The 445,788-nt window shown below is 59.8% G+C and carries 435 protein-coding genes, 2 tRNA genes, 1 other RNA gene and 3 pseudogenes (2 of these 441 only partly in view); 231 read left to right on the forward strand and 210 right to left on the reverse strand.

Annotation, left to right across the window (positions count from 1 at the left end; translation table 11 throughout):
• The 11 genes from FHX15_RS00790 to ureG all read left to right on the forward strand — a co-directional run.
• Positions 1-143, forward strand: the 3' portion of a protein-coding gene (locus FHX15_RS00790; protein WP_184392816.1) for an urease subunit gamma. 160 nt of this gene lie to the left of the window's left edge; the window shows 143 of its 303 coding nt (coding positions 161-303); the start codon falls outside the window, past its left edge; it ends in the stop codon at positions 141-143.
• Between the two features lie 12 nt (positions 144-155).
• Complete coding sequence (locus tag FHX15_RS00795) at positions 156-419, forward strand: DUF1272 domain-containing protein (RefSeq protein ID WP_184392818.1); 264 nt, start codon at positions 156-158, stop codon at positions 417-419.
• Entirely contained in the window at positions 416-721 is a 306-nt protein-coding gene (locus tag FHX15_RS00800) for an urease subunit beta (protein ID WP_184392819.1), read from the forward strand. The genes FHX15_RS00795 and FHX15_RS00800 overlap by 4 nt, the downstream gene beginning before the upstream one ends.
• A 27-nt stretch (positions 722-748) precedes the next feature.
• Positions 749-1,159: a lysozyme inhibitor LprI family protein gene (locus FHX15_RS00805; RefSeq protein ID WP_184392820.1), complete on the forward strand. Its 411-nt coding sequence runs from the start codon at positions 749-751 to the stop codon at positions 1,157-1,159.
• Between the two features lie 16 nt (positions 1,160-1,175).
• Positions 1,176-1,799, forward strand: coding sequence for a Urease operon accessory protein (locus FHX15_RS00810; RefSeq protein ID WP_184392821.1), 624 nt, complete (start codon positions 1,176-1,178; stop codon positions 1,797-1,799).
• A 3-nt stretch (positions 1,800-1,802) separates the two neighbouring features.
• The gene (gene ureC, locus FHX15_RS00815) at positions 1,803-3,515 is read left to right on the forward strand and encodes an urease subunit alpha (protein ID WP_184392822.1); all 1,713 of its coding nucleotides are present in this window, start codon (positions 1,803-1,805) and stop codon (positions 3,513-3,515) included.
• Positions 3,516-3,537: 22 nt separating this feature from the next.
• The gene (locus FHX15_RS00820) at positions 3,538-4,212 is read left to right on the forward strand and encodes a TIGR02117 family protein (protein WP_184393970.1); all 675 of its coding nucleotides are present in this window, start codon (positions 3,538-3,540) and stop codon (positions 4,210-4,212) included.
• 407 nt (positions 4,213-4,619) lie between these two features.
• On the forward strand, positions 4,620-5,483 hold the full coding sequence (locus tag FHX15_RS00825) for a GGDEF domain-containing protein (protein WP_184392823.1): 864 nt from the start codon (positions 4,620-4,622) through the stop codon (positions 5,481-5,483).
• An 85-nt stretch (positions 5,484-5,568) separates the two neighbouring features.
• A complete protein-coding gene (gene ureE, locus FHX15_RS00830) occupies positions 5,569-6,144 on the forward strand; it encodes an urease accessory protein UreE (RefSeq protein WP_184392824.1) in 576 nt (191 codons plus the stop codon).
• Between the two features lie 6 nt (positions 6,145-6,150).
• On the forward strand, positions 6,151-6,822 hold the full coding sequence (locus tag FHX15_RS00835) for an urease accessory protein UreF (protein ID WP_184392825.1): 672 nt from the start codon (positions 6,151-6,153) through the stop codon (positions 6,820-6,822).
• Positions 6,823-6,909: 87 nt separating this feature from the next.
• Positions 6,910-7,521, forward strand: coding sequence for an urease accessory protein UreG (gene ureG, locus FHX15_RS00840; protein WP_184392827.1), 612 nt, complete (start codon positions 6,910-6,912; stop codon positions 7,519-7,521).
• A gap of 3 nt (positions 7,522-7,524) precedes the next feature.
• Here ureG and FHX15_RS00845 read toward each other — a convergent pair whose 3' ends face one another.
• The gene (locus FHX15_RS00845) at positions 7,525-8,211 is read right to left on the reverse strand and encodes a Crp/Fnr family transcriptional regulator (RefSeq protein WP_184392829.1); all 687 of its coding nucleotides are present in this window, start codon (positions 8,209-8,211) and stop codon (positions 7,525-7,527) included.
• A gap of 115 nt (positions 8,212-8,326) precedes the next feature.
• Positions 8,327-8,521 (reverse strand): hypothetical protein, encoded by a 195-nt coding sequence (locus tag FHX15_RS00850; RefSeq protein ID WP_184392831.1) that lies wholly within the window; start codon positions 8,519-8,521, stop codon positions 8,327-8,329.
• A 153-nt stretch (positions 8,522-8,674) separates the two neighbouring features.
• Between FHX15_RS00850 and FHX15_RS00855 the strand changes: the two genes are divergently transcribed.
• Positions 8,675-9,736: a LacI family DNA-binding transcriptional regulator gene (locus FHX15_RS00855; RefSeq protein WP_184392833.1), complete on the forward strand. Its 1,062-nt coding sequence runs from the start codon at positions 8,675-8,677 to the stop codon at positions 9,734-9,736.
• Between the two features lie 55 nt (positions 9,737-9,791).
• Here the strand turns inward: FHX15_RS00855 and FHX15_RS00860 are convergent, their stop codons facing one another.
• The 7 genes from FHX15_RS00860 to FHX15_RS00890 form a co-directional block, all read right to left on the reverse strand.
• Positions 9,792-13,112, reverse strand: coding sequence for an efflux RND transporter permease subunit (locus tag FHX15_RS00860; protein WP_184392835.1), 3,321 nt, complete (start codon positions 13,110-13,112; stop codon positions 9,792-9,794).
• Between the two features lie 12 nt (positions 13,113-13,124).
• Complete coding sequence (locus FHX15_RS00865) at positions 13,125-14,351, reverse strand: efflux RND transporter periplasmic adaptor subunit (RefSeq protein ID WP_184392837.1); 1,227 nt, start codon at positions 14,349-14,351, stop codon at positions 13,125-13,127.
• 407 nt (positions 14,352-14,758) lie between these two features.
• Positions 14,759-15,730, reverse strand: coding sequence for an ABC transporter substrate-binding protein (locus FHX15_RS00870; RefSeq protein WP_184392839.1), 972 nt, complete (start codon positions 15,728-15,730; stop codon positions 14,759-14,761).
• Positions 15,731-15,783: 53 nt separating this feature from the next.
• Entirely contained in the window at positions 15,784-16,911 is a 1,128-nt protein-coding gene (locus FHX15_RS00875) for an ABC transporter permease (protein WP_184392841.1), read from the reverse strand.
• Positions 16,908-17,792 (reverse strand): ABC transporter permease, encoded by an 885-nt coding sequence (locus tag FHX15_RS00880; protein ID WP_184392843.1) that lies wholly within the window; start codon positions 17,790-17,792, stop codon positions 16,908-16,910. The genes FHX15_RS00875 and FHX15_RS00880 overlap by 4 nt, the downstream gene beginning before the upstream one ends.
• Entirely contained in the window at positions 17,789-18,166 is a 378-nt protein-coding gene (locus tag FHX15_RS00885) for an endonuclease domain-containing protein (RefSeq protein WP_184392844.1), read from the reverse strand. The genes FHX15_RS00880 and FHX15_RS00885 overlap by 4 nt, the downstream gene beginning before the upstream one ends.
• Positions 18,167-18,380: 214 nt before the next feature.
• Entirely contained in the window at positions 18,381-19,163 is a 783-nt protein-coding gene (locus FHX15_RS00890) for an ABC transporter ATP-binding protein (protein ID WP_184392846.1), read from the reverse strand.
• Between the two features lie 94 nt (positions 19,164-19,257).
• On the opposite strand from FHX15_RS00890, the gene FHX15_RS00895 reads away from it, so the two are divergent.
• A complete protein-coding gene (locus tag FHX15_RS00895; RefSeq protein WP_184392848.1) occupies positions 19,258-19,671 on the forward strand; it encodes a cupin domain-containing protein in 414 nt (137 codons plus the stop codon).
• Positions 19,672-19,673: 2 nt separating this feature from the next.
• Here FHX15_RS00895 and FHX15_RS00900 read toward each other — a convergent pair whose 3' ends face one another.
• From FHX15_RS00900 to FHX15_RS00915, 4 genes are read right to left on the reverse strand one after another with little or no spacing between them, the layout of a single operon-like run.
• The gene (locus FHX15_RS00900; protein ID WP_184392850.1) at positions 19,674-20,066 is read right to left on the reverse strand and encodes a hypothetical protein; all 393 of its coding nucleotides are present in this window, start codon (positions 20,064-20,066) and stop codon (positions 19,674-19,676) included.
• Positions 20,067-20,071: 5 nt separating this feature from the next.
• A complete protein-coding gene (gene hydA / locus FHX15_RS00905) occupies positions 20,072-21,526 on the reverse strand; it encodes a dihydropyrimidinase (RefSeq protein WP_184392852.1) in 1,455 nt (484 codons plus the stop codon).
• 16 nt (positions 21,527-21,542) lie between these two features.
• Positions 21,543-22,112, reverse strand: a complete 570-nt coding sequence (locus tag FHX15_RS00910; protein ID WP_184392854.1) for an endonuclease domain-containing protein — start codon at positions 22,110-22,112, stop codon at positions 21,543-21,545.
• Positions 22,112-23,365, reverse strand: coding sequence for a Zn-dependent hydrolase (locus FHX15_RS00915; protein ID WP_184392856.1), 1,254 nt, complete (start codon positions 23,363-23,365; stop codon positions 22,112-22,114). Before FHX15_RS00915 ends, FHX15_RS00910 begins: the two co-directional genes overlap by 1 nt.
• 312 nt (positions 23,366-23,677) lie before the next feature.
• Between FHX15_RS00915 and FHX15_RS00920 the strand changes: the two genes are divergently transcribed.
• Positions 23,678-24,328 carry a TetR family transcriptional regulator C-terminal domain-containing protein gene (locus FHX15_RS00920; protein ID WP_184392858.1) on the forward strand — a complete coding sequence of 217 codons (651 nt, stop codon included), beginning with the start codon at positions 23,678-23,680 and terminating at the stop codon, positions 24,326-24,328.
• A 21-nt stretch (positions 24,329-24,349) separates the two neighbouring features.
• Here FHX15_RS00920 and FHX15_RS00925 read toward each other — a convergent pair whose 3' ends face one another.
• Complete coding sequence (locus tag FHX15_RS00925; protein WP_184392860.1) at positions 24,350-25,249, reverse strand: LysR family transcriptional regulator; 900 nt, start codon at positions 25,247-25,249, stop codon at positions 24,350-24,352.
• Positions 25,250-25,351: 102 nt separating this feature from the next.
• On the opposite strand from FHX15_RS00925, the gene FHX15_RS00930 reads away from it, so the two are divergent.
• Positions 25,352-26,374 carry an NAD(P)-dependent alcohol dehydrogenase gene (locus FHX15_RS00930; protein ID WP_184392862.1) on the forward strand — a complete coding sequence of 341 codons (1,023 nt, stop codon included), beginning with the start codon at positions 25,352-25,354 and terminating at the stop codon, positions 26,372-26,374.
• A gap of 42 nt (positions 26,375-26,416) precedes the next feature.
• On the opposite strand, the gene FHX15_RS00935 is transcribed toward FHX15_RS00930, so the two are convergent.
• Positions 26,417-26,827 (reverse strand): rhodanese-like domain-containing protein, encoded by a 411-nt coding sequence (locus FHX15_RS00935; RefSeq protein WP_184392864.1) that lies wholly within the window; start codon positions 26,825-26,827, stop codon positions 26,417-26,419.
• A gap of 70 nt (positions 26,828-26,897) precedes the next feature.
• On the opposite strand from FHX15_RS00935, the gene ftrA reads away from it, so the two are divergent.
• On the forward strand, positions 26,898-27,899 hold the full coding sequence (ftrA, locus tag FHX15_RS00940; protein WP_184392866.1) for a transcriptional regulator FtrA: 1,002 nt from the start codon (positions 26,898-26,900) through the stop codon (positions 27,897-27,899).
• A 59-nt stretch (positions 27,900-27,958) separates the two neighbouring features.
• Here the strand turns inward: ftrA and preA are convergent, their stop codons facing one another.
• The 4 genes from preA to FHX15_RS00960 form a co-directional block, all read right to left on the reverse strand.
• Complete coding sequence (preA, locus tag FHX15_RS00945) at positions 27,959-29,272, reverse strand: NAD-dependent dihydropyrimidine dehydrogenase subunit PreA (protein WP_184392868.1); 1,314 nt, start codon at positions 29,270-29,272, stop codon at positions 27,959-27,961.
• 15 nt (positions 29,273-29,287) lie between these two features.
• The gene (locus FHX15_RS00950; RefSeq protein ID WP_184392869.1) at positions 29,288-30,649 is read right to left on the reverse strand and encodes an NAD(P)-dependent oxidoreductase; all 1,362 of its coding nucleotides are present in this window, start codon (positions 30,647-30,649) and stop codon (positions 29,288-29,290) included.
• A gap of 451 nt (positions 30,650-31,100) precedes the next feature.
• Positions 31,101-32,096, reverse strand: a complete 996-nt coding sequence (locus FHX15_RS00955) for a sensor histidine kinase (RefSeq protein WP_184393972.1) — start codon at positions 32,094-32,096, stop codon at positions 31,101-31,103.
• A gap of 192 nt (positions 32,097-32,288) precedes the next feature.
• The gene (locus tag FHX15_RS00960) at positions 32,289-33,083 is read right to left on the reverse strand and encodes a response regulator (RefSeq protein ID WP_184392871.1); all 795 of its coding nucleotides are present in this window, start codon (positions 33,081-33,083) and stop codon (positions 32,289-32,291) included.
• A gap of 278 nt (positions 33,084-33,361) precedes the next feature.
• Here FHX15_RS00960 and FHX15_RS00965 point away from each other — a divergent pair, with 278 nt between their 5' ends.
• Entirely contained in the window at positions 33,362-33,568 is a 207-nt protein-coding gene (locus FHX15_RS00965) for a NepR family anti-sigma factor (protein WP_184392872.1), read from the forward strand.
• Positions 33,569-33,578: 10 nt separating this feature from the next.
• The gene (locus tag FHX15_RS00970; RefSeq protein ID WP_184392873.1) at positions 33,579-34,133 is read left to right on the forward strand and encodes an RNA polymerase sigma factor; all 555 of its coding nucleotides are present in this window, start codon (positions 33,579-33,581) and stop codon (positions 34,131-34,133) included.
• 138 nt (positions 34,134-34,271) lie between these two features.
• On the opposite strand, the gene FHX15_RS00975 is transcribed toward FHX15_RS00970, so the two are convergent.
• The 7 genes from FHX15_RS00975 to hemP form a co-directional block, all read right to left on the reverse strand.
• Complete coding sequence (locus tag FHX15_RS00975) at positions 34,272-34,673, reverse strand: hypothetical protein (protein ID WP_184392874.1); 402 nt, start codon at positions 34,671-34,673, stop codon at positions 34,272-34,274.
• A gap of 106 nt (positions 34,674-34,779) precedes the next feature.
• The gene (locus FHX15_RS00980; RefSeq protein WP_184392875.1) at positions 34,780-35,121 is read right to left on the reverse strand and encodes a DUF883 family protein; all 342 of its coding nucleotides are present in this window, start codon (positions 35,119-35,121) and stop codon (positions 34,780-34,782) included.
• 131 nt (positions 35,122-35,252) lie between these two features.
• A complete protein-coding gene (locus FHX15_RS00985) occupies positions 35,253-36,047 on the reverse strand; it encodes a heme ABC transporter ATP-binding protein (protein ID WP_184392876.1) in 795 nt (264 codons plus the stop codon).
• A gap of 10 nt (positions 36,048-36,057) precedes the next feature.
• Positions 36,058-37,167, reverse strand: a complete 1,110-nt coding sequence (locus FHX15_RS00990; protein WP_184392877.1) for a FecCD family ABC transporter permease — start codon at positions 37,165-37,167, stop codon at positions 36,058-36,060.
• A 2-nt stretch (positions 37,168-37,169) separates the two neighbouring features.
• A complete protein-coding gene (locus FHX15_RS00995) occupies positions 37,170-38,099 on the reverse strand; it encodes a hemin ABC transporter substrate-binding protein (RefSeq protein ID WP_184392878.1) in 930 nt (309 codons plus the stop codon).
• Between the two features lie 11 nt (positions 38,100-38,110).
• The gene (locus tag FHX15_RS01000) at positions 38,111-39,160 is read right to left on the reverse strand and encodes a hemin-degrading factor (RefSeq protein ID WP_184392879.1); all 1,050 of its coding nucleotides are present in this window, start codon (positions 39,158-39,160) and stop codon (positions 38,111-38,113) included.
• 20 nt (positions 39,161-39,180) lie between these two features.
• Complete coding sequence (hemP, locus tag FHX15_RS01005) at positions 39,181-39,366, reverse strand: hemin uptake protein HemP (protein ID WP_184392880.1); 186 nt, start codon at positions 39,364-39,366, stop codon at positions 39,181-39,183.
• Between the two features lie 181 nt (positions 39,367-39,547).
• Here hemP and FHX15_RS01010 point away from each other — a divergent pair, with 181 nt between their 5' ends.
• The 5 genes from FHX15_RS01010 (at position 39,548) to FHX15_RS01030 (ending at position 42,538) form a co-directional block, all read left to right on the forward strand.
• A complete protein-coding gene (locus FHX15_RS01010) occupies positions 39,548-39,979 on the forward strand; it encodes a hypothetical protein (protein WP_184392882.1) in 432 nt (143 codons plus the stop codon).
• Between the two features lie 71 nt (positions 39,980-40,050).
• The gene (locus FHX15_RS01015) at positions 40,051-41,412 is read left to right on the forward strand and encodes a cell envelope integrity protein TolA (protein WP_184392884.1); all 1,362 of its coding nucleotides are present in this window, start codon (positions 40,051-40,053) and stop codon (positions 41,410-41,412) included.
• A gap of 108 nt (positions 41,413-41,520) precedes the next feature.
• Positions 41,521-41,928, forward strand: coding sequence for a DUF2325 domain-containing protein (locus FHX15_RS01020; RefSeq protein ID WP_184392886.1), 408 nt, complete (start codon positions 41,521-41,523; stop codon positions 41,926-41,928).
• A gap of 14 nt (positions 41,929-41,942) precedes the next feature.
• On the forward strand, positions 41,943-42,215 hold the full coding sequence (locus FHX15_RS01025; protein ID WP_184393974.1) for a hypothetical protein: 273 nt from the start codon (positions 41,943-41,945) through the stop codon (positions 42,213-42,215).
• An 8-nt stretch (positions 42,216-42,223) separates the two neighbouring features.
• Positions 42,224-42,538: an antibiotic biosynthesis monooxygenase family protein gene (locus FHX15_RS01030; RefSeq protein ID WP_184393976.1), complete on the forward strand. Its 315-nt coding sequence runs from the start codon at positions 42,224-42,226 to the stop codon at positions 42,536-42,538.
• Between the two features lie 62 nt (positions 42,539-42,600).
• Here the strand turns inward: FHX15_RS01030 and FHX15_RS01035 are convergent, their stop codons facing one another.
• Both FHX15_RS01035 and FHX15_RS01040 read right to left on the reverse strand, forming a co-directional pair.
• Positions 42,601-42,972 (reverse strand): DUF423 domain-containing protein, encoded by a 372-nt coding sequence (locus FHX15_RS01035; protein WP_184392888.1) that lies wholly within the window; start codon positions 42,970-42,972, stop codon positions 42,601-42,603.
• Between the two features lie 2 nt (positions 42,973-42,974).
• On the reverse strand, positions 42,975-43,376 hold the full coding sequence (locus FHX15_RS01040) for a group II truncated hemoglobin (protein WP_184392890.1): 402 nt from the start codon (positions 43,374-43,376) through the stop codon (positions 42,975-42,977).
• 199 nt (positions 43,377-43,575) lie between these two features.
• Between FHX15_RS01040 and FHX15_RS01045 the strand changes: the two genes are divergently transcribed.
• The 5 genes from FHX15_RS01045 to FHX15_RS01065 all read left to right on the forward strand — a co-directional run bounded on the left by FHX15_RS01045 (position 43,576) and on the right by FHX15_RS01065 (position 47,755).
• Positions 43,576-44,139: a TetR/AcrR family transcriptional regulator gene (locus FHX15_RS01045; RefSeq protein WP_184392892.1), complete on the forward strand. Its 564-nt coding sequence runs from the start codon at positions 43,576-43,578 to the stop codon at positions 44,137-44,139.
• 130 nt (positions 44,140-44,269) lie between these two features.
• Positions 44,270-44,611 (forward strand): DMT family transporter, encoded by a 342-nt coding sequence (locus FHX15_RS01050; protein WP_184392894.1) that lies wholly within the window; start codon positions 44,270-44,272, stop codon positions 44,609-44,611.
• 182 nt (positions 44,612-44,793) lie between these two features.
• Complete coding sequence (locus FHX15_RS01055; RefSeq protein WP_184392896.1) at positions 44,794-45,579, forward strand: ThuA domain-containing protein; 786 nt, start codon at positions 44,794-44,796, stop codon at positions 45,577-45,579.
• Between the two features lie 9 nt (positions 45,580-45,588).
• Positions 45,589-46,632 carry a Gfo/Idh/MocA family protein gene (locus tag FHX15_RS01060; protein WP_184392898.1) on the forward strand — a complete coding sequence of 348 codons (1,044 nt, stop codon included), beginning with the start codon at positions 45,589-45,591 and terminating at the stop codon, positions 46,630-46,632.
• 283 nt (positions 46,633-46,915) lie between these two features.
• Positions 46,916-47,755, forward strand: coding sequence for an aspartyl/asparaginyl beta-hydroxylase domain-containing protein (locus tag FHX15_RS01065; RefSeq protein ID WP_184392900.1), 840 nt, complete (start codon positions 46,916-46,918; stop codon positions 47,753-47,755).
• A 191-nt stretch (positions 47,756-47,946) separates the two neighbouring features.
• Here the strand turns inward: FHX15_RS01065 and FHX15_RS01070 are convergent, their stop codons facing one another.
• From FHX15_RS01070 to FHX15_RS01095, 6 genes are all read right to left on the reverse strand, one after another.
• Entirely contained in the window at positions 47,947-48,342 is a 396-nt protein-coding gene (locus FHX15_RS01070; protein WP_184392902.1) for a DUF1236 domain-containing protein, read from the reverse strand.
• A 209-nt stretch (positions 48,343-48,551) separates the two neighbouring features.
• Positions 48,552-49,664: an ABC transporter permease gene (locus FHX15_RS01075; RefSeq protein WP_184392904.1), complete on the reverse strand. Its 1,113-nt coding sequence runs from the start codon at positions 49,662-49,664 to the stop codon at positions 48,552-48,554.
• 1 nt (position 49,665) lies between these two features.
• A complete protein-coding gene (locus FHX15_RS01080) occupies positions 49,666-50,790 on the reverse strand; it encodes an ABC transporter permease (protein WP_184392906.1) in 1,125 nt (374 codons plus the stop codon).
• Positions 50,787-52,526, reverse strand: a complete 1,740-nt coding sequence (locus FHX15_RS01085) for an ATP-binding cassette domain-containing protein (protein WP_184392908.1) — start codon at positions 52,524-52,526, stop codon at positions 50,787-50,789. The genes FHX15_RS01080 and FHX15_RS01085 overlap by 4 nt, the downstream gene beginning before the upstream one ends.
• Positions 52,523-53,530, reverse strand: coding sequence for a secretion protein HlyD (gene hlyD, locus FHX15_RS01090; protein WP_184392910.1), 1,008 nt, complete (start codon positions 53,528-53,530; stop codon positions 52,523-52,525). Before hlyD ends, FHX15_RS01085 begins: the two co-directional genes overlap by 4 nt.
• Entirely contained in the window at positions 53,527-54,216 is a 690-nt protein-coding gene (locus FHX15_RS01095) for a CerR family C-terminal domain-containing protein (RefSeq protein WP_184392912.1), read from the reverse strand. Before FHX15_RS01095 ends, hlyD begins: the two co-directional genes overlap by 4 nt.
• Before the next feature lie 131 nt (positions 54,217-54,347).
• On the opposite strand from FHX15_RS01095, the gene FHX15_RS01100 reads away from it, so the two are divergent.
• Positions 54,348-54,632 (forward strand): hypothetical protein, encoded by a 285-nt coding sequence (locus tag FHX15_RS01100; protein WP_184392914.1) that lies wholly within the window; start codon positions 54,348-54,350, stop codon positions 54,630-54,632.
• A gap of 24 nt (positions 54,633-54,656) precedes the next feature.
• Here FHX15_RS01100 and FHX15_RS01105 read toward each other — a convergent pair whose 3' ends face one another.
• The 6 genes from FHX15_RS01105 to FHX15_RS01125 all read right to left on the reverse strand — a co-directional run bounded on the left by FHX15_RS01105 (position 54,657) and on the right by FHX15_RS01125 (position 58,878).
• Positions 54,657-55,490 carry an SDR family NAD(P)-dependent oxidoreductase gene (locus tag FHX15_RS01105; protein ID WP_184392916.1) on the reverse strand — a complete coding sequence of 278 codons (834 nt, stop codon included), beginning with the start codon at positions 55,488-55,490 and terminating at the stop codon, positions 54,657-54,659.
• Positions 55,487-56,272, reverse strand: coding sequence for a hypothetical protein (locus FHX15_RS01110; protein ID WP_184392918.1), 786 nt, complete (start codon positions 56,270-56,272; stop codon positions 55,487-55,489). The genes FHX15_RS01105 and FHX15_RS01110 overlap by 4 nt, the downstream gene beginning before the upstream one ends.
• A gap of 216 nt (positions 56,273-56,488) precedes the next feature.
• Positions 56,489-57,076, reverse strand: a complete 588-nt coding sequence (locus FHX15_RS01115) for a protein-S-isoprenylcysteine O-methyltransferase (protein WP_184393978.1) — start codon at positions 57,074-57,076, stop codon at positions 56,489-56,491.
• 60 nt (positions 57,077-57,136) lie between these two features.
• The gene (locus tag FHX15_RS01120; RefSeq protein WP_184392920.1) at positions 57,137-57,745 is read right to left on the reverse strand and encodes a hypothetical protein; all 609 of its coding nucleotides are present in this window, start codon (positions 57,743-57,745) and stop codon (positions 57,137-57,139) included.
• 156 nt (positions 57,746-57,901) lie between these two features.
• A complete protein-coding gene (locus FHX15_RS30840; protein WP_007815309.1) occupies positions 57,902-58,024 on the reverse strand; it encodes a hypothetical protein in 123 nt (40 codons plus the stop codon).
• 161 nt (positions 58,025-58,185) lie between these two features.
• On the reverse strand, positions 58,186-58,878 hold the full coding sequence (locus FHX15_RS01125) for a L,D-transpeptidase (protein WP_409526995.1): 693 nt from the start codon (positions 58,876-58,878) through the stop codon (positions 58,186-58,188).
• A gap of 177 nt (positions 58,879-59,055) precedes the next feature.
• Here FHX15_RS01125 and FHX15_RS01130 point away from each other — a divergent pair, with 177 nt between their 5' ends.
• Complete coding sequence (locus FHX15_RS01130; RefSeq protein WP_184393980.1) at positions 59,056-59,811, forward strand: SDR family NAD(P)-dependent oxidoreductase; 756 nt, start codon at positions 59,056-59,058, stop codon at positions 59,809-59,811.
• A 7-nt stretch (positions 59,812-59,818) separates the two neighbouring features.
• Here the strand turns inward: FHX15_RS01130 and FHX15_RS01135 are convergent, their stop codons facing one another.
• From FHX15_RS01135 to FHX15_RS01145, 3 genes are all read right to left on the reverse strand, one after another.
• Entirely contained in the window at positions 59,819-60,628 is an 810-nt protein-coding gene (locus FHX15_RS01135) for a class I SAM-dependent methyltransferase (protein ID WP_184392924.1), read from the reverse strand.
• A gap of 147 nt (positions 60,629-60,775) precedes the next feature.
• The gene (locus tag FHX15_RS01140) at positions 60,776-61,072 is read right to left on the reverse strand and encodes a hypothetical protein (RefSeq protein WP_184392926.1); all 297 of its coding nucleotides are present in this window, start codon (positions 61,070-61,072) and stop codon (positions 60,776-60,778) included.
• 9 nt (positions 61,073-61,081) lie between these two features.
• On the reverse strand, positions 61,082-61,438 hold the full coding sequence (locus FHX15_RS01145) for a hypothetical protein (RefSeq protein WP_184392928.1): 357 nt from the start codon (positions 61,436-61,438) through the stop codon (positions 61,082-61,084).
• A 244-nt stretch (positions 61,439-61,682) separates the two neighbouring features.
• Between FHX15_RS01145 and FHX15_RS01150 the strand changes: the two genes are divergently transcribed.
• Entirely contained in the window at positions 61,683-62,156 is a 474-nt protein-coding gene (locus FHX15_RS01150) for an Hsp20 family protein (RefSeq protein WP_184392929.1), read from the forward strand.
• 58 nt (positions 62,157-62,214) lie between these two features.
• Entirely contained in the window at positions 62,215-62,463 is a 249-nt protein-coding gene (locus tag FHX15_RS01155; protein ID WP_184392931.1) for a hypothetical protein, read from the forward strand.
• A 33-nt stretch (positions 62,464-62,496) separates the two neighbouring features.
• Here the strand turns inward: FHX15_RS01155 and FHX15_RS01160 are convergent, their stop codons facing one another.
• Both FHX15_RS01160 and FHX15_RS01165 read right to left on the reverse strand, forming a co-directional pair.
• The gene (locus FHX15_RS01160; protein ID WP_184392932.1) at positions 62,497-63,180 is read right to left on the reverse strand and encodes a hypothetical protein; all 684 of its coding nucleotides are present in this window, start codon (positions 63,178-63,180) and stop codon (positions 62,497-62,499) included.
• A 209-nt stretch (positions 63,181-63,389) separates the two neighbouring features.
• A complete protein-coding gene (locus FHX15_RS01165; RefSeq protein ID WP_184392934.1) occupies positions 63,390-63,542 on the reverse strand; it encodes a hypothetical protein in 153 nt (50 codons plus the stop codon).
• 301 nt (positions 63,543-63,843) lie between these two features.
• On the opposite strand from FHX15_RS01165, the gene FHX15_RS01170 reads away from it, so the two are divergent.
• A complete protein-coding gene (locus tag FHX15_RS01170; RefSeq protein WP_184392936.1) occupies positions 63,844-65,331 on the forward strand; it encodes a virulence-associated E family protein in 1,488 nt (495 codons plus the stop codon).
• Positions 65,332-65,783: 452 nt separating this feature from the next.
• On the opposite strand, the gene FHX15_RS01175 is transcribed toward FHX15_RS01170, so the two are convergent.
• Positions 65,784-66,047: a DUF982 domain-containing protein gene (locus FHX15_RS01175; RefSeq protein ID WP_184392938.1), complete on the reverse strand. Its 264-nt coding sequence runs from the start codon at positions 66,045-66,047 to the stop codon at positions 65,784-65,786.
• A gap of 203 nt (positions 66,048-66,250) precedes the next feature.
• Between FHX15_RS01175 and FHX15_RS01180 the strand changes: the two genes are divergently transcribed.
• From FHX15_RS01180 to FHX15_RS01195, 6 genes and pseudogenes are all read left to right on the forward strand, one after another.
• Positions 66,251-68,014 carry an adenylate/guanylate cyclase domain-containing protein gene (locus FHX15_RS01180; RefSeq protein ID WP_184392940.1) on the forward strand — a complete coding sequence of 588 codons (1,764 nt, stop codon included), beginning with the start codon at positions 66,251-66,253 and terminating at the stop codon, positions 68,012-68,014.
• A 715-nt stretch (positions 68,015-68,729) separates the two neighbouring features.
• Positions 68,730-69,695: a sterol desaturase family protein gene (locus FHX15_RS01185; RefSeq protein ID WP_184392941.1), complete on the forward strand. Its 966-nt coding sequence runs from the start codon at positions 68,730-68,732 to the stop codon at positions 69,693-69,695.
• A 1,903-nt stretch (positions 69,696-71,598) separates the two neighbouring features.
• Positions 71,599-73,530 (forward strand): annotated as a pseudogene (locus FHX15_RS31410) (type ISP restriction/modification enzyme); the annotation flags it as partial.
• A gap of 149 nt (positions 73,531-73,679) precedes the next feature.
• Positions 73,680-73,856, forward strand: a pseudogene (locus tag FHX15_RS31415) (type ISP restriction/modification enzyme); the annotation flags it as partial.
• Between the two features lie 51 nt (positions 73,857-73,907).
• Positions 73,908-74,066 carry a hypothetical protein gene (locus FHX15_RS30845; protein ID WP_246778843.1) on the forward strand — a complete coding sequence of 53 codons (159 nt, stop codon included), beginning with the start codon at positions 73,908-73,910 and terminating at the stop codon, positions 74,064-74,066.
• Positions 74,063-74,329, forward strand: coding sequence for a hypothetical protein (locus tag FHX15_RS01195; protein ID WP_184392943.1), 267 nt, complete (start codon positions 74,063-74,065; stop codon positions 74,327-74,329). Before FHX15_RS30845 ends, FHX15_RS01195 begins: the two co-directional genes overlap by 4 nt.
• An 87-nt stretch (positions 74,330-74,416) precedes the next feature.
• On the opposite strand, the gene FHX15_RS01200 is transcribed toward FHX15_RS01195, so the two are convergent.
• The 4 genes from FHX15_RS01200 to xylF form a co-directional block, all read right to left on the reverse strand.
• Positions 74,417-74,493, reverse strand: a tRNA-Arg gene (locus FHX15_RS01200).
• Positions 74,494-74,683: 190 nt separating this feature from the next.
• Positions 74,684-75,466: an ATP-binding cassette domain-containing protein gene (locus FHX15_RS01205; protein ID WP_184392945.1), complete on the reverse strand. Its 783-nt coding sequence runs from the start codon at positions 75,464-75,466 to the stop codon at positions 74,684-74,686.
• Between the two features lie 14 nt (positions 75,467-75,480).
• On the reverse strand, positions 75,481-76,791 hold the full coding sequence (locus FHX15_RS01210) for a sugar ABC transporter permease (RefSeq protein WP_184392947.1): 1,311 nt from the start codon (positions 76,789-76,791) through the stop codon (positions 75,481-75,483).
• A 253-nt stretch (positions 76,792-77,044) separates the two neighbouring features.
• Positions 77,045-78,085, reverse strand: coding sequence for a D-xylose ABC transporter substrate-binding protein (xylF, locus tag FHX15_RS01215; RefSeq protein WP_184392948.1), 1,041 nt, complete (start codon positions 78,083-78,085; stop codon positions 77,045-77,047).
• A gap of 228 nt (positions 78,086-78,313) precedes the next feature.
• On the opposite strand from xylF, the gene FHX15_RS01220 reads away from it, so the two are divergent.
• Positions 78,314-79,537: an ROK family transcriptional regulator gene (locus FHX15_RS01220; RefSeq protein WP_184392950.1), complete on the forward strand. Its 1,224-nt coding sequence runs from the start codon at positions 78,314-78,316 to the stop codon at positions 79,535-79,537.
• Between the two features lie 265 nt (positions 79,538-79,802).
• Here the strand turns inward: FHX15_RS01220 and iolG are convergent, their stop codons facing one another.
• Positions 79,803-80,795 (reverse strand): inositol 2-dehydrogenase, encoded by a 993-nt coding sequence (gene iolG, locus FHX15_RS01225; RefSeq protein WP_184392952.1) that lies wholly within the window; start codon positions 80,793-80,795, stop codon positions 79,803-79,805.
• 182 nt (positions 80,796-80,977) lie between these two features.
• Between iolG and FHX15_RS01230 the strand changes: the two genes are divergently transcribed.
• Positions 80,978-81,250: a hypothetical protein gene (locus FHX15_RS01230; protein WP_184392954.1), complete on the forward strand. Its 273-nt coding sequence runs from the start codon at positions 80,978-80,980 to the stop codon at positions 81,248-81,250.
• Here the strand turns inward: FHX15_RS01230 and FHX15_RS01235 are convergent, their stop codons facing one another.
• Positions 81,251-81,730 (reverse strand): hypothetical protein, encoded by a 480-nt coding sequence (locus FHX15_RS01235; protein WP_184392956.1) that lies wholly within the window; start codon positions 81,728-81,730, stop codon positions 81,251-81,253.
• A gap of 133 nt (positions 81,731-81,863) precedes the next feature.
• On the opposite strand from FHX15_RS01235, the gene FHX15_RS01240 reads away from it, so the two are divergent.
• Positions 81,864-82,418 (forward strand): putative glycolipid-binding domain-containing protein, encoded by a 555-nt coding sequence (locus FHX15_RS01240; protein ID WP_184392958.1) that lies wholly within the window; start codon positions 81,864-81,866, stop codon positions 82,416-82,418.
• 37 nt (positions 82,419-82,455) lie between these two features.
• Here the strand turns inward: FHX15_RS01240 and FHX15_RS01245 are convergent, their stop codons facing one another.
• Positions 82,456-83,466, reverse strand: coding sequence for a LysR family transcriptional regulator (locus FHX15_RS01245; RefSeq protein WP_184392960.1), 1,011 nt, complete (start codon positions 83,464-83,466; stop codon positions 82,456-82,458).
• A gap of 271 nt (positions 83,467-83,737) precedes the next feature.
• On the opposite strand from FHX15_RS01245, the gene chvE reads away from it, so the two are divergent.
• The 6 genes from chvE (at position 83,738) to araD (ending at position 92,045) form a co-directional block, all read left to right on the forward strand.
• Positions 83,738-84,802: a multiple monosaccharide ABC transporter substrate-binding protein gene (chvE, locus tag FHX15_RS01250; RefSeq protein ID WP_184392961.1), complete on the forward strand. Its 1,065-nt coding sequence runs from the start codon at positions 83,738-83,740 to the stop codon at positions 84,800-84,802.
• Positions 84,803-84,898: 96 nt separating this feature from the next.
• A complete protein-coding gene (gene mmsA, locus FHX15_RS01255; protein WP_184392963.1) occupies positions 84,899-86,437 on the forward strand; it encodes a multiple monosaccharide ABC transporter ATP-binding protein in 1,539 nt (512 codons plus the stop codon).
• Positions 86,434-87,645, forward strand: a complete 1,212-nt coding sequence (gene mmsB, locus FHX15_RS01260) for a multiple monosaccharide ABC transporter permease (RefSeq protein WP_184392965.1) — start codon at positions 86,434-86,436, stop codon at positions 87,643-87,645. The genes mmsA and mmsB overlap by 4 nt, the downstream gene beginning before the upstream one ends.
• Positions 87,646-87,751: 106 nt before the next feature.
• A complete protein-coding gene (araD1, locus tag FHX15_RS01265) occupies positions 87,752-88,747 on the forward strand; it encodes an AraD1 family protein (RefSeq protein ID WP_184392967.1) in 996 nt (331 codons plus the stop codon).
• A gap of 62 nt (positions 88,748-88,809) precedes the next feature.
• The gene (locus FHX15_RS01270) at positions 88,810-90,243 is read left to right on the forward strand and encodes an aldehyde dehydrogenase family protein (protein ID WP_184392969.1); all 1,434 of its coding nucleotides are present in this window, start codon (positions 88,810-88,812) and stop codon (positions 90,241-90,243) included.
• A 62-nt stretch (positions 90,244-90,305) separates the two neighbouring features.
• Entirely contained in the window at positions 90,306-92,045 is a 1,740-nt protein-coding gene (gene araD, locus FHX15_RS01275; protein ID WP_184392971.1) for an L-arabinonate dehydratase, read from the forward strand.
• Positions 92,046-92,213: 168 nt separating this feature from the next.
• On the opposite strand, the gene FHX15_RS01280 is transcribed toward araD, so the two are convergent.
• A complete protein-coding gene (locus FHX15_RS01280; protein WP_184392973.1) occupies positions 92,214-92,699 on the reverse strand; it encodes an NUDIX domain-containing protein in 486 nt (161 codons plus the stop codon).
• Positions 92,700-92,728: 29 nt separating this feature from the next.
• Positions 92,729-92,932, reverse strand: a complete 204-nt coding sequence (locus tag FHX15_RS01285; RefSeq protein WP_184392975.1) for a hypothetical protein — start codon at positions 92,930-92,932, stop codon at positions 92,729-92,731.
• Positions 92,933-93,220: 288 nt separating this feature from the next.
• On the opposite strand from FHX15_RS01285, the gene FHX15_RS01290 reads away from it, so the two are divergent.
• Entirely contained in the window at positions 93,221-93,466 is a 246-nt protein-coding gene (locus tag FHX15_RS01290) for a hypothetical protein (protein ID WP_184392977.1), read from the forward strand.
• A 59-nt stretch (positions 93,467-93,525) separates the two neighbouring features.
• On the opposite strand, the gene FHX15_RS01295 is transcribed toward FHX15_RS01290, so the two are convergent.
• The 5 genes from FHX15_RS01295 to FHX15_RS01315 form a co-directional block, all read right to left on the reverse strand.
• Entirely contained in the window at positions 93,526-94,350 is an 825-nt protein-coding gene (locus tag FHX15_RS01295) for a transglutaminase domain-containing protein (RefSeq protein WP_184392979.1), read from the reverse strand.
• A 12-nt stretch (positions 94,351-94,362) separates the two neighbouring features.
• Entirely contained in the window at positions 94,363-95,304 is a 942-nt protein-coding gene (locus FHX15_RS01300) for an alpha-E domain-containing protein (RefSeq protein WP_184392981.1), read from the reverse strand.
• The gene (locus FHX15_RS01305; protein WP_184392982.1) at positions 95,304-96,713 is read right to left on the reverse strand and encodes a circularly permuted type 2 ATP-grasp protein; all 1,410 of its coding nucleotides are present in this window, start codon (positions 96,711-96,713) and stop codon (positions 95,304-95,306) included. The genes FHX15_RS01300 and FHX15_RS01305 overlap by 1 nt, the downstream gene beginning before the upstream one ends.
• Positions 96,714-97,010: 297 nt before the next feature.
• Positions 97,011-98,753 (reverse strand): DEAD/DEAH box helicase, encoded by a 1,743-nt coding sequence (locus FHX15_RS01310; protein ID WP_184393982.1) that lies wholly within the window; start codon positions 98,751-98,753, stop codon positions 97,011-97,013.
• A gap of 291 nt (positions 98,754-99,044) precedes the next feature.
• Positions 99,045-99,356, reverse strand: a complete 312-nt coding sequence (locus FHX15_RS01315) for a hypothetical protein (protein WP_184392984.1) — start codon at positions 99,354-99,356, stop codon at positions 99,045-99,047.
• Positions 99,357-99,660: 304 nt separating this feature from the next.
• Between FHX15_RS01315 and FHX15_RS01320 the strand changes: the two genes are divergently transcribed.
• On the forward strand, positions 99,661-103,089 hold the full coding sequence (locus FHX15_RS01320) for a response regulator (protein ID WP_184392986.1): 3,429 nt from the start codon (positions 99,661-99,663) through the stop codon (positions 103,087-103,089).
• Here the strand turns inward: FHX15_RS01320 and mnmD are convergent.
• Positions 103,083-103,805 (reverse strand): tRNA (5-methylaminomethyl-2-thiouridine)(34)-methyltransferase MnmD, encoded by a 723-nt coding sequence (gene mnmD, locus FHX15_RS01325; protein WP_184392988.1) that lies wholly within the window; start codon positions 103,803-103,805, stop codon positions 103,083-103,085. The two genes, FHX15_RS01320 and mnmD, sit on opposite strands and share 7 nt — an antisense overlap.
• Between mnmD and FHX15_RS01330 the strand changes: the two genes are divergently transcribed.
• From FHX15_RS01330 to FHX15_RS01375, 10 genes are all read left to right on the forward strand, one after another.
• On the forward strand, positions 103,804-104,982 hold the full coding sequence (locus FHX15_RS01330; RefSeq protein ID WP_184392990.1) for an NAD(P)/FAD-dependent oxidoreductase: 1,179 nt from the start codon (positions 103,804-103,806) through the stop codon (positions 104,980-104,982). The two genes, mnmD and FHX15_RS01330, sit on opposite strands and share 2 nt — an antisense overlap.
• 115 nt (positions 104,983-105,097) lie before the next feature.
• A complete protein-coding gene (locus FHX15_RS01335) occupies positions 105,098-105,805 on the forward strand; it encodes a DUF1045 domain-containing protein (RefSeq protein WP_184392992.1) in 708 nt (235 codons plus the stop codon).
• Positions 105,806-105,904: 99 nt separating this feature from the next.
• Entirely contained in the window at positions 105,905-106,828 is a 924-nt protein-coding gene (gene puuE, locus FHX15_RS01340; protein WP_184392994.1) for an allantoinase PuuE, read from the forward strand.
• Entirely contained in the window at positions 106,828-107,325 is a 498-nt protein-coding gene (gene uraD, locus FHX15_RS01345) for a 2-oxo-4-hydroxy-4-carboxy-5-ureidoimidazoline decarboxylase (RefSeq protein WP_184392996.1), read from the forward strand. Before puuE ends, uraD begins: the two co-directional genes overlap by 1 nt.
• A complete protein-coding gene (gene alc / locus FHX15_RS01350; RefSeq protein WP_184392998.1) occupies positions 107,326-108,348 on the forward strand; it encodes an allantoicase in 1,023 nt (340 codons plus the stop codon). It abuts the gene before it with no gap.
• Between the two features lie 57 nt (positions 108,349-108,405).
• Positions 108,406-108,699, forward strand: coding sequence for a nucleotidyltransferase family protein (locus FHX15_RS01355; protein WP_184392999.1), 294 nt, complete (start codon positions 108,406-108,408; stop codon positions 108,697-108,699).
• Positions 108,696-109,058 (forward strand): DUF86 domain-containing protein, encoded by a 363-nt coding sequence (locus FHX15_RS01360; protein ID WP_184393001.1) that lies wholly within the window; start codon positions 108,696-108,698, stop codon positions 109,056-109,058. The genes FHX15_RS01355 and FHX15_RS01360 overlap by 4 nt, the downstream gene beginning before the upstream one ends.
• A 6-nt stretch (positions 109,059-109,064) precedes the next feature.
• A complete protein-coding gene (locus tag FHX15_RS01365; protein WP_184393003.1) occupies positions 109,065-109,565 on the forward strand; it encodes an ureidoglycolate lyase in 501 nt (166 codons plus the stop codon).
• Positions 109,562-109,918: a hydroxyisourate hydrolase gene (uraH, locus tag FHX15_RS01370; protein WP_184393005.1), complete on the forward strand. Its 357-nt coding sequence runs from the start codon at positions 109,562-109,564 to the stop codon at positions 109,916-109,918. Before FHX15_RS01365 ends, uraH begins: the two co-directional genes overlap by 4 nt.
• A gap of 1 nt (position 109,919) precedes the next feature.
• A complete protein-coding gene (locus FHX15_RS01375) occupies positions 109,920-110,669 on the forward strand; it encodes a metallophosphoesterase family protein (protein WP_184393007.1) in 750 nt (249 codons plus the stop codon).
• Here FHX15_RS01375 and FHX15_RS01380 read toward each other — a convergent pair.
• The 3 genes from FHX15_RS01380 to FHX15_RS01390 form a co-directional block, all read right to left on the reverse strand.
• Positions 110,663-111,805: an alpha-hydroxy acid oxidase gene (locus tag FHX15_RS01380; protein ID WP_184393009.1), complete on the reverse strand. Its 1,143-nt coding sequence runs from the start codon at positions 111,803-111,805 to the stop codon at positions 110,663-110,665. The genes FHX15_RS01375 and FHX15_RS01380 overlap by 7 nt on opposite strands.
• Before the next feature lie 84 nt (positions 111,806-111,889).
• Complete coding sequence (gene guaD, locus FHX15_RS01385) at positions 111,890-113,212, reverse strand: guanine deaminase (RefSeq protein WP_184393011.1); 1,323 nt, start codon at positions 113,210-113,212, stop codon at positions 111,890-111,892.
• The gene (locus tag FHX15_RS01390) at positions 113,209-114,447 is read right to left on the reverse strand and encodes a urate hydroxylase PuuD (RefSeq protein ID WP_184393013.1); all 1,239 of its coding nucleotides are present in this window, start codon (positions 114,445-114,447) and stop codon (positions 113,209-113,211) included. Before FHX15_RS01390 ends, guaD begins: the two co-directional genes overlap by 4 nt.
• A 167-nt stretch (positions 114,448-114,614) precedes the next feature.
• Here FHX15_RS01390 and FHX15_RS01395 point away from each other — a divergent pair, with 167 nt between their 5' ends.
• The 10 genes and pseudogenes from FHX15_RS01395 to FHX15_RS01440 all read left to right on the forward strand — a co-directional run bounded on the left by FHX15_RS01395 (position 114,615) and on the right by FHX15_RS01440 (position 123,213).
• Positions 114,615-114,812 (forward strand): hypothetical protein, encoded by a 198-nt coding sequence (locus FHX15_RS01395; RefSeq protein WP_112568825.1) that lies wholly within the window; start codon positions 114,615-114,617, stop codon positions 114,810-114,812.
• A gap of 22 nt (positions 114,813-114,834) precedes the next feature.
• A pseudogene (locus tag FHX15_RS01400) lies at positions 114,835-114,933 on the forward strand (IS481 family transposase); the annotation flags it as partial.
• A gap of 76 nt (positions 114,934-115,009) precedes the next feature.
• The gene (locus FHX15_RS01405) at positions 115,010-116,008 is read left to right on the forward strand and encodes a LacI family DNA-binding transcriptional regulator (RefSeq protein ID WP_184393015.1); all 999 of its coding nucleotides are present in this window, start codon (positions 115,010-115,012) and stop codon (positions 116,006-116,008) included.
• Positions 116,009-116,043: 35 nt separating this feature from the next.
• Positions 116,044-117,339: an ABC transporter substrate-binding protein gene (locus FHX15_RS01410; protein WP_184393017.1), complete on the forward strand. Its 1,296-nt coding sequence runs from the start codon at positions 116,044-116,046 to the stop codon at positions 117,337-117,339.
• A 74-nt stretch (positions 117,340-117,413) separates the two neighbouring features.
• Positions 117,414-118,346, forward strand: coding sequence for a carbohydrate ABC transporter permease (locus FHX15_RS01415; RefSeq protein WP_184393019.1), 933 nt, complete (start codon positions 117,414-117,416; stop codon positions 118,344-118,346).
• Positions 118,339-119,223 carry a carbohydrate ABC transporter permease gene (locus FHX15_RS01420; protein WP_184393021.1) on the forward strand — a complete coding sequence of 295 codons (885 nt, stop codon included), beginning with the start codon at positions 118,339-118,341 and terminating at the stop codon, positions 119,221-119,223. Before FHX15_RS01415 ends, FHX15_RS01420 begins: the two co-directional genes overlap by 8 nt.
• Positions 119,224-119,226: 3 nt before the next feature.
• The gene (locus FHX15_RS01425; protein ID WP_184393023.1) at positions 119,227-120,939 is read left to right on the forward strand and encodes a GH32 C-terminal domain-containing protein; all 1,713 of its coding nucleotides are present in this window, start codon (positions 119,227-119,229) and stop codon (positions 120,937-120,939) included.
• 18 nt (positions 120,940-120,957) lie between these two features.
• Positions 120,958-122,010 carry an ABC transporter ATP-binding protein gene (locus FHX15_RS01430; protein WP_184393025.1) on the forward strand — a complete coding sequence of 351 codons (1,053 nt, stop codon included), beginning with the start codon at positions 120,958-120,960 and terminating at the stop codon, positions 122,008-122,010.
• Positions 122,011-122,253: 243 nt separating this feature from the next.
• Positions 122,254-122,448, forward strand: coding sequence for a hypothetical protein (locus tag FHX15_RS01435; RefSeq protein ID WP_184393027.1), 195 nt, complete (start codon positions 122,254-122,256; stop codon positions 122,446-122,448).
• A 432-nt stretch (positions 122,449-122,880) separates the two neighbouring features.
• Complete coding sequence (locus tag FHX15_RS01440) at positions 122,881-123,213, forward strand: hypothetical protein (protein ID WP_184393029.1); 333 nt, start codon at positions 122,881-122,883, stop codon at positions 123,211-123,213.
• 35 nt (positions 123,214-123,248) lie between these two features.
• Here FHX15_RS01440 and FHX15_RS01445 read toward each other — a convergent pair whose 3' ends face one another.
• Positions 123,249-124,145, reverse strand: coding sequence for a LysR substrate-binding domain-containing protein (locus tag FHX15_RS01445; RefSeq protein WP_246778844.1), 897 nt, complete (start codon positions 124,143-124,145; stop codon positions 123,249-123,251).
• 100 nt (positions 124,146-124,245) lie between these two features.
• Between FHX15_RS01445 and FHX15_RS30850 the strand changes: the two genes are divergently transcribed.
• A complete protein-coding gene (locus tag FHX15_RS30850; RefSeq protein WP_246778845.1) occupies positions 124,246-124,440 on the forward strand; it encodes a hypothetical protein in 195 nt (64 codons plus the stop codon).
• On the opposite strand, the gene xdhC is transcribed toward FHX15_RS30850, so the two are convergent.
• From xdhC to FHX15_RS01465, 4 genes are all read right to left on the reverse strand, one after another.
• Positions 124,416-125,267, reverse strand: coding sequence for a xanthine dehydrogenase accessory protein XdhC (gene xdhC, locus FHX15_RS01450; RefSeq protein ID WP_184393033.1), 852 nt, complete (start codon positions 125,265-125,267; stop codon positions 124,416-124,418). The genes FHX15_RS30850 and xdhC overlap by 25 nt on opposite strands.
• A 2-nt stretch (positions 125,268-125,269) precedes the next feature.
• The gene (gene xdhB, locus FHX15_RS01455; protein ID WP_184393035.1) at positions 125,270-127,606 is read right to left on the reverse strand and encodes a xanthine dehydrogenase molybdopterin binding subunit; all 2,337 of its coding nucleotides are present in this window, start codon (positions 127,604-127,606) and stop codon (positions 125,270-125,272) included.
• A gap of 181 nt (positions 127,607-127,787) precedes the next feature.
• Positions 127,788-129,251, reverse strand: a complete 1,464-nt coding sequence (gene xdhA / locus FHX15_RS01460; RefSeq protein ID WP_184393037.1) for a xanthine dehydrogenase small subunit — start codon at positions 129,249-129,251, stop codon at positions 127,788-127,790.
• Positions 129,252-129,280: 29 nt separating this feature from the next.
• Complete coding sequence (locus FHX15_RS01465; protein ID WP_184393039.1) at positions 129,281-130,057, reverse strand: 3-hydroxybutyrate dehydrogenase; 777 nt, start codon at positions 130,055-130,057, stop codon at positions 129,281-129,283.
• Positions 130,058-130,237: 180 nt separating this feature from the next.
• Between FHX15_RS01465 and glpK the strand changes: the two genes are divergently transcribed.
• From glpK to greA (FHX15_RS01495), 6 genes are all read left to right on the forward strand, one after another.
• Entirely contained in the window at positions 130,238-131,734 is a 1,497-nt protein-coding gene (glpK, locus tag FHX15_RS01470) for a glycerol kinase GlpK (RefSeq protein ID WP_184393041.1), read from the forward strand.
• A gap of 177 nt (positions 131,735-131,911) precedes the next feature.
• Complete coding sequence (locus FHX15_RS01475; RefSeq protein WP_132653561.1) at positions 131,912-132,286, forward strand: YciI family protein; 375 nt, start codon at positions 131,912-131,914, stop codon at positions 132,284-132,286.
• Entirely contained in the window at positions 132,283-133,542 is a 1,260-nt protein-coding gene (locus FHX15_RS01480; RefSeq protein WP_184393043.1) for an RNA polymerase sigma factor, read from the forward strand. Before FHX15_RS01475 ends, FHX15_RS01480 begins: the two co-directional genes overlap by 4 nt.
• A 179-nt stretch (positions 133,543-133,721) precedes the next feature.
• The gene (locus FHX15_RS01485; protein ID WP_184393044.1) at positions 133,722-134,783 is read left to right on the forward strand and encodes an LLM class flavin-dependent oxidoreductase; all 1,062 of its coding nucleotides are present in this window, start codon (positions 133,722-133,724) and stop codon (positions 134,781-134,783) included.
• A gap of 39 nt (positions 134,784-134,822) precedes the next feature.
• On the forward strand, positions 134,823-135,572 hold the full coding sequence (map, locus tag FHX15_RS01490) for a type I methionyl aminopeptidase (protein ID WP_184393046.1): 750 nt from the start codon (positions 134,823-134,825) through the stop codon (positions 135,570-135,572).
• A gap of 28 nt (positions 135,573-135,600) precedes the next feature.
• Positions 135,601-136,083: a transcription elongation factor GreA gene (gene greA, locus FHX15_RS01495; protein WP_184393048.1), complete on the forward strand. Its 483-nt coding sequence runs from the start codon at positions 135,601-135,603 to the stop codon at positions 136,081-136,083.
• A 52-nt stretch (positions 136,084-136,135) separates the two neighbouring features.
• Here the strand turns inward: greA (FHX15_RS01495) and FHX15_RS01500 are convergent, their stop codons facing one another.
• A complete protein-coding gene (locus FHX15_RS01500) occupies positions 136,136-136,534 on the reverse strand; it encodes a RidA family protein (RefSeq protein WP_184393050.1) in 399 nt (132 codons plus the stop codon).
• Between the two features lie 190 nt (positions 136,535-136,724).
• Here FHX15_RS01500 and FHX15_RS01505 point away from each other — a divergent pair, with 190 nt between their 5' ends.
• Positions 136,725-137,315: a TetR/AcrR family transcriptional regulator gene (locus FHX15_RS01505; protein WP_184393052.1), complete on the forward strand. Its 591-nt coding sequence runs from the start codon at positions 136,725-136,727 to the stop codon at positions 137,313-137,315.
• Positions 137,316-137,359: 44 nt separating this feature from the next.
• On the opposite strand, the gene FHX15_RS01510 is transcribed toward FHX15_RS01505, so the two are convergent.
• Positions 137,360-137,980: a PadR family transcriptional regulator gene (locus FHX15_RS01510; protein ID WP_184393054.1), complete on the reverse strand. Its 621-nt coding sequence runs from the start codon at positions 137,978-137,980 to the stop codon at positions 137,360-137,362.
• Between the two features lie 137 nt (positions 137,981-138,117).
• Here FHX15_RS01510 and FHX15_RS01515 point away from each other — a divergent pair, with 137 nt between their 5' ends.
• The gene (locus FHX15_RS01515) at positions 138,118-139,323 is read left to right on the forward strand and encodes an MFS transporter (RefSeq protein ID WP_409526990.1); all 1,206 of its coding nucleotides are present in this window, start codon (positions 138,118-138,120) and stop codon (positions 139,321-139,323) included.
• 123 nt (positions 139,324-139,446) lie between these two features.
• Entirely contained in the window at positions 139,447-140,712 is a 1,266-nt protein-coding gene (sbmA, locus tag FHX15_RS01520; RefSeq protein WP_184393056.1) for a peptide antibiotic transporter SbmA, read from the forward strand.
• 56 nt (positions 140,713-140,768) lie between these two features.
• Here sbmA and FHX15_RS01525 read toward each other — a convergent pair whose 3' ends face one another.
• Together FHX15_RS01525 and FHX15_RS01530 are read right to left on the reverse strand one after the other, a co-directional pair.
• Positions 140,769-141,299: a PAS domain-containing protein gene (locus tag FHX15_RS01525; protein WP_184393058.1), complete on the reverse strand. Its 531-nt coding sequence runs from the start codon at positions 141,297-141,299 to the stop codon at positions 140,769-140,771.
• Positions 141,300-141,412: 113 nt separating this feature from the next.
• Positions 141,413-142,402, reverse strand: coding sequence for a polysaccharide deacetylase (locus tag FHX15_RS01530; RefSeq protein ID WP_184393985.1), 990 nt, complete (start codon positions 142,400-142,402; stop codon positions 141,413-141,415).
• A gap of 121 nt (positions 142,403-142,523) precedes the next feature.
• Here FHX15_RS01530 and FHX15_RS01535 point away from each other — a divergent pair, with 121 nt between their 5' ends.
• From FHX15_RS01535 to der, 3 genes are all read left to right on the forward strand, one after another.
• Entirely contained in the window at positions 142,524-143,117 is a 594-nt protein-coding gene (locus FHX15_RS01535; protein ID WP_184393060.1) for an NnrU family protein, read from the forward strand.
• Between the two features lie 102 nt (positions 143,118-143,219).
• Complete coding sequence (locus FHX15_RS01540) at positions 143,220-143,903, forward strand: tetratricopeptide repeat protein (protein ID WP_184393062.1); 684 nt, start codon at positions 143,220-143,222, stop codon at positions 143,901-143,903.
• Between the two features lie 15 nt (positions 143,904-143,918).
• Positions 143,919-145,343, forward strand: coding sequence for a ribosome biogenesis GTPase Der (gene der, locus FHX15_RS01545; protein ID WP_184393064.1), 1,425 nt, complete (start codon positions 143,919-143,921; stop codon positions 145,341-145,343).
• Here der and FHX15_RS01550 read toward each other — a convergent pair.
• Positions 145,340-145,783, reverse strand: coding sequence for a MarR family winged helix-turn-helix transcriptional regulator (locus FHX15_RS01550; protein WP_184393067.1), 444 nt, complete (start codon positions 145,781-145,783; stop codon positions 145,340-145,342). The genes der and FHX15_RS01550 overlap by 4 nt on opposite strands.
• 164 nt (positions 145,784-145,947) lie before the next feature.
• Between FHX15_RS01550 and FHX15_RS01555 the strand changes: the two genes are divergently transcribed.
• Complete coding sequence (locus tag FHX15_RS01555) at positions 145,948-146,961, forward strand: alpha/beta hydrolase (protein ID WP_184393069.1); 1,014 nt, start codon at positions 145,948-145,950, stop codon at positions 146,959-146,961.
• A gap of 2 nt (positions 146,962-146,963) precedes the next feature.
• Here the strand turns inward: FHX15_RS01555 and FHX15_RS01560 are convergent, their stop codons facing one another.
• Positions 146,964-148,148: a glycosyltransferase family 1 protein gene (locus tag FHX15_RS01560; protein WP_184393071.1), complete on the reverse strand. Its 1,185-nt coding sequence runs from the start codon at positions 148,146-148,148 to the stop codon at positions 146,964-146,966.
• Between the two features lie 243 nt (positions 148,149-148,391).
• Positions 148,392-149,432 carry a glutamine synthetase beta-grasp domain-containing protein gene (locus tag FHX15_RS01565; protein ID WP_184393073.1) on the reverse strand — a complete coding sequence of 347 codons (1,041 nt, stop codon included), beginning with the start codon at positions 149,430-149,432 and terminating at the stop codon, positions 148,392-148,394.
• Positions 149,433-149,859: 427 nt separating this feature from the next.
• Between FHX15_RS01565 and FHX15_RS01570 the strand changes: the two genes are divergently transcribed.
• Complete coding sequence (locus FHX15_RS01570) at positions 149,860-150,048, forward strand: DUF2735 domain-containing protein (protein ID WP_184393075.1); 189 nt, start codon at positions 149,860-149,862, stop codon at positions 150,046-150,048.
• Between the two features lie 81 nt (positions 150,049-150,129).
• On the opposite strand, the gene FHX15_RS01575 is transcribed toward FHX15_RS01570, so the two are convergent.
• The 6 genes from FHX15_RS01575 to FHX15_RS01600 form a co-directional block, all read right to left on the reverse strand.
• On the reverse strand, positions 150,130-151,041 hold the full coding sequence (locus FHX15_RS01575) for a sugar kinase (protein WP_184393077.1): 912 nt from the start codon (positions 151,039-151,041) through the stop codon (positions 150,130-150,132).
• Between the two features lie 114 nt (positions 151,042-151,155).
• Positions 151,156-152,142: an ABC transporter ATP-binding protein gene (locus FHX15_RS01580; RefSeq protein WP_184393079.1), complete on the reverse strand. Its 987-nt coding sequence runs from the start codon at positions 152,140-152,142 to the stop codon at positions 151,156-151,158.
• Complete coding sequence (locus FHX15_RS01585) at positions 152,135-153,142, reverse strand: ABC transporter ATP-binding protein (protein WP_184393081.1); 1,008 nt, start codon at positions 153,140-153,142, stop codon at positions 152,135-152,137. The genes FHX15_RS01580 and FHX15_RS01585 overlap by 8 nt, the downstream gene beginning before the upstream one ends.
• Positions 153,143-154,060 carry an ABC transporter permease gene (locus FHX15_RS01590; RefSeq protein WP_184393083.1) on the reverse strand — a complete coding sequence of 306 codons (918 nt, stop codon included), beginning with the start codon at positions 154,058-154,060 and terminating at the stop codon, positions 153,143-153,145.
• On the reverse strand, positions 154,057-154,980 hold the full coding sequence (locus FHX15_RS01595; RefSeq protein WP_184393085.1) for an ABC transporter permease subunit: 924 nt from the start codon (positions 154,978-154,980) through the stop codon (positions 154,057-154,059). The genes FHX15_RS01590 and FHX15_RS01595 overlap by 4 nt, the downstream gene beginning before the upstream one ends.
• Before the next feature lie 48 nt (positions 154,981-155,028).
• Complete coding sequence (locus FHX15_RS01600) at positions 155,029-156,609, reverse strand: peptide ABC transporter substrate-binding protein (RefSeq protein WP_184393087.1); 1,581 nt, start codon at positions 156,607-156,609, stop codon at positions 155,029-155,031.
• A gap of 276 nt (positions 156,610-156,885) precedes the next feature.
• On the opposite strand from FHX15_RS01600, the gene FHX15_RS01605 reads away from it, so the two are divergent.
• Positions 156,886-158,535, forward strand: a complete 1,650-nt coding sequence (locus tag FHX15_RS01605) for an alpha-glucosidase family protein (RefSeq protein WP_184393089.1) — start codon at positions 156,886-156,888, stop codon at positions 158,533-158,535.
• 3 nt (positions 158,536-158,538) lie between these two features.
• Here the strand turns inward: FHX15_RS01605 and ade are convergent, their stop codons facing one another.
• The 9 genes from ade to FHX15_RS01650 form a co-directional block, all read right to left on the reverse strand.
• The gene (gene ade / locus FHX15_RS01610; protein ID WP_184393091.1) at positions 158,539-160,236 is read right to left on the reverse strand and encodes an adenine deaminase; all 1,698 of its coding nucleotides are present in this window, start codon (positions 160,234-160,236) and stop codon (positions 158,539-158,541) included.
• Positions 160,237-160,352: 116 nt separating this feature from the next.
• Positions 160,353-161,456 (reverse strand): branched-chain amino acid ABC transporter substrate-binding protein, encoded by a 1,104-nt coding sequence (locus tag FHX15_RS01615; RefSeq protein ID WP_184393093.1) that lies wholly within the window; start codon positions 161,454-161,456, stop codon positions 160,353-160,355.
• Between the two features lie 391 nt (positions 161,457-161,847).
• Positions 161,848-162,906 carry an alpha/beta fold hydrolase gene (locus FHX15_RS01620; protein WP_184393095.1) on the reverse strand — a complete coding sequence of 353 codons (1,059 nt, stop codon included), beginning with the start codon at positions 162,904-162,906 and terminating at the stop codon, positions 161,848-161,850.
• Positions 162,907-163,061: 155 nt separating this feature from the next.
• Complete coding sequence (locus FHX15_RS01625; protein ID WP_184393097.1) at positions 163,062-164,390, reverse strand: aspartate aminotransferase family protein; 1,329 nt, start codon at positions 164,388-164,390, stop codon at positions 163,062-163,064.
• A gap of 643 nt (positions 164,391-165,033) precedes the next feature.
• A complete protein-coding gene (locus FHX15_RS01630; protein ID WP_184393099.1) occupies positions 165,034-165,351 on the reverse strand; it encodes a helix-turn-helix transcriptional regulator in 318 nt (105 codons plus the stop codon).
• Positions 165,352-165,467: 116 nt separating this feature from the next.
• The gene (locus FHX15_RS01635; RefSeq protein WP_184393987.1) at positions 165,468-166,217 is read right to left on the reverse strand and encodes a HugZ family protein; all 750 of its coding nucleotides are present in this window, start codon (positions 166,215-166,217) and stop codon (positions 165,468-165,470) included.
• 136 nt (positions 166,218-166,353) lie between these two features.
• Positions 166,354-167,400 (reverse strand): choline ABC transporter ATP-binding protein, encoded by a 1,047-nt coding sequence (gene choV / locus FHX15_RS01640; protein WP_184393101.1) that lies wholly within the window; start codon positions 167,398-167,400, stop codon positions 166,354-166,356.
• Entirely contained in the window at positions 167,397-168,242 is an 846-nt protein-coding gene (gene choW, locus FHX15_RS01645) for a choline ABC transporter permease subunit (protein ID WP_184393103.1), read from the reverse strand. The genes choV and choW overlap by 4 nt, the downstream gene beginning before the upstream one ends.
• A 74-nt stretch (positions 168,243-168,316) precedes the next feature.
• On the reverse strand, positions 168,317-169,273 hold the full coding sequence (locus tag FHX15_RS01650; RefSeq protein WP_184393104.1) for a choline ABC transporter substrate-binding protein: 957 nt from the start codon (positions 169,271-169,273) through the stop codon (positions 168,317-168,319).
• Between the two features lie 232 nt (positions 169,274-169,505).
• On the opposite strand from FHX15_RS01650, the gene FHX15_RS01655 reads away from it, so the two are divergent.
• The 3 genes from FHX15_RS01655 (at position 169,506) to FHX15_RS01665 (ending at position 172,526) form a co-directional block, all read left to right on the forward strand.
• Complete coding sequence (locus tag FHX15_RS01655) at positions 169,506-170,108, forward strand: thymidine kinase (RefSeq protein WP_184393105.1); 603 nt, start codon at positions 169,506-169,508, stop codon at positions 170,106-170,108.
• Between the two features lie 72 nt (positions 170,109-170,180).
• Complete coding sequence (locus FHX15_RS01660) at positions 170,181-171,254, forward strand: hypothetical protein (protein ID WP_184393106.1); 1,074 nt, start codon at positions 170,181-170,183, stop codon at positions 171,252-171,254.
• A gap of 150 nt (positions 171,255-171,404) precedes the next feature.
• Entirely contained in the window at positions 171,405-172,526 is a 1,122-nt protein-coding gene (locus tag FHX15_RS01665; protein WP_184393107.1) for a DUF2333 family protein, read from the forward strand.
• A gap of 12 nt (positions 172,527-172,538) precedes the next feature.
• On the opposite strand, the gene FHX15_RS01670 is transcribed toward FHX15_RS01665, so the two are convergent.
• The 3 genes from FHX15_RS01670 to FHX15_RS01680 all read right to left on the reverse strand — a co-directional run bounded on the left by FHX15_RS01670 (position 172,539) and on the right by FHX15_RS01680 (position 174,379).
• Positions 172,539-173,000, reverse strand: coding sequence for a diguanylate cyclase (locus tag FHX15_RS01670; RefSeq protein ID WP_184393108.1), 462 nt, complete (start codon positions 172,998-173,000; stop codon positions 172,539-172,541).
• 46 nt (positions 173,001-173,046) lie between these two features.
• A complete protein-coding gene (locus FHX15_RS01675) occupies positions 173,047-173,772 on the reverse strand; it encodes a LuxR family transcriptional regulator (protein WP_184393110.1) in 726 nt (241 codons plus the stop codon).
• 145 nt (positions 173,773-173,917) lie between these two features.
• Complete coding sequence (locus tag FHX15_RS01680) at positions 173,918-174,379, reverse strand: Lrp/AsnC ligand binding domain-containing protein (protein ID WP_184393112.1); 462 nt, start codon at positions 174,377-174,379, stop codon at positions 173,918-173,920.
• 112 nt (positions 174,380-174,491) lie between these two features.
• Here FHX15_RS01680 and putA point away from each other — a divergent pair, with 112 nt between their 5' ends.
• Both putA and FHX15_RS01690 read left to right on the forward strand, forming a co-directional pair.
• Positions 174,492-177,608, forward strand: a complete 3,117-nt coding sequence (gene putA / locus FHX15_RS01685) for a bifunctional proline dehydrogenase/L-glutamate gamma-semialdehyde dehydrogenase PutA (RefSeq protein ID WP_184393114.1) — start codon at positions 174,492-174,494, stop codon at positions 177,606-177,608.
• Between the two features lie 92 nt (positions 177,609-177,700).
• Complete coding sequence (locus FHX15_RS01690) at positions 177,701-179,371, forward strand: hypothetical protein (RefSeq protein WP_184393115.1); 1,671 nt, start codon at positions 177,701-177,703, stop codon at positions 179,369-179,371.
• A gap of 66 nt (positions 179,372-179,437) precedes the next feature.
• Here the strand turns inward: FHX15_RS01690 and FHX15_RS01695 are convergent, their stop codons facing one another.
• Positions 179,438-179,965 (reverse strand): TIGR00645 family protein, encoded by a 528-nt coding sequence (locus FHX15_RS01695; RefSeq protein WP_184393117.1) that lies wholly within the window; start codon positions 179,963-179,965, stop codon positions 179,438-179,440.
• A 155-nt stretch (positions 179,966-180,120) separates the two neighbouring features.
• Here FHX15_RS01695 and FHX15_RS01700 point away from each other — a divergent pair, with 155 nt between their 5' ends.
• On the forward strand, positions 180,121-181,800 hold the full coding sequence (locus tag FHX15_RS01700; protein ID WP_184393119.1) for a formate--tetrahydrofolate ligase: 1,680 nt from the start codon (positions 180,121-180,123) through the stop codon (positions 181,798-181,800).
• 83 nt (positions 181,801-181,883) lie between these two features.
• Here FHX15_RS01700 and FHX15_RS01705 read toward each other — a convergent pair whose 3' ends face one another.
• Positions 181,884-182,819, reverse strand: a complete 936-nt coding sequence (locus FHX15_RS01705) for an extensin family protein (RefSeq protein ID WP_184393121.1) — start codon at positions 182,817-182,819, stop codon at positions 181,884-181,886.
• 263 nt (positions 182,820-183,082) lie between these two features.
• On the opposite strand from FHX15_RS01705, the gene FHX15_RS01710 reads away from it, so the two are divergent.
• Positions 183,083-185,320, forward strand: coding sequence for a TonB-dependent hemoglobin/transferrin/lactoferrin family receptor (locus FHX15_RS01710; RefSeq protein ID WP_184393123.1), 2,238 nt, complete (start codon positions 183,083-183,085; stop codon positions 185,318-185,320).
• A gap of 265 nt (positions 185,321-185,585) precedes the next feature.
• A complete protein-coding gene (locus FHX15_RS01715; RefSeq protein WP_184393125.1) occupies positions 185,586-187,775 on the forward strand; it encodes an anthranilate synthase in 2,190 nt (729 codons plus the stop codon).
• Positions 187,776-187,843: 68 nt separating this feature from the next.
• Here FHX15_RS01715 and FHX15_RS01720 read toward each other — a convergent pair whose 3' ends face one another.
• The 4 genes from FHX15_RS01720 to FHX15_RS01735 form a co-directional block, all read right to left on the reverse strand.
• A complete protein-coding gene (locus tag FHX15_RS01720; RefSeq protein ID WP_007824505.1) occupies positions 187,844-188,008 on the reverse strand; it encodes a DUF1328 domain-containing protein in 165 nt (54 codons plus the stop codon).
• 100 nt (positions 188,009-188,108) lie between these two features.
• Positions 188,109-188,633 carry a hypothetical protein gene (locus FHX15_RS01725; protein ID WP_184393127.1) on the reverse strand — a complete coding sequence of 175 codons (525 nt, stop codon included), beginning with the start codon at positions 188,631-188,633 and terminating at the stop codon, positions 188,109-188,111.
• Between the two features lie 106 nt (positions 188,634-188,739).
• Complete coding sequence (locus tag FHX15_RS01730; protein WP_184393129.1) at positions 188,740-189,420, reverse strand: GNAT family N-acetyltransferase; 681 nt, start codon at positions 189,418-189,420, stop codon at positions 188,740-188,742.
• Entirely contained in the window at positions 189,417-189,911 is a 495-nt protein-coding gene (locus FHX15_RS01735) for a MarR family winged helix-turn-helix transcriptional regulator (RefSeq protein ID WP_184393131.1), read from the reverse strand. Before FHX15_RS01735 ends, FHX15_RS01730 begins: the two co-directional genes overlap by 4 nt.
• A gap of 251 nt (positions 189,912-190,162) precedes the next feature.
• On the opposite strand from FHX15_RS01735, the gene emfA reads away from it, so the two are divergent.
• Positions 190,163-191,077: a CDF family cation efflux transporter EmfA gene (gene emfA / locus FHX15_RS01740; RefSeq protein ID WP_184393133.1), complete on the forward strand. Its 915-nt coding sequence runs from the start codon at positions 190,163-190,165 to the stop codon at positions 191,075-191,077.
• Positions 191,077-191,541 carry a preQ(1) synthase gene (gene queF / locus FHX15_RS01745; RefSeq protein WP_184393135.1) on the forward strand — a complete coding sequence of 155 codons (465 nt, stop codon included), beginning with the start codon at positions 191,077-191,079 and terminating at the stop codon, positions 191,539-191,541. Before emfA ends, queF begins: the two co-directional genes overlap by 1 nt.
• Before the next feature lie 121 nt (positions 191,542-191,662).
• On the opposite strand, the gene FHX15_RS01750 is transcribed toward queF, so the two are convergent.
• Both FHX15_RS01750 and FHX15_RS01755 read right to left on the reverse strand, forming a co-directional pair.
• Positions 191,663-192,418: a DUF2076 domain-containing protein gene (locus FHX15_RS01750; RefSeq protein WP_184393137.1), complete on the reverse strand. Its 756-nt coding sequence runs from the start codon at positions 192,416-192,418 to the stop codon at positions 191,663-191,665.
• 99 nt (positions 192,419-192,517) lie between these two features.
• Positions 192,518-193,228: a hypothetical protein gene (locus FHX15_RS01755; protein WP_184393139.1), complete on the reverse strand. Its 711-nt coding sequence runs from the start codon at positions 193,226-193,228 to the stop codon at positions 192,518-192,520.
• 157 nt (positions 193,229-193,385) lie between these two features.
• Between FHX15_RS01755 and FHX15_RS01760 the strand changes: the two genes are divergently transcribed.
• From FHX15_RS01760 to leuA, 4 genes are all read left to right on the forward strand, one after another.
• A complete protein-coding gene (locus FHX15_RS01760; protein WP_184393141.1) occupies positions 193,386-193,973 on the forward strand; it encodes an ATP-dependent Clp protease proteolytic subunit in 588 nt (195 codons plus the stop codon).
• Positions 193,974-194,144: 171 nt separating this feature from the next.
• Positions 194,145-195,359 (forward strand): benzoate/H(+) symporter BenE family transporter, encoded by a 1,215-nt coding sequence (locus FHX15_RS01765; RefSeq protein ID WP_184393143.1) that lies wholly within the window; start codon positions 194,145-194,147, stop codon positions 195,357-195,359.
• Between the two features lie 44 nt (positions 195,360-195,403).
• Positions 195,404-195,529 (forward strand): hypothetical protein, encoded by a 126-nt coding sequence (locus FHX15_RS31420; protein WP_281413788.1) that lies wholly within the window; start codon positions 195,404-195,406, stop codon positions 195,527-195,529.
• A gap of 157 nt (positions 195,530-195,686) precedes the next feature.
• Positions 195,687-197,411, forward strand: coding sequence for a 2-isopropylmalate synthase (gene leuA, locus FHX15_RS01770; RefSeq protein WP_246778846.1), 1,725 nt, complete (start codon positions 195,687-195,689; stop codon positions 197,409-197,411).
• Positions 197,412-197,505: 94 nt separating this feature from the next.
• Here leuA and FHX15_RS01775 read toward each other — a convergent pair whose 3' ends face one another.
• From FHX15_RS01775 to FHX15_RS01790, 4 genes are all read right to left on the reverse strand, one after another.
• Positions 197,506-198,342 carry an anti-sigma factor gene (locus tag FHX15_RS01775; protein WP_184393145.1) on the reverse strand — a complete coding sequence of 279 codons (837 nt, stop codon included), beginning with the start codon at positions 198,340-198,342 and terminating at the stop codon, positions 197,506-197,508.
• A gap of 5 nt (positions 198,343-198,347) precedes the next feature.
• On the reverse strand, positions 198,348-198,863 hold the full coding sequence (locus FHX15_RS01780) for an RNA polymerase sigma factor (RefSeq protein ID WP_184393147.1): 516 nt from the start codon (positions 198,861-198,863) through the stop codon (positions 198,348-198,350).
• Between the two features lie 220 nt (positions 198,864-199,083).
• Complete coding sequence (locus FHX15_RS01785) at positions 199,084-199,644, reverse strand: M48 family metallopeptidase (RefSeq protein WP_184393149.1); 561 nt, start codon at positions 199,642-199,644, stop codon at positions 199,084-199,086.
• 159 nt (positions 199,645-199,803) lie between these two features.
• On the reverse strand, positions 199,804-200,712 hold the full coding sequence (locus FHX15_RS01790; RefSeq protein WP_184393150.1) for a metallophosphoesterase: 909 nt from the start codon (positions 200,710-200,712) through the stop codon (positions 199,804-199,806).
• Positions 200,713-200,780: 68 nt separating this feature from the next.
• On the opposite strand from FHX15_RS01790, the gene FHX15_RS01795 reads away from it, so the two are divergent.
• Complete coding sequence (locus FHX15_RS01795) at positions 200,781-201,260, forward strand: NUDIX domain-containing protein (protein ID WP_184393151.1); 480 nt, start codon at positions 200,781-200,783, stop codon at positions 201,258-201,260.
• Positions 201,261-201,263: 3 nt separating this feature from the next.
• On the opposite strand, the gene FHX15_RS01800 is transcribed toward FHX15_RS01795, so the two are convergent.
• Positions 201,264-202,253 (reverse strand): glutathione S-transferase family protein, encoded by a 990-nt coding sequence (locus tag FHX15_RS01800; RefSeq protein WP_184393152.1) that lies wholly within the window; start codon positions 202,251-202,253, stop codon positions 201,264-201,266.
• 231 nt (positions 202,254-202,484) lie between these two features.
• Between FHX15_RS01800 and FHX15_RS01805 the strand changes: the two genes are divergently transcribed.
• Positions 202,485-203,036, forward strand: a complete 552-nt coding sequence (locus FHX15_RS01805) for an N-acetyltransferase (protein WP_312861450.1) — start codon at positions 202,485-202,487, stop codon at positions 203,034-203,036.
• A gap of 96 nt (positions 203,037-203,132) precedes the next feature.
• Here the strand turns inward: FHX15_RS01805 and FHX15_RS01810 are convergent, their stop codons facing one another.
• Genes FHX15_RS01810 through FHX15_RS01830 form a run of 5 tightly spaced genes read right to left on the reverse strand, consistent with a single transcriptional unit; the run spans position 203,133 to position 210,389 of the window.
• Positions 203,133-203,549: an N-acetyltransferase gene (locus tag FHX15_RS01810; RefSeq protein WP_184393153.1), complete on the reverse strand. Its 417-nt coding sequence runs from the start codon at positions 203,547-203,549 to the stop codon at positions 203,133-203,135.
• 2 nt (positions 203,550-203,551) lie between these two features.
• The gene (locus FHX15_RS01815; protein ID WP_184393154.1) at positions 203,552-205,624 is read right to left on the reverse strand and encodes a hypothetical protein; all 2,073 of its coding nucleotides are present in this window, start codon (positions 205,622-205,624) and stop codon (positions 203,552-203,554) included.
• A gap of 1 nt (position 205,625) precedes the next feature.
• Complete coding sequence (locus FHX15_RS01820; protein WP_184393155.1) at positions 205,626-208,448, reverse strand: DUF4159 domain-containing protein; 2,823 nt, start codon at positions 208,446-208,448, stop codon at positions 205,626-205,628.
• Positions 208,445-209,365, reverse strand: coding sequence for a DUF58 domain-containing protein (locus tag FHX15_RS01825; protein ID WP_184393156.1), 921 nt, complete (start codon positions 209,363-209,365; stop codon positions 208,445-208,447). The genes FHX15_RS01820 and FHX15_RS01825 overlap by 4 nt, the downstream gene beginning before the upstream one ends.
• A 13-nt stretch (positions 209,366-209,378) precedes the next feature.
• Positions 209,379-210,389, reverse strand: coding sequence for a MoxR family ATPase (locus FHX15_RS01830; RefSeq protein ID WP_184393157.1), 1,011 nt, complete (start codon positions 210,387-210,389; stop codon positions 209,379-209,381).
• A 160-nt stretch (positions 210,390-210,549) separates the two neighbouring features.
• Here FHX15_RS01830 and FHX15_RS01835 point away from each other — a divergent pair, with 160 nt between their 5' ends.
• The 3 genes from FHX15_RS01835 to FHX15_RS01845 are packed head-to-tail and all read left to right on the forward strand — an operon-like array spanning position 210,550 to position 213,073.
• Positions 210,550-211,173, forward strand: a complete 624-nt coding sequence (locus FHX15_RS01835; protein WP_184393158.1) for a DUF1285 domain-containing protein — start codon at positions 210,550-210,552, stop codon at positions 211,171-211,173.
• The gene (locus FHX15_RS01840; RefSeq protein ID WP_184393159.1) at positions 211,170-211,820 is read left to right on the forward strand and encodes a CoA pyrophosphatase; all 651 of its coding nucleotides are present in this window, start codon (positions 211,170-211,172) and stop codon (positions 211,818-211,820) included. Before FHX15_RS01835 ends, FHX15_RS01840 begins: the two co-directional genes overlap by 4 nt.
• Positions 211,817-213,073 (forward strand): CCA tRNA nucleotidyltransferase, encoded by a 1,257-nt coding sequence (locus FHX15_RS01845; RefSeq protein WP_184393160.1) that lies wholly within the window; start codon positions 211,817-211,819, stop codon positions 213,071-213,073. Before FHX15_RS01840 ends, FHX15_RS01845 begins: the two co-directional genes overlap by 4 nt.
• A gap of 2 nt (positions 213,074-213,075) precedes the next feature.
• Here FHX15_RS01845 and FHX15_RS01850 read toward each other — a convergent pair whose 3' ends face one another.
• The 3 genes from FHX15_RS01850 to hemF all read right to left on the reverse strand — a co-directional run bounded on the left by FHX15_RS01850 (position 213,076) and on the right by hemF (position 214,693).
• Complete coding sequence (locus FHX15_RS01850; protein ID WP_184393161.1) at positions 213,076-213,261, reverse strand: DUF1059 domain-containing protein; 186 nt, start codon at positions 213,259-213,261, stop codon at positions 213,076-213,078.
• A 125-nt stretch (positions 213,262-213,386) separates the two neighbouring features.
• On the reverse strand, positions 213,387-213,662 hold the full coding sequence (locus tag FHX15_RS01855; RefSeq protein WP_184393162.1) for a hypothetical protein: 276 nt from the start codon (positions 213,660-213,662) through the stop codon (positions 213,387-213,389).
• Between the two features lie 119 nt (positions 213,663-213,781).
• On the reverse strand, positions 213,782-214,693 hold the full coding sequence (gene hemF, locus FHX15_RS01860; RefSeq protein WP_184393163.1) for an oxygen-dependent coproporphyrinogen oxidase: 912 nt from the start codon (positions 214,691-214,693) through the stop codon (positions 213,782-213,784).
• A gap of 146 nt (positions 214,694-214,839) precedes the next feature.
• Between hemF and FHX15_RS01865 the strand changes: the two genes are divergently transcribed.
• Positions 214,840-215,100, forward strand: coding sequence for a hypothetical protein (locus tag FHX15_RS01865; protein ID WP_184393164.1), 261 nt, complete (start codon positions 214,840-214,842; stop codon positions 215,098-215,100).
• A 2-nt stretch (positions 215,101-215,102) separates the two neighbouring features.
• On the opposite strand, the gene FHX15_RS01870 is transcribed toward FHX15_RS01865, so the two are convergent.
• Complete coding sequence (locus tag FHX15_RS01870) at positions 215,103-216,749, reverse strand: Na/Pi cotransporter family protein (RefSeq protein WP_184393165.1); 1,647 nt, start codon at positions 216,747-216,749, stop codon at positions 215,103-215,105.
• 184 nt (positions 216,750-216,933) lie between these two features.
• Positions 216,934-217,395, reverse strand: a complete 462-nt coding sequence (locus FHX15_RS01875) for a tRNA (cytidine(34)-2'-O)-methyltransferase (protein WP_184393166.1) — start codon at positions 217,393-217,395, stop codon at positions 216,934-216,936.
• Between the two features lie 381 nt (positions 217,396-217,776).
• On the opposite strand from FHX15_RS01875, the gene FHX15_RS01880 reads away from it, so the two are divergent.
• Positions 217,777-219,633 (forward strand): ABC transporter ATP-binding protein, encoded by a 1,857-nt coding sequence (locus FHX15_RS01880; protein ID WP_184393167.1) that lies wholly within the window; start codon positions 217,777-217,779, stop codon positions 219,631-219,633.
• A gap of 68 nt (positions 219,634-219,701) precedes the next feature.
• Here the strand turns inward: FHX15_RS01880 and FHX15_RS01885 are convergent, their stop codons facing one another.
• Complete coding sequence (locus FHX15_RS01885) at positions 219,702-219,953, reverse strand: CopG family ribbon-helix-helix protein (RefSeq protein WP_184393169.1); 252 nt, start codon at positions 219,951-219,953, stop codon at positions 219,702-219,704.
• 162 nt (positions 219,954-220,115) lie between these two features.
• Here FHX15_RS01885 and FHX15_RS01890 point away from each other — a divergent pair, with 162 nt between their 5' ends.
• The gene (locus FHX15_RS01890) at positions 220,116-222,014 is read left to right on the forward strand and encodes an ABC transporter ATP-binding protein (RefSeq protein ID WP_184393993.1); all 1,899 of its coding nucleotides are present in this window, start codon (positions 220,116-220,118) and stop codon (positions 222,012-222,014) included.
• On the opposite strand, the gene FHX15_RS01895 is transcribed toward FHX15_RS01890, so the two are convergent.
• Entirely contained in the window at positions 221,988-222,914 is a 927-nt protein-coding gene (locus FHX15_RS01895; protein ID WP_184393171.1) for an endonuclease/exonuclease/phosphatase family protein, read from the reverse strand. The two genes, FHX15_RS01890 and FHX15_RS01895, sit on opposite strands and share 27 nt — an antisense overlap.
• A 285-nt stretch (positions 222,915-223,199) precedes the next feature.
• Here FHX15_RS01895 and petA point away from each other — a divergent pair, with 285 nt between their 5' ends.
• The 4 genes from petA (at position 223,200) to FHX15_RS01915 (ending at position 226,681) form a co-directional block, all read left to right on the forward strand.
• A complete protein-coding gene (gene petA / locus FHX15_RS01900; protein ID WP_184393174.1) occupies positions 223,200-223,775 on the forward strand; it encodes a ubiquinol-cytochrome c reductase iron-sulfur subunit in 576 nt (191 codons plus the stop codon).
• A 14-nt stretch (positions 223,776-223,789) separates the two neighbouring features.
• Positions 223,790-225,070 (forward strand): cytochrome b N-terminal domain-containing protein, encoded by a 1,281-nt coding sequence (locus tag FHX15_RS01905; RefSeq protein WP_184393176.1) that lies wholly within the window; start codon positions 223,790-223,792, stop codon positions 225,068-225,070.
• 24 nt (positions 225,071-225,094) lie between these two features.
• Positions 225,095-225,964 carry a cytochrome c1 gene (locus FHX15_RS01910; protein WP_184393178.1) on the forward strand — a complete coding sequence of 290 codons (870 nt, stop codon included), beginning with the start codon at positions 225,095-225,097 and terminating at the stop codon, positions 225,962-225,964.
• A gap of 174 nt (positions 225,965-226,138) precedes the next feature.
• Complete coding sequence (locus FHX15_RS01915) at positions 226,139-226,681, forward strand: adenine phosphoribosyltransferase (protein ID WP_184393180.1); 543 nt, start codon at positions 226,139-226,141, stop codon at positions 226,679-226,681.
• 55 nt (positions 226,682-226,736) lie between these two features.
• Here FHX15_RS01915 and FHX15_RS01920 read toward each other — a convergent pair whose 3' ends face one another.
• Positions 226,737-227,204, reverse strand: a complete 468-nt coding sequence (locus tag FHX15_RS01920) for a MaoC/PaaZ C-terminal domain-containing protein (protein ID WP_184393182.1) — start codon at positions 227,202-227,204, stop codon at positions 226,737-226,739.
• A complete protein-coding gene (locus tag FHX15_RS01925; protein WP_184393183.1) occupies positions 227,201-227,671 on the reverse strand; it encodes a MaoC family dehydratase in 471 nt (156 codons plus the stop codon). Before FHX15_RS01925 ends, FHX15_RS01920 begins: the two co-directional genes overlap by 4 nt.
• An 80-nt stretch (positions 227,672-227,751) precedes the next feature.
• Here FHX15_RS01925 and FHX15_RS01930 point away from each other — a divergent pair, with 80 nt between their 5' ends.
• Complete coding sequence (locus tag FHX15_RS01930) at positions 227,752-228,822, forward strand: hypothetical protein (RefSeq protein WP_184393186.1); 1,071 nt, start codon at positions 227,752-227,754, stop codon at positions 228,820-228,822.
• A gap of 81 nt (positions 228,823-228,903) precedes the next feature.
• On the opposite strand, the gene ychF is transcribed toward FHX15_RS01930, so the two are convergent.
• Positions 228,904-230,007, reverse strand: coding sequence for a redox-regulated ATPase YchF (ychF, locus tag FHX15_RS01935; RefSeq protein WP_184393188.1), 1,104 nt, complete (start codon positions 230,005-230,007; stop codon positions 228,904-228,906).
• A 227-nt stretch (positions 230,008-230,234) separates the two neighbouring features.
• On the opposite strand from ychF, the gene clpS reads away from it, so the two are divergent.
• Positions 230,235-230,546, forward strand: a complete 312-nt coding sequence (gene clpS, locus FHX15_RS01940) for an ATP-dependent Clp protease adapter ClpS (protein WP_132653646.1) — start codon at positions 230,235-230,237, stop codon at positions 230,544-230,546.
• Between the two features lie 22 nt (positions 230,547-230,568).
• On the opposite strand, the gene FHX15_RS01945 is transcribed toward clpS, so the two are convergent.
• The 5 genes from FHX15_RS01945 to FHX15_RS01965 all read right to left on the reverse strand — a co-directional run bounded on the left by FHX15_RS01945 (position 230,569) and on the right by FHX15_RS01965 (position 235,730).
• Positions 230,569-231,033 carry an N-acetyltransferase family protein gene (locus FHX15_RS01945; protein WP_409526991.1) on the reverse strand — a complete coding sequence of 155 codons (465 nt, stop codon included), beginning with the start codon at positions 231,031-231,033 and terminating at the stop codon, positions 230,569-230,571.
• A complete protein-coding gene (gene pth, locus FHX15_RS01950) occupies positions 231,030-231,746 on the reverse strand; it encodes an aminoacyl-tRNA hydrolase (protein ID WP_184393192.1) in 717 nt (238 codons plus the stop codon). Before pth ends, FHX15_RS01945 begins: the two co-directional genes overlap by 4 nt.
• An 80-nt stretch (positions 231,747-231,826) precedes the next feature.
• The gene (locus FHX15_RS01955; RefSeq protein WP_184393194.1) at positions 231,827-232,549 is read right to left on the reverse strand and encodes a substrate-binding periplasmic protein; all 723 of its coding nucleotides are present in this window, start codon (positions 232,547-232,549) and stop codon (positions 231,827-231,829) included.
• 26 nt (positions 232,550-232,575) lie between these two features.
• Entirely contained in the window at positions 232,576-234,933 is a 2,358-nt protein-coding gene (locus tag FHX15_RS01960) for an EAL domain-containing protein (protein WP_184393196.1), read from the reverse strand.
• Between the two features lie 185 nt (positions 234,934-235,118).
• A complete protein-coding gene (locus FHX15_RS01965) occupies positions 235,119-235,730 on the reverse strand; it encodes a 50S ribosomal protein L25/general stress protein Ctc (protein ID WP_184393197.1) in 612 nt (203 codons plus the stop codon).
• A 393-nt stretch (positions 235,731-236,123) separates the two neighbouring features.
• Here FHX15_RS01965 and FHX15_RS01970 point away from each other — a divergent pair, with 393 nt between their 5' ends.
• A complete protein-coding gene (locus FHX15_RS01970) occupies positions 236,124-238,913 on the forward strand; it encodes an EAL domain-containing protein (RefSeq protein ID WP_184393199.1) in 2,790 nt (929 codons plus the stop codon).
• A 135-nt stretch (positions 238,914-239,048) separates the two neighbouring features.
• Complete coding sequence (locus tag FHX15_RS01975; RefSeq protein ID WP_184393201.1) at positions 239,049-240,584, forward strand: hypothetical protein; 1,536 nt, start codon at positions 239,049-239,051, stop codon at positions 240,582-240,584.
• A 245-nt stretch (positions 240,585-240,829) separates the two neighbouring features.
• Here FHX15_RS01975 and FHX15_RS01980 read toward each other — a convergent pair whose 3' ends face one another.
• The 6 genes from FHX15_RS01980 to lgt all read right to left on the reverse strand — a co-directional run bounded on the left by FHX15_RS01980 (position 240,830) and on the right by lgt (position 246,846).
• Complete coding sequence (locus FHX15_RS01980) at positions 240,830-241,762, reverse strand: ribose-phosphate pyrophosphokinase (RefSeq protein ID WP_184393203.1); 933 nt, start codon at positions 241,760-241,762, stop codon at positions 240,830-240,832.
• Between the two features lie 105 nt (positions 241,763-241,867).
• Positions 241,868-242,719 (reverse strand): hypothetical protein, encoded by an 852-nt coding sequence (locus tag FHX15_RS01985; RefSeq protein ID WP_184393205.1) that lies wholly within the window; start codon positions 242,717-242,719, stop codon positions 241,868-241,870.
• Between the two features lie 102 nt (positions 242,720-242,821).
• Positions 242,822-243,973 (reverse strand): Xaa-Pro peptidase family protein, encoded by a 1,152-nt coding sequence (locus tag FHX15_RS01990; protein WP_184393207.1) that lies wholly within the window; start codon positions 243,971-243,973, stop codon positions 242,822-242,824.
• A gap of 5 nt (positions 243,974-243,978) precedes the next feature.
• On the reverse strand, positions 243,979-244,773 hold the full coding sequence (gene pgeF / locus FHX15_RS01995; RefSeq protein ID WP_184393209.1) for a peptidoglycan editing factor PgeF: 795 nt from the start codon (positions 244,771-244,773) through the stop codon (positions 243,979-243,981).
• A 102-nt stretch (positions 244,774-244,875) separates the two neighbouring features.
• Positions 244,876-245,976, reverse strand: a complete 1,101-nt coding sequence (locus FHX15_RS02000; protein ID WP_184393210.1) for a class I SAM-dependent methyltransferase — start codon at positions 245,974-245,976, stop codon at positions 244,876-244,878.
• A gap of 18 nt (positions 245,977-245,994) precedes the next feature.
• Positions 245,995-246,846: a prolipoprotein diacylglyceryl transferase gene (lgt, locus tag FHX15_RS02005; protein WP_184393212.1), complete on the reverse strand. Its 852-nt coding sequence runs from the start codon at positions 246,844-246,846 to the stop codon at positions 245,995-245,997.
• 191 nt (positions 246,847-247,037) lie between these two features.
• Here lgt and FHX15_RS02010 point away from each other — a divergent pair, with 191 nt between their 5' ends.
• The 4 genes from FHX15_RS02010 (at position 247,038) to FHX15_RS02025 (ending at position 249,381) form a co-directional block, all read left to right on the forward strand.
• Entirely contained in the window at positions 247,038-247,298 is a 261-nt protein-coding gene (locus FHX15_RS02010) for an accessory factor UbiK family protein (protein ID WP_184393214.1), read from the forward strand.
• Positions 247,299-247,700: 402 nt separating this feature from the next.
• Positions 247,701-248,201, forward strand: a complete 501-nt coding sequence (locus tag FHX15_RS02015) for a YbjN domain-containing protein (RefSeq protein WP_184393216.1) — start codon at positions 247,701-247,703, stop codon at positions 248,199-248,201.
• Position 248,202: 1 nt separating this feature from the next.
• Positions 248,203-249,030 (forward strand): pyrroline-5-carboxylate reductase, encoded by an 828-nt coding sequence (gene proC, locus FHX15_RS02020; RefSeq protein ID WP_184393218.1) that lies wholly within the window; start codon positions 248,203-248,205, stop codon positions 249,028-249,030.
• Between the two features lie 9 nt (positions 249,031-249,039).
• On the forward strand, positions 249,040-249,381 hold the full coding sequence (locus tag FHX15_RS02025; RefSeq protein WP_184393220.1) for a tRNA-binding protein: 342 nt from the start codon (positions 249,040-249,042) through the stop codon (positions 249,379-249,381).
• Between the two features lie 42 nt (positions 249,382-249,423).
• Here the strand turns inward: FHX15_RS02025 and FHX15_RS02030 are convergent, their stop codons facing one another.
• Together FHX15_RS02030 and FHX15_RS02035 are read right to left on the reverse strand one after the other, a co-directional pair.
• The gene (locus FHX15_RS02030; protein WP_184393221.1) at positions 249,424-249,993 is read right to left on the reverse strand and encodes a DUF1349 domain-containing protein; all 570 of its coding nucleotides are present in this window, start codon (positions 249,991-249,993) and stop codon (positions 249,424-249,426) included.
• A gap of 2 nt (positions 249,994-249,995) precedes the next feature.
• Positions 249,996-250,640, reverse strand: coding sequence for an MBL fold metallo-hydrolase (locus FHX15_RS02035; RefSeq protein WP_184393224.1), 645 nt, complete (start codon positions 250,638-250,640; stop codon positions 249,996-249,998).
• Between the two features lie 276 nt (positions 250,641-250,916).
• Between FHX15_RS02035 and FHX15_RS02040 the strand changes: the two genes are divergently transcribed.
• The 5 genes from FHX15_RS02040 to FHX15_RS02060 all read left to right on the forward strand — a co-directional run bounded on the left by FHX15_RS02040 (position 250,917) and on the right by FHX15_RS02060 (position 255,076).
• The gene (locus FHX15_RS02040; protein WP_184393226.1) at positions 250,917-251,534 is read left to right on the forward strand and encodes a DUF1236 domain-containing protein; all 618 of its coding nucleotides are present in this window, start codon (positions 250,917-250,919) and stop codon (positions 251,532-251,534) included.
• A gap of 165 nt (positions 251,535-251,699) precedes the next feature.
• Complete coding sequence (locus FHX15_RS02045; protein WP_112543582.1) at positions 251,700-251,966, forward strand: hypothetical protein; 267 nt, start codon at positions 251,700-251,702, stop codon at positions 251,964-251,966.
• 514 nt (positions 251,967-252,480) lie between these two features.
• Positions 252,481-252,972, forward strand: coding sequence for a MarR family winged helix-turn-helix transcriptional regulator (locus FHX15_RS02050; protein ID WP_184393228.1), 492 nt, complete (start codon positions 252,481-252,483; stop codon positions 252,970-252,972).
• Complete coding sequence (locus FHX15_RS02055; protein ID WP_184393230.1) at positions 252,973-253,674, forward strand: response regulator; 702 nt, start codon at positions 252,973-252,975, stop codon at positions 253,672-253,674.
• A 25-nt stretch (positions 253,675-253,699) separates the two neighbouring features.
• A complete protein-coding gene (locus tag FHX15_RS02060) occupies positions 253,700-255,076 on the forward strand; it encodes an ATP-binding protein (protein ID WP_184393232.1) in 1,377 nt (458 codons plus the stop codon).
• 90 nt (positions 255,077-255,166) lie between these two features.
• On the opposite strand, the gene FHX15_RS02065 is transcribed toward FHX15_RS02060, so the two are convergent.
• Positions 255,167-255,550, reverse strand: coding sequence for a winged helix-turn-helix transcriptional regulator (locus tag FHX15_RS02065; RefSeq protein ID WP_246778868.1), 384 nt, complete (start codon positions 255,548-255,550; stop codon positions 255,167-255,169).
• A gap of 95 nt (positions 255,551-255,645) precedes the next feature.
• On the opposite strand from FHX15_RS02065, the gene FHX15_RS02070 reads away from it, so the two are divergent.
• Positions 255,646-256,500, forward strand: a complete 855-nt coding sequence (locus FHX15_RS02070) for an oxidoreductase (protein ID WP_184393235.1) — start codon at positions 255,646-255,648, stop codon at positions 256,498-256,500.
• An 84-nt stretch (positions 256,501-256,584) separates the two neighbouring features.
• Here the strand turns inward: FHX15_RS02070 and FHX15_RS02075 are convergent, their stop codons facing one another.
• The 3 genes from FHX15_RS02075 to FHX15_RS02085 form a co-directional block, all read right to left on the reverse strand.
• Positions 256,585-257,061 (reverse strand): BA14K family protein, encoded by a 477-nt coding sequence (locus tag FHX15_RS02075; protein WP_184393237.1) that lies wholly within the window; start codon positions 257,059-257,061, stop codon positions 256,585-256,587.
• A gap of 143 nt (positions 257,062-257,204) precedes the next feature.
• Positions 257,205-257,420, reverse strand: a complete 216-nt coding sequence (locus tag FHX15_RS02080) for a cold-shock protein (protein WP_007824341.1) — start codon at positions 257,418-257,420, stop codon at positions 257,205-257,207.
• A 489-nt stretch (positions 257,421-257,909) separates the two neighbouring features.
• Positions 257,910-258,800, reverse strand: coding sequence for a DMT family transporter (locus FHX15_RS02085; RefSeq protein WP_184393239.1), 891 nt, complete (start codon positions 258,798-258,800; stop codon positions 257,910-257,912).
• A gap of 115 nt (positions 258,801-258,915) precedes the next feature.
• Between FHX15_RS02085 and FHX15_RS02090 the strand changes: the two genes are divergently transcribed.
• Positions 258,916-259,338: a hypothetical protein gene (locus FHX15_RS02090; protein WP_184393241.1), complete on the forward strand. Its 423-nt coding sequence runs from the start codon at positions 258,916-258,918 to the stop codon at positions 259,336-259,338.
• Here FHX15_RS02090 and FHX15_RS02095 read toward each other — a convergent pair.
• The 3 genes from FHX15_RS02095 to FHX15_RS02105 all read right to left on the reverse strand — a co-directional run bounded on the left by FHX15_RS02095 (position 259,335) and on the right by FHX15_RS02105 (position 261,219).
• Positions 259,335-260,489, reverse strand: a complete 1,155-nt coding sequence (locus FHX15_RS02095; protein WP_184393996.1) for a PQQ-dependent sugar dehydrogenase — start codon at positions 260,487-260,489, stop codon at positions 259,335-259,337. The genes FHX15_RS02090 and FHX15_RS02095 overlap by 4 nt on opposite strands.
• A gap of 108 nt (positions 260,490-260,597) precedes the next feature.
• A complete protein-coding gene (locus tag FHX15_RS02100; protein ID WP_184393242.1) occupies positions 260,598-260,930 on the reverse strand; it encodes a sortase in 333 nt (110 codons plus the stop codon).
• The gene (locus FHX15_RS02105; RefSeq protein WP_184393244.1) at positions 260,920-261,219 is read right to left on the reverse strand and encodes a hypothetical protein; all 300 of its coding nucleotides are present in this window, start codon (positions 261,217-261,219) and stop codon (positions 260,920-260,922) included. The genes FHX15_RS02100 and FHX15_RS02105 overlap by 11 nt, the downstream gene beginning before the upstream one ends.
• A 384-nt stretch (positions 261,220-261,603) precedes the next feature.
• On the opposite strand from FHX15_RS02105, the gene FHX15_RS02110 reads away from it, so the two are divergent.
• Positions 261,604-262,806: a pyridoxal phosphate-dependent aminotransferase gene (locus FHX15_RS02110; protein ID WP_007824321.1), complete on the forward strand. Its 1,203-nt coding sequence runs from the start codon at positions 261,604-261,606 to the stop codon at positions 262,804-262,806.
• 122 nt (positions 262,807-262,928) lie between these two features.
• Here FHX15_RS02110 and FHX15_RS02115 read toward each other — a convergent pair whose 3' ends face one another.
• Positions 262,929-264,023: a calcium:proton antiporter gene (locus FHX15_RS02115; RefSeq protein ID WP_184393246.1), complete on the reverse strand. Its 1,095-nt coding sequence runs from the start codon at positions 264,021-264,023 to the stop codon at positions 262,929-262,931.
• 238 nt (positions 264,024-264,261) lie between these two features.
• On the opposite strand from FHX15_RS02115, the gene FHX15_RS02120 reads away from it, so the two are divergent.
• The gene (locus FHX15_RS02120) at positions 264,262-264,543 is read left to right on the forward strand and encodes a DUF2188 domain-containing protein (RefSeq protein ID WP_184393248.1); all 282 of its coding nucleotides are present in this window, start codon (positions 264,262-264,264) and stop codon (positions 264,541-264,543) included.
• 35 nt (positions 264,544-264,578) lie between these two features.
• Here FHX15_RS02120 and FHX15_RS02125 read toward each other — a convergent pair whose 3' ends face one another.
• A complete protein-coding gene (locus FHX15_RS02125) occupies positions 264,579-265,487 on the reverse strand; it encodes a LysR family transcriptional regulator (RefSeq protein WP_184393250.1) in 909 nt (302 codons plus the stop codon).
• An 89-nt stretch (positions 265,488-265,576) separates the two neighbouring features.
• Here FHX15_RS02125 and FHX15_RS02130 point away from each other — a divergent pair, with 89 nt between their 5' ends.
• Positions 265,577-266,584, forward strand: a complete 1,008-nt coding sequence (locus FHX15_RS02130; RefSeq protein WP_184393252.1) for an NAD(P)H-binding protein — start codon at positions 265,577-265,579, stop codon at positions 266,582-266,584.
• A gap of 7 nt (positions 266,585-266,591) precedes the next feature.
• On the opposite strand, the gene FHX15_RS02135 is transcribed toward FHX15_RS02130, so the two are convergent.
• The 6 genes from FHX15_RS02135 to trxB form a co-directional block, all read right to left on the reverse strand.
• A complete protein-coding gene (locus tag FHX15_RS02135) occupies positions 266,592-267,389 on the reverse strand; it encodes an aminoglycoside phosphotransferase family protein (protein WP_184393254.1) in 798 nt (265 codons plus the stop codon).
• Positions 267,390-267,462: 73 nt separating this feature from the next.
• Positions 267,463-268,584 (reverse strand): alkene reductase, encoded by a 1,122-nt coding sequence (locus FHX15_RS02140; RefSeq protein WP_184393256.1) that lies wholly within the window; start codon positions 268,582-268,584, stop codon positions 267,463-267,465.
• A 24-nt stretch (positions 268,585-268,608) separates the two neighbouring features.
• A complete protein-coding gene (locus FHX15_RS02145; RefSeq protein WP_184393258.1) occupies positions 268,609-269,775 on the reverse strand; it encodes an MFS transporter in 1,167 nt (388 codons plus the stop codon).
• A gap of 3 nt (positions 269,776-269,778) precedes the next feature.
• Entirely contained in the window at positions 269,779-270,072 is a 294-nt protein-coding gene (locus FHX15_RS02150) for an ArsR/SmtB family transcription factor (protein WP_184393260.1), read from the reverse strand.
• A 558-nt stretch (positions 270,073-270,630) separates the two neighbouring features.
• Entirely contained in the window at positions 270,631-271,527 is an 897-nt protein-coding gene (locus FHX15_RS02155) for a LysR family transcriptional regulator VtlR (protein WP_132653687.1), read from the reverse strand.
• Between the two features lie 22 nt (positions 271,528-271,549).
• On the reverse strand, positions 271,550-272,524 hold the full coding sequence (trxB, locus tag FHX15_RS02160; RefSeq protein WP_184393262.1) for a thioredoxin-disulfide reductase: 975 nt from the start codon (positions 272,522-272,524) through the stop codon (positions 271,550-271,552).
• 229 nt (positions 272,525-272,753) lie between these two features.
• Here trxB and FHX15_RS02165 point away from each other — a divergent pair, with 229 nt between their 5' ends.
• Positions 272,754-273,221, forward strand: a complete 468-nt coding sequence (locus FHX15_RS02165; protein ID WP_112564538.1) for an Lrp/AsnC family transcriptional regulator — start codon at positions 272,754-272,756, stop codon at positions 273,219-273,221.
• A 34-nt stretch (positions 273,222-273,255) separates the two neighbouring features.
• Here FHX15_RS02165 and FHX15_RS02170 read toward each other — a convergent pair whose 3' ends face one another.
• Genes FHX15_RS02170 through greA (FHX15_RS02180) form a run of 3 tightly spaced genes read right to left on the reverse strand, consistent with a single transcriptional unit; the run spans position 273,256 to position 275,660 of the window.
• Positions 273,256-274,050: a hypothetical protein gene (locus tag FHX15_RS02170; protein ID WP_184393264.1), complete on the reverse strand. Its 795-nt coding sequence runs from the start codon at positions 274,048-274,050 to the stop codon at positions 273,256-273,258.
• Between the two features lie 52 nt (positions 274,051-274,102).
• The gene (locus FHX15_RS02175; protein WP_184393266.1) at positions 274,103-275,152 is read right to left on the reverse strand and encodes a glycosyltransferase family 4 protein; all 1,050 of its coding nucleotides are present in this window, start codon (positions 275,150-275,152) and stop codon (positions 274,103-274,105) included.
• Positions 275,153-275,183: 31 nt separating this feature from the next.
• Positions 275,184-275,660, reverse strand: coding sequence for a transcription elongation factor GreA (gene greA / locus FHX15_RS02180; protein ID WP_184393268.1), 477 nt, complete (start codon positions 275,658-275,660; stop codon positions 275,184-275,186).
• 249 nt (positions 275,661-275,909) lie between these two features.
• Here greA (FHX15_RS02180) and FHX15_RS02185 point away from each other — a divergent pair, with 249 nt between their 5' ends.
• Both FHX15_RS02185 and FHX15_RS02190 read left to right on the forward strand, forming a co-directional pair.
• Positions 275,910-277,142 carry a putative DNA modification/repair radical SAM protein gene (locus FHX15_RS02185; protein ID WP_184393270.1) on the forward strand — a complete coding sequence of 411 codons (1,233 nt, stop codon included), beginning with the start codon at positions 275,910-275,912 and terminating at the stop codon, positions 277,140-277,142.
• Positions 277,142-278,587, forward strand: a complete 1,446-nt coding sequence (locus FHX15_RS02190) for a UdgX family uracil-DNA binding protein (RefSeq protein ID WP_184393998.1) — start codon at positions 277,142-277,144, stop codon at positions 278,585-278,587. The genes FHX15_RS02185 and FHX15_RS02190 overlap by 1 nt, the downstream gene beginning before the upstream one ends.
• A 22-nt stretch (positions 278,588-278,609) precedes the next feature.
• On the opposite strand, the gene FHX15_RS02195 is transcribed toward FHX15_RS02190, so the two are convergent.
• From FHX15_RS02195 to FHX15_RS02205, 3 genes are all read right to left on the reverse strand, one after another.
• The gene (locus FHX15_RS02195) at positions 278,610-279,800 is read right to left on the reverse strand and encodes a DUF2235 domain-containing protein (protein WP_184393272.1); all 1,191 of its coding nucleotides are present in this window, start codon (positions 279,798-279,800) and stop codon (positions 278,610-278,612) included.
• 120 nt (positions 279,801-279,920) lie between these two features.
• Entirely contained in the window at positions 279,921-283,406 is a 3,486-nt protein-coding gene (carB, locus tag FHX15_RS02200; RefSeq protein WP_184393274.1) for a carbamoyl-phosphate synthase large subunit, read from the reverse strand.
• Between the two features lie 172 nt (positions 283,407-283,578).
• Positions 283,579-284,607 (reverse strand): zinc-dependent alcohol dehydrogenase family protein, encoded by a 1,029-nt coding sequence (locus FHX15_RS02205; RefSeq protein ID WP_184393276.1) that lies wholly within the window; start codon positions 284,605-284,607, stop codon positions 283,579-283,581.
• Between the two features lie 512 nt (positions 284,608-285,119).
• Between FHX15_RS02205 and FHX15_RS02210 the strand changes: the two genes are divergently transcribed.
• Both FHX15_RS02210 and FHX15_RS02215 read left to right on the forward strand, forming a co-directional pair.
• A complete protein-coding gene (locus FHX15_RS02210) occupies positions 285,120-286,253 on the forward strand; it encodes an NRAMP family divalent metal transporter (RefSeq protein ID WP_246778847.1) in 1,134 nt (377 codons plus the stop codon).
• 151 nt (positions 286,254-286,404) lie between these two features.
• Complete coding sequence (locus tag FHX15_RS02215; protein WP_184393281.1) at positions 286,405-287,337, forward strand: neutral zinc metallopeptidase; 933 nt, start codon at positions 286,405-286,407, stop codon at positions 287,335-287,337.
• 53 nt (positions 287,338-287,390) lie between these two features.
• Here FHX15_RS02215 and FHX15_RS02220 read toward each other — a convergent pair whose 3' ends face one another.
• Positions 287,391-288,383 (reverse strand): aldo/keto reductase, encoded by a 993-nt coding sequence (locus FHX15_RS02220; protein ID WP_184393284.1) that lies wholly within the window; start codon positions 288,381-288,383, stop codon positions 287,391-287,393.
• Between the two features lie 111 nt (positions 288,384-288,494).
• On the opposite strand from FHX15_RS02220, the gene FHX15_RS02225 reads away from it, so the two are divergent.
• From FHX15_RS02225 to FHX15_RS02235, 3 genes are all read left to right on the forward strand, one after another.
• Complete coding sequence (locus FHX15_RS02225) at positions 288,495-289,400, forward strand: LysR family transcriptional regulator (protein WP_184393286.1); 906 nt, start codon at positions 288,495-288,497, stop codon at positions 289,398-289,400.
• Positions 289,401-289,534: 134 nt separating this feature from the next.
• Positions 289,535-290,782 (forward strand): TCR/Tet family MFS transporter, encoded by a 1,248-nt coding sequence (locus tag FHX15_RS02230; RefSeq protein WP_184393288.1) that lies wholly within the window; start codon positions 289,535-289,537, stop codon positions 290,780-290,782.
• Between the two features lie 139 nt (positions 290,783-290,921).
• Complete coding sequence (locus FHX15_RS02235) at positions 290,922-292,325, forward strand: MATE family efflux transporter (protein WP_184393290.1); 1,404 nt, start codon at positions 290,922-290,924, stop codon at positions 292,323-292,325.
• A gap of 24 nt (positions 292,326-292,349) precedes the next feature.
• Here FHX15_RS02235 and FHX15_RS02240 read toward each other — a convergent pair whose 3' ends face one another.
• Together FHX15_RS02240 and carA are read right to left on the reverse strand one after the other, a co-directional pair.
• Positions 292,350-292,670, reverse strand: a complete 321-nt coding sequence (locus FHX15_RS02240) for an antibiotic biosynthesis monooxygenase (protein ID WP_184393292.1) — start codon at positions 292,668-292,670, stop codon at positions 292,350-292,352.
• A 118-nt stretch (positions 292,671-292,788) separates the two neighbouring features.
• Complete coding sequence (gene carA, locus FHX15_RS02245) at positions 292,789-293,994, reverse strand: glutamine-hydrolyzing carbamoyl-phosphate synthase small subunit (RefSeq protein ID WP_184394000.1); 1,206 nt, start codon at positions 293,992-293,994, stop codon at positions 292,789-292,791.
• Between the two features lie 271 nt (positions 293,995-294,265).
• Between carA and FHX15_RS02250 the strand changes: the two genes are divergently transcribed.
• Positions 294,266-294,718, forward strand: a complete 453-nt coding sequence (locus FHX15_RS02250) for a GatB/YqeY domain-containing protein (RefSeq protein WP_184393294.1) — start codon at positions 294,266-294,268, stop codon at positions 294,716-294,718.
• Here the strand turns inward: FHX15_RS02250 and FHX15_RS02255 are convergent.
• Entirely contained in the window at positions 294,699-295,595 is an 897-nt protein-coding gene (locus FHX15_RS02255; protein WP_184393297.1) for a hypothetical protein, read from the reverse strand. The genes FHX15_RS02250 and FHX15_RS02255 overlap by 20 nt on opposite strands.
• 745 nt (positions 295,596-296,340) lie before the next feature.
• Between FHX15_RS02255 and dnaG the strand changes: the two genes are divergently transcribed.
• The 13 genes from dnaG to FHX15_RS02320 all read left to right on the forward strand — a co-directional run bounded on the left by dnaG (position 296,341) and on the right by FHX15_RS02320 (position 310,765).
• The gene (dnaG, locus tag FHX15_RS02260; protein WP_184393300.1) at positions 296,341-298,317 is read left to right on the forward strand and encodes a DNA primase; all 1,977 of its coding nucleotides are present in this window, start codon (positions 296,341-296,343) and stop codon (positions 298,315-298,317) included.
• Positions 298,317-300,182 (forward strand): DNA helicase RecQ, encoded by a 1,866-nt coding sequence (gene recQ, locus FHX15_RS02265; protein WP_184393302.1) that lies wholly within the window; start codon positions 298,317-298,319, stop codon positions 300,180-300,182. The genes dnaG and recQ overlap by 1 nt, the downstream gene beginning before the upstream one ends.
• A 217-nt stretch (positions 300,183-300,399) precedes the next feature.
• Complete coding sequence (locus FHX15_RS02270) at positions 300,400-301,587, forward strand: glycine C-acetyltransferase (RefSeq protein ID WP_184393303.1); 1,188 nt, start codon at positions 300,400-300,402, stop codon at positions 301,585-301,587.
• A gap of 21 nt (positions 301,588-301,608) precedes the next feature.
• A complete protein-coding gene (gene tdh / locus FHX15_RS02275; protein ID WP_184393304.1) occupies positions 301,609-302,646 on the forward strand; it encodes an L-threonine 3-dehydrogenase in 1,038 nt (345 codons plus the stop codon).
• A gap of 32 nt (positions 302,647-302,678) precedes the next feature.
• On the forward strand, positions 302,679-303,023 hold the full coding sequence (locus FHX15_RS02280) for a hypothetical protein (protein ID WP_184393305.1): 345 nt from the start codon (positions 302,679-302,681) through the stop codon (positions 303,021-303,023).
• 216 nt (positions 303,024-303,239) lie between these two features.
• Positions 303,240-305,294, forward strand: coding sequence for an RNA polymerase sigma factor RpoD (gene rpoD, locus FHX15_RS02285; RefSeq protein WP_184393306.1), 2,055 nt, complete (start codon positions 303,240-303,242; stop codon positions 305,292-305,294).
• 268 nt (positions 305,295-305,562) lie between these two features.
• Positions 305,563-305,856, forward strand: coding sequence for a GYD domain-containing protein (locus FHX15_RS02290; protein WP_113185697.1), 294 nt, complete (start codon positions 305,563-305,565; stop codon positions 305,854-305,856).
• A gap of 108 nt (positions 305,857-305,964) precedes the next feature.
• Entirely contained in the window at positions 305,965-306,705 is a 741-nt protein-coding gene (locus FHX15_RS02295; RefSeq protein ID WP_184394002.1) for a DUF930 domain-containing protein, read from the forward strand.
• A gap of 48 nt (positions 306,706-306,753) precedes the next feature.
• Positions 306,754-307,833, forward strand: a complete 1,080-nt coding sequence (locus FHX15_RS02300) for a DUF930 domain-containing protein (protein WP_184393307.1) — start codon at positions 306,754-306,756, stop codon at positions 307,831-307,833.
• A 101-nt stretch (positions 307,834-307,934) separates the two neighbouring features.
• The gene (locus tag FHX15_RS02305) at positions 307,935-308,096 is read left to right on the forward strand and encodes a hypothetical protein (RefSeq protein ID WP_184393309.1); all 162 of its coding nucleotides are present in this window, start codon (positions 307,935-307,937) and stop codon (positions 308,094-308,096) included.
• A 47-nt stretch (positions 308,097-308,143) separates the two neighbouring features.
• A complete protein-coding gene (locus tag FHX15_RS02310; RefSeq protein WP_184393311.1) occupies positions 308,144-308,941 on the forward strand; it encodes an APH(3') family aminoglycoside O-phosphotransferase in 798 nt (265 codons plus the stop codon).
• A 51-nt stretch (positions 308,942-308,992) separates the two neighbouring features.
• Positions 308,993-309,793, forward strand: a complete 801-nt coding sequence (locus FHX15_RS02315; protein WP_184393313.1) for an AraC family transcriptional regulator — start codon at positions 308,993-308,995, stop codon at positions 309,791-309,793.
• Between the two features lie 84 nt (positions 309,794-309,877).
• The gene (locus FHX15_RS02320; protein WP_184393315.1) at positions 309,878-310,765 is read left to right on the forward strand and encodes a DMT family transporter; all 888 of its coding nucleotides are present in this window, start codon (positions 309,878-309,880) and stop codon (positions 310,763-310,765) included.
• Here the strand turns inward: FHX15_RS02320 and FHX15_RS02325 are convergent.
• Positions 310,762-311,625, reverse strand: a complete 864-nt coding sequence (locus FHX15_RS02325) for a helix-turn-helix domain-containing protein (RefSeq protein ID WP_184393318.1) — start codon at positions 311,623-311,625, stop codon at positions 310,762-310,764. The genes FHX15_RS02320 and FHX15_RS02325 overlap by 4 nt on opposite strands.
• Positions 311,626-311,760: 135 nt before the next feature.
• Here FHX15_RS02325 and FHX15_RS02330 point away from each other — a divergent pair, with 135 nt between their 5' ends.
• The 8 genes from FHX15_RS02330 to FHX15_RS02365 all read left to right on the forward strand — a co-directional run bounded on the left by FHX15_RS02330 (position 311,761) and on the right by FHX15_RS02365 (position 317,411).
• Positions 311,761-312,696: a phytanoyl-CoA dioxygenase family protein gene (locus FHX15_RS02330; RefSeq protein ID WP_184393320.1), complete on the forward strand. Its 936-nt coding sequence runs from the start codon at positions 311,761-311,763 to the stop codon at positions 312,694-312,696.
• A gap of 204 nt (positions 312,697-312,900) precedes the next feature.
• Positions 312,901-313,299 carry a DUF427 domain-containing protein gene (locus FHX15_RS02335; RefSeq protein ID WP_184393322.1) on the forward strand — a complete coding sequence of 133 codons (399 nt, stop codon included), beginning with the start codon at positions 312,901-312,903 and terminating at the stop codon, positions 313,297-313,299.
• A gap of 128 nt (positions 313,300-313,427) precedes the next feature.
• On the forward strand, positions 313,428-314,084 hold the full coding sequence (locus FHX15_RS02340; protein WP_184393324.1) for a hypothetical protein: 657 nt from the start codon (positions 313,428-313,430) through the stop codon (positions 314,082-314,084).
• A gap of 123 nt (positions 314,085-314,207) precedes the next feature.
• Positions 314,208-315,431: an MFS transporter gene (locus tag FHX15_RS02345; RefSeq protein ID WP_184393326.1), complete on the forward strand. Its 1,224-nt coding sequence runs from the start codon at positions 314,208-314,210 to the stop codon at positions 315,429-315,431.
• Between the two features lie 108 nt (positions 315,432-315,539).
• Positions 315,540-315,893 carry a DUF1428 domain-containing protein gene (locus tag FHX15_RS02350; RefSeq protein WP_184393328.1) on the forward strand — a complete coding sequence of 118 codons (354 nt, stop codon included), beginning with the start codon at positions 315,540-315,542 and terminating at the stop codon, positions 315,891-315,893.
• A 70-nt stretch (positions 315,894-315,963) separates the two neighbouring features.
• A complete protein-coding gene (locus FHX15_RS02355) occupies positions 315,964-316,386 on the forward strand; it encodes a secondary thiamine-phosphate synthase enzyme YjbQ (RefSeq protein ID WP_184393330.1) in 423 nt (140 codons plus the stop codon).
• A 182-nt stretch (positions 316,387-316,568) separates the two neighbouring features.
• Complete coding sequence (locus tag FHX15_RS02360) at positions 316,569-316,877, forward strand: hypothetical protein (RefSeq protein ID WP_184393331.1); 309 nt, start codon at positions 316,569-316,571, stop codon at positions 316,875-316,877.
• Between the two features lie 150 nt (positions 316,878-317,027).
• Complete coding sequence (locus FHX15_RS02365; RefSeq protein WP_184393333.1) at positions 317,028-317,411, forward strand: hypothetical protein; 384 nt, start codon at positions 317,028-317,030, stop codon at positions 317,409-317,411.
• 106 nt (positions 317,412-317,517) lie between these two features.
• Here the strand turns inward: FHX15_RS02365 and FHX15_RS02370 are convergent, their stop codons facing one another.
• Positions 317,518-318,261 (reverse strand): SIMPL domain-containing protein, encoded by a 744-nt coding sequence (locus FHX15_RS02370; protein WP_184393335.1) that lies wholly within the window; start codon positions 318,259-318,261, stop codon positions 317,518-317,520.
• A gap of 137 nt (positions 318,262-318,398) precedes the next feature.
• Here FHX15_RS02370 and FHX15_RS02375 point away from each other — a divergent pair, with 137 nt between their 5' ends.
• The 5 genes from FHX15_RS02375 (at position 318,399) to ligD (ending at position 324,518) form a co-directional block, all read left to right on the forward strand.
• Positions 318,399-319,229, forward strand: coding sequence for a glycosyltransferase family 25 protein (locus tag FHX15_RS02375; protein WP_246778848.1), 831 nt, complete (start codon positions 318,399-318,401; stop codon positions 319,227-319,229).
• The gene (locus FHX15_RS02380; protein WP_184393337.1) at positions 319,223-320,566 is read left to right on the forward strand and encodes an O-antigen ligase; all 1,344 of its coding nucleotides are present in this window, start codon (positions 319,223-319,225) and stop codon (positions 320,564-320,566) included. The genes FHX15_RS02375 and FHX15_RS02380 overlap by 7 nt, the downstream gene beginning before the upstream one ends.
• Positions 320,567-321,037: 471 nt before the next feature.
• Entirely contained in the window at positions 321,038-321,721 is a 684-nt protein-coding gene (locus FHX15_RS02385) for a hypothetical protein (protein WP_246778849.1), read from the forward strand.
• Positions 321,722-322,235: 514 nt separating this feature from the next.
• Entirely contained in the window at positions 322,236-322,844 is a 609-nt protein-coding gene (locus tag FHX15_RS02390) for a DNA adenine methylase (protein WP_409526992.1), read from the forward strand.
• Between the two features lie 615 nt (positions 322,845-323,459).
• Positions 323,460-324,518: a non-homologous end-joining DNA ligase gene (ligD, locus tag FHX15_RS02395; protein WP_184393340.1), complete on the forward strand. Its 1,059-nt coding sequence runs from the start codon at positions 323,460-323,462 to the stop codon at positions 324,516-324,518.
• A 747-nt stretch (positions 324,519-325,265) separates the two neighbouring features.
• Here ligD and FHX15_RS02400 read toward each other — a convergent pair.
• A tRNA-Ile gene (locus tag FHX15_RS02400) sits at positions 325,266-325,341 on the reverse strand.
• A 190-nt stretch (positions 325,342-325,531) separates the two neighbouring features.
• On the opposite strand from FHX15_RS02400, the gene FHX15_RS02405 reads away from it, so the two are divergent.
• Entirely contained in the window at positions 325,532-325,900 is a 369-nt protein-coding gene (locus tag FHX15_RS02405) for a response regulator (RefSeq protein ID WP_184393342.1), read from the forward strand.
• Positions 325,901-325,911: 11 nt separating this feature from the next.
• Here FHX15_RS02405 and FHX15_RS02410 read toward each other — a convergent pair whose 3' ends face one another.
• From FHX15_RS02410 to FHX15_RS02425, 4 genes are all read right to left on the reverse strand, one after another.
• Positions 325,912-326,142 (reverse strand): DUF2934 domain-containing protein, encoded by a 231-nt coding sequence (locus FHX15_RS02410; RefSeq protein ID WP_184393344.1) that lies wholly within the window; start codon positions 326,140-326,142, stop codon positions 325,912-325,914.
• A gap of 140 nt (positions 326,143-326,282) precedes the next feature.
• Positions 326,283-326,474 (reverse strand): hypothetical protein, encoded by a 192-nt coding sequence (locus tag FHX15_RS02415; RefSeq protein WP_132653733.1) that lies wholly within the window; start codon positions 326,472-326,474, stop codon positions 326,283-326,285.
• Complete coding sequence (locus FHX15_RS02420; RefSeq protein ID WP_184393346.1) at positions 326,471-327,136, reverse strand: acyl-homoserine-lactone synthase; 666 nt, start codon at positions 327,134-327,136, stop codon at positions 326,471-326,473. Before FHX15_RS02420 ends, FHX15_RS02415 begins: the two co-directional genes overlap by 4 nt.
• A gap of 216 nt (positions 327,137-327,352) precedes the next feature.
• Positions 327,353-328,078, reverse strand: a complete 726-nt coding sequence (locus tag FHX15_RS02425) for a LuxR family transcriptional regulator (protein WP_184393348.1) — start codon at positions 328,076-328,078, stop codon at positions 327,353-327,355.
• A 126-nt stretch (positions 328,079-328,204) separates the two neighbouring features.
• On the opposite strand from FHX15_RS02425, the gene FHX15_RS02430 reads away from it, so the two are divergent.
• Complete coding sequence (locus tag FHX15_RS02430) at positions 328,205-328,390, forward strand: hypothetical protein (RefSeq protein ID WP_184393350.1); 186 nt, start codon at positions 328,205-328,207, stop codon at positions 328,388-328,390.
• A 606-nt stretch (positions 328,391-328,996) separates the two neighbouring features.
• Positions 328,997-330,925 carry a DUF5054 domain-containing protein gene (locus tag FHX15_RS02435; RefSeq protein ID WP_184393352.1) on the forward strand — a complete coding sequence of 643 codons (1,929 nt, stop codon included), beginning with the start codon at positions 328,997-328,999 and terminating at the stop codon, positions 330,923-330,925.
• 8 nt (positions 330,926-330,933) lie between these two features.
• Here FHX15_RS02435 and FHX15_RS02440 read toward each other — a convergent pair whose 3' ends face one another.
• The 3 genes from FHX15_RS02440 to FHX15_RS02450 form a co-directional block, all read right to left on the reverse strand.
• Positions 330,934-331,182: a DUF2934 domain-containing protein gene (locus FHX15_RS02440; RefSeq protein ID WP_184393354.1), complete on the reverse strand. Its 249-nt coding sequence runs from the start codon at positions 331,180-331,182 to the stop codon at positions 330,934-330,936.
• Positions 331,183-331,399: 217 nt separating this feature from the next.
• Complete coding sequence (locus tag FHX15_RS02445) at positions 331,400-331,615, reverse strand: hypothetical protein (protein ID WP_312861499.1); 216 nt, start codon at positions 331,613-331,615, stop codon at positions 331,400-331,402.
• A 9-nt stretch (positions 331,616-331,624) separates the two neighbouring features.
• The gene (locus FHX15_RS02450) at positions 331,625-331,831 is read right to left on the reverse strand and encodes a hypothetical protein (protein WP_184393356.1); all 207 of its coding nucleotides are present in this window, start codon (positions 331,829-331,831) and stop codon (positions 331,625-331,627) included.
• A gap of 317 nt (positions 331,832-332,148) precedes the next feature.
• Here FHX15_RS02450 and FHX15_RS02455 point away from each other — a divergent pair, with 317 nt between their 5' ends.
• Together FHX15_RS02455 and FHX15_RS02460 are read left to right on the forward strand one after the other, a co-directional pair.
• Positions 332,149-332,532, forward strand: coding sequence for a hypothetical protein (locus tag FHX15_RS02455; protein WP_184393359.1), 384 nt, complete (start codon positions 332,149-332,151; stop codon positions 332,530-332,532).
• Positions 332,533-332,627: 95 nt separating this feature from the next.
• Complete coding sequence (locus FHX15_RS02460; protein WP_184393361.1) at positions 332,628-333,035, forward strand: DUF4174 domain-containing protein; 408 nt, start codon at positions 332,628-332,630, stop codon at positions 333,033-333,035.
• Here the strand turns inward: FHX15_RS02460 and FHX15_RS02465 are convergent.
• The gene (locus FHX15_RS02465; protein ID WP_184393363.1) at positions 333,032-333,742 is read right to left on the reverse strand and encodes a GntR family transcriptional regulator; all 711 of its coding nucleotides are present in this window, start codon (positions 333,740-333,742) and stop codon (positions 333,032-333,034) included. The two genes, FHX15_RS02460 and FHX15_RS02465, sit on opposite strands and share 4 nt — an antisense overlap.
• A 265-nt stretch (positions 333,743-334,007) precedes the next feature.
• Between FHX15_RS02465 and FHX15_RS02470 the strand changes: the two genes are divergently transcribed.
• The 7 genes from FHX15_RS02470 (at position 334,008) to FHX15_RS02500 (ending at position 340,404) form a co-directional block, all read left to right on the forward strand.
• A complete protein-coding gene (locus FHX15_RS02470) occupies positions 334,008-335,096 on the forward strand; it encodes an ABC transporter ATP-binding protein (RefSeq protein ID WP_184393365.1) in 1,089 nt (362 codons plus the stop codon).
• A 30-nt stretch (positions 335,097-335,126) separates the two neighbouring features.
• Positions 335,127-336,425, forward strand: coding sequence for a PotD/PotF family extracellular solute-binding protein (locus FHX15_RS02475; protein WP_184393367.1), 1,299 nt, complete (start codon positions 335,127-335,129; stop codon positions 336,423-336,425).
• Between the two features lie 153 nt (positions 336,426-336,578).
• On the forward strand, positions 336,579-337,490 hold the full coding sequence (locus tag FHX15_RS02480; RefSeq protein WP_184393368.1) for an ABC transporter permease: 912 nt from the start codon (positions 336,579-336,581) through the stop codon (positions 337,488-337,490).
• Between the two features lies 1 nt (position 337,491).
• Positions 337,492-338,313, forward strand: coding sequence for an ABC transporter permease (locus FHX15_RS02485; protein WP_184393370.1), 822 nt, complete (start codon positions 337,492-337,494; stop codon positions 338,311-338,313).
• Position 338,314: 1 nt separating this feature from the next.
• Entirely contained in the window at positions 338,315-339,058 is a 744-nt protein-coding gene (locus FHX15_RS02490; protein ID WP_184393372.1) for an aspartate/glutamate racemase family protein, read from the forward strand.
• A 109-nt stretch (positions 339,059-339,167) separates the two neighbouring features.
• A complete protein-coding gene (locus tag FHX15_RS02495; protein ID WP_184393374.1) occupies positions 339,168-339,656 on the forward strand; it encodes a heme-degrading domain-containing protein in 489 nt (162 codons plus the stop codon).
• A gap of 124 nt (positions 339,657-339,780) precedes the next feature.
• Entirely contained in the window at positions 339,781-340,404 is a 624-nt protein-coding gene (locus tag FHX15_RS02500; protein ID WP_184393377.1) for a DUF2799 domain-containing protein, read from the forward strand.
• 10 nt (positions 340,405-340,414) lie between these two features.
• Here FHX15_RS02500 and FHX15_RS02505 read toward each other — a convergent pair whose 3' ends face one another.
• Complete coding sequence (locus FHX15_RS02505; RefSeq protein ID WP_184393379.1) at positions 340,415-341,659, reverse strand: AGE family epimerase/isomerase; 1,245 nt, start codon at positions 341,657-341,659, stop codon at positions 340,415-340,417.
• A gap of 174 nt (positions 341,660-341,833) precedes the next feature.
• Here FHX15_RS02505 and metH point away from each other — a divergent pair, with 174 nt between their 5' ends.
• The gene (gene metH / locus FHX15_RS02510) at positions 341,834-345,607 is read left to right on the forward strand and encodes a methionine synthase (RefSeq protein ID WP_184393381.1); all 3,774 of its coding nucleotides are present in this window, start codon (positions 341,834-341,836) and stop codon (positions 345,605-345,607) included.
• Between the two features lie 113 nt (positions 345,608-345,720).
• Here the strand turns inward: metH and FHX15_RS02515 are convergent, their stop codons facing one another.
• Together FHX15_RS02515 and FHX15_RS02520 are read right to left on the reverse strand one after the other, a co-directional pair.
• Complete coding sequence (locus tag FHX15_RS02515) at positions 345,721-346,485, reverse strand: GntR family transcriptional regulator (RefSeq protein WP_184393383.1); 765 nt, start codon at positions 346,483-346,485, stop codon at positions 345,721-345,723.
• The gene (locus tag FHX15_RS02520) at positions 346,482-347,366 is read right to left on the reverse strand and encodes a BadF/BadG/BcrA/BcrD ATPase family protein (protein ID WP_184393385.1); all 885 of its coding nucleotides are present in this window, start codon (positions 347,364-347,366) and stop codon (positions 346,482-346,484) included. The genes FHX15_RS02515 and FHX15_RS02520 overlap by 4 nt, the downstream gene beginning before the upstream one ends.
• A 533-nt stretch (positions 347,367-347,899) precedes the next feature.
• Between FHX15_RS02520 and FHX15_RS02525 the strand changes: the two genes are divergently transcribed.
• From FHX15_RS02525 to FHX15_RS02545, 5 genes are all read left to right on the forward strand, one after another.
• Entirely contained in the window at positions 347,900-349,159 is a 1,260-nt protein-coding gene (locus FHX15_RS02525) for an ABC transporter substrate-binding protein (protein WP_184393388.1), read from the forward strand.
• 221 nt (positions 349,160-349,380) lie between these two features.
• A complete protein-coding gene (locus tag FHX15_RS02530) occupies positions 349,381-350,328 on the forward strand; it encodes a carbohydrate ABC transporter permease (protein ID WP_184393390.1) in 948 nt (315 codons plus the stop codon).
• Between the two features lie 13 nt (positions 350,329-350,341).
• Complete coding sequence (locus tag FHX15_RS02535; RefSeq protein ID WP_184393392.1) at positions 350,342-351,184, forward strand: carbohydrate ABC transporter permease; 843 nt, start codon at positions 350,342-350,344, stop codon at positions 351,182-351,184.
• The gene (locus tag FHX15_RS02540; protein ID WP_184393394.1) at positions 351,181-352,248 is read left to right on the forward strand and encodes a Gfo/Idh/MocA family protein; all 1,068 of its coding nucleotides are present in this window, start codon (positions 351,181-351,183) and stop codon (positions 352,246-352,248) included. The genes FHX15_RS02535 and FHX15_RS02540 overlap by 4 nt, the downstream gene beginning before the upstream one ends.
• A 10-nt stretch (positions 352,249-352,258) precedes the next feature.
• A complete protein-coding gene (locus tag FHX15_RS02545; protein ID WP_184393395.1) occupies positions 352,259-353,260 on the forward strand; it encodes an ATP-binding cassette domain-containing protein in 1,002 nt (333 codons plus the stop codon).
• A 140-nt stretch (positions 353,261-353,400) separates the two neighbouring features.
• On the opposite strand, the gene FHX15_RS02550 is transcribed toward FHX15_RS02545, so the two are convergent.
• The 7 genes from FHX15_RS02550 to FHX15_RS02580 form a co-directional block, all read right to left on the reverse strand.
• Positions 353,401-354,006, reverse strand: a complete 606-nt coding sequence (locus FHX15_RS02550) for a nucleotidyltransferase family protein (protein ID WP_184393396.1) — start codon at positions 354,004-354,006, stop codon at positions 353,401-353,403.
• A 263-nt stretch (positions 354,007-354,269) separates the two neighbouring features.
• On the reverse strand, positions 354,270-355,613 hold the full coding sequence (locus tag FHX15_RS02555) for an MFS transporter (protein WP_184393397.1): 1,344 nt from the start codon (positions 355,611-355,613) through the stop codon (positions 354,270-354,272).
• Positions 355,614-355,775: 162 nt separating this feature from the next.
• Positions 355,776-356,837 (reverse strand): ABC transporter ATP-binding protein, encoded by a 1,062-nt coding sequence (locus tag FHX15_RS02560; RefSeq protein WP_184393398.1) that lies wholly within the window; start codon positions 356,835-356,837, stop codon positions 355,776-355,778.
• A gap of 12 nt (positions 356,838-356,849) precedes the next feature.
• The gene (locus FHX15_RS02565) at positions 356,850-357,638 is read right to left on the reverse strand and encodes an ABC transporter permease (RefSeq protein ID WP_184393399.1); all 789 of its coding nucleotides are present in this window, start codon (positions 357,636-357,638) and stop codon (positions 356,850-356,852) included.
• Complete coding sequence (locus FHX15_RS02570) at positions 357,635-358,528, reverse strand: ABC transporter permease subunit (protein WP_184393400.1); 894 nt, start codon at positions 358,526-358,528, stop codon at positions 357,635-357,637. The genes FHX15_RS02565 and FHX15_RS02570 overlap by 4 nt, the downstream gene beginning before the upstream one ends.
• Positions 358,529-358,600: 72 nt before the next feature.
• The gene (locus FHX15_RS02575; RefSeq protein WP_184393402.1) at positions 358,601-359,704 is read right to left on the reverse strand and encodes an ABC transporter substrate-binding protein; all 1,104 of its coding nucleotides are present in this window, start codon (positions 359,702-359,704) and stop codon (positions 358,601-358,603) included.
• Between the two features lie 185 nt (positions 359,705-359,889).
• Positions 359,890-360,762, reverse strand: coding sequence for a MurR/RpiR family transcriptional regulator (locus tag FHX15_RS02580; protein WP_184393404.1), 873 nt, complete (start codon positions 360,760-360,762; stop codon positions 359,890-359,892).
• Between the two features lie 178 nt (positions 360,763-360,940).
• Here FHX15_RS02580 and FHX15_RS02585 point away from each other — a divergent pair, with 178 nt between their 5' ends.
• From FHX15_RS02585 to FHX15_RS02610, 6 genes are all read left to right on the forward strand, one after another.
• A complete protein-coding gene (locus tag FHX15_RS02585) occupies positions 360,941-361,711 on the forward strand; it encodes an N-formylglutamate amidohydrolase (protein ID WP_184393406.1) in 771 nt (256 codons plus the stop codon).
• Between the two features lie 120 nt (positions 361,712-361,831).
• Positions 361,832-363,424, forward strand: a complete 1,593-nt coding sequence (locus FHX15_RS02590; RefSeq protein WP_184393408.1) for an amino acid permease — start codon at positions 361,832-361,834, stop codon at positions 363,422-363,424.
• A 142-nt stretch (positions 363,425-363,566) separates the two neighbouring features.
• Positions 363,567-364,931, forward strand: coding sequence for a glutamine synthetase family protein (locus tag FHX15_RS02595; protein WP_184393410.1), 1,365 nt, complete (start codon positions 363,567-363,569; stop codon positions 364,929-364,931).
• Between the two features lie 98 nt (positions 364,932-365,029).
• Positions 365,030-366,415, forward strand: coding sequence for an aldehyde dehydrogenase family protein (locus FHX15_RS02600; protein WP_184393413.1), 1,386 nt, complete (start codon positions 365,030-365,032; stop codon positions 366,413-366,415).
• Entirely contained in the window at positions 366,412-367,566 is a 1,155-nt protein-coding gene (locus FHX15_RS02605) for an iron-containing alcohol dehydrogenase (RefSeq protein WP_184393415.1), read from the forward strand. The genes FHX15_RS02600 and FHX15_RS02605 overlap by 4 nt, the downstream gene beginning before the upstream one ends.
• Before the next feature lie 235 nt (positions 367,567-367,801).
• Positions 367,802-368,512: a ParA family protein gene (locus FHX15_RS02610; RefSeq protein ID WP_184393417.1), complete on the forward strand. Its 711-nt coding sequence runs from the start codon at positions 367,802-367,804 to the stop codon at positions 368,510-368,512.
• A gap of 114 nt (positions 368,513-368,626) precedes the next feature.
• Here the strand turns inward: FHX15_RS02610 and FHX15_RS02615 are convergent, their stop codons facing one another.
• Positions 368,627-370,015, reverse strand: coding sequence for a L,D-transpeptidase (locus tag FHX15_RS02615; RefSeq protein ID WP_184393418.1), 1,389 nt, complete (start codon positions 370,013-370,015; stop codon positions 368,627-368,629).
• A gap of 255 nt (positions 370,016-370,270) precedes the next feature.
• Here FHX15_RS02615 and FHX15_RS02620 point away from each other — a divergent pair, with 255 nt between their 5' ends.
• The 3 genes from FHX15_RS02620 to FHX15_RS02630 all read left to right on the forward strand — a co-directional run bounded on the left by FHX15_RS02620 (position 370,271) and on the right by FHX15_RS02630 (position 371,968).
• Positions 370,271-371,107: a DUF4432 family protein gene (locus FHX15_RS02620; RefSeq protein WP_184393419.1), complete on the forward strand. Its 837-nt coding sequence runs from the start codon at positions 370,271-370,273 to the stop codon at positions 371,105-371,107.
• Positions 371,108-371,209: 102 nt separating this feature from the next.
• A complete protein-coding gene (locus tag FHX15_RS02625; RefSeq protein WP_184393420.1) occupies positions 371,210-371,548 on the forward strand; it encodes a TIGR01244 family sulfur transferase in 339 nt (112 codons plus the stop codon).
• A gap of 75 nt (positions 371,549-371,623) precedes the next feature.
• The gene (locus FHX15_RS02630) at positions 371,624-371,968 is read left to right on the forward strand and encodes a RidA family protein (protein WP_184393421.1); all 345 of its coding nucleotides are present in this window, start codon (positions 371,624-371,626) and stop codon (positions 371,966-371,968) included.
• 41 nt (positions 371,969-372,009) lie between these two features.
• Here FHX15_RS02630 and FHX15_RS02635 read toward each other — a convergent pair whose 3' ends face one another.
• Genes FHX15_RS02635 through FHX15_RS02650 form a run of 4 tightly spaced genes read right to left on the reverse strand, consistent with a single transcriptional unit; the run spans position 372,010 to position 376,829 of the window.
• Positions 372,010-373,668, reverse strand: a complete 1,659-nt coding sequence (locus FHX15_RS02635) for a thiamine pyrophosphate-binding protein (RefSeq protein WP_184393422.1) — start codon at positions 373,666-373,668, stop codon at positions 372,010-372,012.
• Between the two features lie 13 nt (positions 373,669-373,681).
• The gene (locus FHX15_RS02640) at positions 373,682-374,881 is read right to left on the reverse strand and encodes a CaiB/BaiF CoA-transferase family protein (protein WP_184393423.1); all 1,200 of its coding nucleotides are present in this window, start codon (positions 374,879-374,881) and stop codon (positions 373,682-373,684) included.
• A 45-nt stretch (positions 374,882-374,926) separates the two neighbouring features.
• Positions 374,927-375,883, reverse strand: coding sequence for a DMT family transporter (locus FHX15_RS02645; RefSeq protein ID WP_184393425.1), 957 nt, complete (start codon positions 375,881-375,883; stop codon positions 374,927-374,929).
• A gap of 1 nt (position 375,884) precedes the next feature.
• The gene (locus tag FHX15_RS02650) at positions 375,885-376,829 is read right to left on the reverse strand and encodes an alpha/beta fold hydrolase (RefSeq protein WP_184393427.1); all 945 of its coding nucleotides are present in this window, start codon (positions 376,827-376,829) and stop codon (positions 375,885-375,887) included.
• Positions 376,830-376,987: 158 nt separating this feature from the next.
• On the opposite strand from FHX15_RS02650, the gene FHX15_RS02655 reads away from it, so the two are divergent.
• The 4 genes from FHX15_RS02655 to metF all read left to right on the forward strand — a co-directional run bounded on the left by FHX15_RS02655 (position 376,988) and on the right by metF (position 381,568).
• Complete coding sequence (locus FHX15_RS02655) at positions 376,988-377,725, forward strand: ribonuclease T2 family protein (RefSeq protein WP_184393429.1); 738 nt, start codon at positions 376,988-376,990, stop codon at positions 377,723-377,725.
• A gap of 107 nt (positions 377,726-377,832) precedes the next feature.
• Entirely contained in the window at positions 377,833-379,482 is a 1,650-nt protein-coding gene (ettA, locus tag FHX15_RS02660) for an energy-dependent translational throttle protein EttA (RefSeq protein ID WP_184393431.1), read from the forward strand.
• A 157-nt stretch (positions 379,483-379,639) separates the two neighbouring features.
• Complete coding sequence (locus tag FHX15_RS02665; protein ID WP_184393434.1) at positions 379,640-380,665, forward strand: metalloregulator ArsR/SmtB family transcription factor; 1,026 nt, start codon at positions 379,640-379,642, stop codon at positions 380,663-380,665.
• Complete coding sequence (gene metF, locus FHX15_RS02670) at positions 380,666-381,568, forward strand: methylenetetrahydrofolate reductase [NAD(P)H] (RefSeq protein WP_184393436.1); 903 nt, start codon at positions 380,666-380,668, stop codon at positions 381,566-381,568.
• Positions 381,569-381,991: 423 nt separating this feature from the next.
• Here the strand turns inward: metF and FHX15_RS02675 are convergent, their stop codons facing one another.
• The 5 genes from FHX15_RS02675 to FHX15_RS02695 form a co-directional block, all read right to left on the reverse strand.
• Positions 381,992-382,900 (reverse strand): DMT family transporter, encoded by a 909-nt coding sequence (locus tag FHX15_RS02675; protein WP_184393437.1) that lies wholly within the window; start codon positions 382,898-382,900, stop codon positions 381,992-381,994.
• A gap of 154 nt (positions 382,901-383,054) precedes the next feature.
• A complete protein-coding gene (locus FHX15_RS02680) occupies positions 383,055-384,281 on the reverse strand; it encodes a lytic murein transglycosylase (protein WP_184393440.1) in 1,227 nt (408 codons plus the stop codon).
• Positions 384,282-384,364: 83 nt separating this feature from the next.
• Entirely contained in the window at positions 384,365-385,162 is a 798-nt protein-coding gene (locus FHX15_RS02685; RefSeq protein WP_184393442.1) for a GH25 family lysozyme, read from the reverse strand.
• A 120-nt stretch (positions 385,163-385,282) separates the two neighbouring features.
• Entirely contained in the window at positions 385,283-385,936 is a 654-nt protein-coding gene (locus FHX15_RS02690; RefSeq protein ID WP_210290578.1) for a class I SAM-dependent methyltransferase, read from the reverse strand.
• A 14-nt stretch (positions 385,937-385,950) separates the two neighbouring features.
• The gene (locus FHX15_RS02695; protein ID WP_184393446.1) at positions 385,951-387,195 is read right to left on the reverse strand and encodes a DUF3419 family protein; all 1,245 of its coding nucleotides are present in this window, start codon (positions 387,193-387,195) and stop codon (positions 385,951-385,953) included.
• Between the two features lie 196 nt (positions 387,196-387,391).
• On the opposite strand from FHX15_RS02695, the gene FHX15_RS02700 reads away from it, so the two are divergent.
• Positions 387,392-388,783: a serine hydrolase domain-containing protein gene (locus FHX15_RS02700; RefSeq protein ID WP_184393449.1), complete on the forward strand. Its 1,392-nt coding sequence runs from the start codon at positions 387,392-387,394 to the stop codon at positions 388,781-388,783.
• A 26-nt stretch (positions 388,784-388,809) separates the two neighbouring features.
• Here FHX15_RS02700 and FHX15_RS02705 read toward each other — a convergent pair whose 3' ends face one another.
• The 3 genes from FHX15_RS02705 to FHX15_RS02715 form a co-directional block, all read right to left on the reverse strand.
• The gene (locus FHX15_RS02705; RefSeq protein ID WP_184393451.1) at positions 388,810-389,778 is read right to left on the reverse strand and encodes a lytic transglycosylase domain-containing protein; all 969 of its coding nucleotides are present in this window, start codon (positions 389,776-389,778) and stop codon (positions 388,810-388,812) included.
• Between the two features lie 115 nt (positions 389,779-389,893).
• Positions 389,894-390,529: a LysE family translocator gene (locus tag FHX15_RS02710; protein WP_184393453.1), complete on the reverse strand. Its 636-nt coding sequence runs from the start codon at positions 390,527-390,529 to the stop codon at positions 389,894-389,896.
• 57 nt (positions 390,530-390,586) lie between these two features.
• A complete protein-coding gene (locus FHX15_RS02715) occupies positions 390,587-391,798 on the reverse strand; it encodes a pyrophosphate--fructose-6-phosphate 1-phosphotransferase (protein ID WP_184393455.1) in 1,212 nt (403 codons plus the stop codon).
• Between the two features lie 421 nt (positions 391,799-392,219).
• Here FHX15_RS02715 and FHX15_RS02720 point away from each other — a divergent pair, with 421 nt between their 5' ends.
• The 17 genes from FHX15_RS02720 to murB all read left to right on the forward strand — a co-directional run bounded on the left by FHX15_RS02720 (position 392,220) and on the right by murB (position 410,562).
• Positions 392,220-392,927 carry a DnaJ family molecular chaperone gene (locus FHX15_RS02720; RefSeq protein WP_184393457.1) on the forward strand — a complete coding sequence of 236 codons (708 nt, stop codon included), beginning with the start codon at positions 392,220-392,222 and terminating at the stop codon, positions 392,925-392,927.
• On the forward strand, positions 392,924-393,685 hold the full coding sequence (locus FHX15_RS02725) for an N-acetylmuramoyl-L-alanine amidase (protein WP_184393459.1): 762 nt from the start codon (positions 392,924-392,926) through the stop codon (positions 393,683-393,685). The genes FHX15_RS02720 and FHX15_RS02725 overlap by 4 nt, the downstream gene beginning before the upstream one ends.
• Positions 393,686-393,948: 263 nt before the next feature.
• Positions 393,949-394,581, forward strand: coding sequence for a lytic transglycosylase domain-containing protein (locus tag FHX15_RS02730; protein WP_184393461.1), 633 nt, complete (start codon positions 393,949-393,951; stop codon positions 394,579-394,581).
• Positions 394,582-394,659: 78 nt separating this feature from the next.
• Complete coding sequence (locus FHX15_RS02735; protein WP_184393463.1) at positions 394,660-395,835, forward strand: FAD-binding oxidoreductase; 1,176 nt, start codon at positions 394,660-394,662, stop codon at positions 395,833-395,835.
• Between the two features lie 56 nt (positions 395,836-395,891).
• An RNA gene (rnpB, locus tag FHX15_RS02740) (RNase P RNA component class A) lies at positions 395,892-396,285 on the forward strand.
• 429 nt (positions 396,286-396,714) lie between these two features.
• The gene (gene mraZ / locus FHX15_RS02745) at positions 396,715-397,152 is read left to right on the forward strand and encodes a division/cell wall cluster transcriptional repressor MraZ (RefSeq protein ID WP_246778850.1); all 438 of its coding nucleotides are present in this window, start codon (positions 396,715-396,717) and stop codon (positions 397,150-397,152) included.
• Between the two features lie 17 nt (positions 397,153-397,169).
• Positions 397,170-398,195 (forward strand): 16S rRNA (cytosine(1402)-N(4))-methyltransferase RsmH, encoded by a 1,026-nt coding sequence (rsmH, locus tag FHX15_RS02750; protein WP_184393467.1) that lies wholly within the window; start codon positions 397,170-397,172, stop codon positions 398,193-398,195.
• A 1-nt stretch (position 398,196) separates the two neighbouring features.
• A complete protein-coding gene (locus tag FHX15_RS02755; RefSeq protein ID WP_184393469.1) occupies positions 398,197-398,649 on the forward strand; it encodes a hypothetical protein in 453 nt (150 codons plus the stop codon).
• Positions 398,649-400,397, forward strand: a complete 1,749-nt coding sequence (locus FHX15_RS02760; protein WP_184393471.1) for a penicillin-binding protein 2 — start codon at positions 398,649-398,651, stop codon at positions 400,395-400,397. Before FHX15_RS02755 ends, FHX15_RS02760 begins: the two co-directional genes overlap by 1 nt.
• 64 nt (positions 400,398-400,461) lie before the next feature.
• Positions 400,462-401,922, forward strand: a complete 1,461-nt coding sequence (locus tag FHX15_RS02765) for a UDP-N-acetylmuramoyl-L-alanyl-D-glutamate--2,6-diaminopimelate ligase (RefSeq protein WP_184393473.1) — start codon at positions 400,462-400,464, stop codon at positions 401,920-401,922.
• Positions 401,919-403,352 carry a UDP-N-acetylmuramoylalanyl-D-glutamyl-2,6-diaminopimelate--D-alanyl-D-alanine ligase gene (locus FHX15_RS02770; RefSeq protein ID WP_184393475.1) on the forward strand — a complete coding sequence of 478 codons (1,434 nt, stop codon included), beginning with the start codon at positions 401,919-401,921 and terminating at the stop codon, positions 403,350-403,352. The genes FHX15_RS02765 and FHX15_RS02770 overlap by 4 nt, the downstream gene beginning before the upstream one ends.
• A 19-nt stretch (positions 403,353-403,371) precedes the next feature.
• A complete protein-coding gene (mraY, locus tag FHX15_RS02775) occupies positions 403,372-404,472 on the forward strand; it encodes a phospho-N-acetylmuramoyl-pentapeptide-transferase (RefSeq protein WP_184393477.1) in 1,101 nt (366 codons plus the stop codon).
• A 7-nt stretch (positions 404,473-404,479) separates the two neighbouring features.
• Positions 404,480-405,892, forward strand: coding sequence for a UDP-N-acetylmuramoyl-L-alanine--D-glutamate ligase (gene murD, locus FHX15_RS02780; RefSeq protein WP_184393479.1), 1,413 nt, complete (start codon positions 404,480-404,482; stop codon positions 405,890-405,892).
• Position 405,893: 1 nt separating this feature from the next.
• Entirely contained in the window at positions 405,894-407,048 is a 1,155-nt protein-coding gene (gene ftsW, locus FHX15_RS02785; protein WP_112541257.1) for a putative lipid II flippase FtsW, read from the forward strand.
• A 6-nt stretch (positions 407,049-407,054) separates the two neighbouring features.
• Positions 407,055-408,179, forward strand: coding sequence for an undecaprenyldiphospho-muramoylpentapeptide beta-N-acetylglucosaminyltransferase (gene murG / locus FHX15_RS02790; RefSeq protein WP_184393480.1), 1,125 nt, complete (start codon positions 407,055-407,057; stop codon positions 408,177-408,179).
• A complete protein-coding gene (gene murC / locus FHX15_RS02795) occupies positions 408,176-409,591 on the forward strand; it encodes a UDP-N-acetylmuramate--L-alanine ligase (protein WP_184393482.1) in 1,416 nt (471 codons plus the stop codon). Before murG ends, murC begins: the two co-directional genes overlap by 4 nt.
• On the forward strand, positions 409,588-410,562 hold the full coding sequence (gene murB / locus FHX15_RS02800) for a UDP-N-acetylmuramate dehydrogenase (RefSeq protein ID WP_184393484.1): 975 nt from the start codon (positions 409,588-409,590) through the stop codon (positions 410,560-410,562). The genes murC and murB overlap by 4 nt, the downstream gene beginning before the upstream one ends.
• A gap of 3 nt (positions 410,563-410,565) precedes the next feature.
• Here murB and FHX15_RS02805 read toward each other — a convergent pair whose 3' ends face one another.
• Positions 410,566-411,495, reverse strand: a complete 930-nt coding sequence (locus FHX15_RS02805; protein WP_184393486.1) for an SDR family oxidoreductase — start codon at positions 411,493-411,495, stop codon at positions 410,566-410,568.
• Positions 411,496-411,609: 114 nt separating this feature from the next.
• A complete protein-coding gene (locus tag FHX15_RS02810; RefSeq protein ID WP_184393488.1) occupies positions 411,610-412,905 on the reverse strand; it encodes an MFS transporter in 1,296 nt (431 codons plus the stop codon).
• A gap of 266 nt (positions 412,906-413,171) precedes the next feature.
• Between FHX15_RS02810 and aqpZ the strand changes: the two genes are divergently transcribed.
• From aqpZ to ligA, 10 genes are all read left to right on the forward strand, one after another.
• Entirely contained in the window at positions 413,172-413,858 is a 687-nt protein-coding gene (gene aqpZ / locus FHX15_RS02815) for an aquaporin Z (RefSeq protein WP_184393490.1), read from the forward strand.
• 273 nt (positions 413,859-414,131) lie between these two features.
• Positions 414,132-415,058 (forward strand): D-alanine--D-alanine ligase, encoded by a 927-nt coding sequence (locus tag FHX15_RS02820; RefSeq protein ID WP_184393492.1) that lies wholly within the window; start codon positions 414,132-414,134, stop codon positions 415,056-415,058.
• Positions 415,046-415,978 carry a cell division protein FtsQ/DivIB gene (locus FHX15_RS02825; protein WP_184393494.1) on the forward strand — a complete coding sequence of 311 codons (933 nt, stop codon included), beginning with the start codon at positions 415,046-415,048 and terminating at the stop codon, positions 415,976-415,978. The genes FHX15_RS02820 and FHX15_RS02825 overlap by 13 nt, the downstream gene beginning before the upstream one ends.
• Positions 415,975-417,306, forward strand: a complete 1,332-nt coding sequence (gene ftsA / locus FHX15_RS02830; RefSeq protein ID WP_184393496.1) for a cell division protein FtsA — start codon at positions 415,975-415,977, stop codon at positions 417,304-417,306. The genes FHX15_RS02825 and ftsA overlap by 4 nt, the downstream gene beginning before the upstream one ends.
• A gap of 56 nt (positions 417,307-417,362) precedes the next feature.
• Positions 417,363-419,087, forward strand: coding sequence for a cell division protein FtsZ (gene ftsZ / locus FHX15_RS02835; protein ID WP_184393498.1), 1,725 nt, complete (start codon positions 417,363-417,365; stop codon positions 419,085-419,087).
• Positions 419,088-419,345: 258 nt separating this feature from the next.
• The gene (gene lpxC / locus FHX15_RS02840; protein WP_184393500.1) at positions 419,346-420,302 is read left to right on the forward strand and encodes a UDP-3-O-acyl-N-acetylglucosamine deacetylase; all 957 of its coding nucleotides are present in this window, start codon (positions 419,346-419,348) and stop codon (positions 420,300-420,302) included.
• A 272-nt stretch (positions 420,303-420,574) separates the two neighbouring features.
• On the forward strand, positions 420,575-421,444 hold the full coding sequence (locus FHX15_RS02845; RefSeq protein ID WP_184393502.1) for an outer membrane protein assembly factor BamD: 870 nt from the start codon (positions 420,575-420,577) through the stop codon (positions 421,442-421,444).
• A 5-nt stretch (positions 421,445-421,449) separates the two neighbouring features.
• Complete coding sequence (recN, locus tag FHX15_RS02850) at positions 421,450-423,123, forward strand: DNA repair protein RecN (RefSeq protein WP_184393504.1); 1,674 nt, start codon at positions 421,450-421,452, stop codon at positions 423,121-423,123.
• Between the two features lie 73 nt (positions 423,124-423,196).
• Complete coding sequence (locus FHX15_RS02855) at positions 423,197-423,715, forward strand: DUF6886 family protein (RefSeq protein ID WP_184393506.1); 519 nt, start codon at positions 423,197-423,199, stop codon at positions 423,713-423,715.
• Between the two features lie 75 nt (positions 423,716-423,790).
• On the forward strand, positions 423,791-425,947 hold the full coding sequence (ligA, locus tag FHX15_RS02860) for an NAD-dependent DNA ligase LigA (protein ID WP_184393508.1): 2,157 nt from the start codon (positions 423,791-423,793) through the stop codon (positions 425,945-425,947).
• Positions 425,948-426,124: 177 nt separating this feature from the next.
• Here ligA and FHX15_RS02865 read toward each other — a convergent pair whose 3' ends face one another.
• Positions 426,125-426,655 (reverse strand): GNAT family N-acetyltransferase, encoded by a 531-nt coding sequence (locus FHX15_RS02865; protein ID WP_184394007.1) that lies wholly within the window; start codon positions 426,653-426,655, stop codon positions 426,125-426,127.
• A gap of 271 nt (positions 426,656-426,926) precedes the next feature.
• On the opposite strand from FHX15_RS02865, the gene FHX15_RS02870 reads away from it, so the two are divergent.
• Together FHX15_RS02870 and FHX15_RS02875 are read left to right on the forward strand one after the other, a co-directional pair.
• Positions 426,927-427,517, forward strand: a complete 591-nt coding sequence (locus tag FHX15_RS02870) for a 3'-5' exonuclease (protein ID WP_184393510.1) — start codon at positions 426,927-426,929, stop codon at positions 427,515-427,517.
• Positions 427,518-427,585: 68 nt separating this feature from the next.
• A complete protein-coding gene (locus FHX15_RS02875; protein ID WP_184393511.1) occupies positions 427,586-428,077 on the forward strand; it encodes a CreA family protein in 492 nt (163 codons plus the stop codon).
• A gap of 48 nt (positions 428,078-428,125) precedes the next feature.
• On the opposite strand, the gene FHX15_RS02880 is transcribed toward FHX15_RS02875, so the two are convergent.
• Positions 428,126-428,593 (reverse strand): chemotaxis protein CheW, encoded by a 468-nt coding sequence (locus FHX15_RS02880; RefSeq protein ID WP_112568976.1) that lies wholly within the window; start codon positions 428,591-428,593, stop codon positions 428,126-428,128.
• A 2-nt stretch (positions 428,594-428,595) separates the two neighbouring features.
• Positions 428,596-430,560, reverse strand: coding sequence for a methyl-accepting chemotaxis protein (locus FHX15_RS02885; RefSeq protein WP_184393513.1), 1,965 nt, complete (start codon positions 430,558-430,560; stop codon positions 428,596-428,598).
• A gap of 430 nt (positions 430,561-430,990) precedes the next feature.
• Between FHX15_RS02885 and FHX15_RS02890 the strand changes: the two genes are divergently transcribed.
• Positions 430,991-431,593 (forward strand): SCO family protein, encoded by a 603-nt coding sequence (locus tag FHX15_RS02890; RefSeq protein WP_184393515.1) that lies wholly within the window; start codon positions 430,991-430,993, stop codon positions 431,591-431,593.
• A gap of 57 nt (positions 431,594-431,650) precedes the next feature.
• On the forward strand, positions 431,651-432,529 hold the full coding sequence (locus FHX15_RS02895; protein ID WP_184393517.1) for a 50S ribosomal protein L11 methyltransferase: 879 nt from the start codon (positions 431,651-431,653) through the stop codon (positions 432,527-432,529).
• Between the two features lie 176 nt (positions 432,530-432,705).
• On the opposite strand, the gene FHX15_RS02900 is transcribed toward FHX15_RS02895, so the two are convergent.
• Positions 432,706-432,879 carry a hypothetical protein gene (locus FHX15_RS02900; RefSeq protein WP_018115709.1) on the reverse strand — a complete coding sequence of 58 codons (174 nt, stop codon included), beginning with the start codon at positions 432,877-432,879 and terminating at the stop codon, positions 432,706-432,708.
• 278 nt (positions 432,880-433,157) lie between these two features.
• Between FHX15_RS02900 and FHX15_RS02905 the strand changes: the two genes are divergently transcribed.
• Positions 433,158-434,993 (forward strand): aminopeptidase P family protein, encoded by a 1,836-nt coding sequence (locus FHX15_RS02905; RefSeq protein ID WP_184393518.1) that lies wholly within the window; start codon positions 433,158-433,160, stop codon positions 434,991-434,993.
• Between the two features lie 11 nt (positions 434,994-435,004).
• On the opposite strand, the gene FHX15_RS02910 is transcribed toward FHX15_RS02905, so the two are convergent.
• Positions 435,005-435,313, reverse strand: coding sequence for an AzlD family protein (locus FHX15_RS02910; RefSeq protein WP_184393519.1), 309 nt, complete (start codon positions 435,311-435,313; stop codon positions 435,005-435,007).
• 2 nt (positions 435,314-435,315) lie between these two features.
• Positions 435,316-436,047 carry an AzlC family ABC transporter permease gene (locus tag FHX15_RS02915; protein WP_184393520.1) on the reverse strand — a complete coding sequence of 244 codons (732 nt, stop codon included), beginning with the start codon at positions 436,045-436,047 and terminating at the stop codon, positions 435,316-435,318.
• A gap of 132 nt (positions 436,048-436,179) precedes the next feature.
• On the opposite strand from FHX15_RS02915, the gene FHX15_RS02920 reads away from it, so the two are divergent.
• The gene (locus FHX15_RS02920) at positions 436,180-436,431 is read left to right on the forward strand and encodes a DUF2164 domain-containing protein (protein ID WP_184393521.1); all 252 of its coding nucleotides are present in this window, start codon (positions 436,180-436,182) and stop codon (positions 436,429-436,431) included.
• A gap of 62 nt (positions 436,432-436,493) precedes the next feature.
• On the opposite strand, the gene pncA is transcribed toward FHX15_RS02920, so the two are convergent.
• The 3 genes from pncA to FHX15_RS02935 all read right to left on the reverse strand — a co-directional run bounded on the left by pncA (position 436,494) and on the right by FHX15_RS02935 (position 440,473).
• A complete protein-coding gene (pncA, locus tag FHX15_RS02925) occupies positions 436,494-437,117 on the reverse strand; it encodes a bifunctional nicotinamidase/pyrazinamidase (protein ID WP_184393522.1) in 624 nt (207 codons plus the stop codon).
• A 206-nt stretch (positions 437,118-437,323) separates the two neighbouring features.
• The gene (locus FHX15_RS02930) at positions 437,324-437,833 is read right to left on the reverse strand and encodes a GNAT family N-acetyltransferase (protein WP_184393523.1); all 510 of its coding nucleotides are present in this window, start codon (positions 437,831-437,833) and stop codon (positions 437,324-437,326) included.
• Between the two features lie 144 nt (positions 437,834-437,977).
• Entirely contained in the window at positions 437,978-440,473 is a 2,496-nt protein-coding gene (locus FHX15_RS02935; protein WP_184393525.1) for an ATP-dependent helicase, read from the reverse strand.
• A gap of 171 nt (positions 440,474-440,644) precedes the next feature.
• Between FHX15_RS02935 and FHX15_RS02940 the strand changes: the two genes are divergently transcribed.
• The gene (locus FHX15_RS02940; RefSeq protein WP_184393527.1) at positions 440,645-440,911 is read left to right on the forward strand and encodes a hypothetical protein; all 267 of its coding nucleotides are present in this window, start codon (positions 440,645-440,647) and stop codon (positions 440,909-440,911) included.
• Between the two features lie 9 nt (positions 440,912-440,920).
• On the opposite strand, the gene FHX15_RS02945 is transcribed toward FHX15_RS02940, so the two are convergent.
• The 5 genes from FHX15_RS02945 to FHX15_RS02965 all read right to left on the reverse strand — a co-directional run.
• Positions 440,921-441,598 (reverse strand): YoaK family protein, encoded by a 678-nt coding sequence (locus FHX15_RS02945; protein WP_184393529.1) that lies wholly within the window; start codon positions 441,596-441,598, stop codon positions 440,921-440,923.
• Between the two features lie 27 nt (positions 441,599-441,625).
• Positions 441,626-442,507: a glyoxalase gene (locus tag FHX15_RS02950; protein ID WP_184393531.1), complete on the reverse strand. Its 882-nt coding sequence runs from the start codon at positions 442,505-442,507 to the stop codon at positions 441,626-441,628.
• Positions 442,508-442,546: 39 nt separating this feature from the next.
• Positions 442,547-443,368: an alpha/beta fold hydrolase gene (locus FHX15_RS02955; protein WP_184393532.1), complete on the reverse strand. Its 822-nt coding sequence runs from the start codon at positions 443,366-443,368 to the stop codon at positions 442,547-442,549.
• A gap of 123 nt (positions 443,369-443,491) precedes the next feature.
• Complete coding sequence (locus FHX15_RS02960) at positions 443,492-443,920, reverse strand: DoxX family protein (protein WP_184393533.1); 429 nt, start codon at positions 443,918-443,920, stop codon at positions 443,492-443,494.
• Between the two features lie 10 nt (positions 443,921-443,930).
• Positions 443,931-445,788 carry the 3' portion of an amidohydrolase gene (locus FHX15_RS02965; RefSeq protein WP_184393534.1) on the reverse strand. Its footprint extends 29 nt past the window's final position, so the window shows 1,858 of its 1,887 coding nt (coding positions 30-1,887); its start codon lies off the right edge, out of view — the gene reads right to left on this strand; the stop codon is at positions 443,931-443,933.

The raw sequence follows: 445,788 nt of genomic DNA on the forward strand, positions 1-445,788 counted from the left end.
CCGAATTGATGGAGGCCGGCGCCCACGTAATTAGTCGAGACCAGGTGATGGAAGGTATTGCCGAAATGATCCACGACGTGCAGGTGGAGGCGACATTTCCTGACGGAACGAAGCTTGTGACCGTGCACGAACCCGTCCGCTGAGGAGCGAGCCATATGCTGGACCTTCGACCCAATTGTGAATGCTGCGACAAGGACCTGCCGCCCGACAGCGCAGAAGCGATGATCTGCACCTTCGAATGCACATTCTGTGCCGATTGCATCGCCGACGTGCTCAAGGGTGAGTGCCCGAATTGCGGCGGCAATTTTGCCCCCCGGCCGATCCGGCCAGCGTCGAAGCTCGAGAAATATCCGGCTTCGACGAAGCGTGTTCTGAAGGCCGAGGGCTGCGCGCCCAAGGCGGCTAGGAGAAACAGATGATCCCTGGCGAAATCATTGCCGCTGATGGCGAGATCGAGCTCAATGCCGGTGCGCCGACCCTGACGATCGAGGTTTCCAATACGGGTGACCGTCCCGTGCAGGTCGGCAGCCACTATCATTTTGCCGAAACCAATGCCGGCCTGTCTTTCGATCGCGAAAAGGCGCACGGCATGCGGCTCGATATTCCCGCGGGTACGGCGGTCCGCTTCGAGCCGGGTCAGACCCGTTCGGTGACACTCATACCGCTCTCCGGCAAGCGTGAAGTCTATGGCTTTCGCCAACTGGTCATGGGGCGGCTTTAAAGAAAAGAAAATGACGGGAGGAAATTCATGCGCTTGAAGATCGGGCTCATGGGCGGGTTGCTTATGCTGCTGGCTGTCGGCGCTGCCCATGCCGAAGACGTGGACTGCGAGAACGCGCAGACGCAGGCAGACATGACCAGTTGCGCGCAGGCGCGTTATGACAAGGCCGACAAGAGCCTCAATGCCCAGTACAAGCTGACGCGCACCGCTATGGTCGCGATCGACAAGGATCTCGATGGCGACATGAAGGGCGCCGAGCAGGCGCTGCTGAAGGCTCAGCGCGCCTGGATTGCTTATCGCGACGCTCAGTGCGACAACTATGGCTTCCAGGCGCGCGGCGGCACGATGGAGCGCATGCTGGTTGCAGGCTGCCTTGCCGACCTGACCGATCTCAGGACCAAGGAGCTCAAGGAACTCGCCGACGGGATGGGCCAGTAAGGTGGGCAGGACAATCATGATCGTTGGCAACGGCGCAGTGGAAGAAGGAGGGGCAGAGATCATCGATGCTGCCGACTTCGTCATACGCTTCAACGAATGCCGTTCCTATGGTGCCGGTGGTACGCGGACCGATGTGGTTGCCGTGTGCAATACCGGCCGGCCGGGCAAGGCGATGATCGGTTCGGCAAGCTGGCGGGCCCATCCAGCTACTCTCGAAGCTTCGGAAATCTGGAGTGTGCGCGACCCTGAAAAATTCGCGTCACTGCGCGGTCCGCTTGCCGTTTCACATCCGGAACTCGATGATTTCTGTGACGATTATACTGACCAGTTCAGCGACTTCTGCGGGGAAGCTGGCAAGGTGCATCGGGTCGTTGACAAACGGATTCACGAAGGTGTCGATCAGGCGCTCTCCGCTTTCTCACCGGCGCCTTATGTCGTGCCGAGCAGCGGCATGATCGTGATCGGCGAAGTGCTCGACAGATTTCCCGACGACGACGTGACGCTCGCGGGCTTCGGCCATGTGGGCTGGGAGTGGCATCCCTTCGCCGCCGAGAAGCAACTCGTCGACTCCTATATAGCGGCGGGCCGTCTCAGACGGCTTGCCGGAAAACCGCTCGTCTCTTCCTCCCAAGGAGCCTGATAGATGCCCTACAAGATTTCCCGCGCCGCTTATGCCGGTATGTTCGGTCCGACCACCGGCGACAAGGTGCGCCTTGCCGATACGGAGCTTTTCATCGAGATCGAAAAGGACTTCACCACCTATGGCGAAGAGGTGAAGTTCGGCGGCGGGAAGGTCATCCGCGACGGCATGGGCCAGAGCCAGGTGACGCGGGCGGGCGGGGCAGTCGATACCATCATCACCAATGCGGTCGTCATCGACCATACCGGCATCTACAAGGCCGATATCGGCCTGAAGGACGGACGCATCGCGGCAATCGGCAAGGCGGGCAATCCGGACATGCAGCCGGGCGTCAACATCATTGTCGGTCCGGGCACGGAAGCGATTGCCGGCGAAGGCAAGATCGTGACGGCCGGTGGTATGGACAGCCATATCCACTTTATCGCTCCGCAGCAGATCGAGGAAGCGCTGATGAGCGGGCTCACCTGCATGCTCGGCGGCGGCACCGGACCGGCGCATGGGACGCTTGCGACGACCTGCACGCCCGGTCCCTGGCATATTGCGCGGATGATCGAGGCTGCCGATGCCTTCCCGATGAACCTTGCCTTTGCCGGCAAGGGCAATGCGTCGCTACCGAGTGCGCTGCAGGAAATGGTGCTGGCCGGCGCCACGTCGCTGAAGCTGCATGAAGACTGGGGCACGACGCCCGGCGCCATCGACTGCTGCCTCTCGGTTGCCGACGAATATGACGTGCAGGTGATGATCCATACGGATACGCTGAACGAAAGCGGCTTCGTGGAAGATACGATCGGTGCCATCAAGGGCCGCACCATCCATGCCTTCCATACGGAGGGTGCGGGTGGCGGTCACGCGCCCGATATCATCAAAATCTGCGGCCAGCCGAACGTCATTCCCTCGTCCACCAACCCGACTCGGCCCTATACGGTCAATACGATTGCCGAGCATCTGGATATGCTGATGGTCTGCCATCACCTGTCGCCGTCGATCCCCGAAGATATTGCTTTCGCCGAAAGCCGTATCCGCAAGGAGACCATCGCGGCGGAAGACATCCTGCACGATATCGGCGCCTTCTCAATCATCTCCTCGGACAGCCAGGCCATGGGCCGTGTCGGCGAAGTGCTGATCCGCACCTGGCAAACGGCTGACAAGATGAAGCGACAGCGCGGCCGCCTGAAGGAAGAAAAGGGCGACAACGACAATTTCCGTGTCCGCCGCTATGTCGCCAAATACACGATCAACCCGGCAATTGCGCACGGCTTGTCACATGAGATCGGCTCGATCGAAGTCGGCAAACGCGCCGATCTCGTCCTATGGAACCCGGCCTTCTTCGGCGTGAAGCCGGATATGGTGCTGCTTGGAGGCTCCATTGCAGCAGCACCGATGGGCGATCCGAACGCCTCAATTCCGACGCCGCAGCCGGTGCACTACCGTCCGATGTTTGCCTCCTTCGGCAAGAGCCTGACGAATTCCTCGGTCACCTTCGTGTCTCAGGCTTCGCTCGATGCCGGCCTCAAGGGGCGTCTCGGCGTTGCCAAGGATCTCGTTGCCGTCAAGAATACCCGTGGCGGCATCTCCAAGGCGTCGATGATCCACAATGATCTGACGCCTGAAATCGAGGTCGATCCCGAGACCTATGAAGTGCGGGCGAATGGCGAGTTGCTGACCTGCGAACCGGCGACGGTGTTGCCGATGGCGCAGCGTTACTTCCTGTTCTGAGGCCGTCTCGTTTATGGGCGGTGTGAAGCTGGCAGTGCGATGGCTGATACGGGCAATCGCGCTGCTTCTTTTATTGATGGCCGGCGGCACCTTCATTCCAAGACCGCTCCTCGTGGCGGCCGAAGCGTCTTCGGCGGCAGTGCCTTCAAAACGCATTTTGCTGCTTTCGGGGCCGATCCACACGGATATCGCACTCCCGCTTGATGACCGGCTTCGGGCGTCATTCGCCTTTCTTGAGGATGCGGGCGTTCCGGTGAGCGATCCCGCGGCACGGTGGCTGATCTTCGGATGGGGTGGCCGGTCCTTTTACCTGGAGACACCGACCTGGGGCGATCTGAAGCCGATGCCTGTGCTACGCGCGCTGACGATCAACAGCTCGGTGATGCATGTCGATGTTGCCGGTGGCATCTCCGAAACCCATCCCTCCGTGCGTGTTCTCAATGTCGATAGCGAGCGGTTCGAGCGATTGCTCCGATTCATTGACGAAAGTTTTATCCGCGAGGACGGTGCGGTGGTGCCCATCGGAGATCGGGGGTACGGAGATTATGACAGGTTCTTCGAGGCGAATGGCTATTTCAATGCACTGATTGGCTGCAATACATGGACGGCCGCTGCCTTGCGGACAGGCGGATTGCGGACCGGTTTCTGGAATCCGCTGCCGCAGACGCTGGCACTTTCACTTGTCCTCTTTAATTGAAGTATTGCCGTCGTTCTTCAACTTTGGTGCTGCTGACGATGCCGCGCTGTTCTTGGTTTTGACCCTTGTCTTTTTGAGACGCTGCTCCCTATTGCAGCCCTTGAAGTGAAATCTGAGTATCGCTCTCCGAGAGGTTGTAAAAATCAGAAAATAACCTGCGATTTCTCTATATAGACCATTCTGAAACAGCCCCCGGTTTTGCGGTAAAAAAGTACTTAAAAATCAATTTCTTATATTTATTTCCCATAATGGTAATTCCTGTCCCGAAAAGCTGCATCTCCTGCTAGAAAAAAGAGAATAGCTGAATCGCCTGAATTCACTCGAATTTTAGCGATTGGATTAAGACCTCCGCAGCAATTGCAACCCTATCTATGACTTGGAAACGCTGAGCAGGAAGGCCGATTCTCATGGAAAACTGGATATCGCTTCAGGCTGAGCTCGGCAGTTTCGAGCATCGCAGAACCGTTTATACTTTCGCGCTTAAGATGAGTTTTCTGGCGGTCATTCTGTCCGGCTTCATCATCGTGATAACGCTGCCCCCGCTTAACTTCATGGGAGTGCTGCCGATCACCCTCAGGCATGCCATGATCTTTGCCATCATCCTCTCCTGGTTGATCGGCGGAATGGTGTCCGGCATATTGTCGCTCGTTGCCGGCTTTGCCATTCATGACCTAACCGTCTCCCGTGCCAAGTTCGAAAAACTCAGCCGCACTGATACGTTGTCAGGGCTGCTGAATCGGCGCGCTTTCACTGATGCCCTGGAGAGAGTGGAGAGCGACGCCTGTCTCGCCATTTTCGATGTCGATCGTTTCAAGGCGATCAACGACCGTTTCGGCCATGGCTGTGGGGATGCGGTCATTACAGCCGTCTCGGCCATGCTTTCTGGGGCTTTCGATGGCGCTTCGGTCGTGGCACGGCTCGGGGGCGAGGAGTTCGGTGTTATCGTCCAGGGCGGGACGCCGCAGGAGCGAGTGGCGCGCATCGAAAGGGTGAGGGCACAGATTGCCGCGCGGCCGATTCCGGCGGATGGGCATGATGTCACTATCACGATATCAGGCGGCATTGCCGATCTTCATGAGGGGCGCGACAAGGAGGCGGTCTATGCTTCTGCCGACAAGGCGCTCTATCTCGCCAAGGCGCTTGGCCGTAATCGAGTCGTCCATGAGCGGGAGGGACTGAACCACGCCTGGCATGGGCTCGTCGAAAACGGCATTGGTGTGCAGGGTATCGGGCCTGAGGAGGTGGGCCGGTTGCAGGCATCGGGCACTTAGGTCCGTCATTCACGAAACGTGCATTGGTGCTTGCATCGCGAAGGGCTATTTTGCATGGTCTAGGTCCAATTCTAACGGATATGTCATGCAGCGCGTCACATCTTATCTCCCCGCCGGCACCCCTTCGTCTCACCCGACCGCACAGGTCAAACTGCCGCATGATCTGCGGCACCTGCGCCGCAAGCTCCTGCATCTGGAGAACGGGGAGATGGTGATGCTCGATCTCAAAGAGCCGGTGCTTTTTGCCAATGGCGACATGCTGGTGCGCGAAGACGGCGAACTGATCGAAATACTCGCCGCCGACGAGAAGCTGTTCGAAATTCGCGGTCGTGACCGCGCCCATCTGATCGAGCTCGCCTGGCATCTCGGCAATCGCCATCTCTCGGCGCAGATTGAAGAAGATCGCATCCTGATCCTGCGCGATCACGTCATCCGCACCATGCTGCAGGGGCTAGGGGCGATGGTGCTTGATATCAACGAGCCCTTCCAGCCGGCTCGCGGCGCCTATCATTCCCATGGCGGGCATTCGCACGGGCATGATCATGGCGATCATGGCCACGAGCATCATAATCACGGGCATGATCATGAACATGGGCACGATCATCCCGACCATGACCATGACCATGGACACGACCACCGCCATCATCACAAGCACGATTGACGCCTGATGCATCAGGATCGTGAGCTCCAGGCTCTGCTGCGCCTGACGGCATGGTTATCGCCAGCTTTTCCCATCGGCTCCTTTGCCTATTCCGGCGGTCTGGAGCGAGCGGTGGCGGATGGACTTGTGCGGGATTCGGGCATGCTGCGGTGCTGGCTGGAGACGCTGACGGGTAAGGGCTCTGTCTGGAACGATGCAGTGCTTTTTGCCGAGGGCCATCGGAGCCATGCTGACGCCGCTCGCCTTGCGGAACTTGCCGAACTCGCTGCAGCGCTTGCCGGTTCACGTGAGCGGCATCAGGAGACAATGTTGCTTGGGGAAGCCTTCCTTACGGCTGCACAAGCCTGGCCGGACGATGTGTTCGGCCGGCTGCCGAAAAAGGCCTCCTATCCAGTTGCCGTCGGCGCAGTAACAGGTGCGCATGGGATAGGACTTGAGAAAGCGCTCGCCGCGTTTCTGCACGCCTATCTCTCGCAGGCGGTCTCTGCCGGTATCCGGCTCGGTGTCGCAGGGCAGAAGGACGGCCTCGCCATCCTCTCCGGGCTGGAAGAGCATATGATCGACGTAGCCGCGCGTGCAGCTCGCTCCGGCCTCGACGACCTTGGTTCGGCGACGGTTCAGGCAGATATTGCCGGGCTTCGTCACGAGACGCAGCAGACGCGGCTCTTCCGTTCGTAGGTGCCGCTTATCCGCGCATCTGCGTCATTTGACGGTGGCGGGAAGCCGGCGCTTTGTTATCATCTGATTTCGATTGGAGTGGGACATATGAAATCAAGAAACGGACCCTTGCGTGTTGGTATCGGCGGGCCAGTCGGCTCGGGCAAGACGGCGCTGACCGAGAAGCTCTGCAAGGCGATGCGCGACGACTATTCCGTCGCCGTCGTGACCAATGACATCTACACGACCGAGGATGCTGAGGCGCTGGTGCGTATGCAGGCGCTGCCTTCGGATCGCATCGTCGGGGTGGAGACGGGCGGTTGCCCGCATACCGCCATCCGTGAGGATGCGACGATCAACCTGCAGGCTATCGCGGGTCTCAACGAGCGCATTCCCGATCTCGACGTCGTCTTCATCGAATCCGGCGGCGACAATCTGGCCGCGACCTTCTCGCCTGACCTCGCCGATATCACCATCTACGTGATCTCGGTCTGCCAGGGCGAGGAAATTCCGCGCAAGGGTGGGCCGGGTATTACCCGATCGGACCTTCTGGTGATCAACAAGAAGGATCTGGCGCCTTATGTCGGCGCTGACCTCGAAGTGATGGACCGGGATGCGGCGCGCATGCGGGCGACCCGCCCCTTCGTCTTCTCCGACATGAAGCGCGGCGACGGGATCAGTTCGATCGTCGACTTTTTGCGGGTGCAGGGCGGTCTCTGAGGCTCAGATCTTTCTCAGCGCATTGACATCGCTGATGGCGATAAGGCGGCCGTGCACGGTTACGCCTGCCGATTTGAGCGTCGAGAAGGCACGAGATAATGCCTCCGGTGCCAGGCCGAGCTTTCGGGCGAGCAGGTTCTTCGGGAAGGGTAGCTGCAGCGACGCCGTTGCTGGCTCTTCCTCGACACAATGCGCGAGAAGATAGTGGGCCACGCGCTGCGGTGCCGTCTGCATGCGGTCGTTGGCTAGGCATTCTATTGTCGACAGCAGATGCAGCGACAGGCTGCGCAGGATCGCTGCTCCGATCCGCGGGTACTCGGCCAGGAGCGCGCGCACTTTACCGACGTGGAAGCGGGCGAGCACCGTGTTGTCCATCGATTGGGCGCCGTAGCGATAGGTACCGCCGGCCTCGATAAGACATTCTGCGAACGTGTCGCGCGGCTCGCAGATGCGGATGTCTGCCTCTTGCCCTCGTTCGTTCAGACGAAAGAGCCGGACGTAGCCCTCCAGCAAGCTGTAGAAATAGACGCCCGGCTCGCCTTCCTGGAAGAGAATTTCGTGCGGAGCGCAAGTCATCACGGTGGAACAGCCACGCAGTGCTTCGGTTTCTGCGTTCTCCAGATCTGCAAATATTCCGGCGCTGGAAAGCAGTGCCCGCTCACGGTTGCTGGGCGTCAGCATCCTGTTCATGCTCCGGCCTCCCGCGGCGGCCATTCCCGCCAATTTCCCCTGACGATGCCGAGAATAGGGGAGGTGAAGCGCGGAGGAATTGATTTTGATCAAACGCCGCGGTTATGCGTGCTTATCAAGGCCCACAATCGGTCGGAATGGTGAACGACCAGGCGTTCGGGCGTTTGCGCGCGCTGATGAACCGGAGCACAAAAGGCAGGAAAACGAACAGGTGCTTACCGCGCTCGGTCTCCACCGCAGGCCTGTTGTCGCGTGGGTCGCCCCAGCGGTCTTCATAGAGATCTCTGAATAGCGAACTGATGGGGATCATCGCTTCACTCCTTATTTTGAATCGATTCAAAATAAACGCGCATGTATTGAACCGATTCAAGTTTGTCCCAACCACTGCGGATGTCAAGTTTCTTTTGAACCGATACAATCTTTTGCTAGAGTGAGTGAAGTTCCAGATCTTCAAGGAGCAGCTTTGGTTAGAGGGAACGTGAGGTTGGCTGATGTCGCCAGGGCGGCAGGCGTATCGCAGGGCACGGCGTCGAATGTCTTCAGCCGCCCTGAAGTTGTTCGAGAGGAAGTGCGCGAGAGGGTTCTCAAGGTCGCCAGAGACCTCGGTTATGGTGGGCCTGATATCAAGGGCCGACTGCTGAGGGCAGGGCGGGTGAACGCGATCGGTGTCGCGGCTGTCGAACCGCTCACTTATTTCTTCGACGATCCCTGGGCGCGCACGTTGATGACCGCAATCGGCGAGGTCTGCGATGCCAGCGGCACCGGCATTGCCGTCGTATCGGCGATGAACGAGGAGCGGCTTGCCTGGAACATCAATAGCGCGCTGGTCGATGGTTTCATCCTGCTCTGCGTGGAGGGCGGGGAGAGGCTGGTCGAACTCACCCGTCAGCGTCAGTTGCCGTTCATCGCGCTCGCGCTCGGGATCGAGGACGAGACCATACCGGCACTCGGTATCGATAATATCTGCGGAGCGGCGGCGGCTGCGCGGCATCTGCTGGAACTCGGGCATCGGAACATCGCGATCCTGTCTATCGGTGACGTGGACGGCCTTGTCGGCCAGATAGCGCCCGAGCGTGTCGATCAAGAAATGGATGCCACCCCGCGTGACCGCATACACGGTTATTGGCAGGCACTGGCGGAATATGGTCTCTCCCGCGAGGCGGTTCCCATAGAGGGGACGTTGCATGACAGGCCGAGTACGCTGAGGGCAATGGAGGCGCTCTTCTCCTCAGACACGCCACCGACGGCTATCCTTGCGATGTCGGACAAGGTTGCGATTTATGCCATGCAGTGGCTGACTGAACGTGGACTGAAAGTGCCGGAAGACGTATCCATCATCGGCTTCGACGGCGTGCCGGAAGCGGCGACCTCGCTGCCGCGCCTGACCACCGTCGCACAGCCCTTTGCGGAGATTGCACGGCGTTCGGTGACGGCGATCCTCGAAAATGCATTGCCTGAAAATCACGAGGCGCTCGATCTCGAACTTGTCGTAAGAGACAGCACGGCGCCGCCGCGAGCGGACTAAATCGAAAAAGCAAAAGGCCGGGTCGATGCCCGGCCTTTCGCGTATGATTTCTGTCCTATTCAGCCGCGAAGGGTGGCAGGCGCAGCACGTTGGTGTCGTTGCCCGTCTTGCGCTTGCTTTCCGGTCTTTCGATCGCGGTCAGGCGTTCCTCCAGCGAGTCGATGTCGCTGCGGCTTTCGCGCGCGGCGCGGGTGAGGTCTTCGCTCGACATCGGCAGCTCCTCCTCGTCTTTCTTGCCGACCAGGCGACCGAAGATCCAGCCGAGGAGGCGGGAAAGATCGTCCATGATCAGGAAGAAGGAGGGCACGACGACAAGCGAAAGCACGGTCGACACGATGATGCCGCCGATCACCGCAATCGCCATCGGCGCGCGGAACGAGCCGCCTTCGCCAACGCCGAGCGCGGAAGGCAGCATGCCGGCCGACATGGCGATCGAGGTCATGATGATCGGGCGGGCGCGCTTGCGGCCGGCTTCGACCATGGCCTCGACACGAGGCATGCCCTGGTGGCGCATCTCGATCGCGAAATCGACGAGCAGGATGGCGTTCTTAGTGACGATACCCATCAGCATCAGGATGCCGATCATGACCGGCATCGACAGCGGGTTGCTGGTGACGATCAGGCCCGCGGCCACGCCGCCGATGGCGAGCGGCAGCGAGAACAGGATGGTGAAGGGCTGGATTACGTCCTTGAAGAGCAGGATCAGCACCGTCAACACCAGGAGAAGGCCCATCAGCATTGCGTTGACGAAGCTCTGCTGCATCTCCGTCTGCACCTTGGTATCGCCGCTTTCGGCAAGGTGCACCGTGGCCGGGATCTTGGCGTCGTTGACGATCTGGCGGAAACGGGCCGAGGCAGTATCGAGCGCCACGCCCTGCGGCAGATCGGAACCGATTGAGACCACGCGGTAACGGTTGTTGCGCTTGATCGAGCTGACGCCTTCCGAATAATCGATATTGGCGACGCTTGCGAGCGGAACTGTGCCGCCGCTGGCGGTCTGGATCTTCAAGGCCCGGATGGCGGCAAGGTCGCGGCGCATGTCGAGCGCGGCCTGGACCCGGATCGGGATCTGACGATCGTCGAGCGAGATCTTGGCAAGGGCCGCATCGACATCGCCGATGGTGGCGACGCGGATCGTCTCGGAGATCTGCTGCGGCGTGATGCCGAGGCGAGCAGCCTCATCCTTGCGCGGATGGACCTGCAGTTCCGGACGGGGCAGGGCGCCGTCGGCGCTGACATTGGCGAGCAGTGGATCGGCGCGAAGCTTCGATTCCAGAATGCCGACGGCTTCGTTCAGGTCACTCTCGTTCTTGGAGAGGAAGTTGAAGGAAAGGTCGCGCTCGCCGCGGTCGTTGAGCTTCAGGATATGGACGTCGGGAATGTCGCGCAGCTTGGCGAAGACTTCCTTTTCGATATTCCATTGCGGACGTTCACGGCCGTGGACTTCCACCTTCGGCAGCATCGGGCCGATGACCGGGATATGGCCGATTACGTCGTTGACCACCTTCTTGATCAGTGACTGGTCGAGCTTGTCGAGCGCGAGCGTGATCGTCGCGCGGCGCAGTTCGAGCTCGCCCTTCGGCGATGCGCCGCCGAGCACGAAGACGCTTTCGACGCCGTTGATGTCCTTGACCCGGTCATAGATCGCATCCGTCGTCTTCTCCGTATCGTCAAGCCGCGCATTGGGCGGCAGTTCGACGGAGAGAACGATGCGCGAGGCGTCTTCCGGCGGCAGGAAGCTGCCGGGAACTTGCATCAGCAAGAGGACGGAACCGAACAGGAAACCGATGGCAGCAAGCAGGGTAGCATAACGCGTATACCAATGTCCGGTCGTGCCGCGCACCAGGCGTGTATAGCCCTTCATCAGCAGGCCGTCATTGTCGTGATGGTCTTCCATGCCGTCTTCGGCCCGCATCAGATAGGCGGCCATCATCGGGGTGATGAGGCGTGCCACCATCAAGGAGAAGAAAACCGAGAAGGCGACCGTCAGGCCGAACTGGATGAAGTATTGGCCTGGAATGCCCGGCATGAAGGAAACGGGCACGAAGACCGCGATGATCGTGAAGGTGGTGGCGATGACGGCAAGGCCGATTTCGTCCGCAGCTTCGATCGCCGCCCGATAGGGCGTCTTGCCCATCTTGATATGGCGGGCGATGTTTTCGATTTCCACGATCGCATCGTCGACGAGAATACCCGTCGCGAGCGTCAAAGCCAGGAAGCTGACGAGGTTCAGCGAGAAGCCCATCATGTCCATGACCCAGAAGGTCGGGATCGCGGAGAGCGGCAGGGCAATGGCCGAGATGAGGGTCGCGCGCCAGTTCCTGAGGAACAAAAGGACGACGATGACGGCGAGCAGCGCGCCTTCGAGCAGCGTATGGATGGCGGCTTCGTAGTTGCCGTAGGTGAAATAGACCGAATCGTCGATCATCTCGATCTTCACATTCGGGTTTTCGATCCGCACCTTGTCGAGGCTTTGAGCCACGGTTTCGGCGACGCTGACTTCGCTGGCGCCCTTCGAGCGGAAGACGCCAAAGGTGACAACAGGCGTATTGTTGAAGCGCGAGAAGGATTTCGGTTCCTCGTAGGTATCCTTGATGACACCGAGATCGGATAGCTTGACGAAACGGCCGCTTGGCAGCGCAATCGTCGTATCTGCAAGCTCGGCGACATTGCGGGCGTCGCCGAGAACGCGGATCGCCTGCTCGCTGCCTGCCACCTGGCCGCGGCCGGAGCCGAGGTCGACGTTGGTGCCGCGCAGCTGCTGGTTCACGCTTGCAGCGGTGATGCCGTAGGCATCAAGCTTGCCGGGGGTGAGTTCGATGCGCACTTCGCGCTCTGCGCCGCCATAACGATCGACGCGGCCGATGCCGGCCTGGCCCTGCAGCGCACGCTTGATCGTATCGTCGACGAACCAGGAGAGTTCTTCGAGCGACATATCCGGCGAGGAAACGGCGAAGGTCTGAATCGCCTGACCCTCGACATCCACCTTAGTGACGATCGGCGTCTCGGCCGTTGCCGGCAGATCGCTGCGGATACGGTCGATCGCGTCCTTGACGTCCTGTACGGCCTGTTCCGTCGGCACTTCCATCCGGAACATGACGTTGGTCTGCGAGCTGCCGTCGGTCACCGTTGACTGGATTTCGTCGATACCGGTGATCGAGGCGATCGCGTCTTCGATTTCCTTCGTCACCTGCATTTCGAGTTCGGCCGGCGAGGCGCCGCTCTGCGTGACGCTGATCGAAACGAGCGGCACGTCGATGTTCGGGAAGCGCGTGATCGGCAGCTTATTAAAGGACTGCATGCCGATGAATATCAACAGGCAGAAGGCCAGAAGCGGTGCGACCGGATTTCGAATGGACCAGGCTGAAAAATTCATCGGATGGTCTCTTTAGTTGGAAGCCGAGGGCTGTTCGCGCACCGGAGTGATGTGGTCACCATCGCGGACATAGGCGCCCGCCTTGGCCACGACTTCGTCGCCGGTCTTCAATCCACTTGTAATTTCGACATAGGCTCCGTCCTGGATGCCGGTCTCGATCTTGGCGAATTTCACCACGCCGTTTTCGACCCTGCGGGCGGAAGAGCCTTCGCTGCCGGTAAGCACCGCCGTCAACGGAAGCGACACGCCTTCGGTCTCGCGGACGATGATCTCGGCGCTGCCATACATGCCGGAACGCGCCTTGCTGTCATCATCGATGGAGATATGGACGAGGCCGAGGCGAGTGACCGGATCGACGGTCGGCGACACCAGGCGCACTGCGCCGGAAAGCTTCTCGCGGCTGCCGGAAAGCGAGATCGTCGCCTTCTGGCCGGCCATGACCCTGACAATGTCGCTCTCGGCGACTTCAGCGACAAGCTCGATATCGCCGTCGCGGATAAGCGTGAATAGCGGATCGCCGTTGCCGGCGGCAATGGCGCCGACCTTGGCGTTCTTTGCCGAGACCGTGCCGGCGACCGGCGTCTTCACGTCGGTTCGGGCGAGCTTCAAATCCGCATCGGCAATCTGGCTGTCGAAGACCTTAAGGTCGGCTTCGGCAACTTCGATCGCCTGCTCGGCGGAAGCGACGCGCGCGTTGGCGGCGGCGGCGGTCGCATCGGCCTGTTCGACCTGGGCGGTCGAAACCGTGCCCTTCTTGCCCATTTCCTGGGCGCGGGCCTGCTGCTGCCTTGCCTGTTCGGCATTGGCCTGCGCCTCGATAAGCTGGGCGCGCAGCTGGGCAAGGCTTGCCTCGCCCTTGGCTTTCGTCGCAATCATCTGGCTCTTGGTCAGGACCAGAGCGTCATCGTTCAGCGTCGCCAATGTGCTTTCAGCCTGAACCTTGTCGCCGACATCGGCCTTCAGGGTACGAATGGAAAGGCCTTCAACCTGCGGCTGGATATAGACTTCCTCGACGGGCTTGACCGTTCCAGTGCCGATGACACGGTCGACGAGGGTGCGGTTCGCCGCTGTAGTGACGACGATTGCGGGCAGGTTTTGGGAGGCCTGGGCCTGCGCGGCCTGGGGTTCCTCGGCAAACACAGCCGAGGCTGCAAAAGTGGCGGTAAGAAGCGCCGAAACCGCAAAAGCGGCTACGGGAAATGTGGAGGCGCGTAGTAAAGCGTGCGGCGTGAGTGCCATGCGTCGTCATCCAATCTATTGACGGGATCAGCCGGACTCACGCGTCTTCCAACAGGTTCGCGGTCGGGCGAATGCCGTCTTCCAAATCTCAGAGGTATTTACCCGCATCCCATTTGCCGTAACACATTGTTCCCATCCGGCAAATCCGGCTAGTACGTGGTATCGATTTGCTCCACATGCAAGCCCGGCAGAAAATAATTCCCCGTGAGATACTATTAATTACCATTACAGGGCTCATCAATCACCTAAGAGTTATGTGAACATGACGATGATTGATCGGCTCTTATGCTTTGACGTTTGACGCCTGATAAATGCGACGGTTGCAAGGGATTTTTTGGTTGAATGTAAAAAAATAGAAACGCGCGGGAAATCTTCTCCCGCGCGTTGCATTTAGGCTTCTGTGCTGCTTATTTCGCGGCAGCGTCCGTAATGTCGTGAGTCCAGGCGCCTGACGGCTCCTTGTTGATGATCTTCTGGTCGAGCAGCGCCTTTGCCGTGCGGTCGTAGAGCTTGGTGTCGAGCTTGCCGGTACCGTCCCCGATCAACTTGGCGACTTCGCCCATCATGCGCTTCTGGTGGTGTTCGTCCTGGCCGCCGGCATCGACGACGATTTCGGCCGCGTCATCAGGATTTTCCATGGCGTATTTCCAGCCCTTCATGGAGGCGCGGACGAACTTGACCATCTTCTCCTTAAAAGCCGGGTCCTTCAGCTTGTCTTCCATCGCATAGAGGCCGTCTTCCAGGAGGTCGTTGCCCATGGCGGTGTAGTTGAAGACGGTCAGGTCCTCCGGCTTAAAGCCGGCATCGATCGCCTGCCAGTATTCGTTATAGGTCATGACGGAAATGCAGTCGGCCTGCTTCTGCAGGAGCGGCTGCACGTCGAAGCTCTGCTTCAGCACGGTCACGCCATTCGGGCCGCCATCGGTCTTGAGGCCGAGCTTGTTCATCCAGGCGAAGAAGGGATATTCGTTACCGAAGAACCAGACGCCAAGCGTGTGGCCCTTGAAGTCGGCTTCGGTCTTGACCGGGCCATCCTTGCGGCAGATCATTTCCATGCCGGACTTTTGGTAGGGCTGGGCGATATTGACGAGCGGAACGCCCTTTTCGCGGGCAACCAGAGCGCCGCCCATCCAGTCCACGATCACATCGGCGCCGCCGCCGGCAATCACCTGCTCGGGAGCGATATCCGGACCGCCCGGTTTTATATCGACGTCGAGGCCTTCTTCTTGGTAATAGCCCTTGTCTTTGGCGACGTAATAGCCGGCAAACTGAGATTGGGTGACCCACTTCAGCTGCAGCGTGACCTTGTCTGCGGCCATCGCATGAGCTGACGCAAGCGACATGGCGCTCGCCATCATTGCAACCATCAACTTATTCATTTTCTTGTTCCCTCTGAAGTTATGCCCTAGCCCTTTGCGGGGCCGGGGCGCGTCTAACCACCACGGATAGACGGATGCCAGAAAGTCACCGCCCTTTCGGCAAGGGCGACGACGCCATAGAAGATTGAGCCTGCAAGCGCCGCGACGGCGATCTCGGCCCAGACCATGTCGACATTCATACGGCCCATCTCGGTGGAGATGCGGAAGCCCATGCCGACGATCGGCGTTCCGAAGAATTCCGCAACGATGGCACCAATCATCGCCAGCGTCGAGTTGATCTTCAGCGCATTGAAAATAAAGGGCATTGCGGCAGGAAGCCGGAGCTTTAAGAGCGTCTGCCAGTAGTTCGATGCGTAGGTGCGCATCAGGTCGCGCTCCATGTTGCCGGAGGCGGCAAGTCCCGCAACCGTATTCACCAGCATCGGGAAGAAGGTCATGATGATGACGACGGCTGCCTTCGACTGCCAGTCGAAACCGAACCACATGACCATGATAGGTGCGACGCCGATGATCGGCAGGGCTGAGACCATATTGCCGATCGGCAGCAGGCCGCGGCGCAGGAAGGCGACGCGGTCGGCGAGGATCGCGACCACGAAACCGGCAATGCAGCCGACGATGTAGCCGATCAAGACGGCTTTGAAGATCGTCTGTCTGACATCTTCGCCGAGGATCGGCAGGGAGCCTGCGATGCGCGCCCAGATTGCGCTTGGCGGCGGCAGGATGACGAAGGGGATGCCGGCGCCGCGTGTGATCGCTTCCCAGATGATGAGGATCCAGGCGCCGAAGATCGCCGGAATGAGCAGGCGCAGCAGCCATTGGCTGGCCGGTTCTGTCGGCTGGATCTCGGAAAGTTTCGTCACGCAACGCCATGCGAGCAGCCAGCAGGCAGCGAGCAGCAGAAAGAAAGCGGTGGCAGCGAAACCCTCATTGCCCGTGAGCGTGCCGAGGAGCAGCCATGCGCCCCCGTGAGCGCTGACAAAAAGGACTGCTGCGATGAGCGTTGCTGAGAAAGGCGCAAAGGACACGAGCACCGCAGCGATGGCAAGCAGGGCGGTCAGCCCGGCAGTGCCTGCAGATGGAGGATGGGTTGCGCCAGCCGCATAGAGCGGCAGCAGAGCCATCGCGCCGATGACGCAAAGGAGAGCGCTCAGGCCCTGCCAGGAAATCGTTACCTGCCTCATGCCGGCCTCCCGCCCATCGCGCGATCGACGAGCTTCGCAACGAGGCCGACAAGGGCGACGAGAATTGCTGCCAGTACGGAGCCAGCAACGAGGGCGGCCCAGATGTCGATCGTCTGGCTGTAATAGGAGCCGGCAAGGAGTTTAGAGCCGATGCCGGCGACCGCGCCGGTCGGCAACTCGCCGACGATGGTGCCAACGAGGCTTGCGGCGATCGCCACCTTCATCGAGGTGAAGAGGAAGGGGATGGAGGCAGGCACGCGCAGCTTCCAGAAGGTTTGTGCAGCCGTGGCATTGTAGGTGCGCATCAGGTCGAGATGCATGACTTCCGGCGAGCGTAGCCCCTTCACCATGCCCACAGCGACCGGGAAGAACGAGAGATAGGTTGATATCAGCGCCTTGGGGATCAGGCCGGTGATGTTGATCGAGCCGAGAACGACGATGATCATGGGCGCGACCGCCAGGATCGGCACGGTCTGCGAGGCGATTATCCAGGGCATCAGGCTGCGGTCGAGCGCCTTGATATGGATGATGCCGACGGCAATGACGATGCCGAGCAGCGTGCCGAACGCAAAGCCGAGGACGGTCGAGGAGAGCGTGACGCCCGCGTGGTAAACGAGGCTGCGATTGCTGGAGAGCTTTCTGAGAAAAGTGTTTTCGAACACATTCTGCGCCACCTGATGCGGCGCCGGAAGGACGGGCTTTGGCTGCGAGAGTGTGCTGCCGATAAATTCCACCGTCGTCGGGGTGACGTTGTTGCGGGTATCCGCATCACGCTGGAAGGGCGCGTTCAAGATGACGGCCGCAACATACCAGATGGCAATCAGCACCAGCAGGATGGTGAAGACGGGGACGATCTTGTCCTTAAGGGTGTCGGGTTTCATGCGGCCTCCTTCAAGAACGGCGCCGCTTGTTTTTGTATTTCGATGAAGACGTAATCTGGGCCGTCCAGCACCTGAGCATTGTCGAAACGGAGCACAGTGAAGCCTTGATTTTTCAGGAAGGCATCGCGAGCGAGATCATGGTGGCGACCACTTTCGGTTTCATGGCTGTCGCCATCGACTTCCACGATAAGACGAGCGGAGAGCCAGGCGAAGTCTGCGATATACGCACCGATCGGCGTTTCGCGGCGGAAACGAGCGCCCTGGGGACAAAGATCTCGAAGCATGTTCCACATAGCGGATTCTGCTTTTGTCAGTTCGCGGCGAAGTCGGCGCGCTCTCTCACGGGTTTTGGGCGTGATGTTGGAATGGGGCATTCAGGCCTCCATTCCCATTGCGGCAAGGAAAACCCCTCCCCAACCCCTCCCCACAAGGGGGAGGGGCTTTGGCGGTTGCCGCTCGCCTAGGACACCCATCTCGACGCTAGTGCCAGCAGCGAGGCAGAAAATGGAGGGTGCAGCAGATCTGCCCCTCCCCCTTGTGGGGAGGGGTTGGGGAGGGGTCTTTGCCAAGCTCACAACACTCAATCTACTACTCATAACTATGCCCCGCCCTCAGCCCCTCGCGGACGCGATGGGCGATTTCCAGGAATTCCGGGGTTTCGCGGATGTCGAGCGGGCGCTCGTTCGGCAATGTCGAGTCGATCACGTCTGTCACGCGACCGGGGCGAGGCGACATGACGACGATCTTGGTGGAGAGGTAGACGGCTTCGGGGATGGAATGGGTGACGAAGCAGATCGTCTTGTTGGTTCGCGCCCAGAGTTTCAGGAGCGCGGCATTGAGGTGATCGCGGACGATTTCGTCGAGTGCACCGAAGGGTTCGTCCATCAGGAGCAGGTCTGCGTCGAAGGCGAGCGCGCGGGCGATCGAGGCGCGCTGCTGCATGCCGCCTGACAGTTGCCAGGGGAATTTCTTGTCGAAACCTGTGAGTTCGACGAGATCGAGTGCTCCCGCGATGCGTTTCTTCTGCTCGTGCTTCGGATAACCCATGATCTCCAGCGGCAGGGCGATATTCTTTTCGATCGTGCGCCAGGGATAAAGGGCGGGCGCCTGGAAGACATAGCCGTAGGCACGGGCCTTGCGGGCTTCATCCGGCGTCATGCCATTGATGGCGATATCGCCTGACGTCTTGCGCTCCAGGTCTGCGATGACGCGCAGGAATGTCGTCTTGCCGCAACCGGACGGGCCGATGAAGGAGACGAACTCGCCCTTGCGGATATCGAGACTGACATTGCTCAGCGCATGCACCGGCCCGTCATTCGTCTGGTAGGTGAGACAGAGATCCTTGGCGGATACGACGGAGGGTGCTTGCATCAATCAACCAGTCTTGTTTTCGCCGCGCGAACGCGATTTTCCATGATATGATTGCCGCCGGCTTTTCCGGCAGCACAGTCCTTGGAGGAAAAGGATGGACGTGAAATCAAAGCCCACCTGCCACATCGTTCGTCCCGACCACACCTATGACGGCAAGCAGGGGCTGAGCTATTTCCAGGGCATCGCGGCCGAGACGGTCGGCGCGAAGGGCATCTGCATGCATCTTTTGACGATCCCGCCCGGCGTGCGCGCCAAGGCGCATCTGCACGAGGCGCACGAAACGGCGATCTACATGCTCTCCGGCGAGGCGCATACCTGGTACGGCGATAAGCTGGAGAACCATGTGGTCCTGCGCGCCGGAGAGCTCTTCTACATTCCGGCCGGTGTGCCGCACCTTCCGGCGAACCTCAGCAGCACCCCGTGCACGGCGATCATTGCCCGCACCGACCCGAACGAGCAGGAGAGCGTCGTCCTGCTGCCTGATCTCGATGCGCTGGTGCCCGCGTGAAGCTATCTGCATAGCGGCAGCGGCCCCCACTTGATTGCGGCATCCGAGGCGAGGCCGATCGTATAGCCTTTCGGTCCTGAGGTGATCCGGGCAGTATCGTCGGCGCTGTTCTCTTCGCCTTCTGCGTGACAGGAGACCGTTGCAGTGAAGTTCTTGCCTTCGGTCTTCAGGACCTTCTTGATTTCGCAGTAGGAGACGGCGGTCGTGATGCCCTCTGATGTCAGGAGGTAGAAATTGTCCGAGCCCGTGCTCTCGCCGCTCTTGGCATAGGCGCAGCCATCCTTGTTGCCGTAGCTGCCCTTGATCGGCAGCGTGTCGGCCAAGGCCACAGCGGAAAGGGCCGCATTGGAGAGCGCGGCCAGGGAGACGAGGATCAGAAGCAAATGGCCGCGCATTGATATCACACCCCGCTTGCCGGGATGCCCGTGCGTTCGACCTTGCGCGGAGCGGTGATCTCCTTCCAGGTCGAGAGTGCCTTGCTGACGGCAGTGACCGGCTCGCGCTTGACGAATTCGCCATGGCCTGAGCGGGTCTTGATCGTGTCTTCCTCGATCGCCACGACGCCGCGCGTCAGCGTGTAGCGCGGCAGGCCAGTGACTTGCTTGCCTTCGAAGACGTTGTAATCGATCGCCGATTGCTGGGTCTTCGAGGAAATGGTCTTGGAGCGCTTCGGATCCCAGACGACGAGATCAGCATCGGCGCCGACGAGGATCGCGCCCTTCTTCGGATATATGTTGAGGATCTTGGCGATGTTGGTCGAGGTGACGGCGACAAATTCGTTCATCGTCAGGCGGCCCGTATTGACGCCATAGGTCCAGAGCATCGGCATGCGGTCTTCGAGGCCGCCGGTGCCGTTCGGGATCTTGGTGAAGTCACCGACGCCGAAGCGTTTCTGCGCCGTGGTGAAGGCGCAATGGTCGGTTGCCACCACCTGCAGCGAGCCGGAGGCGAGGCCGGCCCAGAGGCTGTCCTGATGCTGCTTGTTGCGGAAGGGCGGGGACATGACGCGGCGGGCGGCATGGTCCCAGTCCTTGTCGAAATATTCGGTCTCATCGAGCGTCAGGTGCTGGATCAGCGGCTCGCCATAGGCACGGATGCCCTTCTGCCGGGCGCGGCGGATCGCTTCATGGGCCTGTTCGCAGGAGGTGTGGACGATATAAACAGGGCAGCCGGCCATGTCGGCGATCATGATCGCGCGGTTGGTGGCCTCGCCCTCGACCTCGGCCGGGCGCGAATAGGCATGCGCCTCGGGGCCGTTATTGCCTTCCGACAGCAGCTTGGCTGACAGCGAGGCGACGACATCGCCGTTTTCCGCGTGGACGAGCGGCAGCGCGCCGAGCTCGGCGCAGCGCTGGAAAGAGGCGAACATCTCGTCGTCGTTCACCATCAGCGCGCCCTTATAGGCCATGAAGTGCTTGAAAGTGTTGATGCCCTTGTCCTGAACGATCGCCTTCATCTCGTTGAAGACCTGCTCGCCCCACCAGGTGATCGCCATATGGAAGGAATAGTCGCAGTTGGCGCGGGTCGACTTGTTGTCCCACATGGTCAGCGCCTCGAGCAGCGACTGGCCGGGCGAGGGAAGGGCGAAATCGACGACCATGGTCGTGCCGCCGGCGAGGGCCGCCCGCGTGCCGCTCTCGAAATCGTCGGAGGAATAGGTACCCATGAACGGCATTTCGAGATGGGTATGCGGATCGATGCCGCCGGGCATAATATAACAGCCTGTGGCATCCAGCACTTCGTTGCCGGAGAGGTTCGGACCAATCTCGACGATCTTGCCGCCGTCGATCTTCACATCCGCCTTATAGGTGAGGTCGGCGGTGACGATGGTGCCGTTCTTGATGACTGTGGTCATGATCGTTCCCTATTCTTTATCGTTGTTCGGCAGGCGAATAAAAGCTCGGCAATTCGGTGCTGAATTCGAGACGGCCCTCTATTGCAGCCAGGATCGTTTCAAGGACCGAGCGTCGCTCGCGTGAGATTTCCTGATTCCAGAAGCGCAGGACCGAATAGCCGTTTGCGTTGAGCCATTCGGTTCGACGTTGGTCGGTCACGCAATCGGCATGCTGGAAGCCGTCGATTTCAACGACCAGCCGCTCTTCGCGACAGAGGAAATCGACGATGAAGGGGCCGAGCGGAACTTGACGCGCGAATTTGTAGCCGTTCAGGCGGCGGGCGCGCAGGTCACTCCAGAGGCGATATTCTTCCTCGGTTTCAGTTTGTCGCAGGTTTCTTGCTTGCGCGGTCTTGGCGGGACGGTGTTTGCGGATGTCTTGTTTGATAATTTTTGTCGCGCCCGGAGCCCCCTCATCCGCCCTTCGGGCACCTTCTCCCCGAGGGGAGAAGGGGGGAGCGGCGACGTTCACCGTCCCCTTCTCCCCAGCGGGGAGAAGGTGGCCCGAAGGGTCGGATGAGGGGGCTCCGGGCGCAGTGCTATCCATCACACCACGATCTCCGCCGTCTCGACTACCGCATGAAACAGCACGTCAGCGCCGGCCGTTGCCCATTCCTTGGAAATCTCCTCAGCCTCGTTATGCGAGAGACCACCCACACACGGGCACATCACCATGGTCGCAGGCGCGACTTTGGCGGCCCAGCAGGCGTCGTGACCGGCGCCGGAAATGATGTTCATGTGGCTGTAGCCGAGGCGGTCTGCGGCGGAGCGGACGGAGGTGACGAGCTTTTCATCGAAGGTGACCGGCTCGAAGTGGCCGATCGCCTCGATGGAACAGCCGACACCCAGCACATCGCAGATCTTGGGCGCTTCGGCCTCGATCTTTGCCCGCATGCGGTCGAGCTTGGCCTTGTCGGGGGAGCGGATGTCGACGGTGAAGACCACCTTGCCCGGCAGCACGTTGCGGGAATTCGGCGAGAAGAAGACCTGGCCGACGCCGCCGACGGCGCCCGGCTGTTCGCCCATGGCGACACCCTGCACCATTTCGAGGATGCGCGACATGGCAAGGCCGGCATTGACGCGCATGTTCATCGGCGTCGAGCCTGTATGGGCTTCCTTGCCGGTCAGCGTGAATTCCAGCCACCACAGGCCCTGACAGTGGGTGACGACGCCGATCTGCTTGTTCTCCGCTTCGAGGATCGGGCCCTGCTCGATGTGATACTCGAAATAGGCGTGCATCTTGCGGGCGCCAACCTCTTCGTCCCCGACCCAGCCGATGCGCTTCAGTTCGTCGCCGAAGAGATTGCCGTCGGGATCCCTGCGATTATAGGCGAAGTCCAGGCTGTGAGCGCCGGCGAAAACACCTGAAGCCAGCATGGCCGGGGCGAAACGTGCGCCTTCCTCATTGGTCCAGTTGGTAACAACGATCGGATGCTTGGTCTTGATGCCGAGGTCGTTCATGGTTCTGACAACTTCAAGGGCGCCGAGAACCCCGAGAACCCCGTCATATTTGCCGCCTGTCGGCTGGGTATCGAGATGGGAGCCGACATAGACGGGAAGCGCATTCGGATCAGTGCCGGCGCGGGTGGCGAACATCGTGCCCATCTTGTCGACGCCAAGCGTCAGGCCGGCCTCTTCACACCATTTTTTGAAAAGGCTGCGGCCCTCGGCATCCGAATCCGTCAGCGTCTGGCGGTTGTTGCCGCCGGCGATCCCCGGGCCGATCTTCGCCATGTCCATGAGACTGTCCCAGAGACGGTCCCCGTTGACCCGCATATTTTCGCCTGGCGCTGCCACCATATTGAAAGTCCTCACCTGTTTTGCGGCAGTCATGCAAGGTGCATGCCCGCCATGTTCCCGTGGTCAAGTCCGTCGCCGCTTTGTTGTTCTTTCAGCGCCGGGAAATCGCCAGTTGCCTTTGTTTTTTATCTGGCAGATAATTTGACCGATTGGTAAACATTACAACTTCCATCGCTGCGCTCAAGACGAAAATCACGAAAGATACATACAAAAATACCGGCAAAAAGCACGGGCAGTTGCCTATTAAAGCGGCAGGAGAGGCTGTTCTTCGAATCTTGAGCGAAGGAATTGAATTCACGGGGAAAAGAGCGAATGGCCATACCGAGAGCGGCGAAGACACTTCGGCGGACACGCATCCAGGAGGAGAAGGAAGAGCAGATCCTGGAAGCGGCGCTCGATGTGTTTTCGGTCAGCGGTTTCCGCGGCTCGACCATCGACCAGATCGCCGAGGTGGCGGGCATGTCGAAACCGAACCTGCTCTATTATTTCCGCACCAAGGAAGCCATGCACCGCGCGCTGATCGACCGGGTGCTCTATAACTGGCTGGAACCGTTGAGGGCCTTCGATGCGGAAGGCAATCCGGAATCGGAAATCCGCAGCTATATCCGCCGCAAGCTTGAAATGGCGCGCGATTTCCCCCGCGAGAGCCGGCTCTTTGCCAATGAGATGCTGCAGGGCGCGCCCCATGTTCTCGATATGCTGAAAGGTCCGCTGAAAGAGCTGGTCGATGAAAAGGCAGCCGTCATCCGCACCTGGATCAAGAGTGGCAAGATCGCCTACTGCGATCCCTATCATCTTATCTTCTCGATCTGGTCGACAACGCAGCACTATGCCGATTTCGACGTGCAGGTCCGTGCCGTGCTCGGTGAAGAACATTCAGGCGACGGGCGTTTCGAGGATGCGGCGCGCTTCTTGGAGCAGCTTTTCATCGGCGGCTTACGGCCGGATCGGTCAGGTTCCTAATTCATCGCCGGCACTTGCCGCTTAGCCCATCATTGCCGGGAGCCTGGCGGCGAGCGTATCGATCGCCAGTCTTACCTTCGGCAGCATGACCGGAGAGCGCAGCCAGAGGGCATGGGCATCGAAGACATTCGCTGCCTCGTTTTTCAGCACCTGGACGAGACGGCCTGCAGCGACGTCGTGGCGGACCAACCAGCAGGGCAACCAGGCAAGACCGCGTCCGGCAACCGCGGCATCCGAGATCGCCCCGAGGTCGTCGAGCCGCAGGCGCGTCTTCGGCTGGACCTCTCGCCATCGATCGTCCGGCGTCGGGAATATCCAGCTTCTTTCATAATCGCCGCGGCGATAGACGATGCACTCATGCTGAGGAATATCTGCGATCGATTGCGGTATGCCATGTCGTTCCAGATAGGCGGGTGATGCGCATACGGTCATCCGCTGCCGAGCGACGGCCCGGGCCATCAGATCCGGATTATCTTTCAGCGGCCCGTTGCGGATGGCAAGATCGAGGCCGTCTTCCAGGAGATCGACGATGCGGTCGTTAAACGAGAGGTCGAGTTCCAGTTCGGGATGTTCATCGAGCAGTTCTTCCAGAACGGGCGCGATGCAGAGACGCCCGAAGAGCACGGGCATCGAGATGCGGAGCCGGCCGCGCACCGTGCGGCGGCCTGACTCCAGCATCGCCTCGCCGAAGCGGATTTCCTCAACCGCGCGCAGGCAGCGTTCGTAGAAGAAGCGGCCTTCCTCCGTCAGGCTCTGCATACGTGTCGTGCGGTTGAAGAGGCGTACGCCGAGACGCTGCTCCAGGCGTGCGATGGTCTTGCCGACGGCCGAGCGCGTAAGATGCAGCCGCTCGGCGGCAGCCGAAAAACCGCCGGCCTCGACGGCTTCGACGAAGATCGAGATGCCTTTCAAGTGTTCCATATTGTTTCCCTGACGGAACCAGTCTGGCGAATTAGTATCGCAACTGGAGAGAAGTTTTCAACGATATGTTCTGCTCCTCCGCAATCGGAAAAGGAGTGAGGCATGGATACGACGCGGCAATGGCAGATCGAGACGGTTGGACCGGAGCGGAAACTTGCGATAGGTGAGCGGAGGCTGGAGCCAGTTTCGAGTGATAGAATTCTCGTGCGGACGGAGGCCGTCTCGTTGAATTTTCGTGACAGGCTGGTGATGGAAACCGGCATGGGATTACCGCTGCAATTTCCTTTCGTGCCGGCTTCCGACATGGCGGGTATCGTGGAAGCCGTCGGTCCCGATGTCACCCGCTTCAAGCCGGGAGATCGGGTGATTTCGACTTTCTCGCCCGGCTGGATCGACGGACGCGGTCTGGGTGACGCCCGTACACCGCCCTACAGAACACGCGGCGGCTTCTATCCCGGCGTTCTCTCGCAATATACGGTGCTCTCGGAGGAATGGTATTCGCACGCGCCTTACACGCTCGATGCGGCTGAGGCGAGCACTTTGCCCTGCGCCGGACTGACGGCGTGGTTCGCGCTGATCGAGCGCGGCGGTCTGAAGGCCGGCGACAAGGTGCTGGTACAAGGCACGGGCGGCGTTGCGCTTTTCGGACTGCAGATCGCCAAGGCGCATGGCGCGGAAGTCTTCATCACATCGGGCAGCGCGGAAAAGCTGGAACGCGCCGTTGCCCTTGGTGCCGATCATGCGCTCAGCCGCAATGACGGGGACTGGGTGGAGCAGCTCTATTCGCTAACCGACGGCTACGGCGCCGATCACATCCTCGAGATCGTCGGTGGCGCGCATCTCGGTCAGGCGTTGAAAGCCGTGGCGGTCAATGGCCGCATCTCGGTCATCGGCGTTCTCGACGGTTTCGAAGTGTCCGGTCCGGCTGCCCAGCTCTTGCTCAAGGCGCCTGTGGTGCAGGGTATTTCGGTCGGTCATCGCCGGGCGCTGGAAGATATGGTCCGGGCGGTGGATCAGATCGGCCTGAAGCCCGTCATCGACAAGCGTTACGCTTTCGAGGAATTCCCCGAAGCCCTCGATCATCTCTATCGCGGGCCGTTCGGCAAGGTCGTGGTCGAGTTTTGAGGGATGGTTCCCTTCTCCTCAAGCGCGGAGAAGGGAATCCGATCAGGCGGCAACGCCTGCTTCGCCTTCGAAAGCAAAACCTTCGTCCGCCCATCCGGTCAGACCGCCGATCATAAGCTTGACGGACAGACCGAGGCGGGAGAGGCGGAGGGCCGCCTTGTCCGCGCCATTGCAATGCGGACCCGCGCAATAGACGACGAACAGCGTATCGTCAGGCCATTGCGACATGCGATGCGCGGTCATCTTGCCGTGCGGCAGGTTAAGGGCGCCTGGAATATGCGAGAGGGCGAAGAGTGCGGGCGAGCGGACGTCGAGCAGCACAAAATCGACCTTGCCGGAAGTGAAGGCGGCGTTCACATCCGAGCAGTCGGTCTCGAAGGCGAGCTTGCGGGCGAAGTGCTCGGCGGCAGCTTCGGGGGAGGCGGCAGGAATTTCGGAAACGGGGCTCGGCATGATCTCTTCCTTTCTTGGCTTGCTTGCTGCCGATCATTGCCGATGATAATGCTTGGCGAAATTGGCCATCATGACTGATAGCGTAAAGATCATGCCAAAATCGGATCAGCACAAGACACGAGGACCGCATGTGGTGGCGCTCGCCTATGACGGGCTCTGCACGTTCGAATTCGGTATCGCCTACGAGGTCTTCGGCCTGTCGCGGCCGGAGATGGGTGAGGACTGGTATCGTTTCTCGGTTGCCGGCGTAGAGCCGGGTCCGCTGCGGGCCGCCGGGGGGCTGACGGTCGCAGTCGACGAAGGACTTGAACTGCTTAGCGAGGCGGATCTCATCATCGCGCCGGGATGGCGGGCGATCGATGCGCCGGTGCCGGAACCCCTGACCGCTGCCTTGCGGGCTGCGCACCAACGAGGCGCGCGTGTGATGTCGCTCTGCTCGGGCGTGGCCGTGCTTGCCGCCGCGGGTCTGCTGGCCGGCCGGCGGGCGACCACCCATTGGCGCTATGTCGCCTCGATTGCCGAGCGTTACCCTGACATCGCACTTGATGCCGACGTGCTCTACATGGACGAAGGCAGTATCCTGACGGCAGCAGGCAGTGCGGCCGGCATCGACCTCTGCCTGCATGTGGTGCGCGACGATTTCGGCCCGGATGCCGCCAACAGCGTGGCGCGCCGTCTCGTCGTTCCGCCGCATCGCGAAGGCGGGCAGGCGCAGTTCATCGCAGCTCCTGTGCCGGAGGAAAGGGAAGGCATTCGCCTTGGACCGCTGATCGAATGGATGCGCGAGCGGCTGTCGGAGCAGCAGTCGATCAGTCTGCTTGCCGGCAAGGCCGGCATGAGCATGCGCACCTTCCAGCGGCGCTTCGAGGCGACGACGGGCGACAGCGTCGGCGAATGGCTGCTGAAGGAGCGGCTGCGGCATGCACGCGATCTCCTAGAGAAAGAGCTCGCAGTGTCGCTCGACGATATCGCTGTTGCCAGCGGCTTCGGCACGCTCGCAACCATGCGTCATCATTTTCGCCGGCGGTTGGGGACGAGCCCGAGCGCCTACAGGAAGTCGTTCGGGCTTTGAGGGCCGACGGATAAAGAAAAAGCCGCCGTGGAGGGCGGCTTTTTCAGGCTTTCGGAGATTTACTCCGCAGCCTGTCTTGCCATCGGGTTGTTCGGATGGGTCGTCCAGTTGGCATAGTTCGGATCGACGACCTTGCCGGTGCGTTTGTCGAGCGAGCCGGCCGGAAGCTGTTCCATGGTGATGCAATTTTCGACCGGGCAGACGCTGACACAGAGATTGCACCCGACGCATTCCTCGTCCATCACCTCGAAATGGCGTGCGCCATCGACGAAATTAGTGATCGCCTGGTGCGAAGTATCCTCGCAGGCGATGTAGCAGCGGCCGCATTTGATGCAGGCGTCCTGGTCGATCTTTGCCTTGGCGATGTAGTTGAGGTTGAGATACTGCCAGTCGGTGACGTTCGGCACAGCGCGGCCGGTGATGTCGTCGAGGGTCTTGTGGCCCTTTTCATCCATCCAGTCCGAAAGCCCTGTGATCATTTCCTGGACGATCTTGAAGCCGTAGGTCATGGCTGCCGTGCAGACCTGCACGTTGCCGGCACCGAGCACGAGGAATTCGGCTGCGTCGCGCCAGGTGGTGATGCCGCCGATGCCCGAAATCGGCAGGCCGTAGGTTTCCGGGTCGCGGGCGATTTCGGCGACCATGTTCAGCGCGATCGGCTTGACGGCCGGGCCGCAATAGCCGCCGTGGCTGCCCTTGCCGCCGACGGTCGGGTTCGGTGCGAAATTGTCGAGATCGACGGAGACGATCGAGTTGATCGTATTGATCAGGGAGACGGCATCCGTGCCACCGGCCTTGGCGGCGCGGGCGGGCCTGCGGATGTCGGTGATGTTGGGGGTCAGCTTGGTGATGACGGGCATACGCGTGTACTGCTTGCACCAACGCACGACCATTTCGATATATTCCGGCACCTGGCCGACAGCCGAGCCCATGCCGCGCTCGGACATGCCGTGCGGACAGCCGAAGTTCAGTTCGATGCCGTCGGCGCCGGTCTCTTCGACCAGCGGCAGGATGGTCTTCCAGGCCTGCTCCTCGCAGGGTACCATGATCGAGGCGATGAGGGCGCGATCCGGCCAATTCATCTTCACCTGCTTCATTTCCCGCAGGTTGGTCTGCAGGTCGCGGTCGGTGATGAGCTCGATATTGTTCAGGCCGAGCAGACGGCGATCGGCGCCCCAGATTGCGCCGTAGCGCGGGCCGTTGACGTTGACAACAGGCGGGCCTTCCTCGCCCAGCGTCTTCCAGACCACGCCGCCCCAGCCTGCCTTGAAGGCGCGCTCGACATTGTAGGCCTTGTCGGTCGGCGGAGCGGAGGCAAGCCAGAAGGGGTTCGGAGACTTGATGCCGACGAAATTATTGCGGAGATCAGCCATTGTTCAGTCTCCCCTTCAAGCGACCGCGACAGCCGAAGCGGCTGCGGCAGTCAATGTGCGGTGAATGGATTCGGCCGCATCGCGGCCATGAGCGACGGCAGATACGGTGAGGTCTTCGCCGCCGAAGACGCAGTCGCCGCCGGCCCACACACCTTCAATCGACGTGCGGCCGTCGGCATCCACGGCGATACGACCGGATTCCATGCGCAACGCGCCGAGGCTCGAGGCCTCGAAGGTCTGGCCGATGGCTTTCAGGATGTGATCGGTGGTGATGACGCCGGTCTCGCCGGTGCCGGTGAGGCGGCCGTCGACGAGGCTTGTATATTCGACCTCGATCGCTGCCACCTTTCCATCCTGCGAGAGGATGGATTTCGGTGCCAGCCAGTGGCGGATGATGACGCCCTTGGAAGTGGCGAGATCCTGCTCGAATTCCGAGGCGTTCATATGCTCCTTGCCGCGGCGGTAGCAGATGGTCACTTCCTCAGCGCCGAGCAGCTTTGCCTGCACGGCGGCGTCGATTGCCGTCATGCCGCCGCCCAAGACGACGACGCGGCGGCCGATGGCGATGTCGCCCTTGTTCTTGGCCTGACGGAGCGCGGCGATGAAATCGACGGCGTCATCGACACCCGGCAGGTTTTCGTTGTCGACGCGCAATGCGTTGACGCCGGCAAGCCCGAGGCCGAGAAAGACGGCATCATACTGGCTCTGCAGGTCGGCGAGCGAGAAATCGCGGCCGAGCTGCTCACCGTGCTTCACCTCGATGCCGCCGATCGAAAGGACGTAGTCGACTTCCTTCTGGGCGAAGTCATCGACCGTCTTGTAGGTGGCGATGCCATATTCGTTGAGGCCGCCGGATTTCGGCTTGGCGTCGTAAATCACGACCTCGTTGCCCTTGACCGCGAGGCGGTGGGCGGCGGCAAGGCCGGCGGGGCCTGCGCCGACGACGGCAATCCTCTTGCCGGTCGGCGCTGCGCGCCGGTAGAACTGCTTGCCGGCGGCCATGGCAGCATCCGTCGCATAGCGTTGCAGGCGGCCGATCTCGACGGGGCGCTCTTCGGCCGTGTTGCGCACACAGGCCTGCTCGCAGAGCTCTTCGGTGGGACAGACGCGGGCGCACATGCCGCCGAGGATGTTCTGGTCGAAGATCGTCTTCGCCGAACCCAAGGGATTGCCGGTCGAGATCTGGCGGATGAAGAGCGGGATGTCGATGGAGGTGGGACAGGCCGTCATGCACGGCGCGTCATAACAGAAATAACAGCGATCGGCTGCGACCAACGCTTCGTGATTGTCGAGGCGCGGATGAAGATCGGAGAAATTAGCCTCGTACTCGGCAGACGAAAGCCGGCCGGCACGAATCCCAGTTTCCAGACGTCCCATTGAAGTTCCCTCTTTATCGGTAACGACTAGTGAGGGAATCGTAACTCAGGTTCAAAAATTTATCAAACGGTAAAATTTTGGCAATTTTCTTTCGTTGGCATCGTTTAACTGGCTGATTTTATTTGCTGTGATGATTCTTTGAGCAGCCTCTGCCTTTCAGTTGGCTGGCAACCAGGATTTCGGCTTCCGGAAAAAATAACAAAAATCGAATTTTTTTCCGGACTGACGGAACCAAAGTTAACGCACGTAGTTAATGCGATATCCGAATGATGACCGCATCGACCCAACATGCGCGCCCCCAACCCATCATTCGGACGTACTCACGGTCCCCTCCCGGTGAGTGAAGACAGCTGGTGCGCCGCCCTCGCACCGGCTGTTTTTCGTCAGGGCTGAGCAACCCCAGCAAAAGCGTGCAGCGGTTTGCGTTTGCAATTGCGCGAAAAACAACGTCTCAGGCGCGCTTCAGGATTTCGAATTCCGTTTCCGGAACCGTCAGGCGATATTCGATGCGGCCGGGCGCGAGCGTTAGTTCGGCCTTGCCGTTGACGGAAGAAGGCACTACGCGCTCCAGCACCGTGCGGCCGAAGCTGTTCTCGCTGAATTCGTGCACATCGGCTTTATTGGGAAGCATTTCCACCCAGGTCAGCTCGATTGCCTGGCGGCCGGCGATGTCAGCCTCTCGGCAATTCAGCGTGATTGATGTCGCTCCGCTGGCGATTGCGCCGTAGGAGGCGGAATTGACGATCAACTCATGCAGCGCCAGGCCGAGATGCACGGCGGCGTTCGGCGTCAGATGGGCGTTGACACCAAAAATCGGCATGGCGCCGGATGGTTCCGGCCAATAGGGGGCGAACTGCTTTTCGGCAAGTTCGAACAGGAAGGCGCCGCGCCAGCTGGAATCGGTGATCAGATCCTGAGAGTTGGACAGCGACTGAAGGCGTCCACGGAATTTCGCGAGGAAAACATCGAGAGAAATGGTGTTGCGTGCGGTCTGGGTTGCGATGCCTTGGATAATGGCAAGCAGGTTCTTGGAGCGGTGGGAAAGCTCACGCAGAAGCGATTTCAGCACCTTTTCACGGTGCCTGCTTTCGGTGACTTCCGAGATGACCGAAAGCAGACCGTAATTGCTGCGCTCGCCTGTGCGCTGAACGTTCAGTTCGAATGTCCTGGTTTCGCCGTCGATGGTAACATCGATCTCGGCATTGCTGGTGGCGCCGGTCTCGAGCACCCTCTGCTTCATTGCGGCAAGCGATTTGCCGTGCGCTTCGCCAAACAGCGAGCCGTCATCTCCGCCGGCGATGAAACGCTTCTGGAAATGGGGGAGAAGATTTTCGACATAGACTATGGCAAGGCTCGCATCCTGGTACAGGATCGAGATAGCGGCGCTGGCGAGCGCACGCTCCATCATGGCCGCCTTGCCTTCGATGGTGAAAGGCGTTCCGGACAGTGGTCCAGTCGTATTCACTCGGCCGCCTTTCCTCAGTCCCTTCGACATACGGAGAGTGTTACCCCTCCCGACAAAAACTGCCGGCCATTCTAAGAGCAAGCGCTGCAAAAACCGTTAAAGCCGCCAGTCCGCTCCGGCAGACCCGGAACGCATCCATTACTGTATTGGTTCCGGCGTCCCTGAAATTCCTGTTCAGGCGGCCACACGGGTCGTTTCATTGAAGAAAAGCGCCTGGCTGATCAGGGCCTTGACCATGTCCGGGTTGAAGGGCTTGGTGACGAGGAAGGTGGGCTCCGGCCGCTCCCCGGTCAGCAGTCTCTCGGGGAAAGCGGTGATGAAGATCACGGGAACGCTCGATGTCTTTAGAATATCGTTGACGGCATCGATGCCCGAACTGCCGTCGGCAAGCTGGATATCGGCCAGCACCATGCTCGGCTTCGTCCTATTATAGAGCGCGATTGCTTCCGTATGGGTGCGGGCGATGCCGGTGACGCGGTGGCCGAGGCTTTCGACCATCTGTTCGATATCCATAGCGATCAGCGGTTCGTCCTCGATAATCATGATATCGGTGGCGACTTGAAGCGAGATCTCATGAGAAGCCTTGTCGAGCAGCTGCACGGTTTCCTCCTCGCTGACTTCGAGAATGTCGGCGATTTCCGAGATGCGGAAATTCTCGACCGAAGCAAGCAGGAAAGCCTGCCGGGCGAGGGGAGAAACCTTTGAGAGGTTCAGCGTCGCGCGCTGTTCCCAAGCATAGGGAGAGGAGGGCTCCGGAATCTCGACCGCAGTGGAACCAAACAGTTGCGTGAACAGTTTGTAGAGTGCGACGCGATCATTCGCGGTATCCGGGAATATGGTGAGATCTGCGATGATCGCCTCCAGGGCCGCTGCGACATAGGCGTCGCCAGAAGTCTGTGTGCCGGTAAGCGCGCGGGAATAGCGACGCAGATAAGGAAGGTGCGGCGCAATTCGAGTAGAAAGGGTCATTAAAAACTCCCGTTTACGGGCCGGTAAATGGCTGCAACGGTCTGAAAACGCGGTTTTCATAAAAAAGTTCCGACATGTGGGGAACTTTTTTTGCCGCGTCGCATTATTCTAGCCGACACAAATGAAGGGCGTCACGTTTTGACCCATGGCGAGGGGAATGATCTGCAGAATCAACGGTTTGAACGAACCGGCCTAATCGGTCGCAGATCCGTTTCACTTAGCTTGCACAGTAGACTTTGCCTTTCATCCCAAGACAACAGGCAAGAAGCGATCCATTGATGACGACACAAAAGACAAAGGCATCCGACGAGCGCCAGGTAGAACTGCGGCCGAGCGATATATTGGATCCGAACAATCAGATCGGCGTGAGGCTACGATCGCTCTATGCTGCCGCTCAGGAGGAAGCCATTCCCGAGCGCTTCCTCGATCTGCTCGAAAAGCTCGATCAGGCCGAAATGATGGCCTCCGCCAAGATGGCCGAATAGGAATACCCGCATGGATAAAGCGCAACCGAGCTTCAAGCGCGAACTCCTGGCGGCCCTGCCGAGCTTGCGTGCTTTTGCCATATCGCTGATCGGCCGGCACGACCGCGCCGACGACCTGGTTCAGGACACCATCATGAAGGCCTGGGCCAAACAAGATCATTTCGAGATGGGCACCAACATGAAGGCCTGGCTCTTCACGATCCTGCGCAACGAGCTTTACAGCCAGATGCGCAAGAGCGGCCGTGAAGTGCAGGACAGCGACGGTTTGTTTACCGAATCCATGGCGACGCACCCGTCGCAATATGGCGCGCTCGATCTGCAGGACTTCAAGAAGGCGCTGGACCAGCTGCCGCCGGACCAGCGCGAAGCGATCATCCTGGTCGGCGCCTCGGGTTTCTCTTATGAGGAAGCGGCGGAAATCTGCGGCTGCGCCGTCGGCACCATCAAGAGCCGCGTGAACCGCGCGCGCCAGCGCCTGCAGGAACTCCTGCAGATTTCTGGCGAGGCGGATTTCGGTCCGGACGCAACCTCGGCGCCGCTGACCTCGAAAGCCTTCGCCTTCTGATCGACATGTTTCCTGGCAGGATGGCCGGCCGCCCCAAGGGCGCCGGCTTTTCGTTGGGATGCGGAGGGCGGCTTCCCTTGTGCATCTTTGCGTCAGCGCGACAGGAAAAACGTGGGGTGAAGGAAAGACGCGGCGGGGCTAATCGTCGCGCTTTGAGCCGACCAGATTGGCGGCGACGAAGGCGGCGGCGATACCCGCCATCAAGAGCGGCTGGGAGCGAACCAGGCCGAGACCGACGGTTGCCAGAGATTCCAGAGCGGCGCGGCGCTCGCGGGCCCGGCGGGCTTCCCGGGCATTGATGACCGCCATGACAACGAGCACGACGATTGCGATCAGCAGCGCGCAGGCCGCCAGGAAGAGGGCTGCACCGATGGCGCCGTAGATGCCGGCAAGCCAGATGGCGCCGGCGGTAACGGCAAGCGCGTAAGCGGTCAGCAGAAAAAGCAACGCAACGGCGATGAAGATGCCGTTGCGCTTGGTGCGTTCCACCGTGCGGTGGATGCTCGTGCCGACGAGCAGGCTCAGGATCGGGGAGAGCATCGGGCCTCCTTGAGCAATTCCGGCAAAAGTGCCTAACAGTTGCGTTCGAAATTGCGTGAAAACAACGAGATAGAGTATTCCCAGCTTCGAAGGACGCGGAAATGTTCTATCGGCGGGCGAACATGGCAAGGAGCAGGCCGAAGGCGGCAGCGGCGCCGACCGTTGCCAGCGGATGACGGCGGACCGTATTGCGGACTTCGCCGGCGCTGCGCATGTAGCTCTGCTGCAGTTCCTTCAGCAGATCCTCCCCGCGGCCGAGAATGTCTTCATAGCTTGCGGATGCCTGCGAACGCAGCTTCTCCCCTTGGTGGCGGGAGGTCTTGCCGAGAACATGGGTCAGTTCGGCGAGCTCTTCGCGAAGCGCCTCGATCTGATCCTCGATGCTGGTTTCGAGATTTCGGAGGGCGCCGTTGCGGCGGCGACTGGACTGAAAGAGGGAATAGGCCATGACTGTCTCCATAGCTGGGCGCGATATGCGCCGCCCGGTTTCGCGGGGTCAGCAGCATCCATGGCACAGCAAAGGGCGCCCGGCTTTGACCCAAATCATTGCGGACAACGCATCTGGGTCGGAAAGGTTCCTCAGCCGACGGTCAGCGCGCTATGGGCAAGCACGAAAGGCGTGCCGTCGAGGGGCACTTTATTAACGCGCAGCGGGCAACCGAAAACGGCCTGCATCGTTGCGTCCGTGAGTACATCGTGCACATTGCCGGATGCGGCCTGGCGCCCGGATTTCATCAGCACGACCCTGTCGGCAAAGAGAGCAGTCAGATTGAGATCGTGCATGACCGCAATCACGCCGCCGCCGCGTTCGCAGAAGTTGCGCGCCAGTCCCATGATCGTCAGCTGATGGCTGATGTCGAGGCTGGAGACGGGCTCGTCCAGCAGCAGCCAGCATGGTTTGCCGTCCACGATCGGTTCGGCGATCTGGCAGAGCACGCGGGCCAGCTGCACGCGCTGCTGCTCTCCGCCCGAGAGCTCCTGATAAAACCGCGCCTCAAAGCCGCTGAGATCGACTGATGCGAGCGCTCCTGCTGCGGTCGCGTCTGCCTGATCCGGGTGAAGGTTGAGGCCGGACGTGAGCCCCATGCGCACGATCTCCCGGACCGTGAAAGGAAAGGAGATGGCACTTGCCTGGGGCAGAACCCCACGGATGGAGGCGAGCTGCCACGGCTTCAGCGTGCGCACCTCTTCGCCGTTCAGCCGCACCGAACCATCGTAGGCCAGTTCGCCGGAAATCGCCTTCATCGTCGTCGTCTTGCCGGAGCCGTTGGGCCCGGCAACGGCCGTCAGTTCACCCGCCTTCGCGGTAAAGGCGACATCCTGGACGATAGTCTTGCCGGAAAGGCGCACGCTGAGACCGGTAACTTCGATCATCGATACAAACTCAAAAGGCAAGGCGCGAACGCTGCCGCAACAGGATCCAGAGGAAAAAGGGGCCGCCGACTGCTGCGGTGATAATCCCGATCGGCAGTTCGGCAGGTGCGACGATCGTGCGGGCGAGCACATCTGCGAAAATCAGCAGCGAGCCACCCAGCAGTGCCGCAGCCGGCAGCAGGAAGCGGTGATCCGGGCCGATCACCATACGCAATATATGCGGCACAACGATGCCGATAAAACCGATGCCGCCGCTGACGGCAACGGAAGCGCCGGTTGCTGCCGCTACGGTGACGATCGCAATATTCTTCAGCCGCTGAACCGGCACGCCCATGTGGAAGGCGGCCGCTTCGCCGAGCGTGATGGCGTTCAGGCCGCGCGCCATGAAGGGCAGGGCGACGAAGGACAGGAGGATGACGGGGCCGGCTGCTGATATCTTGATCCAGGTGGCGCCGGCGAGCGAGCCCATGCCCCAGAAGGTGAGGTCACGCAGCTGCTGGTCATTGGCCATGTAGATCAGCACGCCCGTCAGCGCGCCGGCCAGGGCGCCGAGCGCGATGCCGGCAAGCAGCATGGTGGCGACGGATGTGCGGCCATTGCTGGTGGCAACCCGGTAAAGAGAAAGCGTCGTGACGAGCCCGCCGCCGAAGGCCGCAAGCGGGAGGGCATAAATGCCGAGCGCCAGATAGAAAGGCGCGGCGACGGAGCCGCCGAGCACGATCATCACCACTGCACCCAGTCCAGCACCGGAGGAAACGCCGACAAGGCCGGGATCGGCCAGCGGATTGCGGAACAGGCCCTGCATGACCGTGCCGGAGACGGCAAGCGAGGCACCGATCAGAAAGCCCAGGATGGCGCGAGGCAGGCGGATATCGAAGATAATGATCCGGTCGCGTGCGCTGAGCGCGGTTTCGGATCCCGTGATGTTTCTGACGACATCGAGAATGGAGGCATCCGACGCCCCTGTCGTGACGGAAAAGAGCAGGGCGAAAGCGGAAGCCACGACGAGGAAGGCGATGCCCAGCAGGGCAAGCCCGGTTCTGTCGCCCGCCTGCCGGCTTTCGAGAAATAGGGCTAACGGGGATCGCCTGTTTTCCATCATGGCTTCCGGAACGGCCATGCTCAGCCTCCGTAGATCGCCGTATTGAGTTCGCGCACGGCGCTTGCCGTGCGCGGACCGAAGCCCAGGAGGTGGAGGCCGTCCATGCGAATGATCGCCTTCTTTTCACCGGCGGGTGTCAACGCAATCGCCGGCTGGGTGAGAAGATCCTCGTTCTTGGTGCCCGCGCCATCGCCGCGATCCATCATCAGGATTACGTCGGGCTTGGCGTTGATGATGGCCTCGTCGCTGAGCGGCTTATAGCCAGCGAATTCCCCGATCGCGTTGATGGCGCCGGCGAGCTTGATGACACTATCCGCCGCCGTGCCGCTGCCTGACGCCATAATGCGGCCGTTCTGAGCGCTGAGGACGAAGAGGGCGCGCTTGCGCTCGGCCTCCGGGCGCTTCTCTGCGTCGGCAACGGCCGCGTCGAGGTCGGCGCCGACCTTTTCCTCAAGCGCCTTTGCCTTGTCCTGAACGTTCAGCAGCGTACCGACGCGATCGATCTTGGCGATGATGCCGTCACGCGTATAGGCATTCGGGACGGTTTCGAAGGGGACGCTGGCGTTCTTGAGAACATTCAGCGCTTCCTGCGGACCGGAGCCTTCGACGGCGATGATCGCCGTCGGGTTCATGGCGAGAATACCTTCCGGCGAGAGGGCGCGCATGTAACCGACGTCAGGCAGCTTCAGTGCCGCTTGCGGATACATGCTCGTCGTGTCGCGGGCGATCAGCCTGCCTTCCTCACCGAGTGCATAGATGATCTCGGTAACGTCGCCGCCGATCGAGACCAACCGCGAAGTATCGAGCCTGTTCTCCCCGGCATGGGCGGTGCGAACGAAAGCATAGCTCTTGCCAGCGGGTGCGGCCGGGATCAGCGGCAGGGCAATGACAGCCGCCGTCAGGGCCAGTTTCCAGAGGCGGATCCGGCGCAGGTGTTCAAGCATCTTCATTGTTGCGATCCTTATGCGGCGACGCTCGTGGCTCGCGGGAGGTCTTCCATGATCTCACGCCATGCGGCATTCTCGTCGGAACCTTCCTTTCGCTTGCCAAAGAACTGGATGATCAAGTTGCCGGCAGCGTCATAGGCTTCGAGCGAGGTGACATGACCGTCCTTGGTCGGCTTGCGCACGGCCCAGGTCTCGGCGATGTGGTCCTGGCGCAGATGCAGGTGGAAGGTCTCGTCGATGATATTGATCCATGGACCCATCGGCTGGACGTTGAAGATCGGGCCGGAATGGATCTGCACGATGCCGTTATTGGCAACGAAGCACATGATCGGCAGGCCTGATTTGACGGAGGCATGCATCATGTCTGCCGTCGCCCTATTGTCGAGCTTCCAGGCATAGTCGTCGCCGACGGTGCGCACGGCGGCCTGGCGGCCGATCTTCAGGCGTTTCAGCATGCCGAAGAATTCATGCGTGTCGGTCATCTTGCTCCAGTTGTCGCGCAACTCTTCACGGCTAACATTGCCGTCTTCGTCAGCATCAAAAGAAGCCTCTGTTTCGATCAGTTCCTGCGACTGGTCCTCGACCTTCAGTTCGGCGACGATGCGATGGTAGGCGTCGACATGGGATGCCGGCCGCAGATGGATCTTGTGGACGGCATTACCCGCCTTGTCGAAATACTGGAGGCTGAGGCGCTCGCTGTCGCCATCCTTCTTGGTGACGGCAAAAGCGTGGACCCAGCGGCTCGGAAAGACGCGCAGGTCGATGTTGTCGCCGAGTACGATCCCATTGTGCTCGCCGATCTTGATGTTTTCGTAGATGCCGATCTTCTCGTGCACGGCGCTTTCGTTGCGCGATAGCGCCATAACCTCGCCGAGATCGGCGACACGCTCCAGGAGCTTTGCGGCGCTGGCATCGATGCGCGTTGCACTGATGCCGACTTCCGCTGCGACGAGGGCGGCCTCGGAGATCTTCAGCTGCGCGGCAATGTCGCGCTCGCGCATCTTCGGATTTTCGGCGCGGAATGCGCGGATTTCTGCTGGTGCCGGTCTGGTCTGCTCGGTCATGTCCTACCCTGCTATTGAGCTTACTTGTTGAGAATGAGTTTGCCCTGACGGGTGATCTTCAGGCGGTAGATCACGCCATCGTGCCGAATCATGATCTCGTTTGCGTTGCGAAAAAGATCGCCGCTTTCGAGAACGCGGATATCGGCCACCGCAGGTTGGTTCCGCAGTGGTGCGAGCTTAAAGGTATCTGGCTTTTCAACCATCATTTCGGTCGGCTTATTCCGTGATTGCGGGGGTCAAGATCCCGGCTCCGGTGACATTTATCTTGACTCTCATACTCATAGTTTTTTAAAGACGCAATAATAGAAGACAAAAGCAGTCAAGTTTTAGATCCTGCTGTTTTGAAGCCGCTGGACGGCGGTCGATTTGCTTTATGGGGAGACGATAATGACGGGTCGGATCGCTGCGTTTACGGCCGGTATGCTGTTTTCGGTTTCGGGCGTGGCACAGGCCTATGCGCAGGCTGCGGCGCCGGCCGCAAAGCTCGATGTCGAGCTCAATGCGCTGGCGCCCTCCCAGAAGGGCTGCATGATGACCTTCGTTGCCGAGAACAATCTGGCGACGCCGATCAACAGGGTCTCCTTCGAACTCGCCTTCTTCAACGACAAGAACGCCGTCGATCGTATCACCGTGCTCGATTTCCGCGATCTGCCGCAGGGCAAGAAGCGCGTGCGCCAGTTCGATATGCCCGGTGTCAAGTGCGAGACGGTTACGCGCATCATCATCAACGATACGCCTGTCTGCGACGGACCGGCGGCAGGCGAATGCATGAAGGGTCTCGTGACCCGCTCGCAGATCTCAGTTCCTTTCGAAGGCTAAGACGAGGTCGAAGGCTAAGACCTAAGCCGGCGGAAATCCGGCGTGCATGTTCAGGCTGTCCGAGGCGTAAAATGGCGATTTCAGCGAAGTCCAGATCGAGACGGGGGCTCATCGAGGAGGCGAGCACCGACAGTAGCGTGAACGACAACAATCCCGGCCACGAGCTTTCCGACCTGCACAGCGCGCAGCGTCAGCCGCCCGGCGAGACGGTTATCCATTATGCGCGTTTTGCGCAGATATCGTCGTTCCCCGATCATCCGGAGGCCGTACCGGCAACTGCCATCACTCCGTTGCCGATGGATGCGGTGGTGGAAAAGCAGGAAAACGAGAAGACGCCGGTGCGGCGCCGGCTGACGCTGACCTGCATTTGCTCGCTGGTCTTTCATGCGGCATTGGCCGCTACACTGATCATTGCGTTTCCGAAGGCGCCGGAGGAGGCGCTAATGGAGGCAGGGGAAGCCATCAGTGTCGTTATGCTGGGCAGCTCGGATGCCGACCAGAGTGCAGCCGGCGAGACCAAGGTGACCATTCAGGAGGAACTCATTCCTGAGACGGTCCAGCCCGACGTGATCAAGCCGGTGGAGACGGCGGAGGTGCAGCCCGAAGCTTTTCAGCCGGAGCCCGTCCAGCCGACAGAGGTCCAGCCGGTAAAGACGGAGACTGTACAGCCCGCGCAGGAGGTTACTCGTCAATCACCGGAAACAGTGGCGGCGGCTGAGCCGGAAGTGTTGGTGTCGGAAACGCCTGCGGAAACCTCCGTCGCTCACCCGGTGTCGTCGGTCGCCCCTGAGCAGATAGCGGAGGCGCCGATGACCCCAGACGCTCCTGTACCCCCCGAAGCAACGGTCGCGCCGGACACGCCCCCGGCTTCTGCAGAGCCACCTGCGGCAACGGCGGCGCAATCCAAGCCGGAAGAGATAAAGCCCATGGAGACGGCTCCGACGGAGGTGGTGACGCCGCTGCCGAAGCCCAAGGTGGAAAAGCCTGCAGAAAAGAAGCCGATAGAACGAAGACTGCCGGCAAAGAAGGCACAGGGTTCGGAAGGGAATTCGAAACAGGAATCGCGCAGAGGCGCCGCAGATGGTCAGGCTGACGCCAACTCGGATAATAATTCGAGCACTTCAGGCGGGAGGAACGGATCAGGCGGGGCGTCGGAAGCCAATTACAAGGGCAAACTTGTTGCACGCCTGTTCCGCTGCATCGACCGGATGGAGTCGCGATACCGCAGCGATCCCGTTACCTTGACGGTTCGCATTACGATGAGCCGCAGCGGCGATATTACGTCATCGGGCATCGTCCGGGGGTCTGGCCGCCCTGATGTGGATGGCGCTGCCCTCGGCAAGGTGGCTTCGTGCAATCTTCCGGCTCTGCCGGATGATATGGCCGGATCCTCACGCACCTACACATTTCCGGTTCAGGTCAAATCCCGATAATATGATTAAAACAATCAACTTTATACTTTACTCCAAAAATCAAGTTTAATAAGGTCCCGCTCGCACACGCAGGAATCGTGTGACGATCAACGAGCGAACGGGTGGCAAATGGCTCGAAAGGCGAAGAAGGGGGCGAACCGGGAGATCCGTGTTCAGGGCGAGCAGGAGGCGCAGCAGTCCTCCTCCGGGCGCTCCAAGCTGGATGGCCGCAGTTTCCTCTACGTCGGCGGGCGCGATTGCCAGGTGGCGCATCTGCGGGAAATCGCCAGCAGCTTCGGCGCCGAACTCATCCACCACGACGGCGGCCTGCGCGAAGCCGTCTCCCGCATCGATACGCTGCTACCCTCCGTCGACTGCGTGTTCTGCCCCATCGACTGTATCAGTCATGACGCATGCCTGCGCGTGAAGACCGGCTGCAAGAAGTTCAGCAAGGCTTTCATCCCGCTGCGCAACGGCAGCAAATCCAGCCTGGAACGGGCGCTGCAGACGATGAACGAAAGAGACAATTCCCGATGAATGGGCATTTTTCGATGAATGACGGGCACCCCGACGGGTTCACGATGATCGGCCTGCACAAGCTCGCCGCTCACAACGGCGACAGCCTCGTGCCGGAGCTTTACGAGATTTTCCTCGAGAATGCCGCACGCCGGCGCTCCTATCCCAAGGTAGTTCTGTTTCCCGCCTGGGAGGCGCGCATGCCAGGCGAAGCGGCTGCAAAACCCATTGGCACGGATGCCGCCAATGGCACTAATATAGTCGCCTTTCCGTTCTATGCGGAGCGGGCGGACAAGAAAAAGGCATGAGGGCTTCCATGTATATCGCGATGAACCGCTTCAAGGTGGCTATCGGCGCCGAGAGCGATTTCGAGACTGTCTGGCGCAATCGCGATTCCAGCCTGTCGCAAGTTCCGGGCTTCATCGAGTTCCGCCTGCTGCGCGGCAAGGCCAATGCGGAGGAGGGCTATACGCTGTTTTCCTCGCACACGCTCTGGCGCAGCGAAGAGGATTTTCTGAACTGGACGAAGTCGGAGAATTTCCGTGCCGCGCATCGCAATGCCGGGGAGCGCAGGGAGATGTACAAGGGGCCTCCGGTGTTCGAAGGGTTCACTGTGGTCGACGGTATTTAAGGCGCGGTTGTGGGTGCAGTCGCGGCTTGTCCCCCTTCTCCCCGACGGGGAGAAGGGGAGATCTAGGCCCGCACGCGCCAGAACGCGCTCACTGAGACCGCCACCCAGCCCAGCATCATCGCCCAGCCGCCCGTTGGCGCGGCATAGGGGAACAGGCTCCCGCCGGTAAAGCGCAGGGTGACGAGATCGCCGGCGAAGAGCAAATTCCCTATGATCATCAGCAAACCGGCCAACCCGGCGGTTTTGATTTTGCCGGTTCCCAGCGCCAGTGCCAGGAGGGCAGGGGCATGGGCCAGAGACATCGCGGAGGCAGAGGCGGCGAGATAGGCTTCGCCGCCGCCATGAGCGGCAAGGGCGGCGAGCGCCACACCTGCTAGGCCGAACAGGCCGGCAAAGAGGAAGAGCACCGGCTCCAGACGCGCGTTCAGGCTCATGGCTATTCCTTGTTCTGCATGTGGTGGGCAAGCCGTTCCACTGGCGCCCAGATCAGGTCGCGCAGCGCTTGGCTGGCGATTGTCTCATCCATCGCCCGGCGGAAGCAGAGCAGCCATTCGTCGCGCTCGACAGGGCCGATCTCGGCGACGAAATGACGGCTGCGCAGACGCGGATGGCCGCGCTTGTCGGTATAGAGCGGCGGGCCGCCCAGATAGCCGGTCATATATTCGTAGAATTTCTCTTCGCTGCCTTTGAGATCAGGCGGGTGCACGGCGCGCACGTTTTGCGCCTCGGGCAGCGTGTCCATCAGCTCGTAGAAACGATGCGTCAAAGCGCGGACGACCGGATCACCGCCGATCGCCTCATACAAGGTCGTCACCTGTGAAGTCGCGTTTTCCGACACGAAACCATCCCATTCGTACCCGCACCCGAGCCGCGCGTCCCTTCGCTGCTCTTTTCGGTCCGATGCCTAAATGCACCCGATCAAAAAGGATCGCAACTGTCATCAAAATACCGCGTCATTTCGCGCATAATCCTTGCCAGGCAGGCTCACTACCCGATTCCGCTTGACAAAACCGTCTGGACGGTATCTTTATAAATTCATGTCGAACGCTCATCATCGCAAGAAACAACCCGTGCTCGTGCGCCAGCAATTGCTGGAGGTCGCTGCACGTCTCGCCGGTGAGCAAGGCATGGGCGCTGTCACCCTTGATGCGGTCTCGGCTGCGTCGGGCGTCAGCAAGGGCGGTCTGTTGCATCATTTCCCGACCAAGAATGCACTGCTGGATGCCCTGTTCGAGAGCCTGCTGGAAAAGTTCGACGCCGATATGGGCGAGCTGATGCGCAGCGATCCCTTGCCGCAGGGCCGTTTCTCGCGCGCTTATCTCCAGGCGGTGTCCGGGCTGAAGGATCGTCCTGACGATTCCAGGAGCTGGACACAGGTGACGGTCGCCCTACTTGCCGAACCCCGGTTGCGCCAGCGATGGCGACAATGGGTGGCGGCGAGGGCCGAGGAATACATCGGCACCGACTCCGCGCTCGACACTCTGATCGTGCGTTTTGCCGCCGATGGCCTGTGGTTGGCAGATACGCTTGATAGCCATGACATCAGTGGCGCTCTGAGGCGAGATCTGATCGCCCGCCTCATCGACCTGACCCACAAGTAAGCCCGGCGCATTCCCATTGTCCGGCCCGTTTCGGGTAATGACGGGGATGCTCCATCTCTTTTGTTTTACGCAATTCCGGGCTCAAAATCGCGCCGCACTTTCTGGAATTGCTCGAGTAAGGAATACCGTCATGAACCCAGCTGCCGTTTATGGGCTGCTCGTTGCAGCCATCGTGCTTGAAGTTATCGGCACGACCGCCCTTCAGCTCTCCCAGCAGTTCACCCGTCTCGGGCCGACGGCGCTCGTCGTCGCCTGCTATGGGGCTGCCTTCTACTGCCTGTCGCTGACGCTGAAGCACATTCCCGTTGGGATTGCCTATGCGATCTGGAGCGCTTTGGGCATCGTGCTGATTTCCTCGGTCGGGTTCGTGTTTTTCAAGCAAAGGCTGGATACGCCCGCCATCATCGGGCTCGGGCTGATCATATCAGGCGTGGTCGTTGTCAACCTCTTCTCCAAGAGCGTTTCCCATTGACGTAAAAAGGGATTTTTCCGGATGCCCATGCGCCGGAAAATCCTCTTTGTCAAAATACCGACAAAGGTCTATGTCTTCCTCTGATCGGGAGGAGGGACTGCTTTGGCTGGCCTTCGTCCCAAAGCGCTTTGAATCCCGCCCTTCTGCTTGCCAAAAATCTAAAGGTTTAGAGGAGCACAGTCATGGCCATTCGCACCATCGTCTGGGGTGAAAACATCCATGAGACAACCAATGAGATCGTCCGGGGCATCTATCCCGAGGGCATGCACACGACCATCGCCAGGGCGCTGAACACCGATCCGGCGATTTCGGCGACCACCGCAACCCTGCAGGAGCCGGAGCACGGCCTGAGCGAAGCCCGGCTTGCCGAAACCGACGTCCTGACCTGGTGGGGCCACAAGGATCATGGCGCGGTCTCCGACGTCGTCGTCGAGCGTGTCGCCAAGCGGGTGTGGGAAGGCATGGGCCTCCTCGTGCTGCATTCCGGCCATTTCTCGAAGATCTTCAAGCGGCTGATGGGCACGCCCTGCGCGCTCAAGTGGCGTGAGGCAGGCGAGCGCGAACGTCTGTGGACGATCAATCAGCGCCACCCGATCGCAGCCGGTCTCGGCGAGCATTTCGAACTCGAAAACGAGGAGATGTATGGCGAGCAGTTTTCCGTGCCGGAACCGCTGGAGACGGTGTTCATTTCCTGGTTCCAGGGCGGCGAAGTCTTCCGCTCGGGCCTGACCTGGCGGCGCGGCGCCGGCAACATCTTCTATTTCCGCCCCGGCCACGAAACCTACCCGACCTATCACGATGCCAACGTGCAGAAAGTGCTGATCAACGGCGTGAAGTGGGCCTATAACCCCGAGGGTGCATTGAAGAGCATCACCGATGCGCCAAATGTGCCGGTAGAAAAAGCCCTGGAGCCGATCGTCGAACGCGGCCCGAGACTGCACCAGGCCGGCGAAGCCGGTTATCGTTGAGGAGCATCCATGCGACTACTCGTTCTTGGTACGGGCGTAATGGCGAAAAACCAGCTCGCCCACTTCATGAATATGGACGGCGTGACCGTGGTCGGTGCTGTCGACACGGATCCCGACCGCCTCGGCGCCTTTGCCGACAAGTTCAATATCGAGAAGCGGTTCCTGACGCTCGACGAGGCGATCGCCTGGGGCGAGTTCGATGCCGCGACCAATATCACGCCTGACCGGATCCACCATCCGACCACCATGGCGCTGATCGCTGCCGGCAAGCATGTGCTGTGCGAGAAGCCGCTGGCGGAAAATTATCCGAAGGCTCTGGAGATGACGGAAGCGGCTGAAAAGGCCGGGGTCATCAACATGGTCAACCTCACCTATCGCAATGTCGCACCGCTGCAGCGCGCCCGCGAGATGGTTCTTGCCGGCGAGCTCGGCACGATCAAGCATGTGGAGGCCTCCTATCTGCAGAGTTGGCTGGTGTCGCGCGCCTGGGGGGACTGGCGTACGGAATCCACCTGGCTGTGGCGTCTGTCCACCGGTCACGGCTCGAACGGCGTGCTCGGCGATGTCGGCATCCACATCCTCGATTTCGCCGCCTATGGTGCTGCGACCGATATCGATCACGTCTTTGCGCGGCTGAAAACCTTCAACAAGGCGCCGGGCGGTCAGATCGGCGAATATATGCTCGACGCCAATGACAGTTTCACCATGTCGGTCGATTTCGCCAATGGCGCGCTCGGGGTCATCCATGCCAGCCGCTGGGCGACCGGACATTTGAACGAGCTGAAGCTGCGCATCTATGGCGAAAAGGGCAGCCTCGAAGTCATCCACCGCCCAAGCGGTTCGGAGCTGCATGGCTGCCTTGGTGACGACGTCGAAACCGCGACCTGGAAGCCGGTCGAGGTGCCGCCGGTTCTGACCAACTATCAGCGCTTTGCCGAAGCCGTGGCAACGGGCGTGCAGCTCGATCCGAACTTCCGTCATGCAGCAAACCTGCAGAAGGTGCTCGACCTTGCCATGGTGACCGAGCGGGAACGTCGGGAGCTGAAAGTCTGATGCTTCCGCGAGGGAACCGCCGTGCTGGTGCGCGGCGGTCCCATGCGGCATTTGACCGCTAAACCTGTACTTGAGCCGCGCCCGGCACTATCCATATTTGTTCGATGGCCAACGCAGCAGCTGTCTTGTCGCCTCCTGCGCGGAAAGCCATCTCATTGCCAGAGCATTTCCGTTTTTCCTACGAAACACGGAAGCGTTCTATTTCTTCGTTTTTGATGCAATTCCGGATGCAGAACCGCTTCGCACTTTTGCCGGAATTGCTGTTTTCTGCAATGGAAAGCCCATGACTGACGGTATTGCCAATACGCCCCTTCCTGAAAAGGCAGCATCTGCCCCTGCTACTCAAGACTTTGCCACCGCCGGGATCGCTCCCATGGACCGGCCGAGCGCCATAACGCGCTTCTTCATGGGCATCGTGGCCTGGGCCGAAGGCCTGAACTTCAAATATGCAAAACTTGGCAATCCGCCGGTCTACGACAATGCCGTCTTCCCCTGGGCAAAGGAGGTCGAAAAGGCCTGGCCACAGATCCGTGCGGAGCTCGACCGCGTGCTGGTGCGCCAGAGCGAGCTGCCGAGCTTTCAGGAAATCTCCACCGACGTGCAGACCATCTCCAAGGATAATCGCTGGAAGACCTTCTTCCTCGTCGGCTTTGGCGTGAAGTCGGAGCAGAATATCCAGGCCTGCCCGGAAACCTGGAAAGCCGTGCAGAGGATCCCGGGGTTGAAGACGGCGATGTTTTCGATCTTCGAGCCCGGCAAACATCTGCCCCCGCATCGCGGTCCCTATAATGGCGTGCTGCGGCTGCATCTCGGCATGATCGTCCCGGAGCCGGCCGATAAGATTGCCATTCGCGTCAAGGACCAGATCTGCCACTGGCAGGAAGGCAAGGCGCTGATTTTCGATGACGCCTATGAGCATGAGGCCTGGAACCACACGGACAAGACGCGCGTCGTCCTGTTCATCGATTTCGTCAAGCCGCTGAAATTCCCGGCGCGTGTGATCAACTGGATTCTGCTCAATCTCGCGATTTTCACGCCGTTCATCCGCGAAGGGCTCGATAATCACAAGGAATGGGAAAAGAAGTTCTATGCGCAGGCGGAAGCGTTGCGCAATCGGGGTTGAGACGGCGGAATCATGGGGGAGACAGGCCCCCGGCCGCTCGCTCTTCGCCATCCTCGGGCTTGTCCCGAGGATCTATCCATGTTGATGATATGGGCTACGGCTCAGACCTTGGGATAAGCCCAAGGATGACGAGAGGGTTCATCGCCGCGTCCATAAGCAGAAGGCCCCGCCGCAGCGGGGCCTTCTTGGCTTTACTCGATCACCTGAACCACACGATGGGTCTGCGGCTCGACGATCACATGGCGGTTGTTGACAACCGTATAGGCATAGCGCGGATTATCCGGCACCGGGATGACCTGGACTTCCGCAGGCAGCGGCTTGCCGACCACGATCGGCTGCTGCACCACCACAGACGTGGGCGGCGCCGGCTGCTGTTCGACATAGGTTACGACCTCGCGCGGCGGCGGGTCGACTACTGCACCGGCTACGCCGCCTGCCACACCGCCGATTGCGGCGCCTACCGGACCACCAACGATGGCGCCAGTGATTGCGCCGCCGGCAGCACCCGTCACAGCTCCGTCAGCCATCGCATTCGTGGCCAGAGACGAAAGCGCAAGTGCGCCAGATACAAGAAGGACCTTGTACATTTTGCTTCTCCTTTAGCTCGAGAGCATTTGCGTTTTTCGAGGAAAGACGAAAATGCTGTCCGCTTCTTTTCAGGCAATCCCTGACGCAAAGGCGCTGGGCGCTTTACTGGAATTGCTTGGGTTTGCGCTGGATTAACGAGCCTGCCATTTCGTTGTTCCGGCTTCCGAGTCACGGTTTGGGAGCTCGGTTCACATAGCGTGAAGCGCGGCTATTCCAGCCTGCGGCGGAACAGCCAGGCGGCCGCGCCGAGTGTCACTGACGCAATCAGCGCCAGCGGGACGGTCAGGTTCAGCACCTCGCCTGCCGGGATATCCTTCAGGAAAACGCCTTTGACGATGATGAGGAAATAGCGCAACGGATTGATGATCGTGACCGGCTGCAGCCAGTCCGGCATGTTTTCGATCGGTGTCGCGAAACCCGAAAGCAGCATGGCCGGCACCATGAACAGGAAGGCGCCGAGGATCGCCTGCTGCTGTGTCATCGAGAGCGCCGAGATGAAGAGGCCGAGGCCCGCGACCGAAGCCAGATAGAAGATCGAGCTGCCGTAAAGCAGGAAGAGCGAGCCGCGCAAAGGCACGCCGAAGATGAAGATCGCTGCCAGCACATAGAGCGTCATGTGGAAAAGGCCGATCATCATGGGCGGAATGAGCTTGCCGATCAGGATCTCATGCACGCGCAGCGGCGAGACCATCAACTGGTCGAAGGTGCCGAGCTCCCTTTCGCGGGCGATGGAGAGCGCGGTGACGATGAGGCCGATCAGAAGCGCGATGCTGGCGATCAGGTTCGGCACCATGAACCATTGATAGGTGAGATTGGCGTTGAACCAGTTGCGCGGCACCGCCGCCACCGTTTTCGCCACGGCGCGCCGGCCGGCCGGTGTTTCGGCCGAGAGCGTCATGCCGATCTGGGTCAGATAGCCGGAAACGATCTGCGAGGCGTTGGAGCGGCGGCCGTCGAGAATGATCTGCAGGTCGGCCGGAATGCCAGCCTCGATGTTGCGGGAGAAATCCGGGCCGATCTCGATTGCGGCGATCGCCGTCTGGCCGTCGATTGCGTTGCGGATATCGGCCTGGTTTTCGGCAGTCTCGATGCGCCGGAAGGTCGGCGAGCCCTGGATGCGCTGGATCAGCTCCTGTCCCCAATGGCCGCTGTCGCGGTTCAGTACCATGACATCGACATTGCGCACCTCGAGCGTTGCCGCATAGGAAAAGACAAGGAGCTGCATGATCGGCGGCACGATGAGCACGAAGCGCCCCTTGGGATCGCGCAGCACCGCGAGCAGTTCCTTTGTCATAAGGGCTTTCAGGCGGGTCCACCACATCTTAGCCGATCCTCTTTCTGGTGCTGCGGGCGGCCAGCAAGAACATGATGCCGCCGATCGTAAGCATGACGGCGATCGAGCGTGCAAACATCGGCCAGATATCGCCCGCCAGGAACACCGTCTGCAGGCTGGGGATGAGATAGCGCGCCGGTACGATGAAGGTGATCCACTGGATGATCCGAGGCATTGAATTGATCTCGAAGATAAAGCCCGACAGCAGGAAGGCCGGCAGGAAGGCGGAGATCAGCGCGATCTGCGAGGCGAGGAACTGGTTTTTCGTGGCCGTCGAGATCAGCAGGCCCTGGCCGAGCGCGGGGATCAGGAAGGCGGCCGACAGCGTATAGAGCGCGAGAACGGAGCCGCGGAAGGGAACGCCGAAGAGGAAGACGGCAAGCAGCACGCAGAGCGTCATGGAGGCAAGGCCGAGCAGGAAATAGGGGAGGATCTTGCCGGCAAGCAGTTCGGCCGATGTGACGGGCGTTGCCATCATCGCCTCCATCGTGCCGCGTTCCCATTCGCGGGCGACGACCAGCGAGGTCAAAAGCGTTCCGACCAGCGTCATGACGATGGCGATGGAGCCGGGGACGAGGAAGTTGCGGCTCGTCAGCTCCGGGTTGAACCAGAAGCGCTGTTCTATGGAAATGGGTGGCCCGGCGGCGACCGTTTCGGACTGGCGCTGACGCTCCCAGTTGGCGACGGCGCCTTGCGCATAGTTCTGGACGAAATTGGCGGTGTTCGGGTCTGAACCATCGACGAGAACCTGGATCTGCGGATGATTGCCGGCGGCATAGTCCTGCGCGAAATCTGCGGGAATGACGACGATGCCGCGGACGTTGCCGAGCACGAGATCCTCTTCGAACATGCGCCGGTCGCGCCCGACGGCGACGGAGAAATAGCGGGAGGCCTGGAAGCTTGCCGCGAGGTCCTGCGTCAGCGGCGTTGCCTGTTCCAGCACCAGGCCGATGCGGGTGCGGGTCGTATCCAGCGATACGCCGTAACCGAAGAGGAAAAGCAGGATCAGCGGCAGGACGAAGGCGATGAGAATGGTGCTGGGATCGCGGATCGCCTGATAGCTTTCCTTGCGCACGAGGGCGGCGAAGCGACGGGCTCTGGAGGAGGTGCTCATGCGGCTTTCTCCGCCTCCGAGTCCTTGATGAGGGCGATGAAGGCATCCTCCATCGTCGGATCCGGCGCTTCCCTGGTGGCGACGCGCGCCTTCAACTCGTCGGGCGAACCAAGCGCGATCGAGCGGCCGCGATAGATCAGCGAGATGCGGTCGCAATATTCGGCCTCGTCCATGAAATGCGTTGTCACCAGCACCGTGACGCCCTTTTCGACGAGACCATTGATATGCGTCCAGAATTCGCGCCGGGTGATCGGGTCGACGCCTGACGTGGGCTCGTCGAGAAAGAGCGCGCGGGGCTCGTGCATGACGGCGCAGGCGAGCGCCAGGCGCTGTTTCAGGCCGAGCGGCAGATCCTTGGCCGAATGACGTGCATGGCGGGAAAAATCGAAGATCTCGGTCATCAGCTCTATGCGCTCGCGCCTGATGCTGCCGGAAAGACCGTAAACGCCGGCGAAGAATTCGAGATTCTGCATGACCGTGAGATCGCCATAGAGCGAGAATTTCTGCGCCATGTAGCCGAGCTGGTTGCGGGCCTCGGCGGCATCCTTGCGCAGATCGAAGCCGGCGACGCGGCCTTCGCCCTCCGTCGGCTTCAGCAGGCCGCAGAGCATCTTGAAGGTGGTGGATTTGCCCGCGCCGTTCGGCCCGAGCAGGCCGAAAATCTCGCCGCGGCTTATATCGAAGGTGATCTTGTCGGCGGCGGTGAAATCCCCGAAACGCTTCGTGAGGCCGCGGGCTTCGATCACGGGGCGATCGCCGGTTTCGCTCGGCGCCGCTTGCGCTTCCGCGAGCTTGGAGCGCCCGCCGGGGCCGCCGCCCAGCATATCGACGAAGGCATCCTCGAAGCGAGGTTGGGTGGGGGTAAGTTTTGCCCCACCGGCTGCGGCGATATCGGGGGCGCCGTCCTTGCCAGCGACGAGGCGGATGGCGTCCCCCTGGATCACGCCATCGATGACGCCTTTCGCCTGCAGGAGTTCGGCGAGCACCTGGCGCCTGCGGCCCGTGACACCCGAGACCTTGAAGACGCGATCCTCCACGTGGCCGGTCAGGTCGTGCGGCTTGCCGGAAAAGAGCAGCTTGCCCTGGTTGAGCAGCAGAACGTGATCGCAGGCTTCGGCCTCGTCCAGATAGGCCGTCGACCAGAGCACGCCGATGCCTTCCTGCGTCAGGTTCTCGACCATTTTCCAGAGGTCGCGCCGCGAGATCGGGTCGACGCCGACGCCGGGTTCGTCGAGCAGCAGCAGGCGCGGCTTTTTCAGCAGCGCGCAGGCAAGGCCGAGCTTCTGCTTCATGCCGCCCGAGAGTTTGCCGGCAAGCCGTGTCGTGAAGCGCTTCAGATCGGTGAAAGTCAAAAGCTCGTCGAAGGCTGCGGCGCGCTCGCCCTTCGGCAGGCCGCGCAGATCGGCATAGAGATCGAGGTTTTCCTGAACCGAGAGATCCTCATAGAGGCCGAAGCGCTGCGGCATGTAGCCGATCGATGCCTGGATGGCGGCCGGGTTTTTGCGCGTGTCGAAGCCCAACACCTCGACCGTGCCGCTGTCGGGCAGCATGAGCCCGGTCATCAGCCGGATCAACGTCGTCTTGCCGGCGCCGTCAGGGCCGACGAGGCCGGTGATGGCGCCGCGCTTGACCTCGCCGGAGACGGAATCGAGTGCGGCCGGGCCATCACTGAAGCGTTTGGTGACATCGGTCAGCCGGACCAGCGCTTCATCCGTCGGAGTGGAGGAGGGGCTCATGGCGTGGCCGGCGAGGGAAAGCGCACCGTGACCGGCATGCCCTGGCGCAGGTCCGGGCCAGGCTTGTCGATGACGATGCGCAGGCGATAGACGAGGTCGGTGCGCAATTGCGGCGTCTCGACCGATTTCGGCGTGAACTCGGCCACCGGCGAGATGAAGCCGATCGTGCCGTCGTAGGGTTTATCGGCTTGCGTATCCGAGGTCACCTGAACCTTCATGCCGGGATGCAGGCGGCCGAGATCGCCTTCCGCCACATAGCTGCGCACCCAGACCGGCTGCGTCAGCGAGAGCACATAGACGGTATCGGCAGGCGAAACGATGGCGCCGGGTTCGCGCACACGGGAAAGGATGACGCCGTCGTTCGGCGCACGCAATTCGGTATCGGCAAGCGAGATGCGGGCGGAGGTGAGCGAGGATTGCGCGGCCTGCAACTGCGCTTGCGCATTGGCGATGTCCTCCACGCGGCTGCCCTCCTGCAGAAGTTTCAGCGCCTCGTTGGCGGAATCCGCGCGGGCAGCGGCCATCGAGCGGTTGGCCGTCGCCTGGTCGAGACTTGCCTCCGAAATCGTGCCCTGCGGGCGCAGCTGACGCGCGCGGTCATAGGCGATATTGGCATTGTTGAGCGCGGCAAGGCTTTCCTCATAGGCGGCCTGGGCCTGGGCGATTTCCGTCGGGCGCGGGCCGGCCTTCAGCTTGTCGAGTGTTGCCTGCAGGGCGGCGACATCGGCTTCGGCAGAGGCAACGGCGGCCGCGAAAGGCGCGGCATCGAGTTGGCCGAGCACATCACCGATTTTGACCATGTCGCCCTCATCGACGGCAAGCGAGGCAATCCGGCCATTGACGCGGAAGCCGAGGGAGACCTGGCGGATATCGACATTGCCGTAGAGCGCGAATTCTCCTGATCGTTCCGGCAGCCAGCCGAATTTCTGCGGAAGGCCGTACCACCAGGCGGCAGCACCCGCCGCAACGAGTATGATGATGGCAAGGGGGACGATCCGTCTCATCTTCTATGTCCTTTCGTCGGCTCCAGCAGGCCGACAAGCTCTGCAACAAGATTGCGCAGGGTCTGGAGTTGTTCAGGGCCGACCGACTGCCACTCCATCTGGGCGAGAACGGCGGCGTGAGCGACGCGGAAGACCATGATGTTGCCGACGAAGGCGAGGGTGCGCAGCCGCACATGTTCGCTGGCCGGGTCTTCGCCCAGGATCGCGCCGATCATCTGCCGCACGATGCCGATCATCGGACCCATTAGGCCTCGATAGACCCGGGCGAAAGCCTCGGTTGGCTCCATCTGCTCGCGGATGATGAAGCGCGCCCAGGGCTCCGATTCCTTGCTGACGAAAAGGCTGACCATGGTCATTGCCATATCGGTCAGAAAAAGCCGCGCCTCTTCTTCGCTCAGTGCTTCTCCGGCCGAAGCGAGCTCCATGAGACGGGCGCCAATGCGCTGCCGCAGGCCGCCGACATGGCGCTCGATACGGGTGACCAGATATTCCGCCGTCGCGACATAGAGGCCTTCCTTGCTGCCGAAATAATAGGGAATGGCCTGCAGGTTGACGCCCGCAGCCTCGCTCAGCTGCCGCGTCGACGTGCCGTCGAAGCCGTAACGGCCGAAGACGTCGAGTGCCGCAGACAGCAGCTTTTCCCGCGTGATCTCGGCGCGGTTCGATTGAGTCTGTTCATCAGTCATGTCTCATTTATAGCTCAAGCAAAGATTTCAGTCAATCGAATGAATGTTTTCGGGGCAAGCCGGTGCGGTTGCGCTCGCCGGGTTTACAGTTTGTACTTCCGTAAACTCTAATATTATGGCTGAATGGCCTGATGAGAAAACCTGTCACGCCAAGTATGGGACGGCATGCCTGGACAGCGCTCGTTGCCGGCGCTGTCCTTGTTCTTCCTGTGACCATGGTTTGCGCCGATGATGCCGGTTTGCAAAAGGGCAGCCGCCGGCAAAACGAAGTCCTGAAGCAGGCGCCTCACGAGGGGCAGCTGACGGCGCCGCACCTGACTGCGGTCTGGTGGCTCGAGATCAGGCAGGACGCATCGCACGGCGACGACACGCAGAATTCGAAGCAGGTCTTCGTGCGCAGCGAGGAGCATCGATGATGCGGCTGCGCTGCTTTCACAACGTTAGCTGATCCCCGATCCTGATCCGTGAGGGCGCGGATCTCTGCTTCTGCGCTGAACCCGGCCGATCAACCGGACAGCTGCTGCGGTCGGCAGGACCGTCGCGATAAACGCCGTCAGCTTGGCGGAAATGCCGGGAACGACAAGGCGGCGGCCAGACTTGAAGCCGCGCCACGCCCGTTCGGCGACATAATCTGCATCGAGCTTGGGCAGGACTTTGAAGAGAGCGGCGCGATTGGCGCCGGATTTTTCAAGGAAGTCCGTCGATACCGGGCCAGGTGCCACGCAGGTCACGGTGACGCCGAAGCCACGGACCTCCTCGTGAAGGGCGGCCGAAAAGGAGCGCACGAAACTCTTGCTGGCATAATAGAAGGCCATGTAGGGCCCGGGAGTGAAACCGGCGACGGAGCCGAGATTGAGCACGCCGCCGCTCCGGCGGGCCACCATGCCGGGCAGAAAGCGAAGGGTCATATCGGCGAGCGCGCGGATATTGAGATCGATGATGCCGAGCTGATCGTCGGCAGGAAGCGACGTCGCGGCGCCGCGCAGTCCATATCCGGCGCTGTTGACGAGGACGCCGCAGGTCAAACCATTGGCGGTCAGAAAGGCCTCGAGGCGCGACGATGCGTCTGACGCCAGGAGATCGAGGGCGATCGTGAAAGCCTCGCCGCCGGCCGTCTCCACCTCGGTCGCCGCCGCTGCCAATTCCTCCGGGGAGCGGGCAACAAGGACGATGATATTGCGCTCGCGCGCCGCAACCCTGGCAATGGCCCGCCCGATGCCGCGGGAGGCACCGAGAACGACGACAGCCGAGCGAAGCTCGCTGCTTGATGTCATGAAGAGGCTCCTGCGATCGCCGCACCGATGGAAGTTCCATCGTGGGCCAGCCCTTTCAGCTCGTCAACGACCTCGCCGTTCAGAATCCTTTCGAACCGCTCCAGCGCCCGCGCGACGCTGGCGCCATCCATGACGCGGTGGTCATAGTGGATGCGCACGGTGACCGTGCCGTCGGCATCGATCGGGCCGTAGTTCAGCAGCGTGGTGAGCGGCGTCAGCGGATTCAAGGATTCGGCGCCGAGGCCGGAATAGACCGAGAGTTGGAACGTGCCGAAATAATGCCCGCGCCGCTTTGCCAGGTTGAGCCCGAGCCACATCATGGACCAGCGGAGCAGGGCAGGCGCCCGGGCCAGTTTGAGCGAACGCCGGAAGTCCTTGATCTCGCCAATCGGCAGTGAGCGGGCTTCGCGGATCAGCTTCTCAAGCTCGGGAATGGGGCGCTGTTCCGGCCCTTTTATCTTGCTCAGGAGGACGATCCGCTCGCCCTCATGCTCGCGCTCATGGGCAACAGAGGCTACGCTTTCGGGATATTCGTAGAGCTGATGAACCGGGAATTTGATATAGGCGCGCCGGAGATCCGGCGTCTCCTTCGAGAGCAGCGCATAGCCCTTCAGAAACAGCACGGTCCATGACGGCCGGGGATCGCAGGCGCTTCTCGCCTCCAGCAGCGGCCGGATATTCATCTGCCGCTGGACGGTGACGCGCGGTATGCCGATCGAAAATCTCATCAGATCTCCGACGAGCCGCCGTGCGGGCGACAGCCTGATCGTTCGTCCCCTCATCCTTATCCTCCCCCTACAGCGCCGCGCGTCTTTTCAGCCGCGCAAAGGACGCTGTAGCACTTAAACCTACTGCATAATTTGTCCTTAAATCGACTCCGATTTAAGGAATCAGGCAGTGATCGCTTCCGTTTTTATCCGAAACATCCAAATCATCTATCTCCTTGTTTTCACGCAATTCCGGACGCGGAGCCGCTGCACATATTTGCTGGAATTGGTCTAGTAGAGATAAGGAATGATCCGCTTCGTCTTGTCCATATAGGCGCGGTACTCGGGACCGAATACGTCGAGCATCATACGCTCTTCCTTGTCCACGCGCAGGAAGAAAAGCACGGCGAAACCGACGAGGCCCGCAAGACCGGCCACCCAGTTCGACAGCAGAAAAGCCTGTGCAAGCCCCATCAGCATGAAGGAGGTGTACATGGGATGGCGGACATGCGCGTAGGGGCCGGCGCAGATCAATTCGTGCTTCTGGCGGATTTCCAGCGTGATGGACCAATTTCGCCCGAGCTGCTTGTGCGTCCTTCGAAAGACCCACATGGCGAGTGCGAAGATGATGGCGCCTACCACGACCGCCCAGGCCTGCGCAGGGTAATCGGCGGCTTTCGGAATGCCCGTCGCGACATAGAAACCCGGCACGATCGCGAGACCCGCGAGAGCGGCCGCAAGCGCTATTCTCTCGGAGGCGCTCCGTCGGCTGCTGACGACAGGCACCCGCTTGCCGCGGCGCTCAAATGGGTATCGAATGACGTACCATGCAACAATTCCGACGACCCAGACGATCTCGCCAATGGTGTGAACTGACAAGTTCAAGCCGGCACCAGAACCTTTCCACGATCCGCTTTTTGGGATCGCTCTGCCTTTTTATCAAGTATTCATCTCCCGCAGATTCGTAATGAATTGCTGCGGCCGAAGCCAGATACCCGGCGTCTTATAGCCCATGTGCCGCGCAATGTCGGCCACGAAGGCATTGCAATTGTAGACGGTCGCCTCCCAGAGGCGGCTTCGCGCCTGCAGGCCCCTGATATAGGCGACCGTGTCGTTGTACTGCTCATCCGTCAGCATCACGCGCCAGCTTGCCGAACGGTATTGCTCTTCGAGGTCGCCGTCCGTCGCGCCCGTCGTGGCGGGGACGGGAATGAAATGGCCGAGGACGTAAGGGGCTGCATCTGGCGATGCCGGGGCAAGTCCCGCAACTTCGGGATTGATCATTCTCCCGTTCTTGTCGGCGCGGCCGAAGACGACGTAGGTGTGGCCGTAGGTCAGCGCATAGCGCGATCGAAACTCGATGAAATGCCGGCCCGCCTCTTGGCTGCTGCCATTCTGGATACTGGCGCTCTGGGCTCCGTCAACTTTTGTCAGGCCGCGGCCATCCGATGTATAGCGCGGCTGGGGGGCTTTGTCTTCCGACTGGCACGATGAAACAATGACCGCCAGAACAGCGATCAGGCACAAGCGGCTTCTTGCAGGCGCCATCAACACGCTCCATGTGCAAGCTCGTCAGGATGCGAGCTTGATGCCAGATGATGAGCCGTTCCCGCGCGCTGGATGGCAGGTGGCTCAAGCCTGGCCGGTTTAGGATGTAAGAAAGGGGAAGGGCCTGTTGAGCCCTTCCGAAGTGTCATTGCGAATTTACTTGTAGACGGCCGTTGCCGCAGGCGGTGGAGCTTTCCCCTTGCCTTTGCCAATCGACCCGCATGCACTCAGATTGGCCACCGCAAGCGTTGCGAGGATTACGAATAAAATTCTGCTCATTAAGTCCTCTCCTCATCCTGGTGCAGGCCTGAAAGACTGCACCTCAAGTTTGACGATATCGGCACTTTGGACAGTGCGGGAGTGATGCAATGTGCAACGAATCTACATTAGCAGATACTTACCGGTGTGGCCAACCCACCAATTTCAAATGGTAAACGGGATCAAATGACCACCACGCGCGTTCCCACGTGCGTGCGCGCGTAGAGATCGACGATGTTTGCGTTGGTGAGCCGAATGCATCCGTTCGAAACGGCATGGCCTATCGACCAGGGTGCGTTCGTTCCGTGCAGCCGGAACATGGTATCCTGTCGTCCCTGATAGAGGTAAAGCGCCGCAGCGCCGAGCGGGTTGTCCGGTCCGCCCGGCACGCCGTCGGCATATTGGGCCAGACGCGGCTTGCGGGCGATCATATCGTCCGTGGGTTTCCAGGACGGCCACTCGGCCTTGCGGCCGATCGTGGCCTCGCCCTTGAAGCTCAGTCCTTCCTCCCCGACGGCGACCCCGTAGCGCGTGGCGACACCGCCGCCCTCGACGAAGTAGAGATAGCGTGCCCCCGTATCGACGACGATGGTGCCGGGCGGCTCAGGCCCGGTATAGGCCACTTCCTGGCGCCGGTAACGAGGATCGACATCCGGGTCGCTCCCGAATACGCGATAGCCGAGCGGCGGACCATCCGATGTCGTCGTGCAGCCGCACAGCATCGCGGCCAGGCCGCCCAAAACGAGACCACGGCGCTTAACAGCAACTTGAGTTTTGTTTTCACGTAATTCCGGACGTAAAACCGCTGCGCACTTATGCTGGAATTGCTCTGGTCTATCCATTTCCACCTGCCAAATAGCTCTGTCAGTCCCCATGATTTCCGGCCGGGCAACGCGTCGTTTCCGATCGGGACATTCGCTTTGCAGAATCATGCACTTGTCAAACGACAGGGTGCGCAACTTATAATGGTTTATAATTTTATTGGTCCACGAATCTCCTTGCGTCAAGCCGATGTTCGCTTGAGTATTAGCATATTGAAATGGGTGGACATGATGAAACTTTGTCTGGAAGGAAAAGTCGTCGTTGTGACGGGCGCGGGGTCCGGGATCGGGGCTGTGGTTTCCCGGCAACTCGCCGACGAGGGGGCTGAGGTCGTCGTTGCCGATATCAATGCCGATGCCGTGCATCAGACTGCGGCCGCAATTCAGCTCAGCGGGAAAAGCGCTCACGCCTTCGTCGTCGACGTGAGCGATGCGGCGGCTGTGCAGGATCTCGTCGATTTTGCCGTCGAAACATGCGGCGGTCTTGATCTCGCCGTCAACAATGCCGGCATTGACGGGGTGAGGGCCGCGGTGGCGGATTATCCGCTCGAAGACTGGCACAGATTGATGAACGTGAACCTGAACAGCGTTTTCTACTGTGTGAAATGCGAGATCGCAGCGATGCTGAAACGGGGCGGGGGGGCAATCGTGAACATGTCTTCCGCGCTCGGCTCCGTCGCCCTGCCGACCGCTGCAGCCTATACCGCCGCCAAGCACGGGGTTGTCGGGCTGACGAAGGCCGCCGCGATCGAATATGCGAGGTTCGGCATCCGGATAAATGCCGTCGGCCCCGGCTGGATCGATACTCCGCTCCTGTCGCAGCATCAGGAGGCGGCAAGTTCGCGCCGGATGGCAGCTCTTCAGCCCATGGGCCGGCGCGGAACGCCTGATGAGGTTGCCGACCTCGTCTGCTTCCTGCTGTCCGAGCGAGCCAGTTTCATCACCGGCGCCCACTACCTGGTGGATGGGGCCTATACGGCGCATTAGGCTCGTTTTATGCCGCAGCCATGATGATATGTGCCTGAAGCTTTGCCGCTACCTCGCCGCTGCCGTGTCTGGCTGCGATCGCGGATGCGGCGTGATCGGTGGCGGCGTCCAGCTTTCCGCCTCTCGCCTCTATTTCGGTGCGCAGAAGCGTTCCCTGGCAATAGGCGGCGGCAGGAAGACGCGGCGAGGGCGCCCGGCTTTGCTCGGCTCTCGTCTCGATCGTTATGCTTGAGAAACCGGCCTCCTGGAGGTCGCTGCGGATCAGAGCTGTATCGTGATAACCGTGCGGCGTGCGTGCCAGAAAACGCGGCGGATCGTCCGGAAACATCTCGGCCAGAGCATTCGTCACGTCATTCGCAAAGACATTTTCCTCGATCCGGTCCCATACATTGAACAGGAAATGCCCGCCGGGCTTCAGAACCCGTATCGTTTCGCGGTAGGCCGATATGCGGTCTGGAAAGAACATTGCGCCGAACTGACAGAAGACGAGATCGAAGGCTGCGTCTTCAAACGGCAGCGCCAGGGCATCCGCCTGGCGCCACTCGATGCGGCTGTCGGGGGCCTGGCGCGAAGCGGCATAATCGAGCATCGGCTGGTTGAGGTCGGTCACGGTATAGCGTGCACCGGCAGACAGTTTCGGCGCCAGGACGCGGGTGACGGCGCCGGTGCCTGCGGCGATTTCGAGGACGGTATCAGGCGACAGCGATGCGGCGCGCTCAGCGAGATCTGCCGCGTATGGCGCAAAAATCAGGGGGACCATATAGCGGTCATAGTTTTCCGGAATCGAGCCGGCGAATATCTTGTCCGTTTCCAGCATTGCTGCTCCCACCATCCGCTCCGACACACAGTGAGACTAGCATAGACTTGTCTGCTGCAGGTGGTTTTCGGCGGGCAAACCAATCTCAAGCATGATGGCGGCGCGTTGGATCGCAACTGGCACGTCGCAGAGGTGCATGACGAGCGGTCAGTGCAGGATCGACGCCTTCGCCTTGCGGTCGACCATTGCTTCCACTGTGCCGATGAGGCGTGCTGCGCGTCTGAGGACTTCGACACCCGCATCGTGGACCGCGATGTCATAGCTCATCCGGTCCATGCATTTGGCGATCTCCATCAGCTTCTCGCCGAGATCGGCGTGATGCAGCCGGTCAACGGCGCGCGAAAGCCGGCGCAGGCATTCCTGATATCTCGATGCGAGAACAAGCCTGTCGGTGACCGGGTTGCCTTCCGGAGCGGGCAGAGACCGGGCTGTCTTCTGGCGCATTCCGCTCTCCTATCCGAAGGTAACGGCCAGCTTGCGGGCCGCCGCCTGCGTTTTCATGGGGAAATCCTGCCGGCCCCTGTCCAGGGATTGACTCCTATCCAGGGATTTCAGGGCAGCGAGGATGTCCTGGTAGCGGATGGAGCAGGGAACGCCAGGGGGGTGGCGCAATTCGGGGCAGGATTCGACCGCGTGAAGGTCGGATGCCCATGATGCGAAGATCGCGCGCTTCTCTTCGGCCGTTATCCTGTCGGACGCGAGGACTTCGTCCGGATGGGAAAAATGCCGATGGGGATGCAGGATATGTGACGCCGAGATGGCATCGAGGACATTCGCCGAGCCAGCTGGTGTCGTGCCTTCGATAGTCATGTTCGATCTCCTAAAAACTTTCGACAGGTGAAGAAAATCTCCAGGCGGAAAAGAGATTGTTTCGGTGTTTTCGGCGTTCAAGTGGACCGCGGCGGTGTATTCAAAAAAATTTTCGCAGGGCCTCTTGAAAGGCGAAAACAGCCAAACCAAATCGACTTTGCCGGCAGCCCAGGAGGGGGCCGGAAGCCGGAGACGCAGTTTCCGACGCGTCTCCTTTCCAACTCGCTTTACGGAGGATTTGGTCATGAGAAACGAATTCGACTTCGCACCCTTCTACCGCTCGAGCATCGGCTTCGACCGCGTGTTCAACCTTCTGAACAATCCGCAGCGTCTGCAGGCCATCGACACCTGGCCGCCCTATGACATCGTCAAGACCGGCGAGAACGATTACCGCATCCAGATGGCGGTCGCAGGGTTTGCCGACGGCGATCTTGATGTCACCCAGGAACGCAACGTGCTGGTCGTGAAAGGCGAGAAGAACGAGGAGAAGCAGGGCGACTATCTGCATCGCGGCATTGCCGGCCGCTCTTTCGAGCGGCGGTTCGAACTTGCCGACCATGTCCGCGTCGAAAACGCCTCGCTGACGAACGGCCTTCTGACCATCGCGCTGAAGCGGGAGATTCCCGAAGAGATGAAGCCGCGCAAGATTGCAATCGGCGCCGCCGAGGGTTCGCAGGCACCGATGCAGATGATCGAAGGCGAAAAGAACGTCGCTTAATCGGAGGGGGAGGGAGGAGCCGGTGTCATAAGGCGGCGCCGGCTCCAATAGCCAGGACATGAAAACGATCGATGTTCGAAAACCGCAGCCGTTCGATGCGCACGATCTTTCCGTCTGTCAGCCTGTTTTCGATACTGTTGTAAAAGAGGCAGGCATCGACAGGGCCTCTGAAGAGGCCGCGCGGATTGCCGCAATCACGGTGGAGCTTTATCGCCAAGGCGTGCGCGATCCCGAGCATCTGCGGATCATGGTCGAAGGCGCACGGGGGCTCTTCGATCGCCAGCAGACCCCCGAGGCGATCGCGTGACCGGCGAACTGGCCGAGCCTAACGATCCGCTGCTCAATCTCCGCCGTCACCCAGCATGTGATCCGCCAGCCGGTAGCAGTGGCTCGCCTGATAGGCATTCCGGCCGCGGTTCATGTGTGTCAGGTTGAATGCGCGGATCGCCTGCAGCGCGCGGGGCATCGCCATGAATTTGCCGATCGAGGAAAAACCGCGGACCTTGATGCCGAAAATGTCCTCGCCTCTGGGGAAGATATAGCTGATGTCTTCCGGCCGTATGACGCAGCGCTTAAGGAAATCCTCGTCCACCTGGCCGTGATCGAGCGAGCGGTCGGCGGTGAAATCGGAAAGATGCACCAGGAACAAGGCGCGGATGTCCTCTCCGTCAGCATAGAGCGAGAAGAGCTCCATCCAGCTCGCATTGAGGCGAACGAGCGCCTTGCCGGGCGTCGACGGCAGACAGGAGACCGACCAATAGTGACGCTCCGTCCGCCGCGGAATCGGGATGCACTCGCTGCCGTAACGCCCGAGAATATCCAGAACCTGTTTCGCCTGCGGCCGGCGCAGCAGCTTCTCGAATCTGGCGACGTATTTGAGGCGCAGTTCCAGGGATTGCGAGCGCTCCTCGGCGTCGCGCAGGATCGTCTCGCCCCGCATCCAGTCGCGCTGCTGCTCAAGATCGAGGAACCGGCGCAGGCCGGCGATGTTCTGGCGGCGCGCCGCGCTCACGTCATCTGCCATGAAAGCAATCCCCGGCCTGCGGTTGCCAACAGCGTCTCCGCGCCTCGTTGGGCGGCGCGCTGTTATCCCTGGCTGCATATATCCATCATTTGCCGGCATGGGCCAAGGGCGGGTACGGCCGCGGCATTCGTGGGCGACGCCCAGCAGATCAGAAAGGTATCCCAGATACCTGAAATCAGAGCTATCTCACGATCGGAAATCAGCGGCTGCTAATAGCCGCCGATAGCGCCGCTGGCGCGAACGGGACCGATCCCCAGCGGCGTTGCGTAGGTCGTGTTGTCGCCGCCGGTGCCGCTGGTTGCGCACCCTGAAACGGTCAGAAGCGCGATCGCCGCCGCGGCCAAAAGGTATTTTACGGGCATGACATTGTCCCCCTTATCCGTCACGGCGCAGGCCTTCCGGGCCGGAGCATGAATATTCCCCAATACCATCGGCATCGGCAACTGTGGCAAGTACCTATTCGGGCGCAATTGCCTCTCACCGCTCCGATCCGCTTGGACTTGCCAACTCGGCAGCGTGCCCTGGGGGCGTCGAGCCCTGACTCGCAGCGCGATTCTATCTGCCAACCATTTTCCGAATAGGTCTGGTGACGTCCGAACCAGCCCACGTCCCCTTCTCCCAGTGGGGAGAAGGGACACCACTCCATCCCACGCGGAAAATCTCATGTCACATATGAACGCGCAGGCTTCGTCATGCGACTGGCTCGCCATGCTCAAGACCAACGACAAGGGCAATCCCCTTCCTGGCCTCACGCTCAACTGGACCGTGGTGCTGGAACACCATCCCGACGCGCGCGGAATGCTTGCCCTCGATGAATTCAGCGGCCGGACGATGCTGCTGCGCCGGCCGCCGTGGGATTTGCGCAAGGGCGACTGGAAGCCTCGCGCCGTCGGAAACAACGATCTTGCCGAAGCGGTGGAATGGCTGGAAGGATTCGGCCTGACGCCGAAGGTTTTCAACATCAATCCCATCATCGACAAGGTCGCCGGCCGGCATCCCTATCACCCCGTGAAAGACTGGCTGTCGTCACTGCCGGCATGGGATGGAACGCCGCGCGTCGATACGTTCCTGACTTGCTATCTCGGCGCCCAGGATACGCGCCTGAACCGCGCCTTCGCGCGCAAATGGCTCTCCGCGCTTGCAAGACGCGTCTTTGATCCCGGGTGCCAGTTCGACCATGTGCTGACCCTGCAGGGCAAGCAGGGCCTCGGAAAATCGTCATTCGGCCGGGCGCTCGTTCCGGTCGAGGAATGGGTGACCGACGGCCTGACGGTTGGCGAAAGCGCGCGCGAAGTGATCGAGATCACGCGCGGGCGTTGGGTCGTCGAGCTCGCGGAGCTTGCGGGCCGGTCGACCCGGGAGATCGAGACGATCAGGAAGTTCATCACGATCCGCGTCGATACCGCACGCGGGGCGTATCAGCAGAAGCCCGACGACGTGCCCCGCCAGTTCGCCTTCTACGCCACGACCAACGCCGACGAGTTCCTGACCGACACGAGCGGCAACCGCCGCTGGTGGCCGGTCAGGCCCGCCGGGATCGATCTCGCGGCCATCCGGGCCGACCGTGTGCAGATCTGGGCCGAGGTCATGACGATCTGCGAGCATGAGCCACTGTGGCTGGACGACCCGGTATTGAAGGCCGATCTTGAAGCCCTGCATCACGGCGTGATGGATTTCGGCCCCACCTACGATATCATCCGCGACCTGATCCCTGACGGCGACATGATGGTGCCGTGTGCGGACATGCGCAAGCTTCTGACCGGCGGAAGCGAGGATGCCAGCCGCCTGCCTGCCGGCTGGCGCGGCAACCTGCAGAGGGCGCTTGCCGGGCTGGGGTTCGACCGGTTTCGACGCCTGTCAATTGCCGCGGGCGCTCCGTGCGCGTCTATCGTCGTGGCGATGGGAACGCCCAGCCCTGGGCGAGATGGGCCGATAACCGCATCGTGTTCGAGCAAGACCTGCGAAGACGAGACGCGAGTTTCTAAAACGTGCCCTGCAAGTGGAGAGATGCCGCCCTTCGGGGACAAAGTCTCATCCGTCATGTTCGGCCTTTTGCCGAGCATCTGGCCACTGCAATTTCCTGACGACAAAGCAATTTTTTTCAGAGACTTAATCGGCCGGCGCAGATCCTCGGCACAAGGCCAAGGATGATGTCGCGGGTTTTGCAGTGGTCTGTCAGCTACCTGCGCCGCCCTTCGGGGCGGCTTTCTTTTTTGAGCCAGCTCGCGGAATCGCCGACAGCAATTACGAATGCACACGGAGTTATTGTAACCCCGTTTCGTTATATTTATCAACGGGATACAGATGTTATTACGCAATTACGAAGATTATGGTGAAACATGGTGGAGAGGGAGGATGACGTTTGCGATGCACGGTTTCATATCTTCATGAGAAGTGGAAACGCGCTGTAACTCCGTAATTCGGTAATTTTTGCATCTAAGATACTGGATTCATTAAATTAACACGCTTACGCAATCTGCCGGAAAATGCGTAATCACACAAGCCGGACCGCCGTATCCCTCGAAAGCAAGGCCGGCAAGGGGCGATCGCCGCTTCGGCAGCTGACCTCGGGCGAAGGCTTGGCTCTTCACGAGGCGGACGGTTCAGTGAAGTACAGCGATGGCGGTGATCCCGGCCTCGGCTGCAGCGCGAATGATCGCCGCCCTCAATTCCCCGGGCTCAGCATTGCCCTGGACGACATCGAGACAGATCTTGATCGCCGCAAGATATTCCTCCCCGTCATCCGAGGGGAATTCCTTCATGAGTGCATTGGCGGCTCCGATGGCCGTTCGCACGGACAGGAGCCTGTCCGGATCGTGAAACATCAGGATCACGGGATCGAATTCGATTGGAGTGTCCCATTCCATGACACAATACTCCAGATGGGATGGCGTATTGTTAACTGTGCAAGAGGCGTGCCAGGGGAGGGGGCAGTCACGATGTCGTTGTCTGGTACCTGGATTTCAGCGATTTTGCTCCGGTTCCTGGTCGAGGTGCCCGATCGCTAGACCACTCCCGCGAGTGGTAGTAGATTGCGGATACCGAGGACGGATCTGCGCGGGGACGCGTGATGGATCGAAAGCTTGCCGCAATCATGTCCGCCGACGTGGTTGGCTACAGTCGGCTGACGGCTCTTGATGAAGAAGGAACGATACGCGCTCTGGATCGAAGCCGGGAGCGGATCGACAGGCTTGTCGCGCAATATGCCGGCCGTATCTTCGGTCTTGCCGGAGATGGCATCATGGCCGAGTTCTCGAGCGCGGTTCAGGCAGTTCGCTGTGCGATTCAGATCCAGCGTGAATTCTCGGCAGACGAAGGCGATGGCGACAGCAGCCTGAAATTACGTATCGGCATCAATCTCGGAGACGTTATTATCGCAGGCGACGATCTGCTTGGCGACGGCGTCAACGTGGCGGCGCGGCTGCAGTCGATCGCGGGATCGTCTGCGATATGCATTTCCGGTCCGGTTCGCGACCAGCTCGGTGCGAAAGCCGAATTCAGGGTCCGCAACATGGGCAAGCGGGTTCTGAAAAACATCCCGACCGCGATCCCCGTCTTCCAGGTCGATTGGTCGGCCGGGCCCGGCGTGTCGAGGGTGACCGGCTCGCCTTCGACTGCACCATCAGGTGATTCTTCCGGCCCCCCGGTCATCGCGATACTTCCCTTCGCCAATCTTGCGGGGGACGAGTTCTGGGAAAGGCTTGCTGTCGGACTTGCCGCAGACATTATCGCCGATCTTGCGCGTTATCCGAACCTCGCCGTGATCTCCCGGCAGACAATGATGGCCTACAAGGGCTGCGAAAACGATGTCGTGTCGATCGGACGGCAGCTGAAGGCCGACTATGTGCTGGAGGGAAATCTTCAGGCGAGCGGAGATCAGGTGAGGATCTCGGTCCAGCTAACGGATGCGTCCAACGGGGCCAGTCTGTGGACCGCGCGTTACCACGAGACGGTCGACAACCTGTTTGAACTGCAGGATGCGGTCACGGCGAGCGTCGTCAACGCGCTCGGAAACTGCTCCGGGAAACTTCTCAAGTTCAGGCGCGACGTGCTCCGGCGTCAAAAACCTGCGAGCCTGCAGGCCTACGACTGCTACCTCCTCGGCGAGGAACAGCTCGATCTGTTCACACGCGCCTCCATTGCAGAATCCATCCGGTTTCTTTCGCGCGCAGTCCAGCTTGATCCAAAGCTCGCGAGAGCATGGACCGGCTTGGGGTGTGCCTATTCCGCTGGCGTCTGCAACGGATTTTCCGAAGACCCGGCTTCGGCGGTCCGTCTTTTCGAAGACTGCGTCGAGAAGGCCCTGGAACTCGATCCGCAAGACCTGACCGCCAGGCTGGGCGCCGCCGGATTCAGAGCTTTGCGGGGTGATCTGGAAGGTGCTTTGGACGATCATGAGATGGTCCTGACATCCGCACCCCATGACGCCGACACGATCGCAATGCTGGCTGGCAACATGGCGCTGGTCGCGGGTGAACCGAAGCACGGCTGCGAGCTCGCAAGGCGAGCCATCCGACTCAATCCCAGCATACCCTGGTACTATGGCATGCTTGGCCGCTGCTGCTTCGTCGCTGGCCTGTACAAGGAATGCATCGCGGCTCTCAACAAGGCTCCGCCCCAATCGCCGGCGACGCTCCTGTTCACGGCGATGGCGGCCGCGATGCTCAACCGCGAAGGCGATGCGGCACGGTTCGTTGCTCGTCTGGATGAGCCCTTCCCCGGATTCTCGGCGGAAGCTTTTATACGGGGCTATCCGGTTACGAATCCGGTGGCGCTTGCGGCAATCCGCAACGGCGCCGAACGCCTGCGCTCACGAGCGGCAGGAGAAAGTTGACCGCCAACCAGCTGTGAGCTCGGGCATAGCCGGCGTTACTGAGAACGGGCAATCCGTCACAGCAGGCAATATTCTGCGTGCATCCTGCCGGCTACAGCATCGGCCCGAAAATCGGAATGGATTTTCGGAAAGCCTGATGCGTAGATTCAGAGGTCGAGCGTCCTTTGTGCGCCCGAATGGACGCGCGGCGCTCTAGGTTCACGTCATTTGTATTTCGGTTGATATTCGTGACCCATTTTGCCCGCTGGCGCTGAAACTTAAGTCTTCATGCCGAGTTAAACGCGCCGGGCCGTGCGGCCGGGGGACCCGATAGCCCTCAACCCCACTAAAGTCGGCTGTACGGTCCACCTGCATCAATCGCGCCACGCCAGCCGTCTTCGGTTCGGTTTTTGATCGTCTCTCTTCGTTGACACTGCAGAGCACGCAGTGGGCGCACCTCGAAGTGGCGAGCGGCTGCTGTGGAACAGATATCAGCACGGCCCGAGGGCTTATGATCGGCGGTGCCTGTTGTTTCCGTCCTGACAGATCTTTTTATGAGCCTTTCGGTCAGCCGTGTAATTTTCGTAGTGCTCCTCGACCCTCCTGCATGCCTCCCGGGACTGCACTTCCACCGTCGGCAATACGTCAAAAGGACTGCCCTGATCGTCCTTTGAGTAATCTGGCGAAAGCGGCATCGTCAGGACTAAGCTGTACGGGTTCGTGTTTGGAGCAAGCCATGGAGTTGGTCGAATACTGCCTGCGCAAGCTGGGAAGCTTTTTTTACAACACCTACTACCTGAATGGAAAGGCAATGGCGCTCAGTTTCGCCATTTCCATTGGCCTGGTTCTGACGGTTTTCGCGGTGGAACTCACCTATGTGGGGTTCGGCAATTCCGGGTTCCGTCGGGTTTTCTTCGAACGCAGCAAATCCACAATCACCGACATCGTCTATTTCGTCCTTCAGGCGACGGGAATGATTACGCTATTTGCGGCGCTCGCATCATTCGGTCTGTCCTATGCCATCACCCACGCGGCTCAGGATGCCCCCCACCTGGACCTTGCCCGCAGGCTGCCAGGCTGGGCACAGGTTCTCTTGTTCCTGGTGCTGACAGACTTCTTGAGCTACTGGCAGCATCGGTTGATGCACCGGCTGCCCGTACTATGGCGGCTCCATGAATTTCACCACGCAGCCGAAGAGTTCAACGCGCTGACTTCGGCGCGGGAGCATCCGCTGGAGAAGGCCATAAACATGGCCATTATGGTCGTTCCGGCACTGCTTGTCGGCCTGCCGACGGCCGAATTCGCCTTCGTGACCATCACCTTTGGCGCCATTGGTCTGGTCAAGCACAGTGCCATTCCCTGGCATGGCTGGTTTGGCAAATACGTGATCCAGTCGCCACGCGACCACTACATCCATCACTCCCGGGTGCGGGAACATCACGACAAGAATTTCGCCAATTATTTCCCGATCTGGGATCATTTGTTCGGCACCTATTACGAGGGCGGTGCAGACGGTGCAAAGCTCGGTCTGGACCGCGACTACTTCAACCAAACCGATCCATTCCGCGAAACCATCGCCACAGAAATCCGCTTCTTCCAACGCGCGGGACAAGCTGCCAAGGCCAAGTACGGCATAAGCCCCATAAGCGGAAAACCTGCCTCGCCGCAGGGGCTGTCGGCCAGAAATCTTCGGCGACCTTGAAACCATTTCTACTGTAGAAGATGATCGAACGGCCGGAGTTGCGCAAAGCGGCGCGGCGCGGCGGAGCATAATCTGCAGGTCCGCGCGAGACATGTCCGCGATCCGGCCGGCGCGTCTTCGAGGAGGGTGGCGGTGTCGCAGGCGACTGGTCAGATCTTATAATGTCTCATCAGTGGCCGGGCGGGTCGTATCCTTCGGCAGTGTAAGCTGTGCCGGCAACGAGATCTGATTCATCGATTTCAGCGGCAGTCATTGAACTTGATGCCTTCTGCCGGCTCCAGCAGGGCGCGAAAATCGGAATCGATCTTCGGAAAGCCTGATGCGTGGATTCAAAGAGTTAGAACGTCCTTTGTGCGTCCCAATGGACGCACGGCGTTCCAGGTTTCACGTCATTTGTATTTCGGTTGATATTCGTGACTGACTTTTTCTCCTGGCACTGAAACTTAAGTCTTCACCCCGAGTTAAACGCGTGGGACCGTGCGGCCGGGGGACCCATTAGCCCTCAACCCCACTAAAGTCGGCTGTACGGTCCACCTGCTTCAATCGCTCCGCGTCAATCATCTCCAGTCCGGTTATCGATCGTCCCGATCCCCGCTCTCCGTTGACACTGAGACTACGCCATGAATTCTATGTTTCGAGCTATTGCTGCAGGGTGAGCGTGATGAACAGAGTTCGGAAACTTGTGATCGCCGGGCTGGTTATCGGATTGGCAATCCTGGCTTCATCGTGCACGACACACCGAAGCGCAAACAGCGCCGATTTCCAGTATCAGCCCGGGCATTCGAGGAACCCGGCATGCAGCCAGGGCTTCAGGCCCACCAATGCGCTGTCCTGCAGGTATTGAGTTGCGGGCGGGGTAACGTGGCCTGAGCTGCGTTCTCACGAAAGCTAGGCCGGCAAAGGGCTACCGCCTCTTGCGTTTGGAACTGGAGCTTGAGCGATCCCGGTTCGCGGTGGCGAGGTGGGATTCGTATGGCCCCGTAAACCGGCGGCATTTGCTTTTCGGCGGGCACTACTTAAGGTGATGCCCGAGGGGAATCACATGCCATCCAAGACACTTGACGACGTTATCTCGACCTTCGGCCACTCTGTTTCCAGGAAGCTTTCCAGCCCTACAATATCGGGCGCGCCGGAGGATCAGCTACGGGCGCCGCTGGAAGTCCTTATCCTTGATGGCATCGTCGAACTTTTGGATTATCCGAAAAGCGCCGTGGCGATGATTGGCGAAACCAGTTTGGCCGACACGCTCACTCGGCCCGACTATGCCGTCACGTTCGGGAATGCGCTGGCAGGGTTCATCGAAGTCAAGGCGCCCGGCAAAGGCGCCGATCCGCGCCGTTTCCAGGGGCATGACAAGGAACAGTGGAACAAGCTCAAGTCGCTTCCCAACCTCCTTTATACTGATGGCATGAGCTTCAGCCTGTGGCGGGACGGTGAATTGCAGGGTTCGATCCTGCGTGTTGAAGGGGATCTGGAAAAAGACGGTAAGGCTGTGAAGGCGCCGGGCGAACTATTGGGTTTGTTTTCGGATTTCTTCACATGGGCGCCTCAAGCGCCGCGATCGCCACGACGCCTCGCGGAGGTCAGTGCCCGTCTCTGCCGTCTGCTGCGTGACGATGTCACGGAACAGTTGGACCGCGGCAGCGTCGCACTGACCGGCCTTGCCGAGGATTGGCGCAAACTCCTGTTTCCGCAGGCAGACAATGCCCAGTTCGCGGATGGATATGCCCAAGCCGTTACTTTCGGCCTGCTGATTGCCCGCACGCGCAACATTCCGCTGGCCGAAGGCATCGACCACGCGGCGTCCGACCTCAAGAAGTCCAATTCGCTGATCGGTACCGCACTTGGGCTTCTGACGGAAAATGCCGACAATCGTGCAACGCTCAAAACATCGCTGGATACGATGACGCGCGTGCTCGATGCGGTAAACTGGCAGGAAGTCGGCAAGAACGATCCGGATGCCTGGCTCTATTTCTACGAGCACTTTCTCGAAGTCTACGACAACAATCTCCGAAAACGCACCGGCTCCTATTACACTCCTCCCGAAGTGGTGAACGCCATGGTACGCATGGTGGACGAGGTGCTGCGAGGGTCACTGTTCGAGCGACCGGCCGGTTTCGCTTCAGCGGATGTCACAGTGGCCGATCCCGCTGTCGGCACCGGGACGTTCCTGCTCGGCGTCCTGCGCCGTATCGCAGAAACCGTCGCTTCGGATATGGGAGAGGGCGCGGTTCCCTCTGCAATTACCAGCGCATCCGAGCGCCTGATCGGTTTCGAGCTCCAGTTCGGTCCTTTTGCCGTCGCGCAGCTTCGCTTGATCGCAGAGCTCCAGGAACTGATCCACCCCGGCCCTGGCAAATCGAGCGCCCTGCCGTCGCTCAAACTCTTCATCACCAATACGCTCGGCAATCCTTTTGAGGAGGAGGAATGGCTGCCGCAGGTCATGCAGCCGATAGCCAATTCCCGCCGGCAGGCAAATGCCATCAAACGCGGCCAGCCGATCACCGTCGTCATCGGCAATCCACCTTACAAGGAGAAAGCGGAAGGACGCGGCGACTGGGTGGAATCAGGTGCCGGTGGTGCGCTCAAGGCGCCGATGGACTGGTGGCGTCCGCCGGTGGAATGGGGCGTGTCGGCCCACACCAAACACCTGAAGAACCTTTATGTCTATTTCTGGCGCTGGGCCACCTGGAAGGTCTTCGGCACCGGCAACTACGCGGCTACTGGCCATCCGGACAGGGACGAGGAAGGCATCGTGTGTTTCATCACGGTTGCCGGTTTCCTGAACGGGCCGGGCTTCTCGAAAATGCGCGACGACCTGCGCCGCACCTGCTCGAATATATGGGTCATCGATTGCTCGCCGGAAGGTCATCAACCGGAAGTCGCGACGCGCATATTTCAGGGCGTGCAGCAGCCGGTCTGCATCGTCGTTGCCGCGAAGAAACTCGGCAAGGACCGCAACAGGCCTGCGGAGGTGCGTTATACCACGCTTCCCAAGGGAAAGCGGGAGTACAAATTCGAGGCGCTGACCAAATTGTCGCTCGATGTCGGCGACTGGATCGAGTGCCCGGACGGCTGGCGGGCCCCGTTTTTGCCGGAGGCTGTTGGCTCCTGGGCGGAAATGCCGCCGCTGAAATCCCTGTTCCTCTATGACGGTTCCGGTGTCATGCCGGGACGCACATGGGTGATCGCGCCCGATAGGCAGAGCCTGGCTGAGCGGTGGCAGCGACTGATTTCGGAGAAGGATGATCAAAAGCGTGAGGTATTGTTCCATCCGCATCAAGGCGGCGATAAGACTTCAACCAAAAAGCCGCAAACGGAACTGACAGGACATGTACAACGGAAGGGCGCGGTCAAAGACGACAAAGAAGCTGTTCAGCAACCAACGAAATATGGACTTCGGTCCTTCGACCGGCAATGGATCATCCCTGACACAAGGCTATTGAACCGACCAAATCCGGCACTTTGGAGCGGCTATTCAAATGAGCAGGTTTTCCTGACCGCACCCGAGGACCGCTCTCCAACTGCAGGTCCATCACTGTCTTTTACCGACCTCGTCCCAGACCTCCATCACTACAACGGCCGTGGCGGCCGTGTAATGCCGCTTTGGCGGGATGGGGCTGCAAGTCAATCCAACATCCGTCCGGAATTGCTCGTCCTGCTTGCCGATCTCTATGGGCAGGAGGTCGCTCCGGCCGATCTCATGGCCTATCTCGCGGCTGTCATGGCGCATCCTGCCTTTACCTCCCGCTTCCGCGACGATCTGGTGCAGCCGGGTCTGCGCGTGCCGCTGACCGCCGATGCCGTACCGTTCTTCGAAGCGGTTGCGCTCGGCCGCGAGATCGTCTGGCTGCATTGCTACGGCGAGCGTTTTACCGATCCCGCGGCCGGCCGAAGGGGCCACCGCGCCTTCCGTCTGCAGATGCGCCGCGCATTCCGGCCGACGGTGCCATTCCCGGCGCGCCGGACCCTCTGCCGGACACGATGGAATACGATCCTGCAACCCGCCGCCTCACCGTCGGCAAGGGCCATATCGACAACGTGCCGCAGGCCGTCTGGGAATACGAGGTTTCCGGCAAGCAGGTGCTGTGGCAGTGGTTCAGCTATCGCAGGCTCGACCGCTCGCGGCCTATCATCGGCGACCGACGGCCGCCTTCGCCGCTCGACCGGATCCAGCCGGATCACTGGCTGCCGGAATATACCGCCGATCTGATGAACCTGCTGCATGTCCTTGGCCGCTTGGTCATGCTGGAGCCGCGCCAGGCGAATCTTCTGAACCGGATACTGGAAAAGCCGCTGATCGGACTTGAAGCACTGGGGCTGAAGCAGGAGAATGCGGACGATTCTTCAAAGGTATCAGCAGATCTATGACCAGGGCTCAACTTGATATGTTTGCGACGCAGGAGGATCTTTTTCCTGCCGAGCCTGCATCCTATGCACCCAATCCGGAGCGCGTGCGCCGCAAGCTGGATGCGGTCCTGCATGAACTCCGCCGTGCAGACGCCATGCCTTGGGATCGAAAGACACGTGCGTTTCATCAGCTAGTGTTTCCGCAGATGACGAACGCTCTTCCTGCTGATGAGGCCTCGCAATATCGGCTGGAATTCCAGGCCCTTATTGAGAGATTGAGTTGAGGGAATTTGTTGAAGGCTCGATCAGCCTTCCTGCCGAGACATGATCGGTTGCCAAGCTGCCAGGCCGTGGGTCGGACATTAGGAAAATGGCGCACCCGACAGGATTCGAACCTGTGACCTTTGGAATCGGAATCCAACACTCTATCCAGCTGAGCTACGGGTGCATGCCTGACGATGTGACTCGTCGTCCGATGTCGTGGTTCTTAGCCTAGCTTTGGCTCTGCTTCAATCGCGAAGTTCAGGGAATTTCTGTGGCTTGGCTTTTAAGGCGAGATTGGCCGCAAGCTGTTGCCGAAATGAAAACTCCGCCGGACCTTTCGGGCGGCGGAGTTTGTCTGTTGCGCTATCAGTCGATCAGACCTGCATGGCGCCGGGGCCGGGGATGGCTTTGGGCGGCACCTTGCCGAGGATGATCATGCCGAGCACCTCGTCCTTGGTGACATCCTCGGTGCGGGCGTGGCCGACGACCTGGCCGTTCTTCATGACGGAGACGCGGTCGGCGAGGTCGAAGACGTCGTGGATGTCGTGGCTGATCAGGAAGATGCCGATGCCTTCCTTTTTCAGCTGCTTGATGAGCTCGCCAACCTGCGCCGTTTCCTGCGGCCCAAGGGCTGCCGTCGGCTCGTCCATGATCAGGATGCGGGCGTTGAACAGGATGGCGCGAGCAATCGCGACCGACTGGCGCTGGCCGCCTGAAAGCGCTTTCACCGGCTCCTTGAAGCGCTTGAAATTGGGGTTGAGGCGGCCCATCACTTCGCGCGCGGAGGCTTCCATCGCGACATCGTCGAGCGTGCCCCAGCGGGTTTTCAGCTCGCGGCCGAGATAGAGGTTGGCGGCGGCGTCGACATTGTCGGCGACGGCGAGCGTCTGGTAGATCGTCTCGATGCCGAACTTCTTGGCATCGCGCGGATTGCGGATGTCGGCCGGTTCGCCATTGATCAGGATCTCGCCCGAGTCACGCTTGTAGGCGCCCGAGAGGATCTTGATCAGCGTCGACTTGCCGGCGCCGTTATGGCCGAGAAGGGCCACGACTTCGCCGGGATAGAGATCGACCGAGGCATTGTCGACCGCGTGGATACCGCCGAAGGAGATCGAAATATTCTTCAATTCCACAAGGGGAGTGCGTTGTTCAGCCATGGTTCGGACTCCTCTTACTTCGCACGGGAGCGGTAGACAGTGTCGAGCCAGACGGCAATGACGAGCACTGCGCCGACAACGACGTTCTGGATGGGCGTATCGACGTTTGCGAGACCCATGCCCGACTGCAGGGACTGCATGACGAGCGCGCCGAGCATGGCGCCGGCGATCGTGCCGGTGCCGCCTGCCAGAGACGTGCCGCCGATGACGGCTGCGGCGATCGTATAGAGTTCGTAGGTCGTGCCCTGCGAGTTGGCGGCGGCGTTGAGGCGGGCCGTGGAGATGGCGGCGGCGACGGCCGCGAGGAAGCCCATCAGCGCGAAGATGCGCACCGTCACCCAGCGGGTCTTGATACCGGCGAGTTCGGCTGCTTCCGGGTTGCCGCCGATCGCGAAGACATAGCGGCCGAAGCGCAGGCGCGTGGCGATGAAGGTCATGACGATGCCGACGAGGATGGCGATCAGCACAGGCACGGCGATGCCGTAGGGGATCATCAGGCCGCCTTCCGGCATGGTGATGTTATTGGCCTCGGCATAGCGCTTGGCGATCGCCGGCGGCCAGTAATAGATCGTGGAGACCCAGATCGCGCCGAGCACCATGATGCAACCGAGCACGCCGAGGAAATACTCGGCCCAGAGCGGACGGCGCGGGAAGTTGAAGCGCCGGCGCTGGTGGCGCGAGCCGATGATCGAGACGACGATCAGCAGGCAGGCGGCCGCACCGATGATCCAGCTCCAGGTGGCGCCGATCGCGCCTTCGGCACCGCCGCCCATGATGCGGAAGGTGGTGTCGAGTGGGGCGACCGTCTGGCCGCTCGTGACATACCAGGCAAGGCCGCGCCAGGCGAGGAAGCCGCCGAGCGTGACGATGAAGGAGGGCACGCCCATGAAGGCGATGATGATGCCCTGGATCAGGCCGATGGCAGTGCCGACGAGGAGGCCGGCGATGAGCGTGATGACCCAGGTGAAGGAATTGTCGAAGCCGAGATATTGCGGCAGGTACTTCGCCTGGACCACGCCCATGATCATGGCGACGAAGCCAAGGATCGAGCCGATCGACAGGTCGATGTTTCTGGTGACGATGACCAGCACCATGCCGGTTGCGAGAACCGCGATTTCCGTCGTCTGGACCGAGAGGTTCCAGAGGTTTCGCGGTGTGAGGAACAGGCCGCCGGTATAGAAGTGGAAGCCGATCCAGATGACCAGCAGCGCGGCGATCATGCCGAGAAGGCGGGTATCGATTTCCGTCGCCCGCAGGAAGCGCGTGAAGGGGCCTTCAACCGCCGAACGCGGACCTGACGTCGTGGATTGGGTGATGTCTGCCATGGGTTTGCCGTTTCCCCCATTTGTTTGGGCGCGGGCCTGCTCGGGGTGAGCTGCCGACGATCGCCCTGTTCTTGATGTGACCACTGGGACGCTTCCGAAAATAGCCGATGACAACGGCACTATTCTGGCAGGGAATCAAAGCATCCGCGGTGCGCGCGAGAACGGAGAAGCACGATTGAGCGGGCTTCATCCGCATCCGGCGCCGCAGCGGAGGGCCGCTGCGGCGCCGGTATTTCAGATCGTCAGGCGAGGATCAGTTGCAAGCCTTGACGGTGCCGGCCTTGACGCCCTGGCAGGCTTCGGCCTTGGAGATCCAGCCTGCGTCGATGACGACGTTCAGGTTGTCCTTGGTGATGGCGAGCGGGGTCAGGAAGATGGACTGCATCTTCACCTTCTTCGGGCCGCCTTCGAAGGTCTGGACGCCGGCGATCTTGTCCATGGTCGTGCCGCCGGCAAGTTCGAGGGCGACTTCGGCAGCGCGCTTGCCGAGCTCACGGCTGTCCTTCCAGACGGAAACCGTCTGCGTGCCGAGAGCGATGCGGTTGAGCGCAGCCTTGTCGGCGTCCTGGCCGGAAACCGGAACGGAGCCGGCCATGCCCTGGGCGTCGAGAGCGGCGACGGCGCCGCCGGCCGTGCCGTCGTTGGAAGCGACGACAGCGTCAACCTTGTTGTTGTTGGCGGTCAGGAACTGCTCCATGTTGCGCTGAGCGTTCTGCGGCAGCCAGCCGTCGGTATAGGCTTCGCCGACATTCTTGATCTTGCCGGCGTCGATCGCAGCCTTCAGCACTTCCTGCTGACCGGCGAAGAGGAAGTCGGCGTTCGGGTCTGAAGACGAGCCCTTGATGAAGACGTAGTTGCCTTCCGGCTTGACCTTGAAGACGCCCTGCGCCTGCAGGCGGCCGACTTCCTTGTTGTCGAAGGTAATGTAGAAGGCAGCCGGGTTTTCGATCAGGCGGTCGTAACCGACGACCGGGATGCCTTCGCTGGCGGCCTTTTCAACAGCCGGGCCGATCGCGTCGGAGTCCTGGGCGAGAATGATGAGGGCGTTTGCGCCCTGCGAGATCAGCGACTCGACGTCGGTCAGCTGCTTTGCGGCCGAAGACTGGGCGTCAGCGGAAATATACTTCGCGCCCTTGGCTTCGAGGGCCTTCTTGATGGCAGCTTCGTCCGTCTTCCAGCGCTCTTCCTGGAAGTTCGACCAGGAAACACCGACGACGAGGTCGGCAGCCATGGCAGCCGACTGCAGGGAAACGAGAATGGCAGCGCCTGCCATCAGCTTGTAAATAGACTTCATATTTGTCCTCCCGAGTGAATTGCAGCCGGCCCGGCCTCAGCCTCCTCCGGCCACCGCGAAAGCCTGTCCAGAAACATTCGGATTATTTTCTCGACAGTCGAGAAATTTGATGTCAGAGATTTTTTCAACTGTCAACACCGCACTACCGGCTTAATTTCCTTTGACGAAAGACGCCGGAGATGCTGTGGCAAGTGTAGGGCGGAACGAACGGGAAGAGGGCGGCTATACATGCTGACCAAGTCGAGCACGGAGCTCGTACGGCGGAGAAACAGCGTGCTGGTGCTCGCCACTCTGCGCCGCCATGGGCCGCTTGCTCACACTGAAATATCCGATTTCACACGGCTTTCGTCCGCGACCGTTTCTGCCATCACGGCGGATCTCGAGAAGGCACAGATCATCGAGAAATCCGAGCAGCAGGCGGCGAGCGGGCGGGGGCGCCCGCGCGTGCTTTTGCGCCAGCGGCGCGACTGCGGCTATCTCATCGTCGTCATCATCTCCTCGGATGCCGTGCAATATTCGCTCGTCGACTATTCGGGCAAGCTGATCGACCGTTTCAGCGAGGAAAGGTCGCATGATCCGGCAGGGGTTACGCGCTTCGTCAACGGGGTGCGGCAGGGGCTTGAACGCATGCTGTCGCGCTCGCGGATCGAGCGGGAGCAAGTGCTGCTCATCTCGATCAGCAGCAAGGGACTGGTCAACTCCTCCGAGCCGGTCCTCGTGTGGTCGCCGATCTTCGGCAACGACCAAATCGATTTCGAATCGGCGCTCAAGCCGGAATGGAAGGCGAAGGTCATCCTCGACAACGAGACGTTGCTCGTCGCTGCGGCGCTCGGCGCGCGTGAAGAGAATGTCAAAGGCGAGGATTTCCGCTCGCTCGCTGCGCTGTCGCTGGGGCACAGTATCGGGCTTGGCATCGTCAGGCGGACGAGCCATGGCGGGCCTGATGTCTCCGCGCCCAATTTCGGGCATATGCTGCACATGGCCAATGGCGGGCTCTGCCGCTGCGGCACACGCGGCTGCATCGAGGCCTATGCCGGCTTTTATGCCATCCTGCGCACAGCCTTCGAAGTGCCGCTCGATACGATCCCGGCAAAGTTCGTGCCGCTCGCGGAACTCGACAAGATCGCCGCGCGGGCAAGGCAGGGGCACCGGATCTCCGGCTTTGCCTTCCGGCAGGCTGGGCTGGCGCTCGGCAACGGGCTGTCGCGCATGCTGAGCCTGACGGAGCGCATGCCGATTGCGATCACCGGACCGGGAACGCGCTTTTACGATCTGTTGCGGCAGGGGATAGAGGAGGGGCTCGGCCAGTCGCATGTCGTGCGCATGGAGGGCATGCCCGAGCTCAGGGTCGTCGCGGACGAGCAGATCCTGGTCTTCGAAGGGCACCTGAACCGGGCGCTCTCGGTTATCGACGAGGATATTGTACTGGCGGGTATTCAGGGCGGGGATTGAGGGTGTCTTTAGGGTGAGATGATCCGAAGAAGACCCCGCCCCAAACCCCTCCCCACAAGGGGGAGGGGCTTAACCTGCCGCGACGGCTTTCCAAATATTCAACGTTTCGAGAGGAGCGAGGGGGCGCCGCGAGTTAGCGCCTCCCACCTGTGGGGAGGGGTTGGGGAGGGGTCTTCACGAGGTGCGCCCTCTCACGCATCAAACGAGAAATGGCCGGGCTTTCACCCGGCCATTTCTCATGATGGCGACCGTCGGGAGAGGGCGGTCAGCCGATCTTGATGAGTTTGCCTTCCTTGACGGACTGGACCGCGGCGTCGGCGAGCGCCAGCGCTGCCAGGCCATCGGCGCCGGAGGGGGAGATCTTCGAGCCCTTTTCGATCGCCGAAATGAAGCTTGCGATCTCGTTGGCATAGGCTTCGGTGTAGCGGGTCATGAAGAAGTCGTGCAGCGGCGGGCGGGTATAGCCATCGGCGTTGGCGACTTCGATCGAGACCGGGCGCTGGTTTTCGGCCGAGACGACGCCCTTCGAACCATGCGCTTCGATGCGCTGGTCATAGCCGTAGGTGGCGCGGCGCGAGTTGGAGATGATCGCCTGCTTGCCGGATGCTGTCTGCAGGATGACGGAGACGCTGTCGTAGTCGCCGGCTTGCCCGATCGCCTTGTCGACGAGGACGGCAGCGGTGGCGACGACGGAGATCGGCTCTTCGCCGAGCAGGAAGCGGGCCATGTCGAAATCGTGAATCGTCATGTCGCGGAAGATGCCGCCGGAACGCTTGATGTAATCGACCGGCGGGGCGCCAGGATCGCGCGAAGTGATCGTCACCATCTCGACATCGCCGATCTTGCCCTCGTCGATGACCTTGCGCACGGCCATGAAATGCGGGTCGAAGCGGCGGTTGAAGCCGACCATCAGCTTGGCGCCGGTTTCTTCCACGACCTTGATGCAGGCTTTTACGCGAGCAACATCCAAGTCGATGGGCTTTTCGCAGAAGATCGCCTTGCCGGCGCGGGCAAAGCGCTCGATCAGGTCTGCATGGGTATCGGTCGGCGTGCAGATGACGACGGCGTCGATATCCTTGGCGGCCTCGATCGCTTCGATCGTGCGTACCTCGCAGCCATACGCGGAAGCAATCGCTTCGGCCGCCTGCGGGAAGGCGTCGGCGACCGCTACGAGCTTTGCATTGGCATCGCCGCTGACGGCTTTCGCGTGGACCTTGCCGATGCGGCCGGCGCCGAGAAGACCAAATCTCACTGTCATTACTGCCTCCCTGTATTCGGAACAAATAAACCGAATTGATATAAGTTTGGAATTTTCATTCCATTTTCCAGCGCCGGCGTCAAGCCCGCGGCCCTTTCACATTTGTGAAATCCATCCTAAAGACAAGGGCCGCCAACAACACAATGCCATCAAGACAGTGCCATCAAGACAGTGGAAGACAGATGCAGCTTATCGATCCCAACCATCCAACCTATCGACATCTTTGGGTTCGCGTTGCCATTGTCGCGGTCTGCCTTGGATGGGGCATCTTCGAATTCATCGGCGGCGATCCCTTCTGGGGCGTTCTGGCGCTCGCTGCCGGCGCATACTCATTCTACATGCTGATCTGGACTTTCGATCCGAAGCCGCCGGAAGCAGCTGCTCGCGTCGTCGTCGATGACGATGAAGAGGACGAGGAAAAGCCGGCAATAGAAGAAGAGAAGAAGGCAGATTAATCACCGTGGTAGCCGACGCAACGCTTCGTCGATCAACAGGTTGGCGATCATCATGCGTCTGTTGGCATTATCTCGGAAGGGCGGTGCGACGCTGTCGGGATGATTGGCCTTGGCGAAAGTGCGCCGCTTCTCATTCAATGTCTGCAGCGTATCGGCAATAGAGATGGCAAGTTCGGCTGCGATATCTTCGGGCGATGTGCGAGCCAGATGACCGGGCATGACCGGTTCGGGTTCGGCCGCCGGCCGCGGAGGTTCTTCGATACTGGGCTCGGGGATACCAGGCTCGGCGCCGAGATTGTCGAAATAGGCTTGCCCCACCCGCTGCGAGGCGGCCGACACGCCTTCCAGCACATCGAAGGCGAGGCCGGTCGAGAAGCCGGAGACGCGATGGGTGGCCGGCGCCTCCGTCTCGCCAGCCGCTTCGTTTTCCTGCTTCAGCCGTTCGAGAACGGATTGGAATATCGATTGTCCAAACAGCATGCGCCTTCCTTTGCGAGCGGCGCATTAAACGGCGCCAAGTTGGCGCAGGGCTGGATTCGAGGCAGGATCATCTGGCCTCCTGAGAGCCAGTTGCCGCGGAGGCAGCATGTGCGGATAAGAGATGGGGGCGCCTATGACAGGTTGGAAGCGGACAGTGCAATGGACCGATTGGAACGGAGACGGACTTGAGACTCTGTCCATTGTGCGCAACGATGAGGGTGTGCTTGCGGAAAGTGCTGTGACCGGACATTTCGAAGCGGGCAAATATGACCTCACATACGGGTTGGCGATAGATCTGCATTGGCGGGTCCGCGAAGTTAGCGTTCAGATCGCCAATGGCCCGCGACTACATATTCTGTCTGACGGCCGCGGTCGCTGGGTCAACGAGGATCGCTCGGAGATTTCTGACTTGGCCGGGTGCGTGGATGTCGATATCGCAGCGACGCCGTTTACCAACACCCTGCCAATTCTACGGTTAAGGCAAAAAACCGGCATCTCCGAGGATATCAGCGTGGCTTTTGTCTCCGTACCGAATCTGGTCATCGAACCTGTCCTGCAGCGCTATACCAAACTCGCCGAGAACCGCTTTCTTTACGAAGGTATTTCAACCGCATTTTCGGCCGAACTTGAGGTCGATGGCGACGGCATAGTGCTGGACTATCCAGGCGTATTTAGGAGGCTGTCGTAGCGGACGCAGTTTTCCGACAGTCTCCCCGACCTCGGATCTACCTTTCGGCCTGCCGGATACTTTCTTCCAGGATAAGGTCATAGAGAAGCCGGGCGCTCGGCGGCAGGGCCCGTTCGCGCACGGTGATCAGGCTGTAGGGCTTTACATTGATCTCGAAATCGATTGGGAGGACGCGCACGTCGGATGCGTTCGAACTCTGCGAAGCGAGGAACTGGGCGACATCGATGGCGACCGGGGCGATCGCGTCCGTCGCGCAGACCATCGCACAGGTCAGAAGCAGCGACGAAGTATTGACGATGTTTTCCGGAAGCTGGACAACGTGCGACAGGAAAATGTCCTCGATCGTGCGGCGCAGCAGCGTACCGGGCGGCTGGAAGACCCAGTCGTAGTCCCTGATCTCCTCGAGGCTGCTCGGTTTCTTCTTCTTCAACAGGGGATGGCTGCTGCGCACGATCAGGCAGGCCTTCTCGATGCCGATCTCGCGCACTTCGAAAGGGCGGGGGTTGAGATCGTCGGGGATGCGGCTGATGATGAAGTCATGGCGGGCAGCCAGAAGCTCGCGCGCCAGCACGTTGCTGGTCTCGACCTGGATGCTCACCTCGATGCCGGGAAAGGTCTTGCGCACGGTGTTGATGGCGGGAACGACGAGGCTCATGGCGGGTGCGGTCACAGTGCCGATAAAGACCGAACCACCCTTGCCGCTCTTCAATTCGCCGATCTCGCGGCTCGCTTCCCTGAGCTCCAGAAGGATCTTGCGCGCACGTCTGGCGAGCGCCTCGCCGAAGGTGGTGAGGGTCACGCCGCGGGCCACCCGTTCATAGAGCGGCGTCTTCACGATCGATTCCATATCCGACAGCATTCTGGACGCTGCCGGCTGGGATATGTTCAGCACTTCGGCGGCGGCGGAAATCTGGCCGCTATCTTCGATTGCGACGATCATGCGCAGGTGATTCAGTTTAAGTCCCGTGCGCAAAAAGCCATCATCGCCAAAATTGTCGCTGTTGATATCGACATGTTCCAACGAAAAGGGCTCTGAGATGATCGTCATGGTTGCAGCCTCCCCGCTGCGCTCCATCAAAAGTAATACTTTTTAACGATATACCAAAATTGTTATGCACATTACCAGTTATTCTATTTGACAGTTATAGGAATCCATACCAGTTTGCCGCCGTGTGCTGGTTGGCACTCAACACGTGAGAGATCGTGGAGGAGACCTACTTCGTTTCTCACCATCTGAAGTAACTATCCAATACGGAACCTGCCACAGTTTCGGGGCGGGCGATTTTTCGTCCGCTGCTCTATTAACAAGGGAGAGAGAAATGAAATCCATTATCTCATTGATGGCTGCGGCTGCCTTCGGCGTCGCTTCGTTCGTTGCGCCTGCTATGGCGGCGGACAAGGGCACCGTTGGTATCGCAATGCCGACGAAGGCTTCGGCCCGCTGGATCGACGACGGCAACAACATCGTCAAGCAGCTCCAGGCTGCCGGTTACCAGACCGACCTGCAGTATGCCGACGACGACATTCCGAACCAGCTTTCGCAGATCGAAAACATGGTCACGAAGGGCGCCAAGGTTCTCGTCATCGCTTCGATCGACGGCACCACGCTTTCCGACGTTCTCCAGAAGGCTCATGACGCCGGCATCAAGGTCATCGCTTACGACCGCCTGATCCGCGACTCGGCCAACGTCGATTACTACGCCACCTTCGACAACTTCCAGGTCGGCGTTCTGCAGGCAAACTCCATCGTCGACGGCCTCGGCCTCAAGGATGGCAAGGGCCCGTTCAACATCGAACTCTTCGGCGGTTCGCCGGACGACAACAACGCCTTCTTCTTCTATGATGGCGCAATGTCCGTCCTGCAGCCGTACATCGACTCCGGCAAGCTCGTCGTGAAGTCCGGCCAGACCGGCATGGACAAGGTCGGCACGCTGCGTTGGGATCCGGCAACGGCCCAGGCCCGCATGGACAACCTGCTCTCGGCCAACTACACCGACGCCAAGGTCGATGCCGTTCTGTCTCCCTATGATGGTCTGTCGATCGGCATCATTTCGTCGCTGAAGGGCGTCGGTTACGGCACGGCTGCTCAGCCGCTCCCGATCGTCACCGGCCAGGACGCTGAAATCCCGTCGGTCAAGTCGATCATCGCTGGCGAACAGCACTCGACGATCTTCAAGGACACGCGCGAACTCGCCAAGGTCACCGTTGCCATGGTCGATGCCGTCATGTCCGGCAAGGAGCCCGAAGTCAACGACACGAAGACCTACGATAACGGCGTCAAGGTCGTTCCGTCCTATCTGCTGAAGCCGGTTGCCGTCGACAAGACCAACTACAAGCAGATCCTCGTCGACAGCGGTTACTACACCGAAGACAAGCTGAAGTAAGTTGAACAGGAGGCCGGAGCCCGCGCTTGCGGGTTCCGGCCTTCAATTTTATGATCGCCCAGCCGTTTTATGGCTGCAGGCGCTGGAACTTTGACTATGGACAACACCATCCTCGAAATGCGGAGCATCACCAAGACGTTCCCGGGCGTCAAAGCTCTGGAGAACGTGAACCTCAAGGTTCGCAAGGGTGAGATTCACGCATTGGTAGGCGAGAACGGGGCCGGCAAATCGACCCTGATGAAAGTGCTATCGGGCGTCTATCCGACCGGGACCTATGAAGGCGACATCGTCTATGAAGGCGAGACGCGCCACTTCAAGGTTCTGAAGGACTCCGAAGAAATCGGTATCGTCATCATCCACCAGGAACTGGCGCTCGTGCCGCTGCTGTCGATCGGGGAAAACATCTTCCTCGGCAACGAAAACGCCAAGAACGGCGTCATCAGCTGGGACGAAACGTTCAACCGCACGAAGCAGCTGCTCAAGAAGGTGGGCCTGCAGGAATCTCCGAACACGCTCGTCACCGACATCGGCGTCGGCAAGCAGCAGCTTGTCGAGATCGCCAAGGCGCTGTCGAAGAGCGTCAAGCTGCTCATCCTCGACGAGCCGACCGCCTCGCTCAACGAAAGAGATTCCGACGCTCTTCTGACCCTCTTGATGGAGTTCCGCAAGCAGGGCATCACCTCGATCATCATCTCCCACAAGCTGAACGAGATCCGCAAGGTCGCCGACCAGATCACGGTCCTGCGCGACGGTATGACCGTCAAGACGCTCGACTGTCACAAGGACGAGATCAGCGAAGACATCATCATCAAGAACATGGTGGGCCGCGATCTCGAAGACCGCTATCCGCCGCGTTCGGTGCCGATCGGCGAGACGATCTTCGAAGTCAAGAACTGGAATGCCTTCCACCAGCAGCATCGCGACCGCCAGGTCCTGCACGACATCAACCTGAACGTCCGCAAGGGCGAGGTTGTCGGCATCGCCGGACTGATGGGCGCCGGCCGCACCGAGTTCGCCATGAGCGTCTTCGGCAAGACCTACGGTCACAAGATCAGCGGCGAGGTCTTCGTCGGCGGCAAGAAGGTCGACACATCAACCGTGCGCAAGGCGATCGACGCCGGTCTTGCCTATGTGACGGAAGACCGCAAACATCTCGGCCTCGTGCTCGGCGAGACGATCGTTCACAACACGACGCTCGCCAATCTGGCGGCGGTGTCGAATGCCTCCGTCATCGATAGCGTCAAGGAATCACGGGTCGCGACCGACTATCGGTCGAAGCTGCGCATCCGTTCCTCCAGCATCTTTCAGGAAGCGGTCAATCTTTCTGGCGGCAACCAGCAGAAGGTGGTTCTGTCGAAGTGGCTGTTCTCCGATCCCGATGTTCTGATCCTGGACGAGCCGACGCGCGGCATCGATGTTGGCGCAAAATACGAAATCTATACTATCATCAACCAGCTTGCCGCCGATGGAAAGGGCGTTCTGATGATCTCGTCGGAAATGCCCGAACTGCTTGGCACTTGTGACCGCATCTACGTGATGAACGAAGGACGCCTAGTCGCTGAACTGCCGAAGGGAGAAGCAAGCCAGGAAACCATCATGCGCGCTATCATGCGCTCAGGGGAGAAGAAACAATGACGCCGATCAATCAACCCATCGCCGAGCAAGGGCGTGTCGTCTCCATCGGAGACTACATTCGCGGCAACATCCGCGAATATGGCATGTTCATCGCGCTCATCGCGATCATGGTGTTCTTCCAATTCTCGACCGGTGGCGTTCTCTTCAAACCGCTCAACCTGACGAACATCATTCTGCAGAACTCGTTCATCGTCATCATGGCGCTCGGTATGCTGCTGGTCATCGTCGCCGGTCATATCGATCTTTCGGTGGGATCCGTCGTCGGCTTCATCGGCGCCATCGCCGGCGTCATGACGGTGCAGTGGCACACCAATTATGTCCTGGCGGGCGTCGTCTGCCTTGCTCTCGGCGCGCTCGTCGGCGGCATCCAGGGCTATTTCGTTGCCTATCACAAGATCCCGTCCTTCATCGTCACGCTCGCGGGCATGCTGGTCTTCCGCGGCCTGACGCTGTTCGTGATGACGGCCTCGGGAACCGGCACCAGCATCGGTCCTTTCCCGCCGGCTTTCCAGCTGATCAGCATCGGCTTCCTGCCGAACCTTTTCGATATGGGCGGCATCAATTCGACCTCGATCATCCTGACCGTCGTCGGCGCCGTGGCCCTCTTCTATCTGGCGTGGCGCAAGCGCCTGTCGAACGAGAAGCATGGCAACGACGTCGAACCGCTCGGCTTCTTCCTCGCCCAGAACGCCATCGTCACCATCGCCATCCTGGCGCTCGGCTATCAGCTGTCAATCTATCGCGGCTTCCCGAACGTGCTCGTCGTCATGCTGGCCCTCGTCGCTGCCTATGCCTTCATCACACGCCGCACCACGATCGGCCGCCGCATCTACGCCATGGGCGGCAACGAGAAGGCGACGAAGCTTTCCGGTATCAACACCGAACGGCTGACGTTCCTGACCTTTGCGAATATGGGCCTGCTTGCCGGCCTGGCTGGCCTGATCGTCGCGCTGCGCCTCAACTCGGCAACGGCCAAGGGCGGCTTCGGTCTCGAACTTGACGTGATCGCGGCCTGCTTCATCGGCGGCGCGTCCGCCCAGGGCGGCGTCGGCAAGGTGACCGGCGCTGTCATCGGCGCTCTGATCATGGGCATCATGAACAACGGCATGTCGATCCACGGCCTTGGCACCGACTCCCAGCAGATGGTCAAGGGTGCGGTGCTGCTCGCTGCCGTGTTCTTCGACGTCTACAACAAGAACAAGGGCTGAGCTCAGGCTCGACCCCAGTATCGCAGTCATATGAAAATTGAATTCCGGCTCCGGATGGAGCCGGAGCGGCGAAGCTCTGCCATCGCCAAACGAAAGGAAGAAGACCGTGCTTATCTCGCAGATCAAGGGCGCAAGCGGAGAGATCATCGTCGCCGTGCGCGAACCGGGTGCTGCCGCCAAGGCAGTCAAAGGCGCCGAAAGCGTCTATGCTCTGGCGATGGAAGCCGCAAATGGCGGCAAGTCCCTCGTCTCCGTTATCGAGGCTCATGGATACGGCGAAACCGTCGATCTTGAAAAGGCGTATGCGGATGGCCGCTTCCTGCCGCCGATCACGCATCCGGATGCAGCACACCTGCATCTGACGGGTACGGGCCTGACGCATCTGGGCTCGGCTGCGACGCGCGATTCCATGCACAAGAAGACATCAGAGGCGGCAGAGGAAACGCTGACCGACTCCATGAAGATGTTCAAGATGGGCCTCGAAGGCGGCAAGCCGGCTGCCGGCCAGAAGGGCGTACAGCCCGAATGGTTCTACAAGGGCAATGGCTATGGCGCTGCTGCGCCGGGCGCTCCGCTCGTCTCCCCGTCCTTCGCGCTCGATGGCGGCGAAGAGCCTGAAATGGCCGGCATCTACGTGATCGCCAAGGACGGCACGCCGTTCCGTATCGGCTTTGCGCTGTCGAACGAGTTTTCCGATCACGTCACCGAGCGGATCAACTATCTGTTCCTCGCCCATTCCAAGCTGCGCCCGGCAAGCTTCGGTCCGGAAATCCGCATCGGCGTTGCGCCTGAGGATATCCGCGGCAGCTCGCGCATCAAGCGCGGCGACAAGGTGATCTTCGAAAAGCCGTTCCTGTCCGGCGAGGCGAACATGTCTCATACGTTCGCCAATCTCGAATACCACCATTTCAAATATGGCCTCTTCCGCGTTCCGGGTGATGTCCATGTTCACATGTTCGGTACGGCGACGCTTTCCTTTGCCGATGGCATCAAAGCGGAAGAGGGCGATGTCTTTGAAATCGAGGTGGCCGAGTTCGGTCTGCCGCTGCGCAATCCGCTGAAGATTGCCGCCGAGGAAGAAATCGCCGTCAAGCAGCTCTGATCTCCAAGGCCGGCCGCCACGAAAGCGGCCGGCCATTTGTCATAGAGGAGGCTCCAAGGCCCATGACTATCCATCAGAATCTCATTGCCGGCGAATGGACCGGCACAAATGCCGCGGAAAATATCAACCCGTCCGACACGAACGAAGTCGTCGGCCTCTACGCTCAGGCAAGCGCCGAGGATGCCAAGGCGGCAATCGCGGCTGCCAAGTCAGCCTTCCCGGCCTGGTCGCGTTCCGGTATCTGGGAGCGCCACGTCATCCTCAAGAAGGCGGGCGACGAGATCATGGCGCGCAAGGACGAGCTTGGCGCTCTTCTCGCCCGCGAAGAGGGCAAGACGCTTCCAGAAGCGATCGGCGAGACGATCCGCGCTTCGCAGATCTTCGAATTCTTCGCAGGCGAAGCCCTGCGCCTGGCCGGCGAGGTCGTTCCCTCGGTGCGTCCGAACATCGGCGTCGAGATCACCCGCGAACCGCTCGGCGTCATCGGCATCATCACGCCCTGGAACTTCCCGATCGCCATTCCGGCCTGGAAGATCGCGCCGGCGCTCTGCTACGGCAACACCGTCGTCTTCAAGCCGGCCGATCTGGTGCCGGGCTGTTCGTGGGCGATTGCCGACATCCTGCATCGCGCAGGCCTGCCGAAGGGCGTTCTCAATCTCGTCATGGGCAAGGGCTCGGTCGTGGGCCAGGCCATGCTCGACAGCCCGGATATTGCCGGCATCACCTTCACCGGTTCGACCGGCACGGGCAAGCGCGTCGCCACTGCTTCCATCGAGCATAACCGCAAGTTCCAGCTGGAAATGGGCGGCAAGAACCCGATGGTCGTTCTCGACGATGCGGATCTGACCGTTGCCGTCGAGGCTGCCGCCAATTCCGGCTTCTTCTCCACCGGCCAGCGCTGCACCGCGTCTTCGCGGCTGATCGTCACCGAAGGCATCCACGACAAGTTTGTTGCCGCGCTCACCGAAAAGCTGAAGACCATCGTCGTTGACAACGCCATGAAGCCCGGCACTCATATCGGTCCCGTCGTCGATGCCCGCCAGCTGCAGACCGATACCGACTATATCAAGATCGGCAAGGAAGAGGGCGCCAAGCTTGCCTTCGGGGGCGAACTGATTTCGCGCGACACGCCCGGCTTCTACCTGCAGCCAACGCTTTTCACCGAGGCGACAAATCAGATGCGCATTTCGCGCGAAGAGATCTTCGGCCCCGTCGTCTCCGTTATCAGGGTGAAGGATTACGACGAGGCCCTGGCGACCGCCAACGACACGCCATTCGGCCTGTCTTCGGGCATTGCCACGACCAGTCTCAAGCATGCGACGCATTTCAAGCGCAATTCCGAGGCCGGCATGGTGATGGTCAACCTGCCGACCGCCGGTGTCGATTTCCACGTTCCCTTCGGCGGCCGCAAGGGCTCGTCCTACGGCCCGCGCGAGCAGGGCAAGTACGCCGCCGAATTCTACACAACCGTCAAGACCGCCTATACGCTGGCCTAAGACAAAGCGCGATAACCCTGATTGTACGAGGCGGTCAGGGGATATCCTGAAGGACAGAAATTATGAAGAAGAAAGCAGAATGGCCGCGTAAGCTGAGGTCGCAGGAATGGTACGGCGGCACGAGCCGTGACGTGATCTATCACCGCGGCTGGCTCAAGAACCAGGGATATCCGCACGACCTGTTCGACGGCCGCCCCGTCATCGGCATCCTTAACACGTGGTCGGATATGACGCCGTGCAACGGCCACCTGCGCGAACTCGCCGAAAAGGTGAAGGCAGGCGTGTGGGAAGCCGGCGGTTTTCCGCTCGAAGTTCCGGTCTTTTCGGCATCCGAAAACACCTTCCGCCCGACCGCGATGATGTACCGCAACCTTGCGGCTCTCGCCGTGGAAGAAGCAATCCGCGGCCAGCCGATGGACGGCTGCGTGCTGCTTGTCGGCTGCGACAAGACCACGCCGTCGCTGCTGATGGGTGCCGCCTCGACCGACCTTCCTTCGATCGTGGTCACCGGCGGCCCGATGCTGAACGGCTATTTCCGCGGCGAGCGCGTCGGTTCGGGCACGCATCTGTGGAAATTCTCCGAAATGGTGAAGGCCGGCGAGATGACGCAGGCCGAATTCCTCGAAGCTGAGGCTTCGATGAGCCGTTCGTCCGGCACCTGCAACACGATGGGCACGGCTTCCACGATGGCGTCCATGGCCGAAGCGCTCGGCATGGCACTGTCGGGCAACGCAGCGATCCCCGGCGTCGATTCCCGCCGCAAGGTGATGGCGCAGCTGACCGGCCGCCGCATCGTGCAGATGGTCAAGGACGACCTGAAGCCCTCCGACATCCTGACGAAGCAGGCTTTCGAAAACGCCATCCGCACCAATGCGGCGATCGGCGGTTCGACCAATGCCGTCATCCACCTGCTCGCCATCGCCGGCCGCGTCGGCATCGATCTGACGCTCGACGACTGGGACCGTTGCGGCCGCGACGTTCCGACGATCGTCAACCTGATGCCGTCGGGCAAGTACCTGATGGAAGAGTTCTTCTATGCCGGCGGCCTGCCCGTCGTGCTGAAGCGCCTCGGCGAAGCTGGCCTCTTGCACAAGGATGCACTGACGGTCTCGGGCGAAACCGTCTGGGACGAAGTCAAGGACGTCGTCAACTGGAACGAAGACGTGATCCTGCCGGCCGAAAAGGCGCTGACCTCTTCCGGCGGCATCGTCGTCGTGCGCGGCAATCTCGCCCCGAAGGGCGCGGTCTTGAAGCCGTCTGCCGCTTCGCCGCATCTGATGGTGCATCGGGGCAGGGCGGTCGTTTTCGAAGACATCGACGACTACAAGGCCAAGATCAACGACGACAATCTCGACATCGACGAGAACTGCGTCATGGTCATGAAGAACTGTGGCCCGAAGGGTTATCCGGGCATGGCTGAAGTCGGCAACATGGGTCTGCCGCCGAAGGTGCTCAAGAAGGGCATTACCGACATGGTGCGCATTTCCGATGCCCGCATGTCCGGCACGGCCTACGGCACCGTCGTCCTGCACACCTCGCCGGAAGCCGCCGTCGGCGGTCCGCTCGCCGTTGTCCGGAACGGCGACATGATCGAGCTCGATGTGCCGAACCGCCGCCTGCATCTCGACATTTCGGACGAGGAACTGGCGAAGCGTCTCGCCGAATGGCAGCCGAACCATGACCTGCCGACCTCGGGCTATGCTTTCCTGCATCAGCAGCATGTCGAAGGTGCCGATACCGGCGCTGACCTCGACTTCCTCAAGGGATGCCGCGGCAGTGCTGTCGGGAAGGACAGCCACTGATCCAGTCTGTTCTGGGTTGATACTGGAAAGGCGGGGCGAGAGCTCCGCCTTTTCAATGATGTGCCGGATATCGTGCTGTCAGTATGTGCCGCGAACTGAGACCTTTTCGGGCTTTACGACAAAACCGCATCGATCAGCCTGCTGGAGAACGGGCCAGCGGTAAGAGGCTTACGGTCTCTGCGCGTTCCTCTTTCCCTTTTTCTTCAAAAAATCATGCAGGATCGGTCTTTGCCCCTTGTGCATTTTGAACTCCGCCTCCTCGGCGCAAAACCAGGCTGCACGATCGACTTCGGGAAAAACGACCGTCTTCCCCGAGCGCGGCGGCCATTCCAATTGAAAGGTTGAACTGAGTTCGGCTCTCGGCTCGAAGCCTCTATGGGCTTCTGTCAGCCAGACGATGACAAGCTTTCCCCCAGGCTGCTTGTATTCGCCAAGCCGCTCAAAGGGGCCGGAGATATTGACTCCAAGTTCCTCGAAAGTCTCCCGGCGGGCAGCAGCAAGTTCATCTTCGCCCTCTTCGACGAGACCCTTTGGTATCGACCATGCTGCCTCATCCTTTCCTTTCCAGAACGGCCCGCCAGGATGGACGAGCAGCACTTCCACCGCAGCATCTACAAAACGGTAAATAACGAGCCCTGCGCTTCGGACAGCCATCGTGGATTCCTGACGTTAACCAGGAGGTTCTAGCCAGCCGACGGCGAAACGCGATCGGGAGGTGCCGCGACAAGTTCTGCCATCATTTCCTTGGCTCGGACAATGGCCACCTCGTCTTCGCGGCCAGGCTCCGCCGACATTCGAACGGTAATCAAGTCGTTTCCTTCGCCCCGGAATTCCACCGTAATCGTTCCAGCCGTTGTTCGTGCGACATTCGTGTTTTCCAGACGCATCGCGACCTCCCTTGAATAGCGTATCATTTTCGCACGAAAATGGACGTTGGCGAACCTGTCTGAAAGTGGCAGAGGCAAGCGATAGCCTTCATTCGCCCTTGGCCCTGATGGAAATGGTCCGGCGACAAGACGCGGTGCATCCGCTTTGCGGCAGACAAAGAGTGCGAGCCAGGCGGTCTCCCCGTTCATGCGCCAAGCCTATCGTATAGGCGGCCCCACCCCTGCGTATGATTCTCATCGCGACCTCACCGCAGCTAATCTCTCATCGGACAACCAATGGAGAGTTCAATGAGAACGAAGTCCGAAGCATCGGAAATGCCGATTTTCCCGCTCTTCGTGATCGGCACAACCGCGCTCGCAATCATCCTGTATCTGGTCGCTTCCCAAGCGCTATTGCCTAAGCCAGGCGGAAACCGCGTTTACGTACCATCGGCATACGGCGTCTCGGATGATCTACCTTCGGCGCAGGCGATGGCCACCTCATCCGAGTTTACTTTCGAAAAGCCTAGACACATCGGGGCCGGCGGCCTCTGATCGCGTGTTGCCGGGGTTTACGACCGACCAGTTCTCCGCGGCAAACCCGCCCGCTTTTGTCAGCTCTGGCTTTGGCTCTGCATCTGGCCGCCATTCTCCACCTTGACGGTGACCGATAGCTTCTCGCCTGGCGTGCCGATACGCATGCCTGAAACGGGCGCCGCATCGCGGTAGCAGAGGCCGGAGGCCAGGCGGACATAGCGCTCATCCGGGCAGATCTTGTTGGCGGGATCGAAGCCGACCCAGCCGAGGCCTGGAATATGCGCCTCGCCCCAGGCATGCGTGGCGGCCTGATCGACTTTTTCTTCCATCATCAGATAGCCGGAGACGTAACGTGCGGGGATCTCAAGCGCGCGGGCGGCGGAGACGAAGATATGGGCGTGGTCTTGGCAGACACCGGTCTTCTTCTCCAGCGCCTGTTCGGCCGATGTCTCGGTGCTGCTGGTGCCGGGCTTGTATTCCACCGCCTCGTGGATTGCCGCCATCAGCGCATGCATGCGGGCGAGTTCGCTCTCGCCAGTCACACCCTTGATCAGCTCCTTCACCAGCTTGCCGCTCTTCGTCAGCGGTGTCTCGCGCAGGAAGAGCCAGAGCGGGCAGAACCCGGTATGGGGACCTGTCACGCCGTTGCGATCTTCCGTTTCTACTTCGCCCTCGGCAACGATGCGCGTCACCTGCTGTTCGCCTTCCAGCGAGACGAGGTTCACATGATTGCCGAACTGGTCGTCATATTCGACTTCGGGTTTGGCGCCTTCGACATGCAGCGACCAATTGAGCACGGTCTGGCCTGACGTGTTCGGCGGCGTCAGACGCAGCCGCTGCAGGGAAAACTGCGCCGGTTCGTCGTAGCGGTATTCGGTGAGGTGGCTGATCTTCAGTCTCATGATCTGACCCGCTTAAGCATAGAACCGGTAACCATCGGAGATTTCGTTGCCGAGCTTGTTGTTGCGCGAGACGAAATCTTCGAGGAATTCATGCAGGCCCTGATCCATAACATCCTTGATCTTCAGGGTCTGCAGCGTAGCGCGAATGGCATCCGCCGTATCGTGCGCCGCAAGCCGCTCGTCATAATCCTTGGCTATGTAGCCGAGGTTGCTGACGATCTTCTCGTAGCAATAGGCGAGCGAACGCGGCATCTGGCCGTTCAGGATCAGGAAGTCGGCGATGTTCATGGCGCGGTATTCGCCATCATAGGCCCAGCTGTAGGAGCGGTGGGCGGAGACCGAGCGCAGGATGGATTCCCACTGAACGTTATCGACCGAGGAGCCGACCTGCGAGACCGAGGGCAGCAGCACGTAATATTTCACGTCGAGAATGCGGCTCGTATTGTCCGCGCGCTCGATAAACGTGCCGATGCGGGCGAAATTATAGAGCTCGTTGCGGAGCATCGAGCCGTGAAAGGCGCCGCGGATGAGGCCGGCCCGATGCTTAATGACATCGATGACCTCGGGCAACTCAGCCGCCTTCAGCTTTTTCGACAGCAGTTCCTTGAGGTCGATCCAGCATTCGTTAGTCGCTTCCCAGGTTTCGCGTGTCAGCGCGGTGCGCACCATGCGGGCATTGTTGCGGCCGAAATCGATGCAGGACATGACGCTCGAGTCGTTGGAACGATCGCGCAACAGGTAGTCGATGGCGTCAGGCCCGGTCAGCTTCGAATGTCCTTCGTCATAGAGTTCGCGCACGCCGGCGCTCTGCAGCACCCCATCCCAATTGTCGTCGCCGGAATCGCTGCGGGTCAGCGACATGCGCAGGCCGGCGTCAACGAGGCGTGCAATATTCTCAGCGCGCTCGATATACCGGAACATCCAGTAGAGCCCGTTTGCAGTTCTTCCGAGCATCAGTCCTCCAGTACCCAGGTGTCTTTGGTGCCGCCGCCCTGGCTGGAATTGACCACCAGCGAGCCCTGCTTCAGCGCCACGCGGGTAAGCCCGCCCGGAATGATCTGCACCTTGTCGGAAACGAGCACATAGGGGCGCAGGTCGACATGACGGGGTGCAATGCCCTTGTTGACGAGGATCGGGACGGTGGAGAGCGAAAGTGTGGGCTGGGCGATGTAGTTGCTGGGCTTGGCTTTCAGCTTCTCGGCAAAATCGGCGCGCTCCTTCTTGGAAGCCGTCGGACCGACGAGCATGCCGTAGCCGCCGGAGCCGTGCACTTCCTTGACGACCAGTTCCTCCAGATGCTCCAGCACGTATTTCAGGCTCGATGCTTCCGAACAGCGCCAGGTCGGCACATTCTCAAGGATCGGCTTGCGGCCGGTATAGAACTCGACGATCTCCGGCATGTAGGAATAGATCGCCTTGTCGTCGGAAATGCCGGTGCCTGGCGCATTGGCGATGGTGATGTTGCCGGAGCGGTAAACATCCATGATGCCGGGAATTCCGAGGGCGGAATCCGCGCGGAAGGTGAGGGGGTCGAGGAAGTCGTCGTCGACGCGCCGGTAGAGCACGTCGATCGCCTCGTAGCCGCGCGTCGTGCGCATCTTCACCTTGCCATCGATGACGCGCAGATCCGAGCCTTCGACGAGTTCGACGCCCATCGTGTCGGCAAGGAAGGAATGTTCGTAATAGGCGGAATTATAGATGCCGGGGGTGAGCACGGCGACGCGCGGCCTGCCCTTGCAGCCGGGAGGGGCGAGCGAGGCAAGGCTCTGGCGCAGAAGATAGGGATAGTCCTCGACGCGCTGCACCCGGTTTTCATGGAAGAGTTCCGGGAACATCTGCATCATGGTTTCCCGGTTTTCCAGCATGTAGCTGACGCCTGATGGCGTACGGGCATTGTCCTCGAGGACGTAGAACTGGTCTTCGCCAGTGCGTACGATATCGGTGCCGACGATATGGGTGTAAACGCCGCCCGGCGGACGGAAGCCGATCATCTCCGGCAGGAAGGCATCGTTCTTTTCAATCAGTTCGCGTGGGATGCGGCCGGCGCGGATGATTTCCTGCTTATGATAGATGTCGTCGAGGAAGGCATTGAGTGCAATCACCCGCTGTTCGATGCCTTGGGCAAGCTTGCGCCATTCACGGGCGGAAATGATGCGGGGAATGATGTCGAAGGGGATGAGCTTTTCGGAACTGTCGGCGTGGCCGTAAACCGCGAAGGTAATGCCGGTTTTCCGGAAGATGTTTTCAGCGTCACGGGACTTTGAAATCAAATGCGCCCGGTCTTGGCTGTTGTACCACTCAAAGTATTTTTCATATGGCGCTCGGGGACTTTCGTCTCCGGTGATCATTTCATCAAATGCCAAAGGTGTGGCTCCCCTTTTTTGTTCATTTGAATACAACGCAAAAGGCAATGCAAGAACCATGCACAGTTCGCATGGAAGATTCATAAAATCTTCTGCGGTGCGAAAAACCGGTCAAAAACTGGGCATTTATAGGGAGTTAGCGTGGCACGGATTCATGTCGAACCCGATGGTGCGCACAAAAGATGAGCAGGTGATTATTTCCTGCGCCGGCGAGGGATCAAACTCTATCCGGTGTAGAAGGTCGTAGACGGTTAAGGAAAGGGCCGGATCGCTCCGGCCCTTTGTCATGTTTCGAGCTTATGCGCGTTCGCGGCGCTGGCCGCCGCCGTTGCGGCCGCCCTTGCGGCGCATGCCGCCGCTGCCGTCGCGACGCTGCTCGCCATTCGGCTGCTGGTCGCCGTGATTGCGCGGCGGACGGCCATGGACATGCTGCTTGTTGCCGCGGTGGTGGCCAGTCGCTTCAGCCGGTTGGGCCGGGCGCTGCTGCTGCGGCTTGCGGGCAGGACGGAAATCCGAGGTCGAGGCCAGATCATTGTCCGGGCCGAGAGCCGGCGCCTGCTCGTTGCGGCGCTGGCCGCGGAAATCCTGGTTGCGGTTGTTGCGATGGGGGTGAGCACGACGTTCTTCACCGCCACGGACTTCCGTAACGTCGCCATCGTGACGGGGACGGCGGTCGCCATGGCCGGCCGGACGCTGGCCGCCATTGCGAGCTTCGCTGCGTGCGCCGTCACGGCGCTGGCCGCCTTCGCGACGTTCGCTACCTTCACTACGACCACCCTCACCACGACCACCTTGGCCGCGCTGCTGGCCTTGGCCGCCGCGGCCGCGATTGTTGCTGCGGGGAGCCGCACGCAAGTCTGCCGGCGGCTCGCCGCTCGCAACTGCGATGCTGATGCCCATCAGCTTTTCGATGTCACGCAGCAGGCGAGCTTCATCCGGGGCGCAGAAGGCAATCGCGATGCCGTCGCGGCCGGCGCGGGCCGTACGGCCGATACGGTGGACGTAAGCGTCAGGTACCTCCGGCAGGTCGTAGTTGAAGACGTGGCTGACGGCGGGGATATCGATGCCGCGGGCGGCGACGTCGGTCGCAATCAGCGTCTTGATGGCGCCATCGCGAAAACCCTTCAGCGCGCGTTCGCGCTGGCCCTGGCTCTTGTTGCCGTGGATGGAGGCAACCGAATAGCCGACCTGTTCCAAGTGCTTGGCGAGCTTTTCGGCGCCGTGCTTGGTGCGCAGGAAGACGATCGCGCGTCCGTCAGGGTTTTCGGTCAGCGACTTCTTGAGCAGAACCGTCTTGTCGTTCTTGCCGGGGACGAAATGCACATACTGCTCGACCTTGTCGGCCGCCTTGCCCGGAGGCGTCACTTCGACCTTGACCGGATCGGTGAGGTAATCACCGGCGAGATCGGCAATCGCCTTCGGCATGGTGGCCGAGAAGAGCATCGTCTGGCGACGCTTCGGCACCATCTTGGCGATTTTGCGCAGGTCATGCACGAAGCCGAGGTCGAGCATCTGGTCGGCTTCATCGAGCACGAGGTAGCGCACGGCGGTCAGCGTAATGGCGTTGCGGTTGCAGAGGTCGAGCAGGCGGCCGGGCGTGGCAACGAGGATGTCGGTGCCCTTTTCGAGCTGTAGCTGCTGCTTGTTGATGGATACGCCGCCGACGACGACATTGATGCGCAGCGGCGATTTACGGATGAATTTCCGGAGATTGTCGGCGATCTGGTTCACCAGTTCGCGGGTCGGCGCGAGAATCAGCGTGCGGACGGAGCGATTGTCCGGCCGCTTTTCTTCCTTGAGCAGGCGCTCGATGAGCGGCAGGCCGAAGGCAGCCGTCTTGCCGGTGCCGGTCTGGGCAAGGCCGATCAGGTCACGGCCCTGGATGAGAAGGGGGATAGCCTGTTCCTGAATGGGCGTCGGGGTTTCGATGCCGAGCTGGAAGAGGGTGGCGACGACCGGCTTGGAGACACCGAGCGATTCAAAATTGGTCAAGTCATAACCTTTTAGGGCGCGCCAAACATGAACGCCGGATCGCGACAGTGCGGTCCGGTGTCAATCTGGCGTCAAGAACCCCGCGTGAAATGGGAACTTGTAAGTTGGAAAAAGCTTTCCAGCGCGTCTTGCCGCTCTTGGGTCGCGGCATCATCAGAATGCGCTCTATCCTTCTTCAGCATCTGTTGCAGTGGCACGCTCACGCGGCGGCCGGAAGGTGAAAGCTGAGCGCCATGTGGTCTATTTCCTACCGAAAGTCAAGAGGATCGGCCGATAATGACCTCGACAGGCATTGGACCGGCGCCACCGGGCAATAAAGCGGCGCCGGATGCGGCCTTTCTATTCAGGGCAGACTTTGACGCGGTAGGGGTTGCCCCAATCGTCGTGCCGCCATTCGATATGGCAGTAATACGGACGGTAATAGGTCCGGTAGACGGGGTAGGGGCGATAAACAGGATAGGCAGGATAAGCCGGGTACGCAGGACCGGAGGCGATCGCTCCGCCCACCAGCCCGCCGACGACGCCGCCGGCAAGACCGCCCCAGAAGGCGTCGCGCGGCCGGGCGTCTGCTGTATCGGCGGTAGCCAGCGAGGCACCGGCGAAGGTCAGTACAATCAGGCCCGCCGCCATTGTCTTATGAAGAACGGACATGTCGAATTCCTTTCGTGCTAGGCTCGTTATTGAAGCCATAACCAGAATCCGCCGCGATCAGGGCGCGTTGATGGTTGCGCAAGCCGCGCGGGGATTAAATTTTCTTCATAATTATCAATGCCGAATGGCTTGCGGCTGTTTTCCGGATATGAGTGATTTCAGCCTGTGCAAGCCTCTGGGTCATGGACTTCATGAGCCGGCTTGGAGTTCTCCCTGGGAAATTTTATAGTTAACAGCTTGTTAAAAGCCTTGGCCTTATAGTTCTTCTAAGGGATATTTCATTCGTTGCGGGAGTGAAGACTTTTTGAATTCAGCTGGGGAACTGTTGGAACTGGCCTGCCGCCGGATCGCCGATCTGGATACCCCTGCCTATGTCAAAAACAGCGAGCTCCGCTATGTCGCCGTCAACGAGGCCTATGCCCGCTTCTTCGGCCGCGACATCTCCGACTTCATCGGCCGACGCAGCCGCGAACTCTTCGACCGGCCGGAAGAAGAGGAGCGCGAGGACCGTGAACGCCGCGCGCTGGTGTTCGGCACGGAAGAGAGCGCCATCGCCTTCGATGCGGCCGGCCTTAGCCATGAACGCGTACTGATCGAGAGCTTTTCGCCCTCGCAGGATCGGGCCTACGTGCTCGGAATGTTCGATGCGCCTGAACAGCGCCGCGCCATTCCCGAGGTTGCGGATACGATGGCCGCCGATCTCGGCCGTATCCGCGAGGCACTCGAAAACCTCGACCATCCGATCGGTATCTTTGCCGAAGACGGTCGCCCGCTGATCGTCAACGCCGCCTATCGCGGTGGCAGCAAGTATGCGCCAGATGGCAGCAGGTATGCGCCAGACGGCAGCAGGTCTGCGTCTGACAGTCGCAAATCTGCGCCGGCAGGCGAGACGGCGTGGCATGAAAGCGTGCGCGAACGCGACCTGCTGCGCACGATCATGGAGGATCTTCCCGTTGCCGCCTTCGTGCGCGACGAAGACCACAGGCTGGTCTATGCCAACCAGTATTATGAGACCTTTACCGGCCATGCCCGTGCCAAGGCGCTTGGTCTGACAGAGCACGATATGTTCGGGCAGGAAGCAGGCGAGGCGATCTACCAGGAAAATCTGCAGGCGCTGGAAAACGGCGTGTTGACCGAGATCGAGAGCACCCTGCCGAATACCGATGGGGAGATCTTCCAGGTGATCTCCCGAGTCAACCGGGTCGTCACCCCTGACGGCAAGCGCTACGTTGTCGGTTCTTTCTCCGACATCACGCCGCTGAAGGCGCGTGAGAAGGAATTGATCGAGGCGCGCGAGCAGGAAGAAATACTGCATCAGGAGATCGAGAGCATCCTGCGCTCGCTGCCGGTCGGTGTGCTGATCCTCGATAACGATCACACGATTCTCTACGTCAACGACGAGTTCTACAGTATCTGGGAACTGCCGCTCGACGACCGTTTCGACGGGCGGCCGTTCATGGACGTCGTCAGGCGCAATTACGAGCTCGGCCGCTACGGCGATACGCAGACGCCGGAAGAGATCTATGCATTCCGCAGGGGGCTGTTCGAGGCTGCAAACCCGGAGCCGATCCAGCTTGACTGGGCTGCGGGCAAGTCAGTCATCTTCGACTCCAGACGCATTTCCTCCAACCGCATCCTGCTGACCTATTCCGATATTTCGGCCGTGCGCGAGCGTGAGGAGGAAATCCATGAGGCGCGCGCAGCGCTGGAAAATCTCGGCGAGATGATGCGCGATGCAACGCATGCCATGTCGCAGGGGCTGGCAATCGTGCAGGACGGCCTGATCAAGCTTTCCAACGATGGGCTTGCCGATGTTCTGCGCATTCCGTACGAGCTCACGGAAGTGGGCCGAGGCTGGATCGACCTCTTCCAGTTCTGCGCCAATCGCGGCGATTTCCAGGACAAGGCGGTCGAAACGCTCGAAGAGTGGCGGGCCAATATCGCCGCATGCCGGCCGATCTCCACTGTATTCCACGTCGGCGGCGAGCGCTGGGTAAACATGGAAGCCACCGTCAGCGAGCGGCAGCATTGGGTGGCGCTGTTTACCGATGTAACCGAACTCAAGCAGCGCGAGGAGGAGCTGACCCAACTTCTGTCGCGTGCCGAGGCTGCGGATCGCGCCAAGTCGGAATTCCTCGCCAATATGAGCCACGAAATCCGTACGCCGATGAACGGCGTGCTCGGCATGGCGGAACTGCTGGCCAAAGCCAATCTCGACAGCCGCCAGAAGACCTTCGTCGATATCATCGTCAAGTCGGGCAATGCGCTCTTGACGATCATCAACGACATCCTCGATTTTTCGAAGATCGATGCCGGGCAGATGAAGCTGCGCAAGGCGGCCTTCGACCTGGTCGAAGCCGTCGAAGACGTGGCGACGCTGCTGTCTTCGCCCGCGGCGGAAAAGAATATCGAACTTCTCGTGCGTGCGGCACCCGATCTGCCGGCTGCCGTCATCGGCGACGCCGGCCGTTTCCGCCAGATCGTCACCAATCTCGTCGGCAATGCGGTGAAGTTCACCGAGCGCGGCCATGTATTCGTGGATGTCGGTTTCGAGCCTTCCGTCGGCGGCGAGATCATCGCCACCATCCGCATCGAGGATACCGGCATCGGTATTCCCTCCGAAAAACTGGATTCGGTCTTCGACAAATTCTCGCAAGTCGATTCCTCATCGACCCGCCGGCATGAGGGCACGGGTCTCGGCCTTGCGATCACGGCCGGGCTCGTCGATCTCTTCGGCGGCTATATCAATGTCGAGAGCGAATGGGGCAAGGGCTCGGTCTTCACCATCAAGTTGCCTTTCGCCGTTGCCGCCGCCCGTATCGAGCCGAAGCCCCTGCCGATCAATGTGCAGGGCGCCCGCATTCTCGTTATCGACGACAACGAGGTCAACCGCCGCATCCTGACCGAACAACTCAGCCTCTGGGGCTTTGACGGGGTTGCTGCCGAAGGTGGTCCCACCGGCATTGCAATCCTGGAGGCCGCCGCCGATCTCGGCATCAAGGTCGACGCAGTCGTGCTCGACTATCACATGCCCGACATGAACGGGGCCGAAGTGGCACGCCGCCTGCGCGCCGACAGCCGTTTCGTCGACCTGCCGATCATTTTCCTGACCTCGATGGATATTTCCGGCACCGAGAAGGAATTTGCAGCGCTGAACGGTCATGCGCATCTGATGAAGCCGGCACGCGCCAATGTGATGCGCAATACGGTCGTGGAAGTCGTGCGCGCCAGCCGCGTCAAGCAGGCTTCCGAGGCTGAAATTGCCCGGCTGCAAAAGGAAGCGGAGACCCCGCCAGCACCTGCTCCGGCCCCGCAAAAGCGGGTGGCCGATATCATCGATGTCCTCGTGGCCGAAGACAATGAGGTTAATCAGATCGTCTTCACGCAGATACTGCAGGGCACCGGACTTACCTTCCTCGTCGTCAACAATGGCCAAGAAGCCGTGGAGGCTTGGGAGCAACATACGCCACGCCTGATTATGATGGACGTTTCCATGCCCGTCATGAATGGTCATCAGGCGACCAAGCTGATCCGTGAGAAGGAGCGGGGCCGGGGCCATCGCGTCCCGATCATCGGGGTGACGGCACATGCGCTGGAAAGCGACCGCGAGCTTTGCCTCGATGCCGGCATGGATGATTATATGTCCAAGCCGATCAGCCCCGAGCTTCTGGAGGACAAAATTCGCCAGTGGCTTGGTGGTGGCGAGCTTCAGCCGGGTCGTTCCGGTTACTGAGGCTTTACCCCGCAGAGCATTTCCCGTTTGCCCGCAAAGCCCTTGCGCCGCTCAATTGAGAAACCGGCGGCTGCGAGGTTGCGACGCACGAAGCCTGCTGCCGCATAAGTCGCAAAGCTTCCCCCAGGAGTGGTCTTTTGGCAGACTAGGCGCATCAGTTCCTCCGACCACATGTCGCCGTTGCGCGACGGGGCGAAGCCGTCGAGATACCATGCGTCGAATTCCGAAGCGGCTTCAGAAACTCCATCGACTGCATGGCCGCAGACGACGCTGAGCCTCGTCTGTTCATCCAGATCGAGCGAGACGATGCCTTGCGGACTATCCGGCCAGGCGGAGGCCAGCGCCTGTCGTTCAACATTGATTTCAGGCCAATGGGCCAGCGCGCGGTCGATTTCTTCACGGCGCATCGGATAGAGTTCGAAGGACATGAAATGCAGATGCTGGCCTTGTTGGCGATAGAGTTTCCACTGTCGCCAGGTCTCTGAAAAATTCAGCCCGGTGCCGAAGCCGAGTTCGCCGATGAGAAAGACCGGGCGAGCATTCCATCGTTCGGGCAGGCCGTTTCCGGCGAGGAAGACATGGCGGCATTCCAGTCGTCCGTCTGTCTGGCAATAAAAATGGTCGCCAAAGGCGGTCGAATAGGGCATATCGCCGTCGCGCCATTCGAGGGGCTGCGGCTTGCCCGCGCCGATCTGATCGGGATTGATGTCTGTCATGGAAAAAGCCGATAGTCCGGCCCCGGCCCTGGGTCAATCGTCGATCGACCTGCTCATCCTCGGCGGTGGCATTATGGGCCTGTGGGCGGCGGTGCATGCCGAGCGGCGCGGTATAAAAACGCGGCTTGTCGATGCCGGGCATCTCGGCAGTGGCGCAAGCGGCGGGCTGCTCGGTGCTTTGATGCCCCATATGCCGGACCGCTGGTCTGCAAAGAAGCAGTTTCAGTTCGATGCGCTGGTCAGCCTGGAAGCGGAGATTGCTGCTATCGAGGAGGCGACCGGGCTATCGGCCGGTTACCGGCGTTCCGGCCGGCTCATTCCACTGCCGAAGCCGCATTTGCGCAAGATAGCATTGGGCCATTCTGCCGATGCCGAGGTTCATTGGCGGGCCGGAGACCGGCGTTTCCATTGGCATGTTCTCGACAGGCTGCCGAATGAAGGCTGGATCGATCCGGCGGCCGGCGAGAGCGGCTTCGTACACGACACGCTTGCGGCTCGTGTTGCGCCACGTGCGTTGGTCGCTGCCCTCAAGGCCTTTTTGCTGACGGCACAGCATGTGCAGGTGCTGGAGAGTACGGAAATAACAGAGCTCGATCCGGCACGGGGAACGGCCTCGATCGAGGGCGGGGCCATCGCCTTCGGGCGCTGCATCCTTGCTGCCGGGTATCGCTCCTTTCCCATGCTCGAGACGCTGACAGCAGGATTGCAGAAACCGCTCGGGCAAGCGGTGAAAGGGCAGGCGGCTCTGCTTGCCGCCGATATCGACCCTGGCTTGCCGACGATCTTTCGCGATGGGCTCTATGTGGTTGCGCATGAGGGCGGGCATGTGGCGGTCGGCAGCACCAGCGAGAACAGCTTTGCCGATCCCTTTTCCACGGACGAGCAGCTCGACGCGCTGATCGAAGTCGCCCGCGAGATGGTTCCCGCGCTACGCGACGCGCCTGTCATCGAGCGTTGGGCCGGATTGCGGCCGAAGGCGATCGACCGCGATCCGATGGTTGGAGCACATCCAGAGAATCACAATCTCATTGCCCTGACCGGCGGCTTCAAGGTCAGTTTCGGGCTGGCGCACCGGCTGGCGGAAGCGGCAATATGCATTGCCAGCGATGCAAATGCAGAATTTTTATTGCCGGAAAGCTTTGCAATTTCAAACCACATCGCGGTCTCTTCACGTTAAACGTGAATTAGAGGCCGCTCCGCTTCGTTATTCTGTCATGCAAATCACCTATCTGCTTGCGCATCGGCGGCGCGGGAATCGATGCGCGCCACTCCAATCAGATGGAGGAAATCGCATGCGCTATGCCATTTGCTTCACGCCATCGGCGAGCGATCCGCTGTCGCATGTGGCGGCCAATTGGCTTGGCCGCAACGTATTTTCGGGCGAGATGGTCGAGCCGCCGGCAATCCGCGGGCTTGGGATCCATGAGATCGCCTTTCATACGGCAGTGCCGCGTCGCTACGGATTCCATGGCGTCTTGAAAGCCCCTTTCCACTTGTCTGCAGAGGTTTCCGAGGCGCAACTCCTGCGCGATCTCATGCGGTTTTGCGGGACGTTTTCGCCCTTCCAGATTCCGCGTCTGGAAGTCGCGCGCCTCGGCACTTTCTACAGCTTGTCTCCGATCCACCCTTGCGATCAGGTTCACTATCTCTCTTCGGCGATCGTTCAGGAGTTCGACCGTTTCCGCGCGCCACTCTCCGAGGCGGATATCGAGCGCAGCGATCCGGATGGACTTTCGGCAGCGCAATTTGCGAACCTGCATCGCTGGGGCAACCCCTATGTGATGGACGAATTCCGCTTCCATATGCCGGTGACCGGCCCGGTCAACGCGATAGACATGCCGCGTATCGAGCAGGCCCTGCGGTCGGTCTTCGATCCGGTGCTTGTCGAGCCGGTGACGGTCTCGAATGTCGCGCTGATGATAGAGGAAGGTGCCGGCGGCCCGTTCCGGGTGCACTCGCTGCATCCGATGGGGAAGGTGAGCGCGCGCAAGATCGCCTGAGTTACACGCAGCAAGCCGAAGCCCAAATACGCACTTTTACGCCTCGACATTCCGTTCACGGATGCTACCGTTTCACCTGTCTTTTCAAAAGGTGATTTGATGGTATCCGAGACCTATCCGCGCAATCTCGTCGGCTACGGGCGCAATACACCCGATCCGAAGTGGCCGGGCGAGGCGCGCGTCGCAGTGCAGTTCGTCATCAACTACGAGGAGGGCGGCGAGAGCTCGATCCTCGACGGCGATCCGGCCTCGGAAAACCTGCTGTCGGAAATCGTCGGTGCGCAGCCCTGGCCGAACCAGCGCAATCTCAACATGGAGTCGATCTACGAATACGGCTCCCGCGCCGGCTTCTGGCGCCTCTGGCGGCTTTTCACCGATCTTAAGGTGCAGGCGACCGTCTATGGCGTGACGCTTGCCATGGCCCGCAATCCGGAAGCGGTCTCCGCCATGAAAGAAGCCGGCTGGGAGATCGCCAGCCACGGCTATCGCTGGCTGGAATACAAGGATTTCTCCGAAGATCTGGAGCGCAAGCACATTCTCGAAGCCGTGCGCCTGCATACCGAACTGACCGGCGAGCGTCCCTACGGCATGTATCAGGGCAAGCCTTCCGACAACACGCTGCGGCTGGTGCAGGAGGAGGGCGGTTTCCTTTATTCATCGGACTCTTATGCCGACGATCTGCCCTATTGGGTGAAAGGCATCGACGAAAATCCTTTCCTCATCATTCCCTATACGCTCGAAACCAACGACATGCGGTTTGCGACACCGCAGGGCTTCAATTCCGGCGACCAGTTCTTCACCTATCTCAAGGATGCGTTCGATACGCTTTACGAGGAAGGCAAGGCAGGCAGCCCGAAGATGATGTCCGTCGGCCTGCATTGCCGTCTCGTCGGCCGGCCAGGGCGCGTGGCCTCGCTGAGGCGCTTCATGGAATATGTGCTGAAGCATGACAAGGTCTGGATCCCGCGCCGTATCGAGATCGCGCAGCACTGGCATGCGCACCATAAGCCGGAAACGATCTGATGATTTCGCGTGACGAATTCGTGTCCCGCTTCGGCGGCGTCTTCGAGCATTCGCCGTTCATCGCCGAGCGGGCCTATGACGATGGCTTTGTCGGCGACAAACTGACGGTGGATCGTGTGCATACGGAGCTCGTCGCCATTTTTCGTGCGGCGAGCAAGGAGGAGCGTCTCGGTGTTCTGCGCGCTCATCCCGATCTTGCCGGGCGGCTGGCTATTGCGGGTGAACTGACCGAAGACAGCAAAAAGGAACAGGCGGGCGCCGGGCTCGATCGGTTGAGCCCCGAAGAACACGCGCGCTTCACCGAACTCAATTCCGCCTATACGCAGAAATTCGGCTTTCCCTTCATCATCGCGGTGAAAGGGCTGAACAAAGACGACATTCTCGCCGCTTTCGAAAAGCGGATCGGCAACAGCCGTGACGAAGAATTCGTGACCGCGGCAGCGCAGGTCGAAAAGATCGCGCTGCTGCGGCTGACATCCATGCTTCCGGAGACCTGAATGACCGATACCTCTGATACCAGCCTGCCAGCCTTCGCCAATGGCGCCATCAACCTCGCTTCTGCCCGCCTCGGCGCCAAGGGGCTTTATGCCACGGACGAATTCTTCGCGCCGCTGGAGCGTATGCTGCAGGACGTGCCGGCAAGCTTCGATCCGGATCTCTACGACGACAACGGCAAGTACATGGACGGGTGGGAAAGCCGCCGCAAGCGCGTTCCCGGCCACGACTGGGCGATCGTCAGGCTCGCCATGCCGGGCCGCATCGTCGGCTTCGACGTCGACACCAGCTATTTCACCGGCAACTATCCGCCGCATTGCTCGATCGAAGCGGCTTTCGTCGCCGACGGCGATCCTGATGACGCGACGCGGTGGAGCGAAATCCTGCCGAAATCGCCCCTCGGCTCCAGCGCGCATCATTTCTTCGAAAATGCCGACAAGCAGAAGATCTGGACGCATCTGCGCCTGCATATCTATCCCGATGGTGGCGTGGCGCGTCTGCGTGTCTACGGTTCGGCCTATTTCGACTGGTCGAAAGTCGGTGCCGAAGAGGAGGTCGATCTCGCCTATATTTTCAATGGCGCGAAGTCGCTTGCCTGGTCCGATGCGCATTACGGCCATCCCGACAAGATGCTCGGCCCGGGCCGTGGGCTCAACATGGGTGACGGCTGGGAAACCAAGCGCCGCCGCGGCCCAGGTCACGATTGGGCGATCATTCGTCTCGGCCACCCGGGCACGATCAAGCGCGTGATCGTCGACACCGCCTTCTACAAGGGCAATTTTCCAGACACGTGCGAACTATCAGGTGCCTATCTGCCCGATCTCGGTGACACCTTGTCCGAGGCCGATATCGCCGCTTCCGAAAACTGGAAGCCGATCCTGCCGCGCAGCAAGCTGCAGATGGATCACATCCATGAATATGGTAGCGATACGATTGCGGATATCGGGCCGGTGACGCATGTCCGCTACGCCATGCACCCGGATGGCGGCACGATGCGTCTGAGGCTCTTCGGGGTGAAGGCTTGAGTTCTTTGCTCTTTCAGCCACGTCCCTTATATTTGCGGCATCAGGAGTGATGCCGCGATGAGGCCGTCGGAAGTATTGGAAAAGAACAGGCAGGCGATCCGCGAAGCGACCAAACGCTTCAACGCGGCGAACCCGCGTGTCTTCGGATCGGTCGCGCGCGGTGAGGATCGGCCGGACAGCGACCTGGACATTCTTGTCGATGCGCTTCCCGGCAGTACATTGCTGACGCTTGGCGGTTTACAGGATGCTTTGGAGCAGATGATGATCGGGACACCGATTCACCTGCTGACCCCCGGCGATTTTCCAGAATCGATTCGTGGTCGGGTTCTTTCCGAGGCGAAGCCCATATGAGCGAGAGCCGTATCCCGTATCTTCTCGAGCGGATGCGCTCTGCGGCGGCTGATGCCCAGGCAATGATCGCTGATGTTACCAAGCAGCGGTTTCTCGATGATATCATCTTGCAGCGCGCTGTCGGGATGAGCCTCCTAATGGCATCGGAGACGGCTGCTCAATTGATGAAGATCCATCCTGAATTCGCTGTCGAGCACCCTGAGTTTCCCTGGGGGGCGATGCGCGGCATGCGCAACCGCATCGCCCATGGCTATTTCGACATTGACCTGGAGAAGGTTTGGGCCACAGCCAAGGACGATGTGCCTGATCTGCTTGACCGGCTTGATCTTGTCCGCAACTGGCGTGCTCAAGGCGAATAGTGCGCAATGTCCCAATATCTGGAAATCCACCCCCTTACCAAATCCGCCTTCGCACCGTTCGGTGAGGTCATCGAAGCCGATCCCGCAACCATGCGTTATATCAACGGCGGCAATACCGAGCGCTTTCACGGGCTCGCCGCACCCGAAGCTGTGGGTGAGGGGGCGCGCGTTGTCATCAACCTCTTTCGCGGCCAGCCGCGCGCTTTCCCTTATGAGCTCGGTATGATGGAGCGGCACCCCCTCGGCAGCCAGAGTTTTTCGCCGATCACCAGCCGTCCTTTCCTTGTCGTCGTGTCGGAAGATGAAGGCGACCGTCCAGGTCGTCCGGAGGTCTTTCTGGCGCGTGGCGATCAAGGCGTGAACTATCGCCGCAATGTCTGGCATCATCCGCTGATGGCGCTTGGCAGACCCAGCGATTTTCTGGTTGTCGATCGCGACGGGCCCGGCAACAATTTGGAAGAATTCTTCTTCGACACTCCCTTCATCATTAAAGAGCCAGACCTATGACCGGACTGACCACTCATGTTCTCGATACTGCTCTCGGCAAGCCGGCACAGGGGTTACGGATCGATCTTTTTCATATCGAGGGCGAGATGCGCCACCATATCAAGACCGTCGAGACCAACGCCGATGGGCGTGTCGATGGCGGGCCGATCTTGATTGGGGAAAACTTCCGCGTCGGAACCTATGAATTGCTCTTTCATGCCGGGGATTATTTGAGAGCGAGCGGAATGTCGCTGCCGCACCCGGCCTTCCTCGATCTCGTGCCGATCCGCTTCGGTATTGCCGATACATCCGTGCATTATCACGTGCCGCTGCTGATCTCCCCTTACGGTTACTCCACCTATCGGGGCAGCTGACATGCGTTTTGCTGCAATCGCCGATATACACGGAAACTGCGCTGCGCTTGAAGCCGTGCTGGCTGACATCGCTGCGCAAGAGATTACGGATATCGTCAATCTCGGTGATTGCTTCAGCGGACCGTTGGAGGCAGGCAAGGTGGCGGACCGACTATTGTCGCTGTCCATTCCGACCGTGCGCGGCAACCACGATCGCTATCTGATCGAGCAACAGCCGGAAGAAATGCATATCTCAGATGCCGCCGCCTATACGCAGCTTGGCACGGCGCATCTCGATTGGGTACGGTCGCTGCCGGTCGACCTGATCTACAGGGACGAGGTCTATCTCTGCCACGCGACGCCCACGGACGACAATCTCTGCTGGCTGGATATGGCCGTTGCCGACGGCAGCGTTGTGCTCAGGCCGCAGGCGGAGATCGAAGCGCTCGCGGAAGGTATCGATAGCCCGCTGATCCTGTGTGGCCACACCCATATTCCACGCATCGCAGCGCTTTCCGGCGGCCGTCTTATCGTCAATCCCGGCAGCGTCGGCGCCCCGGCCTATGACGATGACAAGCCCTATCCGCACAAGGTCGAGACCGGCCACGCGATGGCGAGTTACGCGGTTCTGGAAAAATCGGCCGGTGGATGGACAGCGCAATTCCGCAATATTCGATACGACAACATGGCCATGTCGGCCCTGGCAGCAGCCAATGGCCGCCCCGAATGGGCGTCCGCGCTCGCCACAGGTCGGATGCCGCATTCTTACTGACGGCTGGCGATGATCGAGGAATCGACATCCTTGATGTCGCGCTTGCCGCAAAGGGCCATCGTGATGTCCATCTCCTTGCGGATGATTTCGAGCGCCAGCGTGACGCCGTCCTTGCCCATCGCGCCGAGGCCATAGAGGAAAGGGCGACCGATATAGGCGCCGCGGGCGCCGAGCGCCACGGCTTTCAGAACATCCTGGCCGGAGCGGATGCCGCCGTCGATATGCACCTCGATACGGCCAGCGACGGCATCGACGATCCTGGGCAGCATACTGATCGAGGAGGGGGCGCCATCGAGCTGGCGGCCGCCGTGATTGGAAACGACGATCGCGTCGGCGCCGGTATCGACGGCCTGTTTTGCGTCCTCGACGTCGAGGATACCCTTGATGATCAACGGCCCTCCCCACTGCTCCTTGATCCAGGCAACGTCCTTCCAGGAAAGCTCAGGGTCGAACTGCTCGTGCGTGAACTTCGAAATCGACGAGAGGTCGGTGACACCCTTGGCATGGCCCAGGATATTGCCGAAGCTGCGACGCTTCGTCTTCAACATATCCATGCACCAGAGGGGGCGGGTCGCCATCTGCCAGATATGTTTCGGCGTGAATTTTGGGGGGGCCGATAGGCCGTTACGCAGATCCTTGTGGCGTTGGCCGAGGATCTGCAGATCAGCAGTCAACACCAGAGCGGAGCATCCGGCGGCTTTGGCGCGGTTTATGAGATTGACGACGAAATCCCTGTCACGCATGACGTAGAGTTGAAACCAGAAAGGTTTGGTCGTGACAGAGGCAACGTCTTCGATTGAGCAGATGCTCATGGTCGAAAGCGTGAAGGGTACGCCGAATTCTTCTGCCGCGCGCGCGGCCAGCATTTCACCGTCGGCATGCTGCATGCCGGTCATGCCTGTCGGAGCAAGCGCCACAGGCATCGACACTTTCTGGCCGATCATCGTCGTCTCAAGCGTGCGGTTGGTCATGTCGACCAGCACTCGCTGGCGCAGCTTGATATCGCGGAAATCGCCTTCGTTGGCGGCGTAAGTCGATTCCGTCCAGGCGCCGGAATCCGCATAGTCGAAGAACATCTTCGGCACACGGCGCTGAGCCATTTTCTTGAGATCGGCAATGGTAAGCGGTGTGGCCATGAAACGAACCTTCAGATCTGAACGGTTCGCTCATGTACCATGCTTTTTCGGCGCTTCGCCATTTGATTTCAGGGCAGCTTTACTTCAGCCGGTAGGTTGGAAGAGCCCGCTCTTCATCGCAACACCAGCTACATAGGTTTGCGCCACAGAGCGGTCGTCGCCCATGGTCTGCAGCAGGAAAAGCTCTTCCGGCAGCGTCTTCACCACGTCCATCTTCAGGGCCATGGCCGGCGTTGCGGCCGCGTTGAGGACGACGAGGTCGGCGTCGGTGCCGGGCTCCAGCGTGCCGATCTTATCAGCAAGCGAGAGCGCCTCTGCGTTGCCGAGCGTCATGTAATAATAGCTGTCCAGCGGGTTCAGCCGCTCTCCGAGCAACTGCTGGATCTTGTAAGCTTCGTCCATAGTGCGCAGCATGGAATAGCTTGAGCCGCCGCCGATATCGGTGGCAACGCCGATGCGAACAGGTTTTTCGCGACGGGCGAGCGCCTTCAGCGGGAAGAGGCCGGAGCCGAGGAAGAGGTTCGAGGTCGGGCAGTGAACGGCGACCGCACCGGCTTCGCTCATGGCGTCGGCTTCGCGCTCGGAAAGATGGATGGCGTGGCCGAAGAGGCTCTTCGGCCCCAGCAGCCCATAGCGCGCATAGATATCGGTATAGTCGGCCGCTTCCGGGTAGAGTTCGCAGGTGAAACTGATCTCGTCGTGATTTTCCGACAGATGTGTCTGAATGTGCAGGTCGGGAAATTCGCGCGCCAGTGCCGCCGTTGCTTCCATCTGCGCCGGCGTGGAGGTGATGGCAAAGCGCGGCGTGATGGCGACGTGATTGCGGCCCTTGCCGTGCCAGTCCGCAATCACTTGCCGGGTTTCGTCGTAACCCATCTCAGGCGTATCGAGCAGGCCTTGCGGCGCGTTGCGGTCCATCATCACCTTGCCGCCGACCATGCGCATGTTGCGGCGCATGGCTTCGGCAAAATAGGCGTCGGCCGAGGTCTTGTGGACAGAGCAATAGGCGACTGCTGTGGTGGTGCCGTGGCGAATCAGTTCGTCGTAGAAATGGGTTGCGATCCTCTCGGCATGGGCGCTTTCGACAAAGCGGCATTCCTCCGGGAAAGTGTAGGTATTCAGCCATTCCAGGAGGTTTGCGGCATAGGAGGCGATCACCTGCATCTGCGGGAAATGCAGATGCATGTCGATGAGGCCCGGCATGATGAGATGCGGACGATGATCGATCTCGTTGATGTCAACAGGTGCGTTTGCCTTGATGTCGGCGTAGGCGCCTCTGGCGGCGATAATGCCGTCCTCGACCAACAGGCCGCCATCCGTCTCGTAAAAATAGCTTTCGCTATCCGCGAGGCTCAGGGGCGCGCGGCGGAAGGAAAGCAGGCGTCCGCGCAGGAGTGTTGTGGTCATTCTTTTTTGCTTTCGACTGCACTTTCGAACCAGGCGACCAGCAGCTTGCGCTCGTCGGGCGTGATGTCGGTCACGTTGCCCGGCGGCATGGCATGACTGCGGCCCGCCTGTATATAGATTTCGCGCGCATGGGCGGCGATATCAGCGTCATTTTCCAAAATTACGCCCTTCGGCGGCCGAGCGATACCTTCATAGGCCGGTTCTGCCGCGTGGCACATGGAACAGCGTGTGCCGATCAACTGCTTCACATCAGGAAAATGCGGATCGCCGGCAAATTGCTGGAAGGCGGGTGCTACGGATGCGCTCTGATCGGTGCCGGTCAGGATCTTCGGTGCCGTCGACAGCCACATGATAAGGATGAAGAGCACGACCGTGACGATCCACGTCCAAGTCGGCCTGCCCTTGCGGGCATGGGTGGTGTTGAACCAATGGCGGATGGTGACGCCCATCAGGAAGACCAGTGCCGCGATCACCCAGTTGAAGGCAGTGCCGAAAGCCAGCGGATAATGGTTCGACAGCATGAAGAAGATGACGGGCAGCGTCAGGTAGTTGTTGTGCAGCGAGCGCTGCTTGGCCATGTAGCCGTATTTGGCATCCGGCGTGCGTCCGGCGATCAGGTCGGCGACGACGATCTTCTGGTTGGGAATGATGATCATGAAAACGTTGGCCGACATGATCGTGGCGGTGAAGGCGCCAAGATGGAGGAAGGCGGCGCGGCCGGTGAAGACCTGCGTGTAGCCCCAGGCCATGAAGACCAGCACGACATAGAGCACCGCCATCAGGCCCCAGGTGTTCTTGCCGAGCGGCGACTTGCAGAGCAGATCGTAGACGATCCAGCCGAAGCCGAGCGATGCGAGCGAGATCAGGATTGCCACAGGCTTGGAGATATCGAGGACATGGCGGTCGATGAGGAAGAGATCGGCCCCGCCATAATAGACGATGCAGAGCATCAGGAACCCGGAGAGCCAGGTGAAATAGCTCTCATATTTGAACCAGGTCAGGTGCTCCGGCATCTCAGCCGGCGCCACGAGATATTTCTGGATATGGTAGAAGCCGCCGCCATGGACCTGCCATTCCTCGCCATGGACGCCGGCGGGCAGATGCGGGCGCTTCACCAGACCAAGGTCGAGCGCGATGAAATAGAAGGACGATCCGATCCAGGCGATCGCGGTGACGACGTGGAACCAGCGCGCCGCAAAGGCCAGCCACTCCCAGGCTATGGCATATTCATACATTCAGTTCCCCTGTTCTTCCTCCGACTCGCAAGAGTGCGAGAAATTCCGGCAGGAGGGAAGGGGGAACGTGGGGTTTCTTGCCGCATTGGCCATTGCAGGAAGAGCTTGCCGGGTTCGGCATTTGTGCTAAGGCATCGCCAACGACGCTATGAAGGAGCCGCTGAAACATGCAGATCGAAGTCCCTTGCCCGAAGTGCCGCAACACGCGCATGAAGTTTCCGCGCCCGCAGCCGATCGACAGCGACATCATCACCTGCTTCAGCTGCAATTTCGAACTCGGCACCTATGGCTCGATCAAGAAAAAGATGGTGGCGATGCTGAACCGCGTCGCGGCTGCCGAACAACAGCAGAAGAAGAAGCACTGAGAGCGGGGCGACCCGCCATATCGGGCGCCGCATTACCGGCGACAGAACCGGCCAGAGCAACTCTCCGTGGATTGGCCGGGAATATGTCCACGTCTGCATCGCCCATGCCTCCCGCGTCGCCCTCTGACTTTTCTATGCCACTTGACGGAAAGAAGACCCTCGGATATGGGTAATCGATAACCCAAGGGAGGAACCGGGTGGCGGCGTCGCTGTCGGATATCGCGGAAAGGGCTGGAGTCTCGATAAAGACCGTCTCCGGGGCGCTCCATGGCGGCTCCGCGCGGATGTCCGACGAGACGCGTGCGAAGATTAAGGAAATCGCAGACGAGCTCGGTTACGTCACCAATCTCGCAGCCCGTGGCGTGCGTCAAGGGTGGCTGCCGCTGATCGGCGTAGTCGCCGACGAGCTTATCACCTCTCCCTTCGCGACGGAAATCATTCGTGGTCTCGATGGCGCTGCCCGAAGCGCGGAGCTGGCGGTCTTCGTTATGAACCTTGGGGGAAAGCGCGATATCGTTTCCGTTCTTGAAGAGGTTCGCCGGTTTCGTCCGCGTGCCATTGCATTTGCTGCCATGTATCACAAGATAGTGTCGCTGCCGCCGGAGCTCTCCAAGAACGTCGGTGTCATGATCAACTGCCGCGAGGCGGATAGTCGCGTCATCTCACTGGTGCCGGATGAAGAGGCGGCCGCCGCCGAGGTCACCCGTCACCTGCTTGCCGCAGGGCGGCGTCGCGTCGCCTTTATCAATCTTCCCGGTCTCCTGGCGGGCGACTTGCGCGAGCAGGGCTTCCGGAGTGCCTTGGCCGAGGCCGGCCTTGCGCCTGTCGCCGTCTTGCCGGCTGTTCGCCGCCCGATCTACAGCGACCGTGCCCCCAGTCTCGTCCTGCCACATGTCACAGCGCTGATGCAGGCGGCCGAGCGTCCTGACGCCATTCTTTGCGGCAATGATCGCGTCGCCATGGAGGTCTATGCCGCGCTGCGGCGAGTCGGGGCATCGATCCCCAATGACGTCGCGGTGGCGAGCTTCGATAATCAGGTCGAGATCGCCGCGCGTCTCGATCCGCCCTTGACGACCATGGCGCTGCCGCATCGCGCCATGGGCCATCTTGCCGCCGAGATCCTGCTGGCCGGGGAGGCCGGCAGGCCAATGCTGCGAAAGCTGCCGTTTCAGCTCGTGGAACGGTCTTCCGTTTAAACATCGACGCATGCCTATCAATGGAGGAGAACATAATGGGTAAACGTTTACTTCAAGCTCTGCTTCTGTCTTCGGCCTCGCTGGTCGCGACTGCCAGCTTCGCTGAGGCAAAGACAGTCATTCACATGATGCATCAGGGCGACCCCGGTTGGGTCAAGGCCTATGCAGACGTCGCTAAACGATTCGAAGCAGCCAACCCTGACGTCGACATCGAATTCATCTATGCGCCCCACGACGCTTATAATGAGAAGTTCAGCGCCGCTGTCATGTCCAAGCAGTTGCCTGATATCATGGAGATCGACGCGCCATTCCTCGCCAACTATGTCTGGTCGGGCTATCTGCAGCCGATTAAGTCGCTGATCGACAAGGATGTCATCGACGACATGACATCCTCAAACGTCTCACAGGGGACTTATCCGATCGACAAGGAGCTCTATGCCGTTGGCCTCACGGACTCGTCCGTCGTGCTCTACGGCAACAAAAAGTACCTGGAAGCTATCGGCGCCCGCATCCCGAAGTCGGTCGATGATGCCTGGACCAAGGAGGAGTTCGAGGGGTACCTTGAGAAGCTCTCCAAGCTCGATGGCGTGAAGTGGCCGATCGACACCTTCCGTGGCTACGGCATCAAAACCGAATGGATTACCTATGCGTATGGTCCGTTGCTTGAAAGCGCCGGTTGCGACCTGATCGACCGCACGAGCTGGAAGGCGACGGGAACGCTCGACAGCGACGCCTGCGTCCGCGCGCTGACGATGATGCAGACGTGGGTGAAGAACGACTGGGTTGTTCCAGGATCATCGGGCACCAACCAGTTCTATGCGGAGGGCCATCCGGCAGCATTGGCACTCGGCGGGCACTGGTTCTACGCGGAAGCCGCCGCGGCGATGAAGGATGATCTCGTCGTGATGCCCCTGCCGAAGCTCGGCGACAAGGGCGTCAGCCCCAACGGCACCTGGATCTGGGGGATCACCAAGACCTCCGAGCATCCCGAAATCGCCGGAAAGTTCTTGAGCTTTCTGCTGAAAGACAAGGATTATCGCGAATATGCCAAGCACGAATCGGCCTTTCCCGGACTAAAGAGCTTCGCGGAATCCTCCCCGCTCTACGCGCCTGGCGGAGCGATGGCGGTGGCCTTCGAGCAAGCCTCGAAGACTGCGGTCGCCCGTCCGCCGCATCCGGCCTATCCGGCAATTACCTCCGCCTTCATGCAAGCCGTCGACAAGGCCTTCAACGGCGGTGACGTGAAGCAGGCCCTGTCCGAAGCCGCTCAGAAGATCGACGAGGATATCCAAGACAATGACGGCTATCCGCCGTTCGATGCCCAGCAATGAAGCCGAGCTTCGGGGCCGGGAGGCCCGGCCCCGAAAGCGCTCGTCATGACGGAACAAACTACGAGGAGGAGACGATGACACTGCAACAATCACCCGCCGCTGCCCGACCGCTCGTCGGCAGACGCCGCGATTCCGGCCGGCTCATGCAGGAACTGCTGATGATTGCGCCCGCAGTCGCCCTGCTCGCCTGCTTCCTGATTGCACCATTTCTGTTGTCGTTCTGGACGTCGATGACCAATCAGCCGCTGGTGCCGCGCCCGACACCGATCCGCTTCATAGGCCTGCAGAATTTCATTCGCATCTTCAACGACCCGCTGTTCTGGACCTCGTTGTGGAATGTAACCCGTTTTACCATCTGGGTTCTGCCGGTTCAGTGCGGTATGGCATTTGCCACGGCGCTGCTGCTCCACCAGAAAATTCCCGGCCGCAACCTGCTCCGCGGCATGTTCTTTCTGCCCGCTATCACGTCAATGGTCGTCGTCTGCGTTATCTGGGGCACGCTCTTCCAGTATCCGAGCGGCCCGCTGAACCAGATCGTCGGTTTTCTCTCCGCTGGTCACATACAGCCGATCGATTGGCTCGGTGATCCCAAGTGGGCAATGTTTTCCATTGTGCTTCTGTCGGCCTGGCAGGCCTATGGCTTCCAGATGATCGTTTATCTCGCCGGGCTGCAGGGAATTCCCGACGAGCTCTATGACGCCTCAAGGATTGACGGAGCCAGTGTCTTGCAGCGTTTCTGGCATGTCACGATGCCGGGCCTGCGACCGACCCACGTCTTCGTGCTCGTGATCACTACGATCCAGGCCTTCAAGCTCTACACCCAAGTCGCCATCCTTACTCAGGGTGGACCGAGCGGAAGCACGGAAACCGTCGTTCATTACATGGTGAGGACAGGATTCGAGCAGCAGAAGCTTGGCTACGCCTCTGCCGTATCGGTGATCCTCTTTGTCATCGTCCTCGTAATCGCGCTCCTTCAGCGCCAACTACTGAGACGTTTCGATGTCTGATATCGCTCTCCCTCGTGTCCTGCCCGCTGAACGCTCCGGCAAGATCTCGTTTCGAATCGTTCAGACGGTCGCAATCTTCATCATCGGGCTGGTCGTGATCTCGCCGCTCTTCATGCTCTTGATCGCGAGCCTCAAGGACGACCGCTTCCAGATTCTGGCGGACATGGGCAGCTTCCGTGCCTTCTGGGTTTCGAACCCGACGTTCTCCAACTTCAACGAGATCGCCCATTTTTCCGGCGAACTAGCCTATGGCCGCTATCTCTTCAATTCGCTGGTAATCCTGACCGTCACCGTGGCGTCGGGTCTTGTCGTCAATTCGATGGCAGGCTTCGTTCTCGCCTGGGGCTCGCTGCGCGGCAAGGCAGTGCTACTGTCACTCGTCGTCGCTCTCTACGTCATTCCGCAGGAAAGCATCATCATGCCGCTGGTGGTGATGATGTCGCGCGCCGGGTTGACGGACACCTTCGCCGTTCAGATCCTGCCCTGGGTCGCGAGCCCGCTTTACATTTTTCTGTTCTATCAATTCTTCGCCCAGCTTCCGAAGGAGCTTTACGAGGCAGCTGAGATCGACGGAGCGTCAATCTTCAGGATCTACCGCTCGATCTATCTCCCGCTCAGCCTTCCGGCGCTGGCAACGGTGTCGATCCTCATGGGTATCGAAAGCTGGAATCAGTATCTCTGGCCGACCTTGGTGACGCAGACTGACTACGCCCGGCCAATCGCCGTCGCGATTGCCACTTTCTTTGGTCAGGACAGCATCTATTGGGATCGCGCCATGGCAGCCTCTGTCCTGATGATGATCCCCATTCTCGCCCTCTATCTTGCGTTCCAGCGCTGGTTCGTGAGCTCGTTCGTCGGCTCTGCCGTGAAAGGTTGATTGATGACTTACCAGGCAACGACCATCTCGTCCGCCCGCCAATTCGTGCGCGCTGAATTGGACGCCGGAACAGTCATCCACCTCTGGCTCAAATCACGCCGACCAGGCGAGACCGCGCAGATAAGCGTCGAGGTTGACGGTACCGGGCTTCAACACGTAGATACCTCAAGGGCGACGGAATTCGAATTCAGCAAGGTTGTACTGTCTCGTGGCGGCAGTGCTGAATTGACCTATGATCCCAATACAACCGCCGTTTCGGTCATCTACGCCTTTCATCCTGCACGCGTGCAGAACGAGGGGATCCGCGTTCTCCAACACAGCGCCGAAAACGCGCCTCCAGCTCTTTCGGATGGCTATCATTTCCGGCCACCGTTTGGCTGGATGAATGATCCGAACGGCTTTGGCCGGTTTGGCGGGCAGGTGCATCTTTTCTACCAGCATTATCCTCACAGCCTGCGTTGGAACACCATGCATTGGGGACATGCCGTGTCGAACGACTATGTCCATTGGCGGCATCTTCCGGTCTTCCTGTTTCCGTCGGATGACCTGTCGCAGCGCGACGACGGACGCGGCGGCGCCTTTTCCGGTTCGGCCATAGCATGGGCCGGGCAGGGCGGAGAAGGTATCCGCATCTTCTACACCGAGCAGGTGCGGGATCGAAAACCGGAAGAGCAGATCCAGCTGTCGGCGATCAGCCGCGACAGTCTTTCGGCGGAGCCGTCCGCCGTGATTCTCCCGGAGCGACCAGGCGGGTTGGACCTGACGCTCGACTTCCGCGATCCCTATGTCTTCAAGGGGCCTGACGGGCGCTGGAAGATGTTGCTCGGCAGCCGCGACAAGGCTGGCGGCGTCATTCTGCTCTATGAGACGCTTAATTCGGCGGGCGCCGATGGATGGGCGTTCCTCGGCACGCTGCACCGGGAAAATCGCTACGGCATGACGGCGGCGGAATGTCCGTGCATGGTGCCGCTTGGCGATGCTGGCGCCTCTGAAACGCGGTGGGCGTTAATATTCGGACTTCTCACGAGCCGGGATGCGAAGACCGGGCGCCGGAATATGACCAGTGTCACGGTCGGGCGCTTCGATGGCCAAAGCTTTACTCCAGAACTGGAGCAGGAACTGGATTTTGGTTCAGACGCCTATGCTTTTCAGGCCTTCGTCGATGATGGCGGTCCAGTCGGAATTGCATGGCTCGCCAACTGGACAGATGTTTCCAAAAAGGAGGACTTTCAAACGGCAATGACCTTGCCACGCCGGGTGCTATGGGACGGAACGGCGGTCCTGACGCCGCCGGTGGAAGGTGTCAACGCGCTTCGGCATGCGGAGCTTGATCGCACCCGTCTGGCAGCGGGGGAACGGTTGCCATTTGAGAACGGCGCCGTCGAGATCGAATTGGATCTTTCAAGCCCTGGTGCAGCCTTCGAATTACGCTTCGACCATCCTGACATGGACCTAGCGGTTCGCCTGAACGGCGAAGGCCTGGAGATCCTCTTTGGTGATCGCACCGGCAAGGCTTCACCCCGCTACCTCGCGGCAGCTGCGCGACCGTCAACGGTGCGCGTGTTCGTTGATGCCGGATCGATCGAAGTCTTCGCCGACAACGGCCGGTGGACAGGAACCAAGCGACTGCCGACCTTTATGGGCGTCAAGGCCGCACAACTATTTCAAGGAATTGGTTCGATCGCCGGCGCCCGCGTCTGGCAACTCAAGCTCTAATTTTGGTGGGAGGCTATAATGGCATCGGTCGCCATCGATGAAGTCAAGAAGCAGTATGGTGCGGCATCCGTGATACACGGCGTTTCCGTGGACATAGCGGACGGTGAGTTCGTCACGCTTGTCGGGCCGTCAGGCTGCGGCAAATCTACTTTACTGCGCATGCTTGCAGGACTCGAGGATATCAGCGGCGGCGAAATCCGCATCGGTGGGCGCGTCGTCAACGAGGTGCCGCCAAAGGAACGTGACATCGCAATGGTGTTTCAGAGCTACGCGCTCTACCCGCATATGACGGTCGAGGAGAATATGGGATTTGCCCTCAAGCTTCAGGGCCAGGACAAGACGACAATCTCAAAGCGCGTGCGCGAGGCGGCCGGGATACTGGCGCTCGAACCACTTCTTGACAGGCTGCCGAAGCAATTGAGCGGCGGGCAGCGGCAGCGTGTGGCTATGGGGCGCGCGATTGTCCGGCATCCAAAAGTGTTTCTCTTTGACGAGCCATTGTCGAATCTCGACGCGAAATTGCGGGTGACGATGCGCGCCGAGATCAAGGAACTGCACCAGCGCCTGAAGACGACGACCGTTTACGTCACCCACGACCAGATCGAAGCCATGACCATGGCCGACAAGATTGTCGTCATGCGCGCCGGAAGCATCGAACAGGTCGGAAAACCGCTCGATCTCTATGACCGTCCGGTAAACACTTTCGTCGCGACCTTCATCGGCTCTCCCGCCATGAACGTATTCAACGGGAAGAGCAACGGGGGTCGTTTTGTTCTGGATGGGGGCCCTGCTCTGCCTTTGCCCAGCGCCCCAGGCATCGCGGAGATCGCCCGGTATGGCATTAGGCCGGAGCACATTGCACTGTCAGTGGATGAGGCCGGTGTCCCCGCACAGATTATCCTCGTTGAACCGACCGGCCCGGAAACGATGCTCATTGTGAAGATCGCCGACCAGACGGCGACGGTGATGCTTCGCGATCGGATTGACGTTCAGCCGGGGCAGAGCGTGCAACTCAGTTTCGACCCAGCAAAGCTTCACCTTTTTGACTCGGCGGGAGATCGCGTTAACTAAACTGAACCGCCCGTAGGATGCGATGGGCGTCGCGGTTGTGCGGGTGTTGCTGATTCAAGAACAAGCCCTGTGGAGGCGATCGCCACCCGACCCCAAATCGGTCGGGACTGGCCGAGCGCCTCTCCATGTGCGAGCTCTTGACGGCTATGGAAGCATTCCCGGCATAGAGAAGGAAAGCTTGATGCGGCGTTCGGCATTTATGCTAAGGCATCGCCCACGATGCTATGAAGGAGCCGCTGAAAGATGCAGATCGAAGTCCCTTGCCCGAAGTGCCGCAACACGCGCATGAAGTTTCCGCGCCCGCAACCGATCGACAGCGACATCATCACTTGCTTCAGCTGCAATTTCGAACTCGGCACCTATGGCTCGATCAAGAAAAAGATGATGGCGATGCTGAACCGCGTCGCGGCTGCCGAACAGCAGCAGAAGAAACATTGAAGGTGGGGCGATCCCTCGCCCTCATCGGACAGCCTGGTTGCGGTTCTCAGTCTCGAGGCGACCTGCGGTATCGAGCAGCGCCTTAAGCAGAGGGAGATCACGCACTGAGGGAGGGGACGGGCTTGCCGTCCCGCCACGTGCCGCTGCCGAACACGAACGCCAAAGCCTGCCGCGGCGCTCCCATAGGGAATATTTATCGACACAATTTGAGGTGCGATCCGCTTGCTGGCAGCGCTATTCAGCCGGCGTGTGTTTCGCGTGCCTTAAAAAACGGCCGATTTCTGCGACATTTTATCCGCCGTGAATGCGTCAATGTGGAACAGAAGGTTCCTTGAAATGTGCAGATTGAATAACAGTTGTTAAATATTGGGCCGCCGGACGAGGTGGAATCCGCATCAACTGGCGGCGCATTCATCGACGGAGAAGATGCCCATGCGCAGCATTCTGACATGCGTGATGATTGCATATGCGTCGTTCGCGACGGCCCACGACGCCGCTACGGGTTGGAGTTACGACCCCTATTGTTGCAATGGAAATGCTCATAACGGCGATTGCCAGATGATCCCGTCCAAGACTGTGGCCATCACTCCTGGTGGCTATCTGTTGACGTTGAAGCCCGGCGATCACCGGCTTGTGACGCGCGAGCACGTCTTTTTGCTGCCGATGACAAAGGCGATGCATTCGGGCGATAGCGACTATCACCTCTGCTTGTTCCCGAACGAGGATACGCCGCGATGTTTCTATGCGCCCGATATGGGCTTCTGAGCGAGATCTAGATCCGTTGCGTTCATGCGACGAATTCAGTCCTGTTCGACATCGAATTTCTGCAGCAGCCATTTCCGGAAGTTTCTGATTTTCGGCACGTTGCGTCTATTTTCGGGATAGGCCAGCCAATAGTCGCGTCCGTCGCTGCCGGTCAGCTCGAACGGCTGGTAAAGCCGTCCGGCGGCGATATCGTCCTGAAAATGGCCCGGATTGAGCATGGCAACACCGCCGCCAGCCATGGCGATGCTGGCGTCAAGAATTTGGGTGCCGAATTCGCTTTTCGGATAGCGGGAGAGGTCAGGGTTCTCGACGCCAGCCAAAGCAAACCATTGCGCCCACCAGGGGTCGGCGGCGCTGATCAGCGATAGTTTCAAAAGGTCTGCGGGCTCATGCACGCCCCCGATTTCGGCCGCCAGCTTCGGACTCAGCATGGGTGCGAAATCGAGTTTCATGATGCGGTGGCAGACGAGGCCGGGCCAATCGCCGCGACCCCAGCGGATCGCGACATCGGCCGCCTCTTTCTGAAAGTCGACGAGACTGCCCGAGGTGACGAGCCTGACGGCAATATAGGGAAACTGCAGTTGGAACGAGCCTATGTAGCGCGAGAGCCATTGCTGGGCGAAAGTTGCGGTCGAATGGATCGTTAGGGTTTCCTCAGTTGCCTTGCGCATCGATGCCATTGCTTCGCTCAGGATATTGAATGCATAGGAAACTTTGGGGGCGAGATATTCGCCCGCTTCGGTCAACTCGATCTGGCGCGGGCGGCGCAGAAAAAGGGGCTCGCCGACATTCTCCTCCAGAAGCTTGATCTGGTAGCTGACAGCCGTCTGAGTCATGCCAAGTTCGTCGCCGGCCTTGGTGAAACTGCCAAGCCGGGCCACGGCTTCGAAGACGCGCAGTGCATTCAGCGGGAACTGCTTCGACAGTTTCATGGATAAACGCTCTTTATGCATGCAGACGGTTGTTCGATTGGAATTGCAGCATTTTTCTCGGCAAACTGCAATCATCTCATCAAACCATTAAGGTGATGTCATGAGTTGCCACGCCATCGAAGAGCGCCGTTTTTCTGCAAGAGAAGCATTGGTCACGGCTATCCGCCGGCTGGCCCGAGGGGTCGGCAGCCGGATGCCGCGGCTGGATATGGATGCCATGCCCGATCGCATCAAGCGCGATCTCGGTTTCCTGGACGGACGGGATCCGCACTATGAGGACGATCGGTCCCGATAGGCCTCTAGTGCGGTCAGGATTTCGGCTGCCGTCATTGCGGCGATCACTTCGGGACGCTTGTCCTTCACAGCCGATCCACCGATCGGCAGGGTGAGGCGGTCGAGCCAGGAGCGTTCGCCGCCAGCCTCGCGGATAAGCCAGTTCGCAAAGGTTGCCCGTTTGGTGGCAGAGCCGATCATGCCAACATAGGCGAAATCGGTGCGCGCAAGCGCCTCGCCGGCGATCAGGAAATCCAGCGCGTGGTCGTGGGTGAGGATGACGAGGACCGCATCAGCGGGCATGTTCTTCACCAAGGCCTCGGGCATCGGCACGAGCCGGCTTTTCGTCGAGGCTGGGAGATTGGCAAGCTCCTCTTTCCGGGTTTCGATGACGGTAACCGAAAGCGGCAGTGGCGCGAGTGCCGCGGCAAGGGCGCGGCCAACATGGCCAGCACCGAAGACATAGACTTCCGGCATGCGTTCGACTTCGCTTTCCTGCTTCTTCTCCAGCTCATCCCTTACGGACTTCGTCACGCGCCGGAAGCGCAGCTGCGTGCGGCCGCCGCAGCACTGGCCGATTTCGGGACCGAGCGGAATATCCATCATGTCAGTGCCGCCGGCGCTGGCGAGCAACGCCCGGGCATTGCCGATCGCGATGAACTCGAAATGGCCGCCCCCGATCGTGCCCCAGACGCTGCTGGTCGAAACCAGCATGAAAGTGCCGGCCTCGCGCGGCGTCGAGCCCTGTGTGTGTGTTATCTCGACGAGCACCGCATCGGGCTGCAGGGCAAGGAAGGCGCGGAAGTCGCTACCGGGCACAAAACCGGAGAGGATTTCGCGCCGTGTCATCGCTACACCCTTTTCATCCTTTCGACCGCCATCAGCACGCGTTCGGGCGTGGCAGGCGCATCGAGGTGGGGGCAGATGCGATAGTTTGCAACGCTGGCGACGGCCATGGAGAGGGCTTCCAGCACCGAGATCGCCAGCATGAACGGCGGCTCGCCAACGGCCTTGGAACGGCCGATCGTGGCTTCCGCGTTTTCGGACCATTCGGCGAGGCGCACATTGAATATCTTGGGCCGGTCGGAAGCGAGCGGGATCTTGTAGGTGGAGGGCGCATGAGTGCGCAGGCGCCCCTTGTCATCCCACCAGAGCTCCTCCGTCGTCAGCCATCCCATGCCTTGGACGAAGGCGCCTTCGACCTGGCCGATATCGATCGCCGGGTTCAGGGAGCGGCCGACATCGTGGAGGATATCGGTGCGGTCGACGAGATATTCGCCGGTCAGCGTATCGATCGAGACTTCGGAGCAAGCGGCGCCATAGGCGAAATAATAGAAGGGTGTGCCACGACCGGCCTTCCGGTCCCAATGGATCTTCGGCGTCTTGTAGAAGCCTGCGGCCGAAAGCTGGACGCGGGCGAAATAGGCCTGCTTGATGAAATCAGGGAAAGGGATTTCCAGATCGCCGACCCGCACGCGGTTTGGCAGAAACACGATTTCTTCGGCCGGAACGCCCCATTTCTCGGCGGCAAAGGCGACGAGCCGCTCCTTGATCTGGCGGGCTGCATCGAAGGCGGCCATGCCGTTCAGGTCCGAACCGGAGGAGGCAGCGGTGGCCGATGTGTTCGGTACCTTGCCGGTCGTGGTCGCCGTGATCTTCACGCGGTCTATATCGATCTGGAAACTGTCGGCGAGAACCTGCGCCACCTTGGTGTAGAGGCCCTGGCCCATTTCCGTGCCGCCATGGTTTAGGTGGACCGAGCCATCCTGATAGACATGGACGAGGGCGCCAGCCTGATTGAAGGCGGTCATGGTGAAGGAGATGCCGAACTTGACCGGTGTGAGCGCAATGCCCTTGCGGATATAGCGGCTGTCGCGGTTGAAGGCCACGATGGCGTTGCGCCGGGTACGGTAGTCGGCGCTGTCTTCCAGCTCCTCGACGACGCGGGCGATGATATTGTCCTCGACCTCCTGATGGTAGGGCGTGGCCGTGCGTCCCGAACCCGGCTGGCCGTAAAAATTCAACTTGCGGATATCGAGCGGATCCTTGCCTACGGCATAGGCGATCTCTTCGATGAAACGTTCGGCACCGAGCATGCCCTGCGGGCCGCCGAAACCGCGAAAGGCGGTGTTCGAGACGGTATGGGTCTTCAGCGGCTGCGAGGTCAGATGTACATGCGGATAGAAGTAGCTGGAATCCGCATGGAAGAGGGCGCGGTCGGTCACGGGGCCTGACAGGTCAGATGAGAAGCCGCAGCGGGCCGAATAGGTGGCATCGACCGCGTGAATGCGGCCCTCGTCGTCGAAGCCGAGTTCATAGTCGACGCGGAAGTCGTGGCGCTTGCCGGTGGCGCTCATGTCCTCATCGCGGTCGGGACGGAACTTGATGGCGCGGTTCAGCTTCTTGGCTGCCACTGCGGCAAGGGCCGCGAACTGATTGCCCTGCGTTTCCTTGCCGCCGAAGCCGCCGCCCATGCGGCGCACATTCACGGTGACGGCGTTCGAAGGAATGTTCAGCACGTGCCCGACGATATGCTGGATTTCGCTCGGATGCTGGGTCGAGGACCAGACGGCGACCTCATCGTCCTCACCGGGGATGGCCATGGCGATATGGCTTTCCAGGTAGAAATGCTCCTGGCCGCCGATGCGCATCTGGCCTTTCAGCCGCCGCGGGGCTTTTTCCATTTCCGTCTTCGCTTCGCCACGCTGCAGCGTCATCGGGGTTATGACGAGCGGGCTGCCATTTTCAATGGCGCCGTCGATGTCGCTCCAGTGCGGCAGGTCGCGATATTCGATCTTCGCCTTGCGCGCGGCGCGGCGGGCAATCTCGCGGGTTTCAGCGATCACTGCGAAGATCGGCTGGCCGTGGAATTCGACCTTGCTTTCGGCAAGCAGCGGCTCATCGTGGCTGCCGTTCGAGCTGACGTCGTTGACGCCGGGAATGTCCTTGCCGGCGAAGACCCAGACGACGCCGGGGCAGGCCGCGACCTCGGAGAGATCCATCGAGACGATCTCGGCATGAGCCCTGTCGGAGAGGCCGAGTGCGCCATGCAGGAGGCCGGCGGGTTCCGGAATATCGTCGATATAATCGGCACTTCCGGTAACATGCTTATGCGCTGAATCATGGCGCAGCGAGACATGCATCTGGCCGTTGATGAGCTTGCGATCCTCGAAGGCGGACTTGTCCATCAGATGGCTCCCTCGAGAGGAAATGCTGTGGCGTGTGGCCCCCACATCCGCCATTCGGGCACCTTCTCCCCCAAGGGAGAAGGGGGGGACGAGACGGAGCGGCATCCCCTTCTCCCCAACAGGGAGAAGGTGGCGGCAGCCGGATGAGGGGGCCTGTTTGCGCAAACATTCATCATCCTCATCACGCCACCTCTTCGAACCGCTTCAGTTCGGCGGGCGCGCCGACCGTTTCGAGATAGAAGCGCGTCAACAGGTTCTTGGCCGTGAGCTGACGGTATTCAGCCGTTGCGCGCCAGTCCGTCAGCGGCTGGAAGTCGGTATCAAAGGCAGGGCGCGCGGCCTCGATAGTCGCTTCGCTCCAAGGCTTGCCGATCAACTCGGCCTCGACGCTGCGGGCACGCTTCGGTATTGCTGCCATGCCGCCGTAGGCGATGCGGATATCGGTGACACGCTCGGCCTCATCAAGCACCAGATAGAAGGCGCCGAGCACTGCGGTGATGTCTTCGTCGCGGCGTTTGCTGATCTTGTAGACGGCGAATTTGGCACCTGGGACCGGATAGGGCACGAAGACGCTTTCGACGAACTCGCCCGGTTTGCGGTCCTGTTTGCCATAGGCGATGAAATAGTCCTCAAGCGGCAATGTGCGCGCGCCTTCTGTCGAGCGCAGCGTCAGTTGTGCGCCGAGCGCAATGAGGGGCGGCGGGCTGTCCCCAATCGGCGAGCCGTTGGCGATGTTGCCGCCGATCGTGCCCATGTTGCGTACCTGCTCGCCGCCGATGCGGGTGATGAGGCGGGAAAAGGCAGGGATCTTCCGGGCGATAGTCTCAAATGCACGGGTATAGGTTACGCCGGCGCCGATGCTGATGCCGTATTCGCCCGCGACGATCGACTGAAGCTCTGACAAATGGTTGATGAAGACGACGGGGTTCAGGTGCCGCATCTGTTTGGTTACCCAGAGGCCGACATCGGTGGAGCCGGCAACGATTGTTGCGGTCGGCTCGGCAGCGATAACCTTCGCCAAGGCCTCGACGGAGCGCGGCACGATCAGCCGGCCTTCGTCCGATGCGATCGTCAGCGTCTCCGCCTGCATGGCCCAGAGGCGAGCGATGATTTCGGCACGGGTCTTTTCGAGCGGATCGAAGAGCGTGCTCGGACGATGCAGGCTCACCTGTTCGGCGGCCTTGACGATAGGCTCATAACCGGTGCAGCGACAGAGGTTACCTTGGAGCGCCTTTTCGATTTCGGCGCGATCGGGCTTATCGTTGGAGAGCCAGAGTCCGTACAGGGACATGACGAAGCCGGGGGTGCAGAAGCCGCATTGCGAACCGTGGCAATCGACCATGGCCTGCTGCACCGGATGCAGCGTGCCGTCCTTAGCCGCCAGATGTTCTACGGTCACGACATGGGTTGCGTGCAGCGAGCCGATGAAGCGGATGCAGGCATTGACGGATTCATAAAACAGCTTGCCGTCGATCAGCCGGCCGACCAGCACGGTGCAGGCGCCGCAATCACCCTCGGCACAGCCTTCCTTCGTGCCCGTCAGCCGCCGCTTCAGCCGGAGAAAATCGAGAAGAGTCTCCGTCGGCCGGACGTTGCGCAAGGAAACGTCCTCGCCATTGAGGATGAAGCGGATGCTGTCGTTCATGATATTCCCGGTTTGTTTTCTTAAAATGGTTATGCCGCCGTCCAGCCCCCGTCAATCGAGATATGCGTACCGGTCACCTGCCGGGCTTCCTCGCTCGCGAGGTAGAGAGCCAGGGCGCCGATTTCCTCGGCCTTGACGAATTCATGTGTCGGCTGTGCCTTGAGGATGACTTCGGTCTTGACCTGCTCCTCCGTCATGCCACGCGCCTTTGCTGTATCCGGGATCTGTTTTTCGACCAGCGGGGTGAGTACGTAGCCGGGGCAGATGGCGTTCACCGTAACACCGAATTCGGCAAGCTCGAGGGCGGCCGTCTTCGTCAGGCCCAATATACCATGTTTTGCCGCTACATAGGCAGATTTGAAGGGCGAGGCGACCAGGCCGTGTGCCGAGGCGATGTTGATGATGCGGCCCCGCTTCTTTTCCTTCATCAGCGGGATGGCAGCCCGCATCGTATGGAAGGAGCTGGACAGGTTGATGGCGATGATCTGGTCCCATTTCTCGATCGGGAAATCCTCGATCTTTTCGACATGCTGGATGCCCGCATTGTTGACGAGCACATCGACGGTTCCGAAAGTTCTGCCGGCAGTTTCGATCAGGTCGGCAATCTCGGATGGCTTCGTCATATCGGCTGGATGATAAATCGCCTTCGCCTTCGAAGACGATTCAAGACGCCGGACTATATCGTTGATTTCTTTGTCATTTCCGAAGCCGTTTATGACAACGTTGTCGCCCTTGGACGCAAAGGCACTGGCGATTGCAAGCCCGATGCCGCTGGTGGACCCGGTGACGACGACTGATCTGCTCATGCTTCTTCCTCCCTGAATCTAAGATGCTGCATTGCAGCGTCAGAGCGAAGTTATGCCCAAAGGCGTCGGGCTGGCAATCGGGAAGTGGCAGAGGGGCGGAGCGCCACTTACGCCCTTCCAAGCGGGCCGGACCTGCCCTATTGATTTGCCACGACAACAGGATAGCGCGGGAGGAATCGCATGGGTGGATATGTTCTGGCGGTCGATCAGGGAACGACTTCGACACGAGCGATCGTCTTCGACGGCGACATGAAGATCGCCGGCATGGGCCAGAAGGAATTCACGCAATTCTATCCGCGCTCCGGCTGGGTGGAGCATGATCCCGAGGAAATCTGGGATTCGGTCGTTTCCACCATTCACATGGCGCTGCGCGAAGCCAAGGTAACGGCAAAGGACATTGCTGCACTTGGCATCACCAACCAGCGCGAAACCGTCGTTGTATGGGAGCGTGAGACCGGCAAACCGATCCAGAACGCCATCGTCTGGCAGGACCGGCGCACGGCAAGCTATTGCGACAATCTCAAGCGGCAGGATCTGGAACGCACCTTCACGAAGAAGACCGGCCTGATCCTCGATCCCTATTTCTCGGGAACAAAGCTCTCCTGGATGCTCGCCAATGTGAAGGGCGCGCGGGCGAGGGCAGCGCGCGGCGACCTCTGCTTCGGCACGATCGACACTTTCCTCATCTGGCGGCTGACCGGCGGCAAGAGCTTCGTCACCGACGCAACCAATGCGTCGCGCACGCTGATGTACAATATCGCGACCAACGCGTGGGACCAGGATCTGCTCGACATCCTGCGCGTCCCCGCCGCCATGCTGCCCGAGGTGAAGGATTGCGCCGATGATTTCGGCACCATCGATCCGGAGCTTTTCGGCGCAGCCATCCCGATCCTCGGCGTGGCAGGCGACCAGCAGGCGGCGACGATCGGCCAGGCCTGCTTCGAACCGGGCATGCTGAAATCGACCTATGGCACCGGTTGCTTTGCGCTGCTCAACACCGGCAGCGATATGGTGCGATCGAAGAACCGGTTGCTGACGACCATCGCTTATCGCCTGAACGGCGAGACGACCTATGCGCTGGAGGGCTCGATCTTCATCGCAGGAGCGGCGGTGCAGTGGTTGCGCGACGGTCTCGGGATCATCGACAGGGCATCCGATACCAACGACTTGGCGGAGAAGGCCGATCCGACGCAGGAGGTCTACCTCGTACCAGCCTTCACCGGTCTCGGTGCGCCGCATTGGGATGCCAAGGCGCGCGGAGCGATCTATGGCCTGACCCGAAACACTGGTCCTGCAGAGCTTTCTCGGGCGGCGCTGGAGGCCGTCTGCTATCAGACACGCGACCTGTTGGAAGCGATGCAGAAGGACTGGAAGAACGGCACTGACGACACGGTGCTGCGCGTCGACGGCGGCATGGTGGCCTCGGACTGGACGATGCAGCGTCTCGCAGACCTGCTGGATGCACCGGTCGATCGGCCCGTCATCCTGGAGACGACGGCACTCGGGGCGGCCTGGCTGGCCGGCAGCAGGGCGGGAGTTTGGCCGGACAGGAAGAATTTTTCTGCAACGTGGAAACGCGACCGATGCTTCGAGCCGTCAATGGATGAGAAGACGCGCGCTACGAAACTGCGCGGCTGGAAGAATGCGGTGAAGCGGACGCTAAGCGAGCTCGCATAGAAACTCTTTGACTGCAGGAGCCGCAAGGGCGAGCCGTTCGATGCCGGCGTATCAAGCCCAGCAGTGGAATTTACCGGGCTGCTCCAGCAGATTTGCCAGGTTCCCCATTCATAATTTTTTGATGCGGGCTGTCGGTCAAACGGCTACTCATTCGTCATTCGGAAAGAGGAGTGACCAATGCTTTATGCAATCCTTTGCTACGCCAATGAGGAAACCGTCTTCGCCTGGACCAAGGAAGAAGAGGCCACCGTCATGGAGAAGCTCTATGCTGCGATCGAGCCGCTTGCCGCGGCCGGCAAGCTCGGCCCGACCGGCCGGCTGATGCCGACGACGGCCGCAACGACCGTGCGCAAGGGCAAGGATGAGGCCTTTGTCGTCGACGGTCCATTTGCGGAAACGAAAGAGGCGCTTCTCGGCTTCTATACGGTTGATTTCGAAACGCTGGATGAGGCGATCGCCTTCTCCAAGGAGCTTTCGGCGGTCAATCCGGGTTCCACTTCTTACGAAATACGGCCGTTCTACACCTTCAGGCCGGGAGAGATCGCATCATGACAGACATTGCCTGGATCGACCTTGCGCTTGCCTCGGCCCGGCCGAAGGCGCTCGGCGCGCTGTTACGCTATTTCCGCAATCTCGATATAGCGGAAGAGGCGTTTCAGGAGGCATGCCTGAGGGCGATCCGGACATGGCCGGAAAAGGGGCCGCCGCGCGATCCGACGGCCTGGCTAATCTTCGTCGGCCGCAATAGCGGCATCGATGCGGTGCGCAAGCGGGCGAAGATCCAGGCGCTGCCGGATGAGGACCAGATTTCGGATAAAGAGGATGCGGAAAGCGATATTGCCGAGCGGCTGGACGATTCCAACTATCGCGACGATATCCTGCGGCTGCTCTTCATCTGCTGTCATCCGGATCTGCCGGCGACCCAACAGATTGCAATGGCGCTGCGCATCGTCTCCGGCTTGTCGGTCTCGCAGATCGCGCGTGCCTTCCTCGTCTCTGAAACCGCCATGGAGCAGCGCATTACACGGGCCAAGGCGCGTGTGGCAAAGGCCGGGGTGCCTTTCGAAACGCCGAGCCCGCAGGAGAGGGCCGAGCGGCTGACGATCGTGAGCACGATGATCTATCTGATCTTCAACGAGGGCTACAGCCAGGCCGACCCAGAACAGGAAGCGGCTGCCTTCAGCGACGAGGCGATCCGGCTGGCGCGGCTGATGCTGCATATCTTCCCTGCCGAGCCGGAACTGATGGGGCTGCTTTCCCTCATGCTCTTACAGATTTCCCGCCGCCAGGCCCGCTTCAGCACCGAAGGCGAGATCGTACTGCTCGAAGATCAGGATCGCACGCTCTGGAACCAACCCCTCATCAACGAGGCGCTGGCATTGCTTGACAAGGCACTGCGTCACCGCAGGCCCGGTCCCTATCAGCTGCAGGCAGCGATCGCCGCAGTTCATTCGCGCGCAAAACGTGCCGCGGATACCGACTGGGTGGAAATCGATCTGCTCTACCGCGCGCTCGAACGCATCCAGCCTTCGCCTGTCGTGACGCTCAACCGGGCCGTCGCGGTGTCGAAGCTGAATGGTCCGCAGGAGGCGCTCGATCTCGTCGAGCAGCTTGGTGAGAAGCTCGACGGCTATTTCTATTACCATGGTCTGCGCGGCCATCTCTTGAAGCAGCTCGGCCAGCTCGGCCAGGCACGCATCGCCTTCGACCGTGCTATCGCGCTTGCCCACTCGGCGGCCGAGGCGGCTCATATCCGCCGTGAGATCGACAAGATGCAGGAAGAAGCGGCGCAGCCGGCGGTAAAATAAGCTGTACCTTCATAGGATGCAGCCCGCGGCTTTCGGGATGGGCATGAAAATCATCGATCCGTGGCGGGCATCGGCCGGACGCGGCTATCAACTTTATCGAACGATCCGTTCCAGAATTTCTGTTTGCTCTTCGCCCGCCGCATCCTTATCTCCGGATTGAATTCAACAGGATCGTGACGATGGAACTGGGCCTTTATACATTCGCCGACGTCAATCCCAATCCGTCCCGCAGCAGGGGCGTAGAAGCGGCCGAGCGGATCAGACATCTGATCGAGGAGATCGAGCTTGCCGATCAGGTCGGGCTCGACGTTTTCGGGCTCGGCGAACATCACCGGCCCGACTACGTGGCCTCGGCGCCAGTGGTGGCACTTGCAGCCGCTGCGGTAAAGACGAAGAACATTAGACTCAGCAGCGCCGTCACCGTCCTCTCCTCCGACGATCCGGTGCGGGTATTTCAGCAATTTGCGACACTCGACCTGATCTCCAACGGCCGCGCCGAGATCATGGCCGGGCGCGGTTCCTTCATCGAGTCCTTCCCGCTCTTTGGCTACAATCTCGAAGACTACGACCAGCTCTTCGAGGAGAAGCTCGATCTCCTCCTGGCTCTGCGTGACAGCGAGGTTGTCGACTGGAAGGGCGAGATGCGTGCACCGATCAATGGGCGCGGCGTCTATCCGCGGCCGCTGCAGGATCCGCTGCCGCTGTGGATTGCAGTCGGCGGTACGCCGCAGTCCGCGGCGCGCGCCGGTGCGCTCGGCCTGCCGGTGGCGCTTGCCATCATTGGCGGCGAATATCCGCGCTTTGCGCCGCTGTTCGATCTCTATCGGGAAGCCGCCCGCCGGGCAGGGCAGGATGCGGCAAAGCTGAAGACCAGCATCAATGTGCATGGCTTCATTGCCGATACGACCGAGGCCGCAGCTGATCAGTTCTATGGCCCGCAGGCTGAAGTGATGAACCGCATCGGTCGCGAGCGCGGCTGGGGTCCGACGAGCCGGGCGCATTTCGACACGTCACGCGGCCCGACCGGCAATCTCTTCCTGGGCGATCCCGAACTCGTGGCCGAGAAGATCATCGCCGCTCATAAGGTTTTCCGCAACGACCGTTTCCTGCTGCAGATGGCGATCGGGCAGATGCCGCATGATCAGGTCATGCGCGGCATCGAACTCTACGGTACAAAAGTGGCGCCGATCGTCAGAAAGGCATTGACTGGGGCTGCCGAAGGCGCGAAAGCCACCGCTTGACGAAGAGCCTGTCGCTCTCGGCAAAGCCGGAACGTGTCCATGGTTATCGAGAACGACGAAGAACTTTCCAAGCTCAAGGAGATCGGCCGTATCTGCGCCAACGCCATCCAGGTCATGGCAGCGGCGATGGAGCCGGGTATGACGACGCTCGAACTCGATCAGATCGGCCGCAAGGTTCTGGAAGATGCCGGCGCACGTTCGGCACCTGAATTCTGCTACCAGTTTCCGGGCGCGACCTGTATCAGCGTCAACGAGGAAATCGCTCACGGCATTCCCGGCCCGCGCGTCATTCGTCCGGGTGATCTCGTCAATATCGACGTTTCGGCGGAAAAAGACGGTTTCTTTGCCGATACCGGCGCTTCTTTCGCCGTGCCGCCGGTCAAATCCCGCATCGAGAAGCTTTGTCGCGACGGCAAGCGCGCGCTATGGGTAGGTCTCAACCAGATCAAGGCCGGCGAACCGCTGGCAAAGATCGGCAATGCCGTGGGCGCTTTCGCCCAGAAGAACCGCTATACACTCGTTGCCAATCTCGCCAGCCACGGCGTCGGCCGCTCGCTGCACGAGGAGCCGGCGGAGCTTTCCACCTGGCCGGATCCGTCCGAACGGCGCGTGATGACGGAAGGCCTTGTCTTTACCGTCGAACCGTTCCTGTCGCTCGGCGCCACATGGGCCGAAGGAGGCGATGACGCCTGGACGCTCTATGCCGATCCCAGGGCCCCGACGGTGCAGTACGAACACACGGTCGTTGCAACCCGCAACGGGCCGATTATTCTGACATTGGCGGCTTGAGGGCTCCGTCCCGCAGTCGGAGGTCGATATGGCTGTTGCCTTCACCAAGGAAGAAAGTGCCGAAACGGCAGCGGAAACGCTGCTGCCGGACCGCGCGATTTCGCCTCATCCTAATCTCGTGACCGAAGCGGGGTTGAAGGCGCTGGAACTGCAGGTGCAGGAAGCGCGCCAGGCCTATGAGGCCGCGAGCGCGATCGAAGATATCAACGAACGGCGGCGGCAGCAGGCAAATCCGTTGCGCGATCTGCGTTATTTCGTTGAACGCGTCCGCACGGCACAGGTCGTTCCCGATCCGGTGTCCAAGAATACCGTTGCCTTCGGAAGCACTGTCACCTTCAGCCGTGACGATGGGCGCGTGCAGACATATCGCATTGTCGGCGAGGATGAGGCCGATCCGAAGGCTGGATCGATTTCCTATGTCGCGCCGGTCGCCCGCATTCTGATTGGCAAAGCAGTCGGCGATGTCGTTGCGGTCGGCGATCAGGAACTCGAAATCACCGAGATTTCCTGAGCGCCGCGCGTTTCCGGCGTAGCGCGCCATTCATTGCTGTTGAAAGGATCGGTCAGGCAGCCTGAGGAAGGCGCGCAATGACCTTGATCTCGAAATCAAAGCCGGCCAGCCAGTTGACACCGACTGCCGTCCAGTTCGGATAAGGCGCTTCGCCGATCTCCTTGAAGCGAATATCCGAGATCACAGGCCATTGCGCGGCAGGGTCGGTGTGGAAGGACGTGACGTCGACGACGTCGTCAAAGGTGGCGCCGGCTGCCTTCAGCACGGCTTTCAGATTGTCGAAGGCAAGTTGCACCTGCTTCGCGAAATCGGGTTCGGGCGAGCCGTCTTCACGGCTGCCGACCTGGCCGGAGACGAAGAGAAGGTCTCCGGAGCGAATTGCCGCCGAATAGCGGTTGATCTCATAGAGAGCCTGCCTGCCGGCGGGAAAGATTGCTTCGCGTTTGGTCATGCTTTTCTCCTGTTTAGGCAAAGGAATGCCTTTCGCCGGGCATGTGATCGTCGATGGCGATGAGGCATTTGCGGGTATGGGCCAAGCCATTGCGGACCAATTGATATACGCCCCGTATGTGGATATAATCAGAGATACGACGCGTATGTCAATACACATACGGTCCGTATGTGTATTTTGGGAGATCGTGATGTCTGCAAAGACCCGGGCGCAGATGATGGAGGAGACGAGGGCGAAGCTCATCCAGGCGGGCCGGAAAGCATTCGCAACCAAGGGCTACGCTGCTGCTTCCATGGATGACCTGACCGCCGATGTGGGGCTGACACGCGGGGCACTCTACCACAATTTTGGTGACAAGAAGGGTTTGCTGCAGGCCGTGATCGACCAGATCGACGGCGAGATGGGGGAGCGGTTGCGCATCGAGCGCGACCGGGCGAAGACGGCTTGGCTTGGGCTTCTTGCGGAATATACCGCCTATATCGAAATGGCTCTGGAGCCGGAAATCCAGCGCATCATGCTGCTCGACGGGCCGGCGGTGCTTGGCGATCCTTCCCAATGGCCAAGCCAGAATGCCTGCCTTCATACGACAACCCAGACAATTCAGGCGCTGATCGACGAAGGCACCGTCAAGCCCGTCGATGCCGAAGCTGCCGCGCGCTTGCTCAACGGAGCGTCGTTGAGCGCCGCGCTCTGGATTGCTGCCGCGGATGACCCGCACAGCCTTCTGGAACAAGTTATCGAGGCATTCCGCAGTCTTGCTGCCGGTCTGCTCAAGGCTTGACATGAAGGATGGCGACGGTTTGGGCCGCCATCCGCCTTCGCAATTTAATCCCGCTGCGGTTCGGTCTTGCCGCCCTGCAGGATTTCCATCGCCGCACGCTCCAAAATACCGGAAATCCTGGCGGCTTCGCTCGCGGACCAGGGGTGGCGCATGCGCAGTGCCGAACGCAGCAACTGGCGAGCGGCATGGACGTTGCTGTGGTCACGGCCGAATTCATCGTCTTCATGGTCAGGACGCCGGTGGCCATGGCCACCACGGCTCCCGCCGCCGCCTTGGTGCTGCTCCGGATCGAACATGCGGTTAACGAAGGCCATGCCTTCGGCAATGCGCTCCAGCTTGGCAAGCGTCTGGTCGATCATGTCGCGGTTTTCTTCCACCTTCTGGCGACCGGCTTCGGTGATCTTGTAGAGCTTCTTTGCCCCGTCGTTTTCCACTTCCGCCAGTCCGGTTTCTTCCAGATAGGTCAGTGCCGGATAGATGACGCCCGGACTCGGGACGTAAAAGCCGCCGGAGCGCTCCTCCAGCGTCTTGATCAGTTCATAACCGTGGCTGGGACGCTCCTCCAACAGTGCCAGCAGGATCGTCTGCAACTCGCCGGCTGAAAACCTGCGGCCCATTCCCATGCGCATCGCTTCGCCGACGAAGCCACCTCGAAAACCTCTCATGACGAACTCCTTTGTTTCCGATGTATCGTTCACTATGTCGTAAAATATATATCGTAAGATATGTCATTCAAGAGGCGCTGCGAAAAATCTGTTCGTGAAATTGAAGAACCCATCAGAATTAGTCACTTGTGGCGGCCATGCTGCAGCGCGATAAACGCGCCATGCTGGCTCCCAATGACGACCGCCCGGTCAATCTCATCACCACAGCGCTCGCAGGTTCCGTCGCCATGGCGGCGGCGATGGGTTTTGGGCGCTTTTCCTTCACGCCGATCCTGCCCGGTATGATGGTCGGCGTGCCGCTTTCAGCTGCCGACGCCGGTTTCATCGCTTCTGCCAATTTCGTCGGCTATCTCGTTGGCGCGGTTCTCGGCGCTTACGGCTGGGCGGCGGGGCGCGAGCGGCTGGTGGCGCTGCTTTCCCTGCTTGCGACGGCAGTTTTGCTGGCCGCTATGGCAGCAACGAACTCGGTGATGCTTTTTGCCGTTATCCGCTTTCTGGCGGGTGTCGCGAGCGCCTTCACGCTGGTCTTCGCGTCTGCAATCGTGCTGAGCCATGGGGCGGCTGCCGGCAACGACCACGTTCAGGCAGCGCATTTCGGCGGGCCAGGGGCGGGGATCGCGATTTCCTCGGTCATGGTGTTCGCGCTCGGTCATGTCTTTAACGACGCAGCCGGCGGCTGGCGTGCGAACTGGATCGGCGGCGCTCTCTTCTGTCTCGTCAGCCTTGTCATCGTCTGGGCGTTGCTGCCGAAGGCGCCGGTCCGCAACGGCCAGGCGAAGGAGCCGCCTCTGGTCTGGAACCCGCCGATGGTGCTGCTGACGCTGTCCTATGGCTTTTTCGGCTTCGGCTATGTCATCACCGCAACCTTCCTGGTTGCCATTGCGCGCATGGGCGCGTCGGGGCCGATTGTCGAGTTCCTCTGCTGGTTCATCGCCGGCCTGACAGCCACGGTCGCACTGTTCATCTGGAGACCCTTCGTGCGCTCGCTCGGGATCGGCGGCGTCTACGTGGCGGCGCTCATCATCGAGGCAATCGGCGTGCTTGCAACGGTGGAACTGCCGCATTCGGTGGCGCCATTGATCGGCGGCGCACTGTTCGGCGCCACCTTCCTTGCCATCACCGCCTATGGGTTGCAGATCGGCCGCCGGCTTTCACCGGAAAGCCCGCGCCGTATTCTGGCGCTGATGACGGCCGCCTTCGGCGTCGGCCAGATCATCGGGCCTGTCGTTGCCGGGCGGATCGCGCAGGCCACTGGAAATTTCGTGCTCCCGACCATTATCGCCGCAATCGTGCTGGTTTTCTGCGCCGCTCTGGTTATGCCTGTGATGAAGAAAATCCCTTAAGTGGTTACAAGTGCGTAACAATGGGTTGAGCCCATTGCTGCTTTCTTCGAACTGCCTTAATTTCCGGGCAATCAGTGGTTCGCCACTCGTTCGAGGCTCCAGTTCAGGAAAGCAAAGCTCCCCGTGTTTCATTCCTTCTTTCCCCAGCCAAAGGTGTTCTTTACTTCCCTCGTAGTCTGGACGCTGATCGCGATTTTTGGCTGGTATTTCTTCGCCGCTGGTCTTGGTGCGTCGCTTGGATTTGTGCCAGTTCCCGAAGAGCAACAGCCGATCGATCTCTCGTTCTTCCTGTTGCCGGAAAATCTTTGGTTTTACGGTTATTTCGCTGTTGCAGCTTTCATTTTCTGCGGCTTTTGGCATGTAAAGGCGCTGCATCATCCATGGAAGTTGTGGTCCGTCTGGGGATCGGCGCTCATTATCTTCGTGACCTATTTTGGCGTGCAAATCACGGTCGTCATCAACAACTGGCGCCGGCCTTTTGGGGATTTGCTGCAAAATGCGCTGACGAAGAAACCCGGTATCACTGTCGAGAACTTCTACGATCTATTTCTCGTTTTTGCACAGATCGCTTTTCTCGCCATGTTCGTATCGATCATGACAGATTTCTTCACCAGCCATTACATTTTCCGCTGGCGGACGGCAATGAACGACTTTTATATGGCGAATTGGGAAAAGCTTCGGCACATCGAAGGTGCTTCGCAGCGTGTGCAGGAGGACACGATGCGCTTTTCCAGCACCCTCGAAGGTCTCGGTATTAACTTGATCAATTCGGTGATGACACTGGTCGTCTTTTTGCCGATCATGCTTGCCCTTTCGCATTATGTGACGACACTGCCGATACTGGGCGAAGTACCGAACTCTCTCTTTTGGCTTGCTATCTTCTGGTCGGCCTTCGGTACTGTCCTGCTGGCTGTCGCGGGTATCAAGCTGCCTGGCCTGAACTTCAAAAACCAGCGTGTGGAGGCCGCCTACCGCAAGGAGTTGGTCTACGGCGAGGATCACCCTGACAGAGCGCAGCCGCCAACGGTCCAGGAACTGTTCTCGAGGGTGCGGAAAAACTATTTCACGCTATATTTTCACTATATGTATTTTAATGTTGCCCGCTCGTTCTATTTACAGGCTGACAATCTTTTCGTGTATTTCTTTATGGCGCCGACCATCGTTGCCGGTGCTATCACATACGGTATCTTCCAACAGATCGCGACCGCTTTCGGCCAAGTCAGCAATTCGTTCCAATATCTCGTCAATTCATGGTCTACAATCATCGAACTGCTCTCCATCCATAAGCGTCTTAAGGCCTTCGAAGCGGCGATCGATGATGAGCCGTTGCCTGACATCGACCAGCGCTATCTGGAGCGAGAGGCCAGCGTCGTTCGCGCCGATGGCTGACATCAACAAGAAGGCCACCCCAAGCGGTGGCCTTCTTGTTGGATTTTGTCTGGGGCTCAGTTGGGGCGGCTGCACCCCGTATTCTTCCAGTTCATATCCATCAGCGCTTCCAGAATATGATCCGCGACAGCAGTGTTGCCCTCGCTGAGGGCAATGTCGTAGGCGGCGAGGCAATGGTCGAGCAGCGGCGTGGCCGTCGGCGCCTCCTCGGGGAGAGGAAGAATGATGCCTGCGTAAAGAGAGGGAATGCCGTTCTTGTCGCGGAAGCAGCGCCCGAAGGCCATGACCTGATGAAAGGCGCCGTTGGCGCGGCGTGCGCGATAGCTCTGATGCTCCGGCTCCTGTGTCAGGATCGTATGATGGATGATCTTGGCCGCGGCCGGCTGATCCTCCGGATGGATCCGGGAAATATAGGCTTCGACCGGCAGGCCGCTTGCGGTCTCCGTAGCATCGAGCCCAAACATTTCGGCGACCGCTCCGTCGCTGTAAAGAAGATTGGCAACGATATCCCAGGTGAAAAAGCCGGTTTCACAAACAGGGTATTCGTCCTTGTCAGTCAGGCAGTCCAGGTCCGCAATAGTCGTCACGACATCATCCAAGCTTGCATGCATTGATGATGCAACGCTTATCAAAGCGCAGTTCGCAGGCAATCAATCGGTGAGGCCGTTTTTGACATCCACCTTTTTAGCAGGCAGGTGCCTTACAATCCGGAGGTCTGCTGCAGCTGGCCGCGTGCCTCGATCATGGGGATCGCTTCGGAATAGCTGACGCAGGCGACATCGGCCCTGTGGCAGACGTCGCTCACCAGCCTGTCGAGCGCGCGCCAATAGGCGCCACCGTTCATTTCCACGAAGTGAAAGCCGAGCTGCAGGGGAATACGGCTGCCGGCATATTGTTTGTCGAACGCTTCCTTGAAGGCAGCGTAAGCGCGCTCTTCGAAAGCGTCGCTGTCGGCGGCATCTTCTTCGCCCTTGGAGTGGCGAACAAAGAGATTGTAGTCCATGCCGATAACAGGCTTTTCGCCCGGGCCTTCGGGGATGAGCGGCAGGCCGAAGCGGAGGACGCCATTTTCCTCAACGGGCATGGCCGGCCCCTTGGTGACGAGGCTTGCGTCATAGGTGAAGCCGGCCTTCTTCTCGGCTGCGATCATGCCCGCACCGCCGCCGGTCGAAAGGTAAGGTGCGCGAAAACCCCTGATGTCGTAGTCGACGAGATCCTGCCAGCCGGCAGGCTCTTCGAGGCCGACACTCTTCCAGGCGCTCTTCAGCGTCGTCTTGAAGGTCGCGTATTCGGCCGACCAGTCCGCCTCGCTCCATTGCCGGCCGTCGAAATGGCCGCAGGCATGGCTGGAAATGTCGTGGCCCTCGAGATGGGCATGCCAGATATTGCCGAGGCGTTCGCGGATTTCGTCGTCGCTCTGTGCGAATCCGACATTGGACCTTCCGCGTTTCTGATGCGGGGCCTGGTAGGCTGCTTTAGCATCCCTATTCATCAGGAAAGTGCAGGAGAGGAAGTAGGTGAAATGCGCGCCATTCTTTGCCGCCATTTCGCGGCTCTTCTGCCAGAGGGCATTATCGTGTGCGCCATCGAAAGAGATGATGACGAGCTGTTTCGGCTTGTCGACGGCACCTGCCACGGCGGGAAAAATCAGCGAGAGGGCAAGGGAGACGAAAGAAACAGAACGAAACATGGGCACCGCGACAATTTGCATTGCGGTTTTCCTGTTACAGAAATGCGGCGAAGCTGCGGTCTTACTGGCATTTTTTCCCGCCAGCCGGTAAGCCATGGCAAACGGCAAGGAAGGGACCGCAATGACATTGCTTATCATCGGCATCGTACTTTTCCTCGGAGTGCATCTCGTACGGGTCGTGGCTCCGGACTTCCGCCGCTCGATGATCGCAAGCCTCGGCGAGACGGGCTGGCGAGCCGGCTATTCGATCGCGAGTATCGGGACGCTCGTCCTGTTGATTTACGGTTTCGGGCAGGCACGGCAGGTGACCGGCATGCTCTATTATCCGCCGGTGTGGATGGCGCATATCACAGTTGCGCTGATGCTGATCGCGATGATCTGTCTCGTCGCTTCGCTGCTGCCGGCCGGGCATATCGCCACAAAGACCAAACATCCGATGGTGCTGTCGGTAAAAATCTGGGCGCTGGCGCATCTGCTCGCCAATGGCGAGACGTCATCGGTCTTGCTGTTTGCGGCCTTTCTTGCCTGGGGTGTCATCATGCGCATTTCGCTCAAGCGGCGTGAGCGGCGCGGTGAAATCACGCTTCGGAGCTTCGTTTCGGCCAAGTATGACCTCTACGCCGTCATCATCGGCGCGGTTGTCTGGGCGCTGATCATCTGGCGTGTCCACGAATGGCTGATCGGCGTTGCGCCGCTGCCGATGCTCGCTTCGTGACGATTCTGCGATATCCCCCTTACAACCGCCGCAAAATGGGGTAGAAGGCCCCACAATGTGCGCTTTGCACTGTGTATGGGTAATTCCCGGCCGGAGACGAGAATGGCATTCAACGACGACAGCTTCATTCGTGAAGTCAATGAGGAACTGCGTTCCGACCAGATGAAGGGCGCATGGCGCCGGTTCGGCCGCTATATCATTGCCGTTGCTATTCTCATCGTGCTCGGGACCATCGGCAAGGTCGCTTATGAACGCTGGGACAACAGCGCGTCTTCCGGCGCCGGCGACCAGTTTCTGGCGGCAATGAAGCTTGCCGACGAGAACAAGACTGACGAGGCGCTGGCCGCGCTCGACAAGCTGGAGAAGGAAGGCCACGGCGCCTATCCGGTTCTGGCGCGCATGCGTGCCGCGACTGTCCTGTCGCAGAAGGGTGATAATGCTGGCGCGATCGCTTCCTTCCAGGCCATAGCCAAGGACAAGTCCGTTCCGGCTGCCGTGCAGGATGCCGCCAAGATGCGCGCTGGCTGGCTGCTGATCGAGAATGGCACCTATGAACAGGTTTCCGCCGCCGTCGAGGAAATGGCCGTGCCGGGCAACGCCTTCCGCCATTCTTCGCGCGAGGCTCTCGGTCTTGCCGCCTATAAGGCCGGCAATATGACCCAGGCGCGCCAGTGGTTCCAGGCGATTGTCGATGATGTCGACAGCCCCCGCAATGTTGCCAATCGTGCCCATATGATGCTTGATCTCATCACCGCATCCGGCAAGGCGCCCGCCGCGCAGGGCTGAGCTTAAGGGAAAAGAATGAGCTTTACGGTCGCCATCGTCGGTCGCCCGAATGTTGGCAAATCGACGCTTTTCAACCGGCTTGTTGGGAAGAAGCTTGCGCTTGTCGATGACACGCCGGGCGTAACCCGCGACCGCCGCCCAGGTGAGGCGCGGCTCGTCGACCTGCGCTTCACGATCATCGATACGGCTGGGCTGGAAGAGGCAACCGACGAAAGTCTGCAAGGCCGCATGCGCCAGCAGACGGAAGCGGCGATCGACGAGGCCGACCTGTCGCTCTTCATTGTCGATGCCAAGACAGGTCTGACGCCTGTTGATACCGCCCTCGGCGAGATGCTGCGCCGTCGTGGGAAGCCTGTTGTGCTCGTTGCCAACAAGTCCGAGGCGCGTGGGTCCGACAGCGGTTTCTATGATGCCTTCTCGCTCGGGCTAGGCGAACCGGTGCCGATTTCGGCCGAACACGGGCAGGGCATGCTCGATCTGCGCGATGCCATCGTTGCTGCAGTCGGTGAGGATATTGCCTTTCCGTCGAAGGAAGATATCGCGGTTACCGATGTCGACCTGCCGCAGTCATCAGGCGAAGAAGACGAGGAAGACGAAGAGCTCGCCTATGACGACAGCAAGCCGCTGCGTGTCGCGATCGTCGGCCGCCCGAATGCCGGCAAGTCGACGCTCATCAACCGCTTCCTTGGCGAGGACCGGCTGCTGACCGGACCGGAAGCCGGTATCACCCGCGATTCCATCTCCGTGGAGTGGGAATGGCGCGGCCGCACGATCAAGATGTTCGATACGGCCGGCATGCGCCGCAAGGCCAAGGTGATCGAGAAGCTGGAAAAGCTCTCCGTCGCCGACGCGCTGCGTGCCATTCGCTTTGCCGAAACCGTCGTTATCGTTTTCGACGCGACGATCCCCTTTGAAAAGCAGGATCTGCATATCGTCGACCTCGTGCTGCGCGAAGGTCGCGCGGCCGTACTCGCTTTCAACAAGTGGGACATGATCGAGGATCGTCAGGCCGTGCTCGCCGACCTGCGCGAAAAGACCGATCGGCTGCTGCCGCAGGCGCGCGGCATCCGCGCCGTGCCCATTTCCGGCCAGACCGGCTGGGGTCTCGACAAGCTCATGCAGTCGATCATCGACACCGACCGGGTCTGGAACAAGCGCATCTCGACTGCCAAGCTCAATCGCTGGCTGGAGCAACAGCAGGTACAGCATCCGCCACCGGCCGTTTCCGGCCGCCGCATCAAGCTCAAATATATGACGCAGGTAAAGGCTCGGCCGCCGGCTTTCATGATTTCCTGCACCCGCGCCGATGCCTTGCCGGAATCCTACACCCGCTATCTGATCAACGGGTTGCGTGCGGATTTCGATATGCCGAGCGTGCCGATCCGGATTCACTACCGGTCGCCGGACAATCCGTTTGAAGGCAAGAAGAGGCGGACTTAGTCCGCTGCCATGCTCTTGTTAAGAGCTTCGCGCAGAGCAATAATCTCTGCCTGCAGCCGTGCAAGCTCATCTCTACTGCGGCCGCTAGCGTCGATGATGCAGCCCGGCACGGCCTCGGCCTTTTCTTTCAGTTGCTTGCCTTCCTCCGTCAGGCGCAGCACGACGACGCGCTCGTCCTGTCTGCTGCGTTCGCGGCGGATGTAGGCCGCAGCTTCCAAACGTTTCAGGAGCGGGGTCAGCGTGCTCGATTCCAGGAAGAGCTTTTCGCCGAGGCCACCGACAGTCTGACCGTCTTCTTCCCAAAGGGAGACCATCGCCAGATATTGCGGGTAGGTGAGACTGAGTTCGTCGAGCAGCGGCTTATAGACGCGATTGAAGGCGTGGCTTGCAGTATAGACTGCAAAGCAGATGAACGTGTTCAGTTTCAGCTGGTCAGACATGGCTCAATCTCCAAAACCACTGGATATTATGTCGTGCAATAAATAATCGTATGCGCTTTTATGCATAGCACCTATGCGGCAATTTAAATCGTGCGATAACAAATCGTGTGCGATACAACGAGCGTGTTCAGGACGAACGCAACGAACCCCGAGAGGATACGACAATGTCTGGCATCAAGACCGCAGTTTCCGCAGCAGCAATCCTGGCGGCTTCCGCCGTTGGAGCGTTTGCCGAGCCTGTGCTGGAACCGACAACACAGAAATTCATCGATAGCCTGGCAGGCTCCAAGCCGATCTACACGTTCTCGCCTGCCGATGCCCGTAATATCCTTGCCGGAGCTCAGAAAGGCGACGTGAAGAAGCTCGCCGCCCGGGAAGAAGACAAGATCATCAAGGTCGGCCCGACCGGCAGCGTCAAGCTGCGCATCGTACGCCCCGAAGGCGCCAAGGGCAGGCTGCCTGTGGTGATGTATTTCCACGGCGGCGGCTGGGTACTGGGCGATGCCGATACGCATGACCGTTTGGTGCGTGAAATCGCCAACGGCGCCGAGGCCGCTGTCGTCTTCGTCGACTATGACCGCTCGCCGGAAGCCGTTTATCCCATTGCAATCGAGCAGGCTTACGCCGCGACGAAATATGTCGCCGAACATGCCAAGGAATTCAACGTGGATGCGAGCCGCCTGGCCGTCGCCGGAGACAGTGTCGGCGGCAACATGACCGCTGCCGTGACGCTGCTTGCCAAGGAGCGCGGTGGCCCCGCCATCGACCAGCAGGTGCTGTTCTACCCCGTCACCGACGCCAATTTCGATACCGGTTCCTACAACCAGTTCGCGAACGGCCCGTGGCTGACCAGGGAAGCCATGAAGTGGTTCTGGAACGCCTACCTGCCGGACGAAGCCAAGCGCAAGGAACCCACGGCTTCGCCGCTCCAGGCTTCGCTCGAACAACTGAACGGCCTGCCGCCGGCGCTCATCATCACCGATGAAAACGACGTGCTGCGCGACGAAGGCGAAGCCTATGGCCGCAAGCTCACTCAGGCCGGAGTGAAGGTCACATCGATCCGCTATAACGGCACGATCCATGACTTCGTGCTTCTGAACGCGATTGCTGGGACGCCGGCTGTACGGAGTGCCATCTCGGTCGCCAATGACACGCTACGGGCTGCCCTTCAAAAGTAAGATCAGTCGATTGGCGAGACAGGCTCGGCGGTATCGCCGGGCTTTCTGCTTCTCGGAAGGGATTTCGTGGCGTATTGCCACGCCTTCTTCCATTTCGGCGTGATGACGCCGTTGGCTGCGCGGATATTGTTGATGAACTGCAACGTCGCCGCTTCCCAGGAATATTGCATGGCAAGCTCGCGCGCCTTTTCCCGCGAGCAGGAAAGGGCAGCAAGGCAGGCAGCCTGCAAATTCTCGTCGAGTGCGCCGACGAGGCTTTCTTCGCCGATGATATCGAGGGGGCCGGTGACGGGATAGGCGGCGACCGGAACACCTGACGCCAGCGCTTCCAGAATGGTGTTGCCGAACGTATCCGTCAGCGACGGGAAGACGAAGACATCGGCCTGGGCATAGGCCTTTGCCAGCTCCTCACCGAATTTCACGCCGGTGAAATGCACCTCGGGATAGCGCTCTTCCAGTTCGGCGCGCGCCGGGCCTTCGCCGACCACCACCTTCGAACCGGGAAGGTCGAGGTCGAGAAACGCCGGCAGGTTCTTTTCCAGTGCCACGCGACCGACCGTCATGAAGATCGGACGCGGAAGCCCGAAGGGATTTTCCTCCAAAGGCATCGGGTGGAATTGCGATGCATCGATGCCTCGGCTCCAGGGCATCAGATTCCTGATGCCCTTTGCAGAAAGTTCGCGGGCGAGGCTTGGCGTTGCGACCATGCAGCCTGCGCCGCCATTGTGGAACCAGCGCACGAAAGCATAGAGCCAGCTTTTGGGGATCGGCAGCCGCGCCGAGACATATTCGGGAAAGCGGGTATGGTAGCTGGTGGAGAAGGGCATACGCTTCCTGATGCACCAGCGGCGCGCTGTCAGGCCCAGCGGACCCTCCGTGGCGATGTGGACGTAGGACGGATTGTGCTTTTCGATTTCGCGTGCAACACGGCCATACCAAGCGATCGACAGGCGGATTTCGGGATAGGTAGGGCAGGGCACGCTTGCAAAGCGCTCCGGCGTCACCATCGAGACTTCGACGCCCATCTTGGCGAGTTCGCGATTGGTGTTCTCGATTGAGCGCACGACGCCGTTGACTTGGGGATGCCATGCGTCCGTCACGATTACCAGCCGCTCGGGCACGGTTCCTGCGGCTGCGGCACGAGCCCAGCTTTCGCCGCTATAAGAATCTGACGGACGTTGCAGCATGCTTTCATTTCCATCAGCGTCGCATGATTCTGGCAACGCACAACCCCTGGGCGGGGTTCCGGAATGGCGATTCCCGCTCTCTCATTTTGGCGGAAGTGCATGATGGAAATATTACAGCCCTGTGTGAGCGTTTACAGGGCTTTACGGCCATTGCGACAGCGATTGTGTCAGTTGAAAAGCCGGAAGGCAGATGGGTCTTGAAAAGGAACAGCGCCGGCGGGGAGGCCGGCGCTGCAGAAAAACTTACGCCGCAGCCGAAGCGAAGCCAGCGGTCGGGACTTCCGAGATCGTTTTCAGAACCTGCGAAGCGATCTGGTAGGGGTCGCCCTGGGAGTTCGGGCGGCGATCTTCCAGATAGCCACGGTAGTCGTTTTTGATGAAGGAGTGCGGAACGCGGATCGAAGCGCCACGGTCGGCAACGCCGTAAGAGAACTTGTTCCACGGAGCCGTCTCGTGCTTTCCGGTCAGACGCATGTGGTTGTCCGGGCCGTAAACGTCGATATGAGCCTGCAGGTTCTTGTCGAACTGCGCCATCAGCGCTTCGAAGTAATCCTTGCCGCCGACTTCGCGCATGAACTTGGTGGAGAAGTTGCAGTGCATGCCCGAACCGTTCCAGTCGGTATCGCCAAGCGGCTTGCAGTGGAACTCGATGTCGATGCCGTACTTTTCGCACAGACGCAGCAACAGGTAGCGCGCCATCCAGATCTGGTCGGCGGCCTTCTTGGAGCCCTTGCCGAAAATCTGGAATTCCCACTGGCCCTTAGCCACTTCGGCGTTGATGCCTTCGTGGTTGATGCCGGCAGCCAGGCACAGGTCGAGGTGCTCTTCAACGATTTCGCGGGCAACCGAACCGACGTTCTTGAAACCGACGCCGGTGTAGTACGGGCCCTGCGGAGCCGGGTAGCCGCTCTCCGGGAAGCCGAGCGGGCGGCCGTTTTCGTAGAAGAAATATTCCTGTTCGAAGCCGAACCATGCATCCTCGTCGTCGAGGATCGTGGCGCGCTTGTTGGATTCATGCGGTGTCACGCCATCCGGCATCATGACTTCGCACATGACGAGAACACCGTTGGTGCGGGCCGGATCGGGATAGACGGCAACCGGCTTCAGCACGCAATCGGAGCTGCGGCCTTCGGCCTGCATCGTCGACGAACCATCGAAGCCCCAGAGCGGGAGCTGTTCGAGCGTCGGGAAATTATCGAATTCCTTGATCTGCGTCTTGCCACGCAGGTTCGGTACCGGGGTGTACCCATCGAGCCAAATATACTCGAGCTTATACTTTGTCATCGCGACTCTCTCTGCTGCGAACTTGAGCAAATCCTGAGGCAGAAGACGCAAGCGCGCGCCTTCCCGCCAGGGGATGTCTAACGTAAAGCACGTAGCGTGCCAGTTCGGGTCGCTGACATAAAAAATTTACGAATCATCCGTCGCAGTTGTTTCCGGATGGCATCGGCAGCTGAGCGAAGTGAGGCCGGTTTACGCCTATCGCGGTTTGCGACCGCCATTTGGCGGCTGGAACCAGGTTAAAATTCCGGCGTTCAACCTGATGGATGAAGTTTTAAACAAATCAGCGCAAGCTTAATCAGGAAATGCTGCATCGGTCGTTTATTATTGCGACATTGCCGTTATTTTATGCAATTTGCATAAACTATGTGCATTGTGCTACTATACAGACCGAAAATGTTGATAGGCCGAGCTGAAGAAAGGCTATCTCATGGCAATTGGTTTCCATCGTGAATCCGCGACAATCTACCAGTTTCCCATCAAGGCTGTTCGCGCACCAAGCCGCTTCGAACGCTTTAGGATGATGGAGCGTGAGGCCGCCGATGTGTGCGATGCACTCGACAGCTGCTGGTATCACGACGAAGCCGTTCGCGCCGACGACAAGAAACCCAATTCCTGATCGATGACTGACCGCTGAGGAGGGGGCGAGCCTGCGCGTGGCCGCTGGATCGAGCGACATGCGCAGGCTTCAACGACGCTATCAGAGCCCGAGCTTTTCCTTCGGCACGAGTGCGCCGTGCTCGCTGACAACGCGGGCGGCGATTCTAGCCCCGAAGCGGGCGGCTGCCGGGGCGTCCCGGTTTTCCAGATAATGAGCCAGGAAGGCGCCATTGAAACTATCGCCGGCGCTTGTCGTGTCGACGACCTTTTTGACCTTTTCCGCCGGCACGTAAGCTTTCGCGTTAGCAAAGCTCAGCGTTGCACCTTCCGCGCCGTTCTTGACGACGACATGCGAGGCGCCCAGCGCAAGATAGCGCTCAATGGTGGCATCGATGGAGGCGTCTCCGAAATGGGCGACCTCGTCGTCGAAGCTCGGCATGACGAGCGAGGATGCACGGCCGCCTTCGCTGATCGTCGTGTGCATGACGTCGTAACTCGACCAGAGCCGAGGGCGGATATTCGGATCGAAGACGACGAACTTGCCGACCGCCTTGGCACGGCGGATTTCGGCGAGCAGCGTGTCGGCGTCGTCATGGGAGAGGATGGCAAGCGTGATGCCTGAGAAATAGACGACGTCAGCATGTTCCACCGCCTCACGCAGGCGGTCGGGGTCGGCGGCAAGGCTACGGGCGGCGGAGCTGTCGCGCCAGTAGCTGAAGGAGCGTTCGCCGTTCCTGAGATTGATCATGTAGAGCCCGGGTGTCTTGCCCTTGATGCGCTGGATGAAATCGGTGCCGACACGGGCCTTGCCCATGAAGGCGATCATTTCGTCGGACATGGGGTCATCGCCAAGCGCGGTGAAATAATCGACCGACCAGGCGGAGGGCAGGCAGGCGCGAGCATACCATGCGGTGTTGAACGTATCTCCGGCAAAGCCTTTGCGCAGCAAGCCTTCACCGGCCTGCGATAGCTCCACCATGCATTCGCCGATCGACAGAAACCGTCCGCTCAAGCTTCCCTCCCGAATTTTTTCAGTTCTTGCCGATACGCGAAGAGGCGGGAGGAGACAAGTCAACGAGAGCTGAAAGTCCATCGCCTCGATGGCGGGGCGATGGAGAATGTCGTTTCAGGGTCGGTCCATATGATAGCAGGCGGCCGTCTGGCCGGGACGGACGAGTTCCGTCGGCGGCATTTCGGTGCGACAGACATCCGTTGCTTTCCAGCAACGCGGCGAGAAGACGCAGCCCTTCGGCGGATTGAGCGGCGAGGGCGGGTCTCCCTGCAGGCGGATGCGGCTGCGCTGGCGCGCAAGCTTCGGATCCGGGATCGGGGCCGCCGAGAACAGCGCCTGCGTATAGGGGTGAGCAGGATGTTCGAAGACCGTGGCGCAATCGCCGGCTTCGACCACCTTGCCGAGATACAGTACCAGCACATCGTCCGAAATCAGGCGCACGACCGACAGATCGTGGCTGATGAAGATCAGCGTCAGGCCAAACTCCTTGCGCAGCTTGCGAAGCAGCGTGATGACCTGGCCTTGGATCGACACATCCAAGGCGGAAACAGGCTCGTCGCAGATGATGAGCTTCGGTCGCGTGACGACGGCGCGCGCAATGCCGATACGTTGCGCCTGACCGCCCGAGAATTCGTGCGGATAGCGGTTGATCATCTCCGGCACTAAGCCGACGGCGGCCATGATCTCGCGCACGCGGTCGAGACGCTGGGCCTTGGTCAGCTTCGGCTCGAAGACGGTAAGCGGCTCGGCGATGATGTCGCCGACCGTCATGCGCGGATCGAGCGAGGCGATCGGATCCTGGAAGATGATTTGCATGTCGCGGCGCGCGGCGCGCATTTCCTCATCCGAAAGGTCAAGCAGATTGCGGCCCTGCCAGAGGATGCGGCCCTTCTGCGACTTCAGGAGGCGCAGGATGGAGCGGCCGAGCGTCGACTTGCCGCAGCCGGATTCGCCGACGATGCCGAGCGTGCGGCCTTCGGCAAGATCGAAGCTCACATTGTTGACGGCCGTCAGCATCAGCGGCGGTTTAAAGAAGGATTTAGAGGGGATCTCGAACTGGGTCGTCAGGTTCTCGACCCTCAGAAGCGAGCGTTCAGCCATGGACCAGCAACTCCTCGCGGCGGGGGAAGGGATGGAAGCAGGCGGCGCAATGGTTTGCCCCCTGCGGCTCAAGCTGCGGCGGGCGGTCGATGCAATCGTCCTGAACCTGCGAACAGCGCGGCGAGAAATTGCAGCCCTTGGGCAGATGCTGCAGGTTCGGCGGCCGGCCGGGAATGACGACGAGATCGTCGACATCCTGGTCTGGACGTGGGATCGAGGCGTGCAGGGCTGCAGTATAGGGATGTGCCGGGTTCTCGAAAAGCTCGTCGACCGGGGCTTCCTCGACGATGCGACCGGCATACATGACGGCCACCTTGTCGGCGAGACCTGCCACGACGCCGAGATCATGAGTGATCATGATGAGCGCCGTGTTCATCTCCGCCGTCAGATCATTGAAGAGATCGAGGATCTGCGCCTGGATGGTTACGTCGAGCGCCGTCGTCGGCTCGTCGGCGATCAGGAGCTTCGGCTTGGTCAGCAGCGCCATGGCAATGACGATGCGTTGGCGCATGCCGCCTGAGAGCTCGTGCGGGTAGAGGTTGAAGCGGCGCGCCGGATCAGGAATGCCGACACGCTTTAGCATGTCGAGCGCTGCGGCTGATGCCGCTCTGGCGGTAAAGCCGCGGTGGATCTCAAGCTGTTCCGTCAGCTGCCGGGAAATGCGGAGGGACGGATTGAGCGCCGTCATTGGGTCCTGGAAGACCATGGCCATGTCCTTGCCGCGGACATGGTCGAGTTCGCGTGGCTTCAGCGACAGTACATCCTGGCCTTCCAGCAGAGCCTGGCCGGTCGTTCTGCCGTTCTTGGCGAGCAATCCCATAATGCCAAGGAAGGTCTGGCTCTTGCCGGAGCCGGATTCGCCGACGATGGCGATACGTTCACCGCGGCGAACCGTCAGGTTCATGTTGGAGACCGCCTTCACCTGGCCTTCCGGGGTCTCGAAGGTGATCGAGTAATCCCTTAGCTCGAGAAGTGTATCTTTTTGTTTTTCTTGAGACATCTATCGATCCTTCGGGTCGAACGCATCGCGCAGCCCGTCGCCGATGAACAGCAGGCTGAGGAGCAGGGCCACAAGGAAGCTTGCCGGGAAGATCAGCAGCCAGGGCATGCTTTCCATGGCATCGGTGCCTTCGGCAATCAGGGTACCGAGCGAGGTCAGCGGTTCCTGTACGCCGAAACCGAGGTAGGACAGGAAGCTCTCGGTGGCGATGATCTCAGGCACCGTCAGCGCCGCGAAAATGACGACGGGGCCGACGAGATTCGGGATGATGTGTTTGGTGATGATCTTGAAAGGCTTCTGACCGGAGGCACGGGCAGCTTCCACGAATTCGCGGTGCTTGAGCGACAGGGTCTGGCCGCGCACGATGCGGGCCATGGTCAGCCATTCGAGCGCGCCGATCGCCGCAAAGAGCAGGTAGACGTTGCGGCCGAAGATCACCATCAGCAGGATGACGAAGAGGATGTAGGGAAGCGCGTACATGATGTCGACGAAGCGCATCATGATCGAGTCCAGCCTGCCGCCGATATAGCCCGAGATCGCACCGTAGAGCACGCCAATGACCACGGAAACGATGGTTGCCGTCAGTGCGACGGCCAGCGAGACGCGCGTGCCGTAGAGTACACGGGCGAGAAGGTCGCGGCCGTTCGGGTCGGTGCCGAAATAATGGCCGCTTTCGAAGGATGGAGGCGCGCGGAAGGCGGCCCAATCAGGGTCTTCATAATTGAAGGGAATGAAATTCGGGCCGAGGAAAGCCGCGAGAATCAACAGCACCAGCACGCCGATCGATATGACCGCGGCCTTGTTGCGCGAGAGGCGGCGCAGTGCGTCTCGGGTCAGAGAGCGGCCTTCCGGCGCCAAGCCTTCGGCCTCCAGCAGTTCGGCCGCGAGCAGTTCCCTTTTTGCGGGATTGAGGATCATCTGTTTCTCACCTTCGGGTCCAGCCAGGCATAGGCAATATCGACCAGAAGATTCAGGAATACGATCAGCACCATATAGAAGATGACCGTACCAAGAACCATGCCGTAATCGCGGTTCAGCGCTGCGTTGACGAAATAGCGGCCGATGCCGGGCAATCCGAAGATGCTCTCGACAACCAGCGAACCGGTGAGAAGATAACTTGCCGCCGGTCCGAGATAAGAAACGACCGGCATCATGGCGGGCTTTAGCGCATGGCGCATGACCGTCAGACGCGGGCCGATGCCCTTGGCCTTGGCAGTGCGGATAAAATTCTGGTTCATCACCTCGATCATCGACCCGCGGGTGATGCGCGAGATGCGGCCGGCATGCGGCAGCGCCAAAACGAAGATCGGCAGGACAAGGTATTTGATCGAGCCGTCACCCCAGCCGCCGACCGGGAACCACGCCAGGTGGATGCCGAAAATCAGCTGCATGATGGGCGCGATCAGGAAGTTCGGTAGAACGACGCCCACCAGAATGAGCGCACCCAGAATATAATCCGGTGCCTTGTTCTGGTAGAGGGCTCCAAGACAGCCGACGGCTACGCCGACGATGATGGCGATCAGGAAGGCGGCCGTGCCGATGGTGAATGTATAAGGCAGACCGATCCCGATCTGCTGCGCGACGGTGAAGTCCTCACTCGCGAAGGAGGGGCCGAGGTCGCCGTGCAGCAGGTCGCCGACATAGATCAGGTACTGCTGAATGAGCGGCTTATCGAGATTGTAGTGGATCGCGAGGTTTTTCAGGATCACCGGCGGTAATGGCCTTTCGCCATCGAAGGGGCCGCCGGGGGCAAGGCGCAAAACGAAAAAGCAAGCTGTGACGGCGATCCACAGGACGGGGATCGTCGACAGCAATCGACGGAGTGCATATTTGATCATGGGCGTGGAGCGACTCTTCCCGGACTTGCCGGGAAGAGCCTTTCATCCTTATTCTTTGATGGACAGCCAGCGCGTGCGGTGGATGTCCTGAACGTTGTCGACGAAGCCTTCGATCTTGGGCGAGACGACGTTCTTGGAGACGTAGTAATAGATCGGCAGCGCGGCTGTATCGTCGAGCGCGAGCTGCTCGGCCTTCTTGAAGATCTCGGCGCGCTTCGCCAGGTCGGTCTGAGCGTTGCCTTCCTTGATCAGCTTATCATAGTCGGCGTTCGACCAGCGGCCGTAGTTCATCTGAACGCCCGTGACGAGCAGATTCAGGAAGTTGTCGGGGTCGTTGTAGTCGGCGAGCCAACCGGCACGGCCGATCTGAACTTCACCACGCTGCAGCTGATCGTAGTGGACCTTCGTTTCAGCGTTGACGAGCTCAACATTGACGCCAAGCGGCTTCCACATGGAGGCGATGGCCACGGCAATGCGCTTATGGTTGTCGTTGGTGTTGTACTTGAGCTCGGCGGTCAACGGATGATCCGGGCCGAAACCGGCCTCCTTCAGCAGCTTCTTGGCTTCTTCGACCTTGTCCTTGTAAGAAAGATCCTTCCAGGAAACGTATGCCGGCTCGCCGTAGTTTGCCGTGCCCGGCGGAACCCAGGAATAGGCTGGCAGTTCGCCGGTGCCAAGAATCTGCGGGCCGATGACTTCGCGGTTGATCGCCATGGAGAGAGCCTGGCGAACGCGCTTGTCGTTGAACGGCGGCTTGGTCGAGTTGATGACGTAATAGTAGAGGCCGGAGAAGGGAGCGACATGTGCCTGGCCCGGCAGGTTCTTCTTCATCCACTCGTACTGGTCGGTCGGGAAGTCGGTCATGATGTCGAATTCGCCGGCGCGGTAACGTTTCAGTGCGGCTTCCTGGTCTTCAAGCACGAAGAACTTCGCGCCGTCGATCTTCAGATCCTTGACGCCGTAGTACTGGTCATTCTTGACCGTGGTGACGTGCGAACCTGGGACCCACTCGACGGGCTTATAGGGGCCATTGGTGACGATGTTGCCGATCTTGACCCAGTCCTGACCCTTCGCCTCGACGACATGCTTCGGCAGCGGATAGGCCGTGTAGTGCATCAGCGCGTTTATGAAGTAGGGGGTCGGATTCTCAAGGGTGATCTCGAGCGTCTTGTCGTCGATCGCTTTGACGCCGAGTTCGTTCAAATCGGTGATCTCGCCCTTATTGATCTTTTCAGCGTTCTTGATGGTGAACTGCAGATAGGCGTAGTCAGCGGCGTTCTTGGGGTCGACGAGGCGCTGGAAGGCGAAGACGAAGTCGCCGGCCGTTACCGGCTGGCCATCGGACCACTTGATGCCGTCACGCAGCTTGAAAGTGTAGACCTTGCCATCAGGAGAAATCGTCCAGCTTTCGGCCTGGCCCGGAACCGGGTTGTCCTTGGCGTCTTCGGTGACGAGGCCTTCGAAAATATCGCCGGCAATACGGTTTTCCCAGTCGCCGGAGAGTTTCTGCGGATCCAGCGAGGTGGGGTCGCCACCATTATGGATGTTCAGCGTGGCCGCGTGGGCCGAAAATGCGAGCAATGAGCCAACCATTGCAGACGCGAGAAATTTTTTCGTGAAAAAGGACATACTGGGTCCACCTTTCTAGGCTTTTCGCCTTTTCTTTAGTCATTTGTTCCCGGTTTGACCTGTTACGTGCAGGTCAACGGCACCTTAACGCAAAGGTTTGGCGTTGCAACCCCTAAACCGGTGGGTAGCATTCGGGTGTGGACAAGCTTATAAGCGTCTCCCTTTTGTCGGATCGCGACTGCCCGATCTTCGTTCAAGAGCAAAGCCATTGGGCTGTTGTTTTTTGCTTCGCCGCCATTAGTCTTGCGTTCGAAATGAAGCAGGAGACGGCGGATTATGGCATTGCTGACAGGCGGGAATGCGGATTGGTGGCGGGGCGCAGTGATCTATCAGGTCTACCCGCGTTCGTTTCAGGATACGAACGGGGACGGGCTCGGCGACCTCAAGGGAATAACCCGGCGTCTTCCCTATATCGCCAGCCTCGGGGTCGATGCGATCTGGCTCTCTCCCTTCTTCAAGTCGCCGATGGCCGATATGGGCTATGACGTCTCCGACTATTGCGACGTCGACCCGATTTTCGGCACGATCGAGGATTTCGACGCGATGATGGCAGAAGCCCACAGGCTCGGCATAAAGGTCATCATCGATCAGGTGATTTCCCACACATCCGACCGGCATCCATGGTTTGTCGAAAGCCGCTCCAGCCGCACCAACGACAAGGCCGATTGGTATGTCTGGGCCGATCCGAAGCCGGACGGGACGGCGCCGAACAACTGGCTGTCGATCTTCGGCGGCCCGGGATGGGAATGGGACGGCGTGCGCCGGCAATATTACCAGCACAATTTTCTGACCTCCCAACCCGATCTGAACTTTCATTGTAAAGAAGTTCAGGACGCGTTGCTGAAGACAGTGAAATTCTGGCTCGACCGCGGAGTTGACGGTTTCCGCCTCGATACTGTGAATTATTACTTCTGCGACAAGCTGCTCCGAGACAATCCGCCGCACGAGCCGGACCCGGATCAAGCTGGTCTCGATGCACCCGACACTAATCCTTACGGCATGCAGAACCATCTTTACGACAAGACTCAGCCGGAGAACCTCGAATTCCTCAAGCGGTTCCGGGCTCTGCTCAATCAGTACGAAGGACGCACGACCGTCGGTGAAGTCGGCGACGGTGCACGTTCGCTGAAGACCGTCGCGGCCTATACGACCGGCGGCGACAAACTGCATATGTGCTATACCTTCGACCTGCTCGGCCCTGAATTCACTGCCGCCCATATCCGCAGCTGTGTCGAAACCTTCCAGCGCATGGTCAAAGATGGCTGGGTCTGCTGGGCCTTTTCCAATCACGACGTCAACCGCCACGTCAGCCGCTTCGCCCTGACGGAAGAGGAACGTCCGGTCATTGCCAAGCTGGCAATTTCAGTGCTCGCGGCACTCCGCGGTTCGATCTGCCTCTATCAAGGCGAGGAACTGGGGCTGCCGGAAGCGGAGCTCGCCTTCGAAGACTTGCGCGACCCCTATGGCATCCGCTTCTGGCCGGCCTTCAAGGGGCGTGACGGATGCCGTACGCCGATGCCATGGGAAGCCGGCAAGGCGCATGCAGGGTTCACCAGTGCGGAGAAGAGCTGGCTGCCGGTTCCCTATGAACATGCGGCGCTCGCCGTCGATACGCAGGAGAATAATGACGGTTCGGTTCTGCACCATTACCGGCGCACGCTGGAATTCCGGAAGAGCCAGCCCGTGTTGCTGGATGGCAGTATGGAGTTCGTCGGTACCGACAAGGATCTTTTGGCTTTCGTTCGCGAAAAGGGGGACGAGAAGCTGCTGTTTGTCTTCAACCTGACGCGCGAGCCGGCGGAGTTTGAGCTACCTGCCGGTATGAAATTGGGCGCGCCGCTGAGGATGCCAGGGTTCCATGCCGTCGCCGGCGCCCTTACGGTGAAGCTCGACGCGCTTGACGCTTTCTGTGCCCGCATCAGCTAAGCGTCATCCGATCAGTGCGAAGCGATCGACATCGACCATTCCCTTGTCCGAGATCTTCAAATGCGGGATCACGGGCAAAGGTAGGAAGGCAACCTGCAAGAAAGGTTCCTCCAACGTCGTGCCGAGGGCGTAGGCTGCCTTTCGTAAATGATGCAGTGTGTCTCGCACGGTTTCATAGGGCTCCAGGCTCATCAGGCCGGCGACGGGCAGGGCAATTTCGCCGGTGACCTTGCCGTCTTCGACCACCACGAAGCCACCCTTGATCTCCCCGAGACGATTGGCCGCGAGTGCCATGTCGTCTTCGCTGACGCCGACGATGCAGATATTGTGGCTGTCATGGCCGACCGTCGAGGCTATGGCGCCCTTCTTCAATCCAAAACCTTGGACGAAGCCGTTGGCGTGGTTGCCATTCTTGCCGTGGCGTTCGATGACGGCCACCTTGATGATGTCATTGCCGAGATCAACGGTCGTCTGATTGCCTCTGGCCGGCAGGCGGTAGCGACGATGCTCGGTGATGATCTTGCCGGCTATGACACCGATGACAGGCGTTTCTCCCTCCGAAACAGGCACGCCGAAATGGGCCGCGTTGACCGGGCGAGCCTTGACGCTGTCGAGGCCAACCGGCGACACCGACTTACGAGTGGCAAAAAGCGCATCGGTGACTTGGCGACCGGCAGAGAACACCATCTCTGACCTGCAATTCTCCAGGCTGTCGAGCACGACGAGATCGGCTCGCCAGCCGGGGGCAACAAGGCCGCGGTCGCGCAAGCCAAATGCGCGGGCGGCGGAGATCGAGGCGGCGCGGTAGATTGCCAGCGGTTCGACACCTTTAGCGATCGCCGTGCGGATCATGTAGTCGAGATGGCCCTGCTCGGCAATATCGAGCGGATTGCGGTCATCGGTGCAGAGCGCAAGATAGGGCGAGAGGCGCTCAGTGATGATGGGCATCAGCGCATGAAGATCCTTGGAGACAGAGCCCTCGCGCACGAGGATGTGCATGCCCTTGCGGATTTTCTCCAGCGCTTCGGTCGCGCTCGTGCATTCATGCTCGGTGCGGATGCCGGTGGCGAGATAGCCGTTCAGATCATTGCCTGAGAGCAGCGGCGCATGGCCGTCGATATGCCCGCCCTGGAAAGCGTCGAGCTTCGCCATGCAGACAGGATCCTTGTGGATCACGCCCGGGAAATTCATGAATTCGGCAAGGCCGATGACTTTGGGGTGATCGCGATAGGGCAGGAGGCTTTCGACCGGCAGGTCGGCGCCGGATGTTTCCAGATGTGTGGCGGGCACGCAGGAGGAAAGCTGGACGCGGATATCCATGATCGTTTCCAGCGCCGAAGCGAGGAAGAATTCGATGCCTTCTTTGCCGAGCACATTGGCGATCTCGTGAGGGTCGCAGATCACTGTCGTCACGCCGTAAGGCAGAACGCAGCGGTCGAATTCGTGCGGCGTGACGAGCGAGGATTCGATGTGCAGATGCGTATCGATGAAGCCGGGAACGACGATCTTGCCGGAAATGTCGATCTCGGTTTGGCCGCTGTAGCTGCCGCAGGTGCCGACGATGCGCTCGCCGCCGATGGCAACGTCCGACTGAACGAGTTCGCCGGTCACGAGATCGAAAAAGCGTCCGCCCTTCAGCACGATATCGGCCGGTACGCGGCCCAGACCCTGATCAATGAGACGTTCGAGCTTGGCGGTCATGACACTCCTCGCGATGCATCGATTCCGCGAGTTATAGCGCATCTGTTTGCGGATTCGATGGCCCCAAACGAAACCGGGCGCCAATGGCGCCCGATCCCGTGTCATATTCGTTCCGATTACTCGGCAGCGACGATCTTGCCGCCTTCCCACTTGTAGAGAGAAAAGCTCTGCGAGGAGAGGTCGCCGGTTTCGCCGTAGGTGAGCTTGCCGATCGCGGTCGGGATCTGCTCGCCGCCCTTCAGGGCCGCCGCAACAGCTTCCGCATCCTCGGCGCTGCCGGCCTTCTCGATCCCGGCCTTCAGAACTTCGACTGCGGCGTAGGCATTGAGCGTGAAGGCTTCAGCCGGGATCTTCTTGGCGGCGAGCGCATCGGCAGCAGCCTTGGAGTCCGGGCTTTTGGTGGCGTCGGAAGCGTTCGTGAACAGGGTGCCGGCGGCGGCATCCGTGCCGATTGTCCAGAATTCGGTATTGGAGAGGCCGTCGCCGCCGATGATCTGGGCCTTCACCGAGAGGTCATGCAGCTGGCGGGCGAGCAGGCCGCCTTCCGGGTGATAGCCGCCGAAATAGATGAGATCGACATTCTCGGCCTTGATGCGGGTCGTCAGTGCGGAGAAATCCTTGTCGCCCGGCGTGATGGAGTCGTTGATGACCTCGGTAACGCCGCCGGCGTTCAGCGTTGCCTTGAAGGCATCGGCGAGGCCCTTACCGTAAGCGCCCTTGTCGTTGATGATGGCGACGCGCTTGTCCTTGAAGTGCTCGAGAACGTATTTGCCCGCGACTTCAGCCTGCTGGTCGTCACGGCCGCAGGTGCGCAGAACGTTCGTCAGGCCGCGCTTGGTAAGGTCGGGTGCGGTGGCGGTCGGGGTAACCATCAGCACGCCGTTTTCCGCCAGAACGTCGGAAACCGGGATGGCAACGCCAGAGGTGACCGGGCCGACAACGAAGTGGATGCCTTCGCCGACAACCTTGTTTGCAGCGGACACTCCCTGCTTCGGTTCGCCGGCGTCATCGGCCAGTTCGAGGATGACCTTCTGACCGAGAATGCCGCCCTTCTTGTTGATTTCGTCGACGGCGGTCTGCGCGCCGTTCTTCACCTGATCGCCATAGGCAGCTACCGGACCGGTCAGCGGTGCGATAAGGCCGATGGTTATATCCGCATGCGCGAGTGGCGCGAATGCCAGAGAGGCGACGAGCGTCGCCGTCAAAGTCTTCAGGGTCATGTTCTGTCTCCTTGGGGTGGGGTCTATTTCGACCACCGGTTGCTTGCCGCACAGGCCGTTTCTTCGTCAGCGCTCCCTCAGGAGCGTGCCAAGGACGAGGAAAAGCAGCGCGATCAATGAGCCTCGCGGCCATGTTTGGCTCGCGCGGCGCATGGAAAGTTTTCTAGAAATTTCGGTGAGATTTCGCAAGATGATAACAAGATCGGCGCCGTTTTCGCCAAGTCTGGAAAGATTACGTCGGGTTTTTTGATCTTTTGGTCCATTTCCCGCAATTTTCGGTCTGTTCTTCCGATCGCCAGCAAGCTCGCCATAGCCACAGCAGCCGGCCTCAACCTGGAGTCAACAGGCGACGTTTCTCCAACCGGTGAGGCGTTGAGGTGACGGAGTTGCCCTATTGCTGAGGGAGGGCCTTTCGCAGGAAGTCGGTGATCATGCCGGTAACCTGTCCGTGAATCCTCTCGCGATCTGCGCCGATCCCGTCCCGGCAGACGATGCTCTCGCCTGGTGCTTCTTTCTCGATCCATTCAGCGGCACCAGGCTTGCAGGGTTGCATGAAGCTGAAATGCAGCGACCCGGGGACAAGGCTGTACTTAGTCGTTGCTGGCGGCAGATAGCGGGAGATGTAGGCGGAATCCACGTTCGTCGCGGCTATCTCCGCCTTGGTTGCCGTATCTGCATCGACATCATCAGCGGCGCCCAGTACCAAGACGGGGATATGGATTGTCGCAAGGCTCTCCGGCGTCAGCCCACGGCCGGGTCCGAGATCTAGCGTCACCACGGCACCGATTCTCGGATCGCTGAGATCGGCTGCCAGCGCCGTATTGGAGGAGGCATCGCGGCCGATGCCCAGCGCCTCGAATATCTTGCAATAGATCGGGCTGAATTCAGCGGCGCAATTCGTCGTCACCTTCGCCGCATCGAAGCGGCCGCCCGCTAGTTCGATGACCGTCCACCCGCCGAGCGAATGGCCGATGGCGGCAATCCGATCGGACGCCACGCCACCCGTCAGATCGGAATTGCCGAGCAGAGCATCGATCGTGCGGCTGATATCGTTGGGGCGCTTCCATAGTTCGACAGCATCGGGTTTTCGCATATCGAATGTGGTCGTGCCGGGATGATCGGGAGCGGCGACGACATAGCCTACGTTCACGAGTTCAACGGCAAGCCAAGCGAGGTTGCGCCAGCTGCCGCCATATCCATGGGAGAGGACGACCAGCGGATGCGGACCGGTTGTGGGTTCGGCGTCCCTGATAACGGGCTGGCCGACAGAAGCCGGCGTTTCGCCGAGAAGAATCGGGGTGGCATCCGATACCGTTGGGTACCAGATGCTGACATGGACAGGACGGTCGGTGTTGTTGCCGGGCAGAGTGGTTTCGCGGAAGCCGGTTGCGGCCTGTGCTGCCGATGCCAACAGCAGCACGAAGAAGAAAATGAATGCAAGTCTTTGCATGGGATCTCCATTGGGCTGATTTGCCCTGTCTGCAGGAAATCCTTCGCATCGGAGACCGATAACGCGATCTAGGTCGTTGACATCAAAAGAAAGGCGAAGCCGGAGCCTCGCCCTTAAGTCCAATCAGAAAGATGCATTCAGTCAGACGATCGAGGTCAGATGTTGTTCTGCAGGATCGTGCGCAGCTTGCCGAAAAGCTCGTCGATGTGTTTCTTCTCGATGATCAGCGGCGGCGAGAGCGCGATGATGTCGCCTGTCGTGCGGATCAGCAGGCCGCTCTCGTAAGCCTTGAGGAAGGCCGTGAAGGCGCGCTTGGTCGGCTCGCCGGCGATCGGGTCGAGTTCGATCGCGCCGATGAGACCGGTATTTCTGATGTCGATGACGTTGGGGCAATCCTTCAGCGAGTGCAGTGCATCGGCCCAATAATCGGAAAGCTCGCCTGCGCGGGTCAGCAGGCCCTCTTCCTTGTAGGTGTCGAGCGTCGCAATGGCGGCGGCCGAGGCGATCGGGTTTCCGGAATAGGTATAGCCGTGGAAGAACTCGATCATGTGCTCGGGGCCGTTCATGAAGGCATCGTGGATTTCGGAGGTCACGAAGACGGCGCCCATCGGGATGACGCCGTTGGTCAGGCCCTTGGCGGTGGTGATGATATCTGGCTTCACGTCGTAATACTGGGCGGCGAAGGGAGCGCCGAGGCGACCGAAGCCGGTAATGACTTCGTCAAAGATCAGCAGGATGCCGTGCTTGGTGCAGATCTCGCGCAGTTTCTGCAGATAGCCCTTCGGCGGAATAAGAACGCCGGTGGAGCCGGCGACCGGCTCGACGATGACGGCGGCAACCGTGGAGGCGTCATGCAAGGTGACGATGCGTTCGAGTTCGGTGGCAATATCGCCGCCAATTTCGGGTTCGCCGCGTGTGAAGTTGTTCTTGCCGGGCAGATGGGTATGCGGCATGTGGTCGACACCAGTCAGCAGCGTGCCGAACATCTTGCGATTGGTGACGATGCCGCCGACGGAGATGCCGCCAAAGTTGACGCCGTGGTAGCCACGCTCGCGGCCGATCAGGCGGAAACGTGAACCGTTGCCTTTGACGCGGTGATAGGCGAGAGCGACCTTGAGCGCTGTTTCGACCGATTCAGAACCGGAATTGGTATAAAGCACATGGTTCATGCCCTCGGGTGCGATGTCGACCAGGCGGTTGGCGAGCTCGAAGGCCTTCGGGTGGCCGAGCTGGAAGGCCGGGGCGTAGTCGAGCTCGCCCGCCTGCTCGCGGATCGCCTCCGTGATCTTCGGGCGGCAGTGTCCGGCGTTCACGCACCAGAGGCCAGCCGTACCGTCCAAAACCTGACGGCCGTCATGGGTCTGGTAGTACATATCCTTCGCGCTCACGAAGAGGCGCGGTTCCTTCTTGAACTGGCGGTTCGCGGTAAAAGGCATCCAAAAGGCGCGAAGGTCGTTTGGCGTTGCATTCAGGCGGTTGGACATGCTGTTCTCCTGGCCGTTGGGGGAGGCCGTTCCCGTTTTAGGCTTGGCGCCGTTTATTTTTACTGCCCGGTCAAATTATCAGCGCCCGGCAAGGCGTCAAGCCGGAGAAGCGTCACCCTCTGCCGTGCCTGGATACTGCGGGCGCCATCAATCCTTCGCCCGGCATTGCTGCAAAATCCAGGGCCGAAACGGCTGAAAGCATTTCATCTATTTTTGTTGAAATTCAATTGCTTTTAACGAAGGTAGTTATGCGGGACCATCAGAAGACGAGGCCGCCGCCGAAGGCAATGCCGACTCCGTCTAAGTGATGGGTAAGGAAGATCCGGGGCCGTGCGCTGCCGAAGCTCATCTATACACCTGTCGGTCCAGTTGGCGAATCTCGCACGATCGACAATGAGTATGCGATCTCGATGGAAGATGCCGACGGCCTTCAATCCGGGTGTGCCGGCCCGCCTTACGCTCGTCGTGCTGACTTGCACCAAAAGCGGGCGCGGGCAGTTAGGCGTCTTTTCCAAGGAAACAAGACCGGCAATCCTCGCGAATTGCCGGTCTTCAACGCTTCACGTGCTGAAATAGCGCGAGCAGTATCCGAGGAGATATCTCCTCGGATACTGCTCTGACTGACATCATGTCAGCGCTAACATCAGGCTGCGGATCTGTTCCGGTTCTGGGCCACGTAGATATCCTCGAGTGTTGCAAGGATCTTCATGACTGGCTCGGAATTACTGGAATAGTAGATCGTCTGTGCATCACGACGGGTCTTGACCAGCTTCTGAGCGCGCAATTTCGACAGATGCTGGGAGAGCGCAGACTGGCTCAGGCCGACCTGGGTGGCAAGAACGCCGACAGGCACTTCTCCCTTTACCAGACTCGTCAGGATCAGCAAACGCTTGGGGTTGGCCATGGCCGATAATAAAGCTGCCGCCACATTGGTGTGCTCGGCCAAATCAGTGGGTTCCATATTTCTTTCTTCCTAATGCGAAACGTACATCATCCGTACAGGCACAGGCCGTCAGACGGTTCTTCGACTGACGCTAAAAACTAGCAACTGCGGTCGAAGATTGTATATACCTAATTTTAAGGTATCAGGTATGCTATTTTAGATATGTTTGAACAAATGTGATCTAAATCCGCAGCGGGCGTGTCGAACTCGCAACGCATCAACAAATCACCTGAAATCATATCAAAACCTGCGGAATCGACCCCATATATGCGCCAGGGACCGGCTTCAGGGGCGCCTAGCCTCAATGTCAGCGTTGACATCAGATCCGGATGGCGCGCTACTAAATCTTGCACTGCTGCCTCAGCTTTTTCAGCGAGGGCATCATTTGCCTCTGAATGAATCACGAGATCGCCGCCGTCCAAAATATAGGCACGGCCGAAGCCGCCATTGAGGCTGGCCGATTGCGGGACGAGGCGAAAGAAACGGAAATCCGGGAAATCGATATAGAGTCCCGCCTTGGCGTGTCGCGCGAGAAAACGGGTGCGGATGCGCGTATGGAGGGGCGTATCGCGATCTACCGGTTCCGCATAGCACTGGGTGGTCAGGCGCGCATGGGCAAGCGGGTCGCCCTTGCCGGGCTCGCCGGTCAAGAGCGAGGCTCTCGCATCGGCGGCGAGCGCTTTGGTGTGGGTCGAGAGCGCCGAAACCAGGATAACGGGCACGCCGTCTATATCGGTACCGAGAAGAACTCGGCTTGCGAAAGGAAAGCCGGTTTCAGGATGGAGAACGGCAAGGGCCGCATAGCGGGCGGAGCGCAGGAGAATGCGCGCCAGCCTGCGGGCCTCGTCGTCGGTTTCGCGAAGCGTGGATGACGGTTCTTTCATATCCGCCATGTTGCAAGGCGACGTGAAAGGATCAAGTCTAAAGCGCGCCATCGCCAGGATGGACGTTCGAGACTTTAGCTTCTTGCTCCTGCATGCATTATCGCAAAAACCGCTGCACAGCTTTACGTGTCGTGCTTTATTCCCTCCGCCTGTGTCGCGTGAGGCCGGCGACAACATCCTGTGCGGAAATCGTGCCGACGATCTGGCCGTTGTCGACAACACCGATACTGCCGGGCTGCCGGGAGAGGGTATCGAGGACATCGACAAGCGGCGTGGTCGGACGTGCAGTGGCGCTGACCGACATGCCGATCGCGGCATCGCCAAGCCCTGGCTGCATTACGTCCGAGGCCATCAGCATATTGATCGGGTTCATGTTCTGTACGAAGTCGGCGACATATTGGTCGGCCGGGTTCTTGACGATTTCCTGCGGCGTCCCGCACTGGATGATCCGTCCGCCCTCCATAATGGCGATGCGGTTGCCAATCCGGAAGGCTTCGTCGAGATCGTGGCTGACGAAGAGAATGGTCTTCTTCAGCCGCCGCTGGAACTCCAGAAGTTCGTCCTGCAGTCGCGTACGGATCAGCGGATCGAGTGCGGAGAACGGCTCGTCCATCAGCAGGATCGGGGCGCCGGTGGCGAATGCGCGGGCCAGGCCGACGCGCTGCTGCATACCGCCGGAGAGTTCGTTGACCTTGCGATCCGCCCATTTCGTCAGGTTGACGAGTTCGAGCTGCTCACCGACCCGGCTCTTGCGCTCAGCCTCCCGCACGCCCGAGAGCTCAAGTCCGAAACCGACGTTCTCCGCGACGGTACGCCAGGGCAGCAGAGCGAATTGCTGGAATACCATAGAGACCGTATGTGTACGCAGATCGCGCAGCGCCTTCGCATTGCACCTGTAAGGATTTACTGGCCCCGTTGCCGTCGAAACGGCGACGTCGCCGCGCACCACAGGCGCGAGCCCGTTGACGGCGCGCAGAAGCGTCGACTTGCCGGAGCCGGAAAGGCCCATCAGCACGAGGATCTCGCCTTCCTTGATCGTCAGCGAGGCATTGGCGACGCCAAGAACGAGACCGGTTTCGGCGCTGATCTCATCGCGTGAGCGACCCTTGTCGACCATGGCGAGTCCGATTTCCGGCCGATCGCCGAAGATGATGCTGACATCATTGAAACTGACCGCGGTCATGCGCCGTCTCCTTCGCCTTCGGTGCGGAACATGCGGTCCAGAATGATTGCCAGGATCACGATACAGAAACCGGCCTCAAACCCCTTGGCGATGTTGACGGTATTCAGGGCGCGCACGACAGGTACGCCGAGACCGGGAGCGCCAACGAGGGCGGCGATGACGACCATCGAGAGGGAGAGCATGATGGTCTGCGTCAGGCCGGCCATGATTTGCGGCATCGCAAAGGGCAGCTCGACCTTACGAAGAACCTGGGTCGGCGTCGCGCCGAAGGCGATGGCGGCTTCGACGAGGGAAGGAGGCGTCGAGATGATGCCGAGACGGGTGAGGCGGATGGGGGCGGGGATGGCAAAGATGACCGTTGCGATCAGGCCCGGCACCATGCCGAGGCCGAAAAGGATAAGTGCCGGAATTAGATAGACGAAGGTCGGGATGGTCTGCATAAGGTCCAGAACGGGCCGCATGGCGGCATAGATCCAGGCGCGACGGGCTGCCGCGATGCCGAGCGGAATACCGATCAACATGCTGACGAAAGTTGCGGCGAGCACGAGCGCCAGCGTTTCCGTCGTTTCCTTCCAGTAGCCCTGGTTCATGATGAGCAGCAGCCCAAGACAGGTGAAGACTGCCACTGTTATCGACCGGCGCAGCCACCAGGCTACCAGGCTGATCACGAGGATGGCGATCAGCGGATTGGGCATCTGCAACACGAAAAGCAGGCCATTGATGACATGCGACAGCAGAGCGGAGAGTTGCTTGAAGAACCATTCGCCGTTCGTCGTCAGCCAGTCAACAAAGGTCTTGGCCCACGGGCCAATGGGAATTTTAGCGTCGGTGATCCAATTCACGAGGCGCGCCTGTTTTTGAGAACGAAGATCGGGATGAAAACGGAAAGGGGCGGCAGATCCGCCCCTTCATTTCATCAGAGGCCAAGGCCGGACTTGACGGCTGCGAGGCCATCGCTGCTGCCATCGCGCGTCTTGACGCCGGCAAGCCAGGGTTCGACCGTAGAGGGATTGGCCTTCAGCCATTCGCCCGCCGCCTTTTCCGGATCTTCACCGTCGTTCAGGATCTTGTTCATGATCTCGTTCTCCATCTTCAGGGAGAACTTGAGATTCTTCACAAACGTTCCCACGTTCGGGCACTCGCTGAGATAGCCGGCGCGCACGTTGGTATAGACTTCGGCGCCGCCGAAATTCGGTCCGAACGTATCGTCGCCACCCGACAGATAGGTCATCTTGAAGTTGGTGTTCATCGGATGCGGTTCCCAGCCGAGGAAGACGATAGGCTTGCCCTCCTTCTCGGCGCGGGCGACCTGCGCCAGCATGCCCTGCTCTGAGGATTCAACGAGTTCCATGTCCTTCATGCCGAAGGTGTTCTTGTCGATCATGTCGATGACGTGGCGGTTGCCGTCATTGCCGGGCTCGATGCCGTAAATCTTGCCGTCAAGATCGGCCTTGTGAGCAGCGATATCCTTGAAGTCCTTGATGCCAAGTTCGGCGCCTTTGGCGTTGGTCGCCAGCGTATATTTGGCGCCGACAAGGTTCGGACCGTAGGACTCGACCGACTTGTCGTCCAGGTAGGGCTGGATATCCGCCTTCTGGGACTGCATCCAGTTGCCGAGGAATACGTCGATGTCCTTGTTTTTCATCGATGTATAGGTCACCGGCAATGAGAGAACCTTGATGTCGGTCTCATAGCCGAGCTTCTTGAGGAGCAGAGAGGCGGTTGCAGTGGTGGAGGTAACGTCCGTCCAGCCGATATCAGAAAGATGAACGGTGGAGCAGCTTGCCGGATCTGCGGAGAAGGCAGCGCTCGCAATGGAGAGAGCAGCGACTGCGGTAGCGGTAACGAGTTTAAATGCGCTTGTTGTTTTCATTTTAGACTCCCAGTCTTACGTTCCCAAGCCAATCACCATTAGCCCAGTTTTACAAGCGATCTCGGCGCGTTTGCGGCGTTCCGGACTATGTGATTGCGACGTGCCGCATTTTGGGAAAGCCTGAGTTACAAGGCTTCTGGCGGATTCGACGCCTGGATTTCCTGTGACTATCGAATTGAGGGGCTTTTCTTTGCATTCGGCAGCTTCCAAGAAACCAGGCAAGGAGAATCCGATGGCAAAACTCTATTTCAACTACTCGACGATGAACGCCGGCAAATCGACTATGCTGCTGCAGGCCTCCTATAATTACCAGGAGCGCGGCATGCGCACGGTTCTGCTGATCGCAGCCTTCGATGATCGGGTCGGGCGTGGCGTCATCGGTTCGCGCATCGGATTGGAAGCAGAGGCCATTCCCTTCGAAAACGACAGCGATCTCTACGCGTTGGTTCAAAAGCTCAGCGGCGAGGGACAGCCGATCTCCTGTGTCTTCTTGGATGAGGCACATTTCATGACGCGCGAGCACGTTTGGCAGCTTGCGCGCGTGGTCGACAGGCTTGGCATTCCTGTCATGGTCTACGGCTTGAGAACGGATTTTCAGGGCAAGCTCTTCCCTGCCTCGCAGGAACTGCTGGCGATCGCCGATGAGATGCGCGAGGTACGCACCATCTGCCATTGCGGGCGCAAGGCGACCATGGTCGTGCGGCTCGACGCCGATGGCAAGGTGCTGCATGAGGGGGCGCAGATCGATGTTGGAGGAAACGAGAAATATGTTTCGCTATGCCGCCGGCATTGGGACGATGCAATGAACGGCGAATGGATCGCCGATCCGGTCTGACGGATCGGCCCCTGTTTTCTTTGACGCGGCAAACGAATAATCTGGAAGACGGAGATTCCCTGGGAGTGCCCGGTGCGCAAAAGCCCGTCTTTCGATAGCCAGTATGATGCTGCCCGCGACCTTGCAGAGGCGATGGCAGACGAGGCAGATTATTGCGCCGCCTGCATTGCCGGCTTCGACGGCAACGAAGAGCGCTCGTCCGACGAGATTTTCCTGGAGCAGAACGCACGTTTCCAGGCTTTCTTCGACGACAGCGCCACGCTTGATGTGTTGCTTGCAGAACTCGTCTTTTCCCTCGACCGGCTGACATCAAAGGTTTCGGCAGATCTCGATAGTTTTCGCGGGCTGACGCGGGGTGAAAAGATAACCGGATGGTTTTCCCGGCAACGCATGTGGCGCATGCACGGCGCGCGGGTGCGCGAGGCACCCGTCGTGGAACAACTGCTCGATCTTCTGGCGAAATCGGATCTTCTGGCGACGCTGCTCGAGGGCCAGAGGCGATTGCTCATCCGGCGTCACAAGAGCGCCGAATCGAGCCTCGTCAACATTGTCGAGCATCGACGGCGGCTGGTCGACGAGATCGATATCGCACGAATGCGCATGAAGGAGCTCAACGCCAAGGCATTGATCACGCAGGGCCGCATCGGCGTCTATGGCAATAAGGCACATTGGGAACAGATGGAGACGGAGCGTCAGGCGCTGATAGCGGAGGCCGAGCGCATTTCCGCCGAGGAACACGCGATGCGTGACGAGAGCCAGCGGCGCGAACGCTTTATCGGCATGTTTCAGGCTTTCGTCGACAGGCTGAACGGTCGCATCGCCGGCTGCAACGTTCTTATCCGCAAGCTTTCGGTCGATACTGAGGAGCGGCTCGTCATCTATCAGGCGCAGGTCGATACTGACCGGCCCGGCATGAAGGCCAGGATCAAACCGGAGCTTTTCCCGAATATTGCGGCGCCCATCGCGCTCTTCCAGAAAGGCATGCTGGTCCCTCAGGATCTGGTTCAGCGCAAGAGCCGTGCCGATCAGGAATTTGCCCGTCGATTCCCCGTCTATGCCGAGGAAAGGTCTGATGCACCGCTGATCGATGTGATGGGCAAATCTCCTGTGTTCGGGCTCGGCTTCCTGCGTTCGCTTCGCTCCTGACGGATGAAGAAGAATTGCCTGTCCGGGGGCGCCACGTCTACCTCCCGCCATTCGAGCCGAAATATCCTTGGCTCTTGTTGTACTTGAGCGGTCGAGCGCATATGTGGATGAAGTGGATACCCCCGTTTCGCCGCCTGACAGGAGACGACGATGCTCGACCGGATTGCCGGTTTTTTCAGACTGATCGGCCGGACGATCAGCCGCTGGATTCGCCTTTTTGCTGCCTGGGCCTTCTGGCCGTTCCTAGCCGCGCACGGATGGTATGCGCGGCGGACATGGATTATCCGGCTGCCGATCCTGGCGTTCCTTGCGCTTCTTGTCGTTCTCTACGGCTATTTTATATGGCAGACGCAGATCTGGTCTAATTTCAATACAAATTTCGTCGATCAGTATCGCCTTTCTGATCGCAAGGTACCGGCCGGGCAGGAAATTCCGGCGGCAGACGGGGCAGCTGCCAAAACCTGCCAGCGCTCGGCGATTGTCGATGTCGCGGCCGATCTGACGGATTTCAACGTCAACCAGAATGCCTGGATATCGTCGATGGTGCTCTACAAGATGGGCTTCTTCGGCATCGATTGGGATCACACGCCTTTCCTCGACAACAAGGCATCGTTCCAGCGTGGCATTAACCAGGCCGTCCGCCGCACCTCTGTCGAGCTTGTCGACACGCTGGGTCGCGTGCGCGGCACATCCGGCATCAACAACGACCTGCAGAACGCCCGTGGCAATCTGCAGTTTGACGAATATAGCTGGTATTTCGGCCTCAGCCCGTTTGGGCCGAAGACGCCGACGCCGGCTTATTACCGTGCGGCGATCAACAGCCTGCGCAAGTTCAATAGCGATCTCGCCGCCTGCAACGCGGTTTTCGACGGCCGCGCCGATAACCTCATCCAGTTCATCGATCGGATTGCCAACGATCTCGGCAGCACGTCCGACATGCTGGCTGAACGTTCGGAAAACCACAATCGCGGCTGGTTCGACACGCGTGCCGACGATCGCTTCTGGTTCGCCTATGGCCAGCTCTACGCGTATTACGCGATCCTTTCTGCCGCACAGGCGGATTTCTCCCAGGTTGTGTCAGAGCGAAACCTCGGAGCGATCTTGGCCGGCACAACGCGGCAATTCCAGGCGGCACTTCGCATCCAGCCGGCGATCATCTCCAACGGACGGGAGGATGGCTGGATCATGCCGAGCCATCTGGCTACGATGGGCTTTTATATTTTGAGAGTGCGTTCGAACCTCGTCGAAATCCGCGCGGTACTCGACCGCTAGTCCCCCTTAGCGTCAAACCGGAGTTCCGCCGTCCTCGAAGCCGACGATACGCAGCTTCTCGACGAATTCATAAGTGATTCCGACGATGCCGCCGCCGCTGGCATCATCACGGAACTTTCCAACCGAGCGCACCATCTTGTAACCGCCGAGCCCGTTGTCGACGCGATAGACATAGTGGAAGCCGACGCGGTGAAGACTGGCCTGCTCGAAGGTTTCGGCGATCAGCAACCGGTCCTCCTGATGGATGCGTGACATGAGCTCGGTCAGGTTGACCGGACCTTGGGTGTAAGGAAGACGGAAGATCTGATGAACGTCTTCGCTGGCGAAGAAATGTCCCGTGTCGAGATTCATCCGCCAGAAGCCGAAGAGGCGATAAGCGGCGAACATGGTCAGCGCCTCGGCATCAGTAATGCCTATATGGCCGCGGGATTGCAGCCGATGTTCGACGGCTGGCTGTTCGAAACGAAGAGGCACGGTTTCCCCCCAATTCGGGATGACGCGCTGATTCTCTTCTGATTTCTCAGTTGATCAGCTTCAATCGGATGGCTTTTGCTACCAACTGGGTGCGGTTGACGCAATCGAGTTTTTTAATTGCATTGGTCATATAGGCATTTACGGTATGATCCGAAAGCGCCAGGATCTGGCCGATCTCAATCGAGGTCTTGCCTTGCGCCGTCCAGCGCACGACTTCGAGTTCGCGTGCCGAGAGGGCGTTGTGCGCACTTTCCTCATTGCGCTTGACGGCGTTGTAAGTGTCGAGCGCGTGGAGAATGATCATCGCAAGTTCGTTGGTCTCGCTCTGGCCGAGGGATGCGCGTTCTCCACCGAACCAGAAGACGAGGCGCTGACCGTCAGCGGAATTGATCGGCATCGCGATGCCCGCCATCAGGCCGTGTTGCAGCATCAAATTCCTGATGCCGGCGGAAAAGGATTGTGCATGATTGGGATCGCTGAGATGCCAGACCTGCGGAACGGCCGATCCCCTCATGCGGGCGGCAAATGGACAGGCTCGCAGCATATGACCGCGATCGAAATCCCTGATGTAGGAAACCGGCAGCGAGCTCTCGATAATCAGGGGCCTGAGCAGCAGATCTTCTGGCGTCGGTGCGTTGAGCAAGGTTACGTGCTCAAAACCGAAGGCGGCCGCCACCCTTCCAAGCGCTTGCGCAAATAGGCCGCGCGTACGCGCCACCGCCAGTTCGCTCGACAGCGATGACTGCCTTTCAGAGGTAGTCATGTAAGACATCGTACGCCCCCGCTAGTCTTCATGTTACCGCTATCAAATACATAAATACGCACGTATGCTAGTGGTAATTGACTTAGCACCCACTGATTAATTCATTTCGTGAAAAATTAAGCAGGTGAAAAACGCGTTTAAGTTGATTTCCAAATTAGACGGGTAGAATAGCAGTGCCTTTTACCTCTTCCATGACTGCGTAGGTATGGGTTTCGCGTACGCCGGGAAGAGGCAGAATCACTTCCGAGAGAAATTGACGATAAGCATCCATGCCAGCCATGCGCGCCTTCACTAGATAATCGAAGCCTCCTGCGACCATGTGACATTCCATAACATCGTCACTGCGTTTTACCGCCGCAGCAAAAGCATCGAAAACGTCAGGCGTGGTGCGGTCGAGTTTCACCTGCACGAAAACGAGGAGGTTGCGCCCGAGCTTTTCCGGCGAAAGGACGGCCATATAGCCCGTGATATAACCGTCACGGGTCAGCCGCTTGACGCGCTCGGCGGTCGCTGTCGGCGACAGGCTGACGCGTTCAGCCAGTTCTATGTTGGAAAGCCGTCCCTCCTTTTGCAGTGCGCGGAGAATCTTGCGGTCGAGACGGTCGAGTTCTTTCATTTTTCGCGGCCTTTCCGGCGGTCAATAGGCAAAGATCATGCTGGCAGCCGACAGTTTAGTGAAAAACGCCACGAATGAACAGCTATGTTGGCGAAATCACGGAGAACCCTTTATGCCGACCCAGATTTCCACGCCTTTTGCCCCGTTCAACGCTCCATTTGCCGGTGACGACGATCGTCTGCTGCATGGTTTTGCCGAAAACCTTCGCTTTTCAGCCACGCAGGATGCGGCGATCGACAAGCGTGCCAGCGGCATGATCGAAGCGATCCGCGACAATTCCGGATCGATCGGCGGCGTGGAAGATTTCCTGCGGGAATACGGGCTTTCGACCAAGGAAGGCCTGGCGCTGATGGTGCTTGCCGAAGCGCTGCTGCGCGTGCCCGACGCGCTGACGCAGGACAGGCTGATCGAAGATAAGCTGAAGGAGGGCGGCTGGAGCGAACATGAGGGAAAGGCCGACAGCTGGTTTGTCTCGGCATCGGCCTGGGCGCTCGGCCTTTCGGCCCGCATCATCCGTCCGGGCGAAACGCCTGAAGGCGTGGTTCGCGGCCTCGTCAAGCGCATGGGGCTGCCGACCGTTCGTAACGCCACCAAACAGGCCATGCGTTTCCTCGGCCATCATTTCGTGCTTGGCGAGACGATCAAGGACGCGCTGAATCGCGCGGCCAAAAGCGAGGAGAAGGGCTATCGCCATTCCTTCGACATGCTGGGCGAGGGCGCGCGCACCGCCGAAGACGCTAGGCGCTACTGGCAATCCTACGCCATGGCGATCGAGGCGATCGGCGGCTGGATGGCGAAGAATGCCAAGGCCAGGGACCTGCCCGATCGTATGGGCATTTCCGTCAAGCTTTCGGCGCTGCATCCACGCTATCTCGCCACCCACCGCGACCGTGTGATGAAGGAACTCGTGCCCGATCTCCTGAAGCTCGCCCAGATGGCCAGGGCGTACCAGCTCAATTTCACCATCGACGCCGAAGAGGCCGACCGGCTGGAGCTTTCGCTCGACGTGATCGCCGCCGTGTTCTCCGATCCATCGCTTGCCGGCTGGGATGGTTTCGGCCTAGCGATCCAGGCCTATCAGAAGCGCGCGGTTGCGGTGATCGACTATATCGACGAGCTTTGCGAGACCCTCGGTCGTCGCATGATGGTACGTCTCGTCAAGGGCGCGTACTGGGATACCGAGATCAAGCGGGCGCAGGAGCGTGGGCTTGACGACTATCCGGTCTGGACGCGCAAGCAGGCGACGGACCTTTCCTATCTTGCCTGCGCGCAGCACATGCTCGCCAAGCGGGCGCGTATCTTCCCGCAGTTTGCCACCCATAATGCGCTGACGGTTTCCACCATTCTGGAGCTGGCCGGTAACGATCGCTCCGGCTTTGAGTTCCAGCGCCTGCATGGCATGGGCGAGAGCCTCTACAATCATTTGCTTGATACCAACGATCGGATCGCCTGCCGCATCTATGCGCCTGTTGGAGGCTATCGCGATCTGCTAGCCTACCTCGTTCGCCGCCTTCTGGAAAATGGTGCCAACTCCTCCTTCGTCGCCATGGCTGGCGACAAGAACGTATCCATCAAGGCACTGCTGGAGCGCCCGTCCGAAAAGCTGCAATTCGATGTCGGTGCGAGTGCGCGCAACAGCAAGATTCCGATGCCGTTGCAGCTCTATGGCAAGCGCAGAAACAGTGCCGGGCTGGAATTCGGCCATCGCGCAACGCTTGAAACTCTGATGAGCGGTATCCGCAAGGGTATTCCCGCAATTTCCGCTACGCCGCTTATTCCCGGCGTGGCCGCAAGCGGAGCTGAAGCGCCCGTCATTTCACCCTCCAACCATTCGAAGACGGTCGGCTCGGTCCGCAACGCCACTGCGGCAGATATCGACAAGGCCTTTGCCGTCGCAGGCAAGGGCTTTAAAACCTGGTCGCGCCGTTCGGTGGAGGAACGCGCATTTGCGCTGGAGCGCATGGCCGATCTCATGGAAGAAAACCGCGATCGGCTGCTGGTGCTTCTCGCCGAAGAAGCCGGCAAGACGCTCGACGACGGCATTGCGGAGATTCGCGAGGCTGTGGATTTCTGCCGCTATTATGCCGGCGAGGCGCGCCACCTGTTCGGCGGCGTGATCAAGATGCCGGGACCGACCGGCGAGGACAATCGCTACCTCTGGCGCGGGCGCGGCGTCTTTGCCTGCATCTCGCCCTGGAACTTCCCGCTGGCGATCTTCCTCGGTCAGGTTTCAGCAGCCCTCGTGTCCGGCAATGCGGTGCTGGCAAAGCCTGCGCCGCAGACGCCGCTGATCGCCTATGAGGCGGTTAAACTCTTCCACAAGGCCGGCGTGCCGGAAGATGCATTGCTTTTCGTTCCCGGCGGTCCTGATGTCGGTGCTGCGATCACAGCACATGCGGCTCTTGCGGGCGTCGCCTTCACCGGTTCGACGAAGACCGCCTGGGCGATCAACAGGGCGCTTGCCGCCAAGGACGGACCGATCGTGCCGCTGATTGCCGAAACCGGTGGCCTCAACGCCATGGTCGTCGATGCAACCGCGCTCGGCGAGCAGGTGGCAGATGATGTGGTGCTCTCGGCCTTCCGTTCGGCCGGCCAGCGCTGCTCCGCGCTGCGTCTGCTCTTTCTGCAGGAGGATGTGGCCGAGCACATGACGCAGATGATCGAAGGGGCTGCACGTGAGCTGCAGCTCGGCGATCCCGCGCTCGAAACCACCGATGTCGGCCCGATCATCGACGACAAGCAGAAGGCGATGCTGGAAGCCCATATTGCCGATATGCAGAAAACACAGAAGGTGCGCTATGCCGGCAAGGCGCCTGATGGAGGTAGCTTCTTTGCGCCGCATATCATCGAGCTCGACAAGCCAGCAGCGCTGACCAAGGAAGTCTTCGGACCCGTGCTCCACATCGTCAAATGGAAGGCGAAGGAACTGCCCAAGGTGCTGCAGGATATCCAGGCTTCGGGCTACGGCCTGACGCTCGGCATCCATAGCCGTATCGAATCTACGATCCGTACCGTCACCGATGCACTCGATACCGGCAATATTTATGTAAACCGCAACATGATAGGCGCTGTCGTCGGCACTCAACCCTTCGGCGGCTCGGGGCTCTCGGGTACTGGCTTCAAGGCCGGCGGTCCGGCCTATCTGCAGCGCTTTGCTCTGGAACAGGTGATCTCGGTGAATACGGCTGCCGCGGGTGGCAATGCCAGCCTGATTGCTATGGGCGAGTAAAGCAATAGGGCGGCAGCAAGCGCTAATCCTGCTTGCTGCCGTTCAATTCAGTTGCTAAGCGTATAATCAGATGCAACTGAGGCGATCTAAGCGTGCGCTTTGCAGTTTCTTTTTTTGATAAGTACTTTCCCCTCCAATTATTATTTGTTTTGTTTCTTTTCAATTTGCCGATAGGTGCTGCTGTCTCCCAGGCTGCCGAACAGAAACAGTCAGAACATCCGGCCATGAGCTTCATCGTCGTGCGCCATGCTGTCTGCAACCAACCCTGCCCGGAATGGATTTCGGCCGAGGGGCGCATTACTTCCGATACACCTGTCCAATTGAGAAAAATTCTCAAGAAGATCGGGGATCGGAAATTGCCGGTCGTGTTCCGTTCGGAAGGTGGGGATGTGAACGCTGCCTATGCCATGGGACGAATAATTCGTAAGGCCGGGCTGGAAACCGCGGTCGGTGGTACACGGCTGGAAGGCTGTCCGCCAGAGGATCTGCGCTGCGCTGCTGCCATCGCCCGGAATGGCGCTTCGGCGGGATCTACGTACTCGTATGGAGCATATTGCGTCTCTGCGTGCCCGCTGGCTTTGGCGGGTGGTACGACGCGGGCTTCGTCGCAATGGGCGTATGTCGGCGTTCATCAGATCACGACTGTCTACAACAAGATGCGCGTGTCCTATCGTATTGAATATAAGATGGTGAATGGGAAGAGGCAGGAAGTCTCCCGCAAGGAGGTTGGCCGCAAGGTTACCGGGCAGAGCAGCTCAACCAAGCTCGGCAAAAAAGCTACCGCGACTCTGAAGGCGTATCTGAAAGAAATGGGGGTCAGCGATGACATCGTTGACCTGATGATGAGTGCCGCGCCTGACAGCATGGCGATGGTCGCACCTATGGAAGCGCTCAGGACTGGTTTGATCACGGATATGCTGGCTTACAACGAATGGCCGGGCATGCCGCTCTGCGCGCCGGATATAGCGGCCGATGCCGTATGCTATCGCCATCCGACACCTAAAGCGGTTGTCGCTGAGGCGCCTGTGAAGCGCGTGACCGTATACCCAAGCTATCCTGCGCCTAACTCCCATCCGATGGACTTTCTCCTGATGTACAATGGCAATTGCCAGGAAGAGTGCACGCAGTGGATCTCGGCCGATGGCGACATCATGCCGGATACACCGGCTCAGCTGGACGCTATCTTGAAGACCCTCGGCGACAGAAAGCTGCCGGTCGTCTTTCAGTCCTTTGGTGGCGACAAGGACGCAGCTTTCGCAATGGGCCGCATGATCCGCGCTGCAGGCCTCGATACGTCAATTGGTAGAACGCGCTTGCCGAATTGTCCGATGGAGGATCCGCGTTGCACCGCAAGCATGGCCAAAAGCGGGCCGACCGAGGGGGAAGTCTTTGCCGGTGGTGCGTACTGTTTTTCAAGCTGCACGCTCGCCTTTATGGGCGGAGCGTCGCGGCTCGTGGGAAGGACATCCGCTCTTGGCCTGAGCCAGCCGGCAGGCAAGCTCACGGAGGCTGATCGCGGAAAATTCATTGCCTATTTCAGCGAGATGGGCATCAGTTCCGAGACCTTCGACACGATGATGATAACGCCGTCTTTCGGGAGAGGCGATATATACCCGCCTCAGGCGCTCAAGCTCGACATCATCGATGGCGTGATCCCCTACGATGAGGAGCCTGGCCTTCATTTCTGCGGACCGAACGCGAAGGAAAGCGTACGGTGCCCCAGGAAATCCGAGGCAGTGATCGTTCCGGCATCGGTAAATTGATGCTGAGAGCCGAAAGCAGAGGCCGTAACAATACGGCGCTTTTGCTGCGCACCGGCGCTTGCCGCTTTACCCCTTATCCTTCAGGTCATTCTTCGATGTGACACTCATCAGCTTCTCGAGAAAGCCGAGCATGAGTGCCGAGACGACGAAGGCGAGGTGCATGAAGGTCAGCCACATGATCTTGCCATCGTCATATTGATTGACGTTGAGGAAGACCTGCAGCAAGTGGATCGAGGAAATGGCGACGATGGAGGAGGCAACCTTGATCTTCAGGCTGCCGGAATCGAGCTTGCCGAGGAAGGAGACTTCGCCTTCCTTTTCCGCCTCGTCGAAGCGGCTGACGAAATTCTCATAGCCGGAGATCATCACCATGACAATGAGGCTTGCGACGAGTGCGGCATCGATGAGACCGAGCATGGCGAGGATCATTTCGGCCTCGCCGAGCTCGAACACGCTCCCTGCGACCTTCAGGAACTTGAAAGCGAAGGACACGGCATAGACGGCGAGCGCCAGCACAAGGCCAACATAGAAAATCACCAGCAACCAACGGCTGGAAAGAATGATGCGCTCGACGAGAAGCTCAAGTGATTTCATGGTTAGCCCCGTAAAACACAGAATCGCTTGTTCCTAATAAACAGCCGAACAGGCGGGCGGCAAGCGCAGCTCTATTCACAGTTCGGGCATATTTCGCTATCTCGTTGAAATAACGCCCGAGTCCGTCGCGCGCTCAAAAAGCGGGAACCTGATCCATGGCTGCCATTAAGTCCGATATCGAAATTGCGCGTGCGGCAACGAAGAGGCCGATCGCTGAGATCGGCGCCAAGCTCGGCATCCCGCCGGAGCAATTGGTTCCCTACGGTCACGATAAGGCCAAGGTCAGCGCCGAGTTCATTGCTGCACAAAATAGCAAGAAGGACGGCAAGCTGATCCTCGTCACCGCCATCAATCCGACGCCGGCGGGCGAGGGCAAGACGACGACGACGGTCGGTCTCGGCGACGGGCTAAACCGGATTGGCAAGAAGGCGATCGTCTGTATACGCGAGGCTTCGCTTGGCCCCTGCTTCGGCGTGAAGGGTGGGGCGGCCGGCGGCGGTTATGCGCAGGTCGTGCCCATGGAAGATATCAATCTGCATTTCACCGGCGACTTCCACGCGATCACCTCGGCGCACAATCTGCTCGCCGCGATGATCGACAATCACATCTATTGGGGCAACGAAGAGAATATCGACCTGCGCCGCGTTACCTGGCGGCGGGTGATGGACATGAACGACCGGGCGCTGCGCAGTATGGTGTCCTCGCTCGGCGGCGTATCCAACGGCTTCCCGCGGCAAAACGGCTTCGACATCACCGTCGCGTCCGAGGTTATGGCGATCCTCTGCCTGGCGAGCGATCTCAAGGATTTGGAACGCCGGCTCGGCGATATCATCGTCGGCTACCGCTTCGACAAGACCCCGGTTTATGCCCGCGATCTCAAGGCGGACGGCGCGATGGCCGTGCTCCTGAAGGATGCCATGCAGCCGAACCTTGTGCAGACGCTCGAAAACAACCCGGCCTTCGTGCATGGCGGCCCCTTCGCCAATATCGCCCACGGTTGCAATTCTGTGATCGCGACGAAGACGGCGCTGAAACTCGGTGATTATGTCGTGACGGAAGCGGGTTTCGGGGCGGATCTCGGGGCTGAGAAATTCTTCGACATCAAGTGCCGCAAGGCGGGGCTGAAGCCGAGCGCTGCGGTGATCGTGGCGACAGTCCGGGCGCTGAAGATGAATGGCGGCGTTAAGAAGGACGATCTCGGCACGGAAAATGTGGCAGCGCTCGTGCGTGGCTGCTCCAACCTCGGTCGCCATATTGCCAATGTGCGCCGGTTTGGCGTGCCTGTCGTGGTTGCGATCAACCACTTCACTTCGGATACGGATGCGGAAATCGCTGCCGTGAAGGAATTTGTCGCGCGCCACGGCGCGGAAGCCATCCTCTGCCGTCACTGGGCGGAGGGTTCGGCGGGGATCGAGGACCTCGCCTATAAAGTGGTGGAGCTTGCCGAATCCGGACAGGCTAAATTCGAGCCGCTCTACGGCGACGACCTGCCGCTATTCGAAAAGATCGAGATCGTCGCCTCGAAAATCTATCACGCCGGCGAAGTGACCGCCGACAAGGCCGTGCGCGATCAGCTCGCAGCCTGGGAGGAGCAGGGCTACGGCAAGCTGCCGGTCTGCATGGCGAAGACGCAATATTCGTTCTCGACAGATCCGAACCTGCGTGGTGCGCCGGAGGGGCATATCGTACCGGTGCGCGAAGTGCGCCTGTCGGCCGGCGCCGGTTTCGTTGTGGTCATCACCGGCGAGATCATGACGATGCCCGGCCTGCCGAAATCGCCGTCGGCCGAGCGGATTTTCCTGAATGATCAAGGTTATATCGAGGGGCTGTTCTAGGCAGTGGCCATCTCACGATCCGATTCAAGGCTTTCGCAAGTGGATTCCGTTCCCGCAACCAAGGTATTGAATGCGCTCGAATTTCAGTGGCAGTAGCGATAGCCGCCTTTCCTTTCGATGACGTCGAGATGGAAATGGGTCTCGTGGGCGGCATCGCTTTCGGGATCGAGCACTGTCGTGAAATAGAGGCAACCTGCCGCGCTCACCGTGCGCTGGAATGCACCTGTCAACGTCGAATCCTCGCGGCGCGAGCGGACGGCAACATCTTCGCCCTTCTTGAAGCTGAAGCTTGCGATGTCGATGGCATTGCCGCGGGCATGTTCGGAGATCTTGCCGGTATCGGCGCCGTTGCGCAGGCGGCAAATGTAGGCGGAGGCCTGATTGATGGTTGTGATGCCGCCACTTTCCGGCAAGGCGACAGCGGCTGCGGGAATGACGCTTCCTTTCATCCATTGGGCTAGCGCCAGTGCCGTTGGGCAGCGCAACGTCGCTTCAGGCCTCAGCTTGATGCCGGGCAGTGCCTCGGAGACAATGATCGGTTTGTCGATGCCGCAACCATTGCCGCCATCGATACGGGCTGTCTCTTTGAAGACAACGCCGAGGTTCTGCAATTCTCTGGTGCACTCCGCATGGTCCGCGTCGCTTTCAGGCTCGATGGTCAGGTGCTGTTCCTCAAGTGTCTGCTCGCTCGGTGTCGGTGGTTCCTGTTCTTCCGGCGGAGCAGGAGGTAAGTCACCCTTTCCACTTGGCGGGACGGGAGGAGCTTCGGCGGGTTTGGGCTGCGGTGTTGGAATTTCCGCATCTGGTTGCGATGTCTCGGGCTTCCGTTCGGGCGCAGTTTCCGGCTGAGGCTTGGGAGCTTCTTCGGCTTCCGGTTTCTTTTCTGGCTCGGGGACTGCGGGCGCTTCAATTGCTGCTTCTGGCTTTGCCTGAGGTACCGGGCCGGTTCGCGGCAGTCTTGCGCCAGGCAGCAGGGCGAGTGCGGCAAGAAGGACTGCTATCTTCCGAAATTCTCTCACACGTCGTTCCCGTCGTTGATCGAGCGGAGAGGAAACGCAAGAGGGACGGATTCGTTGCAATTGCGCAACGTCCGGCAAGATCGTTTAAACTTGATCGCGTTATTCAACATAAGTTGACGGAATATATTGACAATAAAACTCATGTTTTTTATGCGGCAAAAAGAAGGCGGAAGTCTCCGCCTATCGTCCGCAGCCTAGCCAGCCCCTCGAGCGTCTGACACGCCACGACAGCCAGCCCGGTAATTTCCATTTGAGGGTAGGTTATGATCGTCCGGCATTGGCGCTCGGTTCTAATGGTCTGCACAGCAGCCGCACTTGTTTTTCCTGTTTCACAGACTTTTGCGCAGAGCGCTCCGGCGGCCACGCCGGTCGCGAATGCCGATGATGCGACCGTTCTTCAGAAGATCGTCATCAAGGGAAAACGGGTTGCGCCCGGCAGCGTAGCCGACACGCCGCTCGCAACCGAGATCGACAAGAAAGAGCTAGAACAGAAGCAGGTCACCAATTACGACGACCTTGGCCGTAGCGTCGATGCGACCGTCAACTATTCGCGGGCCGACGCCGGCTTCAATCTGCGCGGCCTTTCCGGCCCGCGTATCCTGACGACGATCGACGGTATCCCGATCCCTTATCTTTCTAATAGCTCGCGTCAGGGCGCGTTTGCGCCGGCCAATGCGAATGGTGGCGGCGATACTTTCGATTTCGACTCGCTCTCCTCTCTCGATATCGTGCGCGGCGCAGATTCGAGCAAGGGCGGTTCAGGCATGCTGGGCGGCGCCTTCGTCCTCAATACGCTCGAGCCTGAGGATCTGATACCGGAGGACCGCGACTGGGGTGCGATCGTCAAGTCGACCTATGACAGCGAAGACCGCAGCATTGCCGGCTCCGCCGCCGCTGCCAAGAAGGTAGGCGATACGTCGATCCTTTTCCAGGGCGCCTATCGCAAGGGCCATGAACGCGACAACAAGGGCGATAACGACAGCTATGGCCGTTTGCGCACTGAGGCGGATCCTGCGGATTTCGACCAGCACAACCTGCTCTTCAAGCTGCGCCAGGATCTTGAAGGCGGCCATCGCGTCGGTCTGACGGCCGAGCGCTTTCGACGCGACCTGAAGACTGATCTAAGGGACTTGCAGGGCACGCCTCCGATCCGCAGCTATCTCGTCGGCGACTATGACGGTCGAGAACTGCGCGACCGCGACCGTGTTTCGCTCGATTATGATTACGAGGCACAATCTTCCGACGCATTCTTCAGCACTGCCAGAGCCACCCTCTATTGGCAGAATCTGAAAAAGGAATCCGGCAGCCAGGGCCGTACAGCAGCCAGTGTCGCTTACGGCCGTAATAACAGCATCGAAAACGAAACTTGGGGCTTTAGCGGTACGGCAACGAAAGACTTCGAATATTCCGGCCTTAGCCATTCCGTTCGTGTCGGCCTCGATGTCGGGCTATCGAAATGGACCCAATATAGTTCTGCGCTTTGCCCGACGCCGACGACCTGCCCGTCGCTCAACAACCAATCCGAAGTGCCAAACGTCGACAGTGCGAATCTCGGCGTGACATTCGAAGACAAGATCGAGATCGGCAATAGCGGCTTCGCCCTGACGCCTGGTTTCCGCTTTGACTGGTTCAACTACCGGCCGTCGACGGGCGGCGGTTTCGAGAGCAATCCGGCGCTTCCCCGCTTCGGTGCGATTTACGATCGTACGGAAGCCGGCATGTCGCCAAAGTTGCTTGCGACCTACGATCTGACGCCTGATGTTCAGCTCTATGCTCAGCTTGCCGTCGGCTTCCGGGCGCCGACCGTCGACGAACTCTACAGCCGCTTCTACAACGCGACGCAGGGTTACGCGCAGCTCGGCAACCCGAATTTGGACCCGGAAATCGGTCGCGGGATCGAGATCGGTGCCAATTTCGACACTGGCGGTCTGCAGGGTCGCGTAGCGGCATTCCATACGCGGTATCAGAACTTCATTGAAACCGTGACGACAAGAGATCCCACCACCGGCTTCATGACGTTCAACTACACGAATGTATCCTCGGCTTCCATATCCGGTCTCGAAGCGAATGTGATCAAGACGTTCGACAACGGCATCAATCTTCATACCTCGCTTGCCTATACCTATGGCCGAAACGACGATACGCAGGAGCGGCTGCGCTCAGTCGCGCCGTTCAAGGCCATTATCGGCGGCGGTTGGAGCAATGACGAATACGGTTTCGACCTCTCTTCGACACTATCGTCGCAGATGACCGGCAACGACAACGCGGAGACGTCTTTCGATGCCCCTGGTTATGGCATCCTCGATCTGACGGCATGGTGGACGCCTCAGCAGGTCAAGGGTCTGCGCATCCAGGGCGGGGTCTACAACATCTTCGACCAGGAATATTACAATGCGCTCGCAGTTCGTGAGGTGAACCTCAGCGCAACGTCTTCGCAGCCGAAGGAGTGGTATTCGGAGCCGGGCCGTACCTTCAAGATCTCGGTCACCAAGACATTCTAATCAAAAATCAGCCTTTCAAGGCTGGGGTAGGGGCGGCTTTCGGGCCGCTCTTTTTCGTGGGCTGGTCGCCTCTTGCGCTTGGCTTCATCTCAGGCTAACAATTCGGCGATGAAGAAGTCTTTGAACATTGCAGTTTGGTGGTGGGCTCGCTGAGGCGGCCTCGACCAATCGTGTCCAAAGACGACGAACGAGCCGCCCGAAACTTCGAGGCGGCTTTTTTGTTTCAAAGCCGCCTTTCGTCCGGGCCCGATAACGGAGTGGAACTATGGTAACGATCCTACGGGATGATGGTGCGGAAATCTACGAGACCAAGGGCGGCATATCAGTTACGCGGCAAAGGCGGGCGATTCCCTATGCCGACGCAGTCTCATCCTATGTCGACAAGCTCGACGAGCGGCGCGGCGCCGTCTTCTCATCGAACTACGAATATCCAGGCCGCTATACGCGTTGGGATACGGCCGTCGTCGATCCGCCGCTCGGTGTTTCCTCCTTCGGCCGCAATGTCTGGATCGAAGCTTATAATGAGCGTGGCGAGATTATCCTCGGCTTTATCGTCGAGCGGTTGAAGACGGTTCGGGAACTCGAGCTCGGTGTTTCGAGCGCGCGCAGGCTCGATCTGACGGTAAAGACGCCGGATCGCGTCTTTACCGAGGAGGAGCGCTCGAAGATGCCGACGGTCTTTACCGTCCTTCGCGCCATCACCGATCTCTTCCACTCGCAGGCAGATGCCAGCCTCGGTTTTTATGGGGCCTTTGGTTACGATCTCGCCTTCCAGTTCGACGCGATCAATCTGAAGCTGGAGCGTCCTTCCGACCAGCGCGACATGGTTCTCTACTTGCCGGATGAAATCCTTGTCGTCGACAACTATGCCGCCAAGGCCTGGATTGATCGCTATGATTTCGCCAAAGGCGGCAAGACGACCGAGGGCAAGGCCGAGGATATTGCGGCAGAGCCCTTCGTGCGCACCGACGTCATCCCGCCGAAGAGCGATCACCGGCCGGGTGAATATGCCGAACTCGTCGTCAAGGCGAAGGAGAGCTTCCGCAAGGGCGATCTCTTCGAGGTGGTGCCGGGCCAGAAGTTCATGGAGCGCTGCGAAAGCAAGCCATCCGATATTTCCAAGCGCTTGAAGGCGATCAATCCGTCGCCCTATTCCTTCTTCATCAATCTCGGCAATCAGGAATATCTCGTCGGCGCTTCGCCGGAGATGTTCGTGCGTGTTTCCGGCCGCCGCATCGAGACCTGCCCGATCTCCGGCACGATTAAGCGCGGCGATGATCCGATCGCCGACAGCGAGCAGATCCTGAAGCTCCTGAACTCGAAGAAGGACGAGTCCGAACTCACCATGTGCTCGGATGTCGACCGCAACGACAAGAGCCGTGTCTGCGAGCCAGGCTCCGTAAAGGTGATTGGTCGCCGGCAGATCGAGATGTATTCGCGCCTCATCCATACGGTCGACCACATCGAAGGCCGTCTGCGCGACGATATGGACGCGTTCGATGGCTTCCTGAGCCATGCCTGGGCCGTCACCGTGACCGGCGCGCCGAAGCTCTGGGCCATGCGCTTTATCGAATCCCATGAGAAGAGCCCGCGAGCATGGTATGGTGGTGCGATCGGCATGGTCGGTTTCAATGGCGATATGAATACCGGCCTGACGCTGCGCACCGTGCGCATCAAGGATGGTATTGCCGAAGTACGCGCTGGCGCGACGCTGCTCAACGATTCCATTCCCGAGGAAGAAGAAGCCGAAACCGAACTGAAGGCCTCCGCCATGCTTTCTGCAATCCGCGACGCCAAGACGGGCAATTCGGGCAAGATCCAGCGCGATGTCGCCTCTGTCGGCAAGGGCGTCAACATCCTCTTGATCGACCATGAAGACAGCTTCGTCCATACGCTGGCGAATTATTTCCGCCAGACTGGTGCTACTGTCTCGACGGTGCGCACGCCGGTGTCGGAGGAGATCTTCGACCGGCTGAACCCGGATCTTGTCGTTCTTTCGCCCGGTCCCGGCAACCCGAAGGATTTCGATTGCAAGGCCACGATCAAGAAGGCGCGGGCGCGCAACCTGCCGATCTTCGGCGTTTGCCTCGGCCTGCAGGCGCTGGCGGAAGCCTATGGCGGCGAGCTTCGTCATCTCGCGCTGCCAATGCATGGCAAGCCGTCGCGCATTCGCGTGCTGGAGCCCGGTATCGTCTTCTCTGGGCTGGCCAAAGAAGTCACTGTCGGCCGCTATCACTCGATCTTTGCCGATCCCTCGACGCTGCCGCGGGAGTTCATCATCACGGCGGAAAGCGAAGATGGCACGATCATGGGCATCGAGCATGCCAAGGAGCCGATTGCGGCCGTACAGTTCCATCCGGAATCGATCATGACCCTCGGCGGCGATGCCGGCATGCGCATGATCGAGAATGTAGTGGCGCATCTCGCCCGCCGGGCAAAGACCAAGGCCGCCTGATACCAAAGCTATAGTCAATAAGAACCCGCCGGAAACGGCGGGTTCTTATTGTGCGTTAGATTGTCGGTCTAGACCCGCCGCATGAGCCGGGCGACGATGGACACGACGAACAGCACCAGGAAGATGAAGAACAGCACCTGGGCGATCGAAGCGGATGCGCCGGCAATGCCGCCAAATCCAAGGACGCCTGCAATCAGGGCTACGACGAGAAATACCAGAGCATAATACAGCATCGCGATCTCCTTTATCGGTTGCTGGCAATATAACGGAAACGAGAGCGCTTCGTTCCATTGATGCCGCGACCAATTGAATTGCGTGCTGATCCAATGCTGTTCAGCTGAACTGCAGGTCGGCCTTGAATGACGGGTCACCGTCGCGTGGCATAGGCGGTTCAGCAGCTGCTAGGTAAGACCTCGCCGGGCCGGTCAACACGAACCAGAGACTGGCGCCGATCATGAAATAAGCGGCCGTCGGATCATCCGAGCGCGAGATGAAGGGCAGGCAGATAGCGGTGAAGAGGATGGCGAGCCGCACGGCCCATTCCCCCTCTCGTTTCATGAAAGCCCTGGTTCTCAGTTTCTTGTACGTGGCGACGTTGTAGCCGTCCGCACCGTGGCTGGATGTAAAGAGCACCCAGGCGGAGGGAAGCGTCAACATGATGAGGCCGCCGTAACACAGAAGCAGCGCTGGCCCGGAGAGGAAATGCCCGGCGGCAGAGAGCAGGAAGCCTGTCACGGCAATATTCCAGAGCGGCTCCAGACGCTCAGGCGACAGGCCGGTCCGGATGTGCCAGGCCCGCAAGGAACTGGCCGCACCGTCGAGCAACGGTTGGTCGATGTAGCGATTAATCCAATGCATGTCTCACGCGGTCCCCAATTGACTGCCGAGCCGTCCCACACCATGCAATTTGGTCGCTATCATGGCGCAAAATAGCGAAAGGCGAACCTGTGGCGTTTTAGCCAGTCTAAGCGCGGCGCTTGACGACGCGCAGGTTCATTTCCGATCGCAGCTTGAAGCCGAGAGCCTCGTAAAGTGTGATGGCGGGCGTGTTGGTGTAATAGGCGTGAAGGAAGACGGTGTCGCCTCTGGCCGAAATTTCCCCGGCAACGTAGCGGAAGAGAAGAGTGCCGAGGCCGCGCCCCTGAAAATCGGGATGGGTGCAAAGGCCGCTGAGCTCTCCAAATCCGGGATGGCGCAGGCGCTGGCCCGCCATGGCGACGAGACGTCCGTCGATCTTCACGCCCCAGAAGGTTCCGAGCCTTTGGGCGCCTAATGTAAAGGGGCCAGGCTTGGTCAGCATCGCCAAGGCGAGCATTTCCTCCGCATCATCAGTGGTCAATGGCTGCAGCCGGCTGTCGGTCATGCGCTCACAAGGCCGCTCGGCGATCATCTGCACGAGCTTTCCCTCCGACACGACCGTCAGGCCGTCTGGAATGAAGACAGGTTCGGCTTCCACGATTGCCATGACCTCATCTGCCGCGGGCAGGTTTTCGAGCGCTTCGAGACTTTCGCGCCCGTCATCGGCTGCGGCGGCGAAGGGGACGATGGAGGGCGGATAGCGCATCGCGTGTTGACTGCCTTCGGCGAGATCAGCGTGCGCCGTCTGAAGGGCGTTCCAGATCGGTCGGTCGAGAATATGCCTCATGGCGTTTTCTCCGGTAGGGCGCCGGCGCGGCGCATCAGCGACGCTTCGGCGAGCCCGTCTTCGAGTGCAGTAAGTTGCTCAAGCAGCGGGCCGTCGAGATCCCTGCAAAGATCCGCGACGGCGGCTGCAATGCGTGGCCAGACCTGTTGCCTGGAATAGTCGACTAATTCCTGCCCTTTCGGCGTCAGCGAAACGACCCTGCGCCGCTGATCCTCAGCGGATGGCTGCATGTCGAGAAAACCGAGTTCCATCAGCTGCGAAGCGGTGCGCGTTGCGCCTGGCTGTGTGATGCCCACCGCCTGCGCCAGCTCCCCGATGGTCAGAGGACCGAGCCTGTCGATGGCGCCGAGGAAGGGATATTGGGCGGCCTGTATGGAGACGCCCAGTTCCTCGATCACCTGCTGTGTATCGGCCTGAAGGCGTTCGCCGATCCGGCGAAAGCGGCTACCGAGGCACAGGTAGCCGAACGATTTCACGACATCCTCAACCAATGCAGGTTCCTCATCTAAATTTCATAAGCAGTTATATAAATTGTTATGTAAATGATGTCAATCATGGACCCAGGTTTAGAGTGCCATTTACTCGGGATGAACCTGTGATGGTTTTATCGGCATGGCCTTTGACTTTTTGAACCGGATTGCCCATATCACCCGCATTGGCCGCCTGCGCGATTCCCGCGTGGGCGGTTTTGCGTTTCAACGGCTTAGATGGTGCAATTCATTCGCATCCGCAGGGGGACGATATGAGCGACGAGGGCAATCTCACAGTTCGGAAACTGGCGTTCTGGGGCGTTCCAGTGTCGCTCGGCGTGATGGGATTGAAGATGGTCGCCTGGTGGGTGACGGGTTCCGTGGCGCTGCTTTCGGACGGACTGGAATCCTTCGTCAACGTGGTGGCGGCTTTCATCGCCTTTTTCGTCATCCGCTACGCACAGAAGCCCGCCGACCACGACCATCCCTTCGGCCATCACAAGGCGGAATATCTCTCGGCCGTCACCGAAGGGGTAATGATCGTGGTCGCTGCGCTGCTGATCGTCGAGGCGGCTATCGGCCAACTTGCCAATCCGCGCATGCTCGAAGCACCGGTCCTCGGGCTTGCGATCAACTTCGCTGCCGGTGTCGTCAATGCCGTCTGGGCGCAGCTTTTGATCCGTTCCGGGCGTAAGCATCGCTCTGCAGCATTGACGGCGGATGGGCAACACATCATGTCGGATGTGGTCACTTCCGTTGGCGTTCTCATTGGCTTGCTTCTGGCGCTGGCGACGGGCTATGCAATCTTTGACCCTGTTCTCGCCATTCTCGTTGCGCTCAACATCCTGTATCAGGGCTGGAAGGTGATCTCGCATTCGATCGGGGGTCTGATGGACCAGGCGGTCGAGCCGCAGGAGGAAGAGGCGATCAAGCAGGCGATCGCCACGCATGCGACAGGTTCGATCGGCGTGCATGACCTGAAGACGCGACGGGCAGGGTCCGTGACATTCGTGGATTTCCATCTGGTCGTGCCTGCCAAGATGACGGTTCGTGAAGCGCATGATATTTGCGACCGCCTTGAAGATGCCATTCGCGCGGCGCATGCGGGCGCGACCATAGCCATTCACGTGGAGCCGGAGGGCGAAAAGGCCCATGGCATCCGCGTCAAAGTGATCAAGGAGGCTTAATGCCGAAGACAGACGTTTCCAGCCTTTCGATGCTGGGCCAACACACGGAAACCGCCAAGAACCCGGAAGAGGCGGTTCTGGAAAAGGTGCCTGCCAACCACGCGGGCACCGACTATGTCGTGCGCTTCACCGCACCGGAATTCACCTCGCTCTGCCCGATGACCGGACAACCGGATTTCGCCCATATCGTCATCGATTACATTCCGAACGAATGGCTGGTGGAATCGAAATCGTTGAAGCTCTTCCTGCATTCCTTCCGTAATCATGGTGCCTTCCACGAGGATTGCTCGATCTACATCGCCAAGCGCATCGTCGAGCTTCTCGAGCCGAAATGGCTGCGCATCGGCGCCTACTGGTATCCGCGCGGCGGCATTCCGATCGACGTCTTCTGGCAGACCGGCAAGCCGCCGGAAGGCGTATGGCTGCCTGATCAGGGTGTCGCCGCCTATCGTGGACGTGGGTGAGCCTCGGTCGGGCGTAGCCCGAGCAATCGATCCAGTGAATCGATTGCAGCGGCGAACGCCCTGAGCCCTAGCGAAGGGCCGGGCAAGGGTGCGGCAGTCTAAAGCCTACTGCCGCTGCCCCTCAAACATCCGTCGTGTCGTCGCCGGAATCATCTATGAAGTCGTTATCGTCGTCGGTGTAGTCGGCCTGTTGGATATTGTCGTTATTGTCTTCGTCTCGGTTATCGTCAACCTGACTGTTGTCGCCGTAGTAGTTGTTGATGACGGTTTCCTCGACAGGGCTGCTGGCATTGCCGAAGGGATTGGCGCCGGCAAAGGGCGAGCCCCAGCCGAGTGACGACATGTGGTTGCCGAAAATGCCGGAAAGCGAGTTGGCGAGCAGCATGCCGCCCGCGACACCGGCCGCCGTACCGAGGGCACCGCGCAGGAAGCTGCCGCCGGCGGATGGCGCATAGGCCTGCTGCGTCCAGGGGCCGGTAGGCTGTTGCGGCATCTGGCGGGTGTTGTCATATCCGCGCGGTTGCTCGTAGCTATCTCTCGCCGCGCTACCCCAAGGGCCAGGTGCGGGGGCCGGCTGTTGTGTCTGCGTATTGCCGAAGATGGAGCTCAGGAAACCGCCTTGTTCGGCCTGCCGGCGGTCGCCTGCGCCCGCTTCGAGCTGGTGGACGCGCTCTTCAAGTTCCTTGATGTGATTGGCGGCGGCTTCCAGCCCCTTTTCCTGAACGATGACGGCCTGCGCCAGGTAGTAGGTGGCTGACGGTTGTGCACGGGTCGCTTCCGTTATCAGCGCTTCGGCTTCCGGATCGCGCGGTGTTGCGCCTGCGGTGCGGACGCGATCGAAGAGGGCAGTCAACAATTGGCGTTCTTCCGGTGACATGTCCTGTCTCCTTTAAAGTTCTGCGGCAGCACCGCGTAAGGCTGAGTTAGGAAGCAATTTGGGCATTTCAAAGCCTTGGCAGCTTACATTTCGTTTAGATTAGACCTCCCTCAACCAGACACGCAGCGGGCCCAAAAACTCGAAGCCCGCGCGCAGCGCCTCGTCCAGGTCGCCGCCGCGTTCATAGCCGACAAGCGGTTCTCCCGGATAGAGTTCGGCTGCCCGCGCGACCAGCCCGCGGCGGATGGTTTCACCGTGCTGGCCTTCGGCGAAGACGTTGGAATGGCCGACGACGCCGGCATGGTGATTGAGGATGCCGCCGCCGACCGGCCGGCCGTGCTCGAAGCCGAGCAGAAAAGTGATTTCAGGATCGTTGAGCAGCGGCTGGGTGAAGATCGTCTGCGTTGTCGACCCGTTCGCCTTCGCCCATTCCGCCACCCACCGCGCGAGATCGGCGGCACTTTTCATACGCTGCCATGTCAATGAGAATGGTGCGGGGACCGGCTTCCACATGCCGATCCATTCGGCCTCAAACAGCATGGTAAAGCCGAGGGGCGCGAGATCGAGAGCCGCATAGCTATCCTTGACGGCCCAGTTCCGCTTCTCGGTGTTGATCACCGCGGCGATCGCCTCCGATGTTTCGCCATCCGTCTCCGTCAGCGTTATGATATCGGGATAGAAGGGCGGCGTGCCCTGGCGGTGGAACCAGAGCGTCGACGTGAACTCGCCGGGCGTCCCCTGCGCCTTGCATACGGCGTCGCACCAGAATGCGTTGTTGCGGACGGCTGAGCGCAGCAGGAACGAGGTCATTTTATGTTTCTCCGGTCTTTTCAGAGGATGCGACGATATCGTGCGTTTGTCATAACAATATCTTCACCGGTTCCGGCCTTCCTCTTTTTCCCGCATTGTTTTACGCATTGAGTCGCACTATGTGCGAGGAACCGCATTGGACGTGAGAGAGGTTCGAATGAACGACGAAGAAGAACAGGACGACAAGACGAAGGAACTGCCGCTCGGCAAGGAAACGGAGGCGAACCTTTTCAAGTCGCGTTCGATCTTCATCTACGGGCCGATCACGCAGGAACTGGCGCAGAAGGTTTGCACCCAGCTCGTGGCGCTTGCTGCCGCCAATGACGAAGATATCCGCATCTATGTGAATTCCCCCGGCGGCCATGTCGAATCAGGCGATTCCATTCATGACATGATCAAGTTCATCAAGCCGAAGGTCTGGATGATCGGTACCGGCTGGGTCGCCTCGGCCGGCGCGCTCATCTATGCCGCGGCGCCGAAGGAACGCCGTATCTGCCTGCCGAACACCCGCTTCCTGCTGCACCAGCCGTCCGGTGGCACGCGCGGCATGGCTTCGGACATCGAGATCCAGGCGCGTGAAATCATCAAGATGAACGAACGCCTGATCAAGATCTTCTCGAAGGCGACCGGCCAGGCGGAAGAAAAGATCGCCAAAGATATCGACCGCGATTACTGGCTCTCGGCAGAGGATGCCGTCGCTTACGGTCTCGTCGCTCGCGTCGTGACTTCGCAGAGCGAAATCTAAGTTTTCGCTAGCGCGGCTGAATTTACGCCCCGTCTGCCAATCGCAGGCGGGGCGTTTTCATATCTTTTCACGCGACACCTGAAATCTGTCGACGATCTCTGCGGAAATTGCCACCCGGCAGAACATTTCCGGCAGCAATCTGCCTTGCGCGCAATTCTCTTCTGTTGCTCCATGCGCAATCTTTGCAGGGGAGTCGCGCCATTGATCAAAGATTTTTCCGTGCAGAGCCTGTTCATGGGCCTGCTGACGGCTTTCGTGGGGTTCACCAGTTCCTTTGCTGTCGTGTTGCACGGATTGCAGGCGGTTGGTGCGACCGATGCGCAGGCCGCTTCGGGGCTGATGGCCCTGTCGGTTTCCATGGGGCTTTGCGCCGTCGTGCTCAGCGCCGTCACCCGTCTGCCGGTCAGCATCGCCTGGTCGACGCCGGGAGCTGCGCTGCTTGCCAGCATCGGCACGATCGACGGCGGCTTCAATGCAGCTGTCGGAGCCTTCATCCTTTGCGGCGTGTTGATCGTCATTGCCGGGCTGTTCAAGCCGCTCGGCCGGGCGGTTGCCGCTATTCCCGCGGCGCTTGCCAATGCGATGCTCTCGGGCGTGCTGCTCGGTCTCTGTTTTGCGCCGGTCAAGGCCGTCGCCTTCAATCCGATGCTCGGCCTGCCGATTGTTCTGACCTGGATCGTGGTCGGCGCCTTCAAGCGGCTGTGGGCGGTGCCGGCCGCACTGGCGGCCTTCGCACTGGTTCTGGCCTTCGGCGTCGATATTCCCGAGGGTGCCTCGGCGTCGATCGGGCAATCGCTGGTGCCCATTATCGGTATCGCCCATCCGGTATTCAATCTCGCTGGTTTTGTTTCCATCGCCCTGCCGCTCTTCGTTGTGACGATGGCCTCGCAAAATATTCCCGGCATCGCTGTGCTAAAGGTCAACCACTATCATCCGAAGCCTGGGCCTCTGTTTGCCGTCACAGGCGTTTTCTCGCTGTTGGCCGCGCCCTTTGGCGGGCATGCGGTCAATCTGGCTGCGATCACGGCCGCGATGTGTGCCGGGCAGGACGCGCATGCCGATCCTTCGCGGCGGTATTGGGCGGCGCTGATCTCGGGCGTCGGCTACGTCATTTTCGGCCTCCTTGCCGGAGCGGTGACTGCCTTCGTCGCGCTGGCGCCACCGATCTTGATCGAGGCCGTGGCCGGTCTAGCACTTGTCGGCGCCTTCTCCAGTTCGGCCATGGCGGCTTTCCAGGCACCGGAATCGCGCGAGGCAGCGGCAATCACCTTCCTGGTCACTGCGTCGGGGGTTTCCTTCGGCGGCATATCCGGCGCCTTCTGGGGGCTGATCGCGGGTGGATTGATGCTGGCGCTGTCCCGTATCGTGCAGGCGAGGAAAAAATAGGCGAGGGGTTGCCGGATTTTCCGGCGGAGGCTATAAGCGCGGTCATGAAGAGCACAAGCGCACGGATTTCCGAGACGATTGCACGCGGCCGCACGGCCCTGCGTGACAATTCGCGCGCCCTGACCTCGCTTCTTCTCCTCGGCCTTACGCGCGGTTGCCGGGTCCTTTGAGGAGCGCCCGGCGGCCGAAAGCCCGCCCGGCCATCGCTCCTCGCGACTCACATCCAAAATTGACCAAACGACCGATCAAAGGTCCGCATTTGCAGTCGCCAAGCCTGATATGATCGGCTAAGACGCGAGGCAAATGCCGGGACGAGGAGACAAGACAATGGACACGACCACCCGCCGATCCTCCGCAGGTGTCAAGGGCATGCCCGACGCCGCCGTCAAATACCGGCCCTATCCGCAGGTCAACATTCCCGACCGCACCTGGCCGACCAAGACTATTTCCAAGGCGCCGATCTGGTGCTCCGTCGACCTGCGCGATGGCAACCAGGCACTCGTCGATCCGATGGGCCATGATCGCAAGGCGCGCATGTTCCACCTGCTCTTGGAAATGGGCTTCAAGGAAATCGAGATCGGTTTCCCGTCCGCCTCGCAAACCGACTTCGATTTCGCCCGCTGGTGCGTGGAAGAGGGCAATGTGCCCGACGACGTCTCGCTGCAGGTGCTGGTTCAGTGCCGTCCCGAGCTGATCACCCGCACCTTCGAGGCGCTGGAAGGCGCCAACCGGCCGATCGTACACTTCTACAATTCTACCAGCGAGCTGCAGCGCCGCGTGGTCTTCGCCAAGGATGTGCAGGGCATCAAGCAGATTGCGGTCGATGCCGCCAAGATGATCAGCGATATGGCGGCCAAGGCCGGAGGCGGCTATCGTTTCGAATATTCGCCGGAAAGTTTCACCGGCACCGAGCTGGATGTGGCGCTGGAAATCTGCAACGCCGTCATTGAGGTGATGAAGCCGACGCCCGACAACAAGCTCATCATCAACCTGCCCTCGACGGTGGAGATGGCGACGCCGAACGTCTACGCCGATCAGATCGAGTGGATGTGCCGCAACCTCGACAACCGCGAAAACCTGATCGTCTCGCTGCATCCGCATAATGACCGCGGCACAGGTATTGCTGCTGCTGAACTGGCCTTGCTGGCGGGCGCCGACCGCGTCGAAGGCACGCTGTTCGGCAATGGCGAACGCACCGGTAACGTCGATGTCGTCACCATGGCGCTCAACATGTTCACGCAGGGCGTCGATCCGGAAATCGATTGCTCCAATATCGAGCGTATCAAGGACGTGTTCGAATATTCGAACCAGATGGCGATCGCAGAGCGCCATCCCTATGTCGGCGAGTTGGTCTATACGGCTTTCTCCGGCTCGCATCAGGATGCGATCAACAAGGGCATGAAGGCTGCGCAGGTCGCCAACCATCCGGTCTGGGAAGTGCCTTACCTGCCGATCGACCCGCGTGACGTCGGCCGTTCCTACGAGGCAATCATCCGCATCAATTCGCAGTCGGGCAAGGGCGGCATCGCCTATATCCTGCAACAGGATTACGGGCTCAACCTGCCACGCAACCTGCAGGTCGAATTCCGCGAAGACATCCAGCGCATCACCGACGAAGAGGGCAAGGAGCTTCCCTCCAAGCGCATCCACGACCGCTTCATCGAGCGCTATGTGACGCAGCCGGGTGCGCGCCTCCGGTTCGTCGACCACCACACCTATCCCGATACCGAGCGTAGGGGACAGCGGGTCGTGGCGGCCGAAATCACCGACAATGGCGAGATCAAGCGCATCGAAGGCCGCGGCAACGGCCCGATCGACGGCTTCATTAATGCGCTGTCGCATTATCTCGGCATTGAAATGTCGGTCGAGGACTATTCGGAGCACTCGCTGCAGCATGGCTCGAATGCCGCCGCTATCTCCTACGTCGAAACGTCCTATCCGGGCGGCAAGCTCTTCGGTGCCGGCATCAACACCAATATCGTTGCCGCATCGCTTGAAGCGATCGTTTCGGCTGCCAACCGCGTGCTCGACGTGAAGGCCGGCAAGGCCTGAGCACTCTGGTCAGGCCGCGATCGCTACAGGATGACGCGGCCTGACGATACAATCGGCGAGCTCATTGAGCTCGCCCCACGCTTTCATGGATCGTTCAGATGGCGGCGGCGATTTCCATGGCGAGTTGGCTGAGCGACGCCTCTGCGGAGGGGCCCGCCAATACATAGGACGTGCCCGCATTGTGCCACGTTACTAAGCCGATTTCGTCGCGGATCGTTTCCTTGAAGTCTTCCGTTGCCGGTGCCTGGGCATCCTTGCGGAAGCAGATCGAGATAATATCGCCTTCGGCATTGGAATAGACGAGTTGGCCGACGGGACGGCTATCACCTAGGATCACTCGCGCACCCTGGAAGGTCCAGGATTTGACCGAGAGATCCGGCACGCGGAACGGCACACCGATTGCGGTGGTCAGCCAGGACGAGATTTCTTCGGATTGCGAGGCTGGGACTTCGACAAGGTGACGCGGCTGGCGCAAGAGAAGGCGCTGGAAGGCGGTAACGTCTCCTAACCAGTCATTGGTGTTGATCGGAGGGGCTGCGATCGGTGCGGCATCATCCGTATCCGGAGCATTGCCAATGAAATAGCCGATGCCACCACCAACGACGAAAAGGATGAGAGCGGCTGCAAGCGCCTGCCTGCCGCTCGGCGCAAGTTTGAGCTGCGGGCGCGTATTGCGCTGGGCGATCGGTGTCTTCGGCGGCTGCGTGCTCTTGATGGATCGAACGAGCGACAAGGGAACGGGTTCCTTCAGCATGTCATCCAGCTTGCGGCGGCCAAAATCGACACCGTGGCGGAGCTTGTCATAGAGCTTGCGTGCATTTTCATCGATAACGAGCCGGTTTTCCAGTTCTAGCTTCTGTTCCGGTGTTGTTTCACCGTCAAGGAGGGCGGCAAGCTGGGATTCAAGCGGCTGTTTTTTAAAATCGAGCAAATCAGTCAGTACCTGTGGACGGGTGGATTGTGGCCGGACAATGCGGCAAAATGGAGTCGCGCCGTCGCAAGCTGGCCGGCGATGCTACCGATCGCGATGCCCATGATCTCAGCCGCTTGCTGGTAGCTATGGCCCTCTACGTCGATCAGCAGGAAAATACTGGCGACACCTTCAGGCATTTCCGCGAGCAGGCGGTGCAGGGCATCGGTATCGACAACGGCGCTACGGTCGCGGATGGCATCGCGGATATCGGTGACATTGGCTCGTGCGGTTGGCCGTGGTTTGCGCTTGCGGCTGTCTTCGGCCCATTGCTGACGGGCCATCGTATAGATCCAGCTTTCCAGCCGGCCTTCGCCATTCCACTGGTTCCCTCTGGAAATTGCACGTAAACAGACCGCCTGGACCAGCTCATCGGCCGCAGCCGTCTCTCCCGCGAGCGTGATGGCAAAGCGGCGGAGGCGGGGGAGGAGGCCGACGAGATCACGCCGGATATCGGTGGTGGTGGTGGCGGGTTGGCGCATTGTCGTTCCAAGAAGCATTTACATCGGCAGGCACTTATACCGGCTTTGCATTCGGGCCGGCTTCGCGTGCGGTAATTGCCCGGCGGGCACGAAGCCTTGTATTTACCCCGGCCATGCAGGCGGCTTTATGGAACAAGTCGCCTGTATTTCGCAAGCGCGGGGATCTGAATTCACCCATCCCTTCCCAAGGGATTTCGTACCATACCCCGCGGAGCTTGCCTCAATATGTCCTGTATCCATTCAGGCTCTGAAGAAGAGCACGATAGGCCCAGGTATTCTCGCCACCCCGATCGCGAATCTCGACGAGCTGGACGCGAGCGCCCTGGATATCGCCTTGCTCGACGAGCGCCATGCCCATGTAAGAACGGGCGAGGATATAATTCTCGTCCTGTTGCAGCGCCTTCTTGTAGTAGGACATGCCGAGTTCCATACGGCCGGCCTTGCGGTTGGCATAGCCGAGATAATTCAGGATCCGCGGATCATTCTGGTTCTGCGCGAGATTGAGCACCGTGATCGCGTTCTCGTATTGCCCGTTATAGGCGAATTCGCGGGCAAAGTTATAGAGCTCGTCATCGTTGAAGGTCTGCTTCTTCGGATCAACGCATTCCTTCTTCTTGGCATCCCACACCTTTCCTTTGGTGCAGGTTTTGGTCGTTTCGGTCTTCGGCGGAGGGGAAGTGTCGTCGTTCCCGCCGCCGACCGCGAAAGCGGTTGTGGCGAGCCCGACAGCAAAGACGGAAACAAGCGAAAGTCTGCATAGGCGATGAAGAGAAGCGGTCATCGGGCATACTCCGTTTTGAAGCGCTGCGGTTGCTGAATTTTACGCCGACGATTAAAAATACCAAGAGGCTTGGCGGCCTTTATTGCCTCTGTTGCGATGTCGGCGACCACTCTTCACGTTTTGATTCAACGGCCGCCGAGATTGGTTCCATAACCGCGTCTAAAGCGCGAAAATATCAACGCTTTTCGGCATCATGCCATCGGCCGTGTCGTTGATGCTGAAACGTTCGCCCTTCAAGTCCCAGGCGCCCGGGGAGCCAGAAATGGAAAAGAGATTATAGGCGGCGCGGGGCTTGATGCCGCCCGGCCCCTGCGAGGCCGAAGCGATGCCGACGACCGGCACCGGGCCGGTCTGCCCACGCAGCCAGTGAAGAGTGTTGAGATGCGTGTGACCATGCAGCACGAGCTCTGCTCCACCGGTGGAAACGACAGCCGCGAAACGACGAATACCGATCATGCGTTTGTAAAAAGAGGTGGCGCCGCGGATCGGGGGATGATGGACCATGACGACGCGGAATAGACCGGCCTCGCCGGCAGCGCGCAACATGTTGACCGTATCACGTGCCTGGCGCGCGCCGAAGAAGCCGGAGGCCGCAAAGGGTGGGGTTGCAACGGCGGTAGAGCAGCCGACGATTGCGACCTTGTCTCGGATACGCAGGTAGGGAAAGATGTGCCTGTCTTCCTCCCATTCCGGAGGAGCGAGGTCGCCGCGGACATAGTCATACCAGGCGCGCATCGACTTCTCATAAGCGCCGGGCACATAAGCATCATGATTGCCGGGCACGACCGAGGTGGCGGCGGGATCGCCCAGTTCGCGCAGCCAGGCTGCCGCGCTGCGAATCTCGATGCCGCTTGCCAGGTTGACGAGGTCGCCGGTTACGGCCAGATGGTCGGCCTTATGGGTGCGGATGTCGTCCAGCAGCAGATCGAGCGTGCTGCCGAAAAGATGCTTGCGCCGGTTGCGATGCCAGTTCACAAAGCCCGTAATACGTTTCGAAAAAAGTTCGTGAATGGAAAGACGGGGCAGGGGTCCAAGATGGACGTCAGAGATATGCGCGAGCTTGAACATGCAACGACACATAGACCAGCTTATTTACAATTCAAATACATCCGCCCGATGAGAGTATGAAAGAGCCCATGGCAGACAAACAAACATGGCCCCTTCACATGAAAGTGTTGGTACGACTGCTGCACGTGTATTTTTCCTTCGCACGCGGCATGACGATGGGGGTGCGCGCAGCCTGCTTCGATGATCAGGGCCGTCTCTTTCTCGTTCGTCACGGTTATACCGGCGGATGGCATATGCCGGGGGGCGGGCTGGAGCGAAACGAGACCGCAGAAGAAGCGCTGATCAAGGAATTGCGGGAGGAAGGCAATCTCAAGATCGTCGGCAAGCCGCAGCTCTTTCACGTCTATTTCAACACCAACATCACTCGGCGCGATCATGTGGTGTTCTACCGTGCCACCGTGGAGCAGACTGCGCCGCGGCCGCCGGACTGGGAGATCGTCGAGAGCGGCTTCTTCGAGATCGACAATCTGCCCGAAGAAACGACCGAAGCGACGCTGCGAAGGCTCGCCGAGCTCCGCGGTGAAGCAGAGCCGGCGCATTACTGGTGAAGCTTAGGCGGCTGCTGCGAACTTGTCACGGCCATGTGGCCGGTCGAGATCGAGCGCCGGACCGACGGGCACGATGCCGGTCGGGTTGATCGTCTTGTGACTGCGATAGTAATGCTGCTTGATGTGGCTGAAATTGACCGTCTCCGCCACATCAGGCGTCTGGTAGAGGTCGCACAGGTAGCCCTGCAGGTTGGAGTAATCTGCGATCCTGCGGATGTTGCATTTGAAGTGGCCAACATAAACAGGGTCGAAACGCACCAGCGTCGTGAAGAGGCGCCAGTCGGCTTCGGTCTGGCGATCGCCGAAAAGGTAGCGACCCTTGCCAAGGCGTTCATCGAGCCTGTCGAGCGTTTCGAAAAGCTTGACGACATTCTCCTCGTAGGCGGCCTGCGTGGTCGCAAATCCCGCCTTGTAGACGCCGTTGTTGACGGTATCGTAGATGACATCGTTCAGTGCATCGATGTCGGCCCGCAGGTCTTCCGGATAATAGTCCGCCGTCGATCCCGTCAGGTAATTGAAGGCGCTGTTGAACATGCGGATGATTTCGGCCGACTCGTTGTTGACGATCGTGCCGGTCTTCTTGTCCCAGAGCACGGGCACTGTAACGCGGCCGGAATAGTGCGGATCGGCCTTCACATAGACTTCCCAGAGGGTCTTCGAACCGAAGAGCTGATCGCCCGTAGCACCATTGCCGACCTTGAACTCCCAGCCATTTTCCACCATCAGCGGATCGACGACCGAAACGGAAATCAGGTCCTCGAGTTTCTTCAGCTTGCGGAAGATCAGCGTGCGGTGCGCCCAGGGGCAGGCGAGGGAAACGTAAAGGTGATAACGACCAGGCTCGGCCTTGAAGCCGCCTTTCCCGCTCGGGCCTGCCTCTCCATCCGCCGTGATCCAGTTGCGGAACTGCGACGGCTGGCGCTTGAAATGGCCCTTTGTTTCCTTCGTATCGTACCAGACGTCATGCCAGACGCCGTCCACCAGCATGCCCATAACTTCACCTCTAAAATTGATCGTTGCGGGATAAATATCGCATCATGCCGCGTTTTGCAGGCGACAAAGATTGAACACTGCGTCTCAGCCACCTGAATCCCGACAGAATTTTTGCAATAGACGGCAGAAATTTTTCCTGCTATCCGCCTTCCCTACAAATTTCTGGAATCCTGCTTGATGTCTATTCTCAGAGGCCTACGACGACGCTGATGCTCCCGAACGCCTGACGGCGTGTTCGCGAACCCATATATCTTCGTCTATCCGGTCTCTGTTTCTATGCTCATGTACAAGCACGATCTCGTCTACCTCACCGAGGATGCGTCTCACGACGCCGCTATCGAACTCATCAACGAAGAAGCATTCGGCCCAGGCCGGCATACACGTGCTGCTGCCCGTATTCGCGAACAGGGGCCGCATGACCTTTCGCTCTCCTTCGTTTGCGCCGATGACGGCGAGACGATCGCTTCGGTGCGGATGACGCCAGTGCTGGCAGGAACGGTGAAGGGTCATCTTCTGGGGCCGCTCGCAGTGCGGCCGTCGCACAAGGGCAAGGGCATTGGGCGGGAACTGGTGCGCATCGCAGTTGAGGCCGCCAAACGCAAGGGGTCGGAGGCCGTCATTCTCGTTGGCGATCCGCCCTATTATTGCCCGCTTGGCTTTCAGAAGGTCGCTTATGGCGCGCTGACTTTTCCAGGTCCTGTCGATCCGAGTCGCGTGCTCGTCGTGCCGATCGCCGAAGACACGCATGCGCGGCTGAAGGGCAAGATCGCCTGGCGGCGATAGAGCACTTCCGTTCTTCTTCAAATCACGGACGTACTTTATCTCTTCTTTTGTAATTCCGGACGCAAACGCCGGGCACTTTTGCTAGAGTTGCACTCGTCAGAGCATTTTCTTGAGGAAAGTTCGCGTCCTTCCCGCGGGAAAATCCGGCAGTTCACCGAAGACCTCGTAGCCCTGGCGTTTGTAGGCGCTAAGCGCATGCGGATTGAAGGTGTCGATCCAGGCGCCGCGGCAGCCGCGGGCAGCGGCTTCCTCTTCCGCCTCTGCGAGCATCTTGCCGGCTATGCCGCTGCCGCGCAGCATGTCAGGAATGTAAAGCATCTGCACGAAGAGCCAGCCCCAGGCGGTGAAGCCGGACAGGCCGCCGGAGACCTTTCCATCGGTATCGTGGATCAGAACAGCAAGCGGCTGACGCTCCGACGGACCGACATCGGCCGCGTTGAAAGCAGTCAGGCCATCAGCGATGACGGCGAGGTCTTCCGGCGAGGGGGAGGCGGTGAGTTCGAACTCCGGCATTGTCAGCGTCCTTCACGCCACCACATGGCGCCGAAGGCGATAAGCAGAATTCCAACACCAGCAAATCCGGCAAAGAGCGGGAGGGTATTAATGCCTTTCAGCACGGTTTCGTTGGTCAGCCGGATCTGCATGCGGTCATTGTCGGTCACGCGCACCTGACCGCGGACCGGCAGGATCGGCGGAACGTTGATCGCGCCGGCATTGTTGACGACGCGGGCAACCAAGCCGCGGCTCTTATCGGTGATCGGCTTCAACGCTGATGTCGTCGAAATCATCGCTTTGAATTCCGGTGCATCAACGGCGCCGACATGGGCGAGCGTTGTCAGATTGCCGTTACGGATTTCGAAAAGGCCAATTTCGTCCATACGCTTCTCGGCCTTGTAAAGACCGGGTTCGGTCTGCATCAGCGGCAGGTTTTCAGTCTTGCCGGAGGGGTAACGCACGATGGCGTCGCCCGGCGCATCGCCGATCGTCTGGCGGGTGATTTCCAGCGTGCGACCGGAGGTGCGCGCCGTCAGCGCCTCTTCCTCAAGTGCTGGTTCCTTCATCAGCCAGTGGGCGATGCGGCGATAGAGCGAGACATGCGGACCGCCGCCCTCGAAGCCGCGCGCCCAAAGCCAGCCCTGGTCGGAAAGCAGCATGGCGACGCGTCCCTGGCCTGCGCGGTTCAAAACGAGGAGCGGATGGTTATCGGCCCCGACCATGACGGTCTGGCCCTGTGGCCGGGCGACATCAACGCTACGGAACCAGCGGCCCCAATGGGGCGGTTCGTCGGCAGACCCGTCAAGCCCGCGGGTGACCGGGTGCTTGCGGCCCTGTTCGGAAAGACGGGGGTAGAAGGCCTGCTCGATCATCCGGCCGGTTGGCTCGGCCGGCAGCACGGAAGCGAGCGGCGTCATTGCGATCGATTCCGGGCTTGCATGTTCGGGACCGGCAGCAATCAAAAGCGCTCCGCCATTCTCCACATATTGCGCGATGTTGTCGTAATAGAGCATCGGCAGCACATTGGCGCGATCCTGATAGCGGTCGAAGATGATCAGGTCGAAGTCCTTGATCTTGTCGACAAAGAGCTCTCGAGTGGGGAAGGCGATCAGCGATAGTTCGTTGATCGGCGTGCCGTCCTGCTTTTCCGGGGGACGCAGAATGGTGAAATGCACGAGGTCGACGGAGGCGTCGGACTTCAAGAGATTGCGCCAGGCGCGCTCGCCGGCATGCGGCTCCCCCGAAACAAGGAGAACGCGCAGGTTCTGGCGGATGCCGTCGATAATGTGAACGGCGCGGTTATTGGCCTCCGTCACCTCGCCTGGAATCCCCGCGACTGCGAATTCCAGCACGTTCGCGCCGCCGCGCGTCACTTTGAAGGAGAAGGGCGTATCCTGGCCGGGCGTCGCCTGTAATGTCGCAATCTCGTCGCCGTTGAGACGTACGGTCACATTGGCAATGCCACCCGGGCTCGGGCCATCGTCAAAGACGCGCAGCACGAGTTGCTGCTCCTCGTTGACGATGCCGAAGCGGGGCGCCTTGATGACTTCGATGCGGCGGTCGAATTCATTCGGTTTGCCCGTGATCAGGCCATGGATCGGGGCATCGAAACCGAGCGCCTGATTGACGCCGGGCACATCATGCACCTCGCCGTCCGTCAGCATGATCGCGCCGCCGACCCTCGAGGGAGGCACATCGGCTACGGAGGCGGCCAAGGCCTCGAAGAGGCGCGTGGAGGGCATGTCGGAATTGCGGTCCTCGTTCACGTCAACGAAGCGGGGCTCGATCTGAGGAAAGCGGGCGAGCTGCGTCTTCAGCGAGGCAAGCGCGTCGTCTGTCATCGTCATGCGATCTGCCGTTTGCTGGCTCTGGCTGCGGTCGACGATGATAGGGACAACGGTCGAAAGTTGATCGCGATCTTCCTGCAGCAACACCGGGTTGGCGAGAGCTGCGAGCAGCGCGAGAGCCGAGAGGGTGCGAATCCACGCGCCGCGGATGCCTCGCCAGATTGCGAAAGCGGCGATCACGAGGACGATGGCGGTCAATGCCGCCAGAAGGGGCCAGGGCAAAAAGGGCGAATAATCGAGCGTCATGTCATTGCCCCAGCCGTTCGAGCAGGTCGGGCACGTGGACTTGGTCTGTCTTGTAGTTGCCGGTCAGCATGTACATCATAATGTTGACGCCGGCGCGGAAGGCATATTCGCGCTGCGTCTCATCCGGCGGTACAGTGGGAAGCACCGGCATTTCGTTCTCATCGATGGCCCACGCGCCGGCAAAATCGTTTGCGGTGATTAGGATCGGCGAAACGCCGTCTGCGGCCGCGGCGGCCTTATTGGCGTTGTTCTGGCTCTGGCCGCCGCCCTGCCGCGCTTCGATCCAGAGCGGGCTGCCTGTGTAGCGGCCGGGAAAGCTGGACAGGAGATAGAAGGACTTGGTCAGCACGTGATCGTGCGGGACGGGCTCGAGCGGCGGAATGTCCAGATTGGCAAGGATCTGCTGCAGACGCTGGCCATTGGCGGTCGTGTCACTGCTGCCTTCGAGCGAATCCATCTGATCGCGTGTATCGAAGAGCACCGTGCCTCCATTGCGCATATAGGCGTCGATGCGGCTGATGGCGGCGTTGGACGGCATCGGCGCGGTCGCCGAAACCGGCCAGTAGATGATCGGGTAGAAGGAAAGCTCATCCTTAGTGAGATCGATGCCAACGGGCGGAGCCGGCTCGAGGGTCGTGCGGTAGGTCAGGAATTTCGTCAGGCCGTCGAGACCCTGCTCCGAAATGTTGTCCACATCCTGCTCGCCCGTTACCACATAGGCGAGATGAGTATTGTCGAGCCGCTGCATGATGACGTCGTCGCCCGGCTGCGCATCGTTGGCATGCATGATGTCCGGGCGCAACATCAGGCCGGCCGCAAGTGCGATGGCAATCGTCGCTCCAGTACGTGCACGCGGACGCATCTGGGAGAAGGCGCCGTTCATGAAGAGCACGATCAGGCTGTCAGCGAGAAGCAGCAGGAAGGCGATGAAGAAGAGAAGAGGCTTCGCCGACCAGCTTTCGCCGCCGACGAGACCGGCGCGCACGACATTGACGCCATTCATATCGAGGGGCTTCAGGTCTGCATTTTCAGGCAGCACGTTCAGTGCCGCAAAACCATCCTCAGAGCCGTATAGGCCGGGCGGGTTGTCGAAATTGGCGACGGGAGCCGATTTGGCATTCGGGATCAACGGACGGGCATTGCCGGTCTCCGTGACCAGCGTGCCCTTGGCCGTCAGCATACGGAAGGGTGGCAGGGTATCGGCAACACGCGCGCTTCCAGACGATTCCGAGGTTACGCCACCGGACCGCGAGATCTGGATGAGGTGCCGCAGCATTTCGACGAAGGTGCCTGAAATCGGCAGGTTCGACCAGGTTGCCTCGGCGCTTACATGGAAGAGGACGATCTGGCCGGCACTCAGCTTGTTCATGGTCACGAGCGGGGTACCATCGGCGAGGCTTGCCCAGGTGCGCTCGGCAAGATCGGGCGTCGGCTCGGCCAGTACCTGGCGGCTGACCGTCACGTCCGTCGGCCGCGGTATGCCGGCAAAGGGGCCGAAATTTGGGAATTCCGCCAACGCCTGCGGTTCGCTCCAGGACAGACTGCCGCCGAGCGCCCGTTCACCCTGACGCAGGATGACCGGGATCAACGGATCTTCGGCGGGCGCCGCGGCCAGGCGCGGACCTGCAAAGCGCAGCAGCATGCCACCATTCGATATCCAGCGCTGCAGCGGCGCATAGGTGTCCTCCGGCAGGCGGCCGATATCGGCCATGATGATGACGGAGGGATTGTTGGCGAGCAGTTTCGGAATGGCAACCGAAAGATTGGCATCGGTCGGCCGCACCAGATCCGCATAGGGTTCCAGCGCCCTCTGAATATAGTAGAGAGGAGACAACAGCGGCTGGAACTCATCGCCGCTTTCGCCTGAGAGAAGCACGACCCTGCGACGTTTGAAGGCATCGTCGAGCAGATGCACCGCACCTGCTGTGGCGCCCGTATTGATGCCGACGCGGGCAAAATCGTTGCGCATCTCGAAGGGGGCCGAAATGCCGGCATTGACGGCAGTCTGGCCGGGCGCAAAGTCGGCCCTGCCGGTGGCAATCACGCGACCCTGGGCGTCCTGCGCGTTGAGCGGAACGGAGGCTGCGCCAGTGGGGCTCAGGCGTGTCACTTTCACTGTCATCGCATCGGCCGTATTGGTGGCGCCGGAGATTGCGACCGTCTGGGCGGCATCGCCTTCGATGACGCGCAACTCGGCAGGCCGGAGATCGGAGAGTTGACGGATCGTGGCGTCGTTGTCGCTGCTTGCCGCTCCGTCGGTGAGGAATGCAAGCGTACCCGGATGTACGCCGTTGAGAGCTGCGCGCAGCGCCTCGAATGCGCGCTGGCGATCCGGTACGAGCGGTTTCGGCTCGGCGGCACGCAGCTTTTCGCGGGCGGTCGGGGCCGTGCCGGGTGTCGCGTCGTTGGTCGGATCGGCGGTGAAGGCAATCGAGACGACAGCACCTGCGGATTCGGCGTCGCCGATCAGCGCGTCGGCGGTCTGAACGCGGCGCTCCCAATCGGGCGCCGAAGCCCAGCTATTGTCGACGAAGAGGACGAGAGGACCACCCGATGCGATCGTGCCGGTACGCGGATTGACGACCGGATCGGCGATGGCGAAGATAATCGCCGCCGCCAGAAGCATGCGCAGCAGCGTCAGCCACCAGGGGCTTTGTGCCGGCGTTTCCTCGCGCCTCAGCACCGTCGCGAGGATTTTCAGGGGCGGGAAGACCTCCGCCTGCGGGCGCGGCGGTGTCAGCCGCAACAGCCACCAAATGACGGGAAGGGCAATCAGCGCGCCGAGGATGGCGGGATAGGCAAAGGCAAAGGGAAGCGCGCTCAAAACTGTCCTCCATGCGTTGCCTTTGCCGGCATGCCGGAAAGATACATATGGACGGCAACCAGCGCTTCGGATGCAAGATGATCGGTGCGGTGGGTGACGAAGGTCCAGCCAAGGTGGCGCAGCGACTGGCCGAGATTTTCGCGGCGGGCGAGATAGGCGTTGCGGTAGGCTTCGCGCAGGCCTTCGGCTCGGCCGGAGGTCAATCTTTCACCGGTCTCAGGATCGGAAAATTCGGTGCGGCCGCTGTAGGGGAAGATTTCTTCTGCGGGGTCGGCGACCTCTACGACGTGGCCGCGCAGACCGCGGCGGGCAAGAGGGCCGAGCCGTGCCATGATGGACGGCGCGTCATCGAGAAAATCACCGATGAGGATCAGATCGCTCCAGCCGCGGACCATGACGGTTTCCGGCAGACCGCCGGTCAGCGGCGTATGCATCAGGGCGGCTGCGAGCCTTTCGGCGGCATTGCGGGCGGAGATCGGTTCCATGACGCCGGGGCAGCCGATGCGTTCTCCGGAGCGGGCAAGGATTTCCGCTAGCGCCAACATGATGACCAGCGCCCTTCCTTCCTTGGAGACGCTGCCATAGGTCGACTTGTACATCATCGAGGGCGACATGTCCGCCCAGAGCCAGATCGTGTGAGCTGCTTCCCATTCGCGATCACGCACATAGGTATGATCGTCGCGGGCTGAGCGGCGCCAGTCGATGCGAGAGAGGCTCTCACCTTCGCTATACGGACGGAACTGCCAGAAATTCTCGCCGATGCCACGTTTGCGGCGGCCGTGCCAGCCGGCAATCACGGTATTGGCAATGCGCTTGGCTTCGACCAAGCAATCCGGAACAAGGGCAGCCCGCTGCCTTGCGCGGGAAAGGGCATCATTGCCTGACGTCGGGTTGACGATCTGTCCGATGGCTGCCACGCGCTGCGCTTCCTTATCCCTTTGCCTGCTTGACCAGCCCCGCGATGACGTCGCGCACCGACATGCCCTCCGCACGGGCAGCGAAGGTCAGCGCCATGCGGTGCTCGAGAACGGGCTCGGCGAGCGCGTAGATATCGTCGAGCGAGGGTGCCAAGCGGCCTTCGTAGAGTGCGCGGGCACGGGCGCAGAGCATCAGTGCCTGGCCGGCGCGCGGGCCGGGACCCCAGGCGACATGCTTGTCGGTGGACGCATTGCCCTGGCCCGGACGGGCAGAGCGCACCAGCGAGAGGATGGCGTCGACGACCGTGTCGCTAACCGGCATCTGGCGCACGAGGGTCTGGATTTCAGCGAGACGCGCGGCATTGATGACCGGTTCCGGCTTGGCTTCGGTGAGGCCTGTGGTTTCCAGCAGGATCTGGCGTTCGGCTGCAAGCTCGGGATAGTTGACATCGACCTGCAGAAGGAAGCGGTCCAGCTGGGCTTCGGGAAGCGGATAGGTACCTTCCTGCTCCAGAGGGTTCTGCGTTGCCAGAACGTGGAAGGGCGAAGGCAGATCATAGCGCTGGCCGGCGATGGTGACATGATATTCCTGCATCGCTTGCAGCAGTGCAGACTGAGTGCGCGGCGAGGCGCGGTTGATTTCGTCTGCCATCAGGAGTTGGGCGAAGACCGGGCCCTTGACGAAACGGAATGAGCGGCGGCCGCTCTCGTCCTGGTCCATGACTTCGGAACCGAGAATATCAGACGGCATCAGGTCGGGCGTGAACTGGATACGGTTTGCGGCAAGGCCTAATACTTCGCCGAGCGTCGTTACCAGCCTCGTCTTGGCAAGACCGGGAACACCGACGAGAAGGGCATGCCCCCCCGAGAGAACGGCGAGAAGCGTGTTTTCAACCACGCTTTCCTGACCGAAGATAACCTTGGAAACTTCCGTGCGAATGGCGGCGATATCGGATAGCGCTCTTTCTGCGGCGGCGACAATCGCCTGTTCATCGAGGCTGGCTTCGGTCTTGATCATACCCATGGGCATCTCCAATGGCTGAAATCATTCGGCTGCGAATCGTCTGACTTTAATAGGCGTGCCTCATACCTGATACAGTTATGAAGATGTTGCGGGCTGACAAGTTTGTTTCAAATGACTATCTCGTGACTGTATTTGGTTAAAAGCAAACCGGGACAGAAGAATGGCAGCCGAGGAAATGAGGCATACGGCGGATGCGGCGGGACTTGCCGCGCTGATTTCGCGCGCTTCCGAGGCGAAATCCGGTAAAAAGCGCGGATTGCCGCCTGTTGAGAAATGGAATCCGCCCTTTTGCGGCGATATCGACATGGAAATACGGGCGGATGGCACATGGTTCTATATGGGCACGCCGATCGGCCGACAGCCGCTCGTTCAGCTCTTTTCGACCGTTTTACGCAAAGATGACGACGGCAAGACCTATCTCGTAACTCCTGTGGAAAAGGTCGGCATCAGGGTCGTTGATGCGCCTTTTGTCGCCGTAGAGATGAATGCCAGCGAGCGGGATGGACAGCAGATCCTGACCTTCCGCACCAATGTTGGCGATATCGTAGAAGCCGGGAAGGAGCATTCTCTGCGTTTCCCAGGGCATGGCAAAGACAGCGAACTGAAACCCTATCTGCATGTGCGAGGACGGCTTGAAGCGCTCGTGTCACGCGCCGTAATGTATGAATTGGTCGAACTGGGCGAAGTGGTCGAAGTCGCCGGCCGGGAGATGTTCGTCATTCGCTCCGGCGGCGAGATTTTTCCGATCATGCCGGCCAACGAACTGGAAGCAGCCTCCCGATGAGCGAAGCGATCAGCAGGACCTGTTCCCCGTTTTCGGCCGCCGAGTTCCGTCGCCGCGCGCTAAACCAGATCGGCGCACCTATCGACCACGCCTGGCGTGACCACGGCGACCATGTACTCAATCCCGATATCGTTGCGCTGGTCGAGACCTTCAAGCTGCGCGACGCGGCCGTGCTGGTGCCTGTTGTCGATGATGGCGATGAGGCGAAGGTGATCTTCACCAAGCGGACGTCGACGCTTCGCAAGCATTCCGGCCAGATCGCGTTTCCGGGCGGCTCCATCGATGCCGACGATGTCTCGCCCGAAATGGCAGCGATCCGCGAGACCGAAGAGGAGATCGGCCTTGGCGGCAGCTTCGTCGAAACGGTCGGGCGGCTGCCAAACTATCTGTCGTCTACCGGCTTCCGCATCACGCCCGTTCTCGGTGTGGTGCGACGCGGTTTTTCGCTGCAGCTCAATCCGGTCGAGGTGGACGATGTTTTCGAGGTGCCGCTTTCCTTCTTAATGAACCCGGCCAATCACAACAGGGACAAGCGCATGGTCGACGGAATCGACCGGCATTTCTACCGCATGCCCTATCAAACGCGAATGATCTGGGGCATCACCGCCGGCATCGTCCGCACCCTCTATGAAAGGCTCTATGCATGACCTCAGTCGCCGACCAGCCATGGTTTCAGGATCCGGCGCTCGTTCGGGTCTTTGCGCTGCTGAACGCTGACGGCGGAGAGGGGCGGGTGGTCGGGGGAGCGGTGCGCAACAGCCTGATGGGGCTGGCGGTCGCCGATATCGATATCGCCACCACGCTGCTGCCGGAGGCGGTGATGGAGCGGGCAGCTGCGGCTGGCATCAAGGCCGTACCGACAGGGGTTGCTCATGGCACGGTGACGCTCGTAATCGATGGCCGGCCTTTCGAGGTGACAACGCTGCGCACCGACGTGGAAACGGACGGGCGTCGTGCTAAGGTTGCTTTCAGCACGGACTGGCAGTCCGATGCCGAGCGGCGCGACCTCACCATCAATGCGCTCTATGCAAATGCTGCGGGCGACGTGATCGATCTCGTCGGCGGACTTGCCGATATCGAGAAGCGGAATATTCGCTTCATCGGGGATGCGGCGACGCGGATCGCCGAGGATTATCTACGCATCCTGCGCTTCTTCCGCTTCTTTGCGTGGTACGGTTCCGGCCGGCCCGACGCGGAGGGGCTGAAAGCTTCTTCTTCGGCGCGCTCGAAGCTGAAAACGCTCTCGGCCGAGCGTGTCTGGTCAGAGCTCAGGAAGCTTTTATCGGCGGAAGACCCGGGACGCGCGCTTCTCTGGATGCGGCAGGTCTCGGTTCTAACGGAAATCCTGCCGGAAACGGAAAAATGGGGCATCGACGCCATTCCAGCGCTTGTTTCGACGGAGAAGGCGCTTGATTGGGCGCCCGATCCGTTGTTGCGCCTTGCCTCGATCATCCCGCCCGATCTGACGCGGCTGGAGGCGTTGGCCGCACGTTTGAAACTCTCGAATGCCGAAGCGGCCTATTTCAGCGCATGGGCCAAGGCAGCCCCGGTCAATGACGAAATCTCCGCTGCTGCTTTCGAGAAGCTGCTCTACAGAAATGGCGCAGACGGCATTGTCGTGCGATTGAAACTGGCGCTTGGTGTTGCTCGGGGCAAGGCCGAGAATGGCAGCTTCGATGAGATGAGCCGTTCGGCGCGGCTTTCGAAGCTTCTGGATCATGCGCGCGTCTGGAAGAAGCCGCAGTTTCCGCTGAATGGCGGGGACGTGATGGCCGCAGGTATATCCGCCGGTCCGAAGGTCGGCGAAATCCTGTCGACCTTGGAAAACCAGTGGGTGGAGGAGAATTTCGTCTCAGACCGGGCGGCATTGCTCGCCCGGCTTTCGGAGATTGTCGGTTGAGATCAGGCCGCGTTCGCTTCGTCGCGGATGCGGGCCTTGATATTGTCCACCATATTTTCGCGAATGACCGTTTCGCCGTGCGCGGTTCGCATATGCTCGACGGCGCGGCGAACGACTTCAGCATCATTATCGGCCCTGGTGTGCCAATCGCATCCGGGAACGAGCGTACCGCATTCGAAAAGTCGCATGGTTTTCTCCTGTCTCTGGAATGCCGAACCATCACGCTTTCGCGCGATTGGGAAATGTGCGGCAATGGAGAAGGTTCCGGGGAGGAAAACTTCGGCCGACCTGGAACGTCGGCCGAAAGGCCTGCTTATGAATGGGGCATTGCCCAAGCCATGTAGGTGTCCGAAAGGTGAGCGGGCATGTTGCTGTTGGCAGCACGTGTTGCCTGCTCTTGAAGTTCTTCCGGAGTTTTGCCGCCTGCGAGCTGCAGTTTCACCTGTTGGATAAAGCAGGAGAGCGGCAGGTCGGAGCCGCTTTTTGCTCTCAGGTCTTCGGCGATGCGCGTTAGAAACTCGGGCGCGTCGACTGCGCGGGACGTTTCCTGGATATCTGCAGAAGCAGACGAGCCGCTTTGTACCGTCATGACAATCCTCCTCCGATTGTAACGCACAAGACTCATTTAGGACGCACTCAGCTCTGATGAAGGCCTTTCAACGCGATTTTACTGGAATAGTATTTCAAATTTATCAGTTGGCGCGGAGTTCAGGGCCAGCGCACGACGGGCGGCAGAGATGAAAGAATGGACTCGACGTTGCCGCCGGTTTTCAGGCCGAAGATCGTTCCCCGGTCATAGAGCAGATTAAACTCGACATAGCGGCCGCGGCGAATCAATTGTTCGTCGCGGTCGGCCTCGGTCCACTCCTTGTTGAAGTTTGAGCGAACGATTTTTGGGTAGACCATGGAAAAGGCCCGGCCGACATCCCGTGTGAAGGCAAAATCGGCATCCCAGCCGCCGGCCTCCTCGCGGGAGTGCAGCCAATCGTAGAAAATGCCCCCGACGCCGCGCGGCTCGTTGCGGTGCTTGAGGAAGAAATAGTCGTCGCACCATTTCCTGTAGGCGTCGTAATCGGCGACCGGATGGTTGCGGCAGGTGATTTCCATGGCCTTGTGGAAGAGCTGTGTGTCCTCGTCCTCCTGCGTGCGGCGGCGCCCAAGCACCGGCGTCAGGTCGGCGCCGCCGCCGAACCAGCGGCTTGTGGTGACAACCATGCGGGTGTTCATGTGAACAGCCGGCACGTTAGGATTGACAGGATGGGCGATCAGCGAAATGCCGGATGCCCAAAAACGCGGATCCTCGCTGGCGCCCGGTATCTGCGCTCGGAAGTCAGGCGCGAATTCACCGAAGACGGTGGAGGTGTGGACGCCGACCTTCTCGAAGACGCGCCCTTCCATCATCGACATGAGACCACCGCCGCCGGCACCGTTTTCGCGCGACCAGTCCTTGGAGACGAAGCGGCCGGGCTCCTGATCGGAAAGCGGGCCTTCGAGTTCGTCCTCCAGAGCTTCGAACGACGCGCAGATCGTGTCCCTTAGTTTCTCGAACCATGTTCGGGCGGCGGTCTTCTTGTCCTCGATGTCTTCGGGCAGGCCGATTGGCAGTTCCGGTCTTTCCATGCGATTCGCTCTTTTCCTGATTACGCTTCCGGTTTAGCAGGTGCCGCACGCGCTCGCTACCATAGGGAGACACCTGCGAGGGCTTGCAAGATTCGACTCGCAAAGGCTGAATTTCGATACTACCTTTCCATCCAGAGGTAGGTTTCATGGCGAAAATTCCGGGGCCTCCGCCCTTTGAAGGCTTGAAGCGCAGGATCGCAAGGCATCGGGCAGAGGCGTCCGCCCAGCAGAAGGATCACTTCGTCCGCGAGACATACAGAATGGGACTTATCGAGGCCCGTGCCAAGGCGCGCGAATGGTTCGATGAATATCCAAAGGCCGCTTACTGGACCGAAGTCGAGAGCTGGCGTCAGCTTGAGGGTGACCAGATCGAGTTCACCATGCGCCGCCTGCCGTCCGCCGATTGAGCTTACTCAGCCGCATTGCGCAGGCGGCTTTCGATCAGCAAGCCGCTTTCGTCGAGGATTGGGTGCGCCACTGAAACAATGTGAGCATTAATACGCTTGAGGTCGCGCAGCATATCAAGATGGAGCGAGCTCGTCTGCAAGCTGTCGGCGCGTCCGTCACGCAGGCGCTCCAGATGCCGCTCTGCCGACTGCTTCTCCATGCGGCGAACTTCGACCTTCACTTCCATCATCTGCCGGGCGAGGTTGAAATCGCGGGTGACGAGGATCGTCTGGGCGACGCGCAGGTTGTCGATCGTCAGATCGAACAGCTTCCGCAATTCGCTATAACCGTCTTCGGAGAATTTCAGACCCAGCGAAACCTTTTTGCCGACCTGCTCCAGCAAGCCTTTTTCGATAATATCGCCAATATGCTCGAGATTGATCGCGTAATCGATGATGACAATTGAACGGCGTGCATTTTCATCGCTCAGACCGCTGCGCCCGAGCCTTGACAGATAGACTTTCACCTCCTGCTGCAGCATGTCGACGCGCTTTTCGAGCGCCGGGATCTCGGCGAGTTTGGACATGTCGTTGTGTTTGAAAGCGTCCGAGGTGCGCAGCAGCATGCGTTCGATGAGATCGCCGACGCTGAGCACCTCGCGCGTCGCACTGGCCAGCGCCATGACCGGCGTCGACAATTCCTGCAAATCGAGGAATTTCGGTCCCTGATCCGGCTGCGCATCGTCGGGCACGAGGCGGGCGGTGAAAGTGGAGAGCATCCGCGAAAAAGGCCAGGCGAGCCCAGCGAGGAGGATGTTGAAGATCAGGTGGGTATCGACCGGAAGCTTGGTCAGGCCGAAAGGCAGCATCTGCAGGAGCGGTGCGGCGTAGCCGGTAAGCGGCAGCGCAATCAGGCAACCGAGCGTGCGCACGATGAGATTGCCGAGCGTGACGCGTCGTGCCGAGGCGGGGCCGGAGAGGGTAGCGATAACGGGCGGAATCGCGCCGCCCAGGTTGGCGCCGAGGACGAGAACGATAATCAGTTCAGGCGATACGATGCCTGTTGCAGCGAGCGACAGGATCAGGACGACGACAGCAAGGCTCGATGATGAGACGAAGGCAAGCGCTGCAGACAGCGCGAGCGCAACGGGCCAAGCGTCGCCAAGCAAGCCGATGAAGGCAGCCAGCGCCGGCGAATTGCGCATCGGTTCTGTCGCGCTGCCGAGCAGATGGAGCGAGAGCAGCATCAGACCGATACCGATCAATGCCGCGCCGCCGCCATGACGGGCACTGGATTTTCCACGATAGAGCACGATGCCGGCGAGGATAAGAAGGGGCGAAAGCCATTCGATGCCGGTTGCGACTATCCAGGCGGTCACAGCAGTGCCGACATTGGCGCCGAGCAGAACGATCTGGGCCATGCGCGGCTTGATGAGATCACGCTCAACGAAAGAGGCTGTCATGAGCGCTGTTGCCGTCGAACTCTGCAGGGCTATCGTTGCCAGGAATCCGGACAGGATCGAGCGGGGCCCGGTTGCGGTGCCAGTCGCGAGCCCTGTCCGCAGGCGCGCCCCGAAGGCGCGCGTGACACCGTCCTTGACCTGCGCAAGGCCGAAGAGCAGCAGCGCAATAGCGCCGAACAGGTTGATCATGACGATCGTGGATTCCATGGAATTGTTCTTTTTCTTGCTTTTGCAGTCTCTCGTTTCTACATCTTGTAGCCGAGTAAATCTTTGGAATCTCACTGCTTGTGCAGATTTGTTGATTGCCTGGCTAAGTAATATAGAGGCCTTTGCGGCAATTCAAAGCGCGGTTTGCGACATAAAGATCACCGGGGATCGGCATGGCGCAGGTTTACGACCAAGCCGTCTGCCGCATCGCTTCCCCAACGGTCATCGCGGCGGAGACGGCAAGGTTGAGCGAACGCTGTCCTTCCACCATCGGGATCAGGATGCGGCCGTCGGCACGATCATGGACGTGATCGGGCGCACCCGCGCTTTCGCGGCCGAACAGCAGGATGTCGTCGGGACGGAAGGCGAAATCCGTGTAGCGCTGTGATGCTTTTGTCGTGGCGAGAATCAGGCGGCGACCGGTTCCGATACGCCAGTCCTCGAAGCGTTCCCAGTTGACATGGCGGGTGAGGGCGGCGGCGGCCAGATAGTCCATACCAGCGCGCTTCAGGCTTCGATCAGATATATCGAAGCCAGCGGGCTCGATGATATCGACCGCAAAGCCCAGGCAGGCGGCGAGGCGCAGGATTGTTCCGGTATTGCCGGGAATATCGGGTTGATAGAGCGCCAGTCTGAGATCTGTCATCAGAGTTGTCCGTTGCCGTGATGCGAAATTGGCCTACCCGAACTGTGATTTTGAGGCAACAAGACGCTTTTTGACTATTCAATAGTCACTTTCTGCTTTGGAGGGGCTAGAAATTCAGGCATTTTCGCGTTATTGGTGCATATCTTCAATCGCCAACAGGGAGCGCCGACATGGATATTTTTGTGCTGATGCGCCTCCCGCGCGTAATGCCACGCTTGGCGATCTGGCGCGCGTAAGCGCTTTTTCTTTCCCCATTGCCCATTTGAATAATTGCGCGGCCGTCATGGCCTCGCCCCTTGAGCCTCCGGTTCCCATATGTGCTTGCATGCGCCCTCGGGTGCGAAGCCGGGGCCGGAACGCGGACGTTCCGGAGCGATTTTCATGTTTGGCTGGTTTGAACAGCGACTTAACCCCTTTCCGAGCGAGGAGCCGGTTGCGCCGCCGAAGGGTCTTTTTGCCTTCTGCTGGCACTACACGAAGCCCGCAGCGGGTTGGCTCGCGCTCATGGCCTTTCTCACGGCCCTGATCGCCGTTGGCGAAGTTGCTCTTTTCCGGTTTCTCGGCGATATCGTCGACTGGCTGACGAACGCCGACCGCGCGACTTTTCTGCAAAATGAAGGTCATAAGCTTGTCTGGATGGGCGCTCTGGTGCTGATCGGTCTGCCGCTTATTGCCGGTCTCGATTCCCTCATCATGCACCAGATGATGCTCGGAAATTATCCGATGATCGCTCGCTGGCAGATGCACCGCTTCCTGCTGCGCCACAGCATGACCTTCTTTGCCAACGAGTTCGCCGGTCGCGTTGCTACCAAGGTCATGCAGACGTCGCTTGCCGTACGTGAAACGGTCATGAAAATCCTCGACGTCTTCGTCTATGTCGTGACCTATTTCCTGTCGATGATCGTCATCATCGCGGCTGCCGACTGGCGCCTGATGCTGCCGATCCTCGTCTGGCTCGGCGTTTATGTCAGCATCGTCGCCTATTTCGTGCCGCGGCTTCGCAAGATTGCGGCACAGCAGGCGGATGCGCGCTCGCTGATGACAGGCCGCGTGGTGGACAGTTACACGAATATCGCCACCGTAAAGCTGTTTTCTCACGCTGGCCGCGAAGAGGTCTATGCAAAGGAAAGTATGGACGGATTCCTGGATACGGTGCACCAGCAGATGCGCAAGGTCACGCTCTTCCACATGAGCGTCTACCTGAACAACTGCATCTCGCTGTTCATCATCTCCAGCTTGTCCATCTATCTATGGCTGAACGGCACGATCTCGGTCGGTGCGATCTCCATCGCCATCGGTCTTGCGATGCGCGTCAACGGCATGTCGCAATGGATCATGTGGGAAGTCTCGGCGCTCTTCGAAAACATCGGCACCGTCTATGACGGCATGGAGATGATGTCGAAGCAGCACGATATCGTCGATAAGCCCGGTGCAGCCCAGCTGACGGCGAAGAAGGGGGCGATCCATTACGAACGCATCGGCTTCCACTACGGCAAGGGCAAAGGCGTCGTTGACAACCTGTCGCTCGATATCAAGGCCGGTGAAAAGGTCGGTCTGGTCGGACGCTCCGGCGCCGGCAAGACGACGCTGATGAACCTGCTCCTGCGCTTCTATGATCTGGAGTCGGGGCGTATCACCATCGACGGCCAGGATATATCCGAGGTGTCGCAGGATAGCCTCCGTGCGCTGATCGGCGTGGTGACGCAGGATACGTCGCTGCTGCATCGCTCGATCCGCGACAACATCGCCTATGGACGCCCCGACGCGACCGACGAGGAGGTGATCGAAGCGGCAAGGCGGGCAAATGCTTGGGAGTTTATCGAAGGGCTTGTCGACATGCAGGGTCGCAAGGGGCTCGACGCGCAGGTCGGTGAGCGCGGAGTAAAGCTCTCCGGTGGCCAGCGTCAGCGTATCGCGATCGCCCGCGTCTTCCTGAAGGACGCGCCGATCCTGGTGCTCGACGAGGCGACATCGGCGCTCGATTCCGAAGTGGAAGCGGCGATCCAGGAGAACCTTTTTGCGCTAATGGAGGGCAAGACGGTCATCGCGATCGCCCATCGCCTGTCGACGCTGACCGAGATGGACCGGCTTATCGTGCTCGACAAGGGCCGCATCATCGAAAGCGGCACGCATAGCGAACTGGTGAGCCATGGTGGTATCTATGCCGACCTTTGGAACCGCCAGTCCGGTGGCTTCCTTGCCGATCACGAGGAAGAGGCCGAGGTCGCAGCGCAGTAAAAAAGACAGCCCTTCCCGCGTAAGTGGGGAGGGCTGTCTTTTATTTATTTGAAACGTGAATCTGCAGTTTAGAGCGTGCGGACGCGATCGGCGCAGAGGCTGTCGGCCCAGTCGATGACGCGATGATGTTCCACCACCATGATGGAGTTCGAGATGAGCGATTGCAGCGTGAAGATGCGCTGCCGCTCCTCGCGATCGATCCAATCTGCTATGGCTTCCGCCACGATCCTGTCGCGCGGCACGTCCAGCGCATCCGCAAGGGCATCGAGCTTTTCAGCAAGGGGAAGCGGAAGATGCGCATTGAGCGTTTTCGTTTCCATATCCGCGGTCTCCGGTAAGGCGCGATCATGGCATGAGATCGTGCTCGCTTCTACCCATATCAATAAAGATGACGCCGATATTACCGATCATTACCAAAATATAAGCTTTTGCCGGTGCCGTATTCTCTTTGCCGCACTTCTGAACGGGCCTATATCGCGGTGATGCTGCTTGCTCCGATCCTTCGCCTGTTCGAAACCTGGATAGATCCCTTCCGCGCCCGCGATAATCTCCAGCCGCCGCGCAATACATTCGGATTCATCTGGTTCTATATCGGCCAGGCCAAGTGGCCGTTTATTGCCATGCTGGTGCTCGGCGGCTTGTCGGCTGCAATCGAAGCGGCACTCTTTTGGTTCGTCGGACGGCTCGTCGACATTCTCGCAACCATCAAGCCCGGTACCGGCTGGAGTACGCTTCTTGCCTCTCATGGCAGCGAACTTTTCAGCATGCTGGCGCTGATCGGCATTGTCCGCTTCGTCGTGGCCTTCCTGATCGCGCTGATCGACCAGCAGGTCATCACGCCGGGTTTCTACAATCTTGCGCGTTGGCAGTCCTATCTGCATGTGTCGCGTCAGTCGCTCACCTTTTTCCAGAGTGATTTTTCCGGCCGTATCGTCACCAAAGTCTGGTCGGCGGGGCAGGCGACGGGCGATCTCGTGACATCGCTGATGGAAAGCGTCTGGTTCGTCGGCATTTATGCAGTCACCACCCTTGTTCTGGTCGGGAAGCTCGATTTCTCGCTGGCGGCGGTGGTTCTCTTCTGGCTGGCAGCTTTCAGCGTGCTTGCCCGTTATTTCGTGCCGCGCATTCGATATCACTCGCGTGAAACTGCAGAAGCGGCGTCGCTGCTCAATGGCCGCATCGTCGATGCCTACAGCAATATTCAGACGCTGAAGCTCTTTGCCCGCGACGAAGAGAGCGACCGCTACATGCTCGGCGGCTTCAGTGCTTATCAGGAGACCGTCCTGCGGTTCACGCGCTTCATTACCGGCGTGCGTGCGTCCATGGCGCTACTGTCAGGCCTGATGATCGTCACTATGGCCGGCATCAGCGTCGATCTCTGGCTGCGCGGCCTCATCAGCTCGGGCGGTGTTGCTTTTTCTCTGACGCTGGTTCTGCGGCTGAACTTCCTGCTTGGGCGGCTGATGACGCAGTTCAACGGCATCATGCGTAATCTGGGTACGATTCAGAATGCGGCCGAGCTGATTTCCCAGCCGCTGCATCTCGTGAACCGCCCCGATGCGAAGGAGCTCGTCATCAAGCAGCCGGGCATCCGCTTCGAAAATGTGTCTTTCCATTACGGCAAAGAAAATGCGGTCATCGATAATTTCTCGCTGACGATCCGTCCAGGCGAAAAGGTCGGCATTATCGGCCGTTCCGGCGCCGGCAAGTCGACGCTCGTGAATCTACTTCTGCGTCTCTATGATCTCGAAGGCGGGCGCATCCTGATAGACGGGCAAGATATCGCCTCCGTCACACAGGAATCGCTGCGCATGCAGATCGGCATGGTCAGCCAGGATACATCGCTGTTGCATCGATCCGTGCGCGACAACATCCTGTTCGGCCGGCCCGACGCAGGCGAGGAACGCCTCGTCGAGGCGGCTAGGCGCGCTGAAGCCCTCGATTTCATCGAGCGCCTGCGGGACCAGCAGGGGCGGAAGGGTTTCGACGCGCATGTCGGCGAACGCGGTGTCAAGCTTTCAGGCGGCCAGCGCCAGCGCATCGCCATTGCCCGCGTGATGCTCAAGGATGCGCCGATCCTCGTCCTCGACGAGGCAACGTCGGCGCTCGACTCGGAAGTCGAAGAGGTGATCCAGTCGAACCTCAACCAAGTGATGGAAGGCAAGACGGTTCTTGCCATCGCCCATCGGCTTTCCACGATCGCGGCGCTCGACAGGCTTGTCGTGATCGACCGCGGCAAGATCATCGAGGAAGGCACGCATGATGCGCTCCTGAAGCACGGCGGGCTTTATTCCGAGCTATGGGCACGCCAGTCTGGTGGGTTCCTTGCCTCCGGCGATGACGATGCGTCCTCATTATTGGCGAACGAAATCGCTGACTAGGCCGTAGTGGTTCGAGCCGAAACTGTCGTCCAGCCGGCTCGTCGAGCGGATGAGCAGCGGCAGCCTTGCGAAAATATGGTCGATGCTGATGCCGAACGGCCCGGCGGCGACCGGCCAGGTGGTTGGTTCGGGGAAAGCCGTGGAGAGGCCGGTGCCCCGCAGAAAGTGTTGAATCGTCGGCGCGAGGATCGAGGAGTTGAAGTCTCCGGCCACCACCAGCGCGCCCGTGTGGACCTGCGTGAGGGCCGCGAGATCCTGGAGCTCGTCAGCCTGGAAATCGTCAAAATATGGCTTGGACAGATGAGGGAACAGGAAATCGACTGGCATTCCGTCGAAATCTATCGAGGCGGATACGAGCCGCTGTTTCCAAAGCTCGCCAATGTCACGGATCTCCTGCCGGCCAAAGGGACGCTTCGACAGCACAAGGGTGTCGCATGTTGCGCTCGCATCGCAGCCTATACGGTAGGGATAGAGCTGCTGAAGCCGCTGCAACTGCGCAAAGACAGGCTCGGCCTCCATGATATCGACGACATCGGCGCCTGAAGCCAGTATGGCATCGGCAATCCGCTCACCGTTTTCAAAATTGTCATTCTCGATATTGAAGGACATCAGCCGGAAAAGGCGAGGGGCTCCTTCAGTCGGCGTCCGGCCAGCGAATTCGTGTAGCATGATGATGCCGTGAATATTCAGGAAGGTTGCTACCGCCAGCATCAGAAAACCATACCAGTGCCGCTTGAAAAACAGGGCGATGACCGCACCTACGGCGCAGATGAGGCTCAGATGGAGCTGGAAGCTGTAGACGAAAGAAAGCAGCCAAAAATCGGTGACATAACGGAGCGAAACGAGGGCCAGGACAATGGTGATGAGGACACTCAATACGCAGAAAACTGTATGCCTCATCGGCGCAAATCCAAATTCGTACGGCAAACTCACCAGCGCCTAACACGACCCCCGGTTTGTTGCAATGCAGCAAAGTTGCAAGCCAGTGATTGCCTTAAAAAATTCACTGAAATTTCCCGCGACATTGTGCCCCCGTCCCCTTGCCAAGGCTGGACATAATTTGCGATCAAGCATAGAACGCGCCGGATTGGTGGGGAATCTATGGCCGAAATTTGTTCTGGTAGATTCGCCGCCTGGAGGGGCAGGGCGGAATTCCGCGACAATTGCGCAGAGGATGGTTAAGCCGTGAGCGAACACGTAACGACAAGCGAGGCTTCAGAGCCCACTCGCCGTGATTTCCTTTATCTCACCACTGGTATGGCTGGTGCAGTCGGCGCCGTTGCGGTCGCTTGGCCGTTTATCGACCAGATGCGTCCGGACGCCTCGACGCTGGCGCTGGCTTCCATCGAAGTCGATGTCGCGAGCCTCGAGCCTGGCATGTCGCTGACGGTCAAGTGGCGCGGCAAGCCGATCTTCATCCGCAATCGTACGCCGGAAGAAGTGAAGGCGGCAGCGGATGTCCAGCTATCCGATCTCAAAGATCCGATCGCTCGCAACGCAAACCTCCCTGCAGACGCTCCGGCAACGGGTGCCGACCGCTCGGGCGGCCAGGGCAAGGAAAACTGGATCGTTATGATCGGCACCTGCACCCATCTCGGCTGCGTTCCGCTTGGTCAAGCCGGTGAGTACAATGGTTGGTTCTGTCCCTGCCATGGCTCGGTCTACGACACGGCTGGCCGCATCCGTAAAGGTCCGGCGCCGCAGAACCTGGCGATTCCGACATTTTCATTTTTGTCCGATACCAAGATCAAGATCGGTTGAGGGGAGACTGATTTATGAGTGGCCATTCCAGCTACGAGCCATCAACCGGCTTGGAAAAATGGGTCGACGCGCGCCTTCCACTGCCGCGCATGATCTATGACAGCTTCGTTGCCTATCCGGTTCCGAGGAATCTGAACTACGCTTACACATTCGGCGCCATGCTCAGCGTCATGCTGATCGTGCAGATCCTGACGGGCGTCGTGCTCGCCATGCATTATGCCGCCGACACCACGATCGCCTTCAACTCCGTTGAAAAGATCATGCGTGATGTCAATCACGGCTGGCTGCTGCGCTATCTGCACGCCAACGGCGCATCCTTTTTCTTCGTCGCTGTCTATCTGCACATCGCTCGCGGCCTCTACTACGGCTCCTACAAGGCGCCGCGCGAAATTCTCTGGATTCTCGGCGTTGTCATCTACCTGCTGATGATGGCGACCGGCTTCATGGGCTACGTTTTGCCCTGGGGTCAGATGTCTTTCTGGGGCGCGACCGTCATCACCGGTTTCTTCTCGGCTTTCCCTCTGGTCGGTGAGTGGGTTCAGCAGTTCCTGCTCGGCGGCTTCGCCGTCGATCAGCCGACACTGAACCGCTTCTTCTCGCTGCATTACCTGCTGCCCTTCATGATCGCCGGCGTCGTCGTCCTGCACATCTGGGCCCTGCACGTCACCGGCCAGACGAACCCCACAGGCGTAGAGGTCAAGACCAAAACGGATACCGTTCGTTTCACGCCTTACGCAACGCTCAAGGATGCGCTCGGCGTCTCGGTCTTCCTGATCGTCTACGCCTATTTCGTCTTCTACCTGCCGAACTATCTCGGCCACGCCGATAACTACATTCCAGCCGACCCGCTGAAGACTCCGGCCCACATCGTTCCGGAATGGTACTTCCTGCCGTTCTACGCAATGCTGCGTTCGATCACCTTCAATGTTGGGCCGATCGACTCCAAGCTCGGCGGCGTCCTGGTCATGTTCGGCGCCATCATCGTGCTGTTCTTCCTGCCCTGGCTCGACACCTCGAAAGTCCGCTCGGCGGTTTATCGTCCGTGGTTCAAGCTGTTCTACTGGCTGTTCGTGATCAACGCGATCGTCCTCGGCTGGCTCGGTTCGCAGCCTGCTGAAGGTGTCTTCGTCATGATCTCGCAGTTTTGCACGCTCCTCTACTTCGCATTCTTCCTGGTCGCGATGCCGGTTCTCGGCCTAGTGGAAACACCGCGCCGTATTCCGAACTCGATTACCGAAGCGGTCCTCGAAAAGCGCAACAAGACGGCCGCGGCCAAGGCCAGTGCAGCGGCCTGAACGAGCGACGGGAAGGATAGAAATATGAAAAAGCTTGTTGCAAGCATTCTCTCGCTCGCTGTCGCAGCCAGCCTCGGCGGCATCGCGTTTGCCCAGGAAGCCGCTCCGGCCGCTCATCACGAGGAAAGTGCGACGCCGCACTATCCGCTGAAGGAGCCGAAGGAACTCGACTGGACCTTCGCAGGCCCGTTCGGCCATTACGACAAGGGTCAGCTGCAGCGCGGTTTGAAAGTCTATACGGAAGTCTGTTCCGCCTGCCACTCGATGAACCTCGTGCCCTTCCGTACGTTGGGCGATCTTGGTTATTCGGATGCGCAGATCAAGGCTTTCGCTGCGAATTACGAAGTCCAGGACGGCCCGAACGCGAGCGGCGAAATGTTCACCCGCAAGGCGGTCCCATCAGACCACTTTCCGTCGCCCTACCCGAATGCAGAAGCAGCTGCTGCCGCAAACAATGGCGCGGCTCCGCCTGACATGTCGCTGCTCGCCAAGGCACGCGAAGTCGAGCGCGGCTTCCCGCAGTTCGTCTTCGACATCTTTACCCAGTACCAGGAAAGCGGTCCGGATTATATCTACTCGCTGCTGACCGGATATGAAGAGGCGCCGGCGGGCTTCCAGGTTCCGGCAGGTGCCCACTACAATCCGTATTTTCACGCTGCCGCTGCCTTCGCCATGCCGAAGCCGCTCTCCGACGACCAGGTCACCTATGATGACGGCTCGCCGCAGACGGTCGACCAGTATGCCAAGGATGTTGCTTCGTTCCTGATGTGGGCTTCCGAACCGCACCTCGAAGCGCGCAAGCGCACTGGCTTTATGGTCATGATCTTCCTGCTGATCTTCACAGTGCTGATCTATCTGACCAAGCGGTCGGTCTATTCCCGGATTGATCACTAAGCGATCTTCATTCTCAACGAAAGGCGGCTTGTCGGCCGCCTTTTTTATTTGGTTTGGTTCGGCGCAGTTCTACTCCTTGAATCGACGCATCAGGCTTTCCGAAAATCGATTCCGATTTGCGGGCCGATGCTGTAGTGTGCCCGCGTTTCATGCCCTCGCAGATACGGATTTTCGATGAACCATACGCTTTCGGAGCTTGCGGCCAGCATCCGCTCCATTCCGGATTACCCCAAGCCCGGCATCATCTTTCGCGACATCACGACATTGCTCGGCAATCCGCGTGCCTTTCGCCGCGCGGTCGATGAGCTTGTACAGCCCTATGTTGGCCTGAAGGTCGACAAGATCGCCGGCATGGAAGCGCGAGGCTTTATCCTCGGCGGCGCGGTCGCACATCAGCTATCCTCGGGATTCGTACCGATCCGCAAGAAGGGCAAGCTGCCGCATGAGACGGTGCGCATCGCCTACAGCTTGGAATATGGCGTGGACGAGATGGAGATGCATCGCGATGCCGTCCAGCCGGGCGAGAAGGTGATCCTCGTCGACGATCTGATCGCCACGGGCGGCACCGCTGTCGGGGCGACGCAGCTTCTTCGCCAGATCGGCGCGGAGGTCGTCGGCGCCTGCTTCGTCATCGACCTGCCAGATCTCGGCGGCCGCAAGAAACTCGAGGATCTCGGCGTCGACGTGCATACTCTCGTAGAGTTTGCTGGTCACTGAGCGCGTCAATTCCAGCAGAGCCGTTCAGGCGTTTGCTGGCATTGCTTCTGTCACATCACTCGAATTCCAGCACGCTGCTTTCGAAGCGGATGATGGGAATACCGTGCTGGTTGACGCCTTCGCAGAGGATGCTGTTGATATGCCAGCCCGGCCGCGAAGCGAGCGGGCGGCCGGAGAGAAAGGTCACGGAATAGCTGACCGTCTCGTCGACAAAGACCGGCTTCAGCCATTGCAGCTTCTGGAAACCGGGCGAGGGACCGAGGTTCGGCGGTTGCAGGCCTTCGCTCTTCAGCCGGTCGATCTCCGCCATCCAGTATTTGAGGAAACATTGCATCCAAGCGGCCGTCGTATGCCATCCGGAGGCGCAGAGCCCACCAAACATCGTGTCCCGGGCCGCATCCTTGGCCGTATGGAAGCGCTGCGGATCGTATTTCCGGGCGAAGCGGAGGATCTTTTCTTCCGTGAAGACATAGGTGCCGATCTCGCTTTTCTCACCGGCGGCGTAGAGTTCGATCATCCTCATGCGCGGGCCTCAGGCCTGCCACGCATGCCGAAGATGACGGAATTTTCCGACAGGCAGATCAGTTCGCCGCGCTGATTTTCCACCTCATGGCGAAACTTGACGATGCCGAGGCCGGGACGCGAGCGGAGGGCACGCGCCTCCAGCACCGTCGAATGGCCGGAGAGCGTGTCGCCTGCCAGCACAGGTTTGCGCCACTCCATGAAGTCGACGCCGGGCGCGCCTTCGCATAGGGAATTCAACACATAGCTGTCGGCCATCATGCGCATGAACATCGCCGAGATGTGCCACCCGGAGGCGGCAAGTCCACCGAGGATGCTCGCGCGGCCGGCAATTTCATCCAGATGCATCGGCTGCGGATCGAACTCGGTAGCAAATTCGATGATTTCCGGCGCCGTTACGGCTTTCGGGCCGAGCGGAAAGCGCCGACCGGGTTGGAAATCCTCATAGGCGAGCTTTTCTGCAGGCATCAAGGCCTCCCATCATAGGCAGGCCTCATTGCTTACAATAGCATCCGCGCGGGCTCAATGATTCCGTAGGGATAAACAGCATGGCTGAACTAAGGTCGATACTCGATGAGGCGGCGCGCGAAGGACTGATCACCGCCGAGGCCGGCGAGCGGCTGGCGCCGTTCCTTGCGGCGCGTGGCGTCGTCGTCGAGCAGCGCGCCAAAGCAGATTCTGAACCAGCCTGGTCTGATACTGAAACGCCGCGCTTCGTGCGCGGCTTCCACGACGTGCTGATCACGATCGGCATCCTGATTGCGCTCGCGGGTCTCTGGGGGCTCACCTCCCTTTATGCGGTGCTGCCAGCAATCCTAGCGCTGGCGGAAATCGTCGTGAAGCGTCAGCGCCTTGCACTGCCGGCCGTCGTGCTGACGCTGGCTGTCTTTGCCTGGACTTTCCGGATGATGCTGTCACTTTATCCGTCCAATGCCGATCTATGGCTGACTGGCGAGGGTATCGACGGGTTCATCGTTGCATTCCCTGTCATTATGGGGCTTTTCTATCTGCGCTACCGTGTGCCGCTTGCCCTCGCGCTTTCGATCTTCTCCGGTCTTGCCCTTATCCTTGCGCTCGTCTTCCGCCTGCTGCAATGGGCGAGCGGCGACGATGCCTTCATCCTCAATCATGCCGCGCTCGTCTCGATCATCCTGTTTGCCTGCGCCACAGGTCTGTTCGTTGCCGCGCTCGGCTTCGATATCAGCGACAGGCTGCGCCGGACGACGCGATCGGATGTTGCCTTCTGGCTTCATCTCGTTGCGGCGCCGGCCCTGCTTTACAGCATCCGGCTATTGCTCTCACTCGATGGGGGCTGGCTGGACATCATGGATGCGAATTCCTTTAAGACGCCAGTCGTTGTCATAATCGTCGCGTTGCTGATGCTGATCGGTCTGATCATCGATCGGCGCGCCTTCGTCACGTCGGGCCTGCTGACGCTGGGACTGGCGATCTATGGGATATTCAGGCAGGGAAGTGCGACCGTCGATACTTACATCTTCGGAACGCTCGTAGTCGTCGGCGTGATCGTGCTGGTCATCGGCACCGGCTGGATGCCGCTTCGGCGCATCGTGCTGCGCGCTTTGCCGTCAACCGTCGTGGAAAGGCTGCCGCCTGCGTGAGCGACAGCAGCTTTAGTTTTTCGTTTGACGCATGTCGTTGTCGCAAAACCGCCGCACACTTTGTGCGACGCGCCTTGTGCATTACGTATTGAAGCGGAAGTGAATGACGTCGCCATCCTGGACGACATATTCCTTGCCTTCGTCGCGCGCCTTACCGGCTTCCTTGGCGCCGACTTCTCCGCCGAACTGGATATAGTCGTCATAGGCGATGGTGTTGGCGCGGATGAAGCCGCGCTCGAAATCCGAGTGGATCACACCGGCCGCCTGCGGGGCCTTGGTGCCGCGCTCGATCGTCCAGGCGCGCGTTTCCTTTGGACCGACGGTGAAATAGGTGATGAGGTGGAGCAGTTTGTAGCCGGCACGGATCAGGCGATCGAGGCCCGCTTCGTCGAGGCCGAGAGCCGAGAGGAACTCCTTGGCTTCCTCATCGGGCAGCTGGGCGACTTCTGACTCGATCGCAGCCGAGATGATCACGGTTTCGGCACCCTGTGCTTTTGCCATCGCGGCGACGGCTTCGGTATATTTGTTGCCGGTCGCCGCATCGCCTTCCGACACGTTACAAACGTAGAGAACCGGATGGGAAGTCAGGAGGTTCAGCCCCTTCAGGATGCGGATTTCTTCGGCGTCGAGCTTGGAAAGCAGGGTGCGGACGGGTTTGCCATCCTGCAGCAGGGCGAGCGAGGCTTCCATGATCGGCAGCATGGCCATGGAATCCTTATCCTTGCCGGTGGCGCGCTTGCGGGTCTGCTCGGTGCGGCGCTCAAGACTTTCGAGGTCGGCGAGCATCAGTTCGGTCTCGATCGTTTCGGCGTCGGCAACGGGATCGATGCGGCCTTCCACGTGGGTGATGTCGCCGTCCTCGAAGCAGCGCAGCACATGCACGATGGCATCGACTTCGCGGATATTGGCGAGGAACTGGTTGCCGAGGCCTTCACCTTTAGACGCACCACGCACGAGGCCGGCAATATCGACGAAGTTGATGCGGGTCGGGATGATTTCCTTCGACTTCGCAATGTCCGCAAGCTTCCGCATGCGTTCATCGGGCACGGCCACTTCGCCTGTGTTCGGTTCGATCGTGCAGAAGGGATAGTTTGCCGCCTGCGCGGCAGCCGTCTTGGTGAGCGCATTGAAGAGGGTCGATTTGCCGACATTCGGCAGGCCGACGATACCGCATTTGAAGCCCATGGCTGAAACCTGCTGTTCTCTGGAATTCCTTGGCCGTGGCTATGGGATAAAGGAGGGGAGCGGTCAAGTCTTGGAGAGCTTTTCTCGCAGCTGCCTTGCCGATAGGGCGTACCGGTCCTATTCTTATGGCGTGGGATTTCCCTTGGCATGAGGTGTCGAAATTCTGCAATCGAAAAGGTTTAGTTAGAACGAAACCCCTTCCCATGTCATCAACGGGCGGATTTCCGATGGTTGACAACGATATTGCCTTAAAACCCAAGACCAAAACGAAGCCCAAGCTGGATAAGCCAAAGCTCTACAAGGTCATTCTCGTCAATGACGATTACACACCGCGTGAGTTCGTCATCATGGTGCTGAGAGCCGTCTTCCGAATGAGCGAGGATGCCGGATATCGTGTGATGATGACGGCACACAAGCTCGGCTCTTGCGTGGTCGTGGTCTGCACCAAGGATATTGCGGAGACAAAAGCCAAGGAGGCCATCGACCTTGCCAAGGAGATGGGCTTCCCGCTGATGTTCACCACGGAGCCCGAGGAATAGCAGGCTCCCAAGCGTTTCCGGTCTATGACTGTCGGCGGATCTGGTAACCGGTCTTGTCCTGCAGGAAGCCGCAATTTTCATAGAAACGCAGCGTTGCCGGATCTTTCGATCCTGTCAGCAGCATCACTTTGTAGCAGCCGGCTTCCCAGGCTTGTGCGATCGCATGCCGGATGATTTTGCCGGCATAGCCCTGTTTGCGATGACCGGCGTGGGTGACGACGTTTTCGATCAGCGCATAGGAGGCGCCGTTGCGCGTCAGGTTGGGTATGACGATCAGCGTTACCGTCGATGCTGCGATCTCGTCGATAAAGCCGATAAAAACCGTCATGCCGGGCTGGGCCAGAATGGCAGAGAAACGGTCCTGCGCTAACTCAGGAGCAAGCTCCCGATCGGTGGAATTGATGTGCCTGTAAAGCGCGAGCAGGTTCTGCAGGTCGGCGGAGGCTGCTCGCCGGATGGTAAAATTCCCACTCGCCATCCCGCTCATTCGCTCTTGTTGCCGAACATCTTCTTCAGCATCTCGGCCATCGGCCCGGTTGCCGGGAGTTTCTGCTGGCCCTGATTGCGCGCCTGATGGATATGGGATTTTCCCGCCGGCTTCTTCTCCGGCTTCGGCTTTTCGTCTTCCGCCTTGCCGCCGAGCGCTAGCGCGATCTTGTTCATCAGCTGGGAATCTTCGTGGCGGACCAGCATCTCCGCATTGTCTGCGAGCGTATCCAGCAGAGGCTCCAGCCAGGCGCTATCGGCCTTGGCAAAGTCGCCGAGCACATGGTTATGCACGAGTTCCTTGGCGCCGGGGTGGCCGATGCCGATACGCAGCCGGCGGTATTCTCTGCCGCAGTGAGCGTCGAGCGACTTGATGCCGTTGTGGCCGCCATGGCCGCCGCCGATCTTCAGCCGCGCCTTACCAGCCGGCAGGTCGAGTTCGTCATAAATTGCCACGAGATCTGCAGGCTGCAGCTTATAGAAGCGCATGGCTTCGCCAACGGATTCGCCCGATAGATTCATGAAGGTCTGCGGCTTGATCAGCAGGACTTTCTCGCCGGCAAGCTCCCCCTCGGAGATCTCGGCTTTGAATTTCCTCGACCAGGGCGAAAAGGTGTGGCGGCGATAGATGGCATCCACCGCCATGAAGCCGACATTGTGCCGGTTGCCGGCATATTTCGCGCCGGGATTGCCGAGACCCGCGATGATCAGCATGGCCTGTCTTCCTTACAAGAGCTGTCGCCGTTCACGACAGCGAAACAGCAGCAAAGTCAAGTGGGAAAGGCAAGCGACAGTCAGTTCAGGAGACGCAGGCCGTATTTCAGGAAGATCTGCTTCTGCTCGCCGCTGGCGATCAGCTTGTCGAGCGAGGCCTGCATGCGAGTCAGAAGGTCGTCGGGAAAGTTCTTCTCGCAGGCAATGCCCATCGGTTGAGAGGAGAGAACGGTCACCATTTCCAGCGGCTGGTCGGTCTTCAGCTTGTCGAAGTAGAGTTCGGAGATCGGCATCATGTCGATGCGGCCGCCGAGCAGCTTGCGCAGTGTCGCGTTGAAATCGCTGGCGAGATCGAGTTTGGTGAAGCCCTTCTCCTTCAGTATCACTTCGGTGTAATCGTCGCGTTGCGTGCCGATCACGTATTTCTTTGCGTCTTCGAGATTTGCGGCCGAGACGCCAGATCCCTTGCGGGTGATCAGGATGTTGCGATCAACGAGCAGCGGCTCGACCCATTTGAAAAGGGGGGCGCGGGAGGCATTATGTGCGGTTGCGAAAACGCAGGTCATCGGCGTTGAGCGGGCCAGGCTAAAGGCTCGCGCCCAAGGCATCACGTCGAGCGTATAACCGACACCGATATCAGCCATGACCTTCTCGACCTGTTCGACGGTCGCACCCTTGATCACCTTTCCCTCGCGGTAGTTGAAGGGGGCGTATTCCTCCGTCACGAAGGCTATCGTCTGGGCAGAGGCCGACGCGGCTAAGCAGGGCAGGGTAAGAAGAGCAAGAAGCAGCAGCTTTTTCATCGCGATACCTCTCATATCTCGTCAGTTCATGAAGCGCGCGCCACGTTCGGCAGGGAACTGCTCAGTTCCTCGATCAGCTTGGTGGCATTCTGCGGACGGTGGAACAGATAGCCCTGACCATAGTCGAGGCCCATCTGATGCAGCGTTCCGCATTCCTCCTCCGTTTCGATGCCTTCGGCAATGACGGTACAGTTCATCTTATGCGACAGCGTGGTGATGCCTTCGATCAGCATGCGGCTCTTCTGGCGCACGTCATCGTCCGCATCATTGATGGCGCGGGTGAAGGACTGGTCGATCTTGATGATATCGACGGGGAAGCGGTTGAGATAGCTCAGCGACGAATAGCCCGTACCGAAATCATCAAGCGCAATGCGGCAGCCGAAACGACGCAATTCGGCCACGACCATGCGGATTTGCGGGTTGTCGTGCATCAGCACGGCTTCCGTAATCTCGACGACGATACGATCCGGCAGGATGCCGTGGCGGCCCAGTATGGCTGCAAGGCGGGCAGCGAGCGCCGGCTCGAACTGAAGCGGCGAGAAATTGATTGCAAGATAGGTATCCTGCATGCCCGGCAGGCGGGAAATCTTTGCCAGATTGGCGACTGCCTTTTCCATGATGACATTGCCGACGCGGACAATCTTGGCGGTTTCTTCGGCGACGCTGATGATCTCGGCCGGCGGCATGAGGCCCTTTTGCGGGTGGTTGAGACGCATCAGCGCCTCGAAACCGGCAATGCCGCGGCCGTTTAGCTTGACGATCGGCTGAAGATAGGCCTCGAACCAGTCGTCGGCGAGACCAGCTTCGATATGAGCTTCGATCTCAGCGCGGCGACGAGCATGATCAAGCATGCCGTTGTCGAAGATCTGAGCTCCATTCTTGCCGTCGCGTTTCTTGGCGTACATGGCCATGTCGGACTTCTGCAGCAGTTCGGCGGCGGTCGTGGCATGGCGAGGGTAGATGGCGATACCGATGGAGGCGCTGAGATGCATGTCCGGCCCGAAGGGCTTCTCGAAGATCGAAGCGATCTGGTCGGAAAGGGCGCTGGCGCGCTTTTCGGCATTCTTCGCCGGCAGAAGGATGGCGAATTCATCGCCACCGAGGCGGGCAGCTTCGTCGGAGGGCGCAAGCAGGGTCTTTAGACGCTCAACGAGTTCGATGAGGGCTGCATCGCCTGCGGCATGGCCCATATTGTCATTGATCCATTTGAATCGGTCGAGATCGACGAAGAGACAGGCGAGTTCCTGATCGGCGGCATCGGCGGCTGCAATCTTGCTATCGAGTACAGCCTCGAAACCCTGGCGGTTCAGGAGGCCTGTCAGATGGTCGGTGATAGCTTGGCGATGGTTGCGATCTTCCGAAGCCTTGAGTTCTGTCACATCGGTCATGACGGAAAGCGACTGCCCTTCCTGTCCCTGGGTCGTCAACGCTGTTTCCATGATGAGGGCATCCATGATGCGGCCGTCCATGCAGACGAACTTGACGGTCACGTCGCCGGTGCCGTTCTCGCGCTGGCTCTTGCGCTTGATGAACTTGTCACGGGTGAACGGCGTGACGAGATCGGAGAAATTCCGGCCGATCACGGTGGAACGGTGATAGCCGGTCGCAAGCAGCCAGTAATCGCTGACAGCGGTGATGCGGTCTTCTTCGTCGAGGGAGAAGAGCATCGCGGGGGTCAGATTGTAGATGTCGGTGGTGCGGCGATGCGCGAGCTTCAGCTCGGTTTCCTCGTTCTCGAGCTTCGTCTGCATTTCGTTGAAGCTTTGGGCAAGGCGGCCCATCTCGTCGTTCGACTGCCAATCGACATGGTGGCGGGAGCCGAGTTGGCGGGTCGCTTCGATCGCGGCCGTCAGACGCATCAGAGGCTTGATGACGAAGATGCGGTTGCCGATGAGCGCGGTCGCAAAAACGGCCAGCACCGCGAAAATGAAGATCGAGATGAAAACGACTTCTTCCTGCTTCAAGCCGGAAAACAGGCCGAGTGCCGGATAGAAGACGGAGATGCTGCCGAGGTTCTTGGGGCCGTCGACGGTGTTGTAGATGATGGCGCGGGAAACCTGCACCAGTTTGCCGTTGAAAGACTTCGGAATGGTGGACTGGCTGACGTCGAGCTCACCGGACTGGTCGCGTACTTCCACCCTTACGATGGCTCCCTGCGAAACGACCGTCGCGCTGATCTGGGTTACGCTGTCGGCATCGAGATCCCAAAGCGGCTTGGCCAGCGCCTGGGCATTCGCAACAAGAAGAACGGAAATATGGTCACGTATTTCCTTGTCGGCTCGCTCGGAAGAAAGGAAAAGAAAAAGAACAAACAGGGGAGCTACAAAAATAAGCAGCGCGCCGCAAACAATTGAAAAAAATCTGTTCTCAACGGAATTATTCATGGTTCCGTTTGCTCCACGGGGGTCGGAATATTCTGCGGTTACTCAGCGGGGCGGAAACTTCGCAACAGCGGGAGCATGCTTCCATGAATGTGTTAAATGTTGCTGAAATGGGCCTTTTCGGGCAAAGAAAAGCCCGCTCTCCTCACGGAAAGCGGGCCTTATGCTTTACAAATTGATAGAAGCGATCAGGCTTCTGCTTCGCCTTCGGCGGCAGCTTCGTCGACGCCGGCAGCCGGAGCAATAATCGTCGCGATGGTGAAGTCGCGATCGGCGATGACAGGCGTGACACCCTTCGGCAGCGTGACTTCCGAAATGTGAATGCTGTCGCCGATCTTGTGGCCAGAGAGGTCGACCGTGAAGAATTCCGGGATCGCGTTAGCCGGGCAGTGAACTTCGACTTCGTGACGAACGATGTTCAGGACGCCGCCGACCTTGAGGCCCGGGGACTTTTCTTCATTGATGAAGTGGACCGGGATTTCAACGGTAACCTGGGTGTTGCCGGATACGCGCAGGAAATCGACGTGCATCGTGAAGTCGCGGACTGGGTCGAGTTGGTAGTCCTTCGGCAGAACCTGATACTTCTTGCCGTCGACGTCGATGGTCGCAACGGTGGTCATGAAGCCACCGGCATGAATCCGCTTCGTCACCTCATTGGTGTTGATAGCGATAGAAATCGGGGCCTGCTTGTCACCATAGATGACAGCGGGAATAAAGCCGTTGCGGCGGAGTTCACGGGCGGACCCCTTACCAACCCGTTCGCGCGCCTCGGCCTTGAGCTCGTAAGTTTCGTGGCTCATGGCTAGTCCTTTCGAGGTTATTTGGAGAGCCCGCGACCGGCTAAAGGCCTTATGTCGTCGGACCGGAGGCGGGCAGTGCCCATCCTCATCCGCGTTGCCTCCAAGGGTGTCTACGCGGACGCGTGGCCTATAATATAAGTGTCATGTAAACGCAAGCGGCCCGGGGAGGCCTCCGATCGATCCTGCCTAACCGACAGGATAGCCGTCATATTCGGCTGAATGCAATCCACGGTATTTTGTGACGTCTTTTAAAAACCGCCGATAAGCCTTCGTTGTTCGGGCGTTAATCACAAAGTCGAACGCGAGGGTTCCCCTTTACCTGCAAGAGTGCCGGATTATTCGTTCTTTAACGCGGCCACACCGAATGTCAGCCGCTAAAGTATGGATTTTCTGATGTTTGCGATCGTATCTTGCCTGACATATCAACACGACTTGACGCTGGTTCTGGTTGCTGCGGCGCTATGTCTCGTGTCCAATCTCGGAACGATCCTGTTCCTGAGAAGCGCTGGCAGGTCAAAAGGCGCGCCGCGCTGGATCTGGCTCTCCGTCGCCGGGGCGGCCGGCGGCTTCGGCATCTGGGCAACGCATTTCGTCGCCATGCTTGCCTATGATCCGGGCATCGTCGTCGGTTATGATCGCGACCTGACGCTTATTTCGCTCGGGGCGGCCTTTGCCTCTACCTTTATAGCCGGCCTTGCTGCCGTGTCGCTAACCGGGTCTCAGGCCAGTATCGCCGCGGGCCTGGTTTTCGGTGTCGGCGTTGCAGCCATGCATTTCATCGGCATGGCCGGTCTGCAGGTTCCTGGCGCAGTCGTTTGGGATCGGCAACTCGTTATCGCTGCGCTAATCATATCGGTTGCCATGGCGACCTGGGGATTTACCCTTACAAAGAACTGGAAAGGTTCGAGCTGGAGTATTCTCGCTGCAGCTTCAGCGCTGTCGCTAGGCATCGTCCTGATGCATTTCACTGCAATGGGCGCGCTCTCGTTTATCGAAGGGGGTGGGCACCCCATCGAGCCTCAGGCGCTCTCGAAGCCGTTCCTGCTGGCGACTATTCTCGCCGTGTCGATCTCCATGCTCGCCTCGGGTATTTCGGCATCGATCATCGCGTTCAGGGCCGCCAAGCAGGCGAGCGCAAGCGAAACCAAGTTTGAGCTGCTCGTGCAGGGCGTTACGGATTACGCAATCTATATGCTTGATCCATCAGGCGTCGTGACGAACTGGAATGCAGGCGCCGAGCGCGCGAAGGGCTACACTGCAGCCGAAATTATAGGCGAGAATTTCGCGCGGTTTTACTCTGCCGAAGACCGACAGAAGGGCCTTCCAAAACTGGCGCTCGAAACCGCGCTGGCCAACGGCAGATTTGAGGCCGAGGGGCTGCGTTTTCGCAAGGACGAGTCCTCGTTCTGGGCCCATGTCGTCATCCAGCCCGTGTATGACGATAGCCGTCACCTCATCGGATACGTGAAGATTACCCGCGATATCACGCAGGCAAAGATCGACGGGGACCGCATCAAAGAAGTATCGAGGAACCTCGATCTCGCGCTGGAGAACATGAGCCAGGGTATCTCGATGTTTGACCGCAACGAGCGGCTGATCCTCGCAAATGCCAGGTACAGCCAGCTCTTCGGGTTCCCTGAGAGTTTCATTCGTCCAGGTCTTGCGTATTCGGAGATCGTTCGCAGTGGCTATCAGATTGCTTTTGGCGACGATGACGCGGCAGACGCAAGGGCGACCGATCACTATCGCCGGCATATGGCGACTATGCGTTCAGGTCAGAAGACCCTTGTGCATCAGACCGCGAAAGGCCGCTCAATTCTCGCGACATTCAGTGTTTTGGCGGATGGCGGCTGGGTCACGACATTCGAAGACATTACCGAGCGGCTGGCGCGCGAAGAGAAAATCGCGTTCATGGCCAAGCACGATGCTTTGACCGGTCTGCCGAACCGTCCCACTTTCAATGATTATCTGTCGCATCAGCTGACAATCGCCAAAAGGCTGTCCAGCAAGGTTGCGGTCATTGGCATCGATCTGGATAAATTTAAAGAAATCAATGACCAGATGGGCCATGTCGCAGGCGATTTTGTGTTGAGCACCTTGGCCGCACGATTGAACGGCATTCTGCGTGACGAGGAGCTCGTCGCTCGGCTGGGAGGAGATGAGTTCGCAGCTGTGAAGCGTTTCAATGACAGGGGAGAGCTGGACGACTTCATTGCGCGGCTGGAAGTCACGCTCACGGAGAGGATGGATTTCGAGGAACATCAGATCGTCCCTGGTGCAAGCGTCGGAGTTGCACTTTACCCTGAAGCCGGCGAGAAGGCGGAAACGCTTCTCGCCAATGCCGATCTCGCTATGTATCGCGCAAAGCATGAAGTCGAGCGCAACGTCTGCTTCTACGAAGAATCCATGGACGAAGCGTGGCGGGATCGGAGAAAGCTCGCTCGCGACCTCTGGGCCGCGATCGAGCGCGACCAGATGTACCTTCACTATCAGATTCAGAAGTCAGTGGCGACAGGTAGAACGACCGGCTACGAAGTGCTGCTCAGATGGAACCACCCCGAACGCGGAAACATCTCGCCTGTCGATTTTATTCCGATCGCCGAGGAGTGCGGTGCGATCGTGCCCATCGGCGAGTGGGTACTTCGCGAGGCCTGCAGGGAAGCTGTCAGCTGGAATGATAATATCAAGATCGCCGTCAATATTTCACCCATCCAGATCGCTCACGCCAATATCGCCGAGCTGGTACGCTCCGTCCTTAAGGAGACCGGCTTGCCCGCCTCGCGGCTCGAACTTGAAATTACCGAGTCATCCATCATCGTCGACAAGAGCAAGGCGCTGGCTGCAATGCGCGCATTGAAACAACAGGGCGTTGCGATCGCGATCGACGATTTTGGAACAGGCTATTCGTCGCTCGAGACCCTTCGCTCGTTCCCCTTCGACAAGATCAAGCTTGATCGTAGCTTCATGAACGAAGTCGAGACCAGCCAGGAAGCAAAGGCGGTCATTCGGTCCATTCTGGCGCTGGGACGCGGACTGTCGATTCCCGTGCTTGCCGAGGGCGTCGAAACGCTGAGCCAGCTTGAATTGCTGACATCCGAAGGCTGCGACGAGGCCCAGGGATATTATTTCGGTCGACCGGCACGAATGGAACAGCAATCGGCTGCCCTCAATACCGCGGCGTGACGTGGAGCGAGAGGCGCGCGTGCGGCTCTCCCCTGCCGTGATCCCAAAATAAGCATTTGTCCGAACGTGCCGGGTTGACTTCCGAAGATATCCGATCTTCCTATGCCGCATTCAAAGCGGCTGAGGAGAGTGCGAATGCGTCTGAAACTTGTCACGACAACGAGCCTTGTTGCCTTATCGCTGTTCGGGGCAGCGAAAGCGGCTGAGGTCAATCAGGATGGAGCAAACAAGCTTCGCGACAGTCTGACGAAGGTGTTGCCTGACGATTTCGCAAAAAGCGGCTTTTTAACCGTCAATCCGGCGGGCAACCGCTACGAGGTCATTTATGACTTTGCCAAGCTGCTGAGCAAGCTGAACCCGACCGGAGTCGTGGTGAATGGCCTGGCACCGTGGTCGGTTTTCGCCACGCCGCTTGATAGCGGTCTGTGGAATCTCGAGGGCAATAACAACCTCAACATCTCCGGCAACTTCAAGGGACCAGACGACAAGAAGACGGAGTTTACCTATTCCATCGCCTCAATGGTCTATAACGCCGTCTTCGATCCGGCGATCGCCTATCTGCGTTCCGGCGATTTCAAAGCCAGCGACATCCGCCTCACGTCAAAGTCGGATATCGACCAGGTCGAGGCCAGTTTCGCCGGCATGAACTACAGGCTCGATTCGACCGATAGCGCCAGCGGCAGCGGTCGCCTCGATTTCAAGGCGAGCGGTTCGCTCTCCGCACTGTCTGAAACGGTAACCAGTCCACAGACGCCGCCGGTCACCATCAAGGCAGATTCGATCGATTTCAACGCCGGCGTCGCAAGCCTGCCGGCAAAGGAAATCCGGAATATCGTCTTCTTCATCCTGGATCATGTGGATGAGAAAGAATTGAGCAAGGAGGACGGAGACAAGCTGAAGTTGATCCTCAAGGCATCCTTCCCGCTGTTCTCTTCAGTCAACGAAACGATTACGGCGAACAATCTGACGATAGCCACAGCCGCGGGAAGTGGCGGCGCAAAGTCTTTCGGCTATAATTTCTCCATCGACGGACCGAGCGACACCGTCCGGTTTGCCTTCGGCATGAATGCCCAAGACGTCATGCTCGACAGCCCTGTGGTGCCCGCGGCCTATCATGGTTTCCTCCCAAAGAGTCTCGACATGCAGTTTGCCGTTCCCGACATGAATTTCGCTGCTTTCAGCGATGAATTCATGAAGGTTGACCTCTCGTCCGGCGCTAATTCCGAGGAAAGCGGCAAGCAGGCTGTTGAAAAGCTTTTCCCGGATGGTGTCGTCGTCGTGAATCTGCCGAAGTTCACCGCTGTCGCCGACCTCTATGACATCGACGTGACCGGAAGGCTGCAGGGGCGCATCGATACCCAGAAAGACTATTCGGTAGAGGCTTCGGTCCTGGCGCGAGATCTCGACAAGTCGATCGCTGCGGTTCAGGAGCTTGCCAAGAGCGATCCCAATCTTCAGCAGGTTTCGTTCGGCATGATGATGGCCAAGGGTTTTGCCAAGACCGATCCTGATGGCCGCTCGCGTTGGGATATCAGCGTTGCCGCGGACGGCTCGGTGGCGATCAACGGTCAACAGATCAAGGGACCGGATGCCGACGACCCGGAACAGAATGATGATCAGGGGCAGGAGCCGGATCAGGGTCAGGATCAAGCCCCGTCGCAGCAGCCCTAAGTCTTCTCACTGCTATCAGCGATTACCGAAGCCGGCCTCGTGCCGGCTTTTGTTTTCGGTTGACAGTTTTGACCAGTCGATTTCGGCGACCCGGCTGCCTGGCATTGTCGACTCTAAGGCCTTCACGATGGAATTATCGTTTCCAAAATGGCTCACCGAATGCCGGTGGTGAGTCACTGCCGAACACTACGGATCAGCGTTGAGCATTGAAGAATTATTGCTTCAATCGGCAGAGCCAGCTCTCTTTAGTCGAAGAGGCTGGACACGGACTCTTCCTGAGCCGTGCGGCTGATGGCTTCGCCAATTAGCGGCGCCGTTGTCACGACACGGATATTGTGAGCCGAAAGCACCGCTGTCGTGGGCTGAATCGAGTCGGTGATGACGAGTTCGCGCAGCTTCGAAGAGGTGACGCGAGTGACAGCGCCGCCGGAGAGGACGCCGTGGGTGATATAGGCTGTAACGCTGGAGGCGCCCTTGGCGAGCATCGCGTCAGCTGCATTGCAGAGCGTGCCGCCGGAATCGACGATATCGTCGATTAGCAGGCAGTCCTTGCCGGTGACATCGCCGATGATGTTCATTACTTCGGATTCACCTGGTCGCTCGCGACGCTTGTCGACGATTGCCAAAAGACAGTCCAGCCGCTTGGCGAGCGCACGGGCGCGAACGACGCCGCCTACGTCGGGCGACACGACCATGACGTTGCTGAGATCATAGTGGCTTTTGATGTCGCGCGTCAGCACGGGCAGGGCGAAGAGGTTGTCTGTAGGTATATCGAAGAAGCCCTGGATCTGACCGGCGTGGAGATCGAGCGTCATGACGCGGTCGGCGCCGGCTTCGGTGATCAGATTTGCGACGAGCTTGGCAGAGATCGGCGTGCGGCCGGAAGCGCGCCGGTCTTGGCGGGCATAGCCGAAGTAGGGGAGGACGGCGGTGATGCGACGGGCCGAGGAACGACGCATCGCGTCGATCATGATCAGCAGTTCCATCAGATGGTCATTGGCAGGAAAGGAGGTCGGCTGCACGAGGAAGACATCCTCGCCGCGCACATTTTCCTGGATTTCCACGAAGATTTCCTGGTCGGCAAACCTTCGGACGCTGGCTTTCCCTAAGGGAACATTGAGATAGTTGCAGATCGCTTCGGCGAGTTGCCGGTTCGAATTGCCTGCGAAAACCTTCATCTTGGTCCGCCTGTTATGCGCTGATAGCCGCGCTTTTTAGCCAGCTTCCCGGTGAATGCAAGGGCTAAGGCGTCACATACTTTTATATTTATAAAAAGCTTGTGACTAACCGCCCTGGCTTTGCCGCCAGGATGTAAACTCCGAAATCGTCTTGGAGGCGATCTGCTGCATCACGGAAGCAGGCACGCCAGCCCAGGGATCTGTCGCTGCCGTCGGCACGCTTTCCTGTCCCTGGATGCGATGCAATCGGGCGCCGGCATTGTCGAGCACATCCCAGACATAGACTACGGTAACTTTGCCCTCGTCGCTGAAAGCGGAGAGATAGCCCTTCAGAATGTAATCGCTGCTGGTGTCGTTGGAGCTCTTGATAGCGAGACCGTGTGCGCGGGCTTCTGCGCCGAGCTGACGCGACAGCGGGGTGACGGCCTGGACAGGTGCGCCGATGATCGGCAGGAAGCGGACGGTATTGCCGCGGGTCGAAGTCGACGAAGAGATAGAAGGATCGAGCGCTGCCGTCTGCGTCGGCTGTTGCTGCGGGACGGTTGGTTGCCCGGCTGCCGAGGAGAGAGGCGGCAGGGACTGGCCCTCGATCGGGCCGGAGGCGGCAGGTGAAGAGCCGTCGCGGGCAAGCGCGTCGGCCTGGGCTTGCATCGTCGTCGGCGGAGCGCCGGTGCCGGGTCGGTAGGCCTGTGCAGAATAGTTCGGCTGGGTCGGGCTCGCTTGCTGGCTATAGCTCGGCGTATAGCCTTTCCCGCGGGGGGCGGCTGGAAAGGTCGGCTGCGGCTCTCCGGCTATGCGTTCCGCCTCGCTTTGCGTCACCGGGGTGGACGAGCGTTGAACCATCGAGGAATCGCCGATCTCCATCGGCGGCGTCAGGTTCAGAGCATCGGTCGTATTGCAGGCAGAAAGCAAGACGAGGCAGAGCAGAAGCGTGGGCGCAGTCGCAACTCGCGTCATCCCCGGTTCGTCCTTCCCACATTCGCATCAGCCCCGTGCGAATTTATGCGGGCGGGGGGACCTGTCTGTCAATTCCGGATTCTTGCCGGTGATTGCAGAGGCTTAGACGCCGATGAAATCCAGAGGATGGCGCGAAAGCGCTCGTGGCGCTTCACCTGTGGTCAGATAGGTCTGGCCGAGGGTCATGGCCGTGCCGGTATCAGAATCGGCAATAATCATGTGCACGAAGAGCGACATGTTCGGCTCGATCGGCTGCGGGTTGCCGGCGTGGAACATTTGGTGCTCCATCCAGGAGGGTGAGAACCGCGCACCGAGCGAATAGCCGCAGGCATTGAGGCGATGGCGGGCAAGGCCGCGTTCGTCCATGATCCTGGCATGCATGTCAAAGACATCGCCGAATGTGTGGCCGGGCCTCAACACGGTTTCGATCGACTGGATCGTCTCAAGGCACGCGTTATAGAGTTCCCGGTGGCGGTGCGTCGCCTCGCCTATGACGATCGTGCGCATCATGGCGGCATGATAATGCGCATAGGCGCCGGCCCATTCGAGCGTCAGCTGATCATTGGCGTCGAGCTTGCGGCGGCCGGCCTTGTAGCGGCAGAGCAGGGCGTCTGCAGCCGAGCCTATGATGAATTCGTTGGCTGGGTAGTCGCCGCCGCCAGCGAGGATGGCGCCCTGCATGGCGGCGAGGATATCGGCTTCATCGGCACCAGGTTTTGTCAATCGCATCGCTGCGTCCAGCGCATCGTCTGCCAGTACGGCGGCACGCTCGACATAAGCAATCTCGGTCGGACTCTTGATGAGACGCAGGTTGCTGACGATGTAGGAGGCGTCGCTGATCTGGCCGAATGTCGTCAGCTGCGCGTCGAGCAGCCGAGCGACCCGGCCGGTCATGCCATGGGTGTCGTATTCGACGCCGATGCGGGCGCCGAGCAGGTCCATTTCGACGAGGAGGTTCTTGAGGTCCATCGTCGGGTCGGCGTTGACGCGGTCCACCCAAACGTGGATGTCCTCGATAACGGAGGTATGCCGGGCCTGACGCAAGTCGGCCGAGCGGGTCAGCAGAGCCATGGTGCCATCAGACTTGACGACCAGTGTTTGGAAGAAGCAGTAGCCAAACGTGTCGTAGCCAGTCAGCCAGTACATGCTCTCCTGTGCGAAAAGCAGCAGTGCGTCGAGCTTTTCTTCCTTCATCTTGTCCGTCAGGCGGGCAAGCCGGCTTGCGAATTCAGCCCGTTCGAAATGAAGTGCCATGCTTCTCACATCTCCCTGATGCTGATCGCCGAAATCTGGCGGCCGTAGTCCGGCTCCTTTTTATGTGTGGTCCGGCGATAGGAAAAAAAGCGCTCGCTATCGGGATAAGTGCAGAGGCCGAGGCTTTCGGCGTGCACGCCCGCTTTTTTCAGCCGCTCAACGGTCAGGCCCGGCAGGTCGAACATGGCGTGGCCCGGGATCGGGGAGGGGATGAAGTAACGTTCGTAGGCCGGATCATGAGCGAGGAAGCGTTCGACGAATTCAGGGCCGACCTCATAATTTGCCTGGCTGATCGAGGGGCCGAGGCAGGCGACGATGTCCTTTCTGGCGGCGCCAAGAGCCTCCATGGCATCGATAGTGTTTTCAAGCACGCCGGTCAGTGCGCCCTTCCAGCCGGCATGAGCTGCGCCGATGACCAGGTTTTTCGGGTCGGCAAAGAGGATCGGCCCGCAATCGGCAGCCAACACGCCGAGCGCGATGCCGGGCGTTGCCGTGACCAGCGCGTCCGCCTGCGGTCTGGAACCATCATAGTCAGGCCCAACAGTGACAACGTCGGGAGAGTGAACCTGATGGACGGTCGCAAGCCGTTCGACAGGCAGATCGAACCAGGCGGCAACGCGCCTGCGGTTTTCCTGCACATTGTCGCGCTCGTCATTCGAACCAAGGCCGACATTGAGGCCGCGATAGATACCTTCGGACACTCCGCCCGCGCGGGTAAAATAGCCGTGGCGGATTGCGCCGCCTACAGCTTCGTTCAGCAGCGCGCTTTCGATCGGTGCTGGGGAGGCAGCGTCTGTCATCTGATTTCCGGTTATGGGAGAGGGATCGATTCATCCTGGCCGGCTCTCGTCCGGCGAAGCATTTTAAGTTGCCGGGGATGTTGGCCACCGAGGCGCTGTCTGTCAATCCACTGGACGGAAGGGCATCAAGTCGACCGGCGGATAGGAGACGGCGAGCGCCTTGAAAAGCTCGCCCATCCGGCCTTCGCCCGCGCCTGCGAGCCGATCGACGGCGCCCTGAATAATCTGCTGCGTGCGGGGCTCCCGACCGCGGCCGAGCGCAGCGGCACGCTCCAGAATGCCGAGGCCGGTCAGGAAGTCGCCCTGATGCAGCGCACCATTGATGTGGACGTCGGCCGAGGCCGCCGTTTCCGCAAGCTGCTGGAAATCAACATGGCTCGTCAGGTCCGCTTCGCCCGGATGGGCAAGCGGTGGGTCGAATTCGTGCATGCGCACGGCCTGCAGCGTGTCCCCAAACCCGGTAATGAGGTGTCCGTAGTCGATTGCGAGCGCGGTGCCGCTGAAAGCTCGCAGCCTTTCGCAGATGGCCCTCATGACTGCCTGGCGCGCGGGCGAGATCTCGAACAGCGTGCCAACCGGCGCGTTCTGTGCGGGCTCAGGCAGCAGTGCCGGATCGATGCCGGCGACACCAGCTGCAAACATCAATTCACCATCGGCACCGAGACCGACCATGCGCTCGCGAAAGCCGGTCGGCGTGCGAACGAACTGGCGGATCGGGATCGCATCGAAGAGTTCGTTGGCGACGATCAGCGTAAAGCCGGGCGGTACTTCGTCGAAGCCCGCATGCCAGCTGATCTTGCCTTCATGCGGCTCGAGTGTCTGGCTCTGAACATCGCGCAGGCGTTCGCTGGTTTCGACGAGATGAACAGTCATATTATCGAAGAGCGGCGGGGCGATGCGCGAAATCACCCGCAGCATGTCCGCCATCATCGTGCCGCGGCCGGGACCGATTTCAACGAGGCGAACGCCGGCCGGTGTCCCATGGCGTTGCCAGGCGTGGACGACGAAGACGCCGATCATCTCGCCGAAGAGCTGGCTGACTTCAGGCGCAGTGACGAAATCGCCCGAACGGCCGAATGGTTCGCGGGTGCGGTAGTAGCCGTGTTCGGGATCGGCGAGGCAGAGCGAGAAATAGTCGGTAACGCTGATCGGCCCGTTTGCCTGAATGATCGTCTTGATCTTTTCGCCTAAAGGGGTGGTCATGGCGGTCGTCCGGTCGCTTCAGTGCTGCAGGGCAGCGGCCTGACGGCGGGCGCGGAAGATTGCCCAAAGGCCGAGCAGGATCATCGGGAAGGACAGGACCATGCCCATCGTCAGCCAGCCGGTGCCGAGGAGATAGCCAAGCTGCGCATCCGGCTCGCGGAAGAATTCCACGAAAATGCGCGATAGTGCGTAACCGCAGACGAAGACGCCGGTAATGAGGCCGGGGCTTTTCAGCGCCTTGATACCGTAGACGAGGGCGGCAAGGACGAGCAAGAGGACGATGCCTTCGAGGCCGGCTTCGTAGAGTTGGCTCGGGTGGCGGGCGAAGGGGCCGCCAGTCGGGAAGACGAATGCCCAGGGCACATCCGTCAGGCGGCCCCAGAGCTCACCGTTGACGAAATTGGCGATGCGGCCAAAGAACAGGCCGCAGGGCACGACCGTCGCGACGATGTCGAAAAGGCTCCAGATCGGAATGCGGTTGCGGCGGGCAAAAAGGATCATGGCGATCGTCGTGCCGGTCAGGCCGCCGTGGAAGGACATGCCGCCATTCCAGATCTGTACGGCGCGGATCGGGTTTTCGATGATGGCGCCGAGATCGTAAAAGAGGATGTAGCCGATGCGGCCGCCGAGTACGATGCCAAGGGCGGCCCAGACGATGAAATCGTCCAGCTGTGCTCTCGTGATGGGCGAGGTATTGTTCGGCCAGAGCGCATCGTTTGCAGCGATGCGGCGTGCATAGGCCCAGCCCAGCAGGATGCCGGCGACATAAGCCAGGCCGTACCAGTGAATCGCCAACGGGCCGATCGAAAAAGCGATCGGATCGATATTAGGGAAAGGCATTATAGCAAGAAGATCAGCAGCTATCGGCAAGGTTTTCCTACCCGTTGAGATGCGCGGAACATGGCTCCGTGATCTCCGACGGTCAAGTGCATTGTTCATTACGGCCCTAGGGTGAGAGCTTATCCCGTGCAAAGCGCTTGCATCCTCAACGGCGAAGCCCTACCTCCATTTCAGTGGCCGTAAGGCCTGACATTTACGTCGTGCGAAGGGAGAAATACGCCATGACGACCGGAACGAACCGCATCATGGATGAATTCGCCAAGCTGATGACCGATGCCGCGGGTGCCGCGCAGGGCGTGCGGAAGGAGATCGAGACGGCGTTCAATGCCCAGGCCGAGCGCTGGCTGAACAGCATGGACGTCGTCAAGCGCGAGGAATTCGAAGCCGTGCGCGAAATGGCGATCAAAGCCCGCGACGAGAACGAGGCGCTTGCTGCCCGTCTCGCAGCGCTTGAGGCCAAGCTCGCAGCAAAGGTCAAGTAAGTCCCCGCTCACAGAAGAGCTGTATAAGGTGCGGCGTGGCGCTTATGTTACACGCCGCATCTTCGATAAAAAATTCGGGTGTGATTTTTCCACCTGTGGACACTGCCAAAAAATCCAATGGGCAGAGTCTTTTACCTCTCCCGCTGAATCTGATTCCCTAAGTGCTTTCCACAACCGGTCCGGCCAAATTTCCGTTCAGGGGGCTGGCAGGCCGCTGGGGGCATTATAGACTGATTTTAAATGATGATTCGAAGCGAATTGGTAAGCTCCGGGCAGGTTCACTGCGTTAGTCTGGCAGCGGTTCAGCGATCATCCCAAGTGGTGGTTTCCGGTATTGCGTGTGTCTCGTTTTGTGTTTTTCACGAAGTTAGGCCGCATTCATTCCGGTCAAGAAGGTGCTGCATGAGCCTTATGGAATTGGAAGTCGAACGCCAGTCGAACCCGGTCGACATGATTGAGTACGTGGCTTCAAACAATGACTGGGCATTCGAGCGCTCTGGCGAAGATGAGATTGCCATGACGGTCGAGGGGCGCTGGGCCGATTACCACGTTTCTTTCTCGTGGATGGAGGAGTTCGAAGCGCTGCATCTCGGCTGCGCCTTCGATATCAAGGTTCCCGAAATCAGGGTCAACGAGGTGGTGAAACTGCTCTCGGCAATCAACGGCCAGGTACTGATGGGGCATTTCGACCTTTGGCGCCAGGAGGATGTCGTCATCTTCCGCCAGTCGCTGCTGCTTGCCGGCGGTGCCGAGCCGACCAACCGCCAGGTGGAAGTTCTGCTTTCCAGCGCCCTCGATACCTGCGAAGCCTATTATCAGGCTTTCCAATTCGTCGTATGGTCCGGCATGGAGGCCAGCAAGGCGATGGAAGCAGTCCTCTTTGAAACCGTCGGTGAGGCGTGACATGCCCGCGACCACCTTTTCAGCCACCAATCCGGTTGTCCTGATCGGAGCAGGCAATATGGGCGGAGCCATGCTCTCCGGCTGGCTGAAGAGCGGAGTTCCGGGCTCTGCCGTGGTTGTGGTCGATCCTGGCCCGTCGCCGGCGATGCTGGCGACCATTGCCGACGCCGGCTCCACGCATGTTACTGCCGCTCCTGCAGATCTCAAGGCAGGCGTGCTGTTCCTTGCCGTGAAGCCACAGGTCATGGAAACCGTGCTTCCGGCAGTCAAAAGCGTGGTCGGGCCTCAGACGGTGGTGGTTTCTGTTGCCGCCGGCAAAACGCTCGCCTTCCTGGAAAAGCATCTGGGCGAGGCGGCCATGGTGCGCGCCATGCCGAATACGCCTGCCATGATCGGACGTGGTGTGACCGGCGCTTTCGCCAATCCGCGCGTCAGCGCCGGACAGCGCGATGGCGTCGATGCTCTTCTTCGTGTCTCCGGTCCTGTCGAATGGGTGCCTGTCGAATCCGATATCGATTCCGTCACGGCGCTCTCGGGCAGTGGGCCGGCCTATGTGTTCTATCTCGTCGAGTGTATGGCAGAGGCAGGCCGTAAACTTGGCCTGCAGGCGGACCTTGCCATGCGTCTTGCGCGGGAAACTGTCGCGGGGGCTGGTGAACTGCTGCACCAGTCCGCCGACGACGCGGCACGCCTGCGCCAGAACGTGACCTCTCCTGGTGGCACGACGGCGGCCGCACTTTCCGTACTCATGGCCGAAGATGGCATGCAGCCGCTGTTCGACCAGGCGCTCGCGGCTGCCCGCAAGCGCGCCGAAGAGCTCGCTGGCTGAGAGATGATCATGGCCGAACAGATTACCTTTGCCGATTTCGAGCGTGTGGACATTCGCGTCGGCACGGTTATCGAGGCAAATCCTTTTCCGGAAGCCCGCAAGCCGGCGGTCAAGCTGATGATCGATTTCGGCCCCGAGATCGGCGTGAAAAAATCCTCGGCACAGATCACGGTACACTATTCGCCTGAGCGACTCGTTGGACGGCAGGTGCTCGCCGTCGTCAATTTTCCACCGCGCCAAATCGGCCCCTTCCACTCGGAAGTGCTGACGCTCGGTTTTGCGGACGAGCGGGGCGACATCGTGCTTGCGGCAGTCGAGCGTCCGGTGCCGAACGGTCAGAAGCTGATGTAGACCAGCCGAGCCGAGCAATCGTCGGCCCGCGCCACGAGCAGCTCAGTGGATATCGCGCGACAGCGGATCGGTCAGCGTGAAATCGCGGAAGACGGCTTCGAAACCGGCGCGTTGCGGCGAACAGAAGACCGGGCCGACCAGAACTTTCTCGAAAGCCGGATCGAACCAGGCGAGGCGGGCCATGCGCCACTCGTCCATCGTATCCGTGCTGTACTGAATGAAGAGGGCGTCGCCGTTGCGGGTGGCGCGCACCGAGATTGCGTCGAAATCATGGCCGATACGGAAGGCTGACCAGTCGGAATTCCCGTTGGTAACGACGATGCTGAAATGCCTGGCGCCATCGGTGAATTCGATGCCGCACTTTACCCAGTGCTTTTCATCGGCACGGATCATCAGGCCGGCCTGATCGTAGAGCGCTTCATAATTGCCGGAGAAGGTGACCTCGGCGGTGAAATCACCCTTGCGGCTTTGATGCAGGAAATGGCCGTCGTCGCGGTGAAAGCCGTAATAGGTGCCTTGCCAGAAATCGGTTTTCTCGCCGGAGCGGACATGAAGAGCGCCGTCGCGTTCCTCGAAGAAGGGCGGCGCGTTCAGCCAGGCCATGTGCTGCATGCTCAGATCTCCTGCAGAAAGGGGTTGCCACGGCGTTCATCGCCAATGCGGCTGCCGGGACCGTGGCCGCAGATGAAGCCGACATCGTCGCCGAGCGGCAGCACCTTATCCCTGATGGAATCGAGAAGCTGGCGATGATTGCCACCCGGCAGATCCGTGCGGCCGATAGAGCCGTTGAAGAGCACGTCGCCGAGATGGGCAAATTTCTGCGCGCGGTTGAAATAGATGACGTGGCCCGGCGCGTGTCCCGGTGTGTGGTAGACCTCGAATTCGTGGGAGCCGAACGAGACCTTGTCGCCATCCTTCAGCCAGCGGTCGGGCATAACGTTCTGCAGGCCTTGTACGCCATATTTCTCGGCCTGGGTTTCGATGCGCTGAAGGAGCGGCAGATCGTCCTCGTGCGGGCCGACGATATCGACGCCCAACTTCTCCTTGAGTTCCTTGGCGCCGCCGGCATGATCGAGATGTCCGTGGGTCAGCCAGATTTCCTTGATCTTGAAGCCATGCTTCTCGATCGCGCCTGCGACGACAGAGACATCGCCGCCTGGATCGACGACCACGCCTTCCTTCGTATCGGGATCGAAGAGAATGGTGCAGTTCTGCTGGAAGGGTGTCACCGGAATGATGCCGGCCTGGAGCATGCCCATGAATGCCTCGTTTCGCGTCTTCAATGCCCTGTCTCTATAGGCGCAAATGCGGTTGAAGGCAGCCGGAATTTTCGCCGGGCTCACGCGCAAAAGACGGGATGCAACAGGAATTTACCGGGCATCCGACAGGCAGACTGCGGTGCTTTCCTGCGTATTTGTTTCGATTTTACAGATACTTGCGCATTTTCATGCGCCGCTCTTCAACCGGTCGGCACGGATCGGAACAACCGTGGAACACATGCGTTGTCAATCCATGGCAACAAGGGAGATATTCCAATGACCTTGAATCGAAGCGTTCTGCTGGCTGGTGCCTTTCTGGCCATAAGCACCGGCTTTGCCCAGGCAGATATGGTGGCAACGTCCATCAATGACCTGAACATTCGTTCCGGTCCTGGTCCGCAATATCCTTCCGTCGGCGTAGCCACGCGCGGTTCGACCGCAATTCTTGACGGCTGCATCGAAGGCAGCCGCTGGTGCCGTGTCGACGTAAACGGCGTGCGTGGCTGGGTCTACGCCCAATATCTGCAGGTCGATCAAGGTGGATCGCCCGTCATCGTCGAGCAACATCGCGCCGACCTCGGCGTACCTGTCGTGACATACGAGACAACGGCCAGTGTCGTGCCGGCAGAACCCGTGCCCGCACCTGATGACGAGCTGATTGGCCCGGTCGGTTCGGTCGAGGCCATTACGCCGCCGGACAAAGTCCGCACTTATATCGACACGACCCCGGCGCAGACTGTGCAGCTTGGCGGCGATGTCGTCGTCGGCGCCGAAGTACCCGCGGACGTAACCTTCCAGACGATTCCTGACTATCAGTATCGCTACGTCCGCATCAACGACCGGCCAGTGCTGGTTGATCCGGGCACGCGCCGCATCGTCTATGTTTATCAATAAACGGTAGCGGGAACAGGCGGCCTCCGGGCCGCTTTTCCACGCTGCTCAGCTCCCGCATGGGTTGTTATGTATCTCTACTTCTTCTCTGGAATATGATAATATTCTAACGTGCTATCCGGTGATGGCATGAGTCGGCGATCGGGGAGATCGCCAGAGGAGGAAATTATGGAAGCTCTACTTCCGCTCATTACACAAGTGATTGCAGGGGCAGTCGGCGGCAATGCTGCGAGCGCTGCGCTGAAACAGACGGCGATCAACGTCGTTGCGCGAACGATTGCGGGCGCGATTGGCGGTATTGGCGGCGGCATGCTGCTCAGCATGCTCGGCGGTGAAGCTGCAGCGACCGGGCTGATCGCCGACGGTATCGGCGGGCTGATCGGCGGCGGCATCCTTTCTACGCTTGCCGGGCTAGTCATGGCCAAGGCACGCTGAAGGGTCGGCGCGCCTGGCGCAGGACAACCATACGGCCCGTGGACGCAACCGTCTGGCTGAACTGTCATGATTGATTTATTCGGCAGCGATTGCCGCGGCCGGATAGATTTCCTCCATGGGTTGCTCCTCAAGTGTTCGGAGATGATCGCCGGCGTGATGCTTCTAACCGATTTCGGATACTGGAGAAACCTCCGCGGCCGCCGGGATGGACGGCGATTGCTGTTCGCCTGACCCAAACGCCCATTGCAGCGCCATGCGATCGGGCGCAGATCAGCATTTAAAGAATTCAAGGCATCCTTGCCTCTCCCGGCGGGTTTGCGCCATGTCTGTTGATTGTTATCCCTATTACGTTCTATCCACTTACATTGGGGGGAATTGCGCGTGGCGTTGGACATTTGCCGGCGGGCTTCCTGCAACGTCCGCTGGACGACCACCGACGTAAATTTATGCCAGTAGGGCGGGCATGCTTTTGCGAAAGCTTCGCTATATCGCGCCAATGGAAAGGGAAAGACGAGTGCCACGACAGACCAGCTCGAAAGCAGGCAAACCTGAGCCGCTGGCCACGCCGATGGAAGATACCGGAATCATCGATTTCGAGATCATCGAGCTGTTCTTCTTCGCCTATCGTGACTTCGTATCCGATCCCGATGCCATTCTCGAAACGAGCGGGTTTGGGCGCGCACATCATCGCGTCGTGCACTTCGTCAACCGCAATCCCGGCATGACCGTTGCCGATCTGCTCGATACGCTGAAGATCACCAAGCAAAGCCTTGCAAGGGTGCTGAAACAACTGATCGATTCAGGCTATATTCGTCAGGTGGCAGGCCCGGAGGATCGCCGTCAGCGCAAGCTCTATCCTACCAAATCGGGCAGGGAGCTGGCGCTTGCGCTTGCCGAGCCGCAATCACGCCGTATTGAACGGGCATTCGAGGGATCTACCCAGCAGGCGCGAGAGGACGTAAAGGCATTCCTCCGAGGCATGAGAGACAGGCAGAAGGCGGATTGAATGGCGGTGAAGACAGGCATTTCCGATGACGCGGCGCATCTTCTTGTCGTCGACGACGACACCCGTATTCGCGCGCTCCTCAATCGCTACCTGACGGAAAATGGTTTTCGCGTAACCATTGCCTCTGACGGGGCGGAGGCGCAACGCAAGCTAGCGGGGCTCGATTTCGACCTTATCATCATGGACGTGATGATGCCGGGGGAATCCGGCATCGACGTGACGCGCGGGCTGAGGGCCGTGAAGAACGTACCGATCATCATGCTGACGGCGCTTGCCGAATCCGACAACCGGATTGCCGGTCTGGAGGCGGGTGCCGACGACTATCTCTCCAAGCCTTTCGATCCGCGCGAACTCGTGCTTCGTGTCAACAACATCCTGCGCCGCAACAGCAGTGGCGATACGCCGAAGATAGAGCAGATTATGTTCGGCCCCTATACCTTCTCGCTGACGCGCAAGGAGCTGAAGAAGGCAGCCGAAGTGATCCGTTTGACGGACCGCGAGCAGGAGATCATGCTGCTTTTTGCCCGGCGGGCCGGCGATACGATACCGCGGCACGAGCTGATCGGAGACGATGCGGAAGTCGGCGAGCGTACCATCGACGTGCAGATCAACCGCCTGCGCCGCAAGATCGAGGACGATCCTGCCAATCCGGTCTGGCTGCAGACAGTGCGCGGCATCGGATACAGGCTGAGCATCGACTGAAACGACAGGTTCGGGACCGGCGCAAATGGTAACATTCGACAGCCTGCGGCGGGAAGACCGCTCTCCTGCGCCCGGCTGGCGCTGGTTCATCCGCTGGCTGCGGCGACAATTGCCGACCGGCCTCTATACCCGGTCGCTGCTCATCATCATCATCCCAATGGTGCTTCTGCAGTCGGTTGTTGCAGCCGTCTTCATGGAGCGTCACTGGCAGATGGTGACGGAGCGGCTGTCGCTTGGAGTGACCCGCGATATCGCTGCCATCATCGAGGTCATCGAGACCTATCCGCAGGATTCCGATTATAGCGATATAATCCGCATCGCTCGCGATCAGCTCAATCTGCAGATCTCGATCGAGCCGGATGGCGATCTGCCGCCGCCGCGCGAAAAGCCGTTCTTCTCGATCCTCGATGGCATCCTGAGCGACGAGATTACCGATGAAATCCGCCGGCCGTTTTGGATCGATACAGTTGGCAATTCCAATCTTATCGAGATCCGCATCAAGCTCGACAACCGCATCCTGCGTGTGATCACCAAACGCAGCCAGGCCTATGCATCGAACACGCATATTTTCATTCTCTGGATGGTGGGCGCATCACTGGTATTGATCGCGATCTCGATCCTCTTCCTGCGCGGCCAGATCCGGCCGATCCTCAATCTTGCGCGGGCGGCGGAGAGTTTCGGCAAAGGCCAGAAGGCCGACAATTTCCATCCGCGCGGGGCAGATGAGGTACGGCGCGCCGGTCTTGCCTTCATTCTCATGCGCGAGCGCATCGAACGGCAGATCGAGCAGCGTACGGCGATGCTCTCGGGCGTTAGCCACGACCTCAGGACAATCCTGACACGCTTCAAGCTTCAACTGGCGCTCGCCGGCGACAATCCCGATCTTGCCGGCCTGAATGAAGACGTCAATGATATGCAGACCATGCTCGAAGCCTATATGGCTTTCGCGAAGGGCGAGGTGGAGGAGGATGTCGGCGAGCTGAAGCTCAGCGAGATTTTCGAGAAGCTCGAAGCCGATTTCGAGTTGCATGGCAAGGTGCTGACCTATTCCATCGACGGCGAGGACGATATCTCGGTGCGGCCGAATGCCTTCATGCGGCTCGTGACCAATCTCGCCTCCAATGCAAGGCGCTATGCGGACACGCTGAACATCGAGGCGAAGCACGGCGCGAAATGGCTGACTATCATTTTCGACGATAACGGCCCCGGTATTCCTGAGAAGTTCCGCGAGGATGTTTTCAAGCCGTTCTTCCGGCTGGACAGCGCGCGCAATCTCGATGCGTCGGGTACTGGCCTGGGACTTGCTATCGTCAGAGATATTGCGCGCAGTCACGGCGGCAATATCACGCTCAGCGACAGCCCCCTCGGCGGCCTCAGGGCGACGGTGCGGATCCCGGCCTAAAGCATGTCGAGCAGGTGTGCCCGGCTTTGCAGTGACAAACATGCGAAAGCCTAGAGAGTGGCAGGCGAAGCTGAAAGATCGCGATGCCCTTTAGCGCGCGCTCGCCGGTTTTGCGGCGTCGAATTCGTTCAGATGGATGACGATCCAGCGCCAGAGCGAGACGACCTGCGTCAGCAATTCTCGGCCGAGGGGCGTCAGCTCATATTCGACTCGGGGCGGCACCTGCGGATAGAGTGTGCGGATGACGAGACCGTCGCTTTCCAGCGTGCGCAGCGTCTGCGTCAACACTTTCTGACTGATATCCTCGACCCGCTCCAGCACTCTTGAAAACCGCAAGGGGCCATCGGCTTCCGACAACACGTGAAGGACGCGCAGCGGCCATTTTGCTGCGGCGCGCTCCAGCATCTGTCGCGCTCGCGCGTCCTGCTCATCGCTCATGTTACGACAGAAATCGAAGATGTCGTCATCCATCATAGTTACTTTCAGGTGTGTATAGATCTCCAAGGTACCTTCTTTCCAATAGAAACAATAGATCCTAAATGGATTGGGAACCGAAAAGGAGGTTTCCCATGTCAAAGGTTTGGTTGATTACCGGAAGTTCGCGTGGCCTTGGCCGCGCGCTGGCCAAGGCGGTGCTCGAGGCTGGCGACAAGCTGGTCGCGACGGCACGTGATCCCGGCCAGCTTGCCGATCTCGTTGGAGCCTATGGCTCGCGTATTCTTGCACTGCCGCTCGATGTCACGGACGAGGCGGCAGCCGAGGCTGCCGTGAAGACTGCGGTCAAGACGTTCGGCCGGCTCGACGTGTTGGTCAATAATGCCGGTTACGGCAATGTCGCGCCGATCGAGGATACGAGCCTTGCGGATTTCCGGGCGCAGATCGAGACCAATCTCTTCGGTACTGTTATCATGACCAAGGCGGCGATCCCGGTCATGCGCGGGCAGGGGGCAGGACACATCATCCAGTTCTCCTCCGTCGGCGGCCGGATCGGCCCAGTGGGGCGCGCGCCTTATGCGGCAGCAAAATGGGGCGTCGAGGGCTTTTCCGAAGTGCTTTCCAAGGAGGTCGGGCCGCTCGGCATCAAGGTAACAGTGATCGAGCCTGGCGGTTTCCGAACTGATTTCGCCGGTTCCTCGACGACGATTTACGAAGGCCGTCCGGAATATGCCGGGACGGTTGGCGCCATGGCAAATTATCAGCTGAACTATAATGGCCGCCAGCCCGGCGATCCGGACAAGGCCGCTGCCGCGGTGCTACACATTGCTTCGCTCGATGTGCCGCCGCTGCGACTGCTGCTTGGCAGCGATGCGACGGCAGCGGTCGAGAAGGCTGATGCCGCGCGAATGGAGGCCGACCGCACCTGGCGCGCCCTCAGCCAGTCGACCGACTTCGAGCCGACCGGCAGGGCCGAGCGTATGCCTTAGCATCGGAAAGCAGTTTGATTACCCACCATAAATGAAAAGCGCCGCTCGAAGGCGGCGCTTCTCATTCGTAACGTTGTCAGCCTATCAGCTTGCGACGCAGAAATGCTCGCGACCGTCGTTGCCGACATAGGTGCCGCTCTGCGGATCGAAGCTGCGGTAGCGATAGGAGCAGTAGCGCTGCCATTGAGCGCTCCAGGGCTCCAATGCGCCGGCTGAGCGATCATAGACGGGGCGGCCATAGACAGGACGGCCATAGACCGGCTCGGAATAGGCGGGTTCGGAGTAAATCGGACGCGCGCGGTAAACCGGCGGCGGAGCATATTCAGGCTCATAGACCGGCGGGTCGATGTAGCGGCGTTCTTCGTAGACCGGGCCGTTATTCGCATTGGCGATGGCAGAGCCGACGATCAGGCCGGTAGCAAGGCCAACGGCGCCGCCAACCAGCGCGTCGTTGTTATGCCTATGATGCCAATGGTCGTCGGCGGAGGCTTCGCCGATGGCCGAGACGGTCAGGGCAGCGGCAGTTGCCGTCAGAAGAATGGTCTTTGCAAGCCTGTTCATCGCGTAAAATCCCGGTATCGGGAACCGGAAGCGGTCCCTTCTTTATGGTTCCGAAACTAGCGGCGTCATGCTGAATGGAGTCTGAACGACAAAACCCGGCATGGCTGCCGGGCTTCAACTCGATTCCACGCCTATGCGAGGGTTCAGCCTGAAATCTGCAGATTGACGGCCTTTGGGCCCTTGCCGCGGCGATCCGGCTCCGTGTCGAAGCTTACTTTCTGGTTTTCCGTCAGACCGGCCAGACCGGAAGCCTGAACGGCAGAAATGTGAACGAAGATATCGGCGCCGCCCTTGTCCGGCTTGATAAAGCCGAAGCCCTTGTCGGTATTGAAGAATTTTACAGTGCCAGTCTCGGCCATGCCTCAGGTCCTTTTGTCTCCGCCCGCCATCCACACGGGCAGCATTACGCTATTGCCTTCTTGCGAAGACGCTGGCAGGCAGATCTTGAAATGTGAGAAAAAGGTCCCCTCTACCTCCGCCGGTTCCAGACAGGACTTAACGCCTGCTGTTTTTTGGGACCGGCTGACCGGAATATTAGCGTTTCCGGCTCGCAAATTCTTAAGGACTTCCCATGCTCGCAAAATGCCCGAACGCGCGAAGAGTGCTGCGTTTGGGGGATTTTGGCAAGCAAAAGTTTTTTAACGTGTTCCTAAGATCACACTCGCAAATCTGGCCAGTTTTCGCAAAATCGCAAAAAATCCGCCGTCGGAGGCAAATGATTAACGTTTTATATCGTCTGCAATATAAGTTCCGGGCAGATTTTGCCAAAAATGCAACGATAGCGCGTCTTGTCGGCTGTTAAAAAAAATTTTCTAATTGCCTTAAATGCCCCACAAATGGGCGCGCGGTCAGGCCGTTTGCCTCCGGCGGCGAGCCAATTCAGGCACGAGTTCGACTACAAGCATAGCGATAAACATCAGCGCGCAACCAGCATAGCCGGGTGCCGGCATGCTTTCGCCCAAGAGAAGTGCGGCGAGTGTGGCGCCGAACAGTGCTTCGGCGGAGAGAAAGATCGCCGCCTGCGACGGCGTCGTGTAGCGCTGAGCGACGACCTGGAGCACGAATGCGACTCCCGAGGAGAAGAGACCGACATAGAGGATTTCAGGCGCGGCCATACTGATATCTTCAAGGCTGATCGATTCCGACATGGCGGCGGCGAAGAGGGCGCAGACCGCCGTGACTGCGAACTGGGCGTTAGACAGGGCAAGCGGCCGGCCGGTTTCGCCGACCGTCGTTCCGGCGAGCGTGATCTGTATCGACCAGAAGATGGCGCAGACGACCGTCAGCAGGTCGCCGGCCGTAAGTGCCGAGAGCTGGCCGCCAGAGAGAAGATAGATGCCCGCCACGGCCATGATCGCACCCGGCCAGATGATCCAGTGCGGCGAGCGGCGCAGGAAGAGGACGGCAATCAGCGGCACGAAGATCACATACAGGCCGGTGATGAAGCTGGAATTGGTGACGGTCGTCGTCTGCAGGCCGATCTGCTGTGTCGATGCGCCGCCGAAGAGCGCAAGACCGATCAGCAGGTAGAGGCCGAGATGCCGGCGGCTGGTCGCGATCTTAGCCTTGCGGGCTTCGAGGAGCGTGAAGGGAAGCGTGGCGAGGGCTGCAATGGCGAAGCGCAGGCCGATGAACCAGAAGGGGCCGATCGCCTTCATTGCCGTCGACTGGGCGACGAAGCCGCCGCCCCAGATGGCGGCTGCAAGCAACAGAAGGAGGTTCGCCTGAACGCGCGTCATTTCACTCTCGATGTTGAGGAAGTGTCGATGATTAGTGACCAGGTGGTTAGCAGTTGCATTTCTCTTCGGCAAGGACGAGGCTGGAATCTGACGGTTCGGACAGGGCAATGACTTGATGGTGGGATATTCCGGCACGCCCCTCGCAAAGAAACTTGGCCTTCAAGCTGGGCAGGCAGCGTTACTCGTCAATGTTCCCGATGGGCTTAGCGAGATCGGCGTATTCGCGGGTTTTGCATCCATCGAACATGTCTTGCCGGCAACCTCTAGACGGCAGTTCGATTATATCCACGTCTTCGAAACGCAACGTGCGGTCTTGGAAGAGATGTCGGCGGCGTTGTTTCGCGTGTTAAGGCCCGATGGCATGATCTGGATTTCCTGGCCGAAGAAGAGTGCGAAGGTGCCGACCAGCATCACAGAGGGCGCGTTGCGCGAGATCCTGCTGCCGACAGGCCTCGTCGACGTCAAGGTCTGCGCCGTCGATGAAATCTGGTCGGCGTTGAAATTCATGATCCGTAGGGAATTGCGAGGTTCCCTTTAGCGGGTCCGGTCTTCGGCGCGAGAAACCCGAAGCAGTTCCCCGTCATCCTCGTCGGTTACCATCAGCAATGCTCCATCCGGGGCGACAATGACATCGCGGATGCGGCCATATTTGCCTTCGAACATGCGTTCCTCGGCGGTGAAGGCGCCACTCGAATCCCGTTGCATGCGCGACAGCAACTGGAATTTCAAAGCCGCTACGATGAAATTGCCGTCCCATTCGGGGAACATCTTCCCGCGATAGACGGCAAGAGCGCCCGGAGCGATCGAGGGATCCCAATAGTGCAGCGGCTGCTCCAAGCCTTGCTTGGCGGTTCCTTCGCCGATCTTGGCGCCGGAATAGTCGCGGCCATAGGTGATGATCGGCCAACCGTAATTCTTGCCGGCCTCGGGATTGTTGATTTCGTCACCGCCGCGTGCGCCATGCTCGACGGTGTAGAGTTTGCCGTCGGCGCTGTCGAAGGTGATCCCCTGCGGGTTGCGATGGCCTTTGGACCAGATTTCCGGCAAGGCCTTGCCGCCATCCTTGAAGGGATTGTCGGCGGGAATGCTGCCATTGGCATTGATATGGACGATCGAACCGGCGTCATCCTTCCAGTCCTGCGAACGGTCGCGGTCGCCGCGGTCGCCGACGCTGATGAACAGCGAGCCGTCGGGGGCGATTGCAATGCGCGAGCCGTATTGAATGTTGCCGCGGGTGAAATGCCGCATCGCGAAAATGGACGTGACGTTTTGCAGGCTCTTTTCGTCCTGTGACAGGGTGGCGCTGAAGGCTTCCGTGCCAGAGCCTCTGTCGTTGGCGGTTGCGGCGGTCAGATAGAGCTTTCGGCTGGTCGCGAAATCCGGGGAGAGGGCGACATCCATAAGGCCGCCCTGGCCGCGGGCGTTGACTTCGGGAACGCCGCTGATCGGGTCGGAAACATTGCCATCGCGGACGATGCGCAACCGCCCCGGCCGTTCCGTCACGATAAAGCTGCCATTCGGCAGGACCTCAACCGCCCATGGGTGCTCCAGTCCCTTGCCAAGTTTCTCGACGCGAACCGAGACCTTCTGCGTCTTGACGATATCCCCGCTCTGCGCAAAGGCGGGAACTGCGAAGGCCGCAACAACTGCCAGCAGCGTGGTAAAACGAAATGTCGAATAGGCGTCCATCATAATCCCCCGCCGTCAGTTTCAGGGGAAATTGGCTCGGGTCATCGGCGCTTCAACCATATTCGGCGCTCCATAACGGTTTTGTGTTCTCCGGTTGAATGGCGGACGTCAGTTGATCTGGCGGTGAAGGGTGCGAATGCCGAAGTCGGCGTATTGCAGTTCCGCGCTCATCATTTTTTGAGTGATGAAGCCGGTGCGCTTGGCTTCGGCTTTCAGGAAAAGCCCGCAGCCGATCAGCGCCATCCCGTAAAAGGCAAGGCAGACGATGCCGACGGCGACCAGCTTTTCGATGATCGAAAGCCTGGGCAGGCGAGGTCTTTGCGGTGCTGGCAGCGCATCATGGGCAGACGCCGCAGCCATGGCAAGCTCCATATAGGTCGGCAACGGCTCGTAGAAGCCTGCCTCTTCGCTCCAGTCAGCACGCTGCGGTTTACCGGCCATCGCGCTGGCCTCTCGATAGGACAAGGCCCTTGATGCGGCGCAGCCAGATGGCAAGCCCGTTTGCCGCGACGAATGCGGCGAAGAGCATCGTTACGCCGTCCCTGATCGTCCGGTCGGCATTGGATGCCTGGATGGAACTGGAAGCCATCGCGGCCTCTGCTTCGACGGCCGAAAAGAGGCCGAACGTCACGACGGCGCAGCATGCAAAAGCGACGACTGCCACCATCCACGATAAAGAAACCCGGTCTGCGCGCAGGCGTCCCGCTACACGCTCGTCTTCCAGAAACATGGTATGCCCTCAATAACCAATGTTGGATGGTGGAGAATACCGTTTCCATCTCGGCACTCTGACGACCGAATTGAGGCACGCCGCGGCATTTGTTGCGGCTTATTCGTGGCAAATGGTAAACGGGCGATAACCTTGATTTTCCGGCATAAAACGGGACCGACTTCAGAAACTGATTCAACTTCTTGTGAGGCTCGATCGGCCATGCGGATTGCCTCGTGGATGCTCGCTTCAAAATTCCGGACGCAGATGCGGCAATAGATCAATAAGAATCATCGCCGCCATCACGCCTTTGCGCTTGAAATGATGTCATACATTGGACATAGAGCTTAGCGCAGAACTCCGGTCCCGGCCTTCTGCCCGTTTCAACCTTGTAGGACCGATATCATGGCCTTCCTTGCCGATGCCCTTTCCCGCGTGAAGCCTTCAGCCACCATCGCCGTTTCTCAGAAGGCGCGCGAACTGAAAGCCAAAGGACGTGACGTGATCGGTCTCGGCGCGGGCGAGCCCGATTTCGATACGCCCGAGAATATCAAGAAGGCAGCTATCGACGCGATCAATCGTGGCGAGACGAAATATACGCCGGTGTCCGGTATCCCCGAGCTGCGTAAGGCGATTGCCGCCAAGTTCAAGCGCGAAAACGGTCTGGAATATTCCTGGGAGCAGACGATTGTCGGCACGGGCGGCAAGCAGATCCTGTTCAACGCCTTCATGGCGACGCTGAACCCCGGCGATGAAGTCGTGATTCCCGCACCTTACTGGGTGTCCTATCCCGAGATGGTGGCGCTGTGCGGCGGCACACCGGTTTTCGTTTCGGCCACCCAGGAGCATAATTTCAAGCTCCAGCCTGCCGATCTCGAAAAGGCGATCACGCCGAAGACCAAGTGGTTCATCTTCAATTCGCCGTCCAACCCGACGGGCGCTGCCTATACCCATGACGAGTTGAAGGCGCTGACGGATGTGCTGATGAAGCATCCGCAGGTCTGGGTGCTGACGGACGACATGTACGAGCACCTGACTTATGGTGACTTCAAATTCGTCACGCCCGTCGAAGTCGAGCCGAAGCTCTACGACCGCACGCTGACGATGAACGGCGTCTCCAAGGCCTATGCGATGACCGGCTGGCGTATTGGTTATGCGGCAGGCCCGATCCAGCTGATCAAGGCCATGGACATGATCCAGGGGCAGCAGACATCGGGTGCGACCTCGATCGCCCAGTGGGCGGCCGTCGAAGCGCTGAACGGCACACAGGACTTCATCCCCGAGAACAAGAAGATCTTCGAAGGCCGCCGTGACCTCGTCGTTTCCATGCTGAACCAGGCCAAGGGCATCGTCTGCCCGGTGCCGGAAGGCGCCTTCTATGTCTATCCGTCCTGCGCCGGTCTCATCGGCAAGACAGCCCCGTCCGGCAAGGTGATCGAGACGGACGAGGATTTCGTTTCCGAACTGCTGGAATCGGAAGGCGTTGCCGTCGTTCATGGCTCGGCCTTCGGCCTCGGCCCGAACTTCCGCATCTCCTATGCGACGTCGGAAGAATTGCTCGAGGAAGCTTGCCGCCGCATCCAGCGCTTCTGCGGCGCCTGCAAGTAATCGGCAGCATCAGCCCTATCGAAAAGCCCGCCAGAGATAGCGGGCTTTTTTGTTGCCTGGTTTTTCACTTCAACGTGTTTCGAAAGCGATTCCGCTTTTGCCGCTAAGTCCCTGATTCAGATTCAAAGTCCGATTGCGGTCAGCATGATGAAAGTCGCGAAAAGGATGAAATGCGTCATGCCCTCGATGGCGTTCGTCTCACCATCATTAAGATTGATGGCGGCTGCGATCAGCGTGATCGCGACCATGACAGTCTGGACCGGCGACATGGCCATGATGAAGGGCTGGCCGGTATAGAGTGCGATGCCCTCCATCACCGGCACGGTCAGAATGACCGTCGAAAGGGAGGCGCCCATGGCGATGTTGACGGTTGCCTGCATGCGGTTACGCAAAGCCGCCCTTAGAGCGGTCAGGATTTCCGGTGCGGCGGAGATAGCGGCCACCACGATCGCGGTCACGGCCACGGGAGCGCCGCTGTCGCGCAGGCCTTCGCTCATAAAGCCCGACATGAATTCGGCGAGCGCACCGATAATGACGACGCCGATAAGGATCACTGCGATCGAGGTTGAGACCGATCCCTCCTCGTCATGTCCGTCGGGATGTTGCTTCTGTCTCTCCGAGCGCGGATAGCTGTAGGAGAAGAAATAGCTGTGCTGGCCGACCTGCATGCGCAGGAAGAGGCCGTAGAGGGCGATCATGGCGATGATGGTGAAGGCGGAATAATAGTGCCACTTGTCATCGGGCACGAATTCCGGAACGATCATCGAGATGCCCATGGCGGTCAGGATCATTACGCCATAGGTCTTGCCGGAATTGTCGTTATAGGGCTGCTCGCCATGTTTCAGGCCGCCCAGAAGGGCAGCAAGGCCGAGGATGCCGTTAATATCGAGCATGAGTGCCGAATAGATCGTGTCGCGCACGAGTGTCGGCGAGGTCTCCTCGCCGCTCATCATGATGGCGAGGATGACGACTTCAACGGCGACGGCCGACAGCGTCAGGATCATCGTGCCATAGGGATCGCCGACCTTGACGGCCAGAAGTTCGGCATGATGGGCGACACGCATGGAGGCGAGCACGATGGTCGCGATAAGGGCTGCTGCGGCTACAAGCGCCATGCCCCGTCCTGCCTCCATGACCGAATGTTCCAACAAATAGGCGATGACCGCGACGAGGGCCGCCACAATCAAGAAAATTTCTTCCTTAAGATGCAGTATCATTTCTAGCACCAGCGCCGATTTTGATTCCCCGGGGAATCTAAGCCGGTGATTTTTCTATGCAAGCGGACTCGCCACTGATGAAATTTGCAGTCTGTGACAATTAATGAAATACTGCTTTTCATACGGCAGCCGGAACCCAGATCGCGGCGTCCTCGAAATCTTCTCAAGCGGCCCGCGCTGAACCGGACATGATCCGGGAGCCTACGGATGCGCAAGGAGAAGAAGAGGAGACAAATGCATGGTCAAGGTGGTCTACGAAGTCGTACCGCATGACGGCGGCTGGGCCTACAAGCTTGGGGATGTCTATTCCGAGGCATTTCCGAGCCACTCCGAAGCGCTGGAAGCAGCCCGCATCGTTGCGGCCGAACAGCAGGTTGGCGGCGATTCCGCCGAGATCAGCTGGCAGGATGCGCAGGGCAAGTGGCATGAGGAATATGCAGAGGGTGGCGATCGTCCCGAGACCGAGGTCGTGGACAGCTTTACCAAAAGCCGTTCGCCCGAGGTTTCCCCGGAGCCCTGATCTTCCGCTGATTTTCATCGTCTTTCAGCGCGTTGTCAGGCGCGCGTATCCTTGCATGACTTAATATAGTTCAGCAGGCCCTTGACCAGCGCGTCGAAGGTGACGCGGCAGCGTGGAGAGGTCTTGAGGTTCTGGTGCATGGCGACCCATGTGCGGAGCGGGATTTCGAATTCATTGGCCAGAATATGAACGAGGTCGGGGTTCGGACGGGCAAGCCCCGTCTGGCAGATACCGATGCCTATGCCGGCGCGGATTGCTGCTATTTGGGCCAGTTGACTGCTGGTGCGGAAGATATAGCTGAGCTCATCGGCTAGCGGGTAGAGCTTGCGCATCATTCGGATATAGGCCGTCTGCCGATCGAAACCGATGAAGCGATGACCGGCAAGCTCGGCCATGGTCTGTGGTGTGCCGTGGCGTTCCAGATAGCGGCGATGTGCATGAAAGCCGAGCGGAATATCACCGATGCGCCGCACCAGCAGCGCATCCTGCTGCGGTTCGGCCATCCGAACCGCGATATCTGCTTCCCGGTTCATGAGATCTTCCAGCGTGTCGGAAGCCGATAGTTCCACGTGTAGTCCGGGATAGGCTTCCTGCAGGTCGGCGATGATTGGCGGCAAAACTTCGATGCCGATCACTTCGCTGGCGCTGATGCGCACGGTGCCTTCCACCTTGTCGCGCTGGCTCGATGCGGTACGCAGAAGCGCGGCGGCCGTCGTTGCCAGCGTTTCGGCATAGGGCTGGAGATCGAGTGCCATGTCGGTCGGCAGCAGGCCGTTCGACGAGCGAGTGAACAACTCGGCGCCGACGGCTTCTTCCAGCGCATCGATATGGCGGCCGATTGTCGGCTGTGTCAGGCCAAGTTCGCGGGCGGCGGCGGAGAGCGATCCGTGCTGCAGTACGGCGAGGAAGGAACGGTAAAAATCCCAGCTTGGCTCGATATCCATATATTTATGTATGGCAGCGGAACTTATTTCGTCAATATTGTTTAGCCTTGGCTCAAGGCATAGTCGTCTCATCAAACAAGGAGATGATCATGAGCAGCGAATATCAGGACAAGAAATTGGCGCTCGTTCTCGGCGCGACCGGCGGTATCGGCGGCGCGGTTGCCCGCAAGCTGCAGGCCCGCGGCTGGACGATCAAGGCGCTCAACCGCAACGCCGCCAAGGCATCGGCGGGCGGGCAGGGCTTCGAGTGGGTGCAGGGCGACGCGATGAATGCGGTCGATGTTCGCAAGGCGGCGGAAGGTGTTGACCTCATCGTTCATGCCGTCAATCCTCCCGGTTATCGTGATTGGGAAAAGCTGGTTCTGCCGATGCTGGACAATACGATTGCCGCGGCCCGCGCCGTCGGCGCACGCATCCTGCTCCCGGGCACCGTCTATAATTTCGGTCCCGATGCCTTTCCAGTCGTGACGGAGGATAGTCCGCAGCATCCGGTGACGAAGAAGGGCAAGATCCGCGTCGAGATGGAAGAGCGGCTGAGAGCCGCTTCCGAGACCGGTACCGGCGTTATCATCGTCCGCGCAGGCGATTTCTTCGGGCCAAGCGCCACCAGCAATAGCTGGTTTTCCGCCGCTTTCGCCACGCCGGGCAAGCCAGTTGGTACGATTCGGAATCCGGCGCTTTCTGGTATCGGGCACCATTGGGCCTATCTGCCTGATGTCGCTGAGACGATGGCGCAACTCGTCGAGCGGGCCGAGCGGCTGCCGGCTTTCGCCTGCTATCACATGAACGGTTTCTGGGATGGCGATGGCCGTCAGATGGCTGAGGCAGTCCGGCGTGTTGCCGACGGCAAGGCGAAGATCGGTCGCTTCCCTTGGTTCATCGTGCCGTTGCTTGCTCCTTTCATGACACTGATGCGGGAGATGAAGGAGATGCGCTATCTCTGGAAAGTCCCGTTGCGCATGAAGAATGACAGGCTGGTGGCCGAACTCGGAACCGAGCCGCATACGCCGATCGACGAGGCCGTGCGGGCGACTTTGATTGCGCAGCGCTCGCTGCCGGAGATGCATGGCTCGACAGTGCCTCTCGCGAAGGCCTAAAGGCAGGTTAGGCAAGTTCTGCGAGCGCGATACGGGCGACCGTCAGAGGTTTTTCGGCGGAGGCATGGTCGCCGTCTTCAAGGAACCAGGCGGCGGAGAGGCCGGAATAGGCGGCGATCCACTTCAACAGCCTTGACGGCTCGATATCTGCCTCCTTGGAGACGATTGTAAGCTGGCGCTGGAGGCGTTTGGGATCTGTCGTCGTCGGCAGATCTTCATTGGCGAAGATATTGGCAAAGTCGTAGCCGCGTTCGCCATAGATCCGCTTGGGATCGATTGCCAGCCAGCCTCGGTCGCCGAAATCGAGGATGTTGCGGTGATGGATGTCGCCGTGCAGGATGCTGAGTTGCTGTGGCGCAGCGAGCAGGGCGCTTGCTACCTTCCAGCAATCGGTAAAGGTGCCGCCATGGTTACGTGCTGCCGGTTCCAGACTGCGGAACCAGCGTCCAAGCGTTGGGGAATCGTGAAGAGGCGTGGGGCGTGGCGCGTGCAACCTTGCTGCAGTCCGCACCATGATGCGGCTTGCCTCATCGTCCTCGCCGTTGAGTGCCATTTCCAGCAGTGAGTATTTGTCCACTGCGCGCTCCAGAAGGATAGCGTCATCCTCCTGCGCATAAACGCGGGCCGCGCCATCGCCATCCCACCATTTCATCAGTAAGGCGCCTTCGCGCTCGCTGCTGTCGGTTGCGACTTTCAGCATGGCCGATTTGTCCTGCCAGATGACCGGCAGGAGACGGCTCGAATGAGTGATGATTGGTTGACCGTCAGGTGTCAGCGACCAGCGTTCGAGATAGGGCGAGAACATAGTACCATGCTAGCGGCAATCTCCTGAAATGGAAATCCCGCCAGATAGCGGGATTTCTGTTTGCCGAGGACCGTCAGGCGACCTTTTCCAGAGCGGGGTAGTCCGTGTAACCCTTTGCTCCGCCGCCGTAAAAGGTCGGCTGGTCGGGCATGTTGAGCTGTGCGCCAACCTTCAGACGTTCAACGAGATCAGGGTTGGCGATGAAAGGCTTTCCGAAGGAGATGAGGTCGGCGCGGCCGCTTTCGACTGCGTCGATGGCGGTCTCGCGATCATAACCGTTGTTGACCAACCAATTCGCCTTGCCGCCGGTCTGCTCATAGGCGAGGCGAAGAGCCTTATAGTCGAAGGGCTTGTCGCCCTGCTGGAAGTTGCGATCACCACCGGTCTGGCCTTCGACAACGTGAATATAGGCGAGATTGTACCTCGCGAGACCTTCTACGACATAGGTGAAGATCGTTTGCGGGTCGGTGTCGAAGGAGTCATTTGACGGCGTGACTGGCGAGATGCGGATGGCGGTGCGGCCTTCGCCGACTTCCTTGCTGACGGCATCCACGACCTCGAAGAGGAAGCGTGCGCGATTTTCGAGCGAGCCGCCATATTCATCGGTGCGATCGTTGATGCCTGAGCGCAGGAACTGGTCGATCAGGTAACCGTTGGCACCATGGATTTCAACACCGTCGAAGCCTGCATCGATGGCGTCGCGGGCAGCCCTGCGGAAATCCTCAACAATGCCGGCGATCTCTGCCGTGTCCAGCGCGCGGGGCTCGGACGTTTCTGCGAAGGCGCCGGTGCCGTCGGCATTGACGAGATAGGTTTTGGTCTTGGCGGCCTTAGAGGTGGAGGAGACGGGCTGTCCGTCGTTTGGCTGCAGGCTGGTGTGGGAGACGCGGCCGACATGCCAGAGCTGCACGACGATCTTGCCGCCGGCTTGATGAACAGCGCTGGTGACGCGCTTCCAGCCTTCCAACGCTTCCGGCTTGTAGAGACCGGGAACATGAGCATAACCCTGACCCTGATGGGTGATGGCCGTGCCTTCGGTGATAATGAGACCGGCCGTGGCGCGCTGGCGATAATATTCGACGTTCAGATCATTCGGGATAGCGCCCGGAGACCGGTTGCGAGTGAGCGGCGCCATGACGATACGGTTCTTGACGGCGATGTCGCCGACCTGTGTCGGCTGGAAAAGCTTGGCCATGAAAGGTCCTTTCTGCTTGGGGGATCACTCGGCGGCAGCAGAGGCGGCTAGCCCCCGGCCGGAGAGATAGGTGAGGGTGGTGGCCACAAGACCGATGAGGGCCATGGCTGCGGCGGCGAGGGGAACGCGGTCAAGGTTGAACCCGGCATCGATGACCAGGCCGCCGACCCAGGCGCCCAGCGCATTGCCGGTGTTGAAGGCGCCGATATTGATGGTCGATACGAGGTTCGGCGCATTCTTGCCGAAGCCGACAACACCGACCTGCAAGGCGGGAACCGCGGCAAAGGTGGCGGCCGCCCACAGGAACAGTGTGACTTCGGCCGGGATGATGAAGCGGCTCGTATAGAAGAAGATTGCTGACGTCAGCGCGATTGCTGCGAAGACGATGGCGAGTGTCGTTCCAAGACGCCAGTCGGCGAGCTTGCCGCCAATGAGGTTGCCGACCGTCAGGCCGATGCCGATCAGGAACAGCGTCCAGGTTACACCTTCGGGGGAAATGCCCGTCACGTCACGCAGCAGCGGGGCGATGTAGGTGAAGAGCGTGAACATCGAGGCTGCGAAAAAGACGGTGACCGACAGCGCCATCCAGAGGCGGACGTTTCGCAAGGCTGCGATTTCTCGCAGGATGCTGCTCTGCTCTTCCTGTTTATCTCTCGGCAGGATGGCGATCAGGCCGACAATGGTGACGATACCGATTACGGTAACGACCCAAAAAGTGGAGCGCCAGCCGAAAGCCTGGCCGATGGCAGTGCCGAGGGGCACGCCCAGCACGTTTGCGAGCGTCAGGCCGGTGAACATCAGAGCAACAGCACGGGCTTTGCGGTCTTCACTGACGAGATTGGCGGCAACGACCGAGCCGATACCGAAGAAGGCGCCATGGCAAAGTGCGGTGACAATGCGGGCGATCATCAGCACCCAGTAGTTCGGCGCGATCGCGCAGAGCAGGTTGCCGGCGATGAAGAAGGCCATCAGCATAATGAGAGCCGAGCGGCGCTTCAGCCTGGCAGTCGAGACTGCCATGACGGGTGCGCCGAGCGCGACGGCCAGCGCATAACCCGTGACGAGCCAGCCGGCCTGAGGGATCGTGACCGAGAGGTCGGCTGCGACTTCGGGCAGAAGGCCCATGATGACGAATTCGGTGGTGCCGATCGCGAAAGAACTCAAGGCAAGAACGAGCAGGGCAAGGGGCATGATTTAGAGATCCCGCGTTAGCTGCTGGAGGAAGGCAGCGATCGTTTCTTCGTTGCGCTTGTAGAAAATCCACTGGCCGACGCGCTTGCTGGTGACCAAGCCGGCGCGATGAAGGATACCAAGGTGCGAGGACACGGTCGATTGCGAAAGGCCGCAGCGTTCGAACTGGCTAGCACAAACACCCATTTCAAACGGGTGTTCCTGCGTCGGAAAATGTTCTTCCGGGTTCTTCAGCCAGTTGAGGATGTCCATCCGGGCAGGATTGGCCAGAGCCTTGAGAATCTCGTCTTTGTCCATCGGTCTTGATCGAACTATAAATCGGATTTTATCGATATATGGTTCGAAGATTTTCGATATGCAAATCACGGAGGCGTGAGCGATCTTTCTTTTCCGCCCTGCTTAAAGTTTAAGCAAAAAAAAGAGGGCCACTGGAAAACCAGGGCCCTATAAGTGTGAAGGTCAAAAACCTCCAGAGGGGAACAGCCAACGCGGTGGCACTGGGAGAGAAGCCACCATGTGCATCAGCTACGTGCGATATGGTGCTTCTTTGTGCAGCTTTCAATAGTTTTTTGTGCATGTCAGCTATGCACTGCACAAAATTTTCCGCATTGCGGTATCTATCGATAAAATTCAGGCAAAAAAAGAGGGCCACCGGAAAACCAGGGCCCTTATAAGTGTGAAGGTCAAAAACCTCCAGAGGGGAACAGCTAATGCGGTGGAACTGGGAGGAAAAGCCACCGTGTGCATCAGCTATGAGCGATATGGTGCTTTAATGAGCAAACAACAACCCTTTTTTGTGCATGTCAGTCATGCGTGAGTTGCATGATGCGGAATTCGCTTCCATAAAAGTGGAAATCAGAAGTTCCAGTTGCGGGCCTTGCTGACGATGAAATCGCGGAATGCCTTCAGTTTAGCGGCGTTCTTTATCTCGTCCGGGTAGCAGAAATAGGTATCGAAGGAGGGGACGTCGGCATTGATTGCCAGCTGGATCAGACCGGGATCGCGGCCGACAATATAATCCGGCAGGCAGGCAATGCCGATGCCGAGCAGGCATGCACGCTTGATCGAGGTCTGGCTGTTGATCTGCAAATGCGGAATGCGCTTGTTGTCTGAAGAGCGGCCGGCGATTTCCAGCCAGTTTACGTCGAGCAGGTAACTCGGCGCCGGTTCGCCGAAGGTGATGATGCGGTGATTGTCGAGATCCTCCATCGTCTGCGGCTCGCCGTGGCGGTTGATATAGGAGGGGGCAGCATAGACATGCATATGCACGGTGAAGAGCTTGCGCTGGATGAGATCTGACTGCTGAGGCTGGCGAAGGCGGATAGCGCAATCGGCATGGCGCATGTTCACATCCACTTCCTCGTTGTCGAGGATGAGCTGGATCTGAACGTCGGGATAGAGCTGCAAGAATTCCTGTATCTTGTCGGTCAGCCAGCCCTGGCCGAGGCCGACTGTCGTGGTGACGCGCAGCTTTCCGGAGGGCGTTTCCGTCGTCTCGGTCAGCTGCATCTTCACGGTTTCGAGCTTCAGCAGCACGTCATGGGCAGTGCGGTAAAGCAGCTCGCCCTGCTCGGTGAGGATCAGTCCGCGCGCGTGGCGGTGGAAGAGCTTTGTGCCCACATCCTGCTCGAGCGCGCTGACTTGACGACTGATCGCCGACTGGGACAGATGCAGCTTGTCAGCCGCATGCGTGAACGATCCGGCTTCGGCAGCTGCGTGGAAAATGCGCAGCTTGTCCCAGTCCAATGGCATTCCCCCACCCCTCATGCCGTTATTACTCCGCTGCTACGGCAACGGGCATGTGGCCCGTCAGATAACGCTCTGCCTCGAGTGCGGCCATGCATCCCATGCCCGCGGCGGTGATCGCCTGGCGGAACGTATCATCAGTCACATCGCCTGCGGCATAGACACCCTCCAGGCTGGTCGCAGTCGAATTCGGTGCGGTCCAGAGATAGCCGTTATCCTTCAGCTTCAGCTTGCCCTTGAAAAGTTCGGTTGCAGGCGCATGGCCAATCGCCACGAAGACACCGTCGATCGCGATATCGGTGATAGTGCCGGTGCGCGTGTCGCGCAGGCGAGCGCCGGAAACGGACGGCGGCATGGGGGGCTTTGCCGGTGCGCCAGTGATTTCGGCAACCTCGGTGTTCCAGAGGATTTTGACGTTCCCCTTGGCGAAGAGACGCTCCTGGAGGATTTTTTCTGCGCGAAACTCATCGCGGCGATGGACGACAGTGACCGACTTCGCGATGTTGGACAGGTAGAGCGCTTCCTCGACGGCGCTGTTGCCGCCGCCGACAACGATTACATCCTTGTTGCGATAGAAGAAGCCGTCGCAGGTGGCGCAGGCCGACACGCCGAAGCCCTGGAAATGCTGCTCGCTTTCGATGCCGAGCCACTTGGCCTTGGCGCCGGTCGCGATGATCAGCGTATCGGCAGTCCAGACCTGGCCGCTATCGGTGCGGGCGATGAAGGGGCGCTGGTTGAGGTCGACTTCGGTCACGAGGTCGTTGACGATTTCGGCGCCGACATGCTGGGCCTGCTGCAGCATCTGATCCATCAGCCAGGGACCTTGGATCGGATCGGCAAAACCCGGATAATTCTCGACGTCGGTGGTGATCATAAGCTGGCCGCCCTGTTCCAGACCGGCGATCAAAACCGGCTTCAGCATGGCGCGCGCGGCATAGACCGCTGCCGTATAACCGGCGGGTCCGGAACCGATGATGAGCACCTTGGTATGGCGGGCAGACATGGAATTTCCTTTCGACTGGGAGGATTCGGCGGCTAAGCAGCGAATAAGGCCGTTTCGCGATCCCTGCGCCATTTATGAACGACCAATGCTTTTATTCAAGGGCAGCCTTGCATTACCAACAAGGCAATGCAGCTGCTGTGTAAGATTCCGTCATCGGACTGAAACTTTCTTGCGTATTCCGTGGCTTTATATAGAAGCTGCCCGCGGGGAATTAAAGAAAGGCCTGAGCGTGGTCCGCGCTGAACTTGACGTTATCGACATAAAGATATTGCGGGAATTGCAGGCCGACGGCCGCATGACCAATGTGGAGCTTGCCGACCGGGTCGGAATTTCAGCGCCACCCTGTCTGCGCCGGGTGCGCAAGCTTGAAGAAGCGGGCGTCATCGAAGGTTATCATGCCATGCTGAACAGCCCGAAGCTCGGGCTCGATCTCGTCGCTTTCTGCATGGTTGGCCTCAAGCATCAATCGGAAGCCAATCTGAAGGCCTTCGCCGCTGCTACGGCTGAGTGGCCGCTGGTGCGTCAGGCCTGGATGGTTTCCGGCGACAGCGACTTCCTGCTGCATTGCGTCGCTCAAAACCTCACTCGTTTCCAGGATTTCGTCATCGAAGTGCTGACGGCCAATGAGCATGTCGATACCGTTCGCACCATGCTAACGATCCGCCAGGTAAAGAAGCTCGGGCTGGTCGAACTCTAAAGCAGGAAAAGAAGCGGTTTTCCGACGGAATGCGCTATCCGCGCCAAGCCTTGTTCAGCCAGTCGGTATTGCCAATGCGGCGATACCATTTGTGGCCGCCCCCTTCAAAAACCTCGCTCATTTTCGGATCGCCGGCGAAGACCACGATCTTGGCGTCCGGTGGGAGCTCAGGATCTCGCCAGAAGCTCGTGACATGGCGCGGCACGCAGGCGTTCTTGAAGCTTACGCACCATTCGCGCGGCCAGTATTGCAGGTGTCCATGGGCTTCCAGCTGCGCGCTCTGGAATTGTTGGGAGATTTCGTATTTCGACATGGCCGCCACCGGATCGGCGACGTAGGCGTCGAGAATGTAGGCATGCGCGCCGATCTCATAGCGGAAGACTGAACTGTTACCGACCGAGGCCAGGAATTTGTCACGGGCAGGGTTGATCTTGCGCAGCGGCTTCGGGCGAAAGAGATCGTCGTCGCGGATGATAAGGAACTTGCCTGGATGCTCGAAGAGCGGCTCCAGATCATCGACAATGACGAGATCGAGATCGAGGAAGAGTCCGGTGCCCTTGAGATCGACAAGCTCGCTGCGGAAGAGCGCCAGTTTCTGCCAGCGACGATCCTTTGAACCCGCCGGTAGGCCGAGCTCGGGCAGGGGGAAGGTTTCAATACCCTCGTCGAGGCCGGCCATGTTGTCGGTGAAGCAGACGAAGCGGTGCCGACGCTTCAGGTGCCGTTTCACGCCGCGGTAGAGATTGTTGACATATTCGGCGCCGTAAAGCGTTCCCCACTTCATGCAGAGCACGTTGACGAGGTTTTCGTCGTTATTTGCGGTCGACATCTGCGTGACTTTACTTTCCTGATACGTCCGTCACCAAGGATTGACCAACGGCTTATGTGCTGAGAAGCTGCTGGTAAATTCGATTGATCGCCGTCGCTTCTTTTTCCAAGGCGAAATTTTCCCGCACGTGGCTGAGGGCCGATTGGCCGTGGTTTGATGCTAGTGCAGGATCGGCAAGATAGGTGGCGATCGCTGCAGTCAGCGCATTTCCATCGCCGGGTGGCACGATGATGCCGTTTTCCCCGGACACGATCATTTCAGCGTAAGCGCCCGCGTCAGATGCCACAACCGGTGTCCTCGAAGCCATGGCCTCCAGCGGCGTTAGGCCGAAGCCTTCGTTGCGGGAGGGGGCGACATAGAGCGTCAGACGGCGATACCAGACCTTGATGTCTGGCACTTCGCCGATGAAGACGATGCGGCTGGTGAGACCGGCTGCGGCAATATCAGCTTTCAGCTGATCGGCGAAGGCCGTGTGCTCCGGGGTGACGCGACCGGAAATGACAGCCGTCCAGTCGGGATGCTGCGGCAGAAGCGCGATCATCGCCTGAACGAAAAGGTCGGTACCCTTTTGATGGCGCACGCGGCCGAAGCAGCCGACGAGGTAGCGACCGGACAGGCCGGTTGCGGCAATCGTATCGTCAGGTCCTGACGGCGGATGAAAAAGAGTGAGGTCGACGCCATGCTGGATGACTGTGTGCGGCACCTTTAGGAAGGAGCCGGATCGGCTGCTGGTGGCGATCACGGCATCCATCTGGCGGATCAGCCAGCGGGTGTAGGAGGTGTGACGGCGCTGGGCGGCCGAGGTGAAGACGAGCTTCAGGGGCATGCGCAACACCTGGCGCAGAAGGATGCCTGCCGCCATCTCATTGTTACGGCGCGCGTGCCAGACGCGGTGGCGGCGTCCGGCCGGCGGACGCCAGAGGCCGGCAAGCTGCGGCCAATTCAAGCGCGGAAGTTCCGGCGGGAGGCCAGGGCCAAAGGCGGCAATCCTGATCCCGAGCCGAATTTGACAGGGGATGAGCTGGACAATCGTGGACGTGACGCCGGATAGCCGGCGTTTCAGGTTCGGCGCGATGATCTCGACGTCACTGATATCCGGCACTGGCTGCTCTCGCGGAGAAAGGTGCGGGCGATCAGCCCCAGGAAACGGATAGGATTTCGTAGGCCTTCGAACCACCCGGCGCGTTGACTTCGATGGAATCGCCGACTTCCTTGCCAATCAGCGCGCGGGCGATCGGTGAGGAAATGGAGATACGGCCCTGCTTCACGTCGGCCTCCTGATCGCCGACGATCTGGTAGGTTCTTTCCTCTTCGGTGTCTTCGTCGACGAGCTTCACCTTGGCGCCAAACTTGATCTTGTCGCCCGACATCTTGGAGAGGTCGATGACTTCGGCGCGTGCCGTCAGATCTTCGAGCTCGGTGATGCGGCCTTCATTGTGGCTCTGCGCTTCCTTGGCGGCATGGTACTCGGCATTTTCGGAGAGGTCGCCATGGGCGCGCGCTTCCGCAATTGCCTCGATGATTCGCGGGCGCTCTTCCTGCTGACGCCAGCGCAGTTCTTCCTGCAGCTTGACGAAACCGCCCTGTGTCATCGGTACCTTATCAACCATTTTTTCGTCCTTCTCTCCCTGCATCCGCAGTTGGCGCAGACACAAAAGAAAACAGGTCCCGAAGGGGAACTTCGGAACCGTGTTACAATCCTAATTCGTTGCTTATAGCAGATCGGCACGAGCAATTTCCATAAAATTCGTATCGACGCCGTTTATCTCCCGTGGAAGTGCCTGCTTTTAAAGGGAGGTTGGAGGGAGTTCTTTTGTTCGTCTTGATTTCGCCACCATGAACATTTAGTGAACAAAGCGATGAAGAAGTCGCTTAGAGAAAGGCTGGCGATCCTCTCCGAGGCCGCCAAATACGATGCATCCTGCGCCTCGAGCGGCACGGTGAGGCGGGATTCGGCAGGCTCCGGCGGGCTGGGCTCGACCGAGGGTGCCGGCATCTGTCATGCTTATGCGCCGGACGGGCGATGCATTTCTCTGCTGAAAATCCTGCTCACTAATTTCTGCATTTACGACTGCGCCTATTGCGTCAACAGGTCGTCCAGCAATGTCGAGCGCGCCCGCTTCACGCCGGAAGAAGTCGTTTGGCTGACGCTTGAATTTTATAGGAGGAACTATATTGAAGGCTTGTTTCTTTCATCAGGCATCATCCGCTCCTCCGACCACACGATGGAGGAGATGGTGCGCATCGTCCGGGAGCTGCGGATCGCGCACGGTTTCCGTGGTTATATCCATCTGAAATCCATTCCGGAGGCATCACCGCACCTGATCGAGGAGGCCGGGCTTTATGCCGATCGGCTGTCTCTCAATATCGAGCTGCCGACGGATAGCGGTATCAGCCGATTTGCGCCCGAGAAGAAGCCTGCAAACATCCGCCGCTCTATGGGCGATCTCAGGTTAAAGATTGAGGCGGCGGCGGAGCCGACGCTGCAGACCAAGAAACGAAAGCGTTTCGTGCCGGCGGGCCAAAGCACGCAGATGATCGTCGGCGCCGACGGCGCCAACGACGCGACGATCCTCGCGACCAGCGGCCAACTCTACAGCAGCTATGACTTGAAACGCGTCTATTATTCGGCCTTCAGCCCTATCCCCGACAGCTCGAAGAGCCTGCCGCTCATCAAGCCGCCGTTGATGCGAGAGCATCGGCTCTACCAGGCCGACTGGCTCTATCGCTTCTACGGTTTCGGCATCGACGAGATCACCTCGACCCAGCAAGGCGGCATGCTGGATCTCAATCTCGATCCCAAGCTTGCTTGGGCGCTCAGCCATCGCGGCGATTTCCCCATCGACATCAACCGCGCCGACCGCGAGACGCTGCTGCGCGTGCCGGGGGTCGGCACCAAGACAGTAAAGGCTATCCTGGCCGAGCGACGGCAGCGCCGTCTGCGGATCGAGGATCTGCCGCGGCTTGGCGTGTCGATCCGCAAGGTGCAGGCCTTCATCACTGCCGAGGGCTGGACGCCGCACCGGCTCGTCGACCGGCCGGACTTGCGAGCGATGTTCGAGCCGCCAGCTGAACAGTTGTCACTGCTATGATGCGCCGGGTCGTGTTGGAGGGCAGAGGAAATTTCGATGAGTGGCGCAGAGTGGCCCGCGCCTTTGCTGCGGCTGGAATTTTGCCTGATGAAATCGAGTGGTATGAAAAAAGCGATGAGTCGGGCTTCGCCTTCCAGCGTGACGCGCTGCCGCCCGATCCGCCCGCCAACAGCAAGCCCATGACTGTGCCGACCGTCTTCATGACGCTGGCCGAGGCGGTGATCTGCCATAGCGACCGAAAGCGTTTTTCGCTGCTTTACAGCCTGCTCTGGCGAATACAGACGAACCGGTGTCTGCTGGATTTGGTCTCTGATCTGGAAGTGTCGCGCGCCCGGCTGATGCAGAAGAGCGTGCATCGTGACGCCCACAAGATGACAGCATTCGTGCGCTTCAAGGAGGTGGCGGCCCCCGCTGGCGGGCGGCGGAAATTCATCGCCTGGTTCGAACCGGATCACTATATCGTCGCGCGCAAGGCACCCTTTTTTCAGCGTCGTTTCAACGATATGGACTGGCTGATCGCGACGCCGAAGGGGTCGGCTGCCTGGGACGGCGAGCGACTGACGATCAGCAACATGCCTTGTGAGAAGCCCGATATCAGCGATGCGACCGATGATCTCTGGCGCACTTACTATGCCAGCATCTTCAACCCGGCGCGGCTGAAGGTGAAGGCGATGCGGGCCGAGATGCCAAAGAAATACTGGAAGAATTTGCCGGAAGCCGATCTCATTCCCGGCCTGATCGCCAACGCCGAAGCCAAGGTGCTGGCCATGGCCGAGCGCGAGGCGACGATGCCGCCTCCTTATCATAGCAGGATTCAGGAAGCGGCTGCCCGCATACCGGCTCCGCAACGGGCACCAGCCGGGACCCTAGAGGCGTTGCGAGAGGAAGCATCTGTCTGCAGCCAATGCCCCTTGCATGCGAAGGCAACGCAGACCGTTTTCGGGGAAGGGCCTGCCGACGCGGAGATCATGTTCGTTGGCGAGCAGCCTGGTGATCAGGAAGATCTTGCGGGGCGGCCCTTTGTCGGTCCTGCCGGAAGGGTTTTTGACGAGGCGATCGCGCAGGTCGGCATCGACCGGTCGAGGCTCTATGTCACCAATGCCGTCAAGCATTTCAAATACGAGCCGCGCGGCAAGCGGCGCATCCACCAGAAGCCAAATCTTGGCGAGGTGCAGCATTGCCGCTGGTGGCTGAAACTTGAAATCGACTTCATAAAGCCGAAAGTGATCGTAGCGATGGGAGCGACGGCGCTCTATTCCCTGACCGGGGAGAAACAGAAGCTTGAGGATCTGCGGGGACGGCCGATTGCGATGGAGGAGGGGCGGATGCTCTTCGTTACGGTGCATCCCTCCTATCTGCTGCGAATTCCGGACGAGGAGAAAAAGGCGCGGGAGCTCGCCCGCTTCCGGCAAGATATGAATCTGATCAAGGGGCTGGCGGCCTGAGTGCAGAATTCGATTCAATACGTCAGGGGACGAATACCGGATCTTTCGGCAGGTTCGGCGGACTGTATCCGGTCACCATGCGCACTCTCACGGATTCATGCAGATTTGCGCCATCGGGGATGAAGCGCCTGTCTTGGCGCGGAAGATAGATGCCCCTTCTATCGCCGCGCCTGCGCCAGGAGTTTTCCGGCACGCGCCGCGGAATATATTCGAGCAGTTTCCAACCTGCGCTCATCGAATCATGCAGCGGTGCGGCCGCGTTGAGCCCGACATAGTATTTATCGCTCTTGCCGAGGACGATGTTGTTGATCGTGCGCGAGACGTAGAGAAGGCCTGTGGGTTCCGTTTCCTGGATCATCCAGTCGAGCGGTATCTTGATCTGTGCGCTTTCGGCCTCCGGGTAGCCGCCGCCGATATCGCCGTGGACACCGGCAAACCAGACCTCCTTGAAGTCCTGTTTTGCGATTGCCGGCTTGAAGGGATTGCCGCGATAGTCCTGATCCGGGGTCCACAATTCCGGCTGGAACATGGTTCGTCGCTCATCGATCGCCACGGCATGGCGCACATATTCGACGCTTGGATTCTTACGGGTGAACGGATGGGTCTTGAACTGAACGCGCCCTTTGCCCCTTTCGATGACAGAGGCGACGGTGTCGAAGAGACCGAGCAGTTTGATCGGCGGGCGGTCGTTGCGCAGCATGCGCTCATAGAGGCGCATGCTCTTGAAGGCCGAGGAAGGATCACCGCCGTCGACGCGCTGCTCCTGTTCGGGAATGCCCTTGTAGGTTCTGTAGGCGTAATCGAGCAGGTTTAGGTGATACCTGCTGCAGAGCCCGAAGGCATGGATGAAACCTGCGAGAACACGCGCTGTGTAGGCGCCACGGCTGAAGCCGAAAATGTAGACGCGGTCCCGGTCGGGGTGGCCTCCGTGATCGTCGGGCGTGCCGACATCGTAGTTTTCGACGAGGAAGCGGTAGGCACCTTTGACGTTTTCATCGAGACCCCAGCCTGTGGCAAGGCCCCAGACCTCGACGGACTTGCGGTAGACGGGCGACCAGGCATCTGCCGCACCAAGCGTGCCGACGCCGGGGTCGTAATAGACGATCTGTTCTTCGCAGCGTTTCAGCGTTCCGAACAGGCGCAGGATGTTAGTGCGGTCTGCAGTTATCTCGTTCGACGTGCCGTCGAACAGAATGACGATGTTCTTCGACATGCTGCTCCCCCGATACGGCTGGGGAGCAGGCTAACATCAAGTTTCCATGTCTGCAATTTTGGGTCGCAGTTTGCCAAGCAACGAAGCGAAGGCGAAGAGGTGAGGCCTCTTCGCTTGATATCAAAAGTAGCTCTGTAGCGGACGGACTTCGAGGTTCCCCGCCTTGAGCGCCTTGATGGCCTGAGCGGCAGCTTCGGCGCCAGCCATGGTCGTGTAATAGGGCACCTTCTGCATCAGCGTGGCGCGTCGGAGCGACTTGGAATCCGAGATCGCCTTGTTGCCATCGGTCGTGTTGATGACGAGCTGGACCTGGCGGTTGCGGATGGCGTCCTCGATATGCGGGCGCCCTTCCAAGACCTTGTTGATCTTCGTTGCCTCGATGCCGTTTTCGCCGAGGAAGCGGGCGGTGCCGCCTGTTGCCAGCACCTTGAAGCCCTGTTCGACGAGGATGCGGATTGCCGGCAGGACACGCGACTTGTCGGCATCGCGCACCGACACGAAGACCGTGCCTTCACGCGGGAGTTCGACGCCTGCGCCGAGTTGCGACTTGGCGAAGGCCAGCGCGAAATCACTGTCGAGGCCGATGACTTCGCCGGTGGAGCGCATCTCCGGGCCAAGCAGTGTATCGACACCGGGGAAGCGGGCGAAGGGGAAGACAGCTTCCTTGACGGCAATGTGCTTCAACGCCCGCGGATCGGGCTTCTCGCCATAGGCCGCGAAGGTCGCGTCGAGTTTCTCGCCAGCCATGACGCGGGCAGCGATCTTGGCGATCGGCGCGCCGATGGTCTTGGCGACGAAGGGCACGGTGCGCGAGGCGCGCGGATTGACTTCCAGTACGTAGACGGTGCCATCCTTGATCGCGAACTGCACATTCATCAGGCCGCCGACGTTCAATGCCTTTGCCATGGCCGTTGCCTGGCGCTCCAGCTCGTCGAGCATCTCGCGCGAAAGCGTGCGCGGCGGCAGCGAGCAGGCGCTATCGCCTGAATGGATGCCGGCCTCTTCGATATGTTCCATAATGCCGGCGACATAAACGTCGGTGCCGTCCGAGAGGCAGTCGACGTCGACTTCGATGGCGTTGGTCAGGTAGCTGTCGAAAAGCAGCGGGTTCTTGCCGAGCAGTGTGTTGATCTGGCCGGTCTTGTCGTTCGGGTAGCGTGCCTTGATATCCTCGGGCACCAGTTCCGGCACCGTGTCGAGCAGATAGGTCTGCAGCTGGCTCTCGGCGTGGATGATTTGCATGGCGCGGCCGCCGAGCACGTAGGACGGGCGAACGACCAGCGGGAAACCGATTTCGGCGGCGACGAGGCGGGCCTGCTCGACCGAATAAGCGATGCCGTTGTTCGGCTGGTTGAGGTCGAGCTTCATCAGAAGCTTCTGGAAGCGATCGCGGTCTTCTGCAAGGTCGATCATGTCGGGCGCGGTGCCGAGGATCGGGATGCCGTTCTTTTCCAGGGCTTCAGCGAGCTTCAGTGGCGTCTGGCCGCCGAACTGGACGATGACGCCGACGACTTCCCCCTTTTCCTGCTCGGCGCGCAGGATTTCGATCACGTCTTCGGCCGTGAGCGGCTCGAAATAGAGGCGATCGGATGTGTCGTAGTCGGTCGAAACCGTTTCCGGATTGCAGTTGATCATTATCGCTTCATAGCCCGCATCCTTGAGCGCGAAGGCGGCATGGCAGCAGCAATAGTCGAATTCGATGCCCTGGCCGATACGGTTCGGACCGCCGCCGAGGATGACGACCTTCTTGCGGTCGGAGACTAGCGCTTCGGAGCGGGCCTCGCCGACGAAAGGCGTCTCGTATGTAGAGTACATATAGGCGGTCGGCGAGGCGAATTCGGCTGCACAGGTGTCGATGCGCTTGAAGACCGGGCGGACGTTCAGACTGTTGCGCAGCTCGGCTACTTCCTTCGGGCGCTTGCCGGTCAGCGTGGCAAGGCGGGCATCAGAAAAGCCCATCGCCTTTAGCATGCGCAGGTTGGTCTCGTCGGTCGGGAGACCGTGCTCGCGGATGCGCGCTTCCATGTCCACGATGTTCTTGAGCTGGGCGATGAACCAGGGGTCGATCTTGCAACCTTCGTGAACCTCTTCGATGGTCAGGCCCATGCGCAGCGCCTGGGCGACCATGCGCAGGCGATCCGGCGTCGGTGTGCCGATCGCGGCGCGGATCGCGTTCTGGCTGGATTCGCCTTCTTCCGAGTCGGGTATTTCAATTTCGTCGAGGCCGGTCAGACCGGTTTCGAGGCCGCGCAATGCCTTCTGCAGCGATTCCGCGAAGGTGCGGCCGATCGCCATGACTTCGCCGACCGACTTCATGGCCGTGGTCAGCACCGGGGAGGCGCCGGGAAATTTTTCGAAGGCGAAGCGCGGGATCTTGGTGACGACATAGTCGATCGATGGTTCGAAGGAGGCAGGGGTCGCGCCGCCGGTAATGTCGTTTTCGAGTTCGTCGAGCGTGTAGCCGATGGCAAGTTTGGCGGCGACCTTGGCGATCGGGAAGCCGGTGGCCTTAGAGGCGAGCGCCGAAGAGCGCGAGACGCGCGGGTTCATTTCGATGACGACGAGGCGGCCATCCTTCGGATTGACGGCAAACTGCACGTTCGAGCCGCCGGTCTCGACGCCGATCTCGCGCAGCACGGCGATCGAGGCGTTGCGCATGATCTGGTATTCCTTGTCCGTCAGCGTCAGCGCCGGCGCGACGGTAATCGAATCGCCGGTATGGACGCCCATCGGGTCGATGTTCTCGATCGAGCAGATGATGATGCAGTTGTCCGCCTTGTCGCGGACGACCTCCATCTCATACTCCTTCCAGCCGAGGACGGATTCTTCAACCAGCACTTCGGTGGTCGGCGAAGCATCGAGGCCGCTGCCGACGATTTCGAAGAATTCCGAGCGGTTATAAGCAATGCCGCCGCCGGTGCCGCCGAGGGTGAAGGACGGACGGATGATGGCCGGCAGGCCGACATGGTCGATCGCCTGGGCGGCGATCGCCATGGCGTGGCTCATATAGCGCTGCTTGCGGTCGCTCTCGCCGAGGTTCCACTGGTTTTCCAGTTCGTCGAGCGCCTTGTCGAGATCGGCGCCGGAGAGGCTTTCGCGCAGCTTGGTGCGCTCGGCTTCATGGGTCTTGCGGTCGGCGTCCTTGATGTCGGTGGCGTTTGCCAGCATCGAGCGCGGCGTTTCAAGGCCTATGCGCGCCATCGCCTCGCGGAACAGCGCGCGGTCCTCTGCCATGTCGATGGCGGCAGGCTTGGCGCCGATCATCTCGACATTATAGCGGTCGAGCACGCCCATGCGCTTCAGCGAGAGCGCGGTGTTCAGCGCCGTCTGGCCGCCCATAGTCGGCAGCAGCGCGTCGGGGCGTTCCTTGGCGATGATCTTGGCGACGACTTCGGGGGTGATCGGCTCGACATAGGTGGCGTCGGCGAGGCCCGGATCGGTCATGATCGTTGCCGGATTGGAGTTGACGAGGATGACGCGGTAGCCTTCCTCCTTCAGCGCCTTGCAGGCCTGGGTGCCGGAATAGTCGAATTCGCAAGCCTGGCCAATGACGATCGGTCCTGCGCCGATGATGAGGATCGATTTGATGTCTTGGCGCTTCGGCATGGGCGATATCCATTTCTAGCTGCGCAAAAAGCCGGCCAGGGTGGGAGGTCACCGGGTCGGGTCGCGCATTGAGGGTCTTTTCAGGCTAGAAGCGGCTTATAGGCAAATGTTTTTGCAAACGGAACCCCATAAATCACGGAATCGACAGGAATTCGGACCGGCCTTTGGAAGCCTATTGCCCACCGGGCACGACGAGCGTGCGAATCTCGCCGCTAAGCGCCGGATTGGCGATGGCTTCGGGTGCCTGTTCGAGCGTGATCAGACGCGAAATCAGCGGATCGACCTTGATCGTGCCTGTGGCGATGAGATCGGCGGCGCGCCCATGCGTGAAGGGATTGAGGAAGGAGCTTATAAGGCTTACTTCGCGAAACAACAGATCGAAGGGCTCGATCTCAATCTTTGCGCCTTGCGGCATGACGCCGAGGATGACGGCAGTGCCGCCACGCCTTGCGAGCTTCGGCGCCTGCATTATCGTTTCCGGCACACCAGCACATTCAAAGACGACGTCGGCGCCGCCGGGCAGCAAACCTTGATCGCCGGTAATGCTGCTGACTGCGTCCGCATGTGACGGATCGAAGGTCGCGGTGGCACCGAGCGTTTCGGCAAGCGCGCGTTTCTCGGAATTGCGGGTGACCAGCAGAATACGTGTTGCGCCGGCAAGCCGGGCAAGCTGGACGGTGAGCAAGCCGATCACCCCGCCGCCGAGCACGATGACCGACGAGCCGGTCTTTATGTTGGCGAGATCGACACCGTGCAGGCAGCAGGCAAGCGGCTCGCAAAAGGCGCCACGCAACGGATCGAGCTCGAGCGGCAGTTCAAAAGCCTGTTTCTGCGGGAGGATGACGTAATCGGCGAAACCGCCATCGCGATGGATGCCGATCGCTTGCAGGTTCCGGCAGAGATTGACGCGGCCATTGTGGCATTCTTCGCAGCGGCCGCAGGCGATGTTGGGATCGCCAGTCACACGCATCCCGGGACGAAAGGCGATGACTTCGGGGCCGACGGACTCGATGATGCCGGCGAATTCGTGGCCGAGCGTCACCGGCGGATGCGAGGGGAATTCGCCGAGAAAAAGATGACGGTCCGTGCCGCAGATGCCGCAAGCTTCGATGCGCACGAGCAGGTCATCCGCCCCGGGGATGGGCTTTTCGATTTCTCGGAGCAGCAGTCTTCCGGTCGCTTCCAGACGCACGGCCTTCATTAAATCTCTCCCACATTCTCTCCTTCGTTCAGGAAGTGCCAAAGCGGAAGTCTCGTCAAGCGCTGCGTTCTCCTCCTTGCCGAGGCTTCAGTACACCGATTGCCTGCGGGAACAATATCATGTGCTCAAGGTTTGCTGCCGAGAAACTGGAGGCTGCGATGGTAGATCCCAAGGACAAAGAACCGGCGGAAGGCTCGCGAGAGACTGTCAACAAGGAGTTGGCCCGTCTGGGACAGCGCAAGCCACAGAGTGGTGTCGGCACAGATTCTGGACAAAAAGGACCCGCTCAACCGCGATCCACGAACAAGTGAGCTGCCGTCCGTCCGCTTTTGACATCCGTGAGGAACATGCCGTCGCGTCCGAGAAACAAAGAAGCCCATTCAGATAATGATAAAGGCAAAGCGGGGTTCGGTGGTCTGCTTGGTCGGGGCATCATTTCGGGCGCAGCCGACGACGACCCGTCCGCGATAGGGACTTATGCAAGCGCCGGCGCACGCTTCGGGCCAGACATATTGTGGACCGCGCCCGTCACTCTGCCGATGATGTTCACTGTCGTGTATCTGTCGTCGAAGCTCGGCCAGGTGTCGGGGCGTGGGCTGTTTCACGCGATCCGGGACTTCTATCCTCGATGGCTTCTTTGGACGGTGCTCGTTGGTGTCGTCACAGGAAACACGATCGAAGCCGCGGCCGATCTGGGCGGCATGGCGGCCGCCTTGAACCTCTTTCTGCCGGTCCCGGTTCCAGTTCTTGTGGCCGCCGTTGCAGTCGTCATCTTCGCCCTGCAGGTGCTGGGCTCCTACATGCTCATCCGCCGCGTTTTCCGATGGCTTGCCCTGACGTTGCTCGCCTATGTGGGCGCCGCGTTGCTGGCGCAGCCCGATTTGCTGGCGACGCTAAAAGGTACGCTCATCCCAAAAATTGAATTCAGCAAGGAGTTTCTGTCGATCATCGTTGCCATTATCGGGACGACCTTGTCGGCTTATCTTTACACTTGGCAGTCGAACGAAGAGGTCGAAGAGGAAATTGCCGAGGGAAAGACGACGGTGGAGGAACGGCGAGGCGCCAGTGATCGGGAACTGAGACACTCGAAGCTGGAAATTCTCATCGGCATGACATTTTCCAATCTGATCATGTACTTCGTCATCCTTGCCACCGGCTCGACTCTGTATACTCACGGTCAGACCGAGATCGAGACGGCCGCGCAGGCCGCCGAAGCCTTGAAGCCGATTGCGGGAGATGCGGCTGGCTACCTGTTTGCGGCCGGAATCGTCTCGGTGGGGTTCCTTGCCGTTCCTGTCATGACGACCGGTGCCGCCTATGATCTCGCTCAGTCGATAAATATAAAGGGCAGCCTCAACGCCAGGGCGCGGGATGCAAAATCCTTTTATGTGATCATGGGTATCGTGACGGTGGTCGCTGTCTCTCTGAATTTCCTCGGCTTCAATCCGATGAAGGCCCTCGTCTGGTCGGGCATTGTTCAAGGCTTCTCAACCCCACCCCTTCTGCTGCTGATCCTGCTGATGACGAATAATCGCAAGATCATGGGCGGACAGGTGAACTCGCGGGCCATGAATATAATGGGCTGGATCACGACGGCCGTTATCTTTTCCGCCAGTGGGGGCTTGGTCGTCAGTTGGTTCGTCTAAATCTCGAGTTAATGTCGATAGGGATGGAGATTACACGAAGCGGATCCGACGCATCCGCGTCGGTCACTCGTTCCTCCGGCTGGAATTCCAGCAGGTGACGGATATATTGATTCATTGAATATAAGCACTGGTGTAGCCGGGGAGATCGAAGATGGAATGGAAAGGCCGGCGTCAGTCCGACAATATCGAGGATCGCCGCGGCGATGCGTCCGCTGGCGGCAATCCCTTCGGCCGCGGTGGTGGTTTCAGTTTTCCGTCGGGTGGCGGAGTTGGTCGTCGTGGCGGCGGACTCAGCATTGGCACGATCATCTTTCTCGTCGTCATCTACCTGATCTTCAAGGCGATGGGCGTTGACCTGCTGCAGGTGATGGAGGGCGGCGGCTCAATGGACGGCGCTGGCGGTTCAGGCTATTCGCAGGGCGAATCCTCCTTTCGGGTTCCGGCCAATGACGAGATGACCGCCTTCGTGCGCACGGTCCTCGCTGAAACCGAAGATACCTGGCACGGCATCTTTCAGTCGCAGGGCAAGGATTATGAAGAGCCGCGCCTCGTTCTCTTCTCCGGCCAGACGCAGTCGGCCTGCGGGTTTGCGTCGGCTGCGACCGGGCCTTTCTATTGCCCCAGCGATCACAAGGTCTATCTGGACACGGCCTTCTTCCAGCAGCTTTCCGACCAGTTCGGTGCATCCGGTGATTTCGCGGAAGCCTATGTGGTGGCTCACGAGGTCGGCCACCATGTGCAGAACCTGCTCGGCATCCTGCCGAAGTTCAATGAGGCCCGTCAGCGCATGAGCGAGGCCGATGCCAACAAGATGTCGGTGCGCGTCGAACTGCAGGCCGATTGCTTCGCCGGCATCTGGGGCAAGTTCACGCAGCAGAAGGGCATCCTGGAGGCCGGCGATCTGGAGGAGGCGCTGAATGCCGCCCAGCAGATCGGCGACGATACGCTGCAGAAGCGCTCGCAGGGCTATGTCGTTCCCGAAAGCTTCAACCACGGCACGTCGGCCCAGCGCGTGCGCTGGTTCAAGCGCGGCTTCGATAGCGGGCAGCTTTCGGCCTGCGATACATTCTCCAACCCGATCTGAACGAGATATTCGGCGCCCAACCTCGAGGGCAGGGCGCTGGTCGTCGTAAATGATTACTTTTCACTGTCCATATGCTTGAGCTGGGCTTCCGGATAACGGGCACCCTTGGCGGCACCCTTGGGCACGGCATGCTCAATAGCGGAGAGGTCGTCTGCGCTTAACTCCACTGCGCGGGAGCCGAGCGCTTCCGTCAGGCGATCGCGGCGGCGGGCGCCAACCAGCGGCACGATATCCTTGCCCTGAGCCGCCACCCAGGCGATTGCGACCTGCGCGACCGAGGCGCCTTTGAGAATGGCGATCTTCCTGAGTTCTTCGACCAGTGCAAGGTTCTCATCGACATTGCCTTCTTGGAAGCGCGGGCTGGCGGCGCGGAAGTCGCCTTGTGCCTGCTGGCCCTTCTGCCAATGACCGCTGATGAGGCCGCGCGACAGCACGCCATAGGCTGTGATAGAAATGCCGAGTTCGCGGGTGGTTGGTAGGATTTCATCCTCGATGCCGCGGGAGATCAGCGAGTATTCGATCTGCAGGTCGGCAATCGGTGCAACGGCGGCGGCCCTGCGGATCGTATCGGCGCCGACTTCGGAGAGGCCGACATGGCGCACGTAGCCGGCCTCGATGAGATCGGCGATGGCGCCCACGGTTTCCTCGATCGGCACGTTCGGATCGAGGCGGGCAGGGCGGTAGATGTCGATATAATCAACGCCAAGGCGCTGTAGCGTATAGGCCAGAAAGTTTTTGATGGCGACGGGGCGGGCGTCATAGCCGTTCCAGCCGTTCGCTGGGTCGCGCAGCGCGCCGAACTTGACGCTGATAACAGCGTTTTCGCGCTTGCGGCCCTTGAGCGCCTCGCCGATCAGCATCTCATTATGGCCCATGCCATAGAAATCGCCTGTATCGAGCAGGTTGATGCCGGCGTCGAGCGCGGCATGGATGGTCGCAATGCTTTCAGCTCGGTCGGATGGCCCATACATACCCGACATGCCCATGCAGCCGAGGCCGATGACCGAGACTTCGGGGCCAGTCTTTCCCAAACGATAGGTCTGCATCTTCTTCTCCTTCAGCGGCGGCCCAATGACGCCCTCGGACGCGGTTTTACAGCAGCTTACTTTGTGCGATAATCCGGATAGTCTCGAACAGGCCGTACGGAAAAATGCACAATGGATGACCTTCCCCTGAGTGATCTGGCTGCTTTCGCGGCAATTGCAAGAGAGCGCAGCTTCCGCTCCGCAGCCCGAAAGCGCGGGGTTTCCGCGTCATCGCTGAGTGATTCCCTGCGGCGTCTGGAAGAGCGGCTCGGTGTCAGACTTCTCAATCGTACGACGCGCTCAGTTACGCTGACGGCGGCGGGCCAACGATTGCTCGAGAGGCTTTCGCCGGCGCTTTCAGAAGTGGCGGCCGCGCTCAGTCAGCTCGACAGTTTTCGCGACAATCCGGCAGGTACGCTCAGGCTTAATGTGCCGAGTATCGTTACGAAGCTCTTCATGGCCGATCTGGCCGCACGGTTTCTGGCGCTCTACCCGCAAATCACGTTGGAAATCATTGCCGAAGATACATTCATCGATGTGCTGGCCGCCGGCTTCGATGCCGGCATCCGATATGACGAGAGGCTGGAACGCGATATGATTGCCGTGCCGATCGGTCCACGCCGACAGCGCTATGTTACGGCAGCCGCTCCCGCCTATCTTGCCAGGCGAGGCATGCCGCAGCATCCGCGGGATCTGCTGGAGCACAGCTGTATCCGCCATCGCTTTCTGAGCGGAGCATCGCTTCCGTGGGAGTTCGAAAGTGGAGAAGAGATAGTCACCATCGCGCCGTCAGGCCCCGTCATCACCAATGCGGTGGAAATGGAAATCGGTGCCGCGTTTGCTGGGCTCGGCGTTATCAGAACATTCGAAGAGCTGCTTGCCCCCGGCATTGCGGATGGCCGCCTAATACAGATCTTGAGCGAATGGGACAGCGAGTTTTCCGGTCCACTCCTCTATTATCCGAGCCGTCATCATATGCCGGCGCCGCTACGGGCTTTCGTGGATTTTGTGCGGATGGAGCAACGAAAGAGCTCCTGAATCATCTGTTTCGACGGCCTAGTCATCGAGAACATTGAGATGTTCACGTATTGTTTCAGCTGCTGCGATGAGCTATGTCACATATTCGGCGACGAGATCGTCTTTCCAGAAAATACCAGCTGTAGAGATGCTTCATGCTTGATCCGAAATTCGTTCGCCGCGGTCTGTTCCTGGTCTTCGTCATTCTCTTTCTGGATATTATCGGCATTGCTATCATCATGCCGGTCCTACCTGTTTATCTGGAGCAATTGACGGGCGGTACGGTCAGCGATGCAGCAGTCGACGGCGGCTGGCTGATGCTCATTTATTCACTGATGCAGTTCCTGTTTGCGCCGCTGCTCGGAAACTTGAGCGACCGTTTCGGGCGCCGTCCGATCCTGTTGCTTTCGGTGCTGACCTTCGCCTTCGACAATTTCATCTGCGCCATCGCCACCAGCTACTGGATGCTGTTTATCGGCCGCGTGCTTGCCGGCATCAGTGGCGGCAGCTTTGCCACCTGCTCCGCTTATATTGCCGATATCAGCAATGAGGAGAACCGCGCGAAGAATTTCGGATTGATCGGCATTGCGTTCGGCGTGGGCTTCACTATTGGCCCGGTCATTGGCGGTTTTCTCGGCGAGTTCGGGCCGCGCGTGCCGTTCTTCGGCGCGGCCGCACTCTCTTTCGCCAATTTTATTGCCGCCTGTTTCCTGTTGCCGGAAACGCTTGATGCAAAGAATCGCCGCAGGTTCGAATGGAAACGTTCAAACCCGCTCGGTGCCCTGCGGCAGATGAGGCACTATCCCGGCATCGGTTGGGTCTGTCTTGTATTGTTCCTGTTTTTCCTTGCCCATGCCGTCTACCCTTCGGTCTGGTCCTTCGTCACGACCTTCCGATACGGATGGAGTGAAGGGCAGATCGGCCTGTCGCTCGGCATTTACGGCATTGGTGCCGCACTGGTCATGGGGCTCGTACTGCCGCGCGTCGTGCCTGTTCTCGGTGAGTGGAAGACGGCGCTGCTTGGCCTGTATTTCGCGATGGCCGCCCTCACAGGTTATGCCTTCGCCTGGGAGGGCTGGGTCGTCTATACAGTGATCGTGCTGACTGTCATGGAGAATGTCGCCGACCCGCCGTTGCGCAGCATCGCCGCCGGCAAGGTGCCGCCTTCGGCGCAGGGCGAACTACAAGGCGCGCTCACCAGCATCAGCAGCATAACGACGATCATCGGCCCGCTGATCTTCACGCAGATGTTCGGCTTTTTCACCAAACCGGACGCGCCTGTCACCTTCGCCGGTGCCCCCTTTCTCCTGGCGGCTTTTTTCATTCTCGTCTCTGCAGTTGTATTCCTGACGCGCGTGAAGAGGTCGAAGTCGCCGGCCGGAGTCTTCAATGCAGCTGAATAATCCATCAAAAATGGTGAAGCTGTGATGAATTTTTCAGCATCTGGTTGTTTTGGGGTGGTTCTTTGCGCGGCTTTATTCTAAGCCGATATGATATTTTGCCGCGCCGCGGCCCTTAACGATTCAACCTTAGGACAGTGTCATGGACACGCCGATCGACGTGCGCACCGTCACGCCTGCAACCGACAACCGCTGGTCTGCGCATTTTCGCGCCACGCTGATGCTCGGTGTGCCGTTGATCGGCGCCCAGCTTGCGCAATTCGGTATCGGCATGACCGATGTGATGATCGTCGGCCAGCTCGGCGCCGAGAATCTTGCGGCCATGGTACTTTCGGCGCAGTTTCTCTTCACGATCCTGATCTTCGGCTCGGGTTTCGCGATCGCCGTCATTCCAATGGTGGCGCAGGCCTATGGCCGTGGCGATGCCGTGACCGTGCGCCGATCGCTGCGCATGGGTCTCTGGGTCGTCGTCTGCTACTGGCTGCTGATGCAGCCGGCCTTCTATAATTCCGAGACGATTCTGCGCTATTTCGGGCAGAGGCCCGAAGTGGCGAAGCTTGCCCACGGCTACATCATCATCGGTCAGTTCGGCGTGCTGCCGGGCCTGCTCTACAATGTCATGCGCGCGCTCGTCAGCGCCATCGGCAAGGCCGGTGTCATTCTCCAGGTCACGATCGCCATGCTGGTCCTGAATGCGATCGGCGCTTACATTCTGGTGCTCGGCCATTTCGGCTTTCCGGTCATGGGACTGGAAGGTGCTGCCATCGTGTCCGTCGCGGTACAGACGGCCGGTTTCCTTTTCATCTTGTCCTTCGTGCAGGCCAGGGAAGAGACGCGGCGTTACGAGATCTTCGTGCGCTTCTGGAAGCCGGACTGGCATGCCTTCTTCGAGGTCATCCGTCTGGGCCTGCCGATCAGCATCACCATCCTCGCCGAGGTCAGCCTCTTCACGGCGGCCTCGCTGCTGATGGGCCATATCGGTACGATCGAGCTTGCCGCGCATGGTATTGCGTTGCAGTGGGCGTCGATGGCCTTCATGATCCCGCTCGGCCTCGGCCAGGCGGCAACCGTTCGCGTCGGCGTTGCGCACGGGCAGGGCGATCATGCCGGGTTGGTGCGGGCGGCGATCACGGTGGTGATCATCGCCAGTTGCGCCGCCATCATCGGCAGCCTCATCTTTGCCACCGTGCCGCAAGTTCTGGCACGTCTGTTCCTCGACGTCAGCCTGCCAGAGGCACCCCAGGTGTTGGCCTATGCCGGTCCGCTGATTATCGTTGCCGGTCTCTTCCAATTCGTCGACGGCTTGCAGGCGATTGCCAGCGGGTTGCTGCGCGGGTTGAAGGACGCGCGGGTGCCGATGATCATGGCGCTGATTGCCTACTGGCCGATCGGCTTCTTCCTTGCCTGGGCTTTTGCCTTCCCCCTCGGCTTCGGTGGTCTCGGCATCTGGTTCGGCTTCCTCGTCGGGCTTGCCGCGGCCGCTGCCATGCTCTGCGCCCGCTTCTACATTCTGGTTCGCCGGGAAGGCGTAACGGCCGGCGCCTGAGCCGGCCGTCTTATCTGTCCGCCATCAAGCAGCGACAGGCTTGTAGCTGGCGATATCGGCCCGAATGCCGAGGCGCGCAAACATTTCCTGCGGATCGAAGTTGGCCGCCCTTTGGGCTGTTGCAACGGCTGCCTTCACGCGCTCGACGACATCGGCGCTTTCCCACCGGGCGATCGTGACAAAATTGAATTCGCCGGGACCGGCGATCTGTTCCAGCACCTCGTGACCGATAAAGCCGTCCTGCGCCTCCAGCACCTTGTGTGTCCTCATCACATTGACGAGAAATTCCTCACGCGCCGCAGCCGGCACGACGAATTTGTCTACCCTATAAAAAGTTCCGCTCATCCAGTCTTCTCCTGCGTTCGAAGTGTTGCAGGCAATTCTGTAATTCCTCAAGTTAAGTTGAGGTCAATATCCGGGCAAAGAAAAAAGCCCGCCTGAGCGAGCCTTTCTGAAATCAAGATCAGCGTTCGGCGAGCGCCGGTTCGCCCTTCTTCTCACGTACCATGTTGACGAAGCGGCGGAAGAGGTAATGGCTATCCTGCGGGCCGGGCGAGGCTTCCGGATGGTGCTGGACGGAGAAGACGGGCTTGCCGAGAACACGCAGGCCGCAGTTCGTACCGTCGAAGAGCGATACGTGGGTCTCTTCAACGCCAGCAGGCAGCGATTTCGTGTCAACTGCGAAGCCATGGTTCATCGAGACGATCTCGACTTTGCCGGTCGTGTGGTCCTTCACCGGATGGTTCGCGCCGTGGTGGCCCTGGTGCATCTTTTCGGTCTTGGCGCCAAGCGCCAGGCCAAGCATCTGATGGCCGAGGCAGATGCCGAAGACGGGGATATCGGTCGCGATCAGCGCCTTGATGACGGGAACGGCATATTCGCCTGTGGCAGCGGGGTCGCCGGGACCGTTCGACAGGAAGATGCCGTCGGGCTGAAGCGCGAGCACGTCTTCGGCGCTGCTGGTTGCCGGCATGACGGTAACTTTGCAGTCGAGGCCGGCAAAGAGGCGCAGAATGTTGCGCTTCACGCCGTAATCCAGGCAGACGACATGATATTTCGTGTCGGAAGCACCGAGTTCGCCGTACCCTTCGTTCCAGATCCAGGGGGTCTGCGACCACTGCGAGGACTGACCCGACGAGGCGATCTTGGCGAGGTCGAGGCCTTCGAGGCCGCTCCAGGCCTTGGCTTCCGCCTTCAGCGCGTCGATGTCGAAATTGCCCTGTGGATCATGAGCGATGACGGCGTTCGGCGAACCGTTCTCGCGGATCCAGGCGGTCAGCGCGCGGGTGTCGATGCCGCAGAGGCCGATGATGCCGCGCGCCTTCAGCCAAGCGTCGAGATGCTTGGCCGCGCGATAGTTCGAAGGTTCGGTAATGTCAGCCTTGAAAATCACGCCGACCGCGCCGTGGCGTGCTGCCGGCGTCAAGTCTTCGATGTCTTCTTCGTTGGTGCCGATATTGCCGATATGGGGGAAGGTGAAGGTGACGATCTGGCCGAGATAGGAGGGGTCGGTGAGGATCTCCTCGTAGCCGGTCAGCGCCGTATTGAAGACGGCTTCTGCCTGAACCTTGCCGGTTGCGCCGATCCCCTTGCCCTCGATGACTGTGCCGTCGGCAAGAACGAGCAGGGCGGTCGGCTTTTCGGTGGTCCAGGGTGCTGTTGCGGTCATCTTCATCCCGTTTCCGGCGGGCCTCTGCGCTGGGATACGCGAGCCGGCCTTTTAATCTCGCAGGTGTATGCGCGCGGCTTTGGCCGCGTTTGACGCCTGATCACGAATTTTGGTGCAGGTGGCGGTAGATAGCCACGCTCTTCGCTTAGGTCAATCTTTGTACCGCAGATTGCGGCACTTTTCTTGCTGATATTGGCCGGATTCTCGCAATTTATTTGATCACATACATCGGCCTGGTTTATGAAAGCGCCATTTTAAAAGGAGTACTGACATGCTGCGCGATCAACTCGCCACTGAGCTGAAAGAGGCCATGAAGGCAAAGAAGATGGACCGTCTCGGCACCATCCGTCTCATCCAGGCCGCGATCAAAGATCGCGACATCGCCAATCGCGGTGCCGGGAAGGAAGAGGCTGGTGATGAGGAAGTGCTGCAGATCCTCGCTAAGATGGTGAAGCAGCGTGATGAGTCGGCAAAGATCTACGAGGAGAATGCCCGTCCAGAGCTTGCCGCCAAGGAACGCGCCGAAATCGCCGTCATTCAGGATTTCCTGCCGAAGCAGCTTTCGGATGAGGAAGTGCGTGCCAATATCGCCGCCATCATCAAGGAAGTCGGCGCCGAAGGCCCGAAGGACATGGGTAAAATCATGGCTGCACTCAAAGAACGTTATGCCGGCCAGATGGACTTCGCCAAGGCTTCCGGTGCTGTCAAAGAGCTCTTGAAATAAGACGTCGCGCTTGCGGTTGTTCTTCGACCGCAGGCCCAAGCACAGCTTCGGCGGCAGAATCTATGATGGCAAATTTTGCCGCCTGATAATTCCAATATTCGAGCACGAAGCCACGAGAAAGCCAGAAATCACCTTTTCTCGATGGTTCGGTCCAGCCGACGCTTCCCATGTCCGCGGCCTGCGTCAGCAAGCGCTTCAGGTGCGTATTGGAAATCATGAACTGATCACGAATCTCGCGCAGCGACAGCGGCCCGACGACGATACGGTTAGCAGAGCGCGGAAAGCCCGGCAGGCGCGAAATCAGATAATCCATGACGAGGCCGCCGGAATTGGCCCAGTTGAACAAATTGAACGTGGCGCCGGGATCGCGCACCGCTTCGGTGTCGATGATCTGTTTGGCGATCGGCGGCTGCAGGCGGGCGATCAACCTGGGATCGGCCGTCAGATTTTCCGTGCGGCTGCCGCCATCGAGGCTGTCCAGAATCATCAGGTGAGCGGCCAGCCATTTGGTGAAATGTTGCTCGGCCGTTTCTGTCGGCTCGAGATAGCGGGTGCGTTTGTCGGCACCCGGAACGGGGCGCAGGAAGCGATAGGCCAGCATTTCCTGTACGAAGGCGGCTGCGGTGTTGCGGCTGGCGATCTTGTGCTGAATGGCGAAGTCGATGAAACGGCCGGAATAGAGACCGCGCCTCTCATCACCAGGATAGCCGTAATAGAGAGCAAAGCCGGTGTGCGCCATCAGCCAGCGCTGTTGTGCTGCGAATATCGATGCAATACGCGGGCTCTCGCGGTAAATCGCGAGCATTTGATTGGCACAATGAAGAATTGCAGCAAGAAAATTATCGTCGGCTGCAAGTTTTTCTGCGGTGTAGGCCATAGCACTGTCCAGGAGTTTCGCGCACTCATTTGCCACGCCTATTGGAAGTGTCAATGCTTTTGTATTTTAGGGGTTAATCGGTAAGGTAAAACGCAACAACGGCGCTACGTCGGTTTGTCGGAAGATTGAGACGCTTGGTATATTTGTCTTAACGCAGATTTCGGATTCAAACCGCTGCGCACTTTCCTGGAATTGCCCCAAAAATAAGAAGGCAGGAGCTGGGGGCGCTCCTGCCTTCTTGCTCTTTGCTTCCGTCAGCGACACAGGGTTGAAGCCCAAGCCGGCGGGTATTTGCAAAGGCACCCTTGCGAGGCGGCGCCGGGGGTAGGGATGGTGCCTCGCTTGGGGATCGCTTTGTTGGCACCGAACTTATGGCCCGGCCCTGGCTTATTCAAATTACAAAAATATAATAATCCCGAATTCGGCTTTCAGGCCCGTAAGAAGGCACTTCGCTCGCGCTTCTTCAGAAGGCAAAGCGAAACTCTTCAATTCTCTTGCAACTAATTGTTTTTGCATTTTCTTTGGTTGCAGAGCATTTTCGCAGGATGGACATCGCCGACCCGTCGGAAGTTGGAAAATGTCAAAAATGTCGCACCCACTGCCAGCCCCCGATAACGCTTTTTTGAGTAGCGTTTGTCGAGATTTTTGACAGGGTTTCCGGCCCTGTGAAAAGCGGGATTAAGGCAGAAGTTTCGTGGCGCAGTGTAGCAAAGCTGCTTATATGGAGGTTCTGCAAGAGGTAGAGATGCGCTTTTCACCCACATTCCTGGACGATATCCGCGACCGCGTTCCCATTTCGAATGTGATTGCGCGGCGCGTGAGCTGGGATAAGCGCAAAACCAATGTGTCGCGTGGCGACTACTGGGCGTGCTGCCCGTTTCATGGCGAGAAATCGCCGAGCTTCCATTGCGAGGACCGCAAGGGGCGCTACCATTGTTTCGGCTGCGGCGTAACCGGCGACCATTTCCGTTTCCTGACCGAGCTCGAGGGTCTGAGCTTCCCGGAGGCTGTGCAGACCATCGCCGATATGGCCGGCGTTCCGATGCCGATAGCCGATCCGCAGATGGAAAAACGCGAGAAGGAGCGCACCTCGCTTCTCGACGTCATGGAAATGGCAACGCAGTTCTTTCAGGATCAATTGCAGGCGGCAAATGGTGCCAGAGCGCGGGCCTATCTGCGTGACCGCGGCCTGACCGGGCGTACGATCGAGACATTCCGGCTGGGTTTTGCGCCTGACAGCCGCAACTCGCTGAAGGAGTTTTTGGCCGGCAAGGGTGTAACCAAGGAGCAGATCGAAGCCTGTGGCCTTGTCGTGCATGAGAATGTGCCTGTTTCCTACGACCGGTTCCGCGATCGCATCATGTTTCCGATCCTCTCCTCCCGCGAGAAGGTCATTGCCTTCGGCGGACGTGCCATGTCGCCGGATGCGCCGGCGAAATATCTCAATTCCAACGAGACCGAGCTCTTTCACAAGGGCAATGTGCTCTACAACTTTGCCCGTGCGCGCCGCGCGATGCAGGGAGCGAATGGCGAAGGCACTATTATTGCTGTCGAAGGCTATATGGACGTCATTGCGCTATATCAGGCAGGCATCGAAAATGCGGTGGCACCGCTCGGCACGGCGCTGACCGAAAGCCAGCTGGATCTGCTCTGGAAAATGACGGCTCAGCCGGTGCTCTGCTTTGATGGCGACGGCGCTGGCATTCGTGCGGCCAACCGCGCCGCCGATCTGGCGCTGCCGCATCTGAAGCCGGGGCGCAGCGTGCGGTTTGCGCTTCTGCCGGATGGCAAGGATCCCGACGATCTCGTGAAGCACGAGGGCAGGGCGCCTTTCGACAAGGTGATGGCGCAGGCAAAGCCGCTTTCGGAAATGCTCTGGGATCGCGAGGCGAGGGCCGGCAAATTCGATACGCCGGAAGCGCGGGCCGAACTGGAAGCACGGCTGAGGCAGCTCGTCGCCGTCATTGCCGATGAGAATGTGCGGCGCCATTACCAGCAGGATATGCGCGACCGGTTGAACAGCTTCTTTCAGCCGCAGTTCCAGAATCGCGGCGGAAACGAGCGGCGCAATTTTGGCGGCAGCAATTTCCGAAGCCAGAAAGGTGGCGGTCCCGGCGGTCCTCGAACCCCCGTTGCGGCATCGGATCGTCTGACCCGTTCCGGCCTCGTGCGCGGCCATCAGGGCAACACAGCGTTGAGAGAATGCGTGCTGGCGCTGACGGTCATCAACCATCCCGCTTTGATGCTCGACGACTACGACGAAATCGCTTCCATAGAATATGACAATCGCGACTTGCAGAAGCTCTGGTCTGAAATGCTGGGTGCGGCGGCAGTCGTCGCCGGACCGCATTTGACGCGCGACTATCTGCTGGAATGCCTTGATGTCGCCGGTTTCGGTCCGCTGCTCAAGAGCCTCGATCAGCAGGTCCGCAATGCCCGGCTCTGGACGGCAACGGAGGAGGCGGCGATGGAGGATGCGCGCGAAGGCTATCGCCAGGCGCTTGCCTTCCACAAGCGCGCCAAGGACCTGCGCTGGCAGAAGATCGAGCTGGAGCGCGATATAGCGCAGGCGACCGAGGCCGGTGATGATGCCGAGATCGATCGGCTGATGCGCGCGTCTCAGGAAGTGCAATACGAGGCGTTGCGGCTCGAAAACCAGGAAGCCATCATCGATGGCTTCGGTGTGCTCTCCGGCCGCGTCAAGGGCGCTGCGAGCCACTGATGTCGCAGGCTGAACACGACGAACCGTCCTTCTCCGCATCCGAAGCGCTGTTTACGGGTGCTGCCCAACCGCTTGATGTGCTGAAGCGCGTCTACGGCTATTCCGCCTTTCGCGGCCGCCAACAGGAAGTGGTGGAGCATGTCGTTGCCGGTGGCGATGCCGTCGTCCTCTTCCCCACAGGTGCCGGCAAATCGCTTTGCTTCCAGATTCCGGCGCTTTGCCGGGAAGGTCTTGGCATTGTCGTTTCGCCGCTGATTGCGCTGATGCGCGATCAGGTGGAGGCGATGAAGCAACTCGGCATTCGCGCCGCGGCGCTTAATTCCTCGATATCGCGCGAGGAATATCTCGCGATCCGCCGCGGTATTTCCTCCGGCGATCTCGACCTGCTCTATGTCACTCCGGAGCGCATCCTGATGGACGGTTTCCGCGAGATTATCGGCAATGCCAAGATCGCGCTGTTTGCCATCGACGAAGCGCATTGTGTTTCGCAATGGGGCCATGATTTCCGGCCGGAATATCGCGAACTCGGTAAGCTCGCCGAGCAATATCCCGGCGTGCCGCGCATTGCGCTGACGGCGACTGCTGATCCGCACACTCGGGAAGACATTATCGAGCGATTGATGCTCGACAATGCCGAGGTCTTCACCACCAGTTTCGACCGGCCGAATATTTCCTACGAGATCGTCGAGCGGGATCAGCCGCGTCAGCAGCTTCTGCGTTTCCTTGCCGGCCACAAGGGCAATAGCGGCATTGTCTATTGCCTGTCACGCGCTAAGGTGGAGGAAACGGCCGACTGGCTGAACAATCAAGGTATCCGCGCGCTGCCCTATCATGCCGGTATGGACCGGGCGCTGCGCGATGCCAACCAGGACGCCTTCCTGAAGGAAGAGGAACTTTGCCTTGTCGCCACCGTCGCCTTCGGCATGGGCATCGACAAGCCGAATGTGCGCTATGTCGCCCATCTCGATCTGCCGGGGTCGGTCGAGGCCTATTATCAGGAGACGGGCCGTGCCGGCCGTGACGGCCTGTCGTCGGAAGTCTGGATGGCCTACGGCATGGCCGACGTCATCCAGCGCCGGCGGATGATCGACGAGGGCAACGCGGCCGATGAGGTCAAGCGCATCGAACGCGGCAAGCTGAATGCGCTGCTGGCGATCTGCGAGACGGCATCTTGCCGGCGGCAGGCGATCCTGGCGCATTTCGGTGAGGCGCATGGCGGCAAATGCGGCAGTTGCGACACCTGTCTGAAGCCGGTCGAAACCTGGGATGGGACGGAAGCGGCGATCAAGGCGCTTGCGGCTGTCTATCGCACCGGTGAGCGTTTCGGCGCTGGTCATGTCATCGACGTGCTCGTTGGCAATATCAACGAGAAGACCGAGCGCTTCCGCCATGTCGACATGCCAGTCTTTGGAGTCGGCAAGGATATTCCAGCTCGGACCTGGCAATCCGTCTACCGTCAGCTTCTGGCGATGGGGCTGATCCGCATCGACCATGATGCCTTCGGGGCGATAAAGCTGGAACCGGAGGCGCGTGCCGTCTTCAAGCACGAACGCCAAGTCTTCTTCCGCAAGGACCGTGCGCCTTCCGAGCGGAGGGCGAAAAAGACCGAGCGTGCGGAGCGCAGGACCGGGCTTTCGGGTGCGGATGGAGCGCTCTTCGAGGCACTCAGGGCAGAGCGCATGTCGATCGCCAAGTCGCTCGGCGTGCCGCCCTATGTCGTCTTCCCGGATACGACGCTGATCGCCTTCGCCACCGAGCGGCCGCGCAGCCGCAAGGAACTGCTCGGCATTTCTGGTGTCGGCCAATCGAAGCTCGAGCGCTACGGCGACGCCTTCCTCGATATCATCCTTTCGCACGACAAGTAACGTGTGCCTGCCGGCTTTCGCCTTTCTACGTCAGGACGCCATATTTCCGGGATGACGGCGATGTCCGAACGAGCAGGATCTGATCAGCATCCCGAATGGTCCGAGGAGCTTGACAGGCCGACCTTTCTGCTTGTCACGGCTGAGCGTTGAGCAAGACAAGCCGGTGGCGATGTGCTAACCGAGGCTCGGACGGGAAACATCAAGAGAAGGGCTCTCAATGACCTCGAATTTCCTCTCGCATCTGCGCAGCGAACTGGCTGCGCTCAAGGATGCTGGCCTCTACAAATCCGAACGCGTCATCACCTCCAAGCAGGCCGGCGAAATTGCCGTTGCCTCCGGCGAGCGCGTGCTGAATTTCTGCGCCAACAACTATCTCGGTCTTGCCGACAATGAGGAACTGGCGGAAGCCGGCAAGAAGGCGCTCGACCGCTATGGTTACGGGATGGCCTCGGTGCGCTTTATCTGCGGCACGCAGGAAGAGCACAAGGGGCTCGAGGCGCGCATTTCCTCCTTCCTCGGCATGGAAGACACGATCCTCTATTCCTCCTGTTTCGACGCCAATGGCGGCCTGTTCGAGACGTTGCTCGGTGACGAGGACGCGATCATTTCCGATGCGTTGAACCATGCCTCGATCATCGATGGCGTGCGCCTCTCCAAGGCCAAGCGGTTCCGTTACGCCAACAATGACATGGCGGCTCTGGAAGAAGAATTGAAGAAGGCCGAAGGCTGCCGCTTCAAGATGATTGCGACCGATGGTGTCTTCTCGATGGATGGCATCATCGCCAACCTGCAAGGCGTCTGCGATCTCGCCGAAAAATATGGTGCGATGGTCATGGTGGATGACAGCCACGCCGTCGGCTTCGTCGGCAAGCATGGCCGTGGCTCGCCGGAGTATTGTGGCGTCGAAGGCCGTGTCGATATCATCACGGGTACGCTCGGCAAGGCGCTTGGCGGTGCATCGGGTGGTTATACGTCGGCCAAAGCCGAGATTGTCGAGTGGCTGCGGCAGCGCTCGCGCCCCTATCTATTCTCCAATACGCTGGCGCCTGTTATTGCGGCTGCGTCGCTGAAGGTTTTCGACCTCATTGAAAATGGCGATGCGTTGCGCGAGCGGCTGACGGCCAATGCCGCGCTGTTTCGCACCGAAATGACCAAGCTCGGCTTCACGCTTGCCGGCGAAGGGCATCCGATCATCCCGGTCATGTTGGGAGATGCGAAACTCGCACAGGATATGGCCGCGCTGATGCTGAAGAAGGGCGTCTATGTGATCGGCTTCTCCTTCCCGGTTGTGCCGAAGGGGCAGGCGCGTATCCGCACGCAGATGTCGGCGGCGCATTCGAAGGCGGATGTCGAGCGGGTGATTGCGGCCTTTGCCGAAGCCGGCCGCGAACTCGGCGTTATCTAAGAGCCTTGAGGAGAAAAGATCATGTCCAACATGATGAAGGCACTGGTCAAGGCGAAGCCGGAAGTCGGCCTCTGGATGGAGAACGTGCCGGTGCCGGAAGTCGGCCCGAACGATGTGCTGATCCGGGTGAAGAAATCGGCGATCTGCGGCACGGACGTGCACATCTGGAACTGGGACCAGTGGGCGCAGAAGACCATTCCGGTGCCTATGGTCGTCGGCCATGAATTCTGTGGCGAGATTGCTGAGATCGGCTCGGCCGTCACCAAATATCATGTCGGCGAACGTGTCTCCGGCGAGGGGCATATCGTCTGCGGCAAATGCCGCAACTGTCGCGCGGGCAGGGGGCATCTCTGCCGCAATACGCTTGGCGTCGGCGTCAACCGGCCGGGCTCCTTCGGCGAATTCGTCTGCATTCCGGAAGCCAATGTCGTGCCGATCCCGGATGATATTCCCGATGAGATCGCAGCGATCTTCGATCCGTTCGGCAATGCCGTCCATACCGCACTTTCCTTCGATCTCGTCGGCGAAGACGTGCTTGTGACGGGTGCCGGACCGATCGGCATTATGGGCGCGCTCGTTGCCAAGCGCTCCGGCGCGCGCAAGGTCGTCATCACCGACATCAATCCGCATCGTCTCCATCTCGCCCGCAAGCTTGGCATTGATCACGTCGTGGACGCGTCGAAGGAAAATCTTGCTGATGTGATGAAATCGATCGGCATGACCGAGGGCTTCGATGTCGGGCTTGAGATGTCGGGTGCCGCGCCCGCTTTCCGCGACATGATCGACAAGATGAACAATGGCGGCAAAATCGCCATTCTCGGCATCGCGCCGGCCGGTTTCGAGATCGACTGGAACAAGGTCATCTTCAAGATGCTGAACCTCAAGGGTATCTATGGCCGCGAGATGTTTGAGACCTGGTACAAGATGATCGCCTTCGTACAGGGCGGGCTGGATCTGTCGCCGCTCATCACGCACCGCATCAAGATCGACGATTTCCGCGACGGCTTCGAGGCCATGCGCTCAGGCAATTCCGGCAAGGTCGTGATGGACTGGATGTAAGGAGGCGAAGCGACGGTGCCGAGCGCCGATCTATGGGCCCTGACGGCGACCGCCTGACGGCGATGGCGGCCAGAAGGATCACCGTGTTTCTTGTCATGATCCTTGCCACCGATATTCCCCATAATCGCGTACGGCTTGTTTTTACAACTCATGTTGGCGATTTGCGAAGAATCTATGGCGTATGGCTGGCGCGAGTTGCGGTTCTTCTAGTGTTTGTACAAAAGCCCTTGTCTTTTGCTGGTGACATACTAGATAAGCTTCGCAATCGCTGGCGCGGTTCAAAGCCTGTGGATAAGGCTTTTTCCGGGTTTTCGATGGCTTTTTTTCTGGAAAAGCTTGACGAGAACAAATTTTGTGGGAATCACCGTTCCACTTGAGCGGTGAACTGGGTCAAGGCGGATCGCACAACCATGGCCGGAAATCCAATGGCAATTGCGTTTTGCTGTCAGATGCCGGCGATCATGGTTAATCAGGCTTTAAATGTCATCCCGTTAGGTGGGTATAGGTGATTCGAGGCCGGCGCGCACGCCCGGGCCACGAGACGGCCGTTCACTACAGCGAGTATGAATAGCGTCAGGAAGGCGACGATATAAATGGCAACGAAGGTCAAAGAGAACGAAGAAGCGGAAGTCGAACGCGACGGCGCAAGCGACGGCCCTCTTCTCGATCTTTCCGATGACGCGGTCAAGAAGATGATCAAGGCCGCCAAGAAGCGCGGCTATGTGACGATGGACGAGCTCAACGCCGTCCTGCCTTCCGAAGAAGTGACGTCCGAACAGATCGAAGACACGATGTCGATGCTGTCAGACATGGGCATCAACGTCATCGAAGACGAGGAAGCCGAGGAAGCCGGCGCTTCCGGTAGCGACGACGACGATAGCTCCGATAGTGACGACGGTGAGGGCGGCGAACTTGCGCCTTCCGGCGGTACTGCGCTTGCGACCGCCAAGAAGAAAGAGCCGACCGACCGTACCGACGACCCGGTGCGCATGTATCTGCGCGAGATGGGTTCCGTCGAGCTTCTGTCGCGCGAAGGCGAAATCGCAATCGCAAAGCGCATCGAGGCCGGCCGCGAAACGATGATCGCAGGCCTCTGCGAGAGCCCGCTGACGTTCCAGGCGCTGATCATCTGGCGCGACGAACTGAACGAAGGCACGACGCTGCTGCGCGAGATCATCGATCTCGAAACCACCTATTCCGGTCCGGAAGCCAAGGCTGCTCCGCAGTTCCAGAGCCCCGAGAAGATCGAGGCTGACCGCAAGGCTGCCGAGGAAAAGGAAAAGACCCGGCGCGCCCGCTCCGGCGACGACGACATTACCGATGTCGGCGGCGAAGGCATGCCTCCGGAAGAGGAAGAAGAGGACGAGGACGAATCCAACCTCTCGCTTGCCGCGATGGAAGCCGAGCTTCGCCCGCAGGTCATGGAAACGCTCGACATCATCGCCGAGACTTACAAGAAGCTGCGCAAGTTGCAGGACCAGCAGGTCGAGCAGCGCCTTGCTGCCACCGGCACGCTGTCTTCCGCCCAGGAGCGCCGCTACAAGGAGCTCAAGGACGAACTAATCAAGGCCGTGAAGTCGCTGTCGCTCAACCAGAACCGCATCGATGCGCTGGTCGAGCAGCTCTATGACATCAACAAGCGCCTCGTGCAGAACGAAGGCCGCCTGCTGCGCCTGGCTGAATCCTATGGCGTCAAGCGCGATAGCTTCCTCGAACAGTATCAGGGCGCCGAACTTGATCCGAACTGGATGAAGTCGATCGGCAATCTGGCCGCTCGCGGCTGGAAGGAATTCGCCAAGAGCGAGAACACGACGATCCGCGACATCCGCCAGGAGATCCAGAATCTCGCGACGGAAACCGGCATCTCTATCTCGGAATTCCGCCGTATCGTGCACATGGTGCAGAAGGGCGAGCGCGAAGCGCGTATCGCCAAGAAGGAAATGGTCGAAGCGAACCTTCGCCTCGTCATCTCCATTGCCAAGAAGTACACGAACCGCGGTCTGCAGTTCCTCGACCTCATTCAGGAAGGCAATATTGGCCTGATGAAGGCGGTCGACAAGTTCGAATACCGCCGCGGTTACAAGTTCTCGACCTATGCGACATGGTGGATCCGTCAGGCGATCACCCGCTCGATCGCCGACCAGGCCCGCACGATCCGTATTCCGGTGCACATGATCGAGACGATCAACAAGATCGTTCGTACCTCGCGCCAGATGCTGCATGAGATCGGCCGCGAGCCGACGCCGGAAGAACTGGCCGAAAAGCTCGCCATGCCGCTCGAAAAGGTCCGCAAGGTCCTGAAGATCGCGAAGGAGCCGATCTCGCTCGAAACCCCCGTGGGTGACGAAGAGGATTCGCATCTCGGCGATTTCATCGAAGACAAGAATGCGCTGCTGCCGATCGACGCCGCCATCCAGGCGAACCTGCGCGAGACGACGACCCGCGTTCTGGCATCGCTTACGCCGCGCGAAGAGCGCGTTCTGCGTATGCGTTTCGGCATCGGCATGAACACCGACCATACGCTGGAAGAAGTCGGCCAGCAGTTCTCGGTTACCCGCGAACGCATCCGCCAGATCGAAGCGAAGGCGCTGCGCAAGCTCAAGCATCCGAGCCGCTCCAGAAAGCTGAGAAGCTTTCTGGACAGCTAAGAAACTGCAAGCTGCGTTCGTTCCTCGACAGCTAAGGTGCCGAGGATTGAAATCAAAACCCGGTCAGCCACGCTGGCCGGGTTTTCCTTTGCCCGCGAAGGCTCAGCGGATTAGCCCATGGGGGCATGGTTAGCCCGATTGATGGCTCCCGCATTGCTTGTCCCCACCTGGTGACGAGCTTATAATTCCCGTGCGGGGAAGAGAGCGGTCGTGGCGTGCGAGCGGTATCATGCGCCGCGTGACCGTAGCCTCCGCCGGGAGGTGCAGCATGACCACCTACATTCTGCTGATAAATTGGACTGATCAGGGTATCCGGAGCGTAAAGGACTCTGCCAAGCGGCTGGATGCGGCAAGGAATATGCTCGGCAGCATGGGCGGTTCCTTCGATAAATTCTATCTCACCATGGGCGAATACGACATGGCGGCCATCTGCGAGGCGCCTGATGATCGCGTGATGGCGCGCTTCACGCTGACGCTTGCCATGGCCGGCAATGTGCGCACGAAAACCTTGAAGGCGTTTTCGGAAGTGAATTATCGCGACATCATCGGGTCGCTCTCATAGGGCAGAATGGCTGATAACTGGTGACGAGCCAGATGCGGCGTTGCGGTTGTTCCGCGGTGCTGGCAGTGTCGCTGCGCCTTGAACCCAGAGCATGGATTTGCCTTGCTGATGGAACATGCCGGCCTGTTGCAGAGAGGAAAGTTCGATCCGGCATTGCCGGCGTCGCTCGTGCTGCATCTGGTCATCGGCTTGCTCCTGCTGGCTTTTCTGCCCGATGTGCAGCCGATTAGAGCGCCGCAGGAAGAGAGCGTCGACGTCGAAGTCGTGACACCGCCCGCCATCGCCGCTCCAACTCCGTCGCCTGCCGTCCAGCCGCTGCCGGACAAGGGCGAAGAGAAAGCAAATTCTGCCGTGCAAGAGGATGTCCCGCCGGCGCCCGAGACGGCATCGAGGGAGATGCCTCCTCCGTTGCCGAAATTACCGAAGCCAGTGACCTCGGGTCCGCCGGAGCTGACGCAGGCAAGAGAGCTTTTTTCGGGAAAGACGCTGGCCAGTCCCCGCAGTCGGGAGGCGCGCCAGCTGCTTGGCACGCTGTCAGGCGGGGAGCGCAACCTGCAACTCTGCAACCTCGAAGCGCTGGAGCAGATCAGTCGTTCGCGTCCGGGCTCGGCGCCTGACCTCGTTGCGCCCTATGCCATGAAGGCGGAGAAGGTGAGGGGTAACAGCGTCGAGGTGGATGGCGGGGCTTTTCGCAGCAAGCGCAACTGGTTCAACGTCCGGTTCCATTGTGAGGTCGACCCGGCGGGGCAGGCGGTTGTCGCCTTCGCCTTTGCCATAGGTGACGCCATTCCAAGGAGCGAGTGGCAGGAACACAATCTGGTCGCAGATGATGGCGAGGCCGATCAGTGAGCTAGGAGCGGTAAGCGCCGTGGGCAAAGTTCACGAGGTTTTTTCGATTTGTGGCTTGATGCTGCCGGTTTTAAAGGCCACATCGCTGCTGTGACAGATGAAGAAGTCGAACCGGCAGATGCCGACCACGAGACGGAGCACCAGGAGCCTCGCGTTCGCTGGGGCGTTGTCGCGTCCGTGCTTCTGCATGTTCCCGTCGTCGCGCTGCTGATATTCGGCCTCCCTGACATCCAGTTGACGCCCACTGAGGACGAGAGCGTGAAGGTCGAGCTGGTGCCGCCGCCGGAGGAGAAGAAGCCCGACGAGAAGCCGAAAGAGGAGGAGAAGCCTCAGGAGCAGGCAAAAGCCGAGCCGCCGCCTCCACCTCCTTCTTCGCCGCCACCATCACCTGCGCCGCAAACACGCGTCGGCGGGAGCGCGCCTGTTTTTGCATTTGGAGATAAAAGCAGCGGCCCAGCGAAGTCGGTAAACGGAAACGCATCGGAAGGGGAGAAAGATGACACGCCGCTTCCTCCGCCGCCTTCAGTTCCACAGCCACTAGAGGAACAGGCGGTCGATGTCGCTAATAAAAGACCACCATCCGAGCAGCCCTCGGGTAGCCCGGTTCCGCAAGATGTGAAATTACCGGAGGTAGCGGCGACCGATGTCCATTCGGAACGGGATATGCCTGCGGCGTCAACTCCCGAAGAGGTGAACACGAGTTTCGAGCCTGAAAAGCTCGCTGAGTCTAAAAAGACTGTGCCGCAAAAGGATCAGGTATCGAAGGCGCCGTTGCCGGAAGTAAAAAGGTTGTTTTCTCAGAATACCACGGACGATCAGATTGCGCAGACAGCAATGGGCAACATGCCGCGCGGCGAGCGCATGAATCAATTGTGCAGGACTGAACTCAATCAGCAGATAATTCATGAGGATCCGAAATATCAGGGCGCTGATTTGCCGGTCTATCCGCTCACCAACGAGACTGCAATCGAGGTACGGAAGGGTGCCTTTTTCAAGGACGGAAAGTGGTACAATGTTCAGTTTAGGTGCGAAGTTGACGCTGATGCCAAAAAAATACTGTCATTTGGCTTCAAGTTTGGTGGCATGATCCCACGAAGCGAATATCCAAACTTTAACCTCCGTCGTTAGCAGAGGGCATCTTTCCCCATCACTGAAACAAGCCACGCGCAAGCAGCCACTTCTATAGTCTCCAATGGCCGTGATGGTTACGGTGGATAAGGGGACATGATATGTCGAACGAGATCGAGCACTTCTTCGAGCGTCAGGAAGAAGCCGTCAGCCTGATGTTCTTGGAAAACAAGGCGGATGAGTTGACCGATATTCTGGTTGCGGCTCTGGAAGAAGCTTTCGAAATTCTTCTGGAAAGTGCGCCGGCAGAAACCGTCCATTAAGGCGCAGATAGCAAGCTCCTGGGTGGGCTTCTTTCTCTGGGATATCAATGGTTGTTCCGCTTCAGCAAGATGGCAGGCTACCGGTTTCGCTCCGGAGCCATCTTGGCGGCTATGAATGGCGGCGGGACGCTCTCGGGCGGTCCTCGGCCTGCGTTTTTCGCCTGGAAGGCGAGGGGCGTCCCGGGCTTTACCTGAAAGGCGAACAGGCAGGCCCGTTCTGCGAACTCGCCGATGAGGCCGAGAGACTTGTCTGGCTTCGCAGTCAGGGCCTCGATTGCCCCGAGGTCATTGCCTATGAGAGCGATGGCGAGCGCAGCTTCCTGCTGATGACGGCATTGTCAGGCGCCGATCTCATGACTGCCGCGGCGCTGCTGCCGGAAGAACGGGTCGATATTCTTGCTTCGGCTCTCAGTGCCCTTCATAGCCTCGATATCAATGCCTGTCCGTTCGACCATCGGCTGAAAAACCGCCTTGCGTGCGCTGAGGGGCGGATGCGGGCCGGGCTTGTTGACGAGACGGATTTCGACGGGAAGCGTCTCGGCAAAAGCGCCTTCTTCCTCTTCGGCGAATTGCAGCGGCTGCGGCCGGACAGCGAAAATCTCGTCGTTGCGCATGGCGATGCCTGCCTGCCGAATTTCATGGCGGCTGGCGGGCGGTTTGCTGGTTATATCGACTGCTGCCGACTTGGTGTCGCCGACCGCTATCAGGATATCGCGCTGGCCTGTCGCAGCATCGCCCATAATTTCGGCGAGGAATTCGTGCGGCCGTTTCTCAATGCTTATGGCCTTTCCCTGATCGATCCCATCAAGATGGATTATTACCAGCTCCTCGACGAATTCTTCTGATCGCTTGCCCGGTTTGCAGTCTGCTGGCACAGTCGGCCAAAGGAGATTGCCATGGCTGCCAGCCAGTTCAGAATGCTGCGCTCGTCCGTACCGGGCGTGGAAGCGGTGGTGGCGACGACGGGCCATCGTTTTGCGCGTCATACCCATGAACAGTTCGGCATTGGGCTGATCGTTTCCGGCGCGCAGAAATCGCTGAGCGGGCGCGGCGTGGTCGAGGCGGAGGCCGGCGATCTTATCACCGTCAATCCGAATGAGGTGCATGACGGGGCGCCGATCGGCGAAGCGCGATCCTGGAGCATTCTCTATTTCGATCCCGCCGTCATGCGCGGCCTTGTGCGCGAGGTGGCAGAGGGCGGCCTTAGTGGCTCCGAGATTCCACGGCCGGTCATTCGGGACGGGTCGCTTGGCAACCGGTTCCGCGCGCTGTTTTCGGCAGTCACCGGTAATGAGAAGCGGCTGCGCTGCGAGGAACTGCTGCTTTCGGTCATTGCCGACACCATGCGCGAAACAGCGATGCAGGAGGAACCTGCTTCGGCACCGCGCTCCATTATTCATGCCCGCAGCCTGATTGACGACGATCCGGCAGCGGAAATCTCGCTCGCCGATCTGGCGTACGAAAGCGGTCTCAGCCGGTTTCAGGTGCTGCGTGCCTTTGCCAGGGCAACGGGCTTTACGCCGCATGCCTATCTCATTCAGGCTCGCGTGCATCTCGCCCGACGGTTGATCGCCGGCGGTACGCCATTGGCGGAGGCGGCTTTCGAAAGCGGCTTTGCCGATCAAAGCCACATGACGCGCGCTTTCGCTTCCCGCTACGGCCTGACACCTGGCGCCTATGCACGCGGTCATTCCTGATCGCTTGCCTCTTCTCTTGCAATTTCGTTCAAGACCCATAGCCTCTCAGCCTGTTTGCTGCCGGAGTCTCGAAGGGAGCAGCAGATGAGCAGGGAAATTCAAGGTTACATCTATCTAGCACTGGCCATGACGACGGTCGGCAGTACAGTGATTGCCAGCAAGGTCATTGCCTCAGGACTGCCCCCGTTTACGGCGACGGCATTGCGCTTTGCGGTGGCCTTCCCCTGTTTCCTCTTTCTGATGCGCTGGACAGGAGCTCGATTGCCGCGGCTTTCGGGATGCGACTGGCTGATCCTTGTCACGCAGGCCGGCGCCGGAAGTGTCGGCTATACGACGCTGTTAATTTCGGGTCTGTCGCTGACATCGGCGGCCAATGCCGGCGTCATCATCGGCACGCTGCCGATCGTTTCCGCGGCGATCTCCATACTCGTGCTCGGCGAGAGGCCGCAACGTTTCCTGCTTTTGGCAATCGGGCTGGCGGCGACCGGCGTCTTTTCCATTGCCTTTTCGCCGGCTGCAGGCGGTGGGTCGATTGTTGGTGACATGCTGATCTTTGGCGCGGTCATCTGCGAGGGGCTGTTCATCCTGCTCAACAAACGGCTTGGCACGTCTATTCCGCCGTTGATGCAGTCCGCTCTGATGACGGCCATCGGCTTCGTCGTTGCGGCTGTGCCCGCCCTGTTCGAGCATCATGATATTGGGATCGCTTCGCAACCTGCTCTGCTTGCGGTCGTCTATTACGCATTGGTGCCAACCGTCGGTGGTTTCATTCTCTGGTATGCGGGAGCGGAACGCGTCAGTGGTGCGGAGGCCTCTCTCTTTACGGCTGTTGCGCCGGCAACGGCCGTCACTTTCGCTTTCCTGGTTCTTGGAGAGGCGATCGGTTTCAACCAGATTTTCGGGATTGCCTGCGTTCTGGCGGCTGTCATAGGTCTTGGCCTCACCGGTCTGCGGCGGACGGCGAGAAGCTAGGTGCGACGGAAGACGTTGCGGTATTCCCGTGGCGTCATGCCAGTCTGCGCCTTGAATTGCCTGTTGAAGTTCGCGAGCGAACCGTAGCCGACCGCGTCGGAAATATGGCCGATGGGTTGGTTTGTAGCGGATAGGCGAGCACAGGCATCGCCAATGCGCATGCGGATCAGATAATCGGAGACTGTCGTGCGAGTGTGGCGGCGAAAGAGCCGGTGCAGACCGGAGACGCTGAGGGCCGCGATATCGGCAAGCTCCTCCAGACCAATCGTGCGAGCGTAATGCAGATGCAGGTGAGTGAGCACCCGGTCGATGCGCTCGCGGTTTTCCTGCAATTCCGGGCTCTGGCCGGGCGTGCTGGCGAGCGCGGATGTCTGCCGGTCGGCGGCGATACGTCCGAGGATGCTCAAAAGGGACAGCAGCCGTTCGGCGGGCGGCTTTGAAAAGATTGCCTCGATTTCGTTGCGCACGGTGTCTGCTGTCTCCTTCGAGAATTGCAGTCCCCGGTCGGCGCGCGACAGCATGGCTTCGATCGGGGCGAACTCGACAGCGCCTGCCGTCACCCGGCGAATCCAGTCCGGGTGAAACCATAAGACCAGGGCGATATGCGGGATCGTTTCGTCGTATTTTGCGCGGGATACCCAGGTGTGCGGCAGGTTGGGGCCGACGAGCACGAGATCGCCATCCTGATATTCGCCGGTATGATCGCCGATAAAGCGCTGGCCGATGGAGTTCAGCGTCAGGGTCAGCTCGAATTCGGGATGGTGATGCCATTGAAAGGGGATCGCCTCGTCAAGCCGCCGGTTCAGCATGCTCCATGACGCATCGGCATGGCGCGGCAGGATTTCGAGATAAGGCCTCACGAGGCGCCTTTCAGATCATTGACGCCAGAATAATATCATAACCTGCCATGTTGGCACAACATGGACGGCGATGCGAGGCTACACTCCCATCATCGCCTGAAATCACAGGATTGGATCAAATGATGGGAGGACCTCATGGAACTGGCAGTGAAACGCGACGCTCATCCGACGGCTTCGTCGGTCACCACCCAGCTCAAGGATATCAAGAAAAGGCTGCCGCTGCGGGTGCTCTCGGAAGCGGACTGGCAGCACTGGACAACGAAGGGTTATGTCATCGTTCGTCAGGCCGTTCCTGCGGCGAATGTCGAGCGGCTTGTGGAGGTGCTCTGGCGTTTTGACGAGAAGGATCCGAACGATGCTTCGACCTGGTATGCGCCGCAGCGGCGTGAGCACAAGATGAAGGAGCTCAACAATACCGGCATGCTGGAAATCTATAACCACCAGGCGCTCTGGGACAACCGGATGGAGAAGCGCGTCTACGACGTCTTCGTCGATATCTGGGACCGCGAAGACCTGTGGGTGACGATCGATCGCGCCAACCTCAACCCGCCGAAGAAGGTCAAGGGCAATCCGAACGGTTTCATTCACTGGGATGTCGATACGTCCATCCGGCCGCTGCCGATCGGCGTGCAGGGTGTCTTGAGCCTGAAGAAGCAGGACGGCGATGTCGGCGGCTTCCAGTGCGTGCCTTATCTCTTCGAGCATTTCGAGGAATGGGTGAAGACGCAGCCCGAGGATCGCGATCCGATGCATCCCGATATGACCGGCCTTTCCGTCGTCAATATCGACATGGAGCCGGGCGACCTGATGATCTTCAATTCGTTGCTCGCTCACGGCGTTCGTCCCAACCATTCGGATAACCGGGTGCGCATGGCGCAATATATTTCCATGCATCCGGCCGAATACGACAATGCCGAGGAGCGTGAGGAACGTATTCGCCTGTGGCGTGAGCGCGATCATCCGAAGCGCGATGCCTTTCCCGGCGATCCGCGCGAGTGGGAAAAGCACAATGCCAAGACCGCCGAGCTGACGCCGCTCGGCCGCAAGCTGCTCGGCCTCGAGCGCTGGTAAAATTATAGTAGATCACATGCCGCGGAGGGGACACTTCCGCGGCTTTCTTCGTTTTGGTGCAGACGCGGCGCATTCGCGTCATGACGCCGGTGGCCGGCTCGCTCTTCACCATTCGAGATTTGCGATATCGAAGCCATTGCCCCCTTGGGATAGCGGCGTCGGCACCCTATCTCTTCCGGAGATATCCATTCGGAGACGACATCCATGTCAGGCAGGCCGATCAGAATTCCCGGGCCGGATCATCCGATCACCGTCGAACACAATCCCTCCCGCGTCGTCGTCAAGCTCGACGGCCGCGTCATCGCGGATACGCATGATGCACTGACGCTGCGCGAGGCTTCCTATCCGCCGGTGCAATATGTTCCACGAAAGGACGTGGATATGTCGCTGCTGGAGCGCACCGATCATCAGAGCCATTGCCCTTATAAGGGCGACGCTTCCTATTACAGCATTCCTCTTGGCGGCGAGCGTTCGAAGAATGCGATCTGGACGTATGAGACGCCCAATCCCGCCGTCGCCAACATCAAGGGCTATATGGCGTTTTACCCCGATAGGGTCGATTCCATCGAAGAGCTGCCGTCTCCCGAGGCTGGGCAGTTCTAAGGGATAAGTGCTTTCCCCTTCTGATCTATCGGATCAAGCGCAAGTGGCTCCGGACGCTAAGCGTAATGGGTTAATTTGAAACCTCCTCATGTCGCGATATCCTTCCCGAGCTTATGCGGGCTGGGGTCATGAAACTGGATCAGGTGGAGCTTCGCTCCGAAGTATTAGATATCCGTATCGTAGAGGGTATCGGCGATGGTTCCTTCGATCTCGAATTCGACGTCTCTCGCGATGACGGATATGTGCTGATTCTTCTGGAAATACTGGTAGGAAGGGGCGATTTTCTCGTTCAGGGTTTCGACGAGGAAAACAGCGCTGCCGCCTCACTTCGGGGCCGGCAACGGGTCTATATAGTAAGACCTGCCAAAGCTGCTCGCAGGATTGCCGTCGGCATATTTGCTGCCGTCGATAGTAAGGTGCGGGCGACAATCGCCTGCTTCAAGGGAGAGATCGTCGATACACCGGCGGAACTGACCTTCCCGCTCTGCAGGGCGCTTTGTAAGCTGCTCGTCGCTTCGTCGCTTGCCTGGATGGGCATTCCGTCTCCGGACATTTTAGATAGGGTGGAGATCTCCAGCCCTCCCTCTGTCGAACGGATGAGGCAGCTTTTCATCGGCACGGATGCAATTGGTAGTTCGCAGAACGAACTGCTCGCTCTTGTCGACCCGAGTTTGCGCTCGGCAATCCTCGATGTCATGGAGGAGACCATGTGGCTGCTCGACATGCGTGACCAACTCCATGCTGCCGCTTGCGAGATGGTCGGCTGTTGCCCGCCTTCAAATTGATGCGGCAATTGCGCGCCTCGACTTATTCCGATTGACATACGTCAATTTAAAGCAGAACACCGTTCCGTTTTATAAAGATCCCTATAAGTACCTGTGGCTGGGCTGCAGGTCGGTGACCGAACAATGGACATAGCAGTGAATAAGCGGGAAAGCGTTCTACGCCATCCCGGCTATCTGAACTTCGCCGCCTCTCGGGTCTTCTCCTCCCTTTCTTTTCAGGCCGTGGCAATTGCCATGGGGTGGATGATTTACGAACAGACGCATAGCGCCTTCGCGCTTGCGCTTGTCGGTTTCTGCCAGTTTCTGCCGATGGCGGTGCTGACCTTCGTCGTCGGCCATGTCGCGGACCGGTTCGATCGCCGGCGGATCGGACTTGCCTGCCAGCTCATCGAAGCGATCACCTCGCTGGTGCTGGCGATAGCGACCTGGCAGGAGTGGCTTTCGCCGGTTGGAATGCTTGTTGCGGTCACAATCATGGGTGCCGTTGTCGCCTTCGAAAGGCCGACCATGGCCGCACTCCTGCCGAATATCGTGCCGGCCTCCATGCTTCAGCGAGCCGTTGCGATTTCGACTTCGATGATGCAGACGGCGCTGATCATCGGTCCCTCGCTCGGCGGTCTTCTTTATGGCGTGAGCCCTGTCGCACCCTTCGCGATGTCGGCCGTCCTCTTTGCCGTGGCAAGCTTCAACGTCATCTCAATCCGTATGGAGTGGACGCCATCGAAGCGCGAGCCGGTGACTTTATCGTCCGTCTTTGCCGGAGTATCCTTCATCCGCAGTCGGCCGGTGATGCTTGGCACGATCTCGCTCGATCTGTTCGCGGTTCTGCTCGGTGGCGCCACGGCGCTGCTGCCGATGTTTGCGAGCGACATCCTGCATGCCGGTCCTTGGGGGCTTGGCATGCTGCGCGCTGCACCCGCAATCGGTGCGCTTTCCATGTCGATCGTGCTTGCCCGACGGCCGCTGACATCGGATGTCGGTCGCAAGATGCTGCTGGCCGTCGCCGTTTTCGGCGCGGCCACTATCGTTTTCTCCCTTTCCACCAACATTGCGTTCTCCGTCGTCGCACTGCTCGTCATCGGAGCCTCGGACACCGTGAGCGTCGTCGTTCGCAGCTCGCTGGTGCAGCTTCTGACGCCGGATGAGATGCGCGGGCGCGTCAATGCCGTCAATTCGCTGTTCATCGGCACGTCGAACCAGCTCGGCGAGTTCGAATCCGGCATGCTTGCCGGTGTGTTAGGGCCAGTCGCGGCGGGTATGATCGGCGGGGTGGGCACGATCGCAGTGGTGCTTATGTGGACGCGGATCTTCCCCGATCTTCTCAAGGTGAAGACGCTGCAGGGCTGATGGTCTCCCATCTCCTTGCCGCATCGGCCGCGGACATGAATCGCCTAGCATGTCGGATGTCGCCGGTGTCGAACGTCCTTCGGACGTTAACGCAAGAGGAGATGTGCAATGTCTTATGTTGATGGTTTCGTCGTGGCCGTTCCCCGCGAGAATGTCGATGCCTACAAGGAATTTTCGGCCTATGCCGGATCGATCTGGAAGGAATACGGCGCGCTCGAATATGTCGAGTGCCTCGGCGACGACGTGCCCTATGGCGAATTGACTTCGTTTCCACGCGCCGTCATGGCCAAGGATGACGAGGTGGTGGTCTTTTCCTGGATCCTCTACAAATCCAAGCAGGAGCGCGACGCGATCAATACGAAGGTCATGGCCGATCCCCGCCTTTCGAGCGACAAATGGAAGATGCCGTTCGATGGCAAGCGCTTGATCTATGGCGGTTTCAAGGAGTTGCTGCGGCTCTGATGTCCCTGCGCCATTGACTTCGAAGGCGAGGCGCGCCACCTCGCGGAGACAATCTGCGACGGAGACCGCCTTGCCCCAGACGATAGTAACGCTTTCCACCCGCGGCCAGGGTCTCTACGAATTCACCGATCAGGCCAATGCCTTCGTTCGCCTATCCGGCATGGAGGAGGGGTTGCTGACCGTCTTCGTGCGTCACACGTCCTGTTCGCTGCTTATCCAGGAAAATGCCGATCCTGATGTGAAGACCGACCTCAACAGTTTCTTCCGCCGTCTGGTGCCGCCGTCTTCCGACCCGTCCATGGGCTGGGTCGTTCACACGATGGAGGGGCCGGACGATATGCCGGCTCATATCAAGGCAGCGCTGACGCAGGTTTCGATCGGCATTCCCGTCCAGAAGGGCCGGCTGATGCTCGGTACCTGGCAGGGCATCTATCTCTTCGAACATCGTGACCGCCCGCATCGGCGCGATATCGTCCTACATCTCAGCACATAGCTTGCTTTAACCCATTCCGGCCGAAACTCGCTGGATAGTTTTACTGGAACTGCTCTCGACCGTTAACCGTTCTGAATGTCAACTGAATGGGTGGTTCGAACGGCATTCAGCTTCACCCGTTTAGTCTTGAGATAATCCCAGAAGGGGAGATCGAGGAAACTATTCACGAGGAGAAACTCCCAATGTCGCATTTCCTTGCCAAAGCTTCGCTTGCCACGCTGATCGCTCTCAGCGCCATCCCACTTGCCGGCTCTGCTGCTTTTGCGGCGCCGCAGACCGATTTCGTCGTCAAGGCGCAGTACTACCACCGTCCACCGGTTCACGGCTGCTCGCCGATGGAAGCCATCCGCAAGGCTCGCTATTCCGGACTTCGTGACGTGCGCATTTCCAACATCACGCCGCGCCGCGTCGTTGTTGCGGGCCGGTATCGCCATGGCTGGGACCGCATGACTTTCGCGAATGTGCGCGGTTGCCCGCTCATGTACCGCTAGTTCATGTCCGCAGGCAGGAAAGCCTGGCCTTTGGCCGCTTGGCCTTGACTGCGGCACTTTCGCTCGTCTTTTCTCGGAACTGTATGTCAGTGATTCCGAAACGGGCTTCGACAATTGCCCGCGCGGCGATCAACCACGAGGATATTTTTCATGATGCAGTTTCTGGCGAAGGCAGGGCTTGCCGCCCTTCTTTCCGCTGCTGCGCTGGCCGGCACGGTTGCGCCGGCTGCCGCACAGGTGAATATCATTATCGGTGAACCGGACCGTGGTCCGCCACCCCCGGACTGGCGCCGCCCGCCGCCTCCGCCGCCGGGCTACGGCCGTCCGCCTCTGCCTCCGCCGGGTTACGGCCGTCCGCCGCGCGGCGGCTGCGATCCGCGCATGGCGGAAGATATCGCCCGCGACTACGGCCTGCGCCGCACGCGCGTCGTTGATGTTACACCGCGCCGTGTCGTCGTGCAGGGCTGGAGCCGGCGCGGCCCCGACGAGATGTCTTTCGGCAACGTTCGCGGTTGTCCGCTTCTGCGCCGCTGATATCGGCGTACGATCCTTATAGAAAACCGCCCTTGCGATCAGCAGGGGCGGTTTTCTTTTGAGTGAGGTTCAGGCGCGGGGCAGGGCGCCGAAGCGCCCTGGAATTTTACTGCTCGATCGCGAATGTCATGTTGACGGTGACATTGTAGCTGTTTTCGCCGCCCTGAACCGGGACGGCTGGAACATCGGATGCTTCCTTCATCATCGCTGCACGATAGACCGGCTGCGGCATCGGATGCATGACGTTTTCGCTGATCTCGATGACCCGGCCGACCTTGACGCCGGCGGCTTCGCTCAGCGTCCTTGCCTTCCTGATGGCATTGGCGACGGCGTTCTTGCGGGCTTCCTCGAGGGCTTCCTCCGGCTTGTCGTTGGTGAACTGGATATCGCCGCCCTGATTGATGCCGAGCGTGACGGACTGGTCGATGATTTCGCCAAGCTTGGAAAGATCACGGACGCGCACAGTAACCGAATTGCTGGTCTGGTAGCCGATCAGCTCAGGCGGCTGGGGCTGGTTATCGACCGGCTGCGGGTAATTATACTGCGGCTGGATCGAAAAGCCTGACGTCTGCAGGTCACGTTCGGCAATGCCGCTCTTCTTCAGCGCAGCCAGCACCTCGTTCATGGCCTTGTTGTTTTCGTCGAGGGCTTCGCGGGCAGTCTTTGCCTGTTTGACCACGGAGAGATTGACGACGGCCATATCGGGGGCCAATGCCGATTCGCCTTCCGCGGATACGTTGATGACTGCTTCGCGCGGCCGATTTTCCTGCGCCAGAAGTGGGTGGGATGCTGCAAGCGGCAGGCTCAGTAAGGCTGTCAGAAGGGCAGTCTTGGTGTAGTTCGGCGCCATGTTTGTTCCTCGGCTGTTTGGGTCCCTGCGAGCTTTGTGTCTGCGGATTGTGAAGCTATTGCGGCAGAAATCGATGTGAGAATTGCTTTACTGGGGTGCGCAATTTCGACTAAAGGGTGTATGCAGGCAATCAACGCATGGTAGGTAATACGGGCGTATGGTTGTTGCCCGCGGTTCGGCCTCGACTTGTAAAGGACCGCATTTTTGTCCCATGCAAAAGTTTCGCCTTTATGAAAATAGGTGCCTATGTCATCAACCTGAACCGGTCCATCACCCGCTGGGAAGGGCTTTCGAAGAAGGCTGATTCGCTGGCGCTCAATATCGTGAGGATATCCGGGGTAGATGGCTTGCAGATTCAGCCCCACGACAAGGCTGACATCAACAAGCGGCAATTTCTTCTTCGCAATGGCCGGTATTACCTACCAGGTGAGCACGGCTGCTATCGCAGCCACGTCAAGGCGCTTACGGCGTTTCTCGACAGCCACCATGATGCGGCGATCATCATGGAAGATGACGTGGAGCTTAGGGCAGATCTGATAGACCGTGCGGAGGCTGTCCTGACTGCGGTTCCGAAAGCTGAACTGGTTAAGCTTCTGAACCACCGGTGCAAGGGCTTCATGCAGAAAGCTACGACGAAATTCGGCGATGCCGTGGGCCGCTGCATCCATGGGCCGCAGGGCTCTGCCGCTTGCTATCTGGTCACCCGATCCGGCGCTAGGAAGCTCCTGCGGAGCATGACCATCATGGTGTACCCTTTCGATGTGGCATTAGAGCGCGGGTGGTCGACCGAGGTCAACACCTTTACGGTCAAGAACAATCTGATAGAGCTAGGGCCGAACAGTCACGAAACGGCGATCGCGACGAAGGTCGATTACAGGCGGCAGAAATTAAAGGGAATACGCCGCTCCGTCACGCATCTGCTTCGCGCCGCCGATTATGCTAGAAGGATACGGTATTCTCTATGGTAGCGAGCGAAGAGCCGATTGCCACGCCCCCCCGCCTCAAGCCCGTTCTTGTCATTCTGTGGCTGCTGTTGATTTCGGCTCCCATTGTGGAAAGCGATACCTATCGCTATGCGGCACTGCTGCTGATCGGGACGACCTTCGCCTATTTCAAGCCGAATTTTAGTTTGCTGAAGCGTGACTGGCTGGCAAACGCCTGTCTTGCCTGGGGTGCCTACGCGCTGCTGCGCTTCCTTTTCGGTCTGATCGTCCATGGCGAGAAGGGCGCGTCCGACTGGCTTTACGCCTTTCCGTTGTTTTTCCCGGCTGTCGGCATCGCGCTTTATTCCAGCCGAAAGCATATCGACACCGTCTTTGCGATCTACTTCCCGGTGGCGCTTGCCGCTTTGCTGATCTCCACCGACTATCGGCTGATCCTTGCAGGCGATGACCGTATTTCGCCGCTCTACCACAACAACCTGATCCATGGCGCGATCGGCTGCGGCTTCCTGATGATCGGCGCCTTTTACTGGCTGTTGCACGCCTGGGAGACCGGCAAACTCGCGCGCCGCTCCGGCAGCTGGATCATTGCCGTCTCGACGCTCATCATCGCGCTCAGCCTTTTCAACATTTACGGCTCCAAGGCGAAAGGCGTCTGGCTGAGCCTCGTCCTCGTCGGGCCCCTGATGCTCGCCTCGCTGCTGCTTTATGCAGATAGACGTCGGGCCGCGTTAGTGGGGACTGCGGTCGTCGCTCTTATTGCAGCCGCGCTTTTTGTCGGTGGCGACGATATCTGGAGGTTTGCTGGCCCGACCTATGAGGCAACTGCGCGGATCGAGACCGAAATCTCTGCGCATGGCGCATGGAATGCCGTTGCTGACGCGATCGCGTCAAAAGATACGCCGGAGTCGATGAGTGAGCGGCTGCAACTCTGGGCGAACGCTTCGGAAGTCATCGCCCAGGCCCCTCTCTTTGGTGCCGGCAACCATTGGCTTACGATCTGGGGCTCAACCACCTATGCCAGCGTGCCCTATACGCTGCTTCACAACGGCTATTTCGAGATGCTCGTCCGGCACGGGCTCTTTGGCATCATCGTTTTCAGCATTCTGGCGGTCGCCATGTACAGACGAGTGCTGGTCGCGCAGAGGGAAAAGCTGATCAGCCTCAGCGCGCTGCTGGCCTATACCATGGTCACGCTGTTCTTCCTCGGAACGATCCTGTCCAACTCCAACAACCGGCTGGCGATCGGCGAATCGTTCTTCTTCGTATTTTCCGCCGTCGCGTTTGCCTGCGGGATCATGTTGAAGAAGGGGGAAGTCAGGCAGGAGGCCGATATGATCGCGGCTGATCAAAAAGCTGCCTGAACTGGCGGAAACTTTAGCCCGGGAAGGTGTCCGAGCGCTCCCTGTTGTGGAGCGCCCGTGTTGTCAGATACCGAAATCGTCCAGAAACGAGGGATGGATGGCTGTCTTCCTTGCCTCGCGCGCATCACGGTAGCGCTGCTGGGCAGAACCGATTCCATTAACAAGTCGTCTCATAAGGCCGCCTTTGCGGCGTTTGAAAATCAAGTGCATAGCAAGCTCACTTTTTTTATTTTTGTTAGCCGGCGAGCATATAATTTGTGCGTGATGCTGCAACAATGGGCATTTTAGCATGCCACCTATGCATAATGTGACAGTGATATGACATTGACGCGGCTCCGTTGCTGGTGGCGCGCAGAGGGCCTTCCTTTCGGGACGATGGCATCGGCCATAGCGGTACTGTAAGATGCGGTGTAATCCTTTCGGTAGAGGAGACGAACATGAAGCGGCGGTCTTCATCCTCTTCCGCCGCTCATGGCAAAGCGCGCCGACATCCTGCTTCCGATCCTGCAGGCGATGGTCTCGCCCGGGGAAACGCGGTCGCTCGACCCGCTCGCGGCCTACAACATCTTCCCGCCCAAGGGCACGCCCGGAATTGGCGGGGCCAAGACCAACGTCACGGGCGACGTTGCCACCGGCATGCGCCTGGTTCGCGGAACCGGCACCTCGACCTATGTCGCCAGCAAGGAAGTCGTCGCATTCGGCAACGAAAAGCAGGTGATCACGATTACGCCGGTCAACGACGCGGCTGCCGTCCATACCGTCACTTATGGCCTGCCGGCCAAACTCAGCCTCGCAACCCTCGGCCTGGCCGCCGGCGATTGGCTTGAGATCGAAGTTCCAGTCGAGCTGAACGACTGGGCGGGCTGGGACTATCTCGACAGTTCCATCCGTGGCCCCGTCCAGATCGCAAACACGGTGACGGTCACCGGCGGCGGCTGGACGACGGGCAACTACGTCGGCGGGCGGGGACGCTTTGTTATCTGTGGCTCAAAGCTCTGGCTCCCGCCTGGTCTGACGATCACGAACATCAGGCTCGACAACCTGCTGGTCCTGAGACATCTCTGCAATACGGGAGGCACCGGAGTTGCTAAGATCGGCGCCCCGATCATTCGTAAAATCAGCAATCCCAGGACTGCCTGGCAATTGGCTGCCTAAATTTATCGAAGCGCTCTGGAGATGCGGATGTTTGAATGCCCCTTGCGCGACCCTATGGACGAGCACGAACAGTGCTTCATCTATATTCGGCGCATCCAATAAAGAGGGATCGTCAAAGATGATTTGGAGCGCGCGCTCGGCGAGTCTGGCGGCGTGAGCATCCGTGGAGACGTAGTGGCGTGCGATCGTTTTCAAGATCGCAAACATCGGGCCGGAATCTTTGTGATGCAACTTGCACCCTCCCGTTTGGTCAGCGGGTGCACGTATGAACATCCAGCCATCAGCGCCAACGAATTCGATTAGCTGATGATGGGAGGAAGATAGGGTTTATTTCGGCTGAGTCTATAGCCGATCTATCGATATGGCCGCGCGACCGGGCGGCGATGGTGCCTCGTAGCACCAAAGCGACGGGCCTAAGTTTGGCGACCAGACCCGTTCGACAGCAGCTTGCGATAACCGTCACACCCGTACCCTGCAGGGCGGGACTCCTGTGACTGAGTCGATAGGTTTTGAAATGGCGAATAATGAAATGTGGCGTGAAGTCCCCAACACACAGCCCCCGGCAGCATGGATCGGCGGCAAAAGGGCCCTGGCACCGCGCCTGGTCAAGATGATCGCGGAGATCCCGCACACGCTCTATGCGGAGCTTTTTGTCGGGATGGGCGGGGTGTTCTTTAGGCGACGCAATGTTCCGAGGGCGGAAGTGATCAACGACAGGAACGGCGAGGTCGGGAACCTCTTCCGCATCCTCCAGCGGCATTATCCGCAGTTCATCGATACGCTCAAATTCCAGGTAACGAGCCGGCGCGAGTTTGAGCGGCTGAAGGCATGTGATCCCGCCACGCTCACTGACCTGGAGCGGGCCGCCCGCTTCATTTATCTGCAGAAGCTCGCCTTCGGTGGGAAGGTCGCAGGGCAGAATTTCGGGGTGGTTACGGATGGTGGTGCGCGGTTCAACCTGACGCGGCTGGCGCCGCTCCTTGAGGACGTCCACGAGCGGCTTGCCGGCGTCGTGATCGGGAACCTGGACTGGTTGGACTTCATCGATCGATCCTCTCGATCAACGATCGCCCAGAGATCCGCGAGACGTTCGCTTCTTTCGAGCATCACCAAGCCGAATTGACATACTCTGTGGCGGGCGGTGAGGGTGTTCCAGCGAGAGAGTTGATCATAACCGCATGAAGAGATTTCCCCGCGCTCGGAGTCTATGCGATCGGACATTTTTGGGCTCGCTCGATGGCGAAGACACCAAGCGAGGAGGAGGCGTGTCCCGATGATGGATGACGGGGCACGCCTCGACCACGGATCGAAAGGCGGGCTCATGGCTGACGATGAGCCACCTTTTTCTCCCCCCAGCACTACTCAAACTAGCGGTCGGACCGGGGCCCGCAATCGGACCAAAGTCCCGCGACGCCTAACCCTTTCGGAGTAGCAGACTCGTAAACAGTTTTGTTCAAAACAGCTGATGGTGGATTGGTTGTACGCGCTCTTATGAGGCCAGTCTCGGACGATGGCGTACCACGCGAGGCGGATAACGGACGGGCGTGCCCCGATGACAGGGCACGCCTCGCCAAGGATCGAAAAGCGGGCTCATGTACGGAGTGAGCCAAGCTTTTCCTCCTCCCCAGCAGCATTGAAATTAACGGATGGAGCGAGGCCTGCAATCGGACCAAAGTCCCACGACGCCTAGCTCTTTCAGGTAGAAGACATGCAAAGCTTTTTGTGCTGGCATGTCAGCATGAAGAGACCGCCACGCCCACCCCGCTCGAAACCATTGCTGCGCGATGACAGCGCCGCGCTGCAATCGCATCCCATGCGCAAGCGTGATCCGGCGCAGCCGCATCTGCCCTTCGATCCGATGCCCGACCGGGTGGAACCGGCGCTTGCCGTTCTCAAACCGAAGCCGCCACGGGGGCCGGAATGGGCCTGGGAGATTAAGTGGGACGGTTACCGCATCGCCGTGCATGCGTCGCCTTCCGGCGTGAAGGTGATCACGCGCGGCGGCCTCGACTGGACGAGTCGTTTCCCAGTGATTGCAGAGGCGGCACGCGCGCTGGGGTCGGGGTCGATGATCCTCGACGGCGAGGCGGTGATGGGAGATGAAGCGGGACGGTCGGATTTCAACCTCTTGCAAAAGTCGTTGGGCGCGTCGGGCAAACATGGCGGTGCTCTAGCGTCGCCCGCCATCATGTTCGCTTTCGATCTGCTTTATTTCGACGGCCACGATCTGCGCCGCCTGTCCCAACAAGAGCGGCGGCAACTGCTCGAAACCGTCATTCCGCCGGATGGGGAAGGGGGCATCCAACTGTCCGACGAGTTTGATGCCGATCCGGTCATCATATTCGAGCAAGCCTGCGCCTTGGGCCTCGAAGGCATCGTCGGCAAACGCCGCGACAGTCCATATCGCAGCGGTCGAACCGGCGACTGGGTCAAGATCAAATGCGTGACGAAAGCGGCTTTCGTCATCGTCGGCTATGAACCGGGGCGCAGTTTCGGCGGCTTCAGCAGGCTGTTGCTGGCAGCCTACGAGGACGATCAGTTGCGATATGTCGGGGGCGTCGGCACCGGCTTCAAGGAGCAGGACACGTTGCGGCTGGGCGCCCTCATGGACAAGCTTCCATGGCGGCGCAAGCAGCCGCCCGTTGGCTATAGCGGCAGAAGCCAGATCGTCTGGCTACAGCCTAAGTTGATCGCTGACATCGAGTTTCGCGGGTGGACCCGCGACAACAAGCTGCGGCACTCCTCCTTCAAACGGCTGGCAGAGCGGCAGGACCATGCCGATGTTTACCGGCTATAATTACGCCTACCAGGTTCCCGACTTGAAGCTCGTGAGAAGAGTTGCCTCTAGCTCACCACAGACGGCAACGTAATGGTCCAAGATCAATTCGTGGTCCGAGCTGTCGCTCTGCCACCTCGCTTTTGCCATGACGGCATCGCCATATGTTTCGATAAGCTCTGTCCAACGGGATGCTATTGGCACGTAGGGCTTTAGTTCAGGATGCTTGTCGAGCAAGGACTTCAGACCGATTTGGAAACTCTCGGAGCTAACTTCTTTCTCTGCCATTTACCTGCCAACTCGTCTTCTTCCGCTGTTTTCGAGGCTGAACTCGAGATGAAGAACGGACGCATGGTGCCGGCCCCGCATGCTCTACAAGCGCGGAGAGTGATCGCGCTATGGGCTGGGGTTGAGCCAGGGGCCGGCGGGCTATTTTGATGGAATTTCAGGTCGCCCGACAAGTCAGCAATAGGATGTACTAAGGCTCGGCTAAAGCTGCGTCGAGGATTGTCGCTCATTCGAATAGTATGGCGATCCCCTCAAGCTCTCGATCACTGGCTTAAAATAAGGATCCTTCGAGAGGACTTTGAAGGGCCTTCAAAGGCTGACGCAGTGATCCTTTTAGAGCTGAAAATTCCGGAACCTTCTGTCAAAATTCCGGTTTTTCGCGTCCGGCTACACCGGAACTTGGTGTCAAAAATCCGGATTTTCGCGTCCGGCTACAGACGATCTGTTACCTATGTCTCCGGGTCGGACATTAGGCAAAAATGGTGGGCCCGGAGGGACTCGAACCCCCAACCAAGCGGTTATGAGCCGCCGGCTCTAACCATTGAGCTACAGGCCCGGCACCAGGAGTGCTGACAGCCGGGGCAATGGCACCCGCGGCTTTTGTCCGCTTAACGCAAATCCGGGAGAGCTACAAGCCATGAGCGCAAGCATCTGTGGACGATGCATATTTCCTGGTCGTCTCTGGAACCTTCGCACGCTGGCTACATTTATTGCAGTCAGGCTGGATCGGAAGAGGGCAATCGCAGATGGTGGCTTCACAGGGTGCCGTGGTGCTCATCGTCGAAGATGAGCCGTTGATCAGGTTCAATATTCTGGATGTGCTTGAAGAAGCGGGGCATGTGGCGATCGAGGCTGGGAACGCCGACGAGGCAATGGTGCTTCTGAAAGCCCGCAGCGATGTGGATGTCCTCTTTACCGATGTCAACATGGCCGGTTCGATGGATGGCATCCAGCTTGCCAAACGGGTGAGGGCGATGCGGCCGAATATCGGCATTATCATCACATCGGGCTTGGTGCGGCTCGATCCCCTGTCGCTGCCGGCCAACGCGGCTTTCCTGCCGAAACCCTATCAGCACGAGGACTTGATTTCGGCGATCGCTTCCGTGACCCGGTAGAACTTAAGGGCTTAATCGGGATTTGCCAGCGACGGCGCCGGGACGGGAAAGCCCGTTGCCCCGGTTGCGGCTTCGGTTTCTTCAATCTGCTTGCGGGCCTGTTCGTTCGCCTTTGTCGTTTCGCCGCGCAACTCGGCTTCGGCAGTGCTCCAGTGGCGCAGATCTTCGCCGTCCGGCCTGCCTTCCTCTTCCCAGATTGCATAGGCGCGCTCGCGCACGCGATCCTCGTTCCGGTCCGTCATGTGGGCCTCCCCTGGCCTGCGAATGTCGATAAACCAGCCGAGAAACGAAATGTTCCGGCTGGGATTCAGATATTTGGACGGCGCAGCCGAGCCTGGAGGGGAGGTCTGCTTCTGGCCCGGCTGCCGCCCTCGGGAAACCGTCAATTATAGCTGCTCTTCAGCAACTCGGTTTCCTGATGCGCCTTCTTCTCGTAGATCGTAAAGAGCGCCATCGAGAGCAGATAGGAGAGGAAGGGGTCTCCCATCTGTGTCGCGATATCGCGGGAAGCCAGAATATGTTTTTCCAACGCGCCGATTTCTTTTTGTACGGCGGTTTCGCTCAAGCGGTTCATGCTGCCATCTCCAGGAATTGGGTCACGACGGAACGCGTCGGGACATAGCGGGTATACAGGGGGGTATCGATGCCAAGGGAAGCGCGCATCCTGTTCAGTACGCGCGCGGAAACTTCGAAGGCGCCACAGCAGACCGGATACTTGCCGTAGCCATCGGCGCGGCCGAGTTCTTCAACCTCGGCGCCGGCGCGCTTGTAGATGCGTTTCAGATGAGGTTCGTAATTGGAGATCATGGTGTGGATGCCGTGATCGAGGGCGCATTCGCAGAGTGCCAGGAGCAGCATGGAGAAGGCTCGACCGGCATCGATATCGGGAAAATCGGTTGCGATCGCTTCCTCGTCGATGCACATGCGGGTGCCTTCCCAGATGCCGGGGGCGACGAGATCGGCTGCCTGCGGGAAGGTTTCCCGGAAGACGTCGTACAGGAGAGTCGGTCCGGTTGTCGGCATCAGGCGCATACCGCCATAAAGGCGGGTGCGGGTTTCGTTGCACCAGACGAGATAGGCCGGGCAGAGCGAATCGTAGCTGTCGCGCTCGAAGGGGCCGATTACCGGAACGTTCCAGCCAAGGGTGTCCGCGAAAACTTTCTTGCGCAGGCGGAACATCTGGTCGAGTATGAAAGCGTATTTCTGATACTCATGTGCCTGAATGATAACGAACATTTTGCTCTCCAGCGTGTTGGGTTCGTGAGGGCAGAATGGTTCAGGACGGCGGGATCGGAAATTCCCGCATATGGGCGCCTACAGATGAGCCCCCGCATATGGGGGGGTCGTCCGCAGCCTTTCCGGGTCAGCATGAAACACTCCGTTGGCCGAAGCGACCGGCCTGATCGACCGGCCCCTTTTCAACCGACGGAATGCTTCAATCCTGGGAAAACTCTACGGGTTGATGATACGCAGCTGTACGGCCCGAGAAGCTGCCGCGGAAATGGTGGCGCAGCCGAGCTTGAAACGAGCGGTTTTCAGGTAATCGCGAGTCGTATGCTCGGAAATGCCGAGGATGACGGCAATGTCCTTGTAGTCTTTGCCCAGTGCCGTCCAATGCAGGCATTCGATTTCGCGCGGGGAAAGCGCCGGCACCGGGTCGTTCTCGCCATGCAGTTCGTAGATGGCCTTGCGATGAATGAGATGGGCAATCTCTATCCACTCGTTGCGATAGGTCCTGACCATGGCGGTCCAATCATCCAGCGGAAGGCGGGCATTGATCGATAGCAGCGCTCTGCGCTGCGCCTTGTCGGCCACGGGGATCGAATAGCCGTTTCCGCCGATACCATGCTTCTGGGCGTCGACCAGCATGGCATAGGCTTCAGGCGTGGGCTCCACCTCGCTCCAGTCGAAGGGCAACTGGCGCTCGAAGCCCTGTTTGACGATCGGATCGACCTTCACATAGCTGTTGAGCAGATAGCGCGAGACCCAGGCATCGGGATAGGTGGTGCGCACGAAAGGCGAATCGATCTTTGCCGCAATGGTCTGCGCGAGGTGGTAGGTGACATAATCGACAGCGTATTCCGCCTGGAAAATGCGGATGGAAGCATCGACATTGGCCGCGGTCTTTATCTGTTCGAAAACGGGTTCGAACTTTTGCGAATAACTGATTTCCGTCATCGTGCCGCCTGCCTCAAACCGTTCAATCTTACCGCGAGGAATGTCAAAAATACAAGGCATCCCCACATATGCGGGGAATGACTTTTCCAGGTCCGTCTGTTAGCGCCTTTTTTCGGGAGGCTCCAGATGGACACCAAGAGAACGTTCGATATCGCCGAGTGCCATCAAGCAGCCAAAGGGCTGAGATCGAGCTGGCAGGACATGGCTGGCTCCGAGGCGTTGCTCCGTGCGCTCGTCGCCGAACGCAACGGCGATACGTTGCTTGCCTTGTTCTGGACAGAAGTTCACCGGACGCTCTGCGAAGAGAAATAGTCGCTCCTTTATCGTTACATTCGTCACGAACACCCTTCGGTGGAGACCGAGTTGCCGGGTGCGTGTCGGACGGGTGGCTGCCTCGACTTGATGGTGCGCAACCGTCGGAAGTCGACCTGCGCGGACGTGGCCATTCTGCAATTCCTCAGCCGAATTTTGCGCGGGAGAACGAGTTCGTTCACGTGATCGGAACGCGGGGCATCGGCGGTGAATTCGATCATGTAGGCCATTAGCCGGAGGTCCGTTTCATATCGTGTAAAGCAGCAAGATGACGGATGTATCGCAAGTGCACCGCTTTCGCCCGTCAGGTTAATAGCCGATGAACACGATTTCACATTTTGTCGTCACTTAATTTGCGTTGCCTGCCGGAAGCAAGATAGGCAAAGTCCAACTCTATGAAATATCCGGCTTATACGGGACATGTCGAGCAAATATGCTTGACGGATCGTTACCGCGAAGCGCAAAGATGCTTGTGGAAACGATTACACAAGACGCCATTGTGCCATATTGAGAGAGGACCAGGATTTCGTATCGAACGCAAGATCATTTGCGTTGCGCCTCATGAAAGCTGCTGGATGACGGCAGGGCTGATCTAGTGGAATGCAGATGACAGAAAAGCGCGTGCACCTGGTCTTCAAGACTCATCTCGATATCGGATTCACCGACCATGCCGAAAAAGTCCGCCGTCAGTACCACGAACGCTTTATTCCGCAGGCGATCGAGACCGGTGCGCATTTCTATGCCGAAAATCCCGAAGAGTCGAAGTTCATCTGGACGACCGGCGCCTGGCTGATCTGGGATCATCTGAATTCGCGTTCGCCTGCCGAGGTGGCAGCATTGGAGCAGGCGATCGAACGGGGTCTCATCCGCTGGCACGGCCTGCCGTTTACCACCCACACCGAGCTGATGTCGCCCGATCTGTTCCGCGCTGGTCTTTCCTATTCTCAGGAGCTCGACCGCCGCTTCGGCAGGACGACGATCGGGGCGAAGATGACCGACGTGCCGGGCCACACGCTCGGAATGGTGCCGCTGCTCGCGGAGGCCGGCATCCGCTTCCTGCATCTCGGCGTCAATACGGCTTCTCCGCCGCCTCAAGTGCCTGACGTTTTCCGCTGGCGCGCGCCTGACGGGGCGGAAGTCGTCGTCATGTACCAACGCTCCTATGGCGAGACCTATTTCCCTGAAGGTTTCGACGACGGTCTGAGTTTTGCGCACACGCAGGACAATATCGGTCCGCAGAGCGTGCCGCAGGCGGCTGAAGCCTATCGCGACATACGTCGCCTCGAGCCCGGCGCGATCATCCGTGCGGCGACGCTGGAAGATTATGCTGCGATCCTCTGGGAGAAACGGGAACGCTTTCCGGTGCTGGAACTGGAGCTCGGTGACAGCTGGATCCATGGCAGCGCCGCCGACCCCTTGAAGACGGCGAAGTTTCTGGCCCTGCAGCGGCTCTATGACCGTTTTGCGGGCGAGAGGCTCGATACGCGGCGGGTCGCCTTCGGCCGCGGGCTCGTCATGGTGGCGGAGCATACGTGCGGGGTGGATATCAAGTCCTATCTGCGCGACGACAAGGCGTGGGCGAAAGCCGATTTCGAAGCTGCGCGCAAAACAGATTACCGTTTCGCCTATACCGAGGCATCGTGGGACGAGCAGCGCGGCTATATCGACCAGGCCGTCGCCGAACTCGATGCCGACGATCAGCAGCAGGCACAGGTTGTGCTCGCGGAGCTTTTCGCGCCGGCGCTCGTCGGCAGCATGAGCCGCGAGACCCGGTTCAGCACCGGCGGGTGGTCGATCGAGTTGAATGAGTTGACGGGCGATATCACGGAGCTCACATCCCCGCAGGGCCGGCGGATCGCCGGCCGCGCTGGCTCTCTGATCGCCTATCGCTATGAGAGCTATGATGCTGCCGATGTCGGCAGGCACATGGACAGCTATCTCACGCATCGCCAGGAATGGGCGGTGCTGGATCACGACAAGCCTGGGCTTGGCCGTTCGGGCGCTGCGCTCTCCAAGGTTTTCGCACCCGGTCTGGAGAGCACTGGCGAGGGAGGGTTTCTGCTGTCCATGCCTTCTGAGGCCATTGAACGGTTCGGCGCACCGCGCCAGCTTGCTGTCGAGCTTTCGGCCGATGGCGATGCCTTGCAATTGCGACTTTCGCTGCGCGACAAGCCGGCGAACCGCATGCCGGAAGCCAGTTTCCTCTCCTTCATGCCCGAGGCCGCAAAGGACTGGGCGTTCAGGAAGATGGGTCTCTGGCATCAGTCTGGAAATTTCGTCAGGTCTGGCGGAGCGCAGTTGCAGGCTGTAACCGCAGTTCGCGGCAACTCGGGAGACGCCGGGACGCTCGTCATCGAGCCCCTGGACACGCCGCTGGTCGCGCCGCAGAACTGGGATTTCATGCGTTTCTGCAAAGGTTTGCCGAATTTTGAAGAAGGAATCCGCTTCAACCTGCACAACAATAAGTGGGGGACCAACTTTCCGATGTGGTGGGAAGGCGATTTCTCGTCCCGTTTCCGGATCAATCTGGAATAGCGGCGCGTTCAGCCGGCCCGCGACAGCTTTTGGCGTTGGTTGCCGAGGGTGGCCGGCTTGTGCGGTTTTGACATTTTCGGGCGAAATTTGACGAGGACTTCATTGCCATCCGTCGAGGCACGCGTGCGCTCCAGCCTCTCGCGTTCGGCTGCTGCCTGCAGCCAATGTTCGGCGTCGCGGCCATGTGGTCTGCCTTCCGCTTCCCATATCGCATAGGCTCGCTTGCATATCCACTCATGCCGGGAGGTGTTGCTCATCGTTTCGTCCTTCTTGTGCCGATCTTTTCCCCGCAGTCCATTCCACGCGATCAGCCTCCGCCGCAGGCGGTACTCAAGCCGATCTTGTAAAAAGGAGCCGGCGGATGCCGGCATTTCGATGGGGTCGCACAGCCTCTGCCATGCTCAGCGGAAGAACGATTTCACCGGCGATGTGTTCCCGACATATTTTGTGAAATTTCGCTCAAGGGGAGAGCGGTCACTCAGAGCGTGACCGCTCACTGTTGGCCTCGTCGTGCTTTATTTCCCAGTCCTTCTGCGACTTCCGGCCGGGTGGGCTGCGATGGATGGTGGCATCATCGGAATGGGTGATATCGCGTGGCTTGGCGCTGGAGACGCCGTTGTTGCGGCGACCCTCGTGCGAATGCGCGAATTGTCCTTCGGCATCTTTGCGGATTTTGTCTTTGTCGCTCACGATACTGCTTTACTCCGGGGGGCGATCGGACCGAACAGGCGAGCGGCGCTTAGCCGCCATCAGCAAGTCCAGCTCGACCGAAGATGGACCGAAGCGGGTAAAGAGGCTTTCAGCCTGCTCGTTCTTGAGGCCATATTTGGCTGCGAATTCGCGAAGGCTATAGGGGCGGCCACGAAGAGTGCGGCTGCGTCGTTCGGGTTGGTGAATTTGCGTCATTACTGATCTCCCCAGACTGCTTGCTGGGGAAACCGACTAGGGCCCTAAAGGTTCCAAACCGGCCTTTGCGGCGCCGGCTTACAAGCGCAAACCTTGTCAACTGTCTCTTTGCAGCAAAAAAATACCCGCAAGTCTCAATGAATTTCAATCGGTTAGATATTCCCGTCCATCCCGCGGTCAGAAATGGCTTTATCACGTCAGTGTTACTCTATAAAATGAATCGTGTATCCGGTCCGAAGGAGGAGCCGAGCTTATTTCCGCGTCGATCCGGGCCGGGTATTTGAGGAAGCTGGCTAAATCCATCAGAGGAGACAGACATGATGAATGCACTGCCGCCACTTCACAACGGACATGCCCCGTTTACCCTGCAACAGCTGTTCCGTGAGGCGCTTTATGCCTACGAGGAATGGGACAGCGAGTTGACCGAGCCTATTGTTACCTATGAAGGCAGGGTCATTCCGATTAGTTTTGTTTTTGAAGCGATGCGCGAATGCACTGATATCGTCCCCGCCAATATTGTCGGCGCCGTTACAGAACGGCTGACCAAACCCTGGGAAGGCGAGGGGCCGCTGGACCAGATGACTTTCTCCACGGCCGCGCGCGTCCTGCGCGTTCTGGTGCGCAAGCGCCTTCTTGCCAATGGCACGCCTGATATCGTCGCATCGTCGACGCGCGGATCCGAAGCTGAACCACGCGAATAGGGCTCGAGGATCGCGGCACTAGCCGCGATCCTGTTCCTCGCGGGGAACCCTGCTCATTTCCAGCCGTTGAAAGAGGCAGAGAAGGAATGAGCACCATGTTGAAATCCATTCTACACGAAATCATGGGAACGAGCGTTCGCGAGCCTCACCTGCCGCGATCGCTGGAGCAGTTCCTCGGCAAAAAGAATGTCCTGATCGTCTTTGCCGATACGGAGGATGACAGGCCGATTGTTCAAGACGAACTGCTCCGCATATCTCAGATGCGGCTGATCGAAGACGATATCGAGGTCTTCACAATCGCCGGCGGAGGCGCATTCTCGCTATTCGAGGATGGGTATGACCTTGATGTCGACGAGGTGCGCGAACAGCTGCAAGGACCGCTTAACGGCGAATTCGGGCTGGTGCTTGTCGGGGCCGACGGGAAAGTGAAGCTGCGTTCCGACAAGCCGATGAGCGCGGAGGAGATCAGCCGCGCCGCGAATATTCCTTCGCCGCGTCACTAGAGCTCGAACGCTTCCTTGAGGCCGAGGCTTTTGCGTTCGCGAAGGTCGAGGTCGGCCTCGATATGGGCGATATGATGCAGCATCAAATGGCAGGCGCGGTCCAGTTCCCTGCTTTCGATCGCCTCGATGATATCTCCGTGTTCGGCGTGGCCGCAGCTCGAGACCGTCGATTGCCCATAGAGCGCGATAACCAGAGATGAACGGGCGACGAGTTCTTCCATAAAGCGCTGCATGATAGCATTGCCCGAGATGGCTGCGAGCGTCAGATGGAAATCACCGGATGCTTTGATCTCGGCCCGTCTTGCCGTCTGGCCGCGTTCGCCCATCAGCCGGCCTTCTTCCAAAAGCAGCTGCTTCAGATGCTGGATATCCGAGGCCGTGATGCGGGCGGCTGCTTCCCGCAGGATGCCGGGTTCCACCAGGCGGCGGGCGGCAAAAATCTGCCGGGCTTCTTCCGGTGAGGGGTAGGCGACGAAGGCACCGCGGTTTTTCTCCACGCTGACAAGACCTTCGTAGGAAAGCGCCTGCAGGGCGGCGCGCGCCAGCGTCCGGCTGACATTGAAGAGATTGCCGACATCGCTCTCCGATAGTTTAGTACCAGGTGATAGGCGCCGCTCGACGATAGCCTCCCTGATTGCATCACGGATCTGCGGGACACCCGTTTCCTGGGCATCGTCTTGGCTCACGGCGCTCGCGGCGGATTTCATGAAATCGGTTTCCTTGATGTCGTCAAACCATAGCTGCCTTCGTCGCAAAAGTTAAATGGAATTTGTGCTCAGGACGGCGGCAAATTGTATACGATTTTCTGCACCAATTGAGGACGAAAGCCCATTTTGTGTGCAACATGAAAAGTGCCCGAGATTTCATCGGTCGGTATGTTGCCATGAAAAATCCATGCTTTGCAAGGGTTTGAGACGGCGTAATCAAACTGGCACGGCAGATGCATCGCCTTTCTCGAACAGGGGAGACACGATGTCGAAAGCGGCAGAGATCGATATAGCATCCGTTTCGAAGGTCTATGGCGCGACCACGGCGGTCCATGCCATCAGCCTGAAAATCCCGGCCGGTTCCTATTGCTGCTTCCTGGGTCCATCCGGCTGCGGCAAGACCTCGACGCTGCGCATGATCGCGGGTCACGAGGCGATTTCATCGGGCGATATCCGCCTCGGCAATGTCGTCGTCACCGATTTCCCGCCGGCCAAGCGGGGAACGGCGATGATGTTCCAGTCCTACGCACTGTTTCCGCATCTCGACCTCATCGACAACGTCGCCTTCAGCCTGAAAATGAAGGGCGTGGACAAGGAGGAGCGCCGCGCCAAGGCGCTTGAGATGCTGACGCTGATGCAGATGGAGGCCTATGCATCCCGCCGACCGGCACAGCTTTCCGGTGGCCAACAGCAGCGTGTCGCCTTGGCCCGCGCGCTGATTACCGATCCGGAAGCGCTGTTGCTCGACGAACCTCTTTCGGCGCTCGACCCATTCCTGAAGATCCGCATGCGGGCGGAACTGAAAAAGCTGCAGAAGACGCTTGGCATCACCTTCGTACACGTGACGCACAGCCAGGAAGAGGCGATGGCGCTGGCCGACATCATCGTCATCATGAATGACGGCAAGATCGAGCAGGCGGCTTCACCGCGCCAGGTGTTCGAAAAGCCGGCGACCGCCTTCGTCGCGCGCTTCATGGGTGATCATAACGTGCTCTCCGGCCGCGTCACCTCAAGCGAGAACGGCGTGATCGTGATGACGGTGCCGGAAGGGCAGAGTTTTTCCGTGCGCGGGACGGGCAGGGAGGTCGGCGAAGCCGTCGATATCGGCATCCGCACCGATCGCGTACGCCTTCAGGTGGCGACCGAATGGACCCTCGGCTTCAACGGTGTCGTCTCCAATATCGAATATCGCGGCTCCTCGGTGAAGATCACCGTTTTGGGGGCTGGCAGCGACGATTTCACCGTCATCGCAAGCGACAGCGATTACTTCGCCAGCCCGGTCTCGGTCGGCGATGCGGTGTCTTTGAGTTGGGCTCTGGAGGATGCCGTCCTCCTTGGCCGCGTTTCCGCATGACCTTCAAGCATCAAGAAAAGGGGAACTGCCATGACGACTGAAACGAAAACCACGAAGGCGGAAAAGGGAATTTCCCGCCGCTCGCTTCTGAAGACGGGTGCTGCCGCCGTCGGCGCCATTGCCGGCTCGGGCGCCATTACCGGCTTCCCGACTATCTGGGCGCAGTCAAACATCACGCTTCGCCAGTTCGGCACCGGCGTCTCGAACATCAATGCCATCGCCGAGAAGTGCAAGCAGGATCTCGGCATCACGCTGGAGATGACGGCGACCGATTCCGACGCCGCTGCCCAGCGCGCCGTCACCCAGCCCGACAGCTACGATATCGCCGATATCGAATACTGGATCCTGAAAAAGGTCTATCCGGCCGGCGTCATCCAGCCGATGGATGTGAAGAAGCTGAAGTATTACGACCAGGTCGTGCCGCTCTTCAAGAACGGAAAGCTGAAGCCCGACAGCGTCATTGCCCAGGGTACGGCGCCGCATACCGTGGGTTATGTCGAAAGCAAGGATGCCAAGACTTTCGCGAAGGGGGAGACCGGGCTCTTCACCATGATGCCGACGATCTACAATGCCGACACGCTCGGCATTCGCCCCGATCTCGTCGGCCGCGAGATCACCACCTGGGCTGATATCATGGATCCGAAGTTCAAGGGCAAGACCTCGATCCTCAACATTCCGTCGATCGGCATCATGGACGCGGCGATGATCATGGAAGCTCTGGGCAATATCAAATATGCCGACAAGGGCAACATGACCAAGGCTGAGATCGACAAGACGATCGAGTTCCTGATCAAGGCGAAGCACGATGGCCAATTCCGCGCCTTCTGGAAGAGCTTCGACGAATCGGTCAACCTGATGGCATCGGGCGAAGTCGTCATCCAGTCTATGTGGTCGCCGGCCGTCGCTGCCGTCCGCTCCAAGGGTATTGCCTGCAAGTATCAGCCGCTCAAGGAAGGCTATCGTTCATGGGGTGGCGGTCTCGGCCTCGCCGCGCACCTCAAGGGCGCGCAGCTCGACGCCGCCTACGAATATATCAATTGGTACACGTCCGGCTGGGTCGGCGGCTATCTCAACCGCCAGGGCTACTACTCCGCTTGCATGGAGACCGCCAAGAACTTCATGACGGCAGACGAATGGGGCTACTGGATCGAAGGCAAGCCGGCACAGGGCGATATCCTCTCGCCGGAAGGCAAGGTCATGGAAAAGGCTGGCGCTGTTCGCGATGGCGGTTCGTTCGAAGAGCGCATGGGTCATGTGGCGTGCTGGAACTCCGTCATGGACGAAGACCGCTATATGGTCCGCCGCTGGAACGAGTTCATCGCGGCGTAAGCGTTCGCGGATTTCCTCTCCCTAGCCCTCCCCACAAGGGGGAGGGAGCACGGCGAGGGCGCGGCATAAAACTCCCTCCCCCTTGTGGGGAGGGCTGGGGAGGGGTCTTTGAGACCTCTCCTTTCTCGACCTTGATGAACGAAAGGACCAGGCATGGCTACGATCGCTTCGGAGCAGACGGTACCGACGGCGGAAATGCGCAAGCGCGTTTTGCGCTTCTCCCCATCGGCAATCTCCTATCTGCAGGCCACGCCGCTGATCGCCATCCTCGGCTTCTTCTTCATCCTACCGATCGCCATGATCGCGGTGGTCAGCTTCTGGGACTACGATTTCGCCGGCCTCTATCCCGATTTCCTGACCATGAACTATACCGACACACTCGGTTCATGGGTGACGTGGAAGACCTATCTCAACACGCTGAAATTCACCGTCATCGTCTGGGCACTGACGCTCTTCATCGGCTTCTGGGTCGCCTATTTCCTGGCCTTCCATATCCGCAAGACCTCGACGCAGATGATCCTCTTCCTCGTCTGCACCGTGCCCTTCATGACGTCGAACATCATCCGCATGATCTCGTGGATTCCGGTGCTCGGCCGCAATGGCCTCGTCAATTCGGCGCTGGTGCAGATGGGCATCGTACCGCAGCCAGTGGAATGGCTGCTCTATTCGGATTTCGCGGTGGTGCTGGCCATGGTGCATCTCTACACGCTCTTTATGGTGACGCCGATCTTCAACACGCTGATGCGCATCGACCGCTCGCTGTTCGAAGCAGCGCGCGATGCGGGCGCCTCAGGCTGGCAGGTCCTGTGGAACGTGGTGATCCCGCTTGCCAAGCCCGGCATGGCAATCGGCACTATCTTCGTCGTGACACTCGTCATGGCCGATTTTTCCACCGTGCAGGTCATGTCCGGCGGGCAGAGCGCCTCGGTGGCATTGATGATGAAGAACCAGATGTCGCTACTGCAATATCCGGCCGCTGCCGCCAATGCCGTCGTGCTGCTGGTGGTCGTGCTGATGATGGTGGCCGCGATCCTGCGTGTCGTCGATATCCGCAAGGAGCTTTAGGATGCATCGCGAAAAACGCTCCTTTGAATTCTATGTGCTGACAATCTTTTTCGCAATTTTCGTGCTCTTTCTTTATGGGCCGCTCTCGGCGATCGTTATTCTCTCCTTCCAGGGGCCGGATGGCGGCCTGACTTTCCCGCTGAACGGTGTTTCCCTTCACTGGTTCTTCAACCTCTTCGAGAAGCAGGCGGTTGGCGATTTCGGCGCCTCCTTCCAGCGTTCCTTCGTTCTTGGCCTAATGGTGATGATCGTGACCGTCATCGTCTCGCTGATGGCGGGCCTTGCCTTCCGCCGGCGCTTCCGCGGCTCGTCGGTCCTGTTCTATGCGACTGTTGCAAGCCTCGTCGTGCCGTCGATCATCATCTCGCTCGGCATCGGCGTCGTCTTCCAGCAGGGCGGGCTTAGGCCCGCCTGGTATTCCTCGGCCTTCGGGGCGCACCTGACCTGGACGTTGCCCTTCGGCGTGCTGATCATGTTTGCCGTCTTCAATCGTTTCTCACCGGCATACGAGGAGGCCGCGCGCGATCTTGGCGCAACGTCATGGCAAACCTTCCGCCACGTCGTTTTGCCGATGATCGCGCCAAGCCTCATCGGCGTCGGCCTCTTCGGTTTCACGCTCTCTTATGACGAATTCGCCCGTACGCTTATGACATCGGGCACCTACAATACGCTGCCGCTCGAAATCTACGGCATGACTACCAACGTCACGACGCCAGTGCTCTATGCACTTGGCACGGTCACGACCCTCTTCTCCTTCACCATCATTCTCGTCGCGCTCGGCATCATGACGATGCTCGGCCGGCGGCAGGCAAAGACCCGCTGACATGCGCATATTGATCGTCAATCCCAATACGACCGCTTCCATGACCGAGAAGGCGGCAAGTGCCGCCCGCGCGGTCGCTGCCGCCGGCACCGAGATCATTGCCGCCACCTCGCGCATGGGGCCCGTCTCGATCGAGGGCCATTACGACGGTGCGCTCGCCATCCCCGGCCTGCTGACGGAGCTGAAGGAGCGGCAGGAGGCCGGTTACGATGCCGCGATCGTCGCCTGCTTCGACGATACGGGGCTCGATGCGGCACGCACCTTCGCCGACGTCCCCGTTCTCGGGCTCTGCGAATCCGCTGTCGCTACCGCAGGCTTTCTCGCCCAGCGCTTTACTGTGGTGACGACGCTGGAGCGGTCCCGGGTGCTGATCGATAATCTGGTGCGCCGGTATGGCATGGGCGGTCGTGCGAAGGTCAGGGCATCGGATATTCCGGTGCTGGAGCTGGAAGATGCTGCGTCTGGCGCGATCGGAAAGTTGAAAGCGGAAATCGAACGGGCGCTTTCGGACGATGGCGCGGAGGCGATCGTGCTTGGCTGCGCCGGGATGACGGATCTGGCGCGCGAACTGCAGGATATCTACCGCGTGCCCGTCATCGATGGGGTCGCTGCTGCCGTGAAGCAGGCGGAAGCGCTGGTCTCGCTCGGCCTTTCTACCAGCAAGCGCGGTTCCTATGCCTCGCCGCTGCCCAAACATTTCATGGGCGCGATGAGCGGCTTTGCGCCGATCCGGGCGGCCGGCTGAACATACGACGAAAACTCTTGATGGTGCATAGCGCCAAGATTTGGCTTTACTTTTCCCCTTCGCGTGAGAATTGTCGCTGCCGATTATCACGTTAGAGGAGAGCCCTGCCATGTCGATCGACGAGGATCTGATCCGTATTGCGGAACAGGAAAAGGCATTGAGCTTTGATGCCTTCGATCTAATGACCGCATGGCAGCTCGGCAAGCTCCTGCAGGAGCTCGCCACCGAACGCGGTCTCGGCATCGCGATCGATATCACGCTGCATTCCATGCCGGTCTTCTATGCGGCGCTGCCAGGTGTGACGCCTGACAACGTCAACTGGGTGCGCCGCAAGCGCAACATGGTCTTCCGCTATTTCCGCAGCAGCTACGCTTCCGGTCTCAAGCTGCAGAAGGAAGGCAAGACGGTCGAGGACAACGGGCTTTCGCCCGCTGATTATGCGCCGCATGGCGGCAGTTTCCCGATCAACGTCAGAGGCACCGGCTGCATCGGCGCCGTTACCGTTTCAGGCCTGCCGCAGCGCGACGACCATAATCTCGCGGTCGAGGCCCTGGCGCTGATCCTAGCGAAAGATATCGATACACTGCGGCTGGCGTGAAATCCTGCCGTATTTCTGACAAATAAAAGCCACGAAAAGCGCAAGATCGCGATCCGTTCCCGGTGACGGTCGTATCCAGTGGCGATAAGGTGCGCCCGGTTTTGTGACTTGTTGCCGGGATATCATGTTACGTTTGCTCTTTGCCTTTGCTGCCATTGGTTTCAGCCTTTTCCTCGCCTCCTGCAATACGCTCTCGAAGGAAGAATGTATCGCTGCCGATTGGCGCGTGATCGGTGAATCCGACGGCGCTGCCGGCTACGAGCCGCAGGAGCGTTTTGCAGCGCATGCCAAATCCTGTGAGCGGGTGAAAATCGTGCCCGATCAGACGATCTGGTATCAGGGCTATCAGGCGGGTCTCGCGCGCTATTGTACGCCGATGAGTGGTCTGATGCACGGGCAGGCGGGCCATGGCTACTCAAATGTCTGCCCGCCGGCGACGGCTGCAGGCTTCCTGCGCGGCTATACGCTCGGAAACCGCCAGAATTCGTTGCAATCACGGCTAAGCTCGCTGCAGAGCGACTACGGATCGAAAGAAGCCGAGATCGATGACCTGTCGCGCAAGCTCAAGGATGCGCCCGATGCGGACCGGCATGATATCCGCCGGCGCATGGACGATCTCGAAGACGACATGCGCCGCGTTCGCAGAGAGCAGCGCGATGTTCAGGACGAACTCGACGATGCGAGCGCCGAGGTCCAGTGGTTCCAGCAGAACCCGAACGCGCCGCCGCCAGTCATACCGGGATATTGAGGTTTTCGCCTCAGAGCTTGCCACCGGCTTCGATGATGCCCTTGGTCAGGCTGCCGGTCGCCGGGAAAAGCGGGATGAGGCAGGCCTGCAAGGCGTGGTAGATGTCCCCCTTGCCGGGGAAGAGCGAGTGTGAGGGTACGAGGTCTTCGGTCAGTTCCTCGTGCCAGCCGCCATTCTTATGGTCGATGAAGCTGCGCTCGATGACGTTCCAGATCTTGCGATAGCATTCTTCATGATGGTCGCTCGGCAGGTGCTCGTTGAGGAAGTGCGCGGCGGCAGCACCCTCGCAGGCCGGCCACCAGAGCTTGTTGCGCTTGGCCGGTTTGTCGGCCCAGTCGAGCGTATAGAAGAAGCCGCCCTTATCATTGTCCCAGCCGAGAGCCATGGATTGCTCGAAAAGGGCCTTGGCTGCATCCGGCATCCATTCGATTTTCTTGCCGCCGAGCGCCCAGAGTTGCAGGATCAGGCGAGTCCATTCCAGCCAGTGGCCGGGCGTCGTGCCAGCCGGGCGGAACATTTCGTTCGGATGATAGTAATCCTTGTCGAGGTTCCATTCGGCATCGAAATGTTCGGCGACACGCCAGTCGACGGAACCGGCCGAACGGCGGATGACAAGATCGGCGATGCTTTCGGCCTTGGTGAGATAGTCACGGTCGCCGGTTGCCTCGAAGGCGGCCATCAGCGCTTCGGTCAGGTGCATGTTAGAGTTCTGGCCGCGATAGGTGCCGCCGTCGAGAGGCTGCCAGTCTGCGGTGAACTCTTCGGCGATCGCACCGTGCCTGGTTTCCCAGAACTTCGTGTTCAGGATCTCGGTGATATCGGCGAGCATGCCATCGGCGAGCGGATGGCAAATCGTCTTTGCCGAGGAGGCGGCGAGCAGAACGAAAGCATGGCCGTAGCCCTGCTTGTTGGAATCGACAGGACCGTTGTTGTCCAGCGACCAGAAGTAACCGCCGTTCTTGCGGTCACGATGGTGTTTCCAGATGTAGTTCATGCCGTGGTCGACGACATCTGCGGCACCTGGACGGCCGAGCAGCGTTCCGATCGAGAAGCAGTGGACGGCTCGCGAGGCAATATGGAGCGGCCGCACCTGGCCTTCGGAATCGAGCGGCTTGCCGGTGTCATCGAGATCGTAAAAGCCGCCTTTGGGATTGATGGAGTTATGCTGGAAGAAATCGAGGAGGCCGTTGGCCTGCGAAAGCAGCCAGCCTCGGTGATAGGCGCGGGTGGACCAGTTTCCGAGTGCAGGTGCCATGTTTCTCCTCCGAATTTGTGCACAATGCCGTCAGGAAAACGCCTATATAGAGGTCGGGCGAGTCTGTCATCCGCCAAGGCTCGCAACGTCCTTAAAGCAACAGGCATATGTTGACATAAAGATATCTTTATGTGATTTGTCGTTTTCGATCTTGTGATATCAAGGAGCCTTCCCGTGTTCGATAATCTCTTTGGTCCCGAAGGGGGCAAGCGTGATGGCAGTGAAGTATTCGCGGCGCTGAAGAAGGCAGCCAGCGAACGCATTCTCGTCCTTGACGGCGCAATGGGCACGCAGATCCAGGGTCTGGGCTTCGACGAAGACCATTTCCGCGGTTCGCGTTTCATCGGCTGCGCCTGCCATCAGAAGGGCAATAACGACCTGCTGATCCTGTCGCAGCCCGATGCGATCGAGGAAATCCATTACAAATATGCCAGGGCCGGCGCCGATATCCTCGAAACCAACACCTTCTCCTCGACCCGTATCGCGCAGGCGGATTACCAGATGGAAGGCGAGGTCTATGCGCTGAACAAGGAAGGTGCCGAGATCGTGCGACGCGCTGCTCAGCGCGCCGAGCGCGAGGACGGCAGGCGTCGCTTCGTTGCCGGAGCCATCGGCCCGACCAACCGCACGGCCTCCATTTCGCCTGACGTCAACAATCCGGGCTTCCGCGCCGTTACCTTCGATGACCTGCGTGATGCCTATGCCGAGCAGATCGACGGCCTGATCGATGGCGGCGCCGATATCATCCTGATCGAGACGATATTCGATACGCTGAATGCCAAGGCTGCGATCTTTGCCTGCGAGGAGCGCTTCGAGGCCAAGGGCATCCGGCTGCCGGTCATGATCTCGGGTACGATCACCGATCTTTCGGGCCGCACGCTCTCCGGCCAGACGCCGACTGCATTTTGGAACTCGGTGCGTCACGCCAATCCATTCACGATCGGCCTCAATTGCGCGCTCGGCGCCAATGCGATGCGCCCGCATCTGCAGGAGCTTTCGGGTGTTGCCGATACGTTTGTCTGCGCCTATCCGAATGCCGGCCTGCCGAACGAGTTCGGCCAGTACGACGAGACGCCGGAACTGATGGCGGCGCAGATCGACAGCTTCGCTCGCGAAGGCCTGGTCAATATCGTCGGCGGCTGCTGCGGCTCTACGCCTGAACATATCCGTGTCATTGCCGAGACAGTTGCCAAGTACAAGCCGCGGCCGATCCCCGAGCATCGTCCCTTCATGTCGCTGTCGGGCCTCGAGCCCTTCGAGCTGACCAAGGACATTCCCTTCGTCAATGTCGGCGAGCGCACCAACGTCACCGGTTCGGCCCGCTTCCGCAAGCTGATCACCAATGCCGATTTCACGGCAGCGCTCGATGTCGCCCGCGACCAGGTCGAGAACGGTGCACAGGTGATCGACATCAACATGGACGAGGGCCTGATCGATTCCGAGAAGGCGATGGTCGAATTCCTAAATCTGATCGCCGCCGAGCCGGATATCGCCCGCGTACCCGTGATGATCGATAGCTCGAAATTTTCGATCATCGAATCCGGCCTGAAGCGCGTACAGGGCAAGCCGATCGTCAATTCGATCTCGTTGAAGGAGGGGGAGGAGAATTTCCTAGCCCAGGCGCGCCTGCTGCGCAATTACGGTGCAGCCGTTGTCGTCATGGCCTTCGATGAGACGGGCCAGGCCGACAGCTACGGGCGTAAGGTCGAGATATGCACCCGCGCCTATAAGCTGCTGACCGAAAAGGTCGGCTTCCCGCCGGAAGATATCATCTTCGACCCAAACATCTTCGCGGTCGCGACCGGGATCGAAGAGCACAATAACTACGGCGTCGACTTTATTGAGGCGACGCGCACGATCCGCAAGACCATGCCGCTCGTCCATATCTCCGGCGGTGTGTCGAACCTTTCCTTCTCCTTCCGCGGCAACGAGCCGGTGCGCGAGGCGATGCATGCCGTGTTCCTCTACCACGCCATCCAGGCTGGCATGGACATGGGCATCGTCAATGCCGGCCAGCTTGCCGTCTACGACCAGATCGATCCCGAACTGCGCGAAGCCTGCGAAGACGTGGTGCTGAACCGCCGCGCCGACGCGACCGAACGGTTGCTCGAGGTTGCTGAACGCTTCCGGGGCGCTGCCGGCAAGGAAGGCAAGGTGCAGGATCTCTCCTGGCGCGAATGGAGCGTCGAGAAGCGTCTCGAACATGCGCTGGTCAACGGCATCACCGAATATATCGAAGCCGATACCGAGGAAGCCCGCCAGCAGGCCGCGCGGCCGCTGCATGTCATCGAAGGCCCGCTGATGGCGGGCATGAATGTGGTCGGCGATCTCTTCGGCTCGGGCAAGATGTTCCTGCCGCAGGTGGTCAAGTCCGCCCGTGTCATGAAGCAGGCCGTAGCCGTTCTCCTTCCTTACATGGAAGAGGAGAAGCGCCAGAATGGCGGCGAAGAACGCAAGTCTGCCGGCAAGATCCTGATGGCGACCGTAAAGGGCGACGTGCACGATATCGGCAAGAACATCGTCGGTGTCGTTCTCGCCTGCAACAATTACGAGATCATCGACCTCGGCGTCATGGTGCCGGCAACGAAGATCCTCGAAACGGCTGTCGCCGAGAAGGTCGATGTCATCGGCCTCTCCGGACTGATCACCCCGTCGTTGGACGAGATGGTGCATGTCGCGGCTGAAATGGAGCGGCAGGGCTTCGATATTCCGCTTCTGATCGGTGGAGCGACGACCAGCCGCGTGCATACGGCCGTCAAGATCCATCCGGGCTATAACAAGGGTCAGTCGATCTACGTGACAGATGCCAGCCGCGCCGTTGGCGTCGTCTCCTCGTTGCTGTCGCCGGAGGGTCGTCAGTCCTATATCGACGACATCCGGGCAGAATACGCCAAGGTTGCTGCCGCTCATGCACGCAGCGAAGCCGAGAAAGTCCGTCTGCCGCTCGCGCGTGCCCGCGAGAATGCGCAGAAGGTCGACTGGGCGGCCTTCAAGCCAACCAAGCCGAGCTTCCTCGGGACCAAGGTGTTCGAAGATTACGATCTTGCCGAACTTGCCAAGTACATCGACTGGACGCCGTTCTTCCAGACCTGGGAATTGCGCGGCCGCTATCCGGCGATCCTCGAGGATGAGAAGCAGGGTGAAGCTGCACGGGCTCTCTGGAACGACGCCCAGGCGATGCTGAAGAAGATCATCGACGAGAAGTGGTTCCGTCCGCGCGCGGTCATCGGCTTCTGGCCGGCCGGTACCGTCGGCGACGATATTCGCCTATTCAAGGACGATGCGCGCAGGCAGGAGCTGGCGACATTCTATACGCTTCGCCAGCAGCTTTCGAAGCGTGACGGGCGCCCGAACGTGGCATTGTCGGACTTCGTAGCGCCCGTGGACAGCGGCGTACAGGACTATGTCGGCGGCTTCGTGGTGACGGCCGGCTTTGAGGAGATCGCCATTGCCGAACGTTTTGAGCGTTCGAACGACGACTATTCCTCTATCCTCGTGAAAGCACTTGCCGATCGCTTCGCCGAAGCCTTCGCTGAACGCATGCATGAGCGCGTGCGCCGTGAATACTGGGGTTATGCCAAGGACGAAACGCTTTCCAACGAGGATCTCATCACCGAAGCCTATGCCGGCATCCGCCCGGCGCCAGGCTATCCGGCGCAGCCCGATCACACCGAGAAGAAGACGCTGTTTTCTCTTCTCGATGCGGAAAACACTGCTGGCGTGAAGTTGACCGAGAGCTATGCGATGTGGCCCGGCTCGTCGGTTTCGGGCATCTATATCGGCCATCCCGACTCCTACTATTTCGGCGTCGCCAAGGTGGAGCGTGATCAGGTGGAAGACTACGCGAGGCGCAAGGGCATGGAGATATCCGAGGTCGAGCGCTGGCTCGGCCCGGTGCTCAACTACGTGCCGCGCAAGGCTGATGAAGAGATCGAAGACGCTGCCTGATTGCGGAGTCTTTTCCGTCGCTTGAGGTGGCATGCTCAGTCATTGATTCAATAAACGACGAAGCCGGGAAGTGATTCACTTTCCGGCTTTATCTTTTTGAACTGGAAGAAAAATCAGGTCGCGCTAATCGTCAACTCGGCGACGAAGTCATAGGCGTCGCCGCGATAGAGCGAACGGGTGAATTCCACGGCGCGGCCGGAGCCGAGATAGGAAATGCGCTCAATGGAAAGTCCGGCCTGGCCGACGGGCACGCCGAGCAGATGGGCGTCGGCTTCCTTCATGTTGGTCGCCGATATGCGCTGGACGGCGCGGACCGGGCGCACGCCGAGCCGCTCCAGTTCAGCATAGAGCGAATTGGCGACAGCAGAGGGGTCAGGCAGGAATTCGCCCGATACGCTCGCATGTTCGATCGCCAGGGGCTGGTCGTCGGCGATGCGCAGGCGCGATAGGCGCGAAACCTTGATGTCCGTGCCGAGGCCGAGGATCATCATCTCGTCGGGCGACGGGGTGTGCACGCCCTTATGCAGCCATTCGGAGCGGGCGGACATGCCGCGCCGGGCCATGTCTTCCGTGAAGGAGGTGAGCTGCGACAGGCGCTGTTCGACCCTGGACACCGGCTTTGCGACGAAGGTGCCGGAACCGTGACGGCGCACGAGCAGGCCGTCGGCTACGAGTTCGTCAATCGCCTTGCGCACGGTGACGCGGCTGACGGCCGCAAATTCGGCGATATCGCGTTCCGGGGGCAGGGCATCGCCATGGGCGAGTGTGCCCGTGCGGACAGCCTCTTCCAGAGTGCGGCGCAGCTTTACATAAAGGGGGCCGGTGCCGCCGGCCTGCAGGCGTTCGGGCGACAGAATGGAGGCGAGATCATCGGTCATGCCACACCTCTCTGCCGGTCGTTCATCAGCTTGACGGCGAGATCGACCGCACCCTGGAGCGCATCGGCTTTGGGCTCGGCCAACAGCGCCTTGTGCCGATCTGCAAGCCACGGATGGTAGGCCCTGGCAAGGCCGCCGAGCAGGCAGATCGTCGGGCATTCGGGCCATGAGAGCGCGTCGAGGCTGGCATCGATCGCATCTGCCGCCTCCCTGATGATCTCGATTGCGACCGCATCAGCGGCCTCTGCGGCCTCGAATACGGCCGGTGCGTATCGTGCGAAATCCCGAGGGCGGGCGGTATGGGCGAATTCGACGACTTGCTCCGGATCGTTGCCGTACTCGGCCATGATCCTTTCCGTCAGCGGCGAGGTGGGGCGAACCTTGTCATAGGCGAGCAGGGACCTTTCCAGGAGATCGCGGCCAAGCCGCGCGCCGCTTGCCTGATCGCCAACGATGGAGCCCCAGCCGCCGATGCCGTGCAGCTTACCCTCTCGGCGCGCATTATAGACGGAGCCGGTTCCGACGGCGCCGACTATGCCGTCGGCATCGCCGAGTGCCCCTTGCAACGATATCAGCGCATCGGTGACAACCCGGCCGCTATCAAAAGGCAGGGCCTTTTCGATGCGCCGGCCGTAATCGCCGACATTGGCGCCCGCAACACCAACGACTGCGGAGACTGTGGAAGCGGTTTCAACTCCAAATCCCGCATCACGCAGCGCCTGGCGGGCGGATTCGACGATATTGACGAGAGAGCTTTCCAGATCGGAAAGGATGTTGGCAGGGCCTGCCTTGCCGCGGCCAATGACATTGCCCATTCTGTCCGCAACTGCGGCCCGGCAGCTTGTTCCACCGCCATCTATACCGATTGCAAGTTCCGTCATCGGACCCCCGAATATGCCGTTCCCTTACGTTTTTAAATACAATACCAAAAAAATACCATTTACCAAGCGGAAATGATCGGGAAATTTGCCGTTTTTAACATGCTGATTTTAAATGATAAAAAATTTTTATGAATTTTCTCTCATCCGGAAGTTAATTTCGGCTGGACAATTGGTATTTTTTTGGCCTTAATTCCGGAAAAGGGAACAGCGTATCGAGGCGTGTGAAAACCGGCAAAGAAAAACAGCGCCGGCCAGGTTTCGAGAAAGGTGCAGACAACGATCCGCAGGAGCCGACATGGTTCGCGGAAGCGCGCGGCATCTTTCCAAGCTTTTCTCTTATTTTCAGGCGCCCGGTTCAGCGTAACGGGAGGGCGCATCGTTCGGCCGGAGGCTAGTTCCCTTCGTGCCGGCAGAGCTTCGGGGCCGGCAATCTTGGCGGCTCTAAAAGGGGCGTTGGGTGTTTCCTCAGGCACGCCAACCGCTTGTTTCAGATCGAAAACAGCGCCTAACGGCGCTCAAAACAGGAGAGGGAAATGAAAAACACTGCTCTGAAAAGCCTGCTGCTTGCATCCAGCCTGCTGTCGTCAGCCGGCCTCGTTCATGCCGCAGACGTGACGCTCACCGTCGAAAGCTGGCGTAACGACGACCTGCAGATCTGGCAGGAGAAGATCATCCCGGCTTTCGAAGCCAAGAACCCGGGCATTAAGATCGTCTTCTCGCCGACCGCTCCGACTGAATACAATGCTTCTCTGAACGCCAAGCTCGACGCCGGTTCCGCAGGCGACATCATCACATGCCGTCCTTTCGATGCGTCGCTCGAACTCTTCAACAAGAAGCAGCTCGTCGACATCACCAGCCTGTCCGGCATGGAAAACTTCTCGCCGGTTGCCAAGGCTGCGTGGTCGACGGACGACGGCAAGTCGACTTTCTGCGTGCCGATGGCTTCGGTCATTCACGGCTTCATCTACAACAAGGATGCCTTCGACAAGCTCGGCATTGCTGTTCCGAAAACGGAAGACGAGTTCTTCAAGGCTCTCGACAAGATCAAAGCTGACGGCACCTACATTCCGCTCGCTATGGGCACGAAGGATCTCTGGGAAGCCGCAACCATGGGCTACCAGAACATCGGCCCGAACTACTGGAAGGGTGAAGAGGGCCGCCTGGCGCTGATTGCTGGCAAGCAGAAGCTGACAGATCCTGCCTGGGTCAAGCCCTTCGAAGAGCTTGCCAAGTGGAAGCCCTATCTCGGCGACGGTTTCGAAGCCCAAACCTACTCCGACAGCCAGAACCTCTTCACGCTCGGCCGTGCCGCCATTTACCCGGCCGGTTCGTGGGAAATCGCGCTGTTCAACACGCAGGCGCAGTTCAAGATGGGCGCCTTCCCGCCGCCGGTTCCGAAGTCCGGCGACCAGGGCTATATCTCGGACCATCCGGATATCGGCGTTGGCCTGAATGCCAAGAGCACGCATCAGGAAGAAGCCAAGAAGTTCCTCACTTGGGTCGCTTCGCCCGAATTCGCAGACATCTACGCGAACGCTCTGCCTGGCTTCTTCAGCCTGAACTCCAAACCGGTCAAGATGAGCGATCCGCTTGCTCAGGAATTCGTTTCCTGGCGCGGCCCGTACAAGTCGACCGTCCGCTCGACCTATCAGATCCTGTCGCGCGGCAAACCGAACCTCGAAAACGAGACCTGGGTTGAATCAGCCAACGTCATCAACGGCACGGACACCCCGGCTGCCGCTGCCGAGAAGCTCCAGAAGGGCCTCGACAGCTGGTACAAGCCGGGCAAGTAAGCCTGCTATTCAAGGTAAGGGGCGGTCGCAAGCTGCCCCTTATCGGCCTGCCGGCCATCTTGTCCCGCGAGGGGCAAGAGACTCGCAGCCGCCTCCTGGCCCGTGGTTTTCAGGTATGGGCATGGTCCGGCTCTCCGAAGAAGGAGAGGGGAATGAGGGGCAAGATTGATTTCCACCTGCGCTGCGCCTGATGGTCCAGCCAATAAAAACAGGCAAAAGCCATGAGCGAAGCCGACACCGCAGTCGACGTGATCCCGATCAAGCGTCCCATTCGCTGGCATATCGGAATCTTCCTTCTTCCGGCCTTTATCGTCTATACGGCGATCATGATCCTGCCGCTGATCGAAACGCTCCGGCTTTCCTTCTACAATACGGTCGATGGCGCCTCGACCTTTGTCGGGCTCGCCAACTACAAGGTTCTCTTCGGCGATGCCCGCTGGGTGCATGACTTCTGGAATGCGCTGCGCAACAACGTCATCTTCTTCATCATCCATATGTGCGTGCAGAATCCGATCGGGATCGCGCTGGCTGCACTTCTGTCGACGCCGCGGCTGCGCTTCGTTGCCTTCTACCGCACGGCAATCTTCCTGCCGACGCTTCTTTCCTTCGTCATCGTCGGATTCATCTGGAAGCTGATCCTCTCGCCGATCTGGGGTGTCGCACCCTGGCTGATGAGCCTCGTCGGCTTGAAGTGGGCCTTTGCGCCCTGGCTCGGCCAGTCCGGCCCGGCGCTGATCGCTGTGTCGCTGATCTCGAACTGGCAATATATCGGCATTCCGATGATGCTGATCTATGCAGCACTTCTGAGCATTCCCGAGGAGGTGATCGAGGCTGCCGAATGCGACGGCATTACTGGCTGGGCTCAGTTCTGGAAAATCAAGCTACCGCTGGTCCTACCGGCGATCGGCATCATTTCGATCCTGACTTTCGTCGGCAATTTCAACGCTTTCGACCTGATCTACACCGTACAGGGCGCGCTTGCCGGCCCCGATATGTCGACGGATATTCTCGGCACGCTCCTCTATCGCACCTTCTTCGGTTTCCAGCTGCAGCTCGGCGACCGCTCCATGGGCGCGACGATTGCGACAGTCATGTTCCTGATCATCCTTGCCGGCGTCTCCTTCTACCTTTTCGCCATCCAGCGGCGCATGCGTCGCTACCAGTTCTGAGGAGTGTGAGCCCATGTCGAACAGAGCGCGCACATCCCCCATCCGCACCGGCCTCGTGCATCTGGCGCTGATCGGCTACACGCTGGTCGCCATCTTCCCGGTGTTCCTGACGATCGTCAATTCGTTCAAGGACCGCAATGCGATCTTCCGCTCGCCGCTGCAGGTGCCGACACCTTCGACTTTCAGCCTGATTGGCTATCAGACGGTGCTGGGCCAGGGTGACTTCGCCACCTATTTCCAGAATAGCTTCATTGTGACGATCGTCGCGATCTTCCTCGTGCTGCTGTTCGGGGCAATGGCCGCATTCGCGCTGTCGGAATACCGCTTCAAGGGCAATACGCTTGTCGGTCTCTACATGGCGATCGGCATCATGATCCCGATCCGCCTCGGCACGGTTGCCATCCTGCAGGGCATGGTCGCGACCGGCCTCGTCAACACGCTGACGGCACTGATCCTCGTCTATACGGCGCAGGGGATTCCGCTGGCGATCTTCATTCTCTCTGAATTCATGCGCACCGTCTCCGACGACCTGAAGAATGCCGGGCGCATCGACGGGCTTTCGGAATATGCAATCTTCTTCCGCCTCGTGCTGCCGCTGGTGCGGCCGGCCATGGCGACGGTCGCCGTCTTCACAATGATACCTATCTGGAACGACCTGTGGTTCCCGCTGATCCTGGCGCCTTCCGAAGCCACCAAGACCGTGACGCTCGGCTCGCAGATCTTCATCGGCCAGTTCGTCACCAACTGGAACGCTGTTCTGGCGGCGCTGTCGCTCGCGATCCTGCCGATCCTCGTTCTCTATGTCATCTTCTCGCGGCAGCTAATCCGCGGCATCACCTCGGGAGCCGTCAAGTGAGCCAATCCGACAAGCCGATCCGTGTTCTGGTCGCAGGACTCGGCAATATGGGCCGCAGTCATGCGCTCGCCTATCACAACAATCCGGGCTACGAGATCGTTGGTCTCGTCAACCGTTCCAAGCCGAGCCAGCTTGCGCCGGAGCTGGAGCAGTACACGATCCATCCCGACTTTATGACGGCGCTTGCCGAATTGAAGCCGGATCTCTGCTCGATCAATACCTATTCCGACAGCCATGCCGATTATGCTGTGGCCGCCTTCGAGGCCGGCTGCGACGTCTTCGTCGAAAAACCGCTGGCAACGACTGTTGCCGATGCGGAGCGCGTTGTGGCCGCCGCAAAGAAGGCCGGCAAAAAGCTGGTCATCGGCTATATCCTTCGCCACCATCCTTCCTGGAAGAAACTGATAGAGGAAGCGCGCAAGCTCGGTGGCCCCTATGTCTTCCGCATGAACCTCAATCAGCAATCCAGCGGACCGACCTGGGCGACGCACAAGTCACTGATGCAGACGACCTCGCCGATCGTCGATTGCGGCGTCCACTATGTCGATGTCATGTGCCAGATCACCGATGCCAGGGCGGTCGAGGTGCGCGGCATGGGCCTGCGCCTGTCGAACGAGATCGCGCCGGACATGTATAATTACGGCCATCTGCAGGTGCTCTATGAGGACGGTTCCGTCGGCTGGTACGAGGCAGGCTGGGGGCCGATGATTTCCGAGACCGCCTTCTTCGTGAAGGATGTGATGTCGCCGAACGGCGCAGTATCAATCGTCATGGATCCGAAGGCGAAGTCCGACGACATCGACACGCACACCAAGACCTCCGTCATCCGCCTGCATACGGCAGAGACCGGGCCTGACGGCAAATTCATCAGTCCGGATCAGGACATGACGATGGAAGGCGAGCCCGGCCACCAGGCGCTTTGCGACCTGGAGCAGGCCTTCGTGCTGCGCGCCATCAACGAGGATCTGGACCTTACCCGCCATATGGATGATGCGGTGGCTTCGCTGCGCATCTGCCTTGCCGCTCACGAAAGCGTGCGCACCGGCCGATCGGTTAGACTATAAGGAAAGACTAGTGGGATCGCTTCAACTCAAATCCATCCGCAAGGCCTACGGCAAGCACGAAGTGCTGAAGGGCATCGACCTTGAGGTCAAGGACGGCGAATTCGTCATCTTCGTCGGTCCATCAGGCTGCGGGAAATCGACCCTGCTGCGCAGCATTGCCGGACTGGAAGATGTGACTTCTGGCGCTGTCATCATCAATGGCAAGGATGAGACGCTGACGCCGCCGGCCAAGCGCGGCATCGCCATGGTGTTCCAGTCCTACGCGCTTTATCCGCACCTGACGGTCAAGGATAATATGGGCCTCGGTCTGAAACAGGCGGGGGCGCCGAAGGATGAAATCGAGACGCGGGTAACGAAGGCCTCGTCCATGCTGTCGCTCGAGCAATATCTGGCGCGCCGACCGGCCGAGCTTTCGGGTGGCCAACGCCAGCGCGTGGCGATCGGGCGTGCCATCGTGCGCGAACCAGAACTTTTCCTGTTCGACGAGCCGCTCTCCAATCTCGATGCGGCGCTGCGCGTGCAGACGCGCCTCGAGATCGCCCGCCTGCACCGTAGCCTGAAGGCGACGATGATCTATGTCACCCATGATCAGGTCGAAGCCATGACGCTTGCCGACAAGATCGTGGTCCTGAATGCCGGTGCGATCGAGCAGATCGGCTCGCCGATGGAACTCTATAACCGCCCGGCTAACACCTTCGTTGCGGGCTTCATTGGCTCACCGCAGATGAACTTCATTTCCGGCGACAAGCTCGGCGACGCCGGTGCGAAGACGGTCGGCATCCGCCCCGAGCATCTGACGCTGTCGCGCGACAGCGGCACCTGGAAAGCGAAGACCGTGCATGTCGAGCATCTCGGTGCAGACACCATCGTCTACCTGGAATCCGAGCAGTGCGGCCTCATCACGGCGCGTCTCTTCGGCGAGCACAAGTATGAGCCGGATGAGATCGTTTACGCGACGCCGGATAGGACACATATCCATCGCTTCGATGCCAACGACAAGGCGATCCGTTGATCGCAGCCGGAATGAAGGACGCGTTCGCATAAAGCCTTCCAATCCCAGTTTGGCATTGTGGTCGCCGAGCTTCATGGCTTTCGGCGACTGATCGATGCATCGTCCCAGAATTCGGAATCTTCGCGATAGAGTGAAATGCGTTAATTGCGAGCGTCCTGGTTATGGTCCATCGCCAACGCGGTTTGACGATCAATGATCGTCAGCCACGGCCACCGCTGCAGATATTCGCTGCATTTAGTCAGATATAATTCATGCTGAGGATTGAGAGGGTTCAGGCGAAGGATGCCGTTCCACATATCATCCAAACCATCAGGAGTATAAAGGCTGCTATCGCAAAGACGAATACCGACCCTTGTGCAGAGGGTGAGATAACGGTCGATGCCGTCCTCCGCCTTCTGTAAGGCTGGATAGTCCACTCCAAACTTGTCCCTGTACCAGAGATGGACCCGAGCTTGGTTCTTGATCTCCACCTTTGCGGGTAGATCGGCGACCGCCTGCTGCACCTGGCGAATGACGGCGTCTTCGGCATCCCATGATAGGTTGGAGTCATCGAAGTAAAAGACGTCGTAATCTTTTATCCCGTACTGAGGATCACACCCCGATCTTAGATTCCAAACAGTCTGCACGAGACAGCCTGCTGTTAGAATGCCTTGGGGAATTTGGAGGGCACGCAACCGGATCAACAATTGAGCATTTATAGGATTGCGCTGGACGAACTCAAAGAATTGCTGCTCCGTAAGCGACATAGCCCCTCCTTTTGCTTACTGGCGTCGTGAAACTGCCGCCGCAAAATCCCCTTTAAAGCGCTAGTTGAGTGAGCAAAATGCTTCACGAAGATATTCCCGGCAAGATGCTTCGCTTTAACGAGCTCTACTGCAAGGGGCTCGACGTCAACATCGGCTTGAACTCCACCTTTCGGCAAAGCTCGGCCAGCGCGCGGGCCCTTCGTTCGGCAACGTGATTGGTGAAGTCAGCGCCGGAAGATATCTTGTTTCGACGGTTCGCTCGTTCAGGTGCGAGAGCCGAGGCGCTCCGTCAGTTCCTCAATGCCGACCTCCGCTTCAACGCTCTCTCCCTTGACGAGAAGATAGAGGCCAAGGCCGAAGGTGAGGGCAGCGATGAAGAGCAGATAATAGGCATGCGCCATCGGGTTGAGCGGCAGCAGGGCCGCGACCGCAAGCGGTGTCAGGCCGCCGAAGATCGCATAGGAGACATTGTAGGAGAAGGAGAGGCCGCTGAAGCGGACACGGGCAGGAAAAGCGCGCACCATGACGTAAGGCACGGCACCGACCATGCCGACGGCAAGGCCCATGATGGCGTAGAGGACGAAGAGGACCGTCAGCGAAACCGCGGCATAGCTGTAGAAGGCGAAGGTGGCGATGGCGAAGAAGATGCTCGAGACCAGGAAGAAGCGCCCGGAGCCGACACGGTCGACGATCGCACCGGCTGCCGCGGTGCCGAAGATCAGGAAGAGCGTGCCGAAGCTCGTGGCGGCCAGAGACTGCTGAGCGCTGTAGCCGTACTGCTTCTGCAGGAAGGTTGCCGTCATCAAGGTTGTCACGACGATGCCAGCGGACAGGATCCAGGTCAGCAGCATGGAAATTATGACACCGCGTGGATAGTCGCGCAGCACAGCCTTGAGCGGCAGTTCCGGCACCAGCGACCGGCTCTGCTTCATCTCGGAAAAGATCGGCGTCTCCTGCAGCCAGCGGCGCAAATAGACCGCGATAAGGCCGAAGACGCCGCCGATGAAGAAGGGCAGACGCCATGCGCATGCGGCGATTTCGTCAGGCGTGAAGACGGTGTTAATGATAGTGGCGATGAAGGAGCCGAACAGGATGCCGAGCGTGAGGCCCGAGCAGAGGAAGCCGCAGGCAAAGCCGACGCGACGAAAGGGTACGTGCTCGGCCACGAAGGTCCAGGCTCCGGGAACCTCACCGCCGATCGCGGCACCCTGAAGAACGCGCATCAGGATGAGAAGCACGGGGGCTGCGACACCGATCGCGGCATAGGTCGGCATTGCGGCCATGCCGAGTGTCGAGAGCGCCATCAGCAGGATCGAAAAGGCGAAGACCTTCTTGCGGCCGAAGAGATCGCCGAAATGGGCGAGCACGATGCCGCCGAGCGGGCGGACCAGATAGCCTGCCGCAAAGATGCCGAATGTCTGTAGCGTCACCAGCCAGTCCGGCATTTCCGGCGGGAAGAAAAGCTTGCCGATCACAGCTGCAAAGAAGACGAAGATGATGAAATCGTAGAACTCCAGAGCACCGCCGAGTGCCGAAAGGGCGAGCGTACGGAAATCCTGGGAGGTCAGGCTGCGGGGGGCGGGGACTGCGACTGCGACTGATGACATGATGGGGCACTTCGTGGATCGGTATGGTTGCTCCATGCGGCATGGTTACCGCTACTTCAAGTTCTTTCTGGCGATAGCGCCATCACGTTTGCTGACAGTCGTGCGTGAAACGAAAAAAGGCGCCGCATCGACGGCGCCTTCATCACCACGGTTTTCTTCCGATCAGTCGCGGATGACGAGCAGATCGGCAGCCATGAAGCGCAGCGTCACCGTTTCGCCAGCAGATGGCGGGGTGATGCCGGGGCTGTTGAACATGTCGAAGGAGATCACGTTGCCGCCGACATTCATGCGGGTGCGGATGACCGAACCCAGGAAGTGCGCGGAGACGACCTGACCGGTCAACGCCGTATCGCTGTGCGCACCTTCGGCGAGCGAACCGGCTTCCGGACGAAGCGCGAGCTGGACGGTGTCGCCCGCCTTGTAGGCCTGCACCGACTGTTTCAGCGTGACACCCTGATCGCCGATCTGGATGCGGTTGCTGTCGGGATCGACGACCTTGGCTTCGATGAGGTTCAGCGTGCCGACGAAGGAGGCGACGAAACGTGTTGCCGGCGTGTTGTAGATCTCGAAGGGCGTGCCGATCTGGTCGGCCTTGCCGGCATTCATGACGACGATGCGGTCGGAGATCGAGAGCGCTTCTTCCTGGTCGTGCGTGACGAAAACCGTGGTGATGCCGAGCGACTGCTGGATTTGGCGGATTTCTTCGCGCAGCGAAACGCGGATCTTTGCGTCGAGGGCGGACAGCGGCTCGTCGAGCAGCAGAACCTGCGGCTTGACGGCAAGGGCGCGAGCGAGTGCTACGCGCTGCTGCTGGCCGCCCGACATCTGGTAAGGGAAGCGGTCTGCCAGGTGATCGAGCTTGATCAGGCCGAGCATTTCCTTGACGCGGGCGTCGATCTCAGGTTTCGGCGCGCCGGCGACCTTCAGGCCGAAGGCGACGTTGTCGTGCACCGTCATGTTGGGAAACAGCGCATAGGCCTGGAAGACCATGCCAATATTGCGCTGGTTCGGCTTCAGCGAGCTCTGGTCCTTGCCGTTTATCGTGAGCGTGCCGCCGGTCGGCGTTTCAAAGCCGGCGATCATGCGCAGAACGGTCGTCTTGCCGCAGCCCGACGGCCCGAGAAAGGAGACGAACTCGCCCTTCTCGATGTTCATGTTGAAATTCTTGACGACCTGAACCTGGCCGAAGGACTTCTGAATATTGTTCAGTGTGAGAAAAGACATGAGCCAGTTACCTTAAGCCTTTGCCGGGCGGGCTTTGCCGAAGCGGGAAACGATATTGAGCAGGCCCATGCTGAGCCACGTGATCGAGAAGGCGATGACGGCGAGAGCCGAAGGCTCGTAAGCCTTGTTGGCGCCGACGAGCTGCAGATACGGCCCGAAGGCCGGGCGGTTGAGCAGCGCGGCGAAGGTGAATTCGCCCATGACGATCGCGAGCGTGATGAAGGCGCCCGAGAGTACGCCGCTCATGACGTTCGGGAAAATGCACCTGAACATGATTGTCGTCCAGCGCGCGCCGAGGCTCTCGGCCGCCTCCGTCAACGTGCGAACGTCGATGGCGCGCATGGCGGTATCGACGGCGCGATACATGTAAGGCAGCGACAGCGTGACATAGGAGAAGACCAGCAGCGCATTGGTGCCCATCGATGAATTCGTCAGCGGCAGATAGGACGACGAGTTGTACATCCTGAGGTAGCCGAAGACGATGACGATCGCCGGGATGACGAGCGGCAGCAGCGTGATGAATTCGACGACCGGGCGCATCTGCGGCAGGCGCAGGCGCACCCAGTAAGCCGTCGGCACGACGAGCAGCGTGCCGAAGATGATGGTGAGGAACGCCATCAGCATGGAATAGCTGAAGGTCTCGCGGAACTGAGCGTCCGAGAAGACCGACTGATAGGCATCGAAGCTATAAGCACCGCGGCGCATGCGCAGCGAAAATTCGATCGTGCCGATCAGCGGAATGATGAAATAGGACCCGCCGAGAATGACGGCAATCCAGGCTCCAAGACGTTGAGCTTTCATTTCTGCCACCGTTCGGCGCGCATGCGCAGCATGAGATAAAGGACATTGGATACGCCGGTTATGACGATCATGCCGAGGGCGATCGCGTAACCGAGGTTGGCATTGTGCAGGACGTCGCCGCGTATCTGCGCATAGAGCAGGATCGGCACGATGTTCAGCGAACTGCCGGTCAGCGCGAAGGCGGTGGCGATGGCGCCGAAAGCGTTGGCAAAGAGCAGCAGCGTGGTACCGAGCAGGCTCGGCCAGAGGATCGGCAGGGCAACCATCGTCCAATATTGGCGATGGGAGGCGCCGAGAATCTCAGCGGCTTCGCGCCATTCCTTCTTCATGCCGTCCAGTGCCGGCGTCAGGATCAGCACCATCAGCGGGATCTGGAAATACATGTACGTGATCGTGAGGCCGAAGAACGACAGCAGGTTGAAGCCGGTGCCGTAGAGATTGAAGCCGAAATATTCACGCAGGAACACCGTCACAAGGCCGGTGCGGCCGAGCGTTGCGAGAAAGGCGAAGGCGAGCGGCACCCCCGCGAAATTCGAGGCGACGCCGGAGAAGGTCAGAAGCGTCGAGCGCACCGAGCTCGGCAGGCCGCCGAGCACGACGGCCCAAGCAAGGAAGAAGCCGATCAGCGCGCCGCCGAGAGCGGATGCCACGGAGACGCGAATACTGATCCAGTAAGCACTCAGAATGGATGGAGTAAAAAGATCGCCGATATTCTTCAGCGTGAGATTGCCCTCAGGAGTCAGGAATGCGCCCGCCACGAGATAAAGCGTGGGGATGATCAGGAACAGCAGAGAGAAAATAATGAAGGGTGCAATGCCCAGCCAATCGATCACACGATCTCTGTTGATCAAGGGGGCGCTGCTCACCATAGGCGTTGAAACGGTGCTCATGGAAAGGCTCATCCTGGGGCGTCGGAGTGAGAAAACCTCCCCGCCTTATGGGCGGGGAGGCGGGATCGGATGTTACTTGACGTTGGCGCCGACGACGGAATCCCAGTTCTTGGTGATGGCTTCCTTGCCAGCGGCCTGCTCTTCGAGCGTCGGGAAGACTGCCTTTTCATAGGCGGCTGCCGGCGGCAGCGCGTCGAGCAGGTCCTTCGGGATCTTGTTGTTCTTGGCAAGATCGTTGAAGCGGATCGGGTGGCAATAGCCCTTCAGCCAGCCGAGCTGACCTTCGTCGGAATAGAGGTACTCCATCCAGAGCTTGGCAGCGTTCGGATGCGGAGCGAAGGCCGAAATGGCCTGCACGTAAACGCCGGCGACGACGCCCGACTTCGGAACGACGACTTCGAACGGAGGGTTGCCCTTCAGGCTCTGGCCCCACGAAAGCGCGTTGTAATCCCAGGCGACGATGATCGGCGTGGAGCCCTGTGCAAAGGGAGCAGCCTTGCCGACGACGGGCACGAAGTTGCCGTTCTTGTTGAGTTCGGCAAAGAACTTCAGGCCTTCTTCGCCTGCCTTGGCCGCGTTACCGCCGGATGCGGAAAGACCGGCAGCATAAACACCCTGGACGGCCTGGTTGGCAGTGCGGGGATCGCCGGCGAGCGCGACGCTGTTTGCATAGTCGCTCTTCTTCAGGTCCGGCCAGTCGGCCGGCGAAGTCTTTACGAGATCCTTGTTCACGAGGAAGGAGAGAACGCCGTAGTAGTCGCCGTACCAGTAGCCGTCTGCATCCTTGGCGCTAGCCGGGATCGAATCCCAGGTGGAGACTTTATAAGGCTGGATCAGGCCGTCTTTTTTGGCGGATGGGCCGAAGGAGAGACCGACGTCGATAACATCAGGAGCCTGCGGGCCGGTGTTGCCCTTGTTGGCCTTGATGGCTTCGACTTCGTCGCCCGAGCCCGCATCCGGGTTCAGCTCGTTGACTTCGAGGCCATACTTGGCCTTGAAGCCGGCAATGACGTCGCCATAGCCGCACCAGTCGTGCGGGAGTGCGATCGTGGTCAGCGTGCCTTCCTTCTTGGCGGCAGCGATAAGTTCAGCGCTCGGTTCTGCTGCAGCGATCGCGGTCGAAGCCACGATTATTGCAGTAGAAAGCGACAGCAGTCGAGAAATGTTAGAGATCACTGTTGTTCTCCTTCGGGTTTTCAGTGTCCGGCGATGCTGTTAATGAGCTTACGTGAAGCTTGTATGACAGTTGCGTGACGTTAATTTTGCCATGAATTGCAGGCGCTTGCGCAGTGCTTTATTTGCGACGGGCTATCCTGTTTCCGCAAAATACGTCTTTGTTTTTTGCCCTTTACTTGTCCCTCCTAACCGGGTTTGCGGAAAAGCCGGGTCTGTTCGAACAGGCCTTCCAGCGTTTTCATGCGCTCCTTCGTCTCGTCCCAGGTCGAATTCTGCACCGCCTCGATGAGGGCTTCGACGATAAAGAGCGTGACAACGGAGGAATCCCAAGCCGACGGCGCCTCGATCTGCACGCGGAAGGCGTGGCGGGCAAGCTTGGCGGCAGGAGAGCCCCATTGATCTGTGAAGACGATGATTTCTGCTCCACGCTTGCGGGCAGCCGTGGCAAGGCTCGCCATTTCCTGCTCGTAGCGGCGGATGTCGAAAATAATCAGCAGATCGCCTGGATTCATATTGAGCACATATTGCGGCCAGCTCGACGAATTGGAGGAGAGCAGCGCTGTGTTCGGACGAATGACCTGCATGTGGGTAAAGAAGTATTCGGCAAGCGCTCCGGTAATGCGCCCGCCGACGAAATAGAGCGTGCGCTTGCGGTCCGAGAGCAGGGCCGCGGCATTGTCGAAGGTCGCGGTATCGAGATCCGTCAGCGTCTGGCGCAGATTGCCCATAATGGCATCCGCGAAACGGTTCAATATATGGGTGCCCGGCGCGTTCTGGGCCCAGCGGTCGTGTTTGGCGATCGGATTGGAAATCGTCGCCTCGACTTCCTGATGCAGATGCTGCTGGAAATCCGGATAGCCCTTGTAGCCGAGCTTCTGCACCATGCGTACGACGGTCGGCGTGGAGACACCGGCATTTTCCGCGATGGTGGTGATGCTGCCAAGACCGGAGACCGGGTAGTTGTCGAGCAGGCTTTCGGCCAATTGCCTTTCGGCGCGCGTGAGCACGCCCAAATGCGAATGAATGACGTCCGAAACGGTCTTAGCCGCGACACTCACGTGATTTTTGCTCCCCGGGATGGTCTGGCGCCACTTTCCCACTGAAAGTTAACAACGCTGTCACAATCCATGTCAATGACTGTCATGAAAAGAAATTTTCAGAGCGAGCTTGACACCGCGATGAAGCTGAAGAATTCTTTTCTTATAAAGAATTTATTAAGCGATGGGGGAAGTGCTTTTGGCGCTGGCTCAGGCCCGAATTCTCAGCGAGGCTGACGGCGATTGCGTTGCGATCGAACGCGTTGATGGCAAGAGCCCTGCGCTGCTCATCTGCGAACACGCATCCCGCACGCTTCCTGAACATTTCGGTAATCTCGGCCTCTCCGAAGAGGCATTGTCGAGCCATATTGCCTGGGATCCGGGCGCGTTGGCCGTTGCCCGCAATATCTCGGCGGCTCTGGACGCGACACTGATCTACCAGCGCTTCTCGCGACTGATCTATGACTGCAACCGACCGCCAAACTCGCCGGGCGCCATGCCCGAGGTCAGTGAGATCTATTCGATTCCCGGTAATAAGGGTTTGACGGAAGGCGAGCGTAATGCCCGCACGGAAGCTCTCTACCTACCGTTCCATGACGGCGTGCGCGCCCTGATCCGCGAGCGGCAGGCGAGGGGGCAGGATAGTGTCATCGTGACCATCCACAGTTTTACACCGGTCTATAATGGCCGGCAGCGTGCGGTCGAGCTCGGCATCCTCCATGATGAGGACAGGCGCCTTGCCGACCGAATGCTGGATTTTGCGGCCGAGGCGCCGCTCTATCGTACCGAACGCAACGAACCCTACGGCCCTGCCGACGGCGTGACGCACACGTTGATCCTGCACGGCATTTCCAATGGGCTTCGCAATGTCATGATCGAGGTCCGCAACGACCTCATCGCAGACGATACCGGCCAAGGGGTCGTGGCCGACTATCTCACAAGGCTTCTCCAGCAAAGTCTGGATGCCTGAATAAAAAGAAGATCCCGGGGAGCAGTTTAACTGCGAACAGCCCGTAAGGCGAGAAGCCGCGGGCACTTTTGGCACTGGGTCGCCGGCAATCCCGCGGGCGATTGGTCACAGGGGGAAGTCATGGCTGACTATACCGAGCAGGACAAGAAGCAGGACGTTCACGTCCTGCATTCCATGGGCTACGCCCAAGAACTGGAACGACGCATGAGCTCGTTCTCGAATTTCGCAATTTCATTTTCGATCATCTGCATTCTTTCAGGCGGCATCAACTCTCTCGCCCAGGCTACATCGGGCGTCGGTGGTGCGGCTATCGGCATCGGCTGGCCGGTCGGCTGCATTGTTTCGCTGTTCTTCGCGCTCGGCATGGCACAGATCTCGTCTGCGTATCCGACCGCGGGCGGGCTCTATCACTGGAGCTCGATCCTCGGCAACCGCTTTACGGGCTGGCTGACGGCCTGGCTCAATCTGCTTGGCCTGATCACCGTACTCGGCGCCATCAATATCGGCACGGCGCTATTCCTCGGCGGTACTTTTGGCGCGCAGCTCGGCATTGCCGATGCAAGCGGTGTCGTCTCTCCGGCTATGCAGGTCGTACTCGTCGTCATCTTCACGATCGTGCAGGCGGCAATCAACCATTACGGTATCGGCCTGACGGCCAAGCTGACGGATTTTTCCGGTACGCTGATCCTCGTCACGGCTGCGGTGCTGACTATCGCCTGCCTGATCTTCGCCCCGACGCATGACATTTCGCGGCTCTGGACCTTCACCAATTATTCGGGTGATGCCGGCGGTGGGGTTTGGCCCCAGTCGGACAGCATGTGGTATATTTTTGCTCTTGGCCTGCTGCTGCCAATTTATACCATCACCGGCTACGACGCTTCGGCCCATACATCGGAAGAAACGAAGAAGGCGGCGCTTTCGGTTCCGCGCTCCATGGTTTCTGCGGTTCTCTGGTCGTCGATTGCTGGTTGGGTGATGCTATCGGCTTTCGTCATTGCTATTCCCGACATGAACGAGGCTGCTAAGCAGGGCTGGGGCGTCTTCTTCTCGACTGTCAATGCGATCATGCCTGCCTGGCTTGTCACGCTGCTCTACATTGCGATTTTCATTTCGCAGTTCCTGTGCGGTCTTGCGACCGTCACCTCATGCTCGCGTATGATCTTCGCCTTCTCGCGTGACGGCGGTCTGCCCGTCGGTTCCAAGACCTTGGCGAGCGTCAGCCCGAAATATCGCACGCCGGTCGCTGCGATCTGGACGGGTGCGGCTCTCGAAAGCCTGTTTGTCTGGGGCGCGCTGTTCATTTCGGTCGGCGAGGCGAGCCTGTACGTGACCGTGGTTAATGCGACCCTGATCTTCCTGTTCCTGTCCTTCCTCTTCCCGATCGTGCTTGGCATCTTCGCCTACGGTACGAAGAAATGGCCGGCTCCCGGACCATGGAACCTTGGTGCAGGTACGTACAAGCTGATCGGTCTGCTTGCGACGCTTGGCATGGTGCTGATCATCTACATCGCCATCCAGCCGCCGAACGACAAGGTCTTTGACATTACCGTCGGTTTCATCGCCCTGGCGATCGTCATCTGGTTTGCGGTCGAGCGCCGCCGTTTCGCCGGCCCGCCGATCGGCGATATGATCGCCAAGCGTCAGGCCGAGATTGCCGCCGCGGAAGCAGCTGTCGGCGAAACCGGAACGGTGTCTCCGGTTCCCGGCGAGTAGGAACTACGAACATTTGCCGAGGGCGGGGCCGCGTCGCGGCCCCATCACGGTCCAACGAAAAGGCATTGAGCGGGTTAATCCTGGCGGCCGTATGCCCTTTCGTCGTTCCGATTTCCAAATTTCAATTTCAGGCGGATACATCATGAGCAGCTATACTCTCGACGATCTCAGACAGGACGTTGCCGACGGGCGCATCGACACGGTGCTGGCCTGCCAGGTGGACATGCAGGGGCGCCTGATGGGCAAGCGCTTCCAGGCCGAATATTTCCTCGAAAGCGCCTGGAAGGAAACGCACAGCTGCAACTACCTGCAGGCGACAGACATGGAGATGGAGACCGTTTCCGGCTACAAGGCGACGAGCTGGGAAAAGGGCTACGGCGACTATACGATGAAGCCGGATCTTTCGACGCTGCGGGTCATTCCCTGGCTCGAAGGCACGGCCCTCGTGCTCTGCGACGTGCTGGATCATCATACGCATGAGGAAGTGGCCCACTCACCGCGCGCGATTCTGAAGAAGCAGGTCAAGCGGCTCGAAGATATGGGGATGAAGGCCTACATGGCCTCCGAACTTGAATTCTTCCTCTTCGACCAGACCTATGAGGCGGCGCAGGCGTCGGGTTACCGCAACCTGAAACTCGCCAGCGCCTATAACGAGGATTACCACATCTTCCAGACGACCAAGGAAGAAGAGGTCATGCGGGCGATCCGCAAGGGCCTGCAGGGAGCCGGCATTCCGGTCGAAAATTCCAAGGGTGAGGCGTCCGCCGGCCAGGAAGAAATCAACGTGCGTTATGCCGATGCACTCGCCATGGCCGACCGCCATGCGATCATCAAGAACGGCTGCAAGGAAATCGCATGGTCGAAAGGCAAGGCGATTACGTTCCTCGCCAAGTGGCACTACAATGCCGCCGGCAGCTCATCGCATATCCACCAGTCACTCTGGAGCCTCGAAGAAAAGCCGCTCTTCTTCGATCATACCGGCCATCACGGCATGTCGCCGCTGATGCAGCACTATATTGCCGGGCTGCTCAGCCATGCGAGCGAGATCACTTATTTCCTGGCGCCCTATATAAACTCCTACAAACGCTTCATGGCCGGCACGTTCGCGCCCACCAAGGCCGTCTGGAGCAAAGACAATCGTACGGCCGGCTACCGCCTCTGCGGCGAGGAGACCAAGGGAATCCGTATCGAATGCCGCGTCGGCGGCTCCGACCTCAATCCTTACCTTGCCTTCGCAGCCCTGCTTGCCGCTGGTATCGACGGCATCGAGAAGAAGCTGGAACTGGAGGCGCCTTATGTGGGTGACGCCTATTTCGGCAAGGACATCCGCGAAATCCCGCGTACGCTGCGGGCTGCGACCAAGGCGATGACGGAATCGGAGATGCTGCGTACAGCCTTCGGCGACGATGTCATCGATCACTATACCCGCGCTGCCGAATGGGAGCAGGAAGAATACGACCGCCGCATCACGGATTGGGAAGTGGCGCGCGGCTTCGAGAGAGCTTAAGAACATATCCGAAGCGGAAGGTCGCCAGACTGGGTTCTCCTTTTGGGGATCAGTCGTGGCGCCTTTCCCTGCGGCTCAGAAGAAACAGGATTCAGATCATGACAATGATCCAATGCATTTCGCCGGTTGACGGCTCTGTTTATGCGGAGCGCCCGGCGCTTTCGCTTGAAGCGGCAAAGGAAGCCGTGGCGCGTGCGCGCAAGGCGCAGAAGGCCTGGGCCAAGCGTCCGCTCGAAGAGCGCGTCCAGCTGGTGCTGAAGGGTGTCGCGCGCCTCAACGAGATGTCCGATGTCGTTGTGCCCGAGCTTGCTTGGCAGATGGGCCGGCCGATCAAGTACGGCGGCGAATATCGCGGCTTCAACGAGCGCTCCAACTATGTCGCCTCGATCGCAGCCGACGCTCTGGCACCGCTCGTCGTCGAAGAAAGCGACAAGTTCGAGCGCCGCATCGAACGTGAAGCCCATGGCGTCGTCTTCGTCGTCGCCCCGTGGAACTACCCTTATATGACGGCGATCAACACAATCGCGCCGGCGCTGATGGCTGGGAATACCGTCGTGCTCAAGCATGCATCGCAGACGCTGCTCGTCGGCGAGCGGCTCGTTCAAGCTTTCGTCGAGGCCGGTGTGCCCGAGGATGTGTTCCAGAACGTCTTCCTCGATCATGAAACGACCGCGGCACTGATTGTAGCCGGCAGCTTCAACTTCATCAATTTCACCGGTTCGGTCGAAGGCGGCCGCTCGATGGAGCGGGCCGCGGCAGGCACCTTCACCGGGCTGGGCCTCGAGCTCGGCGGCAAGGATCCGGGCTATGTCATGGAAGATGCCGATCTCGATGCCGCCGTCGATACGCTGATGGATGGCGCGACCTACAATTCCGGGCAGTGCTGCTGCGGCATCGAGCGCATCTATGTGCATGAATCGCTCTATAACGCCTTCGTCGAAAAGTCGGTCGCCTGGGTTTCCAATTATAAGCTCGGCAATCCGCTCGATCCGGAGACAACGCTCGGCCCGATGGCCAATAAGCGCTTCGCCAAGGTGGTACGCGAGCAGATCGCCGATGCCGTGGCCAAGGGCGCCAAGGCACTCGTCGATCCGAAACTCTTCCCGGCCGATGATGGCGGCGCCTATCTCGCGCCGCAGATCCTCGTCAATGTCGATCATTCCATGGCCTTCATGCGCGAAGAAACCTTCGGCCCCGCCGTCGGCATCATGAAGGTCAAGAATGACGAGGAGGCCCTGGCTCTGATGAACGACAGCCAGTACGGGCTCACAGCATCGCTCTGGACCAAGGATGCCGAGCGGGCAGGGCGGCTTGGCCGCGAAATCGAGACCGGCACCGTCTTCATGAACCGCGCCGATTATCTGGATCCGGCTCTTTGCTGGACCGGCGTCAAGGAAACCGGCCGCGGCGGCTCGCTGTCGATCATCGGCTTCCACAACCTGACGCGCCCGAAATCCTACCATCTCAAGAAGGTTACAGCATGAGCAGCGCCAACATCACCGCCAACTGGAGCTACCCGACATCCGTCAAGCTCGGCCGCGGCCGCATCAAGGAACTGGCCGACGCCTGCAAGAGCCTCGGCATGAAGAAGCCGCTGCTCGTCACCGACCGCGGCCTCGCCGCGATGGCGATCACCAAGAACGCGCTCGACATTCTCGAAGACGCCGGCCTCGGCCGGGCGATCTTTGCCGATGTCGACCCGAACCCGAACGAAAAGAACCTCGAAGCCGGTATCAAGGCCTTCCGCGACGGCGGCCATGACGGTGTCGTCGCCTTCGGCGGCGGCTCGGGCCTCGACCTCGGCAAGTGCGTGGCTTTCATGGTCGGCCAGACGCGTCCCGTCTGGGATTTCGAGGATATCGGCGACTGGTGGACGCGTGCCAGCGTCGAAGGCATTGCGCCGATCGTTGCCGTGCCGACGACCGCCGGCACGGGCTCGGAAGTGGGTCGTGCGAGCGTCATTACCAATTCGGTGACGCATGTGAAGAAGATCATCTTCCATCCAAAATTCCTACCGGGTGTCGTCATCGCCGACCCGGAACTGACGGTCGGCATGCCGAAGATCATCACGGCGGGTACCGGCATGGATGCCTTCGCCCATTGCCTGGAAGCCTATTCCTCGCCCTTCTATCACCCGATGTCGGCTGGCATCGCGCTGGAGGGCATGCGCCTCGTCAAGGAATTCCTGCCGCGTGCCTATAAGGAAGGCACGGATCTGGAAGCCCGCGCCAACATGATGTCGGCGGCCGCCATGGGCGCTGTCGCCTTCCAGAAGGGGCTCGGCGCCATTCACGCGCTCTCGCATCCGATCGGTGCCGTCTACAACACGCATCACGGCATGACCAATGCCGTCGTCATGCCGGCGGTATTGCGCTTTAACCGTTCTGCCATCGACGAGAAGATTGCCCGTGCGGCTGCCTATCTCGGGATTTCGGGCGGTTTCGATGGTTTCTACGACTACGTCCTGAAGCTGCGCACCGAACTCAACGTCCCGGACAATCTGACGGCTATGGGAATCACCCCGGACCGGATCGACGAACTGGCGGCGATGGCGATCGAAGATCCGAGCGCCGGTGGTAATCCGGTTGCAATGACGCTCGAAAATACTAAGACCCTTTTTAAGGATTGCTTCTGATCAGATAAAGGCGGACCTATAGACTTGCCCGGAAAACCTTGTTTTCCGGGCTTTTTTGTATTCAGTGCGTGCCTGTTTCCAATGATGCGAAAAATGCAGGCCGCAATTTCAGCGGGTCCGTTTAACAGTTTGTTAACCACGATTGGAAAGGATGGATTAACCGCACGATGCTCCGACGGTGCGATTAACAACGAGCGATGCCGGCTCGCGCCATTTCCCTTCGAGGACTCAAATTATGCCAGTCATCACATTCGCAAATACCAAGGGCGGCGCCGGTAAGACCACAGCCGTATTGCTGCTTGCTACGGAGCTTGCCCGTCAGGGCTACCGTGTCACGATCCTCGATGCGGACCCGCAGCACTGGATTTCGCGCTGGCACGAAATCTCCGGACATGTGGAAAACATCAGCGTCATCGATTTCGTGACCACCGCCTCGCTGCCGCAGCACATCGGCGAAAACAGGCATAATACCGATTACTTCATCATCGATCTGCCGGGCGCGCGCAATCCGCTGCTGGCGACGGCTGTTGGCCTCTCCGATCATGTGCTGATCCCGATCCAGGGCTGTGCCATGGATGCCCGCGGCGGCGCCCAGGTTCTTGAACTCCTGCAGTATCTGGAAGAGAAGGCCGGCATCAAGATCGGCCATTCGGTTGTCCTCACACGGGTCAACTCCATGGTCACCACCCGCGCGCTGCAGATCGTCAAGGCGCTGCTGAATGAGCGTCACGTTGCGGTTCTGGATACGGCCATCATCGAGCGCTCGGCCTTCCGCGATATTTTCGATTGCGGCGGCACCCTGCATACGATGGATCCGATGCGCGTCAGCAATCTTGACAAGGCCCGTGAAAACGCCCTCCGTTTCGCAGAGGAAATCATGCTCAAGGTGCCGGGCCGGCTCCCGGTGGCCGTTCGACTGGCAAACGCGATCCGCAGCGCGGCCTGATCGCAACATCTCGATAAAAGAACCGATGCCCCGGCTCGTGCCGGGGCATTTTTCTATGAAGAGATGCCGGACTTGAGTAAGTGCTCCGCGGAGACGCCGGGCGAGGAGACGTCCTCAATCAACGAATTCGACTGTCACGCCGGGCTTGACCATCTTGGCAAGTTCCGTCGCATCCCAGTTCGTCAGGCGGATGCAGCCGTGGCTCTGACTGCGGCCGATCCTGGAAGGGTCGGGCGTGCCGTGGATGCCGTAGGTCGGCTTTGAAAGCGCCATCCAGACCGTACCGACCGGGCCGTTCGGGCCGGGCGGAATGTCGAGGATCTTGTCGTTGGCGCCCTGCTGGAAATTGATCTTTGGATTATAGGTGTAGCCCGGATTGAAGGCTACTCGTTCAACCGTGACGATGCCCGATGGTGAAGGCGTGTCGGTGGAGCCGATCGAGGCGGGGTAGGCGGCGAGGAGGTTGCCTGCATCGTCATAGGCGAAAACCTGTTTACGGCCCTTGTCCGCAAGGATTTTCGCGACGGCGCCGGTCTTGTTCTGGCCGGGATTGACGACCTTAATGACGGTGCCTGGAATGGTGAAATCTGCGCCGGGGTTCATTTCCTTCAGGAAATTCTCGTCCATGTGGAAACGTTCGGCGAGCGCTTCGGTCACCGACGTATAGGCGAGGGACGGCAGCAGCGCCTTCTGCGAATAGTCTTCCGGGATCTGCGCGACATAGGGGCCGGCCGCATCAGCATCCGTGATCGTGTAGTTGACGACCGGCAGGCCGCCGTTCATGCGCAGCTCTTCGAGGATCGCCTCCGTATTGTTCGGGTCGAGCTTAGTGCCGGTCATCTGTTCATAGGCGTAGATCGCTTTTGTGACGTTGGAGCCCATGTGGCCATCGATGACGCCGGGCGAAACGCCTGCGCGATCCAGAAATACCTGTAGAGCCACGATCTCCGGCTTGGACTTGTTCTTGAGCGTGATGACAGGCTCCTGCGGAGCCTGGCGGGGCTCGTCAGCCGACGGAAACTGTTGGTCGGGCTCGACCGCTGCATAATCATCCTGAGCCTGCGGATCGCCGGGATAGGGCTGAGCCTCGAGCGGCTGGCGCTCGATGGCAATATCACGAGGGATGGCACCCGTTACCGGGCCGCGCTCGGAATAGCGTGTATCGCCATAGCGGTTCTGGTCGCGGGAATAGGGATCGTTGTTGAAGGCGTCGTCATAGCCTTCCCGATTGGTGCGCGGCGAGTAGTAGCCGCGGGCGCGCATTTCGGTCGCGACGATATTGCCGTAGCGATCGATCAGCACACGGTTGCCGCTATAGTCACGGGCATAGACGAAGCCGCGCCCCGGGGGGACATAATCGAGGATTTCGCCGCTCGGCGTTACCAGCACGATATCGCTTCTGTTGCGGCCATATTGCTGCGCATCGGCCTGCTGCGGCGTGAAGGCGGCGAGCGTCAAAAGCATGCCCGAAAGGGAAAGGGCCGATTTCATCAAGCGATTCACGTCTCACACCTCGATCAGTGGCTCGGCAGACACACACCTGCGAATTTTGACGCTAGTGTGGAATTTCTTAAGCCATACTGAACAAAAGATAAAAACAACGGTATTTTACCTTTAGTCATAAACGCTTGCGCCAAGGTGACGTTCCTGTGAGGTCGCGGTTGCGGTGCTGTGTCTGCCATTTTTACCATCCGATTGACGAGGGCGGCGGCGACACCTAACCCTGCGTCAGCCGAGTTTCCACGGGAGGATGAATTGATGATCGAATTTGCTGCCGCGCGCGGGCCGCGCCTGATGCTGGATGAAACATCGGTACTGGATATCGGCGGCTGCATCGTTGAGAGCGTCGACATCGCGCCCAAGCGGGCCATCCCCGACGACGGCGATCCGCGAATCGATCATTCGTTGGAAGGCTTTCTCTTTACCTGCGGCCCTGATCACATCCGCCATCGACAGCCCATTCCCGGCACCGAAGGCAAAGTTTACCCTCTGCACGGTTCGGCCTCCGGCCATCCAGCCAGGGTGCTCAGGACGACATTCGAGAACGGCAATGCCGAATGCCGGGCCGATATCGATATCATCACAGTGGAGGGTCTGCTGCAACGCATCGAGCGGCTGTGGCGGATCGACGGGGTCACCGGCGAAGTTTCGCTGGAAGATCGTGTCGTCAATACCAGCAACGAGACCGTGCCGACCTTCCTGATGTACCATATGAACGCCGGCGGCAAATGGCTGGATGCGGGAACGCGGCTCGAAGGCCGGATGCTCGAAGGCGGCGGTTTTCCCTGGACTTTCGGCAAGGACCCGGGCGGCATCTTCTGCGTCGAGGCTCCGGCCAGCGAGGAGGGTTTTGCCGAAGTCCGGCTGGGGCCGATTGCGGCGATCGGCGGCAAGACGCTTAGGGTGCGATTTCGCGCCGACACGCTGCCCTATCTGCAGATCTGGCGAAACCAGAAGGCGCCGGCCAACATCATCGGTATCGAGCCAGTGTCGCACCGCTGGTTGCTGCGTGATGAACTGGAGACGGCCGGTGAATTCAACTGGCTGAAGCCGGGCGAAAGCCGCAGCTACGGCCTGCGTTTTGCGTTCGTCTAAACTTGCGCCGGTCTAATCGAGGGCGAAGGGGAGAAGACGTGTTGACGCTTGTCAGGTCGCGTCGTAGACCTTCAGCCCACCATTTTCGAGGAGATTGAGACGATGGATATCCGCCAGATCGACGACGAATACTCCGTTTCCGGCCAGATCACGGTTGACGAACTCGACCAGATCAAGGCGCTCGGCTTCAAGTCCATCGTTTGCCATCGTCCGGATGGCGAAAGCCCTGATCAAACGCCTTTTGCCGTGATCGAAGCCCGCGCCAAGGAGCTTGGCCTGCAGATCAGCCATGTACCGGTCGGGCCAATGGGCGTGACCGAGGAAGCCGTACAGGGCATGGTCGACGCGCTCGACGAATTCGAGCGCCCGATGCTCGGCTATTGCCGCTCCGGCGCGCGCTCGACCGCGATCTATCAGAAGACGCATCATATTCGCGCTTAGTCTTCAGTTTGGAAGGCTGAATATTCCGATGCCGCCTGGAGGCGGCGTCTTTCATTTGATGAACAGGAGAACACGATGAGCATCAAGCGTATCGACATCGGCGCCCGTATGAGCGGCGCCGTCATCCACGGCAACACGGTCTATCTCGCAGGCCAGGTCGGCGAAGGTGAAAGTGTCACCGATCAGTGCAAGTCGGCACTCGGCGAAGTCGACCGCCTGCTCGCCGCTGCCGGCAGCAATAAGTCGAAGATCCTGCAGACGATCATCTATCTCTCCGATATCGCCTATTTCGGCGAGATGAATGCTGTCTGGGAAGGCTGGATCGACCCGTCAAACCCACCGGCTCGCGCCACCAGCGAAGCCAAGCTCGCTGCGCCGAAGTACAAGGTCGAGTTCATCGTTACGGCCGCTCTCGACTAAAAGCGTCGCACAGAGCGATAGAGAAAAGCCGGTAGGGAAACTTACCGGCTTTTCGTGTGGGCGATTTCCGAGAGCGTTCGTGTTGGCGTGATCGCTTCGGGATCGAGCTTGATTTCGATGATAGCCGGCTTGCCGCTGTCGCGTGCCCGCTCGAAGGCCGGAGCGAATTCGTCGGTCTTTTCCACTGTCTCGCCATGGCCGCCATAGGCGCGGGCCAGGGCTGCAAAATCCGGATTGGTGAGGTCGGTAGCGCTGACGCGGCCTGGATATTCGCGCTCCTGATGCATGCGGATCGTGCCGTAGATGCCATTATTGACGACAACCGATATGATCGGCAGGCCGTAGCGTATGGCGGTCGCAAATTCCTGTCCGTGCATCAGGAAGCAGCCGTCGCCGGCAAAGCAGATGACCTCTCTTTCTGGAAAAAGCTGCTTGGCAGCGACAGCAGCCGGCAGGCCATAGCCCATGGAACCTGAGGTTGGAGCCGCCTGCGTGTTGAAGCGGCGGAAGCGGTGGAAGCGGTGCACCCAGGTGGCGTAGTTGCCGGCGCCGTTGGTGAAGATCGTGTCCGGCTTGGTATTGGCTTCCAGCCATTCCATGATCGGCCCCATCTGCACGGCGCCGGGGCCTGTCGCCGGCGGCTTAGACCAGGCGAGATAGGCCTGATGCATACGCTCGGTGCGTTTGGCCCAGAGCGGTTCTGCTGGCGCTTCGAGATTGGCAAGCGCCGCGACGAAATCGGCAGGGCTGGCGCAGATGGCGAGATCGGGCCGATAGACGCGGCCGAGTTCTGATGGATCGGGATGGATGTGGACGAGCGACTGGGCGGGGAAGGGGATATCGATGAGCGTGTAGCCCGAGGAGGGCATTTCCGACATACGGCTGCCGAGCAGGATCAGCAGGTCGGCCTCCTTGATCTCTTTCGCCAAGGCCGGATTGATGCCGATCCCGACATCGCCGGCGTAACTAGGATGCAGGTGGTCGAACAGCATTTGGCGGCGGAAGGAGCAGCCGACCGGCAGGCCGAAACGCTCTGCGAAGGCCTGGAGATCGGCGACCGCATCGGCATCCCAACGGGTCCCTCCGAGAATGACCATCGGCCGTTCGGCCTTCAGGAGGCGCAGATAGAAGTCATCGATTTGGCTGCGGCCGGGATGGGTCTCGACGCGGGTGTAGCGTTTCGGTTTCGGGGCTTCCGCCTCGTCGCGCAGCATATCCTCAGGCAATGTCAGAACGACAGGACCCGGGCGGCCCGAGGTGGCAACTGCGAAGGCGCGGGTGACGAATTCCGGAATACGGGCGGCATCATCGATCTCGCCGACCCATTTGGCGAATTCGGTAAAGGCGCGGCGGAACTCCACTTCCTGGAAGGCCTCGCGCTCGCGCGCCTCCCGCTGCACCTGGCCGATGAACAGAATCATCGGGATCGAATCCTGCCTGGCGATATGCAGGCCGGCGGAGGCATTGGTGGCGCCGGGGCCGCGGGTAACCATGCAGATGCCGGGTTCGCCGGTCAGCCGGCCCCAGCAATCGGCCATCATCGCCGCGCCGCCTTCCTGGCGGCAGACGATGACATCGATATCGCTGTCATACAAAACGTCCAGCACCGCGAGGAAGCTTTCTCCCGGCACGCAGGACAAGCGCTTGACCCCGTTTGCCTTTAGCGCCTCGACGATCAACTGTCCGCCTGTCCTCTTCATGGCCCTTTCCTTCTCATGGCGACGTCTTCCTCTCCCATTCCAGAAGTTCGGCCAGAACCTCTTCATTATGTTCACCCAGACGCGGGCTCGGCCGTTCGTAGCGCAGCGGCGTTTCCGAGAGCGCGACCGGCGTGCGTACGCCCGGTATCACCGTGCCGGCTGCATCCGGCAGGTCGATGCGAAGGCCGCGCGCGACAATCTGCGGATCGGCAAACATTTCCTCGATGGTGTTGATAGCGCCGGCCGGCACGGCATTGTCCTCGCAGGCTTTCAGCAGATCGGCCTTTTGCCATTTCAGTGTTTCAGTCGAGACAAGCCTGCGCACTGTGTCTCTATTGGCAACGCGTGCCTTGTTTGTCGCGAAATTCTCGTCCTCGCCGATAACCAGGCCGAGGATCGTGCAGAGCCGGCGGAATTGGCCGTCATTGCCGACGGCGAGAATGAGATATCCGTCAGCCGTCGGCACCACCTCATAGGGCGAGATATTCGGATGCGCGTTGCCGAGGCGCACGGGCGCGTGGCCGGAAACCAGATAATTCATGTTCTGGTTGGCAAGCACTGCCGATTGCACATCGAGCAGCGCCATGTCGATCAGCTGACCTTCGCCCGTCTTCAGGGCATGGATGAGAGCGGCTTCGATCGCCGAGACGGCATAGATGCCGGTGAAGATATCGGCGATCGCCACACCTGCCTTCATCGGCTGTCCCTCAGGCTCGCCCGTGATCGACATGAAGCCGGACATGCCCTGGACGATATAATCGTAACCGGCGAGGTTTGCATAAGGGCCGGTCTGGCCGAAGCCGGTGATGGAGCAATACACGAGCCGCGGATTGATCGCCTTCAGGCTCCCGTAATCGAGCCCGTATTTGGCAAGCCCGCCGAGCTTGAAGTTTTCGATCAGCACATCGGCTGTTGCGACGAGGCGGCGCACCAGCGACTGGCCTTCCGCAGTTTTCAGATCTGCGGTGATGGAACGCTTGCCGCGATTGGCGGAGTGGTAATAGGCGGCCGAGAGGTTTTCTCCGTCCGCGCCTTCCACAAAGGGCGGCCCCCAATGTCTGGTGTCGTCGCCGCCATCAGGATTTTCTACCTTGATGACATCGGCGCCGAGATCGGCGAGCATCTGCCCCGCCCAGGGGCCGGCGAGCACACGCGCGAGCTCGACAACCCGGATGCCCGCGAGCGGCGGCTTCTTCTTCACGTCCTGCGTCATGATCCTCCCAGTTTCCTCCCGGGCTTCTCCCATGGCTATCAGATTTCAGGGCGCCCGCGTTGCCTCAGATGTATCGGATACGGGTTTGGAAGCAAAGCGTCGCTCCCGCCAGATGATGTAGAGGCCGGAGGCGATGACGATGAGGATGCCGAGCCATTTCAGGGCATCGGGAAAATCGCTGAAAACGAGCCAGGCAAAGACGGTGGCCGAGACGATTTCCAAATATTGCAATGGTGCCAGCGTGGAAGCCGGGGCGGCGCGATAGGCGTAGGCGGCGAGAATGCCTGTTATTGCCGCTGCAATGCCGGTGCCCAGCAGGTAGCCGAAGGCGGGAAGATCGGGCAGGGCCGTAGCGATGATGTCGGAGCCGCTGCCATAACCAAAAAACAGGATGACCGCGCAGAAGAAGATGCCCCAGAGGCCGGTCTGGAACTGCATGGCCCATGGGTCTTCCCTGTGCGACAGCACGCGTGTCATCAGCGCGAAGACGGCGATGCAGAAGGCGCTGACGACGGGGAGAAGCGCGATATAGCCGACCTCTTCGAAGCTCGGCTGGATGATCAGCATGGCGCCCAGGAAGCCGACGGCGCAGGCGCTGTAGCGGCGCCAGCCGATCGTCTCTTTCAGGAAGATGCTGCCAAGGATCGTCAGGATGATCGGCTCGACGAAGAAGATGGCGATGGCATCGGCAACCGCCATGACCTTCAGCGTCGTGACGAAGCAGATCATCGAGACGGTAACCATCGCGCCACGGATGGCATGATACCAGCTCTGTTTCAGCGAGAAATGAATCTTTGCGCCGCGCAGGAAGATGAAAGGCAGCATGGTGAGTGCCTGGATCACGAAACGGAAACCGGCGACTTCAGTGGAGGAAATCGTGGCCGTCGCAAGTTTCGAGAAGATGTCGATCAGCGGCGAGATCAGCACCGAGAGCAGCATGAAGAGCAGGCCGAACGTCACTTCGGAAGAGGCGGGGTGGCGTGTGAAAGTCGTGCTCGTCATCTCAGGTTCTTTCGCTTGGGACCGTGCGGATCGCCTTGTCGCACCAGTCGGCAAAATCCGCGATTGCCGCTTCCGCGCCGATTTCGTTCAGCGTTTCGTGCCGCATGTCCTGATATATCTCAATGCTGATACGGGAGAAGCCGTGACTTTTCAAACGCTTTGACAGCCAGAGCACGGCTTTCCCCTTGGACGTTGCCGGGTCCATGCCGCCGCCGACCAGATGGATCGGCATGTCCTTCGGCAGCTTTTCAAGCTGTTCCTTTTCGATGCCGCGGAAGGTGAGGGCGAAGACGTCGAGCCAGAGGGACACCGACGCATTAAAGCCGCAGAGCGGATCGGCGATATAGGCATCGACTTCGACTGGATTGCGCGACAGCCAGTCGAATTCCGTCCGGTGATCGGGAATGGAATTGCTCCAGGCGGAAAACGTCAGCCTCGGCAGCATATCGCTCGGCACATCCGAACCTTTCAGCATGCGCTCGGCAAGCAGGGCCGCCTGCGCGGCACGGCCCGAAAGGCCAATCGCGAAATTCGAATTCCAGACGGCAAGGGCGGCGAAACGGCCGGGAAGATCTGCTGCGGCATTCAGGGCGATCAGACCACCCATGGAATGGCCGAAGAGGATGACGGGAAGGCCGGGATGGCGGGAGGTGGCCAAATCGTACATCGCGGCGATGTCGCTGACGACGCGCTCAACGCCGCTCCGTCTCGCAAAGCGGCCGAGTGGTGCATCGGCAACGGTCGTCTCGCCATGGCCGCGATGGTCGTGCGCATAGACGTGGTAGCCCCTCACAGCCATGGCTTCGGCAAAGCGCCGGTAGCGGCGGGAATGTTCGGCAAGCCCGTGCGAAATCATCAGGATGGCTCGCCCTTGCCCCTCTGAGGTCTGGTGATGATAGGCAAGCGAAGCCTCGGCGTTATTAAGCCGCAATGTCTCGGAAAACATGCATTCCTCCCACGCCCCAAAAGACCCAATGTCAGGGCAAATGCAATATTGCGGTTTCGCTCATACATGGGAAACGGACACGCCACCGCGATTCAGGGTTGCGCAAGTCTCCGCTTCGTGCTTGTTTGTTCCCGTATTGTTCTTTGTCGGGGTTATTAATGGGCAAGTTTCTCCTCACAACTTCCATCCTGTTCCTTTCGCTTTCGTCAGCCGGGTCCGTTTCCGCGCAGGAAAGCGGCCGCACACGATTCATCCTGGCTGCAAGCTGGCAGCCGGCATTCTGCCAGACCAATCAGAAGAAGGCCGAATGCGCCAGCCAGAGCGGCGATCGCTATGATGCCACCAACTTTTCGCTCCACGGCCTCTGGCCGATGCGCCAGGACTATTGCGGCGTCCCTGATGATCAGAAGGCCGCCGATAAAGACAGCGACTGGAAGAGCCTGCCGGCGGTGACCCTCTCGGCCGAGACGAAGGCTGCGCTCGACAAGGCGATGCCCGGTACGCAATCGGGGCTCGAGCGGCATGAATGGATCAAGCATGGCACCTGCACGAAGATGAGCGCCGACGACTATTTTGCCACTGCCGTCGGTCTGATTGACGATCTCAATGCTTCAGCCGTGCGCGATCTCTTCGCCGCCAATGTCGGCAAGGTGCTGAAGGCCGATGCGATCAAGTCGGCCTTCGACAAGAGCTTCGGTCCCGGCGCCAGCGACCGCGTGAAGATGAGCTGCAGGCGCGTCGGCAATAAGCGCGTGATCAGCGAGTTGACGATCGGGCTATCGCAGGATGCCGTTTCGGCCTCTGCAAAGGAGAAGGGCCTTAGCGGCCTTATCCAGGGAGCGGGGCAGACTTCCTTCGGCTGTGACGAAGGCCTAGTCGACGCCGCCGGCTTCTGAGGGAAACATGCCGAAATCCTGACGAAACAGGGTTTCGGCGTTGCCCGCGGGCGTGGTTTCGCCTACATAGCGGCCACGTTTAAAGTTTCCGCCCGGAGCATCCCAGCATGGCACGTCAATTCATCTATCATATGTCAGGCCTCAACAAGGCCTATGGCAACAAGAAGATCCTCGAGAACATCCATCTTTCCTTCTATCCCGATGCCAAGATCGGTATCCTGGGTCCGAACGGTGCGGGTAAGTCCACCGTGCTGCGCATCATTGCCGGCCGGGACAAGGAATATACAGGTGAAGCCTGGCTCGCCGAAGGTGCGACCGTCGGTTACCTGGAGCAGGAGCCGCAGCTCGATCCCAACAAGACGGTGTTCGAAAACGTCATGGAAGGCGTTGCCTCCAAGACGGCGATCGTCGATCGTTACAACGAGCTGATGATGAACTATTCCGACGAGACTGCGGAAGAGGGTGCAAAGCTTCAGGACATCATCGACAGCCAGAACCTCTGGGATCTGGAAAGCCAAGTCGAGATGGCGATGGAAGCTCTGCGCTGCCCGCCGCGCGATTCCGATGTCACCACGCTGTCGGGTGGTGAGCGTCGCCGTGTCGCTCTCTGCAGGCTGCTGTTGTCACAGCCTGATCTGCTGCTGCTCGACGAACCGACCAACCATCTGGACGCCGAAACCATCGCCTGGCTCGAGAAGCACCTGCGCGACTATCCGGGCGCCGTGATGATGATCACCCACGATCGCTACTTCCTGGACAACGTCACGGGCTGGATCCTTGAACTCGACCGCGGCCGCGGCATTCCTTACGAGGGCAATTACTCGGCTTACCTTCAGGCGAAGGCCAAGCGCATGCTGCAGGAAAACCGCGAAGAAGCCTCGCGCCAGAAGGCAATCAGCCGCGAGCAGGAGTGGATTGCTTCGAGCCCGAAGGCTCGTCAGGCTAAGTCCAAGGCGCGTATCAAGTCCTACGAGCAACTGGTTGAGGCCGCTGAAAAGCAGCGTCCCGGCGACGCCCAGATCATTATCCCGGTCAGCGAGCGTCTGGGCCAGGTCGTCATCGAGATGGAAGGCATCACCAAGGGCTTCGAGGGCCGCACGCTGATCAACGATCTGTCGATCAAGCTGCCGCCGGGCGGCATCGTCGGCATCATCGGCCCGAACGGCGCCGGCAAGACGACCCTGTTCAGGATGATCACCGGCCAGGAAAAGCCGGATGCCGGCTCGATCCGCATCGGCGAGACCGTACATCTCGGTTATGTCGACCAGAGCCGCGACGCGCTCGACGGCAACAAGACTGTGTGGGAGGAAATCTCCGGCGGCGCCGAGGTCATCAAGCTCGGCAAGTTCGATATGAACTCGCGCGCCTATTGCGGCGCCTTCAACTTCAAGGGGGGCGATCAGCAGCAGAAGGTTGCCAATCTCTCCGGCGGTCAGCGCAACCGCGTGCACCTTGCCAAGATGCTTAAGGCCGGCGGCAACGTCCTGCTGCTCGACGAACCGACCAACGACCTCGATACGGAAACGCTCGGTGCGCTTGAAAGCGCACTGGAAAACTTCGCCGGCTGCGCGATCATCATCAGCCACGATCGTATGTTCCTCGACCGCCTGGCCACCCATATCCTCGCCTTCGAAGGCGAGGGCCATGTGGAATGGTTCGAAGGCAACTTCGAAGACTACGAACAGGACAAGATCCGCCGCCTCGGCCCCGATGCGCTGAACCCCGGAAGTCAGGCCCACAAGCGCCTGACACGCTGATCTATTCTTTTCGTCTTTCGAAAGCCCCGGCCGGTCCGGGGCTTTTTGATGTCTGCCGTCGTTATCACCAAAGACAAGTTCGCAAATCGATAAAATGCCGCTTGCCTCGCTTGCTCAAATCACATAAAGATATCTTTATATGTTGATTGGGCAGGATATGAGCGAACCCTTAAGGCTTGGACTGGACGCGTTAGTGGACGTCTTGAAGGCGGCCGGCGAACCGACGCGCCTACGGCTTCTGGCGCTGCTGGCGGCGGGCGATCTCACCGTGACCGATCTTACGGAAATTCTCGGCCAATCCCAACCCCGCATCTCCCGGCATTTGAAGCTGCTCGGCGAAGCGGAGCTGATCGACCGGTATCAGGAGGGCGCCTGGGCCTATTTCCGGCTGGCGCAAGAGGGAAAAGCCGCTGCCCTAGTGCGGGCTTTGCTGAAGCATGTTTGGGAAAACGATCCTGTAGTCCAGCGTGACGGTGAACGCCTTGCGGCCGTCAAGCGCCAGCGCGCCGAGCGGGCGCAGGCCTATTTCAGCCGCAATGCCGCCGAATGGGACGAGCTTCGCCGCCTGCATGCCGCCGATGAAGAGGTGGATGCCGCCGTCATCAAGCTGCTTGGCGGCAATCCTATCGATTCCCTGCTTGACCTCGGCACCGGCACCGGCCGTATGCTGGAGCTTCTAGCCGGCCGTTATCGCCGAGCGATCGGTGTGGATGCCAGCCGCGACATGTTGAGCGTGGCGCGTGCCAATCTCGACAGGGCGCATATCACCACGGCGTCGGTGCGCCATGCCGATATTCTGAATCTGCCTTTCGAGGGACAGGATTTCGATCTGGTGACGATCCATCAGGTCCTGCATTTTTTCGATCAGCCTGAGATCGCCATTGCGGAGGCCGCGCGCATGCTGCGTCCTGGCGGGCGCCTCGTCATCATTGATCTTGCGCCGCACGGCCTTGAATATCTTCGCGACGAACATGCCCATGTCCGTCTCGGCTTCTCGCATCAGGCCATGTCGGACTGGGTGCGCAAAGCGGGGCTCGATGTCGAACAGGTCGTCGATCTTCATCCGGGGCAGCAGGGCGAGAAGGGACTCACAGTCACCATCTGGCTTGCTCGAGACCCTCGGCGCCTCATGGCTTCGCTGGAGAGCGACGGTGCCGTACCTATATTTGCCGGGAGAGAATGAATGACCCAAAAAAACGACGTCCGCCGCCGCGATATCGTATTCTCCTTTGAGTTCTTTCCGCCGAAATCCGAGGAAATGGAGGGGCAGCTCTGGAACACGGTCCGCGATCTGCAGGACTGGAATCCGGAATTCGTTTCCGTGACCTATGGCGCAGGCGGTACCACCAAGGCCCCGACACTCTCCACAGTCACGCGCTTCCTGACCGACACGCCGCTTGCGACTGCGTCGCACCTCACCTGCGTCAGCGCCACGAAGGAAGAGACGCATCAGGTCGTCGATAGTTTCCGCAAGGCGGGTGTTACGCATTTCGTGGCTTTGCGTGGTGATGCACCCGGCGGCGTCGGTGCGCCCTACCAGCCGCATCCCGGTGGTTATGCCAATGCGGCCGAACTGGTTGCCGGCCTCAAGCAGATCGGCGATTTCGAGATTTCCGTCTCAGCCTATCCGGAAAAGCATCCGGAAAGCCGCGACCAGGCGGCCGATATCGACATGCTGAAGCGCAAGGCGGACAATGGCGCCGACCGAGCTTTGACACAGTTCTTCTTCGACAATGACAATTTTGAGCGCTATCTGGAAAAGGTGCGCGCCGCCGGCGTCGGGATCCCTGTCGTGCCGGGCATCATGCCGATCCAGAACCTGACGCAGCTAAAGCGCTTTGCCGGCGCCTGCGGCACGGTTATCCCAGCCTTTCTCGATGAACGTTTTGCCGGATATGACGACAAGCCGGAGGAGCGGGCTAAGATCGCCGCTGATGTCGCAGCCGAGCAGATCGAGGATCTCGTCCGCCGAGGTCTGCACGAATTCCATCTTTATACGATGAACCGCGCGCCGTTGGTCTCTGCTGTCCTCGAGAATCTCGGTTTCTCGCGACATGCGGCGAGAAATGCCGGTGCCGCCGCCTGATCCGATCGGTTTCACAGGCAAGGGAAAAGCGCATGTCCGGCTGGGCATGCGCTTTTCAATAGCTGGGGCTGATTGTTTCAGGAGTTCGGTATTTCAGTCTTTACGCTTCGCCTGGCTCAAATGAAGAGCATGGTCAAGACGAATGCGAACGCTGCACTGACCAACAGGACATTCAAGGATTGCGTAAGTCCCATGTCTGCCTCCTCGCGTTAACTGACTAATAATATGTCGGAAATGTGCTGATTGGGAAGCGCTTCTTGTGCTGCGCTGCCGAAGAGGACAGTGGACAAGCTCGACCCACGACTCGCAAGCCGCTGAAATGAAATGGGAAAATCCGCCTCACAAAATTTAACGATCAGTTACGATCCGGTAGCCGCGATTCACACTTTTGGCGGAAGGGTGGCGCAGTGCAGCATAACCATTTCAGGCTACTGCGCCGGAGCGCCGGCGGTAGATGCGGCCATCCAGTATGACAAGCCCTGCACCGATCAGCGCCATGCCGGCAATCTCGGTCCTTTCCAGTCGCTCACCCAGGAACAGGAAGCCCAGGAGGATGGCGCCTGGTGGTACGAGCAGCGTCACCAATGAGGCGTTGGTCGCACCGGCCGCGGCCATGATGCGGAAGTAGAGAATATAGCCGAAGGCCGTGGACAGCAGGGCAAGCGCCAGAATGGCTGCAATGGAATTGAGTGACGGCGCAGCAAGCGCCCAGGGGTGGTCCGTGGCGAGGGACAGCGGCAAGGTCACGAGCGAGGATGCCGTCATTTGGCCGGCAGCGATAACGGGCGGCGCCACACCTTTGAAGCGCTTGCCGTAGGTGGCTGCAAACCCGTAGGAGACCGCGGCGACGACGGGCAGGAGGAGCGCCCAGAGGGGCAGGCCGCTGCTATCAGTGATGCTCGGGCCAATGAGGACGATTGTGCCAAGAAGGCCAGTGAGGCAGCCGATGATTTTCGCCGTGGAGATCTTCTCATCCGAGGTCAGATAATTGGCGATGAGTACCGTCCAGATCGGCGTCGTGGCATTGAGGATTGATGCTAGGCCGGCGCCGATACGTGTCTGGCCGAAGAAGATCAGCGCATGGGGGAGGGCATTGTTGAGGATGCCGAGAACGAGGAATTCGCGCCAGCGGCCTTTCAGCAGCGGGTAGATGCCAAAACGGCCACCGACATAGATATGAAGAGCAAGTGCCGCGATGGAAAGACGCAGGAAGACAAGGGTGAGGGGCGGCACTTCGGCAACAGCGATACGCGCGAAGAAGAAGGAACCGCCCCAGATCAGACCAAGGAGGGCAAGGAGCGCCCAGGTCACCGCGCTCATTCTCTGCTCCATGACGCTTCCTCCCGCTGCATGGGAAGTTCTACCCAATCAATAGGGAGCTGCCACCCGATTCATGCGGCCAGGTGGCGGGAGAGCAATTGCCCTCTATCTTCGTACGCAGTTGCGGACACAAAACCGCTGCGCAGCTTTGGAATTGCTCCAGGGATCAGAGCGCGTTGAGCAGGGCCGGCGTTGCCCAGCCATCAGCCGGGATACCGAGGCGAAGCTGTTCTTTCTGGATTGCGACACGGGTGCCGGAGCCAAGGATGCCGTCGATTTCGCCGACGTCGTGGCCGAGCGAGTCGAGCTTCGTTTGCAGCCGCTTCATCTCTTCGTTGGAAAGGCCTTGTTCAGGCGTGCCCTTCAGATAGGTGGGTGCGCCGGAGAGGCGGGTCGCGAAATAGGCGGCAGAGGTCGTGTAGATGAACGACTTGTTCCATTCGAGATAGATCTTGAAATTCGGATAGGCGATGAAGGCCGGTCCGAGGCGACCTTGTGGCAGCACGAGATCGCCTTCGAGATTGGCGAACCCCGTATTGCCGTCGCGCGGCTTGACGCCAAGGCTGAACCATTCGCCTGCCGTCATCGTGCCGCCGAGACCGGATTTTTCCCAAGGCAGATTGTCGGGCACGGTGACTTCCTGCAGCCAAGGCTGGCCGCGCTCGAAGCCGAGATGCTGGATGAACTTGGCGGCCGTCAGGATTGCATCGGGGCCGCTCTGCTTGAGGCGGACATGGCCGTCGCCGTCGCCGTCCATGCCATAGGCGATAATATCACGCGGCAGCATCTGAACCTGGCCAATTTCGCCAGCCCAGGCGCCCGTGTTGGTCTGCGGATCGAGATCGCCATGCTGGACCATCTCGATCAGGGCGATCAGTTGCGGGCGGAAGAGTTCCGGGCGGCGGCAGTCGTGGGAGAGCGTCACAAGCGCGTTGCGCGTGTTGAAATCGCCCTGCACGGCACCAAAGTCGGTCTCCATCGCCCAGAAGGCGGTGATGACGCCCGCGGGAACGCCGAATTCCTGTTCGGCGCGGGCGAAGACATCGGCATATTGCTTCATCTTCTGGCGGCCGATGTCTAGCCGGGCCTGGCTGACGGTACGCTGCGAAAATTCGAGAAAGGTCTGACGGAAGACACCCTGGGCGCGGTCGCGGCTCAGGACCTTCGGATCGATCTCGGCGCCGGCGAGTGCCTGATCGGCGGCTTCGGCGCTTGCGCCAGCTGCTATCGCGTCCTTCTTGACGCCCTGGAGGAAAGCGGAGAGATCGCCGCCGCACGGGGCTGCCGGGGCTGAAGCTGCCGCATCCGGAGCCTGTTGGGCGCCAGCGCCTGTTGCAATGGCGCAGGCAAACAGAAGAGCAAGTGCAGAGCGGCCTTTAAGCGGGCGGTGCATGAAACGATCCTCGTAAAATCACATAGAATTCCGTCGCTTTCTCAAAGGAATGTGACAGAAGCAAGAAAGATCAGGATACGTTACTAAGAATTTCTATCCTTGGAAACGTCAGCGACCCAGTTGTTCCAGTTTTTCGCGGAGCCGGCGAAGACATTGATGTCGGTCGGCCCTTGAATGCCGGGGATGACGCCTGTCGACGTGTACTGCCAGAAGGCCCAGCGGCGGTCGGCATAGGTTACGTCGGGGTGCTTGGCCGTCGAGCGGACCCAGAAATGATAGTCCTGGAAGTAGCCGGCGAGATTGTCGCGGTGGAAATCGACCGAAGTATAGATGATCGGCCGCTTGCCGTAATAGGCTTCCAGCCGATCCATGAAACGCTGCATTTCGGAGCGGACCGTCGCCGGGTCAGGGCGGAAGCGACAGGTTTTCGATTCGGCATTCCATTCGACGTCCAGCACCGGAGGCAGGCGCATTGACTCCCTGGGGACGTTGCGAATGAACCAGTCGGCCTGTTCGTCGGCAGACGAGCAGAAATAATAGAAGTGATAGGGCGCATGCGGAATGCCGGCGGAAGCTGCTTCTCGCCAATATTCGTCAAAGCGCGGGTCGACCCTGTCCTTGCCTTCGGTCGCTTTGATGAAGGCAAAGGCGACGCCCGATTTGCGTACCGTCTGCCAGTCGATATCGCCCTGCCATTTGGAGATGTCGATGCCGTGAATGGCGTTTTGCTGCGGCTGCTTTCGGCCGAAATCCTGCGGATCGGTGTCCTTGAAGCGCGTCTTCGGCTTTATCGAAGCGGTTTCGAGATAATCATAACCGGTGGAGCTGCAACCGGCGAGCAGGAGGGCAAGCGGCAGGACGCAAAACAGAAGCCGACGCATAGATATTCCGTCGTGATGATAGATCTGCCCCACAGCCTGACCTTCGAATAGACGCGCCCTGCAGAGGGAATAACCCTCTTTTCTGATATCAACGTAAAAAAAACGTTATTTTCAAGCGAATTATGAGCGCTTGCTGATAAGCGTCGCACGCCAGGCATATCCGCCGCCGATGGTCTCGAACGACAATTTTGCATTGTTTTCAATGGCTTGTGCTTCGAGCACTTCACGCAGATTGGCGCGAGGCGTGACGTGGAATTTTGTCAGCCAAGCCTGCAGAAGCTTACGGAACCACGTGGGCAGGCTTTCCTGCTGGCCGAAGTCGACGATGTGGAGTTCGCCGCCGGGATTGAGTGCTGCAATCGACGCATCCACCGCACGTTCCCAATCCGGGATCATCGACAGCGCGTAAGAAATGAGAATACGGTCGAAGCCGACAGTCCCGAATTCGCGCGGCGTATAGGCGGTAGCGTCGGCTACGCGAAAGTCGGGGATCGTCGCCTTGGCGGCGAAGGTCTTGCGGGCGGAAATCAGCATTTCCTGGGAAATATCGAGGCCGTAGAGCCGGGCGGTCGGGAAGTGTTTGTGCGCGAGCGCCATGTTACGGCCGGTACCGCAACCGACTTCGAGCAGCGTGCCGCCTTGGGGAACGTCGAGATTGCGGATCGTGCGATCACGGCCGAGAAGGTAATATTTGCGAGTCAGGTCGTAGAAATGGCGCTGGTAGCGGTACATGCCGTCCATCAGATCGGCATGTTCCTCGCTCTTGACGGGCATCTCGCTCGCCTTGCTCACGCCTTGTTCCCGTAGATGTGGAAGCCGCCGTAAATCGCCGAGCGGTCCTGGGTGGTCATTTCACGCGACTGTTCCTCGAAATAATGCCACTGGTCGCGAATCTCACGGGCGAGGCGGCCTTCGATAATGCTCTTTTCGGCAGCCGTGCGGAAGATCACGCGGGCGCCTTCGCGCGCCGTGCGGGTGATCTCGCGCCAGACATCGTTGAGCTGCTGGTCGGTCATCCAATCCTGTGCGTCGAGCAGGATGTAGCGGTCGCGCGAGGCGGCGGGCTCGCCGGCCAGAAGCTCCGTAAAGCTTGCGTGATGGACATTGACGCGGTCGACATTGGCGCGGATCACTTCGTAATGCTCCGGCTTCAGATAGGTCGGCAGCGGGCCTTCCTCGCCATCGGCATAGCGGCGTGCGAAAGCCTGCCAGGCGAAGTAATTGTCGCGCATCGGGAAATGACAGGCTAGCTTTTCCAGGCGGTGTTTCAGGACCGGAGCAATGGAATTTTCGGCGGCAAGGCTTGCCAACTCGTCATACTGCTGTGGAGGGATGCCGAGACCGAAGAGCGAGCTCTTACGATTGGTGATCCAGCGAACGACTGGCTTTTCGAAGAGCGGAGCGATCTGGTCGTCGAAGAACTGGCGCTGCTCGTGGATCGACCGGGTCTTGGTCATTTCCTGCAGCTTCACGCCGTGCAGGCGGGCGAGCAGGTGAGCAGCACCGATGAAGCGACCGAGCAGGCCGGTTTCATAGATATTGCGGTTGAAGACGGTGACGCGACGACGACCGAACTTGCGGGTGTTCCAGTAAGCGCGGGTGGTCTCATCGAGGTTGGGCGAAAGGAGGCTGTCGAAGAGCCGGCTGTTCGACTTCTCGTTCGGCATTGCCAGGAAGCGCACGAGATCGGAATGACCAGGGAGGTTCTTGAATGCGGCAAGCTTCAGCTTGTTCAGTGCGATATGGTGCGGATTGAGGTCGACCACGTCGATGGAAGCCGGCGCCTTGGAAAGATAGGCGAGCATGTTGCAGCCGCCGGAACCAATCGTGACAATACGGTGATTGGGCTTCAGCTCCATCGCCTGCATATCGAGATCCGGGTCTTCCCAGATCTGCGGATAGACAAGGCCGGAGAAGAGAAGGCCGAAAAGCCGCTCGGAGAAGCCTTCCTTGGAAAAAGCCTTGTGGCGGAGAAGCGCTGCCTTGAGTTTCCGGTTCTTGCGGAAGCCGGTATCCGGTGCAAATTCCGACATGAGTCTGTCACCTTTTTAGCGTTCAGGGCGTGTAACGCGCCTCTGCTACAGTTTGATGACGAGCTCTGTGGGCCAGGGCTTCCGAGAAGGCGGCGAAGACTTCAGCGAAATTTGAAGTCGATCGAAACGCTTCTTTTCGCTTCTCTCTTTTCGCGGAACTCATTTCCTGCTTCTCTCCGTTACCGTGGAGGATTGCATGCGAGTTGTTCTGCGTATTTTCAAGGGCTTGGCCTTGCTCGTCATTCTCGTTGCCATAAGCGGAGGGGCATGGCTCTCCGTCAGCCCGCCGGAGCTCCTGAAAGTGGGCAATGGATATGCCGCCAAGATCGTCTGTTCCAATGTCTTTATCGCCGGGCGCGATCCCGACGACGTGCTCTATGACGATGTTCAGGCGCCCGGAAACCCGTTGCTGCGGCTGTTGCGTGTCGAGGTCGATCGCGACAGCGGGCGGGTAACTTCACGCTTCATGGGTCTGTTTGCGCCAAACTACGCGCTTTATCGTAGCGCATTCGGCTGCACCAGCGTGCCCGATGGGGATTTTGATGCCGCCGCCAAGGCTGTGCCGCTGCTGCCGGCGCCGCGGGTGGGCCAAAACGACGCGGTCTGGCCTGATGGAGAAGGCGTCGATCAAGCAGCCGGCAATGCGAAGATTGCAACACTTCTGGCGGATGCCAGGCTTGCTGGGCCGGCGATGCGGGCGATGGTGGTCGTCCAGGACGGCCGTATCATTGCCGAGAGCTACGGGCCGGGCTTCAGCGCCAGCACGCCACTTGTTGGCTGGTCGATGACGAAGACGGTCAATGCAGCGCTGATCGGCCGGCTGATGATGTCGGGCAAGATCTCCTATGACGACACACATCTCTTGCCGCAGTGGGCGAACGATCCGCGCGCCGAGATCAAGCTTTCCGACCTGATGGGCATGGAAAGCGGCCTCGCCTTCAACGAAGACTACGGCGCCGTCGCCGATGTGACGCGCATGCTCTATCTTGATCCCGATATGGTTTCGCTGCCGGCGAGCGCGCCTCTTGTGGCCGTACCGGGGACGGATTTCCACTATTCCAGCGGTACGGCACTGCTTCTGTCGCGCATCTGGATGAACAAGGCCGGCGATCCGCGCGCGGCTCTCGACTATCCCCGTGATGCGCTGTTCGGTCCGCTTGGCATGACCAGCGCCGTTTTCGAGGCCGATGAGCGCGGCACGTTTGCCGGTAGTTCCTATCTCTACGCTACGGGGCGTGACTGGGCGCGTTTCGGCCAGTTCCTGCTCCAGGACGGCGTATGGAACGGGCAGAGGCTTCTGCCTGAGGGATTCGTTGCTATGATGCGGACGCCGACGGCAAGTTCAGGCGGCCAATATACGCAGGGGCAGGCTTGGCTTTCCGGGCCGGGCGGCGGCACGAGCGCCGAATTCGGCCTGCCGCAGGATACGTTCTGGCTGCAGGGCCATGACGGGCAGACGGTTGCGATCGTTCCTTCGGCCAACCTCGTCTTCGTGCGAATGGGGTTGACGCCGAGTTGGCTGGGCTACCGGCCGCAGGTGATACTGAAGGAAATTCTGAGCACACTGCAGTCGGCAAAGGCCGGCTGAAGTTCGTCAGCAATGATGTCTCAGGATCAATAGTTGCCCTGGGCGATGTCTGTCATGCCCTTGCGCTTGGCGTCGTAATAGTAGCCGCGCGCATAAAGACGAACGGCGTCGTCTTCCCTCTTATCGGAGACCTGCCAGGCGCCCTGCAGATACTTGCCGGCATATTTGATATTGGTCTCCGCATCGAAGAGGCCGGCGGGGTTGCCGTCATAACCCATCGACTTTGCGGTGTTGTACTTAATCTGCATGAGACCGAAGTAGCCGCGCTTGTTGTAGGCCTTGGCGTTGTAACGGCTCTCGCGATGGACGACGCGATGGAGCAGCGATTCTGGAATTTCGTAAAGTTTCGAATATTTGCTGATGAGCTTGCTGACGACGCTCTTTTCGACGGTCGGCGCATCGTCGCCGTCGTTGTCGCTGAACATCGGGGGGGCTGTCGGCGGATCGATCGGGCCGGACTCGTCGAAGCCGTAATCCATGGTGAAGCGGGGCGTCGTATCGACGGCGGCAAGCGCTGCGAGCGCCCCATTTTGCGGCGTCGTGGCCGCGAAGGCGAGCTGCGTCGAAGGGCTTGCCGGAGAAGCCGGGCGCGGTGTCGGGATGACGGACTGGATCGCCGTCATTTCCGGTGTCAGCGGAATGGGTGCATAGCCGTTAACGGCAACCTGCTGGACGCCTGTCTGCATTGCCAAGCCGCCAGCCTGTTGCTGGACGGGCGAGACAACGGCCGGCATGGCTGTGCCCGTCAGGACGGGGGAGGTGGTTTGCTGCTGCGGTGTGATCGTTGCGACGGCGGAAGCGTTTGCACCTTCGGCAGTCGGGATCGCCGCCAGCGTTGCGTCTTCACCTGGCTTCGGCATGGGAATGACGGTCTGCGCGGCGGTCAGTTCTGCCTGAGAGGTATATTCGACGCTCGCGCATCCGGTAATGACGCCGCAGAGCATGGTAGAAACCACGAGACTGCGCTTCAGGCCGGAAAATCCGATCGCTACCATTCTCTCACTTTCGTGACTCGCGCCGCCCCGGCAGCGTCTTAAAAGTTATCAAATACCTTAAGCCCGGGAGTAGCCATTAACTTATTCGTGGCTTTGCGGCAACCACGGATTATTACTAGGCTGCAATACGGCGATATCCGGCTGTTACGGCTCCTGCTGCGATGAGCAGAGTGCCGCCAGTCCGGTTGACCGCACGCTGGACGCTCGCCTTCCGAATCAGGCCACGGGCGGCATGGGCGGCCAATGCGTAGAAGGAGGCATTGATGGTGGCGAGCACGAGGAATGTCGCCTCCATGATCAGCATCTGGTTGAAGAAGGGAAGGGCCGGGTTGAGGAACTGCGGTACGAAGGCGACGAAGAAGACAATGCTCTTCGGGTTCAGCGCCGTCACCACATAGGCGTGCAGGAAAATCCGCAGGGATTTTTCTTCCGGCAGATTGTCGTTATCGGCGAGATGGCCGCCGATGATCGGCGCCCGCCACAGCTTGATTCCAAGCCAAATCAGGTAGGCGCCGCCGATCCACTTCAGCACGGTGAACAGCGTTGCCGATGCGGCGAGCAGGGCACCGAGACCGAAAAGCGATGCCGTCATGGCTGTGAAATCGCCGAGTGCCACGCCCGAAACGGTTGCCAGCGCCGTTTTCCGGCCATGACCAAGCGCATAGGAAACGACCAGAAGAATGGTCGGTCCCGGTATGGCGAGCATGATGGCGGATGCGGCCGCAAAAGCGAGCCAAGCTTCAAGCGACATGGAATCTCCTCCTATTCCCAGAGAACAAGCAAAGACACCATATTAGCCATCCGTCAATCATGCCGCCCTGTATTTTTGCCCGATCTGGCTCATTACTTCACCAAACCATCCGGTGGAAAGATCAAACGGTTTGCCACCCTTGATGCGGGGAAATTCTATTGTGCGCAACTTGCCGTTCTGCGCTTCGTCATGGCCGGTTACACCCGAAATCTTGTTGAGAGCGCTTTCGACGGCGAGGTCGACCATGCTCTGGATCAGCCGCAGATCTTCACCGTTTGCCGGTGCGGAACGGGCGAAATAACCGGATTTCTGAACAAGCGAGCGCTCGGCGTCGAGAAGGCTCGCGAACTGTTTCTGGAACCAGGCGCCGACATTGATCGTGTCGATCTTCACATGCCCGAAGGCATCGCGCTTGATCGTCTCGCCGGCGGCTTCGCGCTCGGCGACGATGGCGTCGAGGCAGGCGCCTTCCGAGACAAAGATCGTCGCATGGCCGGTGCGGTCCATGGTTTCCTTCAGGCGTGCGGCTTCGGCGTCGAGATCGAAGGCCATTTCCGGCAGGTAGACGGCGTCGATGCTCTTCATATGCTCGTTCATCATCAGACCATCGACATATTCATTGCCTTTGGTGCGGTGGAGATAGGCGCGGGCGGTGGCAGCCGTCAGCCAGCCGCAGTGGCGGCCCATGACTTCATGGATCACTAGCGTGCGCGGTGCTGCCGTCTGCTCGTTGCTGACATTGTCGAAGAAGTGGGCGCCGACTTCGGCAGCCGTCCAAGCGCCGAGCGATTGGCGGATCGGCACGACATCGTTGTCAACCGTCTTCGGCAGGCCGACGACCGTAAGGTCATAGCTGTTTGCAGCGAGGTAGGCGGCAAGATCGGCGGCCGTGGTGTTGGTGTCGTCACCGCCGATCGTGTGAAGGATGGTGACGCCATCATTGGCAAGGCGTTCAGCCGCAACACGCAGCGGGTTTTCGCCCTCCTTGACGAGACCACGCTTGACGCAGTCGGCGGCATTGGTGAGCTTGACGCGACTATTGCCGATCGGCGAGCCGCCGTAGCGGTGCAGGAGCGGCGCCTTTTCGCGCATCTGAGCATTGATCTGCACGGCGTCACCGAGCAGTACGCCCTGATAACCGGACTTGTAGGCGATGAGTTCGATATCCGGCGCGACGTCGCTATAGCGCTCGATCAGGCCGCCGACGGCGGAAGAGAGGCAGGGCGCCAGGCCTCCGGCGGTCAGCATTGCTACTTTCTGTTTGGCCATAATCCCTCCTTTGGCGCCTGACGCGCGACTGCGTGCAGCTCAGTCTCTGTCTTATGCATGTCATTATCGCAAAACCGCTGCAGACTTTTGCGCGACATGCTTCAGGTAACGCATGGATGCGGCAGGGAAAGTGCCCTGTAAAGTAAAGAATTTACGAAAACGCGCCTTTCTGCAGGGTGAGACGCGGAAGTGGCGATATAATCGTTTCAACGCTGGTCGACCCATCCATAAGTATTGTGGAAATCGCAGGGCCTGGTGTGGGATACTACGGAAACTGACGCGGTGGATGGCCGTCTCAGGCGACCGTTGCCGAATTGTGAAAACTGTTTTCGAGGTTACGACCAATAGCCGCCTTGCAATGGCAACGATTATTTGGTCAACGTGTTTCCTCTAGAACTTGCTGCATTGCGGGAAGATGACGATGTTTTTCTGGGAAAAACTGGTGAATGCCATTGGCAACGCCGCGGGCAATGCGCTGTCCGCTGTGGTCGAGGCTATTCGCACGGTTTTCGAAGGCGATCCGGAGACGCGCCGCAAGGTTGCCTTCTCGGTGGCCGTCATTGCGCTGTCTGCGAAGATGGCGAAGGCTGACGGTATCGTCAGCGAAAAGGAAGTGCAGGCCTTCCGCGATATCTTCGAGTTTCCGCCGAGCGAAGCGAAGAATGTCGCGCGCCTCTATAATCTCGCTCGTCAGGACGTTGCCGGTTATGAGGCCTATGCCGCGAAGCTATCCACGCTCTGCTCGACCTGCGCTGCCAACTGCCCTGTTCTGGAAGATGTGCTCGACGGCCTGTTCCATATCGCCAAGGCAGACGGACTGATCCACGAGAAGGAAATGAATTTCCTGCGCCATATCGCCGAGATCTTCCAGATGAGCGAGGCCCGCTTCGATCAGATCGCTGCACGCCATGTTTCCCATGGACGCGACCCCTACAAGGTTCTCGGCGTTTCGCCGGCAGATGATTTCCCGACGATCCGCCGCCAATACCATGTGCTTGTCAGTGAGCATCATCCTGATCGGCTGGTCTCGCGCGGCGTTTCGGAAGAGTTCTATGTGATCGCCAATGAGCGCATGGCGGCCCTGAACGACGCCTACGCGGCGATCGAAAAGGAACGTCGCGCCGCATGACCTCATTCGAGGCCGACTACTCTAAGGCGCGCGTCCAGCCCTCGCCGAACTATGGTGAGCGCGCGGGTGGCCACAAGCCCGATATGATCCTGTTGCACTATACTGGCATGCCAAGCCCCGACGGCGCGCTCGATTGGCTCTGTCGCGACGAAAGTCAGGTTTCCTGCCATTATTTCGTGTTTCCGAACGGCGAGGTCGTGCAGCTGGTGCCGGAGAGCCATCGCGCGTGGCATGCGGGCAAGAGTTTCTGGCAAGGCGAGACGGATATCAACTCGCTGTCGATCGGCATCGAGATCGCCAATGCAGGTCATCCGGGCGGACTTCCGGACTATCCTAAAGAGCAGATCGAAGCGGTGATCGAATTATGTCGTGATTGCGGCGATCGCTGGTCAATCGCGTCTGAAAGGGTGCTTGGCCACTCCGATGTCGCTCCCGTCCGCAAGGTTGACCCGGGCGAGAAATTCCCCTGGCGCGACCTGCATCAGGCGGGTGTCGGCCATTGGGTGGAGCCAGCCGCTATCACGGGCGGACGCTTCTTCCAGCGCGGTGACCGCGGTCAGCCGATCGAGGCGTTGCAGTCCATGCTATCACTCTACGGGTACGCCACTGAAATCACGGGCGAATTCAGCGATAAGACAGCTGGCGACGTCGAAGCTTTCCAGCGGCATTTTCGCCCCGAGCGGGTGGACGGGATCGCCGATTTCTCGACGATCGATACGCTCCATCGCCTGCTATCTGCGCTGCCGCGTTATTCCTGATCTTCCATCGTTTCCGGCATTACCGATTTTTCACATTGGCACCTGAAATTCGGCCTGCCACATCATTTCCCTATTATCTCCTCATTGCGATGGTCTAAGGGCTCCCGTCAAACGACGCCTGAGGTTGTTCCCAAGCTAAATCCAAGGCGTGATGTGAAACGATAAGAATTGCTGAGAATCCCAATCAGTCCTTGGTTGGGGATTTCCTATGACGGCGAGGCGCGCAGTCCGGCAATTCTTTGGGTCGGAGTGTTCAAGACTACATGAGAAAACTTGTTATTGTTGCTGCGGCATGCGTTGGCATGGTGCTGGCGGGAAATAGCTTTGCCTTTGCGAATGACTGGGGCGTGCGAGCCGATGCTCCCGTGAGGAAAGTGGAGCGTCCGCAGACGACGGAACGCCGGCAGAAGATAGAGCGTCCGCAGAAGGTGGCGCGCCAGCAGAAAAGGCCAGAACGCCCGGTAAAGACCGCACAACGTCCGCTGAAGACGGTCGAGCGCCAGAGTGGCTATCCCGTCGCCAATGATTCCGGCAATTCCTATTCCGCGCTGATCAGCAAATATGCCAATCAGTATAATGTACCGGTCGCGCTTGCGACTGCGGTCATCCGCGTCGAAAGCAATTTCAATCCGAACGCCCGCGGCAGCCACGGCGAAATCGGCCTGATGCAGATCAAGCCGGCAACGGCGCGCATGATGGGCTATACCGGCAGCGCCAGGGGCCTGTTCGATCCGGAAACCAACATCAGGTACGGTATGAAGTATCTGGCGGCCGCCCATGACCTCGGTGGCGGCGAGACCTGCAATACCATCCTCAAGTACAATGCCGGTCACGGCGCGACGCGCATGAACCCGGTCTCCAAGTCCTATTGCGGCAAGGTTCTTGCGATGCTGTGAACGGAGCATTTTCCCTGAAAAGAGCTGGATGATTCAGTACGATTGCCATGATATCGCTGGCCTTTAGCGAGGTGCGATATGGCTGTCGATTTCAGGTTCATCGTTATCGGCCGTGGCATGATGGGTGCCGCGGCCGCAAAATATCTGGCGCGTCAGACGAATGGCGTTGCTGTCATCGGACCGGACGAGCCGGTCGATCGCAAGATGCATGACGGCGTTTTCGCCAGCCACTACGACGAAGGCCGCATTACGCGGACCATCGATCCTGATCGAGACTGGGCCTTGCTCGCCAATCGCTCCATCGCCCGCTATGGCGAGATCGTGAAAGAGAGTGGCGTCGATTTCTATACCGAAGCGGGCTGCGTCGTCGTCGCGACACCCGAGAGCGGGTATCTCAAGAATACAAGACAGGCCGCCGTTTCTCTGGGCGTCGAAACCGTCTCCTTCGATGAGGCCGGACTGAAGACGCAATTTCCCTATTTCGTCTTTCCTTCCGGCAGTGCCGGCCTTTTCGAGGCGAAAGGGGCGGGGTACATCAGCCCGCGCAAGCTCGTGAAGGCGCAGTCGCTGCTGGCCGAAGAGGCAGGTGCGACCGTCATCCGCGATCATGCCGTCTCGGTCCGGGAGGAAGGCGGGGCAGCTGTCATCACCACGGCGGACGGCGAGGTCTATCGTGCCGAGAAGGTGCTGCTTGCAGCCGGTGGTTTTTCCATTTCCGAGAATCTCTTGCCGCAATCCGTTGATATGACGGTTTATGGGCGCACGGTTGCCCTCTTTGAAGTGGCGGGAGAGGATGCGGCGCGTTTTGCCGGCATGCCCTCGCTCATTCTCGACGCGCCCGGCATCGATATCTATCTCCTGCCGCCGATCCGCTATCCCGACGGCAAGCTCTACCTGAAGATCGGCGGCGATCCAGATAATCTGGTGCTGGGCACCGATGCGGAAATGCGCGCTTGGTTCCGCACTGAGGGGCGCGAGTTCGCGCGCGATCATCTGAAGGCCATCGTCGATCGCATCGTTCCGGACCTCAAAGCGCGTTCCATTTCTTCCGCATCCTGCGTCGTCTCCTATACGAAGAGCCGCTATCCAATGATCGGCTATAGTGCTTCGCCGCATATAGCGGTTCTCACCGGCTGTATGGGAACATCGGCCAAGAGCTCCGATGAAATCGGCAGGCTCGGGGCCGAGCTCATTCTGGCAGGCGGAATCGAGGGCCAGGGCTACGCCACGGATTTCGCACCTTATTTCGGCTAAGCTTCCTTCCCATATTTCATTGGCTTTTGCAGGCTTCCTCGTTTAAGGGAGCCCTGCCAGTTGGCCGGGCAGCCGCGCTTTACCAATGCCGAAAGGCGGTAGGGTGAGGAAAGTCCGGGCTCCACGGAAACACGGTGCCGGATAACGTCCGGCGAGGGCGACCTCAGGGAAAGTGCCACAGAAAGCAAACCGCCTGTCATGACAGGTAAGGGTGAAAGGGTGGGGTAAGAGCCCACCGCATCTCCGGCAACGGATATGGCACGGTAAACCCCACCGGGAGCAAAACCGAATAGGGATGACGCGGTCGGCGAAAGCCTTCCGGCCTGTTTCTGGGTCAGTCATCCGGGTGGGTTGCGTGAGGCAGCGTGCAAGCGCTGTCCCAGATGAATGGCTGCCACGTTCCGGTTCGCCGGAGCCATACAGAACCCGGCTTACAGGCCAACTGGCGATTACCTTCCTGCGGCGGTTGCTCTGCCGCAAAATCCGATTTCTTCCTATTCAAGCCATTGAAATGCCGGGAATGAGGCAAGCCTTATGGATCTTGGCTTGGCGGATTTCCTGTTCCTGAGAGGCACTTCAGGCGGCATTTGAGAATCGCTTTCCTAACCCTTTGTTAAACTTAACAGCTTATAAATCTTTGATACTGCGCCCACTTCAAAATGGGCTCATCCCATTGACGCCCATATGGTCCCATGCTATCCCAAATGCGCACTGCATCAGGGCAATCATCTGCCCATTCATCGCAAAGCAAAGGCGCCTTCCGGATCGGAAGCGTCGAAAGGACTTTGGTTCTTTCGGCTTGCGACGCTGTGCCTGATTTTGGGAGTTTCGGGCGGCAAAAAGCTCTCCGCGCTCTTTCGGGAACGGATGTTTCGTGTCATGAGCCGCTTCCTTTCGAATGCGACCAACAGGATCGATACCAAGGGTCGGGTTTCCGTCCCTGCGGCGTTTCGTTCCGTGCTGGCGCAGCGCAACGTTCAGGAGCTTTACTGCTTCCAGGACTTTGTGTTTCCGGCGATCAGCGTCGGCGGTTCGGATCTTCTGGAAAGGTTCGAACGGCAGATTGCGGCGGAGGATCCGTTTTCGCCGGATGCGAACGAGATGTCGCTTCTCATTCATGGGGGCGGGGTCTTCATGAAGCTCGACGCCGAGGGTCGGTTGATGGTCACGGATTTTATCCGCGACTTCACGGGGATCACGGACGAGGTGGCCTTCGTCGGTCGGGCGGATCACTTTCAGCTCTGGCAGCCGCAAGCATTCGCGGCCGCGCAGGCGCAGGCACGAGGGGAGCGCAGGCTGGCGGGCAGGCGTTCCTGAGAGAGCGAGGGAACGGAATGGCGGCGAATCCTGGCGGAGGTTCAACTGAAGCCGGTGGCGGACCGGTTCGCCACATTCCGGTTCTTCTCAAAGAGGTGCTTGCGGCGCTGGAGCCTTCTTCCGGCAAGGTCATTCTCGATGGCACCTTTGGTGCGGGCGGTTATACCTCAGCTATTCTGGCTGCCGGCGCCGATGTGATTGCGCTCGATCGTGATCCGACGGCGATCGCAGCCGGGCAGGCGCTCGTTGCCGCGCATGGCGATCATCTCAAGCTCATCCATTCGCAGTTCTCGCAGCTTGCCGATCATGCGCCCGATAGCGGGCTTGATGGCGTCGTGCTGGATATCGGCGTTTCCTCGATGCAGATCGATGAGGCCGAGCGCGGCTTTTCTTTCCAAAAGGCCGGCCCGCTCGACATGCGCATGTCGGCTGCAGGCGTTTCTGCCGCAGATGTCGTCAACCGCGCCAAGGTGGCTGATCTCATCCGCATCTTCCATTATCTCGGTGAAGAGAACCAGGCGCCGCGCATTGCGCATGCCATCGAAAAGCGCCGCGCCGAAAGGCCTTTCGAGACGACGCGTGATCTTGCCGGCCTCATCGAGCTGGTGACGCCGCGCAAGATGAAGGACAAGATCCATCCCGCAACACGCGTCTTTCAGGCGCTGCGCATTTTCGTCAATGACGAGCTCGGCGAACTGGCGCAGGCGTTGTTTGCTGCCGAGCGGGCGCTGAAACCCGGTGGCCGTCTCGTCGTGGTCACCTTCCATTCGCTGGAAGACCGGATCGTGAAGAAGTTCTTCTCGGATCGTGCCGGCAAGGCTTCCGGCTCCCGCCATCTGCCGATCGCGCATGAGCGGGCCGCGACCTTCGAGCCTGTCGGTAAGTCGATGGTTTCGGCCAGCGAGGAAGAAGCCGAGGCCAATCCGCGCGCCCGTTCTGCCAAGCTGCGCGCCGGCCGGCGCACTGCCGCTCCCGCTGAAGCTGAAGACATGTCGCTCTTCGGATTCCCCAATCTTGCCAGCCTCGGAAAGCTTGGAGCTTGATATGCTGAGAACGTTCGATCTTGTGCTCATCGGTGTCATGACGGCGGCAGCCGCCGTTACTTATACGATCAAGCACCGCGCCGAGTTGAAGCTCGAGGAGGTTCGTCGCCTCGAAGCGGAGATCAAGTTGGAAAAGGACACGATCGATCTCCTGAAGGCCGACTGGGCATTGCAGTCGCAGCCGAACCGGCTGGAGCGCCTGGTCAATGCCTATAACAGCGAACTGCAGCTGCAGCCGACGGATTCGACCGCACTGGCTCACGCGCGCGAGCTGCCGATGCTGAAGTCGCAAGTTCCTCCGCCTGACGTGACAGAAGCAAAGGCCGGGGACGCGAAGACTGGCGCCAAGCCGGGTGCGGCCACCGTTGCCAAGGCCCAGCCGATCCGCAAGCCGGCGGCGCGCGAAGTTGAAGATGAAGATGCGGATCAGATCGAAACGGGAGCGCTGGAATAATGTCCTTTCTTTCCCGCATCATGGTGCTGAAGAGCCAGGCGCATTTTTCCGCCGGCGTCTATAACCGTTTCGGGGCTCCTTCCGGCGTGGCGATCGAAGGCTCGCGCAAACGTAAGTCGGGGCAGGCAAGGAGCCGCGTCGGCCTGCTGATCATCGGCTTTACCGCCCTCTATGCCGTCATCGGCGGACGTCTCGTCGAATATGCGATGAAGGAGCCGGAATCGGTTTCTTCCATTCTGCCGCCCGACCGGCTGATGGCTTCGCGCCCCGACATTATCGACCGCAACGGCGAAGTGTTGGCAACCGATATCCGCACCGTTTCGCTGTTTGCCGAGCCGAACAAGATTGTCGACCCGGATGAAGCTGTTGAGAAGCTGCAGACGGTGCTTTCCGATCTCGATGCGAAGGACACCTACAAGAAGCTTGCGAACCCCACCTCGCATTTTGCCTGGCTGCGCCGCCAGCTGACGCCAAAGCAGCAGAGCCAGATCCTGGCGCTCGGTATTCCCGGTATCGGCTTCCGTCCGGAAAAGCGCCGCTTTTATCCGGGTGGTGCGACCGCTGCGCATATCCTCGGCTACGTCAATATCGACAACCGGGGCGTTGCCGGGATGGAGAAATATATCGACGATCAGGGGCTTGCCGATCTTGCCTCCGTCGGTATGACGAGCGATCAGCCGCTGGAGCCGGTGCGCCTTTCGATCGATGTGCGTGTGCAGGCAATCGTGCGCGATGTCGTCACCAATGCCGTGGTCAATTACAAGGCCAAGGGCGCTGGCGCCGTCGTTCTCGATGCGCATACGGGCGAAGTGGTCGCCATGGCGTCTGCGCCCGATTTCGATCCGAACAATCCGCAGGAAGGCTCCAAGGACGGCTGGCTGAACCGCATGTCGAATGGTACGTTCGAAATGGGCTCCACCTTCAAGACTTTCTCGACGGCGATGGCGATCGACAGCGGCAAGGTTTCGCTGAAGGACAGTTTCGACGCCACCAACCCGATCCGCATCGGGGGCTTCACCATTCACGACTTCCACGGCCAGCGGCGCTGGCTTACGGTTCCCGAAATCTTCGAATATTCCTCCAATATCGGCACGGCGAGGATGATCGATCTCGTCGGCATGGAATTGCAGAAGGAATATCTGACGCGCCTCGGCTTGCTCACCAAGATGCAGACCGAGCTGCCCGAGGTGAAGATGCCGACTCAGCCGCGCGTCTGGAAGAAGATCAATTCGATCACGATCTCCTTCGGTCATGGTGTTGCGACGACGCCGCTGCAGACGGCCGTGGCCGGAGCCGCACTCATCAATGGCGGCAAGCTGATCGAGCCGACCTTTTTGCCGCGCACCCGCGAACAGGCCGATGAGGTCGCCGAAATGGTCGTCAAGAAGAGCACCAGCGATGATATCCGTTATCTCTTCAAGCTGAACGGCATGAAGGGGTCGGGCCGCAATGCCGACGTGCCGGGCTTCCATGTCGGCGGCAAGACCGGCACGGCCGACAAGGTCGTCAACGGTCGCTACGCCAGCAATCTCAATTTCAACGCTTTTCTGGCGGCTTTCCCGATCGATAATCCGAAATATGTGGTGCTGACATTCTGTGACGAACCGCTCGACGGCGAGCAGCATCAGCGTATCGCCGCCTATACGGCAGCTCCCATGGTCAAGAACATCGTGCGTCGTGCTGCCCCCATTCTCGGTGTCGAACCGGAATTTGGCGAAGACGGCTCGGCCTTGTTGGTGTCTTATTGAGTGTGAATCAATGTCGGAGTCGATTCGTAAGGGGCGGTCGACCTGAACCAGAGAAGTGCATTCGATGAAATTGCGGGACCTCGCCGGAAATGCGTTTCCGGAAATCAAAGCTGAACTCGAAGGGCCGGCCGGCGCGCTGGAGGTAACAGGTTTGTCTTCGGACAGCCGCAAGATCGCGCCCGGCATGGCGTTTATCGCGATCGCCGGCTCCAAGGCCGATGGCGCGGGCTTCGTTGCCGATGCGGTTGCCAAGGGCGCGATCGTCGTCGTCGCCGCACACGCGACAGATGTCTCCGTACCGGTTCTTGTCGTTTCCGAGCCGCGGCGTTTCCTCTCCGTTGCTGCTTCGCGTTTCTATGGACGTCAGCCTGCGACGATGGTCGCGGTGACGGGTACGGCCGGAAAGACCTCGGTTGCCTCCTTCACGCGACAGATCTGGGCGCACGCCGGCCATGCGGCTGCAATGATCGGCACGACCGGCGTCGTTTCGCCAACGCGCAATGAGTATGGTTCGTTGACGACGCCCGATCCGGTTTCGCTGCATAAGCTGCTGGCGGAACTTGCCGATGAAGGTGTCACACATGCCTCGATGGAGGCCTCCAGCCACGGGCTCGACCAGTATCGCCTCGATGGCGTGACCCTTGCTGCGGCCGCCTTCACCAACCTCGGCCGCGACCATATGGATTACCATCCGACGGTCGAAGACTATATGGCTGCCAAAATGCACCTTTTCGACCGTATTCTGCCGAAGGGCTCGCCGGCCGTCGTCTTTGCAGATGATCCGTGGTCGGAGCAGGCGATCAAGGCTGCGGCGGCTGCTGGCCACGATGTGCGCACGGTCGGGCGCAAGGGCACTTATCTCTCGCTGAAGCGTGTCGAGCATTTCCGTCACAAGCAGGTTGCGGAAATCCATGCGGAAGGCGAGATCTTCGAGGTCGATATTCCGCTTGCCGGCGATTTTCAGGTCGCCAATGCGCTGGTTGCTGCGGCACTTGCCATGTCCACGGGTGTTCCGACAAAGATTGCCATGGCAGCGCTCGAGAAGCTGCAGGGTGCCTCCGGCCGTCTCGAACTGGTCGGCCATACAAAAGATGGCGCGCTTGCCTATGTCGATTATGCGCACAAGCCGGATGCGCTGGAGAACGTGCTAAGCTCGGTGCGGCCTTTTACGACGGGTCGGGTCATCGTCGTCTTCGGCTGCGGCGGCGATCGCGACCGCGGTAAGCGGCCGATCATGGGCGAAATTGCCTGCCGGCTGGCCGATGTCGTCTTTGTCACAGACGATAATCCACGCTCGGAGGAGCCAGCCGCCATCCGCGCGGAGATCATGGCGGCCGCCAAATGCGCTTCCGAGATCGGCGACCGCGCTCAAGCGATCCGCGAGGCGGTTCTGCAGCTGAAATCCGGCGATACGCTGATCGTTGCCGGCAAGGGACATGAAGAAGGGCAGACGATCGGCAGCGTCACACTGCCATTTTCCGATCATGCGGAAGTGCGCAAGGCTTTGGAGGAGCGGGTACCGTGAACTGGCTCTGGACCACTGAGGACATGATTGCCGCGATGGCGGGCCGTCCCTTCGGCTCGCTGCCGCAGGGTATCACCGGCATTTCCATCGACAGCCGCTCGATTGCCCCGGGTGAAGCCTTCTTCGCGATCAAGGGCGACCGTGTCGACGGGCATGACTTTGCCTCCATGGCGGTTGCCAATGGCGCGGCCCTGCTCGTCGTCAGCGAGGCCCGCCTGCCGGCCATGGGGCGCCTGACGGTGCCGATGATCGTGGTCGAGGATGTGCTTGCGGCTCTCGGCAAGCTGGGCCAAGCCTCCCGCGATCGTTCGCGCGCTAAAATCATCGCCGTCACCGGTTCGGTCGGCAAGACGACGACAAAGGAGATGCTGCGGCATGTGCTGTCGCCCTCGGGCAAAGTGCATGCGTCGGTGGCCTCCTTCAACAATCACTGGGGCGTGCCGCTGACGCTTGCGCGCATGCCGATCGACACCTATTTCGGCGCCTTCGAAGTCGGCATGAACCATCCGGACGAGATCCGTCCGCTGGTGAAGATGATCCGTCCGCATGTCGCCGTCATCACGACGATTGCGCCTGCCCATCTCGGCAATTTCAAAAGTATCGAGGAAATCGCTGCCGCCAAGGCCGAAATATTCGAAGGGCTGGAACCCGGTGGCGATGTCGTGCTCAATCGCGACAACGATCAATTCGCTTTCCTGGAGCAGGCGGCGCAATCGCTCGGCATCACCAGGATCCATTCCTTCGGGCAGCATGCCAAGGCGGAATTCCGTCTCGCGGAATTCAATGGCTCGGATGAAAGCTCGACGCTCTGGATGACGGTTCGGGGCGAGACCAAGGAAGTGCGCATCGGTGCGCCCGGCCGCCACATTGCTGAAAATGCCCTCGCCGCATTGGGTGTCGTGACGATCGTCGGCGCCAGCCTCGACAAGGCCATCGAGGCGCTTGCGACGCTGAAGCCGGAGAAGGGCAGAGGCAAGCGCTATACGCTGCCGATCGGCAATGGCAGCTTCACACTGATCGATGAAAGCTACAACGCCAATCCGGCCTCCATGCGCGCGGCAATCGCGCTGCTCGCGACAGCCGAGCCGATCGGCCGGGGACGCCGCATCGCCGTGCTCGGCGACATGCTGGAAATGGGTGAATTTGCGCCGCAGGTCCATGCGGATCTCGCCGGGCCGCTGCTGGCGGCCGGTCTCGAACATGTGTGGCTCGCGGGGCCGGAGATGGTGGCGCTGCAGGAATCGCTTCCCGACGGCGTCGCGGTCGAGCATCGCGAGAACACGGAAGAATTATTGGAATTCGTATTGAACTCGGTCGCACCTGGCGACGTGTTGATGGTGAAGTCGTCCCTGGGGATCGGTTTCGGTAAGATTGTCGCCGCGCTCCTTGACAAGTACCCGCCAGTTTCAGACACGCAACGCGAACTATGATCGGGTAAAGGGGCCCTGAATGCTGATTTGGCTAGTCGAACTGTCGGAATATTTCAAATTTCTGAATTTGTTCAGGTACATTACCTTCCGGGCGGGCGCCGCTCTTTTCACTTCCGCTCTCATTGTTTTCCTTTTCGGGCCGACCATCATCAATTCGCTGCGCATCCGGCAGGGCAAAGGTCAGCCGATTCGCGCTGACGGACCGCAGACGCATTTCAAGAAAGCCGGCACGCCGACCATGGGCGGGTTGATGATTCTGGCCGGCATTGTTGGAGCGTCGCTGCTCTGGGCCGATCTTTCCAACGTCTATGTGGTGGCGACGCTGCTCGTGACGCTCGGCTTCGGCGCGATCGGCTTCTATGACGACTATCTCAAGGTCACCAAGCAGAGTCACAAGGGCTTTTCCGGCAAGGCGCGCCTCGGCATCGAGTTCATCATCGCGGGTATCGCCGTCTATTTCATGATGCGCGCGGCACTTGCCTCCGGACCCGCCGGCTCGACCTTCGGCTCCTCGATCGCTTTTCCCTTCTTCAAGGACTTCCTGATCAATATCGGCATTATGTTCGTCGTCTTCGGCGGTTTCGTCATCGTCGGCGCCGGCAATGCCGTGAACCTGACAGATGGCCTCGACGGGCTTGCCATCGTGCCGGTCATGATTGCGGCTGCCGCCTTCGGCATCATCGCCTATCTTGCGGGCAACGCCGTCTTTGCGAACTATCTGCAGATCAATTTCGTGCCTGGCACCGGTGAGCTCGCCGTCGTGCTCGGCGCCGTCATCGGCGCGGGCCTCGGATTTCTGTGGTTCAATGCGCCGCCTGCTGCAATCTTCATGGGTGACACGGGCTCGCTCGCACTCGGCGGCACGATCGGCACCGTTGCCGTTGCCACCAAGCACGAGATCGTCATGGCGATTGTCGGCGGCCTTTTCGTCATGGAAACGCTCTCTGTCATCATCCAGGTCGGCTTCTTCAAGATGACCGGCCGGCGCGTCTTCCTCATGGCGCCGATCCATCACCATTTCGAAAAGAAGGGCTGGACGGAAAGCCAGGTGGTGATCCGCTTCTGGATCATTGCCGTCGGCCTTGCCATGATCGGCCTTTCCACCCTGAAGCTGCGGTGAGGCGATCATGATCCCGATCACGACGCTTGCAGGAAAGAAAGTCGCTCTCTTCGGTCTCGGCGGTTCGGGTCTGGCGACCGCCAAGGCACTGGTCGCCGGTGGTGCCGATGTCACGGCCTGGGACGACAATCCTGACAGCGTCGCCAAGGCTACGGCAGAGGGTATTGCCACTGCCGACCTTCGCACAATCGGCTGGAGCGCGCAGGCGCTCTTCGTGCTTTCGCCCGGCGTGCCGTTCACCCATCCGAAGCCGCACTGGACGGTGGATCTGGCGCGCGCGGCGGGTGTCGATATCGTCGGCGATGTCGAACTCTTCGTGCGTGAGCGGCGAGCGCATGCTCCAGATTGCCCTTTCATCGCGATCACCGGCACCAACGGGAAATCGACGACGACGGCGCTGATTGCCCATATCCTGAAATCGAGCGGCCGTGACACGCAGCTCGGCGGCAATATCGGCACCGCTGTCCTGACGCTCGATCCGCCGAAGGCCGAACGTTATTTCGTCGTTGAGTGCTCCTCTTATCAGATCGATCTTGCGCCGACGCTCAATCCATCTGCCGGCATTCTCCTCAACCTGACGCCCGATCATCTCGATCGCCACGGGACGATGCAGCACTATGCCGACGTGAAGGAGCGGCTGGTGGCCGCCAGCGATGTCGCTGTTGTCGGCATCGATGACAGCCACTCGGCGCTGATCGCCGACCGTATCGAGCGGGCAGGAGTGAAGGTTATCAGGATCTCCCGCCGTAACGTGGTGGCTAACGGCATCTATGCCGAAGGGACCAAGCTCATCCAAGCAGCGAGCGGGGCGACGCGACCCTTCGCCGATCTCGGTGGCATCCAGACGCTGCGCGGTAGCCACAATGCACAGAATGCTGCTGCTGCGGCCGCAGCTTGTCTTGCAGTCGGCGTGTCTGCCGAGGATATCCGCGCAGGTCTTGCATCTTTCCCCGGCCTGAAGCACCGCATGCAGCCGGTCGGCCGGCGCGGCCATGTCGTCTTCGTCAATGATTCCAAGGCAACCAATGCCGATGCGGCAGCGCCGGCGCTTTCGAGCTATGACCGGATCTACTGGATTGCCGGCGGTTTGCCCAAAGCCGGCGGCATCACGACCCTTGCGCCCTATTTCCCGCGTATCGCCAAGGCCTATCTGATTGGCGAGGCGGCGGCGGAATTTGCTGCAACGCTCGGTGAGGCAGCACCCTACGAAATATCAGGCACGCTGGAACGGGCCGTGGCGCATGCGGCAGCTGACGCCGAAAAAGATGAGACCGGTGCCGTGGCCGTGATGTTATCCCCGGCTTGCGCAAGCTTCGACCAGTACAAGAACTTTGAAGTCAGGGGCGATGCCTTTGTCAGCCATGTGGCTGCCCTCGACGGCGTGACGATGCTGATCAACTCGGCAACAGGAGGCAAATGACATGGTGAGCCGCGCGGAACGTGGAGCCTTGGCCGATTGGTTCTGGACCATCGACCGCTTTTTTCTGGCCTTGTTCCTCTTCCTGATGGGCATCGGCTTCATGCTCTCCTTTGCGGCGTCGCCGGCGGTTGCCGAGCGCATCGGCCTCGAACCCTTCCACTTCGTCAAGCGCCACGCGGCCTTCATGATACCGTCGATCGCGGTCATGCTTGGTCTTTCCTTCCTGACGCCGCGGCAGATACGGCGCACCGCCATCATCCTGCTGATCGTCGCACTTGCGATGATGCTGCTGGTGCTGTTCTTCGGCCAGGAGGTCAAGGGCGGCAGACGCTGGATCTGGATCGCAGGACTTTCCATTCAGCCGTCGGAATTCATGAAGCCGGCCTTCGTCGTCGTTTGCGCATGGCTCTTTGCCGAACATGCGCGCCAGCCGGAGATACCGGGTAATCTTTTCGCCATCATCCTGTTTGGCATTGTCGTCGCTCTTCTTGTCGCCCAGCCAGATCTTGGCCAGACGATCCTGACGACGGCGGTCTGGGGCGGCATGTTCTTCATGGCCGGGATGCCATGGCTTTGGATCATCGTGCTCGGCGCCGGCGGCGCAGGCGGCCTCGTGACCGCTTACTACGTTTTCCCGCACGTGGCGGGCCGAATAAACAAGTTCCTCACCGGCGAAGGCGATACGTTCCAGATCGATACCGCCCGCGAGGCGATCATTCGCGGCGACTGGTTCGGTCAGGGACCGGGCGAAGGTATCGTCAAGCGCATCATCCCGGACGCCCATACCGACTTCATCTTCTCGGTTGCGGCCGAGGAATTCGGCATCGTCTTCTGCATCGCGCTCGTCGCCATCTTCACCGTGCTGGTGTTGCGCGGCCTGTCGCATGCCTATCGCGAACGCAACGACTTCAACCGTTTTGCCGTTGCCGGCCTCGTGCTGCAGATGGGCATTCAGTCCATCATCAATATCGGCGTCAATCTCGAACTGCTGCCGGCAAAAGGCATGACGCTGCCGCTGATTTCCTATGGTGGCTCGTCGATGGTGGCGATCTGCGTGACGGCCGGCTTCATTCTGGCGCTGACGCGCCATCGCCCGGAAAAACGTGCGCAGGACCGGAGCCTCTTCCGGGTGCCGCACGGTATGCCGGCGGAGTGAGGAATTATGAGCAAGGGCATCGTCCTTCTTGCCGCCGGGGGAACCGGCGGCCACGTGTTTCCGGCAGAGGCGCTCGCTTTCAAGCTCAGAGAGCGTGGCTATGCGGTGCATCTCGTCACCGACAGCCGTGCGGAGCGTTATGCCGGCAAGTTTCCGGCCGATGAAATCCATGTCGTGCCGTCGGCGACGATCGGTTCTAAGAGCCCCGTGGCCGTTGCCCGTTCTCTATGGAAGCTCTGGACCGGAATGCGCAGCGCAAAGCGGCTGATTCAGCGGCTGAAGCCCGTCATCGTCGTCGGCTTCGGCGGTTATCCGACCGTGCCGCCGCTGCTGGCCGCAACGCGCCTTGGCGTGCCTTCCATGCTGCACGAGCAGAATGCCGTCATGGGTCGCGCCAACAAGGCGCTCGCGTCTCGTGTCAGAGCGATTGCCGGCGGCTTCCTGCCTGAAAGCGGCGGCGCGTTTTCCGACAAGACGGTCGCGACCGGCAATCCCGTGCGACCGGCGATCCTTACCGCAGCCGAGCAGCCTTACGTGCCTTCCTACCCAGGCGAGCCATTCAATCTCGTGGTCTTCGGCGGCAGCCAGGGCGCGCAGTATTTCTCCAAAGCGATGCCGACGGCGATCAGCCTGCTCGACGATGCGCTACGCGCGCGGCTGAGGGTGACCCAACAGGTTCGTCCCGAGGATATGGAGATGGTGCGCGACTGCACAGTTCAGCTGCAGATGGGCGCCGATATTGCACCGTTTTTCACCGACATGGCGGAGCGCCTTGCCAAGGCACATCTCGTCATCTGCCGTTCCGGCGCCTCGACGGTTTCGGAAATTTCGGTGATTGGGCGCCCGGCGGTGCTGGTCCCCTATCCGCATGCCCTTGACCACGATCAGGCGGCGAATGCGGCGGCGCTCGCGGCAACCGGTGGGGCCAATGTGATCGCACAGTCGGAGTTGTCTCCGGAGCGTATCGCCTCCATCCTGACGCATGTGATGAACGACCCGGAAAAACTTGCCAACATGGCGGCGGCCGCCAAACTCGCAGGAAAACCGGATGCAGCAAACTTGCTTGCCGACATGGTTGAGGCTATTGCCGCCGGCAAGACAGTTACAGAATTCAAGGGGGCACGCACATGAAGCTGCCAAAGACGATCGGCCTTGTCCATTTCATCGGCATCGGCGGTATCGGCATGAGCGGTATCGCGGAGGTGCTGCACAATCTCGGCCACAGGGTGCAGGGATCGGATCAGTCCGACAGCGCCAATGTCCAGCGCCTGCGTGACAAGGGCATCGAGGTCTTCGTCGGCCACAAGGCGGAAAACCTCGGCGACGCCGAAGTCGTCGTCGTCTCCACTGCGATCAAGAAGAGCAATCCGGAACTCGTCGCTGCGCGCGAAAAGCTGTTGCCGGTGGTGCGCCGCGCGGAAATGCTGGCCGAACTCATGCGCTTTCGCAATGCGATCGCGATCGGCGGCACGCACGGCAAGACGACGACCACCTCGCTTGTCGCAACGCTGCTCGAAGCCGGCGGGCTGGACCCGACCGTCATCAATGGCGGCATCATCAATGCCTATGGCACGAATGCGCGCATGGGCGAGGGCGAGTGGATGGTGGTGGAGGCGGACGAGTCAGACGGTACTTTCCTGAAGCTGCCGGCCGATGTCGCCGTCGTCACCAATATCGACCCTGAGCATCTCGACCATTATGGCAATTTCGATGCCGTTCGCGCCGCGTTCAGGCAGTTCGTCGAAAACGTGCCTTTCTACGGCTTCGGCGTTATGTGCCTCGATCATCCCGAGGTGCAGGCGCTGGTCAGCCGTATCGAGGACCGCAAGGTCATCACCTACGGCGAAAATCCGCAGGCAGATGTGCGCTTCATGAATGTGCGTATAGAAGGCACGCGATCGGTCTTCGACGTGGAGATCCGCCGTCGCCGTACAGGACAGGTCACCCGGCTCGACGATCTCGTCATGCCGATGCCAGGCCGTCACAATATCTCTAATGCGACCGCGGCCGTTGCCGTCGCCAACCGGCTCGGCATTTCCAGGGAAGCCATTGCCAAGGGGCTTGCCTCGTTCGGCGGCGTCAAGCGCCGGTTTACGCTGACAGGCGAATGGAACGGCGTGCAGATTTTCGACGACTATGGTCACCATCCGGTCGAGATCAAGGCGGTGCTGCGCGCTGCCCGCGAGGCCTGCAAGGGCCGGATCATCGCCGTGCACCAGCCGCATCGCTATACGCGGCTGTCGAGCCTGTTCGAAGAATTTGCCGCCTGCTTCAACGATGCAGACAGCATTTTCATCGCGCCTGTCTACGCCGCCGGTGAGGAAGCGATCGAGGGAGCGGATTCGGAATCGCTGGTTTCCCGTATCAAATCGGGGGGGCATCGTGATGCGCGCTTCCTTCCTTCGGCGGAAGCTCTACCTCAGATGGTAGCAGAGATTGCAAAACCCGGGGACTTTGTGGTTCTTCTGGGTGCTGGTAGCATTACATATTGGGCAGCAGCGCTGCCGAAGCAGTTGCAAGACCTTTCAGGAAAGTCCGCATGAAACAGGTTAACGGGGAAAAGCTTCTTGCCTCTCTCGGAGATGGCGTAAAGGACATTCGTGGCCGATTGACGCCGGATGCCCCCATGGATCGTGTCACGTGGTTTCGCGCCGGTGGTCTTGCCGAGCTGATGTTCCAGCCGCATGATGAGGAAGATCTCATCGCCTTCCTGAAGATCCTGCCGGATGAAGTGCCGCTGACGGTCGTCGGCGTCGGTTCGAATATCCTGGTCCGCGACGGCGGTATCCCTGGCGTCGTGCTGCGGCTGTCGGCCAAGGGCTTCGGTTCCGTCGAGCTCGCCGGCGAAAACCGTATCGTCGCCGGTGCCATCTGCCCCGACAAGCATGTGGCGGCGATGGCGATGGATAATGGCATTGGCGGTTTCGCCTTCTATTACGGAATTCCCGGCGGCATCGGTGGCGCTGCCCGCATGAATGCCGGTGCCAATGGTTCTGAGACGAAGGACCGCGTCGTCGAAGTGCGGGCGATCGACCGCAAGGGCAACAAGCACGTGCTGTCGAATGCCGATATGGGCTATTCCTATCGTCATTCTGATGCCGCTGACGACCTGATCTTCACCTCGGTGGTTTTTGAAGGTTATTCCGACGACCGGGCCAAGATCCGCGCGGAAATGGATGCCGTGCGCAACCATCGTGAGACGGTACAGCCGATTCGCGAAAAGACCGGGGGCTCGACCTTCAAGAACCCGGAGGGTCATTCTGCCTGGAAACTGATCGACGAAGCGGGTTGCCGCGGCCTCGTTATCGGCGGCGCGCAGATGTCGTCGCTTCACTGCAATTTCATGATCAACATGGGACAGGCGACGGGCTACGATCTCGAATATCTCGGCGAGGAAGTGCGCCGCAAGGTTTTCGAGACGGCCGGCATCAAGCTCGAATGGGAAATCAAGCGTGTCGGCCTCTTCATGCCGGACCGTGAGGTCCACCCCTTCCAGGGCGTCACATCAGAATAGGCGCTATATTACCGCAAGCCTCAAACCTTCCCACGGCGTGACGACGGGCGACCAGCCCAGCACGTCACGGGCGTGGGAAATATCGACCTGTAGCGAGCCGCAGAGGCGCTGATAGACGGCTTCCCTTCCTGTGATCCTGGCTGCCATGTGCATCAGGGACGGCGGGAAGGGCAGCAGCATCGGTTTGACGGCGAGGCCTGCGGCAATGCCCTGGATCAGCGCGGGCGTCGAAAGATCCTCGCCATCTCCGGCAAGGAAGGTTTCGCCGGCGGCGGCGGAATGGTGCATGCAGGTGATGATGAGATCGACGAGGTTCTGTACGGCCACCAGCGTGCGGCGATTTTTCAGCGAGGCAAAGGGCAGCGGCAGCTTCTTGCGGACCAGCCCGACAAGCAGGGCAAAATTGCCGCGCGCGCCGGGACCGTAAACCAGCGGCGGGCGGATGATGACGACTTCCATCCCGGTGCGGGCAGCGATTTCGCGCAGGCCGATTTCGCTTTCCATCTTGGAAATGCCATAGGGATCGAGAGGCTTCGGAACATCATCGTGCCGGAAGGGCCGGTCGTTTTCTTCACCATTGACCTTGATCGTGCTGACGAAGACGAAGCGCTTCACGCCGGCGCGGGCTGCCTGTTCGGCAAGGTTGAGGGTGGAAGCGGTGTTGACGCGGCGGAAGTCGGCCAGCGGATCGGCAGAGCGATCGTTCATGATATGAACGCGGGCGGCGAGATGGACGATGACATTGATGCCTTGCAGCGCTGCCGTCCAATCGGTCGTCTCGGTGATATCGACAGGGAAATGCCTGACATCGGACGGGAAGGCTGATGTCGCAGCTCGCGTCGTGACCGCCAAGTCGCAAATCCGCTCTCTATGCAGTCGTTCGACAAGAGGAACGCCGACGAAGCCGGCTGCGCCGGTGACGAGGCATCGCATGATCTTCTCCCTGTTCGCCCTTGGAGGCTCTGGCTAGCCGGAAGTGTCGATTGCATCAATAAAAAAAGCCGCGGCGGGTTACGTCGCGGCTTTCTTGAGCATGGCTAGAAAGTCTTAGACTTCTTCGCGGCCCGATAGCAGGATGCAGATCAGCGAGATCGCAGCGGAGGCGGCGAGGTAGTAGCCGACAAAATCAAGGCTGTAGTTGGTCGCGAGCCAGGTGGCGATATAAGGAGCAAGCGATGCTCCGAAGATGCCGCCGAGATTGAAGGTCATCGAGGCGCCGGTGTAACGCACCATGGTCGGGAAGGGGGCCGCAAGTGCAGCGCCGATCGGACCGTAGGTGAAACCCATCAATGCAAGGCCGATGATGGAGCACAGGACAGCGCCCGTGAGGCCAGCCGTCAGCAGGCTCGCATAGAAGAAGCCGAAGATAGCGATGGCGATCGTCGTCAGGATCAGGATAAGGCGACGCGAGTAGCGGTCGGACAGCCAGCCGGAAAGCGGGATCGTCAGGCCGAAGAAGACGACGCCGACGAGCTGGATGATCAAGAACTGCTCACGCGTATAGCCGAGTTTCGTCGTGCCCCAGGACAGCGTGAAGACTGTCATCAGGTAGAAGAGCACGAAGGTGGCCACCGCGATGAAGGTGCCAAGGATCAGGCTGCGCAAATGGCCGCGAAAGACGGTCGCGACTGGAACGGCGACCCGCTCGTGCTTTTCGACTGCTTTCTGGAATTCCGGCGTTTCGGCGATTTTCAGGCGGACGTAGAGACCGACAGCGACGAGCGCGAGGCTGGCGATGAAGGGAATGCGCCAGCCATAGGCGAGAAAGTCCTCGTTGCTCATGGTTTCCGCCAGGATCAGGAAGAAGCCGGAGGAAAGGATGAAGCCGATCGGCGCGCCGAGCTGCGGGAACATAGCGTACCAGCTGCGCTTGCCGGGAGGGGCATTTTCGGTGGCGAGCAGCACTGCCCCGCCCCATTCGCCGCCAAGGCCGAGGCCCTGACCGAAGCGGCACAGCGCGAGCAGAAGCGGAGCGGCGATGCCGATCGTATCATAACCCGGCAGCATGCCGATCACGACGGTCGACAGGCCCATGGTCATGAGCGCTGCCACGAGAGTCGCCTTGCGGCCGACCTTGTCTCCGAAATGGCCGAAGACCACCGCGCCGAAAGGGCGGGCGAAGAAGGCGATCGAGAAGGTCACCAGCGACTGCAGGAGTGCGGAGGTCGGATCGCTCGAGGGGAAGAAAAGGTGCGGGAAAACGATGACGGCTGCCGTCGCGTAGACGTAGAAGTCGAAGAATTCGATGGTGGTGCCTATGAGGCTAGCGATCAGGACGCGTGCCGGCGAATTGACTTGCGCGCTGTTCGAAGGGCTCGGCGATACGGAGATCGCTTCTGTCATGTTCATTCCAATCAGTATTTTTATCGATTTCCTTGGGAGGCCGCCGCTCTTAACGCAATTTTAAGGCTGAGAAAATGCCTAGACACGCAAGAATATGAGGCGGGCGATATTATCTGCCAGTGTGGCTGGGACGCCGCCATGTCGAGTATTCTCAGCCTTCCTTCAGTCTTGTATCGGCTTTATGCAGGCCAGCCGCGAACTTGACGGGAATCAAATTGTATCTGATTTCTGAAGAACTCTCTGGTTGAGAGAGTGGAGGGGCACATATGCAAAAAAGTCTTGCTGCCGAGTTTTTCGGCACATTCTGGCTGGTTTTCGGCGGATGCGGCAGTGCCGTGCTCGCGGCTGCGTATCCTGAACTTGGAATCGGTTTTGCTGGCGTAGCGCTGGCGTTTGGTTTGACCGTCCTCACCATGGCCTATGCGGTGGGCGGTATTTCCGGCGGCCATTTCAATCCTGCAGTCTCTCTCGGCCTCGTCGCTGCGGGACGTTTTCCCGCCGCACGTCTCATTCCCTATATCGTCGCACAGGTGGTCGGTGCGGCCGTCGCTGCCGCTGCGCTCTATATGATCGCTAGCGGCAAGGCGGGTTTCGAGCTTGGAGGGTTTGCTGCCAATGGATATGGCGAACATTCTCCGGGCGGCTATTCGTTGCTTTCGGCGCTGCTGATCGAAGTTCTGCTGACGATGTTTTTCCTGATCATCATCCTAGGCTCGACCAGCAGCAGAGTGCCCGCCGGCTTTGCACCGCTTGCAATCGGCCTTGGGTTGACCCTGATTCACCTCGTCGCGATTCCCGTGACGAATACCTCGGTCAATCCGGCGCGTTCCACCGGGCAAGCGCTTTTCGTCGGTGGTTGGGCGCTGCAGCAACTCTGGCTGTTCTGGGTCGCGCCTCTAGCGGGAGGTGCGATCGGCGGCCTCATCTGGAAGTTCTTCGGCGATAAAGACTGACCGCAAAACATCGAAGCATGCCATTGAGCCCGCGTGGTTTTTTCCACGCGGGTTTTTCTTTTCCGTTCTCCTCATAGACTGTTGCCCGCGAGGTCCGCCGGGCTGCAAGGGTGAAAAATGAACCAAATAGCAAGGGGGAGTTAACGAAAGTAAACGGTTCGTTAACCATAATGTTGTTCTAATGCACCCGGGTCAGACAAAGGCTGCGACCTGCGAGAACAGCTCCGCGCAAGCCTCGGTTCTGCAATGTGAAAGTTATTTTTGGGGATGTCGATGAGTCGTGAGCACGTAGCTGTCCTGATGGGCGGGTTTTCCTCGGAGAGGCCTGTCAGCCTTTCCTCGGGAAAGGCGTGCGCCGATGCGCTTGAGGCCGAAGGTTTCAAGGTGACGCGCATCGATGTCGAGCGTGACATCTCCGAAAAACTCTCCGCCGTGAAGCCGGATGTTGTCTTCAACGCCTTGCATGGGCCTTTCGGGGAAGATGGCACCATTCAGGGTATTCTTGAATATCTGCAGATCCCCTATACGCATTCGGGCGTGCTTGCCTCCGCGCTTGCCATGGACAAGGCCCGCGCGAAGCGTGTGGCTGCCGCTGCCGGCGTTCCGGTTGCTGAGTCCCAGGTTCTGAACCGTTTCTCGTTTCCGTCCGAGCATCCGATGAAGGCGCCCTATGTGGTCAAGCCGGTGCGGGAGGGGTCCAGCTTCGGGGTCGTCATCGTTGGCGAGGATCAGGCGCATCCGCCGCAGATCATCGGTTCGGCCGAGTGGCGCTATGGCGAGGAAGTCATCGTCGAGCGGTACATCCATGGTCGCGAGCTGACCTGCGGTGTCATGGGCGATCAACCCATGGATGTCATCGAGGTGGTGCCGCAGGGCCACAATTTCTATGATTACGACTCCAAGTATGCGGCGGGTGGCTCAAAACATGTCTTGCCGGCTAAAATTTCACCGAAAATTTACCAAAAAATACAAACATTGGCGCTAAGGGCGCATCAAGCAATCGGTTGCCGCGGCGTCAGTCGGTCCGACTTTCGTTATGACGATCGTTTCTCCGAAGACGGCGAGCTCATCTGGCTGGAGGTCAACACCCAGCCAGGCATGACGCCAACCTCCCTTGTGCCCGAAATGGCCGGCTATGCCGGATATTCCTTTGGTGCATTTCTCCGGTGGATGGTGGAGGACGCGTCTTGTTTGCGTTGACGGTCAAAAAGATAGGGCGCCCCAGCCGTCATGTCGAACTTCCCCATGCGGAGGCCGATGACCGCCGCGTGCTGCCGCGTCCGCTGCGCCGTGTCGTGCGCTTCCTTGTAAGTCTCGGAACCGGCCGTATCCACATTCCGGCCCATACGGGCACGGTTTCCGCGCTCGGTTTCCTGGCTGCGACGGGTCTCTATGGCATGTCGCTTGGCGGTCATACTGAAGCCGTCGCCCAGGCGACGACGAGTGCTGTCGGCTTTGCCATCGAGGACGTGAAGGTTTCCGGCAACAGCCAGACCTCGGAAATCGAGATCCTGCAGCTTCTCGGTCTCGATGGCGCGACATCGCTCGTGTCTCTCGATGTCGATGCCGCTCGCCAGAAGATCGCACGTCTTCCCTGGGTCGAGAATGTGGAAGTCCGCAAGGTCTATCCAAAGACGATCGAGGTGAAGCTCTCGGAACGTACGGCCTATGCCATCTGGCAGCACGGCCAGGAGCTTTCGCTGATCGAGAAGAGCGGCAGCGTGATTGCGCCGCTTCGTGACAACAAGTATTCGACCCTGCCGCTCGTCGTCGGCCGCGATGCCGAGACGGCCGCAGCCTCGATCCAGGACGTGTTTGCCAAGTGGCCTGACGTTAAGGCCCGCGTGAAGGCCTATGTCTGGGTTTCCGGCCGCCGCTGGGACCTGCACATGGACAATGGCGTCGTCGTCAAGCTGCCGGAAGATGATGTCGACCAGGCGCTCGCAACGCTCTCGAAATTCGATAAGGAACACCAGCTTCTGGAGCGCGATATCGCTGCAGTCGATCTCAGGCTACCGGATCGTACGACGATTCAGCTGACGCCGGAGGCGGCAGACCGCAGGCAGGCGGCAGTTGCGACACGCACCAAGGAATTGAAGAAGGCGGGGCAGAATATATGAGCATGTTCGGTTCATCCCATTTTGGATTGCCGCGCCTGAAGCCGCTTTCGTCAAAGCGGTCGCATATCGTTTCGGTGCTCGACATCGGCTCGACCAAGGTCGTTTGCATGATCGGCCGGCTGACGCCGCGTGAGGAAAGCCAGATCCTGCCGGGCCGCACTCACAATATCGAGATCATCGGCATCGGCCATCAGCGTTCGCGCGGCATCAAGACCGGCGTCATTGCCGATCTCGACGCGCTGGAAAGCGTCATCCGTCTCGCCGTCGATGCGGCCGAGCGCATGGCGGGCCTGACCGTCGAAAGCCTGATTGTCAACCTGACGGCCGGCCGTCTTGGCAGCGATATCTACACGGCGACCATCGATCTCGGCGGCCAGGAAGTCGAGCTCAACGACCTGAAGAAGGTGCTTTCGGCAGCCTGCCAGCAGTCGCTGCGCCAGGATCGAGCCGTCCTGCATTCGCTGGCAACCGGCTTTTCGCTCGACGGCGAGCGCGGCATCCGCGATCCCCTGGCAATGTACGGCGATGCGCTCGGCGTCGACATGCATGTCGTGACGGCGGAGCGCTCGGCACTCAAAAATCTCGAGCTCAGCGTCAACAGGGCGCATCTTTCGGTGGAAGGAATCGTCGCAACACCTTATGCATCCGGTCTTGCCGCACTCGTCGACGATGAAGTCGAGCTTGGCTGTGCGGCCATCGACATGGGCGGCGGCACGACGACGATCTCGGTCTTTGCCGAAGGCAAGCTTGTCCATACCGATGCTGTCGGCCTCGGCGGTCATCATGTGACGACCGACCTCGCACGCGGCCTTTCCACCCGGATCGAGGATGCAGAACGTTTGAAGGTGGTCCACGCTTCGGCGCTGACGAATTCTTCCGACGAGCGCGAACTGATCTCCATTCCGCCGATCGGCGAGGATGACCGTGATCAGCCGAGCCAGGTGCCGCGGGCTCTCGTTTCGCGCATCGTATCGGCGCGCATCGAGGAGACGATGGAACTCATTCGCGACCGCATCCAGCGTTCGGGCTTCAGCCCGATCGTCGGCAAGCGTGTCGTGCTGACGGGCGGCGCAAGCCAGCTCACCGGCCTTGCCGAAGTGGCGCGGCGCATTCTTGCCCGCAACGTTCGCATCGGCCGTCCGATGGGTGTCTCGGGCCTGCCGACGGCGGCCAAAGGCCCGGCCTTTTCGACGGCTGTCGGACTGATGATCTATCCGCAGGTCGCGGACATGGAAACACACGCGTCACAGAGCAGCCTGCTCATGTCGCTTGGGGGTAATAACAGCCGCATCGTCCGCATGGGCCAGTGGCTGAAGGAAAGCTTTTGAAATTGAGTGAATTGGCCGGCGTGGCGATGCGGCCAGAAAGAGAAGGAACAGGTACCATGACTATCAAGCTGCAAAAGCCTGACATCACCGAGCTGAAGCCGCGCATCACCGTTTTCGGCGTCGGCGGCGGCGGCGGCAATGCCGTCAATAACATGATTTCCGCCGGCCTCCAGGGCGTCGATTTCGTCGTCGCCAATACGGACGCCCAGGCGCTGACCATGACGAAGGCGGAACGGGTCATTCAGCTCGGCGCCAATGTTACCGAAGGCCTCGGCGCCGGCTCGCAGCCTGAAGTCGGCCGTGCAGCCGCCGAAGAGTGCATCGACGAGATTATCGATCATCTGAACGGCACGCATATGTGCTTCGTCACTGCCGGCATGGGCGGCGGCACCGGTACGGGTGCTGCTCCCGTCGTCGCACAGGCCGCTCGCAACAAGGGCATCCTGACGGTCGGCGTCGTCACCAAGCCGTTCCACTTCGAAGGCGGCCGTCGCATGCGTCTGGCCGAAGCCGGCATTCAGGAGCTGCAGAAGTCTGTCGATACGCTTATCGTCATTCCGAACCAGAACCTCTTCCGCATCGCCAACGACAAGACGACCTTCGCCGACGCCTTCGCCATGGCTGACCAGGTTCTCTACTCGGGCGTTGCCTGCATCACCGATCTGATGGTGAAGGAAGGTCTCATCAACCTCGACTTCGCCGACGTTCGCTCTGTCATGCGCGAAATGGGCCGCGCGATGATGGGTACGGGCGAAGCATCCGGTTCCGGCCGTGCCATGCAGGCTGCCGAAGCGGCGATCGCCAACCCGCTGCTCGACGAAACCTCGATGAAGGGTGCACAGGGCCTGTTGATCTCCATCACTGGCGGTCGCGACCTCACGCTCTTCGAAGTCGACGAAGCTGCGACCCGCATCCGCGAAGAAGTCGATCCGGATGCCAACATCATCCTCGGCGCAACTTTCGACGAATCGCTGGAAGGCATCATCCGCGTCTCGGTCGTCGCCACCGGCATCGACCGCGCCATGGGCGAGGGTACCGATCGTGTGTTCCAGCCGGCAGTAAAGCCAGTGATCCGTCCTTCCGCGGCCGTTGCTCCGGCACCGGCCGCAGTTCAGCCTGCTCCGGTCATGCAGGCACCGAAAGCCGACCAGATTGCGCAAACCATCCGCGAAGCTGAAGTCGCTATGGAACGCGAACTGGAAATCCCGGCTCCACGTGCCGCTGCTCCCGTCCAGCAGCAGCCGGTGATGCAGGAAACCTTCCGTCCGCAGAGCAAGATCTTCGCTTCCGCACCAGAAGCTGCCCCGGTCATGCGTCAGGCGCCGGTTCAACAGGCTTCCGTCATGCATCAGCCGGCTCCGCAGCCGGTCATGCAGCAGCAGCCGATGCACCAGCCCGCTCGTCATGAGCCTGTCATCCGCCAGGCTCCGGAGCAGGTTCGTATGCCAAAGGTCGAAGATTTCCCGCCGGTCGTGCAGGCGGAGATCGACCACCGTTCGCAACCCGCTGCTTCGCACGTACAGGAAGAGCGCGGTCCGATGGGGCTGCTCAAGCGAATCACCAATTCGCTCGGCCGCCGCGAAGAGGAAGTCGCTCCGGAAATGACGTCTGCGCCGGCCGCTGCTTCGCAGCAGCGCCGCCCTCTATCGCCCGAAGCAAGCCTCTATGCACCGCGTCGCGGCAACCTCGACGACCAAGGCCGTGCCGTACCGCAGGCTCGCATGATGCAGGAAGACGACCAGCTGGAAATTCCAGCCTTCCTGCGCCGTCAGTCGAGCTGAGAGAGCACTTCTCCACAGAAAACGCCCGGGACCGAAACCCCGGGCGTTTGCATTTCTACATGCTTGAATTCTAAATGCTTTTGCCGCTGCGGATTTCGTAACAAATCGAAACGAACAGTGATTTGGATTGCAGCGCCGGTCCACGTAAGTATGAGGCAAGCGAACTGCCCTTGGAGTCGCTTCGAGCGGTCCGGGCAGTGTAGAAGAAAGATCCGGTCGGTTGGCAGCAACGGATACGGAAGAATAAAGGCAGAATTTATGGGACTTGGCTTGCTGGGCTTTCAGACGACGGTATCGCGTCCGGTAACTCTCTCGGGTATCGGCGTGCATTCGGGTGCTGATGTTTCGATCACTTTCAATCCGGCCGAAGCCGGTACGGGCGTGATTTTCCAGCGTGTTCACGAGAATGGCGACATCACCGAACTGAAGGCGGTTTCCTCGCAGGTCGGCAATACCGATCTCTGCACCGTTCTCGGGTTCTCGCCGGCGCATTCCGTCGCGACGATCGAACATGTCATGGCAGCCGTTTATGCTCTCGGTCTCGACAATGTCGTGATCGAAGTCAACGGCGCTGAAATGCCGATCATGGATGGCAGCTCGGTTCCCTTCGTCGAAGCCATCGAACAGGTCGGCCTCGTTTCCCTTGGCGTCAAGCGTCGCTACATCCGCATCACCAAGCCGGTTCGCATCGAGCACGGCGGTTCCTGGAGCGAATTCCGCCCCTATGACGGCACGCGCTTCGAAGTCGAGATCGATTTCGAGTGCCCGCTGATTGGCCGCCAGAAGTGGGAAGGCGATCTCACCGCCACCGTTTTCAAGGCAGAACTGTCGCGCGCGCGCACTTTCGGCTTCATGCGCGATGTCGAGCGTCTGTGGGCTTCGGGCCATGCTCTTGGCTCCTCGCTTGAAAATTCCGTCGTCATCTCCGACGACAACACCGTCATCAATGTCGAAGGCCTGCGCTATGCCAAGGACGAGTTCGTGCGTCACAAGACGCTCGACGCTGTCGGCGATCTGGCGCTTGCCGGCGCGCAGTTCATCGGCTGCTACCGTTCCTATCGCGGCGGTCACAAGATGAACGCCAACGCTCTCAAGGCCCTGCTCAGCGATCCCTCGGCCTATGAAGTAGTCGAGACGTCGACGCCGCGCCAGCGCGTTGCCGTTCGCGAATTCATTGCAGTCAATGCGCCGGAATTCGCCCCCTGGTCGGCATGACCTCCATTATACCAATTAAGGCCAGGGCCGCCTCCCAACGGGGGCGGTTTTTTTATGGAATGGGGTGGATGGAGCGCCGATAGATGTGTTGCGGCATATATTTAGTCGCGCCAACTTCGAATGCCGGTGAAAAGCCTGGTATTCTCGGCGGTGCTGCCACAAAAATGCGTTAATGCGTGATCATTGCGTTGCTCTCGATGCACATTTGTGGCTAGAAACGCCAGCTAGGCGTGGCTGCTGTGGAGTGGACGGCGGCGGTGGGATTCTTTCGAATGGCTTATGCAAGGTCTGACATGATGATGAAGACAGCGCGCGCTTTGCTCGCATCCGTGATGGTGCTGAGCGCAGGCGCTTTGATTTCCGGCTGCCAGTCGGACCCAGATATCGACATCACCAAGCTCGGCTTCGAAACCGATCCGCCAGATGTGCTCTACACGCAGGGCCTTGCCAATATGAAGGCCGGCAACATGGCCGAAGCAGCCCGCAAGTTCGATGCGATCGACGCGCAGAATCCCTTCTCCGAATGGGCGCGCAAGGCGCTCGTGATGAGCACCTTCGTCAAGTACCGCCAGGGCCGTTTCGACGACGCGCTGGCATCCGGCAACAAGTACATGTCGCAATATCCGAAGTCCAAGGATGCAGCTTACGTGCAGTATCTGGTGGGCCTGACCTATTCCAAGCAGATCGTCGACGTGACGCAGGACCAACGCGCCTCGCAGAAGACGATCGACGCGATGCAGGCCGTCGTCGACAACTATCCCGATTCCGAATATGTGGATGACGCGCAGGCCAAGATCCGTTTTGCGCGCGACCAGCTCGCCGGCAAGGAAATGCAGGTCGGTCGCTACTATATGGAACGCAAGGAATATCTTGCCGCGATCTCGCGCTTCCGCATCGTCGTCGAGAAATATCCGAACACGAATCAGGTCGAGGAGGCACTCGCTCGCCTTGTCGAAGCCTATTACGCGATGGGTGTCGTCGACGAGGCGCAGACGGCTGCTGCCGTTCTCGGTCACAATTATCCCGACAGCCAGTGGTATGCTGATTCTTACAAGCTGCTGCAGTCGGGTGGCGCGGAGCCGCGTGAAAACAAGGGTTCGTGGATCGCCGCAGCGGGCAAGAAACTCCTTCTCGGTTCCTGAGGCCAATGCTGATCCAGCTTTCGATCCGCGATATCGTTCTGATCGAGCGGCTGGATCTCGCCTTCGAGACCGGCCTCTCCGTGCTGACGGGTGAGACGGGCGCTGGCAAATCCATCCTGCTCGACAGTCTTTCGCTGGCTCTTGGCGGGCGCGGCGATGGCGGCCTCGTGCGCCACGGCGAGGACAAGGGCCAGGTGACCGCCGTCTTCGATGTCGGCCTGGATCACGGCGCTCGCAAGCTCTTGCGTGAAAATGGCATCGACGACGAAGGCGACCTGATCTTTCGCCGCCAGCAATCATCTGACGGGCGCACCAAGGCCTATGTGAACGACCAGCCCGTCAGCGTTCAGCTCATGCGTCAGGCCGGCCAGATGCTGGTCGAAATCCACGGCCAGCACGACGACCGCGCGCTGGTCGATACCAATGCCCACCGGACGCTGCTCGACGCCTTCGCGGGCCTCAGCGATGATGTGCAGGGCGTGGCCGCACTTTACCGCCAATGGCGCGACAGCGAGCGTATGTTGAAGAAGCACCGGGAGAAGGTCGAGGCCGCGGCTCGCGAGGCTGACTATCTGCGCTCCTCCGTGGAAGAGCTGGAAAAGCTTTCGCCGCGCGATGGGGAGGAAGACGAGCTTGCCGACCGCCGCCAGAAGATGATGAAGGCGGAGCGCATTGCCGACGATATTGCCGAAGCTTCCGAGTTCCTGAACGGCAATGCCTCTCCCGTGCCGCATATCGCCTCGCTGGTGCGCCGTCTGGAGCGCAAGAGCCACGAGGCGCCCGGATTGCTGGAAGACACCGTAGCGCTGCTTGATGCGGCGCTGGACCAGCTTTCCAACGCGCAGATGGAAGTCGAGGCGGCATTGCGCAAGACGGAATATGATCCGAAGGAGCTGGAGAGGGTTGAAGAGCGTCTGTTTGCGCTGCGCGCTGCCTCCCGCAAATATTCCGTTCCAGTCACTGAGCTTCCCGCTCTTGCCGTGCGCATGATCAGCGATCTTGCCGATCTCGATGCCGGCGAGGAGCGTCTCTCCAAGCTCGAGGTGGAAGTCGAGGTCGCCAAGGCGAGTTACGATGCGGCCGCCCGCTCGCTTTCGGAGAAGCGTCACCATGCCGGTGATGCGCTGGCGCAGGCCGTCATGGCCGAGTTGCCGGCACTGAAGCTCGAGCGCGCGCGTTTCATGGTGGAGATCACCACGGATGAGGAGGAAGCGACGGCCGAAGGTATCGATGTCGTCGAATTCCACGTCCAGACCAATCCGGGCACACGGCCGGGCTCGATCATGAAGGTTGCCTCGGGCGGCGAACTCTCGCGCTTCCTGCTGGCGCTCAAGGTGGCGCTTGCTGATCGCGGTTCGGCGCCGACGCTCGTCTTTGACGAAATCGACACTGGTGTGGGTGGCGCGGTGGCTGATGCGATCGGTCAGCGGCTGAAGCGGCTTTCCGAGCGGGTGCAGGTTCTCTCCGTCACCCATGCGCCGCAGGTGGCCGCACGCGCTGCCACGCACCTGCTGATATCCAAGGGACCGTCAGGCGAGGGTTCCGACAAGATCGCCACGCGCGTCGCCGCTATGGCCGAGAAGGATCGCACGGAAGAGATCGCCCGCATGCTCGCCGGCGCCTCCGTCACGGAAGAGGCGCGGGCGGCTGCTGCGCGGCTGCTGGCTGGCAACGGCTAGACTTCCACTGCTGGTGACAAGGCTTGAGCACTGCGCTATCAGGCGTCATCCCCACGGTAAGGTCCTGCATCCCATGCGGCTCTTCCATTTCAGCGACGATCCCACCATTACGATTTTCGAGCCGCGGCCGGTATGTATCGCCTCCGAGCGCCCGCCCGGCAGGGAGTGGCTGAATGGTCCGCTCGTCTGGGCGATCGATGATGTCAATGACTTCATGTATCTCTTCCCGCGTGACTGCCCGCGCATTCTAATCTGGGCAAAGCCGGAGACATCGGAAGAAGACCGGCAGCTGTTGGGCGGGTGGCGCGGTGCGGCTTATATCGAACGCGGCTGGTTGGAGCGCTTGCAGGCTGGACGCATCCATCGCTACGAGATGCCGACGGAGAGCTTCGAGGATTTGCAGGATGCGGGAATGTGGGTGTCTCGCAAGGCCGTCGTGCCGCTGGCGCTCTCTGTTGTTTCCAGGCTCGATTTCGAATTTGCGCCGCGCGGCATCGAGCTTAGGGTCGTTGAGAGCCTGATGCCTTTGAAGGCGTTGCGGGAGACCACGCTGCATGTCAGCGCCATAAGGCTGCGCAATGCGCAGCCATGATTTCCGAACATTGGTGCTATTTCAATCGCGGAATTTTGCTCTAAAACCATTGCAGATTCTCTGGAGTGAAGCTGCATGTCGACCGAATCCGTCGCTGTTGAGGACCTGACCCTTGAAGATGCTGCCATCGAACTGGAACGGCTGGCCAAGGAGGTTGCGCGTAACGACGCGCTCTATCATGGCAAGGATCAGCCGGAGATTTCCGATGCGGATTACGACGCGCTGAAGCGCCGCAACGATGCGATCGAGGCGCGCTTCCCGGAACTTATTCGCGAGGACAGTCCGTCACGCCGCGTCGGTGCGGCCCCTTCCGCCACCTTCGCGCCGGTCATCCATTCCCGCCCGATGCTGTCACTCGACAATACTTTCTCACAGGAAGATGTGCGTGACTTCGTTGCCAGCGTCTACCGTTTCCTCGGCCGCCTGCCTGACAATTCCATCGCCTTTACCGCCGAACCGAAGATTGACGGGCTTTCCATGTCGATCCGTTACGAGAACGGCAAGCTGGTGACGGCTGCGACGCGCGGCGACGGCACGACGGGCGAGAACGTCACGGCCAATATCCGTACGATCAAGGAAATTCCGAATGAGCTGCCGAAGGGCGTTCCATCCGTCGTGGAAGTGCGCGGCGAGGTCTATATGGCCAAGAGCGACTTCATGGCGCTGAACGCCCAGATGGAGGCCGAGGGCAAGCAAACCTACGTCAACCCGCGCAATACGGCCGCTGGCTCGCTGCGTCAGCTTGATGCGAAGGTGACGGCGAGCCGGAAGCTGAGATTCTTCGCCTATGCCTGGGGCGAGATGTCGGACATGCCTGCCGATACGCAGATGGGCATGGTCGAGAAGTTCAAGGAGTGGGGTTTCCCGGTCAATCCGCTGATGAAGCGGCTGAATTCCGTTGATGATATCCTTGCGCACTATGCCGAGATCGGCCTCGAACGGCCTGATCTCGATTACGATATCGACGGCGTCGTCTACAAGGTCGACAGCCTCGAACTGCAGCAGCGCCTTGGCTTCCGCTCGCGCAGCCCGCGCTGGGCGACGGCGCACAAGTTCCCGGCCGAACAGGCTTTCACCATCGTCGAGAATATCGATATTCAAGTCGGCCGCACCGGCGCGTTGACGCCGGTGGCGCGGCTGACGCCGATTACCGTCGGCGGCGTGGTCGTCACCAATGCGACGCTGCACAACGAGGACTATATCAAGGGCATCGGCAACAATGGCGAGCGCATCCGCGAGGAGGAGCACGATATTCGCATCGGCGACACCGTCATCGTGCAGCGCGCGGGCGACGTGATCCCGCAGGTACTCGATGTCGTGACGGAAAAGCGTCCGGCTGAGGCGCAACCCTACCAGTTTCCCAAAGTGTGCCCGGTCTGCGGTTCGCATGCGGTGCGTGAACGGCATGAGAAGACCGGCAAGCTCGATTCCGTCACTCGCTGCACCGGCGGCTTCATCTGCCGGGCGCAGGCGACGGAAGAGCTGAAACATTTCGTTTCGCGCAATGCCTTCGATATCGAGGGACTTGGCTCCAAGCAGATCGACTTCTTCTTCGAGAGCGAGGACCCGGCGCTGCAAATCCGCACGGCGCCCGATATCTTCACGCTGGAGAAGCGGCAGCAACAGTCGATCACCAAGCTGGAGAATATCGATGGTTTCGGCAAGGTTAGTGTTGGCAAGCTCTATGCGGCGATCAACGATCGGCGCAGCATTGCCCTTCATCGCTTCATCTATGCGCTCGGTATTCGCCATGTGGGTGAGACGACGGCGAAGCTGTTGGCGCGCTCCTATAACAGCTATGAAGCCTTTGCGACTGCGATGAAGGAGGCTGCACCGCTAGCGGGCGATGCATGGAACGATCTCAATGCCATCGAGGGCATCGGAGAAGTCGTGGCGCGGGCAATCGTGGAGTTTTATAAAGAGCCGCGCAATATCGAGGTGATAGGGCGCCTGCTCGACGAGGTGACGCCGCAGGAGGCCGAGCAGCCGGTTACGACCGGCAGCCCGGTCGCCGGCAAGACCGTTGTCTTTACCGGTTCGCTGGAAAAGTTCACCCGTGAAGAGGCGAAGGCGAGGGCTGAAGGCCTCGGGGCAAAGGTGGCAGGCTCCGTCTCCAAGAAGACCGATATCGTTGTTGCCGGCCCCGGCGCCGGCTCCAAGCTCGACAAGGCTCGCGAACTTGGCGTCCAGACCATGGACGAGGATGAGTGGCTGGCGTTGATTGGTGGGTGAGCGAAGGGCGGTTCCGATAGGGCCGTTTTTCGTCAGGCCGCGCTCTACTCGGCGTCATCCTCGGGCTTGTCCCGAGGATCTGCAACGCATCAACATACGAAACGGCGGCAGATGCTCGGGACAAGCCCGAGCATGACGGAGAGAGGTTGGCCCGTCTGCGGTCGAGCCTGCCGCTTTTCACCCCCTCAGCCGCGCCATCGTATACGCGTCGACATATTGCCCGTCGCGATAGCCGAAGGACCTGAACAGACCCTCTTTCTCGAAGCCGAATTTCTCGTAGAGGCGGATGGCGGCAGCGTTATCCGTGTAGACGGTCAATTCCATCCGCTTGATATCGTGCCAATTGTCGGCGGCGTCGAGCATGGCGGCCATCAGGAAGGTTCCGATCCCTCGGCCGGTGAAATCGTCATGCACGCCCATGCCCATATTGGCGGCGTGCTGGCGTCGTCCCTCGAAGCGGTTCATGCCAGCATTGGCGACGATCCTGCCATCGAGTTCGACGACGAGATTGAGCGCGCCGGGCGAGGGGTTTTCCATGCGCTTGCGCACCGCATCGATGCTTTGAAAGGGTGGGCGCAGCGTGCCGGCGCGATAGCCGGGTAGGTTTATCAGTTCGGTGACGGCTTCGGCGTCGCTCACGCGCAGGGCGCGAACGCTGAGGCCTCTCAGATAAGGCTTTTCGGGTGGGGTATCCTGGTTGGCAGACATCATGCTCTCCTTGAGTTGAAAAAGAGGAGAGCTGAGTTTCCGAAACCCTGCTTTCCTCGGCAGGGTTCTCGGGACGATCGGACGGCTAGTGACGCACCATCTCTCCCGCGTACCCTGCAAGGGTCGTGGTAAAAAGATGCATATTGGGGGTCACAGAGTTGATCATGGGCGGAAGTTTCGCCATCTGCGTGCAGATGTCAACAGGCGACTATTTGCCTTCGCATGCGGCTGTCCTTATTCCAATGGGTACAGACGATTCGGAAATTTGCCCGTGAAGACCATCGCTATCGATTTCGAGACAGCCAATGAACAGCGTGGCAGCGCGTGTTCGGTCGGTCTTGCCTGGATCGAGGACGGGCAGGTGACGCGGGTGGAGGAGCGGCTGATCCGCCCACGCGATATGCGCTTTTCCGGCATGAATATCGCGATCCACGGCATCCGCCCTGAGCATGTCGAGGATGCGCCTGAATTTCCTGAAGTTATGGACGAGTTCCTTGAGGATTTCCGGGGCGCGACGATGATCGCCCATAATGCAGCCTTCGATTTCAGTGTCTGGCGGGCGAGCCTCGATCTCTACCGGCAGTCCTATCCGGAGCTCACCTATCTCTGCAGCCTGAAGATGGCGCAGCGCATCTGGCCGCATTTTCTGTCGCACCGGCTGAACCTCATCGCCGAACATCTCGGTCTGCGCTTTGTCCACCACAACGCGGCTGAAGATGCCGCCGTCTGCGCTGCGGCAGCGATCGAGATGGCGAGGGCGGTCAAAGCTGCAACGGTTGCCGCCATTCCTGCTGCCATCGGCATGAAACCCGGCAGGCTGACGGCCGGCGGTTACAAGCCTTGCACCTGCCGCAAGGCGTGAGCCTCAGGTTTTCTTGTAAAGATTTAGGCCATTCTTATCTTAGCTTGCGGATCAACACGGGAGTTGCCATGTCCGCTTTGCGCAATCTTTTCCTTGGCTCAATATTCCTCGCGGCCTCCGCGGGCGCGACCTCAGCTGAAGTCGTCGGCAAGGTCGGGGTCGACTGGATCGGCAATGACATCATCGTCGACGCGGTCTCCGATCCCGAAGTGAAGGGCGTGACCTGCCATGTCACCTATTTCGACCGCAGCCTTATCGACCGTTTCAAGAACGGCAACTGGTTCGAAGATCCCTCGAACAATTCTATCGCCTGCCGCCAGACGGGACCGATCGAGATTGGCAATATCGATTTGTCCAAGGATGGCAGCGAAGTGTTTCGCCAGGGCATGTCGCTGATCTGGAAGACCCTTGTCGTCAACAGGATCTACGACAAGGCCAACAATACGCTGATCTATCTTGCTCATTCACGGCAAGTGACGGATGGTTCGGCGAAGATGTCGATTTCGACCATTCCGCTCTATGGGCAGGATGTGGTGTGGAAGAATGGGAAACCGCAATGAAAAAGGCCCGGACGAGCCGGGCCTTCATACTCGGGATATCGAAACGTATCAGGCAGCTTCGCGCGCCAGCTCGTCGGCGATGACGGTGTCGAGGTTGAGGAAGCAGACCATGGTCTTTTCCAGAGCCACGATGCCGCGGCAGAAGGCGCGCTGGGCTTCCGGAATGATTTCCGGCGGCGGCTGCAGGTCTTCGCTCTTGATGGTCATCATGTCGGAGACCTGTTCGACCAGCAGGCCGACCAGCTTGCCGGCGATATCGGTGACGATGATGGCGGAACGCTCGGACGGCTCCGTCATCTTCATGCCGAGGCGGCAGGCCATGTCGATGACCGGGATCACCGCGCCGCGCAGGTTGATGAGGCCGAGGACGTAAGGCGGGGTGTGCGGCATCGGGGTCACCGGCGCCCAGCCGCGGATTTCGCGGATCGCCATGATATCGATGCAGAACTCCTGGTCGCCCAGGTGGAACGAGACGATTTCGAGGTAGGCGCCCGACTGCTTGATGGCGTTGCTCATGATCAAAATTCTTCCCAGTTGTCTCCGGCCGGAGAGGCGATTGTCCTGGCGGCAGCGCCGCCCGTGAATGCTCCCGCGACCTTGCCAATCAGGCTCCGTGCGGGTGAGGGTTTCGGATGCGAGGCTGCGGAGGCTTCTCGCGGCGTTTGACGGGCGCTCATGCCCTCGCCGATATTGAACTGGCGAACCAGCTGCGTCAGGTTTTCTGCGTCGGTTGCAAGAGTGTGGCTGGCGGCGTTCGTTTCTTCCACCATGGCCGCATTCTTCTGCGTCACCTGATCCATCTGGCTGATGGATGTATTGATCTCGTTCAGTCCCACTGATTGTTCGCGTGCAGAGGTTACGATTGATTTAACATGACCGTCGATGCGCAGAACATCTTCGCCGATCTGCCGCAAAGCCTCGCCGGCAGCCGTCACAAGTTCGCCGCCGGTTTTTACCTCGGCGCCGGATTTGCTGATCAAGGCTTTGATATCCTTGGCTGCTCCAGCCGCGCGGCCGGCCAGTTCGCGCACTTCCTGAGCGACGACCGCAAAGCCCTTGCCGGCTTCGCCCGCACGTGCGGCCTCGACGCCGGCGTTGAGTGCCAACAGATTCGTCTGGAAAGCGATCTCATCGATGACGTTGATGATGGTGCCGATCTCGCGGGAGGCGTTTTCGATTCGCTCCATTGCCGCCATGGCATCGCCGACGATGGCATCGGATTTCTCGGTATTCTGGCGGGTGTGGGCGACCATATGGCCGACTTCCTCGGCGCGGCTGGTGGCGTTGCGGACGGTGGCTGTGATCTCGTCCAGTGCCGCTGAGGTCTCTTCCAGCGAGGCAGCTTGCTGCTCGGTGCGCTTGGCGAGATCGTCGGCGGCGGCACGCATCTGGTGGCTGTTTGCCTGAATGGACGTGCTGTTCAGAGCAATATCGCTCATCGCCTGACGCAGGCGCATGGCCGTCTGGTTGAAGTCCTGACGCAGCCGTTCCAGCTCGTCGCGGAAGGGCTGGTCGATGCTTGCGGTCAGATCGCCGTTGGCAAGGCGGGTGAGGCCCTGTCCGAGAGCCGTGACGGTGGCGTTCAGAGCCTCGGCGTCGGCGAGCTTGGCAGATTCGCGCTCGCGGCGCTCGGCGTCGCTCCGTTTGCGGTCGGTTTCGGTGCGCGCCTCCAAGTCGATCTTTTCGATAGCGGCAAGGCGGAAGCTTTCCGCCGCACGGGCCATTTCGCCGATCTCGTCGCCGCGCTCCTTGCCGGTGACGTTGCTCGTCAGGTCGCCATTCAGAATGCGCAGCATGCTTTCGCGCACGGAAGCTATGCCGCGGCGGATGGACCCGCCGTGAATATATTGCAGCACGGCCATGGTGAGGATGGCGAGGATGCCGAGCGCGATCTGGATGGTCAGCGAACTGCGGGAGGTCTCGTTGGCGCTTTCAATGCGATTGCGGGCAACGATGGTGCTGTCATTGCCGAATTTGTCTAGGGTGGTGGTGAGTTTGTCACCGGCAGCGTCGATGAAATTGTCGATCTTGTCGAATTCGGTATCCGGGGCGCCTTGTTCGATGAGCGCCTTGAGGTCTACCTGGATGGCCTGGCGAAGTGCTGCGACATCGGAATCGTAGCTTTTCATGAGATCGCCGTCTTTCAGCTCCCCAGCGAGCGCGCCAATCTCCTTTGAGCCGCTGGACAAGGTCGCGAGCGAGTCGGCAACAAGTTTCAGCCGTTCCGGCGGGATGGTCTTCTCCTGCTTGTCGACAATCATGTCCATCGCAGTGAGAACCAGCGTCAGATTGGCGACGCGCATGTCATTAATAGTGTCGATGCTCTGCTGAATTTCGTCAGCGCGGCGCAGGCCCGTATCGACCTGCATGTTCTCGTACCAGCCGATTGCGAGCATCGAGCCGAAGCCGATGAAAGCGGCCCCGCCCAACGTCCAGAGCCGTTGGCTGACCGAAAGGCTTTTGCGAACCGTCGAATTTGTCATGAAGCCACCCTCCGCCCCAGGCGGTTTAGTTCCCTCGATTTTTATGCTGATCCGGTTCTGCTCCGGCCGACATCATGTCGGAGCAGCGCAGAGGCGCTGTAGGCATTACTAAATATAGATATCCGCAATTAAGCATTTCCTAACGATGTATTTCTAGGGGTCGCTCCGGGGCGGTTGCGGCAAGCCCTTAAAAAGGCATGATAATTCGTTTCGTTCGGCTTTTTTCTCAGTGCTTTTGCTCACGTTTGGCATTCGTCAAGCTGGGGCAATTAATCACGGGTGAGAAAACGCATTCTTGAATTGCGTGCTCGCGATCGCGACTATAATCACACGAGCGAGAAGGATCGGGCATCCGCGCTTGGTTTTTTACGCAATTCCGGACGCATAACCGCTGCGCACTTTTGCCGGAACTGCTAGTAAGGAAGATAGCATGAAGAATTTCCGCATCGCCGTCTGGATCGCAGTGCTAGCACTCGCCGGCGTGCTTGGCTGGTTCACGCTCGACCAGAGCCGGACGAGGGAAGTGGTGGCCGAGGGGCCTTTCGGTGTGCCGTTCACGCTGGTATCGCAGACGGGGCAGCCGATTACGGAGCAGGCTCTGCGCGGCAGGCCCACCGCCCTGTTCTTCGGCTTTACGCATTGCCCCGAGGTCTGCCCGACGACGCTTTTCGAGCTCAACGGCTGGATGGAGAAGGTCGATCCGCAGGGTAACAAGCTGCAGGCCTATTTCGTGACCGTCGATCCCGAGCGCGATACGCCCGAGATCATGAACCAATATGTCTCCAACGTTTCCAAACGCATTACCGGCATTTCTGGCCCGCCGGACAAGATCGCCGATGTCATCAAGGGCTTCCGCGTCTATGCCAAGAAGGTGCCGGTGGACGAGAAGAATCCTGATGGAGACTACACGATGGACCATACAGCCTCGGTCTTCCTGCTCGATTCAGCCGGGCGTTTTTCAGGAACGATCTCCTATGGCGAAAACCCGGATACGGCGATAAAGAAGCTGGAGAATCTCGTCGCCAAGGGATGATCGGCAGCTGAAGCATCGCGCCGGTCGCGAGCGACGCAACCGGAAAGATTGCTTATCGTGAGTGAAATCCGCCTTTATGTGTCGACGACTGAAAAGCAGGCCGAAGAGATCCTCGACCTTCTGAGCGAGATCTTCGGCGAAGAAGATTTCGCCATCGGCACCACCGAGATCGACGAAAAGAAGGATATCTGGGAAGCTTCCGTCTACATGATGGCGGAGGACGAGGCGGATGTGCGCAGCCGCGTCGAAGAGGCGCTTGGGCAGGCATTTCCCGATGCCGTGCTGTCGCGGGAAGTCATTCCGGATGTGGACTGGGTCACCAAATCGCTGGAGGGGCTGAAGCCCGTCAGGGCAGGGCGCTTCCTCGTGCACGGCTCGCATGACCGGGACAAGGTGCGATCAGGTGATATCGCCATCGAGATCGATGCCGGCCAGGCTTTCGGCACGGGCCATCACGGCACCACGGCCGGCTGCCTCGAAGTGATCGACCGGGTGGTGAGGGCGCGGACGGTGCGCAATGCGCTCGATCTCGGGACGGGCAGTGGCGTCCTGGCAATTGCCGTGCGCAAGCTGCGCAACGTTCCCGTGCTGGCAACGGATATCGATCCGATCGCCGTTCGTGTCGCGGCTGAAAATGTTCGCCGCAATGGCATCACCAGCGGCATCAGCACGGTAACCGCACCGGGCTTTCACTCCACCGCTTTTTCCGAGCATGGGCCGTTCGACCTGATCATTGCCAATATCCTGGCGCGACCGCTGATCAAGATGGCACCGCAGCTGGTTAATCATCTGGCTCCGGGCGGATCGGTGATCCTGTCGGGCATCCTAGCCAGTCAGCGCTGGAAGGTGCTGGCCGCCTATAATGGCGCCAGACTTCGTCATGTGCGCACGATCTGGCGCAACGGCTGGGTGACGATTCACCTGGATCGTCCTTAATTTTTTCACTGAATAATCCAAGGCAAGAAAAAAGGCGGTGCCAGAGGCACCGCCTTGGACCGGCATTTAAATCCGGTCTTGCCCGCGAGCTCGAAGGAGGAGGATGCTCAAGCGGGCACTACTGCATTCCGATAGGCCTATCCGGTGGAGGGAGGAGGATCGGAAGGGCTTAAAGCTCAGAATGCGTAGCTCGGTGCGCCCTTGTGACGCGTGGAACGCTGGCCTGCTGCGAGCACCTTGAGGCTGTCCTCATGCTGCGGGCGGCGGGCGCCGATGATGTGACGCACAGTCTGGCGTTCGCCAGCCTGTACCGGGCTGCTGTAAGCGAAGCGCGAGAGCGAGGCGGTCATTTCAAAAAATCCTTTGTTGGTGGTTCGTCGTGAACCGTTCGATGCGCCCTATATAGCTATTCCGACATGCGGTGGCAGAGGGTTTGTTTCATTGCAGCCATGCGTGCAATGCATGAAGCATGCCAGTTTCCCACATCAAGACACATTTCTGCCAAATTATTGGGCGGCCAAGCCTTTCCAGACGCTTCGCGTCGCTTTTTCTCCCCAATGATTGAAAATTCGCTAACATGGGCGCTATCCCATTAATCGGATTCGTTTCACTCCTTCGGGTTTTCAGCATGTTCCAGTCTTTCGAAGTCACCTCCACGCCGCAGTTCGGCAGGGAACGGGTTTCCGCACTGCGCGCCAGTTTCGACGCGCTTGGCATCGATGCCTTCCTCGTGCCGCGCGCCGATGAGTTCAACGGCGAATATGTGCCTGCCTGTGCGGAACGGCTCTCCTGGCTGACGGGCTTTACCGGCTCGGCGGGCATTGCGCTGATCACCCGCACGGAAGCGATCGTCTATGTCGACGGCCGGTATGTGACGCAGCTGGCCGAGCAGGTCGATGGTTCGGTCTTTACCGGCGGCGATCTCGTCAACGAGCCGCCGCATGTCTGGCTTCCGGCGCATGGCAAGAAGGGGTTGAAACTCGGCATCGACCCGTGGCTGCATTCCGGTGCTGACGTGCGCAAACTCGAAAAGGCGCTGTCGGAGATCGGTGGTTCGCTGGTTTTCCTGCCGCATAACCCGCTTGACAAGCTGTGGGTCGACCGGCCTGCAGAGCCGCTTGGCGCCGTCACCATCCAGAACGTAGCGCAGGCAGGTGTCCTCGCCAAGGACAAGATCGCAACCATCGCGGCGGATCTCGGCAAGAAAAACCTGAAAGCGGTGCTGATCGCCGATCCGTCCTCTATCGCCTGGATCTTCAATATTCGTGGCGCCGATGTGCCGCATACGCCGCATCCGCTGGCGCGCGCCATCATCCATGCCGACGGCAGGGCGGAACTCTTCCTGGACAAGCGCAAGACCGGCATCGAGCAGGAAGCCTATCTGGCGCAGATCGCCACCCAGCTTGCTCCGTCGCTGCTGGAGGAGAAGCTTGCCGCCGCCGCCAGGGATGGTGGCCGCATCCTCATCGATCCGGATATCGCTTCCTATGCGCTTGCCGAGATCATCCGCAAGGCTGGCGGCGAAGTGGTGGAGAGCGCCGATCCGGCAAAGTTGCCGCGGGCGGTGAAGAACAGTACCGAGATCAACGGTTCGGCAGCCGCGCATCTGCAGGACGGCGCGGCTATGGTGGAATTCCTCTACTGGCTGTCGCAGAGCAAGCCCGGCACGATTACCGAGATCGGCGCTGCCGAGCGTTTGGAGGCGGCCCGTGCGAAAATGGGCGAGAGCATGCAGAACCCGCTGAAGGATATTTCCTTCGACACGATCTCTGGCGCCGGTGAACACGCCGCGATCATGCATTACCGGGTAACGACGGCGACCGATCGGCATATCCAGCCGGGGGAACTCTTCCTCATCGATTCCGGCGCGCAATACATCAACGGCACGACCGATATCACCCGCACGGTCGGCATTGGTGCCGTGACCGAAGAGCACAAGCACTTCTTCACGCTGGTGCTGAAAGGCATGATCCAGATCAGCACGGCGCGCTTTCCCAAGGGTACGCGCGGCTGCGATCTCGATCCGCTGGCGCGCATCGCGCTGTGGCGGGCGGGGGGCGATTTCGCGCATGGTACGGGCCACGGCGTCGGCTCCTATCTCTCGGTTCACGAGGGTCCGCAGCGCATTTCGCGGCTATCGACGCAGGAGCTGCTGCCAGGCATGATCCTCTCCAACGAGCCGGGCTACTATCGGCCGGGTTATTTCGGCATCCGCATCGAGAACCTGATCTATGTGCGGGAGGCGGAAGCGATCGACGGCGGCGACATGCCGATGCTCGGCTTCGAGACGCTGACCTTCTGCCCGATCGACCGCAGCCTCGTCATTCCGGAGCTGCTGACACATGACGAACTGCGTTGGTTCAACGACTACCATCACCGCACGCGCGAGGCGCTGATGCCGCTGATCCACGACCATGACGTCAGGGCGTGGCTGGAGAATGCGACGCTGCCGCTCGAGTACTGATCGCAGCTATTTTAGAGACCAATGGTGTGCCGCCAGATCATTACGATGATCCAGGCGGCCACGAGCATCCAGGTGTGCGAGAAGCGCAGGCCGATGATGAGGGCGACCGCCAGCGCCAGTTTCGAATCCCAGCCGCCGATGAAGAAGGCGGGTGCTACGAGCGTCGTCAGCACTGCTGCCGGCACGGCATTCAGCGCCGCTTCCATGCGCGGCGGAATGCGCTTCATCTTGGTGATCATGATGTAGCCGCCAATGCGCGTCGCGTAGGTCGCGACTGCGGCGGCCAGGATCACGAGAGCCATATGGAGATCGAATCCCATTTTCAGACCTCGTGGTTTTCAGTGTTGAGGGCGTCGACTTCGAGGTCGGGCTCCTCAGCGGGCAGGGGCATCAGCGCAGCAAGGATGATGCCGGCGGCAGCGCCCAGGCTCACATGCCAGGGGGAACCGACGAAATGATAGGCGATGACCGAGGCGACAGCGCTGGTCAGCGCCACGGGCAGGAAATTGTCGCGCTTCCGGAAGCCGAGCACGATGCCGAGGAAATAGGCCGGCAAGAGGATATCGAGGCCGATCATCTTTGGGTCGCCGATGAAGGAGCCGAGCATGCCGCCGATCAGGCTGATGATGACCCAGGGGATATAGATGACGATGCCGAAGCCGAGATACCAGGTGAAGGTGACGGGCTGGCCTGCCTCGCCGCGCCTCACGGTCTCGGCAAATTGCGGATCGACCAGCAGGAAGAAGGTGAAGAACTTCTGGACCGGCGTGAAATGCCCGATGTAACGGGCGATCGCCGCCGAATAGAGGACATGGCGGAAGTTGACGGCGAGGATCGACAGCACGATCACCCAGGCCTGGACATTATGGCCGAAGAGCTCGATGCCGACCATCTGGCTGGCGCCGGCATAGACGGTGGCGCTCATGAAGGTGAGTTCAGGGAGCGACATGCCCTGCTCGGCGGCAAGGGCACCGAACAGCGCTCCGAAGGGGGCAGAAGCGAGCGCCACGGCAAAGCCGCCCCGCACACCTTCAACGAAGTCGGCGCGTTTCATGGGGTTGGTCCTGTTGGAATTGAAATTTCCCTCTATGGTGTCTCACCTGCTGCGGCAATTGAATTTCCTTGATTCACCAATCGATTTTGCTGAAGCGTGGCCGGTTTACGCCACAGGCAGGCGAGGGAGACCATGAAGAAGATTGAATTTTCCAAGGAAGAGAAGGCGGAGATCGTTTCGCACATTCGCCAATATTTCGATCGCGAGCTCGACCCGATCGGCGTGCTGCCCGCCGAATTCCTGCTGGATTTCTTCGCCGAGAAGATCGGACCCTATTTCTACAATCGCGGGCTCAGAGATGCTCACGCCGCCTTTCTGAAGAAGATGGAGGATTTCAGCGAGGAGCTTTATCTGCTGGAGCGTGAGGAAGGGGCGAAAGACTGATCAGGCCATAGTTTTCGTATGTCTTTATCGCAAAAGCGCTGCACAGTTTTGCGCGACATGCGTCAGGCGAGAATATCTGCGCTCTTCACGATATCGATGCCGCGCTCACGCATCTCGTCAATCGCAGCAGCTACACCTTCGGGCGAGATGCCACGGCTGGCGTCCTCGATGAAGCGGACCGTAACGCCGGGAATCAGTTCCAGCGCATCAAGCGCCGAGAACTTGACGCAATAGTCGGTTGCGAGCCCGCAGACATCAAGCTCCGTCACACCCTGATCGACCAGGAAATCGGCAAGACCGGTCAGGGCATGCTGATCGTTGTCGCGGAAGGCGGAATAGCTGTCCACGTTTTTGTTTTCGCCCTTCTGCTGGATGAGATCGATCTGGGCAGAGTGGAGTTCGGGGTGCAGCTCGGCGTCGCGCGTATATTGCACGCAGTGATCCGGCCACAACATCTGCGGCTTGCCTGAGAGTTCGCCCATTTCGAAAGGCTTCTTGTCGGGATGGGAAGAGGCGAAGCTGCCGTGGTCCGCCGGATGCCAATCCTGTGAGGCGACGATGAGATCGTATTTGCCGCTGTCGATCAGGCTGTTGGCGACGGGAACGACTTCATGCCCATCCAGAACCGGCAGATTACCTCCGGGACAAAAACCGTTCTGAATATCGACCAGCAGCAACGCCTTCATCACACTATCCTTACGCATACTGCACAGCAAAATGCAGGCCGGTGTCAGCACAATCAACTAGTGGATTTCCGGGAGGCCAGGCGCAAGTGCTATTTCTCGTATGGAGAGTGGCAGATGGCTATATTAACGTATTTTTCTGCTGCCGCTCGCGTTATACGCGAAAGCGGCAAGTATTTCGCGCTTTATATTAGGATTTATGCATGCGGCTATGGAGCCGGATGCCTGAAAACCAGATCGTCTGAATCGCCGTCCTCGCGCGCCGCCCTTATATCCGGCACGGCGCCCAGCCGTTCGGCAAGCCGGATCGACCTTACATTGGAAGAAGCGATATAGCTCACCAGTGTCGTCAGGCCACGTACTTTAAAGGCCCAATCGCGCAGGGCGACGGCTGCCTCATAGGCATAACCTTTGCCTTCGGCCTGCGGATAGACGAGCCAGCCCAGTTCCTTTTCAGGAAACAGCGGACCGTGATTGATGCCGACCTGACCGAGGCATTGTCCCGTGGTGCGGTCCTCCATCATCAGAGCACCGTGGCCCATCAGCGCCCACAGGGCGACGTCATGGCAGAACATGCCCCAGGCGGCTTTGGTCGAATGCGGACCGCCCATATAGAGCGCGCGATCAGAAATCATCAGCGCATGATAATCCGGCCAGTCTTCCATGACCGGAGCCCGCAGGATCAGGCGCTCGGTTTGAAGTGTTGAGATAGCTGTCATCGGATGCCTCGCTGGAAATCGGGCGGAACCTGCGAATGTAAGTCACTTACAGGGGATAGCCGCGATCGGAAAGGCCAATGAAAGGCGAGCCGTATCGCCATGCCGACCAGTGCGATTCCGAAGAGCGCCTCAAGTAAAGCAGGGTCAAACCCTTTCGACGAACCCGTCGAGCACACGTTTCTGCCCGGCGCGATCGAAATCGATCGTCAGCTTGTTGCCTTCGATGCCTGATATGGAACCGTTGCCGAATTTGATGTGGAAGACGCGGTCGCCGATCGTGAAGCGCGAGGGTTCGGTCGCGGTGGATTTTGCCACCAGTTCTCCCTCGATGGTTCGGCCGCGCGGGCCGCTTTCGCCGTAGCCGATGCGCTCCACAGCGTGGCCGGAGCGGGTGCCCCAGTTGTCGCGGGTGGCATCGGTCTTGTTCTGCTGGGCACGTTTCCAGCCGGGCGTCGAATAGGAATTGGCGAATGGATCGGCCTTGTCGAAGCGCGACTGGCCATATCCGCCGCTGCGGCCGTAACCGCCGTAGTTCTGCTCCATCTCGGCAACTTCCACATGCGTTTCCGGCAGTTCGTCGAGGAAACGTGAGGGGATGGTCGACTGCCAGAGGCCGTGGATGCGGCGATTGGAGACAAACCAGATGTGGCAGCGGTGCTTGGCGCGGGTGATGCCGACATAGGCGAGGCGGCGCTCTTCCTCCAGGCCGGCGCGGCCGGATTCGTCGAGTGAGCGTTGGTGCGGGAAGAGGCCTTCCTCCCAGCCGGGCAGGAAGACCGTGTCGAACTCCAGGCCCTTGGCCGAATGCAGCGTCATGATCGACACGGCGTCGAGGTCCTCGTTCTGCTCGGCATCCATGACGAGCGAGACATGCTCCAGGAAGCCGCGCATAGATTCGAAGCTTTCCATGGAGCGGATGAGTTCCTTGAGGTTTTCAAGGCGGCCCGGCGCTTCTGCGGTCTTGTCGTTCTTCCACATGTCGGTATAGCCGGACTCTTCGAGGATCTGCTCGGCAAGCTCGGTATGTGGCGTGTTTTCAAGCAGTTCCTGCCATCGGCGGAAGGATTGCACGACATCGAAGAGAGCCTTGCGCGCCTTCGGCTTCAGCTCGTCCGTCTCGATCATATCGGCGGCGGCTGCGAGCATCGGGATATCGCGGGCGCGGGCGTAATCGTGGAGCGCGCGCACCGTCGTATCGCCGAGGCCGCGCTTCGGGGTGTTGATGATGCGCTCGAAAGCGAGGTCGTCGGCCGGCTGGGCGACGAGGCGGAAATAGGCCATGGCATCGCGGATTTCGAGGCGCTCGTAGAAGCGCGGGCCGCCGATGACGCGGTAATTCAGGCCAAGCGTGACGAAGCGGTCTTCGAATTCGCGCATCTGGAAGGAGGCGCGCACCAGGATCGCCATATCGTTCAGCAGATGTTTCCTGCCGTCGGCATCGCCGCGCTGCAGGCGCTCGATTTCCTCGCCGATGGCGCGGGCTTCTTCCTCTGAATCCCACGAGGCATGAACCTGCACCTTGACGTCGTCAGGATCGGAGCGATCGGTGAAGAGCGTCTTGCCGAGGCGGCCTTCATTATGGGTGATGAGATGGGCGGCGGCGCCAAGGATATGGGCTGTGGAGCGATAGTTGCGCTCCAGCTTGATGACTTTGGCGCCCGGAAAATCCTTCTCGAAGCGCAGGATATTGTCGACTTCGGCACCGCGCCAGCCATAGATCGATTGGTCGTCGTCGCCGACGCAGCAGACATTCTGCGGCTCGCCTTTCGGGCGCTGGGCGAGAAGCCGCAGCCACATATATTGGGCGGTGTTTGTATCCTGATATTCGTCGACGAGGATATAGCGGAACCTCTGGTGATATTCCTTCAAGAGATCCGGCTGCTTGCGGAAGATCGCGATCGGATGCATAAGCAGGTCGCCGAAATCACAGGCGTTCAGCGTCGACAGGCGGTTCTGATAGGCGAAATAGAGATCGCGGCCGCGGCCATTGGCGAAGGCGCGCGCATCGCCTTCCGGGATATCGGCGGGGCCGAGGCCCTTGTTCTTCCAGGTGTCGATCATGCCGGCGAATTGCTTGGCCGGCCAGCGCTTGTCGTCGAGACCTTCGGCCTGGATCAGCTGCTTGATGAGGCGGACTACATCGTCGGTATCGAGGATGGTGAAATCCGAGCGCAGGCCGACGAGTTCGGCATGACGGCGCAGGAGCTTGACGCCGATCGAGTGGAAGGTGCCGAGCCAGGGCATACCTTCGACGGCGCCGCCGACGAGAAGCGCGATACGCTCCTTCATCTCGCGCGCCGCCTTGTTGGTGAAGGTTACGGCAAGGATCTGCGAGGGGAAGGCACGGCCAGTCGAAAGGATATGGGCGATGCGGGTGGTGAGCACGCGCGTCTTGCCGGTACCGGCGCCGGCAAGCACGAGGACCGGGCCTTCCAGCGTTTCGACCGCTTCACGCTGTTCCGGGTTGAGGCCGGCGAGATAATCGGGACGGCCGCCATCCCGGGCGGCCATGGCGCGGGCAGCAATGCCGCCGCCGGCAGCGGGCGCCCTTGGGGCAGGTGCCACAGGCTGCTGCGGCTTGCGCGGCGCTTCGCCCGGCTCCTCGTCGAAGAAGGGCATATCGTCGAAACTGTTGCTCATGGCGCGTAATGTAGTGATTCGGGAGGGAAAGACCAGAAAGTTGTTCTGCTTTCATTCCCAGGCCCTCGGCTATCCTCAGACAGTTTGTCTGGCCTGGTCTGAAGCCGGCCCTGGAGTTGTGGTCCTTGCGTACCTCAACTATTGTCTCGCGCCAGCCGTCGGGAGAGCCATATGTATATGATCGCTATTCTTGCCAACCTAATCCTCCTGATCATCGTTGCGACGCTGATCGCAGGAAATGGCTTGCCGGATGGCGCGGGCCTCGGAATCCTTGCCGCGGCCACAGCCGCTCCCGCGTTCAGCACGATCGCATTGGTGCGACGCAATGGGTCGGTTGCTGAACTCATTTCGCTCGAGATCCGGGCACGGAAGCTCATATTGCGCCAGCGCATTGCCGAGGCGGAGGCCAGGGCTGCCGGTAATGATATCAGCGGCTAAGGATTATCCTTATGCAGTCTGCGGGGCGGCGAAAGCCAGGCAGACCGAAGCCAGCGCAAAGAGCGGCGGTAGCGCTAAGCACCAGGCGCCGACGGTGGTAAAGAGCAGGGCGGCGAGGCCGCAGCCGAGAGCGAAGGCGAAAACGGCGATCGCCATACGCGACAGGCGACTTTTCAACGGCTTTGCCTGATCTCCTGACATGCCATGGGCGAGGTCGCCGAGATCGATCATGATCTGCGTCGTCGTGCCGGTCATCAGGGTGCTCGGCGGTGAGGCGCCGAGATGGATGCGGTGAGCGGCGTTTTGGATCGCCATGGCGATGACGAGCAGCATGCCAGTCGCTACCAGCGGCAGCCCGTCCGGGTTGGTAAAGGGTGAAAGCCAGATGGCGCAGGCGCCGCCGGCAATCAGGAAGACAAGCTTAATGATGAGGAGGGTGCGCAGGCCCTTTTCGTCGCCGGGCGGCACATTGTGGGTCAAGTAGCGCAGCGCGAGGACCGTCAGGCAGAAGACCGGCAGCGCCAGAAGCTTGGCGATGATGCCCGTCGTGCCGTGGGTGAGTGCGGCGCCGAGGGTCACGAAGTTGCCGGTGACATGAGCGGGGAAGAGGCCGCCGAGCGCCAGGAAACCGGCGGTATCGACATAACCGCCGGTAAAGCTCAGAAGCACGGGCAGGGCTGGGCGCATCGTTTTCCCTCTTAACGTTTCGTATCGTTACTTTGCCGTGACGGCGTGGATTTCGGCAATATAGCCGCCGGGGAATTCCACCATGGCGGCGCGGCGGTCGCCGGATTGATAGGGTTCGACGAGAATTTTAGCGCCACTGTCCTTGGCTTTTTGCAGCGTCGCGTCGAGATCGGCGGTTTCGTAGCCGGTCATTTCGCGGCCATATGGGAAGGGCAGATGGCCGTCGGTGACGAGCACGGTCATGCGGCCGAAGACGGATTCGATACGCAGGCGGTGGAAGGTCTCATCCGGGAGGCCGATTTCGACGCCGGGCGCCTTCTTCTCGTCGGAGACGATTTTGCCATGCGAGAAGGCGAGGAAAGCGTGAGTGAAAGCGACAGCGCGGCCAGCCGACACATAGATGCGGTTTTCTGGGATGGTCGTGAAGGCCGGATAGTTTGGCTTGATCGTATGCCAGTAGAGCTGCATGTTGACGCCGCCCGGCCACTGAACGACGGCATCGCGGCCAATCGGGTCCGGGAAGGCTGAAACGATGACATCTGCGCCGGCTGCCTTTGCCGCTGCGACCGCCTGGTCGAGGTCGGTGACGAGGTAGCCGGTGCGTTCGGCGCCGAACGGGTAGGGGATCGGCGTCTTGAAGCCGAAGAGCGAGACGGTACCAGCCGGCGTCTGCAGGAGTTGTGACGTGGTGCTGCTCGGCGTCGGCGTCACCGTTGCCGTTACCTGCTTGGTGCTGGTGCCGCCGAAGGTGGCGAGGAAGGTTTTGACGAAGGCATCCACGTCATCAGGGGCGACATAGACATGGGTCGTATCATATTGCGCGCCGACGCCAAACTGCGGCGAGGCGGCAAGGGCCGGAGAGCCGGCCAGGCCGAGAAGGGCAACAAGGGCTAACGATAGACGAAGCATTGCATGATCTCCTTGGGCCTGACCGGCCGATCTCGTGACTTAGGCCTTGATGAAGGCGAGGACGTCGGCGTTGAACTTTTCGGCTTCGGTCTGGGCGAGACCGTGCGGGGCGCCCGGATAAACCTTCAGCGTGCCGTTCTTCAGAAGCTTGATGCCCTTTTCGGCGGCTGCCTTGATCGGCACGATCTGGTCGTCATCGCCATGGATGAGGAGAGTGGGAATGTCGATCTTCTTCAGGTCTTCGCTGTAATCGACCTCGGAGAATTCGTGGATGCAATCGTAGTGGCCCTTGATGCCGCCGGCCATGCCCATCAGCCAGAAGGTTTCGCGCAGGCCTTCGTTGACCTTGGCACCATCACGGTTGAAGCCGTAGAAGGGGATGGTGAGGTCGCGGAAGAATTGCGAACGGTCACCTGCCGTGCCCTTGCGGATGCCGTCGAAGACTTCGATCGGCGTGCCCTCGGGATTTTCAGCCGTTTTCAGCATCAGCGGCGGAACGGCGCCGACGAGTACGGCCTTGGTGACGCGGCTGGTGCCATGGCGGCCGATATAATGGGCGACTTCGCCGCCGCCGGTGGAGTGGCCGATCATGATCAGGTTCTTCAGATCGAGCTTGTCGATGAGCTCGGCGAGGTCATCGGCATACTGGTCCATATTGTTGCCGTTCCACGGCTGCGACGACCGGCCATGGCCGCGGCGGTCATGGGCGATGACGCGGTAGCCCTGCTGGGCAAAATAGAGCATCTGGACTTCCCAGGCGTCGCCGGACAGCGGCCAGCCATGGGAGAAGAGGATCGGCTGGCCGTTGCCCCAATCCTGATAATAGATCGTCGTTCCGTCCTTGGTGGTGATCGTCGGCATTTACTCGTCCTATGCTGGGTTGGGAGGTTTTCACCTGATGGCGTAAGGTGCACGACAGTGCGTGACGCGATGAGGAAACAGGTTTTCGAATGGCTGTGTAAGCGATCCTTTGGTGTAGGTTGCCTATGCCTTTTCTGTGAGATCGAGCCAGGCGACGAGCAGGAAGCCGCCGACAAGGCCGAGATGTTCGAAGAAGGAATTGGCGGCCATGAAGCGCTCCATTCCCACGGGTAATTCCCAGAAACGCAGGGCCAGGAAGGTGGCCATCAGCGTGAAGCCGCCGAGTGCGAGCGCGCCAAGCCAGCGCAGGAAACCCAAGAGAATCATCAGCGACGCGGCAAGCTCCAGGGCGATGACGATCACCGCAAAGACCGGCGCGGGCGACAGACCGAAATGGGTCATTTCGGCGACTGCGCCCGCAAAATCGGTGAGCTTGTTGAGGCCGCCCTGCAGATAGGCGGCGCAGAGGCCAAGATAGGCGATGAAGCGCACAAAGGCCGCGCCGAAGAGAGGGCGGGCGAGGCCGGTGAGTCGGGTTTGAAGGGTGTGCATTCTATTGTCCTCAGACGGCCCAGCAGGCGCAGCCGAGCGCACCCCAGAAGCTCTTGAGGTCGGAGACCGGCGCCTTGGAACCCCAGGCATTGGCGTGAGCATGGCCATGGACATTGCAATCATTGGCGCATCCGCAGGAAGCGATCAGGCGGCGATGCAGCGAGTTCTTGCCGGCGCCTTCAGGTTCGCCCCAGGCGGCATAACCCTTGAAGCTGCGCACCGGCGACCAGTCGGGCATGGGGGGCGGGACATCGTTCTCGTCGAGACTGGCAAAGCTGCCGGCGCCATAGACGATCTTGCCGCCGACCATGGTGAGCTCCGAGGTGAGGAAGGAGATCTCCTCCTCGGCGCAGGCGAAGAAATCCTTGTCGGGCACGATGAGATCGGCGAACTGGCCTTTCTCGATACGGCCCTTCTTGCCTTCCTCATTGGAAAACCAGGTGACGTTTTCCGTCCACATGCGCAGCGCCGTTTCGCGATCCAGGCAGTTGCGGCGCGGATAGATCGCCATGCCGCCGACGGTACGGCCCGTAATCATCCAGGAGAGCGATACCCAGGGGTTATAGGAGGCGACGCGGGTGGCATCGGTGCCGGCGGAAACCTTCACGCCCTTCTCCAGCATGCGGGCGACGGGCGGGGTGGCCTCGGCAGCACCCACGCCATAACGTTCGACGAAATATTCGCCCTGATAGGCCATGCGGTGCTGCACGGCGATGCCGCCGCCGAGCGCTGCAATGCGGTCGATCGACCGTTCGGAAATCGTCTCCGCATGGTCGAAGAACCAGTTGAGGCCTTCGAGCGGGATATCCTGATTGACCGTTTCGAAGACGTCGAGCGCGCGGCTGATCGTCTCGTCATAGGTGGCGTGCAGGCGCCAGGGCCAGCGGTTTTGCGCAAGCACGCGCACGACCTCTTCCAGCTCGCCTTCCATTTCCGGCGGCATGTCGGGACGCGGCTGGCGGAAATCCTCGAAATCGGCAGCAGAAAAGACCAGCATTTCGCCTGCGCCGTTGTGGCGGAAATAGTCGTTGCCCTGCTTGTATTTCACCGAAGCTGTCCAGTTCAGGAAGTCTTCCTTCTCCGCCTTCGGCTTCTGGGTGAAGAGATTATAGGCGAGACGCACGGTCATCTGGCCTTCGTCGGCGAGCTTCTGGATGACGGCGTAATCATCGGGATAGTTCTGGAAGCCGCCGCCGGCATCGATGACGCCTGTCACGCCCAGACGGTTCAATTCCCGCATGAAATGCCGGGTGGAGTTGACCTGGTAGTCGAAGGGCAGTTTCGGACCCTTTGCGAGCGTTGAATAGAGGATGCCGGCATTCGGTTTGGCAAGCAGCAGGCCGGTCGGATTGCCATTGGCGTCGCGGGTGATCTCGCCGCCGGGTGGGTTCGGCGTGTCCTTGGTATAACCGACGGCGCGAAGGGCTGCGCCATTCAGCAGGGCACGGTCATAGAGATGCAGCAGGAAGACGGGGGTATCGGGGGCGACGGCGTTGATTTCTTCGATGGTCGGCAGGCGCTTTTCGGCGAACTGGTGCTCGGTGAAGCCACCGACGACACGAACCCATTGCGGCGCAGGTGTGGCCGCCACCTGGCGCTTCAACATGTCCATCGCGTCGGCGAGCGAGCGAACGCCATCCCAGCGCAATTCCATGTTGAAGTTCAGGCCGCCGCGGACGACGTGCGTGTGGTTGTCGATCAGACCGGGAAGAACGCGCTTGCCCTTGAGGTCCACGACCTTCGTATTCGGCCCCTTGAGCGCCATGACTTCGGCGTCATGGCCGACGGCGAGGAACCTGCCGTCCTTGATGGCGACGGCGCTGGCGGCCGGATTGGAGCGGTCGAGCGTGGTGATCAGCCCATGATGC

The sequence above is a fragment of the Rhizobium sp. BK650 genome (genome assembly GCF_014195325.1).
GTDB lineage: Bacteria > Pseudomonadota > Alphaproteobacteria > Rhizobiales > Rhizobiaceae > Rhizobium.

What these genes read in the sequence shown, in the direction of transcription:
- FHX15_RS00795 (WP_184392818.1), top strand. Translation starts at nt 156, where the DNA reads ATGCTGGACCTTCGACCCAATTGTGAATGCTGCGACAAGGACCTGCCG.
- FHX15_RS00800 (WP_184392819.1), top strand. Translation starts at nt 416, where the DNA reads ATGATCCCTGGCGAAATCATTGCCGCTGATGGCGAGATCGAGCTCAAT.
- FHX15_RS00805 (WP_184392820.1), top strand. Translation starts at nt 749, where the DNA reads ATGCGCTTGAAGATCGGGCTCATGGGCGGGTTGCTTATGCTGCTGGCT.
- FHX15_RS00810 (WP_184392821.1), top strand. Translation starts at nt 1,176, where the DNA reads ATGATCGTTGGCAACGGCGCAGTGGAAGAAGGAGGGGCAGAGATCATC.
- ureC (WP_184392822.1), top strand. Translation starts at nt 1,803, where the DNA reads ATGCCCTACAAGATTTCCCGCGCCGCTTATGCCGGTATGTTCGGTCCG.
- FHX15_RS00825 (WP_184392823.1), top strand. Translation starts at nt 4,620, where the DNA reads ATGGAAAACTGGATATCGCTTCAGGCTGAGCTCGGCAGTTTCGAGCAT.
- ureE (WP_184392824.1), top strand. Translation starts at nt 5,569, where the DNA reads ATGCAGCGCGTCACATCTTATCTCCCCGCCGGCACCCCTTCGTCTCAC.
- FHX15_RS00835 (WP_184392825.1), top strand. Translation starts at nt 6,151, where the DNA reads ATGCATCAGGATCGTGAGCTCCAGGCTCTGCTGCGCCTGACGGCATGG.
- ureG (WP_184392827.1), top strand. Translation starts at nt 6,910, where the DNA reads ATGAAATCAAGAAACGGACCCTTGCGTGTTGGTATCGGCGGGCCAGTC.
- FHX15_RS00845 (WP_184392829.1), bottom strand. Translation starts at nt 8,211, where the DNA reads ATGAACAGGATGCTGACGCCCAGCAACCGTGAGCGGGCACTGCTTTCC.
- FHX15_RS00850 (WP_184392831.1), bottom strand. Translation starts at nt 8,521, where the DNA reads ATGATCCCCATCAGTTCGCTATTCAGAGATCTCTATGAAGACCGCTGG.
- FHX15_RS00860 (WP_184392835.1), bottom strand. Translation starts at nt 13,112, where the DNA reads ATGAATTTTTCAGCCTGGTCCATTCGAAATCCGGTCGCACCGCTTCTG.
- FHX15_RS00865 (WP_184392837.1), bottom strand. Translation starts at nt 14,351, where the DNA reads ATGGCACTCACGCCGCACGCTTTACTACGCGCCTCCACATTTCCCGTA.
- FHX15_RS00870 (WP_184392839.1), bottom strand. Translation starts at nt 15,730, where the DNA reads ATGAATAAGTTGATGGTTGCAATGATGGCGAGCGCCATGTCGCTTGCG.
- FHX15_RS00875 (WP_184392841.1), bottom strand. Translation starts at nt 16,911, where the DNA reads ATGAGGCAGGTAACGATTTCCTGGCAGGGCCTGAGCGCTCTCCTTTGC.
- FHX15_RS00880 (WP_184392843.1), bottom strand. Translation starts at nt 17,792, where the DNA reads ATGAAACCCGACACCCTTAAGGACAAGATCGTCCCCGTCTTCACCATC.
- FHX15_RS00885 (WP_184392844.1), bottom strand. Translation starts at nt 18,166, where the DNA reads ATGCCCCATTCCAACATCACGCCCAAAACCCGTGAGAGAGCGCGCCGA.
- FHX15_RS00890 (WP_184392846.1), bottom strand. Translation starts at nt 19,163, where the DNA reads ATGCAAGCACCCTCCGTCGTATCCGCCAAGGATCTCTGTCTCACCTAC.
- FHX15_RS00895 (WP_184392848.1), top strand. Translation starts at nt 19,258, where the DNA reads ATGGACGTGAAATCAAAGCCCACCTGCCACATCGTTCGTCCCGACCAC.
- FHX15_RS00900 (WP_184392850.1), bottom strand. Translation starts at nt 20,066, where the DNA reads ATGCGCGGCCATTTGCTTCTGATCCTCGTCTCCCTGGCCGCGCTCTCC.
- hydA (WP_184392852.1), bottom strand. Translation starts at nt 21,526, where the DNA reads ATGACCACAGTCATCAAGAACGGCACCATCGTCACCGCCGACCTCACC.
- FHX15_RS00910 (WP_184392854.1), bottom strand. Translation starts at nt 22,112, where the DNA reads ATGGATAGCACTGCGCCCGGAGCCCCCTCATCCGACCCTTCGGGCCAC.
- FHX15_RS00915 (WP_184392856.1), bottom strand. Translation starts at nt 23,365, where the DNA reads ATGGTGGCAGCGCCAGGCGAAAATATGCGGGTCAACGGGGACCGTCTC.
- FHX15_RS00920 (WP_184392858.1), top strand. Translation starts at nt 23,678, where the DNA reads ATGGCCATACCGAGAGCGGCGAAGACACTTCGGCGGACACGCATCCAG.
- FHX15_RS00925 (WP_184392860.1), bottom strand. Translation starts at nt 25,249, where the DNA reads ATGGAACACTTGAAAGGCATCTCGATCTTCGTCGAAGCCGTCGAGGCC.
- FHX15_RS00930 (WP_184392862.1), top strand. Translation starts at nt 25,352, where the DNA reads ATGGATACGACGCGGCAATGGCAGATCGAGACGGTTGGACCGGAGCGG.
- FHX15_RS00935 (WP_184392864.1), bottom strand. Translation starts at nt 26,827, where the DNA reads ATGCCGAGCCCCGTTTCCGAAATTCCTGCCGCCTCCCCCGAAGCTGCC.
- ftrA (WP_184392866.1), top strand. Translation starts at nt 26,898, where the DNA reads ATGACTGATAGCGTAAAGATCATGCCAAAATCGGATCAGCACAAGACA.
- preA (WP_184392868.1), bottom strand. Translation starts at nt 29,272, where the DNA reads ATGGCTGATCTCCGCAATAATTTCGTCGGCATCAAGTCTCCGAACCCC.
- FHX15_RS00950 (WP_184392869.1), bottom strand. Translation starts at nt 30,649, where the DNA reads ATGGGACGTCTGGAAACTGGGATTCGTGCCGGCCGGCTTTCGTCTGCC.
- FHX15_RS00960 (WP_184392871.1), bottom strand. Translation starts at nt 33,083, where the DNA reads ATGACCCTTTCTACTCGAATTGCGCCGCACCTTCCTTATCTGCGTCGC.
- FHX15_RS00965 (WP_184392872.1), top strand. Translation starts at nt 33,362, where the DNA reads ATGACGACACAAAAGACAAAGGCATCCGACGAGCGCCAGGTAGAACTG.
- FHX15_RS00970 (WP_184392873.1), top strand. Translation starts at nt 33,579, where the DNA reads ATGGATAAAGCGCAACCGAGCTTCAAGCGCGAACTCCTGGCGGCCCTG.
- FHX15_RS00975 (WP_184392874.1), bottom strand. Translation starts at nt 34,673, where the DNA reads ATGCTCTCCCCGATCCTGAGCCTGCTCGTCGGCACGAGCATCCACCGC.
- FHX15_RS00980 (WP_184392875.1), bottom strand. Translation starts at nt 35,121, where the DNA reads ATGGCCTATTCCCTCTTTCAGTCCAGTCGCCGCCGCAACGGCGCCCTC.
- FHX15_RS00985 (WP_184392876.1), bottom strand. Translation starts at nt 36,047, where the DNA reads ATGATCGAAGTTACCGGTCTCAGCGTGCGCCTTTCCGGCAAGACTATC.
- FHX15_RS00990 (WP_184392877.1), bottom strand. Translation starts at nt 37,167, where the DNA reads ATGGCCGTTCCGGAAGCCATGATGGAAAACAGGCGATCCCCGTTAGCC.
- FHX15_RS00995 (WP_184392878.1), bottom strand. Translation starts at nt 38,099, where the DNA reads ATGAAGATGCTTGAACACCTGCGCCGGATCCGCCTCTGGAAACTGGCC.
- FHX15_RS01000 (WP_184392879.1), bottom strand. Translation starts at nt 39,160, where the DNA reads ATGACCGAGCAGACCAGACCGGCACCAGCAGAAATCCGCGCATTCCGC.
- hemP (WP_184392880.1), bottom strand. Translation starts at nt 39,366, where the DNA reads ATGATGGTTGAAAAGCCAGATACCTTTAAGCTCGCACCACTGCGGAAC.
- FHX15_RS01010 (WP_184392882.1), top strand. Translation starts at nt 39,548, where the DNA reads ATGACGGGTCGGATCGCTGCGTTTACGGCCGGTATGCTGTTTTCGGTT.
- FHX15_RS01015 (WP_184392884.1), top strand. Translation starts at nt 40,051, where the DNA reads ATGGCGATTTCAGCGAAGTCCAGATCGAGACGGGGGCTCATCGAGGAG.
- FHX15_RS01020 (WP_184392886.1), top strand. Translation starts at nt 41,521, where the DNA reads ATGGCTCGAAAGGCGAAGAAGGGGGCGAACCGGGAGATCCGTGTTCAG.
- FHX15_RS01025 (WP_184393974.1), top strand. Translation starts at nt 41,943, where the DNA reads ATGAATGACGGGCACCCCGACGGGTTCACGATGATCGGCCTGCACAAG.
- FHX15_RS01030 (WP_184393976.1), top strand. Translation starts at nt 42,224, where the DNA reads ATGTATATCGCGATGAACCGCTTCAAGGTGGCTATCGGCGCCGAGAGC.
- FHX15_RS01035 (WP_184392888.1), bottom strand. Translation starts at nt 42,972, where the DNA reads ATGAGCCTGAACGCGCGTCTGGAGCCGGTGCTCTTCCTCTTTGCCGGC.
- FHX15_RS01045 (WP_184392892.1), top strand. Translation starts at nt 43,576, where the DNA reads ATGTCGAACGCTCATCATCGCAAGAAACAACCCGTGCTCGTGCGCCAG.
- FHX15_RS01050 (WP_184392894.1), top strand. Translation starts at nt 44,270, where the DNA reads ATGAACCCAGCTGCCGTTTATGGGCTGCTCGTTGCAGCCATCGTGCTT.
- FHX15_RS01055 (WP_184392896.1), top strand. Translation starts at nt 44,794, where the DNA reads ATGGCCATTCGCACCATCGTCTGGGGTGAAAACATCCATGAGACAACC.
- FHX15_RS01060 (WP_184392898.1), top strand. Translation starts at nt 45,589, where the DNA reads ATGCGACTACTCGTTCTTGGTACGGGCGTAATGGCGAAAAACCAGCTC.
- FHX15_RS01065 (WP_184392900.1), top strand. Translation starts at nt 46,916, where the DNA reads ATGACTGACGGTATTGCCAATACGCCCCTTCCTGAAAAGGCAGCATCT.
- FHX15_RS01070 (WP_184392902.1), bottom strand. Translation starts at nt 48,342, where the DNA reads ATGTACAAGGTCCTTCTTGTATCTGGCGCACTTGCGCTTTCGTCTCTG.
- FHX15_RS01075 (WP_184392904.1), bottom strand. Translation starts at nt 49,664, where the DNA reads ATGTGGTGGACCCGCCTGAAAGCCCTTATGACAAAGGAACTGCTCGCG.
- FHX15_RS01080 (WP_184392906.1), bottom strand. Translation starts at nt 50,790, where the DNA reads ATGAGCACCTCCTCCAGAGCCCGTCGCTTCGCCGCCCTCGTGCGCAAG.
- FHX15_RS01085 (WP_184392908.1), bottom strand. Translation starts at nt 52,526, where the DNA reads ATGAGCCCCTCCTCCACTCCGACGGATGAAGCGCTGGTCCGGCTGACC.
- hlyD (WP_184392910.1), bottom strand. Translation starts at nt 53,530, where the DNA reads ATGAGACGGATCGTCCCCCTTGCCATCATCATACTCGTTGCGGCGGGT.
- FHX15_RS01095 (WP_184392912.1), bottom strand. Translation starts at nt 54,216, where the DNA reads ATGACTGATGAACAGACTCAATCGAACCGCGCCGAGATCACGCGGGAA.
- FHX15_RS01100 (WP_184392914.1), top strand. Translation starts at nt 54,348, where the DNA reads ATGAGAAAACCTGTCACGCCAAGTATGGGACGGCATGCCTGGACAGCG.
- FHX15_RS01105 (WP_184392916.1), bottom strand. Translation starts at nt 55,490, where the DNA reads ATGACATCAAGCAGCGAGCTTCGCTCGGCTGTCGTCGTTCTCGGTGCC.
- FHX15_RS01110 (WP_184392918.1), bottom strand. Translation starts at nt 56,272, where the DNA reads ATGAGGGGACGAACGATCAGGCTGTCGCCCGCACGGCGGCTCGTCGGA.
- FHX15_RS01120 (WP_184392920.1), bottom strand. Translation starts at nt 57,745, where the DNA reads ATGGCGCCTGCAAGAAGCCGCTTGTGCCTGATCGCTGTTCTGGCGGTC.
- FHX15_RS30840 (WP_007815309.1), bottom strand. Translation starts at nt 58,024, where the DNA reads ATGAGCAGAATTTTATTCGTAATCCTCGCAACGCTTGCGGTGGCCAAT.
- FHX15_RS01125 (WP_409526995.1), bottom strand. Translation starts at nt 58,878, where the DNA reads ATGGGGACTGACAGAGCTATTTGGCAGGTGGAAATGGATAGACCAGAG.
- FHX15_RS01130 (WP_184393980.1), top strand. Translation starts at nt 59,056, where the DNA reads ATGAAACTTTGTCTGGAAGGAAAAGTCGTCGTTGTGACGGGCGCGGGG.
- FHX15_RS01135 (WP_184392924.1), bottom strand. Translation starts at nt 60,628, where the DNA reads ATGCTGGAAACGGACAAGATATTCGCCGGCTCGATTCCGGAAAACTAT.
- FHX15_RS01140 (WP_184392926.1), bottom strand. Translation starts at nt 61,072, where the DNA reads ATGCGCCAGAAGACAGCCCGGTCTCTGCCCGCTCCGGAAGGCAACCCG.
- FHX15_RS01145 (WP_184392928.1), bottom strand. Translation starts at nt 61,438, where the DNA reads ATGACTATCGAAGGCACGACACCAGCTGGCTCGGCGAATGTCCTCGAT.
- FHX15_RS01150 (WP_184392929.1), top strand. Translation starts at nt 61,683, where the DNA reads ATGAGAAACGAATTCGACTTCGCACCCTTCTACCGCTCGAGCATCGGC.
- FHX15_RS01155 (WP_184392931.1), top strand. Translation starts at nt 62,215, where the DNA reads ATGAAAACGATCGATGTTCGAAAACCGCAGCCGTTCGATGCGCACGAT.
- FHX15_RS01160 (WP_184392932.1), bottom strand. Translation starts at nt 63,180, where the DNA reads ATGGCAGATGACGTGAGCGCGGCGCGCCGCCAGAACATCGCCGGCCTG.
- FHX15_RS01165 (WP_184392934.1), bottom strand. Translation starts at nt 63,542, where the DNA reads ATGCCCGTAAAATACCTTTTGGCCGCGGCGGCGATCGCGCTTCTGACC.
- FHX15_RS01170 (WP_184392936.1), top strand. Translation starts at nt 63,844, where the DNA reads ATGTCACATATGAACGCGCAGGCTTCGTCATGCGACTGGCTCGCCATG.
- FHX15_RS01175 (WP_184392938.1), bottom strand. Translation starts at nt 66,047, where the DNA reads ATGGAATGGGACACTCCAATCGAATTCGATCCCGTGATCCTGATGTTT.
- FHX15_RS01180 (WP_184392940.1), top strand. Translation starts at nt 66,251, where the DNA reads ATGGATCGAAAGCTTGCCGCAATCATGTCCGCCGACGTGGTTGGCTAC.
- FHX15_RS01185 (WP_184392941.1), top strand. Translation starts at nt 68,730, where the DNA reads ATGGAGTTGGTCGAATACTGCCTGCGCAAGCTGGGAAGCTTTTTTTAC.
- FHX15_RS30845 (WP_246778843.1), top strand. Translation starts at nt 73,908, where the DNA reads ATGAACCTGCTGCATGTCCTTGGCCGCTTGGTCATGCTGGAGCCGCGC.
- FHX15_RS01195 (WP_184392943.1), top strand. Translation starts at nt 74,063, where the DNA reads ATGACCAGGGCTCAACTTGATATGTTTGCGACGCAGGAGGATCTTTTT.
- FHX15_RS01205 (WP_184392945.1), bottom strand. Translation starts at nt 75,466, where the DNA reads ATGGCTGAACAACGCACTCCCCTTGTGGAATTGAAGAATATTTCGATC.
- FHX15_RS01210 (WP_184392947.1), bottom strand. Translation starts at nt 76,791, where the DNA reads ATGGCAGACATCACCCAATCCACGACGTCAGGTCCGCGTTCGGCGGTT.
- xylF (WP_184392948.1), bottom strand. Translation starts at nt 78,085, where the DNA reads ATGAAGTCTATTTACAAGCTGATGGCAGGCGCTGCCATTCTCGTTTCC.
- FHX15_RS01220 (WP_184392950.1), top strand. Translation starts at nt 78,314, where the DNA reads ATGCTGACCAAGTCGAGCACGGAGCTCGTACGGCGGAGAAACAGCGTG.
- iolG (WP_184392952.1), bottom strand. Translation starts at nt 80,795, where the DNA reads ATGACAGTGAGATTTGGTCTTCTCGGCGCCGGCCGCATCGGCAAGGTC.
- FHX15_RS01230 (WP_184392954.1), top strand. Translation starts at nt 80,978, where the DNA reads ATGCAGCTTATCGATCCCAACCATCCAACCTATCGACATCTTTGGGTT.
- FHX15_RS01235 (WP_184392956.1), bottom strand. Translation starts at nt 81,730, where the DNA reads ATGCTGTTTGGACAATCGATATTCCAATCCGTTCTCGAACGGCTGAAG.
- FHX15_RS01240 (WP_184392958.1), top strand. Translation starts at nt 81,864, where the DNA reads ATGACAGGTTGGAAGCGGACAGTGCAATGGACCGATTGGAACGGAGAC.
- FHX15_RS01245 (WP_184392960.1), bottom strand. Translation starts at nt 83,466, where the DNA reads ATGACGATCATCTCAGAGCCCTTTTCGTTGGAACATGTCGATATCAAC.
- chvE (WP_184392961.1), top strand. Translation starts at nt 83,738, where the DNA reads ATGAAATCCATTATCTCATTGATGGCTGCGGCTGCCTTCGGCGTCGCT.
- mmsA (WP_184392963.1), top strand. Translation starts at nt 84,899, where the DNA reads ATGGACAACACCATCCTCGAAATGCGGAGCATCACCAAGACGTTCCCG.
- mmsB (WP_184392965.1), top strand. Translation starts at nt 86,434, where the DNA reads ATGACGCCGATCAATCAACCCATCGCCGAGCAAGGGCGTGTCGTCTCC.
- FHX15_RS01270 (WP_184392969.1), top strand. Translation starts at nt 88,810, where the DNA reads ATGACTATCCATCAGAATCTCATTGCCGGCGAATGGACCGGCACAAAT.
- araD (WP_184392971.1), top strand. Translation starts at nt 90,306, where the DNA reads ATGAAGAAGAAAGCAGAATGGCCGCGTAAGCTGAGGTCGCAGGAATGG.
- FHX15_RS01280 (WP_184392973.1), bottom strand. Translation starts at nt 92,699, where the DNA reads ATGGCTGTCCGAAGCGCAGGGCTCGTTATTTACCGTTTTGTAGATGCT.
- FHX15_RS01285 (WP_184392975.1), bottom strand. Translation starts at nt 92,932, where the DNA reads ATGCGTCTGGAAAACACGAATGTCGCACGAACAACGGCTGGAACGATT.
- FHX15_RS01290 (WP_184392977.1), top strand. Translation starts at nt 93,221, where the DNA reads ATGAGAACGAAGTCCGAAGCATCGGAAATGCCGATTTTCCCGCTCTTC.
- FHX15_RS01295 (WP_184392979.1), bottom strand. Translation starts at nt 94,350, where the DNA reads ATGAGACTGAAGATCAGCCACCTCACCGAATACCGCTACGACGAACCG.
- FHX15_RS01300 (WP_184392981.1), bottom strand. Translation starts at nt 95,304, where the DNA reads ATGCTCGGAAGAACTGCAAACGGGCTCTACTGGATGTTCCGGTATATC.
- FHX15_RS01315 (WP_184392984.1), bottom strand. Translation starts at nt 99,356, where the DNA reads ATGTCCGTTCTTCATAAGACAATGGCGGCGGGCCTGATTGTACTGACC.
- FHX15_RS01330 (WP_184392990.1), top strand. Translation starts at nt 103,804, where the DNA reads ATGGAAAAAGCCGATAGTCCGGCCCCGGCCCTGGGTCAATCGTCGATC.
- mnmD (WP_184392988.1), bottom strand. Translation starts at nt 103,805, where the DNA reads ATGACAGACATCAATCCCGATCAGATCGGCGCGGGCAAGCCGCAGCCC.
- FHX15_RS01335 (WP_184392992.1), top strand. Translation starts at nt 105,098, where the DNA reads ATGCGCTATGCCATTTGCTTCACGCCATCGGCGAGCGATCCGCTGTCG.
- puuE (WP_184392994.1), top strand. Translation starts at nt 105,905, where the DNA reads ATGGTATCCGAGACCTATCCGCGCAATCTCGTCGGCTACGGGCGCAAT.
- uraD (WP_184392996.1), top strand. Translation starts at nt 106,828, where the DNA reads ATGATTTCGCGTGACGAATTCGTGTCCCGCTTCGGCGGCGTCTTCGAG.
- alc (WP_184392998.1), top strand. Translation starts at nt 107,326, where the DNA reads ATGACCGATACCTCTGATACCAGCCTGCCAGCCTTCGCCAATGGCGCC.
- FHX15_RS01355 (WP_184392999.1), top strand. Translation starts at nt 108,406, where the DNA reads ATGAGGCCGTCGGAAGTATTGGAAAAGAACAGGCAGGCGATCCGCGAA.
- FHX15_RS01360 (WP_184393001.1), top strand. Translation starts at nt 108,696, where the DNA reads ATGAGCGAGAGCCGTATCCCGTATCTTCTCGAGCGGATGCGCTCTGCG.
- FHX15_RS01365 (WP_184393003.1), top strand. Translation starts at nt 109,065, where the DNA reads ATGTCCCAATATCTGGAAATCCACCCCCTTACCAAATCCGCCTTCGCA.
- uraH (WP_184393005.1), top strand. Translation starts at nt 109,562, where the DNA reads ATGACCGGACTGACCACTCATGTTCTCGATACTGCTCTCGGCAAGCCG.
- FHX15_RS01375 (WP_184393007.1), top strand. Translation starts at nt 109,920, where the DNA reads ATGCGTTTTGCTGCAATCGCCGATATACACGGAAACTGCGCTGCGCTT.
- FHX15_RS01380 (WP_184393009.1), bottom strand. Translation starts at nt 111,805, where the DNA reads ATGGCCACACCGCTTACCATTGCCGATCTCAAGAAAATGGCTCAGCGC.
- guaD (WP_184393011.1), bottom strand. Translation starts at nt 113,212, where the DNA reads ATGACCACAACACTCCTGCGCGGACGCCTGCTTTCCTTCCGCCGCGCG.
- FHX15_RS01390 (WP_184393013.1), bottom strand. Translation starts at nt 114,447, where the DNA reads ATGTATGAATATGCCATAGCCTGGGAGTGGCTGGCCTTTGCGGCGCGC.
- FHX15_RS01395 (WP_112568825.1), top strand. Translation starts at nt 114,615, where the DNA reads ATGCAGATCGAAGTCCCTTGCCCGAAGTGCCGCAACACGCGCATGAAG.
- FHX15_RS01410 (WP_184393017.1), top strand. Translation starts at nt 116,044, where the DNA reads ATGGGTAAACGTTTACTTCAAGCTCTGCTTCTGTCTTCGGCCTCGCTG.
- FHX15_RS01415 (WP_184393019.1), top strand. Translation starts at nt 117,414, where the DNA reads ATGACACTGCAACAATCACCCGCCGCTGCCCGACCGCTCGTCGGCAGA.
- FHX15_RS01420 (WP_184393021.1), top strand. Translation starts at nt 118,339, where the DNA reads ATGTCTGATATCGCTCTCCCTCGTGTCCTGCCCGCTGAACGCTCCGGC.
- FHX15_RS01425 (WP_184393023.1), top strand. Translation starts at nt 119,227, where the DNA reads ATGACTTACCAGGCAACGACCATCTCGTCCGCCCGCCAATTCGTGCGC.
- FHX15_RS01430 (WP_184393025.1), top strand. Translation starts at nt 120,958, where the DNA reads ATGGCATCGGTCGCCATCGATGAAGTCAAGAAGCAGTATGGTGCGGCA.
- FHX15_RS01435 (WP_184393027.1), top strand. Translation starts at nt 122,254, where the DNA reads ATGCAGATCGAAGTCCCTTGCCCGAAGTGCCGCAACACGCGCATGAAG.
- FHX15_RS01440 (WP_184393029.1), top strand. Translation starts at nt 122,881, where the DNA reads ATGCGCAGCATTCTGACATGCGTGATGATTGCATATGCGTCGTTCGCG.
- FHX15_RS01445 (WP_246778844.1), bottom strand. Translation starts at nt 124,145, where the DNA reads ATGAAACTGTCGAAGCAGTTCCCGCTGAATGCACTGCGCGTCTTCGAA.
- FHX15_RS30850 (WP_246778845.1), top strand. Translation starts at nt 124,246, where the DNA reads ATGAGTTGCCACGCCATCGAAGAGCGCCGTTTTTCTGCAAGAGAAGCA.
- xdhC (WP_184393033.1), bottom strand. Translation starts at nt 125,267, where the DNA reads ATGACACGGCGCGAAATCCTCTCCGGTTTTGTGCCCGGTAGCGACTTC.
- xdhB (WP_184393035.1), bottom strand. Translation starts at nt 127,606, where the DNA reads ATGGACAAGTCCGCCTTCGAGGATCGCAAGCTCATCAACGGCCAGATG.
- xdhA (WP_184393037.1), bottom strand. Translation starts at nt 129,251, where the DNA reads ATGAACGACAGCATCCGCTTCATCCTCAATGGCGAGGACGTTTCCTTG.
- FHX15_RS01465 (WP_184393039.1), bottom strand. Translation starts at nt 130,057, where the DNA reads ATGAGCAGATCAGTCGTCGTCACCGGGTCCACCAGCGGCATCGGGCTT.
- glpK (WP_184393041.1), top strand. Translation starts at nt 130,238, where the DNA reads ATGGGTGGATATGTTCTGGCGGTCGATCAGGGAACGACTTCGACACGA.
- FHX15_RS01475 (WP_132653561.1), top strand. Translation starts at nt 131,912, where the DNA reads ATGCTTTATGCAATCCTTTGCTACGCCAATGAGGAAACCGTCTTCGCC.
- FHX15_RS01480 (WP_184393043.1), top strand. Translation starts at nt 132,283, where the DNA reads ATGACAGACATTGCCTGGATCGACCTTGCGCTTGCCTCGGCCCGGCCG.
- FHX15_RS01485 (WP_184393044.1), top strand. Translation starts at nt 133,722, where the DNA reads ATGGAACTGGGCCTTTATACATTCGCCGACGTCAATCCCAATCCGTCC.
- map (WP_184393046.1), top strand. Translation starts at nt 134,823, where the DNA reads ATGGTTATCGAGAACGACGAAGAACTTTCCAAGCTCAAGGAGATCGGC.
- greA (WP_184393048.1), top strand. Translation starts at nt 135,601, where the DNA reads ATGGCTGTTGCCTTCACCAAGGAAGAAAGTGCCGAAACGGCAGCGGAA.
- FHX15_RS01500 (WP_184393050.1), bottom strand. Translation starts at nt 136,534, where the DNA reads ATGACCAAACGCGAAGCAATCTTTCCCGCCGGCAGGCAGGCTCTCTAT.
- FHX15_RS01505 (WP_184393052.1), top strand. Translation starts at nt 136,725, where the DNA reads ATGTCTGCAAAGACCCGGGCGCAGATGATGGAGGAGACGAGGGCGAAG.
- FHX15_RS01510 (WP_184393054.1), bottom strand. Translation starts at nt 137,980, where the DNA reads ATGAGAGGTTTTCGAGGTGGCTTCGTCGGCGAAGCGATGCGCATGGGA.
- FHX15_RS01515 (WP_409526990.1), top strand. Translation starts at nt 138,118, where the DNA reads ATGCTGCAGCGCGATAAACGCGCCATGCTGGCTCCCAATGACGACCGC.
- FHX15_RS01530 (WP_184393985.1), bottom strand. Translation starts at nt 142,402, where the DNA reads ATGTTTCGTTCTGTTTCTTTCGTCTCCCTTGCCCTCTCGCTGATTTTT.
- FHX15_RS01535 (WP_184393060.1), top strand. Translation starts at nt 142,524, where the DNA reads ATGACATTGCTTATCATCGGCATCGTACTTTTCCTCGGAGTGCATCTC.
- FHX15_RS01540 (WP_184393062.1), top strand. Translation starts at nt 143,220, where the DNA reads ATGGCATTCAACGACGACAGCTTCATTCGTGAAGTCAATGAGGAACTG.
- der (WP_184393064.1), top strand. Translation starts at nt 143,919, where the DNA reads ATGAGCTTTACGGTCGCCATCGTCGGTCGCCCGAATGTTGGCAAATCG.
- FHX15_RS01550 (WP_184393067.1), bottom strand. Translation starts at nt 145,783, where the DNA reads ATGTCTGACCAGCTGAAACTGAACACGTTCATCTGCTTTGCAGTCTAT.
- FHX15_RS01555 (WP_184393069.1), top strand. Translation starts at nt 145,948, where the DNA reads ATGTCTGGCATCAAGACCGCAGTTTCCGCAGCAGCAATCCTGGCGGCT.
- FHX15_RS01560 (WP_184393071.1), bottom strand. Translation starts at nt 148,148, where the DNA reads ATGCTGCAACGTCCGTCAGATTCTTATAGCGGCGAAAGCTGGGCTCGT.
- FHX15_RS01565 (WP_184393073.1), bottom strand. Translation starts at nt 149,432, where the DNA reads ATGACAAAGTATAAGCTCGAGTATATTTGGCTCGATGGGTACACCCCG.
- FHX15_RS01570 (WP_184393075.1), top strand. Translation starts at nt 149,860, where the DNA reads ATGGCAATTGGTTTCCATCGTGAATCCGCGACAATCTACCAGTTTCCC.
- FHX15_RS01580 (WP_184393079.1), bottom strand. Translation starts at nt 152,142, where the DNA reads ATGGCTGAACGCTCGCTTCTGAGGGTCGAGAACCTGACGACCCAGTTC.
- FHX15_RS01585 (WP_184393081.1), bottom strand. Translation starts at nt 153,142, where the DNA reads ATGTCTCAAGAAAAACAAAAAGATACACTTCTCGAGCTAAGGGATTAC.
- FHX15_RS01590 (WP_184393083.1), bottom strand. Translation starts at nt 154,060, where the DNA reads ATGATCCTCAATCCCGCAAAAAGGGAACTGCTCGCGGCCGAACTGCTG.
- FHX15_RS01595 (WP_184393085.1), bottom strand. Translation starts at nt 154,980, where the DNA reads ATGATCAAATATGCACTCCGTCGATTGCTGTCGACGATCCCCGTCCTG.
- FHX15_RS01600 (WP_184393087.1), bottom strand. Translation starts at nt 156,609, where the DNA reads ATGTCCTTTTTCACGAAAAAATTTCTCGCGTCTGCAATGGTTGGCTCA.
- FHX15_RS01605 (WP_184393089.1), top strand. Translation starts at nt 156,886, where the DNA reads ATGGCATTGCTGACAGGCGGGAATGCGGATTGGTGGCGGGGCGCAGTG.
- ade (WP_184393091.1), bottom strand. Translation starts at nt 160,236, where the DNA reads ATGACCGCCAAGCTCGAACGTCTCATTGATCAGGGTCTGGGCCGCGTA.
- FHX15_RS01615 (WP_184393093.1), bottom strand. Translation starts at nt 161,456, where the DNA reads ATGACCCTGAAGACTTTGACGGCGACGCTCGTCGCCTCTCTGGCATTC.
- FHX15_RS01620 (WP_184393095.1), bottom strand. Translation starts at nt 162,906, where the DNA reads ATGCAAAGACTTGCATTCATTTTCTTCTTCGTGCTGCTGTTGGCATCG.
- FHX15_RS01625 (WP_184393097.1), bottom strand. Translation starts at nt 164,390, where the DNA reads ATGTCCAACCGCCTGAATGCAACGCCAAACGACCTTCGCGCCTTTTGG.
- FHX15_RS01630 (WP_184393099.1), bottom strand. Translation starts at nt 165,351, where the DNA reads ATGGAACCCACTGATTTGGCCGAGCACACCAATGTGGCGGCAGCTTTA.
- FHX15_RS01635 (WP_184393987.1), bottom strand. Translation starts at nt 166,217, where the DNA reads ATGAAAGAACCGTCATCCACGCTTCGCGAAACCGACGACGAGGCCCGC.
- choV (WP_184393101.1), bottom strand. Translation starts at nt 167,400, where the DNA reads ATGACCGCGGTCAGTTTCAATGATGTCAGCATCATCTTCGGCGATCGG.
- FHX15_RS01650 (WP_184393104.1), bottom strand. Translation starts at nt 169,273, where the DNA reads ATGAAAACAACAAGCGCATTTAAACTCGTTACCGCTACCGCAGTCGCT.
- FHX15_RS01655 (WP_184393105.1), top strand. Translation starts at nt 169,506, where the DNA reads ATGGCAAAACTCTATTTCAACTACTCGACGATGAACGCCGGCAAATCG.
- FHX15_RS01665 (WP_184393107.1), top strand. Translation starts at nt 171,405, where the DNA reads ATGCTCGACCGGATTGCCGGTTTTTTCAGACTGATCGGCCGGACGATC.
- FHX15_RS01675 (WP_184393110.1), bottom strand. Translation starts at nt 173,772, where the DNA reads ATGTCTTACATGACTACCTCTGAAAGGCAGTCATCGCTGTCGAGCGAA.
- FHX15_RS01680 (WP_184393112.1), bottom strand. Translation starts at nt 174,379, where the DNA reads ATGAAAGAACTCGACCGTCTCGACCGCAAGATTCTCCGCGCACTGCAA.
- putA (WP_184393114.1), top strand. Translation starts at nt 174,492, where the DNA reads ATGCCGACCCAGATTTCCACGCCTTTTGCCCCGTTCAACGCTCCATTT.
- FHX15_RS01695 (WP_184393117.1), bottom strand. Translation starts at nt 179,965, where the DNA reads ATGAAATCACTTGAGCTTCTCGTCGAGCGCATCATTCTTTCCAGCCGT.
- FHX15_RS01700 (WP_184393119.1), top strand. Translation starts at nt 180,121, where the DNA reads ATGGCTGCCATTAAGTCCGATATCGAAATTGCGCGTGCGGCAACGAAG.
- FHX15_RS01710 (WP_184393123.1), top strand. Translation starts at nt 183,083, where the DNA reads ATGATCGTCCGGCATTGGCGCTCGGTTCTAATGGTCTGCACAGCAGCC.
- FHX15_RS01715 (WP_184393125.1), top strand. Translation starts at nt 185,586, where the DNA reads ATGGTAACGATCCTACGGGATGATGGTGCGGAAATCTACGAGACCAAG.
- FHX15_RS01720 (WP_007824505.1), bottom strand. Translation starts at nt 188,008, where the DNA reads ATGCTGTATTATGCTCTGGTATTTCTCGTCGTAGCCCTGATTGCAGGC.
- FHX15_RS01725 (WP_184393127.1), bottom strand. Translation starts at nt 188,633, where the DNA reads ATGCATTGGATTAATCGCTACATCGACCAACCGTTGCTCGACGGTGCG.
- FHX15_RS01730 (WP_184393129.1), bottom strand. Translation starts at nt 189,420, where the DNA reads ATGAGGCATATTCTCGACCGACCGATCTGGAACGCCCTTCAGACGGCG.
- emfA (WP_184393133.1), top strand. Translation starts at nt 190,163, where the DNA reads ATGAGCGACGAGGGCAATCTCACAGTTCGGAAACTGGCGTTCTGGGGC.
- queF (WP_184393135.1), top strand. Translation starts at nt 191,077, where the DNA reads ATGCCGAAGACAGACGTTTCCAGCCTTTCGATGCTGGGCCAACACACG.
- FHX15_RS01750 (WP_184393137.1), bottom strand. Translation starts at nt 192,418, where the DNA reads ATGTCACCGGAAGAACGCCAATTGTTGACTGCCCTCTTCGATCGCGTC.
- FHX15_RS01755 (WP_184393139.1), bottom strand. Translation starts at nt 193,228, where the DNA reads ATGACCTCGTTCCTGCTGCGCTCAGCCGTCCGCAACAACGCATTCTGG.
- FHX15_RS01760 (WP_184393141.1), top strand. Translation starts at nt 193,386, where the DNA reads ATGAACGACGAAGAAGAACAGGACGACAAGACGAAGGAACTGCCGCTC.
- FHX15_RS01765 (WP_184393143.1), top strand. Translation starts at nt 194,145, where the DNA reads ATGCGCAATCTTTGCAGGGGAGTCGCGCCATTGATCAAAGATTTTTCC.
- FHX15_RS31420 (WP_281413788.1), top strand. Translation starts at nt 195,404, where the DNA reads ATGAAGAGCACAAGCGCACGGATTTCCGAGACGATTGCACGCGGCCGC.
- leuA (WP_246778846.1), top strand. Translation starts at nt 195,687, where the DNA reads ATGGACACGACCACCCGCCGATCCTCCGCAGGTGTCAAGGGCATGCCC.
- FHX15_RS01780 (WP_184393147.1), bottom strand. Translation starts at nt 198,863, where the DNA reads ATGCGCCAACCCGCCACCACCACCACCGATATCCGGCGTGATCTCGTC.
- FHX15_RS01785 (WP_184393149.1), bottom strand. Translation starts at nt 199,644, where the DNA reads ATGACCGCTTCTCTTCATCGCCTATGCAGACTTTCGCTTGTTTCCGTC.
- FHX15_RS01790 (WP_184393150.1), bottom strand. Translation starts at nt 200,712, where the DNA reads ATGTTCAAGCTCGCGCATATCTCTGACGTCCATCTTGGACCCCTGCCC.
- FHX15_RS01795 (WP_184393151.1), top strand. Translation starts at nt 200,781, where the DNA reads ATGGCAGACAAACAAACATGGCCCCTTCACATGAAAGTGTTGGTACGA.
- FHX15_RS01800 (WP_184393152.1), bottom strand. Translation starts at nt 202,253, where the DNA reads ATGGGCATGCTGGTGGACGGCGTCTGGCATGACGTCTGGTACGATACG.
- FHX15_RS01810 (WP_184393153.1), bottom strand. Translation starts at nt 203,549, where the DNA reads ATGCCGGAGTTCGAACTCACCGCCTCCCCCTCGCCGGAAGACCTCGCC.
- FHX15_RS01815 (WP_184393154.1), bottom strand. Translation starts at nt 205,624, where the DNA reads ATGACGCTCGATTATTCGCCCTTTTTGCCCTGGCCCCTTCTGGCGGCA.
- FHX15_RS01830 (WP_184393157.1), bottom strand. Translation starts at nt 210,389, where the DNA reads ATGGGTATGATCAAGACCGAAGCCAGCCTCGATGAACAGGCGATTGTC.
- FHX15_RS01835 (WP_184393158.1), top strand. Translation starts at nt 210,550, where the DNA reads ATGGCAGCCGAGGAAATGAGGCATACGGCGGATGCGGCGGGACTTGCC.
- FHX15_RS01840 (WP_184393159.1), top strand. Translation starts at nt 211,170, where the DNA reads ATGAGCGAAGCGATCAGCAGGACCTGTTCCCCGTTTTCGGCCGCCGAG.
- FHX15_RS01845 (WP_184393160.1), top strand. Translation starts at nt 211,817, where the DNA reads ATGACCTCAGTCGCCGACCAGCCATGGTTTCAGGATCCGGCGCTCGTT.
- FHX15_RS01850 (WP_184393161.1), bottom strand. Translation starts at nt 213,261, where the DNA reads ATGCGACTTTTCGAATGCGGTACGCTCGTTCCCGGATGCGATTGGCAC.
- FHX15_RS01855 (WP_184393162.1), bottom strand. Translation starts at nt 213,662, where the DNA reads ATGACGGTACAAAGCGGCTCGTCTGCTTCTGCAGATATCCAGGAAACG.
- hemF (WP_184393163.1), bottom strand. Translation starts at nt 214,693, where the DNA reads ATGGAAAGACCGGAACTGCCAATCGGCCTGCCCGAAGACATCGAGGAC.
- FHX15_RS01865 (WP_184393164.1), top strand. Translation starts at nt 214,840, where the DNA reads ATGGCGAAAATTCCGGGGCCTCCGCCCTTTGAAGGCTTGAAGCGCAGG.
- FHX15_RS01870 (WP_184393165.1), bottom strand. Translation starts at nt 216,749, where the DNA reads ATGGAATCCACGATCGTCATGATCAACCTGTTCGGCGCTATTGCGCTG.
- FHX15_RS01875 (WP_184393166.1), bottom strand. Translation starts at nt 217,395, where the DNA reads ATGACAGATCTCAGACTGGCGCTCTATCAACCCGATATTCCCGGCAAT.
- FHX15_RS01880 (WP_184393167.1), top strand. Translation starts at nt 217,777, where the DNA reads ATGTTTGGCTGGTTTGAACAGCGACTTAACCCCTTTCCGAGCGAGGAG.
- FHX15_RS01885 (WP_184393169.1), bottom strand. Translation starts at nt 219,953, where the DNA reads ATGGAAACGAAAACGCTCAATGCGCATCTTCCGCTTCCCCTTGCTGAA.
- FHX15_RS01890 (WP_184393993.1), top strand. Translation starts at nt 220,116, where the DNA reads ATGCTGCTTGCTCCGATCCTTCGCCTGTTCGAAACCTGGATAGATCCC.
- FHX15_RS01895 (WP_184393171.1), bottom strand. Translation starts at nt 222,914, where the DNA reads ATGAGGCATACAGTTTTCTGCGTATTGAGTGTCCTCATCACCATTGTC.
- FHX15_RS01905 (WP_184393176.1), top strand. Translation starts at nt 223,790, where the DNA reads ATGAGTGGCCATTCCAGCTACGAGCCATCAACCGGCTTGGAAAAATGG.
- FHX15_RS01910 (WP_184393178.1), top strand. Translation starts at nt 225,095, where the DNA reads ATGAAAAAGCTTGTTGCAAGCATTCTCTCGCTCGCTGTCGCAGCCAGC.
- FHX15_RS01915 (WP_184393180.1), top strand. Translation starts at nt 226,139, where the DNA reads ATGAACCATACGCTTTCGGAGCTTGCGGCCAGCATCCGCTCCATTCCG.
- FHX15_RS01920 (WP_184393182.1), bottom strand. Translation starts at nt 227,204, where the DNA reads ATGAGGATGATCGAACTCTACGCCGCCGGTGAGAAAAGCGAGATCGGC.
- FHX15_RS01925 (WP_184393183.1), bottom strand. Translation starts at nt 227,671, where the DNA reads ATGCCTGCAGAAAAGCTCGCCTATGAGGATTTCCAACCCGGTCGGCGC.
- FHX15_RS01930 (WP_184393186.1), top strand. Translation starts at nt 227,752, where the DNA reads ATGGCTGAACTAAGGTCGATACTCGATGAGGCGGCGCGCGAAGGACTG.
- ychF (WP_184393188.1), bottom strand. Translation starts at nt 230,007, where the DNA reads ATGGGCTTCAAATGCGGTATCGTCGGCCTGCCGAATGTCGGCAAATCG.
- clpS (WP_132653646.1), top strand. Translation starts at nt 230,235, where the DNA reads ATGGTTGACAACGATATTGCCTTAAAACCCAAGACCAAAACGAAGCCC.
- FHX15_RS01945 (WP_409526991.1), bottom strand. Translation starts at nt 231,033, where the DNA reads ATGAGCGGGATGGCGAGTGGGAATTTTACCATCCGGCGAGCAGCCTCC.
- pth (WP_184393192.1), bottom strand. Translation starts at nt 231,746, where the DNA reads ATGCTGATCATCGCGGGTCTCGGCAATCCCGGCGCGAAATATGCCGGC.
- FHX15_RS01955 (WP_184393194.1), bottom strand. Translation starts at nt 232,549, where the DNA reads ATGAAAAAGCTGCTGCTTCTTGCTCTTCTTACCCTGCCCTGCTTAGCC.
- FHX15_RS01960 (WP_184393196.1), bottom strand. Translation starts at nt 234,933, where the DNA reads ATGAATAATTCCGTTGAGAACAGATTTTTTTCAATTGTTTGCGGCGCG.
- FHX15_RS01965 (WP_184393197.1), bottom strand. Translation starts at nt 235,730, where the DNA reads ATGAGCCACGAAACTTACGAGCTCAAGGCCGAGGCGCGCGAACGGGTT.
- FHX15_RS01970 (WP_184393199.1), top strand. Translation starts at nt 236,124, where the DNA reads ATGTTTGCGATCGTATCTTGCCTGACATATCAACACGACTTGACGCTG.
- FHX15_RS01975 (WP_184393201.1), top strand. Translation starts at nt 239,049, where the DNA reads ATGCGTCTGAAACTTGTCACGACAACGAGCCTTGTTGCCTTATCGCTG.
- FHX15_RS01980 (WP_184393203.1), bottom strand. Translation starts at nt 241,762, where the DNA reads ATGAAGGTTTTCGCAGGCAATTCGAACCGGCAACTCGCCGAAGCGATC.
- FHX15_RS01985 (WP_184393205.1), bottom strand. Translation starts at nt 242,719, where the DNA reads ATGACGCGAGTTGCGACTGCGCCCACGCTTCTGCTCTGCCTCGTCTTG.
- FHX15_RS01990 (WP_184393207.1), bottom strand. Translation starts at nt 243,973, where the DNA reads ATGGCACTTCATTTCGAACGGGCTGAATTCGCAAGCCGGCTTGCCCGC.
- pgeF (WP_184393209.1), bottom strand. Translation starts at nt 244,773, where the DNA reads ATGACAGACGCTGCCTCCCCAGCACCGATCGAAAGCGCGCTGCTGAAC.
- FHX15_RS02000 (WP_184393210.1), bottom strand. Translation starts at nt 245,976, where the DNA reads ATGACCACCCCTTTAGGCGAAAAGATCAAGACGATCATTCAGGCAAAC.
- FHX15_RS02010 (WP_184393214.1), top strand. Translation starts at nt 247,038, where the DNA reads ATGACGACCGGAACGAACCGCATCATGGATGAATTCGCCAAGCTGATG.
- FHX15_RS02015 (WP_184393216.1), top strand. Translation starts at nt 247,701, where the DNA reads ATGAGCCTTATGGAATTGGAAGTCGAACGCCAGTCGAACCCGGTCGAC.
- proC (WP_184393218.1), top strand. Translation starts at nt 248,203, where the DNA reads ATGCCCGCGACCACCTTTTCAGCCACCAATCCGGTTGTCCTGATCGGA.
- FHX15_RS02025 (WP_184393220.1), top strand. Translation starts at nt 249,040, where the DNA reads ATGGCCGAACAGATTACCTTTGCCGATTTCGAGCGTGTGGACATTCGC.
- FHX15_RS02030 (WP_184393221.1), bottom strand. Translation starts at nt 249,993, where the DNA reads ATGCAGCACATGGCCTGGCTGAACGCGCCGCCCTTCTTCGAGGAACGC.
- FHX15_RS02035 (WP_184393224.1), bottom strand. Translation starts at nt 250,640, where the DNA reads ATGGGCATGCTCCAGGCCGGCATCATTCCGGTGACACCCTTCCAGCAG.
- FHX15_RS02040 (WP_184393226.1), top strand. Translation starts at nt 250,917, where the DNA reads ATGACCTTGAATCGAAGCGTTCTGCTGGCTGGTGCCTTTCTGGCCATA.
- FHX15_RS02045 (WP_112543582.1), top strand. Translation starts at nt 251,700, where the DNA reads ATGGAAGCTCTACTTCCGCTCATTACACAAGTGATTGCAGGGGCAGTC.
- FHX15_RS02055 (WP_184393230.1), top strand. Translation starts at nt 252,973, where the DNA reads ATGGCGGTGAAGACAGGCATTTCCGATGACGCGGCGCATCTTCTTGTC.
- FHX15_RS02060 (WP_184393232.1), top strand. Translation starts at nt 253,700, where the DNA reads ATGGTAACATTCGACAGCCTGCGGCGGGAAGACCGCTCTCCTGCGCCC.
- FHX15_RS02065 (WP_246778868.1), bottom strand. Translation starts at nt 255,550, where the DNA reads ATGATGGATGACGACATCTTCGATTTCTGTCGTAACATGAGCGATGAG.
- FHX15_RS02070 (WP_184393235.1), top strand. Translation starts at nt 255,646, where the DNA reads ATGTCAAAGGTTTGGTTGATTACCGGAAGTTCGCGTGGCCTTGGCCGC.
- FHX15_RS02075 (WP_184393237.1), bottom strand. Translation starts at nt 257,061, where the DNA reads ATGAACAGGCTTGCAAAGACCATTCTTCTGACGGCAACTGCCGCTGCC.
- FHX15_RS02080 (WP_007824341.1), bottom strand. Translation starts at nt 257,420, where the DNA reads ATGGCCGAGACTGGCACTGTAAAATTCTTCAATACCGACAAGGGCTTC.
- FHX15_RS02085 (WP_184393239.1), bottom strand. Translation starts at nt 258,800, where the DNA reads ATGACGCGCGTTCAGGCGAACCTCCTTCTGTTGCTTGCAGCCGCCATC.
- FHX15_RS02090 (WP_184393241.1), top strand. Translation starts at nt 258,916, where the DNA reads ATGGTGGGATATTCCGGCACGCCCCTCGCAAAGAAACTTGGCCTTCAA.
- FHX15_RS02095 (WP_184393996.1), bottom strand. Translation starts at nt 260,489, where the DNA reads ATGGACGCCTATTCGACATTTCGTTTTACCACGCTGCTGGCAGTTGTT.
- FHX15_RS02100 (WP_184393242.1), bottom strand. Translation starts at nt 260,930, where the DNA reads ATGGCCGGTAAACCGCAGCGTGCTGACTGGAGCGAAGAGGCAGGCTTC.
- FHX15_RS02105 (WP_184393244.1), bottom strand. Translation starts at nt 261,219, where the DNA reads ATGTTTCTGGAAGACGAGCGTGTAGCGGGACGCCTGCGCGCAGACCGG.
- FHX15_RS02110 (WP_007824321.1), top strand. Translation starts at nt 261,604, where the DNA reads ATGGCCTTCCTTGCCGATGCCCTTTCCCGCGTGAAGCCTTCAGCCACC.
- FHX15_RS02115 (WP_184393246.1), bottom strand. Translation starts at nt 264,023, where the DNA reads ATGATACTGCATCTTAAGGAAGAAATTTTCTTGATTGTGGCGGCCCTC.
- FHX15_RS02120 (WP_184393248.1), top strand. Translation starts at nt 264,262, where the DNA reads ATGGTCAAGGTGGTCTACGAAGTCGTACCGCATGACGGCGGCTGGGCC.
- FHX15_RS02125 (WP_184393250.1), bottom strand. Translation starts at nt 265,487, where the DNA reads ATGGATATCGAGCCAAGCTGGGATTTTTACCGTTCCTTCCTCGCCGTA.
- FHX15_RS02130 (WP_184393252.1), top strand. Translation starts at nt 265,577, where the DNA reads ATGAGCAGCGAATATCAGGACAAGAAATTGGCGCTCGTTCTCGGCGCG.
- FHX15_RS02135 (WP_184393254.1), bottom strand. Translation starts at nt 267,389, where the DNA reads ATGTTCTCGCCCTATCTCGAACGCTGGTCGCTGACACCTGACGGTCAA.
- FHX15_RS02140 (WP_184393256.1), bottom strand. Translation starts at nt 268,584, where the DNA reads ATGGCCAAGCTTTTCCAGCCGACACAGGTCGGCGACATCGCCGTCAAG.
- FHX15_RS02145 (WP_184393258.1), bottom strand. Translation starts at nt 269,775, where the DNA reads ATGCCCCTTGCCCTGCTCGTTCTTGCCTTGAGTTCTTTCGCGATCGGC.
- FHX15_RS02150 (WP_184393260.1), bottom strand. Translation starts at nt 270,072, where the DNA reads ATGGACAAAGACGAGATTCTCAAGGCTCTGGCCAATCCTGCCCGGATG.
- FHX15_RS02155 (WP_132653687.1), bottom strand. Translation starts at nt 271,527, where the DNA reads ATGCCATTGGACTGGGACAAGCTGCGCATTTTCCACGCAGCTGCCGAA.
- trxB (WP_184393262.1), bottom strand. Translation starts at nt 272,524, where the DNA reads ATGTCTGCCCGCCATACCAAGGTGCTCATCATCGGTTCCGGACCCGCC.
- FHX15_RS02170 (WP_184393264.1), bottom strand. Translation starts at nt 274,050, where the DNA reads ATGTCGACCGCAAATAACGACGAAAACCTCGTCAACGTGCTCTGCATG.
- greA (WP_184393268.1), bottom strand. Translation starts at nt 275,660, where the DNA reads ATGGTTGATAAGGTACCGATGACACAGGGCGGTTTCGTCAAGCTGCAG.
- FHX15_RS02185 (WP_184393270.1), top strand. Translation starts at nt 275,910, where the DNA reads ATGAAGAAGTCGCTTAGAGAAAGGCTGGCGATCCTCTCCGAGGCCGCC.
- FHX15_RS02190 (WP_184393998.1), top strand. Translation starts at nt 277,142, where the DNA reads ATGCGCCGGGTCGTGTTGGAGGGCAGAGGAAATTTCGATGAGTGGCGC.
- FHX15_RS02195 (WP_184393272.1), bottom strand. Translation starts at nt 279,800, where the DNA reads ATGTCGAAGAACATCGTCATTCTGTTCGACGGCACGTCGAACGAGATA.
- carB (WP_184393274.1), bottom strand. Translation starts at nt 283,406, where the DNA reads ATGCCGAAGCGCCAAGACATCAAATCGATCCTCATCATCGGCGCAGGA.
- FHX15_RS02205 (WP_184393276.1), bottom strand. Translation starts at nt 284,607, where the DNA reads ATGAAGGCCGTGCGTCTGGAAGCGACCGGAAGACTGCTGCTCCGAGAA.
- FHX15_RS02215 (WP_184393281.1), top strand. Translation starts at nt 286,405, where the DNA reads ATGGAATGGAAAGGCCGGCGTCAGTCCGACAATATCGAGGATCGCCGC.
- FHX15_RS02220 (WP_184393284.1), bottom strand. Translation starts at nt 288,383, where the DNA reads ATGCAGACCTATCGTTTGGGAAAGACTGGCCCCGAAGTCTCGGTCATC.
- FHX15_RS02225 (WP_184393286.1), top strand. Translation starts at nt 288,495, where the DNA reads ATGGATGACCTTCCCCTGAGTGATCTGGCTGCTTTCGCGGCAATTGCA.
- FHX15_RS02230 (WP_184393288.1), top strand. Translation starts at nt 289,535, where the DNA reads ATGCTTGATCCGAAATTCGTTCGCCGCGGTCTGTTCCTGGTCTTCGTC.
- FHX15_RS02235 (WP_184393290.1), top strand. Translation starts at nt 290,922, where the DNA reads ATGGACACGCCGATCGACGTGCGCACCGTCACGCCTGCAACCGACAAC.
- FHX15_RS02240 (WP_184393292.1), bottom strand. Translation starts at nt 292,670, where the DNA reads ATGAGCGGAACTTTTTATAGGGTAGACAAATTCGTCGTGCCGGCTGCG.
- carA (WP_184394000.1), bottom strand. Translation starts at nt 293,994, where the DNA reads ATGACCGCAACAGCACCCTGGACCACCGAAAAGCCGACCGCCCTGCTC.
- FHX15_RS02250 (WP_184393294.1), top strand. Translation starts at nt 294,266, where the DNA reads ATGCTGCGCGATCAACTCGCCACTGAGCTGAAAGAGGCCATGAAGGCA.
- FHX15_RS02255 (WP_184393297.1), bottom strand. Translation starts at nt 295,595, where the DNA reads ATGGCCTACACCGCAGAAAAACTTGCAGCCGACGATAATTTTCTTGCT.
- dnaG (WP_184393300.1), top strand. Translation starts at nt 296,341, where the DNA reads ATGCGCTTTTCACCCACATTCCTGGACGATATCCGCGACCGCGTTCCC.
- recQ (WP_184393302.1), top strand. Translation starts at nt 298,317, where the DNA reads ATGTCGCAGGCTGAACACGACGAACCGTCCTTCTCCGCATCCGAAGCG.
- FHX15_RS02270 (WP_184393303.1), top strand. Translation starts at nt 300,400, where the DNA reads ATGACCTCGAATTTCCTCTCGCATCTGCGCAGCGAACTGGCTGCGCTC.
- tdh (WP_184393304.1), top strand. Translation starts at nt 301,609, where the DNA reads ATGTCCAACATGATGAAGGCACTGGTCAAGGCGAAGCCGGAAGTCGGC.
- FHX15_RS02280 (WP_184393305.1), top strand. Translation starts at nt 302,679, where the DNA reads ATGGGCCCTGACGGCGACCGCCTGACGGCGATGGCGGCCAGAAGGATC.
- rpoD (WP_184393306.1), top strand. Translation starts at nt 303,240, where the DNA reads ATGGCAACGAAGGTCAAAGAGAACGAAGAAGCGGAAGTCGAACGCGAC.
- FHX15_RS02290 (WP_113185697.1), top strand. Translation starts at nt 305,563, where the DNA reads ATGACCACCTACATTCTGCTGATAAATTGGACTGATCAGGGTATCCGG.
- FHX15_RS02295 (WP_184394002.1), top strand. Translation starts at nt 305,965, where the DNA reads ATGGAACATGCCGGCCTGTTGCAGAGAGGAAAGTTCGATCCGGCATTG.
- FHX15_RS02305 (WP_184393309.1), top strand. Translation starts at nt 307,935, where the DNA reads ATGTCGAACGAGATCGAGCACTTCTTCGAGCGTCAGGAAGAAGCCGTC.
- FHX15_RS02310 (WP_184393311.1), top strand. Translation starts at nt 308,144, where the DNA reads ATGGTTGTTCCGCTTCAGCAAGATGGCAGGCTACCGGTTTCGCTCCGG.
- FHX15_RS02315 (WP_184393313.1), top strand. Translation starts at nt 308,993, where the DNA reads ATGGCTGCCAGCCAGTTCAGAATGCTGCGCTCGTCCGTACCGGGCGTG.
- FHX15_RS02320 (WP_184393315.1), top strand. Translation starts at nt 309,878, where the DNA reads ATGAGCAGGGAAATTCAAGGTTACATCTATCTAGCACTGGCCATGACG.
- FHX15_RS02330 (WP_184393320.1), top strand. Translation starts at nt 311,761, where the DNA reads ATGGAACTGGCAGTGAAACGCGACGCTCATCCGACGGCTTCGTCGGTC.
- FHX15_RS02335 (WP_184393322.1), top strand. Translation starts at nt 312,901, where the DNA reads ATGTCAGGCAGGCCGATCAGAATTCCCGGGCCGGATCATCCGATCACC.
- FHX15_RS02340 (WP_184393324.1), top strand. Translation starts at nt 313,428, where the DNA reads ATGAAACTGGATCAGGTGGAGCTTCGCTCCGAAGTATTAGATATCCGT.
- FHX15_RS02345 (WP_184393326.1), top strand. Translation starts at nt 314,208, where the DNA reads ATGGACATAGCAGTGAATAAGCGGGAAAGCGTTCTACGCCATCCCGGC.
- FHX15_RS02350 (WP_184393328.1), top strand. Translation starts at nt 315,540, where the DNA reads ATGTCTTATGTTGATGGTTTCGTCGTGGCCGTTCCCCGCGAGAATGTC.
- FHX15_RS02360 (WP_184393331.1), top strand. Translation starts at nt 316,569, where the DNA reads ATGTCGCATTTCCTTGCCAAAGCTTCGCTTGCCACGCTGATCGCTCTC.
- FHX15_RS02365 (WP_184393333.1), top strand. Translation starts at nt 317,028, where the DNA reads ATGATGCAGTTTCTGGCGAAGGCAGGGCTTGCCGCCCTTCTTTCCGCT.
- FHX15_RS02370 (WP_184393335.1), bottom strand. Translation starts at nt 318,261, where the DNA reads ATGGCGCCGAACTACACCAAGACTGCCCTTCTGACAGCCTTACTGAGC.
- FHX15_RS02375 (WP_246778848.1), top strand. Translation starts at nt 318,399, where the DNA reads ATGGTAGGTAATACGGGCGTATGGTTGTTGCCCGCGGTTCGGCCTCGA.
- FHX15_RS02380 (WP_184393337.1), top strand. Translation starts at nt 319,223, where the DNA reads ATGGTAGCGAGCGAAGAGCCGATTGCCACGCCCCCCCGCCTCAAGCCC.
- FHX15_RS02385 (WP_246778849.1), top strand. Translation starts at nt 321,038, where the DNA reads ATGGCAAAGCGCGCCGACATCCTGCTTCCGATCCTGCAGGCGATGGTC.
- FHX15_RS02390 (WP_409526992.1), top strand. Translation starts at nt 322,236, where the DNA reads ATGGCGAATAATGAAATGTGGCGTGAAGTCCCCAACACACAGCCCCCG.
- ligD (WP_184393340.1), top strand. Translation starts at nt 323,460, where the DNA reads ATGAAGAGACCGCCACGCCCACCCCGCTCGAAACCATTGCTGCGCGAT.
- FHX15_RS02405 (WP_184393342.1), top strand. Translation starts at nt 325,532, where the DNA reads ATGGTGGCTTCACAGGGTGCCGTGGTGCTCATCGTCGAAGATGAGCCG.
- FHX15_RS02410 (WP_184393344.1), bottom strand. Translation starts at nt 326,142, where the DNA reads ATGACGGACCGGAACGAGGATCGCGTGCGCGAGCGCGCCTATGCAATC.
- FHX15_RS02415 (WP_132653733.1), bottom strand. Translation starts at nt 326,474, where the DNA reads ATGAACCGCTTGAGCGAAACCGCCGTACAAAAAGAAATCGGCGCGTTG.
- FHX15_RS02420 (WP_184393346.1), bottom strand. Translation starts at nt 327,136, where the DNA reads ATGTTCGTTATCATTCAGGCACATGAGTATCAGAAATACGCTTTCATA.
- FHX15_RS02425 (WP_184393348.1), bottom strand. Translation starts at nt 328,078, where the DNA reads ATGACGGAAATCAGTTATTCGCAAAAGTTCGAACCCGTTTTCGAACAG.
- FHX15_RS02430 (WP_184393350.1), top strand. Translation starts at nt 328,205, where the DNA reads ATGGACACCAAGAGAACGTTCGATATCGCCGAGTGCCATCAAGCAGCC.
- FHX15_RS02435 (WP_184393352.1), top strand. Translation starts at nt 328,997, where the DNA reads ATGACAGAAAAGCGCGTGCACCTGGTCTTCAAGACTCATCTCGATATC.
- FHX15_RS02440 (WP_184393354.1), bottom strand. Translation starts at nt 331,182, where the DNA reads ATGAGCAACACCTCCCGGCATGAGTGGATATGCAAGCGAGCCTATGCG.
- FHX15_RS02450 (WP_184393356.1), bottom strand. Translation starts at nt 331,831, where the DNA reads ATGACGCAAATTCACCAACCCGAACGACGCAGCCGCACTCTTCGTGGC.
- FHX15_RS02455 (WP_184393359.1), top strand. Translation starts at nt 332,149, where the DNA reads ATGATGAATGCACTGCCGCCACTTCACAACGGACATGCCCCGTTTACC.
- FHX15_RS02460 (WP_184393361.1), top strand. Translation starts at nt 332,628, where the DNA reads ATGTTGAAATCCATTCTACACGAAATCATGGGAACGAGCGTTCGCGAG.
- FHX15_RS02465 (WP_184393363.1), bottom strand. Translation starts at nt 333,742, where the DNA reads ATGAAATCCGCCGCGAGCGCCGTGAGCCAAGACGATGCCCAGGAAACG.
- FHX15_RS02470 (WP_184393365.1), top strand. Translation starts at nt 334,008, where the DNA reads ATGTCGAAAGCGGCAGAGATCGATATAGCATCCGTTTCGAAGGTCTAT.
- FHX15_RS02475 (WP_184393367.1), top strand. Translation starts at nt 335,127, where the DNA reads ATGACGACTGAAACGAAAACCACGAAGGCGGAAAAGGGAATTTCCCGC.
- FHX15_RS02480 (WP_184393368.1), top strand. Translation starts at nt 336,579, where the DNA reads ATGGCTACGATCGCTTCGGAGCAGACGGTACCGACGGCGGAAATGCGC.
- FHX15_RS02485 (WP_184393370.1), top strand. Translation starts at nt 337,492, where the DNA reads ATGCATCGCGAAAAACGCTCCTTTGAATTCTATGTGCTGACAATCTTT.
- FHX15_RS02490 (WP_184393372.1), top strand. Translation starts at nt 338,315, where the DNA reads ATGCGCATATTGATCGTCAATCCCAATACGACCGCTTCCATGACCGAG.
- FHX15_RS02495 (WP_184393374.1), top strand. Translation starts at nt 339,168, where the DNA reads ATGTCGATCGACGAGGATCTGATCCGTATTGCGGAACAGGAAAAGGCA.
- FHX15_RS02500 (WP_184393377.1), top strand. Translation starts at nt 339,781, where the DNA reads ATGTTACGTTTGCTCTTTGCCTTTGCTGCCATTGGTTTCAGCCTTTTC.
- FHX15_RS02505 (WP_184393379.1), bottom strand. Translation starts at nt 341,659, where the DNA reads ATGGCACCTGCACTCGGAAACTGGTCCACCCGCGCCTATCACCGAGGC.
- FHX15_RS02515 (WP_184393383.1), bottom strand. Translation starts at nt 346,485, where the DNA reads ATGACCGATGATCTCGCCTCCATTCTGTCGCCCGAACGCCTGCAGGCC.
- FHX15_RS02520 (WP_184393385.1), bottom strand. Translation starts at nt 347,366, where the DNA reads ATGACGGAACTTGCAATCGGTATAGATGGCGGTGGAACAAGCTGCCGG.
- FHX15_RS02525 (WP_184393388.1), top strand. Translation starts at nt 347,900, where the DNA reads ATGAAAAACACTGCTCTGAAAAGCCTGCTGCTTGCATCCAGCCTGCTG.
- FHX15_RS02530 (WP_184393390.1), top strand. Translation starts at nt 349,381, where the DNA reads ATGAGCGAAGCCGACACCGCAGTCGACGTGATCCCGATCAAGCGTCCC.
- FHX15_RS02535 (WP_184393392.1), top strand. Translation starts at nt 350,342, where the DNA reads ATGTCGAACAGAGCGCGCACATCCCCCATCCGCACCGGCCTCGTGCAT.
- FHX15_RS02550 (WP_184393396.1), bottom strand. Translation starts at nt 354,006, where the DNA reads ATGTCGCTTACGGAGCAGCAATTCTTTGAGTTCGTCCAGCGCAATCCT.
- FHX15_RS02555 (WP_184393397.1), bottom strand. Translation starts at nt 355,613, where the DNA reads ATGTCATCAGTCGCAGTCGCAGTCCCCGCCCCCCGCAGCCTGACCTCC.
- FHX15_RS02560 (WP_184393398.1), bottom strand. Translation starts at nt 356,837, where the DNA reads ATGTCTTTTCTCACACTGAACAATATTCAGAAGTCCTTCGGCCAGGTT.
- FHX15_RS02565 (WP_184393399.1), bottom strand. Translation starts at nt 357,638, where the DNA reads ATGAAAGCTCAACGTCTTGGAGCCTGGATTGCCGTCATTCTCGGCGGG.
- FHX15_RS02570 (WP_184393400.1), bottom strand. Translation starts at nt 358,528, where the DNA reads ATGAGCACCGTTTCAACGCCTATGGTGAGCAGCGCCCCCTTGATCAAC.
- FHX15_RS02590 (WP_184393408.1), top strand. Translation starts at nt 361,832, where the DNA reads ATGGCTGACTATACCGAGCAGGACAAGAAGCAGGACGTTCACGTCCTG.
- FHX15_RS02595 (WP_184393410.1), top strand. Translation starts at nt 363,567, where the DNA reads ATGAGCAGCTATACTCTCGACGATCTCAGACAGGACGTTGCCGACGGG.
- FHX15_RS02600 (WP_184393413.1), top strand. Translation starts at nt 365,030, where the DNA reads ATGACAATGATCCAATGCATTTCGCCGGTTGACGGCTCTGTTTATGCG.
- FHX15_RS02605 (WP_184393415.1), top strand. Translation starts at nt 366,412, where the DNA reads ATGAGCAGCGCCAACATCACCGCCAACTGGAGCTACCCGACATCCGTC.
- FHX15_RS02610 (WP_184393417.1), top strand. Translation starts at nt 367,802, where the DNA reads ATGCCAGTCATCACATTCGCAAATACCAAGGGCGGCGCCGGTAAGACC.
- FHX15_RS02620 (WP_184393419.1), top strand. Translation starts at nt 370,271, where the DNA reads ATGATCGAATTTGCTGCCGCGCGCGGGCCGCGCCTGATGCTGGATGAA.
- FHX15_RS02625 (WP_184393420.1), top strand. Translation starts at nt 371,210, where the DNA reads ATGGATATCCGCCAGATCGACGACGAATACTCCGTTTCCGGCCAGATC.
- FHX15_RS02630 (WP_184393421.1), top strand. Translation starts at nt 371,624, where the DNA reads ATGAGCATCAAGCGTATCGACATCGGCGCCCGTATGAGCGGCGCCGTC.
- FHX15_RS02635 (WP_184393422.1), bottom strand. Translation starts at nt 373,668, where the DNA reads ATGAAGAGGACAGGCGGACAGTTGATCGTCGAGGCGCTAAAGGCAAAC.
- FHX15_RS02640 (WP_184393423.1), bottom strand. Translation starts at nt 374,881, where the DNA reads ATGACGCAGGACGTGAAGAAGAAGCCGCCGCTCGCGGGCATCCGGGTT.
- FHX15_RS02645 (WP_184393425.1), bottom strand. Translation starts at nt 375,883, where the DNA reads ATGACGAGCACGACTTTCACACGCCACCCCGCCTCTTCCGAAGTGACG.
- FHX15_RS02650 (WP_184393427.1), bottom strand. Translation starts at nt 376,829, where the DNA reads ATGTTTTCCGAGACATTGCGGCTTAATAACGCCGAGGCTTCGCTTGCC.
- FHX15_RS02655 (WP_184393429.1), top strand. Translation starts at nt 376,988, where the DNA reads ATGGGCAAGTTTCTCCTCACAACTTCCATCCTGTTCCTTTCGCTTTCG.
- ettA (WP_184393431.1), top strand. Translation starts at nt 377,833, where the DNA reads ATGGCACGTCAATTCATCTATCATATGTCAGGCCTCAACAAGGCCTAT.
- FHX15_RS02665 (WP_184393434.1), top strand. Translation starts at nt 379,640, where the DNA reads ATGAGCGAACCCTTAAGGCTTGGACTGGACGCGTTAGTGGACGTCTTG.
- metF (WP_184393436.1), top strand. Translation starts at nt 380,666, where the DNA reads ATGACCCAAAAAAACGACGTCCGCCGCCGCGATATCGTATTCTCCTTT.
- FHX15_RS02675 (WP_184393437.1), bottom strand. Translation starts at nt 382,900, where the DNA reads ATGGAGCAGAGAATGAGCGCGGTGACCTGGGCGCTCCTTGCCCTCCTT.
- FHX15_RS02680 (WP_184393440.1), bottom strand. Translation starts at nt 384,281, where the DNA reads ATGCACCGCCCGCTTAAAGGCCGCTCTGCACTTGCTCTTCTGTTTGCC.
- FHX15_RS02685 (WP_184393442.1), bottom strand. Translation starts at nt 385,162, where the DNA reads ATGCGTCGGCTTCTGTTTTGCGTCCTGCCGCTTGCCCTCCTGCTCGCC.
- FHX15_RS02690 (WP_210290578.1), bottom strand. Translation starts at nt 385,936, where the DNA reads ATGCCCGTCAAGAGCGAGGAACATGCCGATCTGATGGACGGCATGTAC.
- FHX15_RS02695 (WP_184393446.1), bottom strand. Translation starts at nt 387,195, where the DNA reads ATGTCGGAATTTGCACCGGATACCGGCTTCCGCAAGAACCGGAAACTC.
- FHX15_RS02700 (WP_184393449.1), top strand. Translation starts at nt 387,392, where the DNA reads ATGCGAGTTGTTCTGCGTATTTTCAAGGGCTTGGCCTTGCTCGTCATT.
- FHX15_RS02705 (WP_184393451.1), bottom strand. Translation starts at nt 389,778, where the DNA reads ATGGTAGCGATCGGATTTTCCGGCCTGAAGCGCAGTCTCGTGGTTTCT.
- FHX15_RS02710 (WP_184393453.1), bottom strand. Translation starts at nt 390,529, where the DNA reads ATGTCGCTTGAAGCTTGGCTCGCTTTTGCGGCCGCATCCGCCATCATG.
- FHX15_RS02715 (WP_184393455.1), bottom strand. Translation starts at nt 391,798, where the DNA reads ATGGCCAAACAGAAAGTAGCAATGCTGACCGCCGGAGGCCTGGCGCCC.
- FHX15_RS02720 (WP_184393457.1), top strand. Translation starts at nt 392,220, where the DNA reads ATGTTTTTCTGGGAAAAACTGGTGAATGCCATTGGCAACGCCGCGGGC.
- FHX15_RS02725 (WP_184393459.1), top strand. Translation starts at nt 392,924, where the DNA reads ATGACCTCATTCGAGGCCGACTACTCTAAGGCGCGCGTCCAGCCCTCG.
- FHX15_RS02730 (WP_184393461.1), top strand. Translation starts at nt 393,949, where the DNA reads ATGAGAAAACTTGTTATTGTTGCTGCGGCATGCGTTGGCATGGTGCTG.
- FHX15_RS02735 (WP_184393463.1), top strand. Translation starts at nt 394,660, where the DNA reads ATGGCTGTCGATTTCAGGTTCATCGTTATCGGCCGTGGCATGATGGGT.
- mraZ (WP_246778850.1), top strand. Translation starts at nt 396,715, where the DNA reads ATGAGCCGCTTCCTTTCGAATGCGACCAACAGGATCGATACCAAGGGT.
- rsmH (WP_184393467.1), top strand. Translation starts at nt 397,170, where the DNA reads ATGGCGGCGAATCCTGGCGGAGGTTCAACTGAAGCCGGTGGCGGACCG.
- FHX15_RS02755 (WP_184393469.1), top strand. Translation starts at nt 398,197, where the DNA reads ATGCTGAGAACGTTCGATCTTGTGCTCATCGGTGTCATGACGGCGGCA.
- FHX15_RS02760 (WP_184393471.1), top strand. Translation starts at nt 398,649, where the DNA reads ATGTCCTTTCTTTCCCGCATCATGGTGCTGAAGAGCCAGGCGCATTTT.
- FHX15_RS02765 (WP_184393473.1), top strand. Translation starts at nt 400,462, where the DNA reads ATGAAATTGCGGGACCTCGCCGGAAATGCGTTTCCGGAAATCAAAGCT.
- mraY (WP_184393477.1), top strand. Translation starts at nt 403,372, where the DNA reads ATGCTGATTTGGCTAGTCGAACTGTCGGAATATTTCAAATTTCTGAAT.
- murD (WP_184393479.1), top strand. Translation starts at nt 404,480, where the DNA reads ATGATCCCGATCACGACGCTTGCAGGAAAGAAAGTCGCTCTCTTCGGT.
- ftsW (WP_112541257.1), top strand. Translation starts at nt 405,894, where the DNA reads ATGGTGAGCCGCGCGGAACGTGGAGCCTTGGCCGATTGGTTCTGGACC.
- murG (WP_184393480.1), top strand. Translation starts at nt 407,055, where the DNA reads ATGAGCAAGGGCATCGTCCTTCTTGCCGCCGGGGGAACCGGCGGCCAC.
- murC (WP_184393482.1), top strand. Translation starts at nt 408,176, where the DNA reads ATGAAGCTGCCAAAGACGATCGGCCTTGTCCATTTCATCGGCATCGGC.
- murB (WP_184393484.1), top strand. Translation starts at nt 409,588, where the DNA reads ATGAAACAGGTTAACGGGGAAAAGCTTCTTGCCTCTCTCGGAGATGGC.
- FHX15_RS02805 (WP_184393486.1), bottom strand. Translation starts at nt 411,495, where the DNA reads ATGCGATGCCTCGTCACCGGCGCAGCCGGCTTCGTCGGCGTTCCTCTT.
- FHX15_RS02810 (WP_184393488.1), bottom strand. Translation starts at nt 412,905, where the DNA reads ATGACAGAAGCGATCTCCGTATCGCCGAGCCCTTCGAACAGCGCGCAA.
- aqpZ (WP_184393490.1), top strand. Translation starts at nt 413,172, where the DNA reads ATGCAAAAAAGTCTTGCTGCCGAGTTTTTCGGCACATTCTGGCTGGTT.
- FHX15_RS02820 (WP_184393492.1), top strand. Translation starts at nt 414,132, where the DNA reads ATGAGTCGTGAGCACGTAGCTGTCCTGATGGGCGGGTTTTCCTCGGAG.
- ftsA (WP_184393496.1), top strand. Translation starts at nt 415,975, where the DNA reads ATGAGCATGTTCGGTTCATCCCATTTTGGATTGCCGCGCCTGAAGCCG.
- ftsZ (WP_184393498.1), top strand. Translation starts at nt 417,363, where the DNA reads ATGACTATCAAGCTGCAAAAGCCTGACATCACCGAGCTGAAGCCGCGC.
- lpxC (WP_184393500.1), top strand. Translation starts at nt 419,346, where the DNA reads ATGGGACTTGGCTTGCTGGGCTTTCAGACGACGGTATCGCGTCCGGTA.
- FHX15_RS02845 (WP_184393502.1), top strand. Translation starts at nt 420,575, where the DNA reads ATGGCTTATGCAAGGTCTGACATGATGATGAAGACAGCGCGCGCTTTG.
- recN (WP_184393504.1), top strand. Translation starts at nt 421,450, where the DNA reads ATGCTGATCCAGCTTTCGATCCGCGATATCGTTCTGATCGAGCGGCTG.
- FHX15_RS02855 (WP_184393506.1), top strand. Translation starts at nt 423,197, where the DNA reads ATGCGGCTCTTCCATTTCAGCGACGATCCCACCATTACGATTTTCGAG.
- ligA (WP_184393508.1), top strand. Translation starts at nt 423,791, where the DNA reads ATGTCGACCGAATCCGTCGCTGTTGAGGACCTGACCCTTGAAGATGCT.
- FHX15_RS02865 (WP_184394007.1), bottom strand. Translation starts at nt 426,655, where the DNA reads ATGTCTGCCAACCAGGATACCCCACCCGAAAAGCCTTATCTGAGAGGC.
- FHX15_RS02875 (WP_184393511.1), top strand. Translation starts at nt 427,586, where the DNA reads ATGTCCGCTTTGCGCAATCTTTTCCTTGGCTCAATATTCCTCGCGGCC.
- FHX15_RS02880 (WP_112568976.1), bottom strand. Translation starts at nt 428,593, where the DNA reads ATGAGCAACGCCATCAAGCAGTCGGGCGCCTACCTCGAAATCGTCTCG.
- FHX15_RS02885 (WP_184393513.1), bottom strand. Translation starts at nt 430,560, where the DNA reads ATGACAAATTCGACGGTTCGCAAAAGCCTTTCGGTCAGCCAACGGCTC.
- FHX15_RS02890 (WP_184393515.1), top strand. Translation starts at nt 430,991, where the DNA reads ATGAAGAATTTCCGCATCGCCGTCTGGATCGCAGTGCTAGCACTCGCC.
- FHX15_RS02900 (WP_018115709.1), bottom strand. Translation starts at nt 432,879, where the DNA reads ATGACCGCCTCGCTCTCGCGCTTCGCTTACAGCAGCCCGGTACAGGCT.
- FHX15_RS02905 (WP_184393518.1), top strand. Translation starts at nt 433,158, where the DNA reads ATGTTCCAGTCTTTCGAAGTCACCTCCACGCCGCAGTTCGGCAGGGAA.
- FHX15_RS02910 (WP_184393519.1), bottom strand. Translation starts at nt 435,313, where the DNA reads ATGGGATTCGATCTCCATATGGCTCTCGTGATCCTGGCCGCCGCAGTC.
- FHX15_RS02915 (WP_184393520.1), bottom strand. Translation starts at nt 436,047, where the DNA reads ATGAAACGCGCCGACTTCGTTGAAGGTGTGCGGGGCGGCTTTGCCGTG.
- FHX15_RS02920 (WP_184393521.1), top strand. Translation starts at nt 436,180, where the DNA reads ATGAAGAAGATTGAATTTTCCAAGGAAGAGAAGGCGGAGATCGTTTCG.
- pncA (WP_184393522.1), bottom strand. Translation starts at nt 437,117, where the DNA reads ATGAAGGCGTTGCTGCTGGTCGATATTCAGAACGGTTTTTGTCCCGGA.
- FHX15_RS02930 (WP_184393523.1), bottom strand. Translation starts at nt 437,833, where the DNA reads ATGACAGCTATCTCAACACTTCAAACCGAGCGCCTGATCCTGCGGGCT.
- FHX15_RS02935 (WP_184393525.1), bottom strand. Translation starts at nt 440,473, where the DNA reads ATGAGCAACAGTTTCGACGATATGCCCTTCTTCGACGAGGAGCCGGGC.
- FHX15_RS02940 (WP_184393527.1), top strand. Translation starts at nt 440,645, where the DNA reads ATGTATATGATCGCTATTCTTGCCAACCTAATCCTCCTGATCATCGTT.
- FHX15_RS02945 (WP_184393529.1), bottom strand. Translation starts at nt 441,598, where the DNA reads ATGCGCCCAGCCCTGCCCGTGCTTCTGAGCTTTACCGGCGGTTATGTC.
- FHX15_RS02950 (WP_184393531.1), bottom strand. Translation starts at nt 442,507, where the DNA reads ATGCTTCGTCTATCGTTAGCCCTTGTTGCCCTTCTCGGCCTGGCCGGC.
- FHX15_RS02955 (WP_184393532.1), bottom strand. Translation starts at nt 443,368, where the DNA reads ATGCCGACGATCACCACCAAGGACGGAACGACGATCTATTATCAGGAT.
- FHX15_RS02960 (WP_184393533.1), bottom strand. Translation starts at nt 443,920, where the DNA reads ATGCACACCCTTCAAACCCGACTCACCGGCCTCGCCCGCCCTCTCTTC.